General features: G+C 69.1%; 359 protein-coding genes, 4 tRNA genes, 4 pseudogenes and 1 riboswitch. Of the genes and pseudogenes, 162 read left to right on the top strand and 205 right to left on the bottom strand.

Annotated elements, in window-relative coordinates:
• The 3 genes from ACFLIT_RS14075 to ACFLIT_RS14065 form a co-directional block, all read right to left on the bottom strand.
• Positions 1-77 (bottom strand): hypothetical protein (locus ACFLIT_RS14075; protein ID WP_007443273.1); only part of this gene is annotated, 77 nt, incomplete at its 3' end.
• Positions 78-108: 31 nt separating this feature from the next.
• Positions 109-182: transfer RNA gene (locus ACFLIT_RS14070), tRNA-Gly, on the bottom strand.
• 234 nt (positions 183-416) lie between these two features.
• Positions 417-502: transfer RNA gene (locus tag ACFLIT_RS14065), tRNA-Tyr, on the bottom strand.
• An 83-nt stretch (positions 503-585) separates the two neighbouring features.
• On the opposite strand from ACFLIT_RS14065, the gene ACFLIT_RS14060 reads away from it, so the two are divergent.
• From ACFLIT_RS14060 to ACFLIT_RS14050, 3 genes are all read left to right on the top strand, one after another.
• Complete coding sequence (locus ACFLIT_RS14060) at positions 586-1,413, top strand: TrmH family RNA methyltransferase (RefSeq protein ID WP_479911876.1); 828 nt, start codon at positions 586-588, stop codon at positions 1,411-1,413.
• Positions 1,414-1,513: 100 nt separating this feature from the next.
• Positions 1,514-2,635: a hypothetical protein gene (locus ACFLIT_RS14055; protein WP_479911875.1), complete on the top strand. Its 1,122-nt coding sequence runs from the start codon at positions 1,514-1,516 to the stop codon at positions 2,633-2,635.
• 46 nt (positions 2,636-2,681) lie between these two features.
• The gene (locus ACFLIT_RS14050; RefSeq protein WP_479911874.1) at positions 2,682-3,413 is read left to right on the top strand and encodes a TerC family protein; all 732 of its coding nucleotides are present in this window, start codon (positions 2,682-2,684) and stop codon (positions 3,411-3,413) included.
• A gap of 19 nt (positions 3,414-3,432) precedes the next feature.
• Here the strand turns inward: ACFLIT_RS14050 and ACFLIT_RS14045 are convergent, their stop codons facing one another.
• Positions 3,433-4,986 carry an OpgD/OpgG family glucan biosynthesis protein gene (locus ACFLIT_RS14045; protein WP_479911873.1) on the bottom strand — a complete coding sequence of 518 codons (1,554 nt, stop codon included), beginning with the start codon at positions 4,984-4,986 and terminating at the stop codon, positions 3,433-3,435.
• A 213-nt stretch (positions 4,987-5,199) separates the two neighbouring features.
• On the opposite strand from ACFLIT_RS14045, the gene ACFLIT_RS14040 reads away from it, so the two are divergent.
• The 4 genes from ACFLIT_RS14040 to ACFLIT_RS14025 are packed head-to-tail and all read left to right on the top strand — an operon-like array spanning position 5,200 to position 8,744.
• The gene (locus ACFLIT_RS14040) at positions 5,200-6,309 is read left to right on the top strand and encodes an MlaE family ABC transporter permease (RefSeq protein WP_479911872.1); all 1,110 of its coding nucleotides are present in this window, start codon (positions 5,200-5,202) and stop codon (positions 6,307-6,309) included.
• Between the two features lie 50 nt (positions 6,310-6,359).
• The gene (locus tag ACFLIT_RS14035) at positions 6,360-7,157 is read left to right on the top strand and encodes an ABC transporter ATP-binding protein (RefSeq protein ID WP_479911882.1); all 798 of its coding nucleotides are present in this window, start codon (positions 6,360-6,362) and stop codon (positions 7,155-7,157) included.
• 7 nt (positions 7,158-7,164) lie between these two features.
• Positions 7,165-8,103 (top strand): MlaD family protein, encoded by a 939-nt coding sequence (locus ACFLIT_RS14030; protein ID WP_479911871.1) that lies wholly within the window; start codon positions 7,165-7,167, stop codon positions 8,101-8,103.
• The gene (locus ACFLIT_RS14025) at positions 8,100-8,744 is read left to right on the top strand and encodes an ABC-type transport auxiliary lipoprotein family protein (RefSeq protein WP_479911870.1); all 645 of its coding nucleotides are present in this window, start codon (positions 8,100-8,102) and stop codon (positions 8,742-8,744) included. Before ACFLIT_RS14030 ends, ACFLIT_RS14025 begins: the two co-directional genes overlap by 4 nt.
• A gap of 171 nt (positions 8,745-8,915) precedes the next feature.
• On the opposite strand, the gene folD is transcribed toward ACFLIT_RS14025, so the two are convergent.
• Positions 8,916-9,797, bottom strand: coding sequence for a bifunctional methylenetetrahydrofolate dehydrogenase/methenyltetrahydrofolate cyclohydrolase FolD (gene folD, locus ACFLIT_RS14020; RefSeq protein WP_479911869.1), 882 nt, complete (start codon positions 9,795-9,797; stop codon positions 8,916-8,918).
• Between the two features lie 77 nt (positions 9,798-9,874).
• Between folD and ACFLIT_RS14015 the strand changes: the two genes are divergently transcribed.
• Genes ACFLIT_RS14015 through ACFLIT_RS14005 form a run of 3 tightly spaced genes read left to right on the top strand, consistent with a single transcriptional unit; the run spans position 9,875 to position 11,963 of the window.
• Positions 9,875-10,387, top strand: a complete 513-nt coding sequence (locus ACFLIT_RS14015; protein ID WP_479911868.1) for a low affinity iron permease family protein — start codon at positions 9,875-9,877, stop codon at positions 10,385-10,387.
• 28 nt (positions 10,388-10,415) lie between these two features.
• Positions 10,416-11,159 carry a 3-keto-disaccharide hydrolase gene (locus ACFLIT_RS14010; protein ID WP_479911867.1) on the top strand — a complete coding sequence of 248 codons (744 nt, stop codon included), beginning with the start codon at positions 10,416-10,418 and terminating at the stop codon, positions 11,157-11,159.
• A gap of 9 nt (positions 11,160-11,168) precedes the next feature.
• Positions 11,169-11,963 (top strand): 3-keto-disaccharide hydrolase, encoded by a 795-nt coding sequence (locus ACFLIT_RS14005; protein WP_479911866.1) that lies wholly within the window; start codon positions 11,169-11,171, stop codon positions 11,961-11,963.
• A gap of 4 nt (positions 11,964-11,967) precedes the next feature.
• Here the strand turns inward: ACFLIT_RS14005 and ACFLIT_RS14000 are convergent, their stop codons facing one another.
• Positions 11,968-12,495, bottom strand: coding sequence for a gamma carbonic anhydrase family protein (locus ACFLIT_RS14000; protein WP_479911865.1), 528 nt, complete (start codon positions 12,493-12,495; stop codon positions 11,968-11,970).
• Between the two features lie 299 nt (positions 12,496-12,794).
• Between ACFLIT_RS14000 and ACFLIT_RS13995 the strand changes: the two genes are divergently transcribed.
• The 7 genes and pseudogenes from ACFLIT_RS13995 to ACFLIT_RS13965 all read left to right on the top strand — a co-directional run.
• Entirely contained in the window at positions 12,795-13,592 is a 798-nt protein-coding gene (locus ACFLIT_RS13995) for a PhoH family protein (protein ID WP_479911864.1), read from the top strand.
• A gap of 140 nt (positions 13,593-13,732) precedes the next feature.
• Positions 13,733-15,097, top strand: a complete 1,365-nt coding sequence (locus ACFLIT_RS13990; protein WP_479911863.1) for an alginate export family protein — start codon at positions 13,733-13,735, stop codon at positions 15,095-15,097.
• 51 nt (positions 15,098-15,148) lie between these two features.
• Positions 15,149-16,417, top strand: coding sequence for an MFS transporter (locus tag ACFLIT_RS13985; RefSeq protein WP_479911862.1), 1,269 nt, complete (start codon positions 15,149-15,151; stop codon positions 16,415-16,417).
• 61 nt (positions 16,418-16,478) lie between these two features.
• The gene (locus tag ACFLIT_RS13980) at positions 16,479-17,057 is read left to right on the top strand and encodes a TetR/AcrR family transcriptional regulator (protein WP_479911861.1); all 579 of its coding nucleotides are present in this window, start codon (positions 16,479-16,481) and stop codon (positions 17,055-17,057) included.
• A 15-nt stretch (positions 17,058-17,072) separates the two neighbouring features.
• Positions 17,073-18,350 (top strand): MFS transporter, encoded by a 1,278-nt coding sequence (locus tag ACFLIT_RS13975; protein WP_479911860.1) that lies wholly within the window; start codon positions 17,073-17,075, stop codon positions 18,348-18,350.
• Between the two features lie 70 nt (positions 18,351-18,420).
• Positions 18,421-20,403: an OPT family oligopeptide transporter gene (locus ACFLIT_RS13970; protein WP_479911859.1), complete on the top strand. Its 1,983-nt coding sequence runs from the start codon at positions 18,421-18,423 to the stop codon at positions 20,401-20,403.
• 15 nt (positions 20,404-20,418) lie between these two features.
• A pseudogene (locus ACFLIT_RS13965) lies at positions 20,419-20,509 on the top strand (hypothetical protein); the annotation flags it as partial.
• Positions 20,510-20,528: 19 nt separating this feature from the next.
• Here the strand turns inward: ACFLIT_RS13965 and ACFLIT_RS13960 are convergent.
• The 3 genes from ACFLIT_RS13960 to ACFLIT_RS13950 all read right to left on the bottom strand — a co-directional run bounded on the left by ACFLIT_RS13960 (position 20,529) and on the right by ACFLIT_RS13950 (position 22,356).
• Positions 20,529-20,735 (bottom strand): DUF3126 family protein, encoded by a 207-nt coding sequence (locus ACFLIT_RS13960; RefSeq protein ID WP_479911858.1) that lies wholly within the window; start codon positions 20,733-20,735, stop codon positions 20,529-20,531.
• A 97-nt stretch (positions 20,736-20,832) separates the two neighbouring features.
• A complete protein-coding gene (gene cysE, locus ACFLIT_RS13955) occupies positions 20,833-21,663 on the bottom strand; it encodes a serine O-acetyltransferase (protein WP_479911857.1) in 831 nt (276 codons plus the stop codon).
• Between the two features lie 63 nt (positions 21,664-21,726).
• A complete protein-coding gene (locus tag ACFLIT_RS13950; protein WP_479911856.1) occupies positions 21,727-22,356 on the bottom strand; it encodes an NUDIX domain-containing protein in 630 nt (209 codons plus the stop codon).
• A 77-nt stretch (positions 22,357-22,433) separates the two neighbouring features.
• Between ACFLIT_RS13950 and ACFLIT_RS13945 the strand changes: the two genes are divergently transcribed.
• Complete coding sequence (locus ACFLIT_RS13945; RefSeq protein WP_479911855.1) at positions 22,434-23,048, top strand: nitroreductase family protein; 615 nt, start codon at positions 22,434-22,436, stop codon at positions 23,046-23,048.
• A 1-nt stretch (position 23,049) separates the two neighbouring features.
• Here the strand turns inward: ACFLIT_RS13945 and queF are convergent, their stop codons facing one another.
• Positions 23,050-23,505, bottom strand: coding sequence for a preQ(1) synthase (queF, locus tag ACFLIT_RS13940; protein WP_479911854.1), 456 nt, complete (start codon positions 23,503-23,505; stop codon positions 23,050-23,052).
• Positions 23,506-23,771: 266 nt separating this feature from the next.
• Between queF and ACFLIT_RS13935 the strand changes: the two genes are divergently transcribed.
• A complete protein-coding gene (locus ACFLIT_RS13935; protein ID WP_479911853.1) occupies positions 23,772-24,458 on the top strand; it encodes a TorF family putative porin in 687 nt (228 codons plus the stop codon).
• Positions 24,459-24,527: 69 nt separating this feature from the next.
• On the opposite strand, the gene panC is transcribed toward ACFLIT_RS13935, so the two are convergent.
• A complete protein-coding gene (panC, locus tag ACFLIT_RS13930) occupies positions 24,528-25,361 on the bottom strand; it encodes a pantoate--beta-alanine ligase (RefSeq protein ID WP_479911852.1) in 834 nt (277 codons plus the stop codon).
• A gap of 8 nt (positions 25,362-25,369) precedes the next feature.
• The gene (panB, locus tag ACFLIT_RS13925) at positions 25,370-26,209 is read right to left on the bottom strand and encodes a 3-methyl-2-oxobutanoate hydroxymethyltransferase (protein ID WP_479911851.1); all 840 of its coding nucleotides are present in this window, start codon (positions 26,207-26,209) and stop codon (positions 25,370-25,372) included.
• A gap of 82 nt (positions 26,210-26,291) precedes the next feature.
• On the opposite strand from panB, the gene panD reads away from it, so the two are divergent.
• Both panD and coaBC read left to right on the top strand, forming a co-directional pair.
• The gene (panD, locus tag ACFLIT_RS13920; protein ID WP_479911850.1) at positions 26,292-26,663 is read left to right on the top strand and encodes an aspartate 1-decarboxylase; all 372 of its coding nucleotides are present in this window, start codon (positions 26,292-26,294) and stop codon (positions 26,661-26,663) included.
• Positions 26,660-27,889, top strand: a complete 1,230-nt coding sequence (coaBC, locus tag ACFLIT_RS13915) for a bifunctional phosphopantothenoylcysteine decarboxylase/phosphopantothenate--cysteine ligase CoaBC (protein WP_479911849.1) — start codon at positions 26,660-26,662, stop codon at positions 27,887-27,889. The genes panD and coaBC overlap by 4 nt, the downstream gene beginning before the upstream one ends.
• On the opposite strand, the gene ACFLIT_RS13910 is transcribed toward coaBC, so the two are convergent.
• The 3 genes and pseudogenes from ACFLIT_RS13910 to ACFLIT_RS13900 all read right to left on the bottom strand — a co-directional run.
• Entirely contained in the window at positions 27,886-28,578 is a 693-nt protein-coding gene (locus ACFLIT_RS13910; protein ID WP_479911848.1) for a type I pantothenate kinase, read from the bottom strand. The two genes, coaBC and ACFLIT_RS13910, sit on opposite strands and share 4 nt — an antisense overlap.
• Before the next feature lie 5 nt (positions 28,579-28,583).
• Complete coding sequence (locus ACFLIT_RS13905; protein WP_479911847.1) at positions 28,584-32,126, bottom strand: glycosyltransferase; 3,543 nt, start codon at positions 32,124-32,126, stop codon at positions 28,584-28,586.
• Between the two features lie 138 nt (positions 32,127-32,264).
• Positions 32,265-32,552 (bottom strand): annotated as a pseudogene (locus ACFLIT_RS13900) (HU family DNA-binding protein); the annotation flags it as partial.
• A gap of 232 nt (positions 32,553-32,784) precedes the next feature.
• Between ACFLIT_RS13900 and ACFLIT_RS13895 the strand changes: the two are divergent.
• The 8 genes from ACFLIT_RS13895 (at position 32,785) to ACFLIT_RS13860 (ending at position 39,663) form a co-directional block, all read left to right on the top strand.
• A complete protein-coding gene (locus ACFLIT_RS13895) occupies positions 32,785-33,495 on the top strand; it encodes a CoA transferase subunit A (RefSeq protein ID WP_479911846.1) in 711 nt (236 codons plus the stop codon).
• A gap of 3 nt (positions 33,496-33,498) precedes the next feature.
• Positions 33,499-34,146 (top strand): CoA transferase subunit B, encoded by a 648-nt coding sequence (locus tag ACFLIT_RS13890; RefSeq protein ID WP_479911845.1) that lies wholly within the window; start codon positions 33,499-33,501, stop codon positions 34,144-34,146.
• Positions 34,147-34,154: 8 nt separating this feature from the next.
• Positions 34,155-34,859 (top strand): protocatechuate 3,4-dioxygenase subunit beta, encoded by a 705-nt coding sequence (gene pcaH, locus ACFLIT_RS13885; RefSeq protein WP_479911881.1) that lies wholly within the window; start codon positions 34,155-34,157, stop codon positions 34,857-34,859.
• Positions 34,852-35,511 (top strand): protocatechuate 3,4-dioxygenase subunit alpha, encoded by a 660-nt coding sequence (gene pcaG, locus ACFLIT_RS13880; RefSeq protein ID WP_479911844.1) that lies wholly within the window; start codon positions 34,852-34,854, stop codon positions 35,509-35,511. Before pcaH ends, pcaG begins: the two co-directional genes overlap by 8 nt.
• Before the next feature lie 21 nt (positions 35,512-35,532).
• A complete protein-coding gene (gene pcaB, locus ACFLIT_RS13875) occupies positions 35,533-36,690 on the top strand; it encodes a 3-carboxy-cis,cis-muconate cycloisomerase (RefSeq protein ID WP_479911843.1) in 1,158 nt (385 codons plus the stop codon).
• A complete protein-coding gene (pcaDC, locus tag ACFLIT_RS13870) occupies positions 36,690-37,883 on the top strand; it encodes a bifunctional 3-oxoadipate enol-lactonase/4-carboxymuconolactone decarboxylase PcaDC (protein WP_479911842.1) in 1,194 nt (397 codons plus the stop codon). Before pcaB ends, pcaDC begins: the two co-directional genes overlap by 1 nt.
• Positions 37,880-39,079 (top strand): 3-oxoadipyl-CoA thiolase, encoded by a 1,200-nt coding sequence (gene pcaF, locus ACFLIT_RS13865; protein WP_479911841.1) that lies wholly within the window; start codon positions 37,880-37,882, stop codon positions 39,077-39,079. The genes pcaDC and pcaF overlap by 4 nt, the downstream gene beginning before the upstream one ends.
• Positions 39,080-39,162: 83 nt before the next feature.
• Positions 39,163-39,663, top strand: a complete 501-nt coding sequence (locus tag ACFLIT_RS13860) for a sugar O-acetyltransferase (RefSeq protein ID WP_479911840.1) — start codon at positions 39,163-39,165, stop codon at positions 39,661-39,663.
• Between the two features lie 22 nt (positions 39,664-39,685).
• Here ACFLIT_RS13860 and ACFLIT_RS13855 read toward each other — a convergent pair whose 3' ends face one another.
• From ACFLIT_RS13855 to ACFLIT_RS13840, 4 genes are read right to left on the bottom strand one after another with little or no spacing between them, the layout of a single operon-like run.
• The gene (locus tag ACFLIT_RS13855) at positions 39,686-40,249 is read right to left on the bottom strand and encodes a DUF3237 domain-containing protein (protein ID WP_479911839.1); all 564 of its coding nucleotides are present in this window, start codon (positions 40,247-40,249) and stop codon (positions 39,686-39,688) included.
• Positions 40,249-41,373 (bottom strand): 5-methyltetrahydropteroyltriglutamate--homocysteine S-methyltransferase, encoded by a 1,125-nt coding sequence (locus ACFLIT_RS13850; RefSeq protein WP_479911838.1) that lies wholly within the window; start codon positions 41,371-41,373, stop codon positions 40,249-40,251. Before ACFLIT_RS13850 ends, ACFLIT_RS13855 begins: the two co-directional genes overlap by 1 nt.
• A 56-nt stretch (positions 41,374-41,429) precedes the next feature.
• Positions 41,430-42,269: a p-hydroxycinnamoyl CoA hydratase/lyase gene (locus ACFLIT_RS13845; protein ID WP_479911837.1), complete on the bottom strand. Its 840-nt coding sequence runs from the start codon at positions 42,267-42,269 to the stop codon at positions 41,430-41,432.
• Between the two features lie 45 nt (positions 42,270-42,314).
• Entirely contained in the window at positions 42,315-43,784 is a 1,470-nt protein-coding gene (locus ACFLIT_RS13840; protein ID WP_479911836.1) for an aldehyde dehydrogenase, read from the bottom strand.
• Positions 43,785-43,884: 100 nt separating this feature from the next.
• Here ACFLIT_RS13840 and ACFLIT_RS13835 point away from each other — a divergent pair, with 100 nt between their 5' ends.
• The 3 genes from ACFLIT_RS13835 to ACFLIT_RS13825 all read left to right on the top strand — a co-directional run bounded on the left by ACFLIT_RS13835 (position 43,885) and on the right by ACFLIT_RS13825 (position 47,314).
• The gene (locus ACFLIT_RS13835; protein ID WP_479911835.1) at positions 43,885-44,370 is read left to right on the top strand and encodes a MarR family winged helix-turn-helix transcriptional regulator; all 486 of its coding nucleotides are present in this window, start codon (positions 43,885-43,887) and stop codon (positions 44,368-44,370) included.
• Positions 44,371-44,473: 103 nt separating this feature from the next.
• Positions 44,474-46,030: an AMP-binding protein gene (locus ACFLIT_RS13830; RefSeq protein WP_479911834.1), complete on the top strand. Its 1,557-nt coding sequence runs from the start codon at positions 44,474-44,476 to the stop codon at positions 46,028-46,030.
• 54 nt (positions 46,031-46,084) lie between these two features.
• The gene (locus tag ACFLIT_RS13825; RefSeq protein ID WP_479911833.1) at positions 46,085-47,314 is read left to right on the top strand and encodes a PQQ-dependent sugar dehydrogenase; all 1,230 of its coding nucleotides are present in this window, start codon (positions 46,085-46,087) and stop codon (positions 47,312-47,314) included.
• Here ACFLIT_RS13825 and ACFLIT_RS13820 read toward each other — a convergent pair.
• Complete coding sequence (locus ACFLIT_RS13820; RefSeq protein WP_479911832.1) at positions 47,311-48,255, bottom strand: 3-keto-disaccharide hydrolase; 945 nt, start codon at positions 48,253-48,255, stop codon at positions 47,311-47,313. The two genes, ACFLIT_RS13825 and ACFLIT_RS13820, sit on opposite strands and share 4 nt — an antisense overlap.
• Positions 48,256-48,412: 157 nt before the next feature.
• Between ACFLIT_RS13820 and ACFLIT_RS13815 the strand changes: the two genes are divergently transcribed.
• From ACFLIT_RS13815 to ACFLIT_RS13805, 3 genes are read left to right on the top strand one after another with little or no spacing between them, the layout of a single operon-like run.
• Positions 48,413-49,465 carry an aromatic ring-hydroxylating dioxygenase subunit alpha gene (locus ACFLIT_RS13815; RefSeq protein ID WP_479911831.1) on the top strand — a complete coding sequence of 351 codons (1,053 nt, stop codon included), beginning with the start codon at positions 48,413-48,415 and terminating at the stop codon, positions 49,463-49,465.
• A gap of 2 nt (positions 49,466-49,467) precedes the next feature.
• Positions 49,468-50,193, top strand: coding sequence for a GntR family transcriptional regulator (locus tag ACFLIT_RS13810; protein ID WP_479911830.1), 726 nt, complete (start codon positions 49,468-49,470; stop codon positions 50,191-50,193).
• A 9-nt stretch (positions 50,194-50,202) separates the two neighbouring features.
• On the top strand, positions 50,203-51,201 hold the full coding sequence (locus tag ACFLIT_RS13805) for a PDR/VanB family oxidoreductase (protein ID WP_479911829.1): 999 nt from the start codon (positions 50,203-50,205) through the stop codon (positions 51,199-51,201).
• A gap of 1 nt (position 51,202) precedes the next feature.
• Here the strand turns inward: ACFLIT_RS13805 and mhpT are convergent, their stop codons facing one another.
• A complete protein-coding gene (gene mhpT / locus ACFLIT_RS13800) occupies positions 51,203-52,417 on the bottom strand; it encodes a 3-(3-hydroxy-phenyl)propionate transporter MhpT (protein ID WP_479911828.1) in 1,215 nt (404 codons plus the stop codon).
• Positions 52,418-52,511: 94 nt separating this feature from the next.
• Entirely contained in the window at positions 52,512-53,405 is an 894-nt protein-coding gene (locus ACFLIT_RS13795) for a helix-turn-helix domain-containing protein (protein ID WP_479911827.1), read from the bottom strand.
• 88 nt (positions 53,406-53,493) lie between these two features.
• On the opposite strand from ACFLIT_RS13795, the gene pobA reads away from it, so the two are divergent.
• The 4 genes from pobA (at position 53,494) to ACFLIT_RS13775 (ending at position 57,483) form a co-directional block, all read left to right on the top strand.
• A complete protein-coding gene (gene pobA, locus ACFLIT_RS13790) occupies positions 53,494-54,666 on the top strand; it encodes a 4-hydroxybenzoate 3-monooxygenase (RefSeq protein ID WP_479911826.1) in 1,173 nt (390 codons plus the stop codon).
• A gap of 73 nt (positions 54,667-54,739) precedes the next feature.
• A complete protein-coding gene (locus ACFLIT_RS13785) occupies positions 54,740-55,519 on the top strand; it encodes an IclR family transcriptional regulator domain-containing protein (RefSeq protein WP_479911825.1) in 780 nt (259 codons plus the stop codon).
• A gap of 100 nt (positions 55,520-55,619) precedes the next feature.
• Complete coding sequence (locus ACFLIT_RS13780; RefSeq protein WP_479911824.1) at positions 55,620-56,933, top strand: sugar MFS transporter; 1,314 nt, start codon at positions 55,620-55,622, stop codon at positions 56,931-56,933.
• Between the two features lie 70 nt (positions 56,934-57,003).
• Entirely contained in the window at positions 57,004-57,483 is a 480-nt protein-coding gene (locus ACFLIT_RS13775; protein WP_479911823.1) for an FKBP-type peptidyl-prolyl cis-trans isomerase, read from the top strand.
• 72 nt (positions 57,484-57,555) lie between these two features.
• Here the strand turns inward: ACFLIT_RS13775 and ACFLIT_RS13770 are convergent, their stop codons facing one another.
• Positions 57,556-58,611 (bottom strand): sugar phosphate isomerase/epimerase family protein, encoded by a 1,056-nt coding sequence (locus ACFLIT_RS13770; protein ID WP_479911822.1) that lies wholly within the window; start codon positions 58,609-58,611, stop codon positions 57,556-57,558.
• Between the two features lie 179 nt (positions 58,612-58,790).
• On the opposite strand from ACFLIT_RS13770, the gene ACFLIT_RS13765 reads away from it, so the two are divergent.
• Positions 58,791-59,954, top strand: coding sequence for a Gfo/Idh/MocA family protein (locus ACFLIT_RS13765; protein WP_479911821.1), 1,164 nt, complete (start codon positions 58,791-58,793; stop codon positions 59,952-59,954).
• Positions 59,955-60,013: 59 nt separating this feature from the next.
• On the opposite strand, the gene ACFLIT_RS13760 is transcribed toward ACFLIT_RS13765, so the two are convergent.
• From ACFLIT_RS13760 to ACFLIT_RS13730, 7 genes are all read right to left on the bottom strand, one after another.
• The gene (locus ACFLIT_RS13760; RefSeq protein WP_479911820.1) at positions 60,014-61,093 is read right to left on the bottom strand and encodes a LacI family DNA-binding transcriptional regulator; all 1,080 of its coding nucleotides are present in this window, start codon (positions 61,091-61,093) and stop codon (positions 60,014-60,016) included.
• Complete coding sequence (locus tag ACFLIT_RS13755) at positions 61,090-61,938, bottom strand: aldose 1-epimerase (protein ID WP_479911819.1); 849 nt, start codon at positions 61,936-61,938, stop codon at positions 61,090-61,092. Before ACFLIT_RS13755 ends, ACFLIT_RS13760 begins: the two co-directional genes overlap by 4 nt.
• Positions 61,935-62,798, bottom strand: coding sequence for an SMP-30/gluconolactonase/LRE family protein (locus tag ACFLIT_RS13750; protein WP_479911818.1), 864 nt, complete (start codon positions 62,796-62,798; stop codon positions 61,935-61,937). The genes ACFLIT_RS13755 and ACFLIT_RS13750 overlap by 4 nt, the downstream gene beginning before the upstream one ends.
• 2 nt (positions 62,799-62,800) lie before the next feature.
• A complete protein-coding gene (locus ACFLIT_RS13745) occupies positions 62,801-64,243 on the bottom strand; it encodes an aldehyde dehydrogenase family protein (RefSeq protein ID WP_479911817.1) in 1,443 nt (480 codons plus the stop codon).
• A 78-nt stretch (positions 64,244-64,321) separates the two neighbouring features.
• Positions 64,322-65,758, bottom strand: a complete 1,437-nt coding sequence (locus tag ACFLIT_RS13740; RefSeq protein WP_479911816.1) for a sugar porter family MFS transporter — start codon at positions 65,756-65,758, stop codon at positions 64,322-64,324.
• Between the two features lie 9 nt (positions 65,759-65,767).
• Entirely contained in the window at positions 65,768-66,526 is a 759-nt protein-coding gene (gene xylB, locus ACFLIT_RS13735) for a D-xylose 1-dehydrogenase (RefSeq protein WP_479911815.1), read from the bottom strand.
• Positions 66,523-67,677: a fumarylacetoacetate hydrolase family protein gene (locus ACFLIT_RS13730; protein ID WP_479911814.1), complete on the bottom strand. Its 1,155-nt coding sequence runs from the start codon at positions 67,675-67,677 to the stop codon at positions 66,523-66,525. Before ACFLIT_RS13730 ends, xylB begins: the two co-directional genes overlap by 4 nt.
• A 253-nt stretch (positions 67,678-67,930) precedes the next feature.
• Here ACFLIT_RS13730 and ACFLIT_RS13725 point away from each other — a divergent pair, with 253 nt between their 5' ends.
• Positions 67,931-68,116, top strand: a complete 186-nt coding sequence (locus ACFLIT_RS13725) for a hypothetical protein (RefSeq protein ID WP_479911813.1) — start codon at positions 67,931-67,933, stop codon at positions 68,114-68,116.
• On the opposite strand, the gene ACFLIT_RS13720 is transcribed toward ACFLIT_RS13725, so the two are convergent.
• The 4 genes from ACFLIT_RS13720 to ACFLIT_RS13705 form a co-directional block, all read right to left on the bottom strand.
• On the bottom strand, positions 68,117-70,741 hold the full coding sequence (locus tag ACFLIT_RS13720; RefSeq protein ID WP_479911812.1) for an ATP-binding protein: 2,625 nt from the start codon (positions 70,739-70,741) through the stop codon (positions 68,117-68,119).
• A 90-nt stretch (positions 70,742-70,831) separates the two neighbouring features.
• Positions 70,832-71,593: a Crp/Fnr family transcriptional regulator gene (locus ACFLIT_RS13715; protein WP_479911811.1), complete on the bottom strand. Its 762-nt coding sequence runs from the start codon at positions 71,591-71,593 to the stop codon at positions 70,832-70,834.
• Between the two features lie 9 nt (positions 71,594-71,602).
• The gene (locus tag ACFLIT_RS13710) at positions 71,603-71,812 is read right to left on the bottom strand and encodes a hypothetical protein (protein WP_479911810.1); all 210 of its coding nucleotides are present in this window, start codon (positions 71,810-71,812) and stop codon (positions 71,603-71,605) included.
• Between the two features lie 290 nt (positions 71,813-72,102).
• A complete protein-coding gene (locus tag ACFLIT_RS13705; protein ID WP_479911809.1) occupies positions 72,103-74,322 on the bottom strand; it encodes a hypothetical protein in 2,220 nt (739 codons plus the stop codon).
• A 117-nt stretch (positions 74,323-74,439) separates the two neighbouring features.
• Here ACFLIT_RS13705 and ACFLIT_RS13700 point away from each other — a divergent pair, with 117 nt between their 5' ends.
• Positions 74,440-75,123, top strand: coding sequence for a DUF6766 family protein (locus ACFLIT_RS13700; protein ID WP_479911808.1), 684 nt, complete (start codon positions 74,440-74,442; stop codon positions 75,121-75,123).
• A gap of 57 nt (positions 75,124-75,180) precedes the next feature.
• Positions 75,181-75,957: an IclR family transcriptional regulator gene (locus ACFLIT_RS13695; protein WP_479911807.1), complete on the top strand. Its 777-nt coding sequence runs from the start codon at positions 75,181-75,183 to the stop codon at positions 75,955-75,957.
• On the opposite strand, the gene ACFLIT_RS13690 is transcribed toward ACFLIT_RS13695, so the two are convergent.
• Genes ACFLIT_RS13690 through ACFLIT_RS13680 form a run of 3 tightly spaced genes read right to left on the bottom strand, consistent with a single transcriptional unit; the run spans position 75,954 to position 77,938 of the window.
• A complete protein-coding gene (locus tag ACFLIT_RS13690) occupies positions 75,954-76,301 on the bottom strand; it encodes an L-rhamnose mutarotase (protein ID WP_479911806.1) in 348 nt (115 codons plus the stop codon). The two genes, ACFLIT_RS13695 and ACFLIT_RS13690, sit on opposite strands and share 4 nt — an antisense overlap.
• Positions 76,302-77,090: an L-fucose dehydrogenase gene (locus tag ACFLIT_RS13685; protein WP_479911805.1), complete on the bottom strand. Its 789-nt coding sequence runs from the start codon at positions 77,088-77,090 to the stop codon at positions 76,302-76,304.
• A gap of 5 nt (positions 77,091-77,095) precedes the next feature.
• Positions 77,096-77,938 carry an amidohydrolase family protein gene (locus ACFLIT_RS13680; RefSeq protein WP_479911804.1) on the bottom strand — a complete coding sequence of 281 codons (843 nt, stop codon included), beginning with the start codon at positions 77,936-77,938 and terminating at the stop codon, positions 77,096-77,098.
• A 137-nt stretch (positions 77,939-78,075) separates the two neighbouring features.
• Between ACFLIT_RS13680 and fucP the strand changes: the two genes are divergently transcribed.
• Genes fucP through ACFLIT_RS13665 form a run of 3 tightly spaced genes read left to right on the top strand, consistent with a single transcriptional unit; the run spans position 78,076 to position 81,748 of the window.
• Positions 78,076-79,395, top strand: a complete 1,320-nt coding sequence (fucP, locus tag ACFLIT_RS13675; RefSeq protein WP_479911803.1) for an L-fucose:H+ symporter permease — start codon at positions 78,076-78,078, stop codon at positions 79,393-79,395.
• A 15-nt stretch (positions 79,396-79,410) separates the two neighbouring features.
• Complete coding sequence (locus tag ACFLIT_RS13670; RefSeq protein WP_479911802.1) at positions 79,411-80,703, top strand: L-fuconate dehydratase; 1,293 nt, start codon at positions 79,411-79,413, stop codon at positions 80,701-80,703.
• Between the two features lie 31 nt (positions 80,704-80,734).
• Complete coding sequence (locus ACFLIT_RS13665; protein WP_479911801.1) at positions 80,735-81,748, top strand: 2-keto-3-deoxygluconate permease; 1,014 nt, start codon at positions 80,735-80,737, stop codon at positions 81,746-81,748.
• A 3-nt stretch (positions 81,749-81,751) separates the two neighbouring features.
• On the opposite strand, the gene ACFLIT_RS13660 is transcribed toward ACFLIT_RS13665, so the two are convergent.
• From ACFLIT_RS13660 to modA, 4 genes are all read right to left on the bottom strand, one after another.
• Complete coding sequence (locus ACFLIT_RS13660) at positions 81,752-82,288, bottom strand: YkgJ family cysteine cluster protein (RefSeq protein ID WP_479911800.1); 537 nt, start codon at positions 82,286-82,288, stop codon at positions 81,752-81,754.
• A 45-nt stretch (positions 82,289-82,333) separates the two neighbouring features.
• Positions 82,334-83,419 carry a ThuA domain-containing protein gene (locus tag ACFLIT_RS13655; protein WP_479911799.1) on the bottom strand — a complete coding sequence of 362 codons (1,086 nt, stop codon included), beginning with the start codon at positions 83,417-83,419 and terminating at the stop codon, positions 82,334-82,336.
• A 102-nt stretch (positions 83,420-83,521) separates the two neighbouring features.
• Positions 83,522-83,902, bottom strand: a complete 381-nt coding sequence (locus tag ACFLIT_RS13650) for a YybH family protein (protein WP_479911798.1) — start codon at positions 83,900-83,902, stop codon at positions 83,522-83,524.
• A gap of 3 nt (positions 83,903-83,905) precedes the next feature.
• On the bottom strand, positions 83,906-84,700 hold the full coding sequence (gene modA, locus ACFLIT_RS13645) for a molybdate ABC transporter substrate-binding protein (RefSeq protein WP_479911797.1): 795 nt from the start codon (positions 84,698-84,700) through the stop codon (positions 83,906-83,908).
• 27 nt (positions 84,701-84,727) lie between these two features.
• On the opposite strand from modA, the gene ACFLIT_RS13640 reads away from it, so the two are divergent.
• The 10 genes from ACFLIT_RS13640 (at position 84,728) to moaC (ending at position 92,476) form a co-directional block, all read left to right on the top strand.
• Positions 84,728-85,201: a molybdopterin-binding oxidoreductase gene (locus tag ACFLIT_RS13640; RefSeq protein ID WP_479911796.1), complete on the top strand. Its 474-nt coding sequence runs from the start codon at positions 84,728-84,730 to the stop codon at positions 85,199-85,201.
• 118 nt (positions 85,202-85,319) lie between these two features.
• Positions 85,320-85,844: a (2Fe-2S)-binding protein gene (locus ACFLIT_RS13635; RefSeq protein WP_479911795.1), complete on the top strand. Its 525-nt coding sequence runs from the start codon at positions 85,320-85,322 to the stop codon at positions 85,842-85,844.
• Positions 85,844-88,186: a xanthine dehydrogenase family protein molybdopterin-binding subunit gene (locus ACFLIT_RS13630; RefSeq protein WP_479911794.1), complete on the top strand. Its 2,343-nt coding sequence runs from the start codon at positions 85,844-85,846 to the stop codon at positions 88,184-88,186. Before ACFLIT_RS13635 ends, ACFLIT_RS13630 begins: the two co-directional genes overlap by 1 nt.
• A 54-nt stretch (positions 88,187-88,240) precedes the next feature.
• Positions 88,241-89,167, top strand: coding sequence for an XdhC family protein (locus tag ACFLIT_RS13625; protein WP_479911793.1), 927 nt, complete (start codon positions 88,241-88,243; stop codon positions 89,165-89,167).
• The gene (locus ACFLIT_RS13620; protein ID WP_479911792.1) at positions 89,164-89,757 is read left to right on the top strand and encodes a nucleotidyltransferase family protein; all 594 of its coding nucleotides are present in this window, start codon (positions 89,164-89,166) and stop codon (positions 89,755-89,757) included. Before ACFLIT_RS13625 ends, ACFLIT_RS13620 begins: the two co-directional genes overlap by 4 nt.
• Entirely contained in the window at positions 89,751-90,749 is a 999-nt protein-coding gene (gene moaA, locus ACFLIT_RS13615) for a GTP 3',8-cyclase MoaA (protein WP_479911791.1), read from the top strand. Before ACFLIT_RS13620 ends, moaA begins: the two co-directional genes overlap by 7 nt.
• The gene (locus ACFLIT_RS13610) at positions 90,749-90,994 is read left to right on the top strand and encodes a MoaD/ThiS family protein (protein WP_479911790.1); all 246 of its coding nucleotides are present in this window, start codon (positions 90,749-90,751) and stop codon (positions 90,992-90,994) included. The genes moaA and ACFLIT_RS13610 overlap by 1 nt, the downstream gene beginning before the upstream one ends.
• Complete coding sequence (locus ACFLIT_RS13605) at positions 90,991-91,446, top strand: molybdenum cofactor biosynthesis protein MoaE (RefSeq protein WP_479911789.1); 456 nt, start codon at positions 90,991-90,993, stop codon at positions 91,444-91,446. Before ACFLIT_RS13610 ends, ACFLIT_RS13605 begins: the two co-directional genes overlap by 4 nt.
• Complete coding sequence (moaB, locus tag ACFLIT_RS13600; protein WP_479911788.1) at positions 91,443-92,009, top strand: molybdenum cofactor biosynthesis protein B; 567 nt, start codon at positions 91,443-91,445, stop codon at positions 92,007-92,009. The genes ACFLIT_RS13605 and moaB overlap by 4 nt, the downstream gene beginning before the upstream one ends.
• A complete protein-coding gene (moaC, locus tag ACFLIT_RS13595) occupies positions 92,006-92,476 on the top strand; it encodes a cyclic pyranopterin monophosphate synthase MoaC (RefSeq protein WP_479911787.1) in 471 nt (156 codons plus the stop codon). The genes moaB and moaC overlap by 4 nt, the downstream gene beginning before the upstream one ends.
• Here moaC and modB read toward each other — a convergent pair.
• Both modB and ACFLIT_RS13585 read right to left on the bottom strand, forming a co-directional pair.
• Entirely contained in the window at positions 92,473-93,156 is a 684-nt protein-coding gene (modB, locus tag ACFLIT_RS13590) for a molybdate ABC transporter permease subunit (protein ID WP_479911786.1), read from the bottom strand. The two genes, moaC and modB, sit on opposite strands and share 4 nt — an antisense overlap.
• A 57-nt stretch (positions 93,157-93,213) precedes the next feature.
• Positions 93,214-94,449: a molybdopterin molybdotransferase MoeA gene (locus ACFLIT_RS13585; protein WP_479911785.1), complete on the bottom strand. Its 1,236-nt coding sequence runs from the start codon at positions 94,447-94,449 to the stop codon at positions 93,214-93,216.
• A gap of 140 nt (positions 94,450-94,589) precedes the next feature.
• Here ACFLIT_RS13585 and ACFLIT_RS13580 point away from each other — a divergent pair, with 140 nt between their 5' ends.
• From ACFLIT_RS13580 to ACFLIT_RS13535, 10 genes are all read left to right on the top strand, one after another.
• On the top strand, positions 94,590-95,645 hold the full coding sequence (locus ACFLIT_RS13580) for a nitrate reductase associated protein (RefSeq protein WP_479911784.1): 1,056 nt from the start codon (positions 94,590-94,592) through the stop codon (positions 95,643-95,645).
• Positions 95,646-95,755: 110 nt separating this feature from the next.
• Entirely contained in the window at positions 95,756-96,334 is a 579-nt protein-coding gene (locus tag ACFLIT_RS13575; protein ID WP_479911783.1) for an ANTAR domain-containing response regulator, read from the top strand.
• Positions 96,331-97,578, top strand: a complete 1,248-nt coding sequence (locus ACFLIT_RS13570) for a CmpA/NrtA family ABC transporter substrate-binding protein (RefSeq protein WP_479911782.1) — start codon at positions 96,331-96,333, stop codon at positions 97,576-97,578. Before ACFLIT_RS13575 ends, ACFLIT_RS13570 begins: the two co-directional genes overlap by 4 nt.
• A 313-nt stretch (positions 97,579-97,891) precedes the next feature.
• Positions 97,892-99,109 (top strand): alginate export family protein, encoded by a 1,218-nt coding sequence (locus ACFLIT_RS13565; RefSeq protein WP_479911781.1) that lies wholly within the window; start codon positions 97,892-97,894, stop codon positions 99,107-99,109.
• Positions 99,110-99,156: 47 nt separating this feature from the next.
• Entirely contained in the window at positions 99,157-100,380 is a 1,224-nt protein-coding gene (locus ACFLIT_RS13560; protein WP_479911780.1) for a nitrate/nitrite transporter, read from the top strand.
• Between the two features lie 11 nt (positions 100,381-100,391).
• A complete protein-coding gene (gene nirB / locus ACFLIT_RS13555; RefSeq protein ID WP_479911779.1) occupies positions 100,392-102,851 on the top strand; it encodes a nitrite reductase large subunit NirB in 2,460 nt (819 codons plus the stop codon).
• Between the two features lie 5 nt (positions 102,852-102,856).
• On the top strand, positions 102,857-103,183 hold the full coding sequence (nirD, locus tag ACFLIT_RS13550) for a nitrite reductase small subunit NirD (RefSeq protein WP_479911880.1): 327 nt from the start codon (positions 102,857-102,859) through the stop codon (positions 103,181-103,183).
• Positions 103,184-103,185: 2 nt separating this feature from the next.
• A complete protein-coding gene (locus ACFLIT_RS13545; protein WP_479911778.1) occupies positions 103,186-105,840 on the top strand; it encodes a nitrate reductase in 2,655 nt (884 codons plus the stop codon).
• Positions 105,833-106,606 (top strand): uroporphyrinogen-III C-methyltransferase, encoded by a 774-nt coding sequence (gene cobA / locus ACFLIT_RS13540; protein ID WP_479911777.1) that lies wholly within the window; start codon positions 105,833-105,835, stop codon positions 106,604-106,606. Before ACFLIT_RS13545 ends, cobA (ACFLIT_RS13540) begins: the two co-directional genes overlap by 8 nt.
• Complete coding sequence (locus tag ACFLIT_RS13535) at positions 106,599-106,970, top strand: hypothetical protein (protein ID WP_479911776.1); 372 nt, start codon at positions 106,599-106,601, stop codon at positions 106,968-106,970. The genes cobA (ACFLIT_RS13540) and ACFLIT_RS13535 overlap by 8 nt, the downstream gene beginning before the upstream one ends.
• A gap of 11 nt (positions 106,971-106,981) precedes the next feature.
• Here the strand turns inward: ACFLIT_RS13535 and ACFLIT_RS13530 are convergent, their stop codons facing one another.
• From ACFLIT_RS13530 to ACFLIT_RS13520, 3 genes are all read right to left on the bottom strand, one after another.
• Positions 106,982-107,836 carry a CPBP family intramembrane glutamic endopeptidase gene (locus ACFLIT_RS13530; RefSeq protein ID WP_479911775.1) on the bottom strand — a complete coding sequence of 285 codons (855 nt, stop codon included), beginning with the start codon at positions 107,834-107,836 and terminating at the stop codon, positions 106,982-106,984.
• A gap of 87 nt (positions 107,837-107,923) precedes the next feature.
• Entirely contained in the window at positions 107,924-108,166 is a 243-nt protein-coding gene (locus ACFLIT_RS13525; protein WP_479911774.1) for a hypothetical protein, read from the bottom strand.
• Positions 108,167-108,235: 69 nt separating this feature from the next.
• On the bottom strand, positions 108,236-109,015 hold the full coding sequence (locus tag ACFLIT_RS13520) for a 3-keto-disaccharide hydrolase (RefSeq protein WP_479911773.1): 780 nt from the start codon (positions 109,013-109,015) through the stop codon (positions 108,236-108,238).
• A 123-nt stretch (positions 109,016-109,138) separates the two neighbouring features.
• On the opposite strand from ACFLIT_RS13520, the gene denD reads away from it, so the two are divergent.
• Complete coding sequence (gene denD, locus ACFLIT_RS13515; protein ID WP_479911772.1) at positions 109,139-110,092, top strand: D-erythronate dehydrogenase; 954 nt, start codon at positions 109,139-109,141, stop codon at positions 110,090-110,092.
• Here denD and otnC read toward each other — a convergent pair.
• The gene (otnC, locus tag ACFLIT_RS13510) at positions 110,089-110,748 is read right to left on the bottom strand and encodes a 3-oxo-tetronate 4-phosphate decarboxylase (protein ID WP_479911771.1); all 660 of its coding nucleotides are present in this window, start codon (positions 110,746-110,748) and stop codon (positions 110,089-110,091) included. The two genes, denD and otnC, sit on opposite strands and share 4 nt — an antisense overlap.
• A gap of 90 nt (positions 110,749-110,838) precedes the next feature.
• On the opposite strand from otnC, the gene ACFLIT_RS13505 reads away from it, so the two are divergent.
• From ACFLIT_RS13505 to otnK, 4 genes are read left to right on the top strand one after another with little or no spacing between them, the layout of a single operon-like run.
• The gene (locus ACFLIT_RS13505; protein ID WP_479911770.1) at positions 110,839-112,128 is read left to right on the top strand and encodes an MFS transporter; all 1,290 of its coding nucleotides are present in this window, start codon (positions 110,839-110,841) and stop codon (positions 112,126-112,128) included.
• A 12-nt stretch (positions 112,129-112,140) separates the two neighbouring features.
• Entirely contained in the window at positions 112,141-113,046 is a 906-nt protein-coding gene (ltnD, locus tag ACFLIT_RS13500; RefSeq protein ID WP_479911769.1) for an L-threonate dehydrogenase, read from the top strand.
• A 3-nt stretch (positions 113,047-113,049) separates the two neighbouring features.
• Entirely contained in the window at positions 113,050-113,829 is a 780-nt protein-coding gene (otnI, locus tag ACFLIT_RS13495; RefSeq protein WP_479911768.1) for a 2-oxo-tetronate isomerase, read from the top strand.
• Entirely contained in the window at positions 113,826-115,103 is a 1,278-nt protein-coding gene (gene otnK / locus ACFLIT_RS13490) for a 3-oxo-tetronate kinase (RefSeq protein ID WP_479911767.1), read from the top strand. Before otnI ends, otnK begins: the two co-directional genes overlap by 4 nt.
• On the opposite strand, the gene ACFLIT_RS13485 is transcribed toward otnK, so the two are convergent.
• The 27 genes from ACFLIT_RS13485 to ACFLIT_RS13355 all read right to left on the bottom strand — a co-directional run bounded on the left by ACFLIT_RS13485 (position 115,100) and on the right by ACFLIT_RS13355 (position 153,475).
• A complete protein-coding gene (locus ACFLIT_RS13485; protein WP_479911766.1) occupies positions 115,100-115,423 on the bottom strand; it encodes a hypothetical protein in 324 nt (107 codons plus the stop codon). The genes otnK and ACFLIT_RS13485 overlap by 4 nt on opposite strands.
• A gap of 73 nt (positions 115,424-115,496) precedes the next feature.
• Positions 115,497-116,513 carry a LacI family DNA-binding transcriptional regulator gene (locus tag ACFLIT_RS13480; RefSeq protein WP_479911765.1) on the bottom strand — a complete coding sequence of 339 codons (1,017 nt, stop codon included), beginning with the start codon at positions 116,511-116,513 and terminating at the stop codon, positions 115,497-115,499.
• A gap of 21 nt (positions 116,514-116,534) precedes the next feature.
• Positions 116,535-117,203, bottom strand: coding sequence for a DAK2 domain-containing protein (locus ACFLIT_RS13475; RefSeq protein WP_479911764.1), 669 nt, complete (start codon positions 117,201-117,203; stop codon positions 116,535-116,537).
• Entirely contained in the window at positions 117,200-118,204 is a 1,005-nt protein-coding gene (locus ACFLIT_RS13470; protein ID WP_479911763.1) for a dihydroxyacetone kinase subunit DhaK, read from the bottom strand. The genes ACFLIT_RS13475 and ACFLIT_RS13470 overlap by 4 nt, the downstream gene beginning before the upstream one ends.
• Positions 118,205-118,224: 20 nt before the next feature.
• Positions 118,225-119,244 carry an ABC transporter permease gene (locus tag ACFLIT_RS13465; RefSeq protein ID WP_479911762.1) on the bottom strand — a complete coding sequence of 340 codons (1,020 nt, stop codon included), beginning with the start codon at positions 119,242-119,244 and terminating at the stop codon, positions 118,225-118,227.
• Entirely contained in the window at positions 119,244-120,788 is a 1,545-nt protein-coding gene (locus ACFLIT_RS13460) for a sugar ABC transporter ATP-binding protein (RefSeq protein ID WP_479911761.1), read from the bottom strand. The genes ACFLIT_RS13465 and ACFLIT_RS13460 overlap by 1 nt, the downstream gene beginning before the upstream one ends.
• A gap of 2 nt (positions 120,789-120,790) precedes the next feature.
• Entirely contained in the window at positions 120,791-121,789 is a 999-nt protein-coding gene (locus ACFLIT_RS13455) for a substrate-binding domain-containing protein (RefSeq protein ID WP_479911760.1), read from the bottom strand.
• Positions 121,790-121,806: 17 nt separating this feature from the next.
• Entirely contained in the window at positions 121,807-122,844 is a 1,038-nt protein-coding gene (locus ACFLIT_RS13450; protein ID WP_479911759.1) for an ABC transporter permease, read from the bottom strand.
• Between the two features lie 440 nt (positions 122,845-123,284).
• Positions 123,285-124,700, bottom strand: coding sequence for a 6-bladed beta-propeller (locus tag ACFLIT_RS13445; RefSeq protein ID WP_479911758.1), 1,416 nt, complete (start codon positions 124,698-124,700; stop codon positions 123,285-123,287).
• Between the two features lie 260 nt (positions 124,701-124,960).
• On the bottom strand, positions 124,961-126,127 hold the full coding sequence (locus ACFLIT_RS13440) for an aldose epimerase family protein (RefSeq protein WP_479911757.1): 1,167 nt from the start codon (positions 126,125-126,127) through the stop codon (positions 124,961-124,963).
• Positions 126,128-126,206: 79 nt separating this feature from the next.
• Positions 126,207-129,107: a TonB-dependent receptor domain-containing protein gene (locus ACFLIT_RS13435; protein ID WP_479911756.1), complete on the bottom strand. Its 2,901-nt coding sequence runs from the start codon at positions 129,105-129,107 to the stop codon at positions 126,207-126,209.
• Between the two features lie 106 nt (positions 129,108-129,213).
• On the bottom strand, positions 129,214-130,473 hold the full coding sequence (locus ACFLIT_RS13430; protein WP_479911755.1) for an NHL repeat-containing protein: 1,260 nt from the start codon (positions 130,471-130,473) through the stop codon (positions 129,214-129,216).
• A 357-nt stretch (positions 130,474-130,830) separates the two neighbouring features.
• Entirely contained in the window at positions 130,831-132,420 is a 1,590-nt protein-coding gene (locus ACFLIT_RS13425; protein WP_479911754.1) for a putative 2OG-Fe(II) oxygenase, read from the bottom strand.
• 11 nt (positions 132,421-132,431) lie between these two features.
• On the bottom strand, positions 132,432-133,625 hold the full coding sequence (locus tag ACFLIT_RS13420) for an NHL repeat-containing protein (protein ID WP_479911753.1): 1,194 nt from the start codon (positions 133,623-133,625) through the stop codon (positions 132,432-132,434).
• 58 nt (positions 133,626-133,683) lie between these two features.
• Positions 133,684-136,809, bottom strand: coding sequence for a TonB-dependent receptor domain-containing protein (locus ACFLIT_RS13415; RefSeq protein ID WP_479911752.1), 3,126 nt, complete (start codon positions 136,807-136,809; stop codon positions 133,684-133,686).
• Between the two features lie 168 nt (positions 136,810-136,977).
• Positions 136,978-137,973 (bottom strand): FecR family protein, encoded by a 996-nt coding sequence (locus tag ACFLIT_RS13410; protein ID WP_479911751.1) that lies wholly within the window; start codon positions 137,971-137,973, stop codon positions 136,978-136,980.
• Complete coding sequence (locus ACFLIT_RS13405) at positions 137,970-138,488, bottom strand: RNA polymerase sigma factor (protein WP_479911750.1); 519 nt, start codon at positions 138,486-138,488, stop codon at positions 137,970-137,972. The genes ACFLIT_RS13410 and ACFLIT_RS13405 overlap by 4 nt, the downstream gene beginning before the upstream one ends.
• A 257-nt stretch (positions 138,489-138,745) precedes the next feature.
• Positions 138,746-139,195 carry an N-acetyltransferase family protein gene (locus ACFLIT_RS13400; RefSeq protein WP_479911749.1) on the bottom strand — a complete coding sequence of 150 codons (450 nt, stop codon included), beginning with the start codon at positions 139,193-139,195 and terminating at the stop codon, positions 138,746-138,748.
• Between the two features lie 6 nt (positions 139,196-139,201).
• Positions 139,202-140,176, bottom strand: coding sequence for a LysR substrate-binding domain-containing protein (locus ACFLIT_RS13395; RefSeq protein WP_479911748.1), 975 nt, complete (start codon positions 140,174-140,176; stop codon positions 139,202-139,204).
• Between the two features lie 250 nt (positions 140,177-140,426).
• The gene (locus ACFLIT_RS13390) at positions 140,427-142,145 is read right to left on the bottom strand and encodes an amidohydrolase (RefSeq protein WP_479911747.1); all 1,719 of its coding nucleotides are present in this window, start codon (positions 142,143-142,145) and stop codon (positions 140,427-140,429) included.
• A 180-nt stretch (positions 142,146-142,325) separates the two neighbouring features.
• Positions 142,326-144,029 carry an amidohydrolase gene (locus ACFLIT_RS13385; protein ID WP_479911746.1) on the bottom strand — a complete coding sequence of 568 codons (1,704 nt, stop codon included), beginning with the start codon at positions 144,027-144,029 and terminating at the stop codon, positions 142,326-142,328.
• A 61-nt stretch (positions 144,030-144,090) separates the two neighbouring features.
• Positions 144,091-146,715: a TonB-dependent receptor gene (locus tag ACFLIT_RS13380; protein ID WP_479911745.1), complete on the bottom strand. Its 2,625-nt coding sequence runs from the start codon at positions 146,713-146,715 to the stop codon at positions 144,091-144,093.
• A 234-nt stretch (positions 146,716-146,949) separates the two neighbouring features.
• The gene (locus ACFLIT_RS13375; protein ID WP_479911744.1) at positions 146,950-148,329 is read right to left on the bottom strand and encodes an amino acid permease; all 1,380 of its coding nucleotides are present in this window, start codon (positions 148,327-148,329) and stop codon (positions 146,950-146,952) included.
• A gap of 12 nt (positions 148,330-148,341) precedes the next feature.
• On the bottom strand, positions 148,342-149,847 hold the full coding sequence (locus ACFLIT_RS13370) for an NAD-dependent succinate-semialdehyde dehydrogenase (protein WP_479911743.1): 1,506 nt from the start codon (positions 149,845-149,847) through the stop codon (positions 148,342-148,344).
• Entirely contained in the window at positions 149,844-151,130 is a 1,287-nt protein-coding gene (gene gabT, locus ACFLIT_RS13365) for a 4-aminobutyrate--2-oxoglutarate transaminase (RefSeq protein WP_479911742.1), read from the bottom strand. The genes ACFLIT_RS13370 and gabT overlap by 4 nt, the downstream gene beginning before the upstream one ends.
• Before the next feature lie 273 nt (positions 151,131-151,403).
• Complete coding sequence (locus ACFLIT_RS13360) at positions 151,404-152,138, bottom strand: hypothetical protein (protein WP_479911741.1); 735 nt, start codon at positions 152,136-152,138, stop codon at positions 151,404-151,406.
• A 101-nt stretch (positions 152,139-152,239) separates the two neighbouring features.
• Positions 152,240-153,475, bottom strand: coding sequence for a S8 family serine peptidase (locus ACFLIT_RS13355; RefSeq protein WP_479911740.1), 1,236 nt, complete (start codon positions 153,473-153,475; stop codon positions 152,240-152,242).
• Positions 153,476-153,599: 124 nt separating this feature from the next.
• On the opposite strand from ACFLIT_RS13355, the gene ACFLIT_RS13350 reads away from it, so the two are divergent.
• On the top strand, positions 153,600-154,100 hold the full coding sequence (locus tag ACFLIT_RS13350; protein WP_479911739.1) for an RNA polymerase sigma factor: 501 nt from the start codon (positions 153,600-153,602) through the stop codon (positions 154,098-154,100).
• Positions 154,097-154,885: an anti-sigma factor family protein gene (locus ACFLIT_RS13345; protein WP_479911738.1), complete on the top strand. Its 789-nt coding sequence runs from the start codon at positions 154,097-154,099 to the stop codon at positions 154,883-154,885. Before ACFLIT_RS13350 ends, ACFLIT_RS13345 begins: the two co-directional genes overlap by 4 nt.
• Before the next feature lie 66 nt (positions 154,886-154,951).
• Here ACFLIT_RS13345 and ACFLIT_RS13340 read toward each other — a convergent pair whose 3' ends face one another.
• Positions 154,952-156,685, bottom strand: a complete 1,734-nt coding sequence (locus tag ACFLIT_RS13340; protein WP_479911737.1) for an arylsulfatase — start codon at positions 156,683-156,685, stop codon at positions 154,952-154,954.
• A 350-nt stretch (positions 156,686-157,035) separates the two neighbouring features.
• Here ACFLIT_RS13340 and rhaM point away from each other — a divergent pair, with 350 nt between their 5' ends.
• Positions 157,036-157,368, top strand: coding sequence for an L-rhamnose mutarotase (rhaM, locus tag ACFLIT_RS13335; protein WP_479911736.1), 333 nt, complete (start codon positions 157,036-157,038; stop codon positions 157,366-157,368).
• On the opposite strand, the gene ACFLIT_RS13330 is transcribed toward rhaM, so the two are convergent.
• Together ACFLIT_RS13330 and ACFLIT_RS13325 are read right to left on the bottom strand one after the other, a co-directional pair.
• The gene (locus tag ACFLIT_RS13330) at positions 157,352-159,958 is read right to left on the bottom strand and encodes an alpha-L-rhamnosidase (RefSeq protein ID WP_479911735.1); all 2,607 of its coding nucleotides are present in this window, start codon (positions 159,956-159,958) and stop codon (positions 157,352-157,354) included. The genes rhaM and ACFLIT_RS13330 overlap by 17 nt on opposite strands.
• Before the next feature lie 19 nt (positions 159,959-159,977).
• On the bottom strand, positions 159,978-161,261 hold the full coding sequence (locus tag ACFLIT_RS13325; protein ID WP_479911734.1) for an MFS transporter: 1,284 nt from the start codon (positions 161,259-161,261) through the stop codon (positions 159,978-159,980).
• A 273-nt stretch (positions 161,262-161,534) separates the two neighbouring features.
• On the opposite strand from ACFLIT_RS13325, the gene ACFLIT_RS13320 reads away from it, so the two are divergent.
• Positions 161,535-162,308: a DeoR/GlpR family DNA-binding transcription regulator gene (locus ACFLIT_RS13320; protein WP_479911733.1), complete on the top strand. Its 774-nt coding sequence runs from the start codon at positions 161,535-161,537 to the stop codon at positions 162,306-162,308.
• Here the strand turns inward: ACFLIT_RS13320 and lldD are convergent.
• Positions 162,305-163,447, bottom strand: coding sequence for an FMN-dependent L-lactate dehydrogenase LldD (lldD, locus tag ACFLIT_RS13315; protein WP_479911732.1), 1,143 nt, complete (start codon positions 163,445-163,447; stop codon positions 162,305-162,307). The genes ACFLIT_RS13320 and lldD overlap by 4 nt on opposite strands.
• Positions 163,444-164,859 carry an FGGY-family carbohydrate kinase gene (locus tag ACFLIT_RS13310; protein ID WP_479911731.1) on the bottom strand — a complete coding sequence of 472 codons (1,416 nt, stop codon included), beginning with the start codon at positions 164,857-164,859 and terminating at the stop codon, positions 163,444-163,446. Before ACFLIT_RS13310 ends, lldD begins: the two co-directional genes overlap by 4 nt.
• 98 nt (positions 164,860-164,957) lie before the next feature.
• Between ACFLIT_RS13310 and ACFLIT_RS13305 the strand changes: the two genes are divergently transcribed.
• The 6 genes and pseudogenes from ACFLIT_RS13305 to ACFLIT_RS13280 all read left to right on the top strand — a co-directional run bounded on the left by ACFLIT_RS13305 (position 164,958) and on the right by ACFLIT_RS13280 (position 171,680).
• Positions 164,958-167,075 carry a bifunctional rhamnulose-1-phosphate aldolase/short-chain dehydrogenase gene (locus ACFLIT_RS13305; protein WP_479911730.1) on the top strand — a complete coding sequence of 706 codons (2,118 nt, stop codon included), beginning with the start codon at positions 164,958-164,960 and terminating at the stop codon, positions 167,073-167,075.
• 12 nt (positions 167,076-167,087) lie between these two features.
• Positions 167,088-167,178, top strand: a pseudogene (locus ACFLIT_RS13300) (hypothetical protein); the annotation flags it as partial.
• Between the two features lie 29 nt (positions 167,179-167,207).
• Positions 167,208-168,500: a sugar isomerase gene (locus tag ACFLIT_RS13295; protein ID WP_479911729.1), complete on the top strand. Its 1,293-nt coding sequence runs from the start codon at positions 167,208-167,210 to the stop codon at positions 168,498-168,500.
• Between the two features lie 569 nt (positions 168,501-169,069).
• Complete coding sequence (locus tag ACFLIT_RS13290) at positions 169,070-170,452, top strand: aminotransferase class III-fold pyridoxal phosphate-dependent enzyme (protein ID WP_479911728.1); 1,383 nt, start codon at positions 169,070-169,072, stop codon at positions 170,450-170,452.
• Positions 170,439-171,170, top strand: a complete 732-nt coding sequence (locus ACFLIT_RS13285) for a haloacid dehalogenase type II (protein WP_479911727.1) — start codon at positions 170,439-170,441, stop codon at positions 171,168-171,170. The genes ACFLIT_RS13290 and ACFLIT_RS13285 overlap by 14 nt, the downstream gene beginning before the upstream one ends.
• An 18-nt stretch (positions 171,171-171,188) precedes the next feature.
• A complete protein-coding gene (locus ACFLIT_RS13280) occupies positions 171,189-171,680 on the top strand; it encodes an Lrp/AsnC family transcriptional regulator (protein WP_479911726.1) in 492 nt (163 codons plus the stop codon).
• A gap of 30 nt (positions 171,681-171,710) precedes the next feature.
• Here the strand turns inward: ACFLIT_RS13280 and ACFLIT_RS13275 are convergent, their stop codons facing one another.
• Together ACFLIT_RS13275 and ACFLIT_RS13270 are read right to left on the bottom strand one after the other, a co-directional pair.
• The gene (locus ACFLIT_RS13275) at positions 171,711-172,361 is read right to left on the bottom strand and encodes a B3/B4 domain-containing protein (protein ID WP_479911725.1); all 651 of its coding nucleotides are present in this window, start codon (positions 172,359-172,361) and stop codon (positions 171,711-171,713) included.
• 10 nt (positions 172,362-172,371) lie between these two features.
• Entirely contained in the window at positions 172,372-173,778 is a 1,407-nt protein-coding gene (locus tag ACFLIT_RS13270) for an amino acid permease (RefSeq protein WP_479911724.1), read from the bottom strand.
• A 388-nt stretch (positions 173,779-174,166) separates the two neighbouring features.
• On the opposite strand from ACFLIT_RS13270, the gene ACFLIT_RS13265 reads away from it, so the two are divergent.
• The 3 genes from ACFLIT_RS13265 (at position 174,167) to ACFLIT_RS13255 (ending at position 177,450) form a co-directional block, all read left to right on the top strand.
• Complete coding sequence (locus ACFLIT_RS13265) at positions 174,167-175,681, top strand: NAD-dependent succinate-semialdehyde dehydrogenase (protein ID WP_479911723.1); 1,515 nt, start codon at positions 174,167-174,169, stop codon at positions 175,679-175,681.
• 9 nt (positions 175,682-175,690) lie between these two features.
• Entirely contained in the window at positions 175,691-176,767 is a 1,077-nt protein-coding gene (locus ACFLIT_RS13260) for a tartrate dehydrogenase (RefSeq protein ID WP_479911722.1), read from the top strand.
• Positions 176,768-176,928: 161 nt separating this feature from the next.
• The gene (locus tag ACFLIT_RS13255) at positions 176,929-177,450 is read left to right on the top strand and encodes a hypothetical protein (RefSeq protein ID WP_479911721.1); all 522 of its coding nucleotides are present in this window, start codon (positions 176,929-176,931) and stop codon (positions 177,448-177,450) included.
• Positions 177,451-177,611: 161 nt separating this feature from the next.
• Here ACFLIT_RS13255 and ACFLIT_RS13250 read toward each other — a convergent pair whose 3' ends face one another.
• The 6 genes from ACFLIT_RS13250 to alr form a co-directional block, all read right to left on the bottom strand.
• Positions 177,612-179,585: an NAD(P)-binding protein gene (locus tag ACFLIT_RS13250; protein WP_479911720.1), complete on the bottom strand. Its 1,974-nt coding sequence runs from the start codon at positions 179,583-179,585 to the stop codon at positions 177,612-177,614.
• 65 nt (positions 179,586-179,650) lie between these two features.
• The gene (locus ACFLIT_RS13245) at positions 179,651-182,242 is read right to left on the bottom strand and encodes a TonB-dependent receptor plug domain-containing protein (protein WP_479911719.1); all 2,592 of its coding nucleotides are present in this window, start codon (positions 182,240-182,242) and stop codon (positions 179,651-179,653) included.
• Between the two features lie 514 nt (positions 182,243-182,756).
• Complete coding sequence (locus tag ACFLIT_RS13240; protein WP_479911718.1) at positions 182,757-184,037, bottom strand: NAD(P)/FAD-dependent oxidoreductase; 1,281 nt, start codon at positions 184,035-184,037, stop codon at positions 182,757-182,759.
• Between the two features lie 145 nt (positions 184,038-184,182).
• Positions 184,183-184,527 carry a RidA family protein gene (locus tag ACFLIT_RS13235; RefSeq protein ID WP_479911717.1) on the bottom strand — a complete coding sequence of 115 codons (345 nt, stop codon included), beginning with the start codon at positions 184,525-184,527 and terminating at the stop codon, positions 184,183-184,185.
• Positions 184,528-184,557: 30 nt separating this feature from the next.
• Positions 184,558-185,814 (bottom strand): D-amino acid dehydrogenase, encoded by a 1,257-nt coding sequence (locus ACFLIT_RS13230; RefSeq protein WP_479911716.1) that lies wholly within the window; start codon positions 185,812-185,814, stop codon positions 184,558-184,560.
• A complete protein-coding gene (alr, locus tag ACFLIT_RS13225; protein ID WP_479911715.1) occupies positions 185,811-186,974 on the bottom strand; it encodes an alanine racemase in 1,164 nt (387 codons plus the stop codon). Before alr ends, ACFLIT_RS13230 begins: the two co-directional genes overlap by 4 nt.
• A 121-nt stretch (positions 186,975-187,095) precedes the next feature.
• Between alr and ACFLIT_RS13220 the strand changes: the two genes are divergently transcribed.
• Entirely contained in the window at positions 187,096-187,545 is a 450-nt protein-coding gene (locus tag ACFLIT_RS13220; RefSeq protein ID WP_479911714.1) for an Lrp/AsnC family transcriptional regulator, read from the top strand.
• 257 nt (positions 187,546-187,802) lie between these two features.
• On the opposite strand, the gene ACFLIT_RS13215 is transcribed toward ACFLIT_RS13220, so the two are convergent.
• A tRNA-Ile gene (locus ACFLIT_RS13215) sits at positions 187,803-187,878 on the bottom strand.
• A 146-nt stretch (positions 187,879-188,024) separates the two neighbouring features.
• Between ACFLIT_RS13215 and ACFLIT_RS13210 the strand changes: the two genes are divergently transcribed.
• The gene (locus tag ACFLIT_RS13210; protein ID WP_479911713.1) at positions 188,025-188,762 is read left to right on the top strand and encodes an SIMPL domain-containing protein; all 738 of its coding nucleotides are present in this window, start codon (positions 188,025-188,027) and stop codon (positions 188,760-188,762) included.
• On the opposite strand, the gene ACFLIT_RS13205 is transcribed toward ACFLIT_RS13210, so the two are convergent.
• On the bottom strand, positions 188,759-189,235 hold the full coding sequence (locus tag ACFLIT_RS13205) for a hypothetical protein (RefSeq protein ID WP_479911712.1): 477 nt from the start codon (positions 189,233-189,235) through the stop codon (positions 188,759-188,761). The two genes, ACFLIT_RS13210 and ACFLIT_RS13205, sit on opposite strands and share 4 nt — an antisense overlap.
• A gap of 163 nt (positions 189,236-189,398) precedes the next feature.
• Here ACFLIT_RS13205 and ACFLIT_RS13200 point away from each other — a divergent pair, with 163 nt between their 5' ends.
• Positions 189,399-190,277: an SIMPL domain-containing protein gene (locus tag ACFLIT_RS13200; RefSeq protein ID WP_479911711.1), complete on the top strand. Its 879-nt coding sequence runs from the start codon at positions 189,399-189,401 to the stop codon at positions 190,275-190,277.
• On the opposite strand, the gene ACFLIT_RS13195 is transcribed toward ACFLIT_RS13200, so the two are convergent.
• From ACFLIT_RS13195 to ACFLIT_RS13165, 7 genes are all read right to left on the bottom strand, one after another.
• A complete protein-coding gene (locus ACFLIT_RS13195; RefSeq protein ID WP_479911710.1) occupies positions 190,274-192,067 on the bottom strand; it encodes a long-chain-acyl-CoA synthetase in 1,794 nt (597 codons plus the stop codon). The genes ACFLIT_RS13200 and ACFLIT_RS13195 overlap by 4 nt on opposite strands.
• Before the next feature lie 56 nt (positions 192,068-192,123).
• Positions 192,124-193,074, bottom strand: coding sequence for a retroviral-like aspartic protease family protein (locus ACFLIT_RS13190; protein ID WP_479911709.1), 951 nt, complete (start codon positions 193,072-193,074; stop codon positions 192,124-192,126).
• Entirely contained in the window at positions 193,075-194,118 is a 1,044-nt protein-coding gene (locus tag ACFLIT_RS13185; RefSeq protein WP_479911708.1) for an aspartyl protease family protein, read from the bottom strand.
• A 111-nt stretch (positions 194,119-194,229) separates the two neighbouring features.
• Positions 194,230-194,493 (bottom strand): hypothetical protein, encoded by a 264-nt coding sequence (locus ACFLIT_RS13180; protein ID WP_479911707.1) that lies wholly within the window; start codon positions 194,491-194,493, stop codon positions 194,230-194,232.
• A gap of 110 nt (positions 194,494-194,603) precedes the next feature.
• Positions 194,604-196,475: a phosphomethylpyrimidine synthase ThiC gene (gene thiC, locus ACFLIT_RS13175; RefSeq protein ID WP_479911879.1), complete on the bottom strand. Its 1,872-nt coding sequence runs from the start codon at positions 196,473-196,475 to the stop codon at positions 194,604-194,606.
• A 66-nt stretch (positions 196,476-196,541) separates the two neighbouring features.
• Positions 196,542-196,651, bottom strand: a riboswitch (TPP riboswitch).
• A gap of 61 nt (positions 196,652-196,712) precedes the next feature.
• A complete protein-coding gene (locus ACFLIT_RS13170) occupies positions 196,713-197,564 on the bottom strand; it encodes a hypothetical protein (RefSeq protein ID WP_479911706.1) in 852 nt (283 codons plus the stop codon).
• Between the two features lie 111 nt (positions 197,565-197,675).
• Positions 197,676-198,767, bottom strand: coding sequence for a hypothetical protein (locus tag ACFLIT_RS13165; RefSeq protein ID WP_479911705.1), 1,092 nt, complete (start codon positions 198,765-198,767; stop codon positions 197,676-197,678).
• A gap of 256 nt (positions 198,768-199,023) precedes the next feature.
• Here ACFLIT_RS13165 and ACFLIT_RS13160 point away from each other — a divergent pair, with 256 nt between their 5' ends.
• Together ACFLIT_RS13160 and ACFLIT_RS13155 are read left to right on the top strand one after the other, a co-directional pair.
• Positions 199,024-199,725 (top strand): class I SAM-dependent methyltransferase, encoded by a 702-nt coding sequence (locus ACFLIT_RS13160; RefSeq protein WP_479911704.1) that lies wholly within the window; start codon positions 199,024-199,026, stop codon positions 199,723-199,725.
• Between the two features lie 85 nt (positions 199,726-199,810).
• Positions 199,811-200,143 carry a hypothetical protein gene (locus ACFLIT_RS13155; protein ID WP_479911703.1) on the top strand — a complete coding sequence of 111 codons (333 nt, stop codon included), beginning with the start codon at positions 199,811-199,813 and terminating at the stop codon, positions 200,141-200,143.
• Positions 200,144-200,325: 182 nt separating this feature from the next.
• Here the strand turns inward: ACFLIT_RS13155 and ACFLIT_RS13150 are convergent, their stop codons facing one another.
• From ACFLIT_RS13150 to ACFLIT_RS13140, 3 genes are all read right to left on the bottom strand, one after another.
• Positions 200,326-201,549 (bottom strand): Yip1 family protein, encoded by a 1,224-nt coding sequence (locus ACFLIT_RS13150; protein WP_479911702.1) that lies wholly within the window; start codon positions 201,547-201,549, stop codon positions 200,326-200,328.
• A 150-nt stretch (positions 201,550-201,699) separates the two neighbouring features.
• Positions 201,700-202,470, bottom strand: a complete 771-nt coding sequence (locus ACFLIT_RS13145; protein WP_479911701.1) for a class I SAM-dependent methyltransferase — start codon at positions 202,468-202,470, stop codon at positions 201,700-201,702.
• Positions 202,471-202,517: 47 nt separating this feature from the next.
• The gene (locus ACFLIT_RS13140) at positions 202,518-203,366 is read right to left on the bottom strand and encodes a WecB/TagA/CpsF family glycosyltransferase (RefSeq protein WP_479911700.1); all 849 of its coding nucleotides are present in this window, start codon (positions 203,364-203,366) and stop codon (positions 202,518-202,520) included.
• 101 nt (positions 203,367-203,467) lie between these two features.
• On the opposite strand from ACFLIT_RS13140, the gene ACFLIT_RS13135 reads away from it, so the two are divergent.
• Positions 203,468-204,496, top strand: coding sequence for an acyltransferase family protein (locus ACFLIT_RS13135; protein ID WP_479911699.1), 1,029 nt, complete (start codon positions 203,468-203,470; stop codon positions 204,494-204,496).
• Here ACFLIT_RS13135 and ACFLIT_RS13130 read toward each other — a convergent pair.
• Positions 204,493-205,164 carry a Crp/Fnr family transcriptional regulator gene (locus tag ACFLIT_RS13130; RefSeq protein ID WP_479911698.1) on the bottom strand — a complete coding sequence of 224 codons (672 nt, stop codon included), beginning with the start codon at positions 205,162-205,164 and terminating at the stop codon, positions 204,493-204,495. The genes ACFLIT_RS13135 and ACFLIT_RS13130 overlap by 4 nt on opposite strands.
• Before the next feature lie 308 nt (positions 205,165-205,472).
• Between ACFLIT_RS13130 and ACFLIT_RS13125 the strand changes: the two genes are divergently transcribed.
• The 6 genes from ACFLIT_RS13125 to ACFLIT_RS13100 all read left to right on the top strand — a co-directional run bounded on the left by ACFLIT_RS13125 (position 205,473) and on the right by ACFLIT_RS13100 (position 208,789).
• Positions 205,473-205,874: a hypothetical protein gene (locus ACFLIT_RS13125; RefSeq protein WP_479911697.1), complete on the top strand. Its 402-nt coding sequence runs from the start codon at positions 205,473-205,475 to the stop codon at positions 205,872-205,874.
• A 13-nt stretch (positions 205,875-205,887) separates the two neighbouring features.
• Positions 205,888-206,733 (top strand): KPN_02809 family neutral zinc metallopeptidase, encoded by an 846-nt coding sequence (ypfJ, locus tag ACFLIT_RS13120; protein WP_479911696.1) that lies wholly within the window; start codon positions 205,888-205,890, stop codon positions 206,731-206,733.
• 81 nt (positions 206,734-206,814) lie between these two features.
• Complete coding sequence (locus ACFLIT_RS13115) at positions 206,815-207,051, top strand: BolA/IbaG family iron-sulfur metabolism protein (protein ID WP_479911695.1); 237 nt, start codon at positions 206,815-206,817, stop codon at positions 207,049-207,051.
• A 2-nt stretch (positions 207,052-207,053) separates the two neighbouring features.
• A complete protein-coding gene (locus ACFLIT_RS13110) occupies positions 207,054-207,935 on the top strand; it encodes an aldo-keto reductase family protein (protein WP_479911694.1) in 882 nt (293 codons plus the stop codon).
• Between the two features lie 60 nt (positions 207,936-207,995).
• Positions 207,996-208,340, top strand: coding sequence for a Grx4 family monothiol glutaredoxin (gene grxD, locus ACFLIT_RS13105; RefSeq protein WP_479911693.1), 345 nt, complete (start codon positions 207,996-207,998; stop codon positions 208,338-208,340).
• The gene (locus ACFLIT_RS13100) at positions 208,340-208,789 is read left to right on the top strand and encodes an acyl-CoA thioesterase (RefSeq protein ID WP_479911692.1); all 450 of its coding nucleotides are present in this window, start codon (positions 208,340-208,342) and stop codon (positions 208,787-208,789) included. The genes grxD and ACFLIT_RS13100 overlap by 1 nt, the downstream gene beginning before the upstream one ends.
• Here the strand turns inward: ACFLIT_RS13100 and ACFLIT_RS13095 are convergent.
• Complete coding sequence (locus ACFLIT_RS13095) at positions 208,758-209,141, bottom strand: hypothetical protein (protein ID WP_479911691.1); 384 nt, start codon at positions 209,139-209,141, stop codon at positions 208,758-208,760. The two genes, ACFLIT_RS13100 and ACFLIT_RS13095, sit on opposite strands and share 32 nt — an antisense overlap.
• A 120-nt stretch (positions 209,142-209,261) precedes the next feature.
• Between ACFLIT_RS13095 and ACFLIT_RS13090 the strand changes: the two genes are divergently transcribed.
• Positions 209,262-210,422, top strand: a complete 1,161-nt coding sequence (locus ACFLIT_RS13090; protein ID WP_479911690.1) for a serine hydrolase domain-containing protein — start codon at positions 209,262-209,264, stop codon at positions 210,420-210,422.
• A 278-nt stretch (positions 210,423-210,700) separates the two neighbouring features.
• Here ACFLIT_RS13090 and ACFLIT_RS13085 read toward each other — a convergent pair whose 3' ends face one another.
• The 3 genes from ACFLIT_RS13085 to rpsD all read right to left on the bottom strand — a co-directional run bounded on the left by ACFLIT_RS13085 (position 210,701) and on the right by rpsD (position 213,306).
• Positions 210,701-211,867 (bottom strand): serine hydrolase domain-containing protein, encoded by a 1,167-nt coding sequence (locus ACFLIT_RS13085; RefSeq protein ID WP_479911689.1) that lies wholly within the window; start codon positions 211,865-211,867, stop codon positions 210,701-210,703.
• A 345-nt stretch (positions 211,868-212,212) separates the two neighbouring features.
• On the bottom strand, positions 212,213-212,533 hold the full coding sequence (locus ACFLIT_RS13080) for a TFIIB-type zinc ribbon-containing protein (RefSeq protein WP_479911688.1): 321 nt from the start codon (positions 212,531-212,533) through the stop codon (positions 212,213-212,215).
• A gap of 155 nt (positions 212,534-212,688) precedes the next feature.
• On the bottom strand, positions 212,689-213,306 hold the full coding sequence (gene rpsD, locus ACFLIT_RS13075; RefSeq protein ID WP_479911687.1) for a 30S ribosomal protein S4: 618 nt from the start codon (positions 213,304-213,306) through the stop codon (positions 212,689-212,691).
• 170 nt (positions 213,307-213,476) lie between these two features.
• Here rpsD and ACFLIT_RS13070 point away from each other — a divergent pair, with 170 nt between their 5' ends.
• A complete protein-coding gene (locus ACFLIT_RS13070; RefSeq protein WP_479911686.1) occupies positions 213,477-213,827 on the top strand; it encodes an MmcQ/YjbR family DNA-binding protein in 351 nt (116 codons plus the stop codon).
• Between the two features lie 10 nt (positions 213,828-213,837).
• Here the strand turns inward: ACFLIT_RS13070 and ACFLIT_RS13065 are convergent, their stop codons facing one another.
• The 7 genes from ACFLIT_RS13065 to ACFLIT_RS13035 form a co-directional block, all read right to left on the bottom strand.
• Positions 213,838-215,823, bottom strand: coding sequence for a M13 family metallopeptidase (locus ACFLIT_RS13065; RefSeq protein WP_479911685.1), 1,986 nt, complete (start codon positions 215,821-215,823; stop codon positions 213,838-213,840).
• A 39-nt stretch (positions 215,824-215,862) separates the two neighbouring features.
• On the bottom strand, positions 215,863-216,462 hold the full coding sequence (locus tag ACFLIT_RS13060; protein WP_479911684.1) for a hypothetical protein: 600 nt from the start codon (positions 216,460-216,462) through the stop codon (positions 215,863-215,865).
• 23 nt (positions 216,463-216,485) lie between these two features.
• On the bottom strand, positions 216,486-216,794 hold the full coding sequence (locus ACFLIT_RS13055) for a PadR family transcriptional regulator (protein WP_479911683.1): 309 nt from the start codon (positions 216,792-216,794) through the stop codon (positions 216,486-216,488).
• A gap of 87 nt (positions 216,795-216,881) precedes the next feature.
• Entirely contained in the window at positions 216,882-217,481 is a 600-nt protein-coding gene (locus ACFLIT_RS13050; protein WP_479911682.1) for a YdeI/OmpD-associated family protein, read from the bottom strand.
• Entirely contained in the window at positions 217,481-218,314 is an 834-nt protein-coding gene (gene fghA / locus ACFLIT_RS13045; protein WP_479911681.1) for an S-formylglutathione hydrolase, read from the bottom strand. The genes ACFLIT_RS13050 and fghA overlap by 1 nt, the downstream gene beginning before the upstream one ends.
• A 149-nt stretch (positions 218,315-218,463) precedes the next feature.
• Positions 218,464-219,573, bottom strand: a complete 1,110-nt coding sequence (locus ACFLIT_RS13040) for an S-(hydroxymethyl)glutathione dehydrogenase/class III alcohol dehydrogenase (RefSeq protein WP_479911680.1) — start codon at positions 219,571-219,573, stop codon at positions 218,464-218,466.
• On the bottom strand, positions 219,570-220,358 hold the full coding sequence (locus ACFLIT_RS13035) for an RNA methyltransferase (RefSeq protein ID WP_479911679.1): 789 nt from the start codon (positions 220,356-220,358) through the stop codon (positions 219,570-219,572). The genes ACFLIT_RS13040 and ACFLIT_RS13035 overlap by 4 nt, the downstream gene beginning before the upstream one ends.
• A gap of 67 nt (positions 220,359-220,425) precedes the next feature.
• Here ACFLIT_RS13035 and bla point away from each other — a divergent pair, with 67 nt between their 5' ends.
• A complete protein-coding gene (gene bla / locus ACFLIT_RS13030) occupies positions 220,426-221,439 on the top strand; it encodes a class A beta-lactamase (RefSeq protein WP_479911678.1) in 1,014 nt (337 codons plus the stop codon).
• Between the two features lie 116 nt (positions 221,440-221,555).
• Here the strand turns inward: bla and ACFLIT_RS13025 are convergent, their stop codons facing one another.
• A complete protein-coding gene (locus ACFLIT_RS13025; RefSeq protein ID WP_479911677.1) occupies positions 221,556-222,626 on the bottom strand; it encodes an acyltransferase family protein in 1,071 nt (356 codons plus the stop codon).
• A 209-nt stretch (positions 222,627-222,835) separates the two neighbouring features.
• Between ACFLIT_RS13025 and ACFLIT_RS13020 the strand changes: the two genes are divergently transcribed.
• From ACFLIT_RS13020 to ACFLIT_RS13010, 3 genes are all read left to right on the top strand, one after another.
• Positions 222,836-223,702 (top strand): 50S ribosomal protein L11 methyltransferase, encoded by an 867-nt coding sequence (locus ACFLIT_RS13020; protein ID WP_479911676.1) that lies wholly within the window; start codon positions 222,836-222,838, stop codon positions 223,700-223,702.
• A gap of 56 nt (positions 223,703-223,758) precedes the next feature.
• A complete protein-coding gene (locus tag ACFLIT_RS13015; protein ID WP_479911675.1) occupies positions 223,759-224,190 on the top strand; it encodes a hypothetical protein in 432 nt (143 codons plus the stop codon).
• Positions 224,191-224,333: 143 nt separating this feature from the next.
• Positions 224,334-226,148, top strand: a complete 1,815-nt coding sequence (locus ACFLIT_RS13010; RefSeq protein ID WP_479911674.1) for an aminopeptidase P family protein — start codon at positions 224,334-224,336, stop codon at positions 226,146-226,148.
• A 201-nt stretch (positions 226,149-226,349) separates the two neighbouring features.
• Here ACFLIT_RS13010 and ACFLIT_RS13005 read toward each other — a convergent pair whose 3' ends face one another.
• From ACFLIT_RS13005 to ftsZ, 9 genes and pseudogenes are all read right to left on the bottom strand, one after another.
• Complete coding sequence (locus tag ACFLIT_RS13005; protein ID WP_479911673.1) at positions 226,350-226,958, bottom strand: heme-binding protein; 609 nt, start codon at positions 226,956-226,958, stop codon at positions 226,350-226,352.
• Positions 226,959-227,092: 134 nt separating this feature from the next.
• Positions 227,093-229,423, bottom strand: a complete 2,331-nt coding sequence (gene ligA / locus ACFLIT_RS13000; protein ID WP_479911672.1) for an NAD-dependent DNA ligase LigA — start codon at positions 229,421-229,423, stop codon at positions 227,093-227,095.
• Positions 229,424-229,563: 140 nt separating this feature from the next.
• Positions 229,564-231,258 carry a DNA repair protein RecN gene (gene recN, locus ACFLIT_RS12995; RefSeq protein WP_479911671.1) on the bottom strand — a complete coding sequence of 565 codons (1,695 nt, stop codon included), beginning with the start codon at positions 231,256-231,258 and terminating at the stop codon, positions 229,564-229,566.
• A 165-nt stretch (positions 231,259-231,423) separates the two neighbouring features.
• Positions 231,424-232,248 (bottom strand): annotated as a pseudogene (locus ACFLIT_RS12990) (outer membrane protein assembly factor BamD); the annotation flags it as partial.
• A gap of 200 nt (positions 232,249-232,448) precedes the next feature.
• Positions 232,449-233,657: a TonB family protein gene (locus tag ACFLIT_RS12985; RefSeq protein WP_479911670.1), complete on the bottom strand. Its 1,209-nt coding sequence runs from the start codon at positions 233,655-233,657 to the stop codon at positions 232,449-232,451.
• A complete protein-coding gene (locus ACFLIT_RS12980) occupies positions 233,654-234,016 on the bottom strand; it encodes a BlaI/MecI/CopY family transcriptional regulator (RefSeq protein WP_479911669.1) in 363 nt (120 codons plus the stop codon). Before ACFLIT_RS12980 ends, ACFLIT_RS12985 begins: the two co-directional genes overlap by 4 nt.
• 39 nt (positions 234,017-234,055) lie before the next feature.
• Positions 234,056-234,391: a hypothetical protein gene (locus ACFLIT_RS12975; protein WP_479911668.1), complete on the bottom strand. Its 336-nt coding sequence runs from the start codon at positions 234,389-234,391 to the stop codon at positions 234,056-234,058.
• Positions 234,392-234,528: 137 nt separating this feature from the next.
• Entirely contained in the window at positions 234,529-235,425 is an 897-nt protein-coding gene (gene lpxC, locus ACFLIT_RS12970; protein ID WP_479911667.1) for a UDP-3-O-acyl-N-acetylglucosamine deacetylase, read from the bottom strand.
• A gap of 230 nt (positions 235,426-235,655) precedes the next feature.
• Entirely contained in the window at positions 235,656-237,161 is a 1,506-nt protein-coding gene (ftsZ, locus tag ACFLIT_RS12965) for a cell division protein FtsZ (RefSeq protein ID WP_479911666.1), read from the bottom strand.
• 257 nt (positions 237,162-237,418) lie between these two features.
• On the opposite strand from ftsZ, the gene ACFLIT_RS12960 reads away from it, so the two are divergent.
• Positions 237,419-238,300 (top strand): hypothetical protein, encoded by an 882-nt coding sequence (locus tag ACFLIT_RS12960; protein WP_479911665.1) that lies wholly within the window; start codon positions 237,419-237,421, stop codon positions 238,298-238,300.
• Between the two features lie 67 nt (positions 238,301-238,367).
• A complete protein-coding gene (locus ACFLIT_RS12955; RefSeq protein WP_479911664.1) occupies positions 238,368-238,718 on the top strand; it encodes a hypothetical protein in 351 nt (116 codons plus the stop codon).
• Here the strand turns inward: ACFLIT_RS12955 and ftsA are convergent, their stop codons facing one another.
• From ftsA to flbT, 13 genes are all read right to left on the bottom strand, one after another.
• Positions 238,719-240,035 carry a cell division protein FtsA gene (gene ftsA / locus ACFLIT_RS12950; RefSeq protein WP_479911663.1) on the bottom strand — a complete coding sequence of 439 codons (1,317 nt, stop codon included), beginning with the start codon at positions 240,033-240,035 and terminating at the stop codon, positions 238,719-238,721.
• A gap of 7 nt (positions 240,036-240,042) precedes the next feature.
• Positions 240,043-240,843 (bottom strand): cell division protein FtsQ/DivIB, encoded by an 801-nt coding sequence (locus ACFLIT_RS12945; protein ID WP_479911662.1) that lies wholly within the window; start codon positions 240,841-240,843, stop codon positions 240,043-240,045.
• A 106-nt stretch (positions 240,844-240,949) separates the two neighbouring features.
• A complete protein-coding gene (locus ACFLIT_RS12940; RefSeq protein ID WP_479911661.1) occupies positions 240,950-241,921 on the bottom strand; it encodes a D-alanine--D-alanine ligase in 972 nt (323 codons plus the stop codon).
• Positions 241,918-243,348, bottom strand: coding sequence for a M28 family peptidase (locus ACFLIT_RS12935; protein ID WP_479911660.1), 1,431 nt, complete (start codon positions 243,346-243,348; stop codon positions 241,918-241,920). Before ACFLIT_RS12935 ends, ACFLIT_RS12940 begins: the two co-directional genes overlap by 4 nt.
• Before the next feature lie 8 nt (positions 243,349-243,356).
• Entirely contained in the window at positions 243,357-244,319 is a 963-nt protein-coding gene (gene murB / locus ACFLIT_RS12930) for a UDP-N-acetylmuramate dehydrogenase (protein WP_479911659.1), read from the bottom strand.
• Positions 244,316-245,740, bottom strand: coding sequence for a UDP-N-acetylmuramate--L-alanine ligase (gene murC, locus ACFLIT_RS12925; protein WP_479911658.1), 1,425 nt, complete (start codon positions 245,738-245,740; stop codon positions 244,316-244,318). The genes murB and murC overlap by 4 nt, the downstream gene beginning before the upstream one ends.
• Positions 245,741-245,789: 49 nt before the next feature.
• Positions 245,790-246,344 (bottom strand): UDP-4-amino-4,6-dideoxy-N-acetyl-beta-L-altrosamine N-acetyltransferase, encoded by a 555-nt coding sequence (pseH, locus tag ACFLIT_RS12920; protein WP_479911657.1) that lies wholly within the window; start codon positions 246,342-246,344, stop codon positions 245,790-245,792.
• A 98-nt stretch (positions 246,345-246,442) separates the two neighbouring features.
• A complete protein-coding gene (locus ACFLIT_RS12915) occupies positions 246,443-247,279 on the bottom strand; it encodes a flagellin (protein WP_479911656.1) in 837 nt (278 codons plus the stop codon).
• A gap of 148 nt (positions 247,280-247,427) precedes the next feature.
• A complete protein-coding gene (locus ACFLIT_RS12910) occupies positions 247,428-247,721 on the bottom strand; it encodes a hypothetical protein (RefSeq protein ID WP_479911655.1) in 294 nt (97 codons plus the stop codon).
• Positions 247,722-247,816: 95 nt separating this feature from the next.
• Positions 247,817-248,644, bottom strand: coding sequence for a flagellin (locus ACFLIT_RS12905; protein ID WP_479911654.1), 828 nt, complete (start codon positions 248,642-248,644; stop codon positions 247,817-247,819).
• Positions 248,645-248,899: 255 nt separating this feature from the next.
• Positions 248,900-249,730, bottom strand: coding sequence for a flagellin (locus ACFLIT_RS12900; RefSeq protein ID WP_479911653.1), 831 nt, complete (start codon positions 249,728-249,730; stop codon positions 248,900-248,902).
• A 216-nt stretch (positions 249,731-249,946) separates the two neighbouring features.
• Positions 249,947-250,309 (bottom strand): flagellar biosynthesis regulator FlaF, encoded by a 363-nt coding sequence (gene flaF, locus ACFLIT_RS12895; protein WP_479911652.1) that lies wholly within the window; start codon positions 250,307-250,309, stop codon positions 249,947-249,949.
• Positions 250,269-250,694 carry a flagellar biosynthesis repressor FlbT gene (gene flbT / locus ACFLIT_RS12890; protein ID WP_479911651.1) on the bottom strand — a complete coding sequence of 142 codons (426 nt, stop codon included), beginning with the start codon at positions 250,692-250,694 and terminating at the stop codon, positions 250,269-250,271. The genes flaF and flbT overlap by 41 nt, the downstream gene beginning before the upstream one ends.
• Before the next feature lie 171 nt (positions 250,695-250,865).
• On the opposite strand from flbT, the gene ACFLIT_RS12885 reads away from it, so the two are divergent.
• The 3 genes from ACFLIT_RS12885 (at position 250,866) to ACFLIT_RS12875 (ending at position 254,116) form a co-directional block, all read left to right on the top strand.
• On the top strand, positions 250,866-252,665 hold the full coding sequence (locus ACFLIT_RS12885; protein WP_479911650.1) for a tetratricopeptide repeat protein: 1,800 nt from the start codon (positions 250,866-250,868) through the stop codon (positions 252,663-252,665).
• A gap of 44 nt (positions 252,666-252,709) precedes the next feature.
• Complete coding sequence (locus ACFLIT_RS12880) at positions 252,710-253,219, top strand: primosomal protein (protein WP_479911649.1); 510 nt, start codon at positions 252,710-252,712, stop codon at positions 253,217-253,219.
• Positions 253,220-253,363: 144 nt separating this feature from the next.
• On the top strand, positions 253,364-254,116 hold the full coding sequence (locus ACFLIT_RS12875; protein ID WP_479911648.1) for a hypothetical protein: 753 nt from the start codon (positions 253,364-253,366) through the stop codon (positions 254,114-254,116).
• Positions 254,117-254,278: 162 nt separating this feature from the next.
• On the opposite strand, the gene ACFLIT_RS12870 is transcribed toward ACFLIT_RS12875, so the two are convergent.
• Positions 254,279-254,653 (bottom strand): hypothetical protein, encoded by a 375-nt coding sequence (locus ACFLIT_RS12870; protein WP_479911647.1) that lies wholly within the window; start codon positions 254,651-254,653, stop codon positions 254,279-254,281.
• Between the two features lie 27 nt (positions 254,654-254,680).
• On the bottom strand, positions 254,681-255,496 hold the full coding sequence (locus ACFLIT_RS12865) for a universal stress protein (protein WP_479911646.1): 816 nt from the start codon (positions 255,494-255,496) through the stop codon (positions 254,681-254,683).
• 123 nt (positions 255,497-255,619) lie between these two features.
• Here ACFLIT_RS12865 and ACFLIT_RS12860 point away from each other — a divergent pair, with 123 nt between their 5' ends.
• From ACFLIT_RS12860 to ACFLIT_RS12850, 3 genes are all read left to right on the top strand, one after another.
• Positions 255,620-256,282, top strand: coding sequence for a YfbR-like 5'-deoxynucleotidase (locus ACFLIT_RS12860; RefSeq protein ID WP_479911645.1), 663 nt, complete (start codon positions 255,620-255,622; stop codon positions 256,280-256,282).
• Positions 256,283-256,338: 56 nt separating this feature from the next.
• On the top strand, positions 256,339-256,698 hold the full coding sequence (locus tag ACFLIT_RS12855; protein ID WP_479911644.1) for a DUF6152 family protein: 360 nt from the start codon (positions 256,339-256,341) through the stop codon (positions 256,696-256,698).
• Between the two features lie 75 nt (positions 256,699-256,773).
• Positions 256,774-257,184 (top strand): DUF6644 family protein, encoded by a 411-nt coding sequence (locus ACFLIT_RS12850; RefSeq protein ID WP_479911643.1) that lies wholly within the window; start codon positions 256,774-256,776, stop codon positions 257,182-257,184.
• A 14-nt stretch (positions 257,185-257,198) separates the two neighbouring features.
• On the opposite strand, the gene ACFLIT_RS12845 is transcribed toward ACFLIT_RS12850, so the two are convergent.
• Positions 257,199-258,986 carry an ABCB family ABC transporter ATP-binding protein/permease gene (locus ACFLIT_RS12845; protein WP_479911878.1) on the bottom strand — a complete coding sequence of 596 codons (1,788 nt, stop codon included), beginning with the start codon at positions 258,984-258,986 and terminating at the stop codon, positions 257,199-257,201.
• An 83-nt stretch (positions 258,987-259,069) separates the two neighbouring features.
• Positions 259,070-259,882, bottom strand: a complete 813-nt coding sequence (locus ACFLIT_RS12840; protein WP_479911642.1) for a hypothetical protein — start codon at positions 259,880-259,882, stop codon at positions 259,070-259,072.
• A 97-nt stretch (positions 259,883-259,979) separates the two neighbouring features.
• Here ACFLIT_RS12840 and ACFLIT_RS12835 point away from each other — a divergent pair, with 97 nt between their 5' ends.
• The gene (locus tag ACFLIT_RS12835; RefSeq protein ID WP_479911641.1) at positions 259,980-260,591 is read left to right on the top strand and encodes an LOG family protein; all 612 of its coding nucleotides are present in this window, start codon (positions 259,980-259,982) and stop codon (positions 260,589-260,591) included.
• Positions 260,592-260,762: 171 nt separating this feature from the next.
• Here the strand turns inward: ACFLIT_RS12835 and gltX are convergent, their stop codons facing one another.
• The 3 genes from gltX to fliX all read right to left on the bottom strand — a co-directional run bounded on the left by gltX (position 260,763) and on the right by fliX (position 263,234).
• Positions 260,763-262,088 carry a glutamate--tRNA ligase gene (gene gltX / locus ACFLIT_RS12830; RefSeq protein WP_479911640.1) on the bottom strand — a complete coding sequence of 442 codons (1,326 nt, stop codon included), beginning with the start codon at positions 262,086-262,088 and terminating at the stop codon, positions 260,763-260,765.
• A gap of 199 nt (positions 262,089-262,287) precedes the next feature.
• Positions 262,288-262,713 carry an RNA polymerase-binding protein DksA gene (dksA, locus tag ACFLIT_RS12825; RefSeq protein WP_479911639.1) on the bottom strand — a complete coding sequence of 142 codons (426 nt, stop codon included), beginning with the start codon at positions 262,711-262,713 and terminating at the stop codon, positions 262,288-262,290.
• Positions 262,714-262,811: 98 nt separating this feature from the next.
• Entirely contained in the window at positions 262,812-263,234 is a 423-nt protein-coding gene (fliX, locus tag ACFLIT_RS12820) for a flagellar assembly regulator FliX (RefSeq protein ID WP_479911638.1), read from the bottom strand.
• 169 nt (positions 263,235-263,403) lie between these two features.
• Here fliX and ACFLIT_RS12815 point away from each other — a divergent pair, with 169 nt between their 5' ends.
• Genes ACFLIT_RS12815 through ACFLIT_RS12805 form a run of 3 tightly spaced genes read left to right on the top strand, consistent with a single transcriptional unit; the run spans position 263,404 to position 265,288 of the window.
• A complete protein-coding gene (locus tag ACFLIT_RS12815) occupies positions 263,404-264,516 on the top strand; it encodes a flagellar basal body P-ring protein FlgI (protein ID WP_479911637.1) in 1,113 nt (370 codons plus the stop codon).
• Entirely contained in the window at positions 264,516-264,830 is a 315-nt protein-coding gene (locus ACFLIT_RS12810; protein ID WP_479911636.1) for a rod-binding protein, read from the top strand. Before ACFLIT_RS12815 ends, ACFLIT_RS12810 begins: the two co-directional genes overlap by 1 nt.
• Positions 264,830-265,288, top strand: a complete 459-nt coding sequence (locus ACFLIT_RS12805; RefSeq protein WP_479911635.1) for a flagellar basal body protein — start codon at positions 264,830-264,832, stop codon at positions 265,286-265,288. Before ACFLIT_RS12810 ends, ACFLIT_RS12805 begins: the two co-directional genes overlap by 1 nt.
• Positions 265,289-265,464: 176 nt before the next feature.
• Here the strand turns inward: ACFLIT_RS12805 and ACFLIT_RS12800 are convergent, their stop codons facing one another.
• Complete coding sequence (locus tag ACFLIT_RS12800) at positions 265,465-266,493, bottom strand: phospholipase C/P1 nuclease family protein (RefSeq protein ID WP_479911634.1); 1,029 nt, start codon at positions 266,491-266,493, stop codon at positions 265,465-265,467.
• A gap of 66 nt (positions 266,494-266,559) precedes the next feature.
• The gene (locus ACFLIT_RS12795) at positions 266,560-267,159 is read right to left on the bottom strand and encodes a glutathione S-transferase family protein (protein WP_479911633.1); all 600 of its coding nucleotides are present in this window, start codon (positions 267,157-267,159) and stop codon (positions 266,560-266,562) included.
• A 67-nt stretch (positions 267,160-267,226) separates the two neighbouring features.
• Between ACFLIT_RS12795 and ACFLIT_RS12790 the strand changes: the two genes are divergently transcribed.
• A complete protein-coding gene (locus ACFLIT_RS12790) occupies positions 267,227-267,712 on the top strand; it encodes a 3D domain-containing protein (protein WP_479911632.1) in 486 nt (161 codons plus the stop codon).
• Between the two features lie 118 nt (positions 267,713-267,830).
• Here ACFLIT_RS12790 and ACFLIT_RS12785 read toward each other — a convergent pair whose 3' ends face one another.
• Genes ACFLIT_RS12785 through cobA (ACFLIT_RS12760) form a run of 6 tightly spaced genes read right to left on the bottom strand, consistent with a single transcriptional unit; the run spans position 267,831 to position 272,461 of the window.
• Entirely contained in the window at positions 267,831-268,247 is a 417-nt protein-coding gene (locus ACFLIT_RS12785; protein ID WP_479911631.1) for a hypothetical protein, read from the bottom strand.
• Positions 268,248-268,288: 41 nt separating this feature from the next.
• Positions 268,289-269,059 (bottom strand): phosphoadenylyl-sulfate reductase, encoded by a 771-nt coding sequence (locus tag ACFLIT_RS12780; RefSeq protein WP_479911630.1) that lies wholly within the window; start codon positions 269,057-269,059, stop codon positions 268,289-268,291.
• Positions 269,059-269,559 carry a DUF934 domain-containing protein gene (locus tag ACFLIT_RS12775; protein ID WP_479911629.1) on the bottom strand — a complete coding sequence of 167 codons (501 nt, stop codon included), beginning with the start codon at positions 269,557-269,559 and terminating at the stop codon, positions 269,059-269,061. The genes ACFLIT_RS12780 and ACFLIT_RS12775 overlap by 1 nt, the downstream gene beginning before the upstream one ends.
• A complete protein-coding gene (locus ACFLIT_RS12770; protein WP_479911628.1) occupies positions 269,543-271,210 on the bottom strand; it encodes a nitrite/sulfite reductase in 1,668 nt (555 codons plus the stop codon). The genes ACFLIT_RS12775 and ACFLIT_RS12770 overlap by 17 nt, the downstream gene beginning before the upstream one ends.
• Before the next feature lie 7 nt (positions 271,211-271,217).
• Complete coding sequence (locus tag ACFLIT_RS12765) at positions 271,218-271,607, bottom strand: DUF2849 domain-containing protein (protein WP_479911627.1); 390 nt, start codon at positions 271,605-271,607, stop codon at positions 271,218-271,220.
• The gene (cobA, locus tag ACFLIT_RS12760; protein ID WP_479911626.1) at positions 271,604-272,461 is read right to left on the bottom strand and encodes a uroporphyrinogen-III C-methyltransferase; all 858 of its coding nucleotides are present in this window, start codon (positions 272,459-272,461) and stop codon (positions 271,604-271,606) included. Before cobA (ACFLIT_RS12760) ends, ACFLIT_RS12765 begins: the two co-directional genes overlap by 4 nt.
• Positions 272,462-272,717: 256 nt before the next feature.
• Between cobA (ACFLIT_RS12760) and gcvA the strand changes: the two genes are divergently transcribed.
• The 5 genes from gcvA (at position 272,718) to ACFLIT_RS12735 (ending at position 280,655) form a co-directional block, all read left to right on the top strand.
• Positions 272,718-273,680 carry a transcriptional regulator GcvA gene (gene gcvA, locus ACFLIT_RS12755; protein WP_479911625.1) on the top strand — a complete coding sequence of 321 codons (963 nt, stop codon included), beginning with the start codon at positions 272,718-272,720 and terminating at the stop codon, positions 273,678-273,680.
• A gap of 91 nt (positions 273,681-273,771) precedes the next feature.
• Positions 273,772-274,743 (top strand): NAD-dependent epimerase/dehydratase family protein, encoded by a 972-nt coding sequence (locus ACFLIT_RS12750; protein WP_479911624.1) that lies wholly within the window; start codon positions 273,772-273,774, stop codon positions 274,741-274,743.
• A 75-nt stretch (positions 274,744-274,818) separates the two neighbouring features.
• A complete protein-coding gene (locus ACFLIT_RS12745; protein ID WP_479911623.1) occupies positions 274,819-275,367 on the top strand; it encodes a hypothetical protein in 549 nt (182 codons plus the stop codon).
• Between the two features lie 51 nt (positions 275,368-275,418).
• Positions 275,419-278,010 (top strand): aminopeptidase N, encoded by a 2,592-nt coding sequence (gene pepN, locus ACFLIT_RS12740; RefSeq protein WP_479911622.1) that lies wholly within the window; start codon positions 275,419-275,421, stop codon positions 278,008-278,010.
• 212 nt (positions 278,011-278,222) lie between these two features.
• Complete coding sequence (locus ACFLIT_RS12735; RefSeq protein ID WP_479911621.1) at positions 278,223-280,655, top strand: PAS domain-containing sensor histidine kinase; 2,433 nt, start codon at positions 278,223-278,225, stop codon at positions 280,653-280,655.
• On the opposite strand, the gene ACFLIT_RS12730 is transcribed toward ACFLIT_RS12735, so the two are convergent.
• Positions 280,652-281,338 (bottom strand): RNA polymerase sigma factor, encoded by a 687-nt coding sequence (locus ACFLIT_RS12730; protein ID WP_479911620.1) that lies wholly within the window; start codon positions 281,336-281,338, stop codon positions 280,652-280,654. The genes ACFLIT_RS12735 and ACFLIT_RS12730 overlap by 4 nt on opposite strands.
• Before the next feature lie 116 nt (positions 281,339-281,454).
• Between ACFLIT_RS12730 and ACFLIT_RS12725 the strand changes: the two genes are divergently transcribed.
• Both ACFLIT_RS12725 and ACFLIT_RS12720 read left to right on the top strand, forming a co-directional pair.
• Positions 281,455-281,979, top strand: coding sequence for a DUF4142 domain-containing protein (locus ACFLIT_RS12725; RefSeq protein WP_479911619.1), 525 nt, complete (start codon positions 281,455-281,457; stop codon positions 281,977-281,979).
• A 4-nt stretch (positions 281,980-281,983) separates the two neighbouring features.
• Positions 281,984-282,322 carry a cupredoxin domain-containing protein gene (locus ACFLIT_RS12720; RefSeq protein ID WP_479911618.1) on the top strand — a complete coding sequence of 113 codons (339 nt, stop codon included), beginning with the start codon at positions 281,984-281,986 and terminating at the stop codon, positions 282,320-282,322.
• Between the two features lie 74 nt (positions 282,323-282,396).
• Here ACFLIT_RS12720 and ACFLIT_RS12715 read toward each other — a convergent pair whose 3' ends face one another.
• Positions 282,397-283,056 carry a DedA family protein gene (locus tag ACFLIT_RS12715; protein ID WP_479911617.1) on the bottom strand — a complete coding sequence of 220 codons (660 nt, stop codon included), beginning with the start codon at positions 283,054-283,056 and terminating at the stop codon, positions 282,397-282,399.
• Positions 283,057-283,211: 155 nt separating this feature from the next.
• Here ACFLIT_RS12715 and ACFLIT_RS12710 point away from each other — a divergent pair, with 155 nt between their 5' ends.
• Positions 283,212-284,159, top strand: a complete 948-nt coding sequence (locus tag ACFLIT_RS12710; protein ID WP_479911616.1) for a cation diffusion facilitator family transporter — start codon at positions 283,212-283,214, stop codon at positions 284,157-284,159.
• Here ACFLIT_RS12710 and ACFLIT_RS12705 read toward each other — a convergent pair.
• From ACFLIT_RS12705 to ACFLIT_RS12660, 10 genes are all read right to left on the bottom strand, one after another.
• Complete coding sequence (locus ACFLIT_RS12705) at positions 284,156-285,175, bottom strand: phosphotransferase (RefSeq protein ID WP_479911615.1); 1,020 nt, start codon at positions 285,173-285,175, stop codon at positions 284,156-284,158. The genes ACFLIT_RS12710 and ACFLIT_RS12705 overlap by 4 nt on opposite strands.
• A gap of 69 nt (positions 285,176-285,244) precedes the next feature.
• Positions 285,245-288,121 (bottom strand): bifunctional [glutamine synthetase] adenylyltransferase/[glutamine synthetase]-adenylyl-L-tyrosine phosphorylase, encoded by a 2,877-nt coding sequence (locus ACFLIT_RS12700; protein WP_479911614.1) that lies wholly within the window; start codon positions 288,119-288,121, stop codon positions 285,245-285,247.
• Positions 288,121-289,530, bottom strand: coding sequence for a sensor histidine kinase (locus ACFLIT_RS12695; protein WP_479911613.1), 1,410 nt, complete (start codon positions 289,528-289,530; stop codon positions 288,121-288,123). Before ACFLIT_RS12695 ends, ACFLIT_RS12700 begins: the two co-directional genes overlap by 1 nt.
• Positions 289,531-289,546: 16 nt before the next feature.
• Positions 289,547-290,218: a winged helix-turn-helix domain-containing protein gene (locus ACFLIT_RS12690; RefSeq protein WP_479911612.1), complete on the bottom strand. Its 672-nt coding sequence runs from the start codon at positions 290,216-290,218 to the stop codon at positions 289,547-289,549.
• Positions 290,219-290,295: 77 nt separating this feature from the next.
• Positions 290,296-291,891, bottom strand: a complete 1,596-nt coding sequence (locus ACFLIT_RS12685; protein WP_479911611.1) for a Do family serine endopeptidase — start codon at positions 291,889-291,891, stop codon at positions 290,296-290,298.
• Between the two features lie 217 nt (positions 291,892-292,108).
• A complete protein-coding gene (locus tag ACFLIT_RS12680; protein WP_479911610.1) occupies positions 292,109-293,452 on the bottom strand; it encodes a hypothetical protein in 1,344 nt (447 codons plus the stop codon).
• An 87-nt stretch (positions 293,453-293,539) separates the two neighbouring features.
• Positions 293,540-294,931 carry a sensor histidine kinase gene (locus ACFLIT_RS12675; protein ID WP_479911609.1) on the bottom strand — a complete coding sequence of 464 codons (1,392 nt, stop codon included), beginning with the start codon at positions 294,929-294,931 and terminating at the stop codon, positions 293,540-293,542.
• Entirely contained in the window at positions 294,928-295,608 is a 681-nt protein-coding gene (locus tag ACFLIT_RS12670; protein ID WP_479911608.1) for a response regulator transcription factor, read from the bottom strand. The genes ACFLIT_RS12675 and ACFLIT_RS12670 overlap by 4 nt, the downstream gene beginning before the upstream one ends.
• 1 nt (position 295,609) lies before the next feature.
• Positions 295,610-295,960 carry a PepSY domain-containing protein gene (locus ACFLIT_RS12665; protein ID WP_479911607.1) on the bottom strand — a complete coding sequence of 117 codons (351 nt, stop codon included), beginning with the start codon at positions 295,958-295,960 and terminating at the stop codon, positions 295,610-295,612.
• A gap of 104 nt (positions 295,961-296,064) precedes the next feature.
• Entirely contained in the window at positions 296,065-296,466 is a 402-nt protein-coding gene (locus tag ACFLIT_RS12660; protein WP_479911606.1) for a winged helix-turn-helix transcriptional regulator, read from the bottom strand.
• A gap of 116 nt (positions 296,467-296,582) precedes the next feature.
• Between ACFLIT_RS12660 and ACFLIT_RS12655 the strand changes: the two genes are divergently transcribed.
• Positions 296,583-297,332: an SDR family oxidoreductase gene (locus ACFLIT_RS12655; RefSeq protein WP_479911605.1), complete on the top strand. Its 750-nt coding sequence runs from the start codon at positions 296,583-296,585 to the stop codon at positions 297,330-297,332.
• A gap of 119 nt (positions 297,333-297,451) precedes the next feature.
• Here the strand turns inward: ACFLIT_RS12655 and ACFLIT_RS12650 are convergent, their stop codons facing one another.
• Positions 297,452-298,378, bottom strand: a complete 927-nt coding sequence (locus ACFLIT_RS12650) for a DnaJ C-terminal domain-containing protein (RefSeq protein ID WP_479911604.1) — start codon at positions 298,376-298,378, stop codon at positions 297,452-297,454.
• Positions 298,379-298,454: 76 nt separating this feature from the next.
• A complete protein-coding gene (locus ACFLIT_RS12645) occupies positions 298,455-298,940 on the bottom strand; it encodes a YcgN family cysteine cluster protein (protein WP_479911603.1) in 486 nt (161 codons plus the stop codon).
• A 35-nt stretch (positions 298,941-298,975) separates the two neighbouring features.
• On the opposite strand from ACFLIT_RS12645, the gene pbpC reads away from it, so the two are divergent.
• Complete coding sequence (gene pbpC, locus ACFLIT_RS12640; RefSeq protein ID WP_479911602.1) at positions 298,976-301,069, top strand: multimodular transpeptidase-transglycosylase PbpC; 2,094 nt, start codon at positions 298,976-298,978, stop codon at positions 301,067-301,069.
• A gap of 36 nt (positions 301,070-301,105) precedes the next feature.
• Positions 301,106-302,902, top strand: coding sequence for an ABC-F family ATP-binding cassette domain-containing protein (locus ACFLIT_RS12635; protein ID WP_479911601.1), 1,797 nt, complete (start codon positions 301,106-301,108; stop codon positions 302,900-302,902).
• A 515-nt stretch (positions 302,903-303,417) separates the two neighbouring features.
• Here the strand turns inward: ACFLIT_RS12635 and ACFLIT_RS12630 are convergent.
• Positions 303,418-303,732 (bottom strand): hypothetical protein, encoded by a 315-nt coding sequence (locus tag ACFLIT_RS12630; RefSeq protein WP_479911600.1) that lies wholly within the window; start codon positions 303,730-303,732, stop codon positions 303,418-303,420.
• Positions 303,733-303,866: 134 nt separating this feature from the next.
• Here ACFLIT_RS12630 and ACFLIT_RS12625 point away from each other — a divergent pair, with 134 nt between their 5' ends.
• The 5 genes from ACFLIT_RS12625 to pseH (ACFLIT_RS12605) all read left to right on the top strand — a co-directional run bounded on the left by ACFLIT_RS12625 (position 303,867) and on the right by pseH (ACFLIT_RS12605) (position 307,605).
• Positions 303,867-304,883 carry an ABC transporter substrate-binding protein gene (locus ACFLIT_RS12625; protein WP_479911599.1) on the top strand — a complete coding sequence of 339 codons (1,017 nt, stop codon included), beginning with the start codon at positions 303,867-303,869 and terminating at the stop codon, positions 304,881-304,883.
• Positions 304,880-305,860, top strand: coding sequence for a mitochondrial fission ELM1 family protein (locus ACFLIT_RS12620; RefSeq protein ID WP_479911598.1), 981 nt, complete (start codon positions 304,880-304,882; stop codon positions 305,858-305,860). Before ACFLIT_RS12625 ends, ACFLIT_RS12620 begins: the two co-directional genes overlap by 4 nt.
• Positions 305,857-306,153 carry a GIY-YIG nuclease family protein gene (locus tag ACFLIT_RS12615; RefSeq protein ID WP_479911597.1) on the top strand — a complete coding sequence of 99 codons (297 nt, stop codon included), beginning with the start codon at positions 305,857-305,859 and terminating at the stop codon, positions 306,151-306,153. The genes ACFLIT_RS12620 and ACFLIT_RS12615 overlap by 4 nt, the downstream gene beginning before the upstream one ends.
• A gap of 181 nt (positions 306,154-306,334) precedes the next feature.
• Positions 306,335-307,048: a cytidylyltransferase domain-containing protein gene (locus ACFLIT_RS12610; RefSeq protein WP_479911596.1), complete on the top strand. Its 714-nt coding sequence runs from the start codon at positions 306,335-306,337 to the stop codon at positions 307,046-307,048.
• The gene (pseH, locus tag ACFLIT_RS12605; RefSeq protein WP_479911595.1) at positions 307,045-307,605 is read left to right on the top strand and encodes a UDP-4-amino-4,6-dideoxy-N-acetyl-beta-L-altrosamine N-acetyltransferase; all 561 of its coding nucleotides are present in this window, start codon (positions 307,045-307,047) and stop codon (positions 307,603-307,605) included. Before ACFLIT_RS12610 ends, pseH (ACFLIT_RS12605) begins: the two co-directional genes overlap by 4 nt.
• Positions 307,606-307,759: 154 nt before the next feature.
• Here pseH (ACFLIT_RS12605) and pseG read toward each other — a convergent pair whose 3' ends face one another.
• Positions 307,760-308,689 (bottom strand): UDP-2,4-diacetamido-2,4,6-trideoxy-beta-L-altropyranose hydrolase, encoded by a 930-nt coding sequence (gene pseG / locus ACFLIT_RS12600; protein WP_479911594.1) that lies wholly within the window; start codon positions 308,687-308,689, stop codon positions 307,760-307,762.
• Positions 308,690-308,820: 131 nt separating this feature from the next.
• On the opposite strand from pseG, the gene trxB reads away from it, so the two are divergent.
• Positions 308,821-309,834, top strand: a complete 1,014-nt coding sequence (gene trxB / locus ACFLIT_RS12595; RefSeq protein WP_479911593.1) for a thioredoxin-disulfide reductase — start codon at positions 308,821-308,823, stop codon at positions 309,832-309,834.
• 92 nt (positions 309,835-309,926) lie between these two features.
• A complete protein-coding gene (locus tag ACFLIT_RS12590; RefSeq protein ID WP_479911592.1) occupies positions 309,927-310,217 on the top strand; it encodes a hypothetical protein in 291 nt (96 codons plus the stop codon).
• 1 nt (position 310,218) lies between these two features.
• Here ACFLIT_RS12590 and ACFLIT_RS12585 read toward each other — a convergent pair whose 3' ends face one another.
• The gene (locus tag ACFLIT_RS12585) at positions 310,219-311,526 is read right to left on the bottom strand and encodes a PQQ-dependent sugar dehydrogenase (RefSeq protein WP_479911591.1); all 1,308 of its coding nucleotides are present in this window, start codon (positions 311,524-311,526) and stop codon (positions 310,219-310,221) included.
• Positions 311,527-311,580: 54 nt separating this feature from the next.
• Positions 311,581-312,831 carry an aspartate kinase gene (locus tag ACFLIT_RS12580; protein WP_479911590.1) on the bottom strand — a complete coding sequence of 417 codons (1,251 nt, stop codon included), beginning with the start codon at positions 312,829-312,831 and terminating at the stop codon, positions 311,581-311,583.
• Positions 312,832-312,940: 109 nt separating this feature from the next.
• Here ACFLIT_RS12580 and ubiG point away from each other — a divergent pair, with 109 nt between their 5' ends.
• The 3 genes from ubiG (at position 312,941) to ACFLIT_RS12565 (ending at position 316,307) form a co-directional block, all read left to right on the top strand.
• Positions 312,941-313,696 carry a bifunctional 2-polyprenyl-6-hydroxyphenol methylase/3-demethylubiquinol 3-O-methyltransferase UbiG gene (ubiG, locus tag ACFLIT_RS12575; protein WP_479911589.1) on the top strand — a complete coding sequence of 252 codons (756 nt, stop codon included), beginning with the start codon at positions 312,941-312,943 and terminating at the stop codon, positions 313,694-313,696.
• 67 nt (positions 313,697-313,763) lie between these two features.
• Positions 313,764-314,729, top strand: coding sequence for a formylglycine-generating enzyme family protein (locus ACFLIT_RS12570; RefSeq protein WP_479911588.1), 966 nt, complete (start codon positions 313,764-313,766; stop codon positions 314,727-314,729).
• Positions 314,730-314,807: 78 nt separating this feature from the next.
• The gene (locus ACFLIT_RS12565) at positions 314,808-316,307 is read left to right on the top strand and encodes a sulfatase family protein (RefSeq protein ID WP_479911587.1); all 1,500 of its coding nucleotides are present in this window, start codon (positions 314,808-314,810) and stop codon (positions 316,305-316,307) included.
• On the opposite strand, the gene ACFLIT_RS12560 is transcribed toward ACFLIT_RS12565, so the two are convergent.
• The 6 genes from ACFLIT_RS12560 to ACFLIT_RS12535 form a co-directional block, all read right to left on the bottom strand.
• A complete protein-coding gene (locus ACFLIT_RS12560; RefSeq protein WP_479911586.1) occupies positions 316,297-316,767 on the bottom strand; it encodes a hypothetical protein in 471 nt (156 codons plus the stop codon). The genes ACFLIT_RS12565 and ACFLIT_RS12560 overlap by 11 nt on opposite strands.
• A 60-nt stretch (positions 316,768-316,827) precedes the next feature.
• Positions 316,828-317,058: a hypothetical protein gene (locus tag ACFLIT_RS12555; RefSeq protein WP_479911585.1), complete on the bottom strand. Its 231-nt coding sequence runs from the start codon at positions 317,056-317,058 to the stop codon at positions 316,828-316,830.
• A gap of 154 nt (positions 317,059-317,212) precedes the next feature.
• Positions 317,213-317,644: a DUF1178 family protein gene (locus ACFLIT_RS12550; RefSeq protein ID WP_479911584.1), complete on the bottom strand. Its 432-nt coding sequence runs from the start codon at positions 317,642-317,644 to the stop codon at positions 317,213-317,215.
• Positions 317,641-318,486, bottom strand: coding sequence for a carbon-nitrogen hydrolase family protein (locus ACFLIT_RS12545; RefSeq protein ID WP_479911583.1), 846 nt, complete (start codon positions 318,484-318,486; stop codon positions 317,641-317,643). The genes ACFLIT_RS12550 and ACFLIT_RS12545 overlap by 4 nt, the downstream gene beginning before the upstream one ends.
• 46 nt (positions 318,487-318,532) lie before the next feature.
• Positions 318,533-318,790: a glutaredoxin 3 gene (gene grxC / locus ACFLIT_RS12540; protein WP_479911582.1), complete on the bottom strand. Its 258-nt coding sequence runs from the start codon at positions 318,788-318,790 to the stop codon at positions 318,533-318,535.
• Positions 318,791-318,818: 28 nt separating this feature from the next.
• Positions 318,819-319,616, bottom strand: a complete 798-nt coding sequence (locus ACFLIT_RS12535) for a phosphoribosyltransferase family protein (protein ID WP_479911877.1) — start codon at positions 319,614-319,616, stop codon at positions 318,819-318,821.
• Between ACFLIT_RS12535 and ACFLIT_RS12530 the strand changes: the two genes are divergently transcribed.
• Positions 319,615-320,535 carry a methyltransferase domain-containing protein gene (locus tag ACFLIT_RS12530; RefSeq protein WP_479911581.1) on the top strand — a complete coding sequence of 307 codons (921 nt, stop codon included), beginning with the start codon at positions 319,615-319,617 and terminating at the stop codon, positions 320,533-320,535. The genes ACFLIT_RS12535 and ACFLIT_RS12530 overlap by 2 nt on opposite strands.
• Complete coding sequence (locus ACFLIT_RS12525; RefSeq protein WP_479911580.1) at positions 320,532-321,293, top strand: GNAT family N-acetyltransferase; 762 nt, start codon at positions 320,532-320,534, stop codon at positions 321,291-321,293. The genes ACFLIT_RS12530 and ACFLIT_RS12525 overlap by 4 nt, the downstream gene beginning before the upstream one ends.
• Here the strand turns inward: ACFLIT_RS12525 and ACFLIT_RS12520 are convergent.
• Entirely contained in the window at positions 321,290-322,648 is a 1,359-nt protein-coding gene (locus tag ACFLIT_RS12520) for an aminotransferase-like domain-containing protein (protein ID WP_479911579.1), read from the bottom strand. The two genes, ACFLIT_RS12525 and ACFLIT_RS12520, sit on opposite strands and share 4 nt — an antisense overlap.
• Before the next feature lie 74 nt (positions 322,649-322,722).
• On the opposite strand from ACFLIT_RS12520, the gene ACFLIT_RS12515 reads away from it, so the two are divergent.
• Positions 322,723-323,145, top strand: coding sequence for a DUF983 domain-containing protein (locus tag ACFLIT_RS12515; protein ID WP_479911578.1), 423 nt, complete (start codon positions 322,723-322,725; stop codon positions 323,143-323,145).
• Here the strand turns inward: ACFLIT_RS12515 and ACFLIT_RS12510 are convergent.
• From ACFLIT_RS12510 to ACFLIT_RS12495, 4 genes are read right to left on the bottom strand one after another with little or no spacing between them, the layout of a single operon-like run.
• The gene (locus tag ACFLIT_RS12510) at positions 323,142-323,804 is read right to left on the bottom strand and encodes a hypothetical protein (RefSeq protein WP_479911577.1); all 663 of its coding nucleotides are present in this window, start codon (positions 323,802-323,804) and stop codon (positions 323,142-323,144) included. The genes ACFLIT_RS12515 and ACFLIT_RS12510 overlap by 4 nt on opposite strands.
• Before the next feature lie 54 nt (positions 323,805-323,858).
• The gene (locus tag ACFLIT_RS12505; RefSeq protein WP_479911576.1) at positions 323,859-325,022 is read right to left on the bottom strand and encodes a glutathionylspermidine synthase family protein; all 1,164 of its coding nucleotides are present in this window, start codon (positions 325,020-325,022) and stop codon (positions 323,859-323,861) included.
• Positions 325,022-325,786, bottom strand: a complete 765-nt coding sequence (locus ACFLIT_RS12500) for a PspA/IM30 family protein (protein ID WP_479911575.1) — start codon at positions 325,784-325,786, stop codon at positions 325,022-325,024. The genes ACFLIT_RS12505 and ACFLIT_RS12500 overlap by 1 nt, the downstream gene beginning before the upstream one ends.
• A gap of 19 nt (positions 325,787-325,805) precedes the next feature.
• A complete protein-coding gene (locus ACFLIT_RS12495) occupies positions 325,806-326,486 on the bottom strand; it encodes a YjfI family protein (RefSeq protein WP_479911574.1) in 681 nt (226 codons plus the stop codon).
• 93 nt (positions 326,487-326,579) lie between these two features.
• On the opposite strand from ACFLIT_RS12495, the gene ACFLIT_RS12490 reads away from it, so the two are divergent.
• Genes ACFLIT_RS12490 through ACFLIT_RS12480 form a run of 3 tightly spaced genes read left to right on the top strand, consistent with a single transcriptional unit; the run spans position 326,580 to position 328,268 of the window.
• Positions 326,580-327,224 carry a DUF2491 family protein gene (locus ACFLIT_RS12490; protein WP_479911573.1) on the top strand — a complete coding sequence of 215 codons (645 nt, stop codon included), beginning with the start codon at positions 326,580-326,582 and terminating at the stop codon, positions 327,222-327,224.
• Between the two features lie 8 nt (positions 327,225-327,232).
• Complete coding sequence (locus tag ACFLIT_RS12485) at positions 327,233-327,646, top strand: DUF350 domain-containing protein (protein ID WP_479911572.1); 414 nt, start codon at positions 327,233-327,235, stop codon at positions 327,644-327,646.
• 4 nt (positions 327,647-327,650) lie between these two features.
• A complete protein-coding gene (locus ACFLIT_RS12480) occupies positions 327,651-328,268 on the top strand; it encodes a DUF1190 domain-containing protein (RefSeq protein WP_479911571.1) in 618 nt (205 codons plus the stop codon).
• A 4-nt stretch (positions 328,269-328,272) separates the two neighbouring features.
• Here the strand turns inward: ACFLIT_RS12480 and ACFLIT_RS12475 are convergent, their stop codons facing one another.
• Together ACFLIT_RS12475 and mutT are read right to left on the bottom strand one after the other, a co-directional pair.
• Positions 328,273-328,524: a Flp family type IVb pilin gene (locus ACFLIT_RS12475; RefSeq protein ID WP_479911570.1), complete on the bottom strand. Its 252-nt coding sequence runs from the start codon at positions 328,522-328,524 to the stop codon at positions 328,273-328,275.
• Positions 328,440-328,841, bottom strand: a complete 402-nt coding sequence (gene mutT / locus ACFLIT_RS12470) for an 8-oxo-dGTP diphosphatase MutT (protein ID WP_479911569.1) — start codon at positions 328,839-328,841, stop codon at positions 328,440-328,442. Before mutT ends, ACFLIT_RS12475 begins: the two co-directional genes overlap by 85 nt.
• A 387-nt stretch (positions 328,842-329,228) precedes the next feature.
• On the opposite strand from mutT, the gene ACFLIT_RS12465 reads away from it, so the two are divergent.
• Complete coding sequence (locus ACFLIT_RS12465) at positions 329,229-330,710, top strand: DEAD/DEAH box helicase (protein WP_479911568.1); 1,482 nt, start codon at positions 329,229-329,231, stop codon at positions 330,708-330,710.
• Positions 330,711-330,774: 64 nt separating this feature from the next.
• Here the strand turns inward: ACFLIT_RS12465 and ACFLIT_RS12460 are convergent, their stop codons facing one another.
• The 6 genes from ACFLIT_RS12460 to ACFLIT_RS12435 all read right to left on the bottom strand — a co-directional run bounded on the left by ACFLIT_RS12460 (position 330,775) and on the right by ACFLIT_RS12435 (position 335,877).
• A complete protein-coding gene (locus tag ACFLIT_RS12460; RefSeq protein WP_479911567.1) occupies positions 330,775-331,191 on the bottom strand; it encodes a hypothetical protein in 417 nt (138 codons plus the stop codon).
• Positions 331,191-332,633, bottom strand: coding sequence for a bifunctional glutamate N-acetyltransferase/amino-acid acetyltransferase ArgJ (gene argJ / locus ACFLIT_RS12455; RefSeq protein WP_479911566.1), 1,443 nt, complete (start codon positions 332,631-332,633; stop codon positions 331,191-331,193). Before argJ ends, ACFLIT_RS12460 begins: the two co-directional genes overlap by 1 nt.
• Positions 332,630-333,553 carry a peptidylprolyl isomerase gene (locus ACFLIT_RS12450; RefSeq protein WP_479911565.1) on the bottom strand — a complete coding sequence of 308 codons (924 nt, stop codon included), beginning with the start codon at positions 333,551-333,553 and terminating at the stop codon, positions 332,630-332,632. Before ACFLIT_RS12450 ends, argJ begins: the two co-directional genes overlap by 4 nt.
• A gap of 55 nt (positions 333,554-333,608) precedes the next feature.
• A complete protein-coding gene (locus ACFLIT_RS12445; protein ID WP_479911564.1) occupies positions 333,609-334,484 on the bottom strand; it encodes a TraB/GumN family protein in 876 nt (291 codons plus the stop codon).
• Positions 334,485-334,603: 119 nt separating this feature from the next.
• Entirely contained in the window at positions 334,604-335,623 is a 1,020-nt protein-coding gene (locus tag ACFLIT_RS12440) for a 2'-deoxycytidine 5'-triphosphate deaminase (RefSeq protein ID WP_479911563.1), read from the bottom strand.
• 65 nt (positions 335,624-335,688) lie between these two features.
• On the bottom strand, positions 335,689-335,877 hold the full coding sequence (locus ACFLIT_RS12435; RefSeq protein ID WP_479911562.1) for a hypothetical protein: 189 nt from the start codon (positions 335,875-335,877) through the stop codon (positions 335,689-335,691).
• 212 nt (positions 335,878-336,089) lie between these two features.
• On the opposite strand from ACFLIT_RS12435, the gene metZ reads away from it, so the two are divergent.
• Both metZ and apaG read left to right on the top strand, forming a co-directional pair.
• Positions 336,090-337,283, top strand: coding sequence for an O-succinylhomoserine sulfhydrylase (metZ, locus tag ACFLIT_RS12430; protein WP_479911561.1), 1,194 nt, complete (start codon positions 336,090-336,092; stop codon positions 337,281-337,283).
• Complete coding sequence (apaG, locus tag ACFLIT_RS12425) at positions 337,280-337,711, top strand: Co2+/Mg2+ efflux protein ApaG (RefSeq protein WP_479911560.1); 432 nt, start codon at positions 337,280-337,282, stop codon at positions 337,709-337,711. The genes metZ and apaG overlap by 4 nt, the downstream gene beginning before the upstream one ends.
• 166 nt (positions 337,712-337,877) lie before the next feature.
• Here the strand turns inward: apaG and glk are convergent, their stop codons facing one another.
• The 3 genes from glk to ACFLIT_RS12410 form a co-directional block, all read right to left on the bottom strand.
• Entirely contained in the window at positions 337,878-338,897 is a 1,020-nt protein-coding gene (gene glk, locus ACFLIT_RS12420; protein WP_479911559.1) for a glucokinase, read from the bottom strand.
• A 101-nt stretch (positions 338,898-338,998) separates the two neighbouring features.
• On the bottom strand, positions 338,999-340,282 hold the full coding sequence (locus tag ACFLIT_RS12415) for an MFS transporter (protein WP_479911558.1): 1,284 nt from the start codon (positions 340,280-340,282) through the stop codon (positions 338,999-339,001).
• Positions 340,283-340,585: 303 nt separating this feature from the next.
• On the bottom strand, positions 340,586-342,280 hold the full coding sequence (locus ACFLIT_RS12410) for a carboxylesterase/lipase family protein (protein WP_479911557.1): 1,695 nt from the start codon (positions 342,278-342,280) through the stop codon (positions 340,586-340,588).
• A gap of 436 nt (positions 342,281-342,716) precedes the next feature.
• Here ACFLIT_RS12410 and ACFLIT_RS12405 point away from each other — a divergent pair, with 436 nt between their 5' ends.
• Together ACFLIT_RS12405 and ACFLIT_RS12400 are read left to right on the top strand one after the other, a co-directional pair.
• Entirely contained in the window at positions 342,717-343,592 is an 876-nt protein-coding gene (locus ACFLIT_RS12405; RefSeq protein WP_479911556.1) for a c-type cytochrome, read from the top strand.
• The gene (locus tag ACFLIT_RS12400; RefSeq protein ID WP_479911555.1) at positions 343,589-345,292 is read left to right on the top strand and encodes an outer membrane protein assembly factor BamB family protein; all 1,704 of its coding nucleotides are present in this window, start codon (positions 343,589-343,591) and stop codon (positions 345,290-345,292) included. The genes ACFLIT_RS12405 and ACFLIT_RS12400 overlap by 4 nt, the downstream gene beginning before the upstream one ends.
• A 178-nt stretch (positions 345,293-345,470) precedes the next feature.
• Here the strand turns inward: ACFLIT_RS12400 and ACFLIT_RS12395 are convergent.
• Together ACFLIT_RS12395 and ACFLIT_RS12390 are read right to left on the bottom strand one after the other, a co-directional pair.
• A tRNA-Gly gene (locus ACFLIT_RS12395) sits at positions 345,471-345,544 on the bottom strand.
• 64 nt (positions 345,545-345,608) lie between these two features.
• Positions 345,609-345,800 (bottom strand): hypothetical protein, encoded by a 192-nt coding sequence (locus ACFLIT_RS12390; protein ID WP_479911554.1) that lies wholly within the window; start codon positions 345,798-345,800, stop codon positions 345,609-345,611.
• A 161-nt stretch (positions 345,801-345,961) separates the two neighbouring features.
• Here ACFLIT_RS12390 and ACFLIT_RS12385 point away from each other — a divergent pair, with 161 nt between their 5' ends.
• From ACFLIT_RS12385 to nhaA, 3 genes are all read left to right on the top strand, one after another.
• The gene (locus ACFLIT_RS12385; protein WP_479911553.1) at positions 345,962-346,687 is read left to right on the top strand and encodes a Crp/Fnr family transcriptional regulator; all 726 of its coding nucleotides are present in this window, start codon (positions 345,962-345,964) and stop codon (positions 346,685-346,687) included.
• Between the two features lie 149 nt (positions 346,688-346,836).
• Positions 346,837-349,596, top strand: a complete 2,760-nt coding sequence (secA, locus tag ACFLIT_RS12380; RefSeq protein WP_479911552.1) for a preprotein translocase subunit SecA — start codon at positions 346,837-346,839, stop codon at positions 349,594-349,596.
• 146 nt (positions 349,597-349,742) lie between these two features.
• Entirely contained in the window at positions 349,743-350,891 is a 1,149-nt protein-coding gene (gene nhaA / locus ACFLIT_RS12375) for a Na+/H+ antiporter NhaA (protein WP_479911551.1), read from the top strand.
• Here nhaA and ACFLIT_RS12370 read toward each other — a convergent pair.
• Entirely contained in the window at positions 350,844-351,074 is a 231-nt protein-coding gene (locus ACFLIT_RS12370; protein WP_479911550.1) for a hypothetical protein, read from the bottom strand. The two genes, nhaA and ACFLIT_RS12370, sit on opposite strands and share 48 nt — an antisense overlap.
• 185 nt (positions 351,075-351,259) lie before the next feature.
• On the opposite strand from ACFLIT_RS12370, the gene ACFLIT_RS12365 reads away from it, so the two are divergent.
• Both ACFLIT_RS12365 and ACFLIT_RS12360 read left to right on the top strand, forming a co-directional pair.
• Positions 351,260-351,454 (top strand): hypothetical protein, encoded by a 195-nt coding sequence (locus tag ACFLIT_RS12365; protein ID WP_479911549.1) that lies wholly within the window; start codon positions 351,260-351,262, stop codon positions 351,452-351,454.
• 38 nt (positions 351,455-351,492) lie between these two features.
• Positions 351,493-352,503, top strand: coding sequence for a threonine aldolase family protein (locus ACFLIT_RS12360; RefSeq protein WP_479911548.1), 1,011 nt, complete (start codon positions 351,493-351,495; stop codon positions 352,501-352,503).
• Between the two features lie 150 nt (positions 352,504-352,653).
• On the opposite strand, the gene ACFLIT_RS12355 is transcribed toward ACFLIT_RS12360, so the two are convergent.
• The 3 genes from ACFLIT_RS12355 to ACFLIT_RS12345 form a co-directional block, all read right to left on the bottom strand.
• Entirely contained in the window at positions 352,654-353,775 is a 1,122-nt protein-coding gene (locus ACFLIT_RS12355; RefSeq protein ID WP_479911547.1) for an NADH:flavin oxidoreductase/NADH oxidase, read from the bottom strand.
• Positions 353,776-353,875: 100 nt separating this feature from the next.
• Positions 353,876-355,660 (bottom strand): putative bifunctional diguanylate cyclase/phosphodiesterase, encoded by a 1,785-nt coding sequence (locus tag ACFLIT_RS12350; RefSeq protein WP_479911546.1) that lies wholly within the window; start codon positions 355,658-355,660, stop codon positions 353,876-353,878.
• 128 nt (positions 355,661-355,788) lie between these two features.
• Positions 355,789-356,751: an acetyl-CoA carboxylase carboxyltransferase subunit alpha gene (locus ACFLIT_RS12345; RefSeq protein WP_479911545.1), complete on the bottom strand. Its 963-nt coding sequence runs from the start codon at positions 356,749-356,751 to the stop codon at positions 355,789-355,791.
• A 204-nt stretch (positions 356,752-356,955) separates the two neighbouring features.
• On the opposite strand from ACFLIT_RS12345, the gene carB reads away from it, so the two are divergent.
• Positions 356,956-360,249, top strand: a complete 3,294-nt coding sequence (gene carB, locus ACFLIT_RS12340) for a carbamoyl-phosphate synthase large subunit (RefSeq protein WP_479911544.1) — start codon at positions 356,956-356,958, stop codon at positions 360,247-360,249.
• Positions 360,250-360,281: 32 nt separating this feature from the next.
• Positions 360,282-360,950: a glutathione S-transferase family protein gene (locus ACFLIT_RS12335; RefSeq protein WP_479911543.1), complete on the top strand. Its 669-nt coding sequence runs from the start codon at positions 360,282-360,284 to the stop codon at positions 360,948-360,950.
• Between the two features lie 4 nt (positions 360,951-360,954).
• Here the strand turns inward: ACFLIT_RS12335 and ACFLIT_RS12330 are convergent, their stop codons facing one another.
• The gene (locus ACFLIT_RS12330) at positions 360,955-362,391 is read right to left on the bottom strand and encodes a hypothetical protein (RefSeq protein WP_479911542.1); all 1,437 of its coding nucleotides are present in this window, start codon (positions 362,389-362,391) and stop codon (positions 360,955-360,957) included.
• A gap of 155 nt (positions 362,392-362,546) precedes the next feature.
• On the opposite strand from ACFLIT_RS12330, the gene ACFLIT_RS12325 reads away from it, so the two are divergent.
• From ACFLIT_RS12325 to ACFLIT_RS12300, 6 genes are all read left to right on the top strand, one after another.
• Positions 362,547-362,786: a hypothetical protein gene (locus ACFLIT_RS12325; protein ID WP_479911541.1), complete on the top strand. Its 240-nt coding sequence runs from the start codon at positions 362,547-362,549 to the stop codon at positions 362,784-362,786.
• A gap of 127 nt (positions 362,787-362,913) precedes the next feature.
• A complete protein-coding gene (greA, locus tag ACFLIT_RS12320) occupies positions 362,914-363,387 on the top strand; it encodes a transcription elongation factor GreA (protein WP_479911540.1) in 474 nt (157 codons plus the stop codon).
• Between the two features lie 172 nt (positions 363,388-363,559).
• Positions 363,560-364,324 (top strand): ABC transporter ATP-binding protein, encoded by a 765-nt coding sequence (locus tag ACFLIT_RS12315; protein WP_479911539.1) that lies wholly within the window; start codon positions 363,560-363,562, stop codon positions 364,322-364,324.
• Positions 364,321-365,088, top strand: a complete 768-nt coding sequence (locus ACFLIT_RS12310; protein ID WP_479911538.1) for an ABC transporter permease — start codon at positions 364,321-364,323, stop codon at positions 365,086-365,088. The genes ACFLIT_RS12315 and ACFLIT_RS12310 overlap by 4 nt, the downstream gene beginning before the upstream one ends.
• Positions 365,089-365,160: 72 nt before the next feature.
• Positions 365,161-365,898, top strand: coding sequence for a hypothetical protein (locus tag ACFLIT_RS12305; RefSeq protein ID WP_479911537.1), 738 nt, complete (start codon positions 365,161-365,163; stop codon positions 365,896-365,898).
• A complete protein-coding gene (locus ACFLIT_RS12300) occupies positions 365,895-367,001 on the top strand; it encodes a DUF2336 domain-containing protein (protein WP_479911536.1) in 1,107 nt (368 codons plus the stop codon). The genes ACFLIT_RS12305 and ACFLIT_RS12300 overlap by 4 nt, the downstream gene beginning before the upstream one ends.
• Here ACFLIT_RS12300 and ACFLIT_RS12295 read toward each other — a convergent pair.
• From ACFLIT_RS12295 to ACFLIT_RS12265, 7 genes are all read right to left on the bottom strand, one after another.
• Entirely contained in the window at positions 366,998-367,486 is a 489-nt protein-coding gene (locus ACFLIT_RS12295) for a hypothetical protein (RefSeq protein WP_479911535.1), read from the bottom strand. The genes ACFLIT_RS12300 and ACFLIT_RS12295 overlap by 4 nt on opposite strands.
• A 50-nt stretch (positions 367,487-367,536) precedes the next feature.
• Positions 367,537-368,883, bottom strand: coding sequence for a hypothetical protein (locus ACFLIT_RS12290; protein WP_479911534.1), 1,347 nt, complete (start codon positions 368,881-368,883; stop codon positions 367,537-367,539).
• 151 nt (positions 368,884-369,034) lie between these two features.
• Positions 369,035-369,241 (bottom strand): helix-turn-helix transcriptional regulator, encoded by a 207-nt coding sequence (locus tag ACFLIT_RS12285; RefSeq protein WP_479911533.1) that lies wholly within the window; start codon positions 369,239-369,241, stop codon positions 369,035-369,037.
• Positions 369,238-369,639, bottom strand: coding sequence for a hypothetical protein (locus tag ACFLIT_RS12280; protein WP_479911532.1), 402 nt, complete (start codon positions 369,637-369,639; stop codon positions 369,238-369,240). The genes ACFLIT_RS12285 and ACFLIT_RS12280 overlap by 4 nt, the downstream gene beginning before the upstream one ends.
• Positions 369,640-369,835: 196 nt before the next feature.
• Positions 369,836-371,434 carry a peptide chain release factor 3 gene (locus ACFLIT_RS12275; RefSeq protein WP_479911531.1) on the bottom strand — a complete coding sequence of 533 codons (1,599 nt, stop codon included), beginning with the start codon at positions 371,432-371,434 and terminating at the stop codon, positions 369,836-369,838.
• 99 nt (positions 371,435-371,533) lie between these two features.
• A complete protein-coding gene (locus ACFLIT_RS12270; RefSeq protein ID WP_479911530.1) occupies positions 371,534-371,902 on the bottom strand; it encodes a hypothetical protein in 369 nt (122 codons plus the stop codon).
• 89 nt (positions 371,903-371,991) lie between these two features.
• Complete coding sequence (locus ACFLIT_RS12265; RefSeq protein ID WP_479911529.1) at positions 371,992-372,327, bottom strand: DUF1491 family protein; 336 nt, start codon at positions 372,325-372,327, stop codon at positions 371,992-371,994.
• A gap of 104 nt (positions 372,328-372,431) precedes the next feature.
• Between ACFLIT_RS12265 and ACFLIT_RS12260 the strand changes: the two genes are divergently transcribed.
• On the top strand, positions 372,432-373,355 hold the full coding sequence (locus ACFLIT_RS12260; protein WP_479911528.1) for a hypothetical protein: 924 nt from the start codon (positions 372,432-372,434) through the stop codon (positions 373,353-373,355).
• Positions 373,356-373,397: 42 nt separating this feature from the next.
• On the opposite strand, the gene ACFLIT_RS12255 is transcribed toward ACFLIT_RS12260, so the two are convergent.
• Complete coding sequence (locus ACFLIT_RS12255; RefSeq protein ID WP_479911527.1) at positions 373,398-375,134, bottom strand: sensor histidine kinase; 1,737 nt, start codon at positions 375,132-375,134, stop codon at positions 373,398-373,400.
• A 181-nt stretch (positions 375,135-375,315) separates the two neighbouring features.
• Between ACFLIT_RS12255 and ACFLIT_RS12250 the strand changes: the two genes are divergently transcribed.
• Positions 375,316-376,158 carry a sensor histidine kinase gene (locus tag ACFLIT_RS12250; RefSeq protein ID WP_479911526.1) on the top strand — a complete coding sequence of 281 codons (843 nt, stop codon included), beginning with the start codon at positions 375,316-375,318 and terminating at the stop codon, positions 376,156-376,158.
• A gap of 45 nt (positions 376,159-376,203) precedes the next feature.
• Here the strand turns inward: ACFLIT_RS12250 and ACFLIT_RS12245 are convergent, their stop codons facing one another.
• Positions 376,204-376,467 (bottom strand): hypothetical protein, encoded by a 264-nt coding sequence (locus ACFLIT_RS12245; RefSeq protein ID WP_479911525.1) that lies wholly within the window; start codon positions 376,465-376,467, stop codon positions 376,204-376,206.
• Between the last annotated feature and the right edge of the window lie 235 nt (positions 376,468-376,702).

The following is a 376,702-nucleotide window of genomic DNA, read 5'->3' as shown; positions in this document are numbered from 1 at the left end:
GTCTTGCCGTGGTCAACGTGGCCGATCGTGCCAATGTTGCAGTGCGGCTTCGTGCGTTCGAACTTCTCTTTGGCCATCTAGGTCACCTTCGGGCGCAATATCTTTGTCTGGAGCGGGTAGCGGGAATCGAACCCGCGTCCTCAGCTTGGAAGGCTGCTGCACTACCATTGTGCTATACCCGCCTTATCCAACGAACTCAGACCGTTAGCGGAAACAACTGCGAGGGACCTGACGTCCGTTCCGCAGCGCGTTGGCGCCATTGGGCCGACCCCGTTGGGGCGTAGGGCGCCTTCTCTATCCGGCCTTCGCCGCAGGCTCAAGCAGGCGAAAGCCCGGAAAAGCCGAAGGATGGCGGGAGAAGGCGCAGAGAAGGGTGTCTGGCGCCCGGAGGCCGGGCGCCAGATCAACCCTGCGCGTGGTGGGGGAAGCAGGACTCGAACCTGCGAAGGCGTACGCCAGGGGATTTACAGTCCCCCCCCTTTGCCGCTCGGGACATTCCCCCTCGCGCGCGGCCGATTTTGACTTAAGGAACGCGGAGCGGCGAGGCGCCGCGACCCAGGGGCCCAAATCGGAGCGCGTCTTATAGTGTCGGCGAACCATGAACGCAACGCACCTCGCAAGGCTTGGGACCCGAGCCGATCCGGCGGCGGAAAGCGACACAATAACAAGGGCGTAGGCGGCGCGGACGCCGAGGCCAAGGACTGGCTGTGGGGCGTTCACTCCGTCGAGGCGGCCCTGGAGAACCCTCACCGCCCGCCGCCGCGCAAGCTGCTGGCCACCCCGGACCGCGCGCGGCGACTCGCCGAACGGTTCCCCCAGGCGCGAATTCTTTCGACCCTGGAGACGGTGGAGGCGGCGGAAATCGCCCGGCGCCTGCCGCAAGGCGCCGCCCACCAGGGGCTGGCGCTGAAGATCGATCCGCCCGAGCCCTTGAGCCTTTCCGACCTGGCCGAGCCCGCGCGCGGCGTCGTGGTGCTGCTCGACCAGATCAGCGACCCGCAGAATATCGGCGCCATCTTCCGCTCGGCCGCCGCCTTCGGAGCGCGCGGCGTGGTGCTGCAGGACCGGCACGCCCCGGCGCTTTCGGGCTCCCTGGCCAAGGCGGCCGTCGGGGCCATCGACCGCGTGCCGCATGCGCGGGCGGTCAATCTGTCGCGGGCGCTGGAGGCCTTCAGCGACGCCGGCTGGCGAATCGTCGGCCTGGCCGGCGAGAGCACGGTCGACCTGCCGGACGCGCTGGACGGCTCGCCGACGGTGCTGGTGATGGGCTCGGAAGGCGAAGGCATCCGACGGCTGGTGGCCGAGCACTGCGATGTGCTGGCCCGCATTCCCCTTGCGGGCGGCATGGAAAGCCTGAATGTCTCGGCCGCCGCGGCCGTGGCGCTCTATGAAGCCGCGCGGATCCGCGCCTGACATTTCGCTTGAGAGGCGAAGGGCTGGGCGAAGTCCGGGTTATTTGGTTTCCATGGGTGTAACGACGTGCGCCGGAGGCAGACGGATGCGAGGATCAGGCATGCCCCGTAAGGTCCTTCGTCCGTCCCTGCTGCTGGCTGCGCATGTCGCCGCGCTGATCGCTCTCGTCGGCTGCGGCCAGCCATCGCCCGTCGACACCCCGCCGAGCGCCTATCAGGAAGCGCCGCCGCCTCCCCCGCCGCCCCCGCCGCCGCTCGCGGGCGGCCCCTATGAGCCTCCGGCCGGCGCCTGGCCGGAGGCGCCTCTCCGCGCCGAGGTTCCGCCCTCCCCGTCTGGACTGCCGACCTGGCGAGACGCCGACGGCCGGTTGGTCACCGCGATGCGGCCGATTCCCAATGACGAAGTGATCGCGGAAGCGGCGCCGCCCCGCGAAGAGCGCGCTTCTCGCGCCCGCCGCGCCGAGACCGGGGCGCCCTCGCCCCGTCAAGCGGAGCCCCCGCGGCGCGCGCCGGCGCCGCCTCCGCCGAAGAAGGTCGCCCCGCCGCCCGCGCCGGTGACGCCGAAACCCGCCGCGCGGCCGCCATCGCTCAAGACCGGGCCGGCGCCGGCCCTGAAGGCCGTCCAGACACCGGCCGCGCGCATGACCGCCGAACTGACGCCGGTGATCGCCGCCGGCGCCAAACTCGCCGTCCCCGAGGCCATCGCCGCGGGCGACCCCGCCGCGGTGACCCTGACCCTGCCGGCCGATCTGCTGGCGACGGTGCAGAGCGAAGCCAACGCCCTCGACCTGCGCCGGGCCGCGCGGTCGGTCGAGATCAAGGCGACGCTTTCGGGCGACGGCTACGACGTGAGCCCCAGCGGGCCGCAGACCGTGACGCTGAAGCGTGACGAAGCCGCCGTGTTCACATGGCAGGTGACGCCTCGCGCCCGGAAAGCCAAGCCGCTGACCGCCAAGGTCGACGCCGCCCTGACCGGCGGACGCAGCCCGTTCGACTTCGCCCTGGGCGCCGTCGAGGCGCCGGTCGCTCAGCCGGAGTCGAAGGCGGCCAGGGGGATGATCGACGCGCCTGGCCTGGGGCCGCTGCCGATCCGCACCCTGCTGGGAGGCGGACTGATCCTGCTGGCCGTGATCCTGCTCGCCGTGCTGGCGCGGCGGGCCACCGCCTGGGAGGCCGCCGCCGCCGCGCGTCGCCGCGCCGAGCGAGAAGCAAAGCAGGACTAGACGCGCCGCTCTTGCGCGCGGCCTTCGCCTGCCCGATGAAGGCCGCATGCTTGAGATGATTTCCGGCGGCGACTGGGCTGCGTCCTTTTCGGCCTTCCTTCAGGTCCTGATGATCGACCTGGTCTTGGCGGGCGACAACGCCGTGGCCGTGGGCCTGGCGGCGGGCGGCCTGCCGGAGAAGGATCGAAAGAAGGTCATCTTCTACGGCCTGCTGGCGGCCGTGGTCATGCGCATCGGCTTCGCCCTGATCACCACCTGGTTGCTGGGCCTCATCGGCCTGCTGCTGGCCGGCGGCGTCCTGCTGCTGTGGGTCTGCTGGAAAATGTGGCGCGAGATGCGCGACCAGGCCGAGCACGAGGAGGAGCAGGCCAACGCCGCCCTCGACGACGACCCGACGACCGTGCCGAAGGTCAAGAAGGCCAAGAGCTTCAAGCAGGCCTTCTTCACGATCCTGGTCGCCGACCTGTCGATGTCGATCGACAACGTACTGGCCGTGGCCGGCGCCGCGCGCGACCACCAGGGCGTGCTGGTGTTCGGCCTGCTGCTGTCGGTGCTTCTGATGGGCATCGCGGCGACTTGGATCGCCAAGCTGCTGCACAAGCATCGCTGGATCGGCTACGTCGGCCTGCTGATCGTGCTCTACGTGGCCCTGCACATGATCTGGGAGGGCCACCGCGCCGTGGTGGTCGATCTGGACAAGACCGACGCCTACAACGCCGCCGCCCCGAGCGTCATCGACATCAGCCCCGAAGAAGTGGCGCGCGACAAGGCGCACTGAGGGGGCGGAGGCGGTCCCGCTAGCCCGACCAGCGGTAGCGCCAGGTCTCCGAGATGGGGAGGCCGCCGCGGGTGAGGCCGATCGACAGTTCGGCGACGCCTGTCGCCGGCGGCTTGAACACCACGACGACCCGCGCCGACCCGATTTCCGCGCCGGTCTGGATGGTCGACTGCGTCAGCTCGCCGACATCGGCCGTGGTCGCCTTCTCGACCCCGGTTAGATCGCCGACGCCGGCGAACTCCACGACGTAGAGCCAGACGCCTTCCTTGACGTTCTTGCCGATGCGCGTGCGCGAGACGGGACACAGTTGGCCGGCCGGCGGCTCGTCGCCCCAGGTCAGGCGATAGCGAAGGGTGACCGGCTTGCCTGCCGCCCACGGCGTCGTGGGTCGCCAGAAGGCGGCCATGTTGTCGTCGGTCTCTATCAGGGTTGGGATTTCGAGGAGTTGCACGGCGCCGGCGCCCCAGTCGTCGAGCGGCGTGACCCAAAGCGTCGGGCGCTTGTCGTAGCGGGCCTCAAGGTCGCCGTAGTGCTCGAAATCGCGGTCGCGCTGCACCAGGCCGAAGCCGGTCAGCTTGTCGGTCTCGAACCGGCTGATCTGCAGCTGACGCGGATTGGCCAGCGGCCGCCAGATCGCGGCGCCGTCGCTGGTGCGGATCAGCAGGCCGTCGCTGTCGTGCACGCCGGTGCGGAAGTCGTCGTTGTTGGTCCCGTCGACCGGGCCGAACAGATACATGCTGCTCATCGGCGCGACCCCGGCCGCGTCGATGGCCACGCGCGGATAGAGCGTCGCCTCGATATCGAATATCTGGGCTTCTCCGGGCGTGACCTGGAAGCGGTAGGCCCCCGTGACGCTGTCGCTCTCCAGGAGGGCGTGCATGACCACGTGGTCGGCGCCGGGCTCGGGGCGCTCGATCCACCAGCTGGTGAAGCGCGGGAATTCCTCCGCCTCCCCCGTCTTGAGGCCTAGGCCGCGGGCCGAAAGCCCGTACTGCTGGTCACGCCCGAGGCTGCGGAAGTAGCTGGCGCCCTGGAAGGCGCCGATCTCGTCGAACTTGTCGGGCGCATTGACCGGATGCAGCAGGCGATAGCCGGACCAGCCGGCGACCTGAGCCAGGGCGCCCGCGAGGCTCTCCGGCGCGTCGAACATGTCGGCGGCGAAGACCACCGGATGGGCTCGGCCGTCATAGACCTCGAAAAGCTGGACGACCTCGGCCGAGAGATAGACCGCGGGAAAGAGTTCGGCCCGGAAGGCGCCGCCGAGATCGGCCCAAAGCGCTCGCTCGCCACGAAAACGCAGGCGCCGCTGATCGTCGTAGCTGAGCGCCTGGGCCGCGGCGACCGGCGGCGTTGGCGCGCGCGGCGGCGACCTGGAGAGGGTCTGGGCCAGGCGCTGCAGGGCCCTGGGGCTGAAGCGGGAGACGGCCGCCGGGGCGACGTCGGCGCCGCCGCGAGGGGCGGCCGACGGGGTCTGGGCGAGCGCCGGTCGGGCGGCGAACGCGACGAGGGACGCAAGGGCGCCCATCAAGCCGCCGCGGCGGGAGAGCCCGCCGCCAGGGAAAGCAGAACGCATCATCTCTTCTTGGCTGACCCACTCCGGTGGCGAAGGCAAGGCGCCGGCCGCATCTTCAACTTCGATTTCATATCGCCGTCATAGATGGGGTCTGTAGACTTGAAACCACAGGCGCAGGAACGCGCCCGCGCTTAGGCCGTTCAACCTGAGCCTTGGCGTCTGCTAGGATGAGTAACCGCCCTCCCCGGAATCGCAGGACTCGAACGCCGCCGCATGGACGCCGCCGCCGATTTCAGTACCCAGCGGACAGACGACGGCGTCGTCGTCGAACTCAAGGGTGATTGGACCGCCGCCCACATGGGCGACGCGGGCGCGCGCCTGCAGGCGGAGGTGAGCGGCGGCGACGCCGAATTGGACCTGCGCCAGATGGGCCGCTGCGACACCGCCGGCGCCTATCAGATCCTGCGCGCCGCCGACGGGCGGACAGGCGGTCGCGTACGCGCCCGACGTGAAACTTCCCGCCTGCTGAGCCTGGTCGGCGAGGCCCTGAAGAACGAGCCCAAGCCCGACGCCCCGCGCCGGGGCTGGAGCGACCTGATCGAACGCCTGGGCCGGGGCGTCATCGGGGTGCGTGACGATTTCTACGACACCATGGTGTTCAACGGCCGTCTGCTGGTGGCCCTGGGCCGGGCGATCCGCCATCCGAGCCGCATCCGCTGGGCGCCCATCGTGGCGTTGACCGAGCGGGCGGGCCTGGACGCCATTCCCGTGGTGTCCGTGACCAGCTTCTTCATCGGCGCCGTGGTGGCGCTGCTGGGCGCCAACATCCTCACCGAGTTCGGGGCCCAGGTGTTCGCCGTCGAACTGATCGGCATCGCGGTGATGCGCGAGTTCAATGTGCTGATCACCGCCGTGCTGCTGGCCGGCCGGTCGGCCTCCTCCTTCGCGGCCGAAATCGGCTCGATGAAGATGAACCAGGAGGTCGACGCCATGCAGGTGATGGGCGTCGATCCGTTCGAGGCCCTGGTGCTGCCGCGCTTCGTGGCGATGATCGTGATGCTGCCGCTGCTGGCGCTGGTGGCGACCCTGGCTGGCCTGATCGGCGGCATGCTGGTGACCTGGGCGGTGCTGGACCTTTCGCCCACCTTCTTCCTGCAGCGCCTGGTCGATTATGTGGGCCCGACCCATTTCTGGATCGGCATGTCGAAGGCGCCGGTGATGGCGACGGTGATCGCCGCCATCGGCTGCCGCCAGGGCATGGAGGTGGGCGGCGACGTCGAATCCCTCGGCCGGCGGGTGACCTCGGCCGTGGTGCACGCCATCTTCTCGATCATCCTGATCGATGCGGTCTTCGCGCTGATCTACATGGAGCTGAATCTGTGAGCGTCGAGGATCCGACCGCCCTGGCCGTGCAGGAGGCCGCCGCCGGATCGATGGCCGCCGACGGTCTCGACGAGGATGCGCCGCCCGTGCAGGTGAAGGGGTTGGTCTCGCGCTTCGGTCCCAAGGTGATCCACGACGGGGTCGACCTGACCGTGAGGCGGGGCGAGGTGCTGGGCGTGGTCGGCGGCTCGGGTTCCGGCAAGTCGGTGCTGCTGAACACCATCATCGGCCTGAAGCAGCCGGACGGCGGGGTGGTGAAGATTTTCGGGGCCAACACCGCCAAGGCCGGGCCGCGCAAGCTTTCCGCCATCGAGCGGCGCTGGGGCGTGCTGTTCCAGTCCGGCGCCCTGTTCACCAACCTGACGGTGAAGCAGAACGTCGCCGCGCCGATGCACGAGCATACGGACCTCTCGGCGCGGGACATCGGCGAACTGGCGGAGCTGAAGATCGCCCTCTCCGGCCTGCCGCCTGAAGCCGGGGCGTTAAAACCCGCCGAGCTTTCAGGCGGGATGCGCAAGCGCGCAGCCCTGGCCCGCGCCCTGGCGCTGGACCCCGAGCTTCTGTTCCTCGACGAGCCGACGGCCGGCCTCGATCCGATCGGGGCGGCGGCCTTCGACGAACTGATCCGCGATCTTTCCGACGCCCTGGGCCTTACGGTGATGATGATCACCCACGACCTCGACACCCTCTATGCGATCACCGATCGCGTCGCCGTGCTGGCCGACAAGAAGATGGTGGCCATCGCGCCGGTGACGGAACTCGAACACTCCCAGCACCCCTGGATCAAGGAATACTTCCTGGGCCCCCGAGGCCGCGCCGCCAGCGCGGCCCAGCACGAGGCCGGATAGGACCGCCATGGAAAGAAAAGCCAACTACGCCCTCGTGGGCTTCTCCACCTTGATCCTGTTCATCGGACTGGTGGTGTTCGTTGTCTGGCTGGCCAGGCTGTCGTTCAACCGGGAGTACGAGCTGTTCGACATCCTGTTCGTCGGACCGGTGCGCGGCCTCTCGGAAGGCGGCGAGGTGCACTTCAACGGCATCAAGGTGGGCGAGGTCACCGACATCGACCTCGACCGGCGCGACCCAAACCGCGTGATCGCCCGCGTGCGCCTCTCGGCCGACGTGCCGATCAAGACCGACAGCTTCGCGACCCTGGAACCGCAGGGCATCACCGGGGTGAACTATGTGCAGATCACCGCCGGCGCCTCGGGCAGCCCGCTGCTGCATGACGTGACGCCGCCGCGCGAAATCCCGGTCATCCGCAGCCAGCGCTCGGCGATTTCCGATCTGCTGCAGGGCGGCGGCACGGTGCTGACCCGAACCATCGAGGCGCTGGACCGGGTCAACCGCGTGCTGTCCGACGACAACCTCAAGACCTTCACGGCGACAATGAACGACGTGCAGGCCCTGACCGCCGAGGCGCGCGAGCGCAAGGCGATCATCGCCGACGCCCAGAAGGCGCTGCAGAGCCTCGACCAGGCGACGCAGAACATCGGCGCCCTGGCGAAATCGAGCCAAGGCCTGATCGACGGCGACGCCAAGAGCACGCTGGCGAACCTCAATAGCGCGGCCGAGGAGATCAAGGCCGCCGCCCATGACGCCCGCGGCCTGGTCACCGCCCTGCAGGGACCGACCACCGACTTCGCCACCACCGGCCTGCCGCAACTGACCACCGCCGTGGTGACGCTGCAGTCGGCCGCCGAGTCCCTCGACCGCCTGACCAATCAGGTCGAACAGAACCCCCGCGGCCTCGTCGCCAAGGCGCCGGCCAAAGAGATCAAGGTGAAGCCGTGATCCGTCCTTCCTCGTTCCTGCGCCTCGCCGCCGTCGCCGCGGTCGCCGTCAGCCTCTCGGCGTGCATCTCGGTGTTCCCGAAAACCGACCCGGCGACCATGTATCGCTTCGGCTTCGAGGCCCCCGCCCCGCCCGCCGGTGAGCCGGCAGGCCCGATGTTCGGCGTTCTGAAAGCGCCCACCGGCTTCCCGCGCGCCGCCGCCAGCGATCAGATTCTGACCACCAACAACGGCGAGGTCGCCTACATCGCCGGCGCCCGCTGGGTGTCGCCGGCCATCGTGCTGTTCGACGAGGCGGTGACCCGGGCGTTCGACGCCGACCCTGGCCCGGCGCGTCTCGTCGCGCGCGGCGAAGGCTCGCGCGGGGACTACACGCTCAAGCTCGATGTGCGGTCTTTCGAGGCCCAATACGTGCACGGCGCCGGCAGCGCGCCGGAGGTGCTGCTCAGCGTGCGGGCGGTGATGGTGCGCAACAGCGACCACACCCTGGTGGGCGACCACATCTTCGAAGCCCGCAGCCCGGCGAGCGACAACCGCGTCGGGGCCATCGTCTCCGCCTACGACGCGGCCGTCAGCCAGGCGATGAAGGACCTGCTGCTTTGGGTGAACGCCGGCGGCGCGGGGCCGGCCCGGCAGGGGTGAGGCCCGCTGCGCGAAATCCTCGTGCCCTTCGACGCCGCCTGCGGCGTCGCTCAGGACGGGCTCGCTTCGCTCGCACCTCAGCATGAGGATTTCGACCGAGGCGCAGCGTCAGCAGTAGTCCTCATCCTGAGGCGCCCGCATGAGCGGCCTCGAAGGACGAGGGCGGCCCCGCTAGCCCTCCACCCCGTTCAATCGCTTCGCCGCCGTCAGGGTGTTCTGGAGCAGGCACGCGACGGTCATTGGGCCGGCTCCGCCGGGAACCGGGGTGACGTAGCCGGCGACCTGCATCGCCTCTTCGAAATTCACGTCGCCGACCAGCTTGGTCTTGCCCGGCTCGACGCCCGGCACGCGGTTGATGCCGACGTCGATGACGGCGGCGCCCGGCTTGATCCAGTCGCCACGCACCATCTGGGGACGGCCGACGGCGGCCACCAGGATATCGGCCTCGCGGCAGACGGCGGGCAGGTCCTGCGTCCTGGAGTGGGCGATGGTCACCGTGCAGCTGGCGTCGACCAGCAACTGGGCGATCGGCCGGCCGACCAGGTTGGAGCGGCCGATGACCACGGCGCGCTTGCCGGCCAGCTGACCGCCGAGCGCGTCGTTCAGCAGCATCATGCAGCCGAGCGGGGTGCAGGGCACGAGGCCCGGCAGGCCGCTGGCCAGGCGGCCGGCGTTGACCACATGCAGGCCGTCGACATCCTTGTCAGGGCTGATGGCGGCCACGACCTTGGCCTGGCTGATGTGGGCCGGCACCGGGAACTGCACGAGAATGCCGTGGATCGCCGGATCGGCGTTGAGCGTCTCGACCAGGGCCAGGAGGTCGGCCTCGGAAGTCTCGGCGGCGAGGCGGTGGGTGACCGAATGCATCCCGGCGGCGAGGGTCTGCTCGCCCTTGTTGCGGACGTAGACCTGGCTGGCCGGGTCTTCGCCGACCAGCACGACGGCCAGGCCGGGGACGACGCCCTTCTCGGCCTTCAGGGCGGCGACCTCGGCGGCGATGCGCTCGCGAAGGCCGGCGGCGAACGCCTTACCGTCGATGATGCTTGCGACCATGCTGGGAGCCTCCGGAACTGGCCCACCGGCTAATCGTTCACACCGCGCCGCGCAACCTTGGCCATGGGGAGATCGACGTGAATCTGAGCAAGGGCTTCACCAAACTCGCCAACCGGGTCTCCAAGGCGGCCGGTCGCCCCCTCACCTTCGCGGTCTGCGTCGGCCTGGTGCTGGCGTGGGCGATCAGCGGGCCGATCTTCAAGTTCTCCGAGACCTGGCAGCTGGTGATCAACACCGGCACCACCATCGTCACCTTCCTGATGGTGTTCCTGATCCAGAACACCCAGAACCGAGACAACGCCGCCCTGCAGGCCAAGCTGGACGAACTGATCCGGGTCACGCGCGCGGAGAACGCCTTCATCGGCATCGAGAAGCTGACCGACCACGAGTTGGAGGCCATCCTGCTGGAGTGCGAGAAGAATGTTCCCGAACTGCGAAAAATCGTGAAGGCTGAGACGCCGGAGCGGCCCGGTCAGAAAAAGAACGCCGCCGCGGCGGTGCGCAAGACCGTGGAACGGGAGGCAGACCATGCGAGCGAACCCAAGCGACCGACCGCTAAACGCCGCGCGGCGTCGCGCAAGCGCTCTTGAGGCGGCGGTCGGACTGGCCATTCTGACGATGTTCGCCGCGTCGGCGGCCGTCGCCCAGGCGGTCGCGCCCAAGCCGGAAGACACCGAGGTCTGGTCGCCCGTCCCGCCGAAGGTCGCGCCACAGCCGTTCAGGCCCGCGCCGCCACCGGCCGGCGCCGTGGTGCTGTTCGACGGGTCCAACCTCGATCAATGGGTCAGTCACAAGGACGGCAGTCCGGCCCGGTGGCCGATCGCCGACGGCGTGCTGACCGTCGACAAGAAGCTCGGCGATATCCGGACCAAGCGAAGCTTCCGCAGCTATCACATGCACATCGAGTGGCGCATTCCGCAGAACATCACCGGCAAAGGCCAGGCGCGCGGCAACAGCGGCGTGTTCGTGGCCTCCACCGGCGCCGGCGACCTCGGCTACGAGCTGCAGATCCTGGATAGCTGGGACAACGCCACCTACGTGAACGGCCAGGCCGGCAGCGTCTACAAGCAGTTCGCCCCGAAGGTGAACGCCACCCGGCCGCCCGGCGAATGGCAGGCCTACGACATCGTCTGGACCGCCCCGACCTTCGACGCCGCGGGCCAGATGAGGACGCCCGCCCGGCTGACGGCGCATCAGAACGGCGTGCTGATCCAGGACAATGTGACCCTGCAGGGCGAAACCGCCTACATCGGCAAGCCGATCTACCGACCGTATGTCGAGGCGCCGATCAAGCTGCAGGCGCACGGCGATCCGAGCGAGCCGGTGAGCTTCCGCAACATCTGGCTGCAGCCCCTGCCGTGAGGATCGAGCATGTCGAAGTCTGGGACGGTTAGGGGCATGGGCCGGCTGTCGATCCTGGTGATGTTCGCGGCCTCGGTGGCCGCCGCCCAGGCCATCGCGCCCAAGCCCCAGGACACCGAGTTCTATACGCCCGTGCCGCCGAAGGCAGCGCCGCCCCCGCTGGCGCCCGCCCCGCCGCCGGTCGGCGCCATCGTGTTGTTCGACGGGACGAACCTCGACGAATGGGTGAACGTGAAGGACGGCGCGCCGGCCGGCTGGACGCTGGCGAACGGCGTCGTGACGGTGAACAAGAAGGTGGGAGACATCCGTACCCGCCGCAGCTTCAAGAACTATCAGCTGCATGTGGAGTGGCGCATTCCGGCCGACATCACCGGCAAGGGCCAGGCGCGGGGCAACAGCGGCGTGCACCTGGCCGCGCCCGGCAAGGCGGACTCCGGCTACGAACTTCAGGTGCTGGATAGCTGGGACAACCCGACCTACACGAACGGCCAGGCCGGCAGCATCTACAAGCAGTACCCGCCGCTGGTGAACGCCACCCGGCCGCCCGGCGAGTGGCAGGCCTATGACGTGGTGTGGACCGCCCCGACCTTCGACGCCGAGGGCAAGATGAAGACCCCTGCCCGCGCCACGGTGCGGCACAACGGCGTGCTGATCCAGGACAATGTGACGCTCAAGGGCGAGACCCGCTACATCGGCCCGCCCGTCTACATCGCCTATGACACCGCCCCGATGAAGCTGCAGGCCCACGCCGACCCGAGCGAGCCGGTGAGCTTCCGCAACATCTGGATCAAGCCCCTGCCCTGACGGCTCAGGCCGGCTTCATGTCCCGAGCATAGCGCCGCCAGTTGTCGACATAGTGCTGGGCCGACTCCGCCAGACGGGCGGCCTGGGCGTCGTCGAGCATGCGGACCACGCGGCCCGGGGCGCCGACGACCAGCGAATTGTCAGGAATCTCCTTGCCCTCGGGGATCAGGGCGCCGGCGCCGATCAGGCAGTTGCGGCCGATGCGGGCGTTCCCCAGCACGATGGCCCCGATGCCGATCAGGCTGTTGTCGCCGATGGTGCAGCCGTGGAGCATCGCCATATGGCCGACGGTGACGCCGCGACCTAGCGTCAGCGGCGTGCCTTCGTCGGTGTGCAGCACCGATCCGTCCTGCACGTTGCTGTTTTCGCCGATGACGATGGGATCGTTGTCGCCGCGCAGAACGGCGTTGAACCAGATGCTGGCGCCGGGCTTCAGGACGACCTTGCCGATGAGCGTGGCGTTCGGCGCCACCCAGAAATCGCCGTTATCGGGCAGTTGGGGCCTCTCGGCGCCCAGGGCGTAGACAGACATGATGCGGGCGTCCCAAGACAATATGGTGAAGGCGCGCTTAACCGTTACGAAACGGCGTTACCATCATTCTAGTGAGGCGATTCGAGAGGCTCCTTTCGCATCTCGCGTCGCTTAGCGATGGAGACTGGTTTGTCGCTTTTTGCGTTGGGGCGCCGTTCGCTCCCACCTCCTGTCGAGGACGATCCGCCCCCCGGCGCACGCCGTCTCGCCGACTCCATCATCATTACCGACCCGAAGGGCGCATCCGTTGTGGACGCGCCCTTTTTTCATGCCCGCGCAGCGGGCTTACGGAGGGGATCATGACCAAGCGGGCTCTGAAGCGGATGGTGCGCGAGGGCGCTCTGGACACCGCGCAGTTCGACGACGGCAAGGTGCGCCGGCTGCACGCCAATGATCACCACGGCCACCGCGACCGCCCCGAGGCGCGAACCGGATGGTCGCCGATGGGCGCGCCGGAAGGCCACCGCGAACAAAGCTATATGAAGACGATCAAGGCCAAGTCGCCCGGCCAGCAGGCGCTGATGGACGCCATCGACAGCCGCAACCTGATCCTGGCCCTCGGCCCGGCCGGCACCGGCAAGACCTATCTGGCCATTTCCAAGGCGGTCGAAGCCCTGGAAGCCGGCAAGGTGGGCCGCATCGTCCTTTCCCGTCCGGCCATCGAGGCCGGTGAAAGCATCGGCTTCCTGCCCGGCGACATGGAAGACAAGCTCGCGCCCTATCTGCGACCGCTCTACGACGCCCTGACCGACCGTATGAGCATGAAGCGGGTGCGCGCCCTGATCGCCGAGGGCGCCATCGAGATCGCCCCCGTGGGCTACATGCGCGGCCGCACGCTGAACAACGCCTTCGTGGTGATCGATGAGGCGCAGAACTGCACCTATGTGCAGCTGAAGATGCTGCTGACCCGCCTGGGCTGGAACTCGACCATGGTCGTCACCGGCGACCCGGCCCAGTCCGACCTGCTGCCGGGGATCAGCGGCCTCGCCGACGTGGCCGACAAGTTCGAGGGGCTGGACAACATCGCCACCGTGCGCCTGGCCGACCGCGACATCGTGCGCCACCCCCTGGTGGCCGAAATGCTCGGCGTTCTCTAACGCTTAGCCTCAAACCTTGAGACGGCGGCCGTGGCGACACGGCCGCCGTTTTCATGCCTGCTATGCAAGGTGCGCGACGCTGGGTATCTGGGCGCGGCCGGGTATCGGGGGACCGGACGGGGATGTTGAGCCGAGCCGGGATGGTAGGTCTCGGCGCCGTGCTGACGGCGCTGATGGCGGGAAGCGCCGCGCGCGCGGCCGATGGACCGTGGCTGCTGCATGAGGCGGTCGGAGCGCCGGCCGAACTGAAGCTCTCCGGGAGCTTCCGCGCACGCTACGAGACCATCGATAGCCCCGGCCGCGCGGGCGCGCCGCTGAACGAAGACTACATCACCCTCCGCACGACCCTCTTCGCCGAATATACGGCCGGCCCACTGCGCATCGGCGGCGAGCTGTGGGACAGCCGCATCTACGACGCCGATCTTCCATCCTCGGCGAGCGCGAGCGAAGTCAATACGCTGGAGCCCGTGCAGGCCTACGCCGCGCTCGACCTGAAGGACCCGCTCGGAGCGCGGGGCAAGGCGACGTTGCAGGCGGGCCGTTTTCTGCTCAATGTCGGCTCGCGCCGGCTGGTCGCCGCCGACGACTATCGCAACACGACCAACGGCTCCACCGGCCTGCGCGGCGACTTCGCCGGCGACGACCTCAGCCTCACAGCCTACGCGGTAACCCCGCAGATCCGCCTGCCGGACGCCCAGGCCGAGGTGCTCGACAACCGGCGTCGGCTCGACAAGGAGACCAACGACGCCCTGCTTTGGGGCGCGCTGGTCGGTCGCACGGTGCGCAAGGCCACCCTGCTGGAGTTCGGTTACGTCGGCTTCCGCGAGCAGGACGCGGTCGGGCGGCCGACCCGCGACCGTGAGCTTTCGACCTTCACCGCGCGGGTCCTACGCAATCCGGCGCCGGGGCGCTTCGACGTAGACGCCGAGGTCGGCCTGCAGACGGGTTCCGTCAGCAGCGGCCTTCGGGCCGGGGATCCGACGCTCGACGTCGAGGCGGCCTTCGTCCATCTGCGCGCGGGCTACTCCTTCGACGACGCCTGGAAAACCCACTTGGCGTTCGACTACGACTGGGTCGAGGGCGACGACGCCGGGCCGAAATATCGCCGCTTCGACACCCTGTTCGGCATGCGCCGCGCCGACTTCTCGCCGGGCGGCCTCTACAGCCTGGTCGGTCGCGCCAACATCAGGTCGCTCGGCGTTCGCTGGGAAGCGACCTTCGACCGGCGCTGGGATGCGATGGTGAGCTACCACCCGATGTGGCTGGCCTCCTCCACCGACAGCTTCTCCAACTCCGGCGTCCGCGACGTGACCGGCCGCTCGGGCGATTTCGCCGGGCATCAATGGGACAGTCGGGCGCGCTACTGGCTGGTTCCCGGAGCCGTGCGCCTGGAGGGCGTCTACACCCTGGTGACCAAGGGCCGCTTCCTGCGCGAGGCGCCGAACGCTCCCCGGGGCGACCGCAACAGCCAATACCTGGCCGTGATGGTGACCAGCACCTTCTGAAACGGCGCGGCCGCCTTTGTGGCGCCCCACGGCGTCTGCTAGTCCCGCGCCATGCGGGTCTTCCGTTCCCTCGCCAATCCCAACTATCGCCTGTGGGCCGCGGCCGGGCTGCTTTCCAACGTCGGAACCTGGATGCAACGAACCGGCCAGGACTGGCTGGTGTTGGCCGAACTGACCCGCCACAGCGCCACCGCTGTCGGCTGGGTGATGGCCTTGCAATTCGGCCCGCAGATCGTGCTGCTGCCGTTGACCGGCTTCGCCGCCGACTATTTCGACCGTCGCAAGCTGCTGCTGGTCACCCAGGCGCTGACCGCCCTCCTGGCGGCGTGCCTCGGCCTGCTGACCGTGACCCACCTGGTGCGCGAATGGCACGTCTATGTCTTCGCCCTGCTGTTGGGCAGCGTCTCCGCCTTCGATGCGCCGGCGCGGCAGACCTTTGTGTCCGACGTGGTCGGCGAAGGCGATCTCGCCAACGCCGTGGCCCTGAACTCCACCTCGTTCAACGCCGCGCGGCTGGTCGGCCCTGCGGCAGCGGGCGCCCTGGTGCTGGCGGTCGGCTCGGGCTGGGTGTTCCTGATCAACGCCGCCTCCTACTTGCCGGTGATCGCGGCCCTGATGATGTTGCGGAAGCGGCTGGTCACGCCCAGCGGACCGCGCGTGCGGCCGGCGCGCGGCAGTTTCGTTGAGGGCTTCCGCTACGTCTGGAGACGGCCGGACCTGAAGGCCATGCTGGCCATGCTGTTCATTCTCTGCACCTTCGGCCTGAACTTCCCGATCTTCATCGCCACCATGTCGGTCGACGTCTTCCACACCCATGCGGGGGGCTTTGGCCTGCTCAGCTCGGTGCTGGCGGTGGGTTCCGTGGCCGGGGCCCTGATGGCGGCGCGGCGAGCCGAGCCGCATGTGCGGTTCCTGCTGATCGGGGCGAGCGTCTTCGCCATCGCCTCGGTGCTGGCGGCCCTGGCGCCGACCGAGCTGTTCTTCGCCGGATCGCTGGTGCTGGTGGGCCTGGCGGCCCAGACTTTCACGACCTCGACCAATAGCCTGGTGCAACTTCGCACCGCGCCGGCGATGCGGGGGCGCGTACTGGCGATCCTGCTAGCGGTAAGCCTGGGCGGCACGCCGATCGGCGCGCCCCTGGTGGGGTGGGTGGCGGACGTGTTCGGCCCACGCTGGTCGCTCGGCGTCGCCGCCGCCTCCGGTCTCGCCGCCGCCGCGGTAGCCCTGGGATACCTGATCCGGCATCGCGGCCTGCGCGTGACGATGGTCGGCGGACGGCCGGTGCTGCAGCTGACCCGGCAGCCCAGCTTCGAGGCGTGAGAGATTATATGACAGCGATCATCCATTGATGGAATGATGACCATCAGCTAAATCGTAGGCCATGCGATACTCCGCCGAACACAAGGCCAAAACCCGCGAAAAGCTGCTTGAGGCGGCTCATCGCGCCCTGCATGCCGGCGGCGCCGAGGGCCTGGCCGTGGCGGGCGTGACCGCCGACGCCGGGCTGACCCACGGCGCCTTCTATGCCCACTTCGCGTCCAAGGAGGCCCTGGTCGCCGAGACGGTGAGCCGGGCCAGCGAGCGGATGCGCGAGCGGTTCGCGCAGCGCACCGCCGGCCTTTCGCCCGCCGACGCCTTCCGCGCCCAGATCGACCACTACCTGTCGCCGGCGCACCTGGAGACGATGGCCGGATGCCTGCTGCCGTCGCTGAGCAGCGACGCCGCGCGCGCGGGCGGGGCGGTGCGCGACAGCTATGAACAGAACGCCGAAACCCTCGTCGAGCTGATGCAGGGTCTGGTCGACGGCCTCGGGCTGGCCGATCCGCACCTCGCCCGCTCGATGACCGCCGAGATGGTCGGCGCCCTGTCGCTGGCCCGCGCCGCGCACGACGTGGTCCGCACCCAACACATTCTCGAAGCCTCGCACGACGCCCTGCTGCGCCGTGTGGGCCTCGCCTAGAGGAAGTCCGCCGCCGTGAAGTCCGTGCAGATCGCCCTCGCCCGCTCGCTCGGGGAAAAATACGCCTTCGTCGCCGTGGGCGCGGTGTTCGTCGCCCTGGTGTTCGCGGCGGGCACGCGCGCCGCGCCCGGCGTGATGATGATCCCGCTGGAGCAGGCGTTCGGCTGGGACCGGGCGACCGTCTCCATGGCCGCGGCCATCGGCGTGTTCCTTTATGGCCTGACCGGCCCGTTCGCCGGGGCCTTCATGCAGTCGCTGGGCGTGCGCAACACGGTGCTGGCGGCGCTCGCGCTGATGGCCGGCTCCATTGGCCTCTCCAGCGTCATGACCGAGCCCTGGCAGTATGTCGCGACCTGGGGCGTGCTGGGCGGCGTGGGCTCCGGCGCGGTGGCGATGGTGCTGGCCGCGACGGTGACCCAGCGCTGGTTCGTCACCCATCGCGGCCTGGTCATGGGCGCGATGAGCGCAGCGACGGCGACCGGCAGCCTGGTCTTCCTGCCGTTCATGGCGGCGGCCGCCGAAGCCGGCGGCTGGCGGCCGGTGGTGCTGATCGTCGCCGTCGCCCTGGCGGCCCTGATCCCGGTGATGTGGTTCCTGCTGCCGGAGAAGCCCGCCGACCTCGGCGTGCGCCCGTTCGGCGCCGAGGGCGACGCGCCCGCTGCGCCGCCGATCCCGACCCGCCAGGTGCTGCGGGCGACCTTCGGGGCCCTGGGCCGCGCGGCCCGCACCCGCAGCTTCTGGCTGCTGTTCGGCGGCTTCTTCGTCTGCGGCCTGACCACCAACGGCCTGATCGGGGCGCACATGATCGCGCTGTGCGCCGACCAGGGCCTGCCGGAGACGCGCGCCGCCGGCCTGCTGGCGATGATGGGCGTCTTCGACCTGATCGGCACCACGGCCTCGGGCTGGCTGACCGACCGCTACGACCCGCGCAAGCTGTTGTTCGTCTACTACGCCCTGCGCGGGCTCTCCCTGATCTACCTGCCCTACTCCGACTTCAGCCTCTACAGCCTGTCGATCTTCGCGGTGTTCTACGGCCTCGACTGGATCGCCACCGTGCCGCCGACCCTGGCCCTGACCCGCGAGGCGTTCGGCGAGCGCGACGCGCCCATCGTGTTCGGCTGGATCATGGTCGGCCACCAGATCGGCGCGGCGACGGCGGCCATGGGCGCGGGCCTGATCCGCGTGGCCCAGGGTCGCTACCTGGAAGCCTTCGTCATCGCCGGCATCGCCGGCCTGGCGGCGGCGGCCATGTCGATCGCCATCCGCAGAAAGACGCAAGTCGCCGTTGCGTGACGCTTGAGTGACCGCGCGTGGCGTCGCACAGTCGCCGCGCCCCAGCTCGCGGGGCTCCGGAGCCCCGCCCTTGGCCACTGATGCTTCCCGCCGCACCGAACTGACGGTTCGCGGCCTGATCCTGGGCGTCGCCCTCTGCGCCATCTTCACGGCGGCCAACGTCTACCTGGGCCTCAAGGTCGGCCTGACCTTCGCCTCGTCGATCCCGGCCGCGGTGATCTCGATGGCGGCGCTGCGGGCGTTCCGAAACGCCAATATCCATGAGAACAACATCGTCCAGACCGTGGCCTCGGCCGCCGGGGCGATGTCGGCGATCATCTTCGTGCTGCCTGGCCTGCTGATGATCGGCTGGTGGACCGGCTTTCCGTTCTGGACCTCGTTCTTCATCTGCGCGATCGGCGGGGTGCTGGGGGTGATGTACACCATCCCCCTGCGGCGGGCCTTGGTGACCAACTCCAACCTGCCCTATCCGGAAGGCGTCGCCGCCGCCGAGGTGCTGAAGGTCGGCTCCGACTCGCGGATCGCCGAAGGGCCGGCGGGGGCTGAAGGCAAGGCGGGCGTCGTGGTGCTGAGCGTCACCTCCGCCGCTTCCGCCCTCTACGCTCTGATCGTCACCTTCAAGGTGTTCGCCGCCGAGGCCGCCAAGTTCGTCAAGGTTGGCGCGGGCGCCACCGGGATCGCCGGCTCGATGTCGCTGGCCCTGCTCGGCGCCGGGCACCTGATGGGCATCGCCGTGGGCGTCGCCATGTTCGCGGGCCTGGTTCTGGCCTGGGGCGTCTTCGTGCCCCTCTTGGCGGCCCACGCCCCGGCGGCGGAGAGCGCCGCCGACCTGGCCTCCGCCGTCTGGAGCACCCAGGTGCGGTTCATCGGCGCCGGGGCCATCGCCGTCGCCTCGCTGTGGACGCTCGGCCGCCTCGCCGGCCCGGTGATCGGCGGCCTGACCTCGGCCATGGCCGCCTCGCGCGCCATCAAGGCCGGCAAGGGCGACGAACTGCCGATCACCGAGCGCGACATTCCGATCGGCGTCGTCGGCCTGATCTGCCTCGCCTGCCTGGCGCCCATCGCCGTGCTGCTGTGGACCTTCGTCAACGGCACCGCCCTGCAGTCGATGATGATCCCGCTGATCGTCGCCGCCGTGGCCTATATCGCCGTGGCCGGTTTCCTGGTGGCGGCGGTGTGCGGCTACATGGCCGGGCTGATCGGCTCGTCCAACAGCCCCGTTTCGGGCATGGCGATCCTGGCGGTGCTGGGCGCGGCCCTGGTGATGGTCGGCCTGGCCAAGACGGCGGCGGGACCGGAGGGCGCGCCGGCGCTGATCGCCTTCGTGCTGTTCGTCACCGCAGTGCTGCTGGCCGTGGCCGTGGCCGCCAACGACAACCTGCAGGACCTGAAGACCGGCCAGCTGGTCAATGCCACGCCCTGGAAGCAGCAGGTCGGCTTGGTGGTCGGCGTCATCGCCGGCTCGGTGGTGATCCCGCCGGTGCTGGAGCTGCTGAACAAGGCCTACGGCTTCGCCGGCGCCGCCAATGTACACACCATCACCAACGAGCCCCTGCCCGCCCCGCAGGCGACGCTGATCTCGACCCTTGCGCGGGGCGTGATCGACGGCGGCGTGCGGTGGGACCTGATCGGCATCGGCGCCCTGGTCGGCGTCGGCCTGGTGGTGGTGGACGAGGTGCTGCGGCGGACGAAGAAATTCAGCCTGCCGCCGCTGGGCGTCGGCATGGCGATTTATCTGCCGAGCGCGGTGATCGCGCCGGTGGTGGTCGGGGCGGTGATCGGCTGGCTCTACGACCGCTGGGCCGAGAAGAAGACCCACGGCGAGGCCGCCAAGCGCCTGGGCGTCTTGACCGCCTCGGGCTTCATCGTCGGCGAGAGCCTGTTCAACGTGGCCTACGCGGGGCTGATCGTGGCGACCAACAAGGATTCGCCGCTGGCCCTGGTGGGCGAAAGCTTCGAGGCCATCGCCCTGCCGCTGGGGCTGGCCAGCCTCATCGCCCTGGTGTTCGGCCTCTACGCCTGGACGGAGAAGAAGGCGGCGAACCTGGGGTAGTCGGGGGCGAGTGAAATCCTCGTCCTTCGACAAGCTCAGGATGAGGATTTCACGGACACGCGGGCGCCTGCATTCGCCTCATCCTGAGCTTGTCGAAGGACGAGGCGCGGCGCGGAAAAGCCTGGCTATTCCAAATCTTCTGCGAGGATCGCCATTTCGAACAGGAACGAGCCGTCGTCGTCTTCGTCCTGGTAGATCACGCCGATGAATTCGCCCTTCAGTTCGACCTCGGCCGAGTCCTTCTGCTTCGGACGGGCCTTGAGGGCGATGTGCGGATTGCCGAACGTGCGCTTCATGTGCGCTTCGATCCGCTTGATGTCGTTGTCGTCCACGGAAGATTCCCCAGCGCAATTGATGCGGCGAACCTAGCGGCGCCCGCCGACGGGGCCAACCGTCAAATACCGCACACCGTTCTATCGGACGATGCGATCAGATGACGTAGTCGTAGACCACTTCGGCCAGGGTGTGATCCATCGTCCGCGCCGGCTCCTCGCAGGTGGGGCAGTTGACGATGCGGGCGGGCACGCCCGCGGCGGTGCAGCCGGACGGCACCGGGCGCAGGACCACCGAGCCCGAGGCGATCTTGGCGAAATCGCCGATCTCGATATTGCCCAGCACCTTGGCGCCGGCGCCAAGCAGCACGCCCTTGCCGATCTTGGGGTGGCGATCGCCGCGCTGGGCGCCGGTGCCGCCGAGCGTCACGCCGTGCAGCATGGAGACGTCGTCGCCGACCACGGCGGTCTCACCGATGACGATGCCGGTGCCATGGTCGAAGAACAGCCCCTGCCCCAGCTTGGCGCGCGGGTTGATGTCGACCTGGAACAGTTCGGAGACGCGGCTTTGCAGGTAGAAGGCCAGGGTCTCGCGGTCGTGGTTGATCAGCCAGTGGCCGACGCGGTGGGCCTGGACGGCCAGGAAGCCCTTGAAGAACAGGAAGGGCTGCACATAGCCCTTGCAGGCGGGGTCGCGCTCGAAGGTGGCCTTGAGGTCGGCCTCGGCGGCGGCGATCAGGCTGGGGTCGGCCTCGTAGGCGTCCTCGACCACCTCGCGGATGGTCATGGCGCGCAGCTCCTGGTCGCCGAGCTTGCGGGCGATCTGATACGACAGGGCGCCGGCCAGGGTCTTGTGGGTGAGGATGACCGAGTTCAGCAGGCTGCCGAGCGCCGGCTCGTCGATGGCGGCGCGTTCGGCTTCGTTACGCAGGGCGGCCCAGACGGGCGGTGCGCCGGCCGGTTCGACCACCTCGAGATGTTTCGCCATCGTCCTCTCCTGCCCCCTGCGCGGAACGCACCAAGCGCGAAAACCGCTTGGCGGCCCATGCATTTAGCCGTCGCTCTCTAGCACAAGACGCGAAAGAGCGCCCGGCAGCTCGCCGGTGACGGCCATATGGTGCGCCCTCAATAGCATCGCCACCGTAAGCGCATCCTGAATATGGCCCGCGACGGCGGCGGCCAAGGCCTGGCGGAACGGCGCGCGGACGACGGCCAGATCCTCGGTCTCGTCCGGCTCTGTGGGCCCGGGCGTGAGGTCGGTGGCCAGGAAGCCGACGCCGCGTTCGTTGGTCACCGAGTTGGAGAGCTGGAGCGAGAGGATCTGGCGCCAGTTGGCCGCGATCAGGCCGGTCTCCTCTCGCAGTTCGCGCTTACCGGCCTCCAGCGGATCCTCGCCCAGCGGCGCGCCGCCCTCGGGGATTTCCCAGCTGTAGTCGCCGAACGGGAAACGATTCTGCCCCACCAGGGTGACCGTGCCGTCGTCGTGCAGCGGCAGGACGGCGATGGCGAGGTTCTTGAACGACACCTGGCCGTACAACGCCGGGCGGCCCGTGGGCGCGATGGCGTCGATCTCGTCGATCTGGAGCCAGGGGTTGTCGTAGACTCGCCGGGTTTCGCCGCGCTTCCAGGGACGACCGTGGGGTTTCAGCCAAGCGGGCGGATCGGTGGGCGTCTTGCTCATCGCAGCTTTCCGTTGCCGACGACGCCCGCGGCGCCTAGCTAGAGCGGGCTGCAATAGCCGCTTCCGGGGAGATCGTCTTGGCCGTTTCCGTTCCGCCGCCTCCCGAGTTCGGCGAACCTTTGCCCATCGCGCCGTCCCAGGCGGTGATCGACGCCCTCGCCCATCGGCGCAGCGCCTCGGCCCTGACGCTGCGCGCGCCGGGCCCCACGCGGGCCGAACTGAACGATCTGCTGCGCCTGGCCGCGCGGGCGCCGGACCACGGCAAGCTCAATCCCTGGCGGTTCGTGATCCTGGAGGGCGAGGCCAAGGCCGCGTTCGCCGCGCGGCTGGAGGCCATGGCCGCCGGGCGGCCGGACGCGACCAAGGCGATCGCCAGCCTCGGCAAGCTGAAGGCCCCGCCCTTGGCCGTGGCCGTGGTCAGCGCCCCTATCGAGGGGCAGATTCCCGAATGGGAGCAGATCATGTCGGCCGGAGCGGTCTGCACCCTGATGCTGACCGCCGCCGCCGCCATGGGCTACGGCGCCAACTGGATCACCGACTGGTACGCCTTCGACGACGCCGCCCTGGCTTTGCTCGGCGTGAAGATGGGCGAGCGGGTGGCCGGCTTCGTCTACCTCGGAACGGCGGCCGAGCCGCCGCAGGAGCGGGTTCGTCCCGACGTCGCCTCCCTGACCTCGATATGGAAGGCTTAGGTCAGCCGCGTCCGCGATAGGACGCGACGCCCTGGTCGGGGACCCAGAGCCCTTCGGGGATCGGGCCGCTCTGCCAGAAGACGTCGATCGGGATGCCGCCGCGCGGATACCAGTAGCCGCCGATGCGCAGCCAGCGCGGCTGGGCGACCTCGACCACCTTGCGGCCGATGGCCACCGTGCAGTCCTCGTGGAAGGCGCCGTGGTTCCGGAATGAGCCCAGGTAGAGCTTCATCGACTTCGACTCGATCAGCCAGTCGCCCGGCGCATAGTCGATGACCAGGTGGGCGAAGTCAGGCTGGCCGGTGACCGGGCACAGCGAGGTGAACTCCGGCGCGGTGAAGCGCGCGAGATAGAGAACATCGGCCTGCGGGTTGGGCACGCGCTCCAGCACGGCCGCCTCGGGCGAGGTCGGCCAAGGCACGTCGCGGCCCAGTTGGGTGACGGGAACTTCGCTCATGACGGCGGCTTACCGCCCCGCGCCGTGTCGGTCGAGTCGCATGGCGCCGCAGCCCCGATACCTAGGAGTGCTCAAGAATTGGGCGCCACGCCAGCGTACCGCCCAGCTTCCGACCATCGATGGCGTGCCTTCGCCGTCGCACGACTGTCGCATTGCAACAAAGTGTGTACGGCCGAGACTGATCCAGCTTCACCGACGCCCCTCACCAAGGCGGAGGTGCGCCGCGGGCCCTCACCAGGCCCGTGAATCAGAACCAGGGGAACTACATGAAACTCTTCAAGCTCGCGCTCGCGGCTTCCGCAGCCACGTTCGCGCTCGGCGGCGCGGCCGTTGCGCACGCTGAATCGACCGTCGCCTTCAATGTCGGCGTCGTCTCGGACTACGTCTTCCGCGGCGTCAGCCAGACGCAGGAAGACCCCGCCATTCAGGGCGGCGCCGACTTCAGTTCGGGCATCGCCTATGGCGGCGTCTGGGCCTCGAACGTCGATTTCGGCGACGACACCAAGGCGGAAATCGACTTCTACGGCGGGGTCAAGCCGGTGGTCGGCGCGGTCACCCTCGACTTCGGCCTGATCTACTACGGCTACATGGACGAGCCGCAGGACGCCGACTACGCCAACTGGGAAGTGAAGGCCGCCGCCTCGGTTCCGGCCGGCCCCGCCACCCTCGGCGCGGCCGTGTTCTATTCGAACGACAGCTTCGGCGCGGCCAAGGAAGCCGTCTACTACGAGCTGAACGGCGCGGTTCCGGCCGGCCCGATCACCATCAGCGGCGCCGTCGGTAATCAGAGCTATCGCCACGGCGAGGACTACACGACCTGGAACCTCGGCGCGTCCTACACCTTCGCCGAGCATTACACGGTGGACCTGCGCTACTTCGCCACCGACAACGAGACCTTCGTCGGCCCGCTGGGCGACGACCGCGTGACCCTGGGTCTGAAGGCCGCGTTCTAAGCCTTCCGACCTTCCAATCGGGGAAAGCCGTCGCGGTTCGCCGCGACGGCTTTTCTTTTGGTCTCGACCTTAGACTGATCCAAGAATGGCGTTATCGATCAAACGCGTGTGGCCAAACCTTACAGCAAGCGAGAGCAGCGCCCTCTCCGCCGGAGCGGTCAGGGGCGCCAAGTTGTCCAGATCCGCGACAGCTACGTAGTCGACCTCCCCCCTGGGTTCCTGAGCGAGGATGTCGAGGACGAGTTCGCGCAAGGCCGACGGATCGCGCTCACCGCCGGCGAAGGCCGCCTCCGCGGCGCGCAGGGCGCGGATCAGCACGACGGCGGCCGCCCGCTCTTCGGCGCTGAGGTAGCTGTTGCGGCTGCTCATCGCCAGACCGTCGGGCTCGCGGGCCGTGGGGGCGATGTCGAGCCGCACCGGCAGGTCGAGGTCGCGCACCAGCTTGCGGATGACGACGCACTGCTCGGCGTCCTTCTGGCCGAAGACGGCGAGCGTCGGCTGCATGATGGCGAACAGCTTGGCGACCACGGTGGCGACGCCGCGAAAGTGGCCCGGACGGGCGGCGTTTTCGGCCCCGTGGGCAAGGCCTGGGTCGATGAAGGTCGAGAAGCCGGGCGGGTACATCTCCTCGGGCGTCGGCGTGAAGACGAGGTCGGCGCCGGCGGCCTCCGCCAGTTCCAGGTCGCGCGGCAGGTTGCGCGGATAGCGGGCCAGATCCTCGTGCGGGGCGAACTGGGTCGGGTTGACGAAGATCGACACCGCCGCCGCGCCGCACGCCGCCTTGGCGCGCCGGATCAGGCCGAGGTGTCCCTCGTGCAGGAACCCCATGGTCGGCACGAAGCCGAGGCGATCGAAGGCGGGGCGCGCGGCCCGCACCTCGGCGATGGTGCTGACGACCTGCATGCGCGCGCCTATTCCGCCGCCGAGTCGAGGGCGAGCGCCTCCGCCAGGGCCTCCGGGGTCATTTTGGAGCTGTTGGCCTCGGTGGGGAATTCGCGGGCCTGCACGGCCTTCACATAATCGGCGACGGCGGCCTCGATGGCGGTGCCGACCTCGCCGAAGCGGCGCGCATGACGCGGGGCGGTGGGATAGAGGCCGAGAATGTCGTGCCAGACCTGCACCTCGCCGTCACAGCCGACGCCGGCGCCGATCCCGATCGTCGGGATGCTGAGGCGTTTGGTGACCTCGGCGGCCAGGGCGGCGGGCACGAGCTCCAGCACGATGGCGAAGGCGCCGGCGGCCTGCAGGGCCAGGGCGTCCTCGATCAGGCGGCGCGCGGCCTCGCCGCCCCGGGCCTGCACCTTGAGACCGATCTGGTGGGTGCTTTGCGGAGTGTAGCCGAGGTGGCCCATCACCGGCACGCCGAGGGCGGTGAGCCGCTCGACGACGTGAACGATCTCGCCCGCCCCTTCCAGCTTCACGGCCCCCGCGCCGGTCTCGCGCATCACCCGGCCAGCGGCGGCGACGGCCGAGGGGATGTCCGCATAGGTGAGGAACGGCAGGTCGACGACGACCAGGGCCTTTTCGCTGGCGCGACCCACCGCCGCGGCGTGGGCGATCATCAGGTCGAGCGTGACAGGCAGGGTGGTCTCGAAACCGTGGACGACCATGCCCAGACTATCGCCCACCAGCAGGGCCGGAACGCCCGCGCGCTCGGCCAGGGCGGCGGACGGCGCGTCGTAGGCGGTGAGCATGGCGATGCGCTCGCCCCGGGTTTTCATGGCCAACAGATCGGCGATGGTGGTGCGCATGATGAGCCTCCGCAGGGTTGCGCCTTACCGCGGCGCAACATGGTCGCTATATAGGCGCCGTTATGCGTCGGAGGAATTAGCCATGCGTTGGCTGATGCGGTCCAAGATCCACAACGCCACGGTCACCGAGGCGAACCTCGCCTATGTCGGCAGCATCACGATCGACGAAGATCTGATTGACGCCGTCGGCCTGTGGGCGGGCGAAAAGGTGCTGGTGGTCTCGAACACCTCGGGCGCGCGCCTGGAAACCTATGTGATCGCCGGCCGTCGCGGCTCGGGCGCCATCTGCGTCAACGGCGCGGCCGCCCACCTGATCGGCGAAGGCGAAGAGATCATCGTCATGGGCTTCGAGCTGACGGACAAGCCGCTGACGCCGCAGGTCGTGCTGGTCGACCGGCAGAATCGCATCCTGCGGTCGCTGATCGAGACGCCGTCGACCACGGTGGAAGCTTGAGCGCGGCGGGCCGATCGGTCCTGCTGATCGTCGGCGGTGGCATCGCCGCCTACAAGGCGCTGGAGCTGGTGCGCCTGTTGAAGAAGGCAGGGATCGGCGTCACGTCGGTGCTGACCAAGGCGGGCGCCGAATTCGTGACCCCGATGTCGCTGGGCGTGCTGACCGGCGAGACGGTGCGGCAGGACCTGTTCTCGCAGACCGACGAGGCTGAGATCGATCACATCTCGCTGTCGCGCGCCGCCGACCTGGTGGTGGTGGCGCCGGCGACGGCCGACCTGATGGCCAAGGCCGCGCACGGCCACGCCAACGACCTGGCCTCCACCGTGCTGCTCGCCACCGACAAGCGGGTGCTGATGGCGCCGGCCATGAACGTGCGGATGTGGGAGCACGCCGCCGTGCGCCGCAACCACGCCCAGTTGGCCGCCGATGGCGTGGCGTTCGTCGGACCGGACGAGGGCGAGATGGCCTGCGGCGAGTACGGCCCCGGTCGCATGGCCGAGCCGGCGGCCATCTTCGAGGCGATCCAAGGCCTCCTCGGCGACGCGATCCCGACGTCGGCGATCCTCCCTCCCCCCGCCGCTCGCCCGATGGCCGGCAAGCGCGTGCTGGTCACCGCCGGGCCGACGCACGAACCGATCGATCCGGTGCGCTACATCGCCAACCGCTCCAGCGGCCGGCAGGGCTACGCCGTGGCCGAGGCGCTGGCCGCGCTGGGCGCCGAGGTGACCCTGGTGTCCGGCCCGGTCGACCTGCCCGCCCCAGCCGGAATCACTTTGCAGAAGGTCGAGACGGCCGCCCAGATGCGGCAGGCCTGCGAAGTCGCCCTGCCCGTCGACGCCGCGGTGATGGTGGCGGCCGTGGCCGACTGGCGGCCGCGCGAGACGGCGAACACGAAACTGAAAAAGGCCGCGGGCTTCGGCGCCACGCTTGAGCTGGTCGAAAACCCCGACATCCTGAAGGCCGTTTCCTCCAAGGGGCCGAACCGGCCGCGTCTGGTGATCGGCTTCGCGGCCGAGACCGACACCCTGCTGGCCAACGCCCGCGCCAAGCTGGCGAGCAAGGGCTGCGACTGGATCGTGGCCAATGACGTCTCGCAGCCGGGCGTGATGGGCGGGACGGAAAACACCGTGACCCTGGTCACCGCCAAGGGCTCCGAGGCCTGGCCTCACGCCTCCAAGGCCGAGGTCGCTCGGAAGCTGGCCGAGCGGATCGCCGCCGCCCTCTAATCCGCCACGGCGAGGCTGTGATCGGCGGCCTTGCGCAGCACCACATCGGCGCGAGCCCGACCGAATGCGATGTGCTGCGTCAGGTTCGGGCCGTTGACGGCGGCCCACACCGCTCTCGCCCAGGCTTCCACGTCGCCGCCGTTCGTCGGCCGCCACGGCGCGAGGGCTTCTGCGCGAACGGGCGAGAACGGCGTGGCCATGAAGCGGCGCAGATACCAGGCCACGACATCGGCGGGCGCGGCGTCGAGATAGACCCGCAGGTCGTAGTGGGGCGCGAGATCGGCCCCGAGGGTGTTGACCCCCTCGAAGATCACCACCGCGGCGCCGGCCGTGGCTTGGGCGGGTTCGGCGGCGACATCGTAGGTCGCATGGTCGTAGCGCGGCGCGGCGGGTTGCCGGCCGGCGCGCACGGCGTCGAGAAACGCCATCATCGCCGCGCGGTCGTAGCTTTCCGGGAAGCCCTTGGTCAGGCCCCGCGCCTGGATCTGCGAGGTCGGCCACAGGAATCCGTCCGCGCCGATCACCGCCGTTGGGGCGCCCGCCGCGCGCAGACGCTCCGCCAACTGCCCGGCCAGGGTGGACTTGCCGACCGCCACCGCCCCGTCGAGGCCGACCAGCACCGGACGGCCGAGCCGCGCCCGCAGCGTCAGGATGCGCGCGGTCAGCCGGTCGAGCGGATCGGCGCGCATCGTCGTCAGGCGCCGGGCCTCGCCACGCCCGCCTCAAGGGCGGCGCGCAGACGTTCGGCGGCGGCTTCGGCGACACCGCCTTCTTCGGCGACGGCCAGGCGAACCACGAACGGCTCGCGGGTCTTCACCGCCTCCAACGGGAAGTCGCCCATGCCGAGCACGGCGTCGACGCCCTCGCCGTTCGCCCAGCCCGGCTCCTCGGCGAGCAGGTAGCGCACCTTCCAGCCGAAGCGGGCGACCATCGCCTCACCGATGGCGTAGGCGCGCGCCAGGAGGGCGTCGTCAGCGTCGATCGGCAGGCCGAAGGCGACGGCCGGGGCGCGGCCGCGATAGGAGCCGTCGTCGGTGAACACCCGGCCGCGGTACTCGTCCACGATCCGGTCGCCCCAACGCTCGCGGAACAGCGCTTCGTTGGCCTTGCCCTGCCTGGCGCGCGTGTCGGCGTCGGCGCCGCGACGGGTGCTGTTCTTGGGGTGGAAGGCGGAGTGGCTGTTGAGGCTGACGATGGCCTTGCCGCCGTCCATGCGCATCTTGCAGCAGAAATCCAGGTCTTCGTGGCCGTAGATGAAGGCCTCGTCGAGCCCGCCGACGGCGAGGTAGTCAGCCTTGCGGCAGAGCATCACCGAAGCCGTCACCGCCGGGAAATAAGCCGGGCGGAGGCTGAGCAGTTGGTCGCTGGCGGTGGGGATGGCGTGGCGCGGGCGGAACCAGTGGCCGTCCCACACCCAGCGGACCCCGATGTGATAGGGCCGCAGCACCTCCTCGGGCAGGGGCGCGCTGTTGTATTGCTTGAGGCCCACGATGCCGATGTCCGGCGTCAGGTAGCGGACCATGCCGGTCAGCACATCCTCGCGGAAGACGACATCGTTGTTGAGCAGCAGGACGAGATCGCCCTTGGCCTCGCGGACGCCGAGGTTGCAGGACGCCGAATAGCTGTAGTTGGCGTCGCGCATGATGCGGCGGATCGGCAGCCGGTCCTGCCAACGGTCGAGCACGGCGGCGGTGTCGTCGGTCGAGGCGTGGTCGATGACGATGAGCTCGACGTTCGGATAGCGGTTGTAGGCCTTGAAGGAGGACAGCAGGCTTTCGAGCAGCTCCGCGCCTTCCAGCGACAGGATCACAGCCGAGACCAGGGGCGTATCCTCGAGCGGCGACGGCTCCGGGACCAGGCCGGCCAGGGCCGGCGGGGCTTCCTCGGTGATGAGGGCGAAGCTGTTCAGGCGGCGCAGGCCCGAGCGGTAGTCGCCGTCCAGCAGGTGCAGTTGCGCCAGCCGGCGGTGGGTCTCGACGTCGTCGGCCGTGATGGCCAGGCTCTGACTCCAGGCGGCGATGGCCTCCTTGATGCGGCCCTCGTCCTGCAGCCATTTGCCGAGGCGTTTCCACGGCTTGACCTTGTCGGGCGTCAGGCGGGCGGCAGCCTCCATATGCGGCATGGCGGTCTGCAGGTCGCGGCCTTCCAGCAGGTCCACGAGCTGTTCGTGGGCGCCGAGATCGTCGGGATCGACGGCGACCACGTCCTTCCAGGCGGCGACCCGGGCGTCGGTATCTTCACCGTCCATGACGATGGAGGCGATGCGCCGCCAGGAACGGACATCGGCGCGGTCGAGGGCGACGATGGCGCGGAGGAAGGGCAGCGCCTCCTCGCGGCGGCGTTCGCTATAGAGCATGGCGGCGGCGCGGCGCAGGGCGTCCATGTCGTCCGGCAGAACGGCGAGCAGCTTGCGCCAGGCGGCGACGGCGGCGTCGATATCACCCTGATCGGTGAGGACGATCGCCAGCTGGCGCTGCACCTCGGGATCTCCGGGCCGCAGGGCTTCCAGCTTGCGCAAGGTCGCAACCGCGCCGGCGGCGTCACCGGCCTTGGCGCGCGCCAGGGCGAGGCCGCGCAGGGTGACGGCGTCGTTCGGCTTGGCGGCCTGCACGCGCTTGAGGGTCGCCGACCGGGCGACAGACAGCGCCTCCCACGCCCAGTCGTCTTCAGGCGTAAGAGCGACCAACGCTTCGAGGTGAGGCTCGGCCTTGGACGGGCGCTGCTCGGCGATCAGCAATTCGATCAGGCGTTTGCGCAGGGCGGGGTCGGCGGGGTCGAGCTCGATGAGCGCCTCGTGCGCCGCGCGTTCACCGGCGACATCGCCCAGCGACCGGGCCCGCGAGCCGAAGCGCGCCCAGGCCTTGCGGTCGGCCCCCATCAGTTCGGCCGCGCGGCGCATGTGCACGGCGGCCTCCTCGCGGCGATCGAGCTGGTCGAGCAGCGGCGCCATGCGGACGTGCGGGCGTGGATCCTGCGGCTTCAGGGCCGCCATGGCGCGCCAGGCTTCGAGGGCCTGGGCCGGCTCGCCGACGACGCTCAGAGCCTCGGCGTAGCGCTGCTGGTCCGGCGCGGACTCCGGGCGCGCCAGGGCGATGGCCTCCAGGTGCGGCAGGGCCTCGGCGACCCGCCCCTCGCTCTGCAGCAGGGCCGCGTAGGGCGCGCGGAACTCCATCGGGTCGTCGACCAGGGCGGTGAGTTCGGCCAGGACCTCCAGCTCCAGACCCGTCGCCTTCTGGCTGTTGGCCAAACCGCGCAGCCGGCGACGCAGCTTGGTCTCGGTGGGATGCACGTGGGTGTAACGACGCATCAGCGCCATCGACTCGCCGGCCCGCCCGAGCTTCTCCAGCGCCGTGCCGGCCGCGCGGGCGATTTCGAGATCGCCGGGCGCGGCGTCGCTGGCCGACTTCCACGCCTCGGCCGCCGCCGCGTCGTCACCGAGGGCGGCGCTGACCTTGGCCAGACGCTTCCAGACGGTCGCGTCGCTACGGAGCTTCTGAGCGGCGAGCCGAAGGTGCGGCAGGGCCTCGGCCGGCCGGTCGGCTTCGTAGAAGGCGCCAAGCCAGAGGCGGGCCCCGATGGCGTCGGCGTCACGCGCCAGCAAGGCGTTGGCCGCGGCCTCGATGGCGGCGGCGTCCTCGGCCCCGAACCGACCCGCGCGCGCCGCGGCTTCGGCGGCCCGGCGGAAGGCCGGCTCCTGCGGGTCGATGACGGCGAGGCGTTCGAGATGGGGCGCGGCGCGGCCCGGGTCGTCCCGCAGCAGCAGGTCCGCCAGCCGTTGGCGCGGCAGCGGGGCGTCGGGCGCGGCGCGCGCCGCCTCCTCCCAGGCCTCGACCTGGGCGTTCCGGTCGCCGGCGCGGTCGGCGAGACCGCCGATGCGCAGCCTGAGGGCGGCGTCCTCGCCGGTCAGGGCGATGACCCGGCGCCAGGCGTAGGCCGCCTCGCCATAAACACCGATCTCTTCGAGGCGCTGCGCCAAGGCCCACCAGGCGCCGACATCGGCGTCGTCCAGCCGCACGAGGTTTCGCAGATGCTCGGCGCTCTCGCCGGGCCGGCCATGCTGGGCCGCCAGGCGGGCCGCCGCCTGCAGGGCGGCTCGGCGGGTTTCGATGTCGGAGGCCTCGGCCGCCTTGGACAGGCGCGCGAACGCCGCCTCGATCCGGCCGCCTCGCGCCTCGCGTTCCGCCGCCCGCAGCGTGAGACGCCGGCGCAGCGCGGATGCCCGTTGAGCGATGGTCATGATCGACCCCTATCCCGGATCGGCGGCGGGCTACAACCACGCAAGGGCGCCGCGCCAGACATGAAAGCCAGACATGGAAAAGGCGGTCCGGCTTTCACCGAACCGCCTTTGTTCAACGCTATAAGACGGTGAGACCGCTTACTTGTTGACGGCGTCCTTCAGCTGCTTGGCCGGCGTGAAGCTCACCTTCTTGCTGGCGGCGATTTCGATAACGCCGCCGGTGGCCGGGTTACGGCCGGTGCGGGCCGGCTTGTTCTGGACCTTGAACTTGCCGAAGCCCGGGATCGAGACTTCTTCGCCCTTGGCGGCGGCGGCGGCGACGCCGGCGAACACGCCGTCGATCACGGCCTTGGCCTGGGCCTTGGTCAGCTTGGAGTCAGCGGCGACAGCGGCGTCGACCAGATCGGAAACGTTCATTTGTTTTTTCTCCTGGGCTCTGCGGGCTTAGTCGCTTGCCCGCGGGTTGAGGCTAGCTAGAACGATTCTTCGTCGCACTGAGGCCCCGTAAGTGTCGTCAAGGCAAGCTAAGCCGGGACAAAACGCCTGATTCCTGGGGACGAAACTAGGCAGAAGGTTAATTTGTGCGCTTATCGCACGCCTGTGCGAGATTTGACGGAAGGCAAGGCGACCGCCTATTTGGAGGCGCTAGGAGAACGGCATGGCGAGCAAGATTTATCCCGACGCGAAGACGGCCCTCGAAGGCGTGGTGTTCGACGGCATGACGATCATGTCCGGCGGCTTCGGCCTTTCGGGCAATCCGGAGAACATGATCGCCGCCCTGCGCGAGAACGGGGTCAAGGGCCTGACCGTGATCTCCAACAACTGCGGCGCCGACGGTTTCGGCCTCTGGCAGTTGCTGAACAACGGCCAGATCAGGAAGATGGTCTCGAGCTACGTCGGCGAGAACAAGCTGTTCGAACAGCTCTACCTCTCCGGTGAGCTGGAGTTGGAGCTGAACCCGCAGGGCACTCTCGCCGAGCGCATCCGCGCCGGCGGCGCCGGCATCCCGGCCTTCTATACGGCCACGGGCGTCGGCACGGTGGTGGCCGAGGGCAAGCCGGTCGAAGAGTTCGAGGGTCGCAAATATGTGCGCGAAACCTGGCTGCGCGCCGACCTGGCCATCGTGAAAGCGTGGAAGGCCGACCCGGCGGGGAACCTCGTGTTCCGCAAGACCGCCCGCAACTTCAATCCGGTGATGGCGACGGCCGGCAAGGTGACCATCGTCGAGGTCGAGGAGATCGTCGAGGCAGGGCAGCTGGACGGCGACGCCATCCACACCCCGGGCGTCTATGTCGACCGGATCATTCTCGGCAAGAATTACGAAAAGCGGATCGAGAACCTCACCGTCCGCAAGCGCGAGGAAGCCTGAACCATGGCCTGGACCCGCGAACAGATGGCCGCCCGCGCCGCCCGCGAACTGCAGGACGGCTTCTATGTGAACCTCGGCATCGGCATCCCGACCCTGGTGGCGAACTATATCCCCGAGGGGGTGAACGTGACGCTGCAGAGCGAGAACGGCATGCTCGGCATGGGCCCCTTCCCCTATGAGGGCGAGGCCGATCCGGACCTGATCAACGCCGGCAAGCAGACGATCACCCAGCTGCCGACCTCCAGCTTCTTCTCGTCGGCCGACAGCTTCGCGATGATCCGCGGCGGTCACATCGACCTGACCGTGCTCGGCGCCATGGAGGTGTCGCAGGACGGCGACATCGCCAACTGGACGATCCCCGGCAAGATGGTGAAGGGCATGGGAGGCGCCATGGACCTGGTGGCGGGCGTCAAGCGCGTGATCGTGGTCATGGAACACAACAGCAAGTCGGGCGCGCCCAAGCTGCTGAAGAAATGCGCCCTGCCGCTGACCGGCATGGCCTGCGTCGACATGATCATCACCGATCTGGCGGTCTTTGACGTCGATCATGGCGGCGGCGGACTGACGCTGCGGGAACTGGCCCCGGGCGTGACCGTCGAGGAGATTCAGGCCCGCACCGAAGCCGACTTCAAGGTGGGACTGCCTGCATGAAAGACGTGATGGGCTACCGGCGTGAGGACGCCGGTCAGCCGAACTCCCTATCGCCCGAGTACAAATCGACGGTTCCGCGCTCGCCGCGACAGCCCTTGATCAAGATTCCGCACACTCTGACCGAGACCACGGGCCCCGCCGGCCGATGGGACGACCTGATGGGCGGCGCGATGGCCGACCTGACGACCCAGCACAAGGCCATGCCGCAGGGCCAGCGGATCATCGTCTCGGGCCGCGTGCTCGACGAGAACGGCCGCCCCGCGCCCAACACGGTGATGGAAATCTGGCAAGCCAACGCCGCCGGCCGCTACATCCATGTGAAGGACCAGTGGGACGCCCCGCACGACCCGAACTTCACCGGCGCGGGCCGCGTGGTGACCGACGACCAGGGCCGCTATCGCTACACGACCATCCGCCCGGGCGCCTACCCGTGGGGCAATCACCACAACGCCTGGCGTCCGGCGCACATCCACCTGTCGCTGCTGGGGCCGGCCTTCGCCACCCGCCTGGTGACCCAGTTCTATTTCCCGGACGATCCGCTGATCGAGATCGACCCGATCGCCAACGCCGTGCCCCTGCCCTATCGCCAGCGTATGGTCTCGCGGTTCGACATCGAGACCACCCAGCCCAACTGGGCGCTGGGCTACCTGTTCGACATCGTGCTGCGCGGCCGCGACGCGACGCCCTTCGAGGACGATCACGACCATGGCTGACGACAACCAGAGCCCCGAACTGTTCGGCCAGACGCCGTCGCAGACCGTCGGCCCGTTCTTCCACTACGGACTGGCCTGGAAGGGCGGCGCGGACTTGGTCGGCGCCGATCCGATCGGCGCGCGGCCAGACCTCTTCCCGGAAGAGAACTACAAGCTGAACGTCTCCAAGCCGCGCGGCGCCGTCAGCGGCGAGGTCATCATCGTCGAAGGCCGCGTCACCGACGCCGCCGGCGCGCCGGTGTCCGACGCCATGATCGAGATCTGGCAGGCCAATTCGGGCGGCCGCTACGCCAGCCCGGACGATGTCCGCGAAGAAATCCCGCTGGACGAAGGCTTCATCGGCTTCGGCCGCTCCTCGACCACCGACGACGGCGTCTACCGCTTCCGCACCGTGCGCCCCGGCCCAGTGCCTGGTCCCGGCAACAGTCTGCAGGCGCCGCACATCGCCGTCGGCGTCATGGGCCGCGGCCTGATCAAGCGGCTGGTGACCCGCCTCTATTTCCAGGACGCCGAGGCCAACGCCGACGATCCGATCCTGGCCCTCGTACCCGCCGAGCGGCGCCACACCCTGATCGCCCGCAAGGACGGTGAAGTCTGGCGGTTCGACATCCGCTTGCAAGGCGCCGACGAAACCGTCTTCTTCGACGTCTGACCTTCAGGGAAGGACGCGCCCTTGGCCTCACTGATCCGCGATCTCGCCGCCTCCAGCCCTGAAATGCTGGCGGTCTTCGACGACGCGGCCCTGGTGCGCGCGGCCCTGGCCTTCGAGGCCGCGCTCGCCCGCGCCGAGGCGGCTGAGGGCCTGATCCCGGCCGCTCACGCCAAGGCCATCGTCCAGGCCTGCGCTGAGCCGGTCGATATCGAGGCGCTGGCAGCCGAGGCGGCGCACGCCGGCACCCTGGCGATCCCGCTGGTCGCCCGCCTGCGCGAAACCATCGCCAAGATCGACGCCGAGGCCGCCAAGTCGGCGCACAAGGGCGCGACCAGCCAGGACGTGGCCGACACGGCGCTGTGCCTGCAGGGCAAGGCCGCCATGGTGCTGATCGAACGCGACGGCGTGGCCCTGCTCGCCGCCCTGCGCCGCCTGGCCGAGACCCACGCCGCCACCCCGATGCTGGGCCGCACCCTGCTGCAGGGCGCCCTGCCGATCACCTTCGGCCTCAAGGCCGCGAACTGGCGCCTCGGCGTCGGCGTCGCCCTGCAACGCCTGGGGGCCGAGGCCAGCGACGGCCTTGCCCTGCAGTTCGGCGGCGCGGCCGGCGCCCTGCACGGCCTGGACGACAAGGGCGAGGCCGTGGCCAAGGCGATGGCCGCCGAGCTCGGCCTGCACCTGCCGCCCATTCCCTGGCAGGCGCGGCGCGACGCCATCGCCGGCCTGGGCTCGGCCCTGGCGATCCTGATCGGGGCGGTGGGCAAGGTCGCCCGCGACGTCTCCCTGCTGATGCAGGGCGAGGTGGCCGAGGCCTTCGAGCCGCGCATCGCGGGCCGGGGCGGCTCTTCGGCCATGGCGCACAAGCGCAACCCGACCGGTTGCCAGACGGTGCTGACCGCCGCGATCCGCGCACCGCACCTGGCCGCTGCCCTCATTGCCGCCCTGCCGCAGGAGCACGAGCGCGGGCTCGGCGGCTGGCAGGCGGAAGGCCCGGTGCTGGCCGACCTCTTCAAGCTGGCCCACGGCGCGCTGGTCGCCATGCTGCCAGTGATCGAAGGTCTGGAGGTCGACGCCGAGGCGATGGCCCGCAACCTCGCCGCCGCCGGCGTGGGTGACGACACCGGCGAGGCCGAAGCCATGACCGCCCGCGCCCTCGCCTCTCAACAGGACGACGCCTGATGCCTTTCGCGACGACCGACAACGGCGTGCGCCTGTTCTGGCGGCTCGACGGCGCCGTCGAGAAGCCGACCCTGGTGCTGCTGAACTCCATCGGCACAGACATCGCGGCCTGGGACCGCGCCCTGCCCTATTTCCTGCCGCACTTCCGGGTGTTGCGGATCGACAACCGCGGCCACGGCGCTTCCGACGCGCCAGCCGGCGACTACAGCCTCGACCAGCTGGCGGCCGATACGCTGGCGGTGATGGACGCGGCCGGCGTCGGCTCGGCGGCGGTCTGCGGCGTCTCGCTGGGCGGCATGATCGGCATGACCCTGGCGCTGGCGGCGCCGGACCGCGTCACCGCCCTGGTTCCCGCCTGCACCTCGGCGGCGATGGACGTGGCCGCCTGGACGGCGCGGGTCGAACTGGTGCGCCGCGAGGGCATGGCCGGGGTGGTCGACCTCGCCATGGGCCGCTTCCTGACCGACGGCTTCCGCCGCCAGCGGCCGGAGATCGCCGAGACCCTGGGCGCCAGCCTGCTGACGATGGATCCGGTCGGCTACGCCGGCTGCGCCGCCGCCATCCGCGACATGGACTTGCTCGGCAAGCTGCCGGGCCTCGCGGTTCCGACGCTCGTGGTCGGCGGGACGCACGACATCTCGACCCCCTTCCAAGGCAACGGCGACCGCATCGTCGCCGCCATCCCGGGCGCCCGCAGCGCCATGGTCGAAGGGCCGCACCTGCCGATGGTCGAGACCCCGGCCGCCTTCGCGGGCGTGGTGGTCGGCTTCCTGCACGATCTCGCCGCGGGGGGCGCGACGAAGGCCGCCGCCGAGACGCTGTATGACGCCGGAATGCTGAACCGCCGCGCGGTTCTGGGCGACGCCTGGGTCGACCGTTCGCTGGCCAGGAAGACCGAGTTCAATTCCGACTTCCAGGCGATGATTACCCGCATCGCCTGGCAGGAGATCTGGGGCCGCCCGGGCCTCGACCACCGCACCCGCCGTCTTCTGGTGCTGGCCATCTGCGCCTCGCTGGGCCGCTGGGAGGAGTTCCGCCTGCATGTGCGGGCCGGCCTCGCCCAGGGCGGGTTCACCCGGGACGAACTCAAGGAAGTGCTGATGCAGACGGCGATCTACGCCGGGGTGCCGGCCGCCAATACCGGGTTCAGCGAAGCCGCCGAAGTGATGGCGGAAATGGAGCGTGACGCGTGACTGAGGCCTTCATCTGCGACGCCATCCGCACCCCGATCGGGCGCTATGCGGGCGCCCTGGCGGCGGTGCGGGCCGACGACCTGGCGGCCGAGCCGCTGAAGGCCCTGATGGCCCGAAACCCTGGCGTCGACTGGGAAGCGCTGGACGACGTGATCCTCGGCAGCGCCAATCAGGCCGGCGAGGACAACCGCAACGTCGCCCGCATGGCCGCCCTGCTGGCGGGCCTGGGCGTCGGCGCCACCGGCTCGACGGTGAACCGCCTCTGCGCCTCCGGCCTGGACGCCGTGGGCGCGGCCGCCCGCGCCATCAAGGCCGGCGACCTCGACCTGCTGATCGCCGGCGGCGTCGAGAGCATGACCCGCGCGCCCTTCGTCATGCCCAAGGCCGAGACCGCCTTCAGCCGCGCCAACGCCGTCTACGACACCACCATCGGCTGGCGGTTCGTCAATCCGAAGATGAAGGCCGCCTTCGGCACGGATTCCATGCCCGAGACCGGCGACAACGTGGCCGCCGACCATGGCGTCAGCCGCGAGGACCAGGACGCCTTCGGCCTGCGCAGCCAGGCCCGCGCCGCCACCGCCCAGGCGAGCGGCCGCCTCGCCGCCGAGATCGCGCCGGTGAGCATTCCCCAGCGCAAGGGCGACCCGGTGATCGTGGATCGCGACGAGCACCCGCGCGCCACCTCGATGGAGGCGCTGGCCGGGCTGAAGCCGATCAACCCGGGCGGCACGGTGACCGCCGGCAACGCCGCCGGGGTCAACGACGGCGCGGCGGCGATGATCGTCGCCTCGGAGGCCGCCGTGAAGCGCCACGGCCTGACGCCCCGCGCCCGCGTGCTCGGCATGGCGGCCGGCGGCGTGCCGCCGCGCGTGATGGGCATCGGCCCCGTGCCGGCGGTGCGCAAGGTGCTGGAGCGCACGGGCCTCACCCTGGCGCAGATGGACGTGATCGAGCTGAACGAGGCCTTCGCCTCGCAGGCCCTGGCGGTGATGCGTGAGCTCGGCCTGCCCGACGACGCCGAGCACGTGAACCCCAACGGCGGCGCCATCGCGCTCGGCCACCCGCTCGGCATGAGCGGCGCGCGGCTGGCGATGACGGCGGTGGAAGAGCTGCAACGCCGCCAGGCGCGCTACGCCGTGGCGACCATGTGCATCGGCGTGGGCCAGGGGCTGGCGATGGTGGTGGAGCGGGTTTGAGCCCGCCCAGGCTGCGGGACGGAACGCCATCCAGGCCGGACGAGAGGATTATTCCCAGCCGGACGCTGGAGTCCGCCCAGTTCGTGGCCGAGGTCGAGCGGGCCATGGCGATCACGCCTTTGCTCAACCGATTGACCTATGCCGACACGGACAAGGTGGGCGCCCTCTTCGAGGACCTTACCGGCCAGCCGGTCGGCGCGCACTTCCGCCTCATCCCGCCGTTCTACGTCGATTGCGGAAGGAACATCCGCGTCGGAGCCCGCGTCTTCATCAACCAGAACTGCACGTTCTATTCGCTCGCCGACATCCATATCGGCGACGATGTCATGATCGGCCCCAACGTAAGCCTGATCACTTCAGGCCACCCCGTGGCGCCGTCGCGGCGGCGCAGTCAGCTGATCGGAAAGCCCATCGTCATCGAGAACGGCGTGTGGATCGCCGCCGGCGCGATCGTCATCGGCGGGGTGACCATAGGCGAAAACTCGGTGGTGGCGGCCGGGTCGGTCGTCACCCGGAAGGTGCCCGCCAACACGCTGGTCGGTGGAAATCCGGCACGCGTCCTGCGATCGATCGCCGAAGAATAGGCGATGCTCAGGGCCTTGGGCCCTACGCCACCGCCCAGTATTCAATCTCGACCGAGTCCGGCCAGCGCTTGCCGACGCCGACGAAGACGGTCTCCATCAGCCAGCGGTGCGGCCCGGAGGGTACGAAGAATCGCGGCGCGGTGCGCATGTAGTAGAGCGACGGGTCGAGCCGCTCGCCCGCCGCCAGACGCTGCATCACCTCGGGCGGGCCGGTGCGGACGCCGGGGTTGGTCACCCCGATGATCGCGCCGTCCGCGGCCTTCAAGGAGTATTTGGCTTCCAGGGTGGTCAGGCCATCGGGCCGCAGCGATTGCCAGTCGCCGCCGCCGTCAAGCACGACGCCCTGCAGGCGCGGCCCTTCGACCGTGCCGCCGGTGATCGGGATGAAGCGGTTGCGCAACCCGTCGGTGACGCCCTGTTCGAGCACCGGGCCGAGAGTGATGAACGCCCTGAACGCCAGGCTCAGGCCCGGCGGCTTGTCGGCCGCTGGGGTCTGAGCGTTCGCGGCTCCCGCCCCGGCCAGCAGGGCGCCGGCCGTGAGCATGGCGCGCCGGTCGACCTTGCGAGGGTCCAGGGCGTCCGCCATCAGACCTTGCCCCAGACGGCTTCGGTAACCTCGATCATGCGCTCGAGCTTGCGCCATTGATCGTCTTCCGAAAGGTCGTTGCCGTGCGACGTCGAGGAGAAGCCGCACTGGTGGCTGAGCGCCAGCTGCTCGAGCGGGGCGTAGACGGCCGCCTCCTCGATGCGGCGGATCACCTCGTCCTTGCTCTCGACCTCACGCTTCTTCGAGCTCATCAGGCCGAGCACGACGGCCTTGCCCTTGGGCAGGAAGCGCAGCGGGGCGAAGCCGCCCGAGCGCTCGTCATCGTATTCGAGGAAGAAGCTGTCGACATCCATCTCGTTGAGCAGGATTTCGGCGACCGGCTCGTAGGAGCCTTCGGCCACCCAAGCGCTCTTGAAATTGCCGCGGCAGAGGTGGACCGACAGGGTCATGTCGTCGTGACGGTTGGCCAGCGAGTGGTTCATCAGGCGGCAGTAGGCGCGGGTCAGGTCGTCCGGATCGTCGCCGCGATCCTTGGTCGACTGGCGGATCTTCGGATCGCAGAGGTAGGCGAGGTTCGTGTCGTCCAGCTGCAGATAGCGGCAGCCGCGTTCGGCCAGGTCGGCGGCTTCGGCGGCGTATGCGTCGCCGAGGTCTTTGTAGAACTGCTCGAGGTCCGGATAGATCGTCTCGTCGATGGCGGCGCGGCCGCCGCGGAAGTGCAGCATCGAGGGCGACGGGATGGTCACCTTGGCGGTCTTGCTGACCTGGCTCTTCAGGTAGTCGAAGTCAGCGCCCTGGATCGAGCGGGCGTGCTCGATCTTGCCGGCGACGTGGATGGTCGGCGGACGGAAGCCGACCTCGGTGCCGTCGTCCTTGCGGAACTTCGATTGGAACTCGCCGTAGGTGACCTCGACGCCGTCGAGCTGTTCCAGGAAGTCGACGTGGAAGAAGGTGCGGCGGAATTCGCCGTCGGTGACGCCCTTGAGGCCCACGGCTTCCTGCTTCTTCACCACCTCGGTGATGCACTCGTCCTCGATCTCGCGCAGGGCCTCGGCGCTGATCTCGCCGCTTTCCTTCTTGGCGCGGGCGTCACGCAGGCGCTGCGGGCGCAGGAAGCTGCCGACGTGGTCAGCACGGAACAGAGGGGGGGCGGTCTTGGCCACGCAGGCTCTCCTAATGCATCGATCTTGGTGCGTTCCGGCCATGTAGGCCGGTTCGGTCAGAGCTTATAGCTCGACAATCCGGGCTTGTAGGTCTTGTCGTCGATGAACTGACGAATGCCCTCTTTACGGCCCTCGGTCTTGTCCAGGTAGTTCAGCGACTCCTGACGAACCACGAGGTAGTCCTCGGCGGCGTCGAAGGGCATTTCCAGCACGCGCTTGAACGAGTCCTTGGCGGCCTTCAGCGTCGTCGGGTTCTTTTCCAGCAGCACGTCGCAGAGTTCGCGGACGTGGTCGCGCAGGTCGGCCAGCGGCACGCTCTCGTTGACCAGGCCCAGCTCGGCCGCCTTCCGGCCGCCGAAATTCTTGCCGGTGAGGATGTAGTACATGGCCTGACGCTGGGCCATCAGTTCGGCCACCACCTTGGTCACCGCCCCGCCCGGCAGGATGCCCCAGTTGATCTCCGAGATGCCGAAGGTCGCCTCGTCGGCGGCGACGGCGAGGTCGCAGGCGAACAGCGGGGCGAAGCCGCCGCCGAAGCACCAGCCGTTGACCATGGCGATGGTCGGCTTCTCGAACCAGCGCAGGCGCCGCCACCAGCCGTAGGCGTCCCGTTGCGCCTTGCGGGTGTGGATATGGCCCTTCGCCTCGGTCTCGCGGAAGTATTCCTTCAGGTCCATGCCGGCGGAGAAGGCGGTCCCCTCCCCGGTCAGCACCAGCACCCGGCAGCGGTCGTCGGCCTCCAGGTCGTCGAGCACCTCGTGCATGCGACGGTTGAGCGTCGGGTTCATGCAGTTGCGCTTGTCGGGCCGGTTGAGGCTGACCCAGGCGACGCCGTTGTCGAATTCGACGGAAACGACGTCCCCATCTGAACTTGGGGCGGCGGGGGTGTCGGTCATGATCGGTGGACTTTCAGAAGCTAGGAGCGAAGGGCCTGTCGGCCCTTAGATCGGGTAGTGGCCCGGCTGGGTCTCGATGGTGATCCAGCGCAACTCGGTGAACTCGGCGACGCCCGCCTTGCCGCCGAAGCGGCCGTAGCCGCTGGCCTTCACGCCGCCGAACGGCATCTGGGCCTCGTCGTGCACGGTCGGGCCGTTGACGTGGCAGATGCCCGACTGGATCTGCTTGGCCACCTTCAGGCCGCGCGCGATGTCGCGGGTGAAGACCGAGGCCGAGAGGCCGTATTCGGTGTCGTTGGCGATGCGGACGGCGTCCGCCTCGTCCCTGGCGCGGACGACGCTGACCACTGGGCCGAAGCTTTCCAGGCTGTAGATCGCCATCTCGGGCGTCACGCCGTCGACGACGGTCGCGCCCATCAGCACGCCCTGGGCCGGATCGCCCGAAACCTGCTTGGCGCCCTTCTTCACCGCGTCGGCCACGAGTTCGTTGACGCGGTTGACTGCAGCGACGTCGACCACCGCGCCCAGCGGCGTCTTGGCGGCGCGCGGATCGCCGGCGACCAGGGTCCTGGCCTTGGCGGCGAACTTCTCGACGAAGGCGTCGGCCACGGCGTCGACGACGATGATCTTCTCCGTCGACATGCAGATCTGGCCCTGATTCATGAAGGCGCCGAAGGCGGCGGCCTTCACCGCCTCGTCGAGGTCAGCGTCTTCCAGCACGATGAACGGCGCCTTGCCGCCCAGTTCCAGCAGCACCGGTTTCAGGTGCTCGGCGCACAGCTTGGCGATGATGCGGCCCACGTGGGTGGAGCCGGTGAAGTTCACGCGGCGCACGGCCGGGTGAGCGACCATGGCCGAGACGACGTCCGAAGCGTCCTCCGGCGCATTGGTGATGACGTTGACCACCCCGGGCGGGAAGCCGGCGGCCATCATCGCCTGGCCGATCAGATGATGGGTGCGCGGGCAGGTCTCGGAGGCCTTCAGCACCACGGTGTTGCCGCAGGCGAGCGGCAGGGCCACGGCGCGGACGCCGAGAATCACCGGAGCGTTCCATGGGGCGATGCCCAGCACCACGCCGACCGGCTGGCGCGTGGCCATGGCGATGCAGCCCGGCTTGTCCGACGGAATCACCTCCCCGCCGATCTGGGTGGTCATGGCGCCGGCTTCGCGCAGCATGCTGGAGGCCAGCATGACGTTGAAGCGGGCCCAGCCCTCGGTGGCCCCGATCTCCTCGCACATGGCCGAGACGAACTGGTCGGCAAGGCCCGCGACGGCGTCGGCCGCCTTGCTCAGCATGGCGCGGCGGGCGTTGGGGCCGAGCTCCGACCAGGCCGGAAAGGCGGCGGCGGCCGCATCGCAGGCGGCGCGGGCGTCGGCCGGGTTGGCCGCCGCGGCGCGGGTGGCGACGCCGCCGGCCACCGGATTATGCCGCTCGAACGTGCGCCCGTTGGCGGCGCCCACCGATTGCGCGCCGATCAGCAGATCAACGCTCGCCAAACCCGACGAACCGTCCATGATTGCATCTCCCTTGGGCGGAGCTTTTCTGAGCGCGCCCCGCATTTGATATGCACCATAACAATTGCGGCCAGCGCCGCAAGCTGCAACAGAGAGCCTTATGGCCCCTTCTCAGCTCGCCGACACCGTCGAAACCGACACCGAAACCGCCAATGTAAACGATCCCCCCGGCGATCTGCGCGACCAGTTGGGCTTCGTGCTGCGGCTCGCCCAGGTCAGCGCCTTCCGCGACCTGATCGAGGCCCTGAAGCCCTTCGACCTGCGCCCGACCGACTTTTCCGTCCTGACAGTGGTGTCCGCCCTGCCCGGCCTGAAGCAGCAGGCGGTGGGCGAGGCCCTACGGGTGCAGCGGCCGAATCTGGTGGCGATCATCGACCAGCTGGAGGCCCGCGACCTGGTGCGGCGCGACCCGTCGCCGAGCGACCGCCGCAGCCACGCCCTGCGTCTGACCACCGCCGGAGAAGCTTTGTTGAAAGAGGCGCGGCTCGCCCAGTCGGCGCATGAGGCGCGGCTGACCGCGGCGCTCGGCGACGCCGACCGCGAGGTGGTGATGACCGCCCTGCGCCGGATCGCCGACGCCTTCTAGATCAACAGCCCAGGCCGCTTGAGGTTATAAGGTATAACGATTATTCCCCTCGGCGAAGGCGCGCGACCGATGACGCGTCGAGGGGGCCAGGACGAGCAGCACGATGAGCGCCACACGGACCTTCCTCGCCGCCACCCCGCTCGATCTGGCCGTCGGCTTCACCGACCCTATCGCCTACCACGCCGCCATCACGCCGGGCCGAATGGCCATCCGCGACCTCGATCGCGAGCGAGACTTCACCTGGGCCGATCTGCACGCCCTGGTCAGCCGGGCCGCCGGCCTGCTGCTGTCGATGCTGGGCGAGCCGGCCGGCGAGCGTGTCGCCGTGCTGATGCGCAACAATGTCGAGCAGATCGCCCTGCAGTTCGCCTGCGGCCGGATCGGCGCGATCTTCGTGCCGATGAACTGGCGACTGACCGGGCCGGAGCTGGCGCTGGTGGCGCGGGACGCGACGCCGCGCGTGATCTTCCACGACGCCGACTTCGACGCCGTCCTGCCCTCGCTCGAAGGCCTCGGCGCGACGCTGATCGAGGCCGGCGACATGATCGCCCGCCTGCACGCCGCCGCGCCGGCGCCGCCCCTGCCGCCGACCGACCCCGACGCGCCGAACACCTTGCTCTACACTTCCGGCACCACGGGCCTGCCGAAGGGCGTGATCATCACCGCCCGTAACGCCGCCGCCTCCTCCGCCAACTATGGCCTGGGCAATCGGGTGGGGCCGGATTCGGTCTTCCTCTGCGACATGCCGATGTTCCACACCGTCGGCCTCTACGCGATGACGCGCACGTCGCTGCAGCACGGCGGCCTGCTGCTGCTCTCCACCCGCTTCGACGGCGAGCGCACCCTGGAGCGATTGCGCGATCCGGCGCTGGGCGTGACCCACTTCTTCTGCGTGCCGCAGATGGCGCAGATGCTGCGTCTGCAGCCGAGCTACCGGCCGGGCGATCTCTCGCGCCTCACCGTCTTCTCGACCGGCGGCGCCCCGCACGCGGCGGCGATGATCCATCGCTGGCTCGACGAGGGCGTCTACATGTCCGACGGCTACGGCATGACCGAGACCGGCAGCGGCTTCGGCATGCCGCTGGACCTGGCGAAGATCCGCGAAAAGGCCGGCTCGGTGGGCCTGCCCTATGTAGCCATGGCCGTGCGGGTGGTCGATCCGGATGGAAACGACGTGGCGGTCGGCGAGATCGGCGAGATCTGGATGAAGGGTCCGGGCGTCAGCCCCGGTTATTGGAACCAGCCCGAGGCGACGGCCAGGGCCTTCCAGGACGGCTGGCTGCGCAGCGGCGACGCGGGCCGGCTGGACGCAGACGGCTATCTCTACCTGGTCGACCGCTGGAAGGACATGTTCATCTCGGGTGGCGAGAACGTCTATCCGGCCGAGGTGGAAGCCGCGATCCTGGCGCTGGACGCCGTCGCCCACGTGGCGGTGATCGGCGTGGACGACGAGAAGTGGGGTGAAGTCGGCGTGGCCTATGTCGTCGCCGCGCCCGGCCACAGCCTCGATGAGTCGGCGGTCATCGCCCACTGCCGCAGCCGCATCGCCGGCTACAAGGCGCCGAAAACGGTGAGGATCGTCGAAGACCTGCCGCGCACCGCTTCAGGCAAGGTGCGGAAGGACGTACTGCGGACGTTGCACGCTGAGGACGCCAACTGAGATAACCGCGGCGAACGCGGACCGCGCTTGGCCGCGACTCGGGGTGGACATCTCATGAGCTTGTCATTGATTGCCTTCGCGCTCGCAGCCGCCCTGCAAGCGGCCGAAGCCCAGCTCCCCACCCCGGCGCCTGCGCCCCGCCCCCCGGCGCCGCCTTCACCACTGGTCGAGAACCGGCCCAAGACCCTGCCGGACGCCCAGCCGGCTTATCCGACGCAGACCCGCGCGCCGGTCGCCAGGACCGACACCGCCTACCAAGTCAGCGATGTCGCCACCGGCCTGGTGAATCCCTGGGGCATGACCTTCCTGCCCGATGGACGCATCCTGGTCACCGAGCGCCCGGGCCGGTTGCGGCTGGTTTCCGGCGGTAAGCTCTCCGAACCCTTGACCGGCGTGCCGGCGGTGGCGGCGAAGGGCATCGCAGGCTTGTTCGATGTGAAGCTCGACCCGGCGTTCGCCAAGACCCGCGCGGTCTACCTCTCCTTCCACGAGCAACGGGGCGATCTTGTCGGCGTCTCGGTGTTCCGCGGCGTGCTCAAGCACGACGCCAGCGGCTTCGAAAGCGGCGCCGTGATCTTCCATGCCGAACCTGGCGTGGCGAAGGGCGGTGACATGGGAGGGCGGATGCTGTTCGACCGCTCAGGCGCCCTTCTTTTGGCCATCGGCGAAGAGGGCATGGGCGCCGAGGTGCTGCAGAACCTCGGCAACGATCTCGGCAAGGTGGTGCGCATCGACACGCGTGGCGCACCCGCCAAAGGCAATCCACGCCTGCCGGGCGCGAGGCCGGAAATCTACGCCTATGGCATGCGCGATCCGCAGGGCCTGGCGCTCGACGCCAAGGGGCGGATCTGGGCGATGGATCATGGGCCGCTCGGCGGCGATGCGGTAAAGCTGGTGCTGCCGGGCCGCAACTACGGTTGGCCGCTGATCGCCTATGGACTCGGCAACGACAAGAAGCCGGTGGGCGACGGCGCCACCGCCAAGCCGGGCATTGAGCAGCCTGTCTACTACTATGACCCCGCGATCGGGGCGTCGGGCCTCGCGATCTATGATGGCCGGATGTTCCCAGCCTGGCGCGGCGATCTTCTGGGCGCCGCCCTGGCGGGCAAGCATGTGAGCCGCCTGGTTCTCAAGAACGACCGGGTGGTCGCCGAGGAGCGGTTGTTCACCGAGCTGAACGAACGCATCCGCCAAGTCGTCGTCGGCCCCGACGGCGCGGTCTACCTGCTGACCGACAGCGCCCAGGGCCGTATCCTCAAGGTGACGCCGAGGCTTGCGAGCTAGCGGGCCGTCACTGTCGGCAGCCGGTCGATCGGTTCGAGCACAATATTGCGGAAGAAGGTTTCCGCGCCCTCCGACTGCAGCTGGATGCGGCCGTGGGTCAGGGGCGTGCGCTTGCCGGCCTCGTCCACGGTCTCGATGCCGTGGACCATCATCACCGGCTGGCCGTTGACCACATGCACCGCCTTGTCGCCGAGCACGTAGAGATCGAGCGTGTTCCACTCGCCGGCCGGTCGCTCGGCGTCGCGGGCGTTCTCGACATTCCAGGCGGGCGAGACGACCTCGACCTCCCGGCCGCCGAGCATGAACCGGCGCTGCGGATAGATGATCGTGGCGTCGCGGCCCACGAAGCTGTGTGGGCGGGTGTTCTCGCCGACCCGCACCACCATGCCGGTCGAGCCTTGCATGATTTCGAACTCGACCGCCTTCATCCAGGTGCCGGTCGAAGCGCCCTGGGGTCCGTAGCTGTGGTAGAGCAGCCCATTGTTGGCCGGTAGGTTGACGCGGGGCGGCCAACGCCCCTTGCCCCACTTGTACTCCAGGCGCAGGTGGTAGTTCCCGTAGTCGCCCTTGTGGACCAGGGCGCCCCAGATTTTGCCGTTGACGTAGAGCGCCGGCCGGCCGTTCTCGGTCACCACCTTGAACATTTCGTCGGCGCCCGCGTGGCCGAGCGGCGCTTCGGGCGGATTGCGATAGGTCTTGGCCGGATCGGCGTAGCCCAGCCAACCTTCCCACTCAGCGAGGTCGCGGCCGTTGAACAGGGCGACGCTTGGGCCGGTCGCCTTCGGCAGGTCGCTCAGGACCAGCGCCTGGGGCTTGAAGGCGGGATCGTCGGCGACGACGGCCGCCCTCGCCGCGGCCGCCTCGACCTGAGCGGGCGTCGGGGCCGCGGCCCGGGGTTGCGCGGCGACGGGAGCGGCGCAGACGGCCAACAGCAGACTCATCACGGCTCGCCGCATCATTCGCCCTCCCATCCCTCTGGCCGCCTCGACCGATAGCGCCGTTCGCCGAACGGAAACAGACCGAGAAAGGCGAAAAGCCACAATCCGGCCCTGGCCTTCGGCGGACTCCAATGTATACATGAAGCCCCGGAGGATCCCGATGCGTCGCACATTCCCGCTCAATGCCTGGTACGCCGCCGCCTGGGACGCGGAGCTGAAGCACGAGTTGCTCGCCCGCACCATCTGCAACAAGAAAATGGTCATGTACCGGGCGGAAACCGGTGAAGCCGTGGTGTTGGAGGACGCCTGCTGGCACCGGCTGGTGCCGCTATCGATGGGCAAGCTGAAGGGCGACAACGTTCAGTGCGCCTACCATGGCCTTGTGTACAATAAGCATGGCCGCTGCGTTCACATGCCCTCGCAGGAAACGATCAATCCGTCGGCGGCCGTGCGCAGCTATCCGGTGGTCGAGCGGCACCGCTTCGTCTGGGTGTGGCCCGGCGACCCGGCCCTGGCCGACCCGGCGCTGGTGCCCGACCTGCACTGGAACCACGATCCGGAATGGGCCGGCGACGGCAAGACCATCCACGCCGAGGCCGACTATCGGCTGATCGTCGACAACCTGATGGACCTCACCCACGAGACCTTCATCCACTCGTCGAGCATCGGCAACGACGCCGTGGCCGAGGCGCCCTTCGAGGTCACCCACGGCGACAAGACCGCCATGGTCACCCGCTGGATGGTCGACATCGAGCCGCCGCCGTTCTGGGCCAGCCAGTTGGGCGTTCCCGGCAATGTCGATCGCTGGCAGATCATCCGCTTCGAACCGCCGTGCACGGTAGCCATCGATGTCGGCGTGGCCCCCACCGGCGCCGGCGCTCCGCAGGGCGACCGGTCGAAGGGCGTCAGCATGGTGGTGATCAACACCATCACCCCGGCCACCGATAAGACCTGCCACTACTTCTGGGCCAACGTCCGCGACTACAAGATTCATGACCAGGCGATGACGACCCGCATCCGGGACTCGATCACCAAGGTGTTTCGCGAGGACGAGCTGATCGTCGAAGCCCAGCAGAGGGCGATCGACGAGAATCCCGATCACGTCTTCTACAACCTCAACATCGACGCCGGGGCGATGTGGGCGCGGCGGCTGATCGAACGGATGATCGACGCCGAGGAAGGCCCGAGCCCGGTCGGGCTGGCGGCCGAATAGCTATGGCCTCGCAGACCACTTCGGCCCTGCTGACCCTGCGCGAACAGGTGCTAAGCGGCGAGCTGGCGCCGGGCGAGCGGCTGCTGGAAATCCCCGTCGCCGAGCGGCTGGGCATGTCGCGGACGCCGGTGCGCACGGCGCTCGCCAAGCTGGCCGGCGAGGGCCTGCTGAACGCCCTGCCCCATGGCGGCTATGTAGTGCGCCGCTTCACCGAGGCCGATGTCGCCGAGGCCATCGAGATGCGCGGCGCCCTGGAGGGCCTGGCCGCCCGCTTCGCCGCCGAACGCGGCGCCGACCCGCAGAAGCTGGCCGCCCTGCGCGCCATGCTGGACGAGATCGACCGCCTGTTCTCCGGCCCGCAGATTTCGCCCACCGCCTTCGAGCGCTACGTCACCCTCAACGCCGCCTTCCACGACGGGCTTCTGGCGCTCGCCAACAGCCCGGCCCTGGCCGACCAGCTCGGCCGCGTCTACGCCCTGCCCTTCGCCTCGCCGAGCGGCTTCGTGATGGCCCAGGCCGAGACGCCCCAGGCCCTGCGCATCCTGCTCGTCGCCGAGGACCAGCACCGCTGCGTGCTGGAGGCCATCGAGATGCGTGACGGCGCCCGGGCCGAAGCCATCATGCGCGAGCACGCGCGCCTCGCCCGCCGCAACCTCCATACCGCCGCCAAGGACCAGCGCGCCTGGGATCAGGTGGCGGGCGCGGCCCTGATCGACCGCCGACGCTAGGACCCCAAGATGCGACAGAGCGACCACTGGGACTGGTTGACCGTCGTCGAGACGCGGCTGCTGACCCCGACCATCCGCGAGTTCACCCTGAAGACGCCGTGGAGCGCGCCGTCCGCGCCGGGCGAGCACATCGACGTCGAGGCGATCGTCGATGGCCAGCCGGACATCCGCTCCTATTCCATCGTCGGGGCTGACGGGCCGCTGCGCCGCATCGCGGTGAAGGCGGCGCCGGAGTCGCGCGGCGGCTCACGCTACATGTGGACCCTGGAGCCGGGCGCCCGGCTGAAGGCCCGCGCGCCCTCCAATGACTTCGAACTCTCGCTCGGCGCCCCGGCCTATCTGCTGATCGCCGGCGGCATCGGGGTGACGCCGATGGTCGCCATGGCCGAGCGGCTGGCCCAGCGCGGCGCTAAGGCGCGGATGCTCTATGCGGTGCGGACCGCCGACGAGCTGGCCTACGCCGATGTACTGGCCGCCGCGCTCGGCGAGGCGTTCGAACCGGTGATCGAGAACGAGACCGGCCGCGCCGACCTCGCTGCCGCCTTCGCCGGCCTGCCGGAAGGCGGCGAGGCCTATATCTGCGGCCCCATCGGCATGCTGGACGCCGCCCGCCGCCTGTGGGCCGCCTCGGGCCGGCCGCGCGCCAACCTGCGGTTCGAGACTTTCGGCTCCAGCGGACGCTACGCCAATGCGCCGTTCACCGTGCGGGTGCCGCGTCTCGGCGTCGAAGCGACCGTGCCGGAAAACCGCTCGCTGCTGGAAGTGCTGGAGGAAATGGGCGTCGGGGTGCTGGCCGACTGCCGCCGCGGCGAGTGCGGCCTCTGCGTCGTCGACGTGGTGGAGCGCCACGGCGAACTCGATCATCGCGACGTGTTCTTCAGCCCCGAGCAGCAGGCTGAGGGCAAGCGCATGTGCGCCTGCGTCTCGCGCCTGGCCGGCGGCGAACTGACCATCGAGCCCGCCTACCGCGGCGACGTGTCGATCACGCCGAGCAAGGTGTTCGGCTGAGCTAAAGCGCGTCCGTGCGCGGGCGAATGAAGCTCAAGGCCACCACCGCCAGGCCGGCGACGACCGACACCGGCGTCATCGCGGCGATCACCTGGCTGGGACTGGCGCCCGACGCCAGCAGTTGCCCCCCGACCATCGGACCGATGATCGAACCGAGGCGGCCGAACGCCACCGCCGCGCCCGCGCCGGTGCCGTAGTGGCCTTGCGGGTAGTAGGCGGGGGCCACGCCGTAGAGCGAATACTGGGCGCCGATCACGAAGAAGCCGGCCCCGCCCGCCGCGACGGCGAAGGTCAGCAGGCCGGGGGCCTGGGCCATCAGCATGGTCGAGCCAACCAGCAGCAGATAGGTGACGGCCAGGGGCCAGCGCATGCCGAAACGGTCGACCGAGCGGCCAATGAGGATCGCTCCGACCACCGAGGCGACGTTAAACACCAGCGACACCAGCGATCCGTCGGCCTTGCTCATGCCCTTGGCGACCACCAGCGTCGGCAGCCAGTTGAGCAGCAGATAGAGCACGATCAGGGTCAGGAAATAGGTGACCCACAGCAGCAGGGTGGCCGGCGTGCGGCCGTGTCCGAACAGCACCCGCATCGGATTGGCCGTCGATTTGGCAGCGGTCGCTTCGACCGGGGCGGCGACGATCTCTTCCTTCAGGCCGAAGGCCAGCAACGGCACCAGCACCAGCGGCAGCAGGCCGCCGATGCCGAACACCGTGCGCCAATCCAGGCCCGGCGCCAGCAGGGCGATCAGCGCCACCGAGCCACCGCCGAGCGGCATGCCGCTGAACATCAGGGCCGTGATCCCCGTGCGCTTCTCCTTGGGGGTGATTTCGCTGGCGATGGCGATGAGGTTGGGCATGGCCCCGCCGATGCCGACGCCGGTCAGCAGGCGGCACAGGTAGAGGTGGCCGTAGTCCTGGGCGACCATGGTGGCGAGGGAGAAGACCCCAAAGGCCGCCACCGAGCCGATGAGCACGCGCTTGCGACCGATGCGGTCGGCCAGCCAGCCGAATAGCACCGCGCCGATCACGAGGCCGATGGTCGAGGCGGCGAAGGCCTGGCCCGCCTCGCTGGGGCTCAGCTTGAAATAGGGGATCAGCTGCGGCGCGACGATGCCGATGATCTGCAGGTCGAAGCCTTCCAGCATCGAGACGCAGAAGCACAGGGCGATCACCGCCCCGAACCCGGCCGGGCCCACCACGATCTTTCTGGCCATCGTTCCCCCTCACGCGACCAAGCCCCTTGGCGCGTGCGTTATTCGCACAGCTGTGCGCTTTGTGCGCGGAGCTTTCTCCGCGACCGTCAGGCTGTCAAGCGGCGGCGGGATCGGGGCTGCGGCGGAAGTCGCGCGGCGAGCGTCCGACGCCGACGGTGAAGAAGCGCGAGAAATAGGCCGGGTCGCGGAAGCCGAGACCATAGGCGACCTCGGAGACCGTCATGCTGGTGTAGACGAGCTTACGCTTGGCCTCGACGATGAGGCGGTCGGCGAGCATCTGCGACGGCGAGCGGCCCTGCCCGGCGGCGGTGCAGGCGGCCCGCAGCGTGCGGGGACTCACCGCCAGGGCGGCGGCGTAACGCTCCACCGGCCAGCCCTCACGGAAGTGACGCTCCAGGAGCAGGCGGTAGCGCTCGACAAGGGGCGAGACGGCGCCGCCCTCGCCTTCCGCGTCCTCGGCCGCGCGCAGCAGGCCGACCAGGGCGGTGAGCATGGCGGCTTCGATCCCAAGGCCGCGGGCGGACGCGCCCCAGACCAGTTCCTGCTCCAGCCGGCGAAGCGCGGCGCCGACGCCGTGCGAGGCGAGCACGGCGGGATCGAGCGCCAGCACGCCGGCCCGGGCGAACAGCCGCGCCAGGGCCGACTCACGGACCGCCAGGTCCGAGGCCAGGCGGCCGGCGAAGGTCAGGACGTGGCCGTCGGTGTCCGACGAGAAGTCGAAGGCGTGGACCGATCCCGCGGGCGCCATGAGCAGGCAGGGGCCGCCGAACGCCAGAGTGCGGTCTTCGGCGCGCATTCGCCCCTCGCCGGCCTGGATGACCAGCAGGTGGCTGAGATCGCGATGGGCGTGCGGCCGGATCGTCCAATCCACGGGCGCGCTGCGGGCGGCCACGGTCTCGACGTGCAGGAAGGCCGCATCGGCGTCACGCGGCGGCTCTCCATAGAGGAAAAAGCGCGGAACATCATCGGGCGGCAGGGTCCGGAGCATGCCGGATTGTCCAAGAAACTCGCCGCCAAGTCCATTCGCGAGGGCGTTCCGTTCTCGTAAGCCTCGGGAAAACAGGGAGAGTTCGATCTTGCGCACCACGGTCGCCATCGTCGGCGCCGGCCCCGCGGGCCTTCTGCTGTCGCAGTTGCTGCATGTCGCCGGGATCGACAGCGTGATCCTCGAGCGCCGCGACCGGGCCTATGTGGAAAGCCGCATCCGCGCCGGCATTCTGGAGCAAACGACCGTCGAGCTCCTCCAGCGCGTCGGCGTCGACGCCCGGATGAACGACGAGGGCCTGCCGCACGAGGGCTTCCGTATCGCCGTCGACGGCGAACTGTTCCGCATCGACCTCGCCGGCCTGACCGGCAGGTCGGTGATGGTCTACGGCCAGACCGAGGTGACCCGGGACCTGATCGAGGCCTGCATCGAGCGAGGCACGCCCCTGGCGTTCGAGGCCGACGACGTCGCGCTGCATGACATCGAGAGCGACGCGCCCTTCGTGACCTGGCGGGAAGGCGGCGTCGACAAGCGGCTGGATTGCCAGTTCATCGCCGGCTGCGACGGTTTCCACGGCGTCAGCCGCCCGAGCATCCCCGAGGCGACGGTCCGCAGCTTCGAGAAGACCTATCCGTTCGGCTGGCTGGGCATCCTGGCCGACGTGCCGCCCTGCGATCACGAGCTGATCTATTCGAACCACGAGCGCGGCTTCGCCCTCGCCTCGATGCGCTCGCCGACCCGCAGTCGCTACTACATCCAATGCGCGTTGGACGAGAAGCTGGAGGATTGGCCGGACGAACGGATCTGGGACGAGCTGGCGCTCAGGCTCGGGCCGGAAGCGGCGGCGAACATGGCCCGCGGCCCATCGATCGAGAAGGCCATCGCCCCGCTGCGCAGCTTCGTCTGCGAGCCGATGCGCCACGGCCGCCTGTTCCTGGCCGGCGACGCCGCCCACATCGTGCCGCCGACCGGGGCCAAGGGGCTGAACCTGGCGGCCGCCGACGTCGCCGCCCTGGCGGACGCGGTGATCGCCTGGAAGCGCGGCGACGGCGGGGCGGGCCTGGCCGACTATTCCAATCGCGCCCTGTCGCGGGTGTGGAAGGCCGAGCGCTTCAGCTGGTGGTTCACCGGGCTGACCCACCGCTTCCCGGACCAGCAGCCGTTCGACCGGCGGATGCAACTGGCCGAGCTGTCCTACATTCGCGGCTCGCGCGTCGCTCAGCACAGCCTGGCGGAAAACTACGTCGGCCTGCCGTTGATTTGACGCCGGCTCCCCCCGCCCTTTGATTTCGCGCAACTGTGCGATTATCGATAGGGGCGTGACCTTGGGAGGGGCGATGAGCGGCGAGGACGAAACGGCGGGCGATCCCGATTTCATGACCTCGCTGGCGCGGGGGCTGCAGGTGCTGCAGCAGTTCGAGACGCAGGCGACCCTGACCACCTCGCAAGGCGCGGCCGCCACCGGCCTGTCGCGCGCGGCCGTGCGGCGTTGCCTCTATACGCTTGAAAAGCTGGGCTATATCGGCGCGAGCGAAGGGGGAGCCTATCGCCTTCGCCCGGCCATCCTGCCCCTGGCCCGCGCCTATCTTTCCGCCCACAGTTTCGCCGACGCCGCTCAGCCGGTCCTGACCGCCCTGCGCGACCGCCTCGGCGAAAGCTGTTCGCTGGGCGTGCTCGATCATGGCGACGTCTTCTACGTGGCCCGCGCCGAGGCGACGAAGATCATGAGCGTCGCCCTATGGGTCGGCAGCCGCCTGCCGGCCTATTGCACCTCCATGGGCCGGGTATTGCTGGCCCACCGCCCGGCGGAGCAGATCGAGGCCTATCTCGCACAGGCGCCCTTCCCGATCCGCACGCCGCGGACACGCACCTCGGCCGAGTCGCTGCGCGCCGCCCTCACGGCCGTGCGCGAGCAAGGCTATGCCGTGATCGACGAGGAACTGGAGGTCGGCCTGCGTTCCATCGCCGTGCCGGTGCGCAACCGACGCGGGGAGGTGATCGCCGCCCTCAACACCGGCGCCCCGACCGCGCGGGCCAGCATCGACACCCTGCTGGCCGAGGTGCTGCCCCAACTTCGCGCCGGCGCCGACCAAGTGGGCCTCTACGCCGAGTTGTAACGCCTGGCGGTCGGCGTTTGACACCGCAAACGTATACAGATTAGCTCCGCGCCAAGCGCCGCAAGCCGTTGGCGCAATCTCTTCCCTGGGGGAAATTCACATGGCCATCGCGCCGACTCCGACCGCTGCCGCCAGCGGCGCCAGCGATGCGCCTCAAGGGCCGGCGCAGCTGCAGTATTTCGTCTTCGCCCTGTTCTTCATCTTCGGCGGCATCACCAGCCTGAACGACGTGATCCTTCCGAAGCTGAAGGAGCTGTTCGTCCTGAACTACGCCCAGGCGATGCTGATCAACACCGCCTTCTTCTTCGCCTACTTCGTGTTCTCCCTGCCCGGCGCGGCCATCGTGCGGAAGCTGGGCTACATGCGGGCAGCCGTGGTCGGGCTGGTGACTATGATGCTCGGCTGCGTGCTGTTCATCCCGGCCTCCTATTCCGGCCAGTTCCCGATCTTCCTCGGCGCCCTGTTCGTGCTGGCCGCCGGCATCACCATCGTGCAGGTGGTCGCCAACCCGCTGATCTCCCTGCTCGGCCCCGCCAAGTCGGCCCACAGCCGCCTGACCTTCGCCCAGGCCTTCAACTCCATCGGCACCACCGTCTTCCCGATCGTCGGCTCGATGGTGATCCTCGGCGCCATCGCCAAGGTCGACATGGCGACGCTGTCGCCGGAGGCCCTCGCGCAGTACCGCGCCCAGGAAACCCAGGTCATCGTCCGCAGCTACCTGTTCCTGGCCGCCGCCATCGGCGTCGTCGCCCTGGCGGTGTGGGCCTTCCGCAAGCGCCTGACCGAGACGCCGGACGAGCCGGGCGGCCTACTGCGCCCCTTCAGCCTGCTGAACCGGCCGCGCTTCGCCTTCGGCGCCCTGTGCATCTTCCTCTACGTCGGGGCCGAGGTCGCCATCGGCTCGATCATCGTCAACTTCCTGCAGCAGTCGGACGTGATGGGCCTGAGCCAGAAGGACGCCGGCGGCCACGTGTTCCTCTACTGGGGCGGCGCCATGGTCGGCCGCCTGATCGGCGCGGCCGTGCTTCGCGTGGTCTCGCCCGGCAAGGTGCTGGCGGGCGTCGCGGTCGGCAACCTGGTGCTGCTGAGCGTGGCGGGCCTCGTCCACGGACCGGTCTCGGGCTGGGCCCTGCTGGCCATCGGCCTCTGCAACTCGATCATGTTCCCGACCATCTTCGCCCTGGCCAGCGAAGGCCTCGGCCGCCGCGCCGCCGACGGCTCGGGGGTAATCGCCACCGCCATCGTCGGCGGAGCCATCGTGCCGGTGATCATGGGTGCGGCGGCAGACGCCACCGGCCTGAAGGCGGCGATGATCGTGCCCGCCGTCTGCTACTTGGTGATCGCGGCCTATGGCGTCTACGCCCGGAAGTCGCACGTCGACGCGACGCAGGAACCGCCTGTCGAAGCGCACTGAGCTTCGGCCATCAATCGACCTTAAGGGCGGGGCTCTGTAGCCTCGCCCTTTGCATTTGGAGTCCCGACTCGTGAAGTTCCTGCCTGCCGCCGCCCTAATCGCCGCCCTTGCCTGGACCGGCGTCGCCGCGGCCCAGACGCCGCCCCCCGCGACCGCCGCCGCCCCGCAATCGGCCGAAGCCTTCCTCGCCGCCAACGCCAAGATGCCGGGCGTGAAGACCACGCCGTCGGGTCTGCAGTACAAGGTGACCAGGTCCGGCCCAGCCGGCCCCTCGCCCAAGGAAGGCGACGCCATCAAGGTTCACTACGAGGGCAAGCTGGCCGACGGCACGACCTTCGACTCGACCTTCGGCGGCAAGCCGATGCTGGCCCCGCTGGACGGCCTGGTGCCCGGCTGGATGGAAGCCATTCCGATGATGCATGTCGGCGACGAATGGACGCTCTATCTGCCGCCGTCGCTGGGCTACGGTGAGCGCGGCGCCGGCCCGATCCCGCCGAACTCGGCCCTGGTCTTCCGCATCCAGCTGCTGGGCATGCTGTCGGCCGACTGATCTGAAGTCCAAAAGAAAAAACGCGGCGGAGGTCAGCCTCCGCCGCGCTGCTTTTCAGCGATCCGAGACCGCTCAGCCGATGCCGAGCACCCGGCGGTTGGTGGCCTGGTCGGCGCCCGAATCGGCGAAATCGTCGAACGCCTTGCGGGCGACCTGGATGATGTGGGCGTCGATGAACGGAGCGCCTTCCGCCGCGCCGACCTCGTTGTCCTTGATGCAGCATTCCCACTCGAGCACGGCCCAGCCGGCGAAGTCGTAGGCGGCCATCTTCGAGAAGATCGCGCCGAAATCGACCTGGCCGTCGCCCAGCGAACGGAAGCGCCCGGCGCGCTTGATCCACGGCTGATAGCCGCCGTAGACGCCCTGCTTGGCGGTCGGGTTGAACTCGGCGTCCTTCACGTGGAAGCACTTGATGCGCTCGTGATAGGCGTCGATGTAGCCGAGGTAGTCGAGCTGCTGCAGCACGAAGTGGCTCGGATCGTAGAGGATGTTGGCGCGCGGGTGGTTGCCGACCCGCTCCAGGAACATCTCGAAGGTCTCGCCGTCGAACAGGTCTTCGCCGGGGTGGATTTCGTAGGCCGCGTCGACGCCGCAGCTGTCGAAGTGGTCGAGGATCGGCTTCCACCGACGGGCCAGTTCGTCGAAGGCCTCTTCGATCAGGCCGGCCGGGCGTTGCGGCCAGGCGTACCAGTAGGGCCAGGCCAGGGCGCCGGAGAAGGTGGCGTGAGCGTTCAGGCCCAGGCGCCGCGAGGCGGTGGCGGCGTTCTTCACCTGCTGCACGGCCCATTCCTGACGGGCCTTCGGGTTGCCCCGCACTTCCGGCGCCGCGAAGCCGTCGAACAGCTCGTCATAGGCCGGGTGCACGGCGACCAACTGGCCCTGCAGGTGGGTCGAAAGCTCAGTGATCTCGACGCCGTTCTCGGCGCAGATCCCCTTGACCTCGTCGCAGTAGGTCTGGCTCTCGGCGGCCTTGGTCAGGTCGAAAAGGTTCGAGTCCCAGGTCGGGATCTGGATGCCCTTGTAGCCGAGGCCGCCGGCCCATTTGGCGATGTCGGGCAGGCTGTTGAAGGGCGGCTCGTTCGCGCCGAACTGCGCCAGGAAGATGCCCGGTCCCTTGAGCGTTTTCATCCCTCGTCCTCTCCTAGGTTCGACCTTCGATTTCGGCCATTCGAGACCGGCGTAGTGTAGCCAAAAACCGCGGTCAATGGCTTCGTTTTTTCGCGAAAAGTCTTTACGTTGCTTGGGAAAATCGCGCTTAAGCGCAGGCATGGCGGCCACGATGGGCCGCCCCAGTCGGGTGGAGACCTATGACCAGCGAAATCAAGACCTCTTTGGCCCAGCAGCCCGTGCGCCTGGGCATGGTCGGCGGCGGCAAGAACGCGTTCATCGGCGCCGTTCACCGCTGGGCGGCGGGCCTCGACAGCCATTACCGCCTGGTCGCGGGCGCCTTCTCCTCCAACCCCGAAACCGCCGCCCAGTCGGCCGCCGACCTCGGCGTCGCGGCCGACCGCTCCTACGGCTCGTGGGAAGAGATGGCCAAGGCGGAAGCCGCCCGTCCGGACGGCGTCGAGGCCGTCGCCATCGTCACCCCGAACCACCTGCACGTGCCGGTGGCGCTGGCCTTCCTCAAGGCCGGCATCCACGTGATCTGCGAAAAGCCGGTCGGCCTGAACCTGGCCGAGGCTCGCGAGCTGGAAGCGGCGGTCAAGGCGTCGGGCAAGATCTTCGTCCTGACCCACAACTACACCGGCTATCCGATGCTGCGGCAGGCCCAGGCGATGGTGAAGGCCGGCAAGCTCGGCAAGATCCGCGTCGTGCAGGCCGAGTATGTGCAGGACTGGCTGACCAAGGATGTCCACAACAAGCAGGCCGACTGGCGGGTCGATCCGGCCAAGGCCGGCGCCGGCGGCTCGCTCGGCGACATCGCCACCCACGCCTACAACGCCGCGACCTTCGTCACCGGCCTGAAGCTGGACACCGTGTTGGCCGACCTGACGGCCTTCGTCCCCGGCCGCCAACTGGACGACAACGACCATCTGCTGCTGCGCTTCGAAGGCGGCGCCAAGGGCATGCTTTGGGCGACCCAAGTGGCGGTCGGCAACGAGAACGGCCTGGCCCTGCGCATCTTCGGCGACGACGGCGGCCTGCAGTGGCGCCAGGAAGATCCGAACTACCTCTACTACACGAAGTATGGCGAGCCGACGCAGCGCTACACCCGCGGCGGCCACGGCTCTGGCCCGGAAGCGGCGCGCGTGACCCGCACCCCGTCGGGCCACCCGGAAGGCTACCTCGAAGGCTTCGCCAACCTCTATGTCGACGCGGCCCACGCCATCGCCGCGGCGCGCCTGGGCGTGCCCTACCCCGAGGCCGCCTTCCCGACCATCGAGGACGGCGTCGAGGGCATGGCCTTCATCGAGGCGGCCGTGAAGTCGAACGAGGCCGGCGGCGTCTGGACCAAGGTCGAGCGGTAGACCCTCGTCTGGGTTGCAGATCGAAGGGCGCGGCCTTGGCGGGTCGCGTCCTTTTCGATTCAGGATGGCTTTTCCGTAGACGGCCGGCCATCCGACTGCCGGCGGACCAAGGCGAAATCCATCAGTTCCCGGGCGACGACGGCCGGCTTGCCCTCCGCTTCCAGACGCATGGCCTCGGCCAGCATCAAGACCGCATCGCGGGACATCTCCGCGACCGGCTGGCGAATGGTGGTCAGGGGCGGCCACACCGTGGTGGCCAGGGCGGTGTCGTCGAAGCCGACCACGGTGATGTCCCGCGGGACGTCGAGCCCCTGACGGTGCGCGACCGCCACGGCGGCGGCCGCCATGTCGTCGTTGCTGGCGAAGATGGCGGTCGGGCGGCGGCGCAGCGACAGCAGCTGGTCGGCGGCGTCGAGGCCGGAGTGATAGGTGAAATGGCCCTGGACGATCAGGCGCTCCTCCACCGGCAGGCCGGCGGACTCCATCGCGTCGAGGAAACCCGCGTGGCGGAGGCCGCTGGCCGTCTGGTCGGGCTCGCCCTTCACGAAGCCGATGCGGCGATGGCCCAGCGCGATCAGATGCCGGGTCATCACCTGGGCCGCGTGGAAATCGTCGATGCGGATGGCCGAGACGGTCGGCAGGGGCGCGCCGCTGGCGACCGCCACCGCCGGCAGCCCGGCGCGATTCAGCCGCTCGACCACCGAGGCGGAGTCGCAGAGGGGCGGCGGCAAAAGCACGCCCCCTACCCCGCTTTCCACCAGCCGTTCGACGGCGGCGACCTGCTCGGCCTCGGTCTCGCAACGCTCGACCACCAGCTGGATCGACAGGCGGCTGCACTGGTCCAGCCCGCCGAGCAGGAACTCGCTGAGATAGGCGGCGCTGGGGTTCGAGTAGAGCATGCCGATGCGGCGGGCGTCGGCGCGGGCCAGGCTGCGGGCGGCCGGATTGGGGGCGTAGGCCAGTTCGTCGATGGCCGCCTGCACCCGAACGCGGGTGGCCTCGCGGACATTCTTCTCGCCGTTGATCACCCGCGAGACCGTCATCGGCGAGACACCGGCGCGTTCGGCGACATCGAGAATCGTTCGCCCGCCCTGCCGCCGCCTGTTGGCCTTCTGCTCCACCGGACCCTTCGCGTTCATGCCCGCGCGATGGACATGGTCAAGGTGAAGGCCTCGCCGGGCGCCAGGGCGCGCACCTCGGCCGCCTCGTCCTGCGGCGCGTTGTGCGCGTTCGGTCGCTGGGTCACCGGCTCGACGCAGAAGAAGTCCTCGCCGGGCGGAGCGAAGACGTGAACGCCGGTCGCCTCCGGGCCGGCGGTCAGGCGGATGTCGCCCTCCCCGTCGCCGATGATCGCGACGCCGTCCCAACCGGCATAGGCGTTGTCGATGAAGGGCGCGTCGTCGACGCGCGGGCCATCGCGCCAATCGAACAGCTCACCCGGCGCGGCCTTGCGGATCGGGATCTGGGTCTCGTCGGCGAGCCAGACGCCATCGGCGTTCAGGGTCAGGCGGGTGTCCGACCGGCGAACGAAATAGGGATGCAGGCCGAGCCCGGCGGGCATGGGCCGCGCATCGGTGTTGGTCATGGTCAGCGCCACGGTCAGCCCGTCCCGCGTCAGGGTCAGGCGCTGCTCGGCCGTGAAGCTCCACGGCCAATCCCCGGCCGGATGCTCGTAGGTCATCACCGCGACGTCGCCGTCCATCGCCAGCCCCCAGGGCGCCAGCCAGCCGGCCCCGTGCAAGACGTGCGGTTCGAAGCGTGGAGTCGGGGTCAGTCGCACTTCACGGCCGTCGAACTTGAAACGGCCGTGGTCGATGCGGTTGGCGTAAGGGACCAGGGGAAAACAGGCCGAGAACAGCGGATCGGTCTCGCCCTCGGCGGTCGGCCGCAGCACGTCGCGGCCACCGAGCGTCAGGCTGGCGATAGCGCCGCCGAGCGCGGGCCGCAGGGTCATCTCCCAGTCGCCGGCGCGGATCGTGCTCACAGGCGGATCAGGTTCTGCGGCAGGCCGGGCGTCTCGACCCGCACGCTGTAGAGGCCGCCGGCCGTCGGGTTGGCGTGACGCCGCTCGCCGTCGAGGCCCTTCCAGGCGGTGGTGCAGTAGAGGGTGCGCAGGTCGTCGCCGCCGAACACCGCCTTGGTCACCGTCGGCACCGGAAAGGCGATGGACGAAAGCGGCGTTCCGTCCGGCGCGAACCGGGCGATCCCGCCGCCGAAGAACAGGCCGACATGCAGCACGCCATCGGCATCGACGCTCGGCCCGTCGCAATAGGCGCCCTCCGGGACGCGCGCGAACACCCGCTTGTTGCTCAGCGCATGGCCATCGATGTCGAAGGCGTAGATCGTCCGAACCAGGGTGTCGTGGTGGTAGAGCGTGCGGCCGTCGGGGCTGAGCGCCGGGCCGTTGGTCACGCAGTAGCCGCGATCCTTGGCCTCCAGCTTGCCCTCCGCCAGGCGATAGAGCACGCCGGAGTTCTCGGCCTCGCTGTCGTCCATCGAGCCGAACCACAAGGCGCCGTCCGGGGCGACGAAGCCGTCGTTCAGCCGATTGCCCGGCCGTTCGGCCTCGACGGGCATGAACAGCTCGAAGCGCCCGACGGCCGGGTCGAACCGATAGAGGCCGCCCTTCACGCCGCAGATCAGGGCGCCGTCCTCCGCCGGCAGGGCGAAGCCGATCTGGTCGGGCGCCAGCCACGAGGCGGTGGCCCCGTCGTCGACGCCGTAGCGATGCAGGGCGTGGCCCTTGATATCGACCAGATAGACCGCGCGCTCGCGAGCGACCCAGACCGGCCCCTCGCCGAGCTCGGCCTTCAGGTCCCAGAGGAGTTGCGGCGCTTCGCTCATCCTCAGCCGGCGCTGTACGATGTCTTGATCTGGGTGAAGAACTCCACGGCGGCGAAGCCCTGCTCGCGAGAGCCGTAGCTGGACGACTTCGTGCCGCCGAACGGCACATGGTAGTCGACCCCGGCGGTCGGCAGGTTGACCATGGTCATGCCGGCCTTGGCGCGGCGCTGGAAGTCGCGGGCGTACTTCAGCGAGCTGGTGACGATGCCGGCCGAGAGGCCGAACTCGACGCCGTTGGCGATCTCCAGGGCTTCCTCGTAGGACTTCACGCGGATCACCGAAGCGACCGGGCCGAACACCTCCTCGGTGTTGATCCGCATGTCCGGCAGGGTGTCGGCGATCAGGGTCGGCTGCACGTACCAGCCGGGATTGTCGAGCTTCAGACGGTCGCCGCCGGTGACCAGGCGACCACCCTCGCCCTTGGCGATGTCGATGTACCGGTAGGAGGTCTCCTGCTGGTCCTCGGAGACGGCCGGGCCGATCTGGGTATTGGGATCGAGGGCGTCGCCCACCCGAAGCGCGGCGACCTTCTCGGCCAGGGCGGCGACGAAGCGGTCGTAGACGCCGTCCTGCACGATCAGGCGGCTGGAGGCGGTGCAGCGCTGGCCGGTGGCGAAGAACGAGCCGTCGAGCGCGATCATCACCGCACGGTCGAGGTCGGCGTCGTCCAGTACGATCAGCGGATTCTTGCCGCCCATTTCCAGCTGCACGCGGGCCTGGCGCTTGACCGCCCCGGCCGCGACGCCGGCGCCGACATTCTGCGAGCCGGTGAAGCTGATGCCCGCCACGTCCTTGTGGTCGACGATGGCCTGGCCGACCTTGCCGCGGCCGACCACCATGTTGAGCACGCCCTTCGGCAGGCCCGCCTCATGCAGGATCGCGACCAGGGCCTCGGCCGTGGCCGGCGTCGGGCCGGCCGGTTTGATGACCACGGTGTTGCCGAAGGCCAGCGCCGGGGCGGCCTTCCACGCGGGGATGGCGATCGGGAAGTTCCACGGCGTGATCAGGCCGAAGACGCCGACGGCCTGGCGATAGGTCTGGATCTCCACGCCTGGGCGGGTCGAGGCCAGGTTCTGGCCATGCACGCGCAGGGCTTCGCCGGCGAAGTACTTCAGGATGCGCGCGGCGCGGGCCGTCTCGCCGATGCCTTCCGGCAGGGTCTTGCCCTCTTCGCGCGACAGCAGGCGGCCGACCTGCTCGCGACGCTCCATCAGCAGGTTCGAGGCCTTGTCGAGGATGTCCGAACGCACTTCCGGGCTGGCTTCCGACCAGGCCGGGAACGCGCCCTTGGCGGCGGCGACGGCGGCATCGACCTCGGCGACGCCGCCATCGGGCGTGCGGGCGACGACATCGCCGGTGTTCGAGGGATTCAGGCTTTCGGTCGGGGTGTCCGCCGAGACCTTCTCGCCGCCGATCCAGTGATTGAGATTCAGGGTGTCGGACATGGGAGGATCCTCACTAAGCCATCTGACGCCGGGGGAGCGGCGCCTTCCAAATAGGGTTTGCCAGAGACGGGCGACAGGTCATCCGACCATCGCCTCGAGCTCGCGGCCACGGGTCTCGTGAACCCAGGCCTTGACCAGGAAATAGGAGATCAGGGCGCTGACCGCATAGAAGCCGTAGGTCGCCACCAGGCCGAGGCCGGCGGCCATCGACGGGAAGCTGACCGAGATGGCGAAGTTGGCCAGCCACTGGAACAGGCCGGCGACGGCCAGGGCCGAACCGCGCATCTGATTGGGGAACATCTCGCCGAGCATGACCCACATCACCGGCCCCCAGCTGATGTTGAAGAACACGACATAGGCGTTGGCGGCGACCAAGGCGATCAGGCCCGTCTGGCCCGGCAGGGTCAGGGCCCCGTCCACCACCGCGCCTTGCGAGAAGCACCAGGCCATGGTCCCGAGAGTCACGGCCATGCCGGCCGAGCCGATCAAGAGCAGCGGCTTGCGTCCGATGCGGTCGATCACCGCCATGGCGGCGAAGCAGGCGGCGATGGAAAGCGCGCCGTTGAGGATGTTGATCTTCAGGGCGTCGTTCTCGGAGAAGCCGACCGACTGCCAGAGGACCGCGCCGTAGTAGAAGACGATGTTGATGCCGACGAGCTGCTGGAACACCGCCAGGATCAGGCCGGCCCACAGCACCGGGCGAATCTTGCCGGTGGCCGGGTTGAGCAGGTCGCGGAAGCGGGGGCGATGGTCGGCGACCAGCGAAGCGCGGATCTCGGCTGCCTTGCGGGCGCCGGCGCCGGTCCCGAACAGACGCGAGAGCACGATCTCGGCCTCAGCGTCCCGACCGCGCGCGACCAGGAAACGTGGGCTTTCCGGGATGAACAGCAGGGCCACAAGATAGATCGCCGCCGGGATGGTCTGCAGCCAGAACATCCAACGCCACGCCGGATAGCCGCCCCAGAACTCGGCCTGCGAGCCGCCGGCCGTGGCGGCCAGGACATAGTTGGCGACGAAGGCCCCGGTCAGGCCGGTGATGATCATCACCTGCTGGATCGACGACAGCCGGCCGCGAATGGCCGCCGGGGTCACCTCCGAGATGTAAGCGGGCGCCAGCACCGAAGCGGCGCCGACGCCGAGACCGCCGATCAGACGGGCGACGATGAAGTGGGCCGAACTGTCGGCCGCGCCGGCCCAGAGGGCGCTGACGATGAACAGGGCGGCGGCGATCAGCATCACCGTCTTGCGGCCGATCTGATCAGAGAGGCGACCCGCGAAGAAGGCGCCGGCGGCGCAGCCCAGCAGGATGGCGCCCACGTTCAGGCCGGTGCCGAGCGCCGAGAGGTTGAAGGCGTGCTCAAGCCCGTCCTGGGTGCCGTTGATGACCCCGCTGTCGTAGCCGAACATGAAGCCGCCGATGGTCGCCACTGCGACGATCAGGGCGATGAAGGCCATGTTGACCCGATCGCCTCCGGCGAGGTCCGCTTGATCCGTTCCGCCGATCGGCCCCGCCATCGCCCTCTCCTACCGCCAGCCGGCGTCGACGAAATAGGCGTGGCCGGTGATCAGCCGCGCGTCGTCCGAAGCCAGGAACATCGCGAGCGCCGCGACATCATGCGGCTCCAACCGGCCCTTGAGGCACTGGGCGGCGACGATCTCGGCCTCGCCTTCCGGCGTGTACCACTTCATCTGACGCGGGGTTTTGACGTTGCCGGGCACGATGCAGCAGACGCGGATGCCGTCGCCGCCGAGTTCGCGCGCCATGGCGCGGGTCATGCCCTCGATCCCGGCCTTGGCGGTCTCGTAGATCGACAACTCGGGCAGGCCGAGGTGCCAGGAAATCGAGCCCATGTTGAGCACGACGCCCTGCCCCTTCGACTTCATGCCGGGCACGGCCGCCTGGGTCGCGAAATAGAGATGGCGCAGGTTGGTGGCGATCCGCTCGTCCCAATAGTCGGGGGTGACCTCCTCCACCGTGTGACGGTCGTCGCGGGCGGCGTTGTTGACCAGCACGTCGATGGCGCCGTGTTCGGCGATGACGCCGTCCATCACCGCCTTCAGGGCGGCGAGGTCGCGCAGATCGCACTGCCGGAAGATCGGCGCCGGCGACAGCGAGGCGAGCGACGCCTGCAGGGCCGTGGACTCCTCGACCGCGAAGTCGATGAACACCACGCGGGCGCCCTGGCGCGCGAAACCTTCGGTGAAGGCCGAGCCGATGCCCGAGCCGCCGCCGGTGACGACGACCAGCTTGCCCTTCAGCGAAGGATAGACCGCCGCGCTCATTGGGCGCCTCCCAGCAGGCCGCGACCGGCCAGATTTCGCATCAGGGCGGTGACGCCCAGAGTCCACGGCGGCGCGCCGGCGCAGTCGCAGACCTTGTTGACCAAGGCGCCGAGACGTTCGGAATGCACCTTCACCACGTCGCCGGCCTTGTGGGTGAAGCCCCGCCCGGGCGTGTCGCGGTCCTCGATGGGGGCGAACATGGTGCCGAGGTAGAGGGCGAAGCCGTCAGGATACTGGTGATCCTTCGACAGGGTCTGGCCAAGCAGCTCCAGCGGATCGCGGCTGATCAGCTTCATCGAGCTTTCGCCGGTCATCACGAAATTGTCCTCGCCGCGCACCTCGAGGGCGACCGTGGCGACGCGCACGTCGTCCATGGTGAAGCCATCGTCGAACAGGCGGATGAACGGGCCGACCGAAGCCGAGGCGTTATTGTCCTTGGCCTTGCCGAGCAGCAGCGCGCTGCGACCCTCGATGTCGCGAAGATTCACGTCGTTGCCGAGCGTGGCGCCAACCGGCTTGCCAGTCGGGTCGCAGACCACGACGATCTCCGGCTCGGGGTTGTTCCAGTGGCTGTCGGACCGCACGCCGATCCACGCGCCCCAGCCGACCGAGGCGAGGATCGGGGTCTTGGTGAAGATTTCGGCGTCCTTGCCGATGGCGACCTCAAGATACTGCGACCACAAACCGTCGGCGATCAGCACCTGCTTGAGCACGGCCGCCTGCTCCGAACCCGGCTTCACCGAGCTGATGTCCGCCCCCACCCGTTCGGCGAGATCGGCGCGGATAGCCTGGGCGCGCTCGGCGTCGCCACGCGCGCGTTCCTCGATGACGCGTTCGACCGCCGAGACGGCGAAGGTGACGCCGGAGGCCTTCACGCACTGCAGGTCGAGCGGCGACAGCAACCGAATCTCCGCCTCCCCGTCCCATTCCGCGGCGAGGTGCAGGTCTTCGAGATCGCCGAGATCGCGGCCTTCGGCGGTCGCCAGGCCCGGCCTGGCAAGGGCTTCGGCGGAGGTCGGGGCGAAGCGTGAGATGTCGATCACGCGGCCGCCGCGCACCAGCACGGGCGTCGGCCCCTCGGGAAGCGCCAGCCGGCCCAGGAACAGGCCCTGACGCCAGTCGGAAGGAAGGTTTTCGATAAGCCCGGTCATCTCCCACGCGCCCTTGGCGACCTTGTCGGCCGTTCATTTTGGTAGCGCTAACATTTCAAGCCGGGCGGCCTGCGTCAAGGGCCGACAGCAGGGCGAAGGCGAGGTGGAAAGGCTGAGTTGAGCGATTCAGCGATCATCGTTGCTCAGCGAGGCGCGAAGCTTCGAAGGTCGACGACCCGACTCTAATAAAAACAACGCTGTATTTCGAAATCTCGGCCGTGAACTCCGAGACGCGCCAAGCGCTTAGTGCACCATGATCCTCTATGTCGCCAAATCGCGATCCGGCTGGACGGTGCTCTCGGGCGCCGACCCCGTGCAAGACTTCGACCGCGTCGAGGAAGCCCGCTCCTTCGCCGCGGAGTTGCGTGATGAAGCCGCCGCCCGTGGCGAGCACGCAGTAGTGGTCGATGTCGCGGAATCGGCGTCGCGCAAGTCCTGATCAGCCGTCCAGCACCTCACGCACCTTGGCGGCGAGTTGCTCGAGGCTGAACGGCTTGGCGAGCAGGTTGGCGCCCGGCTCGAGCACCCCGTCATGCACGATGGCGTCGCGCGTGTAGCCGGTGGTGAACAGCACCTTCAGACCGGGACGCAGGGCGCCCGCGCGATCGACCAACTGGCGGCCGGTCATTTCGGGCATGACGACATCGGTGAACAGAAGCGAGACGTCTTGTCCCCGCTCCAACAGCGTCAGGGCCTCGAAGCCGTTCGACGCGTGCACGACGGTGTACCCCAGCTCGCGCAGGGCCTCCACCGAGAAGTTGCGGACTCGTTGCTCGTCTTCGACAACGAGAACGATCTCATGGGCCGCGCCCCCGCGCGGTGCGCCCGCGGCGCGGCGCGTGGCCGTGGCCTCCGCGCTCGAGGCGCGAGGCAGATAGATCTTGAAGGTCGTCCCCCGGCCGACGCTCGAATAAGCCCGCACATGGCCGCCGGACTGACGGACGAAGCCGAACACCTGTGAAAGCCCCAAGCCCGTGCCCTTGCCCACCGGCTTGGTGGTGAAGAAGGGGTCGAACGCCTTTTCCAACACTTCCGGCGGCATGCCCGTGCCGGTGTCGGTGACGGCGATCATCACATAGGCGCCGGCGGCCGTGTCGGTTTCGCGGCCGTAGTCGTCGTCGATGTGGGCGTTGGCGGTCTCGATCGTCAGGCCGCCGCCGTCAGGCATGGCGTCACGCGCGTTGACGGCCAGGTTGATGATAACGTTCTCGAGTTCGACCGCGTCAACCTTGGCCTTCCAGAGATCGGCGCCGAGGACCGTATCCAGTCGGATGGTCTCGCCCAGCGAACGGCCGAGCAGATCGGTGAGACCCGTGAGCAGTTCATTGACGTCGACGACTTCGGGCGACAGGGGCTGTTGCCGGGAGAACGCCAGGAGGCGTTGGGTCAGTGCGGCGGCTCGCGTGGCGCCTTCGAGCGCGCCGTCGATATACTTGCCGACGTCGGCGTCGCCGCGTCCGAGGCGGCGCTGGGTGAGATTCAGCCCGCCGATAATGATCGCCAGCATGTTGTTGAAATCGTGAGCAATGCCGCCGGTCAGCTTGCCCACGGCGTCCATCTTCTGCAGCTGACGAAGTTGCTCCTCGGCGGCGCGGCGGCTGCTTTCCTGAACGGCCAATTCGCTGGCGACCTCGTTCAGGGCAAGTTCCTGTCGGTCGACCCGCTGGGCCAGGCGCGCCATCGCCTCGGCCCGCTCGATCGATAGCCAGGTGAGCCCGGCGATTTCCTTGGCGAGGGAAATTTCGGCGGCCGTCCATTCCCGCACCGAGGCGTGATGCAGATAGATGCCCGCAGCCCAACGGCCGTCGTCGTGCAGCGGGATGCAGATGCCTGAGACGACGCCGTCGACCGCGTAGGCCGAAAGCGCCCCGTCCTGGTCCCGTCGGCTGTCGCTGAACACCAGGGCGCGACCGCTGGCGCGCTCGTGGCGGGCGTATTCCCCAAAGGCGCTGACAGATTGCTCGCCGACCAACGGCCCCAGCACGCCGTCGCCCCAGCCGGCGCCATGGTGCATGCGGTCGGACGACATCAGCCGGTAGAAGCCGACGCGGTTCACGCCCAGCCGGCGCCCGAGCATCTCGGCCGAAACGCTGATCACCTCTTCCGGATCGGTCAGGGTTCTTTGGCGCGCCGTCAGTTCGACGACGAAGTCGCGTTCCTCCTTGGCCGCCTTCAAGGCGATGTCGGAGGCCTTTCGCCCGGTGATATCGAAGCTCACGCCCGGGAAGCGTATGGCCCTGCCGGTCGCGTCCAGAACCGCCCGCCCCTGGGCGGATACCCAGTGCTCCTTACCGTCCGGCCCCATCAATCGATATTCCGAACTGAAGGCCTCGCCGCTGGCCAGGGCTCGGGCGACTTCGCGTTCCACCCGCGCCCGGTCTTCGACGTTCATGCCGGCGAAGAATTCGCCGATCGGCGCGCCCTCGGCCGCGCGGGCGGGATCGACGTTGTAGAGCGCGGCGAAACGGCTGTCGGCGACCACGCGGTCGGCCACGACGTCCCAGTCCCAGATGCCGATGCTGTTGCCGGCCGAAAGGGCCATCTCCAGCCGCTCGTCCGCCGCGCGGCGCTCCTGTTCGGCGACGACCCGGGCGGTGGTCTCCGCCGTGACGCACAGCATGCCGTTGATATGATCGTCGTCGTCGGTCACCGGGGAATAGGTGAAGCTCCAGTAGCTCTCTTCCGGCTCGCCGCCCCGGGCGAGGTCGAGCTTCATGTCGGTGACGCTTTGCGGCCGGCCCGCCAAGGCCCCTTCGACCAGCGGCGCGATATCGTGCCAGAGACTGGCCCAGAGCTTGCGGAACGGCGTGCCGAGCGCGTGCGCCGCCCGATAGCCGAGGATCGGTCGGTAGGCGTCGTTGTAAAAGGAAATCAGTTCGGGTCCCCACGCGAGATACATCGGCGTCGGGCAGGCCAGCATCATCGACACCAGCGCGCGCAGGGACTGCGGCCACGTCTCCGGCGGACCGAGCGAGGTCGAAGCCCAGTCGAAGGCGACCACCTCGGCGGCGACCGCGCTGTCGAGGCGCTTCAGGACATCAAACGGGCGAGCGGTGTCGATCATTCTGACTCGTAGCCGGCCGGCGAGGACCGATTACGCACTGATAGGGAGCGCGCGGCCGAGCACAAGCCCAAGCAGAGGCGCCACGGCGACCTAACCACCGCGATGGGGCGGAGCCGCTTCGGCCGCCGCCACCCAGGCGCGGCTGGCCGTGGCGTTGTCCCGGCGTGTGCGCCGGGACAGGCGCTCGAGTTGCCCCATATCGTTGATGGCGATGCGTCGTCCATTGCGGCTGATCACGCCCGAGGTTTCCAACTGCCTCAGCGCCCGGTGCACGTGCACCGCGCTGATCCCGAGATAGTCGGCGATCTGTTCCTGAGTGACGCGCAGATCGAGCGCGCCCTCCTCGCCCCGCCCGATCGCCGCCAGCCGACCGTAGAGGTCCAGCACCATGGCCGCGAAGCTCTCGACCGCCGACATGCGTCCGAGCGCGGTGAGTCGGTCCATCAGGGCCACCCGCTCGCGCTGGGCGCAGAGAAACAGCACCGCCGCCAAACGCGGCCAATTGGCCAGCAGGTTGCCGAATGCCGTGGCCGGCACACAGCTGACCGTCACCGGCGTCAGGGCGGTGAGGGTATCGACCGCCGCGGGCAGGCCGAGACTCGCGGCCCCGAGGATATCGCCGGGCAGGTGTATCTTGGCGATCTGGCGCTCGCCTTCGTCGAGTTCGATCGAGGACGCGACCCAGCCGTCGATCAACAAATAGACATGGCTCGGCGGCTCACCTTCCCGATGGATGATCTGGCGTGGCGCGAAGGCGAGAGTCGACTGAGCAATGCCGTTGAACCGGCGCAGCTCCGCCTCGGTGAAGCTCGCGAACTCGACCAGCCGATGCGGCGGAAATTCTTCAGCCATCCGTGCGGCTCAGAGCGCCTGGCAGTCGGCGGACCGATCCGTCGTCCTCGCCAGCTTCATGCGCGCCTTCAGCTGGTCGCGCAGGGACTTGCCCTGCATCAGTGGCCCGAGGCCGCGATAGCCCTCGCGCGCCAGCCGCAGCTTGATTTCGGTGACCGTGGCGACCTCACCGCTTTCGGCGAGTTCGAAGGCGCGTTCGAGAACGGATTTGTCTTGCATTCCGCCTTGGCTAGGGCGGGTCTGCGCGCGGTTCTCTAACCTAGGATAGAAAACCAAGGCCAAGGTCACTCCAAAGCGAAACCTTGGCGCATGGCGAGGCGGTTGAATGTCGTGAGGCCGACATTCGAGCCGTAACTTTACCGGAATTCCTCAGTTGGTGCGTAGCGCGCCGCAGATCGGGCTGCCGAGGAGCGTCGATTCCGCCGTTCGCGAATCCGCCGACGCCCAGATCGCCACGAGGCACAGGCATGCGGCTCCGATCACCGCCAAGGTTGCGCGGCCACTCAAGCTCAGGCCTCCCACTCGACGGTGACTTCCGCGCCACCCGGCAGGGCGTACTCGGTAAGCGGCTTGAATTTGCGCGGCCTGAGCGCCCTTCCCCGAAGGCTTAGCCTGACCTTTGGCCGCCGAGGCTTGTCCGGCGCGATGCGCAGGTTGCAGGTCATCTCCCCCACCCCATCCACCCGCAGGACGACCGCGCGGGGGCCAAGCGTGTCGATCCGACGGAGCGGATAGTCGCAGAACAGCAGGAATGGCGCGCCCGGCAGGCGGTGGAAGCTGTGCGCCGTGAAGATGAAGGCCGCGCCGCAGCCGTAGATTTCCTGCCCCACCTGCCCGGCCGGCTGACCGTCGGCGTAGAGGTCCTCCAGCGGAAACGACAGGCTGCGGTCGATGTGACCGTTTCGAATATCGGTGGCCAGGCATTCCGCCGGCAGGGTGTCCGGGTAGTAGAACCAGGCCCGGTCGAGGGCGTAGCGTCGATACTCGGTGACCAGCAGACGCGCGGCGTGGTCGATGCCTTCGGGCGCGGCGGACAGGTATTCGTCGAAAGCCGCCGCGCTCTCGTAGCACTCGTACATCGCCATGTAGGGCGCGTCGTGGAGGCAGGTGACCCCGAGGAAGTTTGGGTAGCACTTGGCCTTGTCGATCTCGGACTCCCACATGATGCTGTTGTGGAAGAAGCTCGCGAGGAAGACGTTGCTCTGCTTACGGAAATCTTCCTCTCCCGTCATCCGCCAGAGACTGAGCGCCGCCACTGCGCCCCAGGCCGTCAGGTTGGCCTGGTACTGCAGCTCGAACTCCATGCCGCGCGCCTTGAGCAGCGCCCGCTTGGCTTCCTCCAGGAAGCGATCGTCGCCGAACAGGTTGTGGGCTTGCAGCATCAAATAGGCGTAGAGGCCGCCGACGTCGGTCTGGCCGAGGCCGCTCTCGTTGCGGGCCTTGGTGATCACGGTGAAGTCGGTGATGTTGAACTGGATCGGCCAGGCGTAGTCGAAATGGCGCGCCGCCTTGATCGCGAAGTCGAGGCTGTCGCCCAACAGGGCGCGGGCCTTGGCGTCGCCCTGCTCCGCCAGCCGGGCGAGGTTCATCAGCGGATGGTAGAGGTACCAGCTGTCGACCGCGTCGGCGTCCTTGTCGTCGCCGACATTGGGCAGGTAGCGGCGGATGGTCTTCAGCTTGGGATCGTAGAAGCGCCCGAGGCCCGCCGTCAGTTCGGCCTGCAGCGGATGCGGCTCACCCTTCCATCGCCCGTAGTCGGCGATCGGCGACAGCACCGCCAATTGCACCATGCTGTCGGGATACTCCGTCGAGGTATAGGGATGGACGTAGGTGTGGCCGTAATGGCGGATCGTGGCGTCCGGTGACTTCTGCAGGTCGCGCAACGTCGCCTCGGCCCGGCCGGGCCAATCGTGATGGGTCGGCTCGGGCTTGCCGATCAGTGGATAGATATCGCCCAGCAGGCCCAGGAACTGGCGGGCGCACTGCTGCTCGTCGACCGGCAGATCGGACTCGAAGGCGATAAGGGCGTCGGACAGGGTCACCGGCTTGCCGGCCGGCAGCGGATTGACCGGCGGGCTGTCGCCGTAAGGCGAAGTCGGGGGCTGGTAGCCGAGCTCGGGCCATTCGCCGCCCACCGAGCCGTCGGGCCGCGTGTGCAAGATGTTGAAATAGTCATTCAGCGCCGAATAGTTCTGGAAATACAGCACGCCGCCGAAGGCGGGCTCTCGCAGGGTCAGGAAGATCAAGCCGCTGTTCAGCCCGCGTTGAGCGGCCTCGACCTTTCCGACCGTGTCTTCCGGATCGTCCTCGGTGGACAACGGATAGAGATCCCGCGGCAGATAGGGGACCAGGGTCTCTACCGCGGGCGTGAAGCGGGTGGTGCAGCGGAACACCGTGCGCTCGACCGGCTCGAACCTCAGATCAACGTCGAACTGGCCAACCGCCGCGGTGATGCGCCATCGGCTTTCGTCCAGGCGTTCCGCGCTTAATCCACCGCCGAAGGCATAGGCGCAACGGAGCGCGAGGCCGCCGCGCCCCGGCCGCCGGATGATCGCCCAAAGGGAGTCGCGCCCCAGGCGCACGTTTACCTCCAAGGCGCGATTGGCGAGGGTTCCAAGCGACCGCATCGTCCCGTCGCGGAGCTCCGCCCGGAGGCTGACGGCGCCGAGCGTCAAGGCGTGGGCCGGCGCGCTGTGGCGTTGAGCAGGCTTGGTGGCGGTCCGGCTCATGGGAATGATCCTCCAGCTTCGGCTTCGCCGCTGCCGAACGAAACCGACAGCCTTCGGTTGCGGCCGAATGGAGCGCTACGGGATCGGGCGCGTTGGCGGCACAAAAGGAGGCGTCTCATGCCCGCCATCCCCGCCGGCGACCGCCACTGGTTGCGCGACAACGCCCTGACGGTGGTGCTGCTCTCCGTGTTCGCCGTAAGCCTGGTCGGGCAGTCGATCGCCGGCTTTCACGCGGAGAACGCCGAACGCCTGCAACACGGCCAGACGGCGCTTTCCGCCTTCGCATACCTCACCGGCGGAGCCTTCCTCTCCGCGCTGTTCGAGAACTGGGAAAGCGAGTTCCTGCAGATGTGGGCCTATGTGGTGCTCACGGCCTACGCCATTCAGCGCGGCTCGCCCGAGTCGCGCGATCCGGACGCTGAAACCCCGCAGGACCGCGATCCCGCCCTCGACGCCGCCAAGCCGGACGCGCCGTGGCCCGTGCGCCATGGGCGCCTCGCCCGCCTGCTCTACAGCCACTCGCTCGGACTGACGCTGCTCGGACTGTTCGCCGTCTCCTTCACCCTGCATTGGATCAACAGCGCCCGCGCGGCGGCCGACGAGGCGGTGCGGCACGGCCAGCCGCCGCCCGGCCTCGTCGCCTATCTCGGCGAGCCGCAATTCTGGTTCGAGAGTTTCCAGAACTGGCAGAGCGAGTTTCTGTCGACCGCCGTGTTGATCGTTCTCGGCGTCTTTCTTCGCGAGCGCCGGTCTCCTGAGAGCAAGCCCGTCGGCGAGTCTCACGCCAAGACGGGCGGTTAGCGGGGCGTTGCCCGCCTTCCCCGGCTCGTTAGACTGCGGGGATCAACGAGGGGCTCAATGTCGGACGGGGAAGACGATCGGCGCTATCGCGCGCCCGCGCTTGAAAAGGGCCTCGACATCCTTGAGCGGCTGGCTGTCGCCGACCGGCCGATGACGGTGACCGAGATCACCGGCGAACTCGGCCGCTCCTACGGCGAGCTCTTCCGCATGGTGCAGGTGCTCGAGCATCGGGGCTACATCGCCCAGGACCCGGCCACCGACGGCTATCGCCTGACCGACCGCCTGTTCTCGCTCGGCATGCAGCGGCCGGTGATCCGCTCGCTGGTCGAGGTGGCGCTGCCGCAGATGCGGCGGCTGGCCGATCAGACCGGACAGTCCTGCCACCTGGCGGTGCACACGCGCGGCGAGATGGTGGTGGTGGCGCGCATGGAGTCGGGTGAACAGCTCGGCTTCTCGGTGCGGGTCGGCTACCGCCAGCCGCTGATCGATACGGCCTCGGGCGCGGTGCTCTACGCCTTTCAGCCGGCGGACGTGCGCCAGCGCTGGGAGACGATGTTCGATCCCGCCCTGCCCGCCGCCGCCGTCGAAGCGTTCCGCGAACATGCCGACGCGGTGCGAGCGCGCGGTCTGGAGGAGCGCGACGGAGCCTTCGTGGCCGGCGTGGTCGACATGTCGGCCCCGATCCTGCGCGGCGGCGCGGCGGCGGCGGCGCTGACCATGCCGTTCCTGCGGCGGCGCAAGCCGGTGGTCGATCAGGCGACGGCGGCGCACAGGCTGCGCGAGACGGCCGAACGCATCGCCTCGCAGCTCGTGGAAGCCGACAGCCGCCTCTAGGGCTGGTCCGAGAGGGCGAAAATCCGCTCGGCGGGCAGCCATTTCTCGCCCGGCTTCGCGGAGGCCAGCGGCTTCTGGAAGCGGCTCATCAGCGTCTCCCAGGCGATGGTCGCCGGATCGGTCGCGTCGGCGGCGGCCTTGGCGGCCGGATCGAAGCCGGGGCCGGTGCGCATCAGCATCACCATGCGGTCGTCGCGCTGGAAGATTTCCATCTCCTCGACCCCGGCCGCGCGTATGGCGGCGGCGATCTCGGCCGGGATGCCGCCGGGCCGGTGCCAATGGCGGTACTCGGCGATGAGCGCGGCGTCGTCGACGAGGTCGAGGAAGAGGACGTGCAGGGTCACTCAGGCCTCCGGGCCGGTCAGCGCCCGGTCGAGGTGGAGGTAGCCGCCGTCGGGCGAAATCCACTGACCGGTGGTGTGGGACGCGCGCGGCGACAGCAGGAAGACCACGGTGTCGGCGACCTCGCGGGCGGTGGTCATCCGGCGGCCGAGCGGCACGCCCGCGCCGATGGCGGCGATCTTGGCGTCGGGGTCTGGGAAGCCCTCGGCCCAGCGGCGATACATCGGGGTCATCACCTCGGCGGGGATGACGGCGTTGACGCGGATGTTGTCCTTCAGAAGGTCCGCCGCCCACTCGCGCGTGAGGCCGAGCTGCGCGGCCTTGGCGGCCACGTATCCGCTGGTGCCGCCCTGGCCGGTCAGCGCCGTTTTCGAGGCGATGTTGACGATGGCGCCCTGGCTGCGCCGCAGCTCCGGAAGGCAGTAGTGGGCCATGCTGTAGTAGTGGCCGAGGTTGGCGGTCAGCGAGGCCAGAAAAGCTTCAAGCCCGCGCTCCAGGCCGACGCTGTCGTTGGCGCCGGCGTTGTTGACCAAGCCATCCAGGCCGCCCCCGCGGGCGACGACTTCCGCCACCGCCGCCTTGCAGGCCGTGTCGTCGGTCAGTTCGGTCTGGATGAACAGGGTCCGCGGTTGCAGGCTGCGAAGCTGCGCCTCGAAGGCCGAATCCAGCGCATCGCGGCCGAGAATGACCGGGATCGCCCCCTCCTCGGCCAGAACGGTGGAAATCGCCCCGCCGATGCCGGAGCCGCCGCCGGTGACGATCACCGTCTTGCCGCCAAGCCCAAGGTCCATTCCGCCTACTCCCGCCCGTCCAGGGCGTAGGCCCGCCGCGCGGCCCCGCCGAACACCGAGGCGGCGTGCTCCGGGCAGCGCCGCGTCACAAAGTCCTCGATCAGACCCTGCACCTGGTCGTAAGCCGCGGCCAAGGTGCAGACCGGCCAATCGGAGCCGAACATCAGCCGCTCGGGGCCGAAGCATTCCAGCAGGTGGTCCAGGTAGGGCGCGATGTCCTCGGCCGTCCAGGCCGCGTGATCGGCTTCGGTCACCAGGCCGGAGACCTTGCACCAGACATTTGGCAGGCGACCGATCTCGGCGATGGCGTCGGCCCAGGGCCGCCAGCCGCGCTCGCGGATCTTCGGCTTGGCGCCGTGATCGAGCACGAACCGCCCCTCGCCCACGGCGTCGATGAAACCCGGCGCGTATGGCGCCTGGTCGGCGACGATCAGCAGGTCGTAGGTCAGGCCCCGTCGGGCGGCCTCGCGAACGCCGGCGATGAAGCCTGGGCGGCGCAGAAAATGCGGGTCGGCCTCGTCCTGCACCATGTGGCGCAGGCCCACTAGGCGGGGGTGATAGAGCCGCTCAAGCCGCTCGCCGACATCCTCGGCCTGCAGGTCGCACCAGCCGACCACGCCGGCGATCCAGGGATGCTGCTCGGCCAGATCCAGCATCCAGCGCGTCTCCGCCTCGCGCTGTTCGACCTGCACGAGGATGCTGTGGGCGAGGCCTCCCTTGTTCAGCAGCGGCGCAAGGTGCTCGGGCAGGTGGTCGGCGGCCAGGACCGAGCCCTCGGTCACCCACGGCAGCCTCGCGGCGTCATAGGCCCAGAAATGCTGATGAGCGTCGATGGCGTCGGGCGTCATCGTGCGAGCCCGGCTTGCGAAGCATACTCACATATGACACTGACTTTCATATATGCAGATTTAGAGCGCGATCGCGATCCCGGCAAGCGCACGAAGAAGGCGCAGGCCGAGACGACGACGAGCCGGGGAGAAAGCGCATGCACGGTGTCGCCGACACGGGTGAGGAGACCGCCCGCCCCTCCGACCGCTTTGTGATTCCCGGCTTCATGCCGGGTTTCATCCTGGTCACCAGCCTGTTCTTCCTGTGGGCCCTGGCCAGCAATTTCAACGACATCCTGATCCGGCAATTCCAGAAAGCCCTGTCGCTCGACCGGGCCGAGGCCAGCCTGATCCAGCTGATGTTCTACCTCGGCTATTTCTTCATGGCCCTGCCCGCCGGGCTGGTGATCCGCCGCTTCGGCTATCGCGCCGGCATCTTGGTCGGTCTTGGGCTCTACGCCGCCGGCGCGGTGTTGTTCTGGCCGGCCGCGGAGGTGCGCCTCTACTGGCCGTTCCTCGGCGCCCTGTTCGTGCTGGCCTCGGGCGCCGCCTTCCTGGAAACGGCGGCCAATCCCTACATCGTGGCGTTCGGCGATCCACGCCGGGCGGCCCAGCGCCTGAACCTGGCCCAGGCCTTCAACGGCGTCGGCGCCGTCCTGGCCCCCATCATCGGCGGCCTGTTCATCTTCTCGGGCATCGAGCATGGGGCGGACGCCCTGGCGGCGATGAGCCCGGCCGAACTCGACGCCTACCGCGCCAGCGAGGCGCACATGGTGCAAGGGCCCTATCTCGCCCTGGCGGGGGTGGTGCTGCTGGTCTTCCTCGCCACCGCCGTCGTCGCCCTGCCCAAGGTTTCCGCCCCGGCCGAGAAGGGCGAGCGTATCTCGCTGGGCGGTCTGCTGGCCGACCGGCCGCTGATGGCCGCGGTGATCGCCCAGTTCTTCTACGTCGGCGCACAGGTCGGCGTGTGGAGCTTCTTCGTCGACTTCACCAAGGACATGATGCCGGCGACTCCGGAGAAGACCGCCGCCTTCATGCTGTCGGCCAGCCTCGGCCTGTTCATGATCGGCCGCTTCGCCGGCGCGGCCTTGATGCACAAAATCCCCGCCCCGCGCCTGCTGCTGATCTTCGCCGTCGCCAATGTGCTGCTCTGCGCCGTCGCCGGCCTGACCAGCGGCGCGGTGGCGGTCGCCGCCCTCGGCCTGACCAGCTTCTTCATGTCGATCCAGTTCCCGACCATCTTCGCCCTCGGCGTGGAGGGCCAGGGCCGCCGCACCTCGCTGGCTTCGTCCCTCATCATCATGGCGATCATCGGCGGGGCCGCCGCCCCGCCCCTGATGGGCCTGATCAGCCGCACCGGCGGCGGCCTGCGGCTGGCGATGATCGTGCCCCTCGCCTGCTTCCTAGTAGTCGCCCTCTTCGCCCGCACCCGCACCAAGACCCCCGTCGCCCTCGCAACCTCCCCGATCGCGCCTTGAAGGACTGACCTACCGATGACCCGTATCACCGGCCTGCGCACGGCCGACGTCCGCTTCCCCACGAGCCACCATCTCGACGGCTCGGACGCCATGAACCCCGACCCCGACTATTCGGCCGCCTACGTCATCCTGGAGACGGACCAGGCGGGCCTCGAAGGCCATGGCCTGACCTTCACCATTGGGCGCGGCAACGAACTGTGCGTCGCCGCCATCGAGGCCCTGCGTGAGCGGGTGATCGGGCTGGAGCTGGACTGGATCAGCGCCGACCCCGGCCGCTTCTGGCGGCACGTCACCGGCGACAGCCAGCTGCGCTGGATCGGCCCGGATAAGGGAGCCCTGCACCTGGCCACCGGCGCGGTGGTCAACGCCGTGTGGGACCTGTGGGCCAAGGCGGCCGGCAAGCCGGTCTGGCGGCTGGTCGCCGACATGACGCCGGAGGAACTCGTCCGCGTGGTCGACTTCCGCTACCTCACCGACGCCATCACCCCGGACGAGGCCCTGGCGATGCTGCGCGAGAAGGCGGCCGGCAAGGCCGAGCGGATCGCCACGCTCGAGGCCGAGGGCTACCCCTGCTACACCACCTCGGCCGGCTGGCTGGGCTATCCGGACGACAAGCTGCGCCGCCTGGCCGCCGAGGCCGTCGACGCCGGCTTCCGCCATATCAAGATGAAGGTCGGCCGCGACTTCGAGGACGACGTCCGCCGCCTGACCATCGTGCGTGAGACTGTCGGCCCCGACGTCGAGCTGATGATCGACGCCAACCAGGTGTGGGAAGTCGGCGAGGCCATCGACTGGGTGAAGAAGCTCAGCTTCGCCAAGCCCTGGTTCATCGAGGAGCCGACCAGCCCCGACGACGTGCTGGGCCACGCCGCCATCCGCAAGGGCGTCGCGCCGGTGAAGGTGGCGACCGGCGAGATGTGCCAGAACCGCATCCTGTTCAAACAGTTCATCACCGCCGGCGCCATCGACGTGGTGCAGATCGACGCCTGCCGCCTGGGCGGTCTGAACGAGGTGCTGGCGGTGTTGCTGCTGGCCGCCAAGTACGGCCTGCCGGTGTGTCCGCACGCCGGCGGCGTCGGCCTCTGCGAATATGTGCAGCACCTGGCGATGATCGACTACGTCTGCGTGGCCGGCACCCGCGAGGGCCGCGTGGTCGAATACGTCGACCACCTGCACGAGCACTTCGTCGATCCCTGCGTCATCAAGGACGCCGCCTACATGCCGCCGACCCTGCCGGGCTTTTCGATCGAGATGAAACCGGACAGCATCGCCCGCCACATCCACGGCGCCGGTCGAGAGGCCGCTTAAGAGTCCTCAAGGACCACGGGGAGGTTTTCGCGTGCAGATTCCGATCAAGCGGACCATCGAGAACATCCCCGGCGGGTTGATGGTCGTGCCCCTGCTGCTGGGCGCGATCATCAACACTCTGGCGCCCGAGACGCCGAAGTTCTTCGGCTCGTTCACCGGCGCGCTGTTTACAGGTCCGGCGACGATCCTGGCGGTGAACTACGTCTGCATGGGCGCGAGCATCAGCTTCAAGGCGACGCCCTACATCCTGCGCAAGGGCGGCACGCTGCTGGTGGTGAAGGTCGGCATCGCCATTCTCTTGGGGATCATCTTCGGGCGCATCCTCGGCGAGCGGCCGATCGACCAGGGCTTGTTCGCCGGCATATCCACCCTGGCCATCGTGGCGGCGATGAACGACACCAACGGCGGCCTCTACATGGCGTTGATGGGTAAATACGGCCGGCCGGGCGACGCGGGCGCCTATGCGATCATGTCGCTGGAGTCCGGGCCGTTCCTCACCATGGTGACCCTGGGCGTCGCCGGGCTCTCGGCCTTCCCCTGGCAGACCTTGCTGGGGTCGATCCTTCCGCTGGTCGTCGGCATGATCATCGGCAACCTCGACCGCGAAATGCGGATATTCCTCAGCGCGGCGGTGCCGGTGCTGATCCCCTTCTTCGCCTTCGCGCTCGGCGCGGGCCTGAACCTCGGGGCGGTGTGGCACGCGGGGCTGCTCGGCCTCGGCATGGGCGTGGCGGTGGTGGTGGTCACCGGCATTCCGCTGTTCTTCGCCGACCGGGCGATCGGCGGCACCGGGGTCGCGGGCGTCGCGGCGGCCTCGACGGCGGGCAACGCCGCGGCCGTGCCGGCGGTGATCGCCCTGGCCAATCCCGTCTACGCCGAGGCCGCGCCCTCGGCGACGGCGCTGGTGGCGGCCTGCGTGGTGGTGACCGCCCTGCTGGTGCCCCTGGTCACCGCCTGGGTCGCCAAGACCTACGGGATGCCCGAACCTCTACCGGACGAAGAGGACGCCCTGCCCGCCAACATCCCACCGCCCCCGGCGCACTGAGCCTCAGAGCGGCGCGGGCGTCATCCGCAGGGTCTCCGGCGCGCCGCCCGGCGTCCGGGTGACGGTCAGCCGCCGACCGCCGTCGATGGGGTCGATGCTGTAGGGCGCGCCGGGCGGAACCACGCCCATGTCGTAGGCGCCTTCCGGGGCGATCAGCCAGGTGTGGTCCAGCAGGCGCACGACCACGTGCCACCCCCCGCCGGACCGCTGGGCCTGGCCGCGCAGGAACGACAGCATCGGCTCGCGCCGCCAGGCCAGCGGGTTGTCGACATCGACGTGAGCCACCAGCCGAGAGCCGCCCATGTCCAGGCCGAGGATGACCTTGGTGCGGTCGGGCTTCAGCGCTTCCGGCACGAAGGCCGGCGAGGTCAGCCAGGTGCAGGAATAGATGCGGCAAGACGGCGGGCGTTCGTCGTAGATCTTGCAGCCACGCCCGGGCAGGCAATGGGGACACCAGCGGCCTTGCGGCTTCGCCAGTTCCTCAATGCCCATCACCTTGCAGCAGAGGGTGCAGGAGCCGCATGTGCGACCGTCAGTCATCCACGCCCCGTACAGCCTCGCCGGCTTGAGCGCTACTTCCCCGCGCTACTTCACGGACGGGCTGTCGTCGGCCGCCAGATCGCCGGCGGCGTATTGGATGCCGGCCTGCCATTGCTTGAGGACGGCCGGCATGGCCAGCACGTGTTCGCTGTGGCCGAGCGAGGAGTAGTAGACGCGGCCCTGGCCTTCCTTGTGAATCCAGCTGATCGCGTAGTCGCCGTCGGTCCGCTTGGTCTCGGCGGTCTCCTTGGCTTTGTCCTCGGCGCTCATCTTCGGATAGTCGATGCTGGTCAGCACGTGGACGTTCTTCCGCGAGAAGCTGTCCATAGTGAAGGTGTAGAGTTCCTCGTGCACGGTGAAGCCCTTGCCGCCGAAGCCGGCGTTCAGCGGGCTCTTGGCGTCGTCGATCTTCACCGGAATGGCCTGGGGGTAGAACCAGTGCCACTTGAAGATGCCGCCGGCGATCTTGTTCCACTCCGGCCAGGTGCCCTGGATGCCGCCCGGGGCGTTGGCGTTGGTGTGGTAGCTGTCGGTGGCGGCGTGGAACAGGGCCAGGCCGTGGCCGCTGCGCACGAAGTCGAGCAGCGCTTTCTTGCGGGCCTCGGTGCCCGCCGCGTCGTCCTTGTCGTCGAGGAAGGCGCCGGTGGTGTTGTTCAGCACCAGCACGTCGTACTTGGCCAGGTTGGCGGCGGTGATGTCCTTCTGGTCGAAGGAGATGTCGGTGGCCCAGCCGCCGTTCTTCTCGCCCATCAGCTTGATGGTCCAGGCGGTCAGCGGGATCGACGAGTGCACGAAGCCGCCGGGCTTCGAATAGACCAGCACCCGGCGCGCCTTCTTCGGCTTGGCGGCGAGTTCGTCCGGCAGGGCGTCGATGGTGGCCCAGACGTCCTCATACTGCGGCACGAGGTTGGGCGCGCCGTTGGTCGAGCCCTGGCGCATGCCGGGCGAATTCGGCGTCGGCTTCACGCCGCCGGGTGCGTCGGGCATCACCAGGCCGGGGCCGCGCGGACGGGCCGGCGCCGCGCCAGGCGCACCCGTCGGGGCGGCGCCGGGCGGTGCGGCCGGAGGCTGAGCGAAGGCCAGGGTGGCGCACAGACCGACCAGGCCGGCGGCGCCCACGGCGAGTTTCATCGTCTTCGAGACCATTGTTTCCCCCGGTAATTATTTCGCCGTGACCTATGGCGTTGGCGGGAGAAAAGCAGGCTTGAGCGAACTAATCCAGGGCCGGCGACGCTATTCGCTGAGCGTGATGTAGAGCTCGCGCTCCAGAAACCACTGCCCCCGCCCCTCGCGCCAGGCGGCCATGTAGCGCCCGCTGACCTCGACGCCGCCTTTCCAGGTTCCGACCCAGCGGCCCGTCTCCGCCGCGCGGTCGCCGCCGACGGCGATCTCGACCGTCTCGGTGGTCCGCACATAGGTGACGAAAGCCGGGTCGGCGAACTGGCCGGCGAAGGCCGCGACCACGGCGTCGGCGCCTTGGATCAACTCCCCGGAGCCGACGATCAGCAGCATGTCGTCGGTCATGTGCGGCCGCAGGCGCGCCGCGTCGTGGGCGGCGATCAGGCGATTGGTCAGCTTGCGCTTGGCGCGGACGGCGGCGTCGGCGGAGGGCATGGATCAGCGCTTGGGGCGAAGCACGGTGAAGCCGTACCGGCGGAACACCGCCTCTGCGGCGGGCGTGCCCAGGTAGTCGAGAAAGCGCCGGGCGACCGGCTCCTCCGAGCGCGCCAGCACGGCGGCGGGGTAGACGATCGGCGGATGGCTGCCCGGCGGGAACAGGCCGACGATACGCACGCCCGGATCGGCCTTGGCGTCGGTATCGTAGACCACGCCCAGCGGCGCCTCGCCGCGCGAGACATAGGCCAGGGCGGCCCGCACATTGTCGGCCGAGGCGACGCGCCCCTCGACGCTGGGCCAGACGCCGAGCGAGGTCAGGGCCGCGCGGCCGTAGCGACCGGCCGGCACCTCGGGCGCCGCCATGGCCAGGCGCCCGCCGCCGAGCGCCCGCGCCAGGGGCATGTTGCGGCCGACCGAGAGCCGCACGGTGGAGCGGGCCGGCGCGATCAGCGCCAGGCGGTTGGTCAGGAGGTCGCGCCGCGTGCCGGCCTTCAGCAGGCCGCGCCGGTCGACCTGATCCATCCAGTCGGTGTCGGCGGACATGAAGATGTCGGCCGGCGCGCCCGCCTCGATCTGCCGCGCCAGGGCGGACGAGGCCGCGTAGGACAGCCGCACCTCATTGCCGGTCGATTGGCGGAACGCCGCCGCCTGGGCGTCCATCACATCCTTCAGGGAGGCGGCGGCCAGCACGGTGACCGGCGCGCGCGCCGCCGCCGGGCCGGCCACGGCCAGGGCTGCCGACAGGACCAGGGCGACAAGCAGAGCCCATCGCCGCGTAACCCCTGCTAAGCTCATGGCGCTCCCCCCGCGCTGGATTCGATCATGCTGAAATATCTCCTCGCCGCCGCCGCCCTGGCGGCCGGTCCGGTTCAGGCGCAGACCCTGGCGCTCAAAGGCCCGAACGTCACCCGCACCTTGACCGCCGCGGACATCGCCGCCCTGCCCCACGTCGGCGTGGTGATGGACGATCATGGCGAGAAGGTCTCCTTAGAAGGCGTGCCGCTGCGGACCCTGGCCACCCTGGCCGGCGCGCCGGAGGGCGAAGCGGTCCGTGGACCGCAGCTCACCTCCACTATCCTGATTTCCGCCAGCGACGGATACCGCGTCGTCGTCTCGCTGGGCGAGATCGAGCCGACGCTCGGCAAGGCCAAGGCGGTGCTCGCCGACCGCCAGGACGGCAAGCCGCTGGGCGACGGCCAGGGGCCGTTCCGCCTGATCATCGAAGGCGACGGCCGCCCGGCGCGCTCGGCGCGCAACGTCATCGGGGTCGCCCTCAGCGGGCCGATGGCGCCCTGAGGGCGACTGATTGATGAATTCGGCTCACAAGCACAAGTCGCTGGGGGCGACTAATCCGCGCCCCTGATCAGGAGTAGCCTCCTTAAGTGGACGCCTGCGCGCTGAGAGGGATTTGGCGATGATCAAGCTGAAGGTGAACGGCGCCGAGCGCAGCGTTCAGTCGGCGCCGGATACGCCGCTGCTCTATGTGCTCCGCAATGAGCTGAACGTCATGACGCCGAAGTTCGGTTGCGGCCTCGCCCAGTGCGGGGCCTGTTCGGTGCTGCTCGGCGACGAGGAAATCCGCGCCTGCGTCACCCCGATCTCGGCGCTTGACGGCAAGGAAGTGACCACCGTCGAAGGCCTGCCGGCGCGCTGGGCGAAGCAGAAGAAGCTGCCGGCGCCGAAGGCCGGCGAAGAGCGCCTGCACCCGGTGCAGGAAGCCTGGATCGAGGAGCAGGTCCCTCAGTGCGGCATCTGCCAGTACGGCATGATGATCAAAGTGACCGAGCTGCTGGAAAGCAATCCGAAGCCGACCGACGCCGACATCAAGGCGGCCCTGACCACCTCCGGCCCCTCGCCCCATCTCTGCCGCTGCGCCAGCTACGCGGCCATCCTCGACGGCGCCCACCGCGCCGCCAAGATCATGTCGGGGCAAGTCTGATGAAGCTGCTCGAAACCGCCTCCGTCCATGGCGCGACGCTCAGCCGTCGCGGTTTCCTCGGGGCCGGCGGCGCCCTGGTGGTCTCCCTGGCCGTCGCCCCGTCCGCGACCCGCGCCGATGCACAGCTCGACGCCGGCCCGACCTCGTCGATGGACCCGAGCCGCATCACCTCCTGGATCGAAATCCGCGAGGACGGCGCGATCCTGATCCGCACCGGCAAGTGCGACTTCGGCCAGAGTTCGATCTTCACCGCCTACCGCCAGATCGTCGCCGAGGAGCTGTACGTCCCCGTCGAGGCGATCACCACGGTGGTCACGGGGGACACGGACAGCACCCCCGACGGCGGCGGCACGTTCGGCCTGCTGCGTGGCGTGCAGAACCTTCGCAAAGCCGCGGCCTACACCCGCGAGGCCGCCATTGAGCTCGCCGCCCGCAAGTTCGGCGTTCCGCGCGATCAGGTCACCGTGAAGGACGGCGTCTTCGCCGGCGGCGGCAAGACCGAAACCTACGGCAAGCTGGTGGCCGGTCAGGACCTGCAACTGACGATTCCGGTGCGCGGAGAGCTGACCAGTTTCGGCGGCCTGCAGGTGGCCGGCGATCCGCCGCTGAAGCCGACCTCGCAGTACACCATCGTCGGCCGGCCGGTGAAGAACCCGATCCTGCCGGAAAAGATCTCCGGAAAGACGACGTGGGTCGGCGACGTGAAGCTGCCGGGGATGCTGCACGCCCGCGTCATCCACCCCGCCACGCTGGGTTCGACGCTGGTCTCGGCCGGCAAGGTCGACACGAAGAAGTATCCCGGCAGCCGCGTCGTTGTGATCGGCAACCTCGTCGCCGTGGTCTCTCCCGACGAATGGCAGGCCATCCAGGCGGCGCAGGAGGTCGCGACCGACACCAAATGGACCGAGTGGAAGGGCCTGCCCGGGCACGAAAAGCTCGCCGAGCACCTCGAGAAGGTGAACTGGAGCGAAGTCCCGTCGACGAAGAGCGGCGCCACCAAGGGCGACGCCGTCGCTGAGGCCGCCAAGGCCGCCAAGACCCACTCGGCGACCTATTTCGTGCCGTTCATGAAGCACGGCCCGATCAGCCCGACGGTCTCGCTCGCCGATGTGAAGCCGGACGGATCGGTCGAACTGCACACCCACACTCAGAACCCGCAGTTCCTGCGCATGGCCATCGCCAAGATGCTGGCCAAGCCGGAGTCGGCGGTGGTCATCAAGACCTATGCCGGCGCCAGCCACTTTGGCCGTTCGAACGGCGGCAACGCCGGATCCGAGGACGAGGCGGTGCTGCTGTCCAGGGCGGTCGGCAAGCCGGTGCGCGTGCAATGGATGCGCGCCGACGACGTGCAGTGGTCGACGCAGTCCTCGGCCATGCTGTCCAAGATCAGCATCGGCCTCGACGCCGAGGGGAAGATCTGTTCGTACCAGGCGACCCACAGCGGCCCGCCGATGCAGGACGACCGCCCGATCGGCGCCGTCCTCGCGGGCCTGCCGACCATCGGCGCCCCGACGCCCGACAACCGTAACGGCCTGCAGCGGGTGAACATGGGCATCTCGGACCGATGGGTCTACGACGAGATCGCCAATGTCTCCGAAACAGGCCAGGCGACCTATCCCATCGGCCAGAGGGAATCGAAGCTGGAAATCGGCCTGCGCAACCACTCGATGCGCACCCCGATCCAGTTCCAGCAGAACTTCCCGCGCGAGAACGCCATCAGCGAGGCGGCGGCCTTGGCGGGCAAGGACCCGCTGCAGTTCCGCATCGACCACACCAAGGACGAGCGCTTCAAGACCATCCTGAACCGGCTCCGCACCGAGGCCGGGTGGGAAACCCGCACCTCGCCCTCCCCGCAGGCGCGTGCGACGGGAGCCCAACCCGTTCGTGGCCAGGGCGTCTCGATCATGCATCGGGACCAGGGCTACTGGGCCTGCGCCGTGCGGATCGCCGTCACCCCGGAGAGCGGCGAGGTGAAGGTCGAGCGGATCACCACCGTCATGGACCTTGGCATCGTCGTGAACCCGCTGCAGCTGAAGCGGCAGGTGCAGGCCGGCTGCCTGATGGGCGTCAGCGAGGCGCTGCATGAAGAGGTGGCCTTCGACGAGGGGGCCGTCACCTCGGCCGACTGGGGCAGCTATCCGATCCTGACCATGGAGGAGATGCCCGAGGTGCAGGTCGTCATCGCCGCGCGGCCTGAGTTCGGAGAATATGGGCAAGGGTCCGAGAGCGCCAACGCCCTGGCGGCGGCGGCCATCGCGGCGGCGTTCTTCGATGCGACCGGCAAACCCGCCCGCCGCCTGCCGCTGCGGCCGGACTATGTGAAAGGCATGCTGACGGCCTGACGGCGCGGGTCATCAACCGTGACTATCAGCCCGGACGTCACTAGCTTTCGATCGATGGACGATTGGCCCCACAGCGGTCTGGAAGACGACCTGCGGCCGCGGATGGCCGAGGCCATGGCGCGCGGGCGGCCCTTCGCCTTGGTCACCGTATATGACGCCGACGGCGGCCCGCGCGGGGTCGGCGCGCAAATGGTCGTCACCGACGACGACTACTGGGGCTTCGTCTCCGGCGGCTGCATCGAGGCCGACGTCGCCATTCACGGGCGCGAAACCCTGCGCGACGGCGCGCCCCGGCGCCTGGTCTACGGCAAGGGCAGTCCCTGGATCGACACCCGCCTGCCCTGCGGCGGCCGCCTCGACCTGTTGGTCGAGCGCATCGCGCCGGACGATACGGCGATCGGCGCCTTCGTCGAGGCTCACAAGGCGCGGCGACGCGTGCGCTACCGGACGAACGGGACCGAGCGCGAATGCTCCGCCGCGCCGGCAAGCGGCGGCCAGTGGGTGGTCGACCACCTCTATCGCCCCGTGCAGCGCCTGATCGTCTTCGGATCGGACCCCATCGCCCTGGCCATCGCCGGCCTCGCCGGACAGCTCGGCTGGTCGTCGATCATCGTCTGGCCGCACGGCCCCGAGGCCGCGCCCTTCGCCAATGTCACGCACCGGTCGGACGCGCCGGCCTCGGCCTTGGCCGCCCTGGCGCCGGACGTCGACACCGCCATCGCCGTGGCCACCCACGACCAGACCTACGACGAGCAGGCCATGGTGGCGGCGCTCGCCACCGAGACCTCTTTCATCGGCGTGCTGGGATCGCGGCGGCGTATTCCGGATCGCATCGCGCGCCTCCGGGCGCTCGGGGTTACCGACGAACAGTTGGCGCGCCTGCGCATGCCCATCGGTCTGCCGCTCGGTTCACGCAGCCCCTGGGAGGTCGCCGTCAGCGTCACCGCCCAGGTGATCGCCGAGCGACGGCTCGACCCGTGAGCGGCTATCAGGCCATCGTCCTGGCGGCGGGCGCCGGCAGCCGGTTCGGCGGCGGCAAGATGCTGGCCGAGTGGGCGGGCCGGCCGCTGGTCTGCGCCGCCGTGGCGCGCGCGCTCGCCGCGCCGGTGGACGAGGTGCTGGTCGTCGTCGGCTGCGACGCCGACGCGGTAACGTCGGCCATTGAGCCCCTCCGGAACGACCGGCTGCGCATCGTCCCCGCCGCCGACTGGCGCGACGGCCTTTCCCGCTCGCTGGCGGCCGGGATCGCCGCCCTGCCGACAGATAGTCGCGGGGTGCTGGTGTTCCTCGGCGACATGCCCCAGATTCCGTCCGACCTTCCCGCGCGCGTCATCGCCGCTTTGCAATCGGGCGCCACCGCCGTGCACCCCACCGTCGACACCGTTCCGGGACACCCCGTCGGCATCGCCTCGACGCTGTACGCCGCCGTTTCGGCCCTGACCGGCGACGCGGGCGCCGGCGTGCTGCTGCGCGGCCGCTCCGATGTTGTGCAGATGCCGGTTTCGCAAGCCGGCGCGGCTTTCGATGTGGACTCTCGCGAGGCGTTGTTGTCTGGCGGGCCGCCATGCTGACCGCCTCGCCCCTGATCGATGGGTTCGGCCGCACCGTCCGCTACCTGCGGCTGTCGGTGACGGACCGCTGCGACCTGCGCTGCGTCTACTGCATGGCCGAGCGGCCCGATTTCCTGCCGAAATCCGACCTGCTGACCCTGGAGGAACTTGACCGCCTGGCGACGGCGTTCATCTCGCTCGGCGTCCGCAAGCTGCGGATCACCGGCGGCGAGCCCTTGGTCCGCAAGGACGTGATGTCGCTGATCCAGGGCGTCTCGCGCCACCTCGGCGCCGGCATGCTGGAGGAGCTGACCCTCACCACCAACGGCTCGCAGCTGGCGCAGCACGCCGAAGCCCTGCGCGCGGCGGGCGTCCGGCGGGTGAACATCTCGCTCGACACCCTTGATCCTGTAGCGTTTTCTCGCCTGACGCGTGGCGGTGATCTGGCCCGCACGCTGGACGGTATCGCCGCCGCGCAAGCCGCCGGCCTGGCGGTGAAGATCAACACCGTGGCGCTGAAGGCCGACAACGCCGCCGAACTCCCCGACCTCATCACCTGGGCCCACGGGCGCGGCATGGACCTGACCCTGATCGAGGCCATGCCGATGGGCGAGATCGGCGCCGACCGCACGGCGCAGTTCCTGTCTCTGGCCGAGGTGCGCGCGCAGCTTTCCGCCTTCTGGACGCTGGACGATCTGCCGCTGAACACCGGCGGCCCGGCGCGCTACGTCCGCGTGCGTGAGACGGGCGGCCGCCTCGGCTTTATCACCCCGCTGAGCCACACCTTCTGCGAAAGCTGCAACCGGGTGCGCCTGACCTGCACCGGCACGCTGCACACCTGCCTCGGCCGCGAGGACGCCACCGACCTGCGCGGCCTGATGCGCGCCGGCGCCAGCGACGCCGAGCTGCAGCTGGCGATCCGCGACGCCATCGGCGGCAAGCCGCAGGGCCACGACTTCGTCATCGGCGACCGCGCCTCGGTCTCCCGCGCCATGTCGACGACGGGGGGCTGATGACCCGCCTCCTGCTGTTCGGCCGCCTGCACGACATCGCCGGCTGGCGCGAGCGCCGGCTGGAGTCGGCGCCGGCCACGCTCTTCGGCCTGCGTGACGCCTTGGCGCACGAGAATGCGGCGCTCGGTGAGGCGCTGGCCGGACCCGGCGTGCATGCCGTGGTCGACCAGGTCATCGTGCGCGGCGACGTCCCGCTCTCCGGCGCGGCCGAAGTCGCCTTCCTGCCGCCGATGAGCGGCGGATGAGCGTCCGGCTTTCGAAGACCCCGATCGCGCCGGGCGCGCTGCTGGACAGCTTCTGCGCCGGACGGTCGGAGACGGGGGCGGTCGCCAGCTTCACCGGCCTCGTCCGGGCCGAACACGGCGTGACCCAGGCGCTGGAGCTCGAATCCTACGAGGGCTTCGCCGAAAAGCAGATCGAGGCGATGGTCGCCGCCGCCATCGAACGCTTTGGATTGCAGGGCGCGCTGGTCGTGCATCGCGTTGGCCGGATCGCGCCGGGCGAGGCTGTGGTCTTCGTCGCCGCCGCCGCCCAGCATCGCAAGGCCGCGCTGGAGTCCTGCGACCATCTGATGGACTATCTGAAAAGCCGCGCCCCCTTCTGGAAGAAGGAGCACGGCCCTGATGGCGAGCGCTGGATCGAACCCACCGCCGCCGACCACGCCGACGCCGCCCGCTGGGACGAGACTGCTCCATGACCACCCCGCCCCTGCCCCTGCAGACCGCCCCCGGCGGCCGCTTCGACGCCGGCCTGCCGTTCACCCGTGTGCGCGTGGCCATCCTCACCGTTTCCGACACCCGCGACGAGGAGAGCGACACCTCCGGCCGCATCCTGGCCGAGCGGGTGACCGCCGCCGGTCACGCCCTGGCCGCCCGCGCCTGGGTCGCCGACGACATCGAGGCCATCCGCAGCCAGGTGAAGACCTGGGGCCTGGGCGGCGACATCGACGCCATCGTCACCACCGGCGGCACCGGCCTGACCGGCCGCGACGTGACGGTCGAGGCGCTGGAGCCGCTGTTCGACAAGAAGATCGACGGCTTTTCGGCGGTCTTCCACATGGTCAGCTACCAGTCGGTGGGCCTTTCCACCCTCCAGTCGCGGGCCACGGCGGGGCTAATCGACGGCATGTTCGTGTTCTGCCTGCCCGGTTCGAACGGCGCGGTGAAAGACGGCTGGGACAAGGTGATCGCCGCTCAGCTCGATAGCCGCCACCGGCCGTGCAACATGGTCGAGCTGATGCCCCGGTTGAACGAACGATGAGCCGCCTTACCCACCTCGATGACGCCGGCCGCGCGCGCATGGTCGATGTGTCGGAAAAGCCGGCGACGGCGCGAGAGGCCGTGGCCGAAGGCGTGGTTCACATGCCCGCGGCCCTGCGGGACTTGGCGTTAGGCGGCGGCGCGGCCAAGGGCGACGTGCGGGCGACCGCCGAAATCGCCGGGGTGATGGCCGCCAAACGGACCTCGGACCTGATCCCGCTGTGCCATCCGCTGGCCCTTTCGAAGGTCGAGGTGGTGGTTGAAAGCGTCGAAGGGGGCCTGCGCGTGCAGGCCAAGGTCAAGACGACGGGACCGACCGGCGTCGAGATGGAGGCGCTGACCGCCGTCTCGGTGGCCTGTCTGACGATCTACGACATGCTGAAGGCGGCCGACAAAGGCCTGACCATCGAGGGCGTGAGGCTGCTGGCCAAGAGCGGCGGCAAGTCCGGCGACTGGTCGCGGGACTAAACCCTCGCCCAGCGCGCCGCGCGCCGCGCCACCGCCTCCGATACGAACACCGCGCCCAGCGCCAGAACCGCCGAGATCAGGCAGAGCGCGGCCGCCCGCCCCTCGCTGCCCGGCGCCTGGGTCGCGCCCCAGATGGCGGCCGGCAGGGTCAGGCTCTCGCCGGGAATGGCGCCGGCCAGGGTGATGGTGGCTCCGAACTCGCCCAGCGCCTTGGCGAACCCCAGCACGCCGCCGGCGATGATGCCCGGCGCCGCCAGCGGAATCGTCAGGCGGAAGAACCGCACGAGGGCGCCGGCCCCCAGCGTCACCGCCGCCTCGCCGACTTCGCGATCTATGGCTTCGATGGACAGGCGGATGGGCCGCACCATCAGGGGAAAGGCCATCACCCCCGAGGCCAGGGCCGCGCCGGTCCAGGTGAAGACGAAGCTGACACCGAGCCGCCCCAGCAGGGCCCCGAAAGGCCCCTCGCGGCCGAGCAGCAACAGCAGAATAAAGCCGGTGGCGACGGGCGGCAGCACCAATGGCAGTTGCACCACCGCCTCGAGCACGCTGCGCGCGGGCGACGGCGCCCGCACCAGCGCCTGCGCCGCCAGCAACGCCAGCGGCAGGCCGACCAGGATGGCGACCGCGGCGACGCGCAGCGACAGGAGGATGGCCTGCCAGTCGTCAGGCGTCAGCATCGAGGGGGTCGCATCGCCGGTTCACCCGCGCACTGTAGGGCTTCGGCGCGCACCCCGCTATTCAGCCCTGTTGAGACGCAGGACCTCGACAATATCGCCGTCACGCGCCGCGCCCGCCCGCCCCGGGCGCCGCAGCAGCGCATCGGCGCGCGAGAAGACGCCGACCATGCCGGAGTCCTGATCCGAGAACGGCGCGGCCCACAGCGCGCCGTCGTCGTCGATCTCCAGGCGCGCTCGCAGCCAGTGCTCGCGCGGCCCCTCGGCCGGCAGCGGCGTGCGCAACCGCGCGGCGACCAGCGGCGGGCCCGGCTCGACGCCCTGCATGGCAAACAGCAGCGGCCGCAGGAACAGCTCGGCGCAGACGAAGGCCGAGGCGGGATTGCCGGGCAAGCCAAGCACCTTGCGACCGTCAGCCAGCATGCCGAACCACACCGGCTTGCCGGGGCGGACGTTGACCGTCTCGACGTGCAGGACCAGACCGAGCGTCCGCAGCGCCGGCTTGACCAGATCGTGGTCTCCGACCGAGGCGCCGCCGACGGTGACGATCAGATCCGCCTCTTCCGACGCGACGGCCGCCGCGATGGCGGCGGCGTTGTCGCCGGTCGTCCGCAGGCGGCGGGCGGCGGCGCCCCAGCCCTGGGCCAGGGCGGCGAGACCCGGACCGGCGGAATCGAAGATGGCGGCTGCGCCAGGAGCGGTCCCCGGCGCCACCAGTTCCTCGCCGGTCGCCAGGATGGCGACGCGCGGGCGACGGACGACGGCGACGTTCGCCGCCCCCGCCGAGGCGGCCAGCGACAGCCGCCAGGCGTCCAGGCGCAGGCCGGCGTTCAGCAGCACATCACCGACCGCGAAGTCATTGCCACGCCTGCGCACATAGGCCGGGGCGCCGAGCGACGGCGACAGGCGCACCCGGTCGCGGTCGAGCGTCGCCTCTTCCTGGATCACCACCCGGTCGGCGCCGGCCGGCAGCGGCGCGCCGGTCGAAATCCGCACGGCCTCGCCCGAAGCGACGCCGGCGTCGAACGGCCGACCGGCGGCGCTTTCGCCGACGACCTGGAAGACCTCGACGCCCGCGGCCAGATCGGAAGACCGCGCCGCCCAGCCGTCCATGGCCGAGGCGTCGAACGGCGGCTGGTCCCGCACCGCCTCGATCGGTTCGGCGAGAACCCGTCCCAGCGCCTGCTCCAGGGCGACGCTCTCGACGCCCGCAGGCTCGACGACGGCCAGCATCCGACGGCGCGCATCCACGACGCTGGCGCCGCGCAGGGGGTCTGACGAGGGGGACGCGTTCAAGCTGAGGCTCCGTGCATGGCTGCTGCGCGCCTATCGCTCACAAGAGGCATGGGCAAGCCGCAGACCGTCATACACCCTCGACAAACGCCACGGTCGCGAGCATTGCGGCGCGACTTTCAACGCCGGCGAAGGAGGAGACCATGACCAAGGTTGTCGGCGTGCTGCTGGCCGGCGGTCGCTCGATCCGCTTCGGCCGTGAGAAGGCGGTGGCTCCGTTCGGAGGCGGTCTGCTGATGGAAGGTCCCCTTCAGGCCCTGGCCGGCGTCTGCGACGAGGTGGCGGTGGCGGCCAAGGCGGATTCCGGCGCGGCGGCCATCGCCGAGACGGCCGGCTATCCGGTGCTGTCCGATCCCGAGGGCGCACCCAACGGTCCCCTGGCGGGAGTCCTGGCCGGCCTGGCCTGGGCCAGGGACCAGGGTGCGAGCCACCTGGCCACCGCCCCCTGCGACGCCGCTCGCCTGACCGCCGACCAACTGGCGCGGTTGGTCGATCTGGCGAAAACCCGCGGCGACGCGGTTGCGGCCGCCTCGCGCGGCGGGCTGGAGCCGCTGATGGCCGTCTGGCCGGTGGAGGCCGCCTACGCCCGCGTCGGCGCGGTGCTGGCCGCCGGGGAGCACCCCGCGGTGCGCACCCTGCTCGCGGAACTCGACCTCGCCGTCGTCGAAGGCTTCGACAGCGCCAACGTCAATGAAGCGCCGGAGCTGGCCGCGCTGGACAGCACCGAGGTCGAGACGCCGCCCGCCCACGCCCGCCTCTTCCGCTTCGAGGACGACTTCGTCCGCACCCTGCGCTGCATTCCCATGTGCGTGCGCTTCAAGCTGGACCGCACCGGAATCAAGCTGTCGCTTCGCCAGTGGAGCCGCTTCACCCTGGCCGATCGACTGGAGCTGCGCCTGAAGCCCTGCGAGACGCCGGCTGACGTCGAGGCCTACCGGAAAGCCCTCGTCAATCTGATCCACGCGCGGGCGAAGGAAGAACCGAAGACGCTGGCGGAGGCGCCGACGCCCGGATGGTTGTCGCCCACCACGCCGGAAGCCGTTCAGCGTCTCGCGGCCGAACAGCGTGTCGCCCCGCCTTCCGACGCCGGCTGGGCCTCCCTCTCGGAGTTGGAGCGCTACGCCATCGTCAAGCTGACCCGCGACCGGCACGAGAACGCCAACTTCGTGCCGGCGATGGAAGAGTTCGGACTCGCCTGACGGAAAGCTTCGCCTTCGAGGCGCCTCGAAAACAGGCGCCGGTCGCTTAGCGATCGGGCGTGTCCTGTTTCCACGCGACAGTCGGCCTTGCCCGCATCAAAGAGGCGGCGATGCGTGTGTTGATCATCGATCCCGACGAAGCACGGGCGGCCCTCGTCGCCGAGGGGCTGGCCGGCGTGAAGCCGCTGACGGTGATGCGCGTCGCCGCTTTCGACGAGGCGGAGGCCGCCGCCTATGCGCCCGACGTCATCGTCATCGCCAGCGAAAGCCCTGATCGCGACACCCTGGAATCCCTGCGCGACGCCAACGCCCACAATCCGCGCCCGGTGGTGATGTTTGTCGACAAGTCCGCCCCGGGCCTGGCCGAGGCGGCGGTCGAGGCCGGCGTCGCCGCCTATGTGGTCGACGGGCTGCAGGCCAATCGCGTGCGCCCCGTGCTGGAGGTGGCGATGAGCCGCTTCGGCCTGATGCAGCAGCTGCGCAGCGACCTGAAGAAGGCCAAGGCGGACCTGGCCGACCGCAAGGCGATCGACCGCGCCAAGGGCCTCTTGATGAAAGAACGCGGCCTCGATGAGGAGGCCGCCTATCGCCTGCTCCGCAAGCTGGCGATGGACAAGGGCCGGCCGCTGGGCGCGGTGGCCGCCGACCTGCTGGCCTTCGCCGGCGTGCTGAAGGGCAAGGGCGAATGAGCAAGCTGGAGCGACGCGACCTGCGCCTGGGCTTCATCCCGCTGAACGACTGCGCGCCCCTGGCCGTGGCCAAGACGCAGGGCTTCTTCGAGGCCGAGGGCCTGGATGTGGAGCTGTCGCGCGAAGCCTCCTGGGCCAACATCCGCGACAAGACGGCCGTCGGCGCGCTGGACGGCGGCCATATGCTGGCCCCCATGGCCCTGGCGGCCTCGATGGGCGTCGGCGGCGAGCGCACGCCGATGACCGTGCCCCTGTCGCTGAACCTGAACGGCAGCGCCATCACCGTCTCGGTCGAGCTGGCGGAAGCCATGCGCGCCGTCGATCCCGAGGGCATGGCCGAGCATCCGCGCAGCGCACGCCCCCTCGCCCGCCTGATCGCCTCGCGCCGCGCGTTCGGTGAACGACCGCTGACCTTTGCGGTGGTCTTCCCCTATTCGATGCACGCCTATGAGCTACGCTACTGGCTGGCGGCGGCCGGCATCGATCCCGACCACGACATCCGTCTGGTGGTCGCGCCGCCGCCGCGCATGACCGAGCGGCTGAAGGCCGGCGACATCGACGGCTTCTGCGTCGGCGCGCCGTGGAACGCCCTGGCGGTCGGCGAAGGCGACGGCGAGATCGCCGCCTACGCCTCCGACCTCTGGCCGATGGGCCCCGACAAGGTGCTGGCCGTCACCCGTGATTGGGCCGACGCCAACCCCATGGCGCTGCAAGCCGTTCTGCGCGCCCTGCTGAAGGCCGCCGCCTGGGCCGACGCGCCGGAGAACCGCCCCGCCCTCGCCGCGCTGCTGGCCCGGCCGGAGTTCGTCGACGCCCCCGAGGCGATGATCGCCCAATCGCTGATCGGCTCGCCGCCCTACACGGCCGGAGGCGCGGTGACGCCGTCGCAGGACTACATCGTCTATCACCGCTACGCCGCGAGCTTTCCCTGGCGCAGCCACGCCCTGTGGTTCCTCAGCCAGATGCTGCGCTGGGGCCAGATCGGCTCGGAGGTCGACATCCGCGCCGTCGCCGACGCCGTCTACCGGCCGGACCTGTTCCGCCAAGCCGCCGCCGCCGTGGGCGAGCCGGCGCCCCTGGTCGACCACAAGGCCGAGGGCGGTCACGCCGCGCCATGGACGCTGGACGAGGCGACGCAACCGATTCCCATGGCCCCCGACGCCTTCTTCGACGGGCGAGTCTTCGATCCGCGCCAGCCCCTGGCCTATGTGCGCGGCTTCCAGATCAGCCGCTTCAAGGCCTGACCTCGGGCAAACGCCTCGTTTTTGCGCGCGGGCCGCCGCGGGGCCGATCAAATTCTGAGCGTTTTGCATTGCAGCGCAGCATGACCGGCCCCAAACCGTTGCGCCGCTTGGGCTTGGCGGGCCTCCTGATAGGGACTTTCGCAAGGCAACGGCGTCTTGCGCATACCGCCCGGCAAGGCGCCGGGCATGGGTTCGGGACAATGGCGTCCAGTCGGGGATCACCCCTGGCTGGGCGCTTTTTTTTGGCCTCTGGCCAGGAAGGCGAGCGATGCGGCGGCTGCGGCTGTGGGGTGCGATTGGAGCGGCGGGCTGCATGGCGGCCGGCGCGGCGCACGCCCAGTCGCTCGGCGACGCCGTTGCTGGCGGCAAGCCGATCCTTGAGATGCGGGCCCGCTACGAAGGCGTCGACCAGGCCGGCCTGCCCGAAGAGGCCGCCGCCTACACCCTGCGCACCCGCCTCGGCTGGGAGACGGCCGCCGTCTCCGGCGTGAAGGGCCTGGTCGAGATCGAGAACATCGTGGCGACCGGCGACTACAACGTCGCCGTGCCCGGCCCGGGCGGCGCCAGCCTGAATGGCAAGACCCGCTACCCCGCCGTGGGCGACCCCGAAGTCACCGAAATCAACCGCCTGCAGCTGAGCTGGACGCCGAGCGCGGCCTTCGGCCTCACCGCCGGCCGCCAACGGATCGGCATCGACGACCAGCGCTTCGTCGGCGGCGTGGCCTGGCGCCAGGACGAGCAGACCTTCGACGCCCTGCGCCTCGACGGCGGCGGCGCGGCCGTCCGCAACACCTACGTCTACATCGCCCGGGTCAACCGCACGCTCGGCGACCTGCGGGACTGGGACAGCGACAGCCACCTCGTCAACGTGGCGTGGACGGTGTCGCCGAAGCTGCGCCTGGAAGGTTTCGCCTACGCCCTGGCCTTCGCCAACGCCCCGGCCGGCTCCGGCCTGACCACGGGGGTGCGCGCCGCCGGCAAGACCAAGGCCGGTCCGGCCGCCCTGGCCTGGACCCTGACGGCCGCGCGGCAGACCGACTGGCGCAACAGCCCTCGCGACTTCGACCTCGGCTATCTGCAGGGCGATATCGCCGGCACGGTCGGCGCCTGGACGCTGAAGGCCGGTTACGAGCGCCTCGAGGGCGACGGCGCAACCGGCTTCTCGACCCCGCTGGGCACCAACCACCTGTTCCAGGGCTGGTCCGACGCCTTCGCCGTGGCCGGCGGCGGCAAGACCGCCGTCGACGGCATCGAGGACGCCTGGCTCGGCCTCACCTTCGCCCCGCCGCTGAAGACCCGCTGGTTCTCGGCCCCGACCGTAACCCTCATCCGCCACGATTTCGACGCCGAGCGCACCGGCGCGGGCCTCGCCTCCGAATGGGACGCCCAGGCGACCGCGGCCCTGACGCCGCGCGTCACCGCCCTTCTCAAGTACGCCGATTTCACCCGCGAGCCGCGCGTCCCCGCCGGGACCGCCCTCGCCCCGGCCGACCGCAGAAAGCTGTGGGCCAGCCTCGAGTACCGCTTCTGAACCTTCGCCCTTCGCCCCCCAAGCCCTCGCTTTCCGGGATGCCGCAGATGATCGACAAGTCCTTTCTCAAGTCCGGCCACACGCCGACCCTGTTCGCCGCGTTCCTCTATTTCGACTTCAGCTTCATGGTCTGGGTGCTGCTCGGGCCGCTCGGCGTCGCCATCTCCAAGAGCCTGGGCCTGACGCCCGCCGAGAAGGGTCTGATGGTCGCCGTGCCCTTGCTGGCCGGCGCGGCCCTTCGCCTGGTCAACGGCGTGCTGGTCGACCACATCGGGCCGAAGCGGACCGGGCTGATCGGTCAACTGATCGTGTTGGCGGGCCTGCTGATCGCCTGGTTCCTCGGCATTCACGACTATTCCCAGGTGCTGCTGCTCGGCGTGGTGTTGGGCGTCGCCGGGGCCTCCTTCGCGGTCGCCCTGCCCCTGGCCTCGCGCTGGTATCCGCCGCAGCACCAGGGCCTCGCCCTCGGCATCGCCGGCGCCGGCAACTCCGGCACGGCCCTCGCCGCCCTCTTCGCCCCTGGGCTCGCCAAGGCCCTCGGCTGGACCAACGTCATCGGCCTCGCGGCCATACCGCTGGCCGTCGCCTTCGTCGTCTATCTGACCCTGGCCAAGGACGCCCCCAACCAGCCGCCGCCCAAGCGCTGGAGCGAATACCTCGGCGTGCTGAAGACCGCCGACGCCTGGTGGCTGATGTTCCTCTATGCCGTCACCTTCGGCGGCTTCTCGGGCCTGTCGTCTTCGCTGACGATCTACTTCAACGCCGAATACGGCCTCGATCCGGTGATCGCCGGCTTCTTCACCGCCGCCTGCGTCTTCGCCGGCTCCTTCGTCCGCCCCGTCGGCGGGGCGGTGGCCGACCGCATCGGCGGGGTGCGCACCCTGATCGCCGTCTACGGCTTCGCCGCCATCGGCCTGCTGGCCGCCGGCATCCACCAGCCGTCGCCGGCCGTCGCCCTGGTGGTGATCATGCTGGCGATGATGGCGCTGGGCGCCGGCAACGGCGCGGTCTTCCAGCTGGCGCCCCAGCGCTTTGGCAAGGAGATCGGCGTGATCACCGGTCTCGTCGGGGCCATGGGCGGCGTCGGCGGCTTCTACCTCGCCTCGACCCTCGGCTTCGCCAAGCAGCTGACCGGTTCGTACCAGGCCGGCTTCGTCGGCTTCGCCAGCCTGGCGGTGGTCGCCCTGATCGCCCTCGCCTGCCTCAAGTCCCAGTGGCGCGCCCGCTGGCCGGCCCTCTCCGGCCGCGCCGCCGAGCCCGTTCGCGTCTAGGAGCGCCCGTCATGAGCCTTCCCTCCAAGGAACGTCTGGTCGTCATCGGCAACGGCATGGCCGGTTGCCGGGCGATCGAGGAAATCCTCAAGCGCGACGCCGACCGTTACGAGATCACGGTCTTCGGCGCCGAGCCGCGGGTGAACTACAACCGCATCATGCTCTCGCCGGTGCTGGCCGGCGAGAAGGCCTTCGAAGACATCATCATCAACGATGCGGCCTGGTACGCCGACAACGCCATCACCCTGCACAGCGGCCGGGCGGTGACGCGGATCGACCGGGAAACCAAGACGGTCGAGGCGGAGGGCGGCCTTGCCGTGCCCTACGACACCCTGCTGCTCGCCTGCGGCTCGGATCCGGTGCGCCTGCCCCTGCCCGGCAAGGAGCTCGACGGCGTGGTAACCTTCCGCGACCTCGACGACGTGGAGCGGATGACGGCCGCGGCCGATGCGGGCGGCGAAGCCGTGGTCATCGGCGGCGGCCTGCTGGGCCTCGAAGCCGCCTACGGCCTCGCCCGCCGCGGCATGAAGGCGACCGTCGTCCACCTGATGGACGTGCTGATGGAGCGCCAGCTCGACAGCGCGGCCGGCTACCTGCTGACCCAGGCCCTGATCGAGCGCGGCGTCGAGACCGTGCTGTCGGCCCAGTCCGAGGAGATCGTCGGCGAGAACGGCAAGGTCGCAGGGCTGAAGCTGAAGGACGGCCGGGTCCTGCCCTGCTCAATCCTCATCATGGCCGTCGGAATTCGCCCGAACACGGGGCTGGCGCGCGACGCCGGCCTCGACGTCAACCGCGGCGTGGTCGTCGACGACCAGATGCGCACCAGCGATCCGGCCATCTTCGCGGTCGGCGAGTGCGCCGAGCACCGGGGGATCGCCTACGGCCTGGTGGCTCCCATCTGGGACATGTGCCGCACCCTGGCGGCGGTGATGACCGGCGGCGAGGCGGCCTACGAGGGCTCGCAGCTCTCCACCCGCCTCAAGGTCTCGGGCGTCGACGTGTTCTCCGCCGGCCAGTTCGCCGGCGGCGACGGTTGCGAGGACGTGGTGTTCCGCGACGCCGGACGCAGCGTCTACAAGCGCCTGGTCATCAAGGACAATCGCCTCGCCGGGGCGGTGATGTTCGGCGACGCCGCCGACGGCAACTGGTACTTCGACCTGATCCGCCAGGGGACCGATGTCTCCGACATGCGCGAGACCCTGGTCTTCGGCCAGGCGATCACGGAGGGCCTTCGGGGCCTGGACCCTAGCGCGGCCGTGGCGGCCATGGCCGACACGGCGGAAATCTGCGGCTGCAACGGCGTCTGCAAGAGCCAGATCGTCACGGCGATCGACGCGGGCGTTCACACCCTCGACGGCGTGCGCGCCGTCACCAAGGCCTCGGCCTCCTGCGGCTCCTGCACGCCGCTGGTCGAACAGCTGCTGGCCCTGACCCTGGGCGACGGCTTCAAGAAGGAGACCGGCCCCAAGGCGGTCTGCAAGTGCACCGGCCACGGCCACGCTCTCGTCCGCAAGCGCATCGTCGCCGAGGGCCTGAAATCGATGCCGGCGGTGATGCAGGCGCTGGAGTGGAAGACGCCCGACGGCTGCGCGACCTGCCGCCCGGCCCTGAACTACTACCTCCTGTGCGCCTGGCCCGGCGAATACGTCGACGACAAGCAGAGCCGCTTCATCAACGAGCGGGTGCACGCCAACATCCAGAAGGACGGCACCTATTCGGTGGTGCCGCGCATGTGGGGCGGGGTCACCACCCCGGCCGAGCTGCGGGCCATCGCCGACGTGGCCGACAAGTTCGCCATCCCCACCGTCAAGGTGACCGGCGGCCAGCGCATCGACCTCCTGGGCGTCAAGAAGGACGATCTGCCGGCCGTCTGGGCCGACCTCAACGCCGCCGGCATGGTTTCGGGCCACGCCTACGCCAAGGGCCTGCGCACGGTGAAGACCTGCGTCGGCTCGGAGTGGTGTCGCTTCGGCACCCAGGATTCGACCGGTCTCGGCGTCCGGCTCGAGAAGCTGATGTGGGGCTCCTGGGCGCCCGCCAAGGTGAAGCTCGCCGTCTCCGGCTGCCCGCGCAACTGCGCCGAGGCGACCTGCAAGGACATCGGGGTGATCTGCGTCGACAGCGGCTACGAGATCCACATCGGCGGCGCCGCCGGCCTGCACATCCAGGGCACGCAGGTGCTCACCCGCGTGGCCACTGAAGAAGAAGCGATCTGGGTGATCTGCGCGGTGATGCAGATGTACCGCGAGGACGGTTTCTACCTGGAGCGCGTCTACAAGTGGATGGATCGGGTCGGCCTCGACAGCATCAAGGCCGCCGTCGAAAGCCCCGACCTCCGCCGCGCCTACTACGATCGCTTCGCCTTCTCGCAGCGGTTCTCCCGCGTCGACCCCTGGGCCGAACGTGTCGCCGGCCGCGACGCCGGCGAATTCCGCCCCCTCGCCCGCAGCATGGAGCTCGCAGACGCATGACCGTCATGCCCAAGACCGATGCTTTCTGGATTGATGTCGGAGCCCTCGCCGACATCCCTCGCCGCGGCGCGCGCCGCGTCGCCACCCCCCGAGGCGATATCGCCGTGTTCCGCACCGGCGATGGCGAGGTCTTCGCTCTGCGCGACAAGTGCCCCCACAAGGGCGGCCCCCTCAGCCAGGGGATCGTCCACGGCCGCGCGGTGACCTGCCCCCTGCACGCCTGGAACATCGATCTTTCCACCGGCGAGCCGATGGGGGCCGACGCCGGCAAGGGCTGCGCCCCGCCGGTGGCCGTGCGGGTCGAAGACGGCCGGATCTATCTGGCGGGCTGAACGTGGCGGACGGCGGCCTTCCCCTCGCGACCAGCACCACCTGCCCGTACTGCGGCGTGGGTTGCGGCGTCTCGGCGGCGAAAGGGAATGGCCGCAACCTCTCGGTCAGCGGCGACGCCAGCCACCCCGCCAACTTCGGCCGGCTCTGCTCGAAGGGCACGGCCCTGGCCAAGACCGTCGGGCTCGAGGGCCGCCTGCTCTATCCCGAGATCGACGGCCGCCGGGTAAGCTGGGACCGAGCGGCGAGCCATGTCGCCAAGGCTCTGAACCGCACTATCGCCAAACACGGGCCGGGCAGCGTCGCGTTCTACGTTTCCGGTCAGTTGCTGACCGAAGACTATTACGCCGCCAACAAGCTGATGAAGGGCTTCATCGGCACCGCCAACATCGACACGAATTCGCGGCTCTGCATGGCCAGCGCGGTGGTCGCCCACAAACAGGCCTTCGGCGCCGACCTCGTCCCCGGCTGTTACGAGGACCTCGAACTCGCCGACCTCATCGTCTTCGCCGGCCACAACGCCGCCTGGACCCACCCTGTGCTGGTGCGCCGCATGGAGCAGGCCCGGGCGCGCGGCCAGCGCTGGGTTTGCATCGACCCGCGCCGCACCGACACCGCCGAGGCCAGCGACCTGCACCTGGCCATCGCGCCCCAGGCCGACGTGCGGCTGTGGAACGGCCTGCTGGCCGAGATCCTCCGCCGCGGCCTGGTCGACCGGGCCTATGTCGCCGCCCATGTGAACGGCTTCGAGGCCGTCGAGGCGGCCCTGGCCGAGCAGGACCAATCGCCCGCCGCCGTCGCCGCCGACTGCGGGATCGCCGAGGCCGATCTCCTCGCCTTCTTCGATCTCTTCGCCGCCAATCCGAAGACGGTCAGCCTGTTCTCCATGGGCTCGAACCAGTCGGCCCAGGGCGTCGCCAAGGGGCTGGCGATCATCAACGCCCACCTCGCCACCGGCCGCATCGCCAAGCCGGGCGCGGCCCCGTTCTCGATCACCGGCCAGCCCAACGCCATGGGCGGTCGCGAAACGGGCGGAATGGCCACCACCCTGGCCGCCCACCTCGACTTCACCGACGCCGACAAGGCCAAGGCGCAACGGTTCTGGTCGTCGCCGACCATCGCCCCGGCGCCCGGCCTGAAGGCGGTCGAGATGTTCGAGGCCGTGCACGACGGCCGGATCAAGGCGATCTGGGTGATGGCCACCAACCCGGCCGTCTCCATGCCGGACGCCGCCCGCGTGCGCGAAGCGCTGCAACGCTGCCCCCTGGTGATCGTCTCCGAGGCCATCGCCGACACCGACACCGCGGCCTTCGCCCACGTGAAGCTGCCGGCCCTGACCTGGGGCGAGCGGGACGGCACGGTGACCAACTCCGAGCGACGCATCTCGCGCCAGCGCCCGCTGTTTCCGCCGCCCGGCGAGGCGCGCGCCGATTGGGCGATCGTCGCCGACGTGGCCACGCGCATGGGCTTCGCCGACGCCTTCTCCTGGCGCTCCTCGGCCGAGGTATTCCGCGAATACGCCCGGATGACCGCCTTCGAAAACGGCGGCGACCGCTTCCTCGACATCGGCGCGCTCGGCCGGGCCGACTACGACAGCCTGCGGCCCGTTCAGTGGCCGGTCACCGTCGAAGGCGGCACGCCCCGCCTCTTTACCGACGGCCGGTTCCAAACACCGGACGGCCGCGCCCGCATGGCAGCCGTGCGCCCCCTCGCCCCCGCCGCCCCCACCGATGGCAGCTTTCCGTTGTCGCTCAACACCGGCCGCGTGCGCGACCAGTGGCACACCATGACCCGCACAGCCCTGGCGCCCGAGCTGAACCGCCACACGCCCGAGCCCTATGTCGAGATGCACCCGGACGACGCGGTCGCCGCGGGCCTCACCGAGGGCATGCTGGCGCGGGTGCGCACGCCGCGCGGCGAGGCCGTCGCCATCGCCAAGCTCACCGACCGTCAGCGGCGCGGCAGCCTGTTCATGCCGATGCACTGGACGGCGGCCTACGCGCCTCAAGGCCGCTCCAACCACCTGATCGGGCCGGAGCGCGATCCCGGCTCCGGCCAGCCCGAGTTCAAGCACACGCCCGCCCGCCTCTCCGCCTGGCGCGACACCTGGCGCGGGGTGTTCTTCGCCCGTGAGCGCGCCGATTGCCCGCGCGGGGCCTCGCTGGTCTGGCGACGGACGGTGCGCGAGGCCTGTCAGGTGCATGAGTTCGCCGGCCGTGGCGACGAGGTCGAGCGGCAACACGTCGCCAGGATGCTCAGCGCCGGCGCGCAAGGCGAACTTCTGAGCTTCGACGACCCCGCGCGGGGCGTCTTCCGGCGCGCCTGGATCGCAGGCGGCCGCATAGAGCGCGCCCTGTTCGTCACCCACGGCAAGTTGCCGCCGCGCGACTGGCTGGCCGACCTGTTCGCCCAGGACTGTGTCGAAGACGCAGACCGCCCCTTCCTGCTCGCCGGCCGCCCGGCCGGGCCCGTCGCCGACGTCGGCCCGCTGGTCTGCGCCTGCAAGGCGGTGGGGGCCAAGACCATCCTCAAGGCGCGCGACGGCGGGGCGACCACCGTCGACGCCATCGGCGCCGCCACGGGGGCCGGGACCAGCTGCGGTTCGTGCCGCGTCGAGATCGCCCGCCTGATCGCCTCAAAGGAGCCTGCCCATGCTTGACGCTCAAACGGTCCTGCTGGTCGGCGCCGGTCCCGGTCCGGTCGACCTGCTCACCCTGCGCGCCGCCCGCGCCATTGAGGGCGCCGAGGCCCTGCTCTACGACGCCCTGGTCTCGGAGGAGGTGCTGGCGCTTGCCCCCGCCCGCTGCCTGCGCATCCAGACCGGCAAGCGCGCCGGCAAGGCCTCGATGCCGCAGGAGACGATCAACCGGCTGATACTGCGGCTGGCCCGTCGCGGGCTGAAGGTGGTGCGTCTGAAAGGCGGCGATCCTTCGGTGTTCGGCCGGGTCGGCGAGGAGAAGATGTTCCTGCAAGCCCATGGCGTCGCTTCGGAAATCGTTCCCGGCCTGACCGCCGCCAGCGCGGCGGCGGCGCAGCTGGGCTTTCCCCTCACCCATCGCGGCGAGGCGCGCCGCATCCTGTTCTCCACCGCCCGCGTCGCCGACGGAGAGGTGCTGGAAGGCGGCTGGGACGCGGCCTGCGATCCTGAAACCACCCTGGCGCTCTACATGGGCCGCGACCGCTTCGGCGCCGTCGCCGAGCGGCTAATCGCCCAGGGTCGCAGCCCCGACACCCCGGCCGTGGCGGTGGAGAACGCCGGCGCGCCGCACGCCCGGGCCATCCCGGCCCGGCTCGGCGACCTCGCGGCGACGCTAGCGGCGGCCGCGCCGGACGGGCCGGTGGTGCTGTTGGTCGGCGAGGTGGTCAGCCAGGCGGCGGCTTGGTCGCGGACGACAGCCAAGCTGGACGTCGCGCTCCGTGGCTAACGACGCGGTCCGGCTCGCGGCTTTCGCAATCGTCGCCGGCCTGGCTGGCGGCGCCGGCGCCGCGCGGATCGCCGCCCGCCCCGTCGCGGATGCGGCGGGGATCGAGCTTCAGGGAATCGAGCCGGTGGCGCACGGCTATCACGCGAGGATCAAGGTCAGCGGCGCCGCTCCGCCAAGCCGCCTGATGCTCTCCAGTCGCGAGGGCGTGGTCTGTCAGACAGCGGCGGTATCGGCGCCTTCCTCGGAGATCTTAGTCTTCTTCCCAGCGCGGGACTGCTCCGAGCCGCTCCGTCCTGGCTCGGCCGTGCGGCTGACCGGCCGGCTCAACGGCGAGGGCTTTTCCGCCGCCGCAACAATGCGTTGAAGCGAAGAATCTCAGGCCGAACGACGACGGTTCCAGACCTCGACGGCAGCCGCCGTGACCAGCGCCGCCAGCCAGACGGCGGCGGTATCCCACCACATCAGGCCCGGCGTGTTCTGCCGGATGAAGGCAGGGCTGCCGTTGAACACGTCCGTGGCCGAGACGACGATCAGGGCGCCGAAGAAATTGTTGATCAGATGCAGGCCCGCGCCCCAGGCGATGCCGCCGGTGCGGATGGCGATCAGCGCCAGGCCGGCGCCAAGGCCGGTCGCGGCCACGGCCTGCGGCAAGCCGTTGGGAATATGCACCGCGCCAAACACCAGGCCGCTGACCGCGGCGGTCGCCCACGGGTTCTTCAGCGCCAGAAGCAGCCCCTGGGTGACATAGCCCCGGAAAATGTACTCCTCCGCCAGGGTCTGCACGAACAGGCCGCCGAGCATCCAACCGGCGATGGCCAGCGACTTACGCCCGCCTTCGAACGAAAAGCCGGCGGGCGAGAGCGCGTAGTCGACCAGCGTCAGCACGACGAGGACGCCCGCCCACACCGCCACGCCCATCGCGTAATGCCGCCACGACCAACGCCCCAGCACATCGAGGGGCCGCTTGCGGTGGATCAGGACGATCACCGCGGCGAAGGCGGCCAGGATCAGGGCGAAGGTCAGCCCCGTGGATGCGAAGAACCGCGCTGGATCGGCCGGGGACATCAACGCCGCCTGCAGCGTCTCGGTGGTCATCACCTTGGTCTGGAGCAGCGCAATGCTGGTCGCGACGCCGACCACCATGACGATCAGCAAGGCGACAGGCGTGGCGATCAGATAGCGCCACCAGGCGTGCTTGCCGCGCCGGGCGTAGTCGAGAAAGGTTTCCACGGACAGCGCCCCAGGCTGAGGAAGAACGTCAGCGATTGAGCTACGCGGTAAGGCTTAAGCGAATCTGTCCGACGCCCTGGCGCCCCCTCAAACCAGGTTCAGGCCCAGCTTGGCCACGATCGTCGGCAGGAGGAACACATACTCGGCCAGCAAGATGGCGTAGAGCGAGCCGAGGACAGGCCGGCCATCCTTGAAATTGAACACGACGCCGGCGAGCAGCGGGCCGCTGATCGGGCCGATCAGGAAGAACGGCGCCAGGCGCGCGAAGCGCTTCATACGCGGGCGCGTCGAAAAATAATCTTCCAACTGCTGGCGGCGCTCGGCGAACATTAAGAAGCTCTTAACCGTCGCCGATGGGCTGGCAAGCGCCAGTTTTTCAGCGTGGTTAACGGTTCTCAATCACGGCAGTTCGGCCAGCTCGATGTTGCGGAACTCCACCTGATCGCTCTCCCCCTGCAGGGCGAAATAGGCGGGCTGGGCGGTCGCGTCCTGGCTGGTCAGCCAGGGATGCGGCTTGTCGACGTGAGGCTCGGCGAAGCTGTTCGCCAACTGGCCGTTCACATAGCTTTTGACCACGCCGTCGACCGCCTCGACCCGCAGCTTCACCCATTGGTCGCCGTCGAAGGTTTGGGAGGTCGCCCCGGCGTTCGAGGTGCAGTGCTCGGTCAGCGGCTTGCCGTCGACCTTGGCCGTGATGTCCACCATGCAGACGGCCAGGGTGGTGCGCGGCCCCTTCCCCAGTCCGCCGAGCAGCTGATTCTCCACCGAGATCGGCCAGGACTGATCGAGGGTCATGGTCTCCGGGGGCTGGGCGAACATCATCACGCCGCTGTTGCGGAGCGCCCATTCGGGGGCGCCCGGCGCCTGCTTGCCGGCGAAGCGGTATTCCAGCCGCAGCACGTAGTTCTTGAGCGGCTTCTTGTAGAAGACGTGCGCGTACTCGCCCTTGAACTGGTCGAAGCCGTCGAAGGTGATCTTCATCACCCCGTCCTTGGCGGTCCACATCCCGTGCGGGTTCGCGCCGAGCGGATAGTGGGTGACCTTGATCTCCCAGCCGTCCAACGTCCGGCCGTCGAAGATGCGGTGAAAACGCGGCTCGGCCGGCGTCGACACGCCGGCGCATCCGGCCAGCAGCAGGGCCGCGACCGGCAAACCAAAGGCGAAACGTTTGAACCGCATGGCTCTTGATCCCGTTCTTTTGGCCTGCCCCAACACTAAGCCGTCCACCAGGGAGGCGCCTACAGGCCCGCGACTTCGGGTAAAAGACGCCTCAAGCGTCTACTGATTCAGAGAGTTCGCATCATGAAGATCGTCATCACCGGGGGGGCCGGATTTCTCGGCCAGAAAGTCGCTCGACGCCTTTTGGAGCGCGGCGAACTCGACGGGCGGCGGATCGAGCGTCTGACGCTGGTCGATCAGGTCACGGCGCCTGAGACGGACGACGCCCGCGCTTCGGCCGTCGCCGCCGACATCGCCGACCCCAACGCCATGCGCGCCGTCATGGGCGACGGCGTCGATGTGGTCTTCCACCTTGCGGCCGTGGTCAGCGGCCAGGCCGAGGCCGACCTCGACCTCGGCATGCGCGTCAACCTCGACGCTTCGCGCCAGTTGCTCGATCTCTGTCGCGAGGCGGGAAACCGGCCGCGGGTGATCTTCACCAGCTCGGTGGCCGTCTACGGCGGCGTGACAGGCGCCGTCGGCGACGAGACACCCCTGCGTCCCCGCTCCTCCTACGGCGCGCAAAAGGCCATCGGCGAGTTGCTGCTGGGCGACTACAGCCGGCGCGGTCTGGTCGATGGGCGCATCCTGCGGCTGCCGACTATCAGCGTGCGACCGGGCGCGCCCAACAAGGCCGCCTCCTCCTTCGCCAGCGGCGTCATCCGCGAGCCGTTGAACGGCGTCGAAACGGTCTGCCCCGTGCCGCTGGACTTGCGCCTGTGGCTGCTCTCGCCCCGACAGGCCGTGGAGGCGATCCTGCACGGCGCCGAGCTCGACTCCGCCGCCCTGGGCGAAAACCGGGCGGTCAATCTGCCGGGCGTATCGGTCACCGTCGGCGAGATGATCACGGCCCTGACGACCGTGGGCGGTCCGGCGACCGCCAATCTGATCCGCCACGAGCCGGACCCCGCCGTGCAGGCCATCGTCGGCAGCTGGCCGGCGGCGTGGGATGCGCGCCGCGCCGAAACCCTGGGCTTCCAGGGCGATTCCGATTTCGAGAGCGTGATCCGCGCCTATGTGGCGGACGACCGGCCCTAGGAGCTGTGGCTGGGGTGGACGTCCTTCAGGCCGAACACCTTCACCAGCTCACGCACCTGTTCGGGGGACAGGGCGCGCGGGTTGAGGTTCCGCAGCAGCAGGAACAGCTTCGCCGTCTCCTCCAGTTCTTCCATGGCGAAGACCGCCGCCTCCAGGCTGTCGCCCGAAACCACGGGACCGTGGTTGGCCAGCAGCACGGCGGCGTACTTGCCGGCCAGTCCCCGGATCGCGCCCGCCACCGCCGGATCGCCCGGCCGGTAGTAGGGCAGCAGCGCCGTCGAGCCGCAGCGCATCAGGCCGTAGGGCGTCAGCGGCGGCAACGCCGCCTCGGGATCCAGCCCCGGCAGCATGCTGGCCGCCACGGCGTGGGTCGAATGCAGGTGGACCACGGCCTGGGCGCTTCCGCGCGTCTCGTAGACGGCGGTGTGCAGCGGAACTTCCTTGGTCGGCGGATCGCCGCTGACCAGGCGCCCCTCGGCGTCGAGCTTCGTGAGCCGCGCCGGGTCGAGAAACCCCAGGGACGCGTTGGTCGGGGTGACCAGCCAGCCCTCCTCGAACCGCACCGAGATGTTGCCCGACGAGCCCGGCGTCAGGCCGCGCTCGAACAGCGAGCGGCCGAACCGGCAGATATCCTCTCGCAGTTTCGCTTCGGTCATCACGCCCTCCCGGCAGTCGCGCGTTGGCGGCCGCGCGGATTCTGACTACCAAGAGCGTAAGCCGCATCAAAGCGGCGTTGGGGGAGAACCATGGCGGCCACGGAAGACAGCCCCGTCGCGGCGCGCGCGTATCGCAAGGCGTTCTGGCGGATCATGCCGTTCCTTATGCTCTGCTACGTGGTCGCCTACCTCGACCGCGTGAACATCGGCTTCGCCAAGCTGCAGATGCAAGACGAACTGGCGTTCAGCGAGACGGTGTTCGGCCTCGGCTCAGGCATCTTCTTCATCGGCTATTTCCTGTTCGAGGTGCCGAGCAACATCCTGCTGCACAAGCTGGGCGCCCGCATCTGGATCGCGCGGATCATGCTCACCTGGGGCGTGATCTCCGGCCTGTTCGTCTTCGTCTCCTCCGTGCCGGTGTTCTACCTCCTGCGCTTCCTCCTCGGCCTCGCGGAGGCCGGCTTCTATCCCGGCGTGATCCTTTATCTGACTGGCTGGTTCCCGGCCCACCACCGGGGACGCATCGTCACCGTCTTCATGTCGGCCATTCCGATCTCGGCGATCTTCGGCAACCCGCTGTCGGGCTGGATCATCGATGTCATGCACAAGGCCGGCGGCCTTTCCGGCTGGCAGTGGATGTTTCTCATCGAGGCGACGCCGGCGATCCTGCTCGGCATCGGCGTGTTTCTCTATCTCGACAACTCGATCCGCGGCGCCAAGTGGCTGACCGACGAGGAAAAGGACGCCCTGGAGGCCGGCGTCGCCGCCGAACACGCCGCCAAGACCACCGCCAGCCACAGCCTGGGCTCGGCCTTCGCCGACCGACGGGTGTGGCTGATGTGCCTGATCTACTTCTGTTTCACCCTGGGCCAGTATGGCATGACCTTCTGGATGCCGAGCCTGATCAAGGCCTCAGGCGTCGCCGGCGCCTTCGAGATCGGCCTGCTGAGCGCCATCCCCTACCTCTGCACCCTGGCGCTGATGATCTGGCTGGGACGCAGCGCCGACCGCCGGCGCGAGCGGCGCTGGCATCTGGTCGCGCCCGCCCTCATAGGCGCGATCGGCTTCGCGGTCTGCGCCACGAACCCCAGCACCCCCGTCGCCATCGCCGCCATGTGCCTGGCGGCCGCCGGGGCGATCAGCTGCTCGCCGCTGTTCTGGTCGCTGCCGACGGCGTTCCTCAGCGGGGCCGGCGCGGCGGCGGGCATCGCGGTGATCAATTCGGTGGGCAACCTCGCCGGCTTCACCGCCCCCTATCTGATCGGCTACGTGAAGGACGCGACCGGCAGCCCGGCCGCGGGCCTCGTCATCATCGCCGGCTTCCTGCTGTTCAGTTGCGCGGCGGTGCTGAGCGTGCCCGGAAAGCTGGTCAATCGCTAAGGGAGAAGACGCATGGCTGGACGGCACGTCGCGGTGATCGGCCTGGGCTCGATGGGCCTGGGCATGGCGGGCGCCCTGCTCGACGCGGGCCACTCGGTGGTCGGCTGCGACGTCTCGGCCGAGGCGGCCGCGCGACTGGTCGAACTCGGCGGCCATGCGACGGCGACGCCCGCCGAGGCGGCGGCGGGCGCCGCGGCGGTGATCTGCGTGGTGGTCAACGCCGCCCAGACCGAGGCCGTGCTGTTCGGCCCTGGCGGCGTGGCCGGAGCGATGCCGCCGGGATCGGTGTTCATCTCCTCGGCGACCATGAGCCCCGAGATCGCGCGCCGCCTGGGCGAACGCCTGGAGGTCACCGGCCGCTGCTACCTCGACGCCCCGATGAGCGGCGGTCCGGTGCGCGCCGCCGACGGCGAACTGACGCTGATGGCCTCGGGCTCGCCCGCCGCCTTCGAAGCCGCTCGCCCGTTCCTCGACGCGATGGCGGCCCGGGTCTACGAACTCGGCGACGCGCCCGGCGCCGGGGCGGCGTTCAAGATGATCAACCAACTGCTGGCCGGCGTGCATATCGCCGCCGCCTGCGAGGCCGTCGCCTTCGCCGCCCGCCAGGGCCTCGACCTCGACAAGGTCTATGAGGTGATCACCGCCTCGGCGGGGAACAGCTGGATGTTCGAGAACCGTGTGCCCCACATCCTGGCCGGCGACTACAGCCCGGCCAGCGCCGTCGAAATCTTCGTGAAAGACCTCGGTATCGTGCAGGACATGGCGCGCGGCGCCCGCTTCCCCGCCCCGCTCACCGCCGCCGCCCTGCAGATGTACTTGGCCGCCGCCGGGGCGGGCATGGGCGGCGACGACGATTCTTCGCTCGCCCGTGTCTACGCCCAGCTCTCCGGCGCCCAGCTTCCCAGTTCCAAGGTCTGATCCATGCCCGCGTTCGCCGCCAACCTGACCATGATGTTCGGGGAACACAGCTTCCTCGACCGCTTCGCCGCCGCCGCCGACGCGGGCTTCAAGGCCGTCGAGTTCCTGTTTCCCTATGAGCATTCGCCGGACGAGATCGCTCGCCGCCTGGCCGACAACGGCTTGGAGTTGGCGCTGTTCAACCTGCCGCCCGGCGACTGGGCGGCCGGTGAGCGCGGCCTCGCCGCCCTGCCGGACCGCTTCGACGAGCTGAAGGCCGGCGTCGCCGCCGCGCTGGCCTACGTCGCGGCCGCCGGCGCCAAGCGCGTGCACCTGATGGCCGGCATCGCCGACGCGGCCGATCCCGAGGCCCAGGCCAGCTACCGGCGCGGCGTGGCTCACACCGCCGAGCGCCTTGCGGACGCCGGCGTTGAGCTGATGCTGGAGCCGATCAACGGGCGTGACATGCCCGGCTATTTCCTCAACGATTTCAGGATCGCCGAGGCGGTCATCTCAGAGCTCGGCGCGGCCAATCTGAAGCTGCAGTTCGACATCTACCACCGGCAGATCATCCACGGCGACGTGACCATGGCTCTACGCCGCCTGGCGCCCATCGTCGGCCACGTGCAGGTGGCCAGCGTGCCCTCGCGCCACGAGCCGGAGGGCGAGGAGCTGAACTATCCCTTCCTGTTCGAGGAGCTGGACCGCCTGGGCTACGCCGGCTTCGTCGGCTGCGAGTACCGGCCCCGCGCCGGCACGGTCGAAGGCCTCGGCTGGCTGAAGCGCCTGGGACAAGCCGCGTGAGCGCGATCCAGCTCGGCTTCATCGCCGACGACTACACGGGCGCGTCGGACCTCGCCAACACCCTGACCCGCGCGGGCCTGCGCACGGTGCAGACCATCGGCACGCCCGCCGCCGACCTCGTGCTGCCCGAGGTCGACGCCGTGGTTCTATCGCTGAAGAGCCGCTCGATCCCGGCCGCCGAGGCCGTCGCCCTCTCCCGCGCCGCCGACGCCTGGCTGCGGGCGCGCGGCGCGCGGCACGTGATGTTCAAGGTCTGCTCGACCTTCGATTCCACCGACGCCGGCAACATCGGCCAGGTGATGGACGCCTTGCGCGCCGACGCCGGCCAGACCGCCCCCGCCCTGGTCACCCCCGCCTTCCCGCGCACCGGCCGCACCGTCTACCAGGGCAATCTCTTCGTCGGCTCGGTCCCGCTCAACGAGAGTCCGCTGAAGGACCATCCGCTCAACCCGATGCACGACGCCAACCTGGCGCGCGTGCTGTCCCGCCAGAGCGCAGCTGGCGTCGGCCTGATCACGCTCGCCGAGGTGGTCGCCGGCGCCGGCGCCGTGCGGGCGCGCCGCGCCGCCCTGGCCGCGGAAGGCTTCGGCGCCGCCATCGTCGACGCCGTGTTCGACGCCGACCTCGACCCCATCGGCGAGGCCGCCCTGGACGACGCCGTCTCGGTGGGCGCCTCCGGCCTCGGCCTCGGCCTCGCCAACGCCGTCCGGGCGCGCGGATGGGCCGGCGCCTCGGGCGCTTCGCGGGACGACGCCCCCGTCGGCGGCCTCGTGGCTTATCTGTCCGGCAGCTGTTCGCAGGCGACGCTCGGACAGGTCGCCGCCGCCGAGGCGACCGGAACCCCGACCCTGCGGCTCGACGCCCGCGCCCTGGCCTCTGGAAGCGATGAGGCCGCTCGCGCCGTCGCGTGGGCGGCTGAGCGCCTCGCGGCCGGGCCGGTGCTGATCGCCTCGACCAGTCCGCCGGAGACGGTGCGCGCCTTGCAGGCGGAGTTCGGCGGCGTCGCCGTCAGCCACGCCATCGAACAGGCCTTCGCGGCGATCGCCGAAGGCTTGGTGGCGCGCGGCGTGCGCCGTCTCGTCGTCGCCGGCGGCGAGACCTCGGGGGCCGTGGTCGACCGCCTCGCCCTGCCCGCCTTCCTGGTCGGGCCCGAGATCGCGGCCGGCGTGCCGGTGCTGCGCACGACCGACGCGGAGCCCATGCTGCTGGCGCTGAAATCGGGAAACTTCGGCGGTCCGGCGGTCTTCGCCGACGCCCTGGCCTTGATGGCCTAGCCGGCGTCGTCCGCCGCCGCCGGGCCGGCGCCCAGCAGGCCAGGGCCGTGCTGCAGCCAGGCGCGGCAGCCCTCATTGAACGAGGCCGAACCTTCGGCGCAGGCGGCTGCGTCGATCACCGGCACGCTGGCGGCCCAGCTGTAGCCCGCGCGGTGGTCGGTGCAGGCGGAGGTCCGGCAAAGGAAGCCGCCGAAGTTGGGCGGCGGGGCGTGGGCGGCGTCGGGCGCGGTAAGCACCCAGAGCGCGGCCACCCCCGCGAGCGGCGCCAGGACGTAGCCGACGACGATCCTGAACACCCGTCCCCAACGCACCGACGCCATCCCTCGTCCCGAGCTTTCCGCGAAAGCTATGCGACGGTTTCGAGAAGGTCCACTCCTCCGACCGAGACGCACATCACTCGCTGCGCGACGCCACGCTCTCTCGAACGATGAGTTGTGCGCCCACCATGACCTTGACCGGCCGCCAGGGTTCGGAAGCGCGAACCATGTCGTCGAGAACGCCGATCGCCAGATAACCGATCTGCTTCTTGGAGACGTCGATCGTCGTCAGGGGCGGGATCATGGCGCTGCTCATCGGCAGGTTATCGAACCCGACCAGCGAGATGTCTCTTGGGATCTCGAAGCCGTGTTCGCGCAGGGCCTTGATGCAGCCGTAGGTGATGATGTCGTTGGTGCAGACGAAGCACTCGGGCGCCTGCGGCCGGGTGGCCAGCCAGCGCGTCATGTCCCGGTAGGCGCCGTCGTGCGTCGAGTCGACGGTCACGAGGTCCGAGGGCGCGATCTCCAGGCCGTGCGCCTTCATCCCCTCGACGAAGGCCTCCGTCCGTAGCCGGAAGTTGACCGTCTCGACGTTACTCGAGACGAGGCCGATCCGTGAAAAGCCCATCTCGACGAAGTGCGCGATGATCTTGTCGACCGCGTCGCGGTTGTTCATGTTCACGAAATTGGCGTCGAGCCGGTCGAACCAGGTGTCGATGAACACCAGCGGCGCCTCGACACGGTCGAACAGCCTGATGTCGTCGGCATCCAACTCCGTGCCGAGCACGACCACCCCGCTCAGGCCGGCCGACAGCGACCCCACGATATCGGCGATCGGATCGCCTTCGAAGTTCACCACCTCCAGCTTGTAGCCACGCCGCATCGCCTCTTGCGACATGCCGTCGATGTAGTCGGCTATGAAGGTGTTGTGGTCGCGGTTCACGGTGTGGCCGTGCTTGGCGATCTTCAGGAACCGCAGAGGGCGCGAGCGCGGCTTCTGAACCTTCGCGTCCTTGATCGTGTAGTTGAGTTCGGCAGCCGTCTTGAAGACGCGCTCGCGGGTCTCCTCGGAGATGCCGCCCTTGCCGTTGAGCACCAGGGAGACGGTCGAGGCGGAAACCCCCGCCGCCGCCGCGATGTCCCTGACCGTCACAGACACCCCGCCGACCGCCCGTCAGGCCTGCGAAGGAACGCCGCCGCGGCGCACGAAGTCGCGCATGGCGTCGATCAGCAGCACGCCCACGGTGGCGCCGGCGTCCTCGAAGCCGAGGGTCTTCTCCTGAAAGGCGGCCGCCTTGCCGTGCTGCGCGATCATCGTCTTCGTGGCCTCCAGCCCGGCAGCGGCCGCGGCGGAGGCGCGGTCGAGCGCCTCGCCAAGGGCCGCCCCCTGCCCAGTGGACTGTTCAAGCGAGTCGGCGATGGGGAACAGCACGTCGACGATGGTCTTGTCCCCGACCTGCGCCTTGCCCCGCTCGGCGATGTTGTCGCGGAACGCCGCCCAGAACAGGTGCATCTCAATCGCGCCGATGGCATCCGCCGCCAGCAGCGCCTTGCCGCCGCGCATGATCCCGCCCGCCGCCAGGGTGCCCATGGTCGAGGGCGCGGCCTTGGCGAAGGCCATGCCGGCCAGTTGCAGGCTCTTGCCCACGCCCTCCGCCCCGGCGGCGTCCATCGCCTCGGACGCGGCCGCGAAGCCCTTGCTCATGGTGATGCCGAGATCGCTGTCGCCAAAGCGGCCGTCGAGCGCGATCAGCGCCTCGCGCCGGCTTTCGAACAGGCCGCGCAGTTCGCGAAACAGCGCCGTCAGATCTTCTCGGCCGATGCGCTCCAGCGGCGGGCTCACAGCTGCTCCTGCGCGTAGAACGGCGAATTGGCGGGCGCAGCGACCAGCCGCTTGAGCTCGGCGTCGAGCTTCAGCACCGAGATCGAAGCCCCAGCCATCTCCATCGAGGTGGCGAACTCGCCGACATAGACGTGGAACACGGCCACGCCGAGATCGCGCAGCATCGTCCAGACCTTGCGATAGAGGATGTAGAGTTCCTCCTGCGGCGTCGCGCCGAGACCGTTCATCAGCACCGCCACCTCGTCGCCCTTGGCCAGGCTCAGCTCCTGAACGATGGGCGTCAGCATCTCCTCGGCCACCTCGTCGGCGGGGCGCAGCGGACCGCGCCGGATGCCGGGTTCGCCATGGATGCCCATGCCGATCTCCATCTCGTCGTCGCCGATGGAGAAGGACGCGCGCCCCACCTCCGGCACGATGCAGCTGGTCAGGGCCACGCCCATGGTCCGGGTGTTGGCCTTGGCTTTCTCGGCCACACGCAGAACCTCGTCGAGCGACTGACCCTCGGCGGCGGCGGCCCCGGCCGCCTTGAAGATGAAGTGGATGCCCGCCACGCCGCGGCGCTTGTGCTCCTGCCCGACCGGGGACGAGGCGACGTCGTCGGCGCCCAGGACGGTCGCGGTGCGGATGTCCTCCATCTCGGCCATCTCGCCGGCCATGTCGAAGTTGAGGATATCGCCCGTGTAGTTGCCGTAGACGTAGAGCACGCCCGCGCCCCGATCGATCGCCTTGGTGACCTCCAGGATCTGCTCCGAGCTCGGCGACTGGAAGACGCCGCCCACGGCGGCGCCGTCGAGCAGGCCCTCGCCCACATAGCCCAGGAAGAGCGGCAGGTGGCCCGAGCCGCCGCCAGTGGCCAGACCGACCTTCCCCGCCTTCGGCCGCGCGGTGACCAGGCAGCGCGGATCGTCGGCGACCGGCTTCAGCTTGCCGGGATGGGCCGCGTAGATGCCTTCCAGCATCTCGTCGACGAAAGCCTCGGGCTTGTTCAGGAACTTCTTCATGGGGCTGGCTCCACAGAGGCTTAGGTCGACGACCGGCGGCGAGACAGCAGCGCGCCGGCGATGAGGATGAAGGTCCCGACCACCACGCGCTGCCAGGTGCTGGGCACGCCGGCCAGGATCAGGGTGTTGTTGACGACGGTGATCAGCACCACGCCCAGCAGGGTTCCGACCACAGAGCCGGAGCCGCCAGTGATCCGCGCGCCGCCCAGCACGACGGCGGCGATCACGTCGATCTCGGTTCCGACGAGGTCGGACGGGTTGGACAGGCGGTTGCTGCAGGTGTGGATGATGCCCGCCAGCCCGGCGAGCGCGCCCGCAAAGCCGAAGACGAACAGGTTGATGGTGCGCAGGTTGTAGCCGAGCCGCTCGGCGATGGCGCTCGAGCCGCCGGCCGCGAAGACGGCGCGCCCCAGCAGGGTATGGCGAAGGATCCAGGCGGTGATCACCGCCGCCACCGGCAGGATCAGGAAGAAGGCCGGCAGGATGATCGTCGCGCCCTGATCTGACACCGCGCTCGCCAGGGCGACCTTGCCGAAGCCGTCGAACTGCGGCGGCAACTGCTCGATCCAGACCGTGCCGATGAAGGTCAGCAGGAAGCCGCGATAGAGGTACTGGGCGCCGATGGTCACGATGAGAGACGGCACGCGCAGGACGTGGACCAGCAGCCCGTTGAGCAGGCCGAGCGCCAGGCCGATGCCGGTCGCCAGGGCGAAGGCCAGGATCAGCGGCATCCCCGGGAAAACGGCGACGGCCAGCTTGGTGACCGCGTACATCGCCAGGGCGGCGATGGCCGTGAACGAGACGTCGAGGCCGCCGGCGGCGAGCACCACCAGCACGCCGAGGGCGAACAGGCCGTTGACCACGCAGCTCCGGGCCAGGTCGTAGAAGGTCGCCGCCTGCCAGAAGCTCGGGTTCGAAATCCCGACGTAGGCGCAGAGCACGACCAGCAGGGCGAAGGTGAAAAGCTCGGGCCGGCGGGCGAAGGCGCGCCGCACATCGAACTTCGCGGCCGGGGCACGGGCGGCGTCGGACGCGCTCATCACGCCGCCTCCGTCGTCGCGGCGTCGGCCGTCATCACCGCGAAGATCGCCTCTTCGCTCGCGGCCGCGCCCTCGAACTCCGCCTCGATACGGCCCTGGCGCATGACCAGGATGCGGTCGCAGTTCTGCAGCAACTCGGGCAGGTCGTCGCTGATCATCAGCACCGAAAGTCCCCTCTCGGCCTCGGCCTGGATGATCCGATAGATCGCGTCCTTCGAGCCGATGTCGACCCCGACCGTCGGCCCGTGCAGCAGCAGCACCTTCGGCTTGTCGCTCAGCGCCCGGCCGATCAGCACGCGCTGCTGGTTGCCGCCGGACAGCGACTGGACGGGGGCGTCGAGGTCGGCGGCGGCGATCTTCAGGTCCGACGCCATGCCCTGCGCGAACGCCTTGGCCTTCGACCCGCTGACCACTCCCAGGGTGGACTTCACCTGGTCCAGCACCAGGGCCGCGAGGTTGGTGGCGATGGCCTTGTCGAGGAACAGCCCCTCGACCAGCCGGTCCTCCGGCACGTGGCCGATGCCCTTGGCGATGGCCTGCGCGGGGGTCGCCAAGCGGATGGGCGCGCCCTCCAGCATGATCGATCCGGACGTCGCCGGCCGCACGCCCGCCAGGGCCAGCACAAGGGCGTTGCGTCCGGAATCCAGCAGTCCGGTCACCCCGAGGATTTCGCCCCGGCGCAGGGTGAAGCTCACGTCGTCGAGTTGGTCCGCCAGCGTCAGCCCGGCGACCTGCAGCAGGGCTTCGCTTGAGGGCGCGCCGGTCCGATAACGGGTGTCTTCCAGCGCGCGCCCGGTCATCAGCTCGGCGAGCTGCGCCTTGGAATAGGTCTCGATCGGCCCCTGCGAGACGCACTGCCCGTCGCGGACGATGATCGCGTGCCCACCGATGGCGTAGCACTCGTCGAGCTTGTGAGTGACGAACAGCACGGCCACCCCCTCGGCCTGCAGCCGCCGGACCACGCCCACCAGGTTGTCGACCTCCCGCCGGGTCAGGGAGGTGGTCGGCTCGTCCATGATCACCAGCCGCGCCCGCGTGGCGACGGCCCGGGCGATGGCGATCAACTGCCGTGTCGCCAACGGCAGCTCGGCCACCGGGGTCGTCAGGAAGTCGTCGCGGGTCGGCAGGTCCACGGTTTCCAAGGCACGCCGCGCGGTCGACGCCAGCCGGCCGCCGTCGAGCCTGCGCCCCAAGCGGCCCTTCGACGCCACCAGTTGCTCGGTCAGGCCGATGTTCTCGGCGACCGTCATGTTCGGCATCAGCGAGAGGTCCTGGTAGACCGTCTCGATCCCCGCCTCCAAGGCGCCGATCGGATCGAGGCCTTTGCAGGCGCTGCCGGCGATCTCGATCTCGCCCGCGTCCGGCCGGTGCGCGCCAGCGATCACCTTGATCAGGGTGCTCTTGCCGCAGCCGTTCTCGCCCAGCAGATGGTAGACCTCGCCGGCCTCGATCGACAGGCTCACGCCCCGCAAGGCGCGCACGCCGCCGAACGATTTGACGACGTCGCGCACCCTCAGGAACGGCGGATCGGCGGCCGCGGTCATGGCTAGAACAGGTGGTCTTTGTAGGTCGACTTGTCGTCGATCACCATGGCGTCGCCCAGCACCAGCACGCCCTCCCCCGCTCCCTTGCGGATGGTTACGTGCTCATAGCCCTTCACGCCCAGGTCCATGCCGTCGGTCAGCGGCTTCTTCTGCACCAGCAGCTTGGCGATGGCGTTCATCGCCATGCCGGCGTCCTTCGGATCCCAGTAGCCGATGGCCTTCACCGCCCCGGATTCCAGATATTGCGCCGTGGCGTTGGGCAGGCCCGTGCCGACCACGCAGACCTTGTCCTGCAGGCCGGCGGCTTCGACCGCGCGGCCGATACCGATCACGTCGTTGCCGGCCGAACCCTGGAAGCCCCGGATGTCGGGATGCTTGCGAAGGATTTCCTTGGCCTTTTCGAACGTCTTGTTGGCGTCGTCGAAGCTCTCGTTCTTCTCGTCGACCAGCTGCATGTCCGGATATTTCTTGGCGTTGGCCGCCGCCGCGTCGACCCACTGGATGTGGGTGCGGCTGCCCAGCGAGCCGACGAAGCTGGTCCACTTGCCCTTGCCGCCCATGCACTGGGCCAGCTTCTCGTTCAGCGCCGCGCCATAGGCGGCGTTGTCGAAGGCCTCGACGTCGGCCTGGGTGTTCTTCTGGTTGTCGGCCTCGTGGGTGACCACGACGATGCCGCGCTCCCGCGCCCGCTTCAGCGCGCCCTCGACCACCGCCGGGTCCATGGGCACCACGGCCAGGGCGTCGACCTTCTTGGCGATCAGATCGTTGATGATCTTCAACTGCTGCGCGGCGTCGGAGGTCGACGGGCCGTACTGCGTGGCCGTCACGTCGGGGTTGGCGACCTGGAAGGCCTTCACCCCGGTCTCCATGCGGTTGAACCAGGGGATGCCGCCGATCTTCACCACAGTGGCGATGACCGGCTTGCCGGAAGCGGCGGGCTTGCACCCCCAGGCGACGCCCGCGACGGCGACGACGGCGGTGACGGCGACGATCCTCTTCATGTGGGTCTCCAGGGTTTTCACGGCTTGGCGGATGGAATTGAGGGGCGTGGCGGGCGGATAGAGGCGAGGACGCCCCGGACCAGATCGAAGCGGATCGCGGCCAGGAACAGGAGCAGCAGCAGCCCCCAGCCGAAGTCGCGGAAGAAATTCGAGAAGTTCAAGAAATTCAGCAGGCTGGACAGCAGCTGCAGGGCGATGGCGGAAAGGACGACGCAGGTCATCCGGCCGTAGCCGCCCTCCGGCTTCACCCCGGCCATGACCACGATCAGGATGGCGACCAGCAGGTAGGACTGCCCGTAGTCCCATTTCACATTGACGTTGCGCGCCGCGATGATGACCCCGGCCAGACCGGCCATCAGGCCCGAAAGGGTGTAGGCGCTCGCCAGCATCCGCGCCCTGGGGAAGCCGGCGAAGCGCGCCGCCGTGGCGTTGGTCCCCATCAGCATCAGTCGCACGCCGAAGGGGGTGAACTTCAGCATTGCTCCGACCAGCAGCGCGACCACCAGGAACACGGCGAAGGCGATCGGCACGCCGAGGATGCTGTCGTTGCCCAGGCTGAAAAGCAGGCCGGCGTCGCCCACGGTGACGGCCCGGGCGTCCGAGATCACCACGGCGACGCCGGTGAACAGCATCTGCGTGCCTAGCGTGCAGAGGATCGGCGCCAGGCCCAGCCGCGAGATCAGCAGGCCGTTGAACGCCCCGCCGACGACGCCCGCCAGGATGGTCACGGCCGCGAAGGCCAGGCTGAAGGCCAGCGGCGAAGTCTCGGGCGAGATCGCCGGCGCGACCAGGGTCGCCCCGACCACGCCCGCGAGGTTGGCCAAGGCGATGCCGGAAAGATCGATGCCGCCGTTGCCCGACGCCATCGCCACCATCACGCCGATGGCCAGCAGGCCGATCTCCGGCACCTGTCCCGCCATGGATTGCAGGTTGTCGAGGTCGACGAAGGCGCCGCCCGCGGCGACCGCGCCCACGGCGACCGCGCCCACGGCGAGCAGCGCCACGTTGATCGCCGTCAGAAATACGAGTTGCGGATCCGCCCTGCCGCTCGCCACGCCATCCACCCAAATTGATGTTTACTAAACATCTTAGTGTTTTTCTATTTTGTTGAACTGGACGTCCGGGTTGTCAACGCCAAAGATCCTTGCCGATGGAGGGAGCCCGGCCCCGCGGACGCATCCGGCCGGCCAAAAGCATGCTCCGCCAATCAACTCCGGCGGTAACGGCGGCTAGTACGACATCGACGGCCTGTCGGTTTCGCGCGACATGATCCGGGGCGAGTTCAGGTTGAACGGCCTCAACAAGCCCAAGCTGATGATCGACCGCCGAGCGGTTCACATCACGCTCGAAGGCCTGACCAAGTTCAGCGGCACGTGCGATCCCCTCGACGGCGACCGCAAGTTCTGAGCGCCGTAGAGCGGGCCATTGATTGACCCGGCTTCCCGCCGAAAGCCAAGGTTGGGGTTGGGCCGCCGTGGCTGGGCGGTCCGGGCGATCACCCGCCCTTTGGGGGCGTCCAGACCGTCACGCGGGGCGAGCCGGTTGACCCGGTGTAGACCGCGCCTTTGCTGTCGAAGGCGATGTAGCCCGTTTCGCCGTTCTCGCCCTCGCCCGCCCCAGGGCCGTTGCCGAGGGCGCCGAGGACCTTGCCGTCGCGGTCGATCCTGAGCAGCTGCGAGTCGCCGCCCGACCCCATCCACAGGTCGCCGTTCTTGTCGAAGGCGACGTTGCAGGTCAGATTCCGCATCTGGATCGTTTTGATGAATTCGCCATCGGCGGTGTAGACGACGAAGCGGTATTGCTCGCGGTCGCCGATCCAGACGTCCCCGTTCCGGGGATCCACGGCGATGTCGTGAACCTGGAAGAACTTTCCGGCCCCGGTCATGTTGCCGTACCACTGGTTGATGAACTTGGCGTCCTTGTCGAGGTGGATCACCCGGGCGGCGCCGGAGACATTGGTCGGATCGCCCGATTGCGTGTCGTTGGGACTCTCGTTGGCGTGGCCTTCGCCGATATACATGTCGCCGTTGGGGGCGAAGGCGATCGAGACCGGTTGCCACAGCAGGCGCTGCCCCTTGGTCTCGTCCCAATCACCACGGTGACCCCGAACACCCAGGGTCCGCAACACCTTCCCTTGCGGGCTGACCTGCGTGATGACCGAGCTGCTGGGATCGGCGATCCATACATTGTCCTGGGCGTCGATATTCATGCCGTGGGCTTTGTTCTGATGCCCGATCACATCGTCGCCGAGCGTGAACAGCATTTTCCTGTCCGGCCCGAACTTGGTCAGCGCCGGGGCCCCGATGGGGCTCCGCTGATAGACCCACAGATTGTCCTTGGAATCGATCGCGACGGCCACCGCGCCGTTGGCGCCGGCGGGCAAGGCGTAGGGATAGGAGACGGTATAGCCCATGTTGACCGGGTCGGACCGCCACTGCACGCGGCTGTAGCCGCCCATCCCGTCTCGCAGGCCGTTGGGGTTCGTACGGTTCAGAATGCCCTGGCCATTGTTGGGGCCGCATATCACCGACCTTATGCAGGTCGGGATGGTGGATTTGTCGTTCACCGAGGGCGCCGGGGCCGCCAGCGCGACCTGGCACGCGCTGGACACCTGGGTGTAGTGCGCCATCAGGCACGAACGCTGCGTATTGGGCTGGTCCGAGCAGAGCTTCGCCGCCTCTGTCGCGCAGGCGAGGATGCGGGCTTCCGCCTGCGGGGGCCGCGGCGTCGCGGGGGCGGGCGGCTGGTAGATGAACCAGGCCGGTTGGCCATCCTTGGCCGGACCGCTCTGAGGCGGACTGGCGGCCATGGCGACGAAGCCGGTGACCGCGAGCAGCGACGCCGCGACGCAACCCGGAACAAGCCGGCCGCCGCCGCGGAGGATGGAACGCTGGAGTTCGGTTCGAGACATATCCTGCCCTTTGTCACGTGTTATCGACTTGGTTCACCGCCCTGAAGGCGGCCGGAAAACTCAGACGCCGCCCGACAGCCATGCGGCATGCATCTCGCCGCCGCGCGGCGGGAAAAGTGTCCTCCGGCTGGGGGGCCGGAGGACAAGTTCTCCCACGCTTCGCGGGTGGGAGTCGGCCACGGCGGGGAGCCCACCTCAGTGAGGGGAAGGTCGCTGAAGGGCTCGGGCGCCGCCTACCGACGGCTATGAGGCGCCAAGCCTCAGTTCGCGCCTCCTCGATCGATGAAGAAGGCGTATTCGGTCGTCGTCCTGTAGGTCTGCCCCGGCCGCAGGGTGGTGGACGGAAAGCCCGGCTGGTTGGGACTGTCTGGCAGATGCTCCGTCTCAAGGCAGACGGCGTCGCTCTGCCGGAGCATCCGGCCATCCCCGCCAATGGTCGTCCCATCCAGGTTGTTGGCCGTGTAGACCCGCAGCGTCGTCTCGTTGGTGCGCACGTCCATGCGACGTCCGCTCTTCGGATCGCTGAGGCGGGCGGCGAGCGTCAGGCCGGAGGCTTTCGGCGTGAGGATGAAGTTGGTGTCGAGTCCCTTGGCCAACTGAAGCTGGGGGTGGACCGCGTAGATGCTGTCGCCAAGCCGGCGTTCGTTGCGAAAGTCGAACGGCGTGTCGGCGACGGACGCCAGCTCACCGGTCGGAATCTGGCGGCTGTCCTGCGGCGCGAAGCGGTCAGCGAAGATCTGCAGGCGATGATCGTAGACCGGCCCGGAACCCGCGCCCGCCAGGTTGAAATAGGCGTGGTTGGTCAGGTTGACGACGGTCGGCTTGTCGGTGGTCGCCGAGTATTCCAACCTGAGGACGTTGTCGTCGGTCAGGGTGTAGGTCATCCGGACATTGAGGGCGCCGGGATAGCCGTTCTCTCCATCGGGGCTGAGGTAATCCAGCGTGACGCCGGCCTCGCCGCCGCGCTGAAATGTGGCGACCGTCCAAAGCTTGCTGCCGAAGCCGCCGGGCCCGCCGTGGATCACCAGATTGGTTCTCGGGTTGAGCCCATCGAGGGCGTAGCGCACGCCGTCGAGGGTGAAGGCGCCCTTGTCGATGCGGTCGGCGTAACGCCCCACCACGGTGTTGAAGCCGCTCGCCTTTTCCCACGCCTCGAAGTTGGCCTGCCGCAGGATCACGTTATCCGGCTTGCCGGCGCGATCGGGAACGGTGAGCTCCACAATGGCCCCGCCCCGCGCGGAGACCCGCACGACCATGCCCCCCGCGTTGCGCAGCGTGACCAGTTGCACCGCCCGGCCGTCCTTGGCGACGCCGAAAACCTCGGAGCCGGCGGTCGCCGCCCACGCCGTCTGGGTGGCCAGGCCCGCGCCGGCGCAAACCAGCGCCGCGAGGGCCAGGAGCGGCGACGATCGATCCGTGTTGCTCATCCATTGTCCCTCTTCAAACCTGGCCGCCGTGAGCCGCGCCGCCGGTCCGAGGTCCGGCGGCGCGGCGCGGCCTCGCGGCCTAGAAGGCCCCTCTCACCCCCAGCGTGATCACCCGTCCGATCGGGTTGCCGGTGAACTGGTCGAAGCCGTTGGCCGAGTTGAAGAACGGCGGATCCTTGTCGAACAGGTTGGTGGCGTCGATGAACACCTGCGACTTCTTCAGGAAGTTGGAGAAGTTGTAGGCGACATGCAGGTCGACCGTGGCGATGCCCTTCACCTTGTCGCCGCCGCCGGTGGGGTTGCCGTTGGCGTCGCGGGTCAGGGGCTTCACGGTGTTGGCCGAGAAGTTGTGGAAGCTGCCGACGTAGTTGACGAAGGCGTTCACCTCCACGCCGCCGTACTCCCAGCCCAAGTTGACCCGTCCTTGCGTCTTGATCGACGGGAAGGTGGAGTTGAAGCCGCTGCTGTTCAGGATGCTGAACTTGGCGGTGCTGCCGACCTGCTGATCGAACTTGCGGAGGTAGGTGACCGAGTTCCCGACCGTGAACCGGCCAAAGTCGGTGTCGCGGCTGTACTGCGTGTCCAGATCGATGCCCGACACATAGAGGCTGAGCACGTTCTTCGATCGGTTGTCGTACACATAGAACACCTGCTCAGGCAGGGTGCCGTTCTGGGGGAAGCCGCCGGTCGCGGCGGCGATCTGGGCCTGGGTGGCGCCGCCGGGGAACAGCGTGAACAGCGAGTTCAGCTCCTTCGCGCCCACCGCCAGCGAGGGGATCGGCGCCGTGATGCCGCCCTGGATCTCGTTGTTCCAGTTGGTGATGCTGAGCCGGAGGCCGGGCAGGAAATCGGGATTGTAGTCCGCCCCGATCGACCAGGTCTTGCCTCGTTGCGGCGTCAGGCTCTCGCCGCCGCCGCCCGTCAGGTTGATGCCGGGGATGGCCGCGGTGCCGATGGTGCAGGTCGTGGCGGGCGGGGCGCAGCCGGGAAACTGGGCGGCGGCCGGAAACTGCGAGATCGGCAGCACGATGTTGGCCGAGGTCGTGCCGGAGAAGCCGGATTCCCCCGTCAGGCCGAAGGCGTTGATCCCGCGATTGGTCGGCTGCGGGGCCACGAACGACTTGGCCCAGTTGGCCCGCAGCTTAAGGCCCGAAAACACCTCCCAGTTGGCGGCGACCTTCGGGTTCTTGGTCGTCCCGACGTCGCTGTATTTGTCGACGCGACCGGAGATATTGAAGGTCAGCGAGCGGACGGCGGGGATTTCCATCTCCGGCCCGACCACCGGCACCAGCAGTTCGGCGAAGGCCGACTGAACCTTGCGCTCGCCGTAGTCGAAGGCGCGGCGAGTCGAGCCGGTCGAGGACGGCCCAATGTTCAGCGAGGCGACATGCAGCGTCTTCTGACCATAGATCACGCCCTCGATCCCGGAGGCGATTTTCACCTCGCCGGCCGGCAGGGAGAAGATATCGCCGGAAATCTGCAGGCTGGCCTGCCGGATCGTCTGGCGAGCGCTGATGTTGCTCTCCGAGTCCGTCAGCTGGCTGAGCAGGGCGGCCGAGGTGCGGTTGTTGGCCTTCAGATTGTAAGGATCGAGCGCATTGTCCGCGGTCAGCCCCTGGGTGACAATCAAGCCGCTCGACGGCACCGACGGCGTCGTCGGATTGCCGGCCTGGTTGGTCGTGCCGTTCAGGGCCAGGGTGGCGCAACTGCCGCAGAGGCCGCCGACCGACTCGTTGAACGAGTTGTCCCATCCGGCGAGGCCGTTGAAGGTCAGCCGCCAGTTGTCGGACTCGCCGAGGCGATATTCGGCTTTTCCGTGAACATAGAAGTCTTCCGCGCCGGCGTCGGTGTAGGCGCCTGGGCCGAGCAGGTCATCGGCGTTGAAACGGACCGTCTGCGAGGTGGCGGTGCTGCCGGGGATCGGCGTGAAGAACGGGTTGATCTGCGAGCCGCGGCCGCTGTTCGGGCCGTAGATCACGGCGGTGACCGCGCCGCGCGAGTTGCGGGTCCGGTTGCGACGGTTCGAATAGACCGCATCGACGTCGATGTTCAGCTTGTCGCCGATCTCCTGACTGAACTTGATCATGCCGTTATGGCGGATCTCGCGGGGCAGCAGATCGCTGAGGCCGGTGAAATCGCACGGCGCGTTGGCCTGGGCGTTGCCGACGAAGTTCGTCGACGAATAGGGGAACAGATAGATGCTGCTGCTGCCCGTCGGCTGAACGCTGGCTGGGGCGCAAGCGAAACTCGCCTGGTTCGTACCGCCCTGAGCGCGGTGGTCTCGCCGGGTGAAGTCGCGGTCGCCGGCGCTGAGGTTGCTCCGGTTGGAATAGGTGTAGGCCATGTACACCGACCCGGTGTCCCAGCTCGTGCCGGCCAGGATGTTGGCGTTCCGGGTCTTGTAGCCGTCGGCGAAACCATACTGCGCCGAAGCCTCGACGCCGTCGAAGCGCCTGCGGGTGATGAAGTTGATGACGCCGGCGACGGCGTCGGAGCCGTAGACCGACGAAGCGCCGTCAGCGAGCACCTCGACCCGCTCGATGGCGTTGGTCGGCACCATGTTGGGATCGCCCAGGGCGTGGGTGGTGCCCGTCAGCGGAATGCGATGGCCGTCGACCAGGATCAGGGTCGTGGTCGAGGCGCTGCCGCCGAGCGCGTGAATGGTCGGGGCGTTGGTGCCCGAGGCGTCGTTCGACTGGAACGCCCCCTGCCCGGCCGAGCCGAGGCCCGTGACGGCCGGCACCGACTTCAGGATCTGCTGCACCGACTGGGCCGGCGTCGACTGGATCGCGGCCTGGCCGACGCTGACAAGGTTCGAGCCGACCGGAGGCGCGCCGCGGATGCTCGAGCCGGTGACCACCACCTCCTCGACGGCGGCGGGCGGCGCGGTCTGCGCCATGGCGGCGGGTCCGGCGAGCCATGCCGCGGCCAGGGCCAATGACGATACGCCTAACTTCAGGCTGCTAGTTTTTAAGGTCATAATTACCTCCCTCAAGCTTGTTTTATCTATGATTTTGGACGCAGCTCTCCCGTAGGGCCTCGCGAGGTGCGAGGCCCTTTGCAGGCGGGCGGCTTGTTTTAGGAAATCAGCGCGGCGGGGTGATCTTGGTCACTCGGCCGATGCCGGTGTCCCCGACATAGGCCACGCCGTTACGGTCGAAGCCGAGATAGCCGGCCTCGATGAACTTGCCGGAGTCGATGCCCTGTCCGGCGCCGGCGGCGGCGATCACCTTGCCGTCGCGGGTGATCTTGATCAGCTGGCCGTCCATGCCGGTCGAGATCCACGGGTCGCCGTTCTTGTCGAAGGCGATGGCGCAGACCAGATTGCGCATCTGCAGGGTGCGCAGGAACTTGCCGTCGCCCGAGTAGATGACGATGCGGTACTGCTCGCGGTCGCCGATCCACACGTCGCCGGTCTTGGGATCCACCGCCGTCCCGTGGGTCTGCTCGAACTTGCCCTGCCCCAGGTCGTTGCCGAACCACTGGTTCACGAACTTGCCGTCCTTGTCGAAGTGCAGAATCCGGGCGGCGCCGATGTTGTTCTCGGGATCGTCTGAATCGACGTCGTTGGGGCTTTCGTTGCCGTGGCCCTCGGCGATGTAGATGTCGCCCTGCGGCCCGAAGCCGATGGAGACGGGCTGCCACAGCAGGCGCTGTCCCTTGGCCTCGTCCCAGTCGCCCCGCTTGCCGCGGGTCCCGAAGGTCTTCAGCAGCTTGCCGTCCGGGCTGATCTGCAACACCACCGCGCCGGTGGCGTCGCTAATCCAGATGTTGTCCTGGGCGTCGGTCGCGATGGCGTGCGCCTTCTCGATGTAGCCGGTCACCTCGGGCGAAACGCTGATCAGCAGCTTGCCGTCGGGCGCGAACTTGAAGAGCTGCGAACTGCCGCGCGGCGCGCGCTGCGAGGCCCAGACATTGCCCTTGCTGTCCACCGCGACCCCGGGGACCCCGCCGGGCCCCGGCGGCAGCTGGAACGGATAGCTGAAGGTGTAGCCGGGGGTCTGATCCCAGGTCAGGTGCATGACACTGGTGCGGTCGAGCGCGCCGACGCGACCGCAGATCGGCGACTTGATGCAGCCGGGGAAACGGCCGGCCGGCAGCGCGCTCGCGGGCCTGGGCGGGGGCGGCGGCGCATTGGCCGCCGGCGGCGTGATCGTCACCACCCCGCCCGCGCCCACTGTCATGCGCCCCGGTGGGTTGGAATAGCTCTTGGTCATGCGCCAGGCGGGCTCGCCGCCGGTGGCGGGGCCCTGCGTCGGGGGAACCGTGGCGGCCATTGTAGCCCCCGTCAGGGCCGCGCCGGCGGTCACGACCACGCCGAACATCCACAGCGCGCCGCGCCCCATCAAGGCGCGCTTTCCTAGTTTTCCTGAGTGACGCGCAGCCGCGTTGCTTTGCGCCGACAGAACGTCAGCGGACTTGGTCGCTTCCATAAGCTCCTCCCATGCCGTCAGATCATCGTCTGTCTGGCCGGCTTATTGATAATGACTGTGCGGTGGATTTTTGCCGATTACAACAACGACAATATCACTAACGCCAAATCTCTTTCATCCAATGAGATGACTAACGAACACTTAGGGGCAACACTCAAGTAACGCCTGAATACTATCGCGCGCACAACAAGGACCCCCGCGCGATTTGCAGCGCGAGATCTTCATAGATCGCAGCTTCAGCTCCACGTCACCTCAAGAGGCCGCCTCGAATTAAAGCTTCATATTGCGCGCCCCCGCTAAGATCGCGCTCGGCGCGATGTCGAAAGCGATGGTCATCCTCGACTGATCGGCGACGAACGGGGTCGTGCCGTGCCAGAGGTATGACGGAAACAGGATCAGCCGGCCGGGGCGCGGCCGAACCAGGCGGCGCGGCGCGAACCGCGCGTCGAACTCGGCCGAAGGTTCGCCGAAGGTCAGCCAACCCTGGCGCCCCGCCTCGTCGCCGCAGACATCCGGAACGGCCACGTAATAGACCGCGCTGATCCAGCCTTCGGGATGGATGTGATTGACGTGGCGCCCCTGCCCCACCAGCAGCGACGACCAGGACGACACATAGGCGAAGCCATCGGACCGGCGCTCACGCAGCGGCGCGGGCGTGCGTGCGTCGAAGCCGAGAATATAGCGGGCAATGGCCTCGTCGATCACCGGCCGCAGGCGGTCGGCCAGCGCATGCCCCTGATCGAACACCCCGCCGTAGAGCCGCGTGCCGCCCCGCAGCGTCTGGGTGAAATGCTCGCGCACATCGCCGTGCAAGCCGGCGAGGTAGCCTGCGAGCTCGTGGTTGAACGTCGCCATGTCGGCGAAGCCGGCCGGGGGATTCAGGTCGAACACGCCGACGACGGCGTCCGGGTCGGCCAGCGCCATCTCCCGTGCATCGCCGAGAGCGCGGTAACAGAGCGTCAGCAGGGCCAGCGCTTCCTGGCTATCCGGCCGCGATCGCGAGGCCGCCTGCGCCATGGCGAGCGCCCGATCCGCCTCCCCGGTGCGCAGCAGGAAACCCGCGCCGTCGATCTGAACCGCCGCGTCGTTCGGAGCGATGGCCAGCGCGTGTTCGTAGGCGCGTCGGGCCTCTTCGCCCCGCGCCAAGGCCTCCAGGGCCTGAGCCCGGCCCAACAATGCGTCGAGATCTCGGGGCGCGCGGAGCAAGGCCTTGCCGAAATCGTCGAAGGCGCGGGCGGCGTCGCCGCGCTTGAGCAGCAGCCGCCCCTTGGCGACGAGCGGTTGGGGCGCGCCGGTCAGTCCCGCCGCCTCATCGTAAGAGGCCAGAAACTCCGCGTCCTGGCCCTGGCGATAGAGCAGTTCGTTGAGCTGAAGGTGCGCCGCCATGTCGAGCGGGGCGGCCGCCACCGCCGAGCGCAGGGCGGCCCTGGCTTCCTCGAACCGGCCCTCCCGCTGCAGGGCGACAGCGCGCGTCTTGTCGGCTTCGGCGCGCGCTTCGGCCCCCGCCTCGGCCAGCATCTCCAGCAAAAGCTCGTCGCCCGGCGCGAATGCCAAGGCCGCCCGGCACGCCTCCGCCGCCTCGCTCGGCCACCCGTTGAAACGCAGGGCCCGCGCCAGGGGAACCGCGATTTCCGGCCGCCCGGGATCGAGCGTCCACGCCTGCCGCAGAGAGGCCTCCGCCTCGACCGGCCGTTCGCATTCCAGCAGCGCCACACCCATCAGAGTCAGCGCGACCGGATGATCCGGCGTCGCCCGCAGGAGCGGAAGCAGGCAAGCCACAGCCGCCTGCGCCACCCCGGCGTTCAGATGCCCCACCGCTTCGGCGAGCGGGTCGACCCTGACGGATGATGTGGCGAACATCCCGCGGCCCGTCAGTTCAGCTGCAGTTTCTTGATGTCGTTGTTGACGGTGTCGCCGACGTACATGGTGCGGCCGTCGGCCGACATGGTCATGTAGTGGGCCTCGCCGAACTCGTAGGATCCGTAGCCGGACTTGCCGACATAGCCGAGCACCTTGCCGTCCCAGTCGAGGCGCAGGACCATGCCGTCCATGCCGGTGGTCATCCACAGCTGGTTCTTGGCGTCGATGTAGAGGCCGCAGATCAGCTGCTTCATCGGGATGTCGCGCAGCGACTTGCCGTTCGAATCGAAGACCCGAAGATTTTTGGACTCGCGGTCGCCCGCGTAGACCTCGCCCTTGGCGTTGACCACCAGGGTGTGGATCAGGGCCGGCGTCCCGTCCGCGTGCTTCAGACTCCAGGTGGTGATGAACTTGCCGTTGCGATCGAAGCGGACTATGCGCGGGTCCGGCCCGCCGTGGCCGGTGGAGACGAAGACGTCGCCGTTGGGGCCGAAGGCGATGTCGGTGGGCTGGTTGAACAGCCGGTCACCCTTGGCCTCGTCCCAGGTCCCGGCCTTGCCGGAGGTGCCCAGGCGCAGCAGCACGTCGCCGTTGACGTTGATCTTGGTGACCGTGTTGCACTGCTGGTCGGTCATCCAGATGTTGTCGTCGCGGTCGATGCGCATGCCGTGCGGGCGCGATTGCAGGTTGGGATCGAGGTTGCGCAGCAGCTTGCCGTCGGCGCTGTAGACCAGCACCTGGTACATCGGCAGACGCTGGTTCACGACGAGGCGACCGTCCTTCAGGAGGCCGACGCCGTTGACGTTGGCGAAGCCGGCCGTGCCCTGCGGCGGCTGCGGGGCGGGCACGAACCTGTAGGGCAGCACCGGCGCATCGGGGATGGTGACGCCGCGCACGTCGAGGCCGGCGGCGCCCAGGGTGCTGTCGGCGCGCGCCGGGATCGCCTGGGCGAAGGCCGGCAAGGGCGCTGCGGGGCCGGGCGGCGGCGCGCCCCTGCCGTAAGGAACCGCCGGCGGGCCGGGCGGTTGAGCCTCGCCATAGGTGGTCAGTTGATCGCAGGCCGGGCCCGCGCCGCTGTCGGTGCCGCGGGGGTTGGGCAGGTTCAGCGGTCGCAGCGGACGCGGCGCGGCGGCCTGGGCGGAGACGACAACGGGCGCGGCCGCGGTGCTGAGGGCGGCGATCAGGCCGAAGACGGCTTTCTTCACTGGAGGCTCCTTGGATCGAAATCGGATCGGCGATGCGTCGCCGGCAGGTTGGCGGCGATCAGTAGGCAAGACGCACCCCCATGCGGACGACACGGCCGAGCAGGTCGCCGCGCCCGAAGGTGGCGCTGAAAGGATTGCCCACGCTGTAGAAGGCGGGGATCACCAGGGGATCGGTGTCGAACACGTTGTCGACGGCCGCATAGGTCTGGACGTTGGCGGTCCAGCGATAGGAGCCGCGCAGGTCGATGAAGGTCTTGGCCGGGACGGTGTTGTCGTCGACGTCGACGCCGGAGATCCAGGCGTTGTTGAGCTTGAACGCGCCGGTGTAGCGCGCCTGGCCGGACACCGACCACGGCCCGCTGGCATAGGTGGCCGAGAGCGTGCCGGCGAATTTCGGCGCGCCGCTGCAATTGTCGTTCGTCCCGACCTCACCGGCGCTGTCGCAGCGCACGCCAAGCGTCGTCGAAACGTTTTCGGTGTTGAAGTTGCCGACGGCCCGCCAGGCCATGGCGCCGCCGAACAGCGGCGCCTGGTAGTCGATCTGCACATCGACCCCTTCCACCTGCTGGAACTCGGAATTGATCGGCATGGTGCGGACTGTGCTCAGCGCCCCGCCCGGCCCGTCGAAATCCAGTTGATCGCAGTAGACCTGGATCCCGGCCTGGCATTGCAGAACGACATTGGTGGCGCCGGGCGTCGAGATCGCCCGCTTCACCATGATCGAGTACCAGTCCACCGAGAAGCTGAGCCCCTTGATGCGCCGCGGGGAGACCACGACGCCGGCGGTCACCGTGCGGGCGATCTCCGGCACGAGATCGGGGTTGCCGCCCCGGTCGGTGAAGGCCGTCACCGGCTGGCCGGTCTTCGGGTCAATGAGGGCGACGGTGTTGATCTGGTGGCTGGCGAACAGCTCCGAGAGGTTCGGCGCGCGGATGTCGGTCGATAGCGTGGCCCGCAGCCGCAGGTCCTCGTTGACCTGGCTGTTGGCGCCCAGCTTCCATGTCTTGACGAGGCCGCTGGTCGAATAGTCGGTCAGGCGCCCGGCGGCGTTCACATTCAGCGTCTTGACGAAGCGGTCTTTCAACAACGGCAGATCGACTTCGAAGAAGCCTTCCTCGACGTGATACCGGCCGGCGAAGTTCGAGAAGTTGGCCGAGTACCACTGGGCGGCGTTGGCGCGCGGGTCCGCGACGATCGAGCCCGACTCCCTGCGATGTTCGATGCCGAAGGCGATCGGCGCCGGCCCGGCCGGCAGCGACCAGGGCAGCTGCCCGTTCATCGAGGCGGCGATGACATCCTGGTTGAGACGGATATCCTCGCGGTCGATGTCGCCATAGGAGTTGATGTAGGCGATGGCCTCCGGCGAGGCGACGCCCTCGCCGAACGGATTGATCGGCTTGCAGCCGTTACCTGGGCTGGTCAGGCTCGAGCGGCAGACGATCGATCCCAGCGCCAGGCCCGACGCGCCCCGATTGGCCTCGGTCACCGTCACCGCGTCCTGGGCGGCCCTCAGATTTGGATTGAGGGTGTTGTTGATCACCCGCAGCCCGACTTTCACCGTGGAGCGCTGGGCGTAGGCGTTCCAGGTCCAATTGTCGCTCAGCTTGCCTTCCAGGGTGAACACCCCGCGCATCAGCGACCGATGGTTGTCGTTCACCGGGATGCCGAGCGACTTCGAGGTCGCGGCCGGCGACAGGTTACGAAGATCGACATTGTTCGTGTTGAGCGTGCCCATCACGAAGCTGGCGATGCCGTTCTGCTGCATCAGCGCGCGCACGCCGGCGGGAATGTAGGGGTTGTCGGCGGAAATGGTCAGGTTGCCGAAGTTCGCCGCCGACTGGGCCGAGTTCTGGGCGAACGACCGGCCGTAGTTCAGTTGCAGCGAGGCCTGCAGCCGCTCGGTCAGACCGTAGCGTGCGTAGCCGAACAAGGTCTCGGAACGATACGGCACCGCGATCAGGTTGAACGGGTTCTCGTTGGTGTAGAAATTCCCCGAGCCGCCGTATGACAGGACGCCCGCGATGGTCCCGAAGTCGTAGTTCGAGACCGTCGCCCGTGGGCCGGTGAACTGAAGGCCCCGCAGAATGTTGGCGCTGCCCGGCGTGGTTCCAGCCGGGTTGGAGACGATCAACCCGCCCGGCGTCGCCTGCGACAGGCCCGCATTGCTGACGTGGACAAACCTCGCCTCGCCGCCGCCGGCGACGTAGCGCGGATTGGGCACGAGATAGACGCCGCCCCGATGCCAATCGACCTGGCTCAGATAAACGGCGTCCGGGGCCTCCGTATAGGAGCCGCTGAGGATGATGTGGCCGCGGTCGCCCTGAAACCGCCGCCCCCAGGAAAGCTCCGCCTTGGTGGTGGCGTACTGCGACGCATCGTTGTCCGAGGTCTCGACATGGGCCTTCAGGCCGGTGAAGCCTCGATTGATCACCAGGTTCACGACCCCGGCCACGGCGTCGGATCCCCAGGCGGCCGAGGCGCCGCCCGTCACCACATCGACGCGCCGCACCAGGCTTGAGGGGATGGTGTTCAGATCCACGCCGCCGGTGATGTTCGAGTTGACCACCCGCTGCCCGTCGAACAGCACCAGGGTGCGCTGCAGGCCGAGCCCACGCAGCGCCAGGGTGCTTTGCCCGGCCGGCGCGCCGGAGATGACGCCGGCCCCCGCGCCGGTCTGCGGCGCGCCGCCGCCGACGTAGGGAATCTGGCGAATGGCGTCGCCGATGTCGGGTTTGGCTTCCCGGTCGATCAGGTCCGGACCGAGCGTCAACACCGGCGTCGGCTGCTGATAGCCGTTGGATATCCGGGTCGCCGAGACCACCACTTCATCGACAACCACCGCGATGGGGATGGCGTCGAGGATCGCCCTAATGTCGTCCCTGGGCGGCGCGGCCGGCAGGACGGCGAGGCGAAGCTGCGCACGCGCCAGTTTCGCCGGCAGGCGATTGACGACGGTGAAGCCCCCCGCGGCCTCCACGAAGGTCAGGGGCGCATCGCCCAGCACCTTGGCGAGGGCGACATCCGGCTCATAGGCGCCGACGACGCCGGGCGAGACCGTCGCGCCGATGCCGGACGACGCGAACACAATGGGCGCGCCGCTCTGCACCCCGAAGGCCCGCAGCGCGGAGGGCATGGGTTGCGGCGGAATGTTGAACAGGATTTCGGCGGCGGCGCCCCGTCCCACGCAGAGCGTGGAGAGTGCAACTCCGCAGAGCGGAGATACAATCCGGGCGTTAGGCAAAATCGCTTCCTCCCCAGACCGGATCTGACGCCGATCCTTATCGCCGGCTCTAAGACCGATCTGACTGGTAAGAGTGAATCGACGGTCGATCCCTCAGTGTCGACGCGAAAATTATTTCGGCGCGCGCAAGTGAAGCTCGTGCTTCCCAGCCCGCTCGACCGCCGCCAGCCGCAAGGTCTGAACCGACGCCAGGAAAAGCGTGTTGTCGCCGGCCTTCAACACGGCGCTCAGCCGTCGGCGTCCGACCTCCGGATCGCTGATGACGATTTTCTCGGGTCCATAGCGGTTCAGCTCCGCGACGATCTCCGACAGGGGGCGCTCGTCGAAGATCAGGTCGCCCCTGATCCAGCTGGTTTCAGCCTGGGAGTCCGTCTTTTTCAAAGACCACCTCGCCCCTTCATCGACAAATTCGTATCCCGCCGACATCTCCAGCGGCGCCTTCGGCTTGTGCGGGCCGGACGGCTCAATCCGCACCCGGCCCTCGACCAACACGATCTTCATCCCGGCCCGGCTGCGGCGCACATCGAAGGCGGTGCCGACCGCCGTGACCGAGCCCCGGTCCGTCTGCACGATGAAGGGGCGGCTGGGGTCCTTGGCGACCTCGAAGAACGCCCTGCCTCGCACCAGTTCGAGCCGCCGCTCGGCGACCATCCGCGGCCAGACCTTGAGGGCGGAGTCGGTGTCGAGAATGACCTTCGATCCGTCCGCCAGCTCCACCGACGACGTTTGCCCCACCGGCGTGGTGTAGACGATGGGATTGGACCGCTCGATGCTTTCCACCCAGCGCATGGCGCCGACGCCAAGCGCGGCGACCACCAGCACGGCCGCGACCGGGCGCAGCCGCGTCAACAGGGGTTTACGGCGCGCCAGGCGCCTGGCCCTTTCCCGTAAGGCCATGATCGAAGGATCACGGCGCGCCGCCTCGATCTCTTCCCACATCGCCGCGAGGTCCTCGAACGCCTCGCGATTGGCCGGATCTCGCCGAAGCCAGGCCTCGACATCGTCCAGTTCGCCAGGACTCATCGCGCCCGAGCGCCAGCGGGCGAACCATGCGACGGCCTCGGCCTGCGGGCCGCCTTCCTCGGGGATTTCGTGGGCGACCGTCATCGAACGCCCCCCAGGTCGGCCGCCAGCCGCTTGAGCGCGATCATGATATGTTTTTCAACCGCGCTCACGGACATGCCCAAGGCCGCGCCGATGGCGGGGTAGGTCATTTCCTCAAAGCGGTGCAGCAGGAAGACCTCCTGGGTGCGCGGAGGCAGGTTTTTCATCACGCGCACCGCCTGGGCCAGCCGTTCCTTGCCCAGCAGCACGCGCTCGGGCGAGATTTCCTCGGGCGGCAGGACTGCGTCATCATCGTCTTCAAGGGCGGTGTGCGTGCGACGCGGCTTCTCCTGCTGCGCCTTGCGCACCAAGGTGCTCATGGCCACCGCGAACAGATAGCCCTCGACATTGCCGATCGGCGCATCGGCCTGCCGCGTCTGCATGTTCAGGAATACGTCCTGCACCAGGTCTTCGACATCGGCGGGATGGGCGCGCTTGCGGAAATATCGGACCAACACGGGACGATACCGAGACAGATCGGGCGATATCGCTGCCTGCTGTGGCCTTGGCCGCGTCATGGTTCGATATTTGTATCCACGCGGATCACCCGCACTGCTGGCGCACACTGCCCCGGTTGGTAAGAGCGGTCTTCAACAATACCCCTCAGCCTCTCCAGCGGAATTTTGTTCACGTCGCGCGGAGCCGCGGATATTGCGACGGATATTGCGACCAGGGGGTCATCGCGGCCAAGCGATCAACCACGGGATGCGACGAGGTAGACTCGCCGCGCAATTCGCATCGCGCCGGGCGCGCCAGCGTCTCCGCGAGAGCCGTCTCAGGTCAGCTTGATGTCGTAGACCCGCCATGGGGTCGGCGTCGCCACGCGGTCATACAGGCTGCGCGCCCGGTAGTTGTTCTCAGCCGTCAGCCAGCGGATGATCGACCATCCGCGAACCCGGCCAATCTCGGCGACCGCCGAGATCAGAGCCTCGCCGACCTTCGCGCCCCGAACCGCCTCGGATACGAAAAGATCATCGAGGAATCCGGCCGTGGTCGCCGACAGCGGACGGGCGAAGGCGCGGAAATGAGCCAGGCCGATCATCTCGCCGCCCGCCTCGGCCACCAAGGCCTCTACCGGATGGGCCGCGTCGCCGATCCACGACCAGACCCGCTCGCGCATGAGCTCGTCCTGCTCCGTCTTGTAGAAGGCGGCGTAGGCCGCATAGAGCCGCCCCCAGGGTTCGCGGTCGTTCGCCGTCGCCGCGCGTACGATCACTTCATCCATGTTCGGTCAGGCCGCGGCCTTCTGGTCTTGCGCCGCCATCCCCTGCAGCCAGCGCCGGAAGCGCACGACCGCCGGGGCATCCCAGCGGTCCCTGCGGGCGAACAACATGTAGGCGCCGAGCACCACCGGTTCGCCGACGTTGACGGCGACCAAACGACCGGTCTTGAGGTCGTCGCCCAGCAGGAAGGGGTTGGCCAGCGCCACCCCCTCCCCGCGCCGAGCCGCGTCGAGCGTGAGGTGGGCGTGCCAAAGCCGTGGGCCATTGATGCGCGGAGTGGTCTGCACCCCATTGGCGCTGAACCAACCGCGCCATTCCTCATAGGAATCCTCGTGGAGGATCGGCGCGGCCAGGAGGTCGGCGGGCTCGAGAACCGTTTTCTTCAGTTGGGTCAACAAGGCCGGGCTGCACACCGGAAAGACTAGCGGCCTGGCGATCTCGACATGGCGCACGCCGGGCGTGGTCTCGCCGATCCGCGCCGAGATCACATAGCGCAAGTCCGCGTCGGCCTCGTGACGGCTGAAATCCGGCGCCACGTCGGTCGGGTGGAATTCGAAATCCAGGTCCTGGTGGGCGCCCCGAAAGCCGCCGAGCCGGCTCATCAGCCATTGCGAGGCGAGGCCTGGCACGCACCAGATATTCAACCGGTCATTGCCGCTGGCATGGGTAAGCTCGGCGGTCGCGCTGGCGATATCGGCCATCGCCTGGGTTATGCGCCGGTGATACTGCAGGCCTTCGTCGGTGAGCCGTCCGCCCCCGCTGGCGCGCTCGATCAGGCGCACGCCCGACCAATCCTCGAGCGCCCGCAGGTGGCGGCTGACGACGGCGTGGTCCAGGCCCAGCGACTGCGCGCCGCGCCGCACACCGCCCAGCCGCCCGACCGCCTCGAAGGCGCGCAGCGCGGCGAACGGCGGGATCGCCTTGCGGTTGGACAGATTGACGGCCGGCGGAGCGTCGTCATTCACACGCGCGAGGGTCAGCATCCGTCGCTCCTCCGAACACGATCCACACTGCGACCAGCCATAACCGCCCCCGCTCAAACACACCTCAAAAAAATCTACATTCCGCCAAGGACTTGAACAACAAGCTCACGCTGTGGGCGATGATCTGAACGTACATCGCCCATTTTTTCGTCGGCGTTGCGAGCCGCGCGCGCAGCGAAAAAAAAGGCCCGCGCGAGGCGGGCCTGAGAGTCGCGCGGAGGGGGAGGCCTCCGCCTTCGGGGAAGCGGGATCAGGGCTTGGCGCGGTCGTAGACCACCTTGCCGCCGATGATGGTGAAGTCGACCTTGGTCGACAGGATCTGGTCGCTGGGGATGGTCAGGAGGTCGCGGTCGAGCACGATCATGTCGGCGAACTTGCCGACCTCCAGCGTGCCTTTCTTCGCTTCGTCCCAGGAAAGGTAAGGACCATTGGCGGTGTAGAAGCGGATCGCCTCGGGCATGGTCACCGCCTCTTCGGGACCGGCCACCTCGCCGTTCCAGCCCTTGCGGGTGACCGCCGCGTAGAGGCCGTACATGGGGCCGATGGGCAGGTTGTCGGAGCCGAAGGCCATGAAGATCCCGAACTTCTTCACCGGCGTGGTGATCGAGTTGTTGTGGGCGTAACGCCAAGGATCCATCGTCTCCTTGTATCGACCGGCCAGGTTGTAGGTGAAGTTCGGTTGCTGGGCGATCATCATCCTGTGGTCGGCCATCAGCTTCATGGTCGCGTCCGGCGGCATGATCGTGAAGTGGTCCATGAACCAGCGATGGTCGTCGCCCTTGGCCACCTTGATCTTGTCGAGTGAGGCCGCGTAGGCGGCCGCCTGCTGCTGGATGGCGGCATCGCCGATGGCGTGCAGGCCCATCTGCCAGCCGAGCCCGGCGGCGGTGTCGACCATCTCCTGCAGTTCCGCGTCGGTATAGCGGCCCTTGCCGCGGAAGCCGGGCTGGCCGTTGTAGTCGGCCAGGGTCCAGGCGGTGGGGCCCGTGAAGCCGCCGTCGATGGCGTTCTCGCCGATCGGGCCGATCTTCAGGCGGTCGTCGCCGTAGCCGGTGGCGTGGGGATAGGCCTTCAGTCGCTCGGCGCCCGGATAGCTGATGTACATGGTCATGCGCGGGATATCGGTCCCGATCTCGTCGTAGACCTCGCGCATGCGCCTGTAGGTGTTGTTCGACCCCGGCTTGGCCACGCCTCCCTGGCCGACCGGCTCGTCGTCGATCGAGCCCGAAGCTTCGAACACCGAGGTGATGCCCATCGGCAGCAGGCTCTTCATGGTCGCCATGAAACCCGGCTTCAGTTCGGCCCAGGTCGATTCCGGCACGTGGCTCTGCACGATGTCGCTGCGCTCGCGGACGATGCCGTTCGGTTCGCCCTTGGCGTCCTTCTCGATCAGGCCGCTCTTCGGGTCCGGCGTGTCGCGGGTGATGCCGGCGATCTTGAGGGCCATCGAGTTGCTGGCGCTGGAGTGGCCGCCGGCGCGGGTGATGCTGACGGGGTTGTTCGGCGCCGCGTCGTCGAGGTCTTCCTTGTGCGGCTCGCGCTTCTCGGTGAGCTCGGCCTCGTCCCAGTTTCGCCCGGTGATCCATTCGCCCGGGCCGAGTTCCTTGGCCTTGGCGGCGATCATCGCCTTCAGCTCCGCCATCGACTTGACGTTGTCGAGGTCGACCGCCCGGTTGGGCAGGCCGCGCAGGTGAACGTGGGTGTCGGTGAAGCCGGGCATCAGCACCCGGCCCTTCAGGTCGATCTTGTTGGGCGCGCTGTAGGCGGTGGCGATCTCGTCGCCGCCGACGGCGATGATCTTGCCGTCCTTCACCGCCACGGCCCTGGCGACGCTGAACGCCTTGTCCACCGTCAGCACCTTGCCGTTGTAGAGCACCATGTCCGCCGGTTTGGCCTGGGCCAGGGCCACGCCGGCCGCCGCCGTCCAAAGGATGGCGGCCGCGCCGCCCAGCATCACGATCCGCTTCATGAAAGAATTCCCTCTCCGATGCCGCGAGCTTGTGAGCGGGAAACGCGGCGGGGGAGACGCCAAACAGGCCATCGGTGGTGCTCTGGCGTCACCACGCCGGCCTGCGATCGCAGAAAGGGCGCCGCGCGGATCGCGCGGCGCCCTCCGGCCGTCGGCTGGGTTTTAGCGGGGGGAGTCGCCTTAGGGAGCCGAGCGGTCGTAGACGAGCTTGCCGTTCAGGTAGGTCTGGTCGACCTTCATGGTCAGCAGCTTTTCCGGAGGAATGAGCAGGGGGTCGCTGTCCAGCACGATCATGTCGGCGAACTTGCCCGGCTCGATGGAGCCCTTGGTCTTTTCCTCGAACGAAAGCCAGGCGCCCATGTAGGTGTAGCCGCGGATCGCCTGGTCGATGGTGATCGCCTCGTCGGCGTAGCCGTGGGCCACGCCCGAGGGGCCCTTGCGGGTCACGGCGGTGTAAAGGCCGACGCGCGGGTCGATGGGCAGGTTGTCGGAACCGAGCGCGATCGGGATCCCGAACTTGTTGCCCGGCGTGCCGATGGAGTTGGTGTGGTCCTCACGCCATTGGTCCATGGTCTCGTGGTACCGGCCCTCGAGGTTGTAGGTGAAGTTGGGCTGCTGGGCGATGGCCATGCCCATGTCGTGCATGGTCTGCATCGTCTCGTCCGGCGGCATGATCGTGAAGTGGTCGAGGAACCAGCGGTGATCCGTCCTCGGCGTCGCCTTCAACGAGGCGGCGTAGGCGTTGACGGTCTGCACGATGGCCGCGTCGCCGATGGCGTGAAGCGCCATCTGCCAGCCGTTCTTGTTGGAGCTGTCGACGATCTCCTGCAGCTCGGCGTCGGTGAAGCGGCCCTTGCCCCGGAAGCCCGGCAGGCCCTTGTAGTCGGCCAGGGTCCAGGCGGTCGGGCCCGTGAAGCCGCCGTCGACCGGGGTCTCCCCGATGCCGCCGAGGCGCACCCACTCGTCGCCGTATCCCGTATGGCGGCCGAACTCCTCCAGCCGCTTGGCCCCGGGCCAGTTGGTGTACATGGTCACCCGCGGCAGCGTGTAGCCGCTGTCCTTGGCCATCTCCTGGAAGCGGCGGAAGGTCAGTCCCGAATCCTTCTCGGCGACGCCGCCCTTCCCGACGGGTTCATCGTTGATGGTGCCGCTGGCCGAGTGGAAGCTGGTGATGCCGAGCGACAGGTAGCGCTTCATCTCCTTCATGTAGGTCGGCTTCAGATCCTCCCAGGTGTCCTTGGGGACAAGCACCCGATAGAGATCGCTGCGCTCCCGGATGACGCCGTTCGGCTCGCCGTCCGCGCCCTTCTCGATCAGGCCGCCCTTGGGATCGGGCGTCTTCGCGGTGATCTTGGCGAGCTTCAGCGCCAGGGTGTTGCCGACGCTGGAGTGTCCGCCGGCCCGGGTCAGCACCACCGGGTTCTTCGGCGCGGCGGCGTCGAGGTCGGCCTTGTTGAGATTTCGCTTCTCGGTCAGCAGCGCCTCGTCCCACCCGTAGCCGGTGATCCATTGGCCCGGCCCGAGCTCGGCCGCCTTCTTGCGGATCATGTCCTGGATCTCGACGATGGAGGCGGCCTTGGCCGGTTCGATCTCCCGCTTCGACAGCGGATAGGTGTGAAGGTGGCTGTCGTTGAAGCCCGGCATCAGCACCTTGCCCTTCAGGTCGACCATCTTGGGCGCGGTGTAGGCCTTGGCGATCTCGGGGCCGCCGACGGCGACGATCTTGCCGTCCTTGACCGCCACCGCCGACCGGATGGTGGAGGCGGCGTCGGCGGTGATGACCTTGCCGTTGAAGAAAACGAGGTCGGCCGGCTCGGCGGCGAGGCCCAGGGCGGGCAGGCTGAGGGCGAAGGCGGCGGCGAACAGGCCGGACATCGGCTTCATGAGACTGTGGTCCTTCGGAAAAGGTCACGCGGCGGGCCTCCGGGACCCGCCGCTCAGGGTGTCAGTAACGATAGGAGAGCGTCATCCCGACCGTGCGCGGACGGAAGCTGTAGCTGGTCCAGTAGGGTTGGTTGATCGACCGTCCCAGGCCCAGGTACGGGGCTTCGTTGGTCAGGTTGTTGACGAACAGCGACAGGTCGGCGTCGCCCATCTTGGCCCCGATGCGGGCGTTGATCTGCTGGGTGGAGACCCGCACCGGCAGGTAGGCGTCGTAGCTGACCGACTTCGGGTCGGTGGCGCCGGTCTTCGGGCCCTCGTCCTGCCAGGTGTAGTCGCCGCGGATGTAGGTATCGACGCCCAGCACCGGCATGACGAAGTCGTACTGGCCCGACAGGGTGACGGTCCACGGCGGCTGATTGCCGTTGATGGCGCTGCCGGCGCTGAACAGCCGCCGCCCGCCGAGCACGGTGTCCTCGTTGAAGGTGGCGTCGGTGTAGCCGACCGCCGCGTTGAGCACGAGGCCGTCGATCGGCGCCAGGGTGGCCTGGATGTCGAACCCCTTGGAAGTCGCGTCGCCCAGGTTGTCGAAGAAGCTCTGGGCGCAGGTCGACAGGCTGACCGACGTCTGAATCTCCTTCCAGTCGATGTAGTAGATGCTGGAGTCGAGGGCGAGGCGGCCGTCGAAGAACTTGTTCTTGGCGCCCACCTCATAGCTCCACACCGAGTCCGAGCCGTAGATTTCCGGCGATTGCGGACGCCCGTCGGACCCGAAGTAGCCGAGCGAGACCAGCTGGTCGTTGCAGGTCGAGGGCTGGCGCTGCTGGGCGCCGCCGGGGCGGAAGCCCTTGGCGGCCGTGGCGTAGTAGAGGTTGTTGCTGTCGGCCTGGAACGACAGGCCGATCTTCGGTGTGAAGGCGTTTTCCGAGCCCGAGGCGCCCTGGGTCACGAAGGCCGGCGCGAACGGGCCTTCGCCGGGCTTGTACTGACCAATCGTCACCGGAATGCAGGCCGGCGCGCCCGGGGAGCCGGTGCCCGGCACGCAGGCGTAGCCGCGCGGCGTGTTCAGGTTCGAGTTCGGGCCGTTGTAGTCCGGTTGCAGCGAAACGCTGTTTTCCGAGTAGCGCATGCCGAGGGTCAGCTTCAGGCGGTCGGTCAGTTGGTAATTGAGCTCGCCAAACAGGGCCGCCTGTTCCTCCTTGGTGTAGATGTGCGCGAAATAGGTGGTGACCCCGTTCAGCAGGCCCATGCCGTAGTAGTTCTGGTAGGCGCTGTAGCCGGGGCCGAAGGGCGCGCCGTCGTTCACGGCCGGCAGCGGCGCCGGGAAACCCGGCACGGTGGCGTTGGCGATGCTCGAGACCAGCGACACATAGTTGACCTTGGAGTTCTGGATCGCGTTCTGGCGCTGGTTGAAATAGAACAGGCCGCCCACATAGCTCAGCTTGCCGTCGAACAGGTTGCCCGCCAGGCGGACTTCCTGGGTGACGCCTTGCTGCCGGTTTTCGGCCGGCGAGGTCGCGAAATCGCCGGCGACCGGCACCTGACGCCGCGCGTAGGTGGTCTCGTAGAGCTGCGTGTAGTCCGGGTTGATCTGGTTGTGGCGGTAGAAGTAGGCGGTGCTGGAGGTCAGCTGCGCCCAGCCGAGATCCCAGTCCACCTTGACGGTCGGCAGGATCATCTCGTCGTTCGAAAATTCGTTCAGCTTCGCGCCTGGAATATTGATGTGGGCGGAGTCGACGATGGGGATATTGGCCGGCGCGACGAACTTGCCGCTGGCGAAATCCGAGGCGGCGGGGACGAGGTCGTAGACGTTGTCGTTGACGTGAACGTACTGGTACGACAGCGACGGCGTGACCTTCAGATTGTCGGTGAGCTGGGCGGCCAGGGCGACGCGGAAAGCCTTGGTGTCGCTCCAGTTGGTGTTTTCGTCATAGGTCCCGGTCGGCTTGAACAGCAGCGAGCCGATGCCCGAACGGCCGGTCGAGTCCAGCACCTGGAACTGGCCGATCACCTTGTCGATCCAGCCGCCGTCGTGGCGGAAGTAGGCGCTGGCCCGGAAGCCCAGCTTGTCCTCGATGATCGGCCCGCCCACGGCGAGACCGGCTTCGTAGTTGAAGTCGGAGTCCTGGGTATAGGAGCCTTCGGTGCGGATGTAGGCCGAGTAGCTGGTCAGGCTCGGCTCGGGCTGGATGAAGCGCATGGTGCCGCCCTGCGAGCCGGCGCCGAACAGCGTGCCTTGCGGACCGCGCAGCACTTCCACGCGCTCGAGGTCGAACACCACCGGATAGAAGTTGGTCGAGCTGGTGCCGACGCGACGGACCTGGATCGGGGTGTCGTCGATATAGATGCCGGTCGTGGCCGAGCCGGCGTTGGACGACACGCCGCGGATCGAGACGTTCGAACCCAGGCGGCCGGGCGTCAGGGTGATGCCCGGAGTCAGGCGAACGACGTCATTGACGTTGCGCACGCCCTGCACGTCCATCTTCTCCTGGGTGTAGGCGGTGGCCGAGATGGCGACCTTGGAAAGCACCTGAGCCTGACGGGTCGCGGTGACCACGATCTCTTCGATCGCCGGCGCCTCCGCGGCGGGAGCGACCGTTTGGGCGGCGGCGGCGCCGGCCAGCAGGCTGGACGCCAGGGCGGTGGTGATCAAAAGGCGCTGTCGCGCCCCGCGGGCGGAAAAGGTCATGAATCCCTCCGGAGAGTGAGGCTGTGGGGAGTGTCCGGAAGGCCGCCGCATCGGTGTCCGATGTCTCGTTGAAGCCGCCCTGACTTGGCCTGAAGCTTGGTTTGCAACAGTTCTGTGCGGGAGATGCCAAGCGCGACCGGGGTGGTGACCGGCGCGCACCACCGGCATCGTTACGAGACGCGAACGGCCGCCCCGGCGGGCGGCCGCATCCTCAGCGAACTGCGGGTTTGGCGATCAGCCGGCGGCTTTGCGTTTGCGTGACCGCACGAGCGCGTAGGCCACGAGGGCGACCAGCGCGCCGAACAGGCTGGCGTAGAGCTGCACGGCGAGATCGGGCTTGAACAACATCGACGCCAGGACGCCGACAATGGCCACGATCACCGCCCAGCTGAGACCCGGAAAGAGCCACATGCGAATGATCAGGCGCTCAGGTTCGTTGGCCTCTATCTGCTTGCGCAGCCTTATCTGCGCGAAGGCGATCAGCAGATAGATCATCAGCATGGTCGCGCCCGAGGCGTTGACCAGAAAGGCGAAGACCAGGGTGGGCGAGATGATCGAGGCGACCACGGCGCCATAGCCGAACAGGCTGCCGATCAGGATCGCCCGGGCCGGCACCTGCCGGCTGTTCAGCTTGATCAGCGACTGCGGAGCTTCGCGCCGAGCCGCCAGGGTGAACAGCACCCGCGACGTCACATAGAGGCCGGAGTTGAGGCAGGAGAGCACGGCCGTCAGCACGATGAGCTTCATCGTGAGCGCCGTGGCGGGCACGCCGATCTGGTCGAGCGCGGTGGCGAAGGGCGAAGTGCCGGGGGTGATCTCGTTCCATGGCTTGATCGCCAGGATCAGGGCCATGGACAGCACATAGAAGAGCACGATCCGGATCGCCACCGAGGTGGTCATCCGCGCGATGGTCTTGGCGGGCTCTTTCGATTCCGCCGCGGCGATGGTGGCGATCTCCGCGCCGCATAGGGCGAAGATCACGGTGGTGACGCCCGAGACCACCGAGCCGAAGCCGTTGGGCATGAAGCCGCCGGGCGCGCTGTAGAGGTTCTGGAAGCCCCTGATCTCCGTCGGTGCGAAGCCCAGCAGGTAGCCCGCGCCGATGACGATGAAGACGATGATCGCCGCCACCTTCAGCGAGGCGAACCAGAATTCGAACTCGCCGTATGACCGGGTGGACATCAGGTTCACCGCCGTCATCAGCACCATCAGGATCAGGCCGATCTGCCAGACCTCGAGCGGAATCCATTCCTTCAGCAGGGTGGCGCCGGCGATGGCCTCGATGGCCACCACGACCACCCAGAAATACCAGTAGAGCCAGCCGCTGGTGAAACCGGCCCAGTCGCCGAGACCCAGCCGCGCGAACTCCGTGAACGAGCCGATCCCGGGGGTCGCGGCGGCCATTTCGCCAAGCATCCGCATGACGCAGAGGATCACCAGGCCCGCCACGACGTAGCTGATCAGAATGGCCGGGCCGACAGCCGCTATCGCCGCGCTCGAGCCGACGAACAGGCCGGCGCCGATGATGCCGCCGATCGAGATCATCGCCACGTGCCGGCTGGCGAGGCCTTTTCCGAGTTGCGGTTCGTCGCCAGGGGATGATGCGATGGTCACTCTGTCACTCCGTTACGCTTGCGGCCCGGCGGACTGGTCGGGCGTCACTTCGATGCAGAGCGATTTTGTTTCGAGGTAGTCCTCGACGCCCAGGTAAGATCCCTCCCGGCCGAAGCCGGACTCCTTGATGCCGCCGAAAGGCGCAGTTTCGCTGGAGATAAGACCGGTGTTGACCCCGACCATGCCGTATTCCAGCCCCTCGCCCATGCGCCAGCTGCGCGATAGGTCGCGCGTGAACACATAGGCCGCGAGCCCGGCGGCGGTGTCGTTGGCGATACGTAAGGCCTCGGATTCGTTGTCGAATCGGATCAGCGCGGCCAGCGGGCCGAAGGTCTCTTCGCGCGCCACGCGGGCGTCGGCGGGCACGCCGATGAGCACCGTCGGCGGGAAGAACAGCCCCTCCCCCGCCGCGCCGCCCAGGATCGCTTTCGCCCCGCGCGCCAGGGCGTCGGCGACATGCTCGCCCACCTTGTCGACCGCCGCCTGGTTGATCAGCGGCCCTTGCTGGGTCTCGCCCGCAAGCCCGTCCCCGATGGCGTAGCGACCCACCCTCTCGGCGAGGCGGGCGGCGAAGGCGTCATAGACGCCTGACTGCACGAGGATGCGATTGGCGCAGACGCAGGTCTGGCCGGTGTTGCGGAACTTCGAGGCCAATGCCCCGTCGACGGCGGCTTCCAGGTCGGCGTCATCGAAGACGATCAAGGGCGCATTGCCGCCGAGTTCCAGCGAGACCCGCTTGACCGTGCCCATGCATTGGGCCGCCAGTTTCTTGCCCACCGGGGTCGAGCCCGTGAAGCTGAACTTGCGCACGCGCGGATCGCCGGTCAGCACGCCGCCGATCGGCGGTGCGTCCCCGGTGACGACGCTGAACACCCCCGCCGGTACGCCGGCCTCCTGCGCCAGCGCCGCCAGGGCGAGGGCCGAGAACGGCGTGAGTTCGGACGGCTTCAGCACCGCCGTGCACCCCACGGCCAAGGCGGGCGCGATCTTTCGGGTGATCATCGCCGCCGGGAAGTTCCAGGGCGTGATCGCGGCCACGACGCCGACCGGCTGTCGCACCACCAGCAGTCGTTTGTCGGGCAGATGACCGGGGATGGTCGCGCCATAAACCCTTTTGGCCTCCTCGGCGAACCACTCGATGTACGACGCCGCATAGGCGATTTCGCCGCGCGCCTCGGCCAGAGGCTTGCCCTGCTCGGCGGTCATCAGCCGGGCGAGGTCCTCCTGATTGGCCATGAGCAGATCGAACCAGCGGCGCAGCACCGCGCCGCGCTGCTTGCCGGTGAGCGCGCGCCAGGCGGGACCGGCGGCGTGGGCCGCCGCCACGGCGCGTTCCGCCGCCTCGGCTCCCAGGTTGGGCACGACGCCCAGGGTTCTTCCGGTCGCCGGGTTGGTCACCACGATCTGCGCCTCGCCGGACTCCCAGGCGCCCGCGATGAAGCAGGCTTCGCGCAACAGGTCGGGCCGCGCGAGCGCCAGCCTCGCCCGTTCGGCCTCGCCGGGATGGAGCGCCGTCACGAGGCGGCCGCCACCAGGGCGCGCTCGAGGCAGTCCAAGCCCTCGTCGATGACGGCGTCCGAGGCCGTCAGCGGCACGAGGATGCGCACCGTCTCGCTGTGTACGCCGGCGTTGAGCACGACCAGCCCCTCGCCCAGCGCCAGGGCGGTGACTTTCTTGGCGGTCGCCCCGTCCGGCTCGAACGCGCCCCGGGTCTTGACGATGTCGAAGCCGACCATGGCGCCGGGTCCGCGCAGAGCGCTGATCGGCACGATGTCGTTGCGCTCGGCGAGCTTCGTGATCCGCCCCTTGATCCTGGCGCCGATGGCGTCGGCGCGGGCGCAAAGCTGCTCTTCCTCGATGATGTCGAGCACCGCGAGGGCGGCGGCGCAGGCGACGGGCGAGCCGCCATAGGTTCCGCCGAGGCCGCCGGGTTCCACGGTCTCCATCAGCGCCGCCTTGCCCACGACGCCCGAAAGCGGGAAGCCGCCGCCCATCGACTTGGCGATGGCGACGAGGTCCGGCTCCACCGGCCAGTGCTCGCAGCCGAACATCTTGCCGGTGCGGGCGAAGCCCGTCTGCACCTCGTCGGCGATCAGCAGGATGCCGTGCTCGTCGCAGATGGCCCGCAAGGCGGTCATCAGTTCCGGCGGCGCGGCGTTGAAGCCGCCTTCGCCCTGCACGGGCTCGATGATGATCGCCGCCACGCCGGCCGGCTCCACGTCGGCGGCGAACAGGAAGCGGAGCGCCTTGAGGCTGTCTTCGACCGACACCCCCAGATAGGGCGCGGGGAACGGCACGTGGAACACCCCCGGCACGCTCGGACCGAATTGCCGCTTATAGGGCGCCACCTTGCCGGTCATCGCCATCGACAGGGTCGTGCGGCCATGGAAGGCGCCGGTGAAACAGATCACTGCCTGGCGGCCGGTCGCAGCGCGCGCGATCTTGATGGTGTTCTCGACGGCTTCCGCGCCGGTGGTGAACAGGATGGTCTTCGCCGGCCCCTCGAACGGCGCCACGGCGCTCAGCCGCTCGCAGAGCTCGACATAGGATTCGTAAGCGGTGACCTGAAAGGCGGCGTGGGTGAAGCGCTCCAGTTGCTCCCGCACGGCGGCCATCACGCGCGGGTGGCGGTGACCGACATTGAGCACTGCGATGCCGCCCGCGAAGTCGACGTACCGTTTGCCTTCCACGTCCCACAGTTCGGCGTTTTCGGCCCGATCGATGAACACCTGGGTCGCGCTGGCGACGCCGCGAGGAACCGCCGCGCCCCGACGGGCGAGTAAGCTGGAATTGTCTGTCACCTAGGAACCTCGGCACTTGCAACGCGCCCCGAGTTTCCTTCGCCGCCATCGCCGCCGGGAGATGCCAAGTATGGTGCGGGTGGTGACTCCCAAGCACCATCGCGTTGATGCCTCCGCGGCGAACGCCTTCGCACAAGCGATCTTTTTACCGCGGCGCTTTCATGCAGCGGCTCGACGCTGGCGCGATCACACGCCGCCCTGACGAGGCGTCAGGACGGCGTGGCCGGATCCAGGCTCCCTTCCCTCGACGGAGCGCCCGCTCTGTCGGATGGATCAGTTGCCGCCCGAGGCGGTCGCGTTCGCCGAGGCCGAGGCGCTCGCGCCATTGCGTTCGGCCGACAGGGTCAGCGAGCCGCCGCCGTTGGCCGAACCGGACGACAGTGCTCCGCCGCCGGAACCGCCGGCCGAAGCCGAGGCGTCCTGCGTCGAGGCCGAGCCGCCGCCGGAACCGCTCAGGCTGGCCGAGCGGGCCGCGCCAGCCGCGCCCGTCACGGCGCCGCCGGCCTGAGCGGCTCGATCTCGGGCGTTCGCGGCGATGTTGGAAAGCCCGGAAGTCAGACCGCCGGCGTCCGACGCATCGCCGCCGCCCCGGGCTGTGACGTCGCCCGAGGCCGCGCCTGAGGTCGTGCCCGACGCGCCCGAACCGGCAACCGATCCCGTGGCGGCCAGGGCGCCCGTCGCATCCGGATTGGCCGCGCTCGCCGCCCGGCGGGCTTTACTCCCGACGCGGCCGACCGTGTCCGTCGCCGTACGCCCGGCTCCCGTGGCGCGGTCGCGCACGGTGTCGCCCGCCCCACGGACGCGCGACATCGCCCCGCCCAGGTCGGGGGCGCCGATTTGGCCGGAACCGCCCAGCAGGCCGCCGGCCGAACCGGTCAGACCTCCCAGGCCACCGGACAGGTTGCCGCCACCGGACAGGCCGCCGCCCAGCAGCTGGGCTTGAGCCGACGAGACGGACAGAGCGCCGACCAGGGCGGCGGCGGTCAGAAAGAGAGTGGGCTTGAACATCGTCTTATCCTTCGAGGCTTGCCGCGCCTTGTCGGCGCTTCCACCCGGTCCAACGACGGGTCCGCCACGATCCATCCCGAACCCGCGATTTTTTTCAGCGGCTATCGCGCGGCGCCGACCCATCCCTTGCCGAACACCGGATCCGGTCCGGCCGCCCCGAGGTCGGCGGCAAGGGTGGCCAGCGCCGCCGGATCAGGCTTGGCCGCCAGGCGCGCGGCGACCACGGGGGCCGCGTAGGAGGTGCCGCGCACATTGGTCGAGCCTCCGCCGGGCGCGGCGACCCTTACCCCCGAACCAAGCGCGGCGAAGTCGATGTGAGCCGCCTTGCCCGCCTCGGGCAGCAGACGTCCCCTGGCGTCCACGCCGGTGACGGCCACCACTCCGGGATAGGAGGCCGGATAAAGCGGCGGCGCCGCCGGACCGTCGTTGCCGACCGCCGCCACCACCAGGCAACCTCGCGCCAGGAGCGCCGCCACGGCCGCACGCAGGGTGGCGTTGTCGGGGCCGACCAGGCTGATGTTGACGACCGGCGCCTTGACCTGAGCCATCCAGTTCAGCGCCCCGACGATCGCCGAGGCCGAACCGCCGGTCGGCCCGGTCCCATAGACGTCGGCGGCATAGATCCGCGATCCCGGTCCCAGGCCGCCATAGCCCTTTCCAGCCAGCAGCGAGGCGACCGCGGTGCCGTGCCGGCTGGCTCCGCCGCCGCCCGGCGCGAAACCGCGCTGCTCGATCACGACCCCCTCGAAGGCCCGATGCTTCCGATCGACGCCGCCGTCCAGCAAGCCGACGCGGCCGGCGGGCAATCGCGGGAGCTGAGGCGCGACAGGCGCATTCGCCGCGTTTCCGTCCGCCCCGGCGTAGAGATGGTTGAAATCGTAAGCGCCGCCCGGGTCCCCCGCCCGAACCTCCTGCACGGCGGCCCGCACGTTCATTCCGGCGGGAGGGTGCAGCACGACGAGGCGCAGGCCCAGGGCGTCCGCCCCCTCGTCGCGCGCGACCGAAAAGCCGGCCGCGACCAGTCGCGCCAGCGCCTCTTCGCTGGGTTCGATGGCCAGCACCTCGTCCCGGACCACTGCCTGGCCACGGTCGTCGAAGTCCAGCGCACGGCGGTTGGCGCGGACGAGGCCGGCCAGACGATCCAGGCGCAGGTCGGGCAGGTCCAACGCCCGCACCGCGCCGCCGACCCGATCCAGCGGCTCGCTCGCGGTCTCGCCCACGCGCCCCAAGGCGTCGCGTAAGCCCGGCGCGACGGGCAGGCCCGGCAGGACCTGGGCCCCCGCGGTGGCGCTCAGGGCCAGCGCTCCAACGGTGCCGAGGATCAACCGTGCGCTCATTCGTCTCTTTGATGCGCCGCCGCCGAGCTTGGCCAGACCGCGCGGCGGTGAAATAGATGGCTGCATGCTGGATGAAACGTCCGGGCCGGATCGTTCTATCCAACGAGAACAAGAAGGCGGAATCTTGGACGCATTCCAGTCGCAGCTCGTCGCTCACGCCCCACGCTTGCGGCGGATGGCGCGCGCCCTGGCCCGCGATCCAGCGGACGCCGACGATCTTACGCAACTGACGCTGGAGCGGGCCCTGCTTCGGCGAGATCAGTGGCGTCCCGAGACGCGGCTCGACAGCTGGATGTTCCGGATCATGAAGAACGCCTGGATCGACGAAACACGCCGACGCTCGCGCTGGAACAGGGTCACGGCCGCATCCGAGCAGGGCGAGTTGGCCGCCGATCCGGCTTCGGCCACCCTGGACGCGCGGCTGGGCCTTTCGGCGGTGGAACGGGCCATGGCCGCCCTGCCCGACGATCAGCGTATCGCCGTCGCCCTCGTGCTGATCGAGGGCCTTTCCTACGACGAAGCCGCCGCCGTTCTGGAAGCGCCGGTCGGCACGGTGACCAGCCGCCTCTCGCGCGGGCGCGCGGCCCTGCAGGCCGCCTTGATCGACCAAGGAGCTCGACCGTGACCGATCCGCTCAGCTTCGACGATGAGACCGTCGCCGCCTATGTCGACGGAGAGCTGGACCCGGCGACGCGCGCGTTGGTCGACGTCGCGGCCAAGAGCGACGCCGGCCTCGCCGCCCGCCTGAAAGCGCAGCAGGACCTCAAGGCGATGCTGGCCGGTCACTACGGCCCCATCGCCGAGGAACCCCTGCCCGAAAGCCTGATGCGGACCATCCGGGCCGGCGCGCCGGCGCCGGCCGAGGTCGTCGACCTGACCGCCCGCCGACGTCCGGGCGCCGCGGCGAACCCGCGGCGGCCGCCTTTCCGCCTGCCCGCCTGGGCCGGCATGGCCGCCTGCCTGGTGGTGGGCGTGACGATCGGGCGGATGGCGCTACCCACGTCGGTCGCCCTGACGGGCGGCCGCGAGCAGGTGCTGGTCGCCTCCGGGGCGCTCGCCCGGGCGCTGGACGGCCAGCCCGCCGCCGACACCTCCGGTCCGATCCGCATAGGCCTCAGCTTCCGCGATCACGAGGGCGACTATTGCCGGACGTTCCAGCCGAACGGCCGAGAGGGACTGGCGGGTCTGGCCTGCCGCGAAGCCGATGGCTGGCGCCTGCGTATCGCCGCTCCCGTCGACGCCGCGACCTCGGCCGCCTATCGCACCGCCGGATCGGAAACACCGCCAGCGGTGCTGTCCGCCGTCGATGCGCTGATCGCAGGCGCGCCGCTGGACGCCGCGAGCGAAGCGAACGCGCTCACCAGCCACTGGCGGCGCTCACCGTCTCCCGGCACATCCGAGGGCGGCTGAGGCGGATACAGGCTTTCCCATCGGCTTGCAGCGACGCGTTCGCGCCCTGGGGTGCATCAGTGTGGACTAACCCGCGGGCCGCGGCGGCGGCGGCGGGCGTCGGCCGCCCAGGTAGAACTCGGCCAACGGCAAGGCTCCGAAGCGCCGGGCCTCGCCCTCCCAGACCTGCTTCAACTGCGCCAGCTTTTCGGGGAACTGAGCCGCCACGTCCCGTGACTCCGAATAGTCGACCGCCACGTTGTAGAGTTCCCATTGGTCACTCTCGAACGGCGTGCCGTTCTTGTGAATGGCGATCGCCTTCCAGTCGCCGTCGGTGATCGCCCGGTTGCCGCGCATCAGGTAGAACTGCCGCGTCCGCGCGGACGGCGCCCGCGCGCCGGTGAAGCTGGCGCGAATGCTGGCGCCATGCAGGGGCGTCTGGGTCACGCCCTTCAGTGTCGGCGGAGCCGTCACGCCCGCCGCATCGAGGGCGGTCGGCGTGATGTCGATCATTTCGACGTACTGGTGACGGATCGCGCCCCTGTCCTTGATGGTCTTCGGCCAGGTGACGATCAGCGGATCGCGCGACCCGCCGCCGAACGGCCACAGCTTGTAGCGCTTGAACGGCGTCGCCCCAGCCCACGCCCAAGGCCGCTGATAGAGCGCCGAGGACTCCGGTCCTCCGAGGTCATCCAGCCGCGCCGCCATCTGATCGACGGTCATGGTCCCGCCGTATGGCCGATCAAAGCCGCCGGTCAGCCCGGCTTCCGGCGCCGCGCCGTTGTCGGACATGAAGAAGATCAAGGTGTTGTCGTACTGCCCCGTCGCCTTCAGGTGATCGATCAGACGGCCGATCTGGGCGTCGGTGTGCTCGATGAAGCCGGCATAGACCTCCATGAACCGGGCGAACACCTTGCGCTGCACATCGCTGAGGCTGTCCCACGCGGGATCGTCGGCGTCGCGCGCCGTCAGCACGGTGTTTTTCGGAATGATCCCGAGTTGCTTCTGGCGGGCGAAGCGCGTCTCGCGCAGCTTGTCCCAGCCGCCGTCGTACTTGCCCTTGTACTTGTCGATGTAGCTCTTCGGCGCCTGGATCGGCGAGTGGGCCGCCCCGAACGCGAGATAGAGGAACGACGGCTTACCGGCGGCCTGATCCTGCTTCAGGTAGTCGATCGCGCGCCCGACGATGGCCTCGGAAACGTGAAATCCGGGCGGGGCCGGGGTGGTGATCGGGGCGTTCCCCTCGTTCATTCGGCCGCCGAAGCCCTGCTCCAGCGGCTCCCACTGGTCGGTCCAGCCGGTGAGGAAGCCGTAGGCGTTGTCGAAGCCCTTGCCCTTCGGCCAGTTCGAGTGGTCGGTCGCCCCATCGGCATACTGGTTGGGCGGCAGCAGGTGCCACTTGCCGACCGCGCTCGTGCCATAGCCCGCGGCCTGCAGCATCTCCGCGACGGTGCCCGCCGAAGTCGGAATGAATCCCATCGAATGGGCGGGCGTTTGCGGCGTTGGGTTGGCCGGCAGGTCCATCATGCCGACGCTCTGGTTGTTGCGCCCGGTCAGCAAGGCCGCGCGGGTCGGCGAGCAGATCGCCCGCGTGTCGAACCGGTTGTAGCTCAGACCATCGGCCGCCAGCCTGCTGATGTTGGGCGTCGAAATCTCCGAGCCGTAGGGCGCGAGGTCCGCGAAGCCGACGTCGTCGAGCAGGATGTAGACAATGTTGGGTCGCTGGGCCGGGCCGGCGGCCATCGCTCCGCCCGCTCCCAGCATCGAGGCGGCGGCGGCGCCGGCCATCAAGGACCGGCGGCTGAGGCTGGCGTGCGGCATGTTCAAGGTCCTGGCGCTCCCATCATTTTTTGCAGACCGACCCACCGGCTCGCGCCAGGGAGCGAAAGTCGAATTTCGAGGCGTTCCGTCGGAACCCCGCACGCGCGCCGAGCAGCATTGGCTTGCCGGGTCGCAGTCGTCCTATCGCAAGACCCCCGCGGCCCGCGAAGCGCGCCGATATTCTCATTCTCCGCGAGCGTTCAAGACCTTGAGTCAGCAGACCGCCGACACCTCACATACTTCCCGAAAAAACTACAGATCGCGGCGTACGCCTCCGGCTGGATCGTCGGACCATGTAGGAACGCTCGCAGCCATCGTTCGAGACGGACGTGCGAACTTGAGGGAACACATTGGCCACCACCAACACCGTCGCCTTCAGCATGCAACTGAACCCCGGCTGCGAGGCCGAGTATCGGCGACGGCACGACGATATCTGGCCGGAGCTGAAAGCCGCCCTGCTGAACGCCGGGGTGGTCGATTACCGCATCTTCCTGGAGCCGGGCTCGAACCGGTTGTTCGCCGTGTTGACGCGCCGCGACGATCACGGCCTCGACGCGCTGCGGGACAGCGGCGTGATGCGCCGCTGGTGGGCGATGATGGCGGACATCATGCAGACCAACCCCGATGCCTCGCCGGTTGAGACGGCGCTGGAGCCGATGTTCGTGCTCAGCGCGGAAGGCTGAAGGTTAGGCTGTGGCGGCCTGAGCCCAGGGTGCGGACCTGCCCGACCGGCGGCTCGAAGCGGCACAGGGCGCCGGGGGGCGCCTCGACCTCGACGGTGACCGTATCGCTCGCACGGCGCCAGGCGATGGCGGCGCGGCCGTAGGGCGTCTCGATCGAGGCCTCGGCATGGTCGAGCCCGCCGCCGGGCTTGGGCGCGAACACGATCGTCCCGTAGCCCGGATCGTCCGACGTCGGGCCAATGCCGGCGACCGAGCGGTAGAGAAAGGCCGCCACCGCGCCATAGGCGTAGTGGTTGAAGCTCATCATGGTGTTGCCCTCGCCGGCCATGTCGCCGCGATGGATCGAGCCGTCCTCGCGGATGGCGTCCCACCGCTCCCACATCGTCGTGCCCCCGCGGTCGATCTGGTAAAGCCAGCCAGGGGCTTTGCGGTTGAGCAGCAGCTTCCAGGCGGCGTCGGCGCGGCCGTGATCGGCCAAGGCCGGCAGCACCAGGGGCGTGCCCAGGAAGCCGGTGGCGACGCGCCCCTCCGATCGCTCGACGAGATCGGCCAGGGCCGCGACGGCGCGGGCGCGCTGGTCCGGGGGAACGATATCGAAGGCGATGGCCATGGCCGCGCCGGTCTGGGTCGTCAGCGCCTGTTCGCCCCACGCCGCCCAGGCGGCCGCCGCGACGGCGCGACTGAGGGTGCGATAGTTGTCGGCGGCGGCGAAGTCGCCGAGCACTTGAGCCGCTTGGGCCACGGCGGCCGCGCTGCGGGCGAGATAGCAGGTGGCGATGTAGTCGCCGGACGTGGTCGCCTGCTCCGGGCGTTCCGGCGGCGCGCCCGGGTCCAGCCAGTCGCCGAGCTGGAAATCGCCGCGCCAGGCGCCGTCCGGCCCGAGGCGCGAGGCGCCATAGTCAACCCAGCGCCGCATGCTGTCGAACTGGGTGGCCAGGATGGTCGGGTCGCCGAAGGCCTCATAGAGCGCCCACGGGGTAAGCGTCGCCGCATCGCCCCAGCCGACGCCGCCGTACTCGAACTCGTGGCCCTGGATGACGTTGGGGGCGGTCGAGGCGACATTGCCGTCGGCCCGCTGCTCGGCCGCGAGATCCTTCAGCCAGCTTTCCAGGAAGGCGCGGGCGTCGGCGTTCATGCAGGCGGTGGGGGCGAAGACCTGAATATCGCCCGCCCAGCCCATGCGCTCGTCGCGCTGCGGGCAATCGGTGGGCAGGGCCAGGAAGTTGCTTCGCTGCGACCAGAGCACGTTCTCGAACAGTTTGTTCAGGTCCGCGTTGGCGCAGGCGAACGCGCCCGTCTCCTCGAGGTCCGAGGTGATGACCAGGAGCTCGACGCTCTCGATCTCGACGCCGGGGCTGCAGGCGATCTCGCCATAACGGAAACCATGAAAGGTGAAGACCGGCTCCAGCACGACCGTCGCCTCATCGGCCAGGATGTAGGCGTCCACCGACTTCGCGCCGCGCAGCATGGCGGTATAGGGCCGACCGGCGTCGTCCAGCACCTCGGCGTGGCTGACCTTGATCTCGTCGCCCGCCCTGCCCCGCGCCCGCAGGCGGAAAACGCCGCTGAGGTTCTGCCCGGTGTCGATCAGCAGGGTGTTCCAGGCTGTGGGGAACGCCTCGACGGCGCGCGTCTGGATCACCCGAACGGGCGGCGCCGAGCGTAGGGCGAGGCCTTCCGGCAGGCCGAGGGCGACCACGGGCTCCCAGGCGGAATCGTCGAAGCCCGGCTCTCGCCAGCCGGCCTCGTCGAGGCGCAGGTCGATGGTCGAACCCTGGTAGAGGTCGGCCATGCGGATGGCGCCTGTTCCGCCGCGCCAGGACTCATCGGTGGCGACGGTCAGGCGCGACCCATTAGCCTGTTCGATCTCCAGCTGGGCCAGCAAGGCGGTGGTGTCGCCGTACACGCAGCGCTTCAGGTACCAGGTCAGATCGCCCCGCCACCAGCCGTCGCCGACGGCGGCGGCGATCACGTTCTCGCCCTCGACGAGCAGCGCGGCGACGTCGTGCGCGGCGTAGAGCAGGCGCTCGGAATAGACCGTCCAGCCCGGCTCCAGCAGGGCGTCGGTGACCGGCTTGCCGTTGATCCAGACGCTGTTGACGCCGAGCGAGGTCAGGTAAAGCCGCGCGCTCCTGGGCGGCCCGTCGAGATGGAAAGACCGGCGCAGCAAGGCGGCGGGGCCGTGCTCCTTCAGACCGGCGTTGGACCGTGGGCTGATCGGGCGAGCCGTCCAATCGGCGGCTTCGAACAGGGCGGCCTCGACGCGCACCGGATCGCTCCAGGCCGTGCGGCCTTCGGCGGTCCAGACCCGCACCCGCGCCCAGCGCACCTCGCGGCTTCGCAGCGGCGCCGCTGGCCAGGCGGCGGCGATGGGGCTGTGGGTTGCGACAAACCCAGAGCTGGCGGGCGAAGCGAAGTCCGCCGTTGCGGCGACCTCGATCTCGTAGCCGCGCTGGCGCACATCCGACCGGTCGGCGGCGAGGCGCCAACTGAGCGCCGGCCGAAGCTCGGAGCAGGCGATGCTCCCCCGGGCGTCGCGCGTGCGCAGGTCGACGGGCCGGACGCCGGCGTCAAGGGCGGGCTCACTCATACGTGAATCCTTACAGGTTTCAGGCGGCGCGGGCCGCCTCGATCTCTTCCAGCGACTTGCCCTCGTGCCGGGGCGCCCAGATCGTGCCGATCAGACCGCTGGCCGCCAGGAAGCCGACGAGAATCCAGGCGAGGGTGTGGAAACCGGTCGCCGTAAGCATCGGCACGAAGAAGCTGAAGATTCCCAGTCCGATGCGGACCACCGCGAAGGTGATCCCCTGGGCCGTGCTGCGATTGAGCGTCGGGAACAGCTCCGAGCTCCACAGCTGGAAGAACGACTGCGCGCCGAAGCCGCCGCCGATGGCGAGCATCACCGCGTAGATCAGGGCGACCGGCAGGGTGAGAGGGAAGATGGCCAGCACGGCCATGCCCACCACCTGGATCGCGGCGGCGATGCCGAACAGCAGCCGCTGGTTCACCTTGTCGGAGAGCTTCATGAAGATGAAGTAGATCGACAGCATCGAGATGGTGAAGTTCACCGCCTGAACCGCCACGCTGGTCGCCTGGCTCTGCGAGCCCACCGTGCGCAGAATGTAGGGGAAGAAGAAGCCGTTGGTGCCGGCCCACAGGTTCCAAAGGCCGTACATGGCGATCAGGAAGGCCATGGCGCCGAGGTTCTTTCGGTTGAACAGAACCTTCCACGAGCCCTTCGACGCGCCCGTATCTCTCGCCGCCTTCGCCTCCTCCCAGAGCTTCGATTCCTTCATCTTCGAGCGCATCGCGGTCAGCACCAGGGCGATGACCACCAGGTGCGCGAAGACGATCCGTGCGCCCAGCAGCCCCAGCGGCGCCAGCAGGAAAGCCATGATCAGCACCACGACGGGGCCGGAGTACCAGAGCACCTGGGCGACGCCGCTGTGTCGGCCACGCGCCCGCTTGGGGGCCATTTCGGCGATCAGCGACCAGGAAGCCGGAATGTCCGCCCCCACCGCCAAGCCGACCAGCACGAAACCGACCAGGATCATCCACGGCGCCATGGCGAAGACCAGCCACAGCATGCCGAAGGCGTAGAACAGCATGTCGTACTGGTAGATTTTCTTGCGACCGTACTTGTCGCACAGCCAACCGCCGACCAGGGCGCCGACGCCCGCGGAAATGGCGTTGGCGCTGAAGGCGCCCAGCAGGCCGACGAAACTGGGCGTCAGCTTGTAGGCTTCGGTCCAAAGCGCCAGGGCCACCGCGCCCGCGACGATCGAACCGGCGTCGATGTAGTTGGCCAGGCCGGCCAGGATGGTGTTGCGCCAGTCTTCGCGCGTGCCGTGCTCGGCGGCTTCGACCGCGCTCGCCATCGATTCCGAGGTCATGCCTGGCGTTCCCCCGCGCATGTTCGCGCTTATGCTTGTCGTGGATGCTCATATTTGACGTAATATGATCGCATGTCGAGCGCTATTCGGCCTGCGCGGCCCGATAAGGCCGTCGGCGACCGCGACATCGCACCTGCTAAGGACGCATTTTAGGGCTGGAAACCGAAGGCTTCGGAGCCAAACGCTCAAAGATGATCGTTTGCGGCGACGCGTGCGCTTGAAACCGTCGAAACCCCGGAACATACCTAGCGCTCAGGCCAAGGGGACTTTGGGATGCACGCGACCGAGCGTGAGCGCGCGATCACCGACATCCTCAAGACGCGCGGCTTCATCGCCTTCCGCGACCTGGAAACCTTGATCGACGCCTCCCCCGCCACCCTGCGGCGCGATCTCGAACGCATGGCCGGCGAGGGCCGGCTGGTGCGGGTGCACGGCGGCGCGCGGTTGGCGGAGAGCAAGGCCGACGAGGCGCAGCACCTCAGCGGCCCGCCCTTCCACGTCAACGTCACGGTCAATCGCCGGCAGAAGGAAGCCATCGGCCGCGCCGCCGCCGGCCTCTGCGCGCCGGGCGAAGGGGTGATGATCAACGGCGGCTCGACGACGCTGCAGATGTGCGACCACCTCGACGGCCTGAACCTGCAGGTGCTGACCAATTCGCTGCATATCGTCAGCGCCCTCGCCCACCAGGCCGGCACGCGAATCCTGGTGCCCGGCGGCGCGCTGTTCAAGGAACAGAACATCATCCTGTCGACCCGTGGCGAGGACAACATGCCCCGCTTCCACGCGCCCAAGCTGTTCCTCGGGGCGGCCTCGGTCGGCGCGGGCGGGGTGATGGAGCCGGACCCCGTGTTGGTGAATTCCGACCGCCGGTTCATCGAGCGGGCCGAGGAGATCATCCTTCTGGTCGACAGCTCGAAGTTCCAGGGCCTCTCCGGCCACGTGGTCTGCGACCTCGACGAGATCGACGTGGTGGTCACCGACGACGGCCTGGAGGACCGCCACGCCAGGACGCTGGAGGCCGCGGGCGTGAGGCTGATCGTCGCCTAGCGGACCAGAATATCGCGCGTAATCTGGTCGACGCGGGTCACGCCGGTCAGCGACATGGCCACCCGCATCTCCGCCTCGATCAGCTGCAACACATGGGCGACGCCGGTCTGGCCGCCCCCGGCCAGGGCATAGGCCCAGGCCCGGCCGAGCAGCACGCCCTTGGCGCCCAGCGCCAGCATCCGCACCACATCGAGGCCCGAGCGCACCCCGCCATCGGCCAGCACGGTCAGATCATCCCCCACCGCGTCGGCGATGGCCGGCAGGGCCGCGGCCGTCGACAGCACGCCGTCGAGCTGACGGCCGCCGTGGTTGGAAACGATGATCCCGTCGGCGCCCAGCTTCACCGCCTCGCGGGCGTCCTCGGCGTCGAGCAGGCCCTTGATCACCAGCGGCCCGGTCCATTCGGAACGGATGAACTCCAGCTCCTTCCAACTGATCGACGGATCGAAGTTGTTGCGCATCCAGGCGAAGAAATCCTCGAGCCCCGAGTTCTCGCCCAGCACCGGGGCGACGTTGCCGAGGCTGTGCGGCCGGCCGTGGACGCCCACATCCCACGCCCAGACGGGGCGCTTGATCGCCTGCCAGGCGCGGCGCAGATCGCCGGCGAGACCGGCCGCGCCAGCCAGGCCTGAGTGATAGTCACGGTAGCGCGAGCCCGGCACCGGCATGTCGACGGTGAACACCAAGGTGGAACAGCCCAGCTCCCGCGCCCGGACCAGGAGGTCGCGCATGAAGGCCCGATCACGCAGCATGTAGAGCTGGAACCAGAAGGGTTTCTGGACAGCCGCCGCCACCTCGTCGAGCGAGCAGGCCGAGACGGTGGAGAGGCAAAACGGCACGCCGGCGGCCTCGGCGGCGCGGGCGGCCTGGGTTTCGCCGCGACGGGCGTTCATGCCGGCGAGACCGATAGGGCCGAGGGCGACCGGCATGGCCAGATCCTGGCCGAGAATGCGGGTCGTCAGCGACAGATCGGAGACATCGCGCAGCACGCGCTGGCGCAGGGCGATGTCTTCCAGTTCGGCGACGTTCCGCTTCAGCGTCACCTGGGCGTAGGAGCCGCCGTCGATGTATTCGAACAGGAAATGCGGCAGGCGGCGGCGGGCGAGCTCGCGGTAGTCGATGGCGGAGGCGGCCTTCACGCGGCCAGCTCCGCGCTCCGCGCCTCGCGGGCCCAAAGGGCGGCGTAGGCGGCGATGTCCTCACCCAGCGGCGCGACGCGGACGAGATCGCCCGGCGGCTTGAGCGTCGGATCGATCAGGCGCAGCGCGCCATAGGACACGTCGGTGTGGGCGTTGGAGACATAGACCGCCATCTCCGGCCGCAGCGACGCCAGGGCGCGGACAATGACCTCCGCCTCGGCGAATCGCCCCTCCACGAGGAGCACGCGCCGGGCGCCGATCAGATCGAGGGCGGCGTCGGCGACCAGGGCGACATAGAGGCAGACGGCGGCGCGGCGGGCGTAGGGGTCGTCCGGCCGGTTCACCCATCGCCCTTCCCCGTGCGGGAACGGCCCGAAGCCGGGGGCGAAGGTCGGCAGCACGCGCGCGCCGCCGGCCAGCACCTGCGGCAAGGCGGCGACGAGTTTCGGCTGGTCGGGCTTGATGTCGATGCGCTGCGGATCGACGGCGCTGAGGATCTCGATTTCGCGGCCGCCCATGAATCGCGCCGACGGCGTCGCCGCGCCGAAGGCGTCGACATTGACCAGGCAATCGCGGGCCTCGGTCAGCACCGGCGGGGCGTCGACGCCGTCCGACCGCCGCATGGCGACGAACCAGGTGCCGGTCGACAGCACGGTGGCGTCGCCGTCGGCGATCTGCGGAAAGCCGCGCGCCGCCAGCAGGGCGGCGTTGGAGTCGTGCAGACCGCAATAGATTCGCACATCGGCCGGCAGGCCCGTGCGTGCGGCCCAGTCGGGGGTGATGACGCCGATGACGTCGCCCGCCGCCGCCAGGGGCGCGAAACGGTCGGCCCAGCCGAGAGCTTCGGCGAGACGCGAGGGGCGGCCTTCCGCGGGTCGCCAGAGATCGGTGTGGCACCCCAGGCTGGTCACCTCGCTGCGGGCGACGCCGCTGAGGCGCCAGGCCCAATACTGCGCCCAAGGCAGGATCTGGGCGTCGCCGGTGAAGGCGTCGGGGCGCAGGCGCTGCAGGTGGAAGAGCTGGGCGCCGAGGTTCAGGCCGTCTGGCAGGGCCGGCGAGCCGGTGGCGGCGAAGGCGTCGCGTCGGGCGTCGTAATCGGCGCGCACATCGGCGGGGATGGCGGACTCATAGTCCATCGGCGGGCAGGCCAGCGCGCCATCCTTGACGATGGCGGCGGCGGCGCCATGGCCGACCGGCACGATTGCGCTGATGTCGCCGTGCGCCGCGAAGTCGGTCAGGGTCTCGGCGATCCAGGCGTCGACGCCCTCGACGTCGAGCGCCCGATAGCCCTCGGCCTCGACGCGGAGATTCGGCCGCGAGGCCCGCGCGACGGGCTCGCCCCGCGACGTCCAGAGGCTGAGCTTGGCGAGAGTCTTGCCGACATCCAGCACGGCCACCAATCGTTCGCTCACCCAGGGACCTCCCCATTTTGATCGATACCTATCGGTTTTGATTGAATGAGACCAGACCGTTCGGTAAGGAAAGCCTCTCTCAGGGAGCTTAGACGACCATGGCGGACGACCTTTCGGCGGTGACGGGCCAACCCGAAGCCCTCCTCTTCGCGGTCCCGCGGAGCCGCTGGGATGACACGGTCGCCGCCACCCTGACTCCGGAGCAACTGCTGCTCTACCGCTCCAATCTGCTGGGCTCGGACCTCACCGTCACCAACTTCGGCGGCGGCAACACCTCCGCCAAGCTGACCGAGACCGACCCGCTGACCGGCGAGGCTGTCGAAGTCCTGTGGGTGAAAGGTTCGGGCGGGGACATCGGCTCGATGAAGCTCGACGGCTTCTCGACGCTCTATCTCGACAAGTTCCGCGCCACCGAGCGGCTCTATCGCGGCGTCGAATTCGAAGACGAGATGGTCGGCTACCTGCCGCACTGCACCTTCAACCTGAACCCGCGCGCCGCCTCCATCGACACGCCGCTGCACGGCCTTCTGCCCTTCGCCCACGTCGATCACGTGCACCCCGACGCCATCATCGCCCTGGCGGCGGCCATCGGCGGCGAGCAGGCGACGAAGGAGATCTGGAACGGCGCCATCGGCTGGCTGCCCTGGCGCCGCCCGGGTTTCGAGCTCGGCGTCGAGATCCGTGAATATGTGAAGGCCAATCCGGGCCTGCGCGGCGTCATGCTGGCCGGCCACGGGATCATCTGCTGGGCTGAGACTTCGAAGGCCTGCTACGACAACACCATCGCCCTGATCGCCGATGCGGCCGCCTATCTGAACAAGCGGCTGACCGGAAAGCCGGCCTTCGGCGGCCAGGTCGTCGCCCCCCTGGCCGCGGCCGAGCGCCGCGCGGCCGCCGCCCGCCTGATGCCGAAGCTGCGCGGCCTGATGATCGGCGAGCGCAGCAAGGTCGGCCACTTCTCCGACGACGCCGAGAGCCTGGAGTTCGTGGGCTCGGGCGACTTCGCCCGTCTGGCGGCCATCGGCACCTCCTGCCCCGACCACTTCCTGCGCACCAAGATCGCGCCGCTGACGCTCGACCCGGCGAGGCTGGACGACACCTCTTACCTGAGCGAGGCCCTGGCGCAGTACCGCGAGGGCTACGCCGCCTATTACGGCCGCTGCGCCGGTCCGGCCGATCCGAAGATGCGCGATTCCAACCCGATCGTGGTGCTCGTTCCCGGCGTCGGCCGCATCACCTTCGCCGCCGACAAGGTGACCGCCCGCCTGGCCGGTGAGTTCTACGGCAACGCCGTCAACGTCATGCGGGGCGCCGAGGTGATCGGCGGCTATCAGGGCCTCGACGAGCAGGAAGCCTTCAACATCGAGTACTGGGCGCTGGAAGAGGCCAAGCTGCAGCGCATGCCCAAGCCGAAGCCGATGGTCGGCAAGGTGGCCCTGGTCACCGGCGGGGCTGGCGGCATCGGGGCCGCGACGGCCCGCCGCCTGCTGAGCGAAGGCGCCTGCGTGGTGCTGGTCGACCGCGCCGCCGACGCCCTGGCGGAAGCCCAGGCCGCCATGGCCAAGACGTTCGGCAAGGACGTGGTCCGCTCGGCGGTCTGCGACGTGACCGACGAGGCCCAGGTGCAGGCCGCCTTCGACACGGCGGCCGTGGAGTTCGGCGGCCTCGATATCCTGGTGGCCAACGCCGGCATCGCCTCCTCGGCGCCGCTGGAGGAGACCACCGTCGCCCTCTGGCGCAAGAACTACGACGTCCTGGCGGAAGGCTACTTCCTGACCTCGCGTGCGGCCTTCCCGCTGATGAAGGCGCAGGGCGGCGGCTCAATCATCTTCATCGGCTCGAAGAACGGCCTCGCGGCCGCGACCAACGCGTCGGCCTACGCCTCGGCCAAGGCGGCCTCGCTGCACCTCGCCCGCTGCCTGGCCCTGGAAGGGGCGCCCCATGGCATCCGGGTGAATTCGGTGAACCCCGACGCGGTGATCCGCGGCTCGCGCATCTGGGACGGCGACTGGCGTCAGGAACGCGCCGGCGCCCACGGCATCGACCCGGGCGCGGAGCTGGAGGAGCATTATCGCAAGCGCTCGATGCTGAAGCGCGACGTGCTGCCGGAGGATGTGGCGGAAGCGACCTACTTCCTGGCTTCGGACGCCTCGGCCAAGTCGACCGGCAATATGATCAATGTCGACGCGGGCAACGCCCAGGCCTTCACGCGATAGTTCAGCGGCGAAATCCTCGTCCTTCGACAAGCTCAGGATGAGGATTTCGACTGATAAGCCGAGCTAAAAGAGCCCTCATCCTGAGCCTGTCGAAGGACGAGGGTGGGCCAAGAACAAGATCACGAGGAAACGATGAGCGCCCCGCCCCTCTCCGCCGAACAGATCGCCGAGCATAATGCAGCCAACGCCGCCGCCCTCGGCGACGACTACGGCAGCCTCGGTCGCCAGCTGGAGCGTCGCGGGATCGACATCGGCGCGATCAAGGCCAAGGTCGCCGCCTTCTCGGTGGCGCTGCCGACCTGGGGCGCGGGCCGCGGCGGCACGCGGTTCGCCAAGTTCCCCCTGGCCGGCGAGCCGACCAACATCCATGAGAAGCTGGCCGACTGCGCGGTCGTCCAGCAATTGAGCCGCGTGACGCCCCGCGTCTCGCCGCACTTCCCCTGGGACTTCGTCGACGACTACGCCGCCCTGCGCGAGGAGGCCGCGAGCCTCGGCCTCGGCTTCGACGCGGTGAACTCCAACACCTTCCAGGACCAGCCCGGCCAGCCGGTGAGCTACGCCACCGGCTCGCTGTCCTCCACCGATCCGAAGGCCCGCGCCCAGGCGGTGGAACATAACATCGAGTGCGTCGAGATCGGCCGGAAGCTGGGCTCGCGCGACCTCACCGTCTGGCTCGGCGACGGAACCAACTTCCCCGGCCAGCAGGACCTGACCGCCTCGTTCGACCGCTACCTCGACAGCGCCTCGCAGATCTACGCCGCCCTGCCCGACGGCTGGCGCATGCTGCTCGAGCACAAGATGTACGAGCCGGCGTTCTATTCGACGGTGATCCAGGACTGGGGCTCGTCGATCCTGGCCGCCCAGGAGCTGGGTCCGAAGGCGCGCTGCCTGGTCGACCTCGGCCACCACGCGCCGAACGTCAACATCGAGCAGATCGTCGCCCGACTGAACCGGTTCGGGAAGCTCGGCGGCTTCCACTTCAACGACTCCAAGTACGGCGACGACGATCTCGACAGCGGCTCGATCAATCCCCACCAGCTGTTCCTGGTGTTCAACGAGCTGATCGAGGCCGAGTTGAACTCAAAGGGCGAGTTCGACCCGGCCTATATGATCGACCAGTCACACAACGTGACCGACCCGATCGAGAGCATGCTGTCGTCGGCGGAAGCCATCGTCAGCGCCTACGCCAAGGCCTTGTTGGTCGACCGCGCCGCCCTGGCCGAGGCGCAGGAGCGCAACGACACCATGATGGCCTTCCAGGCCCTGCGCCGCGCCTACAAGACCGATGTCTCGCCCCTGGTCGCCCAGGCCCGCGTCGACGCCGGCGGCGCATACGACGTGCTGGCCGTCTATCGCGACAGCGGCTGGCGCGACCGCAAGGCCCAGGAACGCAAAGCTGTCGGCCTGGGCGCCGGCATCGTTTGAAGGGCGAGCATTCAGGCTCGGCCGGCAAGTCTCCCCAGCCGACGGCTATGCGCCGAGATGGAGCGTCGTCTGCTTGCCGTCAGAGCGGTTGGGCCATCGCGGTTCTTGGGTGGGTCGGCGAACTCGATGCCGTTGTGGCCGGACGCCTTCGGACATGAAGGCCGTTATATCTGTTTCTGTTGCCATTTCTGGAAATCCCCGGACGCCATCGACATCCGGGGACTCGAGAGTGGTAGTGAGCTCAGTCGGACGCTATCGTCCCGCTACCAAGCTGACGGTTATTCACGTCGCGCCTCCCCAGGCGTCGGGGCTCAGGTTGACACTCATCGCGCAGCCCAGCCGAACAACGCGCCGGCGCGCGCGACGCTTCGAAGAGACCTCATTTCTGGTCGGGGATCGCGCCTAGACGCCGGGCCGATTTCGCCGGCCTCGAGACCGCGGCGTTCTCCGCGGCAGAAAATGCTGCGGCCGGACTTCAATTCGACGTTTTAGCCACCCCTCGCCCCGGCGATCCGAAGTCGATGCGCAGCACGACGGGATAATCTGCGCTGACTTAGTAGGGGAACCGGATGCTCACCAATTCACTGCTCGAGCTCGACCGCGACCACTTGATCCACTCGGTGGTCAATTGGACCGATCACGAGCGCCGCGGGGTCACCGTCCTGCAATCGGCGGATGGGGTCTATGTGACGGACATGGAAGGGCGCACCCTTCTCGACGCCTTCTCAGGCCTCTGGTGCGTCAACGTCGGTTACGGTCGACAGAGCATTGTCGAGGTCGCCGCCGAGCAGATGTCGCGTCTGCCCTACGCCACCGGCTATTTCCACTTCGGCGCCGAGCCGACGATCCGTCTGGCGGCCAAGCTGGCCGAACTGGCGCCGGGCGATCTGAACCATGTGTTCTTCACCCTGGGCGGCTCCGACGCGGTCGACACCGCCCTGCGCTTCATTCGCTACCACGCCAACGTGACCGGCCAGCCGGGCAAGAAGCACATCATTTCATTGGATAAAGGCTATCACGGATCCAGCACGACCGGCGCGGGCGTTACCGGCCTGTCGGGCTTCCATCAGAACTTCGACGTGCCCCTGCCCTTCCAGCACAAAATCCCTGCCGCCTATCCGTATCGCCACCCGGCCGGCGCCGACGACGCCGCCCTGATCGCGTTCTCGGTCAAGGCCCTGCACGACAAGGTGGCCGAGATCGGCGGGCCGGAGCAGGTCGCCGCCTTTTTCGCCGAGCCGATCCAGGGCTCGGCCGGCGTCATCGTGCCGCCGAAGGGCTGGCTGACCGCCATGCGTGAAGCCTGTCGCAAGATGGACATCCTGTTCGTCGCCGACGAAGTGATCACCGGCTTCGGCCGCACCGGCACGATGTTCGGCTGCGAGCATGAGGATGTGGCCCCCGACATCATGACGCTGGCCAAGGGACTGACCTCCGGCTACTCGCCGATGGGTGCGGTCCTGCTGTCCGAAAGAATCTACCGCGAGATGCGCGACGGAGCCCCGGCGGGGAGCGCCATCGGCCACGGCCTGACCTACTCGGGCCACCCGGTGAGCGCCGCCGTTGGCCTGGAGGTGCTGCGCCTCTACACTGAGGAGGGCGTGGTCGCCAACGGCGCCCGGGTGGGCGAGCGCTTCGAGCGCCGCCTGCGCGAGGTGATCGATCATCCGCTGGTCGGCGACGTGCGCTCGCGCGGCCTCCTGGCCGGCGTCGAGCTGGTGACCAGCAAGGCGAACAAGACCAAGCCCGATCCCTCGCTCGGCCTTCCGACGTTGCTATCGAAGATCGGCTACGACAACGGCCTGATCTTCCGCGCCTTCAACGACGGCGTGGTAGGCTTCGCGCCGCCGCTGAACTGCACCGACGACGAAATCGACATGATCATCGAGCGCTTCAAGACCACTCTGGACGGCGCGCTGAACACCAAGGAGATCCGCGATGCGCTTGACTGATTACAAGGCGCTGACTTTCGACTGCTACGGCACCCTGATCGACTGGGAGTCAGGTATGATCGCTGGGCTCAAGGGCCTGACCTCTAAGGTGAAGCGCGACCTGAGCCGCGACGAGATTCTGGAGGCGCACGCCCGCCACGAGTCCGAGCAGCAGAAGCAGACCCCAGGCAAGAAATACTCGGAAATTCTGCCGATCGTGTACAAGCGCCTCGCCGAGCAGTGGGGCGTATCCTACACGGTAGACGAATGCGAGGCCTACGGCCTGTCGGTGCGCGACTGGCCGGCGTTCCCGGACAGTCCCGGCGCGCTGCAGTATCTCAAGAAATTCTACAAGCTGATCATTCTGTCGAACGTCGACAACCGCACCTTCTCGTTCAGCAACGAGAAACTGGGCGTTGAATTCGACGCGATCTATTCGGCTGAAGATATCGGCGCTTACAAGCCGGCCGACGCCAATTTTGACTATATGCTGGCCCATGTCGGCGATCTGGGCTTGCAGAAGTCGGATCTGCTCCACACTGCCGAAAGCATGTTCCATGATCATGCACCGGCGAACCGCTACGGCATCGCGAATTGCTGGATCTACCGGCGCCACGAGCAGGACGGTTTCGGCGCCACCATGAACCCGGGCGACATGCCCACCTACGATTTCCGCTTCACCTCGATGGCCGAGCTTGCGCAGGCTCACCAGGAAGCGTTGCGCGCCGTAGGCGACTAGAGGCCTTACGCGAGACCGATGTTCAAAGCCCCGAAGCTGGACCGTATCGATATCAACATCCTGGCCGAGCTGCAGAAGAGCGGCCGGATGACCAACGCTCAACTGGCCGACAAGGTGGGGCTCTCAGCCAGCCCCTGCCTCGCCAGGGTGAAGCGCCTGGAGGATAGCGGTTACATCACCGGTTACGGGGCCAACATCAGCTTGGCGAAGCTGGGCTCGGTGCAGATCGTCTTCACTTCCATCACCCTCTCGGACCACAAGCTGGCGGACTTCACCAAGTTCGAACGCGGCATCCTGGATTTCGAGGAGGTGGTCGAGTGCCACCTCGTGAGCGGCGGCTTCGACTACATGGTCAAGTTCGTCGTCCGCAACGTCGGCGATTATCAGGAAGTGATCGAGAAGATCCTCGAGAAGAACATCGGCATCTCGAAATACTTCTCCTACATCGTCATCAAGAGTCCGATCTCGAAGGGCTATGCCTCGGTGAAGAGGCTGACCCGGGGCGACTGAGCCCCCAAGAGGGCGGGACGAAAAACCGACCTAGGCGCGGATCAGACGCGGAGCCTCGCCGAACCGGCCGCCGACGCGGGCGCAAACCTCCGCGACCATGGCTAGCAGCGCCGCCTCGTCGACATCCCCGTACCCGTACAGGACGAACAGGGGGGTGGTGGTCGCCTCGGTGATCGAGCAGCGGACACTGTCGCTGACCGTCGAGCCGAAGGGACCGGCGGCGTCGGCCAGGAGGGGCAGCTTGAAGACGTCCATGTCGCCCTTGCCGAGCGTGGCCATCACCTCGCCCTCGCGGCCCTGGCGGTGAACGATCTCGCCGTCGACCTTGGCGACGTCGTAGCAGCCGATCGGCAGGCCGGAGCGGATGGAGAGGGCGTTGTTGAGGTCGACCAGCGGCAGGATGGTCGGCACGCCGTCCTTGCGGGTGCGGCGCAGCAGGGCGTCGGACGAGATGCGGTAGCGGTTCGGATTGCGGCCAAGACGGGTCAGGGCCGTCTTGTAGGCCTCGACGGCGGTGTCGGCCAGGCTCCCCTCGCCTTGCGCGGCGGCTTGGGTCTCGGCCAGGGTCGCGGCGATGGCCGCCGTGTCGAGAGGGCCGGCGTCGAGCGCCAGGGTCCAGGTGACGAGGAAGGCCGAAAGGTCGCCGGCCGTTGTGTCTTCGGCGATACGCACGCTGCTCATACGGATTGTCTCAGGCCTTGGCCGCGCGGGCCTTGATCAGGGATTGGGCGACGTACCAGACGAGCCCGACGGCGTTCCAGACGAAGAAGAAGACGCGGGTCTTCTCCGATAGGCTGAAGAACAGGTAGAGGCAGCCAAGGATGCCTAGCGGCGCCACGATCCAGGCCAGCGGCGTGCGATAGATGCGCGGTTGATCGGCGGCGGTCTTGCGCAGCACCAAGAGGCAGACGCCGACGGCGACGAAGGCCAGCAGGGTGCCGGCGTTGGCCAGGGCGGCGATCTCGTCGAGCGGCACGAAGCCGGCCAGGGCGCCGACCAGCACGCCGGTGATGATGGTGATGCGGGCGGGCGTGCCGGTCTTCGGGTTCACCTTGGCGAGGCTCATCGGCAGGAAGCCGTCGCGGGCCATGACGAAGAAGATGCGGGTCTGGCCGTAGAGGAAGCCCAGCAGCACGGTCGGCAGGGCGATGACGGCGGCGGCGGCGATCATCGCCGCCAGCTGATCGCCGGCGAGTTGGCGGACGATCATCGCCAGGGGCTCGGAGCTCCTGGCGAACTCCTGGAAGGGCATGGCGCCGACGGCGGCGGCGGCGACCACCACATAGATGGCGGTGCAGGCCACCATCGAGCCGATGATGCCGATCGGCAGGTCGCGCCCTGGATTCTTGGCTTCCTCGGCGGCGGTGGAGATGGCGTCGAAGCCGTAGAAGGCGAAGAAAATGATGGCGGCTGCGGCCATCACCCCCTGCTGAACGTCGCCGACCTTGTGAGCCGCGAAGCCGAACGGCGCGAAGGGGTGGAAGTTGGCCGGGTTGAAATGCGGCAGGGCGACGGCGGCGAAGATGATCAAGGCGACGATCTTGATGACAACCAAGACGGCGTTGAAGGTGGCGCTCTCACGCGCGCCGGCCACCATCAGTAGGGTGACGAGGCCCGTGATCACGACCGCGGGCACGTTGAGGAGGCCGCCCGCGTGCGGCCCCGCCGCCAGGGCGGCCGGCACATGGATGCCCACCGCGTTCAGAAAGCTGACCGCGTAGCCCGACCAGCCGACGGCCACGGCGCTGACCACCAGGGAGTATTCGAGGATCAGGCTCCAGCCGACCACCCAGGCGATGACCTCGCCGAGCGCGACATAGCTGTAGGTGTAGGAGCTGCCCGAGGCTGGGATGAGAGTGGCGACCTCGGCGTAGGCCAGCGCCGTGCAGGCGCAGACGACGCCCGCGACCGCGAAGGAGAGGATGACCGCAGGGCCGGCCATGCCGGCGCCGACGCCGATCAGGGTGTAGATGCCGGTGCCGATGATGGCGCCGACGCCGAGGGCGATCAGGTGCCACCAGCTGAGGGTGCGCTTGAGCCGGTGCTCCGGCGCGACGCTCTCAAGGTCCATCGGCTTGCGCCGCATCCAGTTGATCATCGATCGCCCCATGTCAGCGCCCGCGCGCCGGGCATCGACCATGACGCCCGACCGACATCGGACCACGCCGAGGGCGGAGGTTCATCGCGAAATTCGCCGGTTCTAAGCGGCTGGCGGAGCAATTTCGACCTCGTCGCGGCACATCCTGCCGCCGCGCGTTTCGCCATCTCACGCGCGCGGAGTCACGCGTATTCAGAGGTTTGAGGCGCGGAGGCCCCCGCCGGCGCTTCCAGCCTGGACGGCGCCGCACCCTGGGCGGCGGTCGCAAAACGGCAGCTTCTGCCGCCCACCGCCCTGGCCGACTGACGCGGCTGTTTCGTGACCGCTCTAGGCTGCGATCACACCGGCCGGCGCCCAGACGACGCGCCGCCGTGAAAGGAGCGCCCCGATGAATCGCCCCCTGCCCCCGCCCCCCGACGCCGCGTCGACCGGCCGCCCCACGCTGGCCGATCCGAGCCTGTTCATTGAACGCGCCCTGGTGGGCGACACCTGGATCGCCGCCGATGGCGGCGAGACCCTCACGGTCGTTTCGCCGACGACGGGCGAGACGGTGGGGACGATCCCGGCGCTTGGCCAGGCCGAGACGGCGCGCGCGATCGCCGCCGCCGAGACCGCCTTCAAAAGCTGGAAGACCAAGACCGCCGGCGAACGCGCCAAGGTGTTGGAGCGCTGGCACGACCTGATCGTCGCCAACACCGACGACCTGGCGAAGATCATGACCGCCGAACAGGGCAAGCCCCTGGCCGAGGCGGCCGGCGAGATCGCCTACGCCGCCACCTTCGTGAAGTGGTTCGCCGAGGAAGGCCGCCGCATAGGCGGCTACGACGTGCCGGCCCCGGCCGCGGACCGTCGGGTGACGGTGCTGAAGCAGCCGGTGGGCGTCTCGGCCGCCATCACGCCTTGGAACTTTCCCGCCGCCATGATCACCCGCAAGTGCGCGCCGGCCTTCGCGGCCGGCTGCAGCATGGTGGTGAAGCCCTCGGAACTGACCCCGTTCACCGCTCTGGCCCTGGCCGAACTGGCGCTGCGGGCCGGGATGCCGGCCGGGGTGATCAATGTGGTCACGGGCGCGCCGCAGGGCATCAGCGCTGAGCTGACGGCCAGCCCGACGGTGCGCAAGCTGTCGTTCACCGGCTCGACCCGCGTCGGCGCGCTGCTGATGGAGCAGTGCGCGGGCACCTTGAAGCGGCTGTCGCTGGAACTCGGCGGCAATGCGCCCTTCATCGTCTTCGACGACGCCGACGTCGAGGTGGCGGTGGCCGGGGTGATGGCCTCGAAATTCCGCAACGCCGGCCAGACCTGCGTCTGCGCCAACCGCATCTATGTGCAGTCCGGCGTCCATGACGCCTTCGTCGCGACACTGAGCGCCGCCGTGCGGGCGCTGAAGGTCGGCGACGGTCGCGAGCCGGGCGTGACCATCGGCCCCCTGATCAACGCCGCGGCCACCGCCAAGGTGGCCGAGCATCTGGAGGATGCCTTGGCCAAGGGCGCCCAGGTCGCGGCCGTGGCGCAGAGCGACGGCGACGTCACGCGCTTCTCGACCCCCACGGTGTTGACCGGCGCCACGGCCGAGATGCGGCTGGCTTATGAGGAGACGTTCGGCCCCCTGGCGCCGATCTTCAAATTCGAGACCGAAGCCGAGGCGATCCGCCTCGCCAACGACACGCCCTTCGGCCTAGCGTCGTACTTCTATACTGAGAACCTGCACCGCGCGTGGCGGGTGGGCGAGGCGTTGGAGTTCGGCATGGTCGGCCTCAACACCGGCTCGATCGCCATGGAGATGGCGCCGTTCGGCGGGGTGAAGTTCTCCGGCCTTGGCCGCGAGGGCGGCCGCGAAGGCATCGAAGAATACCTGGAAACCAAGGCCTTCCACTGGGGCGGCCTGAAGCTCGACCCGCAGTAGGAGTCCGCCGTGAGCGAGAAGCGCAAATACAGGATCGCCGTCATCCCCGGCGACGGCATCGGCAAGGAAGTGATGCCCGAGGGCGTGCGCGCGCTGGAGGCGGCGGGCAAGGCCTACGGCTTCGACATCGAGCTGCAGTGGCACGACTTCGCCAGCTGCGACTGGTACGCCAAGTACGGCGAGATGATGCCGCAGGACTGGAAGGCGCGGATCGGCGACGTCGACGCCATCTTCTTCGGCGCCGTCGGCTGGCCGAACACCGTGCCGGACCACGTTTCGCTGTGGGGCTCGCTGATCCAGTTCCGGCGCGAGTACGATCTTTACGTGAACCTGCGCCCCGTGCGGCTGATGCCGGGCGTCCCCTGCCCGCTGGCCGGCCGCAAGCCGGGCGACATCGACTTCTGGGTGGTGCGCGAGAACACCGAGGGCGAGTACTCGGCGGTCGGCGGCGTCGCCTTCCAGGGCACCGACCGCGAGGTGGTGCTGCAGGAGACGGTGATGACCCGCACCGGCACCGACCGGCTGCTGCGATACGCCTTCGACCTGGCCCAGAGCCGGCCGAAGAAGCACCTGACCTCGGCCACCAAGTCGAACGGCATCGCCATCACCATGCCGTGGTGGGACACGCGCGTGGACGAGATGGCCAAGAAGTACCCCGAGGTGCGGGCCGACAAGTACCACATCGACATCCTGACCGCGCAGTTCGTGATGAACCCCGACCGCTTCGATGTGGTGGTGGGCTCCAACCTGTTCGGCGACATCCTGTCGGACCTCGGCCCGGCCTGCACCGGCACTATCGGCATCGCGCCCAGCGGCAACATCAACCCGGACCGTTCGCAGCCCTCGGTGTTCGAGCCGGTCCACGGCTCGGCGCCCGACATCGCCTTCCAGGGCGTCGCCAATCCCATCGGCCAGATCTGGTCGGCCTCTATGATGCTCGACCACCTGGGCGAGGCGGACGCCGCCGCCGGCATCCTGAGGGCCGTCGAGGAGAGCCTCGGCTCGGCCGCCTCGCGCACCCGCGACCTCGGCGGTTCGGCCAACACCGAGAACTGCGGCAAGGCTGTCGCCAGCCTGATCGGCTGAGATCGCGGACATCTAAAGCCGCGCTGCGCGGCCCGAGCCGCAAAGACGGTAAAAGATACTGCCGCTCCGGCCGCACTCTGGCGCCGGGGCGGCAGGGATTATCCTTCCCGGACAAGGCCTTCGGCGCCCGCAGACATCACCCCGCGGACGGAGGCAGTCGCATGCGAACCCTATTCGGAACCACCCTGACGGCCGCCCTGGCGCTGGGCCTCGCCGCCCAGGCTCAGGCCCCCGCGGCGCCCGCCGCTTCGGCCCAGCATCGCGATGCCCGCGAGCAGGCCCCGCCCGGCCTGATCGGCCTGTGGAAGGCGGACATGGCGCTGTCGACCTACAGCGGCGCCAAGCCGAAGTCGGCCCTGCGCAGCTTCGCCTACACCGCCGACGGCAAGATCCTGGTGACCTTCATGACGGTGGGCGCCAACGGCAATTACTCGACCGGCCATTGGGCCGCGCAGCCCGACGGCAGCGACAGCCTGGAGTATCATTCGGCCGCCGGCTCGACGCCCTACAACGTGGTGCAGCTGAAGAAGGTCGACGACAAGAACCTCGACGTGCAGATCGTCCGCTTCGGCAAGCAGACCGACCGCTACCACTACACGCTGTCGGACGACCTCAAGACGCTGACCTACACCTATCCCAACAATAAGATCGTCTACCGCAAATGGGAGGCGATGGACTGGTAGCACGCCCTGTCCGCCAAGCTGCCAAAGGCGGGGCTCATGCCCCGCCTTTTTTGTTGCCCCAAACACAAAAAAGCCCCCGGAGCTTCGAGGTCTCCGGGGGCCTAAGTGGCGTGGGCGTCCTTGGGGAGGAACACGCCCGCGCTAGCGGTCGGGGAGGATCGCTAAATGTATTCGTAGAAGCCGAAGGAGCGGGGCTTGAGGTCCTGCACGGCGCGATAGGCCTCGTAGATCGCCGACTGGGCCAGGCTGGTGCCGGCCGCGTCGGAGTTGGCGATGGCGATGTTGCCGAACTTCTGCTTGGCGATGACGGTCGGCGAGATCTGGTTGGGATCGTCCTCCAAAGTGCTGCGGCCGGTAGCGAAGCCGTGCGGCCAGCGGTTGACCGTGATGCCGACGATGTCGCGCGCCGGATCGAAGTTGGTCCCTGAGAGAGCGCTGGCGGCCATCTGGCGGATCTGCCGCTCCCAGAAGGCGAAGTCCTTGCTGAGCATGCCCATGCGGACCATGCGGAAGTGGTCGTCGATCGAGCCGCTGTCCGGCACGGCCCCGTCGCACAGCTCGGTGGCCATGGTGATGTTCGACAGCACCCCCGAGTTTCCGCCTGTGCCGAAGCCGACGACGATCGGCTGCGAAGGATCCTTGATCGGGGCCTGGTCGCCGACCAGCGTGCCGCCGCCCATGCTCATCGTGCCGAAGAAGTTGTGCGGCGCGCCGATGCGGCTGGCGCCGAGCTTGGCGAAGGACTCCCAGTTGCGGAACAGCACGTTGGTCTGCTGGTTCACCGCGCGCACGGCCGAGTGCAGGGCGGCCTTCTGCGGCTCGGGCATGTCGGGGCAGAGGTAGGGGATGACGTTGTTCATCCCCGCCATGATCACGTGCTTGCCCACCACGCTGACCAGCTTGCCGCCATTCATGTAGCTGACCAGCACCTCGCGGCCTTCCGGCTCGAACTGCGGGCCCGGAGCGCCGATGTGTTTGGCCGCGACCACGATGCTGCTGACGCGGATGCGGGTGGCGTTCGACGGTCGGTCGAGGGTCGAATAGTCGACGCGCTGGCCCTCCACCGCCAGCCACGGACCGGCGGCCAGGGCGTCCGGGATCAGCGAGCGGACCATCAGCCGGGCGAGGTCGGAGTTGCCGCACACCCAGTTATAGTCGGTGGCGCGGTGCTCGGGCCCTTCCGGCGACATGTGCGGGCGCTCGAGGCCGAGGCCGTCGAAGCCGGGGCTGTAGCGGAAGAAGGCGAACCAGGCGGTGCACATGTCGGCGCCGAGACACCAGGCGCCGCCCGAGTAGCCGATGATCTCCGGCGAAAACTTGGCGACGTTGAGCAGATAGTCGCGATAGGTCATCGACCGCAGCTTGGCGATCTTCTCGTCCTTCGACAGGCCGGCCATGTAGTCGACCTTGCCGGTGAAGAGGCGCAGCACCTCGCCCTGCATCTGGGCGTTCAGCGGTGTCTTCTTGAGGAAGTCGGTCGTCGGGTCCTCGTAGGAACCGAGAACGGTCGAATCCCTGCCGTAGTGCTTCTTGTTGAAATAGGTCGCCGCGCCGAGTTTCAGGTTGGTCTGCAGGCGGCCGGTGCGAGCGTAGCGCGGGTTGCGCCAGTCGACGGCGAGATCGTCGAGGAAGGTCTTGGCCTCGACCTGCCACTCGGGCGGGGCGACCAGGTAGGACGAGCCGCCGTTGGCCAGGTACTGCTGGCCGTTGTACCAAAACTCGTTGCGCTTGGCGTGACCGCCGAAGTCGTCGTGATTGTCGAGCACCAGGATCTTGGCGGTGGGGCCGGCTTCCTTGCGGTACCAGACGGCCGAGGCGAGGCCCGACAGGCCGCCGCCGACCACGACCAGGTCATAGACCTCGCCGGTCGATTCCGGCGTCGGGGAGAACGCCTTCCCGTCGCGCAGATTGTGGGCCTCTTCGAAGGCGCCCGGGTGCATGCCTCGTAGGCCGAGGCGGAGCGGCGGGTATGTGGCCGGGTTCGGGCCGGGCGCTGCGGACGAGGCGGCCTGGGCGAAGGCCGATCCCGCCTTGCCGAGCGCGCCGGCCCCCGCGGTGGCCACCGCGACGCCCTGGACGAAGTCCCGGCGCGAGATCTTGCGGCCCATGCCGAGTTCGCGATCTTGCTTGTTCATCGTCTCTTCCCTCTGGGAACGAGACGAGGGACGCCGAAGCGTCCCTCGCCGGCAATCGGTTTGGATCAGAACTTCGCGTCGAGGCGGACGTAGTAGAAGCCGCCCTGGATATCGACCGGGCCGTCCCGCCACTGAGAGCCGTTGGTCAGCAGCTGCAGCTTGTCCATGTCCGGATACTTGTCGAAGATGTTCCGGCCGCCGACGCTGACGCTGTAGGTGTCGGAGAAGGTGTACTTCACGTCCAGATCGACCTGCTGGACGCCGGCCTTGTAGGTCTGGATCGGGAAGGGCGCGACGGTCGACTGGATCTTGGATTGGCCGAAGATGTTGTCCCGCAGCGTGAATTGGAAAGCGTTCCAGGTGTGGCTGAGGGTCAGGATGCCACGCCAGCGCGGGGCGTTGTTCTCGAAGTTGAACACCGACTGGGCGTTGAACAGACCGGCGATCTTGATGTCGTCGATCTTGAAGGTGTTCACGTTGAACGCACCGGTGAAGGTGGTGCGCTGACCGTTCTCCCAGTTGTACTTGTAAGTGCCGACCACATCGACGCCCTTGGTCGTGGAGTCGAAGGCGTTCTGGAAGAAACGGACCTGGGCGATGCTGGAAGCGCCCGGCACGCCCGCCGCCGTCATCGCCGCGGCGATGGCCGGGGTCACGGCGATGTTGCTGGTCGAGTAGATCTGATCGGTGATCTTGATCTGATAGCCGTCGACGGTGAGGTCGAAACCGCTGAACGGATGCAGGGTGAAGCCCAGCGAAAGGTTCTTGGACTCTTCCGGACCCAGCGGCTTGGCGCCGAGGAACACCGACACCGGGTTCGAGGCCGGGAAGGTGCCCGCCTGCAGGGCGACCCCGTCGATGGAGCTGATCGACACCGAGGTGGTGTTGAGCAGACCGGGGCTGGGAGCGTGGAAGCCGGTGCCGACCGAGCCGCGAACGCCAAGCCAGTCGGCGATCTCGTAGCGGGCGGCCGCCTTGTAGTTCGAGGTCGAGCCGAAGGACGAGAAGTCCTCGTAGCGGGCGGCAAGGTCGACGAAGAGCTTGTCGGTGATGTCGGTCGCGGCTTCGACATAGACCGACTTGGCGTCGACACTGAAGTCGCCCGCGGCGGACTTCGGCGTACCCGAGAACACGTTCGGGCCCTGCGGCAGCGTGCGGTAGACCGGGTCGGTCGACAGGCCGCAGTTGATGCCCATGTTCTGCGGCGCGGTCGGGCGCAGGGTCTGGCCCGGAGCGAAGGAGTTGCCGCCGGTGCAGAAGTCATAGGGATCGACGGTGGAGTAGGCGCCCACAGCGAGCGACCCGTCATCGCCCGGCTTGATGATGTAGGTTTCCTTGCGCAGCTCGGTGCCGAAGCTCAGGGCCAGCGGCGAGTGGAAGCCGACCTCCTTGGTCCAGGTGAAGTCGGTGTTGAACGACTTTTCTTCCGAGCGGAAGTCGAGCGGGCGGAACTCCATCTGGTCCTTGCCGGTCGGGCCGACGCCGGCGTTGATGGTGCCCTTTACCTTGTAGACGATCTGGTTGTAGCCGTAGCGCCCTGAGACGTCGAAGGCGAGGTCTCCGCCGAGGACGTCGGTCCTCTCGCCCTTCCAGCCGCCGGCGATGCTCTTGTCGTGCACATAGCCGGCGAACTGCGGCCGCAGGCCGTAGGGGAACACTTGGTTCCACTTGAAGATGGAGCCGTCCGCCAGGCGCACCGGCACGTCCATCACCGGCTGGTTGGCGGTCGGATAGCGGAAGTTGGCGTCGGTCTGGGCGCGCGAGGACGACCAGTTACCGAAGGCGTAGAGGCTGGTGCCGTTCTCGAGCTCATAGCCGGCGTTGAGGATCGCCCGGGCCGACGAGCTGTCCGGCGCGCCCTGACGTTGGATGTGCTGACCGCCGGGCAGGCCCCAGAAGGCGGCGAAGCCGGGGTTCGTGGCGGCGTAGGCCTCGGCGTCGAACACGGCCGTCGGAGCGAAGGTGTTGGTGCGGAACTGGGTCGAGCGGTCGGTGCGGCCGTCCATGTTGAACTGGGCGGCGATGTCGATGAAGCCGCGGTCGAACAGCGGCAGACCGAGGTTGCCGGCCAGCTGATAGCTGGTGCCGTCGCCTTCGTAGTACTGGCCGGTCTGGGCGCTGAGCTCCAGACCTTCGCGATTGTCCTTCAGGGTGAAGTTGACCACGCCGGCGATGGCGTCCGAGCCGTACTGGGCGGCGGCGCCGTCGCGCAGCACTTCCACAGACTTGATGGCGATCGACGGGATGACGGCGGCGTCCGAACCGTGGGCGCCCGAGCCGGAGGTTGCGACCGAGCCCGTCTTGTGACGGCGCTTGCCGTTCATCAGCAGCAGGGTCTTGTCTTCCGGCAGGCCGCGGATCGAGACCGGGCGGATGAAGGTGCCGGTGTTGGAGTTGACGTTCCGGCTGACGTTGTAAGACGGCACCACGTTCTTGAGGATCTCGACGGTGTCGTTGGCGGCGACCGCTCGGATTTCCTCGGCGGCCAGCACGTCGATCGGAACCGGAGAGTTCTGCACCGTGCGCGGCTGGCCGCGGGTGCCGGTCACCACGATCTCTTCGACCGCCGAGGCTTCCTGGGCGAAGGCGGCGCCGGCAGCAGCGAGAGCCAGCGTGGAGGCCGCCGCGAAACAAAATGCTCGAGTACGTATCGTCATCCGAATATCCCCCTCGGTGAGGGAAGCGCCCCTCCGGTCCCGCATGGCCCGGTCGGAAACGCTTCCCGATGCCGAAAAGGCTGAGGCCGGGCGGCAAGCAGATTTGTCCAAATGCGACCCGTCGCACATTCGTCAAAAGTTGAATCTCGGCGCGGGCACAGAAGATAATGCTGGAGACGTTTCAGGGTCGCGGCAGGGTAGAAATCACACTCTGACGGATCGCCTAAACCTCCGAATAGTAAGAAAAAACTCGCCCCCGACGTTACAATGTCCGCGACTGCTCGAAATTGCGGCGCCGCAGCGAAAGAAAGCGGCGCCAGCGCAATCGCAGCAGAAAAGTCCACCTCTTCGGCATTTCGGCTATTGCCAAGGGTTTTGCTGCAACAGGCGGCGGCCATGGAGCCCGAAAGCAACGATGCCAAGACGCCGGCTTCGCTGCAAAGCAGCATGAAAAAGCCCGACCGAGCAAAGCTCGACCGGGCTTCGATGCAGCGCGGTGTGATCGAGAGTCTGTTCAGAGGCTCTCGGAGGCCCGGCGATCGGCGCGAGCCGCGAAGGCCGAGGTGTGAGTGGCGATGGCGAACATCTCCCTCTCCACGGAATCCTGGGCGACGCCGGCCAGGCGGTCGGCGAGATATGGGCCAAGCAGCGGCCCCATCTTGAAGGCGTGGCCGGAGCCGCCGCCGGCGATAAGAGCGTTGGCGTAGTCCGGGTGGCGATCGATGATGAAGTGGCCGTTGGCGGTGTGCTCGGTCTGACAGACGTAGCCCTGGATCACCGGTCGGCCGACCAGGCCCGGCAGGCGCAGCTTCACGTATTCCTCGATCTTGCGCAGCAGATAGTGGCTGGGCAGGCGTTCATCGTCGTCCGGGTCCATGACCACGTCGCCCGTGGCCGCGGCGATCTTGTAGCCGCCGCCGATGTCGGCCGAGGTGTAGGTGTAGCGGTCGCTGATCGAAGGGCAGTTTTCGTAGCGGTAACGGCTGTCGCCTCGGGCGGGCCCGATGAAGAACAACTCGGCGCGCGGAGTGCGGATTCTCTCGGCCAACTGCTGCGGGAACAGCTTGCGAAGCCAGGGGCCGGCGGCGAAGACATACTCGCCCGCCGAAAGGGTTTCGCCGTCGACCGTGACGTTGCTCAGCCGGCCGCCAGCGGCTTGGCCGAGGGCGACATTGCCGATGCGGGTGATCCCGCCCTTCCCCTCGAAGGTCTCCCAGACGGCGATGGAGGTCTCGCGCGCCTTCACGGCGCCGGCGTGGACATCGAAGAAGGCCATCGGAATGTCGTCGGTGCGAACGCCGGGCCAGCGCTTGGCGACCTCGGCCGGCGGCAGCATCTCGTAGGGGATCTTGTACTTGTCGAAGACGCGGGCCTGGGCGGCCAGGATCTCGGGCGTGCCGTCCCACAGCATGCCGCTGGGATAGATCAACTTGCGCCCGAACTCGGCCTGGCGCTGATGCCAGAGGTCCCAGGAGAGATTGGACCAGTGGCTGTAGAGTTCTCGGTCGCCATAGGCGCAGCGGATGTTGCGGGACTCGCCGCCCGACGAGGCGTGCGGATTGCCGGGGCCGTAGGCGTCGACCAGGGTGACCTTATAGCCACGCTCACGCAGGACCAGAGCAGTCCAGCCGCCCATGGCGCCCGCCCCGACCACGACCACATCCGGCAAATTCCCGCCGATCGCCGGCTTGGCGACACCCCTGCCCTTCGGTGCGGTCTGAGCCGCCGCGCCCGTCGCCGTCGCGGCGACGCCCAGGCCGGCCAGCAACGCGCGACGATCCACCGAACCCTGCATGCGAAACCCCCTCCGCAATCCCGGCGCACAGCGCCCCAGCTTCGAAGGCTGAGGCCAAAGCGAAAGGACAAGATTGCGAAGGGGGCCCGGGGCGGTGCGGACGGCGCCGAGTTGCAACGCCGATTCAGCAGACTCTAGCGCGGCCTCAGCGGGCCGCGACGACGATGACTTCGACCTTGTAGTCCGGGGTGGCCAGCTTGGCCTCGCCGGTGGCGCGGGCGGGGGCGTCCTTGCCGCCGACCCAGGCGTCCCAAACCACGTTCATTTCGGCGAAGTCGGCCATGTCGGCGAGCCAGATGGTGGCCGACAGAATTTTCGACTTGTCGCTGCCGGTCTCGGCCAGCAAGGCGTCGACCTGACCCAGCACGGCCTGGGTTTGCTCGGTGACGCTCTTGCCCGGCAGGGCGACTTGGCCGGCGAGGTAGACGGTGTCGCCGTGGATGACGGCCTGGCTCATGCGCGGGCCGGAGTGCAGACGGGTGATGCTCATGGGTGGATTCTCCTGAAAAGGGGCGTCGGTCTAGCGGTCGTAGCGGCCGATCGCGAGGTCGGCGGTCTCGATCTCGGGCGCGCGGCCGCCGATCATGTCGCTGAGCACCGCGGCCGAGCCGCAGGCCATGGTCCAGCCCAGCGTGCCGTGGCCGGTGTTGAGGTAGAGATTGCGCAGCGGGGTCGGGCCGACGACGGGCGTCGAGTCCGGCGTCATCGGCCGCAGACCCGACCAGAAGCTGGCGCCCGCAAGGTCGCCCGCGCCGGGGAACAGGCTGCCCACCGAGCGCACCAGGGTCTCGCGGCGGCGCGGCGGCAGCGAATTGTCGAAGCCCGAGATCTCGGCCATGCCGCCCACGCGGATGCGGTCGCCGAGACGGGTGATCGCCACCTTGTAGGTCTCGTCGAGCAAGGTGGAGACCGGGGCGCGGTCGGGGTCGACGATGCGGGCGGTGATCGAATAGCCCTTCACCGGATAGACCGGCAGGCGCAGGCCAAGCTCGCGCACCAGCCTCGGCGAGAAACTGCCCAGGGCCACGACGTAGCGGTCGGCCTGGATCGGCCCCTCGGAGGTGCGCACGCCGACCACCTGGTCGCCCGAGCGGTCGAGGCCGTGGATGTCGACGCCGAAGCGGAAGCGGACGCCGAGGTCCTCGGCCATCCTGGCCAGGGCGTTGGTGAACTTGAAGCAGTCGCCGGTCTCGTCGCCCGGCAGGCGCAGGCCGCCGACGAAGTCGTCCCGGGCGTGGGCCAGGCCCGGCTCGGCGGCGACGCAGCCGGCACGGTCGAGCACCTCGAACGGCACGCCGCCGGCCTGCAGCACCTTGATGTCCTTGCCGACGCCGTCGAGCTGCTTCTGCTCGCGGAACAGCTGCAGGGTGCCCTGCATGCGCTCGTCGTAGTGGATGTTGGTCGCCTGCCGCAGGGCCATCAGCTGGTCGCGGCTGTACTCGGCGAGGCGGACCATGCGCGCCTTGTTGATGGCGTAGCGTTCGGCCGTGCACTCGCCGAGCATGGCGAACAGCCAGCCGAGCATGTCGGCGTCGATCTTGGGCTTCAGGATCAGCGGCGCGTGCCGCATCATCAGCCAGCGGACGGCCTTGCGCGGAATGCCGGGCGCGGCCCAGGGCGAGGCGTAGCCGGGGGATATCTCGCCGGCGTTGCCGAAGCTGGTCTCCAGCGCGGGGCCGGGCTGACGGTCGATCACCGTCACCTCGTGACCGGCCTTGGCCAGGTAGTAGGCGGTGGTGGTCCCGACGACGCCGCTGCCGAGAATGGCGATCTTCATGATGCTGCCGCCTCCAGCGGCTTGGCCTCGACGACGGCCTGGGCCGCATCGAGATAGGTTCGGTGATAACGCCGACCGAGGCTGGTCAGGATTTCATAGGGGATCGTCCCGGCCTGCTGGGCGACGTCTTCCAGGCTCTGGTGCGGGCCGATCAGCTCGACCTCGTCGCCGAGCCGCAGGGCGAGACCGTGGTCGGCCAGGGCGGTGACGTCGAGGCCAAGGCTGTCCATCGACACCCGGCCGGCGATCGGCAGGCGCACGCCCCGATAGAAGGCCGCGCCACGGTTGCCGAGGCTGCGCGGCCAGCCGTCGGCATAACCCACGGCGACGGTGGCGATGCGGCCCGGCGTGTCGCGGGCGTAGGTCAGGCCGTAGCCCACTGCCTGACCGGCGGCGACGTCGCGCACCTGGATCACTCGGGCGGTGAGGCCGACGACCGGGGCCATCGGGTTCGGCCGGTCGGTATTGGGCGCCGCGCCGTAGAGGGCGACGCCGGGCCGGGCGAGGTCGCCATGGAAGCCCGCCTGCAGGAACACCCCGCCGGAATTGGCGAGCGAGCGGCGAGCGGCGGGCAGCTTGGCGGCGGCGGCCTCGAAGGCGGCCAGCTGTCGCGGATTGGCCGGGCTGTCCGGCTCGTCGGCGCAGGCCAGGTGGCTCATCAGCAGGGCGAGCGGCGCCCACTGGAAAAAGATCGGGTCGGCGACGAGGTGGTCGACGTCGGCCGGCGAGAGGCCCAGACGCGACATGCCGCTGTCGATCTGCAGGGCGATGGGCAGCGGACGGCCGACCCGCTCGGCCAGGGCGCGCCACAGGCAGGCCTGCTCCAGGCTGTTGACGACCGGAACGACCCCAGCTTCGGCGCAGGCGGCCTCGGCGCCCGGCTGCAGGCCGTTGAGCACGTAGAGCCGTGTGTTGCGAGCCAGGTGCGGCTTGAGCGCCAGCGCTTCGGCCAGGTGAGCGACGAAGAAGTCCAGGCAGCCGGCGGCCTGCAGCGCCGAGGCGACCCGGTCGGCCCCGAGGCCATAGGCGTCGGCCTTGACCACGGCGGCCACGGATCGAGCGCCGAGCCGCGCGCAAAGGCGGCGGTAGTTGGCCGCCAGGGCGCCGAGGTCGATCGTCAGGCGCCCGCCCGCCGCCGTCTCAAGGATGTCGCCTGTCATCGCCGGATTCCTGTCGTGGGCGAAGTTTAACGGCGGATCATTCTAATATGTCGCCTATTTGAAGGATATCATGCGATAGATCGGCGATACTTCGAACGAAGCGCCACACCTACAGAACAAAATGCTGAATCTAGACCCCACGGACCGCAAGATCATCGGCCTGCTGCGTTTCAACGGCCGCATGCCCAACAACGAGCTGGCGACGAAGGTGGGCCTTTCGCCATCCGCCTGCCTGCGGCGGGTGCGGATGCTGGAGGAGAGCGGAGCCATTCGCGGCTACGCGGCGATCATCGCCGAGACGGCGCAGGACGACGGCGTCGTCGCCATCGTGCGCATCACCCTCGACAAGCAGACAGAGGAATATCTGAACCGCTTCGAGCAGGCGGTGCGGATGCATCCCGAGATCGAGGAGTGCTACCTGATGACCGGCGACGCCGACTACATCCTGCGCACCGTGGCCCCCAGCACCGCCGCCTATGAGCGGATCCACAAGGAAATCCTCTCGCGCCTGCCCGGCGTGGCGCGGATCAATTCCAGCTTCGCGATGCGCAGCGTTCTGCGGACGTCCTAGGTGTTCCTAGGTCAAGCGGACAGGGTCGAGCCTGAAGCGTTCAGGCTCCCGCTGGCGGGATTACGGCCGCTCTTAGATGACGGAGCAAGCTTCGCTCCCTACCCTTGCGGGATTGGAGGTCGAGCGGAAACGCCGCTGAAAACGCGCCCAACGCAGCGGTTTTGGCCGGCGTGTTGACGGTTCGGTCGTGAGGAAAATGGCCATGTGGGGCGTTTTGCGACGCGCCCCTCACGTGAAGCACGCGCCACAAGACCAGCTGGTAGGCCCGGAGGGACTCGAACCCCCAACCAAGCCGTTATGAGCGGCCGGCTCTAACCATTGAGCTACGGGCCTTCGCAGCTTGGGGCTGCTGGCTAGCATGACGGCAACGTCGCTTAAAGCGGCGGTTCATGTTCAACTTGGCAGGTTGCCGTCGACGGTCGCGTTTGACCGGCGCCGCGCCCCCTTTTTTTTGGCGCGACATCCATGGAGAGCTTTCGATGAAAACCCTGATCGGCGCCGCGGCCGCCGCCCTGATGATGAGCGCCGCCGTTCCGGCCCTGGCGCAGGCCCAGACGCCGGCCGCCGCCGTGGCCGAGGCGCCGAAGCCGGCGACCCTGAACCTGTCGGCCCAGGGCGAAACCCGCGTGCGCCCCGACATGGCGACCATCACCCTCGGCGTCACCGCCGAAAAGCCCACCGCCGGCGAAGCGGTGCGGGCCAACGCCGCCCAGATGACCCAGGTGATCGCCGCCCTCAAGAAGGCCGGCATCGCCGACAAGGACATCCAGACCTCGTCGCTGAACCTCTCGCCGCAGTATGTCTATCAGGAGAACCTGCCGCCGCGCCTGACCGGCTACCAGGTCGCCAACCAGGTGACGATCACCGTGCGCGATCTGACCAAGCTGGGCCAGACGGTGGACGCCACGGTCACGGCCGGCGCCACCAACGTCGGCGGCGTCTCGTTCGGCGTCACCGATCCGAAGGCGGCCGAGGACGAGGCCCGTCTGAAGGCGGTCGCCGCCCTGCAGGCCAAGGCCGAACTCTACGCCAAGGCCACCGGCCACCGCATCGCGCGGATGGCGTCGCTCAGCGAAAGCGGAGGCTACGCCCCTCCCCCCTCGCCGATGCCGGTCTACGCCATGGCCCGCATGGAAAAGGCCGACTCCACCCCCGTCGCGGCCGGCGAGGTGGTCGTGCGGATCGACGTCAGCGGCGTCTACGAGCTGGCGCGCTAGAAGCCGACCTTCGGCCACATGCCCTCGAGCCGGGTCGCGATCTCGCGGCCCGGCAGCGCCTCGACGCCTTCCATGGCCACGGTGTAGACGAAGCGCGGCGACTTGCCGGCGCTGGCCGGGATCGGGCCGGAAGCCCAGGCGACCGTGCGCGAGCCGTCTTCCACGCTGTTGCAGGAGACCTTGCGGGCATCGCCGCCGATCGCGGCCTTCAGCACATCGGCCGCGGTGACATTGCCGGGCTGGGCGCAGGCCGGCATCTCACGTCCGCAGGTGGTGTTGCTGCCGTAGCGGTAGATCGTGCTCCCGGCGCCGTCGGCGATCAGCACGCAGGTGGAGGCGCTGCCGATCCGGCGGGCGATCTCCGCATCCAGGGCCTTGGCATCCACCCCCTCGGGCGCCTTGGGCGCGCAGGCTGTCACGACGGCGGCGAGGCCGAAAGCGGCGAGGACCGAAAGGCGGGCGGACGACGGCATGGACGATCTCCTGATCGCCGCAGTCTAGGCGCCGGCGCCGCCGGGGAGAAGCCTCGGCCAGCCGACAAGGCCGGCGACTTTTTTCGCGCCCTGCAAACCCCGATCGCCGAACGTCTGCGTAGGTCTTGATGGATGCGTTCCAATCCAGCGCTCAGGAGACCTCATGCGCCGCCTCGTCCTCGCCGCCGTCCTCGCCGGCCTTTCCGGCCCCGCCCTCGCCCAGACCGCCTCGCCGCCGCCGATGAACCCGCCGCGCTACGGCGCCGCGCCCTGGTGGATGGATCAGCCGATCATCGCCTCCCTGGGCAAGGTCACTACCGAGGTGCGGGCCAACCGGGCGAGCTTCAGCGCGAGCTTCCAGGCGGTCGAGCCCACCGCCGCCCGCGCCACCCAGGCGGCGGCCGACAAGATCAAGGCCCTGACGGCGACCTTGACCGGCTTCGGCGCCGACAAGGTCCGGCTGGAGACCAGCTTCACGGTCACGCCGCTCTACGACCAGTATCGCGACAAGGACGGCGCCCTCGTCGCCAATCAGCGCGGCGACAAGATCGAGCGCTATCAGGTCAACGCCAACGTCTCGGTCGAGGTGCGCGACGTCGCCCTGATCGAGCGGGCGTTCAACACCGTGGCTTCGGCGGCGCCGACCAGCGTCGGCCGCGTCTACTTCAGCCTGGAGCCCGACAACGCCGTCAACACCGAGCTGTTCAACGCCGCCGTGGCGGACGCCGCGACGCGGGCGCGACGGGCCGCCGAGGCCGCCGGCGCGCGCCTGGGCGCGGTGAAGCTGATCGACGCCACCGGGCGCGCCTGCGAGACCGATGTGCTGGTGGCCGGCGCCGACCGTCGCGGCGAGACCGAAGCGGTCAATGACGTGGTGGTGACGGGCCAGCGCCTGCGCGCCATGGCGCCGGCCCCGGCGCCGCCCGCGATCGGCCAGGCGCCGGGCGGCGCCGGCGGCCAGAGCCTGGATCTGCAGGTCACCCTGCAGCCGCCGCTGATCTCTCGCGGCGACAGCGCCTGCGTGGTCTACGCCCTGAACTAGAGCTTGAAGCCGCCCTCGAGGATCTTGGCGTAGACGGCCTTGGTGACCTTCACATAGGCGCCCTTGTTGGGGCTGTGGAAGTAGATCGGGTCCTTGGTGCGGGCCGGATCGAAGCCGTCGGCGATCAGGTCGACCTTGCGCTGCTTGAAGGTGCCGGTCTTCTCGATCTCGCGCTGCAGCCGCAGGAACATCGGCTGGGCGTAGGGGGGCAGGCCGGAGGTGACGTGGTCGTTGAGCGCCGCGAGATCGAAGTCGTCGCCGACATTGATCGCGGCCATGCCGGCGCGTCCGTCGAGATCGCCGACCTTCACGCCATAGACATTGGCCTCGAGCACCCCAGGGGCGGTCAGCAGGCAGGCGCTGACCTCGCCGGTGGAGACGTTTTCGCCCTTCCAGCGGAAGGTGTCGCCGATGCGGTCGACGAAATAGAGGTAGCCGTCGGAATCCTGGGTCATCAGGTCACCGGTGGCGAACCAGCTGTCGCCGGCCGCGAAGACGTCGTGCAGCACCTTCTTCTCGCTGGCGGCCTTGTCGGCGTAGCCGGTGTAGCTGGTGCGCGCCTCGCGGCCGATCATGCCGATGCATTCGCCCACCTGCCCCGGGCCGGCCTCAATGCACCGGCCCTTGGCGTTGCGGACCGGCTGCTCGCCCTCGATGTCGAACTGCACCAGCCGGATGGGGAACTTCTTCTTCAGATACTTCGGCACGCGACCGCAGGCGCCGAGCTTGCCGTCGAAGTTGAAGATCGAGACGTTACCCTCCGTCGCGCCGTAGAATTCCAGCACGAAGGGAATGCGGAAGCGATCGACGAAGGCCTGCCAGACGTCGGGCCGCAGGCCGTTGCCGAAGGCCAGGCGCAGCTTGTGCTCGCGCTCCCGCTCATGCTCCGGCTGGTTGACCAGGTAGCGGCCCAGCTCGCCGATGTAGACGAACATGGTGCAGCCCTCGCCGACCACGTCGTCCCAGAACAACGAGGCCGAGAACTTGCGGCGCAACACCAGGCTGGCGCCGGTCAGCAGCCCCGCCCCCACCGCGCAGAGCCCGCCGGTGGCGTGATACAGCGGCAGGGTGATGTAGATGCGGTCGCTCTCCACCGCCCCGGTCGAGCCGGCGAAGCCGCGCATGTAGAGCTGCACCCGCATGTGGGTGACGCGCGCGGCCTTGGGCAGGCCGGTGGTGCCGCTGGTGTAGATGTAGAGGGCCAGGTCGCGGGCGCGCAGGGCGCCGCGGCTGACCTCGCGGTCGGGCCTCAGGGACGAGCAGCTCTTGAGGGCGTTGAGCAGGTCGCGTTGACCGGCCTCCACCGCCCCCAGCGTCCACACGTGCACGTTCTTGGTCAGACTGTCGCGCACCGCCTGCAACGCCGGGGCGCAGTCGCCGTCGACCAGGCAGTGCATGGCGCCGGAGATGTTGAGGCAATGGATCAGGGCCGCGCCGGCCAGTTGGTTGTTGATCAGGGCCGCCACAACCCCGACCTTGCTGAGGCCGTACCAGATGGCGACGTACTCGGCCCGGTTATGCATGTAGAGGGCGACGGTCTCGCCGCGGGTCAGGCCCTGGGCCTTGGCCCAGTGGGCGTAGCGATTGGCCAGGGCGTCGAAGTCGCCGTAGGTGAGGGTCTTGCCCTCGCACAGGATCGCGGGCCGATCGCGCCACTTGTCGACGGCGGCCTCCAGGTCGTCGCAGGCGAGCGTCCGACTGTCCGGCTTGATGGGATCGACCCACCGCAGGGTTCGGCGCAACCCGCGGAGGAAGCGGATTTCACGCGACAATCGATCCTTGAAACGCATCACGCCCTCCGGGGAGGAAGCCTAGAAGGCGGGCGGCGGCGGGGTCAAGGCGAGGATCAGGCCAGGTCGAAACGGACGCGGGCGCGGCCGTAGTCCATGGTCACCGCGTCGAACTGGCGAAGCAGGTCCATGCCGAGGATCAGCGACGGGTCGCGCTCCATGTCCCACAGGCTGAAGACGTGCACCTTGGCGAAGACGACCGGCACGTTGCCGAGCTGCAGGCCGCCGAGGCGCAGGAACGGCACGTAGAGCAACTCGCCCAGCAGGTGCTCGCCGGTGATGGTGACGATCTCCAGCGGCTGGGTCTTCCCCATCGGCTGGTTGCGGCGGATCATCTCGCGCAGCGCCGCGTTGCCGAGCGACAGCTCGCTGCCGCTGTCGATCATCGCCGACAGCCTGCGGCCGCTCATGTCGGCGTCGATGATGGTGATCTGGCCCGAACGCAGGCGGGCGGGCACCAGGACCATCGAGCGGTCGCCGTAGCTCTGCACGCCCTCGACCTCGTACCGGGAGCTGCTGATCTCCAGCCGCTTGGCGCGGAAGTCGAAGGCCAGGCGGCTGCGCTTCAGCCAGTCGACGCCGAGGATGCCGTCGGCCGCCAGGCCGCTGATCGCCAGCGTCGGCGCCCGCACCCGGCGCTGCACGCGGGCGCCGGCCTTAAGCTCGTCGATGATCGCCGTGGGGCGCACCTTCACCCCCGCCACGGTGTGGAGGCGCACATTGGGACCGGGCGGCAGGTTGAGGCGGTTGGCCAGGGCGACGCTGATCGCCGAGCGATTGGCGCCGGTGTCGACGACAAACTGGAACGGCCCCTTACCATTGACCATCACGGGGGCCAGCATGTGGCTGGACTCGCTGTCCTGGGTGTCGAGTTCGGTGTTCGGCCCGTCCTCGGCGTCGGCGTCGACCGTCGGCTGCGTCGCGTCCTGCGCCGAGGCCGCAAGCGGCAGCGCGCTCCAGAGGGGCGTTGAGAGGCCGAACCCGACGATAGCGCGCCGGTCGATCATCTATAGCGCCCTGCGACCTCCCGTTGCCTGCGACCGGCGGTCGGCCTGCCGCGAGCCGCGCGGTTGCGAGCCGGCGACGTCGAAGCGGACCTGGCGGCGACCGAAATCGAGCATGACCGCGCTGAACTGGCTGATCAGGTCGAGGCCGAGCACGATGCCGGGCTCGTCCTCGAGACCCCAGGTCGCGAACATCGGCAGGTCGGCGAAGACCACCGGGACCTGATGGAACATGACCCCGCCGACGCGCAGCGACGGCAACCAGATGAGATCGCCGTAGCGCCGCTCGCCCGTCACCGTGCTGATGCCGACAGGCTTGAGGCCGCGTTCCGCGCCCGGCTGGTTCTCGGCCATCCGACGCAGGACGGCGTTGCCGAGGGTGAGCTGGGCGCCCGTGTCGATCATGGTGGTGACCAGGCGGCGGCCCATCTGGGCGTCGATGATCGTCAGCTGCCCCTGCTTCAGCCGCGCCGGCACGATCACCGGCGTGCGCCGAACCTCGCGGCCGTCGTTGGGGATGATGGCGTTGGAGCCGGTGATCTCCAGGCGCGATTCGTCGAAGAAGAAGGTCAGCCGCCGCCCGCGCAGCCAGTCGACGCCGAGTACGCCGTCGAAGTGATCGCCGGTGATCAGCAGCGTCGGGGCGCGGACGTCGCGCTGAGCCCGGTCGCCGATGCGCAGTTCATCGAGTTCGACCGTCGGCCGCTCGCGCGCCCCGACGACCGTGAGCACGCGCATCGGCGGCCCCAGGGGCAGGCCGAGGCGTTCGGCCAGGCGTTCGCTGACCGCCGACCGGTTGGCCCCCGTATCGACCAGGAAGTTGAACGGCCCCTGCCCGTTGACCATCACCTCGGCGGTGATGTGGCTGAGGCTGTCGCCCCCCGTCTCGGCGAGCGTCGTAGGATCGCCGTCCTCGGCCTCCGGCGTCGGCGAGGTCTGAGACAGGATAGGCGCGGCCTGGGAGAGGCCAGGCGATGCGCCGAGGATGAGGGGCGCCCCGAGGGCGAGAGCCGCCGCGCGGCGGCGTGTGAAGGTGGACTCCGTCATCTTGCCTCCCTGAGCAAGTGCAGGTCTCGGGATGTGACGCTACTGCAATGGCGCCCCGGCGTCCAATGCAATGCACGTGCCGCCACGGGCGGCGTTTGGGCGCGCGCCGGTTCAGGCAGCGTGGGAGAGCGGCGCGACGCGCTCGATCATCTCACGCAGGAGGTGCGCGACGTGACGGGTTCCGGCGGGCTCGACGCCGCAGCGCGACAGGGCCTCGATGTCGGCGAGACGCTGATCCATCGCCTCGTGCAGGGCGTTTCGGCCGGTTTCCGTCGCCGCCATGGCCTTGAACAGCACTTCGAGGCCGACCAGGGCGGTCAGGCTTTCCGACGCGTCGAGGCGTTGCGCCTCAAGTTCTACCGGACGGCTATGCATCCACGACTCCTGCGGTACGGGACATGGGCGACCCCATACAAACTAGAGTTGTATTTAATTGGTTCCCGAACTGCGCCGTGACCGAATGGCGCACGGCCCGCTTCGATACTTCAGTGTCCTTCGGCTGGTCTTGGCGCGCCGGTCAGCGAGACCTCGATCTCCCCGCCCATGGCTTTGAACTTCTCGCTCATTTCGGCCATGCCCAGATCGGCGTCCACGGCGCCGAGCTCGCCGTTTGGGGCCTGGCCGGCGGCGAAGTCGCGGACCTCCTGGCTGATCTTCATCGAGCAGAACTTGGGACCGCACATCGAGCAGAAGTGGGCGGTCTTGTGCGCCTCCTTCGGCAGGGTCTCATCGTGGAAGGCGCGCGCCGTCTCGGGATCGAGGCCGAGATTGAACTGGTCCTCCCAGCGGAACTCGAAGCGGGCGCGGCTGATGGCGTCGTCCCACATGGCCGCGCCCGGGTGCCCCTTGGCGAGGTCGGCGGCGTGGGCGGCCAGCTTGTAGGTGATGACGCCGGTCTTCACGTCGTTGCGGTCCGGCAGGCCGAGGTGCTCCTTGGGCGTGACGTAGCAGAGCATGGCGGTGCCGTACCAACCGATCATGGCCGCGCCAATGGCGCTGGTGATGTGGTCGTAGCCGGGCGCGATGTCGGTGGTGAGCGGGCCGAGGGTGTAGAACGGCGCCTCGTGGCAGTGCTTCAGCTGCTCATCCATGTTGGCCTTGATCTTGTGCATGGCCACATGGCCCGGCCCCTCGATCATCACCTGCACGCCATGGTTCCAGGCGACCTTGGTCAGCTCGCCCAGGGTGCGCAGCTCGGCGAACTGTGCGGCGTCGTTGGCGTCGGCGGTCGAGCCGGGCCGCAGGCCGTCGCCGAGGCTGAACGACACGTCGTAGGCCCGCATGATCTCGCAGATCTCGTCGAACCGCTCGTAGAGGAAGTTCTCCTTGTGATGGCTGAGGCACCACTTGGCCATGATCGAGCCGCCGCGCGACACGATGCCGGTGACGCGCTTGGCCGTCAGCGGGATGAACGGCAGCCGCACCCCGGCGTGGATGGTGAAGTAGTCCACCCCCTGCTCGGCCTGTTCGATCAGGGTGTCGCGGAACACTTCCCAGTTCAGGTCCTCGGCGACGCCGCCGACCTTCTCCAGCGCCTGGTAGATCGGCACGGTCCCGATGGGGACCGAGCTGTTGCGAATGATCCAGTCGCGGATGTTGTGGATGTTGCGGCCGGTCGACAGGTCCATGACCGTGTCGGCGCCCCAGCGGGTGGCCCAGACCAGCTTGTCGACCTCATCGGCGACGGTGGAGAGCACCGCCGAATTGCCGATGTTGGCGTTGATCTTGACCAGGAAGTTGCGGCCGATGGCCATCGGCTCGAGTTCGGTGTGGTTGATGTTCGCGGGAATGATCGCCCGGCCGCGGGCCACTTCCTGGCGGACGAACTCGGGGGTCACGAAGTCCGGGATGCTGGCGCCGAAGTCCTCGCCGTCGCGCACGCAGGGGCTGGCCTGCTCGCGCCGCATGTTCTCGCGGATGGCGACGTATTCCATTTCAGGCGTGATGATGCCCTTGCGGGCGTATTCGAACTGGGTGACGGCCGCCCCGCCCTTGGCGCGGAACACCGGGCGCTGGGTCTTGAACTCGGGGGCCAGGTGCTTGCCGGCGGCGAAGCCGTTGTCCTCGGGTTTGACCACGCGGGGCTCGGCCACCGCCTCGACGTCGCCGCGCGCGACGACCCAGGCCTCGCGAGTGCGCGGCAGGCCCTGCTCGATGTCGATCTTCACCGCCGGGTCGGTATAGGGGCCCGAGCTGTCGTAGATGGTCACCGGCGGCTCGTTGGCGCTGGGGTGGACGGCGACCTCGCGGAACGGCACGCGAATGTCGGGGAACAGCTCGCCGGCGACATAGACCTTGCGGCTTCCGAGCCGCTCGCCGGTGGGAATGGTCTCGCTGATGGGCGTGATGATGTTCATGGCGCGCGGTCCCGCAGAAATGGCGGCCATGACGGACTCGGGGTTTTCGGGCGCGGAGCCATCGCGGGCGTTGCGCCGTTTCCTCCCTTCGCCGGCATGACCCGGATCAGGTTCGACGGGTCAGGGCGAGGAAGCCCAATCTCAGCGGCTGCACGGCCGCCCCCCGGGTAAACTGGCGACAGCCTACTCCGCGTCGCGCGTGGAAGCGAGCGGCGAATGACGCGCGGCGGCTCGGCTTCAGTCGAAACCGTGGGTGTAGTTGGTGGGCGGCCGTTGGGGCCGGCGCCCTCGGGGCGGCAGTTCGCCCGGTAGGCCGACGGGGTAGCCGGGGAGCGCGTCGGGGTCCGGCGGTGGGGTGTAAGACGCGGTTGGTGGAGCCGGACCGGCTTCTTCTCCTGCCCCGCTTGCGGGGAAGGTGGCGCGGCGCGCCAGCGCCGTGACGGAAGGGGCGCTTGGCGGCCTTGGCGGCGGTTGCGCCCCCTCCACCGGCTTCGCCGGTCCCCCTCCCCCGCACGCGGGTGAGGAGAAGAAAGGCGACGCCTTTGACAACCCCAAGTCCCGGCAGATCTGCTCGACCACCTCCTCGAACGGCCGGGCCAGGATGTCCCCGAGGTCCTCCACCTCCTTCAGGCGTTCGGTGGCTTCACGGATGCAGCGCTCGTGGGCCTCGCCGCCCTCGGCGTCCTTGTGGATTTCGTCGATGATGCCGGTGAGGGTGGCGGCGATGTCGTCCTTGCGGGCGCGAAGGCGCGGGTCTTCCTTAGCGACGGTCGCCGCCGCAGGCGTGGCGAGGCCCGCTTCATAGTCCTCGATCCGGCCGACGCCGCGCAGCTTGTCGATCACCTCGACCTGCAGGGCGCAGGTCAGGCGCACGGCGCGCGAGACGCGGCTGAAGGCCAGGGTGACGGTGACGGGATCGACCGGCTCGGCCTCGGGTTCGGCGGCCTGCTCCACCGCGCGGCGAAGGCCCCGAGCGATGTCCATACCGATATCCGCCAACTCCGATAGAAGATCGAGCTGCCGCTCCAGCACCGGCCGCGCGAAGTCGGCGGCGGGCGTCTCGTCAGGGCTGGTGGGCGGCGGGGTCACACATCTAGTGAAGCAGGCGCCGCCGTCAGATACGGACGCAGGGATGGTCGGCTAAGGGTGGAAAGCGGAGCTCCAGTCGCCTCCCACTCAGACATAATCTTTGGGTTAAGGCTAGCGCCCGGCCGCCACGGCGGCGCACTGCGCCCTGAAGTCGTCACTCATCAACCGGCCATCCAATGTTTTCACGTCGCCGAAGCGCGCGGCGCGCATCGCCACATAGTCGGGATCTGAACAGAGCGAGGCTGAAAGCTTCGCGAACGTGATCTCGGACGTAGGGCCTAGGTAGATCAACGCGTCGAACTGATCTTGCATGAGGCCGGGCGGCCCTTCCAGCTCAGTCCGTATACCGTTGAAGATGATCACTCCTGAGCCCATGGGCTCATAGAAGGGGAACGGCGCCAACCCTAAGGGCGTGCCTTTGATCATCGTAAAGCTAGGTTTCGGCCAAGTGGCGACGTTGGGTTGAAGAGTGGCCAAGTCCGCGCCAGTCCGAGGGGCGTGCGTCCAGACTGAAAACACCCGAACACCAGCCTTCTCCAAGTTCGCGACGATGGATTCGGGTGCGTGGAATCCAGGGGGGCCGAGCTTGCGAGTATCAGGCCGGCGAAAGAGATGGCCCTCGCCGTAGACGATGAGGACCTTGTGGCGTTTCTCTTGCACTTCTTTACGGACTAATCCGGCTGGAAAAGTATCCGTACGCACGGAGTCGCCGCGCTCCGCGAAATAGGGAACTTCACCCAGCAGAACCCGCACATGGCGCGCCTTCGGCAGTCTGCGATTGATATCGCGAATGGTCCGAAACTCATCGGCGTAGATTGGAACGTCGCACGAGGTGCCCAGAGCCATGGTCTCAAGCCAAGCCTTGCGGAGCTCCTTTTCAGGAATGTCCTCGCCGTCGATATAACGGTCCATCATCGCCTGATATCGACTGTTGCCGCACTCTACGACGACTGTGTTCACAGTCGTTGGGAAGCGAGGGTCGCGAAAGAGTTTCTGACGAAAGGCCGCGCCCTGCTCGTTGTTGTGAGTGCCTTCGCCGAGGGCCACCACGTCGTGGGTCGCAAAGGCGTTCAAGATTCCCGCGATAGGGTCGATGGGGCGGGCAGGACCCGCGATCTCCAACTGCGCTCTCACCGGCCCTGCGGGGACGGGATCAGGTACCGTTTGCGCAACCGCTGCCAACGGGACGGCGGTCACGACCATCAGGAACAGATTTCTGAAACTGCTCTTCAGCCCCCTGGTCGAGGTTCGAGAAGCGCGGTCACCCGCCGCCATACAACTGACCGACATATACGCCCCGAACTTCCTTGAACTTAACCGTCAAGATAGACTGCGGAACTCACTAGCCCAATATGGCTAAAAGCAGACCGTCCCAACCTCCGGCTCGGGTCGGTAGCAAGCTTTCTCGACGCCCGATAAGGCGGGTGACGCGCGCGATGCGCGCCGTTATGTTATAACAATGACAAAGCCGAAACCCGCCGCGCCGCCCATCGTCTTCAACCAGGAGATGGCGGACGCCTACGATCGTCGGAACAGCGCGCTCGCGCCCGTTTCCGACAGTCTGCACTTCCTGCTGGGGTTGGCGCTGGCGGACCTGCCCGCCGAGGCGCGCGTGTTGTGCGTCGGGGTGGGGACCGGGGCGGAGATCCTGTCCTTGGCCAAGGCCTATCCGGGATGGTCGTTCGTCGGCGTCGATCCATCCGACGAAATGCTGGCCGTCGGGCGGCGCCGGCTCGAACAGGCCGGCGTGCTGCATCGTTGCGAACTCCTTCAGGGCTATGTCCACGATGCTCCGCGCGACGGCTTTGACGCCGCGGTCAGCCTGCTGGTGGCGCACTTCATCAAGCGCGAGGAGCGGCCCGCCTTCTACTCGGCCATTCACGGTCGCCTGAAGCCGGGAGGCCGCTTCGCCAGCGCCGAGATCAGCGGCGACCTGGATGCGCCGGAGTTCCCCGAAATGCTGGAAGACTGGAAGCGGATCCAAACGCTCATGGGCGCGACGCCGGAGTCGCTGGCGAAGCTGGGCGACATGATGCGCGATGTGCTGGGCGTGCTGCCCCCGGCGGAGACGGAGGCCTTGTGGGAGGCCGCCGGATTCCGCAAACCGGTCCCGTTCTTCCAGGCGTTCATGATCCGGGGCTGGCACGCCGTGAGACCCTGACCGCCGCCGCGCGCCAATGACGCTCCCCCGGCGTTGTTACAGCGGGACGGCGGCGCGGGCGCCGGGCGGAGGCAGGATCGCGAGCATGGCCGAGCGGGAAGCCGAAGGGATCGACCTCTATATCCAGCACCTCGAGGCGAAGGCCGCCGGGGATCGGGCGGCCGCCGAGCGGTTGCTGAAGGCCGCCGTGGCGCTGGGCGAGCCGATGGCGTTGCACGCCGCGGCGTTCGAGGAGCCGCGCGTCGAGGTGGCCGTCTCGCTCTATGCGGCGGCGGCCGAGGCCGGGTTCGCCGCCTCGGCCTGGAACCTCTATCTCCATTATGGCGACCTGGGCGATCGCGAAGCCGCCGCGCGCTGGCTGGAGCGCGCGGCTGAGCTGGGCGATGAGGATGCCGTGAAGCTGGTTGGACGAAGCTAGGCTCCCTTCCCTCGAAGGGGGACCGCGAAGCGAGGCGAAGCCAACGGTCGGGGACGGGGGTGTTGGCAGGGCTCATCCAGGCAAATTCAACAGGCAGCGCCTTGAACGCCTAGGACCGACACGCGGTGCGATCACCCCCACCCCTGCCCCTCCCCCTTCGAGGGAGAGGGGGAAGCAGCGCGCTAGTGCGCCAGGCCTTCCAGCCGGGCGAAGTTGACCGAGGTCACCGCGCCCTTGAGGTCGTCCATGCTGGCGCCGTCGCCGTCGGCGGCGACCATGAAGCGTTCGGCGACCATCACCGAGTAGTTGCCGGTCTTGGACGAGTTGTCCCATTCCTCGGTGGTCATGCGCCCGCCGACCTTGCCGAGCTTCTGGTAGCCCTCGGGGGTGGTCTTGCTGGACTGCACGCCGAAGGCGCCGGCCATGGCCGCGAGGCCGGCGGCGCCGCCCATGTCGGTCACCTTCAGGGTGATGTGCTGGTCGCCGCGAGCGTACCGCCCCTCGGCCTCGGCCATCGACAGGCCGGCCGCGCCGCTGGTGGAGCTGGAGACCTCGCCGCGCGCATAGCCCGCGACGCTGCCGGGCAGCAGGGTTTGCAGCACATCGCCGCCGACCGGCGTGACGGCGCCGGACGCGGCGGCGCCCGAAGCCTGGGCCTGGGCCATCTGCTGGGCCGAGGCTTCCATCTGCTTGGAGGCCGCCTGCAGCTTGTCGAGATCGACCGAGCCCATGCCCGGCACGCTGACCTTGCCGCCGACCGTTCCGGCCGACCCGACATTGAACGCCGAGCCGCCGCCGAGGATGGCGAGGCCGCCGAGCGCGCCGATGACGGCGCTGACGACGATGCTGAGCACGACGGCGACGATGATGGCGACCACGGTGTAGCCGAGCGCCTTGGCCTCCGGCGCCTTCATCAGCACGGGCAGGCCGAGATAGAGCAGGTAGAGGCTGTAGAGGCCGCCGATCACCGCGAGGATGCTGAGGGCCGGCAGCAGGGTGAACACCCCGGCCACCCAGCTGGCCGTGCTGGCGTAGATGGCGACCTTGAAGGCCTGCAGCTTGTTCTTGGTCCCGTCGAAGCTGGGGGCCAGGGCGTCGATGACCAGGGCCAGGACGAAGATCATCGCCAGATTCAGGACGTAGCTGACCACGGCGCTGGCGATGCCGCCGATAAGGGGCGGCCGATAGACGACGCCGAACAGGCCGTGGCCGAACAACTGGCCGCCGATCAGGCCGCAGACCACGGGAATGGCCGCCAGGATGCAGGCGTAGCCGACGTAGAGGCCCTTGATCGTCGCCGGCTCGGCGTCGATCACCGGCCATTCGGCCTTGGGCTTGATAAGGATGTTCTTGACCCGGGCGACTAGCGCCTGACGCTCCGGTGAATCCCCACTGACAACGCTCATGACACGCCCTCCCATAAGGTTCGGGTGGATGAGGGGGTCAGATAGCGCTGGAGTCCAGAGGGAAGGTTGGTCGCGCTCATTCGGCGACACCCAGTGAACACCCTCACCCCCTGCCCCTCTCCCTTCGAGGGAGAGGGGTCACGAGCTTTGTTACCCCTTCGGCTTCACGAAGACGAACAGCGAGCGGTCGGTGCCGCCGCGCAGGGTGGGTTCGAAGACGCGCTTGGACTTGTCGTCGGCCGGATTGGCGAACAGGGCGCTGTTGACGGCGAGTTGGAAGCCGGCGGCGCGCATCTCCTCGACGATGGTCGCGGTGTCCATGCGGTGGATGGTGGTGGAGTCGCGCCAGCCGGAGCCAGGCTCGGCGCGGTGGTCGACGACCAGCACCCGGCCGCCGGGCTTGAGGGCCGCGAAGACCTTGGCGTTGAGCTTGGCCGGGTCGACATTCTTGCCCTTGAGGTCGTGGTAGTACATGTCGAACACCGCCATATCGACGCCTTTCGGCAGGGCGATTTCGTCAAATTTTCCAACGGCATGTTCGGAATTCTTGTGGGCGTCGGCGAAGGCCTTGCCGGCCTCCTCGGTGCGCTGCTGCATGTAGGGCAGGTCGTACATCCAGACGTGGCCGCGCGGCCCGACGATGCCGGAAATCAGGGTGGTGTCGTAGAAGCCGAAGCTGCCGAACTCCATCACCTTGTCGCCGGGCTTGAGGCCGGCGAGCGTGAACACCTCGGCCGGCTTGCGCCCGCCGTCGCGCGCCTTCATGGCGTCGGTGCGGTCCGGGCTGTCGACGGCCTTCCGGATGTAGTCGGGGATCGGCGGCGCGCCGACCGCCGGGGTCGTATTAGCCGGGCTCTGGGCGACGGCGGAGACGGCGAGCGCGGCGAACGCCACGGCGCAGGCGATAAGACGAATCTGCATGGAGACCTCCCGAGTCGGCGGGAGCCTAGCCCAATCGCGGCCAGGGGCTAGGACCGCGGCGAGGCGAAGCGGCGGCGCAGGTCGGCGAAGGCCGAAGGGAGGAGGAACCAGGGCTCGATGCAGTAGCGCTGGAACAGACGGCGCGGATCGTGAACCAGGCGGTAGAGCCATTCGATGCCCGCCTGCCCCATCCAGCGCGGGGCGGCGGTCTGGACGCCGGCCTCATAGTCGAAGGCGGCGCCGACCGAGAAGATCACGCAGGACGGCAGCGTCTCGACGTTGTCGGCGATCCAGATTTCCTGCCGGGGCATGCCCATGCCGACGAACAGCACCTGAGGATCGAAGGCCCGGATCTGGTCGACAGCCCCGGCGTTCCCGGCCGAGCCCGGCGCCGCGTCGAAGAAGCCGTCGCGCACATCCAGCGCCAGGTCGGGGTAGCGGGCGCGCAGCCGCTCGGCCGCCGTCTCCGCCACGCCCGGGGCGCCGCCGAGATAGAAGACGCGCCAGCCGTTCGCGCACGCCAAGTCCCAGAAGGCGTCGCGCCAGTCGAGATAGGTGCAGCGATGGAACGGCCGGCTCTGGCGGCCGATCAGCCGCGCCCAGTGGATCAGCGGCGTCGAGTCGACCTCGATGAGGTCGGCCTTGCGGAAGAATTCGGCCAGGCGCGGTTCGCGGCGGCCCAGATAGAGGCTGTGGAGGTTGTGGTTGGCGACGATGGCCCGTTTGCCGGCGGCGATCTGCTGGGTGGTGAACCACAGCACCTCCTCCGGGCGCACGAGGTCGACCTGCGCGCCGAGCACCTCGACCCGCTCCTCCGGACGGCGCTGGCGGCGAAAGCGCACGGGCGCGCCCGCCGAGGCGGAGCCGTCCTGCTGTCGCCACAAGGGCAGGTTCATTGCGTCACCATCGCTGCGCCGTTCCGGCGTCGACCGGGCGACCGTAGGTGGAGGCGGTTAAGCCTTCGCTAGAGCCGCGTCACACGGCTATGAAGCCCTAGATGACGGCCACGCCTCGACTCCACTCGATACAACTGCTGCGTGCAGTCGCCGTGCTCGGCGTGGTGACGTTTCACGCCTTCCAGTGGGAATGGATGGATTTCGAGGTCGGGGCGGCCGGGGTCGACCTGTTCTTCATCATCAGCGGCTTCATCATCTGGACGGTGACGGCCGGGCGGGACGTGAACCCGCTCGCATTCCTGCGGCGACGGGCCGCGCGTGTCGTACCGCTCTATTGGCTGGCGACCCTCGTCGCCATGGCCGTGGTGACCGTGCTGCCCGGCGCCATCGCCCACATCGAGACCGAGCCGGTGCACGTGGTCCTGTCGCTGCTGATGCTGCCGCACCTCGACGCGCGGGGGTATCCGTTCCCGGTGCTCGATGTCGGCTGGACGCTGGTCTACGAGGCGTTCTTCTACCTGGTGTTCGCCTTCGCCCTGGTGATGGAGGAGGCCGAGCGGGTGTGGCTGATCACCATCGCGATGATCGGCACGGTGATGCTCGGCGTCTCCGTGCCGCCGCTCTATCTGCTGGGGGCCAATCTGCTGGTGCTGGAGTTCGCCGCCGGGGTCTGGCTGGCGCGCGCCTGGCAGACGAAGCGCCTGCCGAACCTGTGGGTCTCGCTGCTGCTGCTGGCGCTCGGCTTCGGCGCCATCGGCGCGCAGCACCTGATGCACTTCAAGTCCGACCTGTGGCGGGCGTTTTTCTGGGGCCTGCCGGCCCTGGCCATCGCCGCGGGCGCCCTGGGGGTGGAGGCGGCCGGCCGCCTGCCCCGCTGGCGCTGGCTGGAGGCGCTGGGCGACGCTTCCTACTCGATCTACCTGACCCACACCCTGGTGGCGCCGCTGGTGGCCTGGCGGATCGGCTTCCAGAAGCCGCTGCTGCTGATCCCGCTGGTGATCGTGCTCGGCGTCGGCTCGGGCCTGGCGGTCCGGCGCTGGATCGAGGTTCCGCTGCTGCGCCTGTTCGGCGCCCTGCCGAAAAAACTTCCGCTCTCCCCGGCGAAGGCCGGGATGAGCGGAGTGGGCTAGCTGAACGCGCCCGGCAGCAGTCGCTCGTAGAGCCGACGCACGGCGCCGTAGCACTCGCAGCTCATCGCCTCGAGGCCCTGGCGGTCGAGGATATCGACCACGCCGCGACGGTAGCGGATCAGCCCCTTGGCCTGCAGGGCGCCGGCGACGGCGGTCACCGTGGTGCGCTGGACGCCCAGCATGTCGGCCAGGAATTCCTGCGTCAGGCCGACCGTGTCGTCGTCGATACGGTCGTGGCAGGTCAGCAGCCAGCGACAGAAGCGGGCCTCCACTGAGTGCAGGGCGTTGCAGGCCACCGACTGGGCGGCGTGGCCGAACAGCGCGTCGCCGTGGCGGTCGGCGAGGCGGCGCAGGGTGGCGCTGCGCTGGCAGGCGTCGTGGAAGGCGTTGGCGCCGATGCGCGAGGCCGAGCCCGCGACCTGGACGATGGCGCGCGACAGCGCCTCGCGCGGAGCAAAGGCGGTCATCAACCCCAGTGCGCCTTCACGACCGATGGTGGCGGATTCGATGGCCGCGCCGTTTTCCATCAGGGTCATCAGAGAAATGACGCAGTTATGGGGGAAGTAGACGGTCTCGACCGAATCGCCGGGGTCATAGAGCAGCCGCCCCTTCTCCAGCTCGACGGGGTTGAGCGACGACGAAATCAGCGCATAGTCTTCAGACGACATGGCGGCGAGAAGACTGTTCTTCAATGGAGTAAACGGCCCTGTCATGCGGAATCGAACGCCGCTCGGCGTCGTGTGTTGCAAGCTATAGGGCGTGGGGCGAACGGCGCCGTCGAGTAGCCGACACAAAACAGTCTTGGTCTCGACAAAAACAGAAATCACCTTCGAGGGTGCGGAGGCCTGCCTCGGGGGAACGCGGCGCGCCAACAGCATTTCGTGGCCTGCAAACTGTTCTCACGAAGTCGAAACACATGGAAAAACAAGGGGAGAGCCGCGAGGCGCCACACATCGAGGCAACGCGAAGCGGCGCCATGCGTTTCGCGCCCATGGCGCGCGCGCTTTTCATCGTCACCTCGGCCCTGGCCTGCGCCGTGAGCGTCGCGCGGGCCCAGACGCCCGATCTGGACGCCGTACAGGCGGAGACGCCTTCCGCGACGCCGCAACTCGCCGAAGGCGTCGCGCGCGAGACCCTGGCCGCGCTCGACCGACTGCGCGCCGAGGGGCCGGCGGATCTGGCGCTTCCGTCGCGCATCGCGACCACCCCGCCCCAGCCCGATCCTTTCACCATCGCGCCAAGCGACAATCTGGCCGATCAAGCGTTGTCCGCCCTGGCGGAGCAGCAGGCCGCCGACGACGAACGCATTCTGCAGTTGCAGCAGGAGGCCCTGGCGCGCAGCAATGCCCGTATCCGCGCCGTGCAGTCGGCGAACTGAGAAGGAACAGCCGATGAAATGGGAGGGGGGCCGCCGGGGCGGCAACATCGAGGACCGCCGGGGCCTCGGCCCCGTGGGCGTCGGCGGCATCGGCGCGGGCGGGATCATCCTGGCGCTGGTCGGCTATTTCGTCTTCGGCATCGATCCGAGCACCACCCTCGGCGTCGTGCAGGGCCAGCAGGGCCAGGCCGAGCAGCAGGAAGGCGCGCGCGGGACGCCGCAGGACCAGGCCGCCCAGTTCGTGGACGTGATCGAGCAATCGACGACGGAGGTCTGGACGCCGCTGTTCCGCAGCTCGGGCCAGAACTACCACCGCCCGGCGGCGGCCGTGGTCTACGACCAGTCGACCGGCACGGGCTGCGGCCTGGGGCAATCGGCCATGGGGCCGTTCTACTGTCCGAACGACGAGAAGGTGTATCTCGACCTCTCGTTCTGGAACGACCTGGAGAGCCGCTTCGGGGCGAAGGGCGAGTTCGCGCGCGCCTATGTGATCGCCCATGAGGTGGGCCACCACGTGCAGAAGCTGACCGGCCAGATGGAAAGGGTCGGCGGCGACCGGCAGGGCGCCAACAGCGGCTCGGTGAGGCTCGAACTGCAGGCCGACTGCTACGCCGGCGTCTGGGCCGCCCATGCGGGCGAAACCTCCGGCGGCGGCATCGTCATCAACCAGGCCGACATCCAAGACGGCCTGGGCGCGGCGGCGGCGGTGGGCGACGACGCCATCCAGAGCAAGGGCCAGGGCCGCGTCGTGCCCGACAGCTTCACCCACGGCACCAGCGCCCAGCGGATGAAGTGGTTCACCCGCGGCTACGAGCGGGGCGATCCGGCGGTGTGCGACACCTTCTCGGGCGCCATCTGAAGTCGGCGCCGGGCGACGCGCTAAGCCTGATCTTAAGCATTGTGCGTAATCCTCGACGCAACAGCCTGTCCGGAGCCTGCCTTGCCCCTCGCCGCCACCGACCTGGAAGCCCGCCTGCGCGCCGCCTTCCCGGACGCTGACATCGCGATCACCGACCTGGCGGGCGATGGCGACCACTACAAGGCGCGCATCGTCTCGGAGGCCTTCCGCGGCCTGCCGCGCGTGCGCCAGCACCAGCTCGTCAACCGCGCCCTGGCCGATGTGCTGGGCGGCGTGTTGCACGCCCTGGCCCTCGAAACCGCAGCCCCGGACAGCTGAGCATGCGCTATCGCAGCTTCGGCCGCTCCGAGCGGGCGGTCTCGACCGTGACGCTCACCCTCAAGGACACGCCCGGCAAGGCCCGCGCCGCCGACTGGCGCGGGGTGGTTTTCGCCGGGCTCGAGAGCGGCATCAACGCCTTCGAGCTATCGCCGGACGCCAGCCCCGCCATCATGGCCGGCCTCGCCGAGGCCTTGCAGAGCGTCGAGAGCGGCCTCTGCTTCGTCACCCTGCGCTGCTCGGTCGCCGCGGAAGACCTCGCCCGCCAGCAGGTGCTGCGCAAGGCGGCGGAGGTCGCCGAACTTGTCGGCGTCGAGTTGCTCGACTGCCTGATGCTGGAGGGGCCCGGCCTGGAGTCGATGGGCGAGCTGGAGGTGCAGGGGATTCAGGAGCTGCGGGCCATCGCGCGGCATGTCGGCGTGGCGCATTGCTCGCGCGTCGAACGCCTGGCCTATCGCGGCGCGATCGACGCCGTCGCCGTGGACTACAACCTCACCTCGCCGGTGACGCACCGCAACCTGATCCGCCAGCTAAGCGGTTCGGGCATGGCCATCGTCGTCGAAGACGCCTGCCCGGAGGTGGTGCTGAAGGCGCTGCCGCCGCCCCCGCAAAAGCGCGGTTTCTTCAGCAAGCCGGTCTACGCCCCGACCGGCAGCTACGACTTCATGCACGACACGCCCGGCTGGACCGCCGAGCAGATCTGCGTCGGCTATGTGCTGACCGAGCCTGGCGTCTCGACCATCCGCTTCGCCAGCGCCAACGCCGCCCGCATCGCCGCGGCGGCCAGCGCCGCCGACCGCGACGTGCCCGGCGGGCTCAGCGCCCAGGTGGAAATGGCGCGTTTCGGGACCTCGCCGCCCAGCGAGAGCCGCCGCCGGGCCTGAGGCGGCTTGACCCGCGGCGGTCGGGCGCCTAGCTCATGGGTCCGATCTGAGGACCGTTCCATGACCGACGTCGCCGCGACCAGCGAAGTTCACGACTTCATCGCCAACACCGTGGCCGAAAACCCGGTGGTGCTGTTCATGAAAGGCGTGCCGGAACAGCCGCGCTGCGGCTTCTCGGCAGTGTGCGTGCAGATCCTCGACCACCTTGGCGTCGATTTCGTCGGCGTCGACGTGCTGCAGAGCGACGACCTGCGCCAGGGCGTGAAGAGCTACACCGACTGGCCGACCATCCCGCAGCTGTACGTCCAGGGCGAGTTCCTGGGCGGCTCGGACATCGTCCGCGAGATGTTCACCACCGGCGAGCTGAAGAGCCTGCTGGCCGAGAAGGGCCTGCTGGCGGCGTAATGAAGCCGCTCGAGGCGCCGCCCGGAGCCTTCACCCTCGCCTGCGTTCCGACGCCGGGCGACATCGACGAGAACGGCCACGTGAACAACGTGGTCTATCTGCGCTGGGCGCAGGACATCGCCATCGCCCACTGGCGGTCGCGCACGCCGCCCGAGGAAGCCGCCAACCAGGCGTGGGTGGTGCTGCGCCACGAGGTCGACTACCGCCGCCCGCTGATGCTGAACGAGACCGCGACCGCCCGCACCTGGGTGGGCGAGGCCTCCGGCCCCCGCTTCATCCGCCATGTGCGCATCGACGGCCCGGACGGGGCGATGTGCGCCCAGACGGTCTCGACCTGGTGCCTGCTCGACCCGGCGACCCGGCGGCCGACGCGCATACCCGCCTGGATGGTCGAGCTGTTCGCCGCCGACCGGGCGGCTATGGACCGGGCTGAGCCGTCAGCGGATTGAGCAGCACGAAGTCGCCGTTCGGCGACAGGCCGAGTTCGCTCCAGGCGAAGGTCAGATCCGCGTGGGCGGCCGCGAAGCTTCGGCAGACGTCGAGCCGGCGTCGGGCGAAGGCCAGGGTCGGGGTCAGGCCTTTCCGCTCCACATAGAAGACGAAGTCCTCCTTGCGGGTGCAGCCGTTCGAGGCGGCGCGAATGACCAGGCCGTCGCGGCCAGCGGTGACCGAATAGAGGGCTTCCAGGCCGGCGGGCTCCACCGGGGCGGAGGCGGGCGAAGCCCTCGGCGGGAGGGGCTGGGACGCGCAGCCGGCCAGGGCCAGGGCGCCGGCGCAGAACAGAAAGCCGCGGCGGTTCATGCCGCCACTCCGCCACAAGGTGACGCATTGGGAAAGACGCTCCATTCCCCTTTCCCCCTGGATGGGGAAGGGATCATGAAGGGATTGCAGGCGCTGGACCCTGTCTTACTGTCCCGCTCCATGACCCTCTTCCGTCTCACCGCCTTCGCCGCGACGCTGCTGATGGCGGCGCCCGCCCTGGCCGCGCCCTCCCCCGGCGCGATCGACGCGCGTGTCGCCGAGGCCATGGCCAAGAGCGGCGCCAAGGGTCTGGCCGTGGCGGTGATCGAGGACGGCCAGCCGGTGTTTGTGCGCGCCTATGGCCAGCGCAACGCCAAAGGCGAGCCGCTGACCGACCGGACGGTGATGTACGGCGCGTCGCTGACCAAGACGGTGGTCGCCTATACGGTGATGCAGTTGGTCGACGAAAAGAAGCTCGACCTCGACAAGCCGGTCGCCGCGATGCTGCCGCAGCCGCTGCCCAGCTACGCCAGCGAGGAGGACATCGACCGCTATTCCCGCTGGGGCGACCTGGCCTCGGACGAGCGCTGGCGCGCGATCACGCCGCGCATGACGCTGACCCACAGCACGGGCTTCCCCAACTTCTGGTGGGACGAGCCGGACCAGAAGCTGCGCATCCACTTCCAGCCGGGCGAGCGGTACGCCTATTCCGGCACCGGCATGATGCTGCTGCAATTCGGCATCGAGCGCGGGCTCGGGCTCGACCTGCGGGCGGAGATGCAGCGCCGGGTGTTCGACCGCTTCGGCATGGCCGACACCGACGTGATGTGGCGGCCGGCCTTCGCCGCCAACCTGGCCGATGGCTGGGACGACAAGGGCGCGCCGCATCCGCACGACGAACGCAGCAAGACCCGCGCGGCCGGCTCGATGGACACCACCATCGCCGACATGGCCCGCTTCGCCGCCGGCCTGGTGCGCGGCGATGGGCTGAGCCCCGCTTCCCGCGCCGAGATGGTCAAGCGCCAGCTGGCGATCAACACCCCGACCCAGTTCCCCTCGTTCAGCCCCGAGGCGCCGCCCGCCGAGCGGCGGGCCGATCTGGCCGCCGGGCTGGGCGTGGTGGTGTTCGACGGGCCGCAGGGCCACGGCTTCTACAAGGGCGGCCACGACGACATCACCGGCAACACGATGGTGTGCGTCGAGCGCGGGCGACGGTGCGTAGTGCTGCTGGCGAACGACGTGCGGGCGGAACCGGCCTATCCGGGGCTGGTGCGGTTTCTGATCGGGGAGACGGGCGCGCCTTGGACGTGGGAGTATGGACCGAAGGCGGCGGGGTGGTGAGGAGGCTTACTCCGCACTGAGTGTTGTTACGGGGCCGGAGAAAGTGGACACGACGCCGACAGGCAAACCACTGCGTCATCCTGAGCGTCCGCGAGCGGACAGTCGAAGCTTGTCCTGAGCGACGCCGCAGGCGGCGTCGAAGGGGACGCACGGCCTGACCGATGCCTGCTCTATCCAAGACTTTACCAGTTCGAAGCCGATGCGCCCTGCGTCCTTCGACTGGCGCTGCGCGCCGCTCAGGATGACGAAGACCCTTACGGCCGCCATTGGTCTCCGCCCTACTCGTCCAGCCGCATCCGGTCGGTGAACGGGAGGCCGTAGAGGCTGTCGAAGAACTCGTATTCCAGGCGCGCGGGCTGGAAGGTGTTGGCGTTCCACAGCATCACGATGCCGCTCTTGTCGATGGGATCGAACAGGATGAGCGACACATAGCCGTCGACGGATCCGCGATGGCCGACCAGGTGATGACCGTCGAAGGTGAAGTTGCGCCAGCCCAGGCCATAGGCGTCGTCGGTGGGATCGCCCGGCGCGCGGCGGCCGCGCGGCGGGGTCAGCACCCGGCTCTGGTGCAGGGTCTCCAGGGCGGCGGGCGACAGCACCTGGGGCGCCTCGCCCATCTGGGCCAGCATCCAGCGATTGAGGTCGCGGATCGAGCTGTTCACGCCGCCGGCGGCCGGTACGCGGTAGTAGGGCTCCTGCACGGTGGTCGGCGTCTTGCGGTAGCGGTGGGGCCGCGCCCAGCTGGCCGAGGCCTGCAGCCCGGCCCGGCCGATGGTGGCGCTGGTCATGCCGAGCGGCGCGAACAGGCGCTGGCGGGCGGCGTCGGCGTAGGGCTGGCCGGACACGTGCTCGACGATCTCGCTGGCGGTGTCGAAGGCGACGTTCTGGTAGGCGTGGCAGGTCCCCGGCGGGCAGGCCTGGGGGATTCCGCCCATGAGGGCGCGCAGGTTTTTCGGATCTTCTCCGGCCTCCAGCCGGTCGTCCCAGGCGTTGTGGGGCAGGCCGAGGCGGTGGGACAGGACGTCGGCGACGGTGACGCGGGTGGCGTCGCCGGGCAGGGTCAGGGTGGTGCTGAACGAGCGCAGGGGCGCGTCGAGAGACATCCGCCCTTCCTCCGTCAGCTTCACGATCAGGGCGGAGGCGACGGCCTTGGAGAGCGAGGCCCAGCGGAAGACCGTGTCGGGCGTCACCGGATCGGTCGAGCCCGCCAGGGTGACGCCGTAGCCCTTGATGAATCGCGTCTTGCCCCGCTCCACCGTGGCGACGGCCAGGCCCACCATGTCCGGCTCAAGCATCAGCCGGCCGATCCGCGCATCGAACCGCGCGTAATCGACGCGAGACGGCTCGACAGGCACAGGCGCCGATGTCGCAATCACGCGCTGCGGCGGGTTGGCGTGGCGCCACGCGGCCCCACCGGCGAGCGCGGCGACGACCGCGAGAAACATGATCGCCAGGACGCGCCATCTGCGGCGAAGCCAGGCTGCGGTGACGGCCATCGTTAAGCGGATACCCCTCGTGGACGGATGAACGCGGCGTTTCCGCACCGGTCCGATTCCGGAGAGGCAGTCAGGTATCACGGCGCCGGAATTGTGGTGTTTCCATTTTCGCTCCCTCCCCCCTGGATGGGGGACCGCGAAGCGAGGCGAAGCCAACGGTCGGGGAAGGGAGCGAGCGCAGGGCTGGCCCGGACAGGCTCAAAAAGGGCAGCGCCCCTAGCGAATGGGCCGTTCCTCAGTGCGAACACCCCCACCCCTGCCCCTCCCCCTTCGAGGGAGAGGGGTTCGATTAGGTCAGTCGAAGATATCGAACAGGTCGAAGCCGCCCTTTTTCCTGGAGCGGCCGTGCTGGTCGTAGCGCTCGTCGTAGCGCTTGCGGTCGTCGTCGTAGCGCTTGGCGTTTTCGAACCGCGCCTGCGCCTCGCGCGCGGCGTCCTGCCGCCAGGGCTGGGCGACCGGGCGGTCGGTGTTGTCGGCGCTGATCGCCATCAGCTTTTCAAGCTCGCCGCGATCGAGCCAGACGCCCCGGCAGGTGGGGCACATGTCGAACTCGACCCCGCCGCGCTGGAGGATCTGCATCGGGGCGTTGTCGTTGGGGCACATCAGCAGGGGCATGGGCGTCTCTTCATCGTCGTGGACGCCTGAAATCTGCAATCGCCGGCGGCGCTTTCAAGGCGCATGGCGCGACAAATCATTGCCAAGCTTGTGAAAAGCAAAAAGGCCCCGGATTTCTCCGGGGCCTTCGCGAGATCCGAGGATCGAAACGCGTCTTACGAGGCGTAGTATTCGACCACGAGGTTCGGTTCCATCTTCACCGCGTACGGCACTTCGGCCAGTTCCGGGGCGCGGACGAAGGTGGCCGAGAGGCCCTTGCCGTCCATCTGGATGTAGTCCGGGACGTCGCGTTCGGCCGACTGGATGGCTTCGAGCACCAGGGCCATGTTGCGGCTGCGCTCACGCACGGCGACCACGTCGCCGGCCTTCACGCGGTACGAGGCGATGTTCACGCGCTTGCCGTTCACGGTCACGTGGCCGTGGTTCACGAACTGGCGGGCGGCGAACACGGTCGGCACGAACTTGGCGCGGTAGACCACCGCGTCCAGACGGCTTTCCAGCAGGGCGATCAGGCTCTCGGCCGTGTTGCCCTTGCGGCGCGCGGCTTCCTCGTAGGTGCGCGAGAACTGCTTCTCGGTCAGGTTGCCGTAGTAGCCCTTCAGCTTCTGCTTGGCGCGCAGCTGCAGGCCGAAGTCCGACACCTTGCTCTTGCGGCGCTGGCCGTGCTGGCCCGGGCCGTAGGAACGCTGGTTGACCGGGGACTTGGGACGGCCCCACAGGTTCTCACCCATGCGGCGGTCGATCTTGTACTTGGCGCTATGGCGCTTGGACATAAGTCACTCTCATATTCGATCCAGCCCGGCCTCCCCGTCAGTGGGAAGGCGATCTCAACGGCGGCGTCCGGATCACCCGTCATGCACTCCAGCGCCCCCGAGCGAGCCCGGCGACGTGGAAGGCGCGGTGTATGATAGGCTCGCGCCTGAAAGTCAACCGGAGCAGCCCCTTGAGCCCCGCCGACGCCCTGCGCGAGTTCGGACTGACCTATCCCGGCGCCGAGCTGAAGAGCCCCTGGCCGGAGCATCTGGACCTGGCGGTGAAGGGCAAGACCTTCGCCTTCCTCAGCGGACCGGGCCAGCCGTTCTCGATCACCTGCAAGCTGCCGTTCACCGGGCCGGAAGCGCTGGAGCGGCCGTGGGCGGAGAAGACCGGCTATGGCCTGGGCAAGAGCGGCTGGGTGAGCGCCAAGCCGGCCGACGGCGACATCGATCTTCCCCTGTTCAAGGATTGGATCGACGAGAGCTATCGCGCGGTGGCGCCGAAGAGCCTGCTGAAGCAGTTGATCGCGCGGGGATAGGCGGCGGCCGCTACCAGACGCGGCACTGCCGGCCTGCAGGCCTGGTCATCGGCGAGCCGGCATCGCAGCCGAACGCCTCGGCGAAGGCCGGGAGGTTGGCGAGGGCCGCGTTGACGCGGAACTCCGCCGGGCCGTGACCGTCGCTCGCCGCGCTGCTGCGCCGATATGCTTCCGTTTCGGCCATGCAGTAGCTCTGGGCGTAGGCGTAGAAGAAGCGCGTCGCCGGGGTCGTTCCCGATGCGTCGGCGCGCGAAATCTTCGCCCCCAAGCGCTGGGCGAGCGCGGCGTAGGCCAGGCGCACGCCGCCGAAGTCGGCCATGTTCTCGTAGACCTGGCGTGAGGGATCGACCGGCAGCCCCTCCTCCGCGCCGAAGGCGGCGGCTTCCTGGATCAGGCATTGGTCCGCTTTATCCGCCGCGGCGATGTCGACGGCGCTCCAGAGATCGGCGAGGCGCCCGTCCCGGTCGAACTCGTAGGTCTGGGCGACATGGACCAGTTCGTGGCCGAACATGGCGCCGAAGGTCCCGTAAAGCACCTCGAGTGGGGCCTGACCGTCGAACCTCGGCGGCAGCAGATAGGCAGCAGTGACCAGCAGGGAGTTGGTGAAGGCGTCCGGGTAGCCGTTGGGCAGGGCCAGGCGCGCGGCGGCCATCCCCTCCCCAACCCAGGGGTCGACCTTGAACTCCCAGTCGCGCCGCGAGCGCTGTTCGTGGGCGCGCCGCCATTCGCGGGTCTGCTCAAACCGGCGCGCCGCCAGCACCGTCTCAAGGAAGGCGTTCGACCCGATCTCGAAGGTTCCGGTCGCCGGCCAACGATCTGGATAGCCGATCTTCAAATCCGTGGCCGCCAGTTTGTCGGCGGTCGCGCGACTGCCGGATGGGCTGAGCCATGGCGTCTGCACCACGAACTTCACCGCCGCCGCGCGAATGCTCTCCGCGAGGGTTTGGGCCGAGTTGCGTTTTTCGCGCGTCAAAGCCCGGCGCGACAGCTCGCGTGAGAATTCAACGCCGAGGGCGCGGACGGTGGCGTCGCGGCAGCGCTGGACGGGATCGAGGCTGGGCCGCGCGGGGGGCGGCGCGGCGCTGAAAACGGCGTCGAAGCGGCGGGGCAGCTCGCCGCGCAGGGAGAAGAGGAATGTCCAGCGCAGATAGGCCTTCAGGACGGCAACATCGGCCGTCGCCAGTTCGGCGTCCATGGCGCGCAGATAGGCCGGCGATGTGACGTTTATCGTCTGGCCGGGATCGATCCCAACGGCCGCGAAGTAGCCGGTCCAGTCGAAAGCGGGGGCCAGCGCCGCCGCTTCGCGCGCGGTCATCGGATTCTGGCTGCGCTTGAAGTCGTAACGCGGTGTCGCCGCCCTGTTGAGGCGGACGACCATATCCGACACCGCCTGCGCCTCACCGGCCTGGGTGGGTGCGCCGACAGCGGCGAACGCCTGCTCGATGGCCGCGCGGTCGGCCCATAGGCGCGTGTTGTGCAGCTCGCCGCGATAGCGGGTGACGTTATTGAGGTCTGCACGGCCACCGTAGGTGATGAAAGGGTCGACGCCGATGGCGGCCAAATCGCGCATCAGCGGCGCGAGGTCGCGCCGGGTTTCGACCTCGGCGATCCGCTGCATCCACTGCTGGATCAGCGCCATGTCGGCGGCGTCCGCCCCCGAGGTCGAGGCCGCGCAGGCTTGGTAGAAGGCCGCCAGGCGGCGGACATCGACGTCGGCGGCCGGTCCGGGTTGGAAGATGCCACCCAGCGTCTGCTGCAGGTTGGCCTCGAAGCGGCGGTCGGCGAGGCTGACGTAGGGCGTTCGCTCGTCCACCGGCGTGCCGGCGATGAAGCCGCCGCAGGCGTGGCGATAGAAGTTGCGACACATGGGGACGCCGGGATCGATGGCGGTGGCGTCGATCCCGCGCCCAAGCATGGGCGCGGCCGCCCGGGCGGCGCCGCACGTCACCAGGGAAAGGCATAGGGCAAGGCCCAGGGCGGCTTGGCGCGCCTGCATCGGTCGTCTCCCAAGGATGTGAGCGTGGTTCGGCGCCGATCAGGGCGCGGGAACGGACCGTCGTCGATCCAGCCGGGCCAGCAGCATCGCGGCGCCGATCATCAACAGAGCCAGGAGGGTCTGCGCGTACCAGAACACCGGGCCGTAGCCGTGCATGGCGGCGAGCCCGCCCCGCAACGAAACGAACAGGGTGGTGATGACGGCCGCCGTGGAGAAGACAGCGAAGGCCCGCGGGCGCCACCACGCCAGGAAAACGGCCGCGCCGAGATGGCTGAGACCCATGGCGAACATGAACAGCATGACCCAAGGCCGCCACGCGAGGCGAGATGCGGCGGCTTCGAGATATCCAAACTTGATGAGCTCATCGCGGTAAGCGTCCGGCTGGCCGAAGAACACCATGGCCGCGCCGTTCTTGGCCATAGCGAGATGGTACAGCGCATAAACCAAGGTCAGCGCCGCGACGGCCAGACGCCCAGCGATCACCAACACCGGCAGGCCGCGTTCCAACGAGGCGGTCATCAGGGCGCCGGTCGCCCAGTTCAGGGCTTCGCCATCATTCTCGATTTCGTCCAACTCTCGCGCCATAGCCTGCGCCCAGACCCGCCTGTCGCGCGGCATGATCCGGGCGACCGCGCTCATCAGGGTCTTTGCGAATTCGCGCCTCAAGCCAGAACCTCCCGCGCCGCCGACAGCGTGACGGCGGCCTCGGCCGCTTGTGCCTTGGCCAGGGTTAGACCGCTCGCGCTGAGGCGGTAGACGTGGCGCGCCGGTCGCCCGACGCGCAGCGGCTCGCGCCACTCGGCCTCTAGTAGCCCCTGTTCCGAGAGGCGCATGAGGATGGGATAGAGGGTCCCCGATTTCAGCCCCGTGAGCTTCGACAGATCATAGCCATGCCGCCAGACCTGGGGCTGGTCGAGCAGGGCCGCCAGCAGTCGGCGGGTCTGTGGAGAGATGTTTAGCGAGCGAGCCACGATCAAAACTCTACATATATAGCCGCAGAGAGCAAGCGACATATGTAGAGTTTTATGACCAAGCCGGACCGCAGGCTCGAGGTCGCCCTACCGGGCCTTCTGCGGGTGGATCGTCTCGCCGCGTTCGAGCATGGCGACGAAGGTCTCGATCTTCTTCCTGCGGCCGGCCTCGGTCTTCATGTTGTGAGTGCGGAAGGCCAGGGCGAAGCGGTTCTGCGCGGTCAGGGTCGGCAGGAAGGCCCGGGCTTTGGGGCTGGCGTCGATGGCGGCCTGCAGATCGTCGGGAATCTTGAAATCCTTGCCGCCGCCGTAGGCCCGGTCCCAGCGCCCGTCGGCCTTGGCGGCCTCGACCTCGCGAAGGCCGTGGGGCGTCATCCGCCCCTCCGCGATCAGGCGGGCGACGTTGTCGATATTGATCCGGCTCCAGATGCTTTTGCGGCCGCGCGGGGTGTAGCGCTGGAGGAAGCTGTTCTCGTCGAAGCTCTTGCGCACGGCGTCGATCCAGCCCCAGCAGAGCACCACGTCGATGGCCTGCTTCGGATCGATCGACGTCAGGCCCGAGCCCTTCTTGTGGATCTTGATCCAGACCTCCGGCTCGCGGGCATGGTGCTCGCCCAGCCATTTGTAGAAGGCCTCGGCGTCCTCGAACTCGCGGACGCGGTCGGGATTCACCTCGATGGACGCCACTAAAGCCGCCCCGCATGCCAGGCGATGTGGTCGCCGATGAAGGTGGCGATGAAGAAGTAGCTGTGGTCGTAGCCGGGCTGGCGGCGGACGGTGACCTTGGCGCCGGCGTCGGCGGCGGCCTGCTCGATCAGTTCGGGCTTCAGCTGGCTTTCGAGGAAGCTGTCGTCGAGGCCCTGGTCGATCAGGATGTCGTCGAAGGTCACGTCATCGCCGGCGCGGATCAGGGCGCAGGCGTCGTGGTCGGCCCAGCGGCGGTGGTCCTGGCCGAAGTAGGCGGTGAAGGCCTTCTCGCCCCAGGGGCAGTGCATCGGCGAGACGATGGGCGCGAAGGCCGAGACCGAGCGGAACAGGCTGGGATGCCGCAGCGCGAGGGTCAGGGCGCCATGGCCGCCCATCGAGTGGCCGAAGACGCCGAGCCGGGCGTCGTCGAGCGGAGCGACTTCCTTCGCCGCCGCGATCAGGTCGCGGGTGACGTAGGTCTCCATCTGGAAATGGGCCGCCCAGGGCTCTTCCGTGGCGTCGACGTAGAAGCCGGCGCCCTGGCCGAGATCGTAGGCCTCGTCGTTGGCGACCCCCTCCCCTCGCGGGCTGGTGTCGGGTGCGACGATGGCCAGGCGGTGTTTCGCGGCGTGCTCGTAGGCGCCGGCCTTGGTGGTGAAGTTGTCCTCGGTGCAGGTGAGGCCAGAGAGCCAGATCAGCCAGGGGAACGGGCCTTCGCCATCGGGCGTCCAGATGGAGAAGCGCATGGGCGTGCCGGTGGCGGCGCTGTCGTGCTGGCAGTAGCGCAGCGTGCCGCCGTGGGTGCGATGAGTGGCTCTCACCTCAACAGACATGGCGCTCCTCATTCGGTTCATCCCGACGAAAGTCGGGACCCAGGTTTGTTATCGAAGGGCGCTGCGTCTCAAGCACGACCAATCGGTTAGGCCTCGAGCATCAGAAAAAGCCTGGGTCCCGACTTTCGTCGGGATGAACCAAGTGAAATCTAGAACACCACCACGGAGCGAATGCTTTCGCCTGCATGCATCAGGTCGAAGGCCTTGTTGATGTCTTCCAGCGGCAGGACGTGGGTGATCATCGGGTCGATCTCGATCTTGCCGTCCATGTACCAGTCGACGATCTTCGGCACGTCGGTGCGGCCGCGGGCGCCGCCGAAGGCGCTGCCTTTCCAGACGCGGCCGGTGACCAACTGGAACGGGCGGGTGGCGATCTCCTTGCCGGCCTCGGCCACGCCGATGATGATGCTCTGGCCCCAGCCGCGATGGCAGGCTTCCAGCGCCGTGCGCATGACGTTGGTGTTGCCCGTGCAGTCGAAGGTGTAGTCGGCGCCGCCGTCGGTGAGGGCCACCAGGTGCTGCACGAGGTCGCCCTCGACCTTCGAAGGGTTCACGAAGTGGGTCATGCCGAAGCGGCGGCCCCATTCTTCCTTGCCGTCGTTGATGTCGACGCCGACGATCTTGTCGGCCCCGACCATCTTCAGGCCCTGGATGACGTTGAGGCCGATGCCGCCGAGGCCGAAGACGATGGCGTTGGCGCCGGGCTCGACCTGGGCGGTGTTGGTCACCGCGCCGACGCCGGTGGTGACGCCGCAGCCGATGTAGCAGGCCTTATCGAAGGGGGCGTCCGGGCGAATCTTGGCCAGGGCGATCTCGGGCAGGACCGTGTAGTTCGAGAAGGTGGAGCAGCCCATGTAGTGGGCGATCGACTGGCCCTTGTAGGAGAAGCGGCTCGTGCCGTCGGGCATCAGGCCCTTGCCCTGAGTGGCGCGGATCGAGGTGCAGAGGTTGGTCTTGCGCGACAGGCAGCTTTTGCACTGGCGGCATTCGGGCGTGTAGAGCGGGATCACGTGATCGCCCGGCTTCAGGGTGGTGACGCCCGGCCCGACCTCGACCACCACGCCCGCGCCCTCGTGGCCGAGGATCGAGGGGAAGATGCCTTCCGAATCCAGACCGTCGAGGGTGTAGGCGTCGGTGTGGCAGATGCCCGTGGCCTTGATCTCGACCAGCACCTCGAAGGCCTTGGGCCCCTCCAGGTCGACCTCGACGATCTCCAGCGGCTTCTTGGCCTCGAAGGCGACGGCGGCGCGGGTCTTCATTCGGCGGATTCCTTGTTGGAGGCGGCCTTGGCGGCCAGCTTGTTGAGCACCTGGCCACGGCCTTTCGACAGGGCGGTGACGACGCCCCGCAGGGTGCGCACCTCCTGGTCGGTGAGGCGCGAGCGGGCGAGCAGGACGCGGAGGTTGCGGATCATCGACGGCCGCTTTTCCGGCGGGTGGAAGAAGCCGGCGTCGTCGAGCTGGCCTTCCAGGTGTTCGTAAAGCCCGAGCAGGGCCGACTGGTCGGCCGGCGGCAGCATGTTCTGGGCGAAGGCCTCGCGCGGGGCGGCGTTGACCGTCATCCGCCATTCGTAGGCGTTGAGGGCCACGGCCTGGGCGAGGTTCAGCGAGCGGAAGCGCTCATCGACCGGGATGGTGACGATGGCCTGGCACAGCGCGATGTCGGCCGTCTCCAACCCCGCGCGTTCGCCGCCGAACAGCAGGCCGACAGACTGGCCCTCGGCGACGGCCTCGCTGGCGGCGGCGGCGGCCTCGCGCGGGGTGATCACCGGCAGTTGGGTTTCGCGCGGGCGGGCGGTGGTGGCGTAGACCAGTTTCAGATCAGCGACGGCCTCGGCGACGCTGTCGAACACCCTGGCGTTGTCGAGCGGCCAGTCGGCCCCCGAGGCGCTGGCCCACGCCCGATCCTGCGGCCAGCCGTCGCGCGGGGTGACGAGGCGCAGGTCATGGAGGCCGAAGTTCGCCATCACGCGGGCCACGGCGCCGATGTTTTCGGCAAGCTGCGGCGAGGACAGGATCACGCAGGGCGGAGCGGCGTTGGACATGGCGATGGGTTAGACCACGATGCGCGCCGGGGACAACCCGCCTAGTAGGTGACGGCAGGAGGTCGGAATGCTGCGACGGACGGTATTGGGCGCGCCCCTGGCCCTGCTGGCGGCATGCGGACGCGAGAGCAAGCTCAGCCGCGGCGAAGGCCACGACCTCGATGTCGAGCGCCTGCGCCGCGAGATTCCCGAGATCGCCCGGCGCTGCGAGCCCGGGGTGCTGGGCGTGGCCATCGGTGCGTCGCGCGGGGGCGATGTCTACAGCTTCAACGCCACCCGCTCGTTTCCCATGGGCAGCGTGTTCAAGGCGATGCTGGGCGCGGCGGTGCTGTCCGAAGCCGAGCGCGGGCGGCTTTCGCTGTCCGAGACCGTGGAGGTGCGCGACATCGACCTCTCACCCGGCCACAGCCCGGTGGCCGACGCCTGGCCGGGAACGACGCGCTACAGCCTGGACGACCTGCTGGTTCGCGCGGTGAGCGACAGCGACAACACCGCCGCCGACATCCTGCTGAAGCGGATCGGCGGTCCCGGCGTGCTGACGGCCTGGCTGGAGGCCAAGGGCAGCGAGGGGCTGCGGGTCGACCGCTACGAGCGCGAATTGCAGCCGGAGAGCGTGGGCCTCGCATCCTTCCGGGCCGCCTGGAAGGGCGAGGCCTTCGTTCAGGCGATGACCGGCGTGCCGGACGCGCGCAAGCGGGAGGCGGCCGACGCCTTCCTGATCGATCCGCGCGACACCGCCACGCCGTCCGGGATGATGGACTGGCTCGACGGCCTGGCCGGCGGCCTGCTGCTTTCCCCCGCCGCCACCGACCGCCTGCTGAAGCTGATGACCGACACGCCGCGCGCGCCGGGTAGGCTGGCGGCGGCGACGCCCGCGGGCGCGCGGTTGGCGCACAAGCCGGGCACGGGCTGGACGGTGCTGGGCCGCAACCTCGCGACCAACGACGTCGGGGTCTACACCCTGAAGGACGGCCGCCAACTGACCGTCGTCGCCTTCCTCAGCGGCGCGACCCTGGACGAGGCGGGTCGGGACAAGGCGATCGCCGACATCGGCCGCGCGGCCGTCGCCGCCCTGCGTTGAATCGCTAGAGCCTTTAGGGCCAGATGGAAAATCTGGCCCGTTGAAAAAGGCTCTACCTTCTAATGCTTAGAGCGCGCCTGGGCGGGTTAACCGCGCACACTTAACCCTGGCGCGCTCTAGGCGGCGGGCTGTTTCGCCGCCGCGCGCGGGGCGGCCCGCCGTTCGCGACCGTTGCGGACAATCATGGCGATCGCCGACTGCAGCGGCTGGTCGATGAGGTGGTGGAACAGGGCGGCGACGGCCAGGGCCGCCGGGATCGAGGCCGCCCAGGCGGCCCAGCGCAGCGCGACCGGCGCGCCGTCGAACAGCCGCTCCGTGACGTTGAACCAGATCGCCGAGGTCAGGATGTGGGTCAGGAACAGCGAGAACGAGAGCTGGGCCAGGTAGGCGACGACCTTTGAGCCGCGCGGCTGGCGGACCGAACCGCAGGCCACGATCACCAGCCCGATCAGCGCCATGCTGACCAGATCGCTCCGCACGACCGCCTGCAGCGCGATCAGACCCGTCAACGCCAGGATTCCGACCGGGCCCGCCCAACCTCGCGGCAGCGGAAGATCGTCGGTCACGCGCGCCAGGCCCAGTCCGAAAAGAAACAGCGGCAGGGCGCGCACCACGCCCAGGAAGTAAGGCAGCTGGAACATCGGGCCGCCGAGCGCCGCCTCGGCCCAGGCGTCCGCCGCCATCACCAGCAGGAGCCCGACGGCGACTACGCCGGCGGCCGGGGCGCGCGCCGCCAGACGCCATGCGAAGGGAAACGCCGCGTAACAGACGAACAACGCCGAAAGCGACCAGGTGGGAAAGTTCCACCCCGTCCCGACCGGCGCGCCCCATGCCTGGACGAGGAACAGTTGCGCCAGGAAATCGGCGGGCTGGTAGTCCATGGGCCGGTTCGGCGCCTGGCCGATGGCGGCGGCGGCCAGGACGAAGACGAGGAAGGTGACCATCATCACCGCATGGCCGGGCCAGATGCGACGCAGCCGCCGCGTCACGACCTCCACCGCCGTGGTCCGCCCCTCCTGCAACCGCCGACCGTAGCCCTTGGCCAGGACGTAGCCCGACAGCATCAGGAAGAAATCGGTGGCGAGGTATCCGCGGGTCAGCGCCGGATGCAGGCGCGTGACATCGACGGGCGCGGCGGCGGCGTAATGGTAGAGGACGATGAAAATCGCCGCCGCGAACCGCAACAAATCCAGCGGCCCTCCCCGCTGGGCGGGAGTCGCAAAAGATGTGACGCCGACCTGAGCCAAGGAGTCCCCCGAGTTCGCAATAGACACAGTTTGCAACAGTTCGGCGGCGGCGCATGGCGCCTGCGTCCCTGGCGGGAGCGCGCCGCGCGAAACCTCTCCTGAGAGGCGAGGCGCTTCCACCCGCCGCGCCATCGCATTAGAGGGGGCGCATGACCGACCAAGCCTTTCAGATCGTCGCCCGTGGCCCCCGCGCCGTAGCCGAGGCCGCCGCCGAAGCCATCGACTCCGACGCCGCCCTGGAGGGCGCCACCTATTCGATCCTCGAGGAGGACGAAGACCACGACGTCTGGCGCATCGACGCCTTCCCGACGTCGGACGATGAGGTCGAGGGGCTGAAGTCGGCGCTGGCCGCCTTCCCCGCGTTGCGCGTCACGGTCGAAGCGCTGGCCGACGCCGACTGGCTGGCCATGGCCCTGTCCGGCCTGCCGCCGGTGCGCGCGGGCCGCTTCTTCGTCTACGGCATGCACGACCGGGGCCGCACCCCGGCCAGCACCGTCAACCTGCGCATCGAGGCGGGCGCCGCCTTCGGCACCGGCCACCACGGCACGACGGTGGGCTGCCTGCTGGCCTTCGACGAGCTGCTGAAGGCCCACCGCTTCCCCAAGGTGCTGGACGTCGGGGCCGGCACCGGCCTGCTGGCCATCGCGGCGGCCCGCACCGGCTCGAAGATCGCCGTCGGCACCGACATCGACCGGCCGAGCGTGCGCATCAGCCGCGAGAACGCCAAGGTGAACCGCGCCGACGCGCGCTTCGTCCACGCCTCCGGCCTCAGCCACACCCTGGTGCGCGCCGACGCGCCCTACGACCTGGTGTTCGCCAACATCCTGGCCCGGCCGCTGATCCATCTGGCCGAGCAGATCAAGCGGGCCACCAGGCCCGGCGGCCATGTGATCCTCTCGGGCCTGCTGCGCACCCAGGAGCGGATGGTGTTCGCCGCCTACCGCTCGCGCGGCTTCCGGCTGCAGCGTCGCATCCACCGCGACGCCTGGGCCGCGCTGGTGCTTGTTCGCCCCTAGGCCCGGAACTGCGGGGGTTTTCCTGGCGTTTTCGACTTGAACGCGAGGAACTGAAGATGTCCGACGCCCCTACTCCCCAAGACCGCTCTGGGCCAACCCGTGAAACCCGCGTGGTGGTCGACCGCGCGACGGGCGGCGCCACCGGCTGGGTGGTGGCCGCCATCGTGGCGGCCCTGGCCATCATCGCCATCGGCTTCATGGTCAGCAGCCGATCGCCGGACGCCACCCAGGCGCAGATCGCCAATGCGCTTGAGCAGGGGCGAATGCAGGGCCAGGTGGAAGGCCAGTCGTCGTCCGGCGCCCAGGCGGCGATGAACGCCCAGATCGCCGCCGAGCGCGCCGCCGCCGCGACTCAACAGGCCGCCGCCGACGCCCGGAACTCCGCCGATCAGGCCGCCGCCAACGTGGCCGACGCGGCCCAGGACGCCAGCGACCGGATCGCCGCCGAACCGCCGCAGGCAACCCAGCCGCTGACGCCCGCGCAGTAGGAAAGATTCCGCTCACCCCCGCGTAGGCGGGGGCCTAGGTTTTTTATCGAATGCGCCGTCTCTGGCAGAAAAAGCCTGGGTCCCCGCTTTCGCGGGGATGAGCGGGGTTGTTTGGGGTGGGGCCGCGACCTTAAATCTCTCCCATGCGCCAGACCTTCAACGAGACCACCGATCCGTCCTTCGGGCCCAGGCACGTGCCGCTGATCCGCCAGGCGATGGCGGCGCAGGGGCTGGACGGCTTCCTCGTGCCGCACGAGGACGAGCACCAGAACGAATATCTGCCCGAGGCCAACGACCGTCTCGCCTGGGCGACCGGCTTCACCGGCTCGGCCGGGGCGGCGGTGATCCTGAGGGACAAGGCCGCCGTGTTCGTGGACGGCCGCTACACCCTGCAGGTGCGCGATCAGGTCGACGCGGGCCTGTTCGAGATCCGCGACCTGGTGGAGGGCGGCCCGGCGGCCTATCTCGAAGACGCCGCCAAGGCCGGTTGGACCATCGGCTACGATCCCAAGCTGCACAGCCCGGAAGCCCTGGCCCCGCTGCGTCGCGCGGCCGAACGCGTGGGCGCCGTGCTGAAGCCGGTCTCCGACAACCCGCTCGACGCCGCCTGGGGCGAAGCCCGCCCGGGGCAGCCGATGAGCCAGGCCACGCCCCATCCGCTGGAGTTCGCCGGGGAGGCCTCGGCCGACAAGCGCGCGCGCCTCGCCGAGGGCCTGCGCAGGGAGGGCCTGGACGCGGCCGTGATCAGCGACCCGGCCTCGACAGCCTGGCTGTTCAACATCCGCGGCGACGACGTGATCCGCAAGCCGCTGGCGCTGTCGCAGGCGATCCTCGCCAAGGACGGCACGGCGACCCTGTTCCTCGATCCGGCCAAGGTGAGCGACGACCTGCCGGCCTGGCTGGGCAACGAGGTGGGAGTCGAGGCGCCGGACGCCCTGCCCGCCGCCCTGCGCGGCCTGGCCGGAAAGCGCGTGGCGGTCGACCCGGCCCAGTCGTCGGCCTGGTACTTCGACCTGCTGGCCCAGGCCGGCGCCGAGGTGGTGCGGGCGGCCGATCCGGTGGCCCTTCCCCGGGCCGCCAAGAACGCGGTGGAGATCGAAGGCGCGCGCAAGGCGCATGTGCGCGACGGCGCGGCCCTGGCCAACTTCCTGCACTGGCTGGCCACCGATGCGCAGAGCAACCTGCCGGACGAGATGAGCGTGGTGGAAAGGCTGGAAGGCTTCCGCGAGGCCACCGGCGCCCTGAAGGACCTGTCGTTCGACACCATCGCCGGCGCCGCCTCCAACGGGGCCATCGTCCACTACCGGCCGACCGAGCGGCTGAACAAGCGCACCGAGAGCGGCTCCCTGCTGCTGGTCGACAGCGGCGCCCAATACCTCGACGGCACCACCGACGTGACCCGCACCGTGGCCATCGGCGAGCCGAGCGCCGAGATGCGCCAGCGCTTCACCCTGGTGCTGAAGGGGCACCTCGCCCTGGCCCGCATCCGCTTCCCAGCCGGGACCACCGGCTCGGCGCTGGACGCCCTGGCCCGCGCGGCGCTGTGGATGCACGGCCTCGACTACGACCACGGCACAGGCCACGGAGTGGGCAGCTACCTGGGCGTCCACGAAGGCCCGCAGCGCATCTCCAAGGCGCCGAACGCCATCGCCCTGCGGCCGGGGATGATCGTCTCCAACGAGCCCGGCTACTACAAGGCCGGCGCCTACGGCATCCGCATCGAGAACCTGCAGTACGTGACGGCGCCGGCCGACATCGCCGACGGCGAGCGGCCGATGCTGGGCTTCGAGACCCTGACGCTGGCGCCGATCGATCGGCGGCTGATCGAGGTGGGTTTGCTGACAGCCGAGGAGCGCGCGCAGATGGACGCCTATCACGCGCGGGTGCTGCGGGAGATAGGACCGCTGGTGGGGGCGGAGGTGAAGGCGTGGCTGGGAGAGGTGTGCGCGGCGCTTTGAGGGGCATCCAACCTCGGACCTCATCCTGAGGCGCCCGCGCAAGCGGGCCTCGAAGGATCGATGGCAGGCGCGGAGTCCGGCTGGAGCCTCCTTCGAGGCTCGCTCCGCTCGCACCTCAGGATGAGGTGATTGTTGGCTGCGCAAAAGAAAAACGGCCGGTCGTGGGACCGGCCGTTTTCGTATTCGCCTAAGCCGAAGCGCTTACTTCAGGCGCGACTGGACCTTGGTCAGGCCGGCCTGGGCGCATTCCTCGTCGTTGTTGATCTGGCTGCCCGAGACGGTGATCGCGCCGATCATGTCGTTGCCGACGAAGATCGGAACGGCGCCCGGGAACAGGGTCGCGCCGTCCTCGGCGCCCCAGAAGGCCAGCACCGGGTCGTTGGCCGACAGGCCGCGGGTCTGCGAGCTGGACTTGCCGGTGCGGTAGACCGACTTGGCCTTGGGCTTCAGCAGGCGCAGCGAGCGCATGCCGGCGGCGTTCGGGGTGATCAGCACCACCGGCTCATTGGCCGAGTCGGTGACCTGGACCGAGATGTCCTGGCCCTTGGACTTGCAGAAGTTGATCGATTCCAGGGCCGCCTCGACCGCCAGGTCGTAGGCCGGGCCCCGGGCCTTGGCGCGATCGATGTACTCGGCAGGGGTCGGGGCGCGCGGCGGGCGCGGACCGGCCGGAGCGCCGCCGGGACCGCCCGGAGCGCCGGCGCGCGGCGGGCCGCCGGCGGGCGGGGCGCCAGGCGCGCCCTGCGCCAGGGCGGCGCCCGCGGTCAGCGCCAGGGCCGAGCCGGCGATCATCATCGTGCGAAGCTTCATAGGTGCTCTCCCCCCATAGTTATTTTGGCGAACAATGCTTCAGGGCCGCAGGCCCCGCAAGCCGGGAAACCTTGAGGCGGAATCCTCGACCTCACGGAGCGCCCCGCCTTGCGCTCAACCCTTGAGAAGCGGCGCTACGCCCCGATCATCGCCAGCCATTCGTCCTCGGTCAGCACCGTGACGCCGTGCTTCTCGGCCTCCTTGAGCTTGGAGCCTGCGCCCGGGCCGGCGACGAGGTAGTCGGTCTTCTTGGAGACGGAGCCCGCCGCCTTGGCGCCGAGGGATTCGGCCTGGGCCTTGGCTTCGTCGCGGGTCATGCGTTCAAGGGCGCCGGTGAAGACCACGGTCTTGCCCGCGATGGCGGTGTCGGTCTTGGCCTTCGGCAGCGGGACGATCTCGGTGAGTTCGCCGACCAGGGCTTCGACCAGGGCGCGGTTGTGCGGCTCGCGGAAGAAGGCGGCGATCGACTGGGCGGCGACGGGGCCGACGCCGTCGATGGCCGACAGGGCCAGGAAATCCTCGCCCGGCTGGCCGGCGGCGGCCTCGCGGATCGCGGCGGCGAAATCGTCCCACGTCTCGTAGCGTTCGATCAGGGCGCGGCGCGCGGGGGCGTTCAACCCGGCGCAGGCGTGATCGATCTTGGTCGCCATCGGCGCGTCGGGCCAGGGATCGGCGGCGAGCGTCAGGGAAAGCAGATGATCGCGGGCCTTGGGGCCGAGGCCGGGCAATTCCGACAACTCGACGAAAGCCGGGCTCGGCGACTGCTGCGAGGCCTTCAGCACCGCATCTTCCAACGCCTTGAAGCTGTCGAAGGCGCGCGCCAGGTGCAGGGCGGTGGTCTCGCCGATGTCGCGGATGCCGAGGGCGATCAGGAAGCGGTCGAGGCTGATGGTTCGGCGGGCGTCGATGCCGGCGATCAGGTTGGCGACGGAGGTCTCGCCGTAACCGTCCCGCTCGCGCAGGGCCTGCAGGCGGGCCTCGTCGCGCGTCAGGCGGAAGATGTCGGCCGGCTCCTTGATCCAGCCTTCCTCGAGGAACGCTTCGAGCTGCTTGATCCCCAGGCCCTCGATGTCGAAGGCGCGGCGGGCGACGAAGTGGATCAGGTGGCGGATCTTCTGGAACGGACAGGCGAACTCGCCGGTGCAGCGGCGGGCCACGGTGGTGGCTCCGCCGGCCGTCGTCTCCTGCACCACCGGCGTCTTCAGCGGGCAGACGCAGACGTGGGGGAAGTCGTACTTGGGCAGAGGGCGGTCCGGGTCGGCGTTCACTGGGCCGAGGATCTGCGGGATCACGTCGCCGGCCCGCTGAAGCGTCACGACATCGCCGATGCGGATGTCCTTGCGCTCGATCTCGTCGGCGTTGTGCAGGGTGGCGTTGCGGACGACCACGCCGCCGACCGTGACCGGATGCAGCCGCGCGACGGGGGTGAGCGTGCCGGTGCGGCCCACCTGGATGTCGATGGCTTCCAGGGTGGTCGTGGCCTGCTGGGCGGGGAACTTGTGGGCGATGGCCCAGCGCGGCGAGCGGGAAACGAAGCCGAGGCGGCGCTGCCAGTCCAGCCGGTCGACCTTGTAGACCACGCCGTCGATGTCATAGGGCAGCTGCGAGCGCTCGGCGCCGATGCTGCGATAGACCTCCAGCAGGCCTTCGGCGTCTTCCACGCGCCGCGAGCGGTCGTTGGTGGTGAAGCCCCAGGATTTCAGCTTGGCCAGGGCCTCCCACTGGGTCTCGGCGAAGTCGGCGCTGGTCTCGCCCCAGGCGTAGGCGAAGAAGCGCAGCGGGCGCTTGGCGGTGACCTCGGGGTTCTTCTGGCGCAGGGAGCCGGCGGCGAAGTTGCGGGGGTTGGCCTTGGTCGCCTCGCCGGCTTCGAGCGCGGCGGCGTTGAAGGCCTCGAACTCGGCGACGGGGGCATAGACCTCGCCGCGGATTTCGATGCGGCTGGGCCAGCCGGTCCCCTCAAGCCTGGCGGGAATCTGCTTCAAGGTGCGCAGGTTGGCGGTGATGTCCTCGCCCGTGCGGCCGTCCCCGCGGGTGGCGCCGCGCACGAATTTGCCGTCGACATAGAGCAGCGAGGCGGAGAGGCCGTCGATCTTGGGCTCGGCGGTGAAGGCGACGTGGTCATCCGGCCCCAGCTTCAGGAAGCGGCGCACGCGGGCGGCGAAGTCGGTGACGTCCTCGTCGGCGAAGGCGTTGTCGAGGCTGAGCATCGGCACGCCGTGCTCGACGGGGGCGAACTGCGACGAGGCGGCGGCGCCGACCTTCAGCGACGGGCTGTTGTCGCGCACATGCTGCGGGAAACGGGCCTCGAGCTCGGCGTTGCGCCGCTTCAGGGCGTCGTAGTCGGCGTCGCTGATCGTGGGGGCGTCGTTCTGGTGATAGGCGATGTCGTGCGCCGCCATCTCGTCGGCGAGCCGCTCCAGCTCCTCGACGGCTTCGGCCTCGGAAAGATCGGTGACGTTCTTCACCTTCCCTCTCCCTTGATGGGAGAGGGGCAGGGGTGAGGGTGAATGCTGAATTCGCCGCTCGACGCCGGCGCAAGCTGAACCACCGAGTCACCCCCATCCCTGCCCTTCCCCCATCAAGGGGGAAGGGAAGCAAAATGCAATCACGCCCCGATCAGCGCCCTGGCCGCCGCGCGGGCCGCGTCGGTGACCGCCGCGCCGGCCAGCATGCGGGCGATCTCTTCTTCCTGTTCGGCGGCAGTGAGCACGGCGACGTCGGTGCGCAGATGATCAGCGCCGCCCTTGGCGACTTTCCAGTGGGCGCTGGCGCGGGCGGCCACCTGCGGGCTGTGGGTGACGACCAGCACCTGGGCGGTCTCGGCCAGGCGGCGCAGGCGCAGGCCGACGGCGTCGGCCACGGCCCCGCCGACGCCCTGGTCGACCTCGTCGAAGATCATCAGCGGCTGGCGCGCGTCGGCGCGGCCCGCGAGGGCGGCCTTGAGGGCCAGGGCGAAGCGGGCCAGTTCGCCGCCCGAGGCGATGGCCCCGAGGTCGCCGAAGGGGGCGCCGGGGTTGGTGGCGATCTCGAAGCCGACGCGATCCACGCCGGACGGCCCCGCCCTGCCCTCGTCCAGCGGATCGACGGCGACGCGGAAGCGGGCCTTTTCCAGCTTGAGGGGTGCGAGCTCGGCCTCGACGGCGGCGGCCAGGCGGTCGCCCGCGGCGCGGCGCTCGGCGGTCAGCTTGCCGGCGGCGGCGAGATAGGCGGCCTTGGCGACGGCCTCCTGCTGCTCGGCGGCCTTGAGGGCGTCGCCCGAGGTCTCGATGGCGGCCAGCTTGGCGGCGAACTCAGCGCGCAGGGACGGCAGGGCGTCGACGGTGGTGGAGAGCTTGCGGGCCAGGGCGCGCAGGGCGAACAGACGCTCCTCGGCCTTCTCCAGCCGCTGGGGATCGATATCGAAAGCCTCGGCGGCCAAGTCGATGGCGGCGCTGGCCTCCTGGGCCTCGACCAGGGCGCGGTCGCAAGCCTCCCCGGCGGCGACGAGGCGGGCGACCGCCTGGCTCGCGGAGTCGAGCCCTGCCTGGGCGGCGCGCTCGCGCGCCCGCTCCAGCGCCCGGAAGGCGGCCGCCAGCTTGCCGGTGAGGCCGTCGCCGGCGAAGGCGTCGCGGGCGGCGGACAGGTCTGCCAGGGCCTTTTCGGCGGCGCCGAGCACGGCGCGCTCCTCGGCGAGGGCGACCTCCTCGCCTTCACGCGGATCGAGGCGATCGAGTTCGCCCAGGCGAAGGGTGATTTCCTCGGTCTCGGCGGCGGCGCGGCCGGCGAGGTCGCGCAGCTCAGCGGCCGCTTCACGGGCGGCGCGCCAGGCGCTCCAGGCCGAGGCGACGGCTTCGAGGCTGACGCCCCCGAAGGCGTCGAGCAGCGGGCGGTGGGTGCGGCTGTCGAGCAGGCCCACCGTCTCGTGCTGGCCATGGACCTCGACCAGCAGGCCGCCGATCTCCTTCAGGGCCGCGACGCTGGTGGCCTGGTCGTTGACGAAGGCGCGGCTGCGGCCATCGGCGCCGAGGGTGCGGCGCAGGACGAGATCTTCCGAGCGGTCGTAGTCGAGGCCCTTGTCATCGAGCAGGGCCCACACCGGGTGTTCGCGGTCGAGGGCGAAGCTGGCCGTGGCGCCGGCCTGGCTGGCGCCCCGGCGCACGAGGCCGGCGTCGGCCCGCGCCCCGAGAGCCAGGCCCAGGGCGTCGAGGATGATCGACTTGCCCGCGCCGGTCTCGCCGGTGAGCGCCGTCAGGCCAGCGCCGATGGCCAGATCGAGAGACTCAATCAGCACGACGTCGCGGATGCCCAGGCCAATCAGCATGGCGTGAGGATCGCCCTGAATCGCGTTCGAGAAAAGAGCGCGTCGCTCTGGCTAGAGGCCGAAATGCCCGAAGCCGAACAGGCCGCGACGGCCCTCCTGCTGCGTCGACGAGGCGGGCGGGGCGGCGGCGCTGTTCGGGGGCGGGGTCACGCCCCCGTCGGCGGCCGGCGGCGCCAGGGTATTGCCCTTCAGGTGCAGCAGGCGCTGCAGGTAGCTGCGCTTGGCGGCATTGGAGCGCGGCTCCACGGCGGGGCGCAGGCCGTTGTTGGTCAGGAGCTTGTAGGCGTCGGTGTACCAGGCGTCGCCGGGGAAGTTGTAGCCCAGCACGGCGCCGTTCTTCTTGGCTTCCTCCAGCACGCCGAGGCTCAGATAGACCTCGACCAGGCGGTAGAGCGCCTCGGGCGTGTGGGACGTCGTCTGATAGCGGTCGATCACCGTGCGGAAGCGGCCGATGGCGGCCACCGGCTGGTTCTGCCGCAGGTAATAGCGGCCGACCGCCATTTCCTTGCCGGCCAGCTGGTCGTTGACCATGTCGATCTTCAGGCGGGCGTCGCGCGCGTATTCGGTGTTCGGGTAGCGCTGGACGACGTCGCGCAGGGCGTTGAGCGCCTGTTCGGTGGCCGCCTGGTCGCGGCCCACGTCGACGATCTGTTCGAAGTAGCAGATGGCCTTCAGGTAGTAGGCGTACACCGTCGACGGATTGCCCGGGTACAGCGAGGCGAAACGGTCGGCGTCGCCGATGGCCTCGGCGTACTGGTTCGACTGGTAGTGGGCGAAGGCCTGCATCAGGATCGCCCGGCGCGACCATTCCGAATAGGGGTGCTGGCGCTCGACTTCCTGGAAATAGCTGACCGCCTCGTTCCAGCGCCGGCTGTCCATCCGCTCGGCGCCCGTGGCGTAGAGCAGCTCCACCGGACGCTCTTCATAGACGATGGACTGCGTGGGCCGCCGAGACGCGCAGGAGGTCGCGCCGACCGCGGCGACGACGATGAACGCCAGGGTGGCGATGCGACGCTGCGTGGTTCGATGCAAGGACCTGGACCTCTGGACTCTTGGACGCGCGCCCCCGCGCCGGACTCGTGGCTTCTACACCAGCGCGAAGCGGGCGCAAACGCGTGAGACGTCGCGTCTAGATATGGAAGGCGGCCAAGTTGGGGCGGGTCCGGCCGGACCCCGCCCCGCCGAAGCCTTTACGGCCGCGGATTGGGGGCCAGGGCGAACATGATGGGGATGAAAACCTTGCCGTTGGCGGTCGGCTTTCCATCCTGGCTTTGCGGCGACATCTGGAAGCTTTCGCTCAGTTTCATCGCCGCGTCGCCGAAGCCGGCGGAGGCGGGTGATTCCGAGGCGACCTTGCAGGCCTTCAGACGGCCGTCGACAGCGACGCCGCAATCCAGAAGAACCCGCCCGCCGGTCCGCGTCTTGGCGGCGTCCGCGGGATAGAAACGCGCCAGGTCTGCGCCGGTGGGGCGTGACACCCAGTTCGGCCGGCGGATGACCTCGGCGGGGGCCGGATTGGCCGCCCAGACCGCGCCGACGCCGGCGAGGCCGAGAACGGCGACAAGCCCGAGACCCAAGGCCTTGCGGCGCCGGGACAGGGAGGCGGAACTCATCATCACAAGTCTCTCCTTCAGGGGTTGAACGCCGCCGGCGGGCCAATGGCAGGCGAGCGGCGCGGACACCGGCGCGGCGAGCGCGCCGATCAGGGTTTCGGCGTAGAGCCGGGAGGACTGAGGGCGGCGCGCGAGCACGGCCGCATCGCAGGCGATTTCCTGATCCACCCGCAGGCGCTGGGCGGCGAGATGGACCAGGGGGTTGAACCAGGCCAGGCACCGCAGGGCGACGGTCAGGCCGTTGATGAGCGCATCCCCCCGCGCCAGATGGACCCGCTCATGGGCCAGGACCAGCGCCCTCGCCTCGCCTTGGAAACGCGCCTCGAAATCGACAGGCAGGACGATACGCGGACGAAGAAGGCCGACGACCAGAGGCCCGGCGTGGTGCTTCCGGCCGATCAGGACGCCGCGATCCTGTCCCCAGGGCGCCAACGGCCCAAGCGCGCGCATGAAGCGCGCCTGACGAAGCGCGAAGAGGCCGAAGGCCGCCAGCACCCCAACCAGCCATAGGCCGGCGAGAGCGGCTCGCCAGTCAAAGCCGACGGCCTCGGCCGCCGGCCGTGTGCTCGGCGCGGCGGCGGCCACGACGGGAGCGAGCAGGCCGGCCGGCGCGCTCGGCGGGAGCAAGGCGATCAGCAGGCAGGCGGGCGCCGCCAGCCACAGCGCATATCCCGTCAGGGCGCCGAAGCCGCGTCGGATCGGGCGACGCAGGAGAAGGATGACGAGGATCGTCGCGGACAGGACCAGATTGCCGCGCAGCAGCAGGGTGAGGACCGCGCCGCTCATTTGCCGATCTTCTCGACCAGGGCCTTCAGCTCGGCGATGTCGGCCGCGCTGAGCTTGTCGCCCTCGGCCAGGTGACTGACCAGGGGCGCGAGACGCCCGTCAAACAGCCGGTCCAGCAGGCCCTGGCTTTCGTCCTCGACATAGGCGTCGCGGGTCAGGACCGGGGAGTAGAGGTAGCGGCGGCCTTCCGCCTGCGCGGCGATCGCCTTCTTCTTGAGGAGACGGCTGATCAGTTGCTTCACCGTGCCCTCAGTCCAGCCCTGCGGCTCACCGACCTCGGCGATGATCGCCTCGGACGTCAGGGGTTGGCGCCGCCACAGGGCCTCCATGATGACGCTCTCCGCCGCGCTGACTTTCATCGATCGTCTCCGCTCATCGTTCCGCGATCCCAGCACATCTCAGCGCAGCGCGCAGTCTCCCCGGACGACAGTCGGCGACATGACCATCTGTCCATGGGTGTCGCTGCCTCCCGGTGGGACATTGTTGAAGTAAATCAATCCCGTCTGTACGGCCGATCCGGTTGCATCGACATAGTTGCAGGCCACCGTCAGCCGCTTCGAAGGGCGGCGGCCGCTATTGGAAAGGGTCACCGAGACGGCAACGCCGTTCATCGTCGGAAGCGGCTTCGGCTCGCTGATCGCGACCTGGAACGGCGATGACGGACGGAGGCCCGCACAAGCGGAAATCAGCAGCAGCGGAGCGGCTAGAACGACGCCGAAAGCGATCCGTTTCATCCGCCCCTCGCTCTCTGTTGACGTTTGTCAACATCATTGATGACAAATGTCATCGTTTGCGTCAAGCGTTCGAAACGCAAGGCGGCGCGCACGAGAACCGTGCGCGCCGCCAGGATGTTCGCGGGTGGAAAGTCGCCTTAGGCCGAGGCGGCCTGGGCCATTTCCTGCATCGCCGGGCGGTAGCGCCAGGCGTTCGGGCGCGCCATGAGGGCGCGGACGACGGCGTTGTTCAGGCCGTGGCCGGCCTTCACGCCCTCGAAGCGGGCCAGCAGCGGCGCGCCGAGCACATAGAGGTCGCCCACCGCGTCCAGCGCCTTGTGGCGCACGAACTCGTCCGGGCGGCGCAGGCCTTCCGGGTTGAGCACGCGGTCGCCATCGATGACCACGGCGTTCTCCATCGAGCCGCCGCGGGCGAGGCCCGCCTGACGCAGGGCTTCGACTTCCTGCACGAAGCCGAAGGTGCGGCAGTCGGAGAGCTCGTAGCGGAAGCTCTGCTCGTCGACGATCAGGTCGACGCGCTGGCGGCCGATGGCCTTGCTGTCGAACTCGATCTCGAAGGCCATCTCGAAATGCTCGCTCGGGGTCAGCACGGCGCGCTTGTCGCCTTCGATGACCTCGATCGGCTCCAGCACTTCGATGAAGCGACGGACGGCGTCCTGCGGCTTGCGGCCGGCGCGGTCGAGGATCGAGACGAACGGGGCCGAGGAGCCGTCCATGATCGGCACTTCCGGGCCGTCCAGCTCGATGACGGCGTTGTCGATCGACAGGGCGGCCAGGGCGGCCATCAGGTGTTCGATGGTCGAGACGGTGACGCCGGCGGCGTTGCCGATGACGGTGCCGAGACGGGTCTGGACCACGGCGTCGCCATGAGCCGGCACGCGGTTGTCACGGTCGCGCACATCGGCGCGCACGAAGACGATGCCGGCGTCAACGGCGGCGGGGCGGATCGCGACGCGCACATGCGCGCCGGTGTGGACGCCCACACCGGCGAAGATGGCCGGACCCGCGAGGGTATGTTGCTGCGAAATCGACACGCGCGAGACTACCTTTACTTGTCAGCGGTCCTTCGCCCCTTGCGAGACGGGCCGCCTTATCCCCGCTTGCCTTGTAGGGCGGATGCTGCACCGCCGCAAAGCAACTCAGGTTTCCGATTGTTTCGCTGCAAGCCGTTGAAAAAACGGCTAAAATTGGGCGTCAGAAACGCAGAAAAGGCCGCCCTGCCCGGACGGCCTTTCCGATAGTGCTCAGCTGTGGCCCGAAGGCCTCAGTTGGCGAGGCGGCGCAGGAACGACGGAATCTCCAGATCGTCGCTCTCTTCGGGCTGAGCTTCCTCGACCGCCAGGGGGGCCGGACGGCCGCCGGCGACGGCGCGCTGCTGCGGCGCCGGGTTGCTCATCGGCTGCGGCTCATAGCGCGGACGGCCGCCGAACAGGCTGAGCCAACCGCCCTTCTGCTCGCGACGCTCGCCGCCGAAGGGGGGATCGGCGAACATCGGCTCGTCGTCCTCCTCGGCCACGGCCGGATCGACGATGCGGGTGACCGGCGCCGGGCGAGCTGCTTCGACCACCGAAGGTTCGGGGCTTTCGAAGCTGAAGTCCGACTGCTGCCGGATCGGCTCGGCCGCCCTCTGCTGCACGAGCGGCTCGGGCGCGGGCTCGGGAGCCGGCGGCGGGGCGAAGGCGGGTTCCGGCGCGGCGGCGGCCGGCGAGGTCGGGGCGGAATAGGCCGGGGCGTCGCTGATCTTCAGGGTCGGCGGGGCGATGTTGGCGCGCGGGATGGCCTTGGGCTCGATCGCCTGGATCGAGGCGCCGTCCATGCCGGTGGCGACCACCGAGACGCGGATCATGCCGTCCAGGGCCGGGTCGAAGGCGGCGCCGAAGATGATGTTGGCTTCCGGATCGACCTGGTCGGAGATGGCGTTGGCCGCCTCGTCGACTTCCAGCAGGGTCATGTCGAGACCGCCGGTGACGTTGACCAGCACGGCCTTGGCGCCCTTCAGCGAGACTTCGTCGAGCAGCGGGTTGGCGATGGCGTTCTGCGCCGCCATCAGGGCGCGGTCTTCGCCCGTGGCCTCGCCGGTGCCCATCATCGCCTTGCCCATCTCGGTCATCACCGTGCGGACGTCGGCGAAGTCGAGGTTGATGAGGCCGGGCAGAACCATCAGGTCGGTGATCGAGCGCACGCCCGAGTGCAGCACCTGGTCGGCCATGCCGAAGGCTTCGGAGAAGGTGGTGCGTTCGTTCGCGATCCGGAACAGGTTCTGGTTCGGGATCACGATCATGGTGTCGACGTAGCGCTGCAGCTCGCTGATGCCGGCGTCGGCCAGGCGCATGCGGTGGCGGCCTTCGAAATGGAAGGGCTTGGTGACCACGCCGACGGTCAGGATGCCGCGCTCACGGGCGCACTTGGCGATGATCGGGGCCGCGCCGGTGCCGGTGCCGCCGCCCATGCCGGCGGTGATGAACACCATGTGGGCGCCGTCGAGGTGCTCGCCGATCTCCGGGAAGCTCTCCTCCGCCGCGCTCATGCCGACTTCCGGGTGGGCGCCGGCGCCGAGACCCTGGGTCACCTGGGCGCCGAGCTGGATGCGGCGTTCGGTCTTGGCGAACTGAAGTTGCTGGGCGTCGGTGTTGGCGACGACGAACTCGACGCCTTCCAGACCCGCCTCGATCATGTTGTTGACCGCGTTGCCCCCGGCGCCGCCGACGCCGAACACCACGATCCGGGGCTTCAGTTCCGTGGCGCGCGGCGCCGTGAGGGAAATAGCCATTCTGGTGAACCCTAACCTTCTGCCCGCTCGCCTGTTGGCGGCGACCGCCCGTCGCCGCGTCGTTGACGCGCGGTTAACTGTTGTCCCGCCATCGTTAATCGACGGTTAACTGCATAATCTGAGTCGGAAGCTCGGGGAGCGCCGTAAGACGAATTTGTGAGCCATCCACAACTTAATAACAGCCGTGGCCGGGAGACTCGGCGCGCGCGGGTTGGTAACCTAAGCTGGGCTGTCAGGTTAACAAGGGTGGGCTTCCCATGATCCGTAAGACTTCCGGCGCGCTCGCGCTGCTGGCGGCCGGCATGTTGGCCGCCGCCTTTACCATCCCGACGACGTCGAACGCCCAGACCGCGGCCGAACTGCAACTTCTACAGGCCTGTGGAGGAAACCTCGCCGCCTGCGCCAACGTGGCGCAGCAACTGCGCGCCTATCAGGCGGCGGGCGGAAACGCGGTCGGCATGAACCAGGTGCTGAACGCCGCCGCCGCGGCCGCCAACACGGCGCGCGGCCAGACGATCAACCCGGCCGCCTACGGCGCCTCCGCGATCGTCAGCCCCACCAACTCCGTCGGCGCCGTCGCCGCGTCCCAGCAATATGGCCAGTGCGTGAAGGCGGCCGGCCAGAACGCCCAGGCGGCCCAGGCCTGCATGCGCCTGCTGCCCCCGGAATGGGCCGCGCTCGGCCAGCAGGCGCAGGCCGCCTACCTCGCCAATCCCGCCGCCGCCAACGCGGCCCTCGGCCAGGTGATGAACAACGCCCAGGCCATGGCGTCCGGGAATCGCGGCCAGGCCCAGCCCCCGCAGAACAACCCGTTCGGCTCGGCCCTCGCCGCCATGGCCGGTCAGGTCGCGGGGCAGATGGGCGGCGCGGGCGCCCTCGCCGCCCAGGCGGCCGGCCTCGCCGGGACCTACAGCGCGCCCGCCCCGGCCTATAACCCGGTCAACAACGCCAACGCCGTCGCGGCGGCGACCGGCGGGTACCAGGCCTGCGTGATGTCGGTCGGGGTGACCAACACGGCGGGGGTCCAGGCCTGCCAGCAGCGCTTCTTCGGCGGCGGCGCCCCGGGCGTGGCCCCGCCCGCCCCGGCGCCGGCCGCGCAAGCCGCGCCCTACAATCCTTTCGCGGCCCTGGGGCGCTGAACGCGCTCACGCGTTGACGAGGGGCATGAGGCGAGGGACGCTCGCGCCCGGACCGCAGGAGGAGCGCATGAAGACGGCTTGCTTGGGCGTTCTGGTCGCCCTGACTTTCACATCCGCCACCGCCGTGAGCGCCGCCGAGCCGGCCGGCCCGACGCCGAGCTACGTCGCGGTGTTCAGCGCGCCAGTGAATGTGCTCGTCGGCTGCTACACCAACAGTCGTACGCTGATGACATCGACGCCGACCGGCGACGGCTTCGCCATTCGACGCAAGGGCGAGACCTCGACGCTCCTGCTGAAGGACGACGGCGTGCGCAGCCGGGCGGAACTCTACAGGTCCGCCGACGGACCCAGCCGCGCGATGCGCCAGGTTCTACGGTCTTGCGACAGACGGGCGCTGTCCTCGACCGGGTCTCTCTGACTAGAGGTTGTCGCGCAGCCAGGCGGCGGCCTTGACCACCGGATTGGCGCGCGGATCCACCGGCGTCCGCTGAGCCTGATTGGCGGCGCGGGTCTTGGGCGTGACGGCTTCGCGCGGGCCGAAGGCGGCGCGGTGCAGCACGCCGGCGGCGGCGCAGAAAGCCGGGCCCGAGGCGGCGTCGGCCAGGTGAGGCACGCGGCGCGGACGGCCCAGGCGGACCGGACGGTCGAACACGCGCACGGCCACTTCCCGCACGCCGGCCAACTGACTGGCGCCGCCGGTCAGCACGATGCTGGCGCCCGGCTCGACCGGCGCGCCCGAGGCCTTCAGCTTCTCGCGCAGCAGCTCCAGCGTCTCCTCGACGCGAGGGGCGATGACGCCCTTCAGCAGGCTGCGGGGGGCGATCACCGGGCCGGCCGCCGGATCGTCGCCGCGCGGCGGCGCCTCGATCATCTCGCGGTCTTCGTTGGCGCTGGCGATGGCGGAGCCATGCAGGGTCTTGATGCGCTCGGCGCCGACCATCGAGGTCGACAGGCCGCGGGCGATATCCTGGGTCACGTGGCCGCCGCCGACGGGCAGGCTGTCGATGTGGCGCAGCGAGCCGCCGCCGAACACCGCCGCCGAGGTCGAACCGCCGCCCATGTCGATGCAGACGGCGCCCAGTTCCATCTCGTCGTCCTCCAGGGCCGCCAGGGCCGAGGCGAACGGTGAGGCGACGACGCCCTCGAACTGCAGGTGGGCGCGCTCGACGCAGTGGCCGAGGGTGCGGAACGCCGCCTCCTGCATGGAGACCACCAGCAGCTCCAGGCCCAGCGAGCGGCCGAACATGGCGCGCGGGTCGCGGATGGCGCGCTGGCCGTCCACCGACCAGGCGACGGGCAGAAGGTGGATGGCGCGGCGGCCGGGAATGCGGACCTGGGCCAGGGCCGACTGCAGGGCGCGCGACAGATCGCCGTCGCCGATCGGGCGGGCGCCGAGGGAGACCTGGGCGGTGACGCGGTGGCTGGCCAGCTGGCCGCCGGCGCAGGCGACGGTGACGCCCTGCACGCCGACGCCGGCCACGGTCTCGGCGCGCTCCACGGCCTGGGCGATGGCCTGGGCGGCTTCGTCCAGGTTGACGATGGCCCCGCCGCGCACGCCGCGCGATTGCACATAGCCGACGCCGCAGGTGGTCAAGGTGCGGTCGTCGCGACGGACCCCCTCCCCCTTCATGATGAAGCAGGAGACCTTGGACGCGCCGAGGTCGACCGCGGCCACCACGGGCTGGCGGGTGAGGGTCGCCTTGAGACCTTCGTCGCGCGTCAGGGTCTTGACCATGGTCGTCCTACACTCCGTCCGAGATCGGCGCCGTCGCATGCGTCGCCTGGGCCTGACGCGGCCGCACGGCAACGAGGGCCGGGTCGCGCAGGTCAATTCGTTCAAATCCGAGATCGAGGATGCGCTGGCGGCCATCCAGCTGGTCGAGCTGGATGAGCGCGGCGTCCTCGCCGACCGCGGGCAGTTGCACCAGGCCGCCGTCCTTCAGGCGAAGGTCCCAGCGGCGGTTGTCGACCCGCACCAGGGCCTCGACCCGCCCGGCCAGGCGCGGGCGCTGGGCGATGGCCGGCAGGATCGAGGGGGCGGCGACGTCCGCGCCGGCGCCGACGATCAGCGGCAGGTCGTTGAACAGGCCGGGGTCGGCCTCGACGATCGGCTGGCCGAAACCGTCGATCACCCGGGTGCGGCCGGCATGCTGCCACACGGCGGCCGGCGGGCGCTCGTCCACGGCGATGACGATGGTGTCGGGCAGCAGGCGGATGACGCGGGCCGACTTCACCCAGCCGACGCGCTGCACGCGCTCGCGCAGCAGGTCGAGGTCGATGCCGAGGGTCGGCTCGCCCGGAGCGATGGCGGCGGCGGCCAGGATATCGCGCCGCGACATCGGGGTGGCGCCCTGCACATGAACCGAGTTCACGCGGAAGCCGAAGCCGGCGAACTCACTGGCGACGCCCTGGCGGGCGAACCCGGCCAGTTGTTCGCTGCGGTGGCCGGTGGCGAGGGTGATCAGGAGGCCGGCGGCCAGGACGCAGCAGGCCACGGTCGCGGCGAGACGCGGCGAGACGCCGGCGCCCTGGGCGGCGCGCAACTTGCCGCCGACTGGAGGAGAGGAACGACCCTGCGAGGAACGGTTGGCGCGTTGTGACGCGGACCTGGAGGCGCCGGACTGGGGCGCTTTCCCCCGGGGCTTGGCGCTAGTCCGCCCGCCCTCCCGCAACACCGCGGGCATACGCGTCCTCCGTGATCCACAAAACCAGAGCGTCGAACGACATTCCGGTATGGGCCGCCTGCTCGGGGACGAGCGAGGTCGGCGTCATGCCGGGCTGATTGTTCACCTCTAGAAGGACCAGAAGGTCGTTAATGTCGTCATAACGGAAGTCGCTTCGGGTAACTCCACGGCAACCAAGAGCGGCGTGCGCGCGCTCGGCGATCCGCAGGCAGCGCTCGTGGATTTCCGCGGAAATCCGGGCCGGAAGCACGTGTTCGGAGCCGCCGGCGGCGTATTTGGCGGTGTAGTCGTACCAGCCGGTGGTCGGCACGATTTCGGTAACGGTTAAGGCCCGAGGCCCCGTCGCCTCGCCGATCACCGTGGTGCAGAGCTCGAGGCCGCGCACGAACGGCTCGACCATCACCTCCTCGCCATAGGTCCAGCTTTCCGACCCCACCTCGGCGGGCGGGCGATTCGCCCCCTCGGAGACGATGAACACCCCCACGCTGGAGCCTTCCGCGTTCGGCTTCACCACATAGGGCGGCGGCATGACGTGGTCGGCGGCGACCTGGTGACGATTGTAGAGCCCGCCGCCCGGCACCGGCACGCCGGCGGCGGCCAGCACGGCCTTGGCCTTGGCCTTGTCCATGGCCAGGGACGAGGCCAGGACGCCCGAGTGGGTGTAGGGCAGGCCCAGGGTCTCCAGCACGCCCTGGACGCAGCCGTCCTCGCCCCATTCGCCATGCAGGGCGTTGAACACCACATCGGGGTTCGCGGCCTTCAGCCGGTCGGCCACGTCGCGATAGGCGTCGACGCGGATCACCTCGGCGCCGAGGCGCTCCAGGGCGGCGGCGCAGGCCTCGCCCGTGACCAGGCTGACTTCGCGCTCGGCCGACGGGCCGCCGAGCAGGACGGCGACGCGACGGCCGGCCAACGGCGCTTTAGGAGTATCGGTCATTTCTGGGCCGGCTTGCGGAAGTCGATGTCGCTGTCGGCGACGAAGTGGATCAGGGTCACCCAGGCCGCGACGTTCTGCGCCAGCTTGGCCGGGTCCACCTTGTCGAGGGTGTCGCTGGCCGAGTGGTGCAGGTCGAAGTAGCGGTCGGCGTTCTGGCTAAGTCCAAAGGCCGGCACGCCCGCCTGCTGCAGGCCGGCGACGTCCGAGCCCGCCTCGCCGACGTCGGCCGGCGACAGGAAGACCTTCAGCGGCGCCAGGGCGTCGGCGACCTGCAGGAAGCGCGGGTCGGCGGCGAAGCCGGGCGGCAGGCGCAGATCGTAGATTTCGTCGCCGCCTGTATCGCTCTCCCCGGTCAGGACGATGTTGGGGACCTCTTCCTTATGAGCGGCCAGGTAGGCGGCGCTGGAGCCGCCGGTCTCCTCGGAGCCGAACATGACCACGCGGATGGTGCGCTTCGGCCGGGTCGGCAGATCGCCGATCAACTTGCCGACGGCGGCGGTGATGGCGACGCCGGCGCCGTCGTCGATGGCGCCCTGGCCCGGATCCCAGCTGTCGAGGTGGCCGCCGATGACGATCATCTCGTTCGGGCGCTCGCTGCCGCGCAGGTCGCCGACGACGTTCCAGGCGGTCGCCTTCTCATCGACGCTGGAGAGCAGCGACAGGGTGATGGTCGGCGGCTTGCCGGGGCGCTTGGACAGGCGCTCCAGCAGGTCGGCGTCGGGCACGCCGAGGGCGCCGGCGGGGATCGGCTTCACGCCGGGCGCCCAGTTGGTCGATCCCGTGTGCGGCTCGCGCGCGTCGCCGGTCGAGATCGAACGGGTCAGATAGCCGATGGCGCCCTTGCTGGCGGCGATCGACGGCCCTTGGAAGCGGGCCGCACCGGCCGCGCCGTAACCCGACCCGTCCTGCGTGCGGGTCATGGGCTGGTTCACGACCACGATTTTCCCCTTGAGGTCGATCGACGTCATCTTCAGGCGCGCCAGGCTGCTGAAAACCACGACTTCGCCGGTCACCTGGCCCGAGCCGCTGCCGCCGAGGCCCAGGACGTGGAGCTTGGTCTTGTAGGGCGTGTTCAGCTCGGCGCTTTCCGGACCGCGCACCCAGGCCGGCTTGGCGAAGGCCTCGGCGTGCACGTTCTCGAAGCCCAGGGCGTGCATCTTGTCGATGGCCCAGTCCTTGGCGCGCGTCATGGCGGGCGAACCGACCGGGCGGCCGCCAATGTCGGTGGTCAGCTCTTCCAGGATGGTCCAGGCGGTGTTGTCGCCGAGGGCGCGGTCGCGCAGCGCCAGGGTGGTGGCGAATGTGCTGGAGGTCGCGGCGGGCGCGGCGCCGGCCGGCAACGGCGCCCGGGGCGTCGGGGCCTGGGCGAAGGCGGCTCCGGCCGCGGCGGAGAACAGCAGGCCGAGCGCCAGTCGACGAATGATCATGAGGTCTCCTAGGCGATGGGCGACGAGTCGTCGCGGGCTATAGCACTGTCCGAGGCGGGGCGGCCGATGCGCTTGACCTCCCAATCGAGCGTCACCCCGAGCCGGGCGGCGACGTCGGCGCGGACCGCCTCGCCCACGCCCTCGAGGTCGGCGGCGGTCGCCTCGCCCGGATTGATCAGGAAATTGGCGTGCAGCGGCGAGAACATGGCGCCGCCGCCCCCGCCGACGGGGGCTTGGAACAGCCTGCCCCGCCAACCGGCGCCGTCGACCAACTTCCAGGCGCTGTGGCCCGGAGGGTTCTTGAAGGTGGAGCCGCCGGTCTTCTCGCGGATCGGCTGGGTGGTCTCGCGCCGGGCGGTGATCTCGTCCATGCGGGCGGCGATGGCGGCCGGATCGTCGGGCGTTCCGGCGAAGTCGGCGCGGGTGACGATCACCCCCTCCTCCGAGCCCCAGCCGTGCCGATAGGCGAACTCGGCGGGGTTGTCGTAGGTCACGGACTTGCCCGACCGGTCGAGGCCATGGGCGCGGACGCAGACCTCGCGGGTCTCGGCGCCGTAGCAGCCGGCGTTCATCGCCACCGCCCCGCCCACCGTGCCGGGAATGCCGGCGTAGAATTCCAGCCCGGCGACGCCCGCCTTGGCGGCGGCCTTGGCCAGCATCGAATCCAGCGTCGCCGCCCCGGCGGTGAGCGTGGTCTCGCCGGTGGTCCCGACGCCCGCGAAGGCGCGGCCCAGGCGCACGACCACGCCTTCGACGCCGCCGTCGCGCACCAGGAGGTTCGAGCCGACGCCGACGGTGAGCAACGGCACGCCGGGATCGAGCGCGCGCAGGAAGTCCGCCAGGTCGGCCTCGTCGGCCGGCATGAAGATCGCCTCGGCCGGGCCGCCGACCCGCAGCCAGGTGAAGGGGCCGAGCGCCTCGTCCAGCATCAGCCGCCCGCGGACGGCGGGGAGCCTGTCGCGCCAGCTCACGGGGTCGTCGTCCAGCCGAGGGCCTCGAGCTGGCCCGGCAGGGCGTAGGCCCAGGTGGTGATGTCGCCGGCGCCGAGCAGGACCACGAGGTCGCCCTCGTGCGCCTCCTGAGCGATCACGCCCGGCAGGGCGGCGACGCTCTCCAGAGGCAGGGCGCGGCGATGGCCGAAGCGTCGGGCGGCCTCGACCAGGCCGTCGCGGTCGATGCCCGGGATCGGTTGCTCGCCGGCGCTGTAGACATCGGCGACTAGCACGGTGTCGGCGTCGGCGAAACAGGCGGCGAACTCGTCCATGAGGTCGCGCAGGCGGGTGTAGCGGTGCGGCTGCACCACGGCGATCACCTTGCCGCGCGTCACTTGGCGCGCGGCGCGCAGCACGGCGGCGATCTCCACCGGGTGGTGGCCGTAGTCGTCGACGATGCGCACCCCGCCGATCACGCCGGTGGTGGTGAAGCGGCGGCGCACCCCGCCGAAGCCGGCCAGGCCCGCGCGGACGCCGGCCTCATCGACCTTCAGCTCGCGCGCCACGGCGATGGCCGCCAGGGCGTTGAGCATGTTGTGATGGCCCGGCATCGGCAGGTGCAGGCGCTCGAACGCCGTCAGCTCGCCGTCACGGCCCTGGATCGCCACCGTGAAGGTCGTGCCGTCCGGCCCCGCGAGGACGTCCACCGCGCGGATCTCGGCCTGGGGGTTTTCGCCGTAGGTGATGAGCCGGCGGTTCTCGACCCGCGCCGAGAGGGCGTGGACCTCGGGGTGGTCGGTGCAGACGGCCGCGAAGCCGTAGAACGGGATGTTCTCGACGAAGTCCTGGAAGCCCTTCTTCACGGCTTCGAAGTCGCCCCAGTGGTCGAGGTGCTCGGCGTCGATGTTGGTGACCACGGCCACCGTCGACTTCAGCTTCAGGAAGGTGCCGTCGCTCTCGTCGGCCTCGACGACGATCCAGTCGCCGCCGCCCACCTTCGCATTCGTGCCGTAGGCGTTGATGATGCCGCCGTTGACCACGGTGGGGTCGACCCCGCCGGCGTCCAGCAGGGCGGCGATCATCGAGGTGGTGGTGGTCTTGCCGTGGGTGCCGCCGACGGCGACCGAGAACTTCAGCCGCATCAGCTCGGCCAGCATCTCGGCCCGGCGCACCAGGGGCAGGCGCGCGACGCGCGCGGCGACCAGCTCGGGATTGTCCGGCTTGACCGCCGTCGAATAGACCACGGCCGAGGCGCCCTCGACGTTGGTCGCGTCCTGGCCGATGAAGATGCGGGCGCCGAGGCCTTGCAGCCGCTCGGTGTTGGCGCTGGCCTTAGCGTCGGAGCCCTGCACCGTATAGCCGATGCGCAGCATGATCTCGGCGATGCCGCTCATGCCGATCCCGCCGATGCCGACGAAATGGATGGGGCCCAGGTCGAAGGGGACGGGAGGACGGCTCATAGGCCCGGATTAGCCGATTTGACCCGGCCCGCAAACGCCGCCGAGATTCCTACGCCGCGATCATGTGGGCTTCGGCCAGGGCCTTGCGGGCGGCGGCGCGGCGTTCGCGCCATTCCTCCGCCAGGATGCCCAGCAGCACCACGTCGCGCGGCTGGCCGTCCTTCAGCACATGGCCGCGCAGATAGCCTTCGCGGCGGAAGCCGGCGGCGGTCTGCGCCTTGAGGGCGGCGTCGTTGTCGGCCATCACCTCGGCCCAGACCTTGAGCAGGCCGAGTTCGCCGAACGCCTTGTCGAGGCCCAGCACCTGGGCCGCCCGGCCGACGCCGCGCCCGCGCGCGTCCGCCGCCCCGATGAAGAAGGCCCATTCGCCCCGGCGGTGATGGCTGTCGAGCCCGGCGAGGGTCAGCAGGCCCTGGGGCGCGTCTCCGCGAACGATCATCCAGCCACGCCGGCCGGCGTCATCGCGCAGGCGGTCGAACCATTCCTGGTGCGCTTCCGGACTCGGGAAGGCGGCGTCGGACATCCAGCGGTCGACCTCCGCCTCACGCCGCCATTGATAGAGCGTGGCCTCGTCTTCATCCCGGAGGTCGCGCAGGTCGATCATGATGCACCGCTTCCCGCGGAAAGATTGCCTGAGCGGTACGTAGCAGATTCACCGATGGGAGGGGACGCCCCCTCACCTATCGGGCGAGGAAATTACGCTTAGCCGTTCTGGAACAGCGACAGGATCATCTGCGGCGCCGAGTTGGCGATCGACAGCGCCTGGACGCCGAGCTGCTGCTGCACCTGCAAGGCCTGCAGGCGGGCCGATTCCTTCGACAGGTCGGCGTCGACGAGGTTGCCCACCCCGGCTTCCAGCACGTCCTGCAGCTTGGACACGAAGGTGTTGTGGGCTTCGATCTGCTTGGCCTGGGCGCCCATGTCACCGAGCGCCTTGTTGACCTCGGTAATCGAGTCGTCGAGCGCGGTGAGCACCAGGCTGGCCGCGGTCGCGGTGCCGATGGTGTCGGTGGCGCCAATGCTGATGATCGAGCCGCCGAAGGACATGTCCTTCACCGACAGGGTGATCATCTCGCTGGCGTCGGCGTTGGCCAGGAACTGGACGTCGTTGGTGATCGAGCCGTTCAGGATATTGGCGCCGTCGAACTCGGCCGCGCCGATCACCTGATTGATCTGCCGCACCAGGGCGCGGAAGTCGGCGTTGAGCAGGTCGCGCGAGTCCTGGTCAATCGACGGCTCCATGGCCGCCACGACCTTCTGCTTCATCTCGTTGAGCAGGTCGGAGATCGATTCGCCGGCCGTCATGGAGACTTCGGAAATCGAGGTCGCCCGGTCGAGGCTGGATTTCACCGCCGTCAGCGCCGAGAGGTCCGCCCGCTGCTGCTGGGCGATGGCCCAGACCGCGGCGTTGTCCTTCGCATTGCCGATCTTGAGACCCGTGCTGATCTTCGCCTGCGTTTCCGTCAGGTTCGAGTTGGTCTTGTTCAAGTTCTGCAGTGCGATCAACGCAGACTTGTTCGTGTGCACGCTGATGGTCATCGGGGTCCGCTCCTGGCCGTCGAGGCAGGATTAGGGACCGAGTCGTGCATGTATGGTTAACGCGAATAAACACCTTTAACCGCCATCGCCGGTGCGATGTCGGTCAAGCAGGCCGAACGCGGCCGCTACATTCGCCTAGGCGCCCGTTTCAGGTGCGCTGATCGACCACAGTCCCCGGGTGATACCCGGCGGTCTCGCCCATCTTCAGGACCGCGTCGCGCGGGTAGACCTGCACGACCTCACCGGTGCGCCGGTCGAGAGTCTTGTAGACGAAGCCCTTGCCGTCCTCGGCTTCCTCGATGACGAGGCGAAGATCGGCCAGCTGGCCGTTGGAGAGGTCGCGTCGCGGGGGCTCCTTGCGAACGACCTCGGCCGGAGCCGGACCCGCCGCGGGAGTCACCGTGGGGTTGGGTGGCGTGGTGAATTGAACTGCGTTTGTCATGTCTCCATATCGCCGGCGAAGGGAGCCGGCGCCTCCTGCACGGCCGCATGTGCGGCCAGGGGCGGGCGCGGAAGCGCCCGCCCCCTACGCACGCGTTACTGGAAGAGGCCCAGGATCGAGCGGGTCGACGAGTTAGCGATCGACAGCGCCTGGATGCCCAGTTGCTGCTTGGTCTGCAGAGCCTGCAGGCGAGCGCTTTCCTTAGCCAGATCCGCGTCCACCAGGTTGCCGACGCCGGCGTCCAGGGTGTCCTGGAGCTTGCCGATGAAGGTGAGGTGGGTTTCGAGCGACTTCGAACCGGTGCCGAGCGACGCCAGGGCGGTCGAAACGGCGTCGATCGAATCTTCGATGTCGGTGAGCATGTCGGACGCGGTGGTCTGCGTGCCGATGGTGCCGGTGTCCGAGACGCTGACGATCGAACCGCCCAGCGACATGTCCTGGCCGGCGACGGTCAGGGTCGAGGAGGCGTCGCTGTTGGCCAGGGCGTTGATGGTGCCCGTGCCGTCCAGCAGGTTCACGCCGTTGAACTTGGCGTTCTCGATCACCTTGCCGATCTGATCACGCAGGCTCTTGAAGTCGGCGTTCAGCTTGTCGCGGCTGTCTTGGTCGAGGCCTTCGTCCGAAGCGGCGAGCGCCTTTTCCTTCATCTGGCCCAGCAGGTCCGAGACGGACTCGCCGGCGGCCATGGCGACGTCGAGGGTCGACTGGCCGCGTTGCAGGCTGTCCTTCACCGCGTTGAGCGCGGTCGACTCCGAACGCATGCCCTGGGCAATGGCCCAGATCGCGCCGTTGTCCTTGGCGCTCGCCACCTTCAGGCCGGTGTTGATCCGGTTCTGAGCGGTGGTGAGGTCGTTATTGGTGCGGTTGAGGTTTTGCAGGGCGACCATAGCGCCCACGTTCGTATTAACGCTGTTCAGCGCCATGACGAGGTCCTTTCAGGGTGTCCGGCGACATTTTGTCGACGGGAGCATTTTGCTCGGTTCCCTAGGAAGCAATCGGCGGGCCAACTTCGGCGCCTTTTGGGGCGCCACAAGTTGTTGATTTTATGGAATTAATCGCCTGTTTACGACGTCGGCGCCCGGCAAATCCTGCCGATTAGGGGTGCGCCGGGCAACTTTTGCCGAGCAAAAAGGGCCGCCGGACGGGCCATCGCCCGTCCGGCGCCGCGAGCCTTGCGATTACCGGAACAACGACAAGATGGACTGAGGTTGCTGGTTTGCGATGCTGAGCGCCTGAATCCCAAGCTGCTGCTTGGTCTGCAGGGCCTGCAACTTGGCGCTTTCCTTGGCGAGGTCGGCGTCAACCAGGTTCCCCACGCCGGCGTCCAGGGTGTCCTGCAGTTTGGACACGAAGGTCGCATGAATCTCGTAGGCCTTGGACGAGGTGCCCAGGCGCGTGATCGCGGCGTTGACGTTGTCGAGCGAGTCCTCGATCGTATCGATCATGTCGGCCGCCGTGGTGACCGTACCGATCGTATCGGTGGACCCGATCGTCGTGATCGAACCGCCGAGGGACATGTCCTCGCTGCCGACGGTCAGGGTGGAGGTCCCGTCGGAGTTGGCGAGGGCCGAGAGGCCGGCGATCGAGCCGTCCAACAGGTTCGACCCGTTGAACTGAGCGTTCTCGATGACCTTCGAGATCTGGTCGCGAAGCGCCTTGAAATCCTCGTTGAGTTTCTCGCGGCTGTCCTGATCCAGACCTTCGTCCGAGGCGGCTAGAGCCTTCTCCTTCATCTGCAGCAGCAGGTCGCTGATCGATTCACCGGCGGCCATGGCGACATCGAGGGTGGATTGCCCGCGGGCCAGGGAGTCCTTGACGGCGTTGAGCGCCTGGGACTCCGCACGTTGGCCCTGAGCGATCGCCCAGATCGCGCCGTTATCCTTGGCCGAACCGACCTTGAGGCCGGTCGAAACCCGATTCTGCGTCTGCGCCAGCTGACCGTTGGTCGCGTTGAGGTTCTGGAGGGCGACCATCGCCCCCGCATTGGTATTGATAGAATTGCTGAGCATTGCAGCGATCCCTTCCATTCTGGTCGGATGAAGAGCGGCTTTTGCCGCTTGGACGCATTCAGCGTCCGACCGTGCGGATCGCAAGCCGCGGGCCAGGACCGGCGGCGATCAAGAGATTGACTTCAGAGGAAATTCAGATCGAGACCGCCCAGGGGCCGGCGCGTCGGGCGCGGCAGAAACGGCCCAGGCGGCAGGAACTGCCGCCTCAAATCGCGGTCAGGCCGCCTCGGGACGGGCCGAGAGTCCCTGCATGATGATGCGGTTCACGTCGATCAGGGCGCCGATATCCTCACGCTTGCGCATGACGAGGCTGGTGTGCTTGCCGACCCAGAGGCTCAGCGAAATGATCTGCGCGCGCACGGGGGCCGGCAGGCCGTTCTGCGGGTCGGCGCAGTCGGTCGCCAGCGCCGACCAGAGCCGACGATTCCAGTCCAGCGCCCGCATGCGGGCGCCGTGGTCGTGCTCGCCGGCGTCCGCCGCGCCCATGAGGGCGCGGGTCACCTGGCCGAAGAGGCGGTACTCCGCCTCACGCGGGCTTTCAGCTCTCGCTGTCGCCTGCTGATAAGCCTGGAGCGACATTGCCCAACCTCTCGTCTTCGTACTCGATCAATTTCCGAGCCAGCATCAGGGCCTTGTAATATTCGCGGGCCATGGCGTGGCGGGAGATGTTCACGCAATCGGCCAGCACCTGAGGCTGCTGAATGACGCCCATGAACTCGGACAGGCGCCGCACGAACTCAGCATAATATTTGTCGGCCCCGGCTTCATCGAGATACATCATCATCACCGGGAAATAGATCCGGCGGGCGGGAGAGTTGACCTCCCCTTCCTGCATGATGTCCTTCTCGCGCAGGACGGACGCCTTGTTCTGCAGCAGGAGCACCCCGCGGCGATCGCCGTTCTGGACGACGGCCCCGTTGAGGACGAACCGTTCTCCCGGCTTTAGCGACAGCTTGAGCGCCACAAATATCTCCGCGCGGCCGGGCCGCCCCTGTAGCCCGAAGTCGATAGGGATCGCCGGTTAACGGGGCGTTGCGGCGACACGGCCTTAAGCCGCGGTTTACCATGATGCGACCAAGGGTTGCGTCAGTCCAGACGTGGGGCCGACGCGGCCCAGCGAGGGGTCAGAAACGCCATGCCGACCAGCCGCTCCCGTCGCGCGGGCCGCCCCGCTTCACCCCCAAAATCCGCCCCCATCGTCGCCGTTTCGGACCTCGTCGGCAGCGCCGGCTCGGCCGCCGCCCTCGCGCGCCTCGATCGCGCGGCCTTGGAAATCAAAACCTTACAGGTTCGCCCGGCGCTGCAAGCGGCCGTCGCCGCCTTGAAGGCCGACGATGCGGCGAACGCCGCCCGGTTCGCCCTGCAGGCGCTGGAACTGGACGAACGGAACGGCCTGGCCTGGCATCTGCTGGCCATCGCCCGCGAGAAGGCCGGAGCCTTCGCCGAGTCGATCCAGGCCTATGAGAAAGCGCTCGCCCTGCTTCCAAACGCCGCAGAGGTGGCTAACGACCTGGGCCGCCTTGCCTACCGCATGGGCATGAAGCCGGTCGCCGAGAAGCTGTTCCGGCGATACCTCGACCATAAGCCGGGCTCCACCGAGGCCGCCAACAACATCGCCTGCGCGGTGCGAGACCAGGGCCGCTACGAAGAGGCCATCGAGCTTCTGCGCCCCGCCATCCTCGCCAAGCCCGACCGACCCATGCTGTGGAACACCATGGGCACCATCCTTTCCGAACAGGGCGACCCGGCCGGCGGCAAGACCTTCTTCGACGAGGCCCTGCGGCTCGATCCCACGTTCGCCAAGGCCCGCTACAACCGGGGGAACGCCCGCCTGGCGCTGGGCGAGCTCGACGAAGCCCTGGCCGACTGCGAGGGCGCCATGGCCTCGCCCCTGCCCGCCTCCGAACGCCAGATGATGCGGCTGGCCCGCTCCACCATCCAGATCGCCCGCGGCGAGATCGGCGAAGGCTGGGACGATTACGAGGCCCGGATCGATCCGGACTTCGAAAACGCCACCCAGTTCCTGGTCCCGCGTCCCCGCTGGACGCCGGGCGCCGACCTGGCCGGCAAGAGCCTGCTGATCATGGGCGAGCAGGGCCTGGGCGACGAGGTGCTGTTCGCCAACCTGATCCCCGACGTGGCGCGGGCGCTCGGGCCGGGCGGCCGGCTGTTCATCGCCGTCGAGAAACGCCTGGTCCCGCTGTTCGCCCGGGCCTTCCCCACGGCGGAGGTGGGCGCGCACGCGACCTTCAACGTCGACGGGCGCCTGACCCGTGGGGCGACCTTCGTCGGCGATCTGAACGCCATCGATCTATGGACGCCCATGGGCTCGCTGCTGCGCCAGTTCCGCCGCTCAGTGGACGCCTTCCCGGCGACGGGCGGCTTCCTGCCGGCCGATCCGGCGCGGGTCGCCCACTGGCGCGGCGTGCTGGAGGCCGCGCCGGCGGGCCTCAAGGTCGGCATCCTGTGGAAGAGCCTGAAGCTGACCGGCGCGCGCGCCCGCTATTTCTCGCCGTTCGACGCCTGGGCGCCGGTGTTGACCACGCCAGGCGTCAGCTTCATCAACCTGCAATACGGCGACTGCGACGAGGAACTGGCCGCCGCCGAGGCGGCCGGCATCCCGCTGTGGACCCCGCCGGGCATCGATCTGAAGGACGACCTCGACGAGGTCACCGCCCTGACCTGCGCTCTCGACCTGACGATCGGATTCGCCAACGCCACGACCAACCTGGCGGCGGCCGCCGGCGCGCCGGTCTGGCTGATCTCGACCCCCGGCGCCTGGCCGCGCCTCGGCACCGCGCGCTACCCCTGGTACCCGCAGGTGGAGGTGTTTCTGCCGCCGCAATTTCGGGATTGGGATCCGGCCATGCAGGCCGTCGCGGCGGCCCTGAGTCGGCGCGTCGACAAAGGAACGGAAGCTTTCCGGGCGGGTTGATTCCGGGCGGCGGGGAATGACCTCCGCCAACCAGGGATACGACCATGGGTCCGGAAACCGATTTCGAAATGGACGCTCAGGACCGCGCCGAGGTCCTGGATGAAACCAATCTGACCGACGACGGCGAAGACATCGCCAACTTCGACGAGATCGATGACGTCTACGACGTCACCGCCGCCGCCGGCGACGACGACACCGACGAGGATGAATTCGACGACGACGATTACGACGAAGACGAAGAACTCGAGGCGGCCGCCGAGGAGGACTACGCCGACGACCGCGATGACGAAGGCCAAGACATCGAGCGCGAGCCCCTGGCGGCCAGCGCGGATGAGGAGGACGACATGAATCTCGACGACGTCAACGACGTGCCCACCAGCGGCGGCGCCCGCCGCTTCGAGTCCGACCACTTGTCGGACGAACAGCTGAAGACGCTGGGCTACGACGACCAGCCGGAGGAAAGCGACCCCCACGTGGACCGCCAGCTCGACAAGGGCTTGAAGGAGACCTTCCCGGCCTCCGACCCGGTCTCGATCAACCCCGGCGCCGACTGACCTCAATCGGTTATGAGCGCCGTGGAGGGCTGTTCGTCGCGAGACGGGCGGCCCTTCCGCTTTTGAGGCTTATCGAATTACGACGAATTCATTGGACCCTGGCGAGGCCCGGACGCACCTTCCGCCCGTCTGAAGGGACCCGCCATGACCCGAACCCTCGCCCTGGCCGCTGTCGCGCTGGTCGCGCTCGGCCTCGCCGCCTGCGGCCGCGAAGTGCGCATCGCCAAAAAGGACGCGGCCGAGCCGACCTCGACGTTCCGCACCCTCGACCGGCTGGATTGCCCAGAGGCGCAGGGCGACCTGCAGCGCCTTCGCGCCGGGGCGGACGGCAAGAGCTGCGCCTATGCGGCGAAGGACCAGGCCGAGATCGACCTGCGCCTGGTTCCGACCTCCGGCGACGAGGTCGCCGCCCTCGCTCCCATCGAGGCCGAGCTGCGCGCCCTCATTCCGCAGCCGGCGACGCCGAAAACGCCAGCCCCCAACGCCGGCCTTCAGGTCGATGGCGACGACAAGGCCCACATCCGCCTGCCCGGCCTGTCCATCGACGCCGAGGGCGACCGCGCCCAGATTCACGTCGGCGGCATTCACATCGACGGCGAACACGACCGCGCCAACATCAGCATCGCCCAGAGGCAGGGCGGCGAGTTCAACATCCAAGCCGACGACGGCGCCGCCACCATCCGCCAGACGCGGAGCAACGACCGTGGCGTGCGTCGCAGCGTGATCTTCGCCACCGAGACCCCGACCGCCGCGGGCTTCCGCGTCGCCGGCTACGAAGCGAGGGGCCCCAAGGCGGGGCCGCTGGTGGTGGCCGTCGTCCGCTCCAAGGGCAAGGGCGACACTGACTATGTGTTCAAGGACATGAAGGCCCTGGTCGCCCGCAACGTGGGGCGGTGAGTTCGCCCTTCCCCCTCGAAGGGGGGAAGGGTTGGGGATGGGGGTGTTCGCAGAGCGCGTCCGGGAACGTGCGTGAGGCAGCGCCTCTCGCGCCCCCACTGAAGCTCGGCGCTCACACCCTCACCCCTGCCCCTCTCCCTTCGAGGGAGAGGGATTAGTCAGTCAACTCGCCGCCACCACGTCGGTGACCTTGTAGGTGAGCGGCCGGCCGTCCTCGTCGGTGACGGTGACGTATTCGCCGACCGCGAAGCGGTGCTCGCCCAGGCGGTGGACGGGTTCATCGTCGGCCGTGTCGTCGTCGTCATAATCGAAGAACCAGCGCTGGCCGCGCTTGGCCAGGCGACCGTCGACGGCGTCCTCATCGGGCGCGAAGCGGCGGACCACGCAGTCGCCCTTGGCCTTGGCGTAGGCGCCCTCGTCCAGACGGCCGTCAGCGGTCAGGGGCGCGGTCAGCGCGTAACCTCGGTGATCGTCCCCGCCCGAGAACTCGGTTCCGGGATTGCGCGCGAGGCGCATGACGATACGCGACAGGGCCATGGGACGATCTCCTTCTTCTGGCTGGGACTAGTGGGACAGAAACAGCGACGGTCCGCGGTCGGTGTTCAGCAGCGTGCGGGTCGCCCCGCCGAAGATGAACTCCTGCAGCCGAGGATGGCCGAAGGCGCCGGCGACCAGCAGGTCAGCCCCCGCCGCCGCCGCCGCATCGAGCAAAAGCTCCGCCGCGTCGCCGGTTCCGCTCAGGGCGTTCACCTGCGAGGTGACGCCCCGCGCGGCGAGAAAGCCGTGCAGCCGCACGAGGTCGAAGGTGCGCGAACTGGCCTCGGGCGCGCCGATCAGCACCACCTTGGAGGCCTGCTGCAGCCACGGGAGGGCCGTGCGCGCCGCGCGACTGGCCTCCTTGCCGCCATCCCAGGCGACGGCGACGACGCCGCCGGCCTTGATCGGCCCGCGCGCCACCACCACCGGCCGTTGCTCGTCGGCCACCAGCTGTTCGAAGGCTTCGGCCAGCGGCCCGCGGCCCTTGCCGGCGTCGTCGCCGAACACCACCACGTCGGAGAGGCGGCTCTCCAGGGCGAGGCCGGCCCAGACCGGCGGCTCCAGGGAAACGAAGGTCTTGCGGTCATAGTCGCAGGCGTCGAGTTCGCCGCCGGCCGTCTTGCGCCCGGCGGCGGCGGCTTCGCGCAGGCTTTCGAGGGCGGCGGCCTGCACCCCGCCCATGAAGCCTTCGCCCATCCACGGCGCGAGGTCGGAAACGTCGGCCGGCGCGTGCACCCCGACCACCTCGGCCTTGAACGGACGCGCCAGGGCGATGGCCGCTTCCAGGGCCGCGGCGTCGCCGGCCCCGCCGCTCAGCGGCGCCATGATCCTTGCCCAGCTCATCTTTTGCTCCCTTTGCGCCCCTTATCCACTACCGTGCGCGTTCCTATCCTTGATCTGGAGCAACCGTTGCTCCACGCACCATGAGCGCCGGCGCCGCCAGGCTTCACTGTAGGGAACGAACTCGTGGCCAAAGGGCTGCATCGCAAAGGCGGGGAAAAAGGCCGGGCCGCGCCCCGCGCCTGGCAACGCATGCTGTCCGGCCGCCGGCTGGACCTGCTCGACCCGTCGCCGATGGACATCGAGATCGAGGACATCGCCCACGGCCTGGCCCGCGTCGCCCGCTGGAACGGCCAGACCGTCGGCGAGCACGGCTTCTCGGTGGCGCAGCATTCGGTGGTGGTCGAGGAGATCGCCGCCCACATCGACCCGGCGCTGGAGCCGCGCTGGCGCCTGGCGGCCCTGCTGCACGACGCCTCCGAATATGTGATCGGCGACATGATCTCGCCGTTCAAGGCGGCGCTCGGGGTTTCCTACAAGAGCTTCGAGGAGCGGCTGGAGAACGCCATCCACATCCGTTTCGGCCTGCCAGCCGAGACGCCCAAGGCCGTGAAGACCTTGATCAAGCAGGCCGACCGCGCCTGCGCCTTCTTCGAGGCCACTCAGCTGGCCGGCTTCAGCCACGACGAGGCGCTCGGCTTCTTCGGCGCGCCGCCGGTCGGCTACAGCCTGACCATCGATCCCCTGCCCCCTGCCCTGGCCCAGGCCCGTTATGTGCAGCGGTTCCACGTACTGAGCGAGGCCGCCGGTTACGAGCGCCATCCCGACGCCGCCTTCGAGACGGAGTAGCCGGGCGGCGCGTCTCGGCGTAGGCTCGCCCGGTCGGGAAACTCAAGGAGGTCGCCATGTTCTCCAAGCGTCTGACCATCATCGCCGCCGCGGCGGCCATCCTCGTCCCCGCCGCCGCATACGCCCACCACGGCTGGAGCGGCCAGGAAGACAAGGTCACCGTGCTCGAAGGCCCGATCCAGAAGGTCAGCTATCGCGATCCGCACGGCGAGATCGAGATCACCGCCGCCGGCAAGCGCTGGCTGGTCACCCTGGCCCCGATCTCCCGCATGCAGCAGCGTGGCCTGACCGAAGCGAGCCTGAAGCCGGGGCAGACGGTGTGGATCTCGGGCAAGCGCAACGTCGATCTCTCCAAGAACGAGATCAAGGCCGAGAGCATCCGCGTGGCGGGCAAGACGACCAACCTGCTGCGCTAGGTCGCGGCCATCGAACCGCCCGCCTGGATCGTCGATGCGGCCGCCGGCCTCGAGGCCTCCAGCCTCGGCGCCTTCGTGCGACGACATGCCTATTTCCAGCTGAACCTGGCGCACCTGCTGGGGCTGGTGCTGCTGGTCGGCGGCATCGGGGCGGTCGATCTGCGCGTGCTCGGGGTGGGGCGCCGCGTGCCGGTGGCGGAGCTGTCGCGCATGCTGACGCCCTTCGCCATCGTCGGCCTCGTGCTGATGCTGGCCAGCGGCGGGCTGATGTTCGCGGCGGACGCCAAGGGGCTGGTCGCCTCGGGACTGTTCCAGGCCAAGGTGCTGCTCATCGCGCTCGGCGTCGGCAACGCCCTGGTCTTCCGACGCCTGTTCGGTGAGCTGAGATCGGACGCCTCCCCGCCCGCCGCCCAGGCGATGGCGGGATTTTCGCTCTGTCTCTGGCTCGCGGCGGCCACGCTCGGCCGCTGGATCGGGTATGTGTGAGCGCTGAACGAGCGCTAAACCTGTTCGGCCTGTTCAGCCGCCACCTGCTGCGCCCGCGTCTGGCGCCGCCAGAGGGCCGCGTATTCGCCCCCGGCGGCCAGCAGCTCGTCGTGCGTGCCCTGCTCCACCAGCTTGCCGCGCCGCAGGACGATGATCTGGTCGGCGTCGGCGATGGTCGAGAGGCGGTGGGCGACCACCAGGGTGGTGCGTCCGGCCTTGGCGCGGCGCAGGGTGGCCTGGATGGCCGCCTCGGTGCGGCTGTCCAGCGCGCTGGTGGCCTCGTCGAGGATCAGCACGCGGGGATCGGCCAGCAGGGCGCGGGCCAGGCCGACGCGCTGGCGCTCGCCGCCCGACAGCTTGAGCCCCCGTTCGCCGACCTTGGTCTCCATGCCCTCCGGCAGGGCGCGGATGAAGTCGCCGAGTTCGGCCGCCTCGGCGGCGGCCCACAGCTCGGCCTCGTCCGCCTCGGGATTGCCGAAGCCGATGTTGAGCTTGAGCGTGTCGTTGAACAGGGCGACGTCCTGCGGCACCAGCGCCACCGCGCGACGCAGGGAGGCGTGGGTCAGCTCGCGCAGGTCGACGCCTTCCAGGGTGATGCGTCCGGCCTGGGGATCGAGCAGGCGCAGGGCCAGTCGCACGAGCGTGGTCTTGCCCGCGCCGGACGGGCCGACGATGGCGACGGTGGCGCCGGCGGGGGCGACGAAGTTGACGTCCGTGAGCCCGTCCGAACGCGCGCCGTGGCGGAAGGAGACGTTCTCGAAGGCGACCACGGCGCCGGCGGCGTGGCGCGGCGGCAGGTCGTGGGCGTTGGCGTTCTCGGCGATCTCCGGCGCCTGGCGACGCAGGTCGACCATGGCTTCCATGTCGATGAACGACTGGCGCACCTCGCGATAGGCGAAGCCGAGGAAGGCCAGCGGCTGGTAGAGATTGACCAGGATCAGCACAGCGGCGGTGACGTCGCCCGGACCGATGCGGCCGGCGGCGGCGTCGCTGCCCGCCAGCACCGCCATGATCGCCAGGCCGACGCTCATCACCGCCGACTGGGAAATGTTGAGCACCGCCAGCGACTGGGTGGTGACCACGGAGGCGCGGCTGTAGCGGTTCAGCGCCTCGCCGTAGCCGGCCACGGCGCGATCCTCGGCCCCGAAGGCCTTCACCGTCTCGTAGTTCAAGAGGGCGTCGACCGAGCGGCCGGCCACCTCGTTGTCGGCGTCGTTGAGCTCGCGCCGCTGGGCGATGCGCCAGTCGGAGAGCTTGAAGGTGAAGACGCCATAGAGCGCCACCGTGGCGATGGCCGTGGCGGCGAAGCGCCAGTCATAGACGTGGGTCAGGACCACGGCGGCGAGCACCAGCTCGACCAGCGTCGGCACGATGTTGAACACCAGGCCGCGCAGCAGGAAGTCCACCGAGCGCGCGCCGCGATCGACGATGCGGCCCAGGACGCCGCTGCGCTTGGACTGGTGGAAATCGATCGACAGCGACAGGGCGTGGGCGAAGGTCTCCTTGGCGGCCAGGGCCTGGGCGGCCTGGCCGACCGGGGCGAACACCGCGTCGCGCATGTTGGGCGCCACCGACGAGACGAAGCGGATCGCCGCCCAGCCGATGGCCAGGCCCGCGAAGGCGTAGGTGACCTGGACCACCGCGCCCTGCCCCGCCGTCAGCCTGTTCACCGCCTGGCCGAGCAGCAACGGCGCCCAGACGCCGAGGGCCTTGCCGGCGAAGGTGAGGGCCAGGGCGGCCGCCAGCCGCAGGCGCAGCTGGGGCGCGGGCGCGCGCAGGACCAGGGCCAGGAGGATGCGCATCGCCTCGCCGGAACCGAGCTTGGCGGTCGGCTGATCGGTGGGGTGCTCCGCCGGGGGACGCGTCCGGCCGCCGCGCGCCGGCCTCAAGGTTGGCCTCCGCGCTCGAACACCAGGGTGGTCTGCACCCCGCCGGCCGGGGTCATCCAATCCACGCGCCAGCCGAAGTCGGTGCGTTGGCCGCGGAAAGGGTTGATCAGGGGCTCGGCGCGGCTGACCGGCACGGTGAGGCTGTCGCGGCCGCTGTCGGCGACCAGGTCGATGCTGTGATCGCCGGGCCGGAGCGGCTCGGAAAGGGCGATGTCGAAATGGCCGTCGGCGCCGGCCCTGCCGCCGGCCACGGTGGAGCGGTCGATGCGGGCGCTGACCTGGGCGTTGGCCGGGGCCGAGCCCGAGATGATCGCCCCGCCCTCCCCGTCGTGATCGACGGTGAGCAGGCGCGGCTGCGCCGAGGCGGGCGCCAGGCTCCAGGCGCCGCCGCCAGCGCGCAACTGCAGCAGCTGACCGTTGGGCAAGACCATCAGATAGCCCTCGGACTGCACCGCCCGGTCGCCCACCGCCATCGACAGGCCGAAGAGGCGCACCTCGGGCGATGCGGGCAGCACCAGGGTGAAACCGCCGGCGGCGTCGGCGGTGGCGAAGATGGCGTCGCCCGCCGGCGGGCCGAGCCGCACGCGCGAGCCGGCGCGGGCCGAGCCGGTGAGGGTCAGGCGGTCGGAGCCGACGAAGGCGGCGGTAACCCTGGGCGGGGCGATGTAGCCGGCCTCGCCGCTGGACGGCGGGGCGGGCGCCGCCTTGCCGGACGTCCAGGCGGTGGTGTCGGGATTACAGGCCCCCAGCAGCGGAACCAGGACCGTCAGCAGGGCGTATCGAAGAGGCGGCAGGGTCGGACGTGTCACGGCGAGTTTTCGTCCCCTCCCGGCGTTGCGGATGCTAGATCGGCCGTCGAAGGCGCGTTCGCAAGCGCGCCGGCCCTTTATCCTGGAGTGGACGAGCATGTCCGACGAGTCCAGGCGTCTGGATTCGATCTGCGTCTATTGCGGATCGTCCAACGACGCCGACCCCGCCCTTCTCGCCGGCGCCGGCGATCTCGGCCGCGCCTTGGCCGACGACGGCCTGCGCCTGGTCTACGGTGGCGGCGGCGTGGGCCTGATGGGGCAGGTGGCGCGCGGCGCGCACGACGCCGGCGGCCGCGTGCTGGGCATCATTCCCAACTTCCTGCAGGGCCGCGAGCAACCGTTCGACGACGTCGAGACCATCGTCGTCAACAACATGCACGAGCGGAAGATGATGATGTTCGAGCGGTCCGACGGTTTCGTCGTTCTGCCCGGCGGCATCGGCACCCTGGAGGAAATCGTCGAGTTGCTGTCGTGGCGGCGGCTCGACCTGCACCGCAAGCCGATCGTGTTCTGGGACACCGCCTTCTGGAAGCCGTTCTTCGACCTGCTCGATCACACCGTGCGGGCCAGGCTGACGCCGCCGTCCCTGACCGAGGGCTATGTGTCCGTGGACCGCATCGAGGACATCGTGCCGGCGCTGCACCGGATGGCGGACGACGAGAAGGCCGCGACGACGCCGATGCCGCAGGTGGCGGGGAGCTTGACCTGAGCGGCTGATCTGGCGGGACCGCCTCGCCCTTCGACAGGCTCGGGATGCCGGGCTCGTCCCGGCGCCCCATGCGCGGTGAGTCCGAAGGGGCGGATTCGCGCCCGTAAGAGCGGTGTTCATGGGCAGCCGGCACCAGGCCGGCTGTGACGAAAAACGAGCGATATCGGCGCCTTACGCCGTCTCGCCCGCTAGGCGCTTCAAGGCTTTCTCCCGGCCGATCAGGGCCAGCAGCGGGCCCATCTCGGGGCCGTGATCGAGGCCCGTCAGGGCGCGGCGCAGGGGCAGGAACAGGGCCTTGCCCTTGGCGCCGGTCTTTTCCTTGACCGCGTTGGTGAAGGCCGACCAGTCGAGGTCTTCGGGCAGCAGGGCCGCGGCCTCAGCCGCGAAGGCCGGGTCGTCGATCAGCGGCTCGACCGGTCCGCGCACGACGCGCGCCCAGTTGGCGACGCCGTCGAACAGGCCGAGGTTGGCGCGGATCAGGGTCCAGAACCCTTCGCCGAGGTCGCAATCGATGGCCGAAAGGCGCGGCTGGGCCTCGGCGTAGCTCATGGCGTGCAGCACGCCGGCGTTCAGGCGCTGCAGATCGGCGCTGTCGTAGCGGGCCGGGGCGCGGCCCATCTTTCCGAAGTCGTAGCCGGTGGCCAGCGCTTGCAGGCTGGGCGCGGGCTCCAGCGGATCGGAGGTGCCGATCTTGGCGATGTGGGAGACCACGGCCAGGGGCTCGAAGCCCTGTTCGCGCAGGTCGCGGATCGACATCGAGCCGAGGCGCTTCGACAGCGCCTCGCCATCGGCGCCGACCAGCAGGCTGAAGTGGGCGAAGGTCGGAGGCTTGGCGCCGAGCGCCTCGAAGATCTCGATCTGGACGCCGGTGTTGGTGGTGTGGTCCTCGCCGCGCACCACGTGGGTGATGGCCATGTCGATGTCGTCGACCACCGACGGCAGGGTGTAGAGGAAGGCGCCGTCCTCGCGGATCAGCACCGGGTCGGACATCGAGGCGGTGTCGACCTCGACGGGCCCGCGCACCAGATCGTCCCACTTCACCCGCTTGCCTTCCAGGCGGAAGCGCCAGTGCGGGCGGCGGCCCTCGGCTTCCAGGGCGGCGATCTCGTCGGCGGTGAGCTTGAGGGCGGCGCGATCGTAGATCGGCGGCTGGCCGCGGGTCAGTTGCACCTTGCGGCGACGATCCAGCTCCTCGGCGGTCTCATAGGCGGGATAAAGCCGGCCCTGAGCCTTCAGCCGCTCCATGGCCTGATGGTAGACCGGGAAGCGGGCGGACTGGTTGTGACGCTCGTCCCAGACCAGACCCAGCCACTTGAGGTCGGTCTCGATGCCGTCCTCATATTCCTTGGTCGAACGCTCCAGGTCGGTGTCGTCGATCCGCAGCACGAACTGACCGCCCTGCCCCTTGGCGAACAGCCAGTTGACGACCGCGGCGCGGATGTTGCCGACATGGATGCGGCCTGTGGGCGACGGGGCGAAGCGGACCTTGACGGTCATGAGAAGGCGTCCCTTGAAGGAAGGGGCGCTAGGTCGGACTTGGGGGCCGGGAAGTCAAGGATTTGCGGCGCTGGAATGGCGCAGTGCATGCTTCGACACGCGCTGCGCGCTACTCAGCATGACGTTGATTTTGGCTTCCACAGACTGCGTCATCCTGAGTAGGCCGCGCGAGCGGCCGCGTCGAAGGACGCAGACCGCCTCAGTCGTCGCGGTGGACGCGTTCGCGGCGCTCGTGGCGCTCCTGGGCCTCGAGGCTGAGGGTCGCGGTCGGGCGAGCTTCCAGGCGGGCGAGGCTGATCGGTTCGCCGGTCTCCTCGCAATAGCCGTAGGAGCCGTCCTCGATGCGGCGCAGGGCCTCGTCGATCTTGGAGATCAGCTTACGCTGGCGGTCCCGGGTGCGCAGTTCCAAAGCCCGGTCGGTTTCCGACGAGGCGCGGTCGGCGAGGTCCGGGTGGTTCTCAGTCTCGGCCTTCAGGTGGCTGAGCGTCTCACGAGATTCCTTGAGAATCTCTTCTTTCCAGTCGTTGAGCTTCTGCTTGAAAAACTCAAGCTGGCGCTCGTTCATGAACTCTTCGTCCTCGGAAGGACGGTACTCGTCTTGCACCAGAACCGCGGTCGACTGCATTGACGTACTCACGCCTTATAAATCCCGCCTACGGTAGGCGAGGCGCTTATAGCAAAACCGCGGGTACACACAATCAAGCTCGCGTTGCGCGCGCGCCTTCACGCCGCAACCGCTGAACGCTCAAGCTTGGCGAGCTCCACCGCGGCGCGAGTCTCGATCTCGTCGAGCACGGATTCGAGGCCCGGATCGTCGGTCGCCTCGCGCTGTTCGCGAATCGCGCGGGTGAGGCGTTCGAGGGTGGCGGGCGTAAGGTCGCCGCCGATCAGGGCGACCTTCACCTCGTCCAGCACATCGAGAATTCGGCCGGCGCGGCCCATGGCGCGTTTTCGCCGTTCCAGCGGCCCGCCCACTTCCTGCAGGGCCATCAGGGCGGCCAGGGAGGCGACGGGCGCCACCGAGGCGGCCGGGCCGGTCGGCGCGACGGGCGCCGCGCCGCCCAGCGAAAACGCGGCGCCCGAGGTCGGGCGCGCGCCCTTCGAGGCGACGTTGGGAGCCAGGCTGCTGGGGCCGGAAACCTTCATGGGCCAACTCTTCCGTCTTCCGCCTTGCGGTATGGTTAATGCCGGGCAATTTCTGCCGAGACCGACCGGGCCGAACGTTATCCCATTGCTTTAAATGGGCTTTCTCCTGGCGCGGTTCCTGCTTTGGAAGACTCGGGCGCAAGCCCGTGTCACGCGTGCAGGTCCGACCATGTTCACCCGTCTGTTCCATCTCGCCGCCGCCGGCCTCGCCGCCGTCGCCTGCCTGGCCGCCCCGCCGGCCTTCGCCGCCTCGCGGATCAAGGACGTGGTCGAGTTCGAGGGCGTGCGGGAAAACATGCTGACGGGCGCCGGCCTCGTGGTCGGCCTCAACGGCACCGGCGACACCCTGCGCAACTCGCCGCAGACCCGCCAGGCCATGGAGGCCATGCTCGAGCGCCTGGGCACCAACGTTCGCGACGCCAACCTCAACGCCAAGAACGTGGCCATGGTGATGGTGACGGCCCGCCTGCCCGCCTTCGCCGCCGCCGGCTCGCCGATCGACGTTTCGGTCTCCGCCGCGGGCGACTCCAAGAGCCTGCTCGGCGGCACCCTGCTGGTCACCTCCCTCGTCGGCGCCGACGGCCAGGTCTACGCGGTGGCGCAGGGCACGGTGCAGACCGGTTCGGTCTCGGCCGGCGGGGCCTCGGGCTCGGCCGTGCTGAAGGGCGTGCCGACCGCCGGCCGCATCGCCGGGGGCGCCCTGGTCGAACGCGAGACCGGCTTCCAGCTGGCCGCGATGAACCAGATGCGCATGACGCTGCGCAATCCCGACTTCACCACCGCCCAGCGCATCGCCCAGGCGGTGAACGCCCGCTATCCCGGCGCCGCCGCCGTGGAGAACCCCACCATCGTCACCCTGACGCCGCCGAGCGGCCAGAACATGATCGGCTTCGTCACCGCCGTGGAGAACCTGCCGATCCAGGTCGACAGCCCGGCCAAGCTGGTGATCGACGAGGTGGCCGGGGTGGTGGTCATGGACGAGAACGTCCGCATCTCCACCGTCGCCATCGCCCAGGGCAACCTGACCATCTCGGTGCAGGAAAGCCCGCGCATCAGCCAGCCGGCCCCATTCAGCCAGGGTCAGACCGCGATCGAGCCGGCCTCGACGGTCAGCGTCGAGGAGGAGAAGGGCCGCAAGCTGATCATGCTGCAGGACGGCGCCTCGCTCGCCAGCCTGGTAAACGGGTTGAACGCCCTCGGCGTCACGCCGCGCGACATGATCTCGATCCTGCAGGCCATCAAGGCCGCGGGCGCCCTGCAAGCCGATATCGAGGTGATGTGATGAGCGCCCTCTCCTCCCTAGCCCTGCCGCCCGCGAGCCCGACCGCCGGCCTCACCGCGACCTCGGCCGCCGAACTGGCCAAGCGCGGCGAGATCAAGAAGACCGCCCAGGACTTCGAGGCCTCGTTCCTCTCGGTGATGCTCGGCGAGATGTTCCAGGGCGTCGACGAGGGCGAGTTCAGCGGCGGCCAGGGCGCCCAGATGTTCCGCTCGTTCCTGACCGACGCCATGTCGAAGTCGATGGTCAAGGCCGGCGGCGTGGGCCTCGCCAGCTCGGTTCAGGCGCAGATGCTCAAGATGCAGGGACTGTCGTGATGTCCAACTTTCCGGCCCAGACCGACGCCGCGGGCTCCGACCGTATCGAGGCGATGATCGTCCTCACCGACCGGCTGACCGCCAGCATCGCGCTCGACGCCGCCGCCTTCGAGCAGCGCCGCCCGCAGGACGCCGCCGCGCGCCTGGAGGAAACCTCGCGCCTGGCCAACCTCTATCGGCATGAGTCCTCGCGCCTGCGCCAGCAGCCCGGCCTGATCGCCGCCGCGACGCCCGCCCAGAAGACCCGGCTGATGCGCGCCACCGAGGCCTTCGACGCCGTGCTGGCTCGCCAGGGCCGCGCCCTGCAGGCCGCCAAGACCGTGACCGACGGCCTGGTGCGCGCCATCGCCGAGGAAGTCGCCAGCCAGCGCAGCAGCAACGGCGGCTATGGCGCCGGCGGCCTGGCCACCGCGCCCGTGGGCGCGGCCACGGCGATCACGCTGAACAAGCGGGCTTAGTCCCAGCGGGACCGCCCTCGTCCCCTTCGACGCCGCCTGCGGCGGCGCTCAGGACAAGCTTCGAGGCCGCTTCGCGGCGCCTCAGGATGAGGGCTACTGCTGGCTTAGCGCTTCAGTCGAAATCCTCATGCTGAGGTGCGAGCGCAGCGAGCCTCGAAGCACGAGGAGTTCGCCCCTCAGTCCTTGCCGTAAAGATCCGCCCAGGGGTCGGCCTTGCCGCTCTCGACATCCTGCAGGGTCATGTCCGGGCGATAGCCGAAGCGCATGGTCGCGCTGGCCCGCCAAGCGTCGACGATCATGTCGCGCAGCTGCGCCGAGCCCATCGCCAGACGCTCGGCGATGAAGGCCTCGCCCTGAGGGTCGCCCAGGCTCAGGGTCCTGTCCTTGAACATCTGATAGACCGGAACGGTCTTGCTGTTGGTCTGGGCGAGGTAGGCCGCCGTGCGGGGCATGATGTCGGTACAGTCGCAAGGCGCCATCGCCGGCATGGCTGCGCGCACGCGGGCCGGCTGGCCGGCGACGGGCTGGGTCAGCGTCCCTTCGAAGTCGGCATGCACCGTCCGCGCGTTCGAGAAGCCGTTGGGGTTCGGGCCGTCGCCCCAGCCGTTGTAGTGGTCGGTGGCGTGCAGCGGCTGCGAGGCGTCGCCCACATAGTGCGCCCAGATGCCGATGTCGCGGACGATCAGGGCCTCGCGGCGGGCGCGGTCCAGTCGGTAGTAGCGCTTCTTGGCCGGATCCCTGGTCACCTTCTCGGCGGCCACGAGAACCCGCCAGATGTTGAAGTCCTTCACCAGCTGCTGCCAGCCGTCGACCATGGCGTAGGGCAGATAGCCGGCCTGCCAGCTGTCGGTCCCGGCGGCGCGCAGGGCGGTCTCGTAATCCTTGCGGGTCGGCGGCAGGGCGTCGAGCTTCGGCCCGCCGAGCAGGCGGCCGTTGTCGTCGATGTCGGCGAAGTGGGCGGGATCGCGGTCGTTGTCGTGAATGCGGCCGGCGCCCTTCGAGCGGTCGAGCTCACGCGCGTATTCGCCGACGGTCACGTCCACGCCCTTGGCGCGCAGAAAGGCCGGCACCTCCTGCGGCAGGGTCTGCATGCCCAGTTCCCCGATCACCCGGTGACCCGACGCGCCCCAGGCCAAGGCGGAGGAGGCTGGCGCGGCGACGACGGCGACGGCGACGGCCGCGGCGGCGAGGAAAAAGCGACGCATGGGAGGCTCCGAACAGGCCCGGGAGGTTGCACGCGCCTAGCGCCCGCATGCAACGGAAAGGTGACGCTAGAGGCCCAGGTCCTGCTCGACCCGTGCGATCCAGGCCCGGACCTTGGGATAGGCCGCCAGGTCGAAGCCGCCCTCGTGGGCCACGCGAGTGTAGGCGACCAGCGAGATGTCCGCGAGGCTGAGGGCGTCGCCGACCAGATAAGGCGTCCCGGCCAAGCCGAGCTCCAGCCGCGCCAGGGCCGCCTCGCCGCGAGTGACGATCTTCTCGTCCAGCTCCGCCTTCGGCTTGCCGAGAAAGAGCATCTGGAAGCGGGCCACGGCGACGTATGGCTCGTGGCTGTACTGCTCCCAGAACAGCCACTCGAACATGCGAGCGCGGTCGTAGGCGTTGGCGGGAATCAGGGCCGAGCCCTCGGCCAGATGCAGCAGGATAGCGTTCGACTGGGCCAGCGGACGGCCGTCTTCCAGCACCACGGTCGGAGTCTGGCCGGCCGGATTCATCGCCAGGAATTCGGGGCTGCGCGAGCCGCCGGTCATGATGTCGACCTCGGTCCAGGCATAGGGAAGACCCAGCTTTTCGGCCGTCCATTTCACCTTCAGGCAATTGCCCGAACGGCCGTCGCCATAGATCCGCAGCGCCGCGCGTCCTCCGCTCAAGCTTGCCTTCGCGGCAAGTCTTAGCCTAGGTAGGCGCGCCCTGACGACCTTGGAGGCTTACTCCCCCATGCGCCGCCTCGCTGCGTTTCTTGTTCTGACCGCCCTGGTCGCCGGCCCCGCCGCCGCCCAGACTCGCGAGTCCAAGCCCGATCCGCTCGGTGATCTGATCGTTTCCGCCCTGATCGGCGCCATGCCGGGCACGGCCGATTTCAAGCTGAAGGCCAGCCTCTATCACGCCGGCGCCAAGGGCATCGGCGCGCTCGACAGCCTGGGCTGCAAGGTGGTGGCCATGCGCACCGCCGCAGTGGACGGCCTGAACGTGAAGCGCCGCACCGTGCTGTTCATCAAGGAGACCGTCGGCCTGCCGATGCCCGACGGGACCAGCCACGACGGCTTCTGGTACGCCTCCGACAAGGGCGGCGACATCAAGGGCAATCGCATCGACCTGTTCACCGGCGACGGCAAGGCGTCGATGAAGCCGATGATGCCGCTGAACCTTTCGACCCTCACGGTCAGCAAGGTGGGCGAGTTCAAGGGCTGCCCGCCGAACTGAGGCATTCTGATCCGCTCATCCCCGCGAAGGCGGGGACCCAGGCTTTTTCTGCAAGCCGTAGTGACCACCGACAAAAAACCTATGCCCCCGCCTTCGCAGGGGTGAGCGGTACATAATTTTACCCACCCAGCTCGAAAGGCGGCTCGGCGAGGTCCGGCGCGACATAGGCGCGCCGCGCCGGAACCGAAAACAGCGTCTCCCGCGACCAGAACCGCAGCGGCGCCTCGCGCGTCAGATGCTCGCCGGCCAGGGCCAGGGCCGCCGCTTCATCCTCATCGCCGGCCCCGGACACGGCGTCGGCCGCCGCCGCCGCGTAGTAGGCGGTGATGGTGTCGTGGTAACCGGCGGTGTCGGTGTTCTCGCCGCCGACCGATAGGTTGTAGGCCGGGATCGCCGCACGCAGCCGCCGCAGGGCCTCGGCCCGGCCGTATCGCCAGGCGTAGACCGCGCCCACGCTGACATGGGCGGCATGCGTCCAGGCTTCCTTGGGCAGGGTGCGGGCCTCGAAGGCCGAAACAAGCGCGGCGACGTCCATCGGCCTCCCCTACGCCGGGGAGGCCTCAGGTCAAGCGGTCGTCAGATATCGCCGCCGAGGTTCGACGGGGCGCCCGGAGCGCGGGCGACGTGGATGCCGCACTCGGTCTTTTCCTGACCCTGCCAACGGCCCGCGCGCAGGTCGCCGGCGTTGGGGTTGTCCACCGCCTTGGTGCACGGCCAGCAGCCGATCGACGGGAAGCCCTGAGCGACCAGCGGGTGGGCCGGCAGGTCATGTTCGGCCGCGTAGGCGTCGAGCTCGGCCTTGCTCCAGTTGGCCAGCGGGTTGAACTTCACCTTGCCGTCGCTGAATTCGACCGTCGCCAGACGCAGGCGGTCGCCGCCGTGGAAGCGCTTGCGGCCGGTCATCCAGGCGTCGAAGTCGCCGAGCGCCCGGTCCAGCGGCAGCACCTTGCGGATATGGCAGCAGGCGTCGATGTCGGTCTTGTGCAGGTCGGACTTCGGGTCGCCCGTCGCCAGGTCGGCGAAGGCCGGACGCAGGTCGCGGACGTCGGTCAGGCCCAGGCGCTCGGCCAGCTGGCGGCGATAGTCCAGCGTCTGGCCGAACAGCATGCCCGTGTCGAGGAACAGCACGGGGATGTCCTTCGACACCCGGCTGACGAGATGCAGCAGCACGGCGGATTCGGCGCCGAACGACGAGACCATGGCCAAGCGGTCGCCATAGAGCTCGTAGGCCGCCCGGATCACCTCCAGCGGGTGGGCGTCGCGCAGGCGCTCGGCCAGATCGGGCAGGGCCGGAGCGACCGGCTGAGCCTGATCGATGTGGGTGCGGTCGATCTGGTCGAAGGCCATCAGGCGCGCTCCTTCCAGACGGGTTCCAGGCCATCGGCGGCGCGCTGATAGACGTGGCGGTAGCGCGCGAGCACGGAGGCCCAGTCCTCCGGCGTGGCGCCGTCGGCGGGCACGAAGGCGTCGAAGCCGCAGCGCGCCATGAACCGGCCCTGCTCACGCAGCACGTCGCCGACGGCGCGCACCTCGCCCTGATAGCCGAGGCGGCCGCGCAGAAGCGCCGCCTGCGAATACTGGCGCCCGTCCCGGAACTTGGGGAACACCAGAGCCACGACGGCCAGGCGGTCCAGCACCTCGGCCAGCGCCTCGACCGGCTCGTCGGCGTTCAGGCGGACGCCGACCTCGCGTCCCTCGGCGAGGAGGGCCGCGCCCTCTTCCTGGAAGCGGGCGAACGACAGGATCACGCCGCCCTGGCCGGGCGTCGGATCTTCGTCGACGACGTCGAAGAAGGGGTCTTCGGCCCAGACCGGGCCTTCGGCTTCGATCTTAATGAGCTTCGGCATAGACAGCGGCCTTGAACGGAGCGACGCCGAGACGGCGATAGGTATCGACGAACCGTTCGCCCGGTTCGCGCGACTTCTTGTAGATGTCGACCATGATATCCACGGCCTCCGCCACGCGGTTGGCCGGGAGAGCCGGGCCCAGGATGTCGCCCAGCCGGGCGTCCTCCAGGCCGGAGCCGCCGAGGGTGAGCTGGTAGAACTCCTCACCCTTCTTATCGACGCCCAGAATGCCGATGTGGCCGACGTGGTGGTGACCGCAGGCGTTGATGCAGCCCGAGATCTTCACCCGCAGTTCGCCCACGTCCTCCGCCACCACCGGGTCGGCGAACTTCGCGGCGATCGCCTGGGCGATCGGGATCGCCCGGGCGTTGGCCAGGGTGCAGTAGTCGAGGCCCGGGCAGGCGATGATGTCCGAGGCCAGGCCGATGTTCGGCGTCGCCAGACCGATGCGCTGCAGCTCGGCGAACACCGCCGGCACGTCGTCGAGGGCCACATGCGGCAGGATCAGGTTCTGCTCGTAGTGCACCCGCACCTCGTCGGCCGAATAGCGCTCGGCCAGGTCGGCGATGGCGTCCATCTGGTCCGACGAGCAGTCGCCGGGCACTTCGCCGGGCGCCTTCAGCGAGATGTTGACGATGGCGTAGCCGGGTTGCTTGTGCGCCAGCACGTTCTGACGGACGAAGCGAGCGAAGGCCGGATCGGCCTTGGCCGTGTCGAAGGCGGCCGACTTCGCCGGCCGGGCCTCGAAGGCCTGGATGACGAAGGCCTGTCGGATGCGGGCCACTTCCTCCAGCGGCGCGTCGATGCCGTCGGCCTCGCCGGCCTGGCGCATGGCCGCCCATTCTTCTTCCACCTGGCGGGCGAATTCCGCGGCGCCGAGGCTGGCGACCAGGATCTTGATCCGGGCCTTCCAGATGTTGTCGCGACGACCGTGGCGATTGTAGACGCGCAGGATGGCGCTCAGGTAGCTGAGCAGGTGCTGCGTCGGCAGGAACTCGCGGATCGTCGGGCCGAGATAGGGCGTGCGGCCCAGGCCGCCGCCGACCATCACCTCGAAGCCGAGTTCGCCGTCGTCGTTGCGACGCAGCTTCAGACCGATGTCGTAGATGCGCGCGGCGGTGCGGTCGTTCGGCGACGCCCCGATGGCGATCTTGAACTTGCGCGGCAGGAACGAGAACTCGGGGTGGAAGGTCGACCACTGGCGCAGGACCTCGCTCCACACGCGCGGATCGTCCAGCTCCTCCGGATTGGCGCCGGCGTAGGGATCGGCCGTGATGTTGCGAATGCAGTTGCCCGAGGTCTGGATGGCGTGCAGCCCGACCTCGGCCAGCTGGTCGAGAATGGCCGGGGCGTCCTTCAGCTTGATCCAGTGCAGCTGCAGGTTGGTGCGCGTGGTGAAGTGGCCGTAGCCCTTGTCGTAGACGCGGGCGACGTGGCCCAGGCGGCGCAGCTTTTCGCCGTTCAGCGTGCCGTAGGGAATGGCGATCCGCAGCATGTAGGCGTGCAGCTGCAGGTACAGGCCGTTCATCAGGCGCAGCGGCTTGAACTGCTCCTCGGTGATCTCGCCGGCGACCCGGCGCTGGACCTGGGTGCGGAACTCGGCCGTGCGGTCGGCGAGCATTTCGGCGTCGAAGGCGTCGTAGCGGTACATGGCTTCCTCAGCGCTTCTTGATCAGGTTGATGCGGCCGGCCGAGCGGGCGGCGCCGGCGGCGTGGGCGATGGCGTCGATCACCGCGCCGCCTTCCGTCTGCTTGCCCATGTCCGGGTGGATGGTGGGGCCGAGGGCGCGCACGCGCTCGCGATAGGCGATGGGGATCGGCAGGCCGTCCTCGATGCGCACGTCGATGATGTAGGGGTCGACGATCACGGTCGGCTGCGACTTGGCTTCGGTCAGCGCCGCCTCGGCCGCATCCGCCGTGTCGTAGAGCGAAATATCGGCGAAGCGCTCGCGCCAGCCGCCCTCGCCCCAGAACACGACCTCGCCATCCTGCAGGCGATTGCCGGTGACGCCCTTCAGGGGGACTATTTTTACAGGGACGTCGCTCATGCCCGCTTCCACTCGAATTGCGCGGCGTGTTCCGCCACGCCCGCCACGTCGGCCAGGGCGGCGGTCTCGCCGATGATCAGGATCGCCGGGCCCGAGAGGGTCGCGGCGGCGTCGGCCAGTCCGGCCAGGGTGGAGACCACGCGCCGTTCGTCGGCGCGGCTGGCGTTCTCCACGATCAGAACCGGCGTCCCCGGCGCCCGGCCGGCCTGCGTCAGGCGGGCGGCCAGGGCGGGAGCCGCCGAAAGGCCCATGTAGACGACGACGGTATGGTTCGGGCGCGCCAGGGCGGCCCAGTCGAGCGCCGGTTCGCCCCAGGGCTCATCGCCCTTGGGGGCCGCATGGCCGGTGACGAAGGTGACGGCCTGGGCGAGGCCGCGGTGCGTCAGCGGCGCGCCCGCGCCGGCGGAGGCCGCCAGGGCGGCGGTGACGCCGGGCACCACTTCGCAGGCCACGCCCGCCTCGCGGCACGCGGCCAGTTCCTCGCCGCCGCGGCCGAAGATGAAGGGGTCGCCCGCCTTCAGGCGAACCACCGTCAGGCCCTCACGGGCGAAGGCCACCAGCAGGCGATTGATCTCGTCCTGCGGCAGGGTGTGGTGCGACTTGCGCTTGGCCACGCTGATCCGCCGGGCGGCGGCGGGCGCCAGGGCCAGGATTTCGTCCGAGACCAGGCCGTCGTGCAGCACCACGTCGGCGGCCGCCAGGGCCTTCGCCGCCTTGATCGTCAGCAGATCGGGATCGCCCGGACCGGCGCCCACCAGCCAGACGACGCCGGCGCGCGGCTCACCGCCGCGCAGCACCACGAGGCGGCTGGAAGCCGGGCCTGTCGATCGGGATTGAGGAGGACGGCGGGACATGGTCGGACGGGTTTCTAAGCGACGCTGCCTTCAGCACTTCTAAAAGGCGCCGAGCCCTTACCGGATCGAAGTGAACGGGGCGACCCGCTTCTTCGTCCGACAAGCGCCAGGCTTGAAAAAAGTCGGGCGGGCGCAAGCGCCCGCCCGGGTTCGTCCAACGGCGAAAAGGGCCGATACGCCGCCGGACGGTTGCAAAATGGGTTCGAAGGCGCCACTTCGCAAACGATCAGTTCTGCGGGGCCTGTCAGGAATTCTTTTGGATACCAGGGGCGAAACAACCAGACGCCGGCTGCCGCCGCTGAACGCTCTCCGGGCCTTCGAGGCCGCGGCGCGCCACCTCAATTTCAGCCGCGCGGCCGACGAACTTTCGGTGACGCCAGGCGCTGTCAGCCAGCAAATCCAGAACCTGGAAGACTATGTGGGCGCCGCCCTCTTCCGGCGCACCCCCAAGGGCCTGTTGCTCACCGACGCGGCCCAGACCGCCCTGCCCGCCCTGCGCGAAGCTTTCGACCGCCTGGCCGAGGCCGCCTCAATGCTGACCGCCGCCGTCGACGGCCGCCGCCTGACCTTGACCGCCGCCCCCTCGTTCGCCGCCAAGTGGCTGGTGCCGCGCCTCGGCCGCTTCGAGGCCGCCCACCCGCAGGTCGACGTCTGGCTCTCGGCCGGGATGGACGTGGTCGATTTCAACGCCGGCGAGGTCGACCTCGCCATCCGCTACGGCGCCGGGCGCTATCCGGGCCTGGAGGTCACCCGCCTGCTCAGCGAGACGGTGATTCCCGTCGCCTCCCCCGAATTCCTGGCCGAGCACCCGCTGAACGCGCCGGCCGACCTGAAAAACGCCGTGCTGCTGCACGACGGCTCGCCCGACGCCGACGACAGCTGCCCCGACTGGGCCATGTGGCTGGCCGCGCGCGGCGTGCGCGACGTCGACGGCGCGCGGGGTCCGCGCTTCAATCAGTCCAGCCTGGTCATCGAGGCCGCCGCCGCCGGCCGCGGCGTGGCCCTGGCCAAGAGCACGCTCGCCCAGGCCGACCTGGACGCCGGCCGTCTGATCGCCCCGCTGCAGGACGCCACCGTCGTCGACTTCGCCTATTACCTCGTGCATCCCAAGGCCAAGGGCCGGCTGCCGCAGGTGAAGGCTTTCGCGGCCTGGATCGCAGCCGAGGCGGCGGCGCACGAAGCCGCCCTGCGCACCCAGGACAACGGCGCCGGCATCTGAATCGCGCGAGTTGCGGCGCCTGCGCGCCGCAGGGTTGCGAGGCCTCGCGGAAAGGCGCTACCACCCAGCCCTTCGCATTCGGGGAACAGGCGTGACGAAATCTGCTTTGGTGCTCGGGGCCGGCGGCTTCATCGGCGGTCACCTGGTCAAGCGTTTGAAGCGTGAGGGCTTCTGGGTGCGCGGCGTCGACCTGAAGTTCAACGAGCATGCCGAGACCGAGGCCGACGATTTCGTGATCTCCGACCTGCGCGAGCCCGGCAACGTGCGCGGCGTCATCGACCGCCGCTTCGACGAGGTCTACCAGTTGGCCGCTGACATGGGCGGGGCGGGCTACATCTTCACCGGCGCCCACGACGCCGACATCATGCACAACTCGGCGACCATCAACCTCAACGTCGCCGACGCCGCCCACAAGCGGAACATCAGCCGCGTGTTCTATTCCTCCTCGGCCTGCATGTACCCGGCGTACAACCAAGAGGACCCGGACAATCCCAACTGCGCCGAGGACAGCGCCTACCCCGCCGCGCCGGATAGCGAATACGGCTGGGAGAAGCTGTTCAGCGAGCGGCTGTTCCTCGCCTACAACCGCAACCACGGCACGAAGAACCGAGTGGCCCGCTTCCACAACATCTTCGGCCCGGAAGGAACTTGGGAAGGCGGCAAGGAGAAGGCCCCCGCGGCCGTCTGCCGCAAGGTGGCCCTGGCCTCCAACGGCGGCAGCATCGAAATCTGGGGCGACGGCGAGCAGACCCGCTCGTTCCTCTATGTCGACGAATGCGTCGAAGGCTCCACCCGCCTGCTGCGCTCGGACGTCGACGTGCCGGTGAACATCGGCTCGGACGAGATGGTGACCATCAACCAACTGGTCGGCATCGTCGCCGACATCGCCGGCAAGCGGATCGAGATCGAGCACATTCCGGGCCCGCTGGGCGTGCGCGGCCGCAACTCCGACAACCGGCTGATCGAGCAGAAGCTGGGCTGGCGGCCGAACGATCCGCTCGTGAAGGGGCTGGAAAAGACCTACGCCTGGATCGAGGCCCAGACCCGCCGCAACGCCGCCTGACGGCGTTTTCGGGGTATTGACCCCCCGGCAAGGATTATCGGCGATGGTCGGCGCGATTTTCGTGCGGGTATCGCGATGGCCAAGGCGGCGTTTCAAAAGAACCAGCGGGTGTGGGTCGAGAGCGTCGGCGCCTGGGCGATCGTCGAACGCATCGTGCCCATCTGGGCCAAGGGCTTCGACGAGCCGGTCAAGGTCACCTACGACGTGGGCCTCGGCCGCGAGTTTCAGGCCGGCGAACTGCGGGCGGAGGACGCGCCGCAGGATTCCAGCGGCGAGCGCTGGCGGGTGCTGCGCGCCAAGAACAAGTGGCAGACCCCGCAGGACTGCGCGCACCACCCCTATCCCGGCACCTATCCGGTGGTGGTCACCGACGCCAACGACTGGGGCGGCTGGCGCACGCCCGGGGCCGAATACGACCGCGACCCACTGAAGATCGAGCGCCAGGCCCGCCTGATCGTCACCGCTCCGCACCTGCTCGGCCTGGCGGAGGAACTGGTCGCCCTGGTGCTCGAAGCGCCCGAGGACGCCCCGCCGACGATCGCCGCCATGGCCCAGCGCGCCCAGGCGCTGAAGCGCTACATCGAGGAAGCGCCCGCCGCCGGCGTGAAACAGGCGGCGGAGTAAACGCCCTCGCGGAGGTGGCGCCCGGCGCGCTTTGCGCCTACCTCGTCAGGCATGCGCACCGACACGCCCCAGGCCATCCGCCTCGCCGATTATCGCCCGCCTGCCTTCCTGATCGACACGGTCGGCCTCACCTTCGATCTGGCGCCCAACGCCACGCGGGTGAAGGCCAGGCTGGCCGTGAGGCGCAACGGCGATCACGCCGATCCGCTGCGGCTCGACGGCGAAGGCCTGACCTTGATCTCGGTCGCCATCGACGGCGCGGCCCTGGCGGCGGGGGCCTATACGATCGACGCCGAGAGTCTGACCATTCCCGGCGCGCCGGACGCCTTCGTTCTGGAGACCGAGGTCGAGATCGACCCGGCCAGCAACACCGCCCTGATGGGCCTCTACATGAGCGGCGGCCGCTTCTGCACCCAGTGCGAGGCCGAGGGCTTCCGCCGCATCACCTTCTTCCCCGACCGGCCGGACGTGCTGAGCCGCTACACCGTGCGGATCGAGGGCGACGCCGCCCTGCCCCGCCTGCTCTCCAACGGCAATCTGATCGACAGCGGCGCCCTCGGCGGCGGCCGCCGCTTCGCGGTGTGGGAAGATCCCTTCCCCAAGCCCTGCTACCTCTTCGCCCTGGTCGCCGGCGAACTGGACGAGCTGGCCGACAGCTTCGTGACCATGAGCGGTCGCACGGTGGAGCTGCGCGTCTACGTCGATCCCGGTCAGGCTTCCCGCGCCGTCTACGCCATGGACAGCCTCAAGCGGGCGATGAAGTGGGACGAGCAAGCCTTTGGCCGCGAATACGATCTCGACCTGTTCATGATCGTCGCCGTGCGCGACTTCAACTTCGGGGCCATGGAGAACAAGGGCCTCAACATCTTCAACTCCAGCCTGCTCCTGGCCGACCCCGAGACGGCGACCGACCTCGACTACGAGCGCATCGAGAGCGTCGTCGCCCACGAGTACTTCCATAACTGGACCGGCGACCGGATCACCTGCCGCGACTGGTTCCAGCTATGCCTGAAGGAAGGCCTGACCGTGTTCCGCGACCAGTCGTTCAGCGCCGACATGCGCGGGGCGGCGGTGCAGCGGATCAAGGACGTGAAAAGCCTGCGCGCCCGGCAGTTCCCGGAGGACGCCGGCCCCCTCGCCCACCCGGTCCGCCCATCGAGCTATCTGAAGATCGACAACTTCTACACGGCGACGATCTACGAGAAGGGCTCGGAGGTCATCCGCATGTTGAAGACCCTGCTGGGGGCCGACGCCTTCCGCCAGGGCATGGACCTCTATTTCGAGCGCCACGACGGCGAAGCCACCACGGTGGAAGCCTTCATCGCCTGTTTCGCGGAGGCTTCGGGCCGAGACCTGACCGACTTCTTCCGCTGGTACGAACAGGCCGGCACGCCGCAGGTGACCGTGGCCGGCCGCTATGACGAAGCCGCCGGCGCCCTGGAGCTGTCGCTGGCCCAGGCGACGTCGCCGACCCCGGGCCAGGCGGTCAAGCATCCCTTGCCGATTCCGGTCGCCATCACCCTGCTGGACGACGACGGCGTGGTGATCCGGCCGCAGGAGCTGGTGACGCTCGACGGCGAGGCCCGCACGGTGCGGTTCGAGGGCGTGCTCCGGCCGCCGGTGATCTCGGCCCTGCAGGGGTTCTCCGCGCCGGTGAAGCTGTCGCTCGATGAGCGGCCGACCGACCGCTACGTCCGGCTCGCCGCCGATCCCGACCTGTTCAACCGCTGGGAGGCCGGCCAGGCCCTGGCCCAGGCCCTGATCCTCGGCCGCGCCGCCGGCGATCCGGACGAGGTGGGCGAGGAGCGCTTCGCCGAGGCGCTCGGCCGCGCGCTGAACGATCAACAGGCCGATGAGGCGTTCAAGGCCCTGCTGCTCGGCCTGCCCAGCGAACAGGATCTCGCCCTCGCCCGCCAGCCGGCCGATCCGGCCGCCCTGCGTGCGGCGCGCGACGCCCTGCGCGCCCGTATCGCCGTGCACCTGGCCGAGCCGCTGCGCCGCCTGCACCTGTCGCTGCAGGACGACGGCGAATTTTCCCCCGACGCCGCCAGCGCCGGACGTCGCGCCCTGCGCAACGCCGCCCTGGAGATGCTGACCGCCGCCCCGGACGCCGATGTCGAGCAGCGCGCGCGGGGCCACTTCGAAGCGGCGGGCAACATGACCGACGCCATCGGCGGCCTGAACGCCCTGGTCGCCCTCGGCGGCGAGGCCTGCGAGGAGGCGCTCGCGAGCTTCCACGGCAAATGGCGCGACGAGCCGCTGGTGCTGGACAAATGGTTCGCCGCCCAGGCCAGGGATCCGTCCGAGGGGGCGCTTGGCCGCGTCCTGGCGCTCACCGCCCATCCGGACTTCGAGGCGACCAACCCCAATCGCCTGCGGGCCCTGGTGCAGAGCTTCGCCAACGGCAATCCGGCCCGCTTCCACGACCCCAGCGGTGCCGGCTATCGCTTCCTGGCCGACCAGATTCTGGCTGTCGACGCCTTCAACCCGATGACGGCCGCCCGCCTCGTCGAGCCGCTCGGCGGCTGGCGTCGCTACGCGCCGGAGCTGGCGGCCCTGATGCGCGCCGAGCTGGAGCGGATCGCCGCCCATCCGGGCCTGTCGAAGAACGTCTACGAGCTGGCCAGCAAGGCGATCGCCTGAAGTTTCACGGCCAAGTTCGCCGGCGACCGAGCGACTCATCCTTCGGGCCGTGACGCGCGGCCCGACGCAGCTTAAGATTCCGTGTTCGAGCGGGGTGACTCGGCGATTCCGAGAGCGGGGTGGAGTTGGTGAAGCACGGCGGGAGGAGGCGAGACGACGCTGCCGCCGGCCCCGTCGCCGTGAAGGTGCGCCCCCCTGGCTCGGATCAGGCGATGGTCCGCATCGTCGTCCTGGCGGCGGCGCTGATGCTTGTCGTCTACACCGCCTTCGCCCTGCAAAAAGCCCAGCGCGACGCGGCCGCCCCGCCCGGCGGAGCGCTGCTGGCCGCCCAGGCGCGCACCCTGGCCGCCGTGGTCGACGGCGGCCTCAGCGCCCAGAACGCCGCCCTGGCGGCGACCGCCGGCCAACTCCGCGCCGATCCATCGACCCCCATCGACGCCGCCGAGGCCGCCTTCGCGGCGATGAAGGACCAGGCCAAGGCCGTCGCCGTGGTCGGCCCGACGGGGCTGATGGCCAGCGCCGGTTCCGCCACCGGCGCCGACTGGACCGGCGCCGCCAAGGCCGCCGAGGCCTCGGGCCGCACGCTATGGACGGGCGCCCCCGCCGGCTCGCGCCTGCTCTACGCCGCCCGCATCGTCCCGACCGCCTCCGGCCGCCTGATCCTTCTCTCCGTGAGCGATCCCGCGCGGATGCTCGCCGAGGCCGGCGCGCCGCCGACGGCGGCGGTCGCCCTGGCCGACGGTCGCATGCTGGCCGCGCGCGGCGCGGGCGGCGTCGGCGCCGCGCCCCGGGTGCGGGACGCCTTCTCGGTCACCGCCGCCGACCTCGCCGCCCAGCCGGCCCAGCGGGCTCAGGGACCGGACGGTTCGAGCCTGGACGTGGCCGCGCACCCGATGGCCGGCGGCGCCCTGCTCGCCGTCGTCGCCGTCCCCTCGACCAATTCGGTTTCGGTCCGGCGCGAGCAGATCGAGTCCATGCTCGCCCTGCTGATCCCGCTGATTGTCGGCATCGCCCTGGCCCTGCTGCTGATCATCCAGAGCCGGCGCACCGAGATCGCCCAGCGCGAGCGCGCCGCCAACGAGCAGCGCTTCCGCCTGGCCGTCGAGGCCGCCCGTTGCGGCATCTGGGAGTGGGATCTGGACGAGGACGTGGTGTTCCTCTCCGACGTCACCGGGGCGATGTTCGGCTGGGGCGGCGGCGGCGTCGTCAGCGGCCAGGAACTGCTCGACCGGGTAGCGCCAGACCACCGCGAAAAGGTGCGCCAGCAGCTGGCCTCCGCCGCCCAGTACGGGGCCTTCGACGTTTCTTTCCGTGTGCCCAGCCGCACCGGCGGCCGGTCGATCTGGCTGGACGCCCGCGGCCAGGGCTTCGGCAAGCCAGGCCGCGACGGCCATACGCGCATCATCGGCGTGGCGCTGGACGTCACCGAGGAACGCATCGCCCAGGCCCGCGCCCAGGCCGCCGAGACCCGCCTGCGCGACGCCATCGAAAGCGTCAGCGAGGCGTTCGTCCTATGGGACCGGCAGGGTCGCCTGCTGATGTGCAACCGCGCCTATCGCACGGTCTTCAACCTGGAGCCGCGCATCCTCAAGCCCGGCGCCCATCGCGACGAGGTCAACCGCTTCGCCGCCCTGGCCATCGCCCGCCAGCAGCCGGCGCAGGACGGCGCCCGCGGCGTGCGCGAGGCCGAGATGAACGATGGCCGCTGGGTGGTGATCTCCGAACGGCGCACGGCCGAGGGCGGCCTGGTGATGACCGCCAACGACATCACCGCCATCAAGCAGCAGGAAGAGGCCCGCCGGCAGAATGAGGAGCAGCTGCAGGCCGCCGTCATCAGCCTGGAGCGCAGCCAGGAGCAGCTCTCGGAGCTGGCCCGCCGCTACGAGACCGAAAAGGTGCGCGCCGAGAGCGCCAACAAGTCGAAGAGCGAATTCCTGGCCAATATGAGCCACGAGCTGCGCACGCCGCTGAACGCCATCAACGGCTTCTCGGAGATCATGCTCAACGAGATGTTCGGGGCCCTGGGCGACGCCCGCTACAAGGAATACGCCAAGGACATCCACAACTCCGGCCAGCACCTCCTGGCGCTGATCAACGACATCCTCGACATGTCGAAGATCGAAGCCGGCAAGATGACCCTGCGCTTCGATCCGATGAGCCTGCAGGACGTCACCGAGGACGCCGTGCGCCTGATCCGCAACCGGGCCGAGGCCGCCGGCCTGCAGCTGCTGGTCGAGTTCCCGCACCTGCCGGAGATCGAGGCCGACTACCGCGCCGTCAAACAGATCCTGCTCAACCTCTTGTCCAACGCCGTGAAGTTCACGCCCAAGGGCGGCCGCGTGACCGTTCGGGCCGAGGGCCTGCGGGACGTGATCGGCGAGCGTCTGCGCATCTCGGTGGAGGACACCGGCATCGGCATCGCCAAGGAAGACCTGGCCCGCCTCGCCCGCCCCTTCGAACAGGTGGAGACCCAGCACGCCAAGACCCAGGCCGGCACCGGCCTCGGCCTGGCCCTGACCAAGTCCCTTGTCGAGCTGCACGGCGGAACGCTGGAAATGCAGAGCATCCCCGGCCACGGCACGACGGTCAGCTTCACCCTGCCGATCCACCAGGGCGGGGTCGGCGCGGGGCGCGAGGTCGCCTAGACGGCAAGTCCCAGGCGCGCCAGCACCGCCGCGGTGATCCGCTCGCAGCGGCGGCCGAGGAAGGGGAAGGCGCCCGTCACCGCCTGGCCGAGCTGTTCGTCGAGCCGCTCGCGCAGCAGCTTGCGGGCGCGGAACAGGCGGGTCTTCACCGTGGCCGGCTTCAGGCCGAGGCTCTCGGCGGTCTCCTCGATGGTCAGCTCCTGCACCTCGCGCAGGATAAAGACGAGACGGAAGGCTTCCGGCAGGCCGTCCACCGCCCGCTCCAGCATCCGGCGCGTCTCGGCGCGGGCGGCCTCTCGCTCGGGATCGAGAGCCATCGGCCCACCGAGCAGGCTGACGACGCGCCCCTCGTCCTCGGCGGCCTGGACGGCGTCGAGCTCGACCGTCTCGCGGCGCCGGGCCAATCGCCGCCGCGCCTCGTTGATGACGATCCGGGTCAGCCAGGTCCGCAGGCTGGCGTCGCCACGAAAGCCGCCCAGCGCCCCGAACGCGCGGACATAGGCCTCCTGCAGCGCGTCCTCGGCCTCGGCGTCGTCGCGCAGGATGCTGCGGGCGGTGCGAAACAGCGGTTGGTTGAAGCGCTGCATGAGGGCGCGGAACGCCCCGCCGTGGTTCTGTCGGGCCAGGCCCACCAGGGCGGCCTCGTCATGGGCGGCGTAGTCGACGGCGGCGCGGACGGTCATCGCGAACTCCTGGGGCTTACCGCTCTGACCCGGTGGGCGGGCTCGAGGTTCCCGGGAACCTTTGCACCGCCGCGCGATCCAATTGTCGAGACCCGCCCCTCGCAAAGGATAAGCCCATGTTCCGCCCCCTCGCCGCTCTCGCCGCCGCCTCCGCCCTGGTCGCGCCCTTCGCGGTTTCCGCCCAGGCGCCGGCGCCCAACGACGCCCAGATCGCTCACATCGCCTATACCGCCGGCGAGATCGATATCGCCGCCGGCAAGCAGGCCCTGGCCAAGTCGAAGACCCCGAGCGTCCGCGCCTTCGCGGAGGAGATGGTTCGCGACCACGCGGCCGTGAACCAGCAGGCCCTCGCCCTGGTCAAGAAGCTCGGCGTCACCCCGCAGGACAACCCGACCAGCCAGGCCCTCTCGGCCGCCGCCAAGGCCAAGACCGAAAGCCTGGCCAAGCTCGACGGGGCCGCCTTCGACAAGGCCTATCTCCAGAACGAGGTCGCCTATCACCAGACGGTCAACGGCGCGCTCGACAAGACCCTCGTCCCCAACGCCCGGAACGGCGAGCTGAAGAGCCTGCTGCAGACCGGGCGCAAGCTGTTCGGCGAACACCAGATGCACGCCGAGCATCTGGCGGCGAGCCTGAAATAGTCCGATGCGCCGTCGCCTCGCCGCCATCGCTCCCGCCATCGCCGGCGCGATCCTCATCGCCGGCGGCGCCGCTTCTTTCGCCGCCTCGGCCAACACGCCGGCTGTCGTCGTCATCGACAAGATGGCCTTCGGCCCGGCGCCGTCCGAGCTGCGGGTCGGCCAGACCGTCGTCTGGGAAAACCGGGACATCTTCGAACACACAGCGACCGATCGCGGCGGCGGCTTCGACGTGACGCTGCCGCCGGGCACCAAGGCGCGCGTCACCCTCGGCCGGCCCGGCCGCATCGTCGTCTACTGTCGCTATCACCCGGGCATGACCATGACGCTCAGCGTCGCCGAGTGACCATCGGGGGAGTACGCGACTCAGGGATATCGGACGGCCTGACCCGATCGACGAGGCGTCGCGCTGAGCGCGGCTTATTCGGCGGGGCAGAGCGCCGCGGCGGCGGCGCGGTTGCGCATGCGCACGGCGATCACCCGCCAGGCGACGACGCCGCCGACCACCAGAACGGCGGCGACGATCATGGCGATGGTCAGGCCGTCGGCCTCGCCGAGGGTTTCGAGCTGGGCCAGGCCCTTGGCGGCGAAATAGCCGGGCGCCAGCATAATCGGCACCCAGAGGGCGGCCGAGACCACATTGGCGATCTGGAAGCGCGTGCGGCTCATCTGCAGGATGCCGGCGACCAGCGGCACAAAGGCCCGCACCGGGCCGAAGAAGCGGCCGAAGAAGATCGCCACAGGGCCATGCCGGCGCATGAACAGGCGCGTGCGCGCGATCGCCCGGCGGTGACGCGCCAGCGCCGAGTGGCGCAGGGCGCGCGGGCCCAACTTGCGGCCGAGGAGATAGGAGATCGCATCGCCGATGAAGGCGCCAGCCACGCAGAAGGCCAGCACCGTCCAGCCGTCCAGAACCCCGGCCGCGATCAGGCCGCCGGCCATGACCATCAGCGCCGTCGCCGGAATGAAGGCGCCGAGCAGCACGACGGCCTCGAGCAGGGTGACGACACCCAGCACGACGCCCGCCGCCTCGTGATGGCGGGCGATAAAATCGGCGATGGCGGGAAACAGAATGTCCATGAGCTTACAACGACGGATATGGGCTCACGCCGCCCTTCCGGAAAGGCTCCCGGCCTCTCGAAAAGCGAATTGACCGACATGTGGTTGCGGCGCCACTTCCCGTGGCTCCGGGCGCCTCCAGGGACCCTGCCCGTCCCTGCCGCGTTGGAGTGCGAATGGCCGCCCATACGTCGAAATCGGTGATCTTCGCCGCCCTGGCCGGCAATGCGGCGATCGCGGTCACCAAGTTCGCGGCGGCGGCCTTCACCGGCAGCGCGGCCATGCTCAGCGAGGCGATTCACTCGGTGGTCGACACCGGGAATCAGCTGTTGCTGCTGATCGGCCTGCGGCGCTCGGCGCGCGAGCCGACAGCGCGCCACCCGTTCGGCTACGGCCTGCAACTCTACTTCTACACCTTCGTCGTCGCCCTGATGATCTTCGGGGTCGGGGCGGTGATCTCCATCCTGCACGGCATCGAGAAGATCCGGCATCCGGTCAGCGTCGAGAACGCCTGGGTGAACTACCTGGTGCTGGGGCTCGGCGTCCTGTTTGAGGGGGCCGTCTGGCTCTTCGCCCTGCGCGCCTTCAACACCGAACGGGCCGGGCGGCCCTGGCTGAGCTCGGTGCGGTCCAGCAAGGACCCGACGGTGTTCACCGTGCTGTTCGAGGACACCGCCGCGCTCGCCGGCCTGGTGACGGCCCTGCTCGGCGTCTTCCTCAGCGAGAGCCTGGACATGCCGGTGATCGACGGCGTCGCCTCGGTGCTGATCGGGGTGATCCTGGCGATCACCGCCGTCTTCCTGGCCGGCGAGAGCCTGTCGCTGCTGACCGGAGAGGCGGCCAGCCACGAGACGCGCATCGGCATCAACCGCATCGCGCGGGCCCAGCCCGGCGTCTCCGGCCTCAACCAGGCCCTGACCATGCACTTCGGCCCCAGGGACGTGCTGGTGGTGATGAGCCTCGACTTCGACGACAACCTCTCCGCCCGCGAGGTGGAAGAGGCGGTCAGCGCCATCGAACGCGACATCAAGGCCGCCCATCCGGACGTCAGCCGCGTGTTCATCGAGGCCCAGGGCTTCGCCGCCGACCGCCAGGCGGGCGAGCCTCAGGAGGACGAGGGCTAGGCCTCCAGCGCCCGAGCCGCCGCTTCGAAAGCCGCGCTTTCCACGGCGTCCCGCACGCCGTTCAGCGCCGCCTTGGCGAACAGCAGTCGCCCCGCCGTCGAGCCAAGGTCGAGCGCACGCGTCGCCAGGCCGGCCCGCACCTGCGCGAACGGCGCGGCGCTCATGTCGGAGATCGCCGCCTCGCCCGGCGGGCGGGTCTGGGCGACGAGCATGAGCATCAGCACGCCGTTGAACAGCTGGCTGACCAGCCGCATCAGGAAGAAGCGGGCGCGCAGGCGTTCATCGACGCCGTCGCCGAACGCCGCCCTCAGCAGCGCCGCCTCCCCTTCCGCTGGCACGCCGTACCAGAAGGCGATGGACGCCGGATCGACCAGTGGGTCGTTGGCGAACGCCACCTCCCAATCGACCAGCCACAGACGTCGCCCGTCATAGAGTATGTTGTTCGGATTCAAATCGTTGTGGCTGGAGACGCGCAACGCCGGCGGCGTACGCGGATAGGCTGCCTTCAAGGCCTCCCAGGCCGCCCTATGCGGCGCCACCGCCTCGGGCGCGACGACGCCGGTCGTCATCACGCCCTGCAGCAGGCCGTCCACACCGTCGAACTGGTCGACCAGTTCGGCGAAGCGCGGCGTCGCGCGCAGGCGCCTCGTCAGCCCCGCGAGTTCCAGCGCGGCCGCCTGGGCGCCGCCGGGATATTCGCCGACCGGCCGCGCGGCGATGAAGTCGATCACCGCGACCCCGGCCTCGGCGTCCGCGAAGCGCAGCGGCGGGGCGATCCCCGCCTCGGCCGCGATGGCCATGCAGGCGTACTGCCGCGCCGGATCGCGCAGGACGTCGCGGGCCGTTTCCACCCGCAGCACGGCTGACCGCTCCCCCGCTGAGACGCGCAGCACCCGCGCGCCGGAGAAGCCGCTGGTCAGCGGCTCGACCCGTTCGATCGCCCTCGCGCCGAACACCTCGCGCAGAGCGGCCTCGACGGCGGGCCGCTGGGCCTCAGTGATGAAAGACGTGAGCACGGCGGCCTCCCTGGATGAGGCGCGCTTATTACCCGGGCAAAATCTGAGAGGCAATATGCCCGGGTATAATTATTTCACGAGGGCCAGATAGGCCTTTCGCGCCGCCGCCCGCGTCGCCGCCAACCGTTTCTTCAGCGCCTTGAAGTCCTTCTCCCCGCCCGCGCGGGCCAGCAGGGCCTGGAAGGCGGTGGGTTCGTCCTCGGGATCGGCGTTGTCCTCCAGCGCCACCTTGAGCAGCTGGGTGAGGTTCTGCTGCAGGGTCCAGGCGGCCTGCAGGTCGGCCAGGGCCGCATCGTCCGCCAGAGCGCGGGCGCGCAACTCGGCCAGGGCCTCGGCGGTGTTGGGCTTCAGCGGTCCGCCGTCGGCGGCGTGGGCGAGCTGCAGGTACTGGGCGGCGAACTCGATATCGACCAGGCCGCCGGGCGACAGCTTCAGGTCCCACGGCCCCGACGGCGGTCGCTCGCGCTCCATCAGCGCCCGCATCTCGCGCACGTCCTTGACGATCGTCCTGGGGTCCCGCGTCTGCCGCAGCGCCTCCTCGATCGCCGCCGTCGCCTCGGCCGCGAACGCCGGGCTGGTCGCCCAGACCACGCGGGCGCGGGTCATGGCCAGGAACTCCCAGGTCTCCGCCTCGCCCCCGGCGTAATAGTGGCCGAACGCCTTGAAGCTGACCGCCACCGGCCCCTGGGTGCCGGAGGGGCGCAGTTGCAGGTCGACCTCATACAGTCCCCCCTCGGCCGTCGGCGCCGACAGGGCCGAGACCATGCGCTGGGTGAAGCGGCCATAGACCGTCTCGGCCGCCCAGCCCTTGATCTCCGACATCGCCGCCGGGTCGTCGGCCCGGTAGAGGGTCATCAGATCGAGGTCCGACCGCGCGGTCATCTCGCGCGAGCCGCACTTGCCCAGAGCGACCACCGCGACTTGGCCCGGGAAGTCGCCGCCCATGCGGACCACCTCGGCGAGGGCCGCGGGCGCAAGACCGCCGATGATCACGTCGGCCAGGTCGGCGAAGGCGCGGCCGGCGTCCGCCGCCGAAGCCTGGCCGCCCATCACCTGCACCCCGATGCGGAACTGCTGCTCGCGGTGGAAGCGGCGCGCCAGGTCCATCGCCACCTCGAAACCGACATCCTTCCAGCCGGCCGCCTCCTGCGCCTCGACCGAGACGGGGTCGAAGAAGGCGGGATCGAGCAGGGCGTCGAGCGCGGAGGCCTTGCGGGCCAGGGTGGTCGCCAGGCGCGGCGCATAGGCCAATACCTGCACCAGCAGCTCCAGCAGGCGCGGCTGGGCGAGGAACAGCGACTGGATCTGCACGCCGCTGGACAGGCCGCCGAAGAAGTCGCCGAAGCGGCGGAAGGCGACATCGGGCGCGCCGACCGCGTTAGCGGCGTCGAGCAGGCGGGGCGCGAGGCGGGTGAACAGCTCGCGGCCGCGCGCCGTGCGGGTGGCGGCGATATGGCCGTGGTGCCAGCCGCGAATGGTCTTCGAGACCCGTTCGGGCTCGGAGAAGCCCATGCGTTTGAGCGTCGCCAGGGTCTCGGGGTCGTCGTCGACGCCGGTGAACACCAGGCTGCCGAAGCGGGAGGACAGCTCCTCCTCGCCGGCGAACAGCACGCCGTAGTGGCCATTGACCGTCTTCAGCGTCTTGCCGACCGTGGCGTCGAAGGCTGCCAGGGCCTTGAAGCCGGCCAGGGCGGCGATGGCCGTGCGGGCGGTCGGCGCCTCGGGCAGCTTGTGGGTCTGCTCGTCGGCGATCATCTGAACCCGATGCTCCCAGGCGCGCAGGGCGGCGTAGGCGGCGGCGAGGTCGACGGCCACCGGCGGGGCGACGTGGCCGTCCTGCACCAGGGCGGCGAGCGCATCGAGCGTGCGCGGGCTGCGCAGCTCCGGGTGGCGGCCGCCGAGGATCAATTGCTGGGTCTGGACGAAGAATTCGATCTCGCGAATGCCGCCGCGTCCGAGCTTGAGATCGGCGCCCGCCGGGTCGAGCCGCTCGTCGACCTTGTGCGTATGGATCTGGCGCTTGATCGAATGGATGTCGGCGATGGCGGCGAAGTCGAGATTCCGCCGCCAGATGAACGGCTGGAGATCCTTGAGGAAGTCTTCGGCGCGGGCGATGTCGCCGGCGACCGGGCGGGCCTTGATGTGGGCCGCGCGTTCCCAGTTCTGGCCGACGCTTTCGTAATACTCGAGGGCGGCGTCGACCGGCATGGCCGGGGGCGTCGAGGAGGGATCGGGGCGCAGGCGCAGGTCGACGCGGAAGACATAGCCTTCCCCCGTGCGGTCCTGCAGGCTGCGGATCAGGCTCTGGGCGATGCGCCGGGCGACGGCCTGATGCTCCACGCCCTCGGCCAGCGGCAGGGCCGACGGCTCGTAGAACAGCGAGACATCGATATCCGACGAGTAGTTCAGCTCGAAGGCGCCGTGCTTGCCCATGGCGATGCAGAAGAAGCCGGGCAGCGGGCCCTCGGGCCCCTCCCCCACCGCCGTCAGCGCGCCCCGGTCGAGCTCGTCGCGGGCCGCCAGCATGAGGGCGGCCTGAACCGAGGCGTCAGCGAACCGGGTCAGGGCGCCGGTGACGGCGTCGAGCTGCCAGACCCCGCCAAGGTCGCAGAGGGCGGTGAGCAGATGCAGGTCGGCCTTCAGCCGCCGCAGGACGTCCAACGGCGCGGGATCCTGAGGAGCGGCGCGCGTCGCGGCCAGCACCTCGTCCAGCATCGCCTCGGGGTCGCCGGCCAGGATGGCGTGCAGCCGCGCGGGCCGACGGCGGGCGAGCCCCGTCAGGTAGGGCGAGGCGGCGAACACCGGGGCCAGCGCCGGCCAGGCGGCCTCGACCGCCGCGGCCCCCTCCCCGTCCAGCTTGCCGAGGATCGCCTCGCGCGCCCGCTCGGCGGCCACGGGATCGACTATTGGCCCGCAGGGCTGAAGACGCGCACCCAGTTTCGACATCACGCCCCCGGCGCTGAAGGCAACACCAGGGCCGCCCGCAGGCCCGGCCCCATTTCACCGACCTTGCCCGGCCCTTCCGACAGTTCCAGCCGGCCGCCGTGCGCCTCGGCCACGGCGGAGACCAGCGACAGACCCAGGCCCGCGCCCGGCTCACTGCGGCTGTTCTCCAGGCGCACGAAGCGCTGCACCACGCGGGCGCGGTCCTCGTCCGGCACGCCCGGCCCGGTGTCGGTCACCGAGAACTCGATGTCGCCCGAGGAGCGACGGCGCACACGCAGCATCACCGCGCCGCCGGAAGGCGTATATTTGCAGGCGTTGTCGATGAGGTTGGCCACGGCCTGGGCGATGAATTCGCGATTGGCCCGCAGCGGCAGGCCCGGCGTCACCTCGGCCTTGAACTCCAGCCCCTTGTCCTCGCACAGCGGCTCGTAGAGCTCGGAGATGTCCGCCGCCAGTTCGCCGGGATCGAACTCGCTCTGGTCGGGCGCGCGCCCCGCCGACTGCAGGCGGGCGATGGCCAGCACGGCGTTGAAGGTGCGCAGCACGCCGTCGGCGTCGTCCAGCGCCGTCTCCAGCGCCCGGCGCGGATCGCCCTTGCCGGCCTCGACGTCGATCAGCGCCACCTCCATCCGCGCCCGCAGGCGGGCAAGCGGCGTTCGCAGGTCGTGGGCGATGGCGTCGCCGGCGTGCCGCAGGCCGCCCATCGACCGCTGCAACTGGTCGAGCATGTCGTTCAGCCCGGCGGCGAACTCGTCGTACTCGTCCTTGGTCCCCCGCAGCTTGACCCGGGCGTGCAGGTCGCCGCCGCGCACGGCGGTGACCACGTCGACCAGCTCCTGCATCGATCGGCTGACGTTGCGGCTGACCAGCACCCCGCCGGCCAGGCCGAGAACCACGACCAGGGCCGCCGCGCCCCACAGCGCCCGCACGATGCTGGCCACGAAGCTTTCGGACTCGCCGACATCGGCCCCGACGAACAGCAGCTCGCCGCCGGAGAGTTTGCGTTGCAGCCCCCGCGCGGGCCGCTTGATCGGGGCGCCGTCCGGGTCGGTCTCGGTGACCGAGAAGCTCGCCCACGTGTCGTTGTCCGAGCGCTCCTCGACCGGCGAGGTTTCCAGAGAACCGGAAATGCGCGTCCCGTCCGGAGTCATGAGCAGATAGAGGAACGGCCGCTCGCCCGCCGCCCGTTCGATCAGGGTCTGGTTGAGACCGTTGACGCCGCCGAGGCGATAGGCGGCCTGCAGCGATCCCATCTCGCGGGTGATGTCGGCGTCGGCGCGGCGCGCCACCTCGCCGGCGGTGGCGATGTAGCTGTAGCCGAGGAACAGGGCCGCGGCCCCTGCGAACAGGGCCAGGAACAACAGGGTCAGCCGGAACGGCGTGGTGCGGAAAAGCCGCGGCAGGCGCATGGCCCGACCTTACGCCCTACGGATCGAGGCGGTAGCCCGCCCCGCGCACCGTCTGCAGCATCGGACGGTCGAAGCCCTTGTCGATCTTGGAGCGCAAGCGCGAGACGTGCACGTCGATGACGTTGGTCTGCGGATCGAAGTGATATTCCCAGACCTTCTCCAGCAGCATGGTGCGGGTCACCGACTGGCCGGCATGGCGCATCATGAACTCCAGCAGCTGGAATTCGCGCGGCTGCAGGTCGATCTCCTTGCCCTGGCGATGCACCGAGCGGTTGATCAGGTTCATCTCCAGGTCGCCGACCTTCAGGGTGGTGGCCACCGCGCCGGTCTCGCGGCGACGCGACAGGGCCTCGACCCGGGCGATCAGTTCGGCGAAGGCGTAGGGCTTGACCAGATAGTCGTCGCCGCCGGCCTTGAGCCCCGTGACCCGGTCCTCGATTTCGCCGAGAGCCGAAAGAAACAGCACCGGCGTGTTGTCGCCCTCGCGGCGCACGGTCTCGACCACCTCGACGCCGTTCATCTTCGGCATCATCCGATCGACGATCAGCACGTCGAAGTCGCCGTCGCGGGCGGCGGCGAGGCCCAGGGCGCCGTCGGCGGCGTGCACCGTCTCGAAGCCGGCTTCCCGCAGGCCGCGCGTCATGGCCTCAGCGGCCTCGATATCGTCTTCGATGACGAGGATGCGCATGCGATCGCCCCAAAAATGAAACGGCCGGAACCGACGACTCGGTCCCGGCCGATTTGAAGTCCGAGCGCCAGTCTCGGCTATTCGATCTTGAGCGGCAAGAAGCCCGAGCGTTGGCCGCGCAGGAAGCCGGCGAGCACGCTGGTGCGGCCCGACTTCTTCGCCGCGTCGATCACCGCGCTCATCTCCGCCGCGGTCGTGACCGGGCGCTGGTTGATGGTCGTGATCACGTCGCCGCGACGCAGGCCCTTGTCGGCCGCGTCGGAGCCCTGGCGGACGCTGTCGACCACCACGCCGTTGACGTTCGGACCCAGGCTGTAGCGGGTGCGGGCGGCGGCGTCGATGCCGGTCACCTGCAGGCCCAGCACCTGCTGCGTCGCCGGAGCGCCCGGACGCGGCGTGGCGCCGGAGCGGGGCGAGCCGCTGTTGTCGTTGGCCGCCAGCTCGCTCTCCGACGGGCGCACGCCCGAACGGATGTTGACCGTCTGACGGCGGCCGTCGCGGAGGACGTCGAGGCGGATGGTCTCGCCCGGACGCGACTTGGCGACTTCGCGGGTCAGCTCGGAGCTGTTCTTGATGGCCACGCCGTTGACCTGGGTCACGACGTCGCCGCGCCGCAGGCCGCCGCCTTCCGCCGGACCGCCGGCCACCAGGTCGGCGACGATGGCGCCTTCGGTGTTCGACAGGCCCTGGGTCTCAGCCATTTCCTCGGTGAACGGCTGGATGGTCGCGCCGATGTAGCCGCGGGTGATCTTGCCGCCGTTCATCAGCTGTTTGGTGATCGATTCGGCGGTTTCGGCCGGGATGGCGAAGCCGATGCCGACCGAGCCGCCCGACGGGGAGAAGATCGCCGAGTTCACGCCGATCACGCGGCCGTAGATGTCGAAGCTCGGGCCGCCCGAGTTGCCCCGGTTGATGGGGGCGTCGATCTGGATGTAGTCGACGAAGGAGGTGTCGCCGATGTCGCGGCCATAGGCCGAGATGATGCCGGCCGTCGCCGTGCCGCCCAGGCCGAATGGGTTGCCGATGGTGATCACCCAATCGCCGACGCGCGGCTTCGAGGAATTCTCGAACGACACGTACGGGAACTTCACCGAGCGGGCCTTCGGGTCCTCCACCTTGATGACCGCCAGGTCGGTGCCCTCGTCGCGGCCGACGACGGTGGCCTTGTATTCCTTGCCGTCCTTCAGGGTGATCGAGATTTCCTCGGCGTTCTCGACTACATGGTTGTTGGTGACGATGAAGCCGTCTTCGGAGACGAAGAAGCCCGAGCCGCTCGACTGCTGACGCGGGCCGCGCGGCGCGTCGCCGGGGCCGCTGTCGTCGTCATCACCGCCCTGATTGCCTTGGCCGCCCTGGCCGCCCTGCCCGCCGAACGGGAAGTTCTCGAAGCCGGGAATGCCGCGCAGCGGATTGTTGGCCTGGGCCTGGGCGCGCGAGGTCACGTCGATCGAGACCACCGCCGGCGAAACCTTTTCAAAGATGTCGGCGAACGACATCGGCGCGCCCGGCGGGGGCGCGAAGATCGGGGTCACCGCGGAGGCGCGGATCAGGCCGGCTTGCGTGTCCTGGGCGGCCGCGGGGGTCATGCGCAGACCCACGCCCGCGAGGGCGGAGGCGGCGACCCCGACGCCCGCCACCGCGCCCACCAGAAAACCCGTCTTCCTTGCAGCCATGTTCGTTTCGTTCCTTCGCCGGCTCGGCCGGACTTGTTTGGTCTGGGAAACCTAAGCGCCCCGTGAAGAAGCGCAACGCCTCGTGAGCGATAGAGTGTCCGCAAGCGTTTCTTGCGGCGTCTCCGTGGCGCAATCGTGTCAGATGAATTTCAGGCGCGACGCAGTCCCATGAATAAAAGGCCGACACGCGGCGCAGACGGTCCATCGGCGCGTAACTTCAGGCTACCGCCCGCCTACGAACGATCTGGGCCGCCTTCTGGTCGCTGGACAGGGCCAGCAGGTTGGCGGCGACGTCGAGATACATCCGCGCGCGGTCGAGATTCCCCGCCTCCTCGGCGCGGAGGTGGGCCAGCAGGTCGTCGGTGTAGTTGGCCAGCCGGGTGTTGACGGTCTCCAGCGCCTTGGCGCGCTTCGCGCCGAATCCCGCCGTTTCGGCCGCGGCGCGGACGCTTTCGGCGAAGATCAGGGCGACCTCCGCCGGCCGCACCGCCGACGTGTCGGGGTCGGAGGTCAGGCGCGGCGCGAGCTTGGTCATGCGGCCGGCGAACCGGATAGCTTCCAACGGCAGGGCGGCGGCGACCAGGCCGTCGATCGCCTCCAACTTGGCCTCGACCAGTTCGGCCAGCCGGGCCTTCTGCTGGAGGAGGCGCGCGCCCAACGGCCCCTCGCGGCCCACCCGGACGCAGATCTTAAAGTCCGCGATGGCCAGGCCGGCCTCGCACGCCGCGCGGCCGGCCGCGCGGGCGGCCGCCGGGTCCGACCGTTTCAGGTCGAGCGCCTTGATCGTCGCGAGTTGGCCGTCGATGTCCGCCAGCACGTCCAGGGCGAAGCCGGCCATTTCCGACGAGGCGAGAAAGGTCTCGTTGGGGTGGTCCATGACGGTTGAGAGCAGCCGCATCGTCTGCCAAGGCGCTTCGAGGCGCGATCCCAGCATCTCGATGAACCTCGGGCCGGCGTCGCTCGACAGCTTGACGGCGTCGCGGAAGGCGAGGCGGGTCATGGTGGCGGCGTCGTCATCCATCCGCCGCATCCAATCGTGCAGGTGCGGCAGCGCGCTGCGCACGACGGGCGCCAGATCCAGGCACGCGGCCATCGAATCGGCTCCCGATTTCACGGCCGAGTCGCAGATTTCGGCGGCGGCGGCGAAATCCGGCAGGTCGCGGGCGCGCAGCCCGTCCCCGGCCGCGGCGCACAGGGCGTTGAAGACCAGAGCCCGTGCGGCCGGGTTTTCCTCTTCCTCGAAGTCGTGGCCGAAGCTCCTGGCCTGGGCGACCAGGTCGGGCGAGCGCGCCTTCAGGCCGGACCAGAGCCGACTGATGACGCGAGACGGATAGATCAGGCGGCCGACGCGCCGACCGCCGCGACAAAGGCCGACCACGGGAGCGAGCGCGGTGTTTCGGACGGAGCGCTCCCCGGCCTCGATCTCCACCATCTCGCGGACGGGCCCGAGCACCCCGCCCGGCGGCGAATTAGCGAGCGCCTGGGTGAGGCCGACGATCGTCGCGTCAGGAACGCTTTCCACCAGGGTGCGGACCGCCTGAAGCTTCGGGGGCGAAAGCATTATGCGCAGCTCGTTTCGCCGAGATTGATCGATCGGTCGCCGGACCCTTGCGCCGACGAGGTTAAGACTTCCCTTAACCGGGCCTTTTCAATCGCTTACCCGAGGCAACTCCAAGTTGACGGAGAGCCCTCCCAGGCCGGCTTCGCCCAGGCTGACAGACCCACCGTAGGCTCGCGCCAGATCGTCGACGATGGAGAGGCCCAGGCCCGAACCGGGCGCGTTCTCGTCCAGCCGGGCGCCCCGCCGCAGCATCTCGCCGCGCTGATCGGGGCTGATCCCCGGGCCGTCGTCCTCGACCACGATGCCCAGCCGTTCCTCGGAGACCGGCGTGGCCACCACGCGGATGCGGCCTTTGCACCACTTGCCGGCGTTCTCCATGACGTTGCCGACGATCTCGAGCAGGTCCTGCTTCTCACCTTGGAAATAGAGGTCTTCCGGCGCACGCCAGTCGATGACGACCCCCTTGTTCCGAAAGATTTTTTCCAGCGTCCGGGCCAGCTCGTCGAGCACCGGACCCACCTCCGTGCGCTCGCCCAGCGACTGGGCGCGAGCGGCGGCGCGGGCCCGGCGCAGATGGTGGTCGACCTGCCCGCGCATCACCTCGGCCTGGCGCGTGACCACGTCCGACAGCTTGCCGGGTTGCTGGCCAGCCTCGGTCAGCATCACCGAGAGCGGCGTCTTCAGGGCATGGGCCAGATTGCCGACGTGGGTGCGCTGACGCTCGACCACCTCCTGGTTGTGGGCGACCAGGGCGTTCAGCTCGCCGGCCAGCGGGGCCAGCTCCACGGGGTAGTCGCCCTCCAGGCGCTCCGCCTTGCCGCGACGCACGGCCGCGACCTCCCGCCGCAGGGCGAACAGCGGCTGCAGACCAACGCGCACCTGCAGCAGCACCGCCAACATCAGGCCGGCGCCGAGGGCGACGAGGGTGACCGTGGTGACGATGGCGAAACGGCCGGTGTCCACGCTCAGCGGGCCGCTGTCCTCGGCGGCCAGCAGCACGACTGGATCCACCCGGCGCGGCAGACGCACCTGCAGCGCCCCGACCCGCAGGCGCTGATTGTCCGGCCCCTCGGCGGAGTAGAACTGCGTCACTCCAGGATGCTCGGCCAGCACCCGCACCCCGCCCGGCGGCGGCGGCAGGGGCGCGGCGTCGACCAGCGAGACCGAGCGGACGATCTCGCGCAGCCGCCCCTGGCCGGTCGGCTCGGCGATCGACCAGTACTTGCCGGAAAAGCCGCGCAGGGTGCGGGTGTCGGCCAGGGACGGGGCGATGATCGTCCCGTCGACATCGACGCCGACCCCGGCGGAAAGGTTGTCGATCTGCTCGGCGAGCGCACGATCGAACCGCGCCTCGGCCGCCCGGCTGAAATTGAGGGTCAGGGCGACGCCCGCGACGAGCAGCACCGCAAGGCTCCAGACCCCGGCCAGCAGCACCAGCCGAAGGGTCAGTGACGGACGGCGCCGCCCAGCCTTGCTCACGGCTCGGCCGTCTCGCCTTCCAGCGGCACGATGCGGTAGCCGAGGCCGCGCGCCGTTTCGATGCGGTCGGGTCCGATCTTCTTGCGCAGCCGGCCGATGAACACCTCGACGGTGTTGGAGTCGCGGTCGAAGTCCTGGTCGTAGAGGTGCTCGACCAGTTCGGTGCGGCTGATCACCCGGGCCTGATGCATCATCAGATAGTGCAGCAGGCGATATTCCAGCGAGGTGAGACGCAGGGGTTCGCCGTTGACGCTGGCGCGGGCCGCGCGCGGATCGAGGCGCAGGCCGCCGCAGGTCAGATTCGGCGAGGCGTGCCCGGCCGAGCGGCGCAGCAGGGCGCGCAGGCGGGCCAGCAGTTCCTCGGTGTGGAACGGCTTGGTCAGGTAGTCGTCGGCCCCGGCGTCGAACCCGGCCACCTTCTGGCTCCAGGCGTCACGGGCGGTGAGAATCAGCACCGGGGTGGTGATCCCGTCCCGCCGCCAGCGCTCCAGCACCGACACCCCGTCGATCTTCGGCAGGCCGAGGTCGAGCACGATGGCGTCGTAGGGCTCGGTGTCGCCGAGGAACTGGGCTTCCTCGCCGTCCGGGGCGTGGTCCACCGCATAGCCGGCGTCGGCGAGGGCCGTCTTCAACTGACGTGCGATGTCGGCGTCGTCCTCGACCACCAGAATCCGCATGTCAGCCTCCATCCATGGCGAGGATCGCGCCGCTCTGGGCATCGATAATGAAGTCGATCACCCGGCCGTCCTGGGTGCGGATGCGCACCCGGTAGTTCGCGCCGGAGAGACCCGCGTCGAGCACCTGGCCGCCGCCGGCCCGGCCGCGAGCAATGGCCACGGCGCGCTCGGTGCCGATCACCTGGCCGCGCGCCGGACCGCCGCGTTGGCCCGGCGGTCCATTGCCGTCGGGGCCGCGCCCACGGCCTTGAGCCACCTCGAAGGCGCCGGGCGGCAGGCGCACCTGAGCGTCCACCACCACGGGGGCGGCGGTGCACAGCAGGGCGGCGATGAAAGCCAGGTTACGGAACATGCTGCGATATCTAGGAGTCGCGGGCTGAATAGCGGCTGAACAGGACGGTTATGGCCAGACGAAGCGAGGCTGTCACCTGCCGGGCCGCCTCGAAGCCTAGACCCTCAAGCCTTCGTCCGTATGTCGAATGCGATACGTGCGTCTTCGATGGCCCGCAGGTTCTTTTCCGCCCACAGCCAGACGCCGCAGAAGGCTTCCCCGAGGCTGAGGCCAAGCTCGGTGAGGCGATACTCCACGCGCGGCGGAATCACCGGATGCACCGTGCGCACCAACAGGCCGTCGCGCTCCATCTGCCGCAGGGTCTGGGTCAGCATCTTCTGGCTGATCCCGCCGGCCAGCTCGCCCAGGCGCGTGAACCGCAGCTCGCCGTGCTCGATCAGCACCTCGATCAGGATCATCGTCCACTTGTCGGCGACGCGGCCGATGACCTCGTTGACCAGCGCCTCGACGCGCGGGTCGACCGGCAGGTCGTGGACGGAGGGGGTCTTGTGCTGGGGCGACGGCACGTCACTCTCCATGAGGTAAGTACCGAACGTTTCGGTGCCTACTTTCCATCGGTAAGTGACCCTTTATATCGATGTCCCGCGCCGATCACAGGCGAAAAGTTCGAAAGGGACGCACCATGCAGATCACCGGAAACACCATCCTGATCACCGGCGGCGGCTCGGGCATCGGCCAGGCCCTGGCGTCCGCCCTGCACGCCAAGGGCAATCAGGTGATCATCACTGGCCGCCGCCGCGAGGCGCTGGAGGCCACCGTCGCCGCCCATCCCGGCATGGCCCATGAGCTGCTGGACGTCACCGACGCCGACGCCATCCGCGCCTTCGCCGAGCGCATCGTCGTCGCCTGGCCGGCGCTGAACGTGCTGATCAACAACGCCGGCGTCATGATCGCGGAAGACCTGACGGCCGATCCGGTCGACCTCGCCGTCGCCGAGGCCACGGTGAGCACCAACATCCTCGGGCCGATCCGCCTGACCGCGGCCCTGTTGCCCCATCTTCGCGCGCAAGCGAAGGCGAGCGTCGTCACCGTCACCTCGGGCCTGGCCTATGTGCCCCTGGTCGCGACCCCGACCTACAGCGCCAGCAAGGCCTTCATCCGCTCCTACACCCAGTCGCTGCGCCGTCAGTTGCAGGACACCTCGGTGGAGGTGCTGGAACTCGCCCCGCCCGCCGTGGCCACCGACCTGATGCCCGGCCACGCCGAGAACCCCAACAGCATGCCGTTGGCGGATTACATCGAAGAGGTGATGGGCGTGCTCGAAGCCGGAAACACCGACGACATCTTCGTCCAGCGCACCCGCTTCTTCAGCGAGGCCGCCCGCGAAGGCCGCTACGATCAGGTGTTCGAGGCGATCAACAGCGCACACTAGTTTCCCTTCCCCCTCGATGGGGGAAGGGTCAGGGATGGGGGTGACTGCGGCCTCGGCCGGGTAGGCTGAGACGTGGAAATCACCCTCACCCCTGCCCCTCTCCCATCAAGGGAGAGGGATCATTTTCTTCTTGGGGCGTACGGCCGCTTGGCGCGCCACTGCTCGGCGAACTTCTCCAGTTCGCTGTCGGTCGCGTCCGGCAGGGTGACGACCAGACGGGCCACGAGGTCGCCGCGCTTGCCCTTGGCGTCCGCCAGGCCGCGCCCCTTCAGACGCAGTTGCGAGCCGCTGTTCGAGCCCTTGGGGATGGTGACCATCACGTTCCCCTCGGGCGTCGGCGCGGCCACCTTGCCGCCCAGCACCGCGTCGGGGACGCTGACCGGCAGATCCATGACCAGGCCGTCGCCCTCGCGGCGGAACACCGGGTGCGGCTTGATGGTCAGTTCGATCAGGGCGTCGCCCGCGCCGCCGCGTCCGGGGGAGCCCTGCCCCTTCATTCGCAGCGTCTGGCCCTCGCTGACGCCGGAGGGAATGGTCACGTCGAGGGTGCGGCCGTCGGAAAAGGCCAGCCGCTTCTTGCCGCCCTTGATCGCCTCCTCGAGATCGATCTCCAGCTTGGCGCGCAGGTCCTGGCCGCGCGGATTGAAGGGGCCGCCGCCGCCCATGCCGCCGCGTCCGCCGTTGCGGCCGAGAATCTCGCTGAGGATGTCGGAAAAGTCGCCGCCGCCCCCGCCCGCGAAGCCGCCGCCGAAGTCGCCGGGACCGCGCTGCGCCCCGCCGAACGGATGGCCGCCGCCGAACGGATGGCCGGTGAACTGTTCGCGCCCGTCGGCGTCGATCTCGCCGCGGTCGAACTTCTTGCGCTTCTCCTCGTCGCCGAGGATGTCGAAGGCGGCGCTGACGCGCTTGAACCGCTCCTCAGCCGCCTTGTCGCCGGGGTTGGTGTCGGGATGGAACTGCTTCGCGAGCTTGCGGAACGCCTTGCGGATCTCGTCCGCGCTCGCGCCGCGCTTCACGCCGAGCTCGGAATAGGGGTCACCGGCCAAGGGTCTCAGGTCTCCGCGAAGGTCAAAGCCGATCAATTAGGCCGTTCGACGCCGGGCGCAACCGCAAGGGCCGGGCTCAGCCTTCCTCACCGTCCGGATCGGCGTCGCTCTTGTCGCGCGCCAGGTCCCAGGCGGTGAAGTCGAGAGCGTCGTCCTCATCCTCCAGCGCCGCCTCGGAGATGGTCTGGTTGCGCACCGAGACGCCCGCGCGGTGCACGCTTTCCGGATCGCCGGTGATCAGCGGATGCCACTGCGGCAGGGGCTTGCCCTCATGCAGCCGGCGATAGGCGCAGGACGACGGCATCCATTGCAGCCCCTCGATATTGTAGGGCGTCAGCTTGATGCAGTCAGGCACGTGCTTGCGGCGGTTGGCGTAGTCCGAGCATCGGCAGGCGGCGCTGTCGAACAGCTTGCAGTGCACGCGGGTTGGGATGATTTCGCCGCTGACCTCGTCCTCGAAACGGATCAGGCAGCAGAGCCCGCATCCGTCGCAGAGGCTCTCCCACTCCCGCACGGTCATCTGGTGGAGGGCTTTGACCTCCCAAAAAGGCTTGTGCGGCATTCGCGCTTCTCTAGACCAAGGCGGAGCGGGCCGCCATGCGTCGTGCTCGCGCGGGGACCTCATTGAGCGACAAGGATCGTCAGAACGCGCCGTCTCCGGCCTTCGGCCGTCGCCCGCCGACCGAGACGTTCCGCGCCGACGTGGCCCACGCCCGCGCGCGGGCGGTCGCCCGCTGGAGCCGAATTCTCGGCGTCGTCGCCGTCGTCGGTCTGATCGCCCTGGCGGCCGGCGGCGCCTGGGTCTGGCATCGCTATCTGCGCGACACCCCCGCCCTGCCCGACCGCGAGGCCCTGTTCGCCGTCAACCGCGCGCCCGGCATCCGCTTCCAGGATGCGACCGGCCAACTGATCGCCACGCGCGGCCCGCGCTACGGCGAGCGCGTCACGCTCAAGGACCTGCCGCCCCACGTCGCCCAGGCCTTCCTCGCCGCCGAGGACCGCCGCTTCTATCAGCACGGCCCCATCGATCCCTACGGCATCATCCGCTCGGCCTGGGTCAATTGGCGGGCGGGCCAGGTGGTGCAGGGCGGCTCCACCCTGTCGCAGCAGTTGGCCAAGGGCCTGTTCCTCACGCCGGACCAGACCGTCGAGCGCAAGCTGCAGGAAATGCTGATGGCCGCGCGACTGGAGCGGATCCTCAGCAAGGACGAGGTGCTGGAGCTCTACCTCAACCGCATCTTCTTCGGAGCCAACACCTTCGGCATCGACGGCGCGGCCCGCACCTATTTCGACAAGCCGGCCTCGCAGCTGACCGTGGCGGAAGCGGCTCTGCTAGCCGCCCTGCCCAAGGCGCCCTCGCGCCTGGCCCTGACGCGCGGCATGTCCGCCGCCCTGGCCCGTCAGAAGCTGGTGCTGGCGCGCATGCGCAAGGAGCGTTGGATCGACGAGGCGCAATACCGGCGGGCCCTGGCTGAAACGCCCCGCCTCTCGCCGAGCGCCCGGCAGAACGAAGGCGTCTATGGCTACCTGCTCGACTACGCCACCAGCGAGGCGATCCGCATCGCCGGGCCCAATTCGCCGGACCTCATCGTGCGCTTGACGGTCGATTCGCACCTGCAGGCCGAGGCGGCGAAGATCGTGCGCGAGGTCATGGCCGGCGACGGGGCCAAGGCCGGCGCCGGCCAGGCGGCCCTGGTCGCCCTGTCGGAGGACGGCGGCGTCCGGGCGATGGTCGGCGGACGCGACTACAGCGAGAGCGTGTTCAACCGCGCGGTCCAGGCGCGCCGGCAGCCGGGCTCCACTTTCAAGCCGTTCGTCTACGCCGCCGCCATCGACCACGGCGTTCTGCCCACCGACATCCGCCAGGACGCGCCGATCCGCTTCGGCGCCTGGCGGCCGCAGAACTACGGCGGCGGCTATCGCGGCCCGATCACCGTCGAAAGCGCCTTGATCAACTCGATCAACACCGTCGCCGTGCGCCTGGCGCAGGAGGCCGGGGTCGGCGCTGTCAGCAGCCTCGCCCGCCGCTTCGGCATCACCACCCTGCCGCCGCAGATCGACCTCTCGGTGGCGCTGGGCGCCTATGAGGTGACCCTCCTCGACATGACCTCCGCGTTTCAGGTCTTCCAGCAGGGCGGCGAACGCACGCCGCCGCATGTGATCGAGGCGATCGCCACCGTCGGGGGCCAGCCGCTGTTCGCCTGGACGCCGCCGGCGCCCGACGCGGTCTATGGCGTCGAGCACGCCAGCATGATGGTGAAGATGATGAAGAAGGTCGTGCAGTACGGCACCGCCCAGCGCGCGAGCTTCGGTCGCCCGGCGGCGGGCAAGACCGGCACCAGCCAGAACTGGCGCGACGCCTGGTTCGTGGGCTTTACCCCGGACTTCGTCGGCGGCGTCTGGGTCGGCAACGACGACGACAAGCCGATGAACAAGGTGGTGGGCGGCGACCTGCCGGCGAGCATCTGGCGGCGGTTCATGATCGTGGCCCACGAGGGCCTGCCGCCGCGCGACTTCCCGTTCCTGACCCCCGACGTGCTGCCCGCCAACCAAGCGGACCCGCGCAACGGCTTCTATGACAGCCTCGCCGCCGAGTTCGCCCGCGCCGCCGCCGAGGCGCGCAGCGACGCGCCGATTGCGCCGGGCGGGGCGCCGGACTATGTGCCGCCGTCCGCGGACCTTCCCTACTGAGGGCGCCGCGCCCGCCCGAAAGCCCTGATCGAGTTCATGCGTCCCCCCGTCCTGGCCCTGAAATCCGTCCGCCTCGCGGATGGCGAGCGCATGTTGTTCGACGGCGTCGACCTGGCGCTGGAGCCGCGCACCCGCGCCTGCCTGGTGGGTCGCAACGGCGCGGGCAAGACCACCCTCTTGCGCATGCTGGCCGGCCTGATCGAGGCCGACGGCGGCGAACGCTCGGTGACGCCCGGCGCGCGGGTGACGCTGGTCGCGCAGGAACCGATCATCGAAGGCGAGACGCTGCTCGACTACGCCGTCGCCGGCGGCGCCCCCGGCTACCAGGCCGAGGCCGCGCTGACCGACCTCGGGCTCGATCCGAAACGCGGGACGCAGGGGCTTTCCGGCGGTGAAACCCGCCGCGCGGCGCTGGCCCGGGCCTTCGCCGAGGAGCCGGACGTCCTGCTGCTGGACGAGCCGACCAACCACCTCGACATCTTCGCCATCCAGACGCTGGAAGAGATGGTCGCGGCCAGCCGCGCCGCCGTGCTGGTGGTCAGCCACGACCGCGCCTTCCTCGAACGCGTCACCCAGCGCTGCTTCTGGCTCGACAACCGCCGCGTCTGGCGGCTCGACAAGGGTTTCGCCGAGTTCGACGACTGGTCCGAGCGCATCGAGGCGGCCCAGGCGGAGGAGGCCCGCAAGCTCGACAAGATGCTGGAGCGCGAGACCCACTGGCTGCACCGCGGCGTCACCGCCCGCCGCGCGCGCAACGAGGGCCGCCGACGCAACCTGTTGGCCCTGCGCGCGCAGAAGAAGGAGATGATGTCGCTCCAACGCGGCGAACTCTCCATGGGCCTTGAGGGCTCGGGCGCGTCGGGCAAGCGGGTGATCGAGGCCAAGGGGCTGTCGAAGGCCTACGGCGAGAAGGTGCTGCTGAAAGACTTTTCGACCCGCATCCTGCGCGGCGACCGGGTCGCCATCGTCGGCGCCAACGGCGCCGGCAAGACCACCCTGATCAAGATGCTGCTCGGGGAGATCGCGCCCGACTCCGGCTCGGTGAAACTCGGGACCAATCTCGACATGGTCTACCTCGATCAGGCGCGGGCCGCGCTCAGCGAGGGCCAGACCCTTTGGGAGACCCTGGCCCCCGAGGGCGGCGACCAGATCATGGTGCGCGGGCGCCCCAAGCACGTCGCCGCCTACGCCAAGGATTTCCTGTTCCGCGAAAACCAGCTTCGCCAGCCTGTCGCCAGCCTCTCGGGCGGCGAGCGCAATCGCCTGCTGCTGTCGCGCGCCCTCGCCCAGCCCGCCAACCTGCTGGTGCTCGACGAGCCGACCAACGACCTCGACATGGACACCCTGGAGCTGCTTGAGGATCTGCTGGCCGACTATGACGGCGCCCTGCTGCTGGTCAGCCACGACCGCGACTTCATCGACAAGCTGGCTACCTCGACCATCGCCCTCGACGGTCGCGGCCGCGCCGTCGAGACCCCTGGCGGCTGGAACGACTTCCTCGACCAGAATCCCGGCTTCTTCGACTTCCGCCACGCGACGCCGCCCGCCAAGGCCACGCCCAAGCCGGTCGAGGCGCCCCGGAAGGCCGCCACCAAGCTCTCCTACAAGGATCAGCGGCGGCTGGAGGAACTGGAAAGGCTGGTCGCCGATCTGCCGGGCGTGATCGCCGCCCACGACGCCAAGCTGGCCGACCCCGACCTCTACAGCCGCGACCCCGCCGGCTTCGACCGCATCATGAAGGCGGCCGACAAGGCCCGCGCCGACCTGGCGGCGGCCGAGGAAGAGTGGCTGGAGCTCGAAGAAAAACGTGAAAACCTCGGCGGTCCGGGCTAGAAGACCCGCGCTGGAGCCTTGACGGGCCGCTTCGCAGAACCCTGTTAGCAAACCAGCAAACCACTGAAATCGCTGAACGACTCGCGGCGCCCTCCACCGCCTTTGCACAGCTTTTTCGCTGCTGCGTCCACCGGCGTTCGCGGCCGGGCCATTGTCGAAAATCCGGGCCCGGAACATCCTCAACCCGTCGAGAGGACATCGCGGCGCGGCCCACCAGGGAAACCCGGGAAAGCAAGCGAACGAGGGCCAAGCCGGCGCCGCTACCGAAGGTTCACCCCTTCAAGTGCGCCGCCGAGCAACGGCAGGGACCGACAAGCGGACGCGAGGGAGACCCCGCGAAGCGCACGGACCCGAGGCTCGGCAGAGTTTCGAAGGCTTCGGCTGGAGGGCTCAAAACGGATCGTCGCGACTTCGGTCGTGAAGCTCCGACGAGTTTCGAAGGCCCCGGCCGGAGAACTCGGGTGAGGGGCGAGGCCGCCGGGCGACCGGAAGCCTCGCCCCTTTCTCGTTTCCGGCTATTGGTTGCTCGGCGCGGGCGCCGGGGCCGGAGCGCTCGGCGGCGCCACATTGTCGGCGGCGCGATTGGCCGCCCCCGCCACGCTGCCGGCGGCCTCACCGACGCTGCCCGCCGCGTCGGCCACCGCGCGGGTGCGCAGGTTGTCGTTCTGGCTGTTGCTCCACAGGAAGTAGCCGCCGACCGCCACCGCGACCAGCAGGACGAGAGCGATCAGCGCGCCGCCCACGCCGGCGCCGCCACCGCCGTCGCGTTCGATGACCGTGGTGTGGGGGGCGGTCTCGGATTCCGTCACGCGTTCAACTGTCTTCACCATGAGAAGTCTCCCAGTTTTGTCCCTGGCAAGGCAAACGGCGCAGAAAGAACGCCGTTCCGTGCTCTCGCCAACGGCGTCACTTGGCTTGGAATGACGCGTCGCCGCGCCTACCCTCCGCGCGCGGAGGGCCTCCCATGAGAATCGGCAAAATCCTGATCGCCGCGGCGCTCGCGGCCTTGGTCGCGGCCTGCTCGCCCAAGGCCTCCGAGCAGGCGGCTGACAGCGGCGCCACGCCCATCCGTTTCGCCACCGACTGGCGGGCCCAGGCCGAGCAGGGCGGCTTCTATCAGGCCCTCGCCACCGGCGAATACGAGAAGCGCGGCCTGAAGGTCACCCTTATCCAGGGCGGCCCGGGCGTGAACGTGCCGCAACTTCTGGCCGCCGGCGCGGTCGAGATGGGCATGGGCTCCAACAGCTTCATCGCCATGAACCTGGCGGCCGAGAAGGCGCCGGTGAAGGTGGTCGCCGCCTTCATGCAGAAGGACCCGCAGGTGCTGATGGCCCACCCCGGCGAGGGCGTGAACTCCATCGCCGACATGAAGGGCCGCCCGATCCTGCTGTCGGACGCCTCGGTCACCGCCTTCTGGGTCTGGCTGAAGGCGAAATACGGCTTCACCGACGGCCAGGTGCGCAAATACACCTTCAACCCCGCGCCGTTCATCGCCGACAAGAGCGTGATCCAGCAGGGCTACGTCACCAGCGAGCCCTACACGATCGAAAAGACGGCCGGCTTCAAGCCCGCCGCCTTCCTGCTCGCCGACGAGGGCTATCCCGGCTACGCCACCATGGTCATGGCTTCGGACAAGTTGATCGCCGAACATCCGGACGCCGTCCGCGCCTTCAACGAGGCGACCGCCGTCGGCTGGGTCAGCTACCTGCATGGCGACGCCAGGCCGGGCGACGCCCTGATCCTGAAGGACAATCCGGAAATGACGCAGGACCTGCTCGACCAGGCCCGCGAAAAACTGCGCCAGTACGAGATCGTCGAGGGCGGCGACGCCAAGATCCAAGGCGTCGGGGCGATGACCGACGCCCGCTGGAAGGCGTTCTTCGATGTCGCCTCGGCCCAGGGCGTCTATCCGAAGACAATGGACTACAAGTCCGCCTATACCCTCGCCTTCCTGCCCAAGCCGCCCGCCTCGGCCCCGTGAGCGCCCAGCCTCTCGTCATCTGGGCGGTGTCGGACGGCCGCGCCGGCATCGAGGCCCAGGCGCTCGGCGTCGCCGAGGCGGTGGCGCGCCAGCGACCGGCGACCATCGTTCGCAAGCACGTGGCCTGGAAGGGCTGGCTCGGCCGCCTGCCCTGGTGGGCGCACCTGTTCCCCCGCCGCGGCCTCGAGCCGAGCAGCGGCATCGAGGCGCCGTGGCCCGATCTGTGGGTCGCCGCCGGGCGCGCCACCCTGCCCCTGTCGATCCGCGTGAAGTCCTGGTCCGGCGGCAAGACCTTCGTGGTGCAGACGCAGGACCCGCGCGTGCCGGCCCACATGTTCGACCTCGTGGCCCCCCCGAAGCACGACCGCCTGACCGGCGACAACGTCTTCCCGATCACCGGCGCCCCGCACCGGGTGACGCCCGCGCGGCTGGAGGCGGAGTATCCGGCCTTCGCCGACTTGCTCGATCCCCTGCCCCGCCCGCGCGTGGCGGTGCTGATCGGCGGAGCCTCGCGCGGCTTCGACCTGCCGCCTGAGCGGGCCGCCGCCATCGCCAACGACCTGCAGCTGGCGCTGGAGGCCGAGGGCGGGTCGCTGATGGTCACCTTCTCGCGCCGCACGCCGGAGGACGCCAAGGCCCTGCTCACCGCCCGCCTGCGCGGCCTGCCCGGCGTCATCTGGGATGGCCAGGGCCCCAACCCCTACTTCGCCTACCTCGCGGCCGCCGACTATGTGCTGGTCACCGAGGACAGCGCCAACATGGCCACGGAGGCGGCGGCCACCGGCAAGCCGGTCTTCATCCTGAAGATGCAGGGCCACAGCCTGAAATTCCGTCTGTTCCACGAGGAACTCGAACGCCACGGGGCCGCGAGGCCTTTCGGCGGGGCGTTTCATCGCTGGAGCTACGAGCCGCTGCTGGAAACCGATCGGCTGGCCGGCGAGGTGCTGCGGCGGATGGATGCGGAGCGGGGGCGGTGAGAGAGGAGCGGCAGATCGGCGTCTATATCATGACCGATAAGCCGCGCGGCACGCTCTACATCGGAATGAGCGGCTACATGTCTCGCCGCATCTATGAGCATCGCGAAGGCGCGCTCCCCGGCTTCACCAAGCGGCACGGGCTCAAGCGGCTCGTCTGGTATGAAATGCAGGACGAAATAGCTCAAGCCTATCAGCGCGAGCGTTCACTGAAGCGCTACCCGCGCCAATGGAAGATCAACCTCATCGAGCGGGAAAACCCGCACTGGGACGATCTCTACGCGAGCCTGATTTGAATTCGCCGCCACTCAAATTCACCGCTTCCCTCGGCCTTGTGCCGAGGGCCCCTCCGTCCGCTTCTCGGCGCCTTGGCTTGAGGGCGCGCGCCCTTCCCCAAGCTTTGCTCACCCTTTGGCAGGGGTCCTCGGCACAAGGCCGAGGGAAGCGGGTGTTTTTTTAAGCTGGAGGTTTCGGTCAATGATCCTCGCGGTGCTGCAAGCGCGCATGACCTCCACGCGCCTGCCGGGCAAGGTGATGCTGCCGCTCGCGGGGGCGCCCATGGTGCTGCGGCAGGTCGAGCGGATCGCGCGGGCCCAGCGCATTGACCGTCTGGTGGTCGCCACCAGCGTCGACCCCACGGACGACGTTCTCGAAACCACCCTCAGCGACGCCGGTCTCGCCGTCTTCCGCGGCCCGCTCGACGACGTGCAGGCCCGCTTCGTCGCGGCGCTGGACGCCTATCCGGCCGAACACCTCGTGCGCCTCACCGCCGATTGCCCGCTGACCGACCCGACGGTGATCGACGCGACCATCGATCACGTCATCGCCGCCGGCGCCGACTACGGCTCCAACACCCCGCCGCACCGCACCTTTCCCAAGGGCCTCGATGTCGAGGTGATGACCGCCAAGGCCCTGCGCGAGGCCGCGGCCGACCCGAGCGAAGAGGCGCGCCAGCACGTCACCTGGGACCTGCATCGCGGGCCGGACCGCTGGACGCAGGCCTTCCTCAGCCAGGCCGCCCAGGAGGGCGAGGTGCGCTGGACGGTGGACCGGCCGGACGACTACGTCTTCGTCGGCGCCGTCTACGACGCCCTTTATCAGGCCAACCCGGGCTTCAGCTCCGAGGCCGTGCGCGCCTTGGTGCGCGGCCGAGAGGATCTGGCGATGCTCGGCGGGGAGCGCCGGGTTTGACGGCGAGCGTGACCCTGGCGCCCGTCGTCGCGGCCGACAGCGAGCGCCTGCTGGCCTGGCGCAATTCGCCGGATGTGCGAGCCTTCATGTACACCGATCACGTCATCGCGCCGGACGAGCACGCCCGCTGGTTCGCCGCCGCCATGGCAGATCCGACGCGTCGATACTGGATCATCGAAGCCGACGGCCAGGGGATCGGCCTCGCCAACCTCTACGACATCGACCCCGCCAAGCGCCGCGCGAACTGGGCCTACTACATCGCCGATCCCACCCAGCGCGGGCGCGGCGTCGGCGTCATGGCCGAGTTCCGGGTGATCGAGCAGGCGTTCGGCGGCCTCGGCCTGGCGCGCCTGGCCTGCGAGGTGCTGGAGACCAATCCGGCGGTCATCAAGCTGCACAAACGGTTTGGGTTCACGGAGACGACTCGGCTGGTCGGCCGCGCGGTGAAGCAAGGCAAGGCCGTTGACGCCATCGGCCTGGAGCTGACCGCCGAGACCTGGGCCGCCGCACGGCCGGCGATGACCGAACGGCTCAGCGGGATGGGATTCGAACTCTAACACTCCGCTTCCCTCGGCCTTGTGCCGAGGGCCCCTCGTTCGGGCCGATCAAAGCGGCGGAAAAGCCTGGGCAGCGCTCCAAGGCGCAAGCCTAGCTGACGCAGAGGCCCTCGGCACGAGGCCGAGGGAAGCGATGTAAATGGAGCGCGAGAGGTTAGATCGCGCGGAGAATCCGCTCCGCCGCCCGCCCGGCTCCCTGTCCGTCGCACAGCGCCGCGGATGTCTGCGACAGTCGCGTCCGCAACGCCGCGTCCCGCCCTAGTCTGCCGAACGCCGCCGCTAGCCGCGTCTCGAACCCGGGCCAGCGCGCATCGAGCGCCAGGGTCGCGCCGCGCTCATCCAGCTTCATGGTCAGGTCGCGCTGGTTGTCGGCCAGGATCAGGCTGACGCTGGGCAGGCCGAGGCAGGCCCGCTCCCACAGGCTCGAACCGCCGGCGCCGACGCCGATGTCGGCCTCGGTGATCAGCTCGCCCATGGCGTCGGTCTGCACGTGCAGCACGATGCGCCCCTCGTCGGCCAAGGCGCTCAGCGCCAGGAGGCTGGGCGCCGACGCCCCGACCACCACCTCGAGCACGACGCCCTCGGCGACCGGCAGCAGGGCCGCGACCGCCCGCCCGGTGAGTCCGCCGACATCGGTCAGGCCGAGCGAGACCAGCGCCCGCCTGGCCTCGCCACCCCGCCGCGCCAGGGCCGCCGGCCGCAGAACCCCGAACTCCGGCCGCACCAGTTGATACCCCGGCCCGTCCAGAGCCCCCGGATCGATCACCAAGGCCGCGTCCGGATGCGGCCGACCGAGATCCTCCAGCGTCACCAGCCTGCCGCCGAGCGCCCCGAACGCCGCCTCCTCGGCCAGCGACAGGCGATAGTGGTCGACCACCACGGCGTCGAAGCCGCCCTGCCCCGGCGCCGCGCGGCCGACCTCCGGCGGCGCGAAGGCGTCGAGCACCGGCGCGGCATCGGGGGTGGCCAGGAAGGCGACCTCAGCCCCACGCGCCGTCAGCGCCCCGGCCAGGGTGAGGCAGCGCATGACGTGGCCGCCGCCGATGGCGGCCCCAGCGTCGCAAATGAAAAGAATTCGACTCAACGCGTGCTCGCTAGTCCCCGCGGCGATTGGCCAAGGCCGCGCCGATTGCAGCTCCGATGAGGACGCGGACAGATTTCTTCATGGGCCACGCTCTGATGCCATGGCCTGGAATCGGCCCTATATCTGCGCCCATGTCGAGCCCCGCCAAAGAGCCCCGCACCGTTCGTTGCCTGATCGTCGGATCGGGCCCCGCCGGCTACACCGCCGCCATCTACGCCGCCCGCGCGCTGCTGCAGCCGGTGATGATCGCCGGCCTGCAGCCCGGCGGCCAGCTGACCATCACCACCGACGTGGAAAACTACCCGGGCTTCGCCGACGTCATCCAGGGCCCCTGGCTGATGGAGCAGATGCGCGCCCAGGCCGCCCACGTCGGCACCGAATTCGTCGAGGACACCGTCGTCTCGGCCGACCTCTCGCAGCGCCCGTTCCGCCTGGTCTGCGACAGCGGCGACGTCTGGCTGGCCGAGACCCTGATCATCGCCACCGGCGCCCAGGCCAAATGGCTGGGCCTGGAGAGCGAGCAGAAGTTCCAGGGCTTTGGCGTCTCGGCCTGCGCCACCTGCGACGGCTTCTTCTATCGCGGCCGCCAGGTGGCCGTGGTCGGCGGCGGCAACACGGCCGTCGAGGAAGCCCTCTACCTGACCAACTTCGCCGAGAAGGTGACCCTGATCCACCGCCGCGACGAACTGCGGGCCGAGAAAATCCTGCAGGAGCGCCTGTTCAGCCACCCGAAGGTCGAGGTGATCTGGAACGCCGCCATCGAGCAGGTGGTCGGCGACACCGACCCCATGGGCGTCACCGGCGTGAAGCTGAAGGACATGGTCAGCGGCGAGACCCGCGAACTGGCGGTCGACGGCGTGTTCATCGCCATCGGCCACGCTCCCTCGTCCGACCTGTTCAAGGGCCAGCTGGAAATGGACGCCTCGGGCTATCTGAAGGTCCAGCCCGGCAAGACGGCCACCGCCATCGAAGGCGTCTACGCCGCTGGCGACGTCACCGACGACGTCTACCGCCAGGCCGTCACCGCCGCCGGCATGGGCTGCATGGCGGCCCTGGAAGCCATGCGCTTCCTGGCCGAGAAGGACCACGAAAAGGCCCACCATCCGATCAGCCACGAAGAGGCGGAGAAGATCGGGGTCTGGTGATCGACAACTTTTAATGCCAGCCCAGAGGGCATCAAAACATCCCTCCACCTAAAGAAGAATCGTCGGAGGATCAGGGCAAAGGAGAACCGCCCATGGCCACTGCCGAAATGCACGAGGTTCGCTACCGTCTTCACTTGGCGAATGCCGACCTGAACTTCACACTTGAAGCTTTCGGCGATTATGTTGCCGAGCGCGAGGGATACGATGACATCGACGGATTCGATGCTTTGCGGTTCTATCTCATGGAAAGGCACGGCTACCTTCCACGTGATGCTACCGCCCTTTCCCTTGAAGACCTTCGTTTTGCCCTAAACGTCGAAATGGCGGGTTGGCGACTGCCTCCCGAAGCTATCGGCGTCTTGAATACCGCAAGGACCAGCTAGCCTAACGCGGCGTCACCCGCCACACCGTGTTGCCCACGTCGTCGGCCACCAGCAGCGCGCCCTTGGCGTCGATCGCCACGCCGACCGGCCGGCCGCGCGCCTTGCCGTCGGCCAGGAAGCCGGTGAGCACGTCGCGCGGCGCGCCTGAAGGCTTGCCGGCCACGAACGGCAAATAGATCACCTTGTAGCCGAACGGCGGATTTCGGTTCCAGGAGCCGTGCTGGCCGACGAAGGCCCCGTCCTCGTAGCCCGGCAGGCCGTTGCCGGTGTTGAAGGTCAGGCCCAGCGAGGCGGTGTGGGTTCCGAGCGCGTAGTCCGGCGCAATGGCCTTGGCGACCATGGCCGGGTTCTCCGGCTTCACGCGCGTGTCGACATGCTGGCCATAGTAGCTCCACGGCCAGCCGTAGTGCGCGCCGGGCTTCACGCTGGTCAGGTAGTCGGGGACAAGGTCCGAGCCGAGTTCGTCGCGCTCGTTGACGACGGTGAACAGCTGGCCGTCCATCCAACCCATGCCGTTGGGGTTGCGCAGGCCGGTGGCGAAGATGCGCTTCTGGCCCGTCGCGGGATCGATCTCCCAGATCGCCGCCCGTCCCTCTTCGGCAGGGAGACCGTTCTCGGCGACGTTCGAGTTGGAGCCGACGGTGGCGTAGAGCCGCGCCCCGTCGGGGCTGGCGATCACGTTCTTGGTCCAGTGGTGGTTGCGTGTCCCGGCCGGCAGGTCGGTCACCTTCACCGGCGTCGCGGTGATCTGGGTCTGCCCGGCCTGGTACTGGACCTTCAGGATCGCGTCGGTATCGGCGATGTAGAGGGTGTCGCCCACCAGGGCCATGCCGAACGGCGAGTTCAGACCGGCCAGGAAGGTGGTCTTCATCTCGGCCACGCCGTCGCCGTCGGCGTCGCGCAGCAGGCTGATGCGGTTGGGGCTCTTCACGCCTGCCCCGACCTTGGCCATCACAAGCCCCTGGATCTTGGCCTTCAGACCCTTGTTGTCGTCCGGCTTGGGGGGCGAATTGGTCTCGGCCGCCAGCACATCGCCGTTGGGCAGCACCAGCAGCCAGCGCGGGTGCTCCAGGCCGCTGGCGAAGGCCGCGACCTTCAGGCCCGGCGCGGGCGTCGGCGTCGCGCCCGCCGGCCAACCGACCGCCTCAAACACCTTCATGGTCGGCAGCAGGGTCTTCACCGGCGCCGGCAACTGCGGATTGGGGCCGATGCCGGCCTCGGGCGGCAGCTTGGCGGTTTCGCCGCAAGCCGCGAGCGCGAGGGCGCCGGCCGACGCCAGCGCCGCGATGCGGAATGCTTGGGGGATCATCTGAGGCGTCTCCGGTTCGGCCGATAAAACCGACCGAAACCGCCCCAGTTCCGATTAGAGCTGATCGAGCCCGTAGGCGGCGTGCAGGGCGCGCACGGCGAGTTCGGTGTAGGCGCTGTCGATCAGCACGCTGATCTTGATCTCGGAGGTCGAGATCACCTGGATGTTGACGCCCTTGTCGGCCAGCGCCTTGAACATCGACTGCGCGACGCCGGCATGGCTGCGCATGCCGACCCCGATCACCGAGACCTTGGCGACGTCCTCGTTGACCGCCACCTCCTCGAAGCCGATCTCGGCCTTGGCGGCGTTGACGATCTCGACCGCGCGGCCGGCGTCACGCTTGCCGACGGTGAATTCCATGTTGGCCAGGCCGCCGTCGCGCGAACGCGACTGCACGATCATGTCGACATTGACGTTGGCGTCGGCCAGGCGGCCGAAGATGGCCGACGACACGCCCGGATGATCCGGCAGGCCCAGCAGGCTGACCTTGGCTTCGTCCCGGCTGTAGGCGACGCCGCTGACAATGCGCTTTTCCATGATCTCTTCCTCGTCGCAGACGATGGTGCCGGTGTCCTCGCCCGCTTCGCCGGGCTCCGTAAAGCTCGACAGCACGCGCAGGGGCACGCGCTGGGCCATGGCCAGTTCGACCGACCGCGTCTGCAGCACCTTGGCGCCCAGCGAGGCCATCTCGAGCATCTCCTCGTAGGAGACCTTGGCCAGGCGCTTGGCCTTGCTCTCGATGCGCGGGTCGGTGGTGTAGACGCCGTCGACGTCCGTGTAGATGTCGCAGGACGCGCCGACGGCGGCGGCGATGGCCACCGCGCTGGTGTCCGAGCCGCCGCGGCCGAGCGTGGTGATGCGGCCGTCCGGCGTCACGCCCTGGAAGCCGGCGATCACCGCCACCTCGCCCCTGTCCATCGAAGCGGAGAGCTTCTCGGGCGGGATGTCCTCGATGCGGGCGCGGCCGTGCGCCTCGTCGGTGACGATCGGCAGTTGCCAGCCGGCCCAGCCGCGCGCGGCGACGCCCATGTTGCGCAGGACCATGGCCAGCAGGCCGGCGGTGACCTGTTCGCCCGAGGCGACGACCATGTCGTATTCGTCGTCCGACTCCGGCAGGCCGGGGGCCGCGCGACCGGCCTGATCGGTCCAGGCCACCAGCTCGTTGGTCTTGCCGCTCATCGCCGAGACGACGACGGCCACCTGCTTGCCCGACCGCACTTCGGCCGCGACCAGCCGGCCGACGCGGCGGATGCGCTCCAGGTCGGCCACCGAGGTGCCGCCGAACTTCATCACCAACCGAGACATGGACCGTGTCGCCGCCCTAAAACGCTTCGATTCTTCTTGCCGAACGGCCGGCGATCCGCCACGCCCCCGACAAGAGGCCGCCTTCTAGCGACGGATTTTCGGAACGGCAATGTCGCAATCGTCCCAACAATCATCCATCGATCCGGCGGAAGTCGAACGTTTCTCCCGCATCGCCGCCGAATGGTGGGATCCGAAGGGCAAGTTCGCCCCCCTGCACGTGTTCAACCCCGTGCGCCTGACCTTCATTCGCGAGACCTGCCTGGCGCGTTTCGACCGCGACGGCGCCCAGGCGCAGCCCTTCCAGGGTCTGAAGCTGCTCGACATCGGCTGCGGCGGCGGCCTGTTGAGCGAGCCCATGGCCCGCCTGGGCTTCGAGGTCACCGCCGTCGACGCTTCCGAGCGCAACATCGGCACCGCCTCGACCCACGCCGCCGAACAGGGCCTGACCATCGACTTTCGCGCCTCCACCGCCGAGGCCCTGCTGGCCGAAGGCGCCGGCCCCTTCGACGTGATCCTCAACATGGAGGTGATCGAGCACGTGGCCGACCCCGCCGCCTTCGCCCGCACCTGCGCCAGGATGCTGGCCCCCGGCGGGGTGATGATCGTCGCCACCCTGAACCGCACCCTGAAGGCCCTGGCCCTGGCCAAGATCGGCGCCGAATACGTGCTGCGCTGGGTGCCGGCCGGCACGCATGATTGGAAGAAGTTCCTCCGTCCCGACGAGATCCGCAGTTTCCTGGCCTTCGAGAAGGTCGAGGTCGAGGGGCCGTTCGGCGTCGCCTACGACCCGATCACCGGCCGCTGGAACCGCTCGGCGGACAGCGACGTCAACTACATGATGACGGTGACCAAGGCGGCCGAGTGATCGCCATCAAACCCCATAAAGCCGCTGGGCATGCGCGCGCTTGATCCATGCACGGAAGCGTGACGGTATGCCCCCCGTGCGCGCGTCCCTGAAATCCGCTCCCTCGAAATCCGCCAAGATCGGCGGTCGCTTCGCCGGCATGAAGCTGCTGCGCGGCGGCGAGTTCCTGATGGGTTGCGACGACGAGTACGCCGACGAGGCCCCGGCCCGCCCCGTGACGGTCGGCGACTTCTGGATCGACGAGACCCCCGTCACCAACGCCGAGTTCGCCCGCTTCGTCGCCGAGACCGGCTACGTCACCTTCGCCGAAACCCCGCCCAATCCGTTCGACTATCCGGGCGCGCCGCCGGAGAACCTTGTCGCCGGCTCGGTGGTGTTCACCCCCGCCGACCGGCCGGTGTCGCTCAGCGAGTTCAACTGGTGGGCCTATGAGCGGGGCGCCTGCTGGCGGGCGCCGCTGGGCGAAGGCTCCAGCATCGAGGGCATCGAGGACCATCCGGTGGTCCATGTCGTCCACGCCGACGCCGCAGCCTACGCGGCCTGGGCCCGCAAGAGCCTGCCGACCGAGGCCGAGTGGGAATACGCCGCTCGCGGCGGCCTCGACGGCGCCCGCTACGCCTGGGGTGAAGAGTTCATGCCGAACGGCATGCGCATGGCCAAGACCTGGGACGGCGAATTCCCCTGGCGCAACGACGCCCCCGAGGGCGAGAAACGCACCGGCCCGGTTCGCGGCTATCCGGCCAACGGCTACGGCCTCTTTGCGATGATCGGCAACACCTGGGAGTGGACCGACGACTGGTACGTCGCCCAGCGCGAGGCGGCGAGCTGTTGCGGCAAGGGGCTGAAGGCCGCGAGCGCCGCCGAAAGCCTCGATCCGGCCGTCTCGCCGACCATTCCCCGCAAGGTTCTGAAGGGCGGCTCGCACCTCTGCGCCGAAAGCTACTGCCGCCGTTTCCGCCCGGCCGCCCGCTGGGCGCAACCCATCGACACCTCCACCTCGCACGTCGGCTTCCGATGTGTGGTGCGGAGGTAGGGTAAAACGCCTTTCGAGGCTCAATGCTGATAAGCGCCCGTCTAACCCGCCGGGCCAGACTTAGGAGGAAGACGCCCCATGGCCATGAACCGTCGACAGTTCGCCCTTTCCACGACCGCGGCGATCGCCCTCAGCGGCTGCGGCGTGCGACGAGAGGCGGCGCGCAAGCCGAACGTCATCTTCATCCTCAGTGACGACCTGCGCTTCGACGCGATGAGCTGCGCGGGCAGCAAGATCATCAAGACGCCGAACTTCGACCGCATCGCCGCCGAAGGCCTGCGCTTCGAAAACGCCTTCTGCACCACCGCGCTGTGCTCGCCGAGCCGCGCCAGCTTCCTTTCGGGCATGTATCCCCACGTCCACAACGTGGTCGACAACTTCACCGACTATCCGATCGACAAATATCCCAGCTACCACGCCGTCCTGTCGAAGGCCGGCTACGCCACCGCCTATATCGGCAAGTGGCACATGGGCGAGGGCGACGACTCGCACCGCAAGCCGTTCGACTACTGGGCCAGCCACAAGGGTCAGGGCGACTACTACGACACCGAGTTCAACATCTCCGAGCGCGTGGCCCCGGGCAGCGACGAGGTGAAGGGCGAGCGCAAGGTGCTCAAGGGCTATTACACTACCGAGGTCACCAAGCTGGCCATCGACTGGATCAAGCGGGCGCCGAAGCCCTTCTCGCTGCAGCTCGGCCACAAGGCGCCGCACGGCAAGTGGTTCCCCGAGGAGAAGTACCAGCACGTCTTCGACGACCTGGACATCGAGAAGCCGGCGCTCGACACCCTGATCAACGAGGGCACGCCGGACTGGGTGAAGAAGCGCGTCGCCACCTGGCACGGCATCGACGGCCCGCTCTACGAGATGAAGGACTTCGGCGACTTCATCCGCGGCTACTACGGCACCATCCTGTCGGTGGATGACAGCGTCGGCGCCATCTATGCGGCCCTGCAGGAGATGGGCGAGCTCGACAACACCATCATCGTCGTGGCCGGCGACAATGGCTTCCTGCTCGGCGAGCACGCCTCGATCGACAAGCGCACCGCCTGGGAGGAAAGCATCCGCATCCCGATGCTGATGCGCTATCCGCCGGCGATCAAGGCGGGCACGGTGGTCAAGCCGATGGTCATGAACATGGACCTCGCTCCGACCCTGCTCGACCTGACGAACGTTCCCCCCCTGGCCGGGGCGCCGCCGATGCAGGGCGACTCCGCCAGGCCGCTGTTCGGAGCGACCCCGCCGGCGGATTGGCGCAAGTCGATCTACTACCAGTACAATTTCGAGAAGGAGTTCCCCTACACCCCGAACGTGCGGGCTGTGCGGACCGACGACTGGATCTACATCCACTATCCGAACGGCGGCTCGGCGCCGGACACCGAGAAGGCCGAACTCTACAACCTCACGGCCGACAGCCGCGAGATGAACAACCTGATCGACAAGCCGGAGTTCGCCGCCAAGCAGAACGAACTGAAGGCCGAGCTGTTGCGCCTGCAGACGACCACCGGCGCCCTGCCCGACCGCATGCCGCAGAGCCCGAAGCTCAGCTTCGCCATGCCTGACGCGGCTATTCGTTAGGAACCGGCGGAATGGCGAGCGGCGCCGGCTCTGGCCGGGCGCCGCTCGTGTCTTCACTTGAGACCGTGGCCGAAACATCGGCCGCAACGGCGTTCGCCGTGGCCGACGCGGCCTCTTCGGCCGCGATCCGCGTCTCGGCCGCCTTCTTGTCGTGCTCGAGCTGCTTCTTCTCAAGGTGCGTGTCGACCATCTGGCCGCCCGTCGCGCCGAGGCTGGCCCCCATCGGCCCGATGGCCCCGCCCGCGGCGGCGCCCAACACCGTCACCGGCTTGGCCTTGGTCGACAAAGCCCCGAGCCCGGCGCCGAGCGCAGATCCCGCCATGGCGCCGGGCGGCCCCGCGACGGCGGCTCCCGCCATCAAACCGGCGCGCGACCCGAGCGAGGCGCGGCCGGAGGCGCCGCAGGCGGCGACCAGGGGAAAGACGATCAGGGCGGCGATCAGGAGCGAACGGGTCTTCATGGGATCACCTTTCGGCTCCCAGAACGTTCTCCTCGGCCCGCGCGTTCTAGCCGAGCTTGCTCAGCCTCGGCGGTTCATCGGCGGATCGTAGTGCGCCACGATGTCCGAAAGCTCGGAGTCGCGCGCCGAGGCCGCGACGTTCAGGCGGGTGTAGAGGCGGTTCACGCCATGGGTCTTCACCGCCTCGTCCCACCGGGTGCGGGCGTCGTCGGCCAGGTTGTTGCTCTCCGAAGCGAAGACGATCGCCCACTGGCGATCCTCCGCCTTCACGTAGAGGAACTCACCGCCCATGACGGAAACCTTCGCGCCCTCAGGCACTTGTTGAAACCGATAGGGCCCGCCGTGGGCTCCCGCTACGTCCAGAAACAGCATCGTTTCTCACCTGTACGCTACCAAAACCGATGATCCGCGTCGCTCGCCCGTGGGGCGAAAATGCGGCGCGCGCCTAATTGATCCGTGACTTCCTCAGCGGCGCCGGCGGCAAGGCGGCCACCTTAACACCGTCTTCGTGCAGCGCCTTCACCTCGGCGGGCGTCGCCTCGCCATAGATGCCGCGCTCCTCCGACCTGCCTTCGTGGATGGCGCGGGCCTCCCGCGCGAAGGCGTCGCCCATATAGTCGAAATTCGCCTCCACGTGCTCACGCACCTGGGTCGCGGCCTGCATCATCATCTCATGCGCCTTGGCCGCCGCTTCGGGCGAAGCTTGCGCCTTCGTGCCGCTCACGGCCGGCGCCATGATCTGCTTGCGCACCGCCTTGGAGGCGCAGACCGGGCATTCCAGCAGCCCGCGCGCCGCCTGGTCGTCATAGTCGGCCGAGGCGCCGAACCAGCCTTCGAAGGCGTGGTCGTGCTCGCAGGTCAGGGCGTACTTGATCATGACGCCAGCGGAGTCGGGGCTTCGAAGGCGCGGGCGTTCTTCAGGGCCGGGATGGCGGCGCGAGCCTTGGCCGCTTCGGAGAGATCGAGGTCGGCGATCAGCACCCCCGGCTCGTCGTGATCCAGTTCGGCGACCACCTTGCCCCACGGCCCCACCACCAGCGAATGGCCGTAGGTGCCGCGACCGTCCTCGTGGAAGCCGCCCTGGGCGGCGGCCAGCACGAAGCTGCCGGTCTCAATGGCGCGGGCCCGCAGCAGCACATGCCAATGCGCCTCGCCGGTGGGGCGGGTGAAGGCGGCGGGAACGGTGATGATCTCCGCTCCGGCCAGGGCCAGGGCGCGGTGCAGGGCGGGGAAGCGCAGATCGTAGCAGATGGTCAAGCCCAGCTTCACGGCGGGGGCGGCTTCGGCCACCACAGCCCGGTCGCCCGGCTGATAGACCTCGCTTTCGCGCGCCGTCTCGCCGTTCGGCAGGTCGACGTCGAACATGTGCATCTTGTCGTAGGTCGCGAGGATTTCGCCGTCCGGCCCGACCAGGATTTCGCGATTGGCCGCCTTGCCGTCGTCCCGCCGCACCAGGGCCGAGCCGATCAACAGATAGACGCCCAGCGCCTTGGCCTCGGCCCGCAGGCCCCGCACCACCGGATCGTCCTCCAGCGAAAGCAGCGCCAGCTTCGAGCGATCCTTCTGCACGATGTTCGTGCACTCCGGCGTCAGGATCAGCCTGGCGCCCTCGGCCGCCGCCTGGCGCACCAAGGGCAGCACATGGGCGAGCGCCGCCTCGTGGGTGGCGGGAGTGCGAAGCTGGATCAGGCCGACGCGGAGAGGCATGGCCGGGAACATGAGGATTTAGCGCGGGAACGCAACTCACCGCGACGCGAGTAGCGGCTCAGCCCGCCAGCAGCGCGTCCAGCTTGCCCTGGCGTTCCAGCATCATCATGTCGTCGCTGCCCCCGATGTGCTTCTCGCCGATGAAGATCTGCGGGAACGTCACGCCGCCGCCTGAGCGCTCGATCATCTCGCGCTTCTTCTCGGGGTCCATGCCGGCCTCGATCTCGGTGAAGTCGGCCCCCTTGTCGCTGAGCAATTTCAGGGCGCGGGCGCAGTAGCCGCAGAAGGGTCGGGTGTAGATGGTGACGTGGGCCATGGAATCCGTGACGCGAAGCTTCAGCGCCTCATATAGCGCCGGACGAGGCTTCTTTAACCCGCGCCACCACAACGAGGTTCACCTGAACGGCGCCGGCGGCCAGCAAGGCCCGCGCGCAGCCCTCGGCCGTGGCCCCGGTGGTCAGCACGTCGTCGACCAGCAGGATGCGCTTTCCCGCCACCGCCCTGGCCCGCGCCGGCGGGACCTCGAAGGCCCCGGCCACGTTGCGCCGCCGCCCGGAGCCGGACTTGCCGCCCTGGCTGTCGGTCGCCTTCTTCCGCACCAGGGCGTCGGGCAGGTAGGCGAGGCCGCCGAGGCCGGCCAGGGGCCGCGCCAGTTCGGCCGCCTGGTTGTAGCGCCGCGACAGCAGCCGCGAGGGATGCAGCGGCACGGGAGCGACCGCGTCGCACTCTTCCAGCATCGGGGCGGCGGCGCGCGCCAGCCAACGGGCGAACAGGCGCGAGAGGTCGGTGCGGTCGGCCCGCTTGAACTGCAGGATCAGGTCGCGGCTGGCGTCGTCGTAGAGGCAGGCGGCCCGCGCCCGGGCGAAGGCGCGGGGCTTGGCGAGGCAGGCGGCGCAGCGCGCGGCCTCGGCGCCGGCCAGGGCCTGATCGTGCTCGAAGGGCGCGCCGCAGCCGTCGCAGGCCGGGTCGGCGATGAACACGATCTTGCTCCAGCCGCCCGCCGAAAGCCCGCCGCTCAGCGACCGGACATCGCCGTCCAGCGCCGTCGGCGGCAAAACCACGTCGAGCAGACGCCGCGCGGCGCCGGTCAGGCGCGGTCCCGCTTTCCATAAGGCGCGGCGAGCGCCATATCCCGATGGAATGTCCAACGCCCCTCCCCTGCTCTTCGACCGCGCCCTGCACCGGCGCCGCCTGGACCGGGCCGCCCCGCTCTACGGCGCCGCCGAGTTCCTCAAGGCCCGCGCCGCCGAGGACCTGGTGCGCCGGCTGGAAGCGATCCTGCGCGACTTTCCCGTCGCCGTCGACCTCGGCGCGCGCACCGGCGGCTTCGCCCGCGCCCTGGCGGCCAGCGACGCGGCGGCCCGCGTCGGAATCCTGATCGAAACCGATCTCTCGGGGGCCATGGTCGCGGGCCGCGGCGGCCTGCGCCTCGTCGCCGACGAGGAGCGCCTGCCCTTCGCCGAACAGAGTCTCGACCTCGTGGTCTCCAGCCTCGCCCTGCACTGGACCAACGATCTCGTCGGCGCGCTGGTGCAGGCCCGCCGCGCCCTGAGGCCAGACGGCCTGTTCCTCGCCGCCCTGCTCGGCGGCTCGACCCTCACGGAACTGCGCCAGAGCCTGCTCGCCGCCGAGGCCGAGGTGACCGGCGGGGCCAGCCCGCGCGTCTCGCCCTTCGCCGACGCCTTCGACGCCGCCGCGCTCCTGCAAAGAGCCGGGTTTGCATTGCCCGTGGCCGACACCGACAAGGTCAAGGTGCGCTACGCCCATCCGCTCAGGCTGATGCAGGACCTGCGGGCCATGGGCGAGACCAATGTGTTGTTCGAGCGCCCGCGCGCCGCCATGACCCGCCGCCTGCTCGGCCGGGCGCTGGAGATCTATGTCGAGCGCTTCGCGGAACCGGACGGCCGCGTGCCGGCCACCTTCGAGATCGTCACCGTCACCGGCTGGGCGCCGCACGAGAGCCAGCAGAAGCCACTGAAGCCGGGCAGCGCCAAGATGCGCCTGGCCGATGCGCTCAATCCTTCCAAACTACGCGATCCTGGGGCGAATCCGACCGAATGAACGCCGCCGAAGTCCTCGCCCTCTACGACGTCGCCGTCCGCGCCAATCCCCCTGTCGTTCCCGGCCTGTCGGTCGAGACCCACGAAGGCGTCACCCGCATCGTCGGCCCGTTCAACCTGATCACCGCCTGGGACCTGGCCGGCCAATCGCCCGAGGCCGCCGTCGCCCGCGAGGCCGGCTGGGCCCGCGACAACGCCGCCGCCCTGATGTGGCGCGTCTATGGTCACGACGCCCCGGTCGACCTGCCGCAGCACCTGGCCGCCGAAGGCTTCGTCGCCGATCCGCCGGCCACCCTGATGGTGCTCGATCTCGCCGACGCGGACATCGCCCCCGGCGACGCCTACATCCACCGCGTGGAATCGGCCGACGACCTGGAGGAGGCGATCCGAGCCTCCGAGCTCGCCTTCGGCCGCGCGGCCGACTGGCAACGCAAGGCCTTCGCCCCACGGCTCGGCACGCCCGGCTTCAACCTGTTCACCGCCTATGTCGACGGCTACCCGGTCGCCTCGGGCCGGGTCGAAGTCATGGACGGCATGCCGTTCGCCGGCCTCTACGGCGGCGGCGTCGCTCCGGACCATCGGGGCAAGGGCCTGTATCGGGGGCTGACCGCGGCCCGCGCCGCCGTCGCCCGCGAGGCCGGCGCCCGCTACCTCGCCACCGAGGCGCGCGAGACCAGCCGGCCGATCCTGCAGGCGCTGGGCTTCCACCCCCTCACGCCCGTCACCACTTGGACGCTCGACTCGGAAGCCTTCGCCTAGCTCGCCTCGCGCAGCAGGGCGGCCGTCGCCGCCAGGGCCTTGCTCAGCACCGCCCGGCTGCGCGGCGCGCCCAGCGATATCCGCAGGCCGTTGCTCCACGCGCCGCCGACCGCGAAGGCTTCCGCCGGCATCAGGGACAGACCCCGCGCCGCCGCCGCCGCGCGCAGCCGTTCGCCGCCCAGCCTCGCGGGGGCCGGCGCCCAGACATGCAGGCTGGTCGTCTCGCCCGTCCCCTGAGGCAGAATCTCCGCCGCCAGGGCCCGCCGCGCCCGCGCCTCGCGGCGCACGCCGGCCAGGATCGCCTCGGCCTGCCCCTCGCGAATCCAGCGGGTCAGCACGGCCGCCGCCAGGGGCGAGGCCATCAGCGAGAAGCCGCGCAGCCCCTCCGCCAGCCGCCCGGCCACCGCCTCGGGCGCGGCGACAAAGGCGATCCGCAGGCCCGGCGACAGGGTCTTGGCGGTGGTGGCGATGTGCACCGTGCGGTCGGGGGCCAGGGCGGCCAGAGCCGGCGGCGGGGCGTCCAGCAGCAGGCTGTAGGGGTCGTCCTCGATGATCCAGACGTCATGGCGACGGGCGATCTCCGCGACGCGGCGGCGACGCGCCTCCCCCATCGTCGTCGCGGTCGGGTTCTGCATGGAGGGGGTCAGGTAAACGGCGGCCGGCGGCGCCGCGCGGCACAGCGCCTCGAACGCGTCCGGCCGCAGCCCCTCGCCGTCTGCGGCGCAGGGAACCAGGCGCAGGCCGAGCTGCCGGGCCGAGGTCTTCAGACCCGGATAGACCAGCGGCTCGCAGGCGACCGCCTCGCCGTGGCGGCAAAGCGTCGCCAGGGTCGCCGCCAGCGCGGCCTGGGCTCCGGCGGCCACCAGAATCCGCTCAGGCGGAACCGAGCCGACCACCGGAGCGCACCAGGCCGTCCCGGCCGCGCGCTGCGAGGCTGTCCCGGCCCCAGGGTGATAGGCCATCAGGGTCGCAACATCGGCCCGCCGCAGGATCGAGCCCGTCGTTTCGGCCAGAAGTTCGGCCAGGGAGACGCCCTCCGGCGGGGGCGGCAGGTTCATCGACAGATCGACAAGGCCCACCTCGTCATCCTCGCCGCGCGCCCGCACGAAGCTGCCCCGCCCGACCGCGCCTTCCAGCAGCCCGCGCTCGCGCGCCAGGCCGTAGGCGCGGGTCACGGTGGTGAAGTCGACGCCCAGCCGCTCGGCCACCGTGCGCTGCGGCGGCAGGCGGTCGCCGGGTTGCAGCTCTCCGCCCTGGATCGCCGCCTCCAGGGCGTCAGCCAGCGCCAGATAGATCGGGCCGGACGCGCCCCGCGCGCGCTCGACCCACCCCAGGCCGAGATCATCACGTCCCATCTTGCCCTCGCCGCGAATGATCCATACATTATAGGCAGATTGTATGTATTCAAGCGCGATTGTAGGGACGCACCATGACCTATCCGCCGCTCTCCACCCTCAGCACCGGCCTGAGATGCCGCTGCCCGCGCTGCGGCGAGGGCAAGCTGTTCTCGGGCTTCCTCAAGCTGGCTCCGGCCTGCGATCAATGCGGTCTGGACTACGGTTTCGCCGAGCCGGCGGACGGCCCCGCCTTCTTCGTGATGAGCGGCGTCGGCGTCGTGGTCACGGCCCTGTGGGCCTGGTGGGCGGTCGTCGCCCAGCCGTCCATCGTGCTGCAACTGGTCGTCGCCATGACCGCCATGGTCGGCGGCTGCCTCGCCTGCCTGCGTCCGGTCAAAGCCTGGCTCGTCGCCGAGCAATATATCCACAAGGCCGAGGAAGGCCGCTGGGAGAGCGTCGGCAAGCACGGCGAAGGCGGCTTCGTCACCGACCGCCGCAAGGCCTCGGGGGGTTAGGCGAAGAACCGTGTCTGGCGGCTTATGCGCGCCGGATCGACGTCAATTACCCGTGCAATCGTTTCCGTCAGCTGCGACCAAATTCGCGCTGGCCGCCGGTCGGCGCCCTGATCCATCAGCTTGCCAGGGTTCAGACGAGCCAATTCGCGCGCAAATTCGCCCACGGTCATCGGCCCATAACGCCCCGGGTCTAGGCGGCCGATGAAATACGCCAGTGGGATCGCAGATAGCGCCAACCAATGGAGGTGAAGCGCAAACGCCATCGCTGGTATCCCGGCCAACACCGCAACGTAACCGCACGCAGCGAGCCTCGACGCCGGGAACCCCGAACGCAGACCGGTGTCGCGCTTCAAACCAATCCCCAGGGCGCGGCGGCTTAGTCGAGTCATATCGCCGAGGCGCATAGAAGGCCTGATATCGCGCGCGACCCCAGGCTGGCTTCTCAGCCAGACCCGGAGGCGATAGAACGCCATCTGGCTGGCGCAACCGCCCTGCACCTCATCGTAGGGGAAGCGGCCCAACAGAGCCGTCTCGACATCACCCACCGTTGTCCAGCCCTGCGGCGTTTGGCCGAACTGCACGTTGAAAGCGGCCTCGATCTCCTCGCGAAGATCGACGTCGTCGTCTCCCCGCAGCTTCAGGCTGGCGAGCATCGGCAAGCTGTCCATCCAGCAAGCATGGCCGCAGGGCTCAGCGCTCGCAAGCCCCCGGCCTCAGCCCTCGATTATATGCGGCACAAACCGCGAGCGGTCGCGGGTCACGCGGCTGCGATCCTCGCGCACGCCAATCCCCGCCGGCTCGTCGCCGACCACCCACGAGCCGATCACCGGATAGTTGGCTCCGAACTTCGGCGGCGGCAGATAGGCCTGCCGCACCCAGCCCTCGCCGCCGTAGCCCTGGTCGAGCACCGAGCCGCGCCGGCCGCGCCGCCACAGCTCCACATTTGCGCCCTCGCGGCTGAACAGCGGCTTGCGCGCGAAGGACGAGCCCAGGCTGTCGGCGCGCGGATCGTCGTCGAAATAGGATTCAATGAGGTTCGGATGGCCCGCGTGGCGCTGCCAGAGCAGCGGCAGCAGCCCCTTGTTGGACAGCACCGCCTTCCAGGCCGGCTCGAGGAACAGCGCGCGACTGCCGGCCAGGTGCTCGGCGTAGGGCTCGCGCAACATCTCTTCCCAGGGGTGCAGCTTGAACATCGCTCCGACGATGTAGTCGTCCTGGTCGACGAACCGGCCGTCGGCGTCTAGACCGATGTCCTTCAGCGGCACGAACTTCGGCTCCAGGCCCGCCTGCCCGGCCAGGTCCTCGAGGAAGCGCACCGTCTGGCGGTCCTCGACGAAGTCGGCGTCGCTGGCGAAATGCACGAAGCCGCCCCGCGGGAAGATCGCGCGGAAGCGGGCGATGAGGGCGTCGTAGAGGATGTTGAACTGGTCGGTCCCGGCCGGCAGGGCCCCGGAGGCGATCATGTCCTCCAGCCACAGCCACTGGAACACCGCCGCCTCGTAGAGGCTGGTCGGGGTGTCGGCGTTGTACTCATAGAGCTTAGGCGGGCCGGCGCCGTCGTAGCGGAAGTCCATTCGGCCGTAGAGCGAGGGCTCGCGGTTGCGCCACGAGGCGGCCACGAGGTCGCGCGACGCCTCCGGAATCGCCAGCCGCGCCATCAGGGCGTCGCTCTCGACCACCTCGGCGACCAGCTCCAGGCACAGCGCCAGGAGCGCGACGGTCGCCGCCTCCAGATGGTCCTCCACCTGGGCCAGCGAGAAGGCGTAGGCCGCCCGCTCGTCCCAGTAGAGACGGCCGTCGGCATGATGCCAGGTGAAGCCGACCGCCTCGGCCTTCGACTTCCAGCCGGACCGAGGCTTGAGCGAGATGCGGCGCATCAGTTGGAGGAGCCGCTCCGCGGAACCGCCGTCCTGTCCTCAATGGCCGCGCGCGGCGCCTCGATGGACAGGGGCTCCTGCGACGGAGCCGACAGGCGGGCGAGCACGTCGGCGGCGCCGGAGTGGCCGGGCAGGATGCCGGCCGCCTGCAGCTTGGCGTCCAGATCGGCGCCCGTGCGACGGTCGTCGGTCTCCTGGTGGATGCGGAACTGCTCCTCGCGCACCGCCTGACGCTCCTTGATGCGCTTCAGGCTGTCGGCCGCCGAGCCGAGCGTGCCGCTGGCCCCGCCCGAGCGGGCGATCACCGCCGACTGCGCTTTCTGGACGCTGTCATTGACCTTCACCACCTCGATCTCGCGGCGCAGGGCCTCGATCTTGGTGTCTGTCTGGGCGATGACCTGGCGCAGGCGGTCCTCGGCGGCGCGCAGTTCATTGACCTGGCCGCCCTTCTGGGTGGCGTCGGCTTCGAGGTCGGCGATGCGCTGGGCCACTTCCAGCGCCAGGGTCTGGTCGCCCTTGGCGAGGGCGGCGCGCGCCGAGCTTTCGTACTTGCGGGCCTGCTCGGCCAGTTGCACGGCCTCGGTCTCCAGGCCCCGGCGACGGGCGACCAGCTTGGCCATCTCGTCGCGGGCCTTGCCCTGGGCGGTGTCGGCGTCGCGGATTTCCTGGTCGAGGATCTTCAGGGCGTTGGCGTCGACCAGCGCCTGGGCGCCCTCATGGGCCGTGCCGCGAAACAGGGCGGAGAGTTTGCTCCACATGGACATCGTCTTCTCTCCGGTCTGATCAGGCGGCCTTGCCGGCCTGGGCTTCGAACGACTCGCGCAGGTCGCCGGCGGCGGCGATGGCGTTCTCCGCCAGGGTGCGCAGTTCGATGATGATGGTCTGCAGGGTGGTCTTGGACGAGATCTCGCCCATCAGCTCGTAGTAGTCGCGGCCCTCGACCGTGGTGATCGCGAAGTTCGACAGCGGCAGCAGCTTCTGGGCGCGCAGCAGGAAGTCGTTGAAGGCGGCGCGGTCGGTCTGCTCGTCGCACGGCCACAGGATCGCCGAGACCACCATCTGGCCCGGCCCCGCGCTGATATAGACCGGCAGGTCGCCGAACTCGTGCATGGTGACCAGCAGCACCGGCTCGGCGCCCTGCACCACCGCCGCGGTCAGCTCGTCTTCCCGCACCAGGGCGCTGGCGGCCAGCGCCTCCTGGAGGCTCGGAATGGTCCAAGCGGTGTCGATCGTCGCATCCATGTGTCTGACGCCCTCTGGCGGATTGGGGTTGGCGCCGAGCCGGGGCCCGCGCGCGGAGTCGAAGACGATGGCCCGGACGGCGGCGTTGATGTCGTCCTTGCAGGCGGCCGGCGCCCACACCTCGATCTTCACGAAGCCCGCCTCCTTGCGGGCGAGGCGCCAGGCGCGGGTGCGCTCCAACGCCGTCTTTTTCGGTCCGGCCATGCGTAACATGTATGGCATACCATGAACGCTTGACAAGGGGCCCCGCAGGCGAAACCCTGCACCGGCGTCGCACCGCGCCAGGGGCCACGCATACCAGGGAGACTGGCGCCGATGTTTGACAGATTGTTCGGCCGGGGCGCGTCCCGCGAGCCGTCGGCGACGCTGCCGACGGTGCGCAACGTCACCATCGGCCGATCCGTCGTGCTCGATCCCCTGGCCTGGCGGCGCTTTCGCGGCGAGACCCGCTTCACCCTCGACCGCGACGCCCTGACCATCACCGCCCAGGGCCTGATCGCGCTGGACGACGGCGCCTTCGTGCATCGTTTCTATACCGACGACCACGTGATGCTGCAGGCGGTCTCCGACGACCGCGAGGGCCTCACCGCCAACGACTTCACCCTCTTCACCCCGTGGTCGAGCGACTATCCGGCCGACGGCGCCGCGCGCCGGGCCTGGGCCGACCGCCTGCGCGCCCGCGCCTTCACCGCCGAGGGCCTGCCGTTCTACGATCGCTTCTGGTTCGGTCTCGACGCCGCCGAACAGGCCCCGGTGACGTTCTGGGAACAGGTGTTCGACGACCGCGCCAGCGAGACGCCCTACGCCCGCCTCTACCAGACCAGCATGCTGTTCGCCCGCGACCTGCCGCAGGAGGGGCGCGAACTGCTGCTCGCCGTCACCGTCGAGCCTGAGAAGGGCGACCTGACGCACGACATCATGATCGGCCTGCCGCTGTCGGTGGGCGAGTTCAAAGCCTAGAGGACGAGATGTTCGACTTCATGGGATTCAAGACCGGGGCCCTGGCCTTCCTGCTGGCCTTCGTCGTGGCCGGCCTGTTCACCCTCGCCTTCAAGGTCATCTACCAGTGGGCCACGCCCTACAAGGAACGCGACCTGATCCGGCAGGGCAACGTCGCCGCCGCCATCGCGCTGGGCGGGGCCATCATCGGCTATGTGCTGCCCCTCGCCTCGGCCCTGGCCCACACGGTCAGCCTCGTGGAGTTCGCGGCCTGGGCGACGCTGGCCGGCGTCATCCAGATCGCCGCCTTCTGGCTCACCCGCCTGGTCGCCCTGCCCGATCTGAAGGCGCGCATCGAGGCCAATGAGGTGGCGGTCGGCGTCTACATCGCCTCCATCGCCATCGCGGTCGGCCTGCTCAACGCCGCCTGCATGACGGACTGAGCCGATGACCAACCCGCGCAAACGCTCATCCCGCATTGGTCTCACCACGATGCTGGTCGGCGCCGCCAGCATTTCGGCGGCCGGCTGCGATCAATCGTGGGACCAGGGCCAGTCAGCGGCCCGCGATCAGGTCGAGGCTTTCGCCTACCGCAGCCTCGACGCCTGCAAGACGGCCAACGAAATCCCCGACGCCGAATGCGACACCGCCTTCGCCGCCGCCCAGAAGGACGACGCGACAAACGCGCCGCGCTACGACGAACGCTCGACCTGCGAAGACGTCTACGGCGCGGGTAACTGCGTGCCGCGCAGCGCCGCGAATGGCGGCAGCTTCTTCACGCCCCTGCTCGCCGGCTTCGTGGTCGGCCAGATGCTTAACGGCGGCGGCTATCGCGGAACCGGCCTCTATCAGCGGCGGGACGACGGGTACGGTGGCGGCGGTTACTACACCGGCTGGGGCCGCTCCATCGGCCGCGACTACAGCAGCGGCCGCACGGTCATCGCCCGCGACGGCATCGACCCGCCCAGCGCGATCCGCCAGGCGCCGCCGCGCATGCAGACCCGCACGTCCGTGGTCTCGAGAGGCGGGTTCGGAGGCGGCCGCAGCTTCGGCCACGGCGGCTAGAAGCTTAGGCGCCGCCTATCGCCGTGCCGATGGCGTCGCTCACCTTGTCCATGATGTTCGAGAAGTTGCCGGCGAACAGGCCGTAAGAGCCGACGACCGCCAGGAAGATGAGGCTGATAATCAAGCCATACTCGATGGCGGTGGCACCACGCTGATCGCGCGCGAAGGCGACTACAAGATGTCGCGCAGCCAGGCGACCAGCGGCAAATCCGCCGGCGGCATCGGGTAGTCGGCGAGCTTTTCCGGTTTCACCCACGCCAGCGCCTCGTGTTCCCTCGCCTCCACTAGACCCTCCCAGCGGCGGCACAGGTAAAGGGGCATCAGAAGATGAAAATCCTCATAAGCGTGAGAGGCGAAGACCGAGGCCGCGAGGCAGGCCTTGGCCACGCGGATGCCCAGCTCCTCCTCCAACTCCCGGATCAGACAGGCCTCCGGGGTCTCGCCCGCCTCGACCTTTCCGCCTGGAAACTCCCACAACCCGGCCAGCTGCTTGCCCGCCGGCCGCTTGCAGATCAGCACCCGCCCATCGACATCGACCAGGGCCGCGGCGGCCACGAGGAGAAGCTTGCTCATGGGGTGGGAGTAGCGTGTCTAACCCCATACGTCATCCTGAGCAGCGGCCGCAGGCTGCGTGTCGAAGGACGCAATGAATCGCCGCCGTGCGTCCTTCGACACGGCCGCTTCTGCGGCCTGCTCAGGATGACGAGCGTTGGAGCAAGCCCTTTCGCCCCAGCGATTCCTTGACTTTCCGCACCGCAGCATCGATATGTGTCCCGCGCCGTTCGCGGCGCTATCGGCGCTCCAGCCGCGTGAGGTCTCTATCGGGACCTGCCTGTCGAGCGCCCTGAAACGATCGCATCGATCGCCCGCCACGCGGGGCGCTCCCCATCTCCAAGCCGTTTTCGCGGGCCTCGAGGCATTCGAGCGCTCGCCCTCGGCGCATGTTTCGAAAGAGTCTTCGTGACCCAATTTTCCGACCTTGGCCTCGCCAAGCCGTTGCTCACGGCCCTGGCCAACAAAGGCTACGTCACCCCCACCCCGATCCAGGCCCAGGCCATTCCGGCCGTTCTGGAAGGCAAGGACCTGCTGGGCATCGCCCAGACGGGCACTGGCAAGACCGCCGCCTTCGCCCTGCCGATCATCCACCGCCTCAACGCCATCCACAGCCCTGCCCCACGCCGCAGCTGCCGCGTTCTGGTGCTGGCTCCCACCCGTGAACTGGCCACCCAGATCGCCGACAGCTTCAAGGCGTACGGCAGCCACATGGGCGTCACCGTCGCCACCGTGTTCGGCGGCGTGAAGTACGGCCCGCAGATGCGCGCCCTGGCCCCCGGCGTCGACGTTCTCGTCGCCACCCCGGGCCGCCTGATCGACCATATCGAGCAGAAGAGCATCGACATCAGCTCGACCGAGGTCTTCGTCCTCGACGAAGCCGACCAGATGCTCGACCTCGGCTTCCTGCCGCCGATCCGCAAGATCGTCAGCAAGATGACCAAGAACCGCCAGAACCTGTTCTTCTCGGCCACCATGCCGGGCGAGATCGGCAAGCTGGCCGGCGAGTTGCTGAAAGACCCGGTCAAGGTCTCGGTGGCGCCGCAGGCCACCACCGTCGAGCGCATCGAGCAGCGCCTGCTGTTCGTCGAGGCCAACCGCAAGCGTCCGCTGCTGGCGGAATTGTTCGCCGACAACAGCTTCTCGCGCACCATCGTCTTCACCCGCACCAAGCGCGGCGCCGACCGGGTGGCCAAATACCTCGTCGCCTCGGGCATCGAGGCCGCCGCCATCCACGGCGACAAGTCGCAAGGCCAGCGCGAGCGGGCCTTGGCGGCCTTCAAGGCCGGCGAAGTCCGCGCCCTGGTGGCCACCGACATCGCCGCCCGCGGCATCGACGTCGACCAGGTCAGCCACGTCATCAATTTCGAGCTGCCGAACGTGCCGGAAGCCTACGTCCACCGCATCGGCCGGACCGCGCGCAAGGGCCACGACGGCGTCGCCATCAGCTTCTGCTCGGACGACGAGCGCAACCTGCTGAAGGACATCGAGAAGACCACCCGCCAGACCATCCCGCGCTTCGACCGCCGCAACGACAAGGCCCTCGCGGCCATGGCGGCCGTGGCCGACAAGCTGGTCCCCGCCGAGCGGGACGCCGACGGCAATCGCCGCCCCGACGCCCGCGCTCAGCGCAAGGCCGATCCGCGCAACGATGTGCCGTCCGAACTGCGCAATACCCGCGCTCGTCGCCGGCGCGCCAAGGGCGGCCAGGGGAACGGCCAGGGCGGCGGCAAGCCCCAGGGCCAGGGCGGCGGTCGTCCGCAAGGTCAGGGCCAGCAGGCCCGCAACGGCAAGCCCGCCTTCGGCGCCAAGCCGACGGGTCCGGCGCGTGTCGGCGAGGGCATGGGTCGTCGCCAGACGTCGGAGCCCCGCTGGACTCCGCTCGACTAGAATTGCGTTTCCGAGACCTCGATCAAGGGCGTCGGGCCATGGGCCCGGCGCCCTTTTTCGCGCCCTACATCGACTTGCAGACCGCGTCCCACTGCCGGTTGACCGCGTCGGTCCCGTCGGCCTCCTCCAGGGTCACCTGGCCGTCGACGTAGACGAAGCGCTCCTGGCCCTCGAACGAATCCTCGGCCTCCTCGACGTCCACCGTCCCGCAAACAGCGGCCGCGTCGCCGACCCAGTTGACCCTCGCCTGGCCGAAGGTGAGCGAGATCGCGGTCGGCGTGCGCGTCGAAACCGCCGCCTTGGCCGCATCGATGGCTTCGATTTCGCCGACCCGGGCGTCCCAGGCCTGCTTTTGCTTGTTCTGGAAGAGTCCCGGCGACAGCTTCCAGGCCGCGAGGGCCCCCACCGCCACGGCGATCAGCACCACCGTCACCACGATGAGGGCGATGCGGCCCCCGCGCTTGCCCGCCTCGTCGGTCATCAGCTGCGATAGTCGCCGTTGATCGCCACGTACTGCTTGGTCAGGTCGCAGGTCCACATGGTGGCCGAGGCGCGGCCGACGCCGACATCGACGGTGACCTCCAGCTCGGCGTTCTTCATGTAGGCGCTCATCTTCTCTTCCGAGTAGTCGGCGGCGACCATGCCGTCATGGGCAGCGTAGAGCGGCCCGAACTTCACGGAAACCTTGTCGCGATCGATCGGCTCGTCGGCGCGGCCCACCGCCATCACGATCCGCCCCCAGTTGGCGTCCTCGCCGGCGAAAGCGGTCTTGACCAGCGGGCTCTCGCAGATCGTGCGGGCGATCTTGCGGGCCGAGGCGTGGCTCTCGGCGCCGTTGACGATCACCTTGACGAACTTGCTCGCCCCCTCCCCGTCCCGCACCAGTTGCAGGGCGAGGTCGAGCAGCACGGCCTCCAGCTTCTCGCGGAAGTCGGCCAGGCGCCGGTCGCCCGCCCGATGGATTTTCGGCGCGCCGGACTGGCCGGTGGCGAACAGCAGCAGGGTGTCGTTGGTCGAGCGGTCGCCGTCCACCGTCACCGCATTGAAGGTCGAGCGGGTGTAGAGGCTGACCAGGGTCTGCAACGCCGCCGGAGCAATGGCCGCGTCGGTGGCCACGAAGGCCAGCATGGTCGCCATGTCGGGCGCGATCATGCCCGAGCCCTTGCAGATGCCCGCGATACGCACCGGATGGCCGTCGATCATGGCCTCGGCGCAGGCGCCCTTGGGGAAGGTGTCGGTGGTCATGATCGCCCGCGCCGCGTCGGCCCAGCGATCGGGGTTCAGGCCCTGCTCCACCTCGCGCAGCACGCTGGTGATCTTGGAATCGTCCAGCACCACGCCGATCACGCCGGTCGAGGCCATCATCACGTCGCGCTGACGGATGTCGAACCGCTTGCCGACGGCGTTGGCCACGCGGCGCACCGCGTCGGCGCCGGGACGGCCGGTGAAGCTGTTGGCGCAGCCGGCGTTGACCACCAGGGCCCGCACCTCGCCGCCGGACGCGGCCAGATGCTTCTTGCACCAGTCCACCGGCGCCGAGCCGATGCCGTGGCGGGTGAAGACGCCGGCCGCGGTGGAGCCCTCGGCGAAGCGCATCAGCAAGAGGTCGTCGCGCTGGTGCTTGTAGAAACCGGCCCGGCCGATGGCGATCTCGACGCCGGCCACCGGCGGAATGGTCGGGAACGGCACGGCCAGCGGCGAAACCTCCAGCCCCGGCTTGCCTGGCGTCGCCGGCTTGGACGCGGGCGCCGGCGCGGCCGGCGCGGCCTCGGGCTTCTTGGCGGTGGCGCGCTTCAGGGCCGTGGCCACGGGCTCGAGCGCGCGTTCGACCGCATGGCCAACCGCCTGACCCACGGCCTCCACAGGCTTGGAACCCTTTACCGGCGCCTTGGGGGAACTCTTGTCTTTCGGCGTCTTGCTCATTTCTTCCCCGGAACGGCTGGGGGCGTCGCCGGTGCGACCGGCGGCGCGGATGCGGGTTCTTGCGGCGCGCCGGGCAAATCTTGGCCGGCCCCGGTCAAAGGTTCGATCTTGGCTCCGCCGCGCAGCTTTTCCAGCAGGTTGCGCACCTGATCGTAGGTGAGGAAGCGCACGATCTGCGGCCGCGCGGCCTCCAGGGTCAGCGGGGTTTCCTTGCGGCGGTCCTCGACTCTCAGCAGCACCCAGCCGGCTTCGGTCTGGAAGGGCCCGACGACCGCCCCCGGCTTGGCCGCGCCCAAGGCGGCGGCGTAGGGCTCGGGCATCACGTCGGCGGTGAAATAACCGAGGTCGCCGCCATTGAAACGCGTCGCGGCGTCGGTGGAACGCTCCATCGCCAAGGCCTCGAATGAGCCGCCGGCCTGCAGCAGCTTCTTGATCGCCTCGGCGTCGGCCTGGCTGGCGACCACGATCTGCCGCGCCCGGAACTCGTCGGACTCGCGGGCCAGCTTCAACTGCTCCTGGTAGAGCTGCTGGATGGCGTTGTTGCTGACCGCCTTCTGCACCACGCTGTCGACCAGCACGTCGCCCAGCACCCGGTCGCGTGCGGCGGCCAACTGGCGCTGCGTCGCCACATCCTTGTCGAGCCCGCGCTTCACCGCCTCGGCGGCCAGCAGACGCTGGTCGATCACCTCGTCCAACATCCGACGGAACATGGACGACTGGATGTCGAGCGGATCGTCCTTCTCGATCATCTTCTGCGCGACGGCCTCGCGCTTGACGTCCGAGGCCCAGACCACATTGCCGTCGACCCGCGCCACGGCGGTGTCGCCCGGCTCGGGCGGCTTCTCCTCGGCCTGCCGACGGCCGCAGGCCGCCAGGGTCAGGACCGCGATAACAACAAGGCCAAGGGTGCGAAGGCGCATGGTCCCGCTCTAGCCGGAAAGCCGCCTGCGGCCAACCGAAACGGGCGAGGCAGGGTTACTGAACCCGCGCCACCTCGTAGCCGCGCGCGGCCATCAGCGCCGGCAGGCCGTCGTCGCCGACCATGTGCAGGGCGCCGACGTTCACCAGCTCGACGCCCGAGCCTTTCATCCGATCGCTGAGCACGTCCGCCCAGGCGGCGTTGCGACGCTTCAGCAGCACGTCATAGAGCGCCGGCCGGTCGCGGCGCATGGCCTCGACCAGCAGCGGCGCCAGCTTGTCGACCGCGCCGTCGATCCAGGCCTTTTGCAGGGCCACCCCATTCTTGGGCGGGCGCACCTGCTCGGCAATGACGTCCTCGAGGTACTGCACCTCCACCGATTCCGGCATCTGGGCGAACATCCGCATCTGCTCCTCCAGCGTTTCGAAGGTGCGGATCGGCTTGGCCTCGGCTGCGGCGGCGCGGGTCACCGTGGCGTCGGCGCCGGTTCTGACGCTGGCGCCCTTCTGCACCATCGGGGCGACCGACAGCATCATCGCCGCCGCCCAGGGGCGCAGATGATCCAGACGTTCGATCGCCACCCGGCGCCGGTCGAGCAGCGGCATCAGGTCGTCCAGGCCCTTGGAGGTCAGCTTCTCGGTCAGGGGCTTGTCGGTATCGACACCGTACTTGGTCATCAGGGCGCTGATGACGGCCGGCGGCGCGCGCATGTCGGTCTCGAACCACACTTCGTCCGCCCTGGCGTAGGCCTGGTCGAACAGCGGCGTGCGCCATTTCAGGCCGGCCGGCAGCACATGCATGGTGCCGAACAGGTAGATTTCGCTGTCGGCGTCGCGCACGCGCCACATCGCCGGCGCGGCGGTCGCCAGGGCGGGGGCGCAAAACGCCGACAGTGCTGCGATGGCGGCCAGGGCCGCTCGGATCCGACGCATCCCCGTTGTCCCGACGCGGTGGTTCTAAGCGTCGGAAGTCTAGCGTCGCTACCGCAGCGCACCATGCGGCGCAGGGTCGCCCTTCGCCCCGGGGTTGGCGGCGCCCGAAAATCAGGCGGTCAGGACCAGGCCTTGAAGTGCTTCGAGAGCCTCAGGCCCTGGCGCAGATAGTGCGAACCGTCCGCGCCGTAGAGCCGCGTGGGCTTGGCGGTGAGCGGCTCATAGACCAGGCGGGCGACGGTCTGGCCGTCCTCCAGCAGGAACGGCGTCTCGTGGCTGCGCACCTCGAGCACGCCCTTGGAGCCGACGCTGTCGGTCTCCTCCACCCCGAAGCCGGGGTCGAAAAAGCCGGCATAATGCACCCGGAACTCGCCGACGGACGGGTCGATCGGCGTCATCTCCGCCGCTTCCATCGCCGGAATCTCGATGTCGTCCTTGGAGGCCAGGATGTAGAACTCGCCCGGATCGAGCAGCAGCTCGCCGCGCCGCGGCTCCAGTGGCTCCCAGAAGTCGCGCGGATCGTGGCCGCCCACATGGTCCAGATCGACCACCCCGGCGTGGCGGCGCGCCCGGAAGCCGGCCATGCCGTTCGAAAGGTCCACCCCGACATTGCGGGTGGAGAGTCGCGGCGGCTCGCCCACCTTCAGCCGCAGTTGGTTCAGGCGCGTGCCCGTGCGCACCAGCACGGAAAAGGTCTGCGGCGCGATCTCGATATAGAGCGGGCCGTCATACTCGGCGGCGACATCGTCGAAGGCCCGGCTGTTGTTGGTCAGCAGGCGCACGAAGACGTCGACGCGCCCGGTCGAGCTTTTCGGATTGCCCCGGGCCGAGACCCCCGGCGGCAGCTTCAGCCGCTCCTGCACCTCGGCGATGTAGACGCAGCCGCGCTCCAGCACCGCTCCCTGGGTGAGGTCGAGCTCGTGCATCGACACGTCCGCCAGGCGGTCGGTCACCCTGCGCCCCGCCCCCGGCAGGAACGAGGCGCGCACGCGCCACACGCGCTGGCCCAGGCGCAGGTCGAGGCTGGCCGGCTGCACCTGATTGGCGTCGAAGGGAGTGAGCGAGGTGATCGCACCTTGGGCGATCAGATCCTCGATGGACTGGCAGGGCAGAATCCCTGCGGTGGGCGCTGAGGTCATCGTCGCGGGACAGTCTCGCAAGCGAGGCCGCGTGGCAAGCGTTCCCCGGCCTCTTCAGCTGACGATCAGGCGGCGCGGGCGCTGACGTCGAACTTGCGGACGACGCGATCCTGGTTCCAAAGCTCCATCGCCCGCCCCTTGCCGACATAGGGAGCGACCCGCGCCAGGGCGGCGGCGTCATCGACGCACTCCATGTCGATCACCTCGCGGATGCGGCTGGCGACGTCGAGGAAATAGAGACGGTAGTAGGCCAAGTCGAACTCCTTCCAGAAGACACATCACGTCTCCCGGCGAGCGCAAAATCGCCGACCGGCGTTCTGGCAACCATTCCACAAAACGCCGCAGGCTGGATAATTCGCCCATCAATTCAAGGTTGTAACCCCATGCTCAGCGCCTCGTGAACGCGAACGGGCTTGACCGGCGCCGCCTGAGCCCTTTCATGCGCGCCCGATTGCGGAGCACGCACATGGCCGAAGATCCCAAGACCTGGAACCCCGCCACTCAACTGGTGCGGGGCGGCATGATGCGCAGCCAATACGGCGAAACCGCCGAAACCCTCTACCTGACCCAGGGCTACACCTACGACACCGCCGCCGCCGCCGACGCGCGTTTCGAAGGCACGGAGCCCGGCTTCGTCTATTCGCGCTACGCCAACCCGACGACGGCGATGTTCGAACAGCGCCTGGCCCTGCTCGAAGGGGCAGAGGCCTGCCGCGCCACGGCGTCCGGCATGGCGGCGGTGCATACCGCCGTCACCGGCCTGGTCTCGGCCGGCGATCACATCGTGGCGGCGAAGGCCCTGTTCGGCTCGTCGCGCTGGATCCTCGGCCAGTGGGCGCCGCGTTACGGCATCGAGGTCACCCTCGTCGACGCGGCCGACACCGCCCAGTGGTCCGCAGCCATGCGGCCGAACACCAAGGTGGCGCTGATCGAGAGCCCGGCCAACCCGCTGCTGGAGGTCACCGACATTCCGGCCGTGGCCGAGGCCGCGCACGCGGTCGGCGCCAAGGTGATCGTCGACAACGTCTTCGCCACCCCGATCTTCCAGAAGCCGCTGCAGCTGGGGGCCGACGTGGTGATCTATTCCGCCACCAAGCATATCGACGGTCAGGGCCGGGTGCTGGGCGGGGCGATCCTGGCCAGCGCCGAGCTGATCGACAGCGCCTATCGCGACCTGTTGCGTCACACCGGCCCGTCGATCTCGCCGTTCAATTCCTGGGTTCTGGTCCACGGCCTGACGACCCTGGAGGTGCGGGTGCGCGCCCAGACGGCCACCGCCGCCGTGCTGGCCGACCTGATCGGCGATCACGCGGCGACCAAGCGGGTCTACTACCCCGGCCGCGCCGACTTCCCGCAGGCCGAGGCGGCCCGTCGCCAGATGACCGGCTTCGGCACCATGATCGCCCTCGACCTCGGCAGCCGCGACGCCGCCTGGGCCTTCCTCGACGCCCTGGAGATCGTCGACATCTCCAACAATGTCGGCGACGCCAAGTCCCTGGCAACCCACCCGACCACCACCACCCACCGGTCGATGACCGAGGAGGCGCGGCTGGAAGTGGGCGTCACCCCGGGCGTCATCCGCCTGTCGGTGGGGCTGGAGGACGTGGTCGACCTGTCGCGCGACATCGCCCGCGCCCTCGACGCGGCGAAAGGGAAATGAGGCGGATCCGGCGCCGCCGGGGCGTCGACTCCGCAATCTATGAGGCGCGCACCCGGGACATCCTGGTGCGCGTCGCCCCCAGCTACATGCCCGAGGAGTCGGACCCCGAGTCCGCGCGCTTCCTCTTCGGCTATCTGATCGAGATCGAGAACCACGGCCGCGAGACCGTCACCCTGGTCTCGCGCTACTGGCGGATCACCGACGCCCTCAACCGGCTGGAAGAAGTGCGTGGCCCCGGCGTGGTCAACGAAACCCCCGAGCTGAGGCCCATGGAAGCCTTCCGCTACAACTCGTTCTGCTCCCTGCGCACGCCCAGCGGGGCGATGAAGGGCGCCTATCAGATGGTCAACGCCGAGGGCGAAACCTTCGACGTCGACATCCCCGAGTTCAGCCTGCACCTGCCGGGGGCGGCCAAGCGGGTGAATTGATAGCTCCTTTCCCCCTCGAAGGGGGAAGGGTCGGGGATGGGGGTGTTCGCGAGGCGCTTCGGGAAGTGTATGCGAGGCAGCGCCTCCCAGTGCTGACCTTCAACGCCGTGCACGCACCCTCACCCCTGCCCCTCTCCCTTCGAGGGAGAGGGGTTCGGTGGGGTAACTAAGCCGTCGGCGCCGCGCTCACCGTCTGCGCCGGATCCCACACGTCGCTCTGGGTCAGCAGCACCTTGGCCGAGCCGTACAGCGACGCCGTGTCGGCGGTCAGCACCAGGCGGGTGGGAATGGCGCGCATGTAGTTGGTGAAGCGGCCCTTGTCCTCGAAGCGGGTGCGGAACGGGCTGTCGGGCAGGAAGTCCTTCAGCCGGGCGGCGACGCCGCCGGCGATGTAGACGCCGCCCTGGGCGCCGACCGTCAGGGCCAGGTCGCCGGCCGCCGTGCCGAGGATGGCGCAGAAGCGGTCGATCGTCGCCTTGGCGCCTTCGCTGCCGTTGCGGGCGGCCTCGACGATGTCGGCCGGGGTCACCGCCTTGTCCTCGCGGCCGTCGATGCGGCGCAGCACCTTGTGCAGATTGACCATGCCCTGGCCGCAGAGGATGCGTTCCAGCGACACGCGGCCGAACTCCGCGGTCAGCTCGGAAAGGATTTCGATCTCGACGGCGTCGGTCGGGGCGAAGCCGACGTGGCCGCCCTCCCCCGGCGCCGCCAGCGACTGGCCGCCGCTGCGGATCAGCGAGGAGACGCCGGTGCCGGTGCCGGCCCCAATCACCGCGATGGAGCCATTGGTCTTGCCGGGCGTGCTCGGCCCCAGCAGCATGGTCTGCCCCTCGCCGGTCAGCAGCGGGCAGGCGTGGGCCAGGGCCTCGAAGTCGTTGATGAAGGTAGTCGCCTCCAGGCCCAGGCGCTGGCGGAACTGCGCCTCGGTGATCGACCAGTGCAGGTTGGTGAAGGTGATCGAGCCGTCGATCACCGGGCCGGCGACGGCCAGCACGGCGGTTTCCGGGCGGGTGCTCGGCGCGACTTCCGCCAGATAGGCGGCGGCGGCGGCGTCCAGCGAGCCGTATTCGCGGTTGGGCAGGGAGCGGGGCGATTCCAGCGACAGCACGCCGCCTTGGTAGGACGCCAGGGCGAAGCGGGCGTTGGTGCCGCCGATGTCGCCGACCAGGCCGAGTTGAACGTTCATCGGCGTTTCTCCCGAACTCTTATTCTCAAACTTTGGGCCGGCGACGCAGTGCGCCGCCGGCCCTTGGTCGTTTAGCAGTTTCGACTACGCGGTCGAGCTTGTCAGTGCGGGGCGGCGACGGGTTCGCGCCCGTCGTCTTCCGCGCCTTCGACCGGGTGCGAGGTCGGCGGCTTGAAGAAGAAGGCCAGCAGGATGATGCCGATCACCGCCATGCCGACCGGCCACATGAACACCTTCTGATAGTCGATGACGTTGGTCACCGCCCCGGCCGCGCCCGTGCCGCCGATGGTGTACTTGGCCACCAGTTGCGGGAAGAGCCAGCTGGCCACCACGTTGCCGATGCCGAGGATCAGGAGGTTGAACAGGCCCTGGGCGCTGGTCCGCACATCCTTCGGGAAGGCCGCGTCGACGAAGATGTAAACCGTGGCGAAGAAGAAGGCGTAGCAGATGCCGTGGATCAGCTGTATGGCGATGATCGTCGGCACGCTGTCGGCCATGAAGGCGAACGTCAGGAACCGCAGGCCGTGGCCGAGGATCCCCACGATCATCGTCCAGCGCCAGCCGAGCTTGGCCAGCACCACGCCCAGCACCGCCATGGTGCCGACTTCGGCGATCTGGCCCAGGCTGAGCACCACCATCGACAGGTTGCCGGCGATGCCCACGCGGTTGGTCAGGAAGGCGTCCGAAACCACGAAGTAGCCGTTGTGGATCACGCTATCGATGAAGGTGACGATGAACAGGATCAGCACGAAGGGCTTGGCCAGCAGCTTGATCGCTTCGCGCCAGGCCAGGGCGTCGACGCCGGGGGCGGCCGGGCGCGGCGGAGTGTGCGGCAGGGTCAGGGCGTAGGCGGCGGTCGCCAGCGAAACGATGCCCGAGACGATGAAGATCCAGCGGATGTGCGCCAGGTCCGGCGTGCCGCTCAGCAGGAAGATGAACGGCCAGGAGACCACCACCCAGCCGACGGTGCCGCCCATGCGGATGGTGCCGAAGTGCTTGGCCGGCTCCTTCAGGTTGGCGAAGGCCAGCGAGTTTGTCACCGAAAGGCTCGGCACGTAGAACAGGCTGTAGATCATGTAGCAGGCGAAGAACGCCGGGAAGCTGGTGGTGAAGGCGCAGCCGATCAGGGCCAGGCCGCCGATCAGGTTGCTGACCGCCAGGAACTTCTCGGCCGAGAAGTTACGGTCGGCGTACTGGTTCGAGAAGAAGATGCCAACGACGGCGGCGATGCCCCAGCAGCTGCCGACCAGGGCCTGCTGGTTGGCCGTGAAGTTGAGCAGGCCCATGTACGGGAACAGCTTGGGCGCCCAGGCGCCCCAGATGGCGAGCTGAAGCGCCATCATCAGGAATAGGCGTACGCGTATATAGCTGTGTGAGCCGCTCATAGACGTTCCTCGCTGAAGCGCCCTGGCTCGGGCGCTCTCGGTTCATTGCCCCGGGTCGTGGCGTTAGGCCCAATCAAGCTCAGCCTTTGAGAGGCGTCCAGCCCCCTTCGGCGAGTTGCACGCACAGAAAATCCCGGCGCCGTCGGCCCCGGGATTTTTGCATCGAACTGTATACAGCTGTGCGCGGCGGATCACAGTAGAATCCGGTATCGGACATAACGAAGCCTCCGCACTAGGCTTCGCCGGTCGCCCTGTCTAGAGCGCGGCGGCGTTTAGACGCCGCGCTCCAAACTCGGCGAGGCCTTACGCGGTAATGGCCGCGCGGGCCGTTTCGTAGGGTCCGTTTTCCACGCGCGAGGTGTTGTCCCACAGCATGGTGGCCTTGCTCGCCGCCGTATAGGGCGTCCACGCGAGGCCCGGCTGGCTCGGGTTGCCGGTGGTCGCGAAGTTGACGATGGCGGTCGACATCTTGGCCGCCAGGGCCTTGGCCGCGGGCGTGTTGCCGGTCGCCTGCTCGCAGCGCGCGGTGTTGTCGAAGAAGAAGGCGATGTCCAGGCAGTGGAAGGCGCCCGAGCGGCCTTCCAGCACCGTCACCGGCTGCCACACGAACCAGTACTGATAGACCGGCGCGCCGCCGGCGTTGGCTTTCAGGTCGGCCAGACGCAGCATGTTGCCGCGCGTGCGCAGGCCCGAGACGGTCTGCTTCAGCACGGTCGGCGGCGTGTTCGGGAAGGCGGCCTTCATCGTCGCGTGCACCTGGGCGCCCTTGCCCGGGAACATGGTGTTGAAGTCATTGGCCACCTGAGCCTCGGTCAGCGGCGGCAGCACGGTGAAGGACTCTTCCCGCACCGAGCCGATCATCAGCGGCACGTCCGACGACGCGGCCGGGGCGCCGTTCACCCACGGACGCTCGGGGAACACCGCGCCATCGAAGGTCGGGCCGAAGCCGGCGCGGGGCGCCGCCGCGGCGCCGAGCACGATCGGACCGCCGGCGTTCACCGGCGGGTTGACCTTCTGCGAGGCGGCCTGGCCGGCGGCCAGCAGGCGCTGGTGCGGCACCTTCTGCAGGCCGGCGATGTCGTTCGCCGCCAGGCCCAGCTCGGTCATGATCGCCGCGGCGTAGCGCTGCTGCAGGGCGCTGTCCGGCAGGTTGCCGCCGCCGCCGCTTTCGACCACGGCGCGGTGGAACAGGCCCTTGGCGCTCGGCATGGCCATCAGGCAGGTCACCTTCGAGCCGCCGCCCGACTGCCCCTGGATCGTCACCCGGCTCGGGTCGCCGCCGAAGGCCGCGATGTTGTCGCGCACCCATTGCAGGGCGAAGACCAGGTCGGTCAGGCCGACGTTGCCCGAGTCCTTGTAGGCCGCGCCGCCGATCTGCGAGACGTCCATGAAGCCGAGGGCGTTCAGGCGGTGGTTCAGCGAGACGAACACCACGCCCTTCTTGGCCATGTTCTCACCGTCGTAGGACGGCAGCTCCTGCGACGAGCCCGAGGCGTAGCCGCCGCCGTGGATCCACACCACCACCGGCTTCTTGCCGGTCAGGGCCGAGGTCCAGACGTTGACGCGCAGCATGTCTTCGCGCTCGAAGCCGTCGTCCCAGTCGTAGACGAACTGGGCTTCGCTGCGGCCCCAGTCGCCGCGCACCGGGTGCGGGCACACCGGGCCGTAGGTTAGGCAGGCCAGCTCGCCCTGCCAGGGCTCCGGCGCCTTGGCGGGCAGCCAGCGGTTCGCGCCGCCGGTGTCGGCGCCGTAGGGGATGCCCTTGAAGGTGTTGATCCCGTTGCGGACGTAGCCGCGCACCTTGCCGTACTTGGTGGCGGCGACCGCCGAGGTCGGGGTCGAGATGGCGGCGGCGCCGGCGTGATTGCCCGGCGAGGCGGCGGCGGCCTGGGCCGTCCCGCTCTGGGTCACGGCGACGGTGGCCGTGGCGGCGGCGAGCCCGAGGGCCGCGCGGCGGTTCACGGCCACGCCCGAGGTGGTTTTGGCGTTCGAGGACATTGTCTTCCCTGTCTTTCCATTCGGCGACGGCCGGCGCGGCGATGGTCCGCGACGGCCGCCTGATTTTTGATTGAGATCGGTTCCCCGCCGCGACGCTGTCGTGGAGCAGGCGCTCCACGGCGGTCGTGACGTCCGGCGATCGGCGCTCCCCACTGCCTTCCCGCGTCGTCGCCGGCTCGAACGACGGGGTCTCGCTCCCGCGCTCCCGAAGCGGGCGCGCTGTTATATGCGATCACTATTGCAGCGGTTACGCTCCAACCTCAACGGCGGAACGGCGCCATCTCTCATGCTTTGCGAAGACAGACCCCTCTAGGCCCCGCCGGGCGGGGGGCGGTTCGCGCCGCCCCCCCTTTCATTTCCTGTGGGAAAGCTCAGATTGCGCCCGGGACTCGGCCGCAGCGTCGGGCCCGGTGCATGCTTTCCAGGGGAGACGTCCATGCGTTTCGGAGTGGCCGCCACGGCGGTCCTGCTTTCCACCGCGCTCGCCGCCGGATCGGCGTCGGCGCAGCAGGCGGCCTCGGCGCCGCTTGATCCCGCCGCGGTCGCCCGCGGCGACGCGCTGTTCAAGTCGCAGAGCTGTTCGGTCTGCCACGGGGTGCTCGGCACGGGCGGCGCCAACAACGCCGCCGACCTGACCCGCTCCAAGCTGGCCCAGACGGCGGACGGCGGCCGTACGCTCTACACCTTTCTGCTGGCCGGTAAGCCGGACACGGGCATGCCGGCCTTCCCCGGCCTGACGCCCGAGCAAGGCGCCGATCTGTCGGCCAAGATTCGTTCGCTGGCCCCCACGGCGCCCGCTCCGACCGGGGCCGCCGGCGCCGCGGCCGCCCGCGCCGCCCTCCCCGCCGCCCTCGCGGGTCAGGATCTGTCGATCGTCGTCGGCGATCCGAAGCCCGGAAAGGCCTACTTCAACGGGGCCGGCAAGTGCTCCACGTGCCACGCCGTGGAAGACGGCAAGACCAGCCCCGCCGCCAACCTGGCGCACATCGCCACCAAGTACAAAGCCGAGAAGGAACTCCAGAACACCTGGATCCTGCCGCGCGTGCAGAACTGGTCGCCGCGCAAGGACAACAACGTCACGGCCACCGCCGTCTTCGCCGACGGCCGCAAGGTCAGCGGCTTCCTGACCAGCGTCTCGGACTTCAAGCTGGTGATCCGCGACGCCGCCGGGGCGGTGACCACCATCCCGCGCGTCAAGGGCGAGCCGAAGGTCGAGCTGGTCGACCGCCTGCAGGGTCACCTCGACCTGCTGCAGACCTACCAGGACAACGACATCCACAACATCACCGCTTACCTGGCGACGCTGAAATGAGCCTGAAGAACACCTTCCTGGCGACGGGGGCCGCGCTGGCGCTCCTGCTCGTCCAAGCCGCTCCCGCCTCGGCGGTCGAGGACGTCCTGCCGCCCAACGCCCAGAAGACCGGCGGCCGGCCCAACAAGGTCGCCAAGATCAAGCCGGTGACCCAGGCCGACCTCGCCAAGCCGGCGGGCGACGAGTGGCTCAGCTACCACGGCAGCTATCGCGGCGATCACTACAGCACCCTGGCCGACGTGAATGTCGCCAACGTCGGCAGGCTGCAGCGCGCCTGGATCAGCGACATCGACCCTCCGGTCGCCACCAACAGCCGCTTCGCCACCGTCGCCAACCCGACCGCGAAGCCGGGTGAAACCGGCCAAGGCTCGCAGTACGCCGCCGGGGTGATCAACTCGGGGATTCTCTCGCGCTCGGGCGTGCTGTTTTTCACCGCCGGCATCAACGCCTATGCGGTGGACGCCAAGACCGGCAAGCAGATCTGGCACTATGTCGCCCGCCAGAGCGGCGGCCTGTCGAACCGCGGCTTCGCCATCGCCGGCGACAAGCTGCTGGTGCTGTACAACAGCGGCATCACCGCCCTGGACGCCAAGACCGGCAAGGAGCTGTGGGCCAAGGAATACGGCGGTCCGAACCTGCCGATGGCCCCGCTGGTCGTCCGCGACCACGTCTACGTCACCGCCGGCGGCGACGGTGCGCGGACGCGCGGCTTCCTGGCCTCGCTCAACGTCAACACCGGCGAGCGGGAGTGGATCTTCTACACCACGCCGAAGGAAGGCGAGTTCGGCTTCAACACCTGGCCGTCGGAGGAAACCGCCGCCGTCTCCAACGGCTCGGCCTGGCAGACGCCGTCCTACGATCCAGAGACCAACCTGCTGATCTATGGCACCGGCAACCCGACCCCGATCAAGGACGGCCGCGCGCGTCCGGGCGACAACCTGTTCTCGGACTCGACGCTGGCGCTCGACGCCGACACCGGCAAGATGGCCTGGTACTTCCAGGCCACCCCGAACGACGACCACGACTACGACAACAACCAGCCGATGACGTTCGTGGACCTGCCGGTCGACGGCAAACCGCGCAAGCTGGTCACCTGGATTTCGCGCAACGGCTACCAGTACACGCTCGACCGGGTGACCGGCGAACACATCCTGACGCTGAACGCCCAGGGCAAGGCCAACTGGGCCTTCGAAAAACTGCGCTCGACGGGCACGCCGGAGAAGAACCAGAACAAGGCCATCCAGCGCGGCGGCGCCCTGCTGTGGCCGAATTCGAACGGCTACCTGAACTACCAGGCGCAGTCGTTCGACCCGCAGACGGGCCTGCACTACGCCAACGTCAGCGACACCATGAGCATGTTCTACTGGAGCGGGGAGACCTTCTTCGGCAACACCACGAACTCGCTGCGGGCGTCCGATCCGGTCACCGGCAAGGTCGCCTGGGAGCACAAGTATCCCGACCTGAACATCCCGCTGAACTCGCACAATCCGAGCGTTCTCTCGACCGCCGGCGGCCTGCTGTTCACGGGCGATCCGTCGGGCAATTTCATCGCCTTCGACGCCAAGACCGGCGACATCCTGTGGCACGACGAGTTCCCGGACTCCGTCGCCTTCGGGGTGCCGATCACCTACAAGCTGGACGGCAAGCAATATGTGCTGTCGGCCGCCGGCCCGCGCCTGATCGCCTACGTGGTGAAGTAGGCGTCATCCCAAGACCCCTCTCCCTCGAAGGGAGAGGGGCAGGGGTGAGGGTGCGCGCACTGAATTGTCAGGGTGGTCGCCAGGGGCGCTGCCTATTAGGCCCTTCCGGACGGGCGCAGTGAACACCCCCATCCCCGACCCTTCCCCCTTCGAGGGGAAAGGGCGCAGAGAAAAAATCTGGAGCGGGCAGCGGGAATCGAACCCGCACGAGAAGCTTGGGAAGCTTCCAGGCTACCACTACATCATGCCCGCGGCGCCGAGGCTCGTCCTAGCCGGGTTGGCGGCGAAAGCCAACCGCGTCGCGTGGTGGCCGAGGCTAGTCTTCGCGCTCATGCCTGGCCGGCGGCTGGCTCCTGGCCCGCCTCGCCGCCTCGATCAGCCGGCGACCGGTCTCCTCGGCGGCGTCCGCCGTCATCGACAGCCCAATGCCGTCAGGTCCGTTCAGCGTCACTTCGCCGTCTATCGCCTCCACCACGGTGGGCTCGTCGTAGGCTTTCTGGCTGGGCATGGGTCGCTTTCACTCCGAGGCTCGCCGTCCACCCAATCCACGGAAACCGATCGTGTTCCGATCCTCCCGCAATGCCCACGCTCCCCGGAGGCGGAGCCTTTGTCGCGCGACCACGTTGGACCGTCACCATCGTTCAACGGAAGCCTCGACACCCAAGGCCCATGTCCGATCCACGCCCCCGCAACGCCGTCCTCGCCCATCTTTCCCCGGCGAGTTGGACGCTGATCTCCCCTGAACTGCGCCTGGTCGACCTGCCGATGAGCCAGCGGATTTACGAGCCGGGAGAACCGATCGACACCGTCTACTTTCCGCTCAACAGCCTGCTTTCTCAGGTAAATCGCTCGGCCGGCGGCGACGGCGTGGAGACCGCCATGGCCGGCTGCGACGGCGCCTCGGGCGTCATCGAGACCATGGGCAGTGGGTTGTCGGTCTGGGAATCGATGGTGCAGGTCGACGGCCAGGCCCTGGCCATTCCCGCCAGGGTCGTCCGCCGCCTGATCGCCACTGACCCGGGCTTCGCCGCCGCCTGCTGGAGCCTGGCGGAGCAGCAGATCATGGAATCGCAGCAGTCGGTGGCGTGCCAGGCGCACCATCCCGGCGAACAACGCCTCGCCCGCTGGATCCTGGAGGCGCACGACCGAAGCGGCGGCCGCAATCCCCTGCCCCTCACCCAGGAGGTGCTGGCCATCATGCTCGGGGTTCAGCGCACCACGGTGAACGCGTTCCAAAGCCGCCTGCAGCATCGCGGCCTGATCGCCTCGCGGCGGGGCAAGGTGGAGATCGTCGACTACGCCGGCCTGGACGCCGCGGCCTGCGAATGCCGCAGCGTCATGCGCCTGCGCCGCCAGCTGCTCGGCCTCGCCCCGCCGGCCCGGAACGTGGCGTAAGACCCACAGGTCGCCCCTCGGCGACGGCGCTTCGCGTTGACACTCAGGGCCCTGCTCCTTAAGTCAACCGCGCGCTTCTGAGCGGGTTTTAAGATGGCCGAGGACCGGCCGCGCCGCAGCGCCGCAACGCTTTCCGGACTTTCCCCCGCATGCTCGGCTTCGCCAAAAAGCTCTTCGGCTCCTCCAACGACCGCAAGGTCAAGGGCTTCCAGGCCCAGGTCGCGCGGATCAACGCCCTCGAACCGAGCTACGCCGCCCTGTCCGATGGCGAGCTGCGCGGCAAGACCGACGAGTTCAAGCAGCGCTTCGCCGGCGGCGAGTCGCTGGACAAGCTGTTGCCGGAGGCCTTCGCGGCCGTCCGTGAAGCCTCCAAGCGCGCCATCGGCCTGCGCCACTTCGACGTCCAACTGCTCGGCGGCATGACCCTGCACGGCGGCGGCATCGCCGAAATGCGGACCGGTGAAGGCAAGACCCTGGTCGGCACCCTGCCCGTCTACCTGAACGCCCTGGCCGGCAAGGGCGTGCACGTCATCACCGTCAACGACTACCTGGCCCAGCGCGACAGCGAATGGATGGGCCGCATCTACAACTTCCTCGGCCTCTCGGTCGGCGTCATCGTCAACGGCCTCAGCTCGGGCCAGCGCCAGCAGGCCTACCGCAGCGACATCACCTACGGCACCAACAACGAGTTCGGCTTCGACTACCTGCGCGACAACCTGGTCTACGACGCCGCCGACATGGTGCAGCGCGGCCACCACTTCGCGATGGTCGACGAAGTCGACTCCATCCTGATCGACGAGGCGCGCACGCCTCTGATCATCAGCGGCCCGACCGACGACAAGTCCGAACTCTACAAGACCATCGACGGCCTGGTGAAAGAGCTGATCCAGGATCGCGCCGTCTACGACCACGACGAGAAGCAGCGCCAGGTCATCCTCACCGAGTACGGCCAGGAGCGCGTCGAGGACATGCTGACGGCCGGCGGCCATCTGGCCGAGGACACCACCGGCCTCTACGACGCCGCCAACGTCTCGCTGGTCCACCACGTCAACCAGGCCCTGCGCGCCAACGTCCTCTACATGCTCGACCGCGACTACATCGTCCGCGACGGCGAAGTGGTGCTGATCGACGAATTCACCGGCCGCATGATGACCGGACGCCGGCTGTCGGAAGGGCTGCACCAGGCCATCGAGGCCAAGGAAGGCGCCAACATCCAGCCCGAGAACCAGACCCTGGCCTCGGTGACCATCCAGAACTACTTCCGCCTCTACACCAAGCTCTCGGGCATGACCGGCACGGCCGCCACCGAGGCCCAGGAATTCGGCGACATCTACAAGATGGATGTCTCGGAAATCCCGACCAACCGCCCCATCGCGCGCATCGACGACGACGACGAGGTCTATCGCACCGAGCGCGAGAAGAACCTCGCCATCCTGAAACAGGTCGAGGACTGCTACGTCCGCGGCCAGCCGATCCTGGTCGGCACCGTTTCGATCGAGAAGTCCGAGGAGCTGTCCTCCCTGCTCGCCAAGCACGAGTTCGAGGTCGACGGCAAGTCGCGCAAGGGCATCCCCCACCAGGTGCTGAACGCCCGCTACCACGAGCAGGAAGCCTTTATCGTCGCCGAGGCGGGCGTGCCGCACGCGGTGACCATCGCCACCAACATGGCCGGCCGCGGCACCGACATTCAGCTCGGCGGCAACGTCGACATGCGCCTCGGCAAGTGGCGTCAGGAGCAAAAGGGCCTCGGCATCGAGCCCACCGCCGAAGACGAAGCCGCCGAACGCGCCGAGATCGAGCGCGAGGTGGCCGACAAGAAGGCCGCGGCGCTGGCCGCCGGCGGCCTGTTCGTGCTCGGCACCGAGCGTCACGAAAGCCGCCGCATCGACAACCAGCTGCGCGGCCGCACCGGCCGTCAGGGCGACCCGGGCCGCTCGAAGTTCTTCCTCTCCTGCGAGGACGATCTGCTGCGTATCTTCGCCGGCGAGCGCCTGGACGCCATCATGCGCACCTTCGGGGTCGCCGAGGGCGAGGCCATCACCCACAAATGGCTGAACGGCGCCATCGCCACCGCCCAGAAGCGCGTCGAGCAGCGCAACTACGAGATCCGCAAGAACCTCCTGAAGTACGACGACGTCGTCAACGACCAGCGCAAGGCCGTGTTCGAACAGCGCCAGGAGTTCATGGAGGCGACCGATCTGTCCGAGATCATCGCCGAGATGCGCAACGACACCATCGACGAACTGGTCGCCCGCCATATGCCGCCCAAGGCCTATGCCGAGCAGTGGGACATCGAAGGCCTCGACGAGCGCGTGCGCAACGTGCTCGGCCTCGAGCTGCCGCTGGCGGAATGGGCGGCCGAGGACGGCATCGCCAACGAAGAGATCGAAGAGCGCATCCGCCAGGCGGCCGACGCCCGCGCCGTCGAGCGTGAAGGCATCCTCAGCCCCGAGCAGATGCGCAACATCGAGAAGAACTTCCTGCTGCAGATGATCGATCTGCAGTGGCGTGAGCACCTGATGCACCTCGACCACCTGCGCAACGTCATTGGCCTGCGCGGTTACGGTCAGCGCGACCCGCTGAACGAGTACAAGACCGAGGCCTTCACCCTGTTCGAGACCCTGCTCTCGCAGCTGCGCACCAACACCACGCGCTGGCTGATGACCGTGGAGATCGCCTACCAGGAGCCCGAGCCGGCCCCGACCCGCTTCACCGAGGTCCACATCGACCCGCTGACCGGCGAGAACGCCCGCGTGGCCGGCGCCATCCCGGAAGGCCTCGACGCCGACCAGCGCGCCGCCCTGCCGATCTCCTCCCTGCCGGAAGGCTGGGAACGCACCAGCCGCAACAGCGAGTGCCCCTGCGGCTCCGGCCGCAAGTTCAAGCACTGCCACGGGGCGCTGGTTTAGGAGAAATCCCCTTCCCCCTTGATGGGGGAAGGGAAGGGATGGGGGTGACTCAGCGGTTCCGCTTCAAACACGGTGACGGCTGAGATTCAGCATTCACCCCCACCCCATCCCCTCCCCCATCAAGGGGGAGGGCGCTAAAAGACCCCATGACTCGCACCCGCCCCTCAGTCCTCCGCGCCTTTCTGCAGAGCGAGGCCGCCGGGGGCCTTCTCCTGATGGCGGCCGCGGCCCTGGCGCTCGTCATCGCCAACTCGCCGCTGAGCGAGGACTATTTTCACGCCCTGCACCTGAAGCTCGGGCCGCTCAGCGCCCTGCACTGGATCAACGACGGCCTGATGGCCGTGTTCTTCCTGTTCGTCGGCCTGGAGATCAAACGCGAGTTTCTGGCGGGCCAGCTCGCCACTTGGTCCGACCGCGCCCTCCCCTGCCTCGCCGCCGCCGGCGGTGTGATCGTGCCCGGCCTCATCTACGCGGCGCTCAACGCCGGCGCCCCCGCCACCCTGCGCGGCTGGGCCATTCCGACCGCGACCGATATCGCCTTCGCGCTCGGCGTGCTGTCGCTGCTGGGCAAGCGCGTGCCGGCGAGCCTGAAGATCTTCCTCGCCACCCTGGCCATCGTCGACGATCTGGCCGCGGTGCTGATCATCGCGGTCTTCTACACGGCGCAACTGAACCTGCTGGCCCTGGGCGGGGCGGCGGTCGTGGTTCTCGCCCTTGTCGCGCTCAACCGTCTCGGCGTCGTGCGGCTCTGGCCCTATCTGGCGCTCGGCGCCGTGCTCTGGACCCTGGTGCTGCTGTCCGGCGTCCACGCCACCGTCGCCGGCGTCGCCCTGGCCCTGACCGTCCCGCTGCGCAAGGACCACGACGCCTCGCCCCTGCACCGACTGGAACACGCCCTCGCCCCCTGGGTCGGGTTCCTGATCGTGCCGGTGTTCGGCTTCGCCAACGCCGGCGTGAGCTTGATCGGCCTGTCGCCGGCGGTTCTCGCCGCGCCCGTGACGCTCGGCGTCACCTTCGGCCTCTTCCTCGGCAAGCAGCTCGGCGTCTTCGCCGCCGCGGCCCTCGCCATCCGGCTGCGGCTCGCCGCCCTGCCGACCGGGGCGACCTGGCGACAGCTTTACGGCGTCGGCCTGCTGTGCGGCATCGGCTTCACCATGAGCCTGTTCATCGGCCTCCTGGCCTTCGACGACCCGCTGCTGCAGGACGAGGTGAAGCTCGGCGTCCTCTGCGGCTCGCTGCTGTCGGCCCTAGCTGGGACGGCGCTGCTCGGGCTCGGCCGAAAGTCTGTCGGCTAGGCGCATCCGCTCGGCGGCCGGGAAGGTCTTCACCACGCGGTCCCGATCCCACAGCTCCATCGCCTGGCCATCGCGATGGCGCCCTGCCTGGGTGATCGCTTCATCGTCATTCTGGCACGGCAACTCGACAGCCCGGCGGATGCTGCCGGCGTTGTTCAGATAGTAGAGGCGGTAATACGGCATCGGCGACGCTTTCGCAGGAGGAGCGGGCGCACGATCATCGTCCTGTCGTCGGCTTGCGGAACTCGCCGACAATGCTTCACCTTAACCTAATCTCGTCCCGGGCGCTGTCGGGTTCTCGACTCTGGAATGAACAGCGTTCTCCAGTCACGCTGTGAACGATCCGCGACGGCGCGCGCTGACACAGCATGTTGATTTTTGTCGCCAAGTCGCGCTCCGGCTGGGGCGTGATGGTCGGGGCGGATGTCATCCGCAGCTATCCAGCCCTTGAGGAAGCCCGCTCCTTCGCCGCCGAACTCTGCGATGAGGCCATGGCGCGGGGCGAAGACGCCGAGATCGCCGACATCTCCGATTGCGACACCCCGCTGCTCCTCGAGCGCTGAGCGTTGCGCCGCGGCGGGCGAAATGCTCTGACCGCCGCATGGCCCCTCGCTACGACTTCGCTTCCGACAACGTCGCCGGCGCCATGCCGGAAGTCTGGGCCGCCCTGGCCGTCGCCGACGCCGGCCCGGCCGTCGGCTACGGCGCCGACGCCCTCACGGCCCGCGCCGCCGATCTGATCCGCACCGCCTTCGACGCCGACGCCGAGGTGCGCTTCCTGGCCTCCGGCACCGCCGCCAACGCCCTGGCGCTGTCGTGCCTCGCCCAGCCGCACGAGGCGGTCGCGGCTCACGCGCACGCGCATGTCGTCGTCGATGAGACTGGCGCCCCCTCGTTCTTTTCCGCGGGCCTCGGCCTGATCCCCCTAACCGGCGCCTCGGGTCGCATCGACCCGGCGGCCCTCGCGCCAGTGCTCGCCCGGCCGGACATCGCCCACGTCCAGCCCTGCGCGGTCCTGTCGCTGACCCAGGCCACCGAATACGGCGCGGTCTATAGCGAGGCCGACCTCGCCGTTCTGGTCGGCGCCGCCAAGGCCGCCGGCCGCCGCGTCCACCTCGACGGCGCGCGCCTGGCCAACGCCGTCGCCGCCGGCTTCGACCTCAAGGCCCTGCCGCGCCTCGGCGTCGATATCGCGGTGATGGGCGGGACCAAGGCCGGCTCGACGCCCAGCGAGGCCCTGGTCGTCTTCGATCGCGCCCTCGCCCGCCGCCTCGACGCCCGGCTGAAGCACACCGGCCAACTGATCTCCAAGGCCCGCTACCTCGCCGCCCCCTGGATCGGCATGCTGGAGACCGGCGCCTGGGCCTCTCGCGCCGCCCACGCCAACGCCATGGCCCGCACCCTGGCCGGGCGCATGCCCTTTCCCCTGGCCCATCCGGTCGAGTCCAACGCCGTCTTCGTGACCATGGATCAGGCCGCGCACGAACGCCTGCTCGCCAGGGGCTGGATGGCCTACCGCGTCGCCGACGGCGCGGTGCGCTTCATGTGCTCCTGGGCGACCAGGATGGAGGATGTCGAGGCCCTGGCGGCGGCGTTGGTTCAAATCCAATAACTCCCTTCCCCCTCGAAGGGGGAAGGGTCGGGGATGGGGGTGCTGGCATGGCGCGTCCGGAAGGGTGAGAGAGGCAGCGCCCGGAGCGCCCGCTACCGCACCTCAGTGCGGACACCCTCACCCCTGCCCCTCTCCCTTCGAGGGAGAGGGTTATTTGAGTGTCGCCCGCATCCGCGCCACCGCGTAGCCCGCCTGGATCGGCCAGCCCTCGGACGGGTCGGCCTCGGGGTCGAGCGCCCGGCGGGCGTGCAGCGGCCAGTTGGGGTCGTAGAGCGCCGGGCGGCCCAGGGCGACCAGGTCGGCCTTGCCCTCGGCGATCACGCTCTCGGCCAACTCGGGCGTCACGATCAGCCCGACCGCCTGGGTGGCCACGCCCGTCGCGCGGATCGCTTCCGCGTAGGGCACCTGGTAGCCCGGTCCCGGCTTATTGATGGTTTCCAGCGACGGGGTCAGTCCCGCCGAGGAGCTGTCGACCACGTCGACGCCGAGCGCCTTCAACCGTTTGGCCAGGGCCACGCTGTCTTCCAGCGACCAGCCGCCAACCGCGCCATCGACAGCCGAAAGCCGCACGAACAGCGGTTTGTCGTCCGGCCAGATCGCCCGGACGTCCTCCACGATCTCCAGCAGCAGGCGAATGCGGCCCTCGAAGTCGCCGCCATAGGCGTCGGTGCGACGGTTGCTGATCGGCGAAAGGAACTCGCTCAGCAGATAGCCGTGCGCGGCGTGCACCTCGACCACGTCGAAGCCGGCGCGCAAGGCCCGGCGGGCCGAGGCGGCGAACGCCTGACGCACCCCGGCGATCTCGTCGATCGTCAGTTCATGCGGCGTCCGCCAGCCCTCGGCGAACGGGATGGCGCTGGGCGCCACGGTCCGCCAGGGCGCTTCGTCGCCGACCTGGGTTTCCGGCGTCACCGGGCCATTGCCTTCGAACGGCCGATGGCTCGACGCCTTGCGACCCGCATGAGCGATCTGGATGCCGGGAACGGCGCCCTGCGCCTTCAGGAAGGCCGCGATACGCGCCAGCGCGGCCTCCTGCTCATCGTTCCAGAGGCCGACGTCGCCATGACTGATCCGGCCCTCCGGCGTCACGCCCGTCGCCTCCACGAACACCAGGGCGGCGCCGCCCAGGGCGAAACGGCCGAGGTGGACGAAGTGCCAGTCCTGCACCACCCCGTCGACGGCCGAGTACTGGCACATCGGCGAGATCGCCAGGCGGTTCTTGAAGGTCAGGCCGCGCAGGGTGAGCGGGGAGAAAAGAGCAGGAAGGGTCATCGGCGCCGGTGCTGGTTACAATGCCCATACCTGGGGCGCGGGCCGGCGCGGGCCAACCCGTCGACCGGGCAGTTTTCCTGCCCCCGCCCCTAGCGTCGCTTCAGGCCGCGCGGCGACGGCGCGAGACGACGGCGACCGGCGGAGCGATCACCAGCGGCATTTCGATCGTCCGGGCGGCGATGCCGCCCACGGCCCCGCCCAGCATCTCCAGCAGCTTCGCCGCCGGCGTCGGCCGGCTGATCAGATAGCCCTGAATTTCCGAGCAGCCGTATTCGCGCAGCTTGTCCATCTGGTCCTGGGTCTCCACCCCCTCGGCGGTGGTGGCGATGCCGAGGCTGGCGCCGAGGCCGGTGACCGCCTGGATGATCGCCAGGGCCTCCGGGTCGCGCGGCAGGTCGCGCACGAAGCTTTGGTCGATCTTGATCTTGTCGAACGGGAAGCTGCGCAGATAGCTCAGCGACGAATAGCCCGTGCCGAAATCGTCCATCGAGATGCGCACCCCGAGGACGCGCAGCTTGTGCAGCACTTCGAGGTTGGAGGCGCTGTCGTGCAGCAGCACGGATTCGGTGATCTCCACCTCCAGCCGTTCCGCCGGCAGCCCCGCGTTGGCCAGGGCGGAAACCACCGACTGCACGAAGTTGGGGTTGCGGAACTGCACGGCGGAGATGTTCACCGCCACCCGCACGTCGCTCGGCCAGACGGCCGCGTCGGCGCAGGCCTGACGCAGCACCCACTCGCCCAGCGGATTGATCAGGCCGGTCTCCTCGGCCAGCGGAATGAACTCCACCGGCGCGATCATGCCGCGCTCGGGGTGAAGCCAGCGCACCAGGGCTTCACAGCCGGTGATCCGCTCGGCGGAGAGGTCGTAGAGCGGCTGGTAGTACACCTCGAACTCGCCGGCCTGCAGGGCGCGACGCAGGTCGAGCTCCAGGCGGCGGCGCGCCTGCAGGTTCTCGTCCATGCCCGGCTCGAAGAAGTGAAACCCGCCCCGGCCCTCGCGCTTCACGCGGTAAAGCGCCATGTCGGCCTTCTTCAGCAGTTCCTCGGCGTCGCTTCCATCGGTCCCGAAGATGGCGATGCCGACGCTGGCGCCGACCACCACCTGGTGTCCCTCGACATCGAAGGGTTCGGCCATGGCCGCCACGATGCGGGCCGCCAGGCGCGCGGCGCCGTCCGGCGAGGCCAGCCCGTTCTGCACCACCGCGAATTCGTCGCCGCCCAGGCGCGCCGGGGTGTCGCCCTCGCGCACGCAGCGCTGCAGGCGCTGGGCCGCCATGCCGAGCAGCAGGTCGCCGTGGTTGTGGCCCAGGGTGTCGTTGACGCTCTTGAAGTGATCGAGGTCGATGCACAGCACCGCCGCCCCCTCGCCGCTGCGGGCGGCGCGGGCCAGGGCGTCGACGAACTGCTTCTGGAACAGGGCGCGGTTGGGCAGGCCCGTCAGCGGGTCGAAGTGCGCCAGCTTCTCGATCTGGCGCATGGTCAGTTGGGCGTGTTCGTGCGCGTGCTGCAGCAGGCCCAGCGCCGTGCTCACCCCGAGATAGCGGCCGCGTTCGGCGATGATGAAGCCCCGCAGCAGGTCCGACGGGCGTTCGGTCAGCATCCGCCCCATGAAGTCGGAGATCGGGGCGTCGGCCTCCACCACCAGCGGATTGGGATCCATCACCAGATGGACCGGGCGCCGGGCATACAGGGCGCGGCCGAACTCGGCCGCCATGCGAAGGAAGAAGGCGTTGCGCTCGATGAGGCCGACCGGACGCCCCTCGGCGTCGACCACCGGCACGATCAGGGTGTCCTGCTCGGCCTTGAAGCGATCGTAGACATCCCCGCCGAGCGTGTCGGGACCGACCGGCTCAACCGAGAAAAGCAAGGCGCGAACTGAAGACATGATACCCCCATGGATCGGCGGGGGTATGACTCGGCCGACCTTACCGCCCGCCTAACCACGCGCGATTAAATCAATGAAATCAGTGTCTTAAAAACGTCTACTTAATGTCACAAAGCGAACCGCGTTCGCTATTGCAGCCCCGCCCGGCCGATGGCGTAGAAGCGCTCGGCCCGCTGGGCGCGCAGGCCGTCGGGGCTCAGCTTCGACAGAGCCTTCAGTTCCTGCTCCACCGCGTCGCCCACCGCCCGGATCATGCCCTGCGGATCGGAATGCGCCCCGCCGGCCGGCTCCTGCACGATGCGGTCGACGATCTTCAGGCCCAGCAGGTCCTGGGCGGTGATCTTCATGTTGTTGGCCGCCTGCTTGGCGTGCGCTCCGTCCCGCCAGAGGATCGACGAGGCCGCCTCGGGCGAGATCACCGAATAGATCGAGTGCTCAAGGATCAGCACCTTGTTGGCGGCGGCCAGGGCGATGGCCCCGCCGGAGCCGCCCTCACCGGTGATGGTCGCCACCATCGGCGTACCCAGCGTCAGGCAGCGCTCGGTCGAGCGGGCGATGGCCTCGGCCTGGCCGCGCTCCTCGGCGCCGACGCCCGGATAGGCGCCCGCCGTGTCGACGAAGGTGATCACCGGCAGGTCGAACCGCTCGGCCATGTCCATCAGGCGCACGGCCTTGCGATAGCCTTCCGGCCGCGCCATGCCGAAGTTGTGCTTCAGGCGGGTGGTGGTGTCGGCGCCCTTCTCGTGGCCCATGACCACCACGGGCACGCCGCGGAATCGGCCGAGGCCGCCCACGATGGCCTGGTCGTCGGCGAACTTGCGGTCGCCGCGCAGCTCCACGAACTCCTCGATCAGGGCCGAGCAGTAGTCCTTGAAGTGCGGACGTTCCGGATGGCGCGCCACCTGAGTCTTCTGCCAGGCGTCCAGGTTCGAATAGGCCTGCTTGCGCTGCTTATCGACGCGCTTCCTCAGCGCCTCGATCTCCTTGTCGAAGCCGCCCGCCCCGGCGTCGTCGGAGAGCTTCGAGAGCTCCTCCAGCTTGCTTTCAAGCTCGGCGATGGGCCGTTCGAAATCGAGATAATGCGTCGCCATGAACCCCAAACGCAGGCCGCCGAGAAAGGCGCCGAAACTAGGGCGCGGCGAGCGTCAGCACAAGCGACGCAGGGGGCGACATCTTGAGCATGATCGATGGGGTTGCCCCCGGTCGACTCCCTCTCTAAACGGGCGCCTTAGCCTAGAACTTGGCGGGGACGACGCGCGGAGACGTGCGGCGCCTCTTTGCGCGCGAGTGGACCGATGCCGAAACGTACAGATATCAAGTCGATCCTGATCATCGGCGCCGGTCCCATCGTCATCGGCCAGGCCTGCGAGTTCGACTACTCGGGCGTCCAGGCCTGCAAGGCGCTGCGCGCCGAGGGCTACCGGATCATCCTGGTCAATTCGAACCCGGCCACGATCATGACCGATCCGGACGTGGCCGACGCCACCTATGTCGAGCCGATCACGCCGGAGATCGTCGCCAAGATCATCGAGAAGGAGAAGCCGGACGCCCTCCTGCCCACCATGGGCGGCCAGACCGCGCTGAACACCGCCTTGGCGCTCGAAAGCGCCGGCGTGCTCAAGAAGTTCGGCGTCGAAATGATCGGCGCCCGCGCCGACGTCATCGACAAGGCCGAGGACCGCCAGAAATTCCGCGACGCCATGGACAAGCTGGGCCTCGAGTCGCCCCGCTCCCTGGCCGCCCACACCATGGAAGAGGCCCTCGAAGGCCTGGAGTTCGTCGGCCTGCCGGCGATCATCCGCCCCAGCTTCACCCTCGCCGGCACCGGCGGCGGCATCGCCTACAACCGCGAGGAGTTCGAGGAGATCGTCCTGCGCGGTCTCGACCTCTCCCCGACCACCGAGGTGCTGATCGAGGAATCGGTGCTGGGCTGGAAGGAATACGAGATGGAGGTCGTCCGCGACGTGGCGGACAACTGCATCATCGTCTGCTCCATCGAGAACATCGATCCGATGGGCGTGCACACCGGCGACTCGATCACCGTCGCTCCCGCCCTCACCCTGACCGACAAAGAGTACCAGCGCATGCGCACGGGCTCGATCGACGTCCTGCGCGAGATCGGCGTCGAGACCGGCGGCTCCAACGTCCAGTGGGCGATCAATCCGAAGGACGGCCGCATGGTCGTCATCGAGATGAACCCGCGCGTGTCGCGCTCCTCGGCCCTGGCCTCGAAGGCCACCGGCTTCCCGATCGCCAAGGTCGCCGCCCGCCTGGCCGTCGGCTACACCCTCGACGAACTGGCCAACGACATCACCAAGGGCGCCATGCCGGCCTCGTTCGAGCCGAGCATCGACTACGTCGTCACCAAGATCCCGCGCTTCGCCTTCGAAAAGTATCCGGGCGCCGAGCCCTACCTCACCACCTCGATGAAGTCGGTCGGCGAGGTCATGGCCATCGGCCGCACCTTCGCCGAAAGCCTGCAGAAGGCCCTGCGCGGACTGGAGACCGGGCTTTCCGGCCTGGACGAAATCGAAATCGAGGGCGCCGACGACCCGGACAACGGCCGCGCCGCCGTGCTGCGCGCCCTCGGCGTGCCGACCCCCGACCGCCTGCGCGTCATCGCCCAGGCCTTCCGCCACGGCCTGACCGTCGAGGAAATCGCCGGGGCCTGCGCCTATGAGCCGTGGTTCCTGCATCAGATCGCCGACATCGTGCGCACCGAGGGCCGCGTCCGCGCCGCCGGCCTGCCGGCCGACGCCGTTGGCTTCCGCAAGCTCAAGGCCCTCGGCTTCTCGGACATCCGCCTCGGCAAGCTGACTGGCCAGACCGAAACCGCCGTGCGCGCCGCCCGCCAGGAGCTGAACGTCCGCCCGGTGTTCAAGCGCATCGACACCTGCGCCGGCGAGTTCGCGGCCACCACGCCCTACATGTATTCAACCTATGAGACCGGCGCCCTCGGCCAGACCCCGGACTGCGAGGCCGAGCCCTCGGACCGCAAGAAGGCGATCATCCTCGGCGGCGGCCCGAACCGCATCGGCCAGGGCATCGAGTTCGACTACTGCTGCTGCCACGCCGCCTTCGCGCTCGACGCCGTCGGGGTCGAGAGCATCATGGTCAACTGCAACCCCGAGACCGTCTCGACCGACTACGACACCTCCGACCGCCTCTACTTCGAGCCGCTGACGGCCGAGGACGTGCTGGAGCTGATCCACGTCGAAACGCAAAAGGGCACGCTGCTCGGCGTGATCGTGCAGTTCGGCGGCCAAACTCCGCTGAAGCTGGCCCACCCGCTGGAGCAGGCCGGCGTGCCGATCCTCGGCACCAGCCCCGACGCCATCGACCTGGCCGAGGACCGCGAGCGCTTCCAGCAGCTGCTGCACAAGCTTCAGATCGCCCAGCCCCGCAACGGCTTGGCCCGCACGCCCGAGCAGGCCTTCGCCGCCGCCACCGAGGTCGGCTACCCGGTGGTCATCCGCCCGTCCTACGTGCTGGGCGGCCGCGGCATGGAGATCGTCCACGACGAGCAGGGTCTGGATCGCTACATCCGCACCGCCATGCAGGTCTCGGGCGACAACCCCGTCCTGATCGACCAATACCTGTCGCGCGCCACCGAGGTCGACGTCGACGCCCTGTGCGACGGCGAGGACGTGTTCGTGGCCGGGGTCATGGAGCACATCGAGGAAGCCGGCGTGCACTCGGGCGACAGCGCCTGCTCACTGCCGCCCTTCTCGCTGAAGCCGGAAACCATCGCCGAGTTGGAGCGCCAGACCCGCGAGATGGCCCTGGCCCTCGGCGTGCGGGGCCTGATGAACGTGCAGTTCGCCATCGAGGAGCCGCACTCCGACGCGCCGCGCATCTACGTGCTGGAGGTGAACCCGCGCGCCAGCCGCACGGTGCCGTTCGTCGCCAAGACCATCGGCCAACCGCTGGCCTCCATCGCCGCCAAGGTGATGGCCGGCGCCAAGCTTTCCGACTTCCAGCTCAAGGCCCAGACCCTCGACCACATCGCGGTCAAGGAAGCCGTCTTCCCGTTCGCCCGCTTCGCCGGCGTCGATACGGTGCTCGGTCCGGAAATGCGCTCCACCGGCGAGGTCATGGGCCTCGACTGGAAGCGCGCCAACGAGTCTAGCCTGGCGCCGGCCTTCGCCCGCGCCTTCGCCAAGGCTCAGCTCGGCGGCGGCGTCGTGCTGCCGCAGGGCGGCGCGGTGTTCGTCTCGGTCAAGGACAGCGACAAGCCCTGGATCGTCGAGCCGGTTCGCCGCCTCAAGGCCGCTGGCTTCCGCGTGCTCTCCACCGGCGGCACCTGCGCCTACCTCAAGGAACAGGGCGTCGAGACCGAGCTGGTCAAGAAGGTGCTCGAAGGCCGCCCCCACATCGTCGACGCGGTGAAGAACGGCGACGTCCAGCTCGTCTTCAACACCACCGAAGGCAAGCAGAGCCTGGCCGACAGCTTCGAGATCCGCCGCACGGCCCTGATGGCGAAGATCCCCTACTTCACCACCGCCGCCGGCGCCCTGGCCGCCGCCCAGGCGATCACCGCCGCGCCGCTGGAAGCGCTGCAGGTTCGCCCGCTGCAGAGCTACGGCTGAACAATCAGGGGAGCGTGCTAGCCTCGCTCCCCATGATCACCGTCCATCACCTCGAAGACTCCCGCTCCCAGCGCATCCTCTGGCTGCTGGAGGAGCTTGGCGTCCCCTACGAGGTGAAGCGCTACGCCCGCGACCCGAAGACCCGCCTCGCTCCGCCGGAGCTCAAGGCCATCCACCCCCTCGGCAAGTCGCCGGTCGTCACCGACGGCGGCCTTACCCTCGCCGAGACCGGCGCCATCGTCGAATATCTGGTCGAGACCTACGACCGCGAAGGCCGCCTCGCCCCGGCGCTGGGAACGTCCGAGCGCCTGCGCTGGCGCTATTGGGTGCACTACGCCGAGGGCTCGGCCATGCCGCCGCTGCTGCTCAGCCTGGTGTTCTCGATGTTGCCCCGGCGCGCCCCGGCCCTGGCGCGCGGCCTGGTCGGCGCGGTCTCCAGGGCGGCGATGAAAGGCTTCGTCACGCCGCAGCTATACAACCACCTCGCCTTCTGGGAGGCGGAGCTCTCCGCTACCGGCTGGTTCGCCGGTCCCGGCTTCTCCGCCGCCGACGTCATGATGAGCTTCCCGCTCGAAGCCGCCGCCCAACGCGCGGACCGCGCCGTCCGCCCGAACGCCGCCGCCTTCCTGGCTCGCATCCACGCCCGCCCGGCGTATGCGCGCGCGCTCGATCGCGGCGGCCCCTACGCCTACGCGAGCTGATACGCTATTTCCCCAAGGCGGCGAGACGACGACGCGCCGCTTCGGCCGCCGGGCCGCCATGGGGGCTGTTGGCCAAGGGCGTTAGGACGGTAACGGCGAGTTCGCCCTCACCTCTTGCAAACAGGGTTTCCGCCAACATCAATCGTAACTCCGCGACCTGCTTGGCCTGCATATAGGCTTGCAGCAGCAGTTGCTGGGACAGCTCGCTGGGCCGCCCCTCTTCCGCCTGCAGCGTCAGGCCGGCGTAGGCGAGCGCGCGATAGTCCTCGGGGGTCAGGCCGATCGCCCCGCCCAACAGCGTATCGGCCCGCTTCAGATCGGCCTGCGAGCCGTCGCGCTGGCCGGAGCGTTGATAAAGCGCGGCGCCAAGCAGCGACATCGCTTCGGCGTCCTTGGGATTCGCCGCCACCCAGGTCTCCAGTTGCCGGATACCATTCGCCATCTCCCCGATATTGAGCTCGGCCTCGGCCAGGGTCAGAGTCGCTAAGCGATCGTTGGGATACTGGGCGGCGTTCGCCTTGATCCGTCCCAGCAAAGCGATGGACTGCACATCGCGCTGACCATGTCGCGAACTCACATGCAGGCGGTCGAGGAGGAAGGCGTCGGCGGAGGCCGGAGCTTCCGTCACCGTGATCGTCGGTTCCGTCGTGGCCAGCGCCTTGCGCGGGTAGCGGACGAACTTCACCGAACCTTCGAGATAGCGCCGCAAGGCCTTGTCGAGATCGGTCGTCGACATGCCGAGCGCGTCTTCCATCGACTTCACTGGCGGCCCGCCAGCGAAGACCGCATCGAGGTACTTCTGCATCTGGACATAGCGACCCGGATCGCTGAACAGATAGTGGGTCAGCAGCCACGAGGTGCCGTAGAACGAATGGACTTGATCGCCGCTCAACTCGTCGGGGCGCTGATTCAGCAACTGGGCCGTCGGCATCTGCCCAAGGTCGATCACGGAGTAGACGCGATCGTCGTACCGGCCCACCTCCAGCGTTCTTTCGGAAATGGTGGCGGTGGCGTAGTACTCGGCGAAACCCTCCACGAACCATGCCGGATAGGGCGCTGCGAAGTGCTGCAGCATGAAGTGGTGGGCATACTCATGCTTGACGGTGGAGTCGTCGCCGCCATCGCGGATCGCCGCAGCGAAAATGTCGTTCATGCTGGCTGAATAGTATCCCGCCACCTGATCGCCGACGTCGGATGTCTGAGCCAGCTCCGCATGATCACGCACGAGATAGATCGTCAGCTTGCGCATCTTCGCCGGTCCCGCCGGCGTGTTGTGGCGCGCCTTCAACAGGGCGTCGAAGACCTCCAGGTCGGAGACGTAGTCGCGCAGCGCGCGCTCATTCCCGTTGCTGTAGACGATGAACTGCGGGCTCTCCGCCCGCAGCCATTTCGCATGCGCCGCATCGGGCGCGAGGACCGCCGCGCACAGCGCAGCCGCCATCCATTTCAAACCACGCAAACTCAAAGCCCCAAGACATCCCGAACCGAGCGAGAATACTCAAGCTTTGCGGGCGGACTCAATGCGCTCGCCTCACACGGGATGTCGATAACTTGCGACGCTGAAGAACCACGGCGGCCTTCGGGCGTTCTGCGGCCATGGCCCTGACCGAACTCGCCTCAACACCGCCCTCCCATTCGTCCACGCGGACCCGTCTGTTTAGCGGCGTGGCGACCGCCGCCCTGGCGGGAACCGCCGGCGTCGCCGTCTTCGGGCTGTTTTACGTCGTGGGCGCCGTTCTCGGGCTTGCGGCGCTGGCCGTCGGCGGGGTGCTGCTACTCATCGGACTGGCGAGGATGGCTGGGAAATCGCGCCGCAAATCGGTGGCCGCGACCTAGGCTGGCAAAGCCCCGCCTCGCCAGACCTTGTTTTTCAGGGATCGGCCTCATATCCTTTCCGGCCCCGGTCGTACGCGCCGCGACCGGTGGATGCCTTCCCTTGGGCGCGCCGAGCTGAACATCCGCAATGGAAAAAGTGCCGATGACCGCCGGGGGCTACCAGGCCCTCGACGAAGAACTGAAGCGTTTGAAGACCATCGAGCGGCCCGCCGTCATCGCGGCGATCGCCGAGGCGCGCGCCCATGGCGATCTCTCGGAAAACGCCGAGTATCACGCCGCCAAGGAGCGTCAGGGCTGGATCGAAGGCCGCATCGCCGAGATCGAGGACAAGATCGCTCGCGCGCAGGTCATCGACGTGTCGCGGCTGTCCGGCGAGCAGGTGAAGTTCGGCGCCACCGTCAGCGTGGTCGATGAGGACACCGAGGACGAGGCCAAGTACCAGATCGTCGGCGAGCACGAAGCCGACGTGAAGGAAGGCCGCATCAGCCTCTCCTCGCCGCTGTCGCGCGCCATGATCGGCAAGGCCGTGGGCGATGTCGTCGAGGTCAACACGCCCGGCGGCGTGAAGGCCTACGAGATCACCAAGGTCGAGTGGCTGTAAAAAAACGCCCGCTCACCCCGGCGCAGGCCGGGGCCCAAGCTGAGCTTCCGAAATTATGCACCGGCTTCGGAGCCGTTGCGGCGCTGCGCCTTGCCTCGATCATCCGCCTGGATCCCGGCTTTCGCCGGGAAGAGCGGTGGATGGTGAGTTCGTGAAAGCGTAGCTTCGCGGAATGACCGCGGTCGCCGCTCTCCACGCCGTCGAGGTGGATTATCCCGGACCCAAGTCCGGGCGCCGGCGCGCGCTCGGGCCATTCGACCTCGCCCTGCGTCCGGGCGAGACGGTCAGCCTCGTCGGCCCGTCCGGCTGCGGCAAGTCCACCGCCCTGCGCCTTCTGGCCGGCCTGGAAGCCCCGACGCGCGGCAAGGTCGTTCGCCTCGCCGGCCGCGGCGAAACCGCCCTGGTCTTCCAGAGCCCCACCCTGGCGCCCTGGCTCGACGCCGCCGCCAATGTCGCCCTGCCGCTGGAGCTGGCCGGCGTCGGCAAGGCCGAGGCCCGGCGCCGGGCCATCGAGGCCCTGGCCCGCGTGGGGCTAGGCGAGGCGGCCTCCACCGCGCCGCGAGCGCTCTCCGGCGGCATGGCCATGCGGGTCTCGCTCGCCCGCGCCCTGGTCACCCAGCCGCGCCTGCTGCTGCTCGACGAGCCGTTCGCCGCGCTCGACGAGATCGTCCGCCGCCGCCTGGCGGATGACATGCTGGCCCTGGTCGCCGAACTCGGCTGCGCCGTCGCCTTCGTCACCCACAATGTCGAGGAAGCCGTCTACGTCGGTGGCCGCGTGGTGGTCATGACCCCCGGCCCCGGCCGCGCGGCCTATGAGACGGCGGTCGATGCGCCCCTGCCCCGCCCGGCAGGTTTCCGCGCCACGCCCCTGTTCCGCGAGACGGCCGAAGCGGTTTCGACCCGGCTGGCCCTGGCCATGGAACGCGCGCCCGCATGAAGCGCCTCGTCGCCATCCTCGCCCCCCTGGCTTTGATCGCCCTCCTGCTCGGCGCCTGGGAGACCGCCTGCCGCCTGCTGGCGATCCCGGCCTACTTCCTGCCGCCGCCCTCGGCCGTCGCCGCCGCCCTGGTCGCCGACGCCGGCACGCTCACCCGCTCGGCGTTCAACACCCTGGCCATGGCCATGGCCGCGCTGGTCGTCGCCGCCATCGCCGCCCTCGGCCTCGCCCTGGTCTCGGCGCTCAGCTTCACCGTCGAACGCGCCGTGCGCCCCCTCGCCCTGGCCCTGCAGGTGACGCCGATGATCGCCGTCGCGCCCCTGGTCGCCATCTGGGCCGGCGTCGCCCACCCTGAACGCGCCGTGGTGGCCCTGGCGTCGCTGGCCGCCTTCTTCCCGATCTTCTCCGGCGCCCTCACCGGCCTGCAGTCGGCCGACCGCGACCTGCACCGCCTGTTCGCCCTCTATGGCGCCAGCCGCCGCCAGGTCCTGTTCCGGCTGCGGCTTCCGGCCTCGGCGCCCTTTGTCGTCGAGGGGCTGCGCGTGGCCGCCGGCCTGGCCGTCATCGGGGCGGTGGTGGCCGAGTTCGTCGCCGGGTCCGGGGCGGCCCAGGGCCTCGCCTGGCGCATCCTGGAGGCCGGCAACCGGCTGCAGACGGCGCGGATGCTGGCGGCGATCGTCGCCCTGGCCCTGCTCGCGGGCCTGCTCCACCTGGGCTTTACGCTCATCGAACGAAGATTCTTCGCCCGCTGGCTGGCGAATTAGCACGCGTTAGGCGTGGATTAAGCGCTCCATGCCCAAGGTTGACCGGGGTTCAAGTCAGCTGATCGATCCACAATGCGTCTGCCGTCCGTTGTCGTCATCGCCGCCTGCCTGGCCGGCGTCGCCACCGCCGCGAGCGCGGAGGATCGCTTCGGCCCGTCACCGGCGGCGGCCGCCACGGCCGCCGAGGCCTATGCGACCCCCACGCCGCTCGGCTGGTCCGGCAAGATGACCGTCCAGCAGGCCGCCGTGAACACGCCCCGCGACCTGCCGCAGCCGCTCGCCAATGGCCTGCTTCGCAACACCAGCGTCCTGTCCTCCGGCCGGCTGCGGATCGCCCCGTCGGTGGTTCCCGCGCCGCAGCCCGTCCTCCGCGGCGCCCCCGCGCCTCAGCCGGCGCCGCAGCCGGTGGCGCAAGCCGCGCCCCGCCCCGTTCCCGTCGTCGCTCCGACGCCCGCGCCCCAAGCCGCCCTGACCGCCCCCGCGCCCGCGAAGACCGCCCCGGCCAAGGTCATGCTCGCCGGCGGCCCGCCGGAAGCGGCCCCGCCCGTCGCCCAGGCCGGGCAACTGACCGCCCCCCTGCCCAGCACCCTGTTCGAGGGCGCCCCGGCGCCCGTCGAGGCCAGCCCCTCCACCTCGGCCATCACCCGCGCCCGCCTCGCGGCCAACGCCGCCAACACCGGCGCGACCGGCCAGGCGACGCCGCGTCTCTACTCGGTGCACAGCGGCTACGGCATGGTCCCCGACCCCATCCCCCTCGACCAGACCGGCGTCGGTCAGGTCGACGTCGTCCAGTCGGGCGGCGTGCAATGAGCTCGCGCCTTCAGTCCCTGATCGCCCTCGCCAAGGAACCGTCGAGCCAGCGCCGCCGCGAGCTGCTGCGCAACGTCACCGACATGTTCTTCGAGGGCGACGGCTACAACGCCGCCGAAACCGCCCTCTTCGACGCCGTCATGGGCCAGTTGGCCAACGAGATGGAAGCCGCCGTGCGCGCCGAACTCTCGACCCGGCTTTCGATGTCGCACTTCGCCCCGCCGCAGCTGGCCCGCGCCCTCGCCAACGACAACATCGAGGTGGCCGCGCCGATGCTGTGCGGCTCGTCCGCCCTCAGCGACGAAGACCTGATGCAGGTGGTGGAAAGCCGCGGCCAGGATCACCTGCGGGCCATCTCCCTGCGCACCACGGTTTCCAGCCGCGTGTCCGACGCCATCGTCGAACACGGCGACGACGACACGCTGGGCGTGCTCCTGCGCAACAACGGCGCCGAGCTCTCGCGTCAGGCGCATGAGGTCGTGGTCGACCGCGCGCACGCCAATCCAGACCTGCACGCGGCCGTGGTCAATCGCGCCGCCGTGCCGATCGACCTGCTCAACGAGATGTACTTCAAGGTCGAGGCCCAGTTGCGCGAGCAGATCCTGCAGCGCAACGCCGAGATCGACCCCGCCGACCTCGAAGCCGCCCTCCGCGCCGGACGCCACCGCGTCGCCGTTCAGGACGGCGCCCTGCCGCCCGACTACAACCAGGCCGAGGCCTTCGTCCGCAACCTGAAGGCCACCGGCGGCATCACCCCCCAGTCCCTCGCCGGCATGCTGCGCGCCAAGCAGACCACCCGCTTCCTGGTCGCCCTGGCCGATCTCGCCGACATCGATTTCCATACCGCCCGCCGCATTCTCGAGCGTCGCGAGCTCGACGTGCTGGCCATCGTCTGCAAGGCCGCCGGCTTCGACCGCGCCCTGTTCCTCACCTTCGTGATGCTGATCCTCGACGGGGCGGTGAACGTGATGGAACGCGCCCGCGAGTACGGCCAGACCTACAACGACCTGCCGGTCGCCTCGGCCCGCCGCACCATCCAGTTCTGGAAGCTCCGCCGTCAGGCGGGCGATGTCGGCCAGACCGCCGAGAGCGCGGTCGCCTAGCTTACTTGATCCCTGGCGAGCGGCATCACCGCGCCGTCCAGCATGCGGTAGCCACCCATCCACGGGATGGTTTCGTTGCCCGGCGGTACGCCTCTAATGGATCTGCCCGACCAGATGAGACGTCCGTTGGCGTCCAGGCTGGCCAATCCGCTTTTCGAGGCGGCTAGCGCTCGCGCGTCCAGCCCATCGGGGCCCATCAGTTCGGCGAAGCGCGACGAGGGTCTGCTGTCGACCATGCTGGGCTCGAGCGAGCACGGCACATCGATCTTGATAGCCTGACCTCGCTTGAAGGCCTGCCCTGCAAGCACATCATTGACCTGGCCTTTCACGACGCAGGTCCCAGTGCGAGCGTTCGGCAGCTCGACAGTACTGACGGATATCCGCACCACGTTGACGACCGAGACGGGGTTCTGAGCCGATGCCAGGCCCCCGAGGGTTATCAGGACGACCGCCGAAAGAACAAACACGCTAGGGCGCAAGCGCATACCGAGCTCCCGATTGATCGGTTGAAGCTAGAGCACGATTGCGGCGGTCGCTAGGCGGCCGAAATTCCCGCCCGCAGACGCTCCAGGGAGTCCGAGGCCATGCCGGCCAGGGAGCGCAGGCCCTCTTCCGCGAACACCTCGAAGGCGGCCGTCAGGGCCATGGCCGCGGCGGCGCGCTGGCCCTTGTCGCGGCCGGTGATCTCCACCCGGGCTTCGTAGAGCCGCGCCAGGTTCACCTGGGTCAGGGCCCAGGCCACCGGCTGGCGGCGCGGCTGGCCGGAGATCAGTTCGGTCTTCAGCGCGGCCTCGGCCGCGTCCAGCACCGCAAGATCGCCGGTAAGTTCGGCGCAGCGCGCCAGGCAGACGGCGCGGTTGTTGGCGACGATGGCGGTCAGTTGCAGCGCCGGATGGTCGGCCAGCACGCCGCGGGCGCGATCCAGGGCGGTCACCGCCTGTTCGAACGAACGTTCGTCGGTGGTCGCCTCGCCCAGCGACTGCAGGCCGAGGCCCAGGGCCGCGTGCAGCCGCGCCCAATCCAGCGGGCTGTGATCGGGCGGAACCATCTCCGTCGCCTCGGTCAGCAGTTCGACGCCGTCGAGGATCAGGCCGACGTCGCCGCAGGTCTCGCCGGCCAGCACCAGGCCGCCGCCGCGCAGGGCGTCGACGCGCGCCGCCGCCACCGGCTCATAGGCGGGATCGAGCGTGCGGCGCAGTTCGCCCAGCTCCTGCAGCGCCATGTCGATCGGGGCGCGGTCCTTCTGGCGCGCGCCGCAGGCGATCAGCAGATCGGCCCGCACCGCGATCTGCTCGGCCAGGGCCAGCCGCAGGTCGTGGCGCCCCCGCACCTCGGCCTTCAACACGCGTAGCGGGGCTTCCAGGGCCCGGGCGCCGGCCAGGGCGGCGTCGAAATCGTTCTTGGCCAGGGCGGCGCGTCCGGCCAGGCCGGCCTCGAGCGCGCGGGCCATGGGCGAGCCGGCGGTCAGGGTCAGCATGTGGCCGGCCGCGGCCGTCAGGCCCTCGTCGCCGAACAGTTCGGCCCCCAGCAGGGCGCATTGCGCCTGCTCGCAGCGGGCGCGGGTCAGCGCGGCCCCGCTCGCCTTGCCGGCGGCGGATTCCGCATGGGCGGCGGCCTTGCGCAGGGCGACCGGATCCCCCGCCCGGCGAGCGACCTCGCGCCACAGGGCGGCGGCGCGCAGGGCGGCGGCGGACGGCTCGGCCACGCCGCGCGCGGCCGCGGCGTCGGCGGCTCGGGCTTCCACGGTCAGCAGGGAAAGATCGAGAAGTTCATACAGCGAGCGGTCGGCGGCGACCGGCACCCCCTTGAAAACGCCCCGGCTCGACTTCGCGGCGACGCTCGCCTGGAAGCGGCGGCGCAGGTCTCGGCCGAAATCGAACATCAGACGACTCCCGGTCGGCCGAGTCCCACGGCGGGACGTCGACTGCTGACCTAACGCCTGAAGAGCAAAGCCGGAGCCGCGCGCGTTAACAAGTCATTAAGATCAATTACCGCCTTGTTAACCATAAGTTTTTGGGGACGACGCTCATCGCTCACACCGATTTGTGATGCGGGTTCTCGAAGATCGCCTCGATCGGCCGCTCGAAAAGCACCGCGATACGGAACGCGAGGTCCAGCGACGGATCGTGCTTTTCCGTCTCCAGGGCGTTCACCGCCTGGCGGGAGACGCCCAGCCTCTCCCCCAGGTCGGCCTGGCTCCAGCCCCGCTCGGCCCGCAGCACGCGCAGGGTGTTCTTCATCGGCTGGTCTTCACGAACGGGCTGACCAGGCCGAAGGCGGCCCAGAACGCCGGCAGCACCAGCCACGCGGGAAGATGCGGCGCATCCGCGTAGCTTTCCAGGAAGCCCCAGGCGGTGGCCACGGCGATGGCGGCGCCCGACGCCAGCAGCACCCGCTTGGTGACCACGGCGGCGACGAATTCGTCGCTCTCCTCGATCAGCCTGAGGATGGCCCAGAACTGCCCGATGGCCGGCGCCGCCACCGCCAAGGCCAGCACCCACGATCCCGGGGCCCGCAGATCGTCGAAAGCGCCGAAGATCGCCGCCACATTGATCGCCACATAGGGAACGGTGAAGGCGAGGATGCGGAAGGCGTAGCGACGCCCCGCGGCGGTTTCAAAACGGTCGACCCTTGCCATGTCGTGTACTCCTGACGATATGTCAGGTCTACATGACTTTCCTGGGGCGTGTCAAGTTGACCTGACACCCTCAGGCTTCGTCATCCTGAGCGTCCGGCGCGGTCGGCTTGTCGAAGGACGCACTGCGCCGCCGCCTCGCATGCTTCGATACGCGCGCTGCTCAGCATGACGAAGATGTGGTGCGGCAGGTCTAAGCCTAACCCCGCTCGCGCGTCCGCAGGAACTGCACCTTCGGATAGCGCTCGGCGACGTAGCCGATCTCCCAGGCGCTCTTGGCCAGGAACACCGTCTGGTTGTCGATGTCGGTGGCCATGGCGGTGCGATGCTTGGAGGCGAAGTCCTCCACGTCGGCCGGAGCGCCCGCCAGCCAGCGGGCTTCGGCGAACGGCGCGCTCTCGAAGATCACGTCGAGAGCGTATTCGCCGCCCAGGCGGTCGGCCATCACCTCGAACTGCAGCTGCCCCACGGCGCCGACGATGAAGTCCGAGCCGATCTCCGGGCGGAACAGCTGGGTCACCCCCTCCTCCGCCAGGCCCTCGAGCGCCTTCTTCAGGTGCTTGGCCTTCAGCGGGTCCTTCACCCGCACGCGGCGCAGGATTTCCGGCGCGAAGTTCGGCAGGCCGGCGAAGCGCAGCGATCCGCTCTCGGAAAGGCTGTCGCCCACCCGCAGCACGCCATGGTTGGGAATGCCGATCACGTCGCCGGCGAAGGCCTCCTCGGCCAGCTCGCGGTCGGAGGCGAAGAACATGATCGGGGCGTTGATGCTGATCTGCTTACCGGTGCCCTGGCTCTTCAGCTTCATGCCGCGCTCGAACTTGCCGCTGGTCAGGCGGAAGAAGGCGATGCGGTCGCGGTGGTTGGGGTCCATGTTCGCCTGGACCTTGAACACGAAGCCGGAGACCTCGCTGTCGCCGGGCGCGATCTGGCTTGCCTCGCCGGCCTTCTCGACCTTGGCCGGATGCGGCGGGGGGGCGAAATCGCCGATGCCCTGCAACAGCTGGTCGACGCCGAAGTGTCTCAGTGCGGAGCCGAAAAACACAGGCGTCATATGGCCTTCTAGGAAACTCTTCACCTCGAACGGCTTCGAGGCGCCGGCGATCAGCTCCGCGCCCTCCTCCGCCTCGACCTGCTCCTGCTCACTCATGAACTGGGCCAAGCTGTTGGCCTTCAGCGACACCGGCTCCGGGTGCCCCTCCTCGTCGTTCGAGCTCTTCTTTGCATAGGGGATGAAGCGCTCACCGCGCAGGTCGATCATGCCGCGGAAGCGGTTGCCCGACCCCGCCGGCCAGTAGAGCGGCACGGGGTCCAGCGCCAGCTTGGACGACACCTCGTCCAGCAGTTCCAGCGGATCCTGGGCCTCGCGGTCCATCTTGTTGATGAAGGTGATGATCGGGATGTCGCGCAGGCGGCAGACCTCGAACAGCTTCAACGTCTGCGGCTCGATGCCCTTGGCCGCGTCCAGCACCATGATCGCGGCGTCGGCGGCGGTCAGGGTCCGGTAGGTGTCTTCCGAGAAGTCCTCGTGGCCTGGGGTGTCCAGCAGGTTGAACATCAGCCCGGCGTGGTCGAACGTCATCACGCTGGCGCTGACGCTGATGCCGCGCTCGCGTTCGATCTTCATCCAGTCGGAGCGGGTGCGGCGGTTCTCGCCGCGGGCGCGCACGGCGCCGGCCGCCCGGATCGCCCCGCCGGCCAGCAGCAGGTTTTCCGTCAGCGTCGTCTTGCCGGCGTCGGGGTGGGAGATGATCGCGAAGGTGCGCCGGCGCGCGGCTTCGGCGGAGGTGCTCAGAGACATGGCGTCCGGTTAGCCGCCGCCCCCGGCCTTGTCACCTCCCGAGTCTCGGGGCCGGCCTCGATCCAGACGTTATCTGAACCGGACCAACGCCGGATTCGCTCAGGCCGCGAGTCGCCGCCAGACAAGGCGGTCCGCTTCCAGGGTGGTGAGAACGCCGGCCTGCTGTCGCTCGAACAGCACCGCCATCACCTCGAAGCTCACGTCGGCGTAGCGCACGCTCACCTGCTCGGGGCGGGCGCCGATGGTCGGGGCGACGAACAGCGCGGCGTTCACCCCCGGCGCCTTCTGCTGGATCAGCATGGCAAGGCGTCGCGCCCTCTGCGGCTCGCTGATCGGCAGCACGGGATGCTCGGCGAAAAGCTCGGCCCCCAGGCGTGACACCGCGTCCAGGTTCAGAACCGCGAACCGCTTGGCTACGTGCGGCGGCGCACGCTCGCCGTCATCCAGTTGCAGAACGAAATTGTTCATCAGGAAAAACATGGACGGGCACGGACGCGACTAAGGTTGAGTGCGCCACTCTGTCACGGCCGGGCTTTCAACCGCGTTTCCGAAGGCGGTTAACCGGCGTTTTCCACGCGTTCGGTGAGGAAATGCCGCCCCTCCCGGTCTTCGATCTCCACGACCCACACATCGGGATCGAACCGTCGGGCCCGCTCGATATAGCCGTCCAGTTCGCGCTCGTCGGTGCTGGCGATGGGCTGCATCCAGATGCGTTCGCCGTCGCCGCGCACCGCCTCGCTGTAGAGCCGGGCCGTCCCGTCGCCGCGGTTGACGGCCTTGACCAGCACGGCCCCGGCCCGCGCGTCGCCCTTGCGGGCCACGGCGGCGAAGGCGCCGCCCAGTTCGGCGCGGCGGATCAGGGCGCCGACCCAGACGTCCGTGGGCAAGATCATACTTTGTTGTCCTTGTTTGCTAACCGCGCCGCAAGCGCGATCCGGCTAGGAGAGGTTCGATCCGGCGCCGCTCGGCGCCGCCGCATGCCGACAGAAAGTCGTGAATGACGCGCCGTAGCGCTCTCGTCCCGCCGCTCCTCGCCGGCGCCGCCGCCCTGTCCGCCTCCCTGGCGGCGACGGCCCCCGCGCGCGCCGCGGCCATCGATCTGTTCTACGAACGCACGGTGATGAGCGCCGCCGACGCGCGCTGCAACCTGTTCACCGCCCCGCTCGGCTCCGCCCTCAACGCCGCCCGCGCCCAGGCGCGCGGCGCCGCCCTGCGTTCCGGCGTCGAGGGCGACGCCCTGCTCGCCGCCGAGCAGCGCGCGGTCACCAAGGCCCGCGCGGTCGATTGCCGCTCGCCCGACATGGCTGTCGCCGCCGGCCGCGTGCGCACCGCCTTCGACGGCTTTCAGCGCCTCACCGTCATGACCTACCCGGGCGAGATCGCCGCCTGGAAGGCCGAGCGCTCGATGGCCCGCCACAACGCCGTCTGGGCTCTGTCTCAGACCACCAGCTTCGGCTGGGACAAGGCCAATGTCGGGGTGGTCTCCGGCGAGAACGCCCTCGCGGCCGTGGCGACCTTCGCCGACGGGGCCCAGCCCTACGCCGCCCGCCTCATGCTGCGGGATGCGCGCCGCGCGCCCGCGCCATATCTCGACCGCCATCTGGCGGACGCCTCGGGCCGGCTGCCGCTCTCGGCCCGCCTGCCGCCGGCCACCGCCATGCGCGCCATCAACGCCGACCGGAAGGACGCCGCGCCGGAAACCCTGCTGCCCGACCCCGGCCGCAAGGGCGCCGCCAAGACCGGCGTCGCCTTCCGCTTCCCGACCTCGGCGGTCGCCGCCCTGGCCGGTCTCGATCCGCGCGAAGCCGTCGCCGTCGATTTCGTCTTCACCGGCCGCAAGGGCGACGTGGTCCGCCGCGCCTACATCGAAGTCGGCGACTTCGCCGCCGGCGCCGCCTTCGTGCAGACCGCCGCGCGGTAGGCAGATGGGCCGCCCTCCTCCTTCGAGCGAGGATTTCGCCCGCTAACGCGTCGGCGCGAACGGCACCACATTGCCGCTGACCGTCGGGCCGGCCGGCTCGGGCTCGGCCCGGACCTCAGGCTCAGGCTGGCCCTCGGCCTCGCCCGCAATCCCCACCGGCAGGCGCACGGTCACCGTCGTACCCGCGCCCAGCCGGCTTTCCAGCTGCATCTCGCCGCCGTGCAGTTCGGCGAACGCCCGGACCAGCGACAGGCCGAGGCCCGAGCCCTGGGCGCGCTGCTCGGAATCGCCCGCCTGTTCGAACGGCCGGCCCAGTCGCGCCAGGTCCTCCGGCGAGATGCCGACGCCCGTATCGGCGACGATCAGCTCGAACTGGCCGCGATAGGCCTGGGCGGTCACCGTCACCGAGCCGCCCTTCGGGGTGAACTTCAGGGCGTTGGACACCAGGTTTAGCACCATCTGCTTGATCGCCCGTGGGTCGCCGTCGATCTCCAGCGGGCCCGGCGGCAGGAGGCCGCGCAGGGCGATCCCGGCCCCGTCGGCCTGCAGGCGCATCAGCCGCAGCGCCGCCGTGATCGGCTCGCGCACGTCCATGATCTCGCGATCCAGTTGATACCGCTCCGCCTCGATCTTCGACATGTCGAGCAGGTCGCTGATCAGGTCCAGCAGGTGACGCCCGCTCTCGTGGATCAGCTCCACGTACTCGCCGTAGCGCCCCTCCAGCGGGCCGAACATCCGCGCCCGCATGATGTCGGAAAAGCCCATGATGGCGTTCAGCGGGGTGCGCAGTTCGTGGCTCATGTTGGCCAGGAATCGCGAGCGGCCGGCCGCCCGGCTCTCGGCCTCGACCTTCTGTTGTTCCAGCGACGCCTCGCGGGCCTGTTCCACGGTGACGTCGCGCACGGCGGCCAGGATCTGACCGTCGCCGAGGCGGCGCAGACTGGCGATCAGGCTGCGGTCCTGGGCCGTGCGCGGCGTGAAGGCGACTTCGGCCTGCCCGTCGGCGAGGGCGGCCTCGAGCGCCAGGCGCAGGGTCAGGTCGTCTTCCGGCCGCCCCACGGCGGGCAGGCCGCCGCGCATCAGGGCGGCGGGCGAAGCGCCCTCGATCGGCGCGCCCCAGATCTGGCGCACCCGTCCCTCGCGGCTCATCGACAGCAGCATGAAGGGCTGGGCCTCCAGGGTGCTCTGCAGGCTGCGCGCCTCGCGATGCAGTTCGCCCTCGCGGGTGGCGGCGCCGCGACCGCTGACGATCAGCCCGGCGCCGACGCCCAGCGCCGTCGTCCCCAGGGCCATCAGACCCAGCCACAGGGAAAGCTCCGTCGACGGCGCCGGCCCGGCGAGGCCGGCCAACTGCGCCAGGGCGACGACGCCCGCCCCCATCAGCGCCAGGGTCGCGCCCTCGGCCAGGCGGCGCGGTATTTCAAGAGGGTCGCCCTCGCCCATGGCGGCCACCACCACCGGCGCCAGGCACCACGCGGCCAGCGGGCCGGAAACGCCGCCGTTGAAGTTGGCAGCCAGGGCGCCGCCCGCGGCCCAGGCGACGATGGAGACCGAGCGCCAGGTCGGCCAGGTTGAAAACTGCAGGTCCAGCACCGCCGGGGCGGCGGCGGCGGCGAGGCCCACGGCGAGGAACGGCGAGACGCCCGTCGGCGTCAGCGCCAGGGCCAGGCCGAACCCACCGATCAGCGCCAGCCAGGCGACGCGCCAAGCGAGCGCGCGGGTCGCCATTCCGCCGGAGAAGGCGTTGAGCGAACCGATTCGGTGCGGAGCCCCGGACATGGCGCGAATCTAACGACGCGATCGCGGCGAAGCGAGGGCATGCAATCGGCAGGCGATCAACCCGCTGGGGATGAAGTTGTGGATGGAAACTGATTCGTAAGCGCCTTTCTGCAATTTGGCGAACTTGGACGTGCGCTCGCGGCTGTCACGACGCCCATCCCCGCGCCAGAAAGGCCAAACCTTGTCGTCAGCGGCCGTCACGCCGTTCCGCCTTCCCGCCAACGCCGCGCCCGAGACGCGGGCGGCGAACGGCGACGTTCTGACGCCTCCCACCCGGGCCGAAATCCGCCGGATCAACCGCGCCCGTCGGCGCGCGACCATGCTCGACGAGCAGAAACGCGACTTCCTGCGGATGGTCAGCCATGAGCTGCGCACGCCGCTGAACGCCATCATCGGCTTCTCCGAGATCATCGCCTGCGAGCTCTACGGCCCGCTCGGCGCCCCGCAGTACAAGGAATACGCCGAGCACGTCCGCGCCAGCGGCCACAAGCTCCTGCGGCTGGTGAACCAGGTGCTGGAGATGGCCCGGCTCGAGGGTCACGCCCTCGACCTGTCGCTGCGGGCTGAACCGCTCGACCAGGCTATCGAAGGCGCCCTCGTCTCCCTGCGCGACGAACTGGCCGCGCGCGGCGCCAGGATCGACGTCGTCCATCTCGACCTTCCCGGCGCGCCGATGCCGACGGTGATGGCCGATCCGCGCGGCTTGCGCAGCCTGCTCGTTAACCTCTTGCAAAATGCAATTACCCACGGCGGCGCTCCCGTCAGCGTGCGCGTGCGCCGCGCGGCCGACGGCGTTCAGCTGATCGTCGACGACGCCGGCCCCGGCGTGCCGGCCGCCGCCCTGCCCCGCCTGCTCCGCCCCTTCGAACACGCCGAGACCGCCCTCACGCGCGGCGGCGGCGGCGGCGCGGGCCTCGGCCTGCCGATCATCGACCTGCTCTGCGACGCCATGGGCGCGACCCTGCACCTGCGGTCCGACACCGGCCAGGGCTTCACGGCGACGGTGACCTTCACGGCGGCTTGAGCGATCAAGTTCCCTTCCCCCTCGATGGGAGAGGGGAGAAAATGTTCAGTGGGCCTTGTCGATCTGCTTCTCGATGGCGTCGTGCTGCGCCTCGCCGGCGTCCTCGGCCGCATCCGCCTGCTTGTTCAGCGCATCTTTCTGAGCGTCGGTCGGCGCCGCGTCCGCCTGCCGCTCCAGCGCATCCGACTGCATTTCGCCCGCTTCCTTGGCGGCGTCGGCCTGCCGATGCCCGGCGTCCTCTTCGGGGCCGCTGCAGGCGGCCAGGGTCAGGGCCGCGAGGGCGGCGGCGGGAAGGACGAACTTCAGCATGGTGGTTCTCACGAAGGTGGATGTCGCCAAGCCAACGCCATCGACGCCAAGAGGTTCGCCCACCAACCGTTCCAGCCGCGACTTTGGGAGCCTTCCTCCGGCCCGCTGGACGAGGGTTGAACCACCCAAAGCCCGTCATAGCCGGCCTTGTGCCGGCGACCTTCCGTGCATCTGGTCAAGGCTTGGCGTGAGCCCAAGGCTGTTGATCCCGGACGATGGCGTTGAGAGTGACGAG

It is taken from the genome of Caulobacter sp. HJHS_5, assembly GCF_056683955.1.
The sequence above is the reverse complement of the archived record's forward strand: the minus strand, read 5'-3'. Positions and strand labels throughout refer to the sequence as shown.

What these genes read in the sequence shown, in the direction of transcription:
- ACFLIT_RS14055 (WP_479911875.1), top strand. Translation starts at nt 1,514, where the DNA reads ATGCCCCGTAAGGTCCTTCGTCCGTCCCTGCTGCTGGCTGCGCATGTC.
- ACFLIT_RS14050 (WP_479911874.1), top strand. Translation starts at nt 2,682, where the DNA reads ATGCTTGAGATGATTTCCGGCGGCGACTGGGCTGCGTCCTTTTCGGCC.
- ACFLIT_RS14045 (WP_479911873.1), bottom strand. Translation starts at nt 4,986, where the DNA reads ATGCGTTCTGCTTTCCCTGGCGGCGGGCTCTCCCGCCGCGGCGGCTTG.
- ACFLIT_RS14040 (WP_479911872.1), top strand. Translation starts at nt 5,200, where the DNA reads ATGGACGCCGCCGCCGATTTCAGTACCCAGCGGACAGACGACGGCGTC.
- ACFLIT_RS14035 (WP_479911882.1), top strand. Translation starts at nt 6,360, where the DNA reads ATGGCCGCCGACGGTCTCGACGAGGATGCGCCGCCCGTGCAGGTGAAG.
- ACFLIT_RS14030 (WP_479911871.1), top strand. Translation starts at nt 7,165, where the DNA reads ATGGAAAGAAAAGCCAACTACGCCCTCGTGGGCTTCTCCACCTTGATC.
- folD (WP_479911869.1), bottom strand. Translation starts at nt 9,797, where the DNA reads ATGGTCGCAAGCATCATCGACGGTAAGGCGTTCGCCGCCGGCCTTCGC.
- ACFLIT_RS14010 (WP_479911867.1), top strand. Translation starts at nt 10,416, where the DNA reads ATGTTCGCCGCGTCGGCGGCCGTCGCCCAGGCGGTCGCGCCCAAGCCG.
- ACFLIT_RS14005 (WP_479911866.1), top strand. Translation starts at nt 11,169, where the DNA reads ATGTCGAAGTCTGGGACGGTTAGGGGCATGGGCCGGCTGTCGATCCTG.
- ACFLIT_RS14000 (WP_479911865.1), bottom strand. Translation starts at nt 12,495, where the DNA reads ATGTCTGTCTACGCCCTGGGCGCCGAGAGGCCCCAACTGCCCGATAAC.
- ACFLIT_RS13995 (WP_479911864.1), top strand. Translation starts at nt 12,795, where the DNA reads ATGACCAAGCGGGCTCTGAAGCGGATGGTGCGCGAGGGCGCTCTGGAC.
- ACFLIT_RS13990 (WP_479911863.1), top strand. Translation starts at nt 13,733, where the DNA reads ATGGTAGGTCTCGGCGCCGTGCTGACGGCGCTGATGGCGGGAAGCGCC.
- ACFLIT_RS13985 (WP_479911862.1), top strand. Translation starts at nt 15,149, where the DNA reads ATGCGGGTCTTCCGTTCCCTCGCCAATCCCAACTATCGCCTGTGGGCC.
- ACFLIT_RS13980 (WP_479911861.1), top strand. Translation starts at nt 16,479, where the DNA reads ATGCGATACTCCGCCGAACACAAGGCCAAAACCCGCGAAAAGCTGCTT.
- cysE (WP_479911857.1), bottom strand. Translation starts at nt 21,663, where the DNA reads ATGGCGAAACATCTCGAGGTGGTCGAACCGGCCGGCGCACCGCCCGTC.
- ACFLIT_RS13950 (WP_479911856.1), bottom strand. Translation starts at nt 22,356, where the DNA reads ATGAGCAAGACGCCCACCGATCCGCCCGCTTGGCTGAAACCCCACGGT.
- queF (WP_479911854.1), bottom strand. Translation starts at nt 23,505, where the DNA reads ATGAGCGAAGTTCCCGTCACCCAACTGGGCCGCGACGTGCCTTGGCCG.
- ACFLIT_RS13935 (WP_479911853.1), top strand. Translation starts at nt 23,772, where the DNA reads ATGAAACTCTTCAAGCTCGCGCTCGCGGCTTCCGCAGCCACGTTCGCG.
- panC (WP_479911852.1), bottom strand. Translation starts at nt 25,361, where the DNA reads ATGCAGGTCGTCAGCACCATCGCCGAGGTGCGGGCCGCGCGCCCCGCC.
- panB (WP_479911851.1), bottom strand. Translation starts at nt 26,209, where the DNA reads ATGCGCACCACCATCGCCGATCTGTTGGCCATGAAAACCCGGGGCGAG.
- panD (WP_479911850.1), top strand. Translation starts at nt 26,292, where the DNA reads ATGCGTTGGCTGATGCGGTCCAAGATCCACAACGCCACGGTCACCGAG.
- ACFLIT_RS13910 (WP_479911848.1), bottom strand. Translation starts at nt 28,578, where the DNA reads ATGCGCGCCGATCCGCTCGACCGGCTGACCGCGCGCATCCTGACGCTG.
- ACFLIT_RS13905 (WP_479911847.1), bottom strand. Translation starts at nt 32,126, where the DNA reads ATGACCATCGCTCAACGGGCATCCGCGCTGCGCCGGCGTCTCACGCTG.
- ACFLIT_RS13895 (WP_479911846.1), top strand. Translation starts at nt 32,785, where the DNA reads ATGGCGAGCAAGATTTATCCCGACGCGAAGACGGCCCTCGAAGGCGTG.
- ACFLIT_RS13890 (WP_479911845.1), top strand. Translation starts at nt 33,499, where the DNA reads ATGGCCTGGACCCGCGAACAGATGGCCGCCCGCGCCGCCCGCGAACTG.
- pcaH (WP_479911881.1), top strand. Translation starts at nt 34,155, where the DNA reads ATGGGCTACCGGCGTGAGGACGCCGGTCAGCCGAACTCCCTATCGCCC.
- pcaG (WP_479911844.1), top strand. Translation starts at nt 34,852, where the DNA reads ATGGCTGACGACAACCAGAGCCCCGAACTGTTCGGCCAGACGCCGTCG.
- pcaDC (WP_479911842.1), top strand. Translation starts at nt 36,690, where the DNA reads ATGCCTTTCGCGACGACCGACAACGGCGTGCGCCTGTTCTGGCGGCTC.
- ACFLIT_RS13855 (WP_479911839.1), bottom strand. Translation starts at nt 40,249, where the DNA reads ATGGCGGACGCCCTGGACCCTCGCAAGGTCGACCGGCGCGCCATGCTC.
- ACFLIT_RS13845 (WP_479911837.1), bottom strand. Translation starts at nt 42,269, where the DNA reads ATGACCGACACCCCCGCCGCCCCAAGTTCAGATGGGGACGTCGTTTCC.
- ACFLIT_RS13840 (WP_479911836.1), bottom strand. Translation starts at nt 43,784, where the DNA reads ATGGACGGTTCGTCGGGTTTGGCGAGCGTTGATCTGCTGATCGGCGCG.
- ACFLIT_RS13835 (WP_479911835.1), top strand. Translation starts at nt 43,885, where the DNA reads ATGGCCCCTTCTCAGCTCGCCGACACCGTCGAAACCGACACCGAAACC.
- ACFLIT_RS13830 (WP_479911834.1), top strand. Translation starts at nt 44,474, where the DNA reads ATGAGCGCCACACGGACCTTCCTCGCCGCCACCCCGCTCGATCTGGCC.
- ACFLIT_RS13825 (WP_479911833.1), top strand. Translation starts at nt 46,085, where the DNA reads ATGAGCTTGTCATTGATTGCCTTCGCGCTCGCAGCCGCCCTGCAAGCG.
- ACFLIT_RS13820 (WP_479911832.1), bottom strand. Translation starts at nt 48,255, where the DNA reads ATGAGTCTGCTGTTGGCCGTCTGCGCCGCTCCCGTCGCCGCGCAACCC.
- ACFLIT_RS13815 (WP_479911831.1), top strand. Translation starts at nt 48,413, where the DNA reads ATGCGTCGCACATTCCCGCTCAATGCCTGGTACGCCGCCGCCTGGGAC.
- ACFLIT_RS13810 (WP_479911830.1), top strand. Translation starts at nt 49,468, where the DNA reads ATGGCCTCGCAGACCACTTCGGCCCTGCTGACCCTGCGCGAACAGGTG.
- ACFLIT_RS13805 (WP_479911829.1), top strand. Translation starts at nt 50,203, where the DNA reads ATGCGACAGAGCGACCACTGGGACTGGTTGACCGTCGTCGAGACGCGG.
- mhpT (WP_479911828.1), bottom strand. Translation starts at nt 52,417, where the DNA reads ATGGCCAGAAAGATCGTGGTGGGCCCGGCCGGGTTCGGGGCGGTGATC.
- ACFLIT_RS13795 (WP_479911827.1), bottom strand. Translation starts at nt 53,405, where the DNA reads ATGCTCCGGACCCTGCCGCCCGATGATGTTCCGCGCTTTTTCCTCTAT.
- ACFLIT_RS13785 (WP_479911825.1), top strand. Translation starts at nt 54,740, where the DNA reads ATGAGCGGCGAGGACGAAACGGCGGGCGATCCCGATTTCATGACCTCG.
- ACFLIT_RS13780 (WP_479911824.1), top strand. Translation starts at nt 55,620, where the DNA reads ATGGCCATCGCGCCGACTCCGACCGCTGCCGCCAGCGGCGCCAGCGAT.
- ACFLIT_RS13770 (WP_479911822.1), bottom strand. Translation starts at nt 58,611, where the DNA reads ATGAAAACGCTCAAGGGACCGGGCATCTTCCTGGCGCAGTTCGGCGCG.
- ACFLIT_RS13765 (WP_479911821.1), top strand. Translation starts at nt 58,791, where the DNA reads ATGACCAGCGAAATCAAGACCTCTTTGGCCCAGCAGCCCGTGCGCCTG.
- ACFLIT_RS13760 (WP_479911820.1), bottom strand. Translation starts at nt 61,093, where the DNA reads ATGAACGCGAAGGGTCCGGTGGAGCAGAAGGCCAACAGGCGGCGGCAG.
- ACFLIT_RS13750 (WP_479911818.1), bottom strand. Translation starts at nt 62,798, where the DNA reads ATGAGCGAAGCGCCGCAACTCCTCTGGGACCTGAAGGCCGAGCTCGGC.
- ACFLIT_RS13745 (WP_479911817.1), bottom strand. Translation starts at nt 64,243, where the DNA reads ATGTCCGACACCCTGAATCTCAATCACTGGATCGGCGGCGAGAAGGTC.
- ACFLIT_RS13740 (WP_479911816.1), bottom strand. Translation starts at nt 65,758, where the DNA reads ATGGCGGGGCCGATCGGCGGAACGGATCAAGCGGACCTCGCCGGAGGC.
- xylB (WP_479911815.1), bottom strand. Translation starts at nt 66,526, where the DNA reads ATGAGCGCGGCGGTCTATCCTTCGCTGAAGGGCAAGCTGGTCGTCGTC.
- ACFLIT_RS13730 (WP_479911814.1), bottom strand. Translation starts at nt 67,677, where the DNA reads ATGACCGGGCTTATCGAAAACCTTCCTTCCGACTGGCGTCAGGGCCTG.
- ACFLIT_RS13725 (WP_479911813.1), top strand. Translation starts at nt 67,931, where the DNA reads ATGATCCTCTATGTCGCCAAATCGCGATCCGGCTGGACGGTGCTCTCG.
- ACFLIT_RS13720 (WP_479911812.1), bottom strand. Translation starts at nt 70,741, where the DNA reads ATGATCGACACCGCTCGCCCGTTTGATGTCCTGAAGCGCCTCGACAGC.
- ACFLIT_RS13715 (WP_479911811.1), bottom strand. Translation starts at nt 71,593, where the DNA reads ATGGCTGAAGAATTTCCGCCGCATCGGCTGGTCGAGTTCGCGAGCTTC.
- ACFLIT_RS13710 (WP_479911810.1), bottom strand. Translation starts at nt 71,812, where the DNA reads ATGCAAGACAAATCCGTTCTCGAACGCGCCTTCGAACTCGCCGAAAGC.
- ACFLIT_RS13705 (WP_479911809.1), bottom strand. Translation starts at nt 74,322, where the DNA reads ATGAGCCGGACCGCCACCAAGCCTGCTCAACGCCACAGCGCGCCGGCC.
- ACFLIT_RS13700 (WP_479911808.1), top strand. Translation starts at nt 74,440, where the DNA reads ATGCCCGCCATCCCCGCCGGCGACCGCCACTGGTTGCGCGACAACGCC.
- ACFLIT_RS13695 (WP_479911807.1), top strand. Translation starts at nt 75,181, where the DNA reads ATGTCGGACGGGGAAGACGATCGGCGCTATCGCGCGCCCGCGCTTGAA.
- ACFLIT_RS13685 (WP_479911805.1), bottom strand. Translation starts at nt 77,090, where the DNA reads ATGGACCTTGGGCTTGGCGGCAAGACGGTGATCGTCACCGGCGGCGGC.
- ACFLIT_RS13680 (WP_479911804.1), bottom strand. Translation starts at nt 77,938, where the DNA reads ATGACGCCCGACGCCATCGACGCTCATCAGCATTTCTGGGCCTATGAC.
- fucP (WP_479911803.1), top strand. Translation starts at nt 78,076, where the DNA reads ATGCACGGTGTCGCCGACACGGGTGAGGAGACCGCCCGCCCCTCCGAC.
- ACFLIT_RS13670 (WP_479911802.1), top strand. Translation starts at nt 79,411, where the DNA reads ATGACCCGTATCACCGGCCTGCGCACGGCCGACGTCCGCTTCCCCACG.
- ACFLIT_RS13660 (WP_479911800.1), bottom strand. Translation starts at nt 82,288, where the DNA reads ATGACTGACGGTCGCACATGCGGCTCCTGCACCCTCTGCTGCAAGGTG.
- ACFLIT_RS13655 (WP_479911799.1), bottom strand. Translation starts at nt 83,419, where the DNA reads ATGAAACTCGCCGTGGGCGCCGCCGGCCTGGTCGGTCTGTGCGCCACC.
- ACFLIT_RS13650 (WP_479911798.1), bottom strand. Translation starts at nt 83,902, where the DNA reads ATGCCCTCCGCCGACGCCGCCGTCCGCGCCAAGCGCAAGCTGACCAAT.
- modA (WP_479911797.1), bottom strand. Translation starts at nt 84,700, where the DNA reads ATGAGCTTAGCAGGGGTTACGCGGCGATGGGCTCTGCTTGTCGCCCTG.
- ACFLIT_RS13640 (WP_479911796.1), top strand. Translation starts at nt 84,728, where the DNA reads ATGCTGAAATATCTCCTCGCCGCCGCCGCCCTGGCGGCCGGTCCGGTT.
- ACFLIT_RS13635 (WP_479911795.1), top strand. Translation starts at nt 85,320, where the DNA reads ATGATCAAGCTGAAGGTGAACGGCGCCGAGCGCAGCGTTCAGTCGGCG.
- ACFLIT_RS13630 (WP_479911794.1), top strand. Translation starts at nt 85,844, where the DNA reads ATGAAGCTGCTCGAAACCGCCTCCGTCCATGGCGCGACGCTCAGCCGT.
- ACFLIT_RS13625 (WP_479911793.1), top strand. Translation starts at nt 88,241, where the DNA reads ATGGACGATTGGCCCCACAGCGGTCTGGAAGACGACCTGCGGCCGCGG.
- moaA (WP_479911791.1), top strand. Translation starts at nt 89,751, where the DNA reads ATGCTGACCGCCTCGCCCCTGATCGATGGGTTCGGCCGCACCGTCCGC.
- ACFLIT_RS13610 (WP_479911790.1), top strand. Translation starts at nt 90,749, where the DNA reads ATGACCCGCCTCCTGCTGTTCGGCCGCCTGCACGACATCGCCGGCTGG.
- ACFLIT_RS13605 (WP_479911789.1), top strand. Translation starts at nt 90,991, where the DNA reads ATGAGCGTCCGGCTTTCGAAGACCCCGATCGCGCCGGGCGCGCTGCTG.
- moaB (WP_479911788.1), top strand. Translation starts at nt 91,443, where the DNA reads ATGACCACCCCGCCCCTGCCCCTGCAGACCGCCCCCGGCGGCCGCTTC.
- moaC (WP_479911787.1), top strand. Translation starts at nt 92,006, where the DNA reads ATGAGCCGCCTTACCCACCTCGATGACGCCGGCCGCGCGCGCATGGTC.
- modB (WP_479911786.1), bottom strand. Translation starts at nt 93,156, where the DNA reads ATGCTGACGCCTGACGACTGGCAGGCCATCCTCCTGTCGCTGCGCGTC.
- ACFLIT_RS13580 (WP_479911784.1), top strand. Translation starts at nt 94,590, where the DNA reads ATGACCAAGGTTGTCGGCGTGCTGCTGGCCGGCGGTCGCTCGATCCGC.
- ACFLIT_RS13575 (WP_479911783.1), top strand. Translation starts at nt 95,756, where the DNA reads ATGCGTGTGTTGATCATCGATCCCGACGAAGCACGGGCGGCCCTCGTC.
- ACFLIT_RS13570 (WP_479911782.1), top strand. Translation starts at nt 96,331, where the DNA reads ATGAGCAAGCTGGAGCGACGCGACCTGCGCCTGGGCTTCATCCCGCTG.
- ACFLIT_RS13565 (WP_479911781.1), top strand. Translation starts at nt 97,892, where the DNA reads ATGGCGGCCGGCGCGGCGCACGCCCAGTCGCTCGGCGACGCCGTTGCT.
- ACFLIT_RS13560 (WP_479911780.1), top strand. Translation starts at nt 99,157, where the DNA reads ATGATCGACAAGTCCTTTCTCAAGTCCGGCCACACGCCGACCCTGTTC.
- nirB (WP_479911779.1), top strand. Translation starts at nt 100,392, where the DNA reads ATGAGCCTTCCCTCCAAGGAACGTCTGGTCGTCATCGGCAACGGCATG.
- nirD (WP_479911880.1), top strand. Translation starts at nt 102,857, where the DNA reads ATGCCCAAGACCGATGCTTTCTGGATTGATGTCGGAGCCCTCGCCGAC.
- cobA (WP_479911777.1), top strand. Translation starts at nt 105,833, where the DNA reads ATGCTTGACGCTCAAACGGTCCTGCTGGTCGGCGCCGGTCCCGGTCCG.
- ACFLIT_RS13525 (WP_479911774.1), bottom strand. Translation starts at nt 108,166, where the DNA reads ATGTTCGCCGAGCGCCGCCAGCAGTTGGAAGATTATTTTTCGACGCGC.
- ACFLIT_RS13520 (WP_479911773.1), bottom strand. Translation starts at nt 109,015, where the DNA reads ATGCGGTTCAAACGTTTCGCCTTTGGTTTGCCGGTCGCGGCCCTGCTG.
- denD (WP_479911772.1), top strand. Translation starts at nt 109,139, where the DNA reads ATGAAGATCGTCATCACCGGGGGGGCCGGATTTCTCGGCCAGAAAGTC.
- otnC (WP_479911771.1), bottom strand. Translation starts at nt 110,748, where the DNA reads ATGACCGAAGCGAAACTGCGAGAGGATATCTGCCGGTTCGGCCGCTCG.
- ACFLIT_RS13505 (WP_479911770.1), top strand. Translation starts at nt 110,839, where the DNA reads ATGGCGGCCACGGAAGACAGCCCCGTCGCGGCGCGCGCGTATCGCAAG.
- ltnD (WP_479911769.1), top strand. Translation starts at nt 112,141, where the DNA reads ATGGCTGGACGGCACGTCGCGGTGATCGGCCTGGGCTCGATGGGCCTG.
- otnI (WP_479911768.1), top strand. Translation starts at nt 113,050, where the DNA reads ATGCCCGCGTTCGCCGCCAACCTGACCATGATGTTCGGGGAACACAGC.
- ACFLIT_RS13485 (WP_479911766.1), bottom strand. Translation starts at nt 115,423, where the DNA reads ATGGCGTCGGTGCGTTGGGGACGGGTGTTCAGGATCGTCGTCGGCTAC.
- ACFLIT_RS13470 (WP_479911763.1), bottom strand. Translation starts at nt 118,204, where the DNA reads ATGAAGAAGTTCCTGAACAAGCCCGAGGCTTTCGTCGACGAGATGCTG.
- ACFLIT_RS13465 (WP_479911762.1), bottom strand. Translation starts at nt 119,244, where the DNA reads ATGAGCGCGTCCGACGCCGCCCGTGCCCCGGCCGCGAAGTTCGATGTG.
- ACFLIT_RS13460 (WP_479911761.1), bottom strand. Translation starts at nt 120,788, where the DNA reads ATGACCGCGGCCGCCGATCCGCCGTTCCTGAGGGTGCGCGACGTCGTC.
- ACFLIT_RS13455 (WP_479911760.1), bottom strand. Translation starts at nt 121,789, where the DNA reads ATGAAGAGGATCGTCGCCGTCACCGCCGTCGTCGCCGTCGCGGGCGTC.
- ACFLIT_RS13445 (WP_479911758.1), bottom strand. Translation starts at nt 124,700, where the DNA reads ATGTCTCGAACCGAACTCCAGCGTTCCATCCTCCGCGGCGGCGGCCGG.
- ACFLIT_RS13440 (WP_479911757.1), bottom strand. Translation starts at nt 126,127, where the DNA reads ATGAGCAACACGGATCGATCGTCGCCGCTCCTGGCCCTCGCGGCGCTG.
- ACFLIT_RS13435 (WP_479911756.1), bottom strand. Translation starts at nt 129,107, where the DNA reads ATGACCTTAAAAACTAGCAGCCTGAAGTTAGGCGTATCGTCATTGGCC.
- ACFLIT_RS13430 (WP_479911755.1), bottom strand. Translation starts at nt 130,473, where the DNA reads ATGGGGCGCGGCGCGCTGTGGATGTTCGGCGTGGTCGTGACCGCCGGC.
- ACFLIT_RS13425 (WP_479911754.1), bottom strand. Translation starts at nt 132,420, where the DNA reads ATGTTCGCCACATCATCCGTCAGGGTCGACCCGCTCGCCGAAGCGGTG.
- ACFLIT_RS13410 (WP_479911751.1), bottom strand. Translation starts at nt 137,973, where the DNA reads ATGACGGTCGCCCACGAAATCCCCGAGGAAGGCGGCCCGCAGGCCGAG.
- ACFLIT_RS13405 (WP_479911750.1), bottom strand. Translation starts at nt 138,488, where the DNA reads ATGACGCGGCCAAGGCCACAGCAGGCAGCGATATCGCCCGATCTGTCT.
- ACFLIT_RS13400 (WP_479911749.1), bottom strand. Translation starts at nt 139,195, where the DNA reads ATGGATGAAGTGATCGTACGCGCGGCGACGGCGAACGACCGCGAACCC.
- ACFLIT_RS13395 (WP_479911748.1), bottom strand. Translation starts at nt 140,176, where the DNA reads ATGCTGACCCTCGCGCGTGTGAATGACGACGCTCCGCCGGCCGTCAAT.
- ACFLIT_RS13390 (WP_479911747.1), bottom strand. Translation starts at nt 142,145, where the DNA reads ATGAAGCGGATCGTGATGCTGGGCGGCGCGGCCGCCATCCTTTGGACG.
- ACFLIT_RS13385 (WP_479911746.1), bottom strand. Translation starts at nt 144,029, where the DNA reads ATGAAGCCGATGTCCGGCCTGTTCGCCGCCGCCTTCGCCCTCAGCCTG.
- ACFLIT_RS13380 (WP_479911745.1), bottom strand. Translation starts at nt 146,715, where the DNA reads ATGACCTTTTCCGCCCGCGGGGCGCGACAGCGCCTTTTGATCACCACC.
- ACFLIT_RS13360 (WP_479911741.1), bottom strand. Translation starts at nt 152,138, where the DNA reads ATGTTCAAGCCCACTCTCTTTCTGACCGCCGCCGCCCTGGTCGGCGCT.
- ACFLIT_RS13355 (WP_479911740.1), bottom strand. Translation starts at nt 153,475, where the DNA reads ATGAGCGCACGGTTGATCCTCGGCACCGTTGGAGCGCTGGCCCTGAGC.
- ACFLIT_RS13340 (WP_479911737.1), bottom strand. Translation starts at nt 156,685, where the DNA reads ATGCCGCACGCCAGCCTCAGCCGCCGGTCCTTGATGGCCGGCGCCGCC.
- ACFLIT_RS13330 (WP_479911735.1), bottom strand. Translation starts at nt 159,958, where the DNA reads ATGAGTGAGCCCGCCCTTGACGCCGGCGTCCGGCCCGTCGACCTGCGC.
- ACFLIT_RS13325 (WP_479911734.1), bottom strand. Translation starts at nt 161,261, where the DNA reads ATGACCTCGGAATCGATGGCGAGCGCGGTCGAAGCCGCCGAGCACGGC.
- ACFLIT_RS13320 (WP_479911733.1), top strand. Translation starts at nt 161,535, where the DNA reads ATGCACGCGACCGAGCGTGAGCGCGCGATCACCGACATCCTCAAGACG.
- ACFLIT_RS13305 (WP_479911730.1), top strand. Translation starts at nt 164,958, where the DNA reads ATGGCGGACGACCTTTCGGCGGTGACGGGCCAACCCGAAGCCCTCCTC.
- ACFLIT_RS13295 (WP_479911729.1), top strand. Translation starts at nt 167,208, where the DNA reads ATGAGCGCCCCGCCCCTCTCCGCCGAACAGATCGCCGAGCATAATGCA.
- ACFLIT_RS13290 (WP_479911728.1), top strand. Translation starts at nt 169,070, where the DNA reads ATGCTCACCAATTCACTGCTCGAGCTCGACCGCGACCACTTGATCCAC.
- ACFLIT_RS13285 (WP_479911727.1), top strand. Translation starts at nt 170,439, where the DNA reads ATGCGCTTGACTGATTACAAGGCGCTGACTTTCGACTGCTACGGCACC.
- ACFLIT_RS13280 (WP_479911726.1), top strand. Translation starts at nt 171,189, where the DNA reads ATGTTCAAAGCCCCGAAGCTGGACCGTATCGATATCAACATCCTGGCC.
- ACFLIT_RS13275 (WP_479911725.1), bottom strand. Translation starts at nt 172,361, where the DNA reads ATGAGCAGCGTGCGTATCGCCGAAGACACAACGGCCGGCGACCTTTCG.
- ACFLIT_RS13270 (WP_479911724.1), bottom strand. Translation starts at nt 173,778, where the DNA reads ATGATCAACTGGATGCGGCGCAAGCCGATGGACCTTGAGAGCGTCGCG.
- ACFLIT_RS13265 (WP_479911723.1), top strand. Translation starts at nt 174,167, where the DNA reads ATGAATCGCCCCCTGCCCCCGCCCCCCGACGCCGCGTCGACCGGCCGC.
- ACFLIT_RS13255 (WP_479911721.1), top strand. Translation starts at nt 176,929, where the DNA reads ATGCGAACCCTATTCGGAACCACCCTGACGGCCGCCCTGGCGCTGGGC.
- ACFLIT_RS13250 (WP_479911720.1), bottom strand. Translation starts at nt 179,585, where the DNA reads ATGAACAAGCAAGATCGCGAACTCGGCATGGGCCGCAAGATCTCGCGC.
- ACFLIT_RS13245 (WP_479911719.1), bottom strand. Translation starts at nt 182,242, where the DNA reads ATGACGATACGTACTCGAGCATTTTGTTTCGCGGCGGCCTCCACGCTG.
- ACFLIT_RS13240 (WP_479911718.1), bottom strand. Translation starts at nt 184,037, where the DNA reads ATGCAGGGTTCGGTGGATCGTCGCGCGTTGCTGGCCGGCCTGGGCGTC.
- ACFLIT_RS13235 (WP_479911717.1), bottom strand. Translation starts at nt 184,527, where the DNA reads ATGAGCATCACCCGTCTGCACTCCGGCCCGCGCATGAGCCAGGCCGTC.
- ACFLIT_RS13230 (WP_479911716.1), bottom strand. Translation starts at nt 185,814, where the DNA reads ATGAAGATCGCCATTCTCGGCAGCGGCGTCGTCGGGACCACCACCGCC.
- alr (WP_479911715.1), bottom strand. Translation starts at nt 186,974, where the DNA reads ATGACAGGCGACATCCTTGAGACGGCGGCGGGCGGGCGCCTGACGATC.
- ACFLIT_RS13220 (WP_479911714.1), top strand. Translation starts at nt 187,096, where the DNA reads ATGCTGAATCTAGACCCCACGGACCGCAAGATCATCGGCCTGCTGCGT.
- ACFLIT_RS13210 (WP_479911713.1), top strand. Translation starts at nt 188,025, where the DNA reads ATGAAAACCCTGATCGGCGCCGCGGCCGCCGCCCTGATGATGAGCGCC.
- ACFLIT_RS13205 (WP_479911712.1), bottom strand. Translation starts at nt 189,235, where the DNA reads ATGCCGTCGTCCGCCCGCCTTTCGGTCCTCGCCGCTTTCGGCCTCGCC.
- ACFLIT_RS13200 (WP_479911711.1), top strand. Translation starts at nt 189,399, where the DNA reads ATGCGCCGCCTCGTCCTCGCCGCCGTCCTCGCCGGCCTTTCCGGCCCC.
- ACFLIT_RS13195 (WP_479911710.1), bottom strand. Translation starts at nt 192,067, where the DNA reads ATGCGTTTCAAGGATCGATTGTCGCGTGAAATCCGCTTCCTCCGCGGG.
- ACFLIT_RS13190 (WP_479911709.1), bottom strand. Translation starts at nt 193,074, where the DNA reads ATGATCGACCGGCGCGCTATCGTCGGGTTCGGCCTCTCAACGCCCCTC.
- ACFLIT_RS13185 (WP_479911708.1), bottom strand. Translation starts at nt 194,118, where the DNA reads ATGACGGAGTCCACCTTCACACGCCGCCGCGCGGCGGCTCTCGCCCTC.
- ACFLIT_RS13180 (WP_479911707.1), bottom strand. Translation starts at nt 194,493, where the DNA reads ATGCATAGCCGTCCGGTAGAACTTGAGGCGCAACGCCTCGACGCGTCG.
- thiC (WP_479911879.1), bottom strand. Translation starts at nt 196,475, where the DNA reads ATGAACATCATCACGCCCATCAGCGAGACCATTCCCACCGGCGAGCGG.
- ACFLIT_RS13165 (WP_479911705.1), bottom strand. Translation starts at nt 198,767, where the DNA reads ATGGTCGTGACCGCCGTCCCGTTGGCAGCGGTTGCGCAAACGGTACCT.
- ACFLIT_RS13160 (WP_479911704.1), top strand. Translation starts at nt 199,024, where the DNA reads ATGACAAAGCCGAAACCCGCCGCGCCGCCCATCGTCTTCAACCAGGAG.
- ACFLIT_RS13155 (WP_479911703.1), top strand. Translation starts at nt 199,811, where the DNA reads ATGGCCGAGCGGGAAGCCGAAGGGATCGACCTCTATATCCAGCACCTC.
- ACFLIT_RS13150 (WP_479911702.1), bottom strand. Translation starts at nt 201,549, where the DNA reads ATGAGCGTTGTCAGTGGGGATTCACCGGAGCGTCAGGCGCTAGTCGCC.
- ACFLIT_RS13145 (WP_479911701.1), bottom strand. Translation starts at nt 202,470, where the DNA reads ATGCAGATTCGTCTTATCGCCTGCGCCGTGGCGTTCGCCGCGCTCGCC.
- ACFLIT_RS13140 (WP_479911700.1), bottom strand. Translation starts at nt 203,366, where the DNA reads ATGAACCTGCCCTTGTGGCGACAGCAGGACGGCTCCGCCTCGGCGGGC.
- ACFLIT_RS13135 (WP_479911699.1), top strand. Translation starts at nt 203,468, where the DNA reads ATGACGGCCACGCCTCGACTCCACTCGATACAACTGCTGCGTGCAGTC.
- ACFLIT_RS13130 (WP_479911698.1), bottom strand. Translation starts at nt 205,164, where the DNA reads ATGTCGTCTGAAGACTATGCGCTGATTTCGTCGTCGCTCAACCCCGTC.
- ACFLIT_RS13125 (WP_479911697.1), top strand. Translation starts at nt 205,473, where the DNA reads ATGCGTTTCGCGCCCATGGCGCGCGCGCTTTTCATCGTCACCTCGGCC.
- ypfJ (WP_479911696.1), top strand. Translation starts at nt 205,888, where the DNA reads ATGAAATGGGAGGGGGGCCGCCGGGGCGGCAACATCGAGGACCGCCGG.
- ACFLIT_RS13110 (WP_479911694.1), top strand. Translation starts at nt 207,054, where the DNA reads ATGCGCTATCGCAGCTTCGGCCGCTCCGAGCGGGCGGTCTCGACCGTG.
- grxD (WP_479911693.1), top strand. Translation starts at nt 207,996, where the DNA reads ATGACCGACGTCGCCGCGACCAGCGAAGTTCACGACTTCATCGCCAAC.
- ACFLIT_RS13100 (WP_479911692.1), top strand. Translation starts at nt 208,340, where the DNA reads ATGAAGCCGCTCGAGGCGCCGCCCGGAGCCTTCACCCTCGCCTGCGTT.
- ACFLIT_RS13095 (WP_479911691.1), bottom strand. Translation starts at nt 209,141, where the DNA reads ATGAACCGCCGCGGCTTTCTGTTCTGCGCCGGCGCCCTGGCCCTGGCC.
- ACFLIT_RS13090 (WP_479911690.1), top strand. Translation starts at nt 209,262, where the DNA reads ATGACCCTCTTCCGTCTCACCGCCTTCGCCGCGACGCTGCTGATGGCG.
- ACFLIT_RS13085 (WP_479911689.1), bottom strand. Translation starts at nt 211,867, where the DNA reads ATGTTTCTCGCGGTCGTCGCCGCGCTCGCCGGTGGGGCCGCGTGGCGC.
- ACFLIT_RS13080 (WP_479911688.1), bottom strand. Translation starts at nt 212,533, where the DNA reads ATGCCCCTGCTGATGTGCCCCAACGACAACGCCCCGATGCAGATCCTC.
- rpsD (WP_479911687.1), bottom strand. Translation starts at nt 213,306, where the DNA reads ATGTCCAAGCGCCATAGCGCCAAGTACAAGATCGACCGCCGCATGGGT.
- ACFLIT_RS13065 (WP_479911685.1), bottom strand. Translation starts at nt 215,823, where the DNA reads ATGCAGGCGCGCCAAGCCGCCCTGGGCCTTGCCCTATGCCTTTCCCTG.
- ACFLIT_RS13060 (WP_479911684.1), bottom strand. Translation starts at nt 216,462, where the DNA reads ATGAGCGCGGTCGCCCGGATCATGCCGCGCGACAGGCGGGTCTGGGCG.
- fghA (WP_479911681.1), bottom strand. Translation starts at nt 218,314, where the DNA reads ATGTCTGTTGAGGTGAGAGCCACTCATCGCACCCACGGCGGCACGCTG.
- ACFLIT_RS13040 (WP_479911680.1), bottom strand. Translation starts at nt 219,573, where the DNA reads ATGAAGACCCGCGCCGCCGTCGCCTTCGAGGCCAAGAAGCCGCTGGAG.
- ACFLIT_RS13035 (WP_479911679.1), bottom strand. Translation starts at nt 220,358, where the DNA reads ATGTCCAACGCCGCTCCGCCCTGCGTGATCCTGTCCTCGCCGCAGCTT.
- bla (WP_479911678.1), top strand. Translation starts at nt 220,426, where the DNA reads ATGCTGCGACGGACGGTATTGGGCGCGCCCCTGGCCCTGCTGGCGGCA.
- ACFLIT_RS13020 (WP_479911676.1), top strand. Translation starts at nt 222,836, where the DNA reads ATGACCGACCAAGCCTTTCAGATCGTCGCCCGTGGCCCCCGCGCCGTA.
- ACFLIT_RS13015 (WP_479911675.1), top strand. Translation starts at nt 223,759, where the DNA reads ATGTCCGACGCCCCTACTCCCCAAGACCGCTCTGGGCCAACCCGTGAA.
- ACFLIT_RS13010 (WP_479911674.1), top strand. Translation starts at nt 224,334, where the DNA reads ATGCGCCAGACCTTCAACGAGACCACCGATCCGTCCTTCGGGCCCAGG.
- ACFLIT_RS13005 (WP_479911673.1), bottom strand. Translation starts at nt 226,958, where the DNA reads ATGAAGCTTCGCACGATGATGATCGCCGGCTCGGCCCTGGCGCTGACC.
- recN (WP_479911671.1), bottom strand. Translation starts at nt 231,258, where the DNA reads ATGCTGATTGGCCTGGGCATCCGCGACGTCGTGCTGATTGAGTCTCTC.
- ACFLIT_RS12985 (WP_479911670.1), bottom strand. Translation starts at nt 233,657, where the DNA reads ATGAGCGGCGCGGTCCTCACCCTGCTGCTGCGCGGCAATCTGGTCCTG.
- ACFLIT_RS12980 (WP_479911669.1), bottom strand. Translation starts at nt 234,016, where the DNA reads ATGAAAGTCAGCGCGGCGGAGAGCGTCATCATGGAGGCCCTGTGGCGG.
- ACFLIT_RS12975 (WP_479911668.1), bottom strand. Translation starts at nt 234,391, where the DNA reads ATGAAACGGATCGCTTTCGGCGTCGTTCTAGCCGCTCCGCTGCTGCTG.
- ftsZ (WP_479911666.1), bottom strand. Translation starts at nt 237,161, where the DNA reads ATGGCTATTTCCCTCACGGCGCCGCGCGCCACGGAACTGAAGCCCCGG.
- ACFLIT_RS12960 (WP_479911665.1), top strand. Translation starts at nt 237,419, where the DNA reads ATGATCCGTAAGACTTCCGGCGCGCTCGCGCTGCTGGCGGCCGGCATG.
- ACFLIT_RS12955 (WP_479911664.1), top strand. Translation starts at nt 238,368, where the DNA reads ATGAAGACGGCTTGCTTGGGCGTTCTGGTCGCCCTGACTTTCACATCC.
- ftsA (WP_479911663.1), bottom strand. Translation starts at nt 240,035, where the DNA reads ATGGTCAAGACCCTGACGCGCGACGAAGGTCTCAAGGCGACCCTCACC.
- ACFLIT_RS12940 (WP_479911661.1), bottom strand. Translation starts at nt 241,921, where the DNA reads ATGACCGATACTCCTAAAGCGCCGTTGGCCGGCCGTCGCGTCGCCGTC.
- ACFLIT_RS12935 (WP_479911660.1), bottom strand. Translation starts at nt 243,348, where the DNA reads ATGATCATTCGTCGACTGGCGCTCGGCCTGCTGTTCTCCGCCGCGGCC.
- murC (WP_479911658.1), bottom strand. Translation starts at nt 245,740, where the DNA reads ATGAGCCGTCCTCCCGTCCCCTTCGACCTGGGCCCCATCCATTTCGTC.
- pseH (WP_479911657.1), bottom strand. Translation starts at nt 246,344, where the DNA reads ATGATCGACCTGCGCGACCTCCGGGATGAAGACGAGGCCACGCTCTAT.
- ACFLIT_RS12915 (WP_479911656.1), bottom strand. Translation starts at nt 247,279, where the DNA reads ATGACCATCAGCGTGCACACGAACAAGTCTGCGTTGATCGCACTGCAG.
- ACFLIT_RS12910 (WP_479911655.1), bottom strand. Translation starts at nt 247,721, where the DNA reads ATGACAAACGCAGTTCAATTCACCACGCCACCCAACCCCACGGTGACT.
- ACFLIT_RS12905 (WP_479911654.1), bottom strand. Translation starts at nt 248,644, where the DNA reads ATGGCGCTGAACAGCGTTAATACGAACGTGGGCGCTATGGTCGCCCTG.
- ACFLIT_RS12900 (WP_479911653.1), bottom strand. Translation starts at nt 249,730, where the DNA reads ATGCTCAGCAATTCTATCAATACCAATGCGGGGGCGATGGTCGCCCTC.
- flaF (WP_479911652.1), bottom strand. Translation starts at nt 250,309, where the DNA reads ATGTCGCTCCAGGCTTATCAGCAGGCGACAGCGAGAGCTGAAAGCCCG.
- ACFLIT_RS12885 (WP_479911650.1), top strand. Translation starts at nt 250,866, where the DNA reads ATGCCGACCAGCCGCTCCCGTCGCGCGGGCCGCCCCGCTTCACCCCCA.
- ACFLIT_RS12880 (WP_479911649.1), top strand. Translation starts at nt 252,710, where the DNA reads ATGGGTCCGGAAACCGATTTCGAAATGGACGCTCAGGACCGCGCCGAG.
- ACFLIT_RS12875 (WP_479911648.1), top strand. Translation starts at nt 253,364, where the DNA reads ATGACCCGAACCCTCGCCCTGGCCGCTGTCGCGCTGGTCGCGCTCGGC.
- ACFLIT_RS12870 (WP_479911647.1), bottom strand. Translation starts at nt 254,653, where the DNA reads ATGGCCCTGTCGCGTATCGTCATGCGCCTCGCGCGCAATCCCGGAACC.
- ACFLIT_RS12865 (WP_479911646.1), bottom strand. Translation starts at nt 255,496, where the DNA reads ATGAGCTGGGCAAGGATCATGGCGCCGCTGAGCGGCGGGGCCGGCGAC.
- ACFLIT_RS12855 (WP_479911644.1), top strand. Translation starts at nt 256,339, where the DNA reads ATGTTCTCCAAGCGTCTGACCATCATCGCCGCCGCGGCGGCCATCCTC.
- ACFLIT_RS12845 (WP_479911878.1), bottom strand. Translation starts at nt 258,986, where the DNA reads ATGCGCATCCTCCTGGCCCTGGTCCTGCGCGCGCCCGCGCCCCAGCTG.
- ACFLIT_RS12835 (WP_479911641.1), top strand. Translation starts at nt 259,980, where the DNA reads ATGTCCGACGAGTCCAGGCGTCTGGATTCGATCTGCGTCTATTGCGGA.
- gltX (WP_479911640.1), bottom strand. Translation starts at nt 262,088, where the DNA reads ATGACCGTCAAGGTCCGCTTCGCCCCGTCGCCCACAGGCCGCATCCAT.
- dksA (WP_479911639.1), bottom strand. Translation starts at nt 262,713, where the DNA reads ATGCAGTCGACCGCGGTTCTGGTGCAAGACGAGTACCGTCCTTCCGAG.
- fliX (WP_479911638.1), bottom strand. Translation starts at nt 263,234, where the DNA reads ATGAAGGTTTCCGGCCCCAGCAGCCTGGCTCCCAACGTCGCCTCGAAG.
- ACFLIT_RS12815 (WP_479911637.1), top strand. Translation starts at nt 263,404, where the DNA reads ATGTTCACCCGTCTGTTCCATCTCGCCGCCGCCGGCCTCGCCGCCGTC.
- ACFLIT_RS12810 (WP_479911636.1), top strand. Translation starts at nt 264,516, where the DNA reads ATGAGCGCCCTCTCCTCCCTAGCCCTGCCGCCCGCGAGCCCGACCGCC.
- ACFLIT_RS12805 (WP_479911635.1), top strand. Translation starts at nt 264,830, where the DNA reads ATGTCCAACTTTCCGGCCCAGACCGACGCCGCGGGCTCCGACCGTATC.
- ACFLIT_RS12800 (WP_479911634.1), bottom strand. Translation starts at nt 266,493, where the DNA reads ATGCGTCGCTTTTTCCTCGCCGCCGCGGCCGTCGCCGTCGCCGTCGTC.
- ACFLIT_RS12790 (WP_479911632.1), top strand. Translation starts at nt 267,227, where the DNA reads ATGCGCCGCCTCGCTGCGTTTCTTGTTCTGACCGCCCTGGTCGCCGGC.
- ACFLIT_RS12785 (WP_479911631.1), bottom strand. Translation starts at nt 268,247, where the DNA reads ATGGACGTCGCCGCGCTTGTTTCGGCCTTCGAGGCCCGCACCCTGCCC.
- ACFLIT_RS12780 (WP_479911630.1), bottom strand. Translation starts at nt 269,059, where the DNA reads ATGGCCTTCGACCAGATCGACCGCACCCACATCGATCAGGCTCAGCCG.
- ACFLIT_RS12775 (WP_479911629.1), bottom strand. Translation starts at nt 269,559, where the DNA reads ATGCCGAAGCTCATTAAGATCGAAGCCGAAGGCCCGGTCTGGGCCGAA.
- ACFLIT_RS12770 (WP_479911628.1), bottom strand. Translation starts at nt 271,210, where the DNA reads ATGTACCGCTACGACGCCTTCGACGCCGAAATGCTCGCCGACCGCACG.
- ACFLIT_RS12765 (WP_479911627.1), bottom strand. Translation starts at nt 271,607, where the DNA reads ATGAGCGACGTCCCTGTAAAAATAGTCCCCCTGAAGGGCGTCACCGGC.
- cobA (WP_479911626.1), bottom strand. Translation starts at nt 272,461, where the DNA reads ATGTCCCGCCGTCCTCCTCAATCCCGATCGACAGGCCCGGCTTCCAGC.
- ACFLIT_RS12745 (WP_479911623.1), top strand. Translation starts at nt 274,819, where the DNA reads ATGGCCAAGGCGGCGTTTCAAAAGAACCAGCGGGTGTGGGTCGAGAGC.
- pepN (WP_479911622.1), top strand. Translation starts at nt 275,419, where the DNA reads ATGCGCACCGACACGCCCCAGGCCATCCGCCTCGCCGATTATCGCCCG.
- ACFLIT_RS12735 (WP_479911621.1), top strand. Translation starts at nt 278,223, where the DNA reads ATGGTCCGCATCGTCGTCCTGGCGGCGGCGCTGATGCTTGTCGTCTAC.
- ACFLIT_RS12730 (WP_479911620.1), bottom strand. Translation starts at nt 281,338, where the DNA reads ATGACCGTCCGCGCCGCCGTCGACTACGCCGCCCATGACGAGGCCGCC.
- ACFLIT_RS12725 (WP_479911619.1), top strand. Translation starts at nt 281,455, where the DNA reads ATGTTCCGCCCCCTCGCCGCTCTCGCCGCCGCCTCCGCCCTGGTCGCG.
- ACFLIT_RS12720 (WP_479911618.1), top strand. Translation starts at nt 281,984, where the DNA reads ATGCGCCGTCGCCTCGCCGCCATCGCTCCCGCCATCGCCGGCGCGATC.
- ACFLIT_RS12715 (WP_479911617.1), bottom strand. Translation starts at nt 283,056, where the DNA reads ATGGACATTCTGTTTCCCGCCATCGCCGATTTTATCGCCCGCCATCAC.
- ACFLIT_RS12710 (WP_479911616.1), top strand. Translation starts at nt 283,212, where the DNA reads ATGGCCGCCCATACGTCGAAATCGGTGATCTTCGCCGCCCTGGCCGGC.
- ACFLIT_RS12700 (WP_479911614.1), bottom strand. Translation starts at nt 288,121, where the DNA reads ATGTCGAAACTGGGTGCGCGTCTTCAGCCCTGCGGGCCAATAGTCGAT.
- ACFLIT_RS12695 (WP_479911613.1), bottom strand. Translation starts at nt 289,530, where the DNA reads ATGCGCCTGCCGCGGCTTTTCCGCACCACGCCGTTCCGGCTGACCCTG.
- ACFLIT_RS12690 (WP_479911612.1), bottom strand. Translation starts at nt 290,218, where the DNA reads ATGCGCATCCTCGTCATCGAAGACGATATCGAGGCCGCTGAGGCCATG.
- ACFLIT_RS12685 (WP_479911611.1), bottom strand. Translation starts at nt 291,891, where the DNA reads ATGGCTGCAAGGAAGACGGGTTTTCTGGTGGGCGCGGTGGCGGGCGTC.
- ACFLIT_RS12680 (WP_479911610.1), bottom strand. Translation starts at nt 293,452, where the DNA reads ATGCTTTCGCCCCCGAAGCTTCAGGCGGTCCGCACCCTGGTGGAAAGC.
- ACFLIT_RS12670 (WP_479911608.1), bottom strand. Translation starts at nt 295,608, where the DNA reads ATGCGGATTCTGGTGGTCGAGGACGACGCCGACATCGCACGTCAGTTG.
- ACFLIT_RS12665 (WP_479911607.1), bottom strand. Translation starts at nt 295,960, where the DNA reads ATGTTCCGTAACCTGGCTTTCATCGCCGCCCTGCTGTGCACCGCCGCC.
- ACFLIT_RS12655 (WP_479911605.1), top strand. Translation starts at nt 296,583, where the DNA reads ATGCAGATCACCGGAAACACCATCCTGATCACCGGCGGCGGCTCGGGC.
- ACFLIT_RS12645 (WP_479911603.1), bottom strand. Translation starts at nt 298,940, where the DNA reads ATGCCGCACAAGCCTTTTTGGGAGGTCAAAGCCCTCCACCAGATGACC.
- pbpC (WP_479911602.1), top strand. Translation starts at nt 298,976, where the DNA reads ATGCGTCGTGCTCGCGCGGGGACCTCATTGAGCGACAAGGATCGTCAG.
- ACFLIT_RS12635 (WP_479911601.1), top strand. Translation starts at nt 301,106, where the DNA reads ATGCGTCCCCCCGTCCTGGCCCTGAAATCCGTCCGCCTCGCGGATGGC.
- ACFLIT_RS12630 (WP_479911600.1), bottom strand. Translation starts at nt 303,732, where the DNA reads ATGGTGAAGACAGTTGAACGCGTGACGGAATCCGAGACCGCCCCCCAC.
- ACFLIT_RS12625 (WP_479911599.1), top strand. Translation starts at nt 303,867, where the DNA reads ATGAGAATCGGCAAAATCCTGATCGCCGCGGCGCTCGCGGCCTTGGTC.
- ACFLIT_RS12610 (WP_479911596.1), top strand. Translation starts at nt 306,335, where the DNA reads ATGATCCTCGCGGTGCTGCAAGCGCGCATGACCTCCACGCGCCTGCCG.
- trxB (WP_479911593.1), top strand. Translation starts at nt 308,821, where the DNA reads ATGTCGAGCCCCGCCAAAGAGCCCCGCACCGTTCGTTGCCTGATCGTC.
- ACFLIT_RS12590 (WP_479911592.1), top strand. Translation starts at nt 309,927, where the DNA reads ATGGCCACTGCCGAAATGCACGAGGTTCGCTACCGTCTTCACTTGGCG.
- ACFLIT_RS12585 (WP_479911591.1), bottom strand. Translation starts at nt 311,526, where the DNA reads ATGATCCCCCAAGCATTCCGCATCGCGGCGCTGGCGTCGGCCGGCGCC.
- ACFLIT_RS12580 (WP_479911590.1), bottom strand. Translation starts at nt 312,831, where the DNA reads ATGTCTCGGTTGGTGATGAAGTTCGGCGGCACCTCGGTGGCCGACCTG.
- ubiG (WP_479911589.1), top strand. Translation starts at nt 312,941, where the DNA reads ATGTCGCAATCGTCCCAACAATCATCCATCGATCCGGCGGAAGTCGAA.
- ACFLIT_RS12570 (WP_479911588.1), top strand. Translation starts at nt 313,764, where the DNA reads ATGCCCCCCGTGCGCGCGTCCCTGAAATCCGCTCCCTCGAAATCCGCC.
- ACFLIT_RS12565 (WP_479911587.1), top strand. Translation starts at nt 314,808, where the DNA reads ATGGCCATGAACCGTCGACAGTTCGCCCTTTCCACGACCGCGGCGATC.
- ACFLIT_RS12560 (WP_479911586.1), bottom strand. Translation starts at nt 316,767, where the DNA reads ATGAAGACCCGTTCGCTCCTGATCGCCGCCCTGATCGTCTTTCCCCTG.
- ACFLIT_RS12555 (WP_479911585.1), bottom strand. Translation starts at nt 317,058, where the DNA reads ATGGGCGGTGAGTTCCTCTACGTGAAGGCGGAGGATCGCCAGTGGGCG.
- ACFLIT_RS12550 (WP_479911584.1), bottom strand. Translation starts at nt 317,644, where the DNA reads ATGATCAAGTACGCCCTGACCTGCGAGCACGACCACGCCTTCGAAGGC.
- ACFLIT_RS12545 (WP_479911583.1), bottom strand. Translation starts at nt 318,486, where the DNA reads ATGTTCCCGGCCATGCCTCTCCGCGTCGGCCTGATCCAGCTTCGCACT.
- grxC (WP_479911582.1), bottom strand. Translation starts at nt 318,790, where the DNA reads ATGGCCCACGTCACCATCTACACCCGACCCTTCTGCGGCTACTGCGCC.
- ACFLIT_RS12530 (WP_479911581.1), top strand. Translation starts at nt 319,615, where the DNA reads ATGTCCAACGCCCCTCCCCTGCTCTTCGACCGCGCCCTGCACCGGCGC.
- ACFLIT_RS12525 (WP_479911580.1), top strand. Translation starts at nt 320,532, where the DNA reads ATGAACGCCGCCGAAGTCCTCGCCCTCTACGACGTCGCCGTCCGCGCC.
- ACFLIT_RS12520 (WP_479911579.1), bottom strand. Translation starts at nt 322,648, where the DNA reads ATGGGACGTGATGATCTCGGCCTGGGGTGGGTCGAGCGCGCGCGGGGC.
- ACFLIT_RS12515 (WP_479911578.1), top strand. Translation starts at nt 322,723, where the DNA reads ATGACCTATCCGCCGCTCTCCACCCTCAGCACCGGCCTGAGATGCCGC.
- ACFLIT_RS12505 (WP_479911576.1), bottom strand. Translation starts at nt 325,022, where the DNA reads ATGCGCCGCATCTCGCTCAAGCCTCGGTCCGGCTGGAAGTCGAAGGCC.
- ACFLIT_RS12500 (WP_479911575.1), bottom strand. Translation starts at nt 325,786, where the DNA reads ATGTCCATGTGGAGCAAACTCTCCGCCCTGTTTCGCGGCACGGCCCAT.
- ACFLIT_RS12495 (WP_479911574.1), bottom strand. Translation starts at nt 326,486, where the DNA reads ATGCCATACATGTTACGCATGGCCGGACCGAAAAAGACGGCGTTGGAG.
- ACFLIT_RS12490 (WP_479911573.1), top strand. Translation starts at nt 326,580, where the DNA reads ATGTTTGACAGATTGTTCGGCCGGGGCGCGTCCCGCGAGCCGTCGGCG.
- ACFLIT_RS12485 (WP_479911572.1), top strand. Translation starts at nt 327,233, where the DNA reads ATGTTCGACTTCATGGGATTCAAGACCGGGGCCCTGGCCTTCCTGCTG.
- ACFLIT_RS12480 (WP_479911571.1), top strand. Translation starts at nt 327,651, where the DNA reads ATGACCAACCCGCGCAAACGCTCATCCCGCATTGGTCTCACCACGATG.
- mutT (WP_479911569.1), bottom strand. Translation starts at nt 328,841, where the DNA reads ATGAGCAAGCTTCTCCTCGTGGCCGCCGCGGCCCTGGTCGATGTCGAT.
- ACFLIT_RS12460 (WP_479911567.1), bottom strand. Translation starts at nt 331,191, where the DNA reads ATGACCGACGAGGCGGGCAAGCGCGGGGGCCGCATCGCCCTCATCGTG.
- argJ (WP_479911566.1), bottom strand. Translation starts at nt 332,633, where the DNA reads ATGAGCAAGACGCCGAAAGACAAGAGTTCCCCCAAGGCGCCGGTAAAG.
- ACFLIT_RS12450 (WP_479911565.1), bottom strand. Translation starts at nt 333,553, where the DNA reads ATGCGCCTTCGCACCCTTGGCCTTGTTGTTATCGCGGTCCTGACCCTG.
- ACFLIT_RS12445 (WP_479911564.1), bottom strand. Translation starts at nt 334,484, where the DNA reads ATGCGTCGGATCCGAGCGGCCCTGGCCGCCATCGCAGCACTGTCGGCG.
- ACFLIT_RS12440 (WP_479911563.1), bottom strand. Translation starts at nt 335,623, where the DNA reads ATGACCTCAGCGCCCACCGCAGGGATTCTGCCCTGCCAGTCCATCGAG.
- metZ (WP_479911561.1), top strand. Translation starts at nt 336,090, where the DNA reads ATGGCCGAAGATCCCAAGACCTGGAACCCCGCCACTCAACTGGTGCGG.
- apaG (WP_479911560.1), top strand. Translation starts at nt 337,280, where the DNA reads ATGAGGCGGATCCGGCGCCGCCGGGGCGTCGACTCCGCAATCTATGAG.
- glk (WP_479911559.1), bottom strand. Translation starts at nt 338,897, where the DNA reads ATGAACGTTCAACTCGGCCTGGTCGGCGACATCGGCGGCACCAACGCC.
- ACFLIT_RS12415 (WP_479911558.1), bottom strand. Translation starts at nt 340,282, where the DNA reads ATGAGCGGCTCACACAGCTATATACGCGTACGCCTATTCCTGATGATG.
- ACFLIT_RS12410 (WP_479911557.1), bottom strand. Translation starts at nt 342,280, where the DNA reads ATGTCCTCGAACGCCAAAACCACCTCGGGCGTGGCCGTGAACCGCCGC.
- ACFLIT_RS12405 (WP_479911556.1), top strand. Translation starts at nt 342,717, where the DNA reads ATGCGTTTCGGAGTGGCCGCCACGGCGGTCCTGCTTTCCACCGCGCTC.
- ACFLIT_RS12400 (WP_479911555.1), top strand. Translation starts at nt 343,589, where the DNA reads ATGAGCCTGAAGAACACCTTCCTGGCGACGGGGGCCGCGCTGGCGCTC.
- ACFLIT_RS12390 (WP_479911554.1), bottom strand. Translation starts at nt 345,800, where the DNA reads ATGCCCAGCCAGAAAGCCTACGACGAGCCCACCGTGGTGGAGGCGATA.
- ACFLIT_RS12385 (WP_479911553.1), top strand. Translation starts at nt 345,962, where the DNA reads ATGTCCGATCCACGCCCCCGCAACGCCGTCCTCGCCCATCTTTCCCCG.
- secA (WP_479911552.1), top strand. Translation starts at nt 346,837, where the DNA reads ATGCTCGGCTTCGCCAAAAAGCTCTTCGGCTCCTCCAACGACCGCAAG.
- nhaA (WP_479911551.1), top strand. Translation starts at nt 349,743, where the DNA reads ATGACTCGCACCCGCCCCTCAGTCCTCCGCGCCTTTCTGCAGAGCGAG.
- ACFLIT_RS12370 (WP_479911550.1), bottom strand. Translation starts at nt 351,074, where the DNA reads ATGCCGTATTACCGCCTCTACTATCTGAACAACGCCGGCAGCATCCGC.
- ACFLIT_RS12365 (WP_479911549.1), top strand. Translation starts at nt 351,260, where the DNA reads ATGTTGATTTTTGTCGCCAAGTCGCGCTCCGGCTGGGGCGTGATGGTC.
- ACFLIT_RS12360 (WP_479911548.1), top strand. Translation starts at nt 351,493, where the DNA reads ATGGCCCCTCGCTACGACTTCGCTTCCGACAACGTCGCCGGCGCCATG.
- ACFLIT_RS12355 (WP_479911547.1), bottom strand. Translation starts at nt 353,775, where the DNA reads ATGACCCTTCCTGCTCTTTTCTCCCCGCTCACCCTGCGCGGCCTGACC.
- ACFLIT_RS12350 (WP_479911546.1), bottom strand. Translation starts at nt 355,660, where the DNA reads ATGTCTTCAGTTCGCGCCTTGCTTTTCTCGGTTGAGCCGGTCGGTCCC.
- ACFLIT_RS12345 (WP_479911545.1), bottom strand. Translation starts at nt 356,751, where the DNA reads ATGGCGACGCATTATCTCGATTTCGAACGGCCCATCGCCGAGCTTGAA.
- carB (WP_479911544.1), top strand. Translation starts at nt 356,956, where the DNA reads ATGCCGAAACGTACAGATATCAAGTCGATCCTGATCATCGGCGCCGGT.
- ACFLIT_RS12335 (WP_479911543.1), top strand. Translation starts at nt 360,282, where the DNA reads ATGATCACCGTCCATCACCTCGAAGACTCCCGCTCCCAGCGCATCCTC.
- ACFLIT_RS12330 (WP_479911542.1), bottom strand. Translation starts at nt 362,391, where the DNA reads ATGGCGGCTGCGCTGTGCGCGGCGGTCCTCGCGCCCGATGCGGCGCAT.
- ACFLIT_RS12325 (WP_479911541.1), top strand. Translation starts at nt 362,547, where the DNA reads ATGGCCCTGACCGAACTCGCCTCAACACCGCCCTCCCATTCGTCCACG.
- greA (WP_479911540.1), top strand. Translation starts at nt 362,914, where the DNA reads ATGGAAAAAGTGCCGATGACCGCCGGGGGCTACCAGGCCCTCGACGAA.
- ACFLIT_RS12315 (WP_479911539.1), top strand. Translation starts at nt 363,560, where the DNA reads ATGACCGCGGTCGCCGCTCTCCACGCCGTCGAGGTGGATTATCCCGGA.
- ACFLIT_RS12310 (WP_479911538.1), top strand. Translation starts at nt 364,321, where the DNA reads ATGAAGCGCCTCGTCGCCATCCTCGCCCCCCTGGCTTTGATCGCCCTC.
- ACFLIT_RS12305 (WP_479911537.1), top strand. Translation starts at nt 365,161, where the DNA reads ATGCGTCTGCCGTCCGTTGTCGTCATCGCCGCCTGCCTGGCCGGCGTC.
- ACFLIT_RS12300 (WP_479911536.1), top strand. Translation starts at nt 365,895, where the DNA reads ATGAGCTCGCGCCTTCAGTCCCTGATCGCCCTCGCCAAGGAACCGTCG.
- ACFLIT_RS12295 (WP_479911535.1), bottom strand. Translation starts at nt 367,486, where the DNA reads ATGCGCTTGCGCCCTAGCGTGTTTGTTCTTTCGGCGGTCGTCCTGATA.
- ACFLIT_RS12290 (WP_479911534.1), bottom strand. Translation starts at nt 368,883, where the DNA reads ATGTTCGATTTCGGCCGAGACCTGCGCCGCCGCTTCCAGGCGAGCGTC.
- ACFLIT_RS12285 (WP_479911533.1), bottom strand. Translation starts at nt 369,241, where the DNA reads ATGAAGAACACCCTGCGCGTGCTGCGGGCCGAGCGGGGCTGGAGCCAG.
- ACFLIT_RS12280 (WP_479911532.1), bottom strand. Translation starts at nt 369,639, where the DNA reads ATGGCAAGGGTCGACCGTTTTGAAACCGCCGCGGGGCGTCGCTACGCC.
- ACFLIT_RS12275 (WP_479911531.1), bottom strand. Translation starts at nt 371,434, where the DNA reads ATGTCTCTGAGCACCTCCGCCGAAGCCGCGCGCCGGCGCACCTTCGCG.
- ACFLIT_RS12270 (WP_479911530.1), bottom strand. Translation starts at nt 371,902, where the DNA reads ATGAACAATTTCGTTCTGCAACTGGATGACGGCGAGCGTGCGCCGCCG.
- ACFLIT_RS12265 (WP_479911529.1), bottom strand. Translation starts at nt 372,327, where the DNA reads ATGATCTTGCCCACGGACGTCTGGGTCGGCGCCCTGATCCGCCGCGCC.
- ACFLIT_RS12260 (WP_479911528.1), top strand. Translation starts at nt 372,432, where the DNA reads ATGACGCGCCGTAGCGCTCTCGTCCCGCCGCTCCTCGCCGGCGCCGCC.
- ACFLIT_RS12255 (WP_479911527.1), bottom strand. Translation starts at nt 375,134, where the DNA reads ATGTCCGGGGCTCCGCACCGAATCGGTTCGCTCAACGCCTTCTCCGGC.
- ACFLIT_RS12245 (WP_479911525.1), bottom strand. Translation starts at nt 376,467, where the DNA reads ATGCTGAAGTTCGTCCTTCCCGCCGCCGCCCTCGCGGCCCTGACCCTG.